This window comes from Flavobacterium sp. CAN_S2 (genome assembly GCF_015752255.1).
Lineage (GTDB): Bacteria > Bacteroidota > Bacteroidia > Flavobacteriales > Flavobacteriaceae > Flavobacterium.
The window spans coordinates 115,343-463,694 of sequence record NZ_JADOVA010000003.1 but is presented as its reverse complement, the minus strand read 5'-3'; the positions used below and the strand labels follow the sequence as shown (position 1 = coordinate 463,694).

The window sequence follows — 348,352 nt, the reverse complement described above, 5'->3', positions numbered from 1 at the left end:
GGCTCACCTCTTCCCATCCCGAACAGAGTAGTTAAGCCCGCCTGCGCAGATGGTACTGCAGTTATGTGGGAGAGTATGTCGTCGCCTTTCTTTAAAAATCCTCATCATTAATTTGATGAGGATTTTTTGTTTTACAACTCTCCGAAGTGTTCGGAAAACGCTTCAGCTGGTCGTCTTTCTTTCTTCCTTTAGATCAATCTTAAAACATTTGCTGTAATAATAATTAGGCATAAATATTAGTTAGCCTAAAAAGGAAGAATTCTATATTTCCTCATAACTCTAAATTACAATCTATAAGTTTTTGCTTTAGCATTGAAAGATTCAGACGAGGCATTTGTATTTTCCTTCTCAAAATAATTTAATATTGATGTTCTAAACCCCAGATTCCCTATATTTCAAAATTAGTGGATTATTTTTAGCATAGCATGTTGGAGGTATTTTTTTAAAGATGGTAAGTAAGTCTTTTTTAGATTTATGTTTTTGAAGATCAGTATTCAATTAGAACAATTAATTGGCTCGTTTTATTGAATTTGCCGCCATTTTATTTTTTTTATATGATGAGTAGTGACTTCAGGCTACTAATTGCTTTATATTGTTGTCAGTTATCAATTTTATGAAACTTCTTAATTCTGTTTTTAGTTTCTATTTAATATTCTCAACATAAATTTTTAGATAACATTCTTTTTTATATACCGCTTGATTTATTTTTCTTTTATCTTTTGTTAAATTTTTATTAATATTTTATTAGGGAAATCGATTTAAATATTTAATTTTAAATCCAAAATTAACAGACCTACATTTTAATAACAATTTTCAGTTTATGAAGAAAAAATTACTTTTATTTTTACTGTTTCATTTATTATTTAGTTTTTCTCTAAGTTCAAAAAATATTAAGAACAGCGAAGAATTAAATTATCTGAATTTTAAGTTGATTCCAGAATCCATTTCTTTAGATACTATTAAAAAACAGAATAAGAAATCAAAACTTTTAAGAAATTCAAAAATCACAGCTGTTTTACCTGCTCCAGTAACTGCTGCAGGAAGTTTATGTGGTGATGGTATTAACCCAGTACAAGTTAATATATCTGCTTTTGGAGCGAATGGAAATGAAACAATTGAGTGGTTTACTTCTCAGTCTTCTGCAATTCCTATTTATACGGGTAATATTTATAGTCCGAATATTAGTGCTACAAGAACTTATTATGTACAAAGCAGGCTAGGAAGCGATATTAGTATTCGTGTTCCTGTAGTGGCTTCTGTTTATGTTGTACCTCCTGCTGTTACATTGACTGTATCACCTGCTAATAATATATCTTCTCCTTTATGTTTAGGAACACAAGTTACATTTACTGCTTCTGGCGGGGGAGATCTTTTTGAATTTTCAGTTGATGGCGTTGTTAAGCAAGGGATGTCGACTAATAAGATATTCGTTACAAATACATTAACAGATGGTCAGGTTGTTAGAGTGCGAACACGTTATGCTGTAAATTTTGATGGAACTGTTACCGAAAAAGCTTGGGGAACCGGTGCGCTAGAAGATAATTTTCTTTCAGCACCGCTTTCTGCTAATGCTGCTACGGGATATGTTACTTCTTTGAAAATTAGTCCGGCTGAAGATAAGTTGACATTTGGTATCGTTGGAAAAACATTAAGTAATAGAAGAATTTTGTTGTTTCTTGATACAAAATCAGGAGGATTTAATATTTCAAATTATGGAGATGAATTGGGTTCAAGTCCTTTAGTTAATGCATTTAACTATTTTAACAATAATCCAAGTACATTTGACTCATATTTTCAAGCAGATTATTGCTTAGCTATTGGAACTGATTTAGGTGAAAGTAATTATAGTGCTGATATAATTGAATTAAAAACAGGAATATCAATTAAAACCAATATAGGAATTGTTGCTACCGGAAGCCCGTCCTCTGTTATGGGAGTAAATAAAAATAACACTGGAATTAATGATTATAGTTTAGGTTTTGAAGTCGAAATTTTAAAATCACTTATCGGTTATACCACTGGCGATATCAAATTTTTTGCGATGACTATCGCTGACCAAGATGAAACGAATTATTCAATTACTAATTCTTTTTTGAGTCCAGAGAGAACTAGTAATTTGGACTACGGAAATGGCGCTGTTGATTTTAATGTTAAGGATTCAAATCCAGTTGTAGTTGCTTCATCTGCATTAACACCTTGTTATGCAGAGGCGAATATTACTATGAGTTATGTCGAGAATCCAACTTTAGCGACAGTTGGAGGAAATCAGTCTAAATGTGTTTTGACCAGTGATCCTCTAGGAGGTAATACACCTTCAGTTGGTACGGGTTTTTGGTCTAAAAAATCTGGGCCCGGCGAAGTTGTTTTTAGTGATGCTACAAGTGGATCTTCTACAGCAACGGTTACTGTGGAAGGGATTTATGTGTTTACTTGGACAATTTCAAATGGACAATGTACACCATCGTCAAATGATATTAACGTAGAATATAATATAACTCTTCCTCCTAGTATTGATTCTATTACGCAGCCAACTTGTGCAGATAATTCAGGTAGTGTTGTATTAAATGACTTGCCTCCGGTTGGAAATTGGACAATCACTCCATCCATAGGTAGTCCTGTTACAGGATCGGGAAGTAGTTATGAATTCAGTAATTTAACTGCATCGACAACCTATACGTTTACTGTAACGGGTTTAAATAATTGCCCTTCGGTTCCATCAGCTGCTGTTACGATTAATGCGGTTCCACTTCCTCCAATTGTTCCGACAACGGCTAATGTAGTGCAACCAACTTGCGCGACTCCATCAGGAATTATTTCCATCACAACACAATCGGGAGTTGAATACAGTTTGGATGGTACAACGTATCAATCTTCGAATACTTTTTCAGGATTAACTCCAAATAATTATACTTTGTATGTAAGAAACACAGCGGATAATACGTGTGTTACGCCTTCATCATCAGTAATTACGATTAATGCGGTTCCACTTCCTCCAATTGTTCCGACAACGGCTAGCGTAGTGCAACCAACTTGTGCAATCCCATCAGGAAGTATTTCCATCACGACACAATCGGGAGTAGAATACAGTTTGGATGGCACAACATATCAATCTTCGAATACTTTTTCAGGATTGGCTCCAAATAATTATACTTTGTATGTAAGAAACACAGCGGATAATACTTGTGTTTCTCCTTCATCATCAGTAATTACGATTAATGCGGTTCCACTTCCTCCAATTGTTCCGACAACGGCGAACGTGGTGCAACCAACTTGTGCAATTCCATCAGGAAGTATTTCCATAGCGACGCAATCGGGAGTAGAATACAGTTTGGATGGCACAACGTATCAATCTTCGAATACTTTTTCAGGATTGGCTCCAAATAATTATACTTTGTATGTAAGAAACACAGCAGATAATACGTGTGCTACACCTTCATCATCAGTAATTACGATTAATGCGGTTCCACTTCCTCCAATTGTTCCCACAACGGCTAGCGTAGTGCAACCAACTTGCGCGACTCCATCAGGAAGTATTTCCATCACGACACAATCGGGAGTAGAATACAGTTTGGATGGTACAACGTATCAATCTTCGAATACTTTTTCAGGATTGACACCAAATAATTATACTTTGTATGTAAGAAACACATCGGATAATACGTGTCTTACACCTTCATCAGCAGTCATCACAATCAATGCGGTTCCACTTCCTCCAATTGTTCCGACAACGGCGAGTGTAGTACAACCAACTTGTGCAATTCCATCAGGAAGTATTTCCATTACAACACAATCGGGAGTTGAATACAGTTTGGATGGTACAACGTATCAATCTTCGAATACTTTTTCAGGATTGGCTCCAAATAATTATACTTTGTATGTAAGAAACACAGCAGATAATACGTGTGTTACGCCTTCATCATCAGTAATTACGATTAATGCGGTTCCGCTTCCTCCAGTAGTTCCGACAACGGCTAGCGTGGTGCAGCCAACTTGTGCAATTACATCAGGAAGTATTTCCATCACGACGCAATCGGGAGTTGAATACAGTTTGGATGGTATAACGTATCAATCTTCGAATACTTTTTCAGGATTGACTCCAAATAATTATACTTTGTATATAAGAAACACAGCGGATAATACGTGTGTTACGCCTTCATCATCAGTAATTACGATTAATGCGGTTCCACTTCCTCCGGTAGTTCCTACAACGGTTAGCGTAGTGCAACCAACTTGTGCAATCCCATCAGGAAGTATTTCCATTTCGATACAATCGGGAGTAGAATATAGTTTAGATGGCACAACGTATCAATCTTCGAATACTTTTTCAGGATTGGCTTCAAATAATTATACTTTGTATGTAAGAAACACAGCGGATAATACTTGTGTTACGCCTTCATCTTCAGTAATTACGATTAATGCGGTTCCACTTCCTCCGGTAGTTCCGACAACAGCTAGCGTGGTGCAACCAACTTGTGCGACTCCATCAGGAAGTATTTCCATCGCGACACAATCGGGAGTAGAATACAGTTTGGATGGCACAACATATCAATCTTCGAATACTTTTTCAGGATTGGCTCCAAATAATTATACGTTGTATGTAAGAAACACAGCGGATAATACGTGTGTTACGCCTTCATCATCAGTAATTACGATTAATGCGGTTCCGCTTCCTCCAGTTATTCCAACAACGGCAAGCGTAGTGCAACCAACTTGTGCAATACCATCGGGAAGCATTTCCATCACGACACAAACAGGAGTAGAATACAGTTTGGATGGTACAACGTATCAATCTTCAAATACTTTTTCAGGATTGGCTCCAAATAATTATACTTTGTATGTAAGAAACACAGCGGATAATACGTGTGTTACGCCTTCATCTTCAGTAATTACGATTAATGCGGTTCCACTTCCTCCGGTAGTTCCGACAACGGCTAGCGTGGTGCAACCAACTTGTTCGACTCCATCGGGAAGTATTTCCATCATAACCCAATCGGGAGTAGAATACAGTTTGGATGGCACAACGTATCAATCTTCAAATACTTTTTCAGGATTGGCTCCAAATAATTATACTTTGTATGTAAGAAACACAGCAGATAATACTTGTGTTATGCCTTCGTCATCAGTAATTACGATTAATGCGGTTCCACTTCCTCCAATCGTTCCTACAACGGCTAGTGTAGTGCAACCAACTTGCGCGACTCCATCAGGAAGTATTTCCATCACAACACAATCGGGAGTAGAATACAGTTTGAATGGCACAACGTATCAATCTTCGAATACTTTTTCAGGATTGACTCCAAATAATTATACTTTGTATGTAAGAAACACAGCGGATAATACGTGTGTTACGCCTTCATCATCAGTAATTACGATTAATGCGGTTCCACTTCCTCCAATTGTTCCGACAACGGCGAGCGTGGTGCAACCAACTTGCGCGACTCCATCAGGAAGTATTTCCATCACGACACAATCGGGAGTAGAATACAGTTTGGATGGTACAACGTATCAATCTTCGAATACTTTTTCAGGATTGGCTCCAAATAATTATACTTTGTATGTAAGAAACACAGCAGATAATACGTGTGTTACACCTTCATCAGCAGTCATCACAATTAATGCGGTTCCACTTCCTCCGATTGTTCCGACAACGGCTAGCGTGGTGCAACCAACTTGTGCGACTCCATCGGGAAGTATTTCCATCACAACCCAATCGGGAGTAGAATACAGTTTGAATGGCACAACGTATCAATCTTCGAATACTTTTTCAGGATTAGCTCCAAATAATTATACTTTGTATGTGAGAAACACAGCGGATAATACTTGTGTTACATCTTCATCATCTGTAATCACAATTAATGCAATACAAGTAGTTGTTTTACCAACTTCTGCTAGTGTAATTCAACCCACTTGTGCGATTCCATCAGGAAGTATTGCAATAACAACACAACTTGGCGTAGAGTACAGTTTGAACGGCGTAACGTACCAATCTTCGAATACTTTTTCAGGATTGGTTCCAAATAATTACACATTGTATGTAAGAAATACAGTGGATAATACTTGTGCAGCTCAATCGGTATCAGTAATTACTATTAATGCTATTCCACTTCCTCCTGTCGTACCAACCTCGACAACTGTGATTCAGCCAACTTGTGCGATTCCTTCAGGTACTATTACCATAGTTGCTCAATCTGGAGTTGAGTATAGTTTGAATGGTTCAACCTATCAAACCTCAAATACATTTTCAGGATTAGCACCAAATAATTACCTATTGTATGTTAGAAATATTGCTGACAATACATGTTCCGTTGTAAGTCTGGCGCGTGTAACTGTTAATCCACTTCCGTTATTGCCGTCAACTCCAACTTTGGTACAAGTTACACAACCAACTTGCTTGGCACCTTCCGGAAGTATTACAATTAGTACACAAGCAGATGTTCAATACAGTATAGGCAGTGGTTATCAAAACAGTTCTGTTTTTAATAATTTGGCTCCTGGTAAATACACCATGAGTGTACGATTTACTGCTAGTACTGCGTGTATCACTCTAGGTTCTGAAATAACTATAAATGCTGTTCCTCCACAAATACAATTTGAAACTACAGGTGAGTGTGAAAATAAAGAATATATTTTAAAAGCAAATCCTCTTTCAGGTTCATACGATTCAAATGAGGTTTCTTATCAATGGAAAGATAAAGATGGAAATCTTGTTGGAACAAATTCAAATGTTTTAAATGTTACTGATGTCATCGCTTCAGCTCCTACTGGACAAATAGTTTTTCCTGCAGTCTATTCGCTTACAGTGACTTCCACAGCTACAGGTTGTGAAACATCTGCGAATGTGACAGTTGAATCTGCTTATTGTAATATTCAAAAAGGAATTTCTCCAGATGGAAACGGTTCAAATGATTATTTCGATTTGAGATTGATGGACGTCAAAAAACTGGAAATATTTAACAGATACGGTATTAAGGTTTATAGTCAAGAAGATTATTCAGACCAATGGAAAGGTCAGTCAAACAAGGGAGATGATCTTCCAAGTGCAACTTATTATTATGTGATTGAATTCAATAGTGGTGAGCCAAAAACAGGTTGGATTTATTTGATTAGAGAAAAACAGTAATTAATGTATTTATTAGTCCACAGCAATTTTAAGTCGACTCATAAACTGAAAAATATATAGATATGAACAAAATACTATTGATGTCGCTTTTAACACTCTTCACTTGTATAGATGTAAAAGCACAACAAGATCCACATTATACTCAATATATGTATAATATGAATGTTATTAATCCAGCCTATGCAGGTTCAAAAGAGAACCTCTCTCTAGGACTTTTATATAGAAAACAATGGGTTAATATTGAAGATTCTCCAGCTTCATTTACTTTTTCGGGCCATGCTCCAGCGGGTAAAAATGTTGGAATTGGTATCTCTTTTATTTCAGATAAAATAGGACCGGTAACTGAGCAAAATGTTTTTGGAGATTTTTCATATACATTGAAATTAGGGGATACGCAGCGATTGGCATTTGGTCTAAAAGCGGGAGTTTCTTTTCATAAAGTGGGACTTAGGGATATTCAATCGAGCTTGCCTGACCCAACAGAAGGTATCTTTGGAGAAGATATTAATGACACTTCACTGAATTTAGGGACAGGTTTGTTCTATTATACTGATAAATATTATGTAGCGCTATCACTTCCTAATATGTTAAAAGCAGTGCATTTAGATTATAACGGACGTGAGTATGGCTCAGATGTATCGCATTATTTTTTAACGGCAGGTTATGTTTTCGATGTAAATTATGAGCTTAAATTCAAACCTTCTTTAATGTTGAAGTCGGCGTTTAATGTTACTCCTTCCTTAGATTTATCAGCTAATTTTTTATATCAGGAAAAGTTCGAGATTGGGGCAACGTACAGATTGCAAGACAGTTTTGGCGGAATGATTAATTTTGCAGTGACTCCAGAATTAAGAATCGGATACGCTTATGATCATATCGTTTCGGATTTAAAAGTTACTGCACCTTCGTCACATGAATTCATATTGTTATATGATTTATTTGAATCGAAAAAAGTGTCCCGTTCCCCTAGATTTTTCTAAAATTTAATTACTCAACGTAATGAAAAAAAATACAATATTATTGTTTTTTGTGTTAGCGAGTTTTTCACTTTGCGCACAAAATAAAGAGACTAAGAATGCTGATAAATTATTTGAAAGCTACGATTATGTTGAAGCGGCCAAAGAATATATCGAATTAGTCGAAAAAGGGAATTCCGATGCCTATTTGAGCAAACAGCTCGGAGATATTTATTTTTATATGCAAAACACTATAGAATCTGAAAAGTGGTATGCTAAAGCAATACAATCGCCGCAAGATGCGGAAACCTATTATAGATATGCTCAAATGCTTAAATCTAACGGTAAATATGCGGAATCAAATGCCCAAATGAAAGCATTTTCTAAGGTTGCGCCTGATGATCAGCGGGCAATTACGTTTAATAAAAATCCAAATTACCTTTCAGATTTAAATGCTATAGAAAATCGATTTGAAGTAAATAACCTTTCCGTGAATTCTGATAGATCAGATTTTGGGGCTGTTCTTTATGATGATGTTCTTTATTTTGCAAGTGCCAGAAATGAAAGTAGCAAAATTTATGGATGGAATGGCGAACCTTTTTTAAATATTTATCAGTCTACTTATAAAGCTGATGGCAGTTATTCAGAGCCAATTCCTGTGGATGAATTAAATACAAGATTTCATGAAGGTCCAGTTGCTATAACTAAAGATGGAACTGTCATTTACTTTTCAAGTGAAAGTTTCAAGGATAAATTATTTGAAAAAGATAAAACACATAAGCTGAAGTTTGGTCAAGTTAATCTTTATAAAGCAGTTAAAGAAAACGGAAAATGGAGTAAAATAATGTCTTTGCCTTTCAACAGTAAAAGTTATTCTACGGGTAATCCATCGATAGATAAAGACGGAAAGATTCTTTATTTTGCTTCTAATATGCCCGGTTCTGTAGGAGGAACTGATATTTGGAAAGTAACGGTGAACAATGATGGAACATTTGGAATACCAGAAAATTTAGGAAATAAAATTAACACAATTGGTGATGAGAATTTTCCTTTTGTAACGGATGATTCCATTTTGTATTTTTCTTCAAATGGGCTGATAGGTTTTGGAGGGTTAGACGTTTTTTCTGTTGATTTAAATAAAAATTTGGAACCCAATAATCTTGGAAAACCAGTAAATACGGAGAAAGATGATTTCGCTTTTACTTTCAATACAGAAAAAAATATAGGATTTGTATCCAGTAATCGTTCCGGTAAAGATCATATTTATAGTGCGGCTCCAATTTGTAAGGCGCAAATTTCAGTTGTTGTCAAAAATGCTAAAACTGCAGCTTTTTTAGCGAATTCTAAAGTAGTAGTTTTAGATGCAAACAATACTATTATTGACTCGCAAATGACTAATAGCAGTGGTGAAGTTATTTATAATGTAGAATGTAAAAAGCCGTATAAATTAGAAGTCTTTCAAGATGGTTTTGTAACTAAATCATTTTCTGCAATAAGTGCACAAGGCAAAATATATATTGAAGCTGCATTAGAGCCTATTGATGTTATTGTTACAGAAACAGAAATTATACTGAATCCTATTTATTTTTATTCTAATAAAAGCGATATTACAGATCGTGGTGCAGTAGAACTTGATAAATTGGTTTATGTTATGTCGCAAAACGATGCAATCAAAATTCATGTAAAAGCGCATACTGATTCCAGAGGAACGGATGAATATAATTTAGATTTATCCGACAGAAGAGCGCAATCTACTGTTGCATATATTATTTCTAAAGGTATCAATTCGGATAGGATTTTAGGAACCGGATACGGTGAATCACTACCGAAAATTGATTGTCAAGATAAGTGTACCGAATTAGAATATGCCTTAAACAGACGATCTGAGTTTATGATTGTAAAATAATGTACTGTGGATTTTGAGTAAACAAAAACAGGATGCTGAAAAGCATCCTGTTTTTGTTTACTATCATATTTTTATCTAACCATGGATAGTTTCTTGTTTTCCATAGTTTGTGATAATTGAAGTTTCAAATTCTATCCATTCCTTCCAACGTTTGTCTACATCTATATTGTCAGCATATTTGCGGGCGAAACCCAAGAAAGTTGTGTAATGTCCCGCTTCGGAAATCATGAGGTCTCTATAGAAAGTGGCTAATTCAACATCTTTTATGTTTTCTGATAAAACTTTAAACCGTTCACAGCTTCTGGCTTCAATCATTGCCGAAAACAACAATCGGTCGCAAAGTGCATCTTTTCGGCTGCCATCTTTTTTCATGAACTTAAAAAGTTCATTCACATAATGGTCTTTCCTTTCTCTGCCTAAAGTCAATCCTTTACTTTTGATTAAATTATGAACCAATTGCAAATGGTCTAGTTCTTCTTTTGCAATAATCAGCATCTCGGTTACTAATTCTTCTAATTCCGAATTATAAGTAACTAAACTTATCGCATTAGAAGCAGCTTTTTGCTCGCACCAAGCATGATCCGTCAATATTTCTTCTATATTTGATTCAACTATATTTACCCAACGCGGGTCTGTGGCTAATTTTAATCCTAACATGATGATGAAATTTATTTGCTACAAAATTAGTGTTTTATAATCTATTTTTGGTTCTAATGACCGTATTGAACTCAAAATAGCATTATTTTGCAAATGAAATTTTATAATAATATGAATCAAGTTCAAAAGCTTTTAATTATCGGTTTTGTTTGGCCAGAACCCAATTCGTCAGCAGCAGGAGGAAGGATGATGCAACTGATTTCACTTTTTAAAGCGCAAGGTTTTAGTATTACGTTTGCTAGTCCAGCGCAAGACAGTGATTTTATGGTTGATTTGCCAGAATACCAAGTGGATAAAAAATCAATCGAACTGAATAATTCTAGTTTTGATTTTTTTATAAAAGAATTAAATCCATCATTGGTTTTGTTTGATCGTTTTATGATGGAAGAACAATTTGGTTGGCGCGTTACCGAAAATTGTCCTGATGCGTTACGATTATTGGATACCGAAGATTTGCATTGTTTGCGTTTGGCTCGTCAGAAAGCATTCAAAGAAAACCGTTCTTTTATAACAACTGATTTATTTGTTGAAGAGGTAGCTAAAAGGGAAATTGCCAGTATTTTGCGTTGTGATTTATCTTTGATGATTTCCGAATTTGAGATGGAATTACTAGAATCTACATTTAAAATAGATAATTCTTTATTATATTATTTGCCTTTTTTATTAAAGCCAATTGACGCTACCGAAATTCAGGAATTACCGACTTTTGAAGAAAGAAAAGATTTTATTTTTATCGGAAATTTTCTTCATGAGCCTAATTGGAATGCTGTTCAATATTTAAAAGATACAATTTGGCCTTTAATTAAAAAAAGTCTACCTGAAGCTGTTTTGAATGTTTATGGCGCCTATCCTTCACAAAAAGTAATGCAATTACATAACAAGAAAGAAGGGTTTTTAATCATGGGAAGAGCTATAGATGCTAAAGTAGTAGTTAAGGAAGCGCGAGTAGTTTTGGCTCCTTTGCGTTTTGGTGCAGGGATTAAAGGGAAGTTATTAGAAGCGATGCAATGCGGTACGCCAAGTGTCACGACTTCCATTGGTTCTGAATCCATGCATGGTGATTTGTCTTGGAATGGCTTTATTATGGATGGTATAGCTGATTTTGTTGATAGAGCAGTACAATTGTATCAAGACAGAACTATTTGGCTTAATGCCCAACAAAATGGATTTGGAATTATCAATCAACGCTATTCTAAAGGTTTGTTCGAAGAAAACTTTAGAGTTAAAATAGAATTTTTACGGTCTAATTTACCGCAGCATCGATTGAATAATTTTATGGGTTCCATTTTGCAACACCATACATTAAAAAGCACGAAATATATGTCGCGGTGGATTGAAGAGAAGAATAAATAAAAAATCCCGTCAAGTTTTAGAAACAAGACGGGATTTGTGTTTTAAAATCCGAGTTATTACGCAAGCATAGTAACAGGGTTTTCTATATATTGTTTCAATGTTTGTAAAAATTGAGCTCCAGTTGCACCGTCAATTGTTCTGTGGTCGCAAGCTAAAGATAACATCATTGTGTTTCCTACTACAATTTGACCATTTTTCACTACCGGTTTTTCTACAATAGCTCCTACGGATAGGATAGCAGAATTAGGTTGGTTAATAATAGAATTGAATTCTGTAATACCAAACATTCCTAGATTAGAAACTGTAAAAGTACTTCCTTCCATTTCTGTAGGTAATAATTTTTTGTTCTTAGCTCTTCCTGCAAGATCTCTTACGCTTCCGCCAATTTGAGATAAACTCATAGCGTCTGTAAAACGTAATACTGGAACTACTAATCCGTCTTCAACAGCTACAGCAACTCCTATGTTTACATGGTGATTGATAAGAATTGAATCTTCTCTCCATTGTGAATTCACTTTTGGATGTTTTTTCAAAGCCATTGCGCACGCTTTGATTACCATATCGTTAAACGATACTTTTGTGTCAGGAACGCTGTTGATGATAGTTCTAGATTTCATAGCTTCATCCATTGCTACCTCAATTACTAAATTGTAATGTGGAGCTGTGAATAAAGATTCTGCTAAACGCTTCGCTATGATTTTTCGCATTTGCGAATTCTTGATTTCTTCTGTGAAAACTTCTCCTGCTGGAACAAATGGTTTTGCAGCAGCAACAGTTTCTGTTTTTGTTGGTGCAGCTGCAGTTGTCGGTGCCTGAGCAGCTACAGTTTGTGGGGTGAAGTTTTCGATATCGCTTTTTACAATACGTCCATTTTCGCCAGAACCTTTCACTTGTGTCAATTGAATTCCTTTATCACTTGCAATTTTCTTTGCTAATGGTGATGCTAAAATACGTTGACCGTCAGTTGATGGTTCTTGAACTATTGGTTCCGAAGCTTTTTCTGTTGAAGTAACTTCTTTTTCTTCTGCTACTGCTGGAGCCGTTTGTGGTGCTCCGCCAGTTTTATAGTTTTCAGCGATTCCACTGATATCAGTTCCTGCAGGTCCAATGATTGCTAAAAGGCTATCAACTGGCGCAGTATTTCCTTCTTCGATTCCTACGTATAATAGAGTTCCTTCGTTGAAAGATTCAAATTCCATCGTAGCTTTATCAGTTTCGATTTCAGCAAGAATGTCACCTTCAGCAACCGCATCGCCTACTTTTTTCAACCAAGTCGCTACTGTTCCTTCGGTCATGGTATCGCTTAAACGAGGCATGGTGATAACTACAACTCCTTTTGGAAGTGAAGTTGCTGCAGGTGCAGCGGATTTTGTAGCTTCAGGAGTAGAAGCTGTTTCTTCAGTAACTTTTGTTTCTTCTTTAACTGGAGCTGCATCAGCTGGTTTTCCTGCTAATAATGCCGAAATGTCCTCGCCTTCTTTTCCTATAATTGCTAATAAAGAGTCTACCGGTGCAGTTTCACCTGCAGGGATTCCTATGTGTAAAAGTGTTCCTTCGTTGAAAGACTCAAATTCCATTGTTGCTTTGTCAGTTTCAATTTCTGCAAGGATATCACCTTCACTTACTTTATCACCTACATTTTTTAGCCAAGTCGCTACCGTTCCTTCCGTCATCGTATCGCTCAAACGAGGCATTGTAATTATTGTTGCCATAATTGATTTATAGTTTATGAGGTAAAAATGGATAGTTCTCTTGTTCGTATACTACATCGTATAGCTGTTGAATGGGAGGGTATTCAGATTCTTCGGCAAATGTTACACATTCTTCCACTAAATCTTTTACTCTTTGATCAATTGCTTCGATTTCTTCTTCTGTAGCATATTTTTGATCTTTAATTACATCTAAAACTTGAGTAATTGGATCAATTTTTTTGTATTCTTCTACTTCTTCTTTCGAACGGTATAATTGTGCATCCGACATAGAGTGACCTCTATAACGGTATGTTTTCATTTCTAAGAAAGTTGGTCCGTCTCCACGACGTGCTCTGTCAATTGCTTCAGTCATTGCTTCAGCAACTTTTACAGGATTCATTCCGTCAACTGGTCCGCAAGGCATTTCGTATCCTAAACCTAATTTCCAAATATCAGTATGATTGGCTGTTCTTTCTACAGAAGTTCCCATTGCATATCCATTGTTTTCAACAATAAATACAACTGGTAGTTTCCATAACATAGCCATATTAAACGCTTCGTGTAAAGATCCTTGACGTGCTGCTCCATCACCAAAGTAGGTCATAGTAACACCACCTGTTTCAAAATATTTGTCTGCAAAAGCTAATCCTGCACCTACAGGAATTTGTCCTCCTACAATTCCGTGACCACCATAAAAACGGTGCTCTTTTGAAAAGATGTGCATAGAACCACCCATACCTTTTGAAGTTCCGGTAACTTTTCCTAAAAGTTCTGCCATCACGCGTCTAGGGTCAACTCCCATACCGATTGGCTGAACGTGATTTCTGTAAGCAGTAATCATTTTGTCTTTTGTCAAGTCCATTGCGTGCAATGCACCAGCTAATACTGCCTCTTGACCATTGTATAAATGTAGAAATCCTCTAACTTTTTGTTGGATGTATAATGCTGCAAGTTTGTCCTCAAACTTTCTCCAAAGCAGCATATCTTCATACCACTTTAAATATACTTCTTTTGTAACTTCTTTCATCTGAATTTTTCTTTTGCTAAAGTGTTATTGTATTATCAATTTGTACTATAACGCAAAATAGTTTCCTCCCACAAATTTGCGAAATGCAAAAATAAGACATTCCAAGTAAGAACTAAAATTTAATAGGCAATTTTTGGAATTTTTACAAGAATTTTTTATCGAACATAAATGGGAGCAAGTTTTTCAGGGATTCTGATTTGTAAATTGCACCAATTTCTCCCATAAAATAGATTTCTATTGGGGTCTCTTGTTTTATTTCATATTCTGCAATTGATTGTCTGCAAGATCCACAAGGCGGAATTGGAGCCGTAGTTTGGTTCGTATCCGATGCAGCAGTAATTGCCATTTTTAAAATTTTAGCTTCTGGATAAACTGCTCCGGCATAAAAAATTGCTACACGTTCTGCACAAAGCCCTGACGGATAAGCTGCGTTTTCTTGGTTGGAACCAAGTACAATTTTCCCATTGTCTAAAAAAATTGCAACTCCAACTCTGAATTTGGAATAAGGAGCATAAGCATTTTTTCGTACTTCAACGGCTTGTGTCATTAAATCCTGAATGTCATTTGGTAATTCCTGAATGGATTCGAACACTTTGAATTGTGTGGTAATTGTTATTTCTTTCATGCTTTTTTTGGGAAAAAAAATCCAAATTTCATCTCCGAAGTATCGGGATTGAAATTTGGATTGTTATTTATGAATTAATTTAAATTTAATATTCGTCATATTTTTCACCGAAATTGAATGTCAGTGAAAAACGAAGGGTGTTTTCTAATGGGTTTTTTACTTTAGATGCTGAAAATAAATAAGAAACATCTACTTTGACTACATTATATTTGAAGCCTGCTCCAAGGGAGAAAAATTGACGTGCTCCTTTTAAAGGACTTTCGTGAAAATATCCCAATCGCATCGCAAAGGAATCTTGATACAAATATTCGGCACCTACAGCATACGTAACTTCTTTTACTTCTTCACCAAAACCATCAGGTGCATCTCCAAATGATTTAAAAACACCAGACGTCCATCCGATTGAACGGTAATTATCGTTATTTTGATTGCGCTCTTCGGAGGTTACATTTCCGTCGCCGTTTAAATCTGGGTCTTGTGGAGTTGGAACCAATAATTTATTGAATTCAACATTTACAGCAACCTTATTGTAGTCGTCTAAAATAAAATCAAAACCCGTTCCTATTTTTAAATTGGCAGGGATGAAATTATTGTTAAAATCATCATTATCATAACTGATTTTTGGACCTAAGTTTTGAATATTGAATCCTGCTCTCCATCTTCCGTTGAATTCATTATATGCTAATTCTTCAGATTGATAAAAACCAGCCACATCAACCGCAAATGTACTTGCAGATGAAGCATCATTATTGTCTGAAGCTACTTTTAGATTAGAATTAATGAAACGTCCCGCAACAGCCATCGAAAATTTTTCACTCAATTTTAACGAATACGATCCGTCAATGGCAAATTCATTTGGAGAAACTAATCTGGGTGTTTCGTTAGGATCGCCAGTTTCGCGCAATTCAATTTCACCTAAACCAAAGTAGCGCAGGCTTCCCGCAAAGGCGCTTTTCTCATTCAGTTTTTGATAATAAGTTACTTGTCCTAATGATATGTCATTTACTAAATCAGTAAGGTATGGCGTGTAGCTGATGGAAAATCCTTGTGCATCAGTTGCAAAAGCATATTTTGCCGGATTCCATTGTTGAGAAAAAGCATCGGCAGAAGTTGCTACCCCAATATCCGCCATACCTGCTGCTCTTGCATCAGCTGCGACCAGTAAAAAAGGAACTCCTGGATTTATTACTCTGTCTTGTGCTTTGGCAGCAGTAACAATAAATAAAAGTATAAAAAGTGGTATTATTTTTCTCATTTTGATGCGAATATTTATTAAACAAATATAGTATAATATTAAAGGATTACAAGTTTTTCAAACTTTTCAGATTTCTTATTGGTTAAGCTTGATTTTACAGTGAGTTTATACACATACACTCCTTTTCCTATTCGGTCACCAAAATCGTCTTTACCGTCCCAAGTTATTTCTTTAGATAAAAATCCTTCGGTGGTTATAATTTGATTTTTTGTCCAAACAATTTTTCCCGTTATAGTCATTACTTGAACCTGAACTTCGAGCGGCTCGAACGGTCTGTTGTGTGTAAACCAAAACTCAGTATAATTCACGAACGGATTAGGATAGTTCAACACATGTGTCAATGTTATTGTTTCATCTCCGACTACTATAAATTGTATTTCCGCTGTAATTGGGTTGTTGTACACATCCCATGCTTTGAAAGTTATAGTGTGTAATCCGGGAGCTAAATTACGCAATGGAAACCGCAATGTTCCACTAGTAAAATCATCCAGATTGGTTTGATAATAATCATTTAAAACAAACGGATTGTTTACATCTCCATCTAAAACAGCAACGATATCATGACCTATTCCGCTCGCTGTATTAATTCCATTTTCATCTTCAAGATGCGCGACCAGAAAGGGAGATTCATTAGTTGTTCCTCCAGAAACAAAAGTCTCGTCATTCATATATAACTTAACTCTTGGACTAATATTGTCTGCTGTAGCGTTTTCGTTTATTCCGCCTATTTTTATATTGGAATCGTATCCGGTTTCGTTTTGTAATAGTTCATTTTTTTTGGAATAAAAACTTATTCTTCCGTTTGCCAATGGAACTCTGATGTCTCTTGGCACAACAAAACTAAATTCAAATTGACCATTAGTGACGGATGCATTTCCCCTGAATATTGTTTCTCCTAAAACATTGAAATTAATAGGAGGACTATTTCCGTCATTATTATAAGTAACTCTTGAGACTGTTTTGTCAAAAATAGTGGTAGAAACTTCTCCGTTGTAATTTGTCAATAGATTATTGTTTTCATCTGTCACTTCTCCCGTAAGTTTCATTTTTGCCAATGATTTGAAGTCGTCCATGGTTTGGGTAACGGGAACATCATTTACGTTAGTCAATCTGATTTTTGGCTTGGCTACTGCCAGCATTATGGCTGGGTCGCCAATGTAAAAAACAACATTGGTGGCTGAATTTGGATTGCTATTTTTTGAAATTCTCAGCGCTTCCGCGATTGATGTGTATTGGTTTGAACCGTATGAAAGTAAATTTTTTGTCAAAGCATCGTTGAAATTTTCTGCGCTAAACTGACCAATAGAACGTATTGTGGTGATCATGGCAATTGCTCCGCCTTTTGGATTCCAATAAGTATATTCCCCTGCGGTTGGCCTAAACGGATTGTCGAATCTAGAGAATTCGCATGTAATAGTTATAAATAAAGGATATTTGAATTGATTACTCAAGTTTTGTCCATCTGATTTTTCCCAAATTCGTTCAGCTGATAAACCGTCTTCACCACCATGTCCCAAATAATTAAATACTAAAGCCCCTTTTTCGAAAGCATTAAAAAAATCCGTTCTCGCTTTTGGATATCTCGAACCTCCCGCAGAGGCTTCTTGAGCATAAGAGTCTAATAAAATTTTATTCACATTCAAGAAAGGTTTCTGTAAAGAAATGGTATTTGCAAGACTATTTTGTCTGTTTTGCAAACTGGCATCCGCAGGTATATCAGAATCATCAGATACAAGCACAAAGTTATTTCTCCAGCTGCCGTAGGATTTTAGATCATGGTATTCAATAACTTTATTGACCATTTCTTCAGCCTGTTTAGTGTCATTGACAAGCATTCTTCCTACTGCAATATCGATTCCGCCAAAAAAAGAAGTAACATTTCCTTCCGATGGGTCCATTAATCCAAAAAAATCATCGGATGCAAAAGAGGATTCTCCAGTTGTGTTGCTGTTTAAAGAATGGTAAATAGGAACAACATTCGTATTATTTATGATTCGGTTTTTGAAATCGTAAGAAGCATCTCCAAAAAGATTGATAAATTTCAGTCTTTTATCCGGAGACGAAGCATTTTCATAAATGTATTTAATGCAGTTTCTTATGGCGGCAACATCCTGTTTTCCAGAAGAAAATTCTTGATAAATCAATTCTAATGGAATAACTTTTACATTTAAATTAGAATATGTACGATGAAAACGGGCTAGTTTTTCCGCTTGTGAAACTAGAAACGAGGGTGAAATAATTACATAATCAATATCTTGAAACTGACCTTGGCTGTTTTTAAAAAGTGAGCCTTTTAAGTTTTGATTCGCAATTTTTGACTTGTTGTCTTTTAATGGTGTATAATAATCAGCTGCATCAATTGCGATATATTTTCTCAGTTCACCCAAATTTGCTTTGAAACTTAGGGAACTCTGATTCGAATTTTCGATTTTGCTGATAGTATGAGTGTCGGTAACGTCCCAAATTTGAGAAATCCCAGTCGCGTTTGAAATTTCGTAATTTACAACTCCAAGATTTGAAACGGATTGATCGTATTGAAAGTGAAATTGCTTTCCGTAGCCTAGAAGTTTTCTTTTGGCGGTAAGCCTAATATTATCTAGAAAACCTTTGGAACCCGGAACGCCATTATTGTTGTATTTTAATTTTATTTTGATGTTTTCTGTTCCGTTGAAAGCAGTGTTGTTTGGCAAAAAACCAACGATAAACTCGGTTCCTGAATTGCTACTTAATGCAGGGAATGAAATGGTTCCTGCCGCACCTCCGTTTGCTGTTACATTGAAAGAGGTTGAAGTAAAAGCGGCTGAGGCTGCTGTCAGCATGATTTTCACAGGAACTGAACTGTCGAGATTTGGAAAAACAAAATCAAATTCCTGCTCATCCTTAACATCAAATGATTCGCCAAACCACTGGCGGCCTAGACGGGCAATATTGACAAGATCCTGTTCATGAAATTGATAATCGTCAAATGATGTTAAAGTCAAAGTGCTGTTTCCTGCAGGCTGTGCTAAAGGAGCAATTCTTTTTCCATCAGCGCCTTGTACAGTAATATAGTAATAGGATTTTTTGTCATACAAATTTAAGTGCGTTCTGCTTTCTTGATTCCAAGTGTCAACTCCTTCGCCATAAAAAAGGATATAATCTTCATTGTTAAAAACTCCGTCACTTTCACCGCTAATTTGAATAGCATTTTCGATTAAGTCATTCGGATAATAAATGTTATTTGATAATGGTAGCATTCGGCCGCCATTTCCGTAAATCTTTATTTTTCTTGGGTCTAAAGCATTAACGTCAAGTCCCAGTTGTTGCAGAAAACTTTTAGATATTTTATAAACCCCCGATTTTTCTATATAAAATTGAAACCAATTACCAGTTGCCAAGACAGAATTTGAAATGGAATTTACAGTTTTGCCAGTTTGCAGGATTCTGGAGGTATTGTTGTTGTTTTCCACTTCATACGAAAAGGACTTGATTCGTTTGAATCCAAAATCATCCTTAATTATAGGTGAAAGTGTAATAAATGGCTCTTTGATGCCTCTTGAATTAGAAATTGTAATCGTTGCATTGGTTGCATTTGGTATGTTTTCTGTAGATAAATCGCCAAGCTGAGAAAGTGTAATTGGCTCGTAAATAACATTTGTAATTTGAATCTTTCCTTCGTCAAAATTTACGGTCTCTTTTGTTTTTAAAGTAAAAAGGAGTGTTTTGCTGGAAGCGTCGTAATGAAAGCTATTTCCTGTAAACTGAGGAATAATAACTTTAAAATCACCATAAGACATTTCTTTTTTTTCTAACCATTCGATGGCGACATCACCTTTAATTTGAGCAAAAGAAACAAACGGAATTAGGGCTAAAAAAGCCAAAAATATTTTTCTCATTGTTTTTTTAACGTGATTAATAGTGAGTTATTATTAATCAGTAAAAATAAATCATTTCGTGTAATACTAAATAATAAATATTATAAATTTGCGTTATATTAGATAATTTAATGTTAAAGTTAGATTTGTGAATTTATTAAAAAAGTTAGATGCTGATTAATTGTTAATTATTATATTGCGGCACTAAAATTATTACCCAATAAAGAGTATGAAAGCAAACAGAATTATGGGCTTACAGTTGTTACTATCAATCATGCTGATTGTTGGTTTCTCCAGTTGCAGTAAAAAATCCAGTTCAAAGAACACTTCGAGAGCAACGGGTTGGAATATGGATAGTAAAAAAGGCTCAAGTAAGAAAAAGCAAGAAGCAGGACCCGGTTTGGTTTTTGTTGAAGGTGGTACATTTACTATGGGTAAAGTGCAAGACGATGTTATGCATGATTGGAACAATACGCCAACGCAACAGCACGTTCAGTCTTTTTACATGGATGAGACTGAGGTGACTAATTCTATGTATTTAGATTATTTAGATTGGTTGAAAAGCGTTTATCCACCTACAGAGGAAAATTATAAAAATATTTACGAAGGTGCTTCGCCAGATACATTAGTTTGGAGAAACAGATTGGGGTATAATGAGACAATGACTAATAATTACTTGAGACACCCGTCATATGCTGAATATCCGGTTGTTGGAGTAAATTGGATTCAAGCAGTTGAATTCAGTAATTGGAGAACTCAACGTGTGAATGAGGCGTTACTAGAAAAAAACGGATATCTTAAAAAGAATGCAAAAACACTTGATGTAACTGCAGAAAGTAATTTTGATACAGAAACCTATTTGAATTCACCTACTTCAGCGTATGGAGGAAATGAAGAAATTGTATTAAAAGGAGGAAAGGGAGCAAGAAAAACTCCAAAAGCGGGTAAAGATGGAACGGTTGCTGAACCAAAAAATGTCTATGCTCAACGTTCATCAGGAATTCTTCTTCCGGAATATAGACTTCCAACTGAGGCTGAATGGGAATATGCAGCTGCAGCAGATGTGGGACAAAGAGAATATAACATTTATAAAGGTCAGAAAAAATACCCTTGGTCAGGTGGCTACACACGTTCAGGGAAAAGACAAAGTCAAGGAGATCAATTGGCCAATTTCAAACAAGGAAACGGTGATTATGGTGGAATTGCGGGTTGGTCTGATGATGGAGCTGATATTACCAATGAGGTTAAAAAATATCCAGCAAATGATTTTGGATTGTATGATATGGCAGGAAACGTTGCAGAATGGGTACAGGATGTTTACAGACCTATCGTTGATAATGAAGCAAATGATTTTAACTATTTTAGAGGAAATCAATACACTAAAAACAAAATTGGTGCTGATGGAAAAGTAGAGATTGTTACTAAAGACAATATGAAGTATGATACTTTAAGTAATGGTAGAATTATTGCAAGAAACTTTCCAGGTCAGATTGCTCAAGTTCCAGTTGACGAGCAAGAAACTTATTTGAGACAGAATTTTGATAAAAGTAACAATATCAATTATAGAGATGGTGACAAACAATCTACTCGATATTATAATTTTGGAGAATCTGAATCAGATGATGAAAAAACGAAATCTGAGAAAACCATGTACAACTCTCCTAAACACAATGTCACTACTGACAGTTTAGGTAAAATGGTTAGGAAATACGATAGATCTAGCAAAAGAACTACATTGATTAATGATGAATCAAGAGTTTACAAAGGAGGTTCTTGGAGAGACAGAGCTTATTGGTTAGACCCTGCACAAAGAAGGTATTTTCCACAAGATATGGCTACGGATTATATCGGTTTTAGATGTGCTATGTCTAGAGTAGGTCCAAAAGCAGATAAGAAAAGATCAGCAAGAAATTAAATTTTTAATATATAATAAAAATAAAAGCCCTTTGATTAGGGCTTTTATTTTTTAAAATCGTTTCAAATGGATATTAATTACATTCATAGTTTGTTTTTGCAATGCAACTCAATTTCAATTGATACTCGTAAAATTGAGCCAAACTCTTTATTTGTTGCTATAAAAGGAGAACGTTTTGATGCTAACACTTTTGCAAAAGAAGCATTAGAAAAAGGTGCTGCGTACGTTATAATTGATAACGAAACATACTTTATTGATCAAAGAACTATTTTAGTTGAAGATAGTTTGATTGCACTACAGGAATTGGCAAAATTCCATCGGGATTATCTAAAATTACCTATAATTGCACTTACAGGAAGTAACGGAAAAACGACTACCAAAGAGCTTATTCAAGCTGTGCTTTCAAGAAAATTTAAAACAAAAGCAACCGTAGGAAACCTTAACAATCATATCGGGGTACCGTTGACATTGCTTTCTTTTACAGCAGAAACTGAAATAGGGATAGTTGAAATGGGAGCGAATCACAAAAAAGAAATTGAATTTCTGTGTGAGTTAGCTAAACCGGATTATGGTTACATCACTAATTTTGGCAAAGCTCATTTAGAGGGTTTTGGCGGAGTTGAAGGAGTGATTGAAGGTAAAAGCGAAATGTATAATTTCCTTTCGGCAAATGATAAACTTGCCTTTATTAATTTGGAAGACCCAATTCAAGTTGAAAAGTCAAAGTTGCTAAAGTCATATTCTTTTGGTATTGACAAAACAAATGCTGATGTCAATATCACTTCAATTAAAGCGAATCCGTTTGTGACAATCGGCTATTCAGATTTAGTTGTTCAATCTCATTTAATAGGGTTGTATAATGCGAATAACATCAACGCAGCTCTGACTATAGGAAAATATTTTGGAGTCACGGACAGTGAAATAAAATATGCTTTAGAAAGTTATATTCCTGAAAACAACAGATCACAATTAGTGAAAAAAGGTTCAAATCAGATTATTCTGGATGCTTATAATGCAAATCCCAGTAGTATGTTTGTAGCAATCGAGAATTTCCTCCAATTAGACAACGCTAATAAAGTAATGATTTTAGGAGATATGTTTGAGCTTGGAGACGAAAGTTTGCAAGAACATAAGGCAATTGTTGCCATGTTGTCAAAGGATGAAAATGTAAAGTGTTATTTTGTTGGATCCGCATTTTATGAAAGTAAAATTGAGAAGGATAATTTTTGGTTTTACAATACTTTTGAAAGTTTTTCAAATGATTTATCTGAAATGAAATTTGATAATAGTACTATTTTAATTAAAGGATCTCGTGGAATGGCGTTGGAGCGAACCTTGGAATTTATAGAGTAGTTAAGAAACAATTCAACCAGAAAAAATGCCATCACGATTTATTTTGATGGCATTTTTAGTTCTATTAAATACTCATTAGAAATCCTATAAGATTTTCTTTTTTGTTTAGCTCTAGTTTTTTTCTTAATCTATAACGTGCTAATTCTACTCCGCCACTGGAAATATTCATGATTTCGGCAATTTCTTTGGTAGACATATTCATCAATAAATAAGTTGATAAATCCAGCTCTCGTGGAGATATTGTTGGATACTTTTCTTTTAGTCTTTTTAGGAAGTCAAAATGGACATTTTTTATGTGTTTTTCCAAATCCTTCCAGCTTTTGTCTGCATTTACCTCCTTTGTAATGCTTTTATTCAATTTTGTAAATTGGAATTTAGTGGAATCATCAAAGGATTCTACATTGATGTCTTTTAATTTATAGATTATACCGTTCAGAATTTTGTTCTTTTTTACTACTTGCAAGGAGTTGTTGACTAATTCTTTGTCTTTTGCTAAAATCTTAATTTGCAACTTGTCATTTTTCAATTTTTCAATTTCCTTCTCTAATTCGTATTGTTCCTGTCTTATTTTGGATTCTTTTTCTAGATATAATCTTCGTTGTTCGATAGTTTCATAATATTTATTTTTCCGTATTTTCATTTTTATCCTGTTTCTAATAAAAAATATTGAAGCGACAATGATCAAAACGTAAAGTAAATAGGCTAAAAAATGCCGGTAAAATGGGGGTGAAACGGTAAAAGTGGCAAGAGTTTCTTCAGATTGGATTCCGTAACTGTTTCTAACCTTCAATTTCATTGTGTAATCACCTTCTTTAAGATTAGTATATTCTTTTATGGCGGCTGTGGACCAATTGCTCCATCGGTTATCGAATCCTTCCAGCTGATAGGAAAATTCTACGTTTTCTAGATTTTCATAAGTCGGGGAGGAGAAGGTAAATTTTACTTGATTTGAAGCGTACGGAATTTTAAGTTTTTCAATTTTGTTTTGCCCATTTCCTAAAAGCAAAGTGTCTCCGGGATAGGAAAAACTTCGAATAAATGCCTTAGGTTTAGTAACTAAATGATTAGATAGTTTAGTGTTATAATGGGCTAAACCATCATTTAAACCTATGAATATGTTCTCCGGATTTATATTGTTTATGGATAGATAATTGTTTACTAAATTCCCCGTTAAATTTGAAAATGGAGTTACTGTGTTTTTATATTTTCCATTCGGGCTTTTCATTAATACGCCCAATGATTCATTAAACAGGTACCAAATGTTACCGTATTTATCCTCTGACAAGGAATAAATTTTTGGAATTTCCTTAAATAATGCGCTCATTTTTTTATCTTCAAAAAACAAATCTTGTTCTTGGGAGTATTTATAAAAACGATTTTTTGTCTGAAAGTAAATAGTGTTTTTTATGCGCTGGATACTTCCAATTCCAGAAACTGAATTTGATAAATTCTGGTGTGTTTTAATTGATTTGAATTTTTTTAAATCTTCTGAAATTTTCATTTGATAGATTAATTCATCCTTTTTCAGCCATAAATTATTTTCATCTATTTCAAATGTATTGGCAGATTTATCAAAACCGTCAATTTGGTTTTTATATTCCAAGCTATTTGCTGTTTTTTCAAACACTGTGAAGCCGCTATAGGTAGAGCCAATAATATAATTTGGACGATTTGGAATTGTCTTAAACCCAAAATGACCTTTATTGTTTAGTGTTTTAACCACTTTTCCACCAGATATCAGTAAAGCACCTCTATTGTGCGCGCATATTAATTGGTTGTCAATCACCTGGATATTCCATGCTTGTCCAGTTGTTCCTTCTACAAGAGTAAATTTATTTTCTTTAATAGTGTTGTTCCAAGAATGATAGAAAAGACCTTGATTCGTCGCCACATAAAGATTTTCTTTATAAATAACAGAGGCGTAAACGGTACTTAAGCCAAAACTAAAACCAAAATAGGTAAATGGAGAATTTTCATTTATAAAGGCAATTCCGTTGTCCAATCCCAGCCATAGATTGTTCTTATTGTCAATGAATGAGGTAAGAACCGTGTTGTTTTGAAGTCCTTTTTGATGATTGATGTGTTGAATTATTTTGCCGTTTAAATCGCAAATAATGACACCGTCTAAAACAGAATTCAGCACGATGAACTTATCCTTTATTGTTACACCGCCTAAAGAACTATTCTTTTTAATGAAAATATTAGCTTCCGTATTCCATGAAGTCAGTTTTTCTCCGTCATACAAATACAATCCTTTGTCTAAAGTCGTAATGAGTATTTTATTTTCAGGCATAGGAAACATTCCCCAAATCTCGGTATTGTTTAATGCTGTTGAACCTTTCAAAGATTGCAATTGTACGTTTTCATATTTCATTATGCCTTTAGAAACATCCTGAAAATAAAGTTGGTTTTTCACTTGAAATGAAAATTGGAATCTATCAGGTGCTTCAAGTAATTTGAGATTATTTTTTTTGAAAATATAGGCTCTTGCAAAAGACTGGAAAATAACTTCATTGCCTTCAATGTGTATTTTCCAGATGAAGTCAATTGTTTTAATGTTTTCACGGTTTACCAATTTTGAAATGGAAAAATAAATTAGTTTTCCTTTTGAATCGGATTCGAAGTAGCCAAATTCATCATAACCACCAACAAATATTTTCCCGGAGTCACCAATTTTTAAACATCTAATAGCGGAAAAATTAGGCAAAGTGTATTTTCTCCAAGTTGAACCGTCAAATTGAAACAGGCCATTATTATTAGCAAAGTACATATTGCCATTTTTGTCTTGGTCAATATTCCAGTTTTGGGTGCCTCCTTTGTAATCTGTCCTTTTATAATTTCTAATTTCCGGTAAACCAATGTTTTTTACTTGTCCATAAGTTGCTAAAGAAGATAGAATCAGAAAAAATAGGATGTGAAGTTTAGAAAATTTCATGATTGAAGTCTATATATTTTGCTTTGATAATTGTTTATAAAACGATGATGAATAGTGTTTATAAATTCACAGCTACTGGGTTGTATTTTAATTAATTCTATAAATAAAGTGCAATATTTATTTATTTTATAAATGTAGTGGTTTTAATTTAAATTAACATTTAAATAACAATGATTATAAATATTTAAATTGTTTGTATACAGTAAGTTATGATTTATTTGATGTGTTTTTGTTAAGTAATAAAAAAGAGTTTGATGTGTTTTTGTAGTAAATAATTAAAATGAATATAGAAAAAATAGTGCTACTATTGCTTCAAATTACTAATTAATTAACCAAAATTTTTAGAAATATGAAATTTACAAAACTGTTTGTTTTTTGTCTTTTATCTATTCTATTCTCAGTTTACGCACAAGCACAAGATGTTACCGTAAACGGAAAAGTATATGATGAAAACGGACTTCCAATCCCAGGAGTCTCTATTTTAATTAAAGGAACATCGAAAGCTGTAGCAACTGATTTTGATGGAAATTATCAAATTGGTGTTGATGCTAAAGGTGCTTTAGAATTTAGCTATGTAGGATATACAACAATCAAAGAGCTAATTAATGGAAGGACTAAAATTGATGTTACACTAAAGCCTTCTACTGAAAGTCTACAAGAAGTAGTTGTTGTTGGTTATGGAACTCAAAAGAAAAGTGTTGTAACAGGAGCAATATCCAGCGTGAAAGCAAAAGATCTTGAGAAAGTTCCAAACGGACGAATTGAACAAGCATTGCAAGGAAGAGTTTCCGGTGTTACTATTGCTGCAAGCTCAGGTCAACCAGGTTCTGCATCTACAATACGTGTTAGAGGTGTAACTACTTTTGGCGAGGGCGGTAATAATCCTCTTTGGGTCGTTGATGGTGTTGTTGTTGATGGTGGCGGAATAGGATTCCTTAACCAATCTGATATCGAATCAATCGAAGTGTTGAAAGATGCTGCTTCTGCTGCAATTTACGGTACGCGTGCTGCGACTGGAGTAATTTTGGTAACAACCAAAAAAGGAAAATCAGGAAAAATTTCTGTTAACTACAATGGGTTTTCAGGTTTTTCTGCACCAGAAAAAACTTTAAATTTATTAAATGCAACTCAGTATGGTACTATCATGAACGAAAAGTCTGTTGCTGCAGGTGGAGCACCGGTATTTCCTAATGTAGCTTCTTTAGGAGTTGGTACGGACTGGCAAAACGCAATTTTTAATAGCAGTGCTTTTCGTTATTCTCATGAGTTAAGTATTAGTGGAGGAAATGATGTTTCTAATTTTTATGCTTCTTTTGGACTTCAAGACCAAGAAGGGATTGTTTCTACAGAAATATCAAACTTTACTAAAAAGAATTTCCGTTTGAACTCTACACATAAACTTTCTAAAGTTTTCACTTTTGGGCAAACGCTTGGTTTTTCAAGACAAAAATCAATTGGAATAGGGAATACTAATAGTGAATTTGGTGGACCATTAAGTTCTGCTATCAACTTAGATCCAACTACTCCTTTAGTAGAAACTGATCCTGCAAAAGCTAATGGCGCTCCTTATAATTCGAATCCTGTAATTCGTGACGGAAACGGAAATCCTTATGGAATTTCAAGTTTAGTAGGTCAAGAAATGACAAATCCTTTGGCGTATGCCAAAACTAGATTAGGAAGTTATAGCACTGCAGATGATATTGTAGGAAATACTTATTTAGAAGCGGCTATTACAAAACACATTAAAGTAAGATCAACTCTTGGAGCAAAATTGTCTACTTGGGGTGGACAGGGATTTACGCCAGTGTTCTATTTAAGTGCAACATCAAATGTGCTTAAAAATAACTACAGTAAAAATGAAAATAAGAGTTTTGCATGGAATATTGAAAATATATTGACTTACAATAACCAGTTTGGGAATCATAATGTTACCGTTTTATTAGGCCAAGGTTCTTATGTTGATAACATTGGTGGAGGCCTTGGTGCTACATTATTTGGTTTACCAGTGACTAATTACCGTGAAGCGTCTTTCAATTTTGATATTCCGCAATCAGACAGAAGTAGTTATACGTATGATGCTACAGAACATAAACTGACTTCTTTATTTTCACGTGTGAATTACGATTTCAAAGAGAAATATTTGTTTACGGGTATTATTCGTCGTGATGGTTCGAGTCGTTTTGGAGGAAACAATAAATTCGGAGTATTTCCATCGTTTAATTTAGGTTGGGTTTTGACCAAAGAAGATTTTTGGAAAGAAAGCAAAGTGCTGAATACATTTAAGATTAGAGGAGGTTATGGAATTGTAGGGAATGATGCTATTCCGGACTTTAGATATCTTTCGTTAGTTGAGGGTGGTTACAATTATTCTTTTGGTAATACTGGAGCCATAACTACAGGATATGCAAATCTTACTCTTGATAATCCAGATTTAAGATGGGAAGAAACTTCTCAGGCGAATGTAGGATTTGAATCGAAATTTTTTAATGATATCAGTTTAACTGTCGATTTATATAAAAAATCAACCAAAGGAATTTTACGTCCAATAAATATTCCGGGTTATGTGGGAGTTACTGCAAGTCCAATTGGGAATGTGGCCGACATGGATAATAAAGGGATTGAGGTTGAATTAGGGTACAAGAAGAATTTTGGAGATCTTAATTTTTCTGTAAATGGAAATGTTGCTTACTTAGAAAATAAAGTTACTTATGTAGCTGCTGATGCTGATTTTATTGCTGGTGACGCTTCTTTTCAATCAATGGGACAAGTGACAAGAACACAAGTAGGGCAGTCCTATAACTCATTTTACGGTTTTAAAACAGCCGGAATTTTTCAAAATCAAGCTGAAATTGCAGCCTACACAAATTCTTCAGGTGGTTTAATTCAACCGAATGCACGTCCGGGAGATTTCCGTTGGGTAGATACAAATGGGAATGGTTCGATTGGTGATGATGATAAACAATTCTTGGGGACAAATATTCCAAAATACACGTTTGGTTTAACCTTAAATTTTGATTATAAAAATTTCGATTTCATGGTCTTTTCACAAGGTGCAGCAGGAAATAAAATTTTCCAAGGCTTACGCCGATTGGATGTAGGAAATGCAAATTATCAAACAAGTGCATTGAACAGATGGACAGGCGAAGGGACTTCAAATGATTACCCAAGACTTACTAACAATGACACCAATAGCAATTTTGGAAGAATGTCTGATTTCTATCTTGAAAAAGGAGATTATTTGAGATTAAAATTAGTTCAATTCGGATATACATTACCGGTAAGTTCTGTGAGTAAAATAGGAGCAAGCAAAGTACGTTTTTATGTAACGGCTGAAAATCTATTGACTATTACGAAATATTCAGGATATGATCCAGAGATTGGTGGAGGAGTTTTTGGAATAGATAAAGGAATTTATCCACAAGCAAGAACATTTATGCTTGGAGCTAACGTACAATTTTAATACAATCAACAATTATGAAAACGATACAATTCAAATATTTATTTATTGCAGCTGCAATGATTTCCTTAAGTTCTTGTTCTGAGGAATTTGTGGAAGTAAAACCAGAAGGTTCTTTTCTTTCAGAAAATTATTATGCGAATCAAGATCAGGCTACAGCCGCTCTTGTGGGTGTTTATGATCCAATCAGGAAAAATTCTAGTGGTTTTGAAAACATGATTGCGATGATGAATTCTGGTTCAGATGATCATTTTGCTGGTGGCGGTGGTCCAACAGATGGAGCTGGAATCCAAGGTTTTTCAACACATACATTGACACCAACCATTATCCCAGGAAGTTTTTGGAATGATTATTATCAAGGTATTTTTAGAGCGAACACTTTATTGCTGAAATTACCGAATGTTGCCATGCCTGATGATATTAAAGCACGATTTACCGCTGAGTCTAAAGCATTACGTGCAATATATTATTTTGATTTAGTAAGATTGTTCAAAAATGTACCTTTACTATTAGATCCTTTGACGGCAACCAATATGTATAACGTTGAGCAAGCTGCTCCGGAAGCTGTTTATGCGCAAATTGAGAAAGATTTACTAGATGCAATCAATGTTTTGCCTACAACAGTTTCTGCGGAAACTGAATCTGGCCGACTTACTAAAGGCGCTGCGCAAGCTATGTTAGGTAAAGCGTATTTGTTTCAAGGAAAAAAGTCAGAAGCAGCGGCTATTTTGGCTCAGGTAAATGGAACTCCGGGAGCTACAAATCAATATGGGAATAAGCTTTTAAGTAATTTTAATGATTTATGGGTAGTATCCAATAAATTCAATACGGAATCTCTTATCGAAGTTTCTCACACGAGTGCTGGAAATTCGGATTGGGGTTTTTGGGGTTCTGGAAGAGACGAAGGGAATTCCTTGAACGTTATGGTAGGACCAAGAAGTTATTCAAGACCTGCAGGTTCTACAGCGCCTGATTTGCCATCAGGATGGTGTTTTAGTGTTATTACTCAAGATTTGTATGATGCTATAAAAGGGGATCCGCGATTTGGTGCTACTGTTTTTGACCTTAAAGCATTAAAAGCAGCTGGTAAAGCAAATTATATTGGTGGATATCAGGATACCGGATATTTCTTAAACAAATTTCTTCCACGTAAAGAAGATGTTCGTACAGGTGGAGGAGCAGCAGAATTAAATTATAAGCAAAACACTTATATTCTTAGATTGGCCGATTCTTATTTGATGGAGGCCGAAGCTTTAGGTTCAGGAGCCAGAGCGCAAGCTTTACTTGATGCAGTGAGAGCCAGAGTTGGTTTGCCTTCTATACCCGTTACACTTGCAGCCATTAAAAATGAAAGAAGAATGGAACTTGCCGGCGAAGGTCACCGATTTTTTGATTTGGTTCGTTGGGGTGATGCAGCTTCTAAATTAGCAAACAGAGGTTTTGATGCAGGTGTTGATGAAATTTTTCCAATTCCTGAAAGAGAATTACAAGGAACAAAATTGAAACAAAATCCAGGTTACAATTAATTAAAAAAGAATGCACGTTTCCATTCAGCAGAAATGCTGAATGCAGCAAAAAATAATATTTGTAAGCTCAGAACGCATTCCTGTTCTGAGCTTTATTTAGTATGCCGATTCCTTTAATTGAAGTTCAAAAAAAGAAATTTGTAGTTCTCAAAACGTAATGCTAAAGAATTTTTATTTTTTAGTCACTTAAATAATAAGGAGTTGGAATAGATTTATTGTTCTCTTTCACTAATTTTATTAGTATGTAAAAGGTGTGGAACAATCGCTTAGCAAATATTCTAATGGATAGTTGGGATTTTTAACACCAAATAATATGTTTTTTGTTTAGTTAGGTCTTCATTAAGAGCTTCTATTTGTAAGTTGGATAGAAGCTCAGATGGAGAATATTAATTTAAAATAGCATTATGAATCAGATAAATAAAATAATTGTTTCGGTATTAGTTCTGCTAATGGGCTTTTTTTCTAATGCGCAAACATTAAAAGTGATAACGTATAACATTCGCTTAGATGTTGAAAGTGATGGGGTCAATGCTTGGCGTTTTCGTAAAGATTATTTTTCTTCTCAAATTCAATTTTACAATCCTGATATTTTTGGAGTCCAAGAGGCAAAACCCAATCAGGTTATTGATATTTCAAAAGCACTTTTAGATTACAATAATGTTGGTATAGGAAGAGACGGAATTGGACAAGGAGAATCGTCTAATATTTTTTATAAAAAAGACAGATTTACGGTCAAAGAAAGCAATACGTTCTGGCTTTCTGAAACGCCAAATATAATTTCAAAAGGTTGGGACGCGGCCTACAATAGAGTTTGTACGTATGCGCTATTCAAGGATTTGAAAACAAAACAACTGTTTTGGGTTTTCAATACCCATTTGGATCACATTGGTGAACAAGCCAGAACCAAAGGAATTGAATTAATTCTTTCGAAAATAAAGGAACTAAATACAAAGAATTATCCAGTAATTCTGATGGGTGATTTAAACTCAGAGCCTCAAGAAGACAGAATAATACTGCTTAAAAAAGCAATGGATGATACCAGAGAAGTTTCGAAAGAGAAACCATTCGGTCCTTATGGAACCTTTAATAATTTTAAACACAACGAACCTGTAACTAAATTGATAGACTATATTTTTATTTCGAAGAATAGTATTTTGAAAGTAAAAAAATATGCCGTTTTGAGCGATTCAAAAGACTTGAAATATCCATCTGATCATTTACCGGTTTATGTTGAAATAAACTTTAAATAAAATATGAACACTATAAAAAATACTATGAAATTTTTAGCTGTATTAACCCTTACGCTGCTTATGTCAAAATGTTCTCCATCTGGAGATACTGTTGATCCTGCTCCAACGCCAACGCCAAATCCGCCGGCAGCAGTGACAAATGAAATGGATTTTTGGTTGACAAAAGGCAATCAAAGCGTCACACTTCAAAAGCAAACATCAGTTTTAGCATTTGGTACAACCTATAATACTTATGCTAATATTGAGGTTGATGATGCTAAAACGTTTCAAACAATCGATGGTTTTGGATATACTTTAACGGGAGGAAGTGCTCAGGTTATCAATCAATTAAATACTCAAAAGCGACAAGAATTATTAAAAGAATTGTTTGGTTCTGATGCTAATTCTATTGCAATAAGCTATTTGAGAATTAGCATTGGTGCATCCGATTTGAATGCTGCGCCATTTACGTATGACGATTTACCAAGCGGACAAACGGATATGAATCTGGACAATTTCAGTTTGGCACCAGATAAAACGGATTTGATTCCAATGTTAAAAGAAATTGTGGCAATCAATCCAAATATTAAAATTATGGCAACTCCATGGTCGCCACCAGTTTGGATGAAAGACAATAATGGTTTTGTCGGTGGAAGCTTGAAGCCGGAATATTACGCTGTTTATGCAAAATATTTTGTCAAATACATTCAAACAATGAAAGCCGAAGGAATAACCATTGATGCTGTTACACCTCAAAACGAACCGTTGCATCCGGGCAATAATCCAAGTATGTTGATGATTGCATTGCATCAGGCTGATTTTATAAAAAATCATTTAGGTCCTGCTTTCAAAGCTGCAAATTTGGCAACTAAAATTGTGGCCTATGACCATAATTGCAACAAACCGGAATATCCTATTGCTGTGCTGAATGATCCAGGAGCAAATCCTTATGTTGATGGTTCTGCATTTCATTTGTACGAAGGAGATATCAGTGCATTGTCTACAGTTCACAATGCTTTCCCCAATAAAAACATCTATTTCACGGAGCAATACACGTCTTCTACAGGAAGCTTCGATGGAGATTTGAAATGGCATGTGAAAAATGTAATTATCGGCTCGATGCGTAATTGGAGTAAAACAGCATTAGAATGGAACTTAGCCAATAATGCTTCTTTTGGGCCAAATACTCCAGGCGGTTGTACCACTTGTAAAGGCGCATTGACCATTAACAGTAGTGATAGTTTTACAAGAAATGTAGGATATTATATCATTGCACACGCCTCTAAATTTGTTCCTGCAGGTTCAGTGAGAATTTCGAGTAACTTTAGTGGAAATTTGAATAATGTGGCTTTTAAAACGCCTAGTGGAAAAAAAGTTTTAATTGTTGAAAATGACGGAAATACTTCTGAAATTTTTAATATCAAGTACAATGGAAACTGGGTTAAAACTTCACTTGAAGCAGGTTCGGTAGGAACGTATATCTGGTAAATAAAATAGATAATAATATCATGAAAAGAATAACGACAGTAGCTCTTTTAGCAGTGACTTTTTTGGCTTTTTCGCAGCAAAAAAATAAAACAAAACAAGTGTCTTTTTCTACTAAAGATAAAACGATTACCGTTTATACGACAGCAGAAAACACAAAGTTACGATTGACACAAACCGATAAATTGAGTTTTAGTAGTTCAAAACAACCTTTGGAAACAGAAATTTCGGTTTTTGTGGAACCAACTAAAACATTCCAAAACTTTATGGGAATTGGCGGAGCAATCACAGATGCCAGTGCTGAGGTTTTTGCAAGATTAAGCAAAGAGAAACAGCAAGAACTTTTGAATGCCTATTACGATAAAGAAAAAGGAATTGGGTATTCGTTATTGAGAACCACCATTCACAGTTCTGATTTTTCGAGCGGAAGCTATACGTATATCAAAGATGGAGACAAAGATTTAAAGACGTTCAACATTGATCATGACAGACAATATCGCATTCCAATGCTTAAAGAAGCCATAAAAACGGCTGGCGGGAAATTATTGCTTTATGTTTCGCCATGGAGTCCTCCTGCTTTTATGAAAAGCAATGGCAACATGCTAAAAGGTGGAACTTTACTTCCGGAATATTACCAGTCTTGGGCAAATTATTACACAAAATTTATCAAAGCGTATGAGAAAGAAGGAATGCCAATTTGGGGATTAACTGTTCAAAACGAACCTATGGCAACGCAAACTTGGGAATCATGCGTATATTCTGCGGAAGCCGAAAGAGATTTCTTGAAGAATTTCCTTGGTCCAACAATGAAAAAAGAAGGTTTAGGAGATAAAAAAATTGTGGTTTGGGATCACAACCGTGATTTGATGAACCAGCGAGCCAATGTTATTTTTTCTGATCCGAAAGCTTCTAAATATGCTTGGGGAATGGGATTTCATTGGTACGAAACTTGGGCAGGAGGAGAGCCAATGTTTGATAATGTTCGAAAAGTACACGAAGCCTACCCGTCTAAAAATTTATTGTTTACTGAAGGTTGTGTCGAAAAATTTGATGCTAAGAAATACCAATTCTGGGCAAACGGAGAACGATATGGAACTTCTATGATTAATGATTTTAATAATGGAACTGTGGGTTGGACAGATTGGAACATTCTTTTGGATCAAAATGGTGGGCCAAATCACGTAGGGAATTTTTGTTTTGCACCCATCCATGCAGATACTAATTCGGGTGAATTAATCTATACGCCGTCGTATTATTATATTGGACATTTCTCAAAATTCATTCGACCAGATGCTAAAAGAGTGAGTACAGCAGTAAGCCGAAGCAGCTTGATAAGTACTTCATTCCTGAATATAGACGGGAAAATGGTTACTGTAGTAATGAATCATAGCGATAAAAGTGTTACGTATAATTTAATTATTGCTACTGAGAAAACGGTTGTTGTAATTCCTGCTCACGGAATTCAAACATTAGTGTATTAAATTTTAAACGGTCTTATTCTAAAACCTACTTTATGAAGAAAATAGTTTTAATGGTCTTTATTTCTTTTTCTATTGCCTCGTTTGGACAAGGTTTTTTGCATAGAAATGGGCAAGAAATTGTCGATGGAAATGGAAAAAATATTGTGTTGCGTGGTTTGGGATTGGGCGGATGGATGGTTCAGGAAGGATATATGCTTCAAACCGGTTCGTTTGCAGGTCCTCAACATGTGATTAAACAAAAAATAACGGATTTAATTGGTGCTAAAAACACCGAAGAATTTTATGATGCCTACAAAGCAAACGGAATAACTAAGAGAGATATTGATTCATTGGCGGCTTGGGGATTTAATTCCGTTCGCTTGCCGATGCATTACAATTTATATACGTTGCCTCTCGAACAAGAAGCGGTTTCTGGTCAGAATACGTGGCTGGAAGAAGGTTTCAAAATGACCGATGAGCTATTGAAATGGTGTGCTGCGAATAAAATATATTTGATTTTGGATTTGCATGCAGCTCCGGGTGGACAAGGGAAAGATGCTAATATCTCCGATTACGATCCTGCAAAACCATCACTTTGGGAAAGTACTGCCAATCAGGATAAAATGGTTGCGCTTTGGGAAAAATTAGCAGAGCGTTACAAAGACAATCCTTGGATTGGTGCGTATGATATTATCAACGAACCCAATTGGAATTTTACGGGAACGAATCAAAATGGTTGTGACGAAACATCAAATGCGCCTTTAAGAGCTTTACAAGTTAGAGTTACAAATGCCATTCGAGCCATTGATAAAAATCATTTAATTTTCATTGAAGGAAATTGCTGGGGGAATAATTATAACGGTATGTTTCCGCTTTGGGATGAAAATATGGCATTGAGTTTTCACAAATATTGGAATCAAAATGATGCAGCTTCAATACAAAAAATGTTGGATTACAGAACCCAATACAATGTGCCAATTTGGTTGGGAGAAAGTGGAGAAAACTCTAATGTTTGGTTTAAAGAAGCGATCTCTTTAGTGGAGACAAATAATATTGGTTGGGCTTTTTGGCCAATGAAAAAAATAGAAAATTTAGCGGGAGTTACTTCGGTTACAAAAACTCCGGAATACGATCAATTGTTGAAATATTGGAATAATGAAAGCGCTAAACCTACGGTTAATTTTGCCAAAAAAGCATTAATGCAAACTGCCAAAAATTTCAAAATGAAAAACCTGACCATCAGATACGATGTGATTGATGCGATGTTCAGACAAGTTCAAACAACCGATACCAAAAAATACAAAAACCATTCTTTGCCCGGGAAAGTATTCGCAACAGAATATGATTTGGGACAAAACGGATACGCTTATTTGGATAAAGATATCGCAAATTATGACGGCACAAAGTTCACTAAATGGAACAAAGGCGGAATGATGCGAAATGATGGAGTTGATATTGAGTCTTGCAATGATACAATGACAAATGGATTTCAGGTTGCCTTTATTGAAGATGGTGAATGGTTGCAATATACGGTTGAGGTAAAAACCAAAACTAATTTTGATGTTGCTGTTCGTTATTCAAGTAAGGCTTCAGGCGGAAAACTCTATTTAGAAGATGAAAATGGGAGGATTTCTGAAACCATAATAATTCCATCTTCGGGAGGATATGATAAATGGAAAACTCTGATTTTAAAAAATGTAGTTTTAAAACACGGAACAAATAAAGTCAAAGTGCGTTTCGAAAAAGGGAATTTTAATTTGAACTTTTTAGAATTTAAAAAATCCAATAAATAAATCGAACTCAAAGATCTTTATAAGCAATTTCTTTTTTTTGGTTTGACACCAAAGATGAGTAAGCAAAAAAAAAACGCAATTGACAGTATCTAAAATATACTGTTGACTGCGTTTTTTTTAATAAAAAAAAGTATTGACTCAATATTTAGTTTCTAATAAACCTTAAGTTATGCTGTTTATTTGGAGAATAAATTGGATTGAGGGAAATTAGCTGAAGACGCTCGCAAATGCTTCAAAACATTCTTTTTCAATGCTTTTTTAACAACAATTAATCACAATCTTTAATTCTGGTTGACGGCTTTCAATATTCCATTCATAGTTTCTTCTGTTTCAGGTTTTTTGTAGAACCAGTGAAGCCTTGCACTAATTGTTCGTAAATGGCTTGACTTTTTGGTTATTTTTTGAATTCCTTAAATAATGATTCACGTGTCAGCACTATTTTTGCAGAATTTGTTGATTCAATAGTTAAGGTTTGAATTAAAGGTAAATCGCGAGATGAACTCCCTACGAGAATATCAAATTTTCCTGATTTTACCGTCCAATCATGAGGTTTTGAATTAAAATAAGCAAAGTCACGAGAAGTCATTTGAAAACTAACTATCTTTTATTCAATGGCTTGTAATGCTACTTTTTCAAAATGTCTCCGTTCATTTTATGGTCATGCCACTTCGCTTTCTTGTACATGGACATACAGTTGAACTAATTCTTGTGTAAACAATTGTGAAGGCAATGTAAGTCCAATAAGTAGTAAGATAATTTTTTTTCACAGTCTCTAATTTGGCTGGTTTTGGATAATTATTGGTAACAATATAATGTGTTGTTTTGATGCAATGTGTATATTTTATTGATTCACAATGTGTTTTTTTTAAAATTATGCATTTTAATTATTGAAATAATTATGCAAATTTATTTTTAAATGTGTTTTTTGTAACAAACTGATTTGTTTCTTTGTCGATATATTTCATTATGGATGTGTTTAAAAACAGCTTCAATATTTTCAAAATCAAGAGTTCACTAGTTTTTTTGAAAAAATGAGCTAAATTGCACGCCTAGTAAATAAAATAGTAATGATCAGAAAAAGTATATGTTAAAGGATATTTTAGCTAACAAGGATTCCTATCAACCGGGTTTATCAATTGATTGTGTCATTTTTGGGTTTCATGATAATCAACTCAAGGTATTGTTGATAAAAACAAAGTACAGTGAAAAATGGGCTTTGCCAGGTGGTTTTGTGCCTGTAAATGAAGGAATTGATCAGGCTGCGGTTACTGTTTTACATGGTCGAACCGGATTAAAAGGGATTTTTTTGAGGCAGTTTGCTACTTTTGGCGATGCCAGAAGGTGTAACGAGGATTTAAGTAATAGTATTTTAGAATTCTATGGAATTCCATTAAAAGATGGTAAGTGGTTTGCAAGCCGCTTTGTTACGGTAGGATATTATGCTCTAGTTGATTTTTTGAAAACGATTCCGCAAAAGGAGGGGAAAAATGATATCGTGGAATGGATTGATCATAATGCTGTACCGGAATTAATTTTGGATCACAAGGAAATATTGAATTCAGCATTAGAAACACTCAGGATGGAATTAAATTTGATGCCGGTAGGTTATAATTTACTACCTCAAAAATTTACTATTCCGGAATTACAAAAGCTATATGAAACTATACTAGGTAGAAAACTCGACCGTAGAAATTTTTTACGTAAAATAACGGCAATTGGGATTTTAACAAAGTTGGATGAGAAGAAAAGTAATGTAGCTCATAAAGCGCCTAATTTGTATAGTTTTGATAAAGAAAAATATGAAGAAGTTGTTAAGAATGGATTGACCCAAGGTTGGTAATATGAAAAACAGGACACAAAAAACTCCTTAAGAAATTAAGGAGTTTTTTGTGTCCTGTTTTTTTCTAGTTCAAGTTATTTAATCCTTTTCTTAAAGCTTCAACTTTTGAACTTAATTATATTTAAAGACGGGTGAATTAGAGATAAAAAAACTCCATTATTTCTAATGGAGTTTTTTGTGGGCGATGAGGGGTTCGAACTCCCGACCACTTCCGATAGAATCGGAATGCTCTGAACCAGCTGAACTAATTTTTTTTTGAAATTAATTCCTGAATTTTAATTCTGCTTTTCCAAGATTTGATTTGTAATTCTCTTTGTTGAGCTAATTCTTTTGTTTTGTATTTTTCCATGTAAACAACTTTCCAATCATTTACATTGCCGGTAAAACCTTTGCTTTTTTGATTGTGCCGAATAATACGTTCTTCTAAATTAGAGGTGAAACCTATATAATATCTATTTTTAATTGCGCTAAAAAGGATGTAAGTAATGTATTCCATAAGCTATTAGACATAAAAAAAACTCCATTATTTCTAATGGAGTTTCTTGTGGGCGATGAGGGGTTCGAACCCCCGACCCCCTCGGTGTAAACGAGGTGCTCTGAACCAGCTGAGCTAATCGCCCTAAACAATTTGGTTACTTTCGTTTCCGTTATTGCGTGTGCAAATATACGACTAGAATTCGTATTTGCAAGTAAAAAAATAAAAAAATCATAAAATTTCTGCAACTACAAAGGTGCTTCCGCCAATGTATATAAAGTCAGTGGTCTCTGCATTTTTTAGTGCTTTTTGATAAGCTTCTGAAACAGAATTGTATACTTCTCCTTTTAGTTCGAAAGTTGATGCCTTTTGTTTTAAAATTACAACATCTAACCCGCGGGGAATATTTGGTTTACAGAAATAATAAATTGCTTTTTTAGGGAATAAAGGCAGGATCTCATCTAAATCTTTGTCATTTACAACTCCCAAAACAACATGTAAAGTATCAAAATCTTCTTTTTGGATTTGCTTCAACACAATTTCCAGTCCGTTTTTGTTGTGTGCAGTATCGCAAATAACTTTTGGAAACTCATTCAATTGTTGCCATCTTCCCTGAAGTCCAGTATTTTTTACCACATTTAATAAACCTGATTTTATATTCTGGAGAGTGATTTTAAATTCATTCTGACTATTTAAAACGGAAATGGTTTGTAATACCGTCTTTTTATTGTGTATTTGATAATCACCAATTAAGTCAGAAGAATAGGTTTCTGAAACTAAATCAGCAGCAAAATAAATTTCCGAATTACATTCTTTGGCTTTGGCCAAAAAAACCAGTTTGGTTTTAGGAGTATATTCTCCAATAATTACGGGAATGTTGGGCTTTATGATCCCCGCTTTTTCAAAAGCAATGGCTTCAAGCGTGTTGCCCAAAAATTGTGTGTGATCCAATCCTATATTGGTAATCACCGAAACTAATGGAGTTATGATATTGGTAGCATCTAACCGTCCGCCCATTCCCACTTCAATAACCGCAATGTCTACTTTTTCTTTGGCAAAATAATCGAAGGCTAAACCAACGGTCATTTCGAAAAAACTCATGTCATTAGACTCAAAAAAACTTTTGTGTTCATTGATAAAATCAGTAACAAATTCTTCAGATATATCCTTTCCGTTAATTTTTATACGTTCCCGGAAATCCTTTAAATGAGGAGAAGTGTACAATCCAACTTTATAACCAGCTTCTTGAAGTATGGACGCCAACATGTGTGATGTCGAGCCTTTTCCGTTGGTTCCTCCAACATGAATGCACTTAAGTTTTTCTTGTGGATTATCAAGATGAGCTATCAGTAAATGCGTGTTGGTCAAATCTTTTTTATAGGCCGAAGCGCCCTGAAGTTGGTACATCGGGAGTTGGTTAAACATCCAATTTATGGTTTCCTGGTAGTTCATTTTTGTAATAAAATAGTAGTTGTTTAAAATATTTTTCGATTTTTTTAGTTTAATAGTACATCGAAAAGTATCTTTAGTGCAAAATTGAAATAATTTTTAGAATTAATGATTAAAATCCAATAATATTATATGTTTAGTTTTATACAATTACAGGCCGACACCATTACCAACGCTGCTTCAAACGTAGTTATCGAAAAAATTGCTCCAAATACCGAAATATCCACTTTAGGATTCCTTTTAAAAGGTGGTGTGTGGCTTATCCCAATCGGGATTCTATTATTTTACACTTTTTATTTGATTATTGAACGCTATTTGTATATCAATAAAGCATCAAAAATTGATAGTCTTTTGATGCGTGATGTTCGAGATAATCTCAATTCAGGAAATCTGGATTTGGCTCGATCCATTGCTGAAAGAAATAATACGGCTTCAGGAAATATTATCAAAGAAGGGATTTTGGTTATTGGGAGACCTATTATTGAGATTGAATCCAATATGGATCGTGCTGCAGATATCGAAATAGGGGGAATGGAAAAGCATTTAGGTCATTTGGGACTTATTGCCGGAATTGCACCTACATTAGGATTCATTGGAACTATTTCCGGAGTAATTAAAATATTTTACAGCATTTCGGTAACAGAGAATATTAGTATTGGTAATATTTCCGGAGGATTGTATGAGAAAATGATTAGTAGTGGTGCTGGATTAATCGTTGGTATTATTGCGTATAGCGGATACCATTTATTAAACGGTAAGATTGATAATTTTGCTTTAAAAATTCAGAAACAAGTACTTGAATTTGTAAATATTATTCAAAGATCATAATATGTCTATAAAAAGAAAAAGAAGATTTCATGCCGAGGTCGCGACTTCTTCATTAAGTGATATTATGTTTTTCTTGTTGTTGTTTTTCTTGATTATATCAACATTGGCGAACCCTAATGTTATCAAGATGACGTTGCCAAAAGCACAATCAAACGAGAAAACAAACAAGCAATACATTAGTTTATCTGTCACAGAAGATAAAAAATTCTACATCGACAAGCAACCTGTTTCATTTGAAGAACTGGAAACAACCTTGATGTCTAAAATGGATTCTGCGAAGGATCAAACAGTTATTGTTCGAATTCCGTTCAATTTGCAAGTGCAAGACTTAGTTGACGTACTGCAAATAGGAGTGAAGAACAATCTGAAGTTTGTGATTGCTACGAGTCCAAAGTAAAACTCATTACTAGTTCTTATGTAGCATTTGCATTATTTGGGCGTGACCACAATAGAAAAAGGAGCTAATCAACTTTATGCTGATTAGCTCCTTTTTCTATTCCGGTCGGGCTATCCGCAGTACTTCGGTACTTGCTCCTATCCCTCACGCAAATTAGTAAAACATCAAATTCTCGAGTAGTCATTGCAAATTATTCTTGAAAACAAAAAAGTGACGTTTCTAATTGTTCTAATTCAAATTGAAATTGTAAACAATCTTACCGACTTGCTTTTCCGGAGCATCGCTGCTGGCGTCCCATCTGGTATTCATTGCTGCAATTCGGGCTTGATCTAACAAACATTTTGCAGTATTCGTTGTTCCTTTTACTCCGGCAACTGCATTTACAGTTCTTCCGGTTCTGTCTACAGAAACTTCTACGACAATTTTTCCTTGTTCATTACACGTATATTTTGGTGCGGGTTTAGATAATGCTTTTCGGTTTCCTAAAGAATATCCAACTCCACCGCCAGAACCACTTCCGGTTCCGCCACCGCTTCCGGAGCCATAACCGCTACCAGTTCCTATTCCGGTTCCAGTACCATTTCCGCCGCCTGTTCCTCCACCAGAACCACCAGTTCCATAATAACCATTAGAACTCAAGCTTCCGTTAGATTTCCCCTTGTTTCCGGCAGCTTTGTCATCGCCATCGCCTCCTTTATTAGAACCTTTTAATATGCTGGATAAAGCATCATTTGTATTGTTAGAAACTTTAGGTTTTACAACCACTGGTTTCGTTTCTTCTTTTACAACGACTGCTGGTTTTTTAGTTTTTTCTTTCGTCGGAATTACAACGCTTTCTTCAGTGCTGTTTTCCTGAGATAAAATAGCTTCCTCTGGAGTTGATTTTGCAGGAGTTTGTCTGGTTTGGTTTTTTACTTCCAAAACCTCACTTTTATAATTCGCACCAGAACCGAAATCGCTGTCGCCAAAATTTACTGTAACGCCACCGCCACCGCCACCGCCGCCACCGGCAAGTTCATCCATATTTGCAGGAGGCCAAAAGCGAATGAAAAATAAAATTAACAACATTGTCGCATACAAAAGAATGGATATTGCTAGAGATTTCTTTTGATCTGATGAAATGGTGGAACTCATTTGTATTTTAAATTTTAAAAAGTGTATTACTAAAAACGTTGAAAAGTACTAAAAATTGTCAAGAGTAAAAAGCGACTGCCGGAATATAAATAATATTGCTTTTTGGCTTAAAACTAAAAATGAGAAAAGGGATTAAATAGATTTTAAAATCTGCTTAATCCCAGTTCCGGTAAATAGTTATAAATACTATTTTATTTTAAGTAAGCTGCTTTAATGCAATTTCGAAAGCAGTTGCACTAATATTTGTTTTACTTGGGTTTAAAGCATGTGCTTTTTCAATAGCTTTTTTGATGATTTCGGAAGTGTCTTGAAAGATAGCTTCATCCGTCATTTGTACTTTCTTTTCCATAAAGTAAGCAAAAACTCTTGCCATACCGCAGTTAGAAATAAAGTCAGGAATCAAACTTACTTTGTGGTCGACATCTTCCATAATTGGACCGAAAAATATTTCTTTATCAGCAAAAGGAACATTCGCACCACAAGAAATTACCTCAAGACCATTCGCAATCAAGCTGTCAATTTGAGATTGAGTTACTAATCGGGAAGCGGCACACGGAGTGAATATTTCAGCACCGATGGTCCATATTTTTTGATTGATTTCTTCAAAAGGAATCATGTTCTCGGCAACTAGTTTATTTCCGTCTTTGGCAAGAAATAAAGCTCTTATTTCTTCGAAAGTGAATCCTTCTTCATTGATTAATCCGCCATCTCTATCAATAATACCAATTACTTTAGCGCCCATTTCGGCTAAGTAAAAAGCAGCAGCAGATCCTACATTTCCAAAACCTTGTACGATTGCTTTTTTTCCTTTTACATCTCCGCCATAAATGGTGTAATAATTACGAACAGCTTCGGCAACTCCGTAACCGGTAATCATATCGGCAACGGTGTATTTTCTGGAAACATCTGGTGAGAATTTTGGGTTTTCAATCACTTTCACCACACCTTGACGCAATTGTCCAATTCTGTTAATCTTGTCTGCTTCAGTAGGTTTGAAGTGACCATTGAAAACGCCTTCTTGCGGATGCCAAACACCACATTCTTCCGTCATTGGAATCACTTCGTGAATTTCATCTACATTTAAATCTCCACCCGTTCCGTAGTAACTTTTCAATAAGGGAGAAACGGCTTTATACCAACGTTGTAAAACGCCTTTTTTTCTTGGATCATTCGGGTCAAAATTAATTCCAGATTTAGCTCCGCCAATAGCAGGTCCAGAAACCGAAAATTTCACTTCCATGGTTTTTGCCAAGGACAAAACTTCATTCATATCCAACCCTTTTCTCATACGAGTTCCACCACCGGCAGCACCACCACGTAGCGAATTGATGACTGTCCATCCTTCAGCTTCCGTTTCAGCATCTTTCCAATGGAAAACTATCTCAGGTTCTTTATTTTCGAATTTCTTTAATAAATCTTTCATTTGTTGCGATATGTTTAATTTTGGCAAATATAAAAAATAGAATAATGTGAAATATGTATTTTTAATTTTATTTTGGAGAATAAATCATTCCAGAGCTGTGATCTTTTTTTGCACCTGTAACGCTGCTTAAAATATTGATTTCTCCACGTAATTTTAAAACTCCAAGTAATGCAAAAATCAATGCTTCTTTGAATTCCAGAATCTTTGCAGGCGGAATTATAATTTTCATTTCCGGTAAACGGTACTGAATTCTCTCGATAAGAAAATCATTGTAAGCGCCACCGCCAGTTATAAAAAGGCTTCCGTTTTTATTGGGCAAAGCCAAAGCAATTTGTAACGCTACGTGTTCCGTAAAAGTGTTCAATTTATCTTCAATGGGAATTGTGTAGCTTTCGATTAGGGGCAAAATAGTTTCTTTGACAAATTCAAAACCCAATGATTTAGGATATTTTTTTTGGTAAAAATCCAAAGCATTTAATTCATTTAACAAATCGAAATTACAAATTCCAGTTTTTGAAATGTTGCCTCTATCATCATAATCGAATCCCAGTTGATTGGCGTAAAAATTCAAAACGGTATTTACAGCCGAAATATCAAACGCTTTTCGCTCTTTATTTTGTTCAAAAGATACATTCGAAAAACCACCTAAATTCATGCAATAATCATATTCAGAAAATAAAATTCGGTCGCCAATAGGAACTAAAGGTGCGCCTTGACCGCCAAATTTTACATCCTGAACCCTAAAATCACAAACTACTGTTTGGTTAATTAAAGTCGAAATTTTTGACAAATTACCAATTTGAAGCGTGAATCCGTTTTGGGGTTGGTGTAAAATAGTATGGCCATGGGAACAAACGGCATCGAGGTTTTTTATGTCGAATTTTTTAATAAAACTTGAAATAATTGTAGCCAGAAGTTGTGTGTAATCTTGATTGAGTTTTTCAAGTTGCGCTTCGGAATAATCAATGGCTATTTTTAATTTGTTTAACCAATCATTTGGGTAAGAAATAGTTTCAGACTCCAGGATTTCAAATTCCCATTTATTATTTTTTACAGTAAAAACAATGTATGCCAAATCTACGCCGTCCAGCGAAGTTCCTGACATGACTCCTATTGTAGTGTACTTTTCTTTAAACATAGGCTAAATTTACGAAATCGTTTGAAATCTGATATTTAATAATTACTTTTGAGCACAAATTTAAGAACATTTAATTTACAATAAAAATATGGATTTTAATCTAACTGAAGAACATTTAATGATTCAGCAAGCCGCTAAAGATTTTGCTGTAGCAGAATTATTACCGGGTGTTATTGAACGTGATGAACATTCAAAATTTCCAACGGAGCAAGTGAAAATGATGGCCGATTTAGGTTTTATGGGAATGATGGTCGATCCTAAATATGGTGGATCTGGTTTGGATAGTATTTCCTATGTTTTAGCAATGACTGAAATTGCAAAAGTTGATGCTTCTGCTGCTGTAATAATGTCTGTAAACAACTCTTTGGTTTGTGCAGGTCTTGAAAAATATTGCAGTGAAGAGCAAAAAATGAAATATTTAGTGCCACTTGCAAAAGGAGAAGTGATTGGTGCTTTTTGCTTGTCAGAGCCGGAAGCGGGAAGTGATGCGACTTCGCAAAAAACTACAGCGATAGATAAAGGCGATCATTATTTATTAAATGGTACAAAAAACTGGATTACTAACGGATCAACTGCATCCACTTATTTAGTTATTGCTCAAACAGATATTGAAAAAGGACACAAAGGAATCAATGCTTTTATTGTTGAGAAAGGTTGGGCTGGATTTGATATTGGACCAAAAGAAAGAAAAATGGGAATTCGTGGAAGCGATACGCATTCTTTAATGTTCACCGATGTGAAAGTTCCTAAAGAAAATAGAATTGGTGAAGATGGATTTGGATTTGCTTTTGCAATGAATGTTTTAAACGGCGGAAGAATTGGAATAGCATCACAAGCGTTAGGAATTGCGACAGGTGCATATGAAATCGCTTTGAAATATTCGCATGAGAGAAAAGCATTTGGGAAAGAAATTTTCAATCATCAGGCAATTGCTTTCAAACTGGCTGATATGTATGTAAAAGTTACTGCTGCAAAATTATTGGTAATGAAGGCCGCTTGCGAAAAAGATGAAGGTAAGGATATCGCGCATTCTGGTGCCATGGCAAAATTATACGCCTCAGAAATCGCTTTAGAAGTGGCCAATGAAGCCGTACAAATTCACGGTGGAAACGGTTATGTTGCTGAATATCATGTGGAACGTATGATGCGTGATTCTAAAATTACTCAAATTTATGAAGGTACTTCTGAAATACAACGAATTGTAATTTCTAGAGGATTGGTTTCGTAAATAAAACAAAAATAGTTGTTTATGCCCTTTCTAATTTCGGTTGGAAAGGGTTTCGTTTTTTTAATACATTTACTGAAATGAGGGAATCAAGAGGTATCCGCAGTTACAGTAATTTTGGTTTTAATTCCAAGAGTTTCGTTATTTGTTGCTATAATGGGTTGCGGCAGTATGGTTGGTGCGATTTTTGCTGACCTGTTCGTGCTTTGCAATGATGTGAAAAATGATGATGTGACACTTTTTATTTTGGCACTAATTACCTTTCTTTGTTGTCTTATTTTAGTTGTAAAGCAGAGAACTAGATTAATGAATTTGTTGAATTAAAACGTAAATATGCTACTACCTTCTATTAATAATAGTTTAAATGAACTGATTGATCTGTTAAATCAATTGTCGCAAAAAGAATATTCAAATTCTTGTGCGGAATTAAGTAATGCAACTATTGGGGAGCATACAAGGCATATTATTGAAATGTTTCAGTGCTTAGAAAATCAATATGATTTAGGTATTGTGAATTATGATAAAAGAGAACGTAATACTCTCATTCAAACGGATACTGCTTTTGCTATTGAAAACATCGTCTTGATTCAACAAAATTTAGATAAAGAAAATAAAAATATCGAGTTGTTACAAATCATTGACGGAGAGGAAATCCGAATTGAAAGCAACTATTTCAGAGAACTACTGTATAATCTAGAACATTGCATTCACCATCAAGCACTTATAAAAGTGGCTATTTTACAATGTGAAACAGTGACTATTGATCCTAATTTTGGCGTTGCCCGATCTACCATAGAATATAGAAATCAATGTGCACAGTAAGTTTTGTTAAAACGAATGATAAAATTATCATTACTTCAAATCGGGATGAAAAAACAGTAAGACCGAGTGCAATACCACCAAGAAGTTACACCGTAAATGGAAAGAATCTTATTTTTCCAAAGGATCCAAAAGCAGGAGGAACGTGGTTTGTGGCCAATGCGGACGGAGTAATTTTGGTGCTTTTAAATGGTGCCGATGAAAAGCATGAAGTACAGCTTCCGTATCGAAAAAGCCGTGGCCTGATTGTTTTAGACATAATCAGCAGCTTATCGCCAAAGGATTTCTGGAACGAAATTGATTTGGACAACATAGAGCCTTTTACGTTAGTTTTATTTCAAAATAATGCTCTTTTTCAATTGCGCTGGAACGGAAAAGAGAAAGAAACGACATCTTTGGACATTCATCAAAATCATATTTGGTCTTCATCAACATTGTATACATCATCGATTCGTGAAAAACGAGCCAATTGGTTTCATGATTTTATGAATCAAAATCCTGAAATTTCTGAATCAAAAATGCACGATTTTCATCGCTACACCGAGGAAGAAAATGATGAAAACGGTCTGGTTATCAATAGAAATGACGAAATGAAAACCTTAAGTATCACACAAGCGGTTATTGAAAAAAATAAAGTAGCTATATTGCATTACGATTTGATTGCCCAACAGGATTTTTCGACCTCATTTATCACCGTTTAAAGGACTTAATTTGAAACTATTTTTTCATAAAATTACGCACTGGGAGTACTGGCCTTTCCAGATTGTTTACATTCCAATTTATTTTCTTTGGTCCTATTATTCCATCAAGGCAAAATCTATTTTTTTCTTTAATGCTTCTAATCCAACCATAAAAAATGGCGGTTTTATGATGGAATCCAAAAAAGAAATTTACGATTTGATTCCACAACACTATTACCCAAAAACGGAATTAATAAAAGAAGGAACCGCTCTTGAAGAAATTTTGAATACTATTCAACTATCAAAAATAAAATATCCTTTGATTGCAAAACCAGATATTGGACTGCGAGGATCTGGGGTCAAAAAAATTAATACCGTTCATGACTTAAAAGAATATGCCCAAAAAGCAAATTTCGATTATGTAGTGCAGGATTTAATTCCGTACGAGAATGAAGTTGGGATATTTTATGTGCGTTATCCTCATGAAAAAGCAGGTAGAATTACAGGAATAGTTTCTAAAGAATTTCTGATTATTACCGGAAACGGATTCTCTACCGTAGAAGAATTAATTAAAGAAAATCCTCGATACGAATTGCAATTAAAGGTTTTGAAACAGGAATACGGAAAAAAACTACTTGATATTCTTCCAAAAGGAGAAAAATTGAATTTGGTGCCTTATGGGAATCATGCAAGAGGCGCAAAATTCATTGATGGAAGTCATTGGATAACACCAAAATTGACGGAAACAATAAACGAAATGTGTCTGCAAATTCCAGGTTTCTATTTTGGCAGATTGGATGTGATGTACCGTACAATTGAAGAATTGGAACAAGGAATACACTTTTCAGTTGTGGAATTGAATGGTGCTGCAAGCGAGCCCACACACATTTATGACCCAAAACATTCTTTGCTTTTTGCATGGAAAGAACTCGCGCGTCACATTACCTATATGTATGAAATAAGTGTGGCAAACCATAAAAATGGTGCTCCGTATTTACTGCATAAAGAGGGTATGAAAGAATACAGAATGCATCTGGAACAAAGCAATAGAATTGTAAATTTCTAAAATTATGAAGGCATTAAAAAACATTTTTGTTGGTTTTTTAGTGAGCTTTATCGGTTCGATACCGTTGGGATATTTGAATGTTGTAGGTTTTGAAATCTATTCAAAGCTAGGAATGAACAGCTTGATTTTCTTTTTATTAGGAGTGATTTTCGTGGAGATGTTTGTAATTTATTTCACTTTGATTTTCGCAAAGCAATTAGTCAATAATAAAAAATTAATGAAGATTATTGATTTTTTTGCCGTTTTATTTCTGTTGATTTTAGGGTATTCTTTTTATGCTAATTCCAATCAAACAATGGAAGAACAAGGAATTTTAGAGAAATATGCAATGTATTCTCCTTTCCTTATCGGAGTGTTTTTGAATTGTATCAATTTTCTTCAATTGCCGTTTTGGACCGGTTGGAATCTTTATTTGATGAATGGGAATTATATTTCCATTGTAAAAAAGCTAAAACTGTATTATGTTTCAGGGACTTTGATAGGTACATTTTTTGGGATGTTAACTTTGGTTTTGGTGTTAAACACCTTATCTCAAAACACAACCAGTTTTTCTAAATATGTAATGCCCGTAATAATTCCGTCATTTTTTGTGGTTTTAGCTTTTGTTCAAATGGTTAAAGTCTACAAGAAATATTATCGAAATAAAGCCATATTATAAAATAGAAATCTCAATATCATGAAAAAAGTATTCCTGTCTCTTTCTTTAGTTTTCTTCGGTTGTCTGTCAACTCAAGTTATCATTGCCCAAACAGCTAGTGAGGCGCAATTAAAAACAGTTGATATTGAATATAAAGTGGAAGAAAATAATGTTGCCGAATTATTGAAATATTTAGCTTCGGATGAACTCGAAGGACGTGAAACCGGAAAAGCAGGAATGGTAAAAGCTGCTGATTATTTAGAACAAATTTTCAAGGATAATAATGTGAAACCGTATTTCAAATCGTATCGCGATACGTTATCAACTTTTAAGGGAACAGCTTTTAATATTGTAGGCGTTGTTGAAGGAAATGACCCAGTTCTTAAAAATGAATTTATAATGCTAAGCGCGCATTACGATCATATTGGCTTGGAGAAAAAAGGGGTAAACGGTGATTTCATAAACAATGGAGCCAATGATGATGCGTCGGGAACAACTGCGGTTGCTGAAATGGCTAAATATTTTAGCATCGCTAAAAACAATAAACGCAGCATTCTTTTTGTATTTTTTGCTGGAGAAGAAAAAGGTTTGTTAGGTTCTAAACACTTAGCTAAAAAGCTGAAAGCACAAGATTTTAAATTGTACACTCAGTTTAATATTGAAATGATTGGTGTGCCAATGAAAAGAGATTATTTAGCTTATATTACTGGTTTTGATAAATCCAATATGGCGGGTAAAATCAATGAATATACAGGGAAAAATACAATCGGTTTTCTTCCAAAAGAAGCCGAATTTCAATTGTTTTATAGATCAGATAATTACTCCTTTTATAATGTTTTCAAAGTGCCTTGTCAATCCGTGAGTACGTTTGATTTTGAAAATTTTGAATTCTACCATCATGTTTCTGATGATTTCAAAGCGATGGATATTCCGCACATGACTTCTTTTATTCAGGAATTATTACCTGCTGTAACCCAAATGGCAAATACGCCAACACGAGAAATAATAATGCTTAAATAGTTTTAGAAAAAGCCTGATTCATGTCATACGCCAAAATGAAGTATTCATTATTGTTGAATTGAAAATCCCCAATAATGGTCCATTTTAGTTTTTGGGTATGCGCTTTCGCAGATGGAATATTAGTTTTGTTAATAAAGGTCAAAGCCAATGGGTATTTTTTAACAACGTGTTTTCTCATGAACTCAAAAAGTGGGGTTATCAATCCCTTTCCTCTATAATCTTTGTGAATGCATATGGGGCCGTATTGAAAACTATTGGTCGTGGTGATGTCAAAATCTAAAAAAGTAAGTTTCGGAAACAATGAACCCATGTAATTGAAAATAGGCCACTGTTTGAAGAAATCCCAACTTCCCGCGAAAATATAAGCAATGATTTTGTCATTGTCTTTCGCAATAAATAGTTCTTCTTTCTGAATTACTTCGGTTAGTTGTTGAGTCGTAAATGGCGTGGTAACAAACCCGGAAGCTTTTTCTTCTTCGGATAAATTAGCTACAAGATACAATTCCTGTAATGCCAATACGCCATCAATGTCATTCATTTTTGCAGTTTCGAATTGTATACTGTCTATCATTTTTTTTAAAATCTGATGTTAGTTTGGTTTACCAAAAATAAGTAAAATTATAGGAATTTTTAATTTTTATTACATCAACAATCCTTTGTATAAAGTATTATTTTTTTACTGTTTTTGTTTATTTTTGCTACATGAAAAATATTATCATCACAGGAACGAGTAGGGGAATAGGATTTGAGTTGGCATTGCAATTTGCCAATGCGGGACATCAAGTGTTAGCTATTTCGAGAAAAATTCCTCATGCTTTGTTGGGGAACGAAAATATCACGTGTCTTTCAGTTGATTTATCCACTGAATCCGAATTAGTGAAAGTATCTGATTTCCTTTCTAAGTCTTGGAAACAAATAGATGCAGTCATTCATAATGCAGGAAGTTTATTGCTGAAGCCCTTTTCAGAAACGACTCAGGAAGATTTTGAAAATATCTATAAAGTAAATGTTTTTGGAGTAGCTAATTTGACTCGAATTTGTCTGCCTTATTTACAAAAAGGAAGCCATGTGGTAACGATTAGTTCTATGGGCGGCATTCAGGGTAGTTTAAAGTTTGCTGGATTGGCTGCCTATAGTTCGAGTAAAGGAGCTGTTATTACATTATCAGAATTATTAGCAGAAGAATACAAAGAGCGTGGAATTTCGTTCAATGTTTTAGCTTTGGGTTCTGTTCAAACTGAAATGTTGGCTGAAGCTTTTCCAGGCTATAAAGCGCCAATATCAGCGGGTGAAATGGCTAAATATATTTATGATTTCACTTTGACCGGAAATAAATTTTTCAATGGTAAAGTGTTGCAAGTTTCTTCTACGAATCCATAATTCATAACTGTTTTGAGCGAAACCTTAGCCAGATACATTCCAGAGCATGCGGTAAAACCCGTTTTCGAACTTATTGTTGCCAATCAAGTGCATCTTAAGATTGTTAACGAAAGGCAAACGCGTCATGGTGATTATCGAAAAGGGTTGAATGGGAAGCATGAAATCACGGTGAATTCAAATCTGAATAAATACAAGTTCTTGATTACCTTGATTCATGAAATTTCTCATTTGGTTGCGTTTGAAAAATTCGGTAGAAACATTAAACCGCATGGAAATGAGTGGAAATATTCTTTTCAACGGTTGATGATTCCTTATATTCGACCAGAAATTTTCCCGAATCATTTATTGCCGTTGTTGGCGAGACATTTCAAAAATCCAACGGCTAGCAGCGATACAGATGCTACTTTGGCTTTAGCACTGAAACAATTTGACCAGCAAAATGATAAAAACTATGTATTCGAAATTCCGTACGGGAGTGTTTTCCGAATCCAAAACGGAAAGATTTTCAAGAAAATAGCTATCAGAACAAAGCGTTTTGAATGTCTCGAAATGAGTTCTGGAAAGACTTATCTTTTTAATCCAAATGCTGAGGTGGAGTTGTTGAAATCCAGTTAGTTTTTACTCTTTTAAATACGCTTCTCGTACTTTTTTAAATAAATTTGAAGAATAAACAAAGGCGACAACAGCTTCATTATCGGTTCTGAAAATCTCATCTTTGTTTCCTTCCCAGGCTTTCAAACCATCTTTTAGGAATAGAATTTTCTCTCCAATTTCCATTACCGAGTTCATATCATGGGTATTTATAACCGTTGTAATATTGTATTCTTCGGTAATTTCTTTGATAAGATTATCAATCAAAATAGCTGTATTTGGATCTAAACCAGAGTTTGGTTCATCGCAAAACAGGTATTTTGGATTGTTTACAATTGCGCGAGCAATCGCTACGCGTTTTTGCATTCCTCCTGAAATTTCAGAGGGTAATTTTTTGTGCGCATCCGTTAGAGCGACTCTTTTTAATACAAAGTCTACACGCTCTTGAATTTTTTTATTATTGTCTTTGGTGAACATTCGCAACGGAAAACCAACATTTTCAGCAACAGTCATCGAGTCAAACAAAGCACTTCCTTGAAAAACCATTCCAATTTCAGTTCGTAATTCTCGTTTTTCATCCGGATTTAATTCGGAGTAAATTCGGCCATCAAATGAAATAGTCCCGGATTCTGGAGTATGAATGCCCAAAAGACTTTTAAGTAAAACCGTTTTTCCAGATCCACTTTGTCCAATAATTAAATTTGTCTTTCCGGTTTCAAAAACCGTCGAAATGCCTTTAAGAATTTTATTTCCGTTAAATGATTTTTCTATGTTTTTTACTTCTATCATGATCCGAGTAACAACTGCGTTAATATATAATTGAAAAGTATTATGGAAACCGATGTCCAAACAAAGGAAACGGTACTTGCCTTACCAACTTCTAGAGCGCCGCCTTTCATATAATACCCGTGAAAAGAAGGAATAGTTGCTAATAACATCGCGAAAATTAATGTTTTGATAAAAGCGTAAGCAATATGAAATGGGATAAAATCCATCTGGGTTCCATTTATAAATTCAGCGCTAGAGATAAATCCACCATAAACACCTGCCATCCACCCGCCTAGAACGCCCAGAAACATGGCAATTCCTATTAGAAAAGGATACAATAGCAAAGCAATTATTTTAGGGAAAACAAGGTAATTCAATGAGTTTACTCCCATCACTTCCAGTGCGTCAATTTGTTCTGTAACGCGCATTGTTCCGATGCTTGACGTAATAAATGAACCCATTTTTCCAGCCATAATCACTGAAATAAAAGTAGGTGCAAATTCTAATATTACGGATTGTCGTGTTGCGAAACCGATAAGGTATTTTGGAATTAAAGGATTAGTAAGATTTAAGGCTGTTTGAATAGCAACTACTCCTCCAACGAAGAAGGAAATGAAGGCAACAATGCCTAGTGAACCGATAACTAAATCATCAATTTCTTTAAAAATTAGATTTTTCATCACAGACCATTTTGTCTGTTTATTGAAAATTTCTTTCAGCATTAAGAAGTATCTTCCTATTTGCGTTATATAGCGAATGAGCATCATAAGTTTTGCGAATATGGGCTAAATTACAAAAAATGTTAGGAGTTATCCCTTTTGCTTCAGCAGTTTTTTGATTTTGTTGGCTAAAAAAGCTTTTCTTTCATTTTTTTCAAACGATATTTCCGAATGAATTTTGCTTGTTCTGTTGTTACTAACAAAGGAGTTTTGGCCGCTTTAGCTTTCCAATACCCTTTAATATAATCTATAAAAAGCAGCGGTTTTTTCTTCATTATCGCCAGTTTTGCAGAAGCGATGGAAGTAATAAGGAATCCGTAACCTAAAGTATAAAATGCTTCGCCTTGTTTGTATCGGGCTGTTTTGTTGTAGTTTGCGCCGGTTGGTTTCAAATGTTTTACAATTAATGAAGCGTCAGTAACCACTTTCCATCCGTTAAATTTTGATAACAATTCATCCACGGTATCCCAGCCCATAGCCGGTTTTAAATTTCCTATTTGTTGGAAACATTCTTTTCTATACGCTTTGAATGCACCACGAATGTGGTCTTTATCGGTTAGATTTTCCAGAATCCATTCGCCGTTTTTTTCGATGTAAGCGAATCCGCCAGCCATTCCTATCGTAGCATCGTTGTTGAAAATGTTTAAGATGGTTTCAAAATAATTGTTGGGTAGAATTAAATCGGCATCCAGTTTTACAATCACATCATAATTCCCGTCTAGTGTTTCAAAACCTTTTTGAAAAGCCTGAATAACTTTGCTTCCCGGCAAATGTATCGCTTCAGACGTTTTATTTACTAAAGTGATGAATGGATTTTCGTTGGCGTAAGACGTAACGATTTCGGCAGTTTTATCCGTAGAATTGTCATTTACAACGACAACTTTTTTTGGTAAAACGGTTTGCGAAATCAAAGAATCTAAAGTTAAAGCTATAAAAGCTTCTTCGTTATGCGCCGGAATAACAATGTAGTAATTCATTATTTTATTTTTTCGGCGTAAACGATATAATATCTTGGCGTGAACTTTCTCAGCAATGGTCGAATTCCAAATTTCTTAACGGGATTGGTCCATTTTTCTCTATCTATTATTTTCCAACCTGTTTTTTCCAAAAGCCAGTCTAGTTGCCAATCTTCAAATTCATGGTAATGTCTGTCCCACATATCGGTTTTGCTGCGATAAGCTGGTGAAAACCACAAACGTAATGGAATGGAAATAAAAAGTTTATCAGATTTTATTTCGCTTAATATGGTGAAGGGATTGAGTAAATGTTCAAAGATTTCGAAAGCGGTTACTACATCTTCTTTCTCGTTTGAAAACACGGATTGATCCAAGTCTAAATCTTCTCCGCTAGTGTTTTTAACTGAAAATCCTTCGGATTTCATGATTTTTGAAAAAGGGTTTTCAACACCTAAATCTAATATGGTTTCTGAAGTCGAGACGTGTTTTTTTAGAAATTCTAAAGTATGTTTGAATCTTTTATTGGGAAACGTTTTTTCGTACATGTTTTTTTGATTTTGCCGCTAGGGCACGAAGGCACAAATATAGTAATAAATGTGTTTTTGGGCATTGTTTTTTAGCCCGGATGGAAATGAAAATCCCGGAGCTTCAAAATGTAGTTTTTCAAGGTGCAAAAAGCGACTGAAAGAAGCTTTCTTGCACCTTAGAAAAACAAGTTTTGTAGTGAGGAATTGTAGTGTACAGCCGGAATAGCTCCTGAATGACATATTCCTGAATGGATTAATATCGGTAAACAAAGGCATTGATGTTCATTCCTGCTCCAACGGAAGCAAAAATCATAACATCGCCTTTATGGATTTCTTGGTTTTCGATTTCACCACGAATTAGCAAGTCAAAAAGGGTTGGAACTGTAGCCACACTGCTGTTTCCCAGTTCATGGATGCTCATAGGCATGATGTCTTTAGGAACAGGTCTGTCGTATAATTTGTAAAAACGTTGAATTATTGCTTCGTCCATTTTCTCGTTGGCCTGATGGATAAGAATCTTTTTTACATCGTCAATCCCAAGTCCGCTTTTGTCTAAACAACTTTTCATTGCTGCAGGAACATTGTTTAGTGCAAATTCATAGATTTTGCGTCCGTACATTTTGATGTAACGAGTGTCTGGGTCTAAATCAGGATTGTATGATTTACCGAAGAATAAATAATTCGCTTCATCATTAGCATACGTTGCACTTTCATAAGACAGCATGCCGCTTTCATCATCTGAAGCTTCAATTATAGAAGCACCTGCGCCATCAGAATAAATCATAGAATCTCTGTCATGCGCATCTACCACTCTAGATAAAGTCTCAGAACCTATAACCAAACAGCGTTTTGCCATTCCTGATTTGATGAATGCATTGGCTTGAAGTACGCCTTCAATCCAGCCTGGACATCCAAAAAGAATATCGTAAGCGACGCATTTTGGATTTTTTATTTGTAATTTATGTTTGACGCGAGTGGCCAAACTTGGAATCATATCCGATTGGCTTGTGCCGTATTTTACATCTCCAAAATTGTGTGCAAAGATGATATAATCAATTGTTTCCGGATCAATTCCAGCATTTTCTATTGCTTTTTGAGAGGCAAAAAAAGCTAAATCAGAGGAGGTTAAATGGTCTTCAGCATATCGCCTGTGTTCGATTCCGGTGATGCCCTTAAATTTTTTGATTACTACTTCATTAGGATAACCAAAGGCGGTTCCATCTTCATTCAAAAAAACATGTTCGCCAAAGTCAGTATTACTTACTTTTTTCTCAGGAATACAGCTTCCTATTCCAGCTATTTTTATTTTCATTGCGTTAATTTTCCAAAATTTGATGCTAATTTAATCATTAAAAAATTACTACACTCACAAAATTTACTATGCGTGCATATAATTGTGAAATAATAATTTATTGGCAAAAATATTGATTATTTCATTACGAATTGTAAGTTTTGATGTGATTTTTATTTCTTTAATCTCGTAAGTGAAAATACGGTAGTTTTTAATGCTATTTAATGATAATTTGCTTTGAGTGATTTTTTAATGTAAAAAAAATGTCCCGATTTCTCGAGACATTTTAAGTTGTATTTTAGCTTTCCATGTACGCTTCAATTGGAGCGCAGGAACAATTTAAGTTTCTGTCACCATACGCTTCATCTACTCTGCGAACGGTTGGCCAGAATTTATTTTCGGCAATATATTCCAATGGAAATGCAGCTGCTTCACGAGTGTATGGAAAAACCCAATTATCAGTAGTAACCATCATCAAAGTATGTGGCGCATTTTTCAAAACATTATTAGGATTGTCTAATGTGGCAGTTTCAATTTCTTTTCTGATAGCAATCATAGCATCGCAAAAACGATCTAACTCTTCTAAGTTTTCACTTTCGGTAGGCTCGATCATTAAAGTTCCAGCAACAGGGAACGAAACGGTTGGAGCATGAAATCCATAATCCATCAAACGTTTTGCAATATCAGTTACTTCAATTCCTTTTTGTTTGAAAGGGCGACATTCTAAAATCATTTCGTGTGCCGCACGACCCATTTCTCCAGAATATAACGTATCATAATGACCGTTTAGTTTCTCCTTAATATAGTTCGCGTTTAAAATAGCATATTCGGTAGACTGTTTCAATCCTTCAGCACCAAGCATACAAATGTATCCGTAAGAGATTAAGCAAACTAATGCAGAACCCCAAGGAGCAGCTGAAATTGCAGTTATCGCGTTTTCTCCACCAGTTGGAATTACAGGGTTGGTTGGTAAAAATGGTGCTAATTGTGGAGCAACACATATTGGTCCTACACCAGGTCCACCACCTCCATGAGGAATTGCGAATGTTTTGTGTAAATTTAAGTGACATACGTCAGCACCAATAGTTGCAGGATTTGTTAATCCAACTTGTGCATTCATATTCGCACCATCCATATATACTTGTCCGCCGTTATCGTGGATTAGTTGTGTGATTTCTTTAATGGCGCTTTCAAAAACACCGTGAGTTGATGGATAGGTAACCATTAAACAAGAAAGATTGTCTTTGTGCAAAAGTGCTTTTTCACGTAAATCTTCTACGTCGATGTTTCCGTTTTCTAATGTTTTAGTAACTACAACTTTCATTCCTGCCATCGCTGCCGAAGCCGGATTTGTTCCGTGTGCTGATGATGGAATTAAAGCAATATTTCTGTGATGATCTCCTCTTGATTGGTGGTATGCACGAATCACCATTAATCCTGCATATTCACCTTGAGCACCTGAATTAGGTTGTAAAGTCGTTCCTGCAAAACCAGTAATTACATTTAACTGTTGTTCTAACTTAGTCAACATTTCTTGGTATCCTTGTGCTTGATCCAGCGGCGCAAATGGGTGAATGTTATTCCATTGCGGCATGCTTAATGGCAACATTTCTGAAGCTGCATTAAGTTTCATCGTACAAGATCCTAGAGAAATCATTGAGTGATTCAACGCTAAATCTTTTCTTTCCAGCATTTTGATGTAACGCATCAAGGCTGTTTCTGAATGGTATTTGTTGAAAACATCGTGTTGTAAGAAAGTTGATGTTCTATTGATGTTTTCAGGGAAATGATTGGTTTCTGATAGTGTCTCAATCAGTGTGAGCGGAGTCCCATTTGCAGAAGCAAAAACAGCAATAATTTTATTCAAATCAGCAATGCTAGTGGTCTCGTTCAAGGAAATTGAAATCGTATTTTCATCAACGTAATAGAAGTTAATTTCGTTTTCTTCTGCAATCGCTTTTACTTTTTTGGCATCAGCCTTAACAACGATAGTGTCAAAGAAAGCAGTATTGATTTGTTGATAACCTGATTTTTCTAATGCGTTTGCCAATGTCGCTGCGGAAGCATGTACTTTGTCAGCAATATATTGCAGTCCTTTTGGGCCATGATAAACGGCATACATTCCTGCCATAACCGAAAGTAAAACTTGGGCTGTACAAATATTTGAAGTCGCTTTATCCCGTTTAATGTGTTGCTCACGTGTTTGCAAAGCCATGCGCAAAGCACGGTTTCCGTCAGTATCAATGGTTACCCCGATGATTCTTCCCGGCATGCTTCTCTTATACTCATCTTTGGTTGCAAAATAAGCAGCGTGTGGTCCACCATATCCTAATGGAATTCCGAAACGTTGTGTAGTTCCTAAAACTACGGCAGCGCCCATTTCTCCGGGAGGAGTTAATTTTGCCAGACTCAAAATATCAGCGGCAACAGCAACTTTTATTTCATTTTCAGCTGCTTTTGCGATAAAAGCGGTATAATCATGCACTTGTCCAAATTTTCCCGGATATTGAAGGATTGCTCCAAAATATTCTGACGAAAAATCGAATTCTTCGTGGTTTCCTACTACTAATTCAACACCAATTGGCGTAGAACGTGTTTGTAAAACGGATAAAGTTTGTGGTAATATTTCTTCAGAAACAAAAAATTTACAAACGTTAGCTTTCTTTTGATCGCGAGAACGAACGTCAAAAAGTAACGCCATTGCTTCTGCAGCTGCAGTTCCTTCGTCTAATAAAGAAGCATTAGCAATTTCCATTCCAGTCAATTCGATAACCATGGTTTGGAAATTCAAAATAGCTTCTAAGCGGCCTTGTGCAATTTCAGCTTGATAAGGTGTGTAAGCAGTGTACCATCCTGGGTTTTCAAAAACATTTCTTTGTATTACCGCAGGGATAATTGCTGCATTGTATCCTAAACCAATGTAGGATTGAAAAACTTTATTTTTATTTCCTAATTTCTGGATGTGATTTGCAAACTCATATTCGGTCATTGCAGGTTCCAAGTCCAGATCAAATTTTAAACGAATGTCACTCGGAATCGTTTCCTGAATCAATTGTTCCAGCGTTGCTGCTCCAATTGTTTTCAACATGTGTTCTAGATCATTTTCTCTTGGGCCAATGTGTCTTAATGCAAAAGCGTCTGTTTTCATTGTATATAAAATGGGTTGTGTGTTTCTTGTTTTAAAAGGCTGTAAAATTAAATATTAATATGCTATTAATTGTCTTTTTTAACTTGATTTTCTGTGAATTTTTCAACTAAAAGCCGTTCTTATTAACACTTTGATTAATTTTGTCTAATGAGGTTTTTTAAACTAATTTTTGATTTATATATAAACAGTAGTATTCACGTGGCTTTATCGTGTTATGCGCTTGTTAGAATGACGCACTACATGTTCCACATTCTTGATGATGACTCAGTTGCTAACTTTGCTTTTTTCGGAACTATTGTAGGCTATAATTTTGTGAAATATGATGCTTTGGCTAGAGCCAAAAAAATACAAATGCGCAAAGAGCTAAAAGCCATTGTTCTATTTAGTTTGTGTTCCGTTATTTTAGTAGGCTATTATTTTTTCAAACTGGAGCGCGTAACACAAATAACTGCATTGATTTTTTTGAGCATTACCTTATTATATACACTTCCCTTTTTTCCAAACAGAAAAAATGCAAGGAATTGGGCCGGTGTCAAAATTTACATCGTGTCGTTGTGTTGGGTTGGAGTGACGTTAGTATTGCCAATTTTAGATGCGGGCATATCTATAACCATGGATTTCTATCTAAAATGTATGCAACGCTTTGTGTTGATTTTTGTATTGGTGCTCATTTTTGAAATCATTGATTTGGCTAAAGATGATGTGCATCTAAAAACCGTACCCCAACAAATAGGAGTGAAACGAACCAAAATATTAGGATTGTTATTGTTGAATCCGTTTTATTTTCTGGAGTTTTTTAAAAGTGTTTTGGATAAAAATCAGTTAATAATAAACTTGATTTTAGTGCTGATGATTGGGTTATTTCTGCTTTTTGCCAATGAAAAACGTTCAAAATATTACACTTCTTTTTGGGTAGAAAGCATTCCGATAGTTTGGTGGTTATTGCTTCTCATTTTCTGATAAAGCTTTCAATACTTTGTTTCTTTCGAGAATAAAATTAATCATATGATTTTTCAAAAACAACAAATCAAACAATTCTCCAAAGATACCATAAGGGACCTCGTAATACACTTTGTCTTTCATAACGGTTAATCCGTTTTTTTCGTAGAAAATATGTTCATGGCGAAAAGATTTAAATTTTCCTTCTTCCATTTCATCCACAAAATAATCGTAGAGATTCATCGCTGTTATTCTACTTTTGTGAGTCAGGTAAAAACCAAAATGTTTCCCTCGCCAAGTTACCGTTTCGTTGTAATTGATCAATCCTGAAGTTACTCCGTCAATAGCAATTTCTTTTGTAGGACTGGCAGATTTTTGATGCACGTCAATATCTCTGGAAATGTCAAAAACAGTTTGTATTGGTGCATTTATTTTAGTCCGAATTTTTATTCTGGTCATTAAATTTTTATTTTTCGTTTGTCTTCAATAGTGATTTTTGAGCCAATGGACAGAAATACAGAAGTAGGTTTTAAATCCTTGATAAAAGCAAATTCTTCTCCGTAAACTCCTTCGAAATCAATAACGGATTCGTTTTTGGTTACTTCATATTGTTGCCATCTGGGGTGTGTAACTTGGTATTCAAAAGATTCGTTTTCATTGATTTTGGTATAACCGAAATAATGCTCCGTGATAAACTCAGCTTCAGAATCGGGTTCAATTGCAATAGGGTTTATACCGGTTTCTACATTAATAGTATTCCAATTATTATTCACTTTCCATTGGTATATAAATTCTCTGGAGTTTTCATTTACTTTTAGCGTATGTTTCATGGGCAAAGTTCGGTAATGCTCATTGTAAAAGGTATTGGCCACAAATGAAATTGCATATTTTGGAACAATTTCACTGATAAAAACCGCACCTCTTTTCCACACACCGTTTTCAAAACGTCTCACATAAAACCGAAGATTTACCTCTTCAAAATCAGAATGAAACGGTATTTTCATTCCTAAAACACAAACATTCTCGAATAAGAATCCAATAAAACTAACATAACATTTGCCGTTCCAGAAATCTATTTCCGTTCCTGCAGGAACATATTTTTGTAGAATTTGAGGGTTGACTTCATAATTAATCATTGCTAAATTATTCCATTCGGCTTTTAAGAAACTCATTTTTTTGTTGGGTTTAAATTTTTGTTGATGTATCGAAAGACTATTAAAAAACCCGAAGTCAGTACTTCGGGTTTTCAATAATTATGTTTCTAAAGTAATCCTGCTCTTCGTAACAAAGCTTCTGGCTTTGGTTCCTGTCCTCTGAAGCGTTTGTACAAAATCATCGGATGCTCTGTTCCGCCTTTGGAAAGTACATTTTCCTTGAATTTGGTAGCCACTTCTTTATTAAATATGCCGCATTCCTGGAAATATTCAAAAGCATCTGCATCCAGCACTTCGGCCCATTTATAACTGTAATATCCCGAAGAATAACCTCCTTGAAAAATATGTGAAAACGAGGTACTCATTGCATTTTCCTTTACATCAGGATACAATTGCGTAGCTGCAAATTGTTCGGTTTCAAAAGCTTTGATGTCTTTGATATTGGAAGGATCTTGCGCATGCCATCCCATATCTAATAATCCAAAACTCAATTGGCGCATGGTTGCCATTCCTTCTTGGAAACTCGCGCTTTCTTTGATTTTATGCACTAATTCCATCGGAATCATTTCTCCGGTTTCATAATGATACGCGAACAAAGCCAACGCTTCCGGTTCGTAGCACCAATTTTCTAAAATCTGGCTTGGTAATTCCACAAAATCCCAATACACTGAAGTTCCTGATAAACTTGGATACATTGTGTTGGCTAACATTCCATGTAACGCGTGACCAAATTCATGAAACAAAGTCGTTACTTCGTTGAAAGTTAATAACGATGGTTTCGTCTCAGTAGGTTTTGTGAAATTGCACACAATTGAAATATGTGGTCTTTCATTACTTCCTTTTTTGATGTATTGCGATTTAAAAGACGTCATCCAAGCACCGTTGCGTTTGCCTTTTCTTGGAAAGAAATCAGCATAAAAAACAGCAACTAGTTGGTCGTCTTCATCTTTTACTGCGTATGTTTTTACTTCTTCATGGTATTTATCTACTTCGAAAATTTCTTCGAAAGTGATTCCGAATAATTTTTGCGCTACTGCAAAAGCACCGTCGAGAACTTTTTCTAATTGAAAATACGGTTTTAATATTTCATCATCCAAGTTGAATAATTGCTGTTTCAATTTCTCAGAATAATAGGCACCATCCCATTTCTGAAGTTCCTCGATTCCATGAAGTTCTTTTGCGAAAGCTGCCAATTGGGCAAATTCTTTCAAAGCTGCCGGTTTCGCTTTTTCTAATAAATCAGTCGAGAATGTTTTTACTTTTTCCGGACTTTCTGCCATGCGTTCTTCAAGCACAAAATGAGCGTGAGTGGCATAACCTAAAACCTGTGCTCTGTCAAAACGCAATTTTGCAATTTTCAGAACAATTTCTTGATTGTCAAATTCGTTATTTTGAAAACCTTTGGCACCAAAAGCAATTGCCATTTTCTTGCGCAATTCCCGATTGTCAGCGTAGGTCACAAACGGTACATAGCTCGGATAATCCAATGTGAAAATCCAACCTTCTTTTTCTTGGCTTTTAGCCAAAGAGCGAGCGGCTTCTATTGTTCCTTCGGGTAAACCGGCTAAATCGGATTCATTGGTAATATGCAATTGATACGCTTGGGTTTCCGCCAAAACATTTTCGCCAAACTGCAAACTCAATTTCGATAATTCTTTGTCAATTTCTCGCAATTGAATCTTTTTGTCCTCCGGCAAATTGGCTCCGTTTCTGGAAAAGCTTTTGTATTTTTTATCCAAAAGCGTGGTTTGCTCCGGATTAAGATTCAGTTTTTCTCGTTGCTCATAAACCGTCTTTACTCTAGCAAATAAATCCGGATTAAGGCGTACATCGTTTCCGAATTCAGACAATAAAGGCGAAACTTCCTGAGCGATTTTCTGAATTTCGTCATCGGTTTCTGCTGAATTCAAATTGAAGAAAATGCTTGAAATTCTATCCAAAACATCTCCACTGAATGCTAATGCTTCAATCGTGTTTTCGAAGGTAGGTTTTATTGGATTTCTTACAATTGCATCGATTTCGGCTTTTGCCAATTCGATTCCTCTCTGGAAAGCTGGAAGAAAATCTTCGTTTTTAATTTTCGAAAAAGGTGCAGTATTATATTTTGTATTGAAATGGTGTGTTAGGATGCTCATTTGTATTTTTGATAAAATAATTCAATGTTTAAAGATATCAAAGGTACGGATTTAATAAAAAAAATGTTGTTGTCGAGCGGATTGATTTGGACCAAAATAGCGGATTCCAAAGTGTTATTTAAATGTTATTTATTTCGTTTAGCGGTAATAAAGCCTTAAATTGTAAAAAAAATGATTGGTTTTATAAAAGACGAATCAGGAAAAATATAATAAATTAAAAGAAAAGATGAATTATCAAATTACAATAAATAGAGCGAATACTGTTGATGAGGTTGAAGAATATTGGACAAATGAAGATTATATAAAGCTATTGGAAAAATTTGATTATCCGGATGCTGCGGATGCTGATCCTTCCACTTTAAGAGAATTGTTGTTTATGGCAATAAGTGATTTTGAGCCCAGAGATGCGGCTGTTGTCGTATTAGAATATAAGTTGTCAGAAGATTTGAATGAAGGTCAGATTCAGCAAATTTCAAATGATATGTTCTTGGATAAAGTATGTGAGGAATATCCGGAAATAGGATTGCATTCGACTTTGTTTCATATTAATCAATTGCTTTTTAAAGCCTATAACGGTACTTTTCCTAATGCAAAAGCGACGATTATTGAATGTAGTTTTGCGCCAGCAGAGGGTGAAAATGAAAATGAATTGGCAAAAGAAAGTATTTTAAAATTATTAAACAACGGATTGTCAGGTAGTAATTTGATTAAACGATTATTTGATAGTCAGATGACTGAGAATGCTCCTTTTCCAGAAGCCGAAGATATTTTATGGGATGTTAAGACTACGGATAAAGTGAATTATACGATTATGACTTCTGAATATTGGATGAGCAAGGACGATATCATTGCATCAGAATTTGAAGGAGTTCTTGAAATCGTGGTTGATGCTGAATAACTGTTTCAAGATTTAAATTGAAAAAAGCTCCATCAAGGAGCTTTTTCTATTTCTGTAAACTTTCAGAAGCGATGTTAACGGCTTCTTTCAATCCGGTTTTGTATTTAATTATTTTTTCCATCACACTTTTGTTGTGACTTCCTATGATTTGAGCGGCAAGAATACCTGCGTTTTTTGCGCCATTTAAGGCAACGGTTGCAACTGGAACTCCACCTGGCATTTGAAGAATAGATAAAACACTATCCCAGCCATCGATGGAGTTGCTGGATTTTATTGGTACTCCAATTACTGGAAGTGGCGACATGGATGCGACCATTCCCGGTAAATGTGCAGCACCGCCTGCACCAGCAATTACTACCGAAATGCCACGAGTGTGTGCGTTCTGACTAAAATCAAATAATTTTTCCGGCGTTCTATGCGCTGAAACGATATCGACTTCAATTTCTATTTCGAATGCTTTTAGGATATCTATGGCTTCTTGCATGATGGGCATATCGGATATGCTTCCCATTATTACTGCTACTTTCATTGTTTCTTATTTAAAGATTTAAAGATTTAAGTATTTCAAGATTTTTGAGAAATTCAATTTAGTTGGTGTTCTGAATTTTTCAATCTTTATTTTTTCAATCTTTCAATTAACTTATTACTCTAATCGTATTCTTTACATCCTCGGCAATTCTTCGCGCTTCAATGATGTCTTCGTTTATTATGGTTACATGTCCCATTTTTCTGAAAGGGCGTGTTTGTTTCTTTCCGTAAATGTGAGGTGTAACACCATTCCAGCCTAATATTTTTTCGATGTTTTCGTAGACTACATTTCCAGAAAATCCTTCGGCACCTACTAGATTTACCATAATTCCAGCTACTTTACTGTCAGTATTTCCTAAAGGCAAATCAAGAATAGCACGCAAATGGTTTTCAAATTGCGATGTATAACTGGCTTCAATGGAATAATGACCGGAATTGTGCGGGCGTGGAGCCACTTCGTTTACAAGGATTTCATCATCTTCGGTTTGAAACATTTCAACGGCTAATAAACCCACATGATTGAATTTCTCGGAAACAGTCAATGCGATCGCTCTTGCTTTTTCGGCTACTTTGTCATCAATTCTAGCCGGACAAATCACGTATTCCACTTGGTTGGCTTCGGGATGAAATTCCATTTCCACCACAGGATAGGTTTTTATTTCGCCGGAAGGATTGCGACAAACGATAACGGCCAATTCATTTTTGAACGGAACCATTTCTTCAGCAATGCATTCTACATTGGCTAAATTATCCAAATCCGAAATTTGTCGAATCACTTTTACGCCATTTCCATCATATCCAAATTCCGTGCATTTCCACACAAACGGAAGTTTCGTTTTAGAATCCAATATAGAAACAACTAGACTTTTTAGATCGTCAAATCGTTTGTAATTTGCTGTTGGGATTGCATTCTGCGTGTAAAAATCTTTCTGAATTCCTTTGTTTTGAATCAGTTTCAACGTTTTCGGTGAAGGAAATACTTTTAATCCTTCTTCTTCGAGTTTGACCAAAGCTTCCAGATTAACCAACTCAATTTCGAAAGTTAAAACGTCCACTTTTTTACCAAAATTGTAAACCGTTTCGAAGTCCATTAAATCCCCTTTGAAGAATTGGTCGCAGGCAATTTTACAAGGCGCTTCATTACTTGGATCCAAAACATAAGTTTGTATGTCGAATTTTCGGGTGTCAAACAATAGCATTTTGCCCAGTTGTCCGCCACCGAGAATTCCTAATTTGAAATCAGAAGAAAAATAATTCATGGTGTAGTTGTATGTTTAAGCAAAGATACTTTATAATGATTGAATCCAAAAATTCAATTTTAGTTTCTTCGGAATTTCTGCTCCATCATTTATTGTTTTTAATACATTTTAAGTTGGTTTTTTATGAAATTTACTTAAAATTACAAATTAATGCCCATTTATCAATTCACAAATCCGAATTCTGTATCTTTGCGCATTATTTTAAATACGAAAATAATGATACAACTTCACGATAAACAATTTGTTCCGTTTATTTCTGCCAAAGAAATAGAATTTGCCTTGACAAAAATGGTAGCTCAGATCGAAGACGATTTTGCGGATGAAACTCCAGTATTTGTAGGTGTTTTGAACGGTGCTTTTATGGTAGTTTCTGATTTTATGAAGCTTTATAAAAAACCGTGCGAAGTGTCTTTCATCAAAATGGCTTCTTACGAAGGGATTTCTTCAACAAACCAAGTGAAACAATTAATAGGATTGAACCAGGATTTAACTGGACGTACTGTCGTTATAATTGAAGATATTGTTGATACCGGAAATACTTTGGTAGAATTGAAAGAGTTGTTCAAGCAACAAAATGTAAAACATTTTAAAATTGCAACGCTTTTTTTCAAACCGGAAGCGTATACAAAAGATATCAAAATAGATTACATTGGAATCCGAATTCCAAATAAATTTATCGTTGGTTATGGATTAGACTACAATGGATTAGGGAGAAATTTACCTGAAGTATATAAACTAAAAGAATAACTACACAACAACATGACTAACATTGTTTTATTTGGAAAACCAGGAGCTGGTAAAGGAACTCAAGCAGAGTTTTTGAAAGAAAAATATAAATTAACGCATATTTCCACCGGTGATGTATTTCGTTTTAATTTAAAAAACGATACAGAACTTGGCAAACAAGCAAGAGTATATATGGATGCCGGCGATTTAGTACCGGATGAATTGACGACAAAAATGCTGATTGATGAGGTAAATAAACATCCGGATACAAACGGAATTTTGTTTGACGGATATCCAAGAACAATCTCTCAAGCCGAAGCTTTAGATGCATTTCTTACTTCAATAGGTTCAAATGTTGCTGCAACAATTGCGCTAGAAGCTGATGATGAGATTTTAGTACAACGGTTGTTAGAAAGAGGAAAAACAAGTGGTAGAATTGACGATCAAGATGAAGAAAAAATCAGAAATCGCTACCAAGAATACAATGAGAAAACTGCGCCCTTGATGAATTATTATCAGGAGCAAGGAAAATTTTTCGCCGTAAATGGAATTGGTTCAATTGCAGAAATTACCGAAAGAGTAAGTAACGTTATTGATAATTTATAGGAGCTATTCCAGCTGTACGTTACAAGTCCTCGATAAAAAAAACATTTTTCTAAGTCATAAAAGGAGCTTCCTTTGGTCGCTCTTTTATAACAAGAAAAATAGTTTTTTTTTACCTCCGGGCTTTTCACTTCCATCTGGGCTACAATATTACGCGTACAAAAAACCGATTTCAAAAAATTAGAAATCACATTTTAAGATATAAACGAATCAATTAAGAAATTGGAAATAGTAATAATATTTTTTCTTATACTGCTAAATGGGGTTTTCTCGATGTCGGAAATCGCATTGATTTCAGCACGAAAAAATAGACTAGAAACTGCAGCGAAAAAAGGAAATAAAAGCGCCAAAATTGCCCTGGACTTAGCGAATTCGCCCAATAAATTTTTATCAACCGTACAAATAGGAATTACCCTGATAGGAATTCTTACCGGTATTTATAGTGGAGACAAAATAACTAAAGATGTTGAAACTTTTATAAAAGGGTTTGAAGCTTTGGTACCTTACGCGCATCCTGTTGCTGTAGGTGTAGTCGTTGTTACTTTGACTTTTTTCTCTCTTGTTTTAGGGGAATTATTACCAAAAAGAATTGGACTAAACCATCCGGAAGCAATTGCAAAAGCAGTGGCTCTTCCCATGAAAATAGTTTCAATTGTGACTGCACCATTTATTTGGTTGTTAACACATTCTACTGATTTTTTATTGGATATTTTACAGATAAAACCCACCGCTGACGGAAAAGTTACCGAAGAGGAAATAAAGGCAATTATCAAAGAAGGAACTGAAGGTGGTGAAGTTCAGGAAATAGAACAAGATATTGTGGAGCGCGTTTTCCATATTGGAGACAGAAAAATAAATTCATTGATGACACACAGGAAGTCAGTGGTTTTTTTACCTTTGCATTCTGATAAAGAACAAGTTAGAGAGTTTATGCTCAAGGAATTGCATTCTATTTATCCGGTTTATGGAGAGAATTACGATGATATTGTTGGGGTTGTAAACCTGAAAAATATTTTCGCCCATTTTGAAAATGAAAACTTCAATTTGTCGGCTATCATGACCGAAGCTCCTTTCATGATGGAGCAAACTACGGCTTATATCGCTTTAGAGAATTTTAAAAAATCAGGGATACATTATGCTTTTGTATCGGATGAATATGGTGTTTTTCAAGGTGTAATTACGCTGAATGATATTCTGGAAGCACTTGTTGGTGATGCTTCTGATTTTTATAAAGATGATTTTCAGTTAATAGAAAGAGAAGATGGAACTTGGCTGGTTGACGGACATTATTCATTACACGATTTCTTGACGTACTTTGAATTAGATGAACTAATTAATGATTATGAAGTAACTACCGTAAGCGGATTAATAATGACTGAACTCTCTCATATTCCAAAACAAGGGGAGAAATTAGTTTGGCAAAAATTTGAGCTAGAAGTTATCGATATGGATGGCGTGAAGATTGATAAAGTGATGGTGAAGGCGATTAAATTATAAAAATAGATTAAGTTGAAAGTTTGAATCTATTCAATCTGAAAGCTGAAATCTGAAATTAAAAAAAATGACAGAAGGGAATTTTGTAGATTATGTTAAAATATATGTTTCATCCGGTAAAGGTGGAAAAGGATCTACGCACTTACACAGAGAAAAATTTATTGAAAAAGGTGGGCCTGACGGTGGTGATGGTGGTCGTGGAGGACATGTATATTTAGTGGGGAATAAAGGTCTTTGGACATTATTTCACTTGAAATTCGCCAGACATATCAAAGCCGGAAATGGCGGTGATGGTAGTGGTGACAGAAGTACAGGAGCTGATGGTGATGATAAATTCATCGAAGTGCCATTAGGAACCGTTGTAAAAGATAAAGAAACCGGAGAAATATTATTTGAAATTACCGATGATGGTGAGAAACAAATTCTTTCTCGCGGTGGAAAAGGTGGTTTAGGAAACTGGCATTTTAGAAGTTCTACGAATCAAACGCCAAGATATTCTCAACCAGGATTGCCAGGAGTCGAAATGGATGTAATTCTAGAATTGAAAGTACTGGCTGATGTAGGTTTGGTAGGTTTTCCTAATGCAGGAAAATCAACGCTATTATCAGTATTAACGTCTGCAAAACCAAAAATTGCGGATTATCCGTTTACAACTTTAAAACCAAATCTTGGAATTGTAGCCTACAGAGATTTTCAATCTTTTGTAATTGCTGATATTCCAGGAATTATTGAAGGTGCGGCCGAAGGAAAGGGTCTTGGACATTATTTCTTGCGTCACATTGAACGTAATTCTACTTTGCTATTTTTAGTTCCAGTGGATACTCCAGATATCAAAGCAGAATATGATATTTTGGTAAACGAATTGACAAAATACAATCCTGAAATGTTGGATAAAGAACGTTTGTTGGTGATTTCTAAATGCGATATGCTGGATGATGAGTTAAAAGCAGAATTGAAAACCGAACTAGATGTAGCTTTCAAGGATGTTCCTTATATGTTTATTTCTTCTGTTGCTCAACAAGGTTTAACAGAGTTGAAAGATAAATTATGGAAAATGTTGAATGACTAATTATTGATTTTAAATACATATTGAAAACCGTCTCGTATACAATGCGAGACGGTTTTTTTATTGCTATTTCTCACTAGTCTTTATTCTGATTCCTTTGGTGTGACTGCTAAATTCAGGCGCATACATACTTTGAATAGTTGTAATTCCATTTGAGAAATCACCACTGTTATTTACCCGAGTATCATATTCCAAAACATAAGTTCCTTTGTTTATTTGGTCAAAAAAGAAATGAGTTGCGGCATCTTTTGTGCTTTTATAAAAACCCAATCCACCTTTGTATTGGTAAGCTGAAAGTACATCTACGGGTTCAAAACAAGAAGCACGCATATCTTTTAAATGCACAAATTCCATATCTTCTTTGGCAGAAATTACTAATCTAACGGTAACTAAATCTCCAATTTTTAAGGGATTATTTGAATTGATTTGTTCCAATATTTCTCCTTTGTCGGTATTTTTCTTTACATACAATTCTTTAGAAACTGATAATGCAGTGCCAGAAGTGGTTTTTATTTTATCTAATTCTTCAAAGTATTGCCAATAAACACCTCCAAAACCTGGAACTTTCGATTTGTTTTCGACAGAAATAGTTGTCATATCTTTTTTGATTTCTTCTGCATTCCAGTTGAGTTTTACATAACCTGTTTCTGCTTCTTTTTCGTTTTCAGCTAATTTTTTGCTTAGAATCTTTTCCGTTCCGATTTTGAAAATTGTGTTGTCTTTGACGCTCAACAGATCGGTTCCTTGCATCAATAAAGCATAAATTGCTTCGGTGGTGGATTTTGTGGTGGGCCAGTTTTTGGTTTGCTTGTTTTTTAATAACCAAACTTTCATGGCGTCCACTGATTTGGTGTCATTACTAATTTCGGCAAAGGCCTCAATTAAGAGTGCTTGGGTTTCTATCGGGGCTTGATACCAATTCCATCCTGATTTGTTTGCAATCCAATACATTCCCCAATCGTCGTTGTTAGAAGCGGTTTCTTTTAAACTTTCTAGAATTTTTTTGGCAGTTTCTTTTTCGCCAAAGCGATTTAAAGTCAAAGCAGCCAATCCTTTTTCGTATAATGAATAGTTCAACCATTCTTTTTTGGCAGTTTCGAGATATAATTTGGTCGCTTTTTTCAAAGTATCCGAAAGTGGATAATTTTCAATGTAGAAACTTCGGGTGTATAAATAATGTAAATCGGAATGCGGATTGAACCAAATCAATTTTTCATTTGTTTTTAATTTTTCCGTTCTGGTTTTATGGTATTGCAAAAACTTTTGGTCCAAAAATGGAATTCCGGTTACGGCAATTTGCTTGATTTTAGTAGTGAGATTTTCATTATTACTTAGTTTCGAAAGATGCCCTAAACCTGCCAAAATATGTCTGGTTATGTATTCGTTTTCGGTACTTCCTTCAAACCATGTGAAACCTCCAGACAAATTTTGTTTTTGTTTCAGCTTATTAAAAGTTGTTTCTTGTGCATTTTTCATTTTTTCTAAATCGAAAAGTAAAGCAAGATTTTTCTTTTTCTCATCTTCGCTTTGGGAATCATTCAACCATGGCGTTTCAGCAAGAATCATTGCTTTCAATTCTTCATTTTCTTCCAGTTTCGAATTCAATTTTCCGTTCTTTCTCCAAGTTTCGAACAGATTATCGATTTTTGGATTACTTGAAGTAATTTCAGAAGCCAGAGCATTCGCATAAAATCGGGCGAAGGTTTGCTCCGCGCTTTCGTGTTCGTATTCCATCAAATACGGTAATGACTGAATGGCAATCCAAGCTGGATTTGATGTGTATTCTAAGGTAAATTGATGGTTTCGTAAAGTGGTCGAACTATTGTTTTTTAGGTTTTCGAAGGTATATTCTTTCTTGGAATTCTCTCGAACCCAAATTGGAATACTTTCGGTAACCAGCATGTTATTGGTCAAAACGGGAAGTATGTTTTCTTCGCCATCTGAAAAGTTTCCTGCTTTCGCCAAAACTTTATACTGAACCCCTTGAAGACCTTCTGGAATATAGATTTTCCAATTCACGGTTGTATTTCCAAAAGGAGCAATTTTGAAGTTTTTTACTGTATTTGCATTTTCCATTTTAGCATCAATTGACTGCATCGTGGTCGCATCAAAGAGCTGCAAAACAGCAATTCCAGTTTTGGCTTCATTGGTAATGTTTGCAACCTTTGCCGTGATGACTATCGAATCTTTTTCTCGGAAAAAACGAGGAAAATTTGGCGTAAGCATTAACTCTTTTTGAGTAATGACACTTTTTTCTAAATAACCAGAAACAGCTTCTTTGTTGTGTGCCAACAATCTTAGTTTCCAAGCGGTCAAAGCTTCAGGCGAAGTGAAATTGAAACTTACTTTTCCTTTCGCATCTGTTTTTAGATTCGGATAAAAGAAAGCAGTTTCCGAGAGGTTTTTTCTGGCTTTCACTTGAGTTAAGGCTTCTAAAGCTTTTTTGGTAGTGATGATAATGACTCCGTTAGCTCCTTTGGGACCGTATAATGCAGTGGCTTTTTCGCTTTTTAGAACATCAACAGTAATGATGTCGGAGGGTGAAATTAATCTGAATTGTTCTTCAGTTATTGGTTCGCCATCAACGACATACAAGGCATTTTTGTAGTTGCCTGAAATACTTGAGTTTCCTCTAATTGTTATTCCATTAGCTTTTCCTTCTAATTTTATTTCATTTCCTGCGAAGTTGTAAATTTGATTGTCTGCTTCTTCTACAACTTCTGCTGCAGCCGCAGTTAAAGATTTCTTTCTTACACTACCATAGCCCATAACAACTATTTCTTGTAAACTATTACTGGATTCCTCTAAGTTAACATCAATTATGTTTGAGTCAATTGTGATTTTTTGAGATTCGAACCCAATATAGGAGAACGTCAGTTCTTCGCCAGTTGCAGCTTCTATTTGGTAAAATCCATCAAAATCAGTTGATGTGCCTCGTTGAATTCCATTGACCACTATACTCACACCCGCTAGTGGTCCTTGACCGTCGGAAACAATTCCTGAAATCATTTTTGCATTTAGTGGTTTTTTACTTTTATTGTTTAGCTGTTTTTGATATTCTTTTAGTTGCTGTGTTGTGAAAGAATCGTTGATGTTGAATCCAAACCACATTAATTTGGTAGTTTCGTAATTCAGGTCTAAGCGATTTAAAATAGGATTCAGATTCCGAATGTAACTCGATGTTTTATCAAATCCTAAACTCGTTTTAAAGTTAGCAGAGTTGTAGTTATAGTCATTGAATTTCAAACCATTCCAATCTCTTTTAGTAAACTGATCTAAAGAGCTGTCATACATTGAGGCCAAAACTTCAGCTTCTTTTGTAGTATTAAATGTTTTTAATTGAAACGACCAATTTTCATTGCTTCCGGGTTGTATTTTGTTTCTAAAACTTTCAACTGTGAATTCTAATTTGGATGCTTCTTCCTTGAGGATTACTTCTATTTGGTCTGTAAAAGTTTGATTTTCAAATATACTTTCAAAACCGATTTTGATACTTTTTTCAAATTCCTTTTTTAGTGGAATTTTGATTATAGTTTCATTGTTTTGCAAGTGGAAAGTATTTTCAAAATAAAGGGAACTTTGGTAATTTCCGGTGATATTGATGTGCAGTTCTGGAATAACCGACGTTAATTTTACTAAAACAAAACCATCTTTTTTAGCATCAGTGTTAATTTGTTCAGCGACAAATAATTTACTTGAATCAATTTTGTCTTTGCTTTGTACCAATTGGAAATTAGAAATGGTTTCTATTGGATTTTCAAAAGCATCTTTAGCAGAAAAAACTACTTTGTAATTTCCAGATTTATAATTCGAAATAAAATCTAGTGCTAATTTCTTGTCTTTTTCAGTGTCAATTTTTTTAGAAAAAACAAGAATTTCTGTGGGTTTTACAGCGTTTGGTTGATTATTGTATTCGTACGGAAAGTAGCGCTCAAAATCTTCTTTTGAGATAGTTTCAATTTCTGGTTGCGGAAAAACTCTGGATTTGAATTTATTTGAAAAAGGACTCACATAATAGAGTTTGATTTCGCCTTTAACTGCTAAAAATTCTCCGTTGAGATTGGTGCTATTAAATTGTATTTCGTTTTTATTTTTGGTTTCAATTCGGTTTGGGATAGTTGCAGTAAGCATCAACGAATGGTAGCCAATCCTAACATTTGTTTGGGTTTGGTGGGTTTCGCCATTACTATCCGTAACGGATGCAGAGATATAGTACTCAAAAATGGGTAACTTTTCTTTGGAGGTATTTTCAAATGGTTTGGCAATGAAATTTATTTCGAATTTCCCCGTTCCATCTGTTTTAGTTTCGCCAACTAGAATACTTTCTGATTTGCCGTTTTGGTTGTGATAGTAACCGTTGTTTAAGGTGTACGGAATAAGTGTGACATTGTAAGTTACTTTTGCATCGCTAATGTTGCTTCCTGCAAAAGCTTTGGCAAGTCCATTTACGCTTACTTTTTGATTAACTTGATACGCATTTTTAAAAGACTCGAAAGTCACTTCAAATTTAGGACGTTTGTATTCTTCAACTCTGAAATATATTTCAGAATTATCGTAATTTACATTATCCCAAAAAGGGTGTTCGTCTTTTATTATATCGTAAATAGGATCTGTTTCATAATCATCGGGTTCGTCGGCTGTCATTCTGAAACTTCCCGTCAGTCCACTTTTTGGCAGCATGAATTCTCCGGAGAAAGAGCCGTATTCATTGGTAATCGTATTAAATTCTTTGAAAACAGAACCGTTTGTATCTTTAATTGTAATTTTGAAAGTAGTTTTTGCAACAATAGTCGTTTTGTCTAGTTCTTTTCGAACAGCAATTCCTTTATAATAAACCGTTTGTCCCGGACGGTAAATGGCGCGATCCAAATAAAATTCGACTTTGCTATTTGCTTTCTCGTTTTCTTGAGTTGCATAATCATTATAATAATTCGAGTAGCGATTATTCAGTAACAGAGAATCGTTTTCAGTTGTAAATTCAATAAGGCTATAATTACGGTTGTTGTTTTCTTTGAGATAGGTTGCTACGCCATTTTTGTCGGTTATAATAGTTTGATTTAATAGTTTAATAGAAACATCTCCTATGGGTTTTCCACTTTTTCTGTCCAGCACCTGATAATTTTCTTTCTTATCGTTTTCCGAAGTTAGAACTGCAATATTTGAAACTGTAATGGTTTCGTAAGCAAATGCTTTTGTATTCTTGATGTCTGAATCACTTTCAAAATAAACCAAATAACTTCCTATTTTTAAAGGCGGTAAAAGTACTTCAGTGCTGTATTCGAAATAATTATTCTTTTTTTCAAGTTCATAGTTTTTAGATGCAATTGGTTTTTTGTCTTTAATTATTGCAGCTACTAAACTGTCTTTGTTGTAAGGGGAGTTTCGGAAGTCTTTAGTCGTGTTTTGGTCGATTTTAAAGAAAGAAACCGACAGACGATTTAGATTTTTATACAGAACAAATGCTCTGGTGTTTTCATCTGCATAACTGAATTTTTGAAGTTGAATATTTAGTGATTTAGAACTAATATTTTGTTTCTTTTGTATGGCTAGTTTGTGCGCATTAGAACGATTATTGCTGCTGATAATGCTGTCTAAAGTTGCAACGGCTTTAATGTTATAATCCGGATGTGTTTCTTTTGAAGCGAGATTGTTGAGAATAACGGCTTTTTCTAACTGAATTTTCTGAGTCAGAATTAGGTCTTTAGATTCTTTTTGCAATGTATTCAAGGACTTCATAAATACTTCGTCAGAATCTAATAAAACGCGAGTACAAAATTGAATTCTGTCGAATTGGTTTTCTAAATCAGGAACGTTTCTCTCTTGTTTTTGATACAATTCAAGCACTTTTTTTAGTTTTTCATTTTTGACAAAATCAAAATTTAGTTGTAAAAAAGATGCTGAATTTCCTAAAAGTTCTTTTTCAAACGATACGAATTCCTTTTTTTGAACCTCCCAATGCGGAATCTGCGGAGTAAGTAAAGCAATGTTTTCTTTTAACAAATAGTTAAACAGATTCTCTTTTTTCGTTTTATCTTCATCATTGTAATCAAAAATAAGAAGGTAATTACTCAAGGAAGTCTGTTTTAATATCGCCTCTTCATGAAGTGTTTTTTCTAAAGCACTATCGATCTGTTCCGAAATGTCTTTTGAAGTCCAAGTTAAAAATTGATCATCAAAACTTAAAGTACTAGTTCTGCTGAACAGTAAATAGTAGTTTTTCTTTTGATAATCGATCAAACACTTCGCATAAACTAAATTCAAAATCGCTTTCGATGGAACTGAAGCTTTGTTGATTTCAGTTTTTAAATTGTTTATGATTTTGGTTTGTGCATCTTCATCCAACACTTGCAAATATTTGGATTCATAGAAAAAACATTTGATGATTTGCACTTCGTTTTTATCTCGAGAAGCTTTCTGATGAATTTTTAAAACTATTTCATTGGCTGATTTTATTTTTCCTTCGTTTTCATATTCAATTACTTTAAGCCAGTTTTTGTCATAATTTTGTCCAAAAATTGAAGTAGATAATAAAATGAGGATTAAGAAAATATTTTTCATTAGTTGATTTTAAAATAAGGTGTAATTATTCTTGAATTAAGCGAAATTAATATTAGAAAATATTTCTTACTAAATTACTAATATTTACTTAAAATCAAATCTAATTTATCATATTTCCCTATTTTTGAAGAATGAAACATATTATTTATTTATTTGTATTTCTACCGGTTATGATGTGGGGTCAGTCTGATTTTGAAAAAGCAGAAAAACTGTTTAAGGCGGATAAAATGGATCAAGCCGAATTGATCTTTGAATCTGTTTTAAGGTCCAATCCATCGGATTTAAAAACGATTGAGTATCTTGGAGATATTGCCGGTCATGATAAATCTTGGGATAAAGCAATTGGGTATTATAAAAAACTAAAACTGCTAAAACCTTCCGTGGCTAATTATCACTATAAATATGGTGGTGCGTTAGGAATGAAAGCCAAAGAATCGAATAAATTCAAGGCGCTTGGAATGATTGATGAAGTGAAAGCTTCCTTTGAAAAAGCCATCAGTCTTAATCCAAAACATATTGAGTCGCGTTGGGCATTGATAGAATTATACATTCAGTTGCCTGGAATTGTTGGTGGAAGCGAATCTAAAGCTATAAAGTATTCCAACGAATTATTGCGACTATCTCCCGTTGATGGTTATTTGTCAAGAGGACATATTGACGAATATTTTAAAAGATATGCAGCAGCAGAACAACAATATAAAAAAGCCATTCTTGTAGGAGGTTCCAAAACAAGTTATCAAAAGTTAGCCAGCTTGTACAAGAACAAAATGCGGGATCCTGAAAAGGCAAAAACAATATTAGAAACTTATAATAAAAAAAATCAGGATTGATTATAATCTCACCTGAATCCAAAATCAATAAACCAAAATTAGAATGCGTACACATTTTATAGCTATCGGCGGAAGCGCTATGCACAATCTGGCTTTAGCACTACACAATAAAGGGTATCAAGTTACGGGAAGTGACGATGCGATTTTTGAACCATCAAAATCAAGGTTAGATAAAAAGGGGATTTTGCCTCCAGAATTAGGTTGGTTTCCTGAAAAAATAACTCATGACATCGAAGCTGTAATTCTTGGTATGCATGCCAAAGCAGATAATCCGGAATTACTAAAAGCGCAGGAATTAGGACTGAAAATATATTCGTATCCAGAATTTCTGTACGAACAATCTAAGAATAAAACACGTGTTGTTATAGGCGGTTCTCATGGAAAAACAACGATAACTTCAATGATTTTACATGCTATGCATTACCATGACATTGCTGTAGATTACATGGTTGGCGCACAACTGGAAGGTTTTGATACGATGGTGCATCTTACGGAGGAGAATGATTTTATTGTTTTGGAAGGAGATGAATATTTGTCTTCGCCAATTGACCGCAGACCTAAATTTCATTTATACCAACCAAATATTGCCTTAATTTCAGGAATTGCTTGGGATCATATTAATGTTTTTCCAACGTATGAGAATTACGTAGAACAGTTCGAAATTTTTATTAGCAAAATTACAAATGGTGGAATTCTCGTTTACAATGAAGATGATGCTGAAGTAAAACGTGTTTCAGAAGCCGCAACAAACCCAATTCGAAAATTAGCGTATCATACCCCAAAATATTCTGTAAGTGATGGCGTGACACTGCTCGAAACTCCAGAGGGCGACATGCCAATTGAAGTTTTTGGAGCGCATAATCTTAATAATTTGGCTGGAGCCAAATGGATTTGCCAAAACATGGGAGTTGATGAAGCTGATTTTTATGAAGCCATTGCCAGTTTTAAAGGTGCCTCCAAACGATTGGAAAAAATAGCTGAAAGCAAAACAAAAGTTGCCTATAAAGATTTTGCACATTCACCAAGCAAAGTGGCTGCAACTACTAAAGCAGTTAAAGAACAATATCCAAATCGAACTTTAGTTGCTTGTTTAGAATTGCATACCTACAGTAGCTTGAATGCTGAGTTTTTAAAAGAATACGAAGGCGCACTGGAATATGCTGATAAAGCGGTTGTTTTTTATTCGCCTGATGCGGTAAAAATCAAACAGCTGGAGGAAGTGACTTACGACCAAATAGCAAATGCTTTTAATAGAAAAGATTTAATTATTTATACGAATCCAAAAGATTTTAAGGACTATTTGTTCAACTTGAATCTTGAAAACTCTGCTTTGCTGCTGATGAGTTCCGGTAATTATGGCGGATTAAACTTTGATGAAGTAAAGGAATTGGTAAAGTAAAATTGGTATGAAAGACAAAGTAAGGATTGTTAAAACTACCAGTGAAAACCCAGATTTTGTAAATTTAATCAAAGCATTAGATGAAAGTTTATGGGAGCGTTATCCGGAATTAAAATCTGATTATTGGGGGAATAATATTTTGGAATTAAATCCAAATGTCGTTATTCTTTATTTAGAAGAAAAAGCTGTTGCTTGTGGTTGTTTCAAAAAATACAACAAAAATACAATTGAAATAAAACGTATGTTTGTTTCACCTGAAGTTCGAGGAATGGGTTTAGCGCAAACAATTTTACTTGAATTAGAAGGTTGGGCAGGTAAATTAGGATATTCGTTTTCTGTTTTGGAAACTTTGTACAAACAAAAAGAATCGATTGCTTTATATCAGAAAACAGGATATGACATAGTTGATAATTACGAGCCTTATGTAGGTTTAGAAAATAGTATTTGCATGCGAAAACCAATTTAAACAACAAAATGAATGGCTGAAAATTCCTTTTTCCCTATAACGAATTGGTCGGAAGACGATAAGCCACGCGAAAAACTAATGCTCAAAGGCAAAAGTGTTTTGAGTGATGCGGAATTAATTGCCATTTTGATTGGTTCAGGAAGTAGGAGTGAATCAGCTGTGGATTTAAGCAAACGGATTTTGGCTAGTGTTGATAATAATTTGAATGCATTGGGGAAATTATCGTTGTCTCAACTAATGCAATTCAAAGGAATAGGAGAGGCGAAAGCAATTTCGATTATTGCCGCTTTAGAATTGGGAAGACGCCGAAGAGGAGAAGATGCAGTGGAGTTGAAGAAAATAACTTCGAGTAAAATCATTTTCGAAATCATGCAGCCAATTATTGGGGAATTACCACACGAGGAATTTTGGATTATTTACATGAATAATTCGAATAAAGTGATTGCTAAATCGCAGTTGAGTAAGGGCGGAATCACCGGAACATTGGTGGATGTGCGAATTGTTTTTAAAACGGCACTTGAAATGGGAGCTACGGCTTTGATATTGTGTCACAATCATCCTTCGGGAACTTTGATTCCTAGCGATGCGGATAAACAAATTACAAGGAAATTAAAATTAGCAGGCGACAGTTTAGAAATAAAAGTATTGGATCATCTCATTGTGACTGAAAGCAGTTATTTCAGCTTTGCGGATGAAGGAATATTTTAAAAATATAAAATGAAACAAACACATATAAAGGACGTTTTTTTTGATTTAGATCATACACTTTGGGATTTTGACAAAAATTCAGAGCTTACTTTTGAAACTATTTTCAATAAAAATCATCCTACAGTTGAAACAAAAAAATTTATTGAAAAATATGTGCCAATAAATCAAGAATGTTGGAAATTATATCAATATGATAAAATTACTCATGAAGAATTGCGTTACAATAGACTCAGGTATTCTTTTGATGCAATAAATTACTCAGTTTCTGATGAGGAAATTGATTCAATTGCGAATGATTATATCAAGTTTTTGCCAGAGAACAATCATCTTTTTGATGGAACATTGGAACTTTTGGATTATCTCAAACCTAAATATAATTTGCATATTATAACCAATGGTTTTGCAGATGTACAATTTAAAAAATTAAATAATTCAAAAATTGGTTCTTATTTTCAAACTATTACTAATTCAGAAATGGCTGGAGTAAAAAAACCAAACCCTATTATTTTTGATTACGCTTTAGATTTGGCCAAAGCCAAAAAGGGAAATAGTATCATGATTGGCGACAGTTTAGATGCTGATGTACAAGGAGCTCTTGATGCTGGATTAGACTCAATTTATTTCAATGAAAGTAAAATCCTTGTCGAAGATCATATTAAACAAATTAATCACTTATTAGAACTTAAAAAATATTTATAAAAATGAAAAAATCATTCCTGTTTTTGCTAATCTTATTCGTTAGCTATTCTTACGCTCAATCCGTAAACGATTATAAGGCCGTTATAGTTCCATTAAAATATGATTTCCTTAATGGTGAGAATCAATATCGTTTGAGCACATTGACTAAATTTAATTTAAATAAAGCTGGTTTTGTTGCTTTTTATAATAAAGAAACTTTTCCCATTGAGTACAGTAATCGCTGTGATTTGTTGTACATAGATGTGGTTAAAGAAAGCGGTTTCTTGACCACAAAACTCTCTATTACGATGAAAGATTGTAATGAAAAAATTATATTTCAATCCATTGTTGGGAAAAGTAAAGAAAAAGACTATCAAGTTGCCTATAATGAGGCGCTTAATGAAGCGTTTCAGTCCGTTTATGATTTGCAATACAAATATAGCGGAGCCGTTGTAAAAACGGAACCTATTGTTGTGCAAACGCAATCAGCTCCTGTAGTGTCGGAAAAAGCTATTGTTGCCGAATCGAAGGTAAATGTTGAAAGTAAAGATGCTAATTTGCTTTATGCGCAAGCTACTCCTACTGGATTTCAGTTGATAGATAGTACGCCAAAAGTAGTTATGAAGTTATTCAAGACTTCTCAGGCGAATTCTTTTATAGCTATAAAAGATACTGTTCAGGGTTCATTAATTTTAAAAGACAATCAATGGTATTTTGAATACTATCAAAACGATAAATTAATTTCTGAAAAAGTAGCTGTTAAGTTTTAAGTTTTACAAATGATTTTTTATTACAAAGTAAAAGAAAAAAGTCTTGAGTAATCAAGGCTTTTTTTTTATGAAATTAATAGCCGTATTTGTCTTTCCATCGGTTTTTAAGAAATTCTCGGATACTGTTTTCTCTAGAATTATTTCCGGGAACATATATTGGAGTTTTGCTTAAGGCTTCAGGTAAAAATTCCTGTTCAGCAAAATTATTGGTGTAATCATGCGCATATTTGTATTCTTCACCATAACCCAATTCTTTCATCAATTTTGTAGGAGCATTGCGCAGGTGAATAGGTACTGGTAAATCTCCCGTTTGTTTTACGAGTTGTTGTGCAGTTCCAATTGCTAGGTACGAAGCGTTACTTTTAGGAGAGGTTGCGAGGTACACGGCACATTGACTCAAAATAATTCTACTCTCAGGATAACCAATTGTTGCTACAGCTTGAAAAGTATTATTAGCCATAATGAAAGCAGTTGGATTCGCATTTCCTATATCCTCACTGCTTAGAATGAGCATTCTTCGAGCAATAAATTTTACGTCTTCACCGCCTTCAATCATTCGGGCAAGCCAATATACAGCACCATTAGGATCACTTCCACGAATTGATTTTATAAAAGCAGAAACAATGTCATAATGTTGTTCGCCGGTTTTGTCATACAAAACAGTATTTTGTTGTACTAAGGAGAAAACCAGATCATTTGTGATAAAAATTTCATCTTCATTAGAAGCATTTACCACAAGTTCAAAAATATTTAATAGTTTGCGTCCATCTCCACCGGAAAGTCTTAACAAGGCCTCGGTTTCACTTAAAACAATATTTTTTGTAGACAAATAAGTGTCTGTTTTCATCGCGCGTTCTAGTAGAGACTCTAAATCTTTTTTTGTAAAAGCATTTAAAACATATACTTGACAACGGGATAGTAGAGCAGGAATTACTTCAAAACTAGGGTTTTCTGTGGTGGCTCCTATCAGTGTAATCCATCCTTTTTCGACTGCAGCTAACAGGGAATCTTGTTGTGATTTACTGAAACGATGAATCTCGTCAATGAACAAAATAGGATTTCTGGCGGTAAACAAACCGCTACTTTGTTTCGCTTTTTCAATAACGTCTCGGATATCTTTAACACCAGAGTTAATAGCGCTCAAAATATAAAATGGTCGTTTCGATTCTTGTGCGATAATTTGCGCCAATGTGGTTTTTCCTGTTCCTGGTGGTCCCCAAAAAATTAAGGAAGGAATAATTCCTTTTGCAATTTGTTGTGTCAAAGATCCATTAGGTCCAACCAAATGGGCCTGACTAATATAATCTTCTAGTTTTTGAGGCCGTATACGTTCTGCAAGTGGTGCTTCCATTATGTAAAATTACTATTTTTTTTAATCTGAGCTCATTTGCGATTGTCAAATTTATTTTTTTGGAGCTATTTCCAGCTGTACACTGTATCCACGCTAAAAATAGCGTGGGATGCCGTTTCCATCTGGGCTAAGGAATTGTACTAAAAATGTATTTGAAGTTTAAATATGACAAAATAGCATTAAATTGCTTTTGGATAAGTTTTTGAATTATAGCTAGATAATAAAACTTTAAATAATTAATGGAAAAGCATTTTAAATTTACCAATTCTGTTATTGGATTACCTCTTTTTTTTGTGGTATTCCTTTGGTTTGTTTTTTGGCTCGAAATTCGATTTGATTTTGACTTTGTTCAAAACGGTATTTATCCAAGGTCATTTTCAGGATTACAAGGCGTTATTTTTAGTCCGTTCATTCATGCAGATATGAAACATTTGTACAATAATTCATTTCCTTTGATAATGCTTTTGGCTGCTTTGCAATTTTTTTATGCCAAACAATCGTTTCAAATTATAGGTTATGGAATCATCGTGTCTGGTTGTATCACCTGGATTATTGGAAGGGAAAATTACCATATTGGAGCAAGTGGATTAATATATGTACTTTTTAGTTTTATTTTTTTTAAAGGTATTCAAACTAAGTATAGTCGGTTAGTAGCATTGTCACTGGCAGTAATTGTCGTTTACGGAGGTTTAGTTTGGTATGTATTTCCAACACCTGATGTTGTAGGGGAGAACTCGATTTCATGGGAAGGACATTTGGGAGGGATGCTTACTGGATTCTTTTTTTCTTTATATTATAAAACTCCAGAGTATAAAAAAGTGATAAAATATGATTGGGAGCGTCCAGATTTTGATCCTTCAGAAGATAAATTTATGCAACGTTTTGATGCTAATGGTAATTTTGTCAACCTTCCAGAAATTGAAGAACTAGAAGAGCAGCAGGAATTATTATCATATTATACTTCTTGTTATCCTGTTATTTATGAGCTTTGTGCAAATAAAAAAAATGAATCAAAACCTGAGTCTTGATTCATTTTTCATTAAAGAGTTTAGATTTTTTAATATTCTAAAAATCTAAGAGCGCTGTCTCACAGCTTCATATAAAAATGCACCACAAGCTACAGAAACGTTTAATGAACCAATGGTTCCAAACATCGGAAGTTTTGCCTTCTCGTCAACAATTTTTAGAACTGATGGGTTAACACCGCGATCTTCTGAACCCATAATGATTGCTACAGGTTCGTTCAATGAAATGTCATAAATATTTTGATCCGTTTTCTCAGTAGCCGCAACGGTCTTTATACCACTTGCCTGTAACAAAAAGATAGCGTCCTTTATGTGTTCTACTTTACAAATTGGAATATTGAAAACTGCTCCAGCCGAAGTTTTTACAGTGTCTCCATTAACAGGAGCTGATCCAGCTTTTTGAACAATGATACCATTTACACCTGTACACTCCGCAGTTCTGATGATAGCACCAAAATTACGCGCATCAGATATTTGATCTAATATTAAAAACAATGGTTTTTTGCCATTTTCAATTACCGATTCTATCAAAGATTCTAAGTCAAAAAAGGAAATAGGAGAGATAGTAGCTACTGCACCTTGATGATTATTTGGTGTGAGTCTGTTTAGTTTTTCAACAGGAACATAGGAAAAGTTGATATTTCCGCGCTTCATTACTTTCATCAAGTCTTTCATCAGTTCACTGCTAGCTTCCTTCTGAATATAGACTTTGTCTACAGTTGCGCCCGCTTGTATAGCTTCAATGATCGCTCTAATCCCAAATATTTGATGTTCTTTTTCCATGGTGCAAAGCTAAGTAAAATGTATGTAAAAAAAAAACCATCAGCTTAAGCTGATGGTTTTAATATAGATTTAGAGATAATTAAAATTTATCCCAGAAAAGTTTTGTAGTTTGTTTGTCTCCACCAATTGAAGTAGAGCCCGCATTGTAGTTAACAGTGTTTAAGTTTTGTTCAGCTAACGGATATGTCAACCTCGTTGGCACATCTGCACCAGAAACAGCTGGTTTAATAAAACCTGGAAAGTCATATTGTCTCCATGCTGTCCAAGCTTCATAACCTCTATTGTACATAGCTAACCATAATTGTTTACCAATTTTAACCTTCCATGTACCTGGTGCAGTTGCGTAGTTCACATTAGGATTTGCCAAATAACTAGTTACACCAGTAGCACCCCAATAGTCAAATGAAGCTGTAATACCTTGGTTGTAAAAAGTTACAGCTTGAGCAGGAGTACCAGAAATAGAACGCTCAGCAGCATCAGCTAAATAAAAAGATACTTCAGAATAATCAATTAAGCTAGCTGGATTTGTTGGGTCAATAATTCTATCACTCACGTGTGTGTATCTTGTGAATGAATTGTTATCGCCGTAAGGTCCACCTAAAAATACACCAGTTCCTAAGTTTTCATCGAAGTAACTTGTTCTTCTTGGATCGTTAAGTGAATTCATTGCATCAACGATGGTGTTAGCAATAACAAAATCAGATCTACCAGACTGAACTAAATCAACCCAAACTGGGTTTGTATTTGGTGAAGTTGCAGCGTAATTTATAGCTGCATTATCAGCATTTGAATTTATTACACCTCCAGCAATAGCACTTCTGATTGCAGTTTGGGAAATAGTATTCATGCTTGCTACATCAGCAACACGGATACCCATTCTTAATAATAATGAATTTCCAAATTTTTTCCATTTCGTTGAGTTTCCAGAATATATTGGATCAACAGTTCCGAAACCATCATCAGTTAAGGCAGGGATTGCTAAAGTTAAACGTTGTATTAGATCAGTGTAGATTGTTTCAGCTTTATCATATGTTGGTAAAGCAAACTGTCCTGGATCTAATGCTTGTGTGTAAGGAATATCTCCAAAATTTTCTACTAGATTTGCCCAAGCATATACAGTTAATATTTCAATTTGAGCATTTCTTGTTTTTTTCTGAGCAGATGATAATTTATCATCAGCATTTACAATATCTTTTGCTGCTTTTAGATCTAATAATACATCTCGGTATAACTCATTCCAATGGGAAGCTGTTATGCTACGAGTATTAAAATCGTAATTTGCTTCATCGACATAAGTTGTTTCTGTCCAGTGTTGTCCTAATAATCTAAAGATATTAGAGTTAACATTTGTACTTGTCATTTGGTCGAACAAACTTTTTGTAGCGGAGTTAAATAGGAAATCTGCTTTAACTTGCGTCGGGTTTTTCGTATCTCTATTGTAGTTTTCGTATTGCTCATCAGATTGACACGATACAAAAGCAAAAACAGTTAGAGCTGTTAATATTAATTTTTTCATATTGTTTTTTTTTAAAACTGTAATTTAAGACTTCCACCAATTTCTCTTATTGAAGGATAAGCACCTGATTGGTATCCCTGTACGTTACCAGAGCTCAAACCAGCTTCTGGATCTGCATAAGGAGTGTTTTTATGGATAATCCATAAGTTTCTTCCAATTACTGATAATGATATGTTAGTGAACGGAAGGTTTCTTAAATATTTATTATCTAAATTATATGTTAAGCTCGCTTCACGTAATTTGATATAACTAGCATCGTAAACATGAAGTTTGTTAGGTGCACGAACATATCCTAATGCATTAGCATAGTTACTCATGTCAGTTCTTACTGTATTTTTAGTCCCGTCAGGAGCAACACCATCTAAAATGATACCACCACTTGTTGCACCGTAATTTCCAGCTGTTCCAACAATAGCATTACGAACAGGATTTCCTAAATCGTTGTTTCCTGCTGAGAAATCATACATACCTGTTGCATAACCATACCATGTATCAAGTGAGAAAACATCCCCTCCTTTTTGCATGTCTAGTAAAAAGCTTAGATTGAAACTTTTGTAGGTAAAAGTATTGTTTAGACCTGCTTTCCAATCTGGATTAATATCTCCAATTACAATGTTGTTAGCAGTTGTTCTGTTGTATCTTCCGTTTGCTTGATTAACAATCGGTTGGCCATTGTCTGCATAAATAAAATCACTACCTCTAATAGTTCCGTAAGGCTGCCCTGGAGTAGCATTTATTGAAATTCCGCCTTGCAAAGACGCTAATTGTAAATTGTCAATACCGTTCAATAAATCAACGACTAAACTTTCATTTTTAGTCCAGTTTAAATTCATATCCCATTTAAAAGCATCTAGTTTTACAGGAGTTGCATTTAATTGCACTTCAAAACCTTTGTTTTGAACAGTACCTGCGTTTAAGAATGCTGCAGAATAACCAGTAGAGTTAGATAAAGGGATACTTGTAATTTGATCTACAGTTAAAGTTTTGTAGTAAGAAACATCAAATCCTAAACGTTTTTTGAAAAATTGCATTTCAACACCAAATTCGGTACTTTTAGATCTTTCAGGTTTTAAGTTTTCGTTTGGCTTAATGCTTGGGTTAGTTGCTGATCCGTTTCCGTTAAAAGGAGTTCCAACACCATAAGTGTTAAAAACGTTGTATGGATCAGTATCACTTCCTACCTCTGCATAGTTAGCTCTAACTTTACCAAATGATAGCCAATCAGCTTTAATTAGTTCAGAGAATACTAAACTTCCTGTTACTGAGTAGTATCCGTAACGGTTGTCTTTTTTTGGTAATGTTGAAGAACGGTCAGTTCTGAAAGAACCTTCTAAGTATGCAAAATTATCATATCCTAAACTTGCTCTGATGTATTCACCGTCAACCATTTTAACTGCATCATATTCAACTGGAGCTTCGATTGGATTTACACTGTTTGATAGTGCATACAATCTTGGTAAGTTTAATCCTCCATTAGTTTGAGCAAAAATACTATTCGCTGTGTTTCTTCTTAAATTCCATCCAAGATTTCCCTCTAAATTTAATTTTTCAGTAAGATTTTTGTTGAAGTTTAACATTAAATCGTAGTTATACTCTGATCTGTTGTTGTTAGTTCTGCCGTATCGCGATACATCAGAGCTTCCAACTGCAACTCTTTCTTCTTGTATTGCTGAATAAGTATCAAATGAAAATCTTCCCATTATACTTAACCAGCTGTTCAGTTTATTGTCTAGAGTAACATTACCAAAATATCTAGATCTTGTATCGTTTTGATAGTTTTCATAGAAAGTCCAATATGGGTTGTCAGAATAAATTGGTCTTAAGTTATTTATGCTGTTTGGATTCCATGAGATATTTTCTCTGGTTAAGAAATAAGCCGCTTCTTGTTCTTTATAATCAACGTTCATTTGATTCCATTGTCTGAACTGTTGCATTACGTTTTGAGCGCTATATCCTGTACCGTTTCTACCTTTACCATCTGTTTTTACATAGTTGAAAGTTGTAGAAACTTTTAAATTATCTGATAATTCTTGTGATCCAGAAAAATTGATACTATTTCTTTTGATGTTACCGTTTGGTAAATTACCTTCTTGCAATAAATTAGTGAATCCTAAACGGAATGCACTTTTGTCAGTCCCTCCATCTAATGAAATAGAGTTCACACTAGTTACTGAAGTCTGCCATACATAATTAGGATTGTTTTTTCCAGCGACCCAAGGAGTTGCTTTACCATATGTGTCCGGTAATTGAGGGTAAATAGAATTCCATTGATAAACTAATTTTGTTGGGTCAAATGCAGCACCATAAGACGCATCTTCAGTAAATGGAGTTGTCAAATCGTCAATACCATCACCATTTACATCTGCAACAAAGAAATAACCTGTTTCGTCATCATAGTAAGGACCATAACCTGCTCCGTATTTGTTTTGGTATCTTGGAAGTGTTGTTTTATCAGCAGTTCCTAGAGTTAAACTAGAATTTATTGTAACACCAATACCCTTTTGTGCTTTCCCCTTTTTCGTTGTTATCATTATTACACCATTCGATGCACGAGAACCGTAAAGTGCTGTAGCTGCTGCTCCTTTTAGAACGTTGATGGATTCGATATCATCAGGATTGATATCTGATGCTGCATTTCCGTAATCATATCCACCTCTTCCGGCTCTTTGGTCTCCTGAGTTTGAGTTGTTGTTATCTATGGGTACACCATCAACAACAAATAATGCTTGATTGCTTTGTCCAATAGATTTGTTACCACGTATAACTACGTTAGTAGATCCACCCAAGTTTCCTGATGTTTTGATATCCAAACCAGCAACTTTCCCTGAAAGTGAATTAACAAAGTTCGAACTCTTTACATCCGAAACTGCGCTCCCTTTTACTTCTTGAGTTGCGTAGCCTAAAGCTTTTTTCTCTCTTTTGATACCTAAGGCAGTAACTACTACTCCTTCAAGTTCCATTGCATCATCTGCTAATTTAATATTTACAGTTGAAGATCCGGCTGACATTTCTTGAGTTTTCATCCCAATGTAGCTAAATACCAAGACCTGGCTTGGTGTTGCTCTGATAGAAAATTTTCCATCAAAATCAGTTTGCGTTCCAGTTTGCGTTCCTTTCACTAATACACTCACACCTGGTAAAGGCATTCCTGCATTATCAGAAACAACACCTGAAACAGCTCTTTCTTGCGCAAAGGTAATTTGCGCGACAAGTACTAGTAGTAGTACTAAGAATCCATTAAACTTTAGTTTCATTTTTAAATATTTTGAATTAGTCTCGCAAACTTCTTAATAATTTGTTAACTTTCCTAATATATAAAAGCCTATTTCTTTTTTAAATTAAAATTTAACATTAAAGCTAATGTGAATAATTGAGTTAGAAATTTTGAATTGTTGGGTTTTAGTACTGCCATTTGCGACTGCTAATTTTAGTAATCCATTTTTTGTTCGAAGACCTATTCCAAGGCCTGCGCCAATCAAGTTTTGGATTTTATTACTTATTTCTAAACCAGTTTTATCTTTATAAAGGCAATAATCAAGAATGCTATGAATGTAAAGATTTGAGGAAAGAATATACCGATATTCTGTAAGAATAGATGTTGTAAAATATGCCTGTAAGCTATTTTCAGTAAATCCTCTCACGCTTTTGAATCCTCCAAAACGAAACAATTCGTTAATAATATAATTGTTGCTTCTCAGGTAGTAATTTTGGCTATTTAAATTTATTGAATTTTTTTTATTTAAATATATATTATGCATAGCTTGAATGTTTGCGAAAAATTGTTTATTTTCTGAATTTTCAAATATTACGTTGCTATCTCTTTTTCCAATTCCTAGGGATGTGAAAAATTTTGATTTTATTGGGAAAGTAATGTTGTCGCTATCTAATTTTGTATATTCAAAACTGGATGTTATGTAAGAATTGTTGAAATCACTAATTGAGGAGTTGTTTGAGTTTTGTATGTCGCTTGATTCTGTAGATTGATATCCTAAATAGAACCTTGTGTTATAAGTTGCAAAGTAGCTCAAGTCAATGGCGGTTTTAGTGTTTTGAAAAGTTGTGTCTTGTCTGAATAATTGAATTTGTGCCTTCAATCCTATTGGGGTTTTTAATAAATAGGGAATTTCAATCTGAGCATTAAAAGTTTTCTGGTCGTTGCCGTCGCTTTTCCAAAATACTGAAAGTTGTTCGCCTGCAGCTAGAATATTTTCTAGCTGCACGTCTAAATATCCATTTAGAGATAGTTTACTGTTGTTATCGTTTGAAAAACCTAAGAAACCATCAAATGTGTTTGAATTCTTTTTTTTGAGATATACGAACACTTTTGTTGTGTCGTTTGTGAATAGAATTTCAGGGTATTTTATTTGGTTTACAAAGCCATATTTATTAAAGTCGCTATAAATTTCTTCTACTGTTTTTTGGTTAAAAATGCTATTTTGGTATTTCTTATTAATTTGTGTCAAATGTCCCTTGGGGAATTTATTGGATTGCGTATTATCTGAATATTGGATTGTAATTGAATTGAGTTTTCTTTTTTTGTTAGATTCTAATTTTAAGTCAGCATACAGAATGTTTTTGTCCCTTTTGATGTTTATTAGTTTAAGCGTTGCTAAAGCGTACCCTTTTTGTTCTAATTTTTGTATGGTTTCTTTTAGGAATGAATCTGTATCCGAATAGGGTAATTCAATACTGTTGTTCTTTTTAATTAAGGTAATTGTATTTTTTAATATTTCGTCGCTACCTATATATATATGTATAATTTTTATTTTTTTGCCTAATTTTAATTTTGAGACATAACTCGAGTCATTTACTTTGCGAAAGTCAGAAAGGTTATTGTCAATGTATCCTATTTTTGAAAGTTTACTGGATATATCACTTATTTCGTCCTGAACCGATTTTGTGTTTTTGTGTTTTCTAAGGTAAGATATAGAGTCGATTGTTCTTGTTTCGGATTTTGAGTCTCCAATTATTTGTAAGTGTAAATTTTGAGCAGAAGAATTCCATCCAAAAATCAAAAATAAAAGAAAAAGAAAAGCTGTTTTCAAAGGAATATTTATTTAAATAAATGTAATGCAAATATCTATGGTTTGTAATAAAAATCAAACCATTAAATAATCTTATTGAAAATTAATAGTTTAACGTTTGTAGAGTGAAAAATATTTTCTACATTTGCAACCCCGTAAAAAGCGGGAATTTAATATAATAAGAAATTTTTAGTATTAATTATGCCAACAATTCAACAATTAGTAAGAACAGGAAGAACTCAGATAACTAAGAAGAGTAAATCGGTTGCTTTAGATTCTTGTCCTCAAAGAAGAGGGGTTTGTACGCGTGTTTACACTACAACACCAAAAAAACCAAACTCTGCAATGCGTAAAGTAGCGCGTGTACGTTTGACAAATGGTAATGAAGTGAATGCTTACATCCCTGGTGAAGGACACAATTTACAAGAGCACTCGATAGTATTAGTTAGGGGTGGAAGGGTAAAAGATTTACCAGGAGTTAGATATCACATCGTTCGTGGTGCCCTTGATACGTCAGGAGTAGCAGGAAGAACGCAAAGAAGATCTAAGTACGGAGCAAAACGCCCAAAAGAAGCAAAAAAGTAATTTAAAAAGTTATTTCTTGTAGGGGTGTGATTAGTCACAACTGTATGGGTATGACGTTTTATTAAAAAAAAGACATGAGAAAAAGAGCGGCAAAGAAAAGACCACTTTTACCAGATCCAAGGTTTAATGACCAACTGGTAACACGTTTTGTGAACAACTTAATGTGGGATGGAAAAAAATCTACAGCGTTTAAAGTATTTTATGATGCTATTGACATCATTGAGTCTAAGAAACAAGATGCAGAGAAACCATCATTAGAAATTTGGAAAGATGCGTTAACTAACGTTATGCCTCACGTAGAAGTACGTAGTCGTAGAGTTGGTGGAGCTACATTCCAAATTCCAATGCAAATTCGTCCAGATAGAAAAATTTCTATGGCGATGAAATGGTTGATTCTTTATTCTAGAAGAAGAAACGAAAAATCTATGGCTCAAAGGTTAGCTTCAGAATGTTTAGCTGCGGCTAAAGAAGAAGGTGCTGCCGTTAAGAAAAGAATGGATACTCACAAAATGGCAGAGGCTAATAAAGCTTTCTCTCACTTTAGATTTTAATTCATAAGAAATGGCTAGAGATTTAAAATATACAAGAAACATAGGAATTGCTGCTCACATTGATGCTGGTAAAACAACAACAACGGAGCGTATATTGTTCTATACAGGAAAATCACATAAAATTGGTGAAGTACATGATGGTGCTGCAACAATGGACTGGATGGCACAAGAGCAAGAAAGAGGTATTACAATTACTTCTGCAGCTACAACTTGTGAATGGAATTTTCCAACTACACAAGGTAAAGTTTTACCTGAAACATTGCCTTATCACTTCAATATTATTGATACTCCGGGGCACGTTGACTTTACTGTTGAAGTAAACCGTTCTTTACGTGTTCTTGATGGTTTGGTTTTCTTATTTAGTGCTGTTGATGGTGTTGAGCCTCAGTCAGAAACTAACTGGAGATTAGCAGATCAATACAGAGTTCCACGTATTGGATTCGTTAATAAAATGGATAGACAAGGATCTAACTTTTTGATGGTTTGTCAGCAAGTAAGAGATATGTTAAAATCAAACGCAGTTGCAATCACTTTACCAATTGGTGAGGAAAATGATTTTAAAGGTGTTGTTGATTTAGTTAAAAATCAAGCTATTGTTTGGGATGATGCTGGAATGGGGGCAACTTATGAAGTTGTTGATATTCCTGCTGATATGGTTGATGAAGTAAAAGAGTATAGAGATATTCTTATTGAAGCAGTTGCTGATTATGATGAAAACTTGCTTGATAAGTATATGGAAGATCCGGATTCTATTACAGAAGAGGAAATCAACATTGCGTTAAGAGCAGCTGTAATGGATATGGCTATTATTCCTATGATTGCTGGTTCTTCTTTCAAAAATAAAGGAGTTCAATTCATGTTAGATGCAGTATGTAAATACTTGCCTTCTCCAATGGATAAAGATGGTATCGAAGGAATTCATCCTGATGATGCTGATTTATTAGAAGAAGATCAAACTAAAATTTTGCGTAAGCCAGATGTTAAAGAGCCATTCGCTGCTTTAGCTTTTAAAATTGCTACTGACCCATTCGTAGGTCGTTTAGCTTTCTTCCGTGCTTATTCAGGACGTTTAGATGCAGGTTCTTATGTTTTGAACACGCGTTCAGGAAACAAAGAAAGAATTTCTCGTATCTACCAAATGCACGCTAACAAGCAAAACCCAATCGAGTATATCGAAGCAGGTGATATTGGAGCGGCAGTTGGATTTAAAGATATCAAAACTGGAGATACGTTGTGTGATGAAAAGAACCCAATTATCTTAGAAAGTATGAAATTCCCTGCGCCAGTAATTGGTATTGCAATTGAGCCTAAAACTAAAGCTGACGTAGATAAAATGGGTATGGCTTTGGCTAAATTAGCTGAAGAAGATCCTACTTTTACAGTTAGAACAGATGAGGCTTCGGGTCAAACTATTATCTCAGGTATGGGTGAGCTTCACTTAGATATCTTAGTTGATAGAATGAGACGTGAGTTCAAAGTTGAAGTAAACCAAGGTGAGCCTCAAGTTGAATACAAAGAAGCTTTTACTAAGAAAGCACAACATAGAGAAACGTACAAGAAACAATCTGGAGGTCGTGGTAAATTCGGTGATATCGTATTTATTCTTGAGCCAGCAGATGAAGTTGACGGTAAAGCTCCAGTTGGATTGCAGTTTGTAAATGCAGTAAAAGGTGGTAACGTTCCTAAAGAATATATTCCATCAGTTGAAAAAGGTTTCAGAGAAGCTATGAAAACGGGTCCTTTAGCAGGATACCAAGTAGATAGTTTGAAAGTAACTTTATTAGATGGATCTTTCCACCCGGTGGATTCTGATGCACTTTCTTTTGAGCTTGCAGCAAGAATGGGTTATAGAGAGGTAGCTAAAGCAGCTGGTGCTGTTATATTAGAGCCAATCATGAAAATGGAAGTGATTACGCCAGAAGAAAACATGGGAGATATCGTAGGTGATATCAACCGTCGTAGAGGTCAGGTGAATGATATGGGTGACAGAGCTGGTGCTAAAACTATTAAGGCAGATGTGCCATTATCTGAAATGTTTGGATACGTTACTACGTTAAGAACGCTTTCTTCAGGTAGAGCAACGTCTACTATGGAATTTTCACACTACTCTGAAACACCTTCTAATATTTCAGAAGCAGTTATCAAAAAAGCAAAAGGAAACGCATAATCTTTAAGAAAATGAGTCAAAAAATCAGAATAAAATTAAAATCTTACGATCACATGTTGGTAGACAAGTCTGCTGAGAAGATTGTAAAAACGGTAAAAAGTACCGGTGCAGTTGTTACAGGACCAATTCCATTACCAACACACAAAAAACTTTTTACAGTACTACGTTCTCCACACGTTAACAAAAAAGCGAGAGAGCAATTTGAAGTAATGTCATACAAGAGATTGATTGACATTTATTCATCTTCATCAAAAACTATTGATGCTTTGATGAAACTTGAATTGCCTAGCGGTGTTGAAGTAGAGATCAAAGTTTAAATAGCTTACTAGTAAGAAAAGAACGCTGTTTTTAAGCGAAAAATATTTTTTTTGGTTTGTGTGTAAATAAGTTATACATTTGCACCCACTTAAAAAAAATAGGATTCGGTTAAAAGCTGCGTTCTATATTTATATTTAATAATTAATAATTAATATTTATGTCTGGGTTAATTGGTAGAAAAATCGGCATGACTAGCATTTTCGACGAGAACGGGAAGAATATTCCTTGTACAGTAATCGAAGCTGGACCATGTGTTGTTACCCAAGTCAGAACCAAAGGTGTTGACGGGTATGAAGCGTTGCAACTTGGTTTCGATGACAAAAACGAGAAACATTCCACAAAAGCGGCTTTAGGTCACTTTAAAAAAGCGGGAACTGTAGCTAAGAAAAAAGTCGTTGAATTCCAAGATTTCGCAACAGAGCAAAAATTAGGAGATCTTATTGATGTTTCTATTTTTTCTGAAGGAGAATTTGTAGATGTACAAGGTGTATCTAAAGGTAAAGGTTTTCAAGGGGTTGTAAAACGTCACGGTTTTGGTGGTGTTGGTCAAGCAACTCACGGTCAACACAACCGTTTAAGAGCGCCAGGTTCTGTAGGAGCTTCTTCTTATCCATCTAGAGTATTCAAAGGAATGCGTATGGCTGGACGTATGGGAGGAGACAATGTAAAAGTTCAAAACCTTAGAGTTTTAAAAGTAGTGGCTGATAAGAACCTACTTGTTATTAAAGGATGTGTTCCTGGTCATAACAACTCTTATGTAATCATTCAGAAGTAATGGAAGCAAAAGTATTAGATTTCAACGGAAAAGATACTGGAAGAAAAGTTCAACTTTCTGATTCAGTATTTGGTATAGAACCAAACAATCATGCAGTATATCTTGATGTTAAGCAATATCTTGCTAATCAAAGACAAGGAACGCACAAAGCTAAAGAAAGAGCTGAAGTTGCGGGAAGTACTCGTAAGATTAAAAAACAAAAAGGAACTGGTACTGCTCGTGCGGGTAGTGCAAAGAATCCATTGTTTAAAGGTGGTGGAACAGTTTTTGGACCAAGACCAAGAAGTTATTCATTCAAATTGAATAAAAGCTTGAAACGTTTGGCTAGAAAATCTGCTTTCTCAATTAAAGCAAAAGAGTCGAATATTATCGTTCTTGCAGACTTTGAATTTGAAACACCAAACACTAAAAATTTCATTAACGTTTTGAAAGCTTTAGAGTTAGAAAATAAAAAATCCCTGTTTGTATTGGGTGATACGAATAAAAATGTATATTTGTCGTCACGCAATTTAAAGGGCTCTAGCGTAGTAAGTAGTTTAGAATTAAGTACTTACGCTATATTAAACGCTAATAATTTAGTGCTTTTAGAGAGTTCTTTGGAGATAATTGAAGAAAATTTAAGTAAATAATAGGATATGAGCATCATAATTAAGCCTATAGTAACGGAAAAAGTAACCAAAGAAAGTGAAGTTTTAAACCGCTTCGGATTCGTTGTTGACAAAAAAGCAAACAAAGTGCAAATTAAGAAAGCTGTTGAAGCTGCTTATGGAGTAACTATTTTGAGTGTTAATACGATGAACGTAAGACCGGATAGAACTACAAAATACACTAAAAGTGGTTTAATTAGTGGAAAGACGAATGCAATCAAAAAAGCAATTGTTCAAGTACAAGAAGGAGAAACAATTGATTTTTACAACAATATCTAAGATAAAATGTCAGTAAGAAAATTAAAACCTATTACCCCAGGTCAGCGATTTAGAGTTGTGAATGGTTATGACGCCATTACAACTGATAAGCCGGAACGCTCTTTGATAGCGCCGATAAAAAACTCTGGTGGTAGAAATAGTCAAGGAAAGATGACCATGCGTTATACGGGTGGTGGTCACAAGCAGAGATATCGTATCATTGATTTTAAACGTACAAAAGAAGGAATTCCTGCTACGGTTAAATCAATTGAATATGATCCAAATCGTACTGCATTTATCGCTTTGTTAGCTTATGCTGATGGAGAGAAAACGTATGTTATTGCTCAAAACGGATTGAAAGTTGGTCAGAAATTAGTTTCTGGTCCTGAATCTCAACCTGAAATTGGTAATACTTTACCTTTAAGTAGAGTTCCACTTGGAACTGTAATTTCTTGTATCGAATTGAGACCAGGACAGGGAGCTGTAATCGCTCGTTCTGCTGGAACATTTGCTCAATTAATGGCAAGAGATGGAAAATATGCTACAATTAAAATGCCTTCTGGGGAAACAAGATTAATCTTGTTGACTTGTTCGGCTACAATTGGAGCGGTTTCTAATTCAGACCACCAATTAGTTGTATCTGGTAAAGCAGGTAGAACAAGATGGTTAGGAAGAAGACCTAGAACAAGACCTGTTGCAATGAACCCTGTCGATCACCCAATGGGTGGTGGTGAAGGACGTTCTTCTGGTGGACATCCACGTTCAAGAAATGGAATACCAGCTAAAGGTTATAGAACTCGTTCTAAGAAAAACCCGAGTAACAAGTATATCGTAGAACGTAGAAAGAAATAATAAGATATGGCACGTTCATTAAAAAAAGGACCTTTTGTTCATTATAAGTTAGACAAGAAAGTTCAAGAAAACATCGCTGGTGGAAATAAAGGAGTAGTAAAGACTTGGTCTAGAGCTTCTATGATTACTCCAGACTTCGTTGGACAAACTATCGCAGTTCATAACGGTCGTCAATTTGTACCAGTTTACGTAACAGAAAACATGGTAGGTCACAAATTAGGAGAATTTTCACCAACTAGATCTTTTAGAGGTCATGCTGGAGCAAAAAATAAAGGTAAAAAATAAGAAGCAATGGGAGTTCGTAAAAGAGAAACAGCAGATGCAAGAAAAGAGGCTAATAAGTCTTTGGCCTTCGCAAAGTTAAATAACTGCCCTACTTCACCTAGAAAAATGCGCTTAGTAGCAGATCTAGTAAGAGGTCAGAAGGTAGAAAGAGCACTTAACATTTTAAGATTCAGTTCTAAAGAAGCTTCAAGAAAATTAGAGAAATTGGTTTTATCAGTAATTGCTAACTGGCAAGCTAAAAACCCTGACGCTAATATGGAAGAAGCTGGTTTATTTGTTAAGGAAATCCGTGTTGACGGTGGAATGATGTTGAAAAGACTTCGTCCAGCGCCACAAGGAAGAGCACACAGAATTAGAAAACGTTCTAACCACGTAACTATCGTGCTTGGAGCTATCAATAACACACAAAGCAATTCTTAAGCAGCATGGGACAAAAGACAAATCCAATTGGAAATAGACTTGGTATCATCAGAGGATGGGACTCAAACTGGTATGGTGGAAATGATTACGGTGATAAACTTGCCGAAGATTATAAAATCAGAAAGTATATCCATGCTCGTTTATCAAAAGCTAGTGTATCAAAAGTAATCATCGAGAGAACTTTGAAGCTTGTAACCGTTACTATCACTACTGCTAGACCTGGTATTATTATCGGAAAAGGTGGCCAAGAGGTAGACAAGTTGAAAGAGGAACTTAAGAAAATTACTGACAAAGAGGTTCAAATCAACATCTTTGAAATCAAAAGACCTGAGCTTGACGCGTATCTAGTTGCTACCAGCATCTGTCGTCAAATCGAAAGTAGAATTTCTTACAGACGTGCAATCAAAATGGCTATTGCTGCTTCTATGCGTATGAACGCTGAAGGTATCAAAGTTTTGATTTCTGGTCGTTTGAATGGTGCTGAGATGGCTCGTTCGGAAGGTTTTAAAGAAGGTAGAATTCCTCTATCGACTTTCAGAGCTGATATTGATTATGCTTTGGCAGAAGCTCATACTACTTACGGTAGAATGGGAATCAAAGTATGGATCATGAAAGGTGAAGTTTACGGAAAGAGAGATCTTTCTCCACTTGCCGGAATGGACAAAAAACAATCTGGTGCTGGTGGTAAAGGTGGTGATTCTCCAAGAGGAGACAGAAAACCTTTTAACAAAGGTGGAAAACCAGACGCTCGTAAACGAAAGTAAATTTTTAAACTAAAGAAAAATGTTACAGCCTAAAAGAACAAAATACCGTAAGGTACAAAAAGGTAAAATGAAAGGAAATTCTCAAAGAGGACATGAACTTTCTAATGGAATGTTTGGTATTAAATCTGTACATGAAGATGGAATGTTCTTAACCTCTCGTCAAATCGAAGCTGCGCGTATTGCTGCAACTCGTTTTATGAAAAGAGAAGGACAATTATGGATCAAAATATTTCCAGACAAACCAATTACTAAGAAGCCTCTTGAGGTACGTATGGGTAAAGGTAAAGGTGCAGTTGAGTATTGGGCTGCCGTTGTTAAACCCGGAAGAATTATGTTTGAAGTTGGAGGAGTACCTTTGTCAGTTGCAAAAGAGGCGTTACGTCTTGCGGCTCAAAAGCTTCCAGTAAAAACTAAGTTCGTCGTTGCTAGAGATTTCGAAGCATAATTTATATTATATTATGAAACAATCAGAAATAAAAGATCTTTCTGCAGCGGAGTTGCAAGAAAAGCTTAGCCAGACTAAGAAAACATATGCTGATCTAAAAATGGCTCACGCTATTTCACCAATTGAGAATCCACTTCAAATTAGAAGTGTGAGAAGAACAGTTGCAAGATTGGCTACCGAACTTACTAAAAGACAATAACTGTAGTCTGCTGAAAGATGGAAGAAAAAAGAAATTTAAGAAAAGAAAGAGTTGGTGTTGTTACTTCTGACAAAATGGATAAATCTATTGTTGTTGCTGAAGTGCGTAAAGTAAAACACCCATTATACGGTAAGTTCGTGTTGAAAACTAAAAAGTATCACGCACACGACGAAATGAACGACTGTAACGTTGGAGATACTGTAAGGATTAGCGAAACGCGTCCTTTAAGTAAAACAAAATGTTGGAGGTTAGTTGAAATCTTAGAAAGAGCTAAATAATTATGGTACAACAAGAATCAAGACTAAAAGTAGCAGATAACACTGGAGCAAAGGAAGTTTTAACTATCCGTGTTTTAGGAGGTACCAAAAGAAGGTATGCCTCTGTTGGTGACAAGATTGTAGTTTCTATCAAAGATACTGCTCCTAACGGAAGTGTTAAAAAAGGAGCTGTTTCAACTGCAGTTGTTGTACGTACCAAAAAAGAAGTAAGAAGAGCCGATGGTTCATACATTAGATTTGATGACAACGCATGTGTGTTATTGAATGCTGCTGGTGAAATGAGAGGAACTCGTGTTTTTGGTCCGGTAGCAAGAGAACTTCGTGAAAAACAATTCATGAAAATTGTATCATTAGCACCAGAAGTGCTTTAATTCGTTTTAAGATGATAAAGCTGAAAATAAAATCAGGAGACATTGTAAGAGTAATTGCTGGAGACCATAAAGGTGCTGAAGGTAAAGTTTTACGTGTATACCGTGAGAAGAACAAAGCGATTGTTGAAGGTGTAAACATGGTTTCAAAACACACGAAACCTAGTGCAAAAAGCCCTCAAGGTGGTATCGTAAAGAAAGAAGCTTCTATACAAATATCTAATATTTCTTTAATAGATCCTAAAACTAAGGAAACAACTAGAGTTGGTATTAGAGTAGAAGGAGATAAGAAAGTAAGATTTTCAAAAAAATCTAATCAAGTACTATAGTAATGGCGTATATACCTAGACTAAAAGAAGAATATAAGAGCAGAGTAATAACTGCTCTTAAAGAGGAATTCGGATACGTAAACGTAATGCAAGTTCCAAAATTGGAAAAAATCGTTTTAAGTAAAGGAGTTGGTGCAGCTGTATCTGATAAAAAACTAATTGACTATGCAGTTGATGAGTTAACAAAGATCACTGGACAGAAAGCAGTATCTACTATTTCAAAGAAGGACGTTGCGTCATTCAAATTGAGAAAAGGGATGCCTATTGGAGCAAAAGTTACTTTGCGTGGAGAAAGAATGTATGAGTTTTTAGATAGACTTATTACTTCAGCTTTGCCGCGTGTAAGAGATTTTAGTGGTATTAAAGCTACTGGTTTTGACGGAAGAGGAAATTATAACCTTGGAGTTTTGGAACAAATCATTTTCCCTGAAATTGATATTGATAAAGTAAACAAAATTTCAGGTATGGATATCACTTTTGTAACTACTGCAAAAACTGATAAAGAAGCAAAGTCTCTATTGACAGAATTAGGATTACCTTTTAAAAAGAATTAAGACATGGCTAAAGAATCAATGAAAGCCCGCGAGGTTAAGAGAGAAAAAACAGTAGCTAAGTATGCTGAGAAAAGAAAAGCTTTGTTAGAAGCTGGAGATTTCGTAGGTTTGCAAAAGTTACCAAAAAATGCTTCACCAGTTCGTTTACACAATCGTTGTAAATTAACAGGTAGACCAAGAGGGTATATGCGTCAATTCGGTCTTTCACGTGTTACATTTCGTGAAATGGCAAATAATGGATTGATACCTGGTGTTAAAAAAGCATCTTGGTAAGACGTAATTTATTACGTTCTGATACAGACTTAACTTACGTTTTGTCTGTATCATAAATATTTATAAATTGGTTTAAGGTTCGGCAAATCGTTTGTTGAAAACCAAGACCGCAAATTAATACATATGTATACAGATCCTATTGCAGATTATTTGACAAGAGTTCGTAACGCTGTGGCTGCAAACCACAAAGTTGTCGAAATTCCTGCGTCTAATCTAAAAAAAGAAATAACTAAGATCTTATTTGATCAAGGTTATATCTTGAGTTACAAATTTGAAGACAACGCTGTTCAGGGTTCAATCAAAATCGCTTTAAAGTATGATAAAGATACTAAAGAGTCAGTAATTAAAGATATCCAAAGAATTAGTAAACCAGGTTTACGTAAATATTCAAGTTCTGCAACTATTCCTAGAATCCTTAACGGATTAGGCATCGCTATCGTTTCTACCTCAAAAGGGTTGATGACTGGTAAAAAAGCGAAGCAATTGAACGTAGGTGGTGAAGTTATTTGTTACGTATACTAATTTAAAGACTATATAAGATGTCAAGAATAGGTAAAAATCCGGTTGTAATCCCTGCTGGTGTAACTGTTGAAGTTGCAAATGGTATTATTACAGTAAAAGGAAAAAATGGTCAACTAACTCAGGAGTTTTCGGACGTTACTGTTACAGTTGAAGATGGTCAAGTTCAAGTAGACAGATCGTCTGATCACAAAGACCAAAGAGCAAAACATGGTTTGTACAGATCTTTAATCAACAACATGATTATCGGTGTAACTGAAGGTTTTACTAAGTCATTAGAATTGGTTGGAGTTGGTTATAGAGCTTCAAATCAAGGACAAAAATTAGATTTAGCTCTAGGTTTCTCTCACAATATAGTTTTAGATATTGCTCCTGAAGTAACTTTAGAAACTATATCTGAAAAAGGTAAGAACCCTATCGTAAAATTAACATCATTTGACAAACAACTTTTAGGTCAGGTAGCTGCGAAAATCAGAGGTTTCCGTAAGCCTGAGCCGTACAAAGGAAAAGGTGTTAAATTTGTAGGTGAAGTATTAAGAAGAAAAGCAGGTAAATCAGCTTAAAAAATAAGATTATGTCATTAACAAAACCTGAAAGAAGACAACGAATTAGATTCAGAATTAGAAAAACAATTAGTGGTACTGCTACTAATCCAAGACTATCTGTATTTAGAAGTAACAAAGAAATTTACGCTCAACTTATTGATGACGTAAACGGAGTTACTATATTGGCGGCTTCTTCAAGAGAAAAAGAAATAGGTAACGGTACGAACATTGAAGTTGCTACAGCAGTTGGAAAACTGGTTGCTGAAAAAGCTTTAAAAGCTGGGATAGAGGTAGTAACTTTCGATAGAGGAGGTTATTTATATCACGGGCGTATTAAATCATTAGCAGAAGGCGCAAGAGCGGCTGGACTTAAATTCTAATATAGTATGTCTAATAGTAAATACAAGAATGTAGAGTTAGTAAAACCAAGTGGTCTTGAATTAAAAGATCGTTTGGTAAGTGTAAATCGTGTTACTAAGGTTACAAAGGGTGGTAGAGCTTTTGGTTTTTCTGCTATTGTAGTTGTAGGTGATGAAAACGGAGTGGTTGGACACGGATTAGGAAAATCTAAAGATGTTTCTGAAGCAATTGCGAAAGCAGTAGAAGATGCTAAGAAAAATTTAGTAAAAATTCCTTTGAATGGTCAATCAGTTCCTCACGAACAAAAAGGTAAATTTGGTGGTGCACGTGTATTCTTAATTCCTGCCTCTCACGGTACAGGAGTTATTGCTGGTGGAGCTGTTCGTTCAGTTCTTGAGTCAGTAGGAATTCATGATGTATTATCTAAATCTCAAGGATCTTCAAATCCTCACAACGTAGTGAAAGCAACTTTTGATGCTTTATTACAAATGAGAAGTGCTTATACTGTTGCAAAACAAAGAGGTGTTTCTTTAGAAAAAGTTTTTAAAGGTTAATTCAAGGAAATTATGGCTAAATTATTAGTAAAACAAGTTAGAAGCAAAATCAACTGTCCTCTTACTCAAAAAAGAGGATTAGAAGCTTTAGGTCTACGTAAAATGGGACAAGTTGTAGAGCATGATTCAAACCCTACAATCCTTGGGATGATAAATAAAGTTAAACACTTAGTTTCTGTTGAAGAAACTAAATAACAAATACTGTTATGAATTTAAGTAACTTACAACCTGCTGAAGGTTCTACACACAATCAAAATAAAAGATTAGGTAGAGGAGAAGGTTCTGGAAAAGGTGGTACTTCTGCAAGAGGTCACAAAGGAGCAAAATCTCGTTCTGGTTATTCTAAAAAGATTGGTTTTGAAGGTGGGCAAATGCCACTTCAAAGACGTGTGCCTAAGTTTGGTTTTACAAACATCAATCGTAAAGATTACGAAGGTGTAAATCTTGATACACTTCAACTATTAGTTGATAATGGTGTTATTAAAGATACTGTTGATATGACAGTTTATGTTGCTAATCGTTTAGCTACTAAAAATGAAATCGTTAAGATTTTAGGTAGAGGTGAATTGACAGCAAAATTAAAAGTAACCGCTCACAAATTTACTGCTACTGCAAAAGCCGCTATTGAAGCTGCTGGAGGAGAAGCTGTAACAATGTAATTTTTCAATTAAGATGAAGAAATTTATTGAATCAATAAGTAATGTTTGGAAAATCGAAGAACTTAAGAATAGAATCCTAATAACATTAGGTTTGCTTTTAGTTTATCGTTTTGGGGCACAAGTGACCCTGCCAGGTATTGATGCTACTCAATTAGGTAATTTAGCTGGGCAGACAAAAGAAGGAATTGGTTCAATTCTTGATATGTTTACTGGAGGTGCTTTTTCACAAGCTTCCGTTTTTGCTTTAGGTATTATGCCTTATATTTCTGCTTCTATTGTAGTTCAGTTAATGGGAATTGCGATTCCTTATTTGCAAAAACTTCAAAGCGATGGAGAGAGTGGTAGAAAAAAGATTAATCAAATTACTCGTTGGTTGACAATTGGAATTACTTTAGTTCAAGGTCCAACTTACATCTACAATTTGTACAGAACGTTACCTAGTAATGCATTTTTATTGGGATTCAATTCTTTTGAATTCTTATTTTCCTCAGTAGTTATCTTAGTTACAGGTACAATTTTCGCTATGTGGTTAGGAGAAAAAATTACTGATAAAGGAATTGGAAATGGTATATCACTGTTGATTATGGTGGGTATATTGGCTAGATTACCTCAAGCTTTTATTCAAGAGTTTACAACAAGGGTTACCAATAATAATGGTGGTCCAATGTTGTTGGTTATCGAAATCATCATCTGGTTATTGGTTATTATTTGTTGTGTGCTTTTAGTTATGGCGGTTAGAAGAATTCCTGTCCAATATGCTCGTCGTACAACATCAGGTGATTTCGAACAAGACATGTTGAATGGCAATAGACAATGGATTCCTTTAAAGCTTAATGCTTCAGGGGTTATGCCAATTATTTTTGCTCAAGCAATTATGTTTATACCAGCTGCTTTAGCCGGGTTGTCTAAATCGGATGCATCACAATCTATCGTTGGCGCTTTTAGTAATATGTTTGGTTTTTGGTATAATTTAGTATTTGCAACTTTAATTATTGTATTTACTTTCTTTTATACCGCTATTACCGTGCCTACTAATAAAATGTCTGATGATTTAAAGAGAAGCGGTGGTTTTATTCCAGGTATTAGGCCAGGAGTTGAAACTTCTGATTATCTTGACAAAGTGATGTCTTTAATAACTTTTCCAGGATCTTTATTTCTTGCTCTAATCGCTGTGTTCCCAGCAATAATTGTGAGTGTTATGGATGTTCAACAATCTTGGGCAATGTTTTTTGGAGGTACTTCATTAATAATTATGGTTGGAGTTGCCATAGACACGATGCAACAAATCAATTCATACTTGTTGAATAAGCATTATGATGGTTTAATGAAAAGTGGTAAAAATAGAAAAGCAGTAGCTTAACTTTATGGCAAAACAATCAGCAATAGAACAAGACGGATCAATCATTGAAGCATTATCAAATGCGATGTTCCGTGTAGAGTTAGAGAATGGACATATTGTAATCGCCCATATATCTGGAAAAATGCGTATGCATTACATCAAATTATTACCTGGTGATAAAGTGAAACTAGAAATGAGCCCTTACGATTTGTCAAAAGCAAGAATTACTTATAGATATTAAAGGATATTCAAAATGAAAGTTAGAGCTTCAGTAAAAAAGAGAAGTCCCGAGTGCAAAATTGTGCGAAGAAAAGGGAGATTGTACGTAATAAACAAAAAGAATCCTAGATTTAAACAAAGACAAGGATAATTATGGCAAGAATAGCAGGGGTAGATATCCCAAAAAACAAGAGAGGTGTTATAGCACTTACCTACATCTTTGGATTAGGAAAAAGTAGAGCTGTTGAGATTTTAGAGAAAGCTCAAGTTAGCCAAGATAAAAAAGTTCAAGATTGGAATGATGACGAGATCGGAGCAATTCGTGAGGCGGTATCAACTTTTAAAATTGAAGGAGAATTACGTTCTGAAGTTTCTTTAAACATCAAACGTTTAATGGATATTGGATGTTATAGAGGTATCCGTCATAGAACTGGTCTTCCATTAAGAGGACAAAGAACTAAAAACAACTCTAGAACAAGAAAAGGTAAAAGAAAAACTGTTGCCAACAAGAAAAAAGCAACTAAATAATAAGTAATATGGCTAAAGCAACTGCAAAAAAACGTAAAGTTATCGTTGAATCAACGGGAGAAGCTCATATTTCTGCTACTTTTAACAATATCATCATTTCTTTGACAAACAAAAAAGGTGAAGTTATTTCTTGGTCATCAGCTGGTAAAATGGGTTTTAGAGGTTCTAAAAAGAATACTCCATACGCAGCCCAAATGGCGGCAGAAGATTGTAGTAAAGTAGCTCTTGAAGCTGGACTTAAAAAAGTAAAAGTGTATGTAAAAGGACCAGGAAACGGACGTGAGTCTGCTATCCGTTCTTTGCATAACGGTGGAATTGAAGTTACAGAGATTATCGATGTTACTCCAATGCCTCACAACGGATGTCGTCCTCCAAAAAGACGTAGAGTTTAATACTCAAAAGTAATCATAGTATAACCTAGATTGAATATCGGTTATTGAAGGATAAGACCTGAATTCATAACCTCAATCTTAAACAATTTAAAATGGCAAGATATACTGGTCCAAGTACAAGAATCGCCCGTAAATTTGGCGAAGCAATTTTCGGAGACGACAAAGCTTTCGAAAGAAGAAATTATCCACCCGGACAACACGGGATGGCTAAAAAAAGAGGTAAGAAATCTGAGTTTGCTATCCAATTAATGGAGAAGCAAAAAGCTAAATATTCTTACGGGATTTTAGAAAAACAATTCAGAGGTTTATTCAAAAAAGCATCAGCTACTAAAGGTGTTACTGGTGAAGTTCTTTTACAATTGTGTGAAGCAAGATTAGATAACGTTGTTTTTAGAATGGGTATTGCCCCTTCAAGAAGAGGAGCGAGACAACTTGTTTCTCACAGACATATCACTGTTAACGGTGATGTTGTAAATATTGCTTCTTACCACCTTAAGCCTGGTGATAAAGTTGCAGTTCGTGAAAAATCTAAATCTTTAGAAGCTATCGAACGTTCTTTATCTAATTCAAGTCATGTTTATGAATGGATTACTTGGAATAATGATATCAAAGAAGGTACTTTCGTTTCTGTACCTGCGAGACTTCAAATCCCAGAAAACATTAAAGAACAATTAATCGTAGAGTTGTACAACAAATAATAATTGACTTAGTCGAAATTTATGGCAATATTTAATTTTCAGAAGCCCGATAAAGTTATCATGATCGATTCAACCGATTTTGAAGGTAAATTTGAATTCAGACCTTTAGAACCTGGTTACGGATTGACCGTTGGTAATGCACTTAGAAGAGTTTTGCTTTCAGCATTAGAAGGTTATGCAATTACATCTGTTCGCATTGAAGGTGTAGATCATGAGTTTTCTACTATTTCAGGAGTTGTTGAAGACGTTACCGAAATTATCCTTAATCTTAAACAAGTACGTTTCAAACGTCAAATTGAAGATATCGATAATGAATCAGTTACTATTTCTGTTTCCGGTAAAGACCAATTAACAGCTGGTGATTTTCAAAAATTTATTTCAGGTTTCCAAGTTTTGAATCCAGAACTAGTTATCTGTAATTTGGACAGTAAAATCAAACTTAATTTCGATTTAACCATCGAAAAAGGTAGAGGCTATGTTCCTGCTGAAGAGAACAAAAAGCAGAATGCTGCAATTGGAACTATTTTTACAGATTCAATTTTTACTCCGGTAAAAAATGTAAAATATGCTATTGAAAACTTCCGTGTAGAGCAAAAAACAGATTACGAAAAATTAGTTTTTGAAATAAAAACTGATGGTTCTATCAATCCTAAAGATGCTCTTACTGAAGCTGCAAAAGTTTTAATTCACCACTTCATGTTGTTTTCTGACGAAAGAATTACACTCGAGGCTGACGAAATTGCACAAACAGAATCATATGATGAAGAGTCATTGCACATGAGACAATTGCTTAAAACTAAGCTTGTTGATATGGATCTTTCTGTAAGAGCATTAAATTGTTTGAAAGCGGCTGAAGTTGATACACTTGGTGATTTAGTATCGTTCAATAAAAATGACCTAATGAAATTCCGTAATTTTGGTAAAAAATCTTTAACTGAACTTGATGAACTTGTTGCAGTTAAAAATTTGAACTTCGGTATGGATTTAGCAAAATACAAACTAGATAAAGAATAATCTAAGCCGCAAGGTTTAAATTTACATAGCAATGAGACACGGAAAAAAATTCAATCACTTAAGCAGACAGACTGCGCATAGAAAATCTATGTTAGCTAATATGGCTTGTTCTCTTATCGAGCACAAACGTATTAACACTACTGTTGCTAAAGCAAAAGCGCTTAAACAATTCGTTGAGCCTTTAATAACAAAATCAAAACAAGATACGACTCACAATCGTCGTATCGTTTTTGCTTACTTACGTAGCAAATATGCCGTAACTGACTTGTTCAGAGACGTAGCTGCTAAAGTAGGAGACCGTCCAGGTGGATACACTCGTATCATTAAAGTTGGAAATCGTTTAGGAGATAATGCTGATATGGCAATGATCGAATTAGTAGATTTCAATGAACTTTACAATGGTGGTAAAAAAGAAGTTAAAAAAGCAAAAAGCCGTCGTGGTGGTAAAGCAAAGAAAGCAGATGATGCTACTGAAGCTACAGCTGCAGAAACTGAAACTACAACTGAGACTGCTGAGTAATTATGAAAATAATCATTCAATAAAAATCAAGGATAATCTATTTATAGTTTATCCTTTTTTTTTGATTTTTTCGGAGTATAGCATTTCGAGTTTTAAGAACTAATTGTCCCGCTTTCATTTGCAAACGAAGTTGACTGAACTCCGCTTAAATTGAATATTAAGTGAAGTAATCTTTTTAAAGAAAAAGGAAAAGGATTTCCACTTTAAACGAAATTCACTGAACTCGTATGAAAATAAAAGCTAAGTGAAGAAATCAGGGCTAGTTTTGAACTTTTTCCTAATATAAGAAAACTTAAAAAACATAAAATTTTAAAAAACATTGTATTCACTGTTTTAAAGAATTAAATTTGCAAAATATTTAACTACACATGAAATATACAACACGACAAAAAGCAATTCTTCTATTAAGTGACGGAACTATATTCCACGGAAAATCTATTGGAATAAGTGGAACTACTTTTGGAGAAGTTTGCTTTAATACAGGAATGACAGGTTACCAAGAAATATTTACTGACCCTTCTTATTTTGGTCAATTGATGGTAGCTACCAATGCCCATATTGGAAATTATGGGGTAAACGATTCAGAAGTTGAATCACAAAGTATTAAAATATCTGGATTAGTTTGTAAAAATTTCAGCTTCAATTATTCTCGTGAAGATGCTTCGGGGAGTTTAGAAGATTATTTTACTAAACAAAACTTAATATGTATTTCTGATGTAGATACACGTGCACTTGTAAGTTACATTCGTGACAACGGAGCCATGAATGCCGTAATCTGTACTGATGAAACTCCTATCGAAGAACTTAAAATTGCATTATCAAAGGTTCCAGATATGAAAGGTTTAGAATTGGCTTCTAAAGTTTCAACAACAGAACCTTATTGTTTTGGTGATGAAAATGCAACTTATAAAATCGCAGCACTTGATTTAGGGATTAAAACAAATATACTTCGTAACCTTGCAAAAAGAGGTTGTTATATAAAAGTATTTCCTTTTGATTCTTCTTATGAAGATTTAGCGGCATTTAATCCTCATGGTTATTTTCTATCTAATGGTCCTGGTGATCCAGAACCTCTTTCTGGAGCGATTCAAGTAGCCAAAGAAATCCTTAAAAATGATAAGCCTTTATTTGGAATTTGTTTGGGACATCAAGTGATTGGTTTAGCCAGCGGAATTTCGACTTATAAAATGTTCAACGGACACAGAGGAATCAATCATCCTGTGAAAAACATCATTACCGGAAAAGGTGAAATTACTTCACAAAATCATGGTTTTGCAGTTAATAAAGAAGAATTAGATAATCATCCTGATTTAGAGATTACTCATCTTCATCTAAATGATGGTACGGTTGCAGGAATGCGTATGAAAAATAAAAACTGTTTCTCAGTTCAATATCATCCGGAAGCAAGTCCTGGTCCTCATGATTCTTCGTACTTATTTGATCAATTCATTGACAACATAAAAGGCTAATATTTGGATGTCATTCAATGTTAGGTATAAAAAAAGGGTTTGACTTTTAAGTAAGTCAAACCCTTTTTTTATTAGTTTACATCCCGAAAGGATAAGTTTCAGGGATTTGATTTCCATTGACTTCAATATTTATAGGATGTAAAGCGTTTGTTTCATCAATAAATATAAAAGCATCATATCTTTTTGGTAGTATTGTAGGAACATAATTTCCAAATCTTTCGTGTTCAGGATTATAAACTACTCCTATTGCACGATGTCCTATGTGTGATGAAAGACATTTTTCATCCTTTATCTTATTCATTAATAATAATCTATTTTGTCCATTGTTAGCGATGTGAAAAGCATGTTCCCAGCTTCCTTCAACTGCTTCTGGAACTTTTATTTTTCTCATGGAATCTCCCCATTCTCTTCCTGCAATCACACTGCCTTTATATGATCCAAATCCTACTGCAACAACACCGTCTGTAGCATGTTGCTCTCTTAGTAATTGTCCCACATTTACCATTCCTTCAGATGCCATATCTGTAGCGCGGGCATCACCAATGTGAGTATTATGCTCCCAAATGATAATTTTAGCATCCTTTCCATGGAATTTCATTAGCCTGTCTATAGTGGAAACCATATGCTCGTCACGAATATTCCAAGAAGCTGAACCTCTTTTTATCATGGCTCGATAGTATTTTTCTGCATTTCTGGTTACGAAAGCATTTTGTTCTATGCTTAAAACATTCTCTAAATCATGATTGTAATTAGGAACGTTTCTGAGAATTTCGGTAAGCATGTGTATTATTTCTTTCTCGCATAATTCTGGGATAAAAGAAGAAGCTCTTGCATAAGATTGTCCCTCATCTTTGCCGTAAGGTTCAAAACATTTCATTGCAGTTTTTGCTATTGCCAATGCTTTTGGATCGTTTTTTTCTAAATATTGAATTATAGAATTCATGGATTCTCTAAAACTATATACATCAAGACCATAAAAACCTATTCTTTCATCAGCAGGTAAGCTTTCGTTATAAACCTTGAGCCAGTCGATGAATGCTGCAATTTCCCAATTTGCCCACATCCAAGTTGGCCATCTTTTAAATTCATTGAGTACACTAAAGATGTCTTTCCCGGAATCTAAATATCCTTTTGCAAAACGATTTAAACGGTAGCAATCCGGCCAATCACCTTCAACTCCTACAAAAGAGAAACCTTTTTCCTGAATAAGTCGCTGTGTAATTTTTGCTCTCCAAGTATAATATTCATGTGTTCCATGTGAGGCTTCTCCTAAAAGTACATATTTTGCGTCTCCGATATAATTCATTAGCGGATCTAAATCGGTAGCGTTTTCCAGAGGTAAAGAAGTTCTTTGTAATAATGATATAATCTCATTATAATTAATGTTTTTTTTGTCTGTTTTGAATGTTTCCATCAGATTTTAATTTAAAAATTGATACTTTAAATATTCTTTAGAAAGCGGGGTATAAAAGAGTTATATATCTACTTAGATAGCAATATAAAATTAGTTTATATATCTGAAAATCAGTATTTTAATAATGTTAAATTTATCTTTTAATTATTTTTATCAATCATAAATGACATTAATAAATTTTAGTATATGTGCGGTAAATTATTTTAAATAAAAAACACAAAAATAACGGATATTGTAAAAATAAATTCCTTAAAAAGCTGAAATGTTCTGTTTGTAAAAAAATTATAACGTTTTCGTTAATAACATTCATTATTTTCATAAAATCATTCCAAAAGATAGAATATATTTGTAATTCAAAATTTAAATTTTAGTATTATGAGTATAATTATCAAGATTCACGCAAGACAAATTTTTGATTCAAGAGGAAATCCTACAATAGAAGTAGATGTAATTACAGACAATGGTGTTTTAGGAAGAGCGGCAGTACCATCTGGGGCTTCAACTGGAGAGCACGAAGCGGTTGAATTACGTGATGGAGGAAAAGCGTTTCTTGGAAAAGGAGTTTTGAATGCTGTGAAAAATGTGAATACCATCATTTCTGAAGAACTGGTAGGAGTTTCTGTTTTCGAACAAAATCTAATCGACCAAACAATGATTGATTTAGATGGTACTCCAAATAAATCAAACTTAGGAGCAAATGCAATCTTAGGAGTTTCTTTGGCTGTTGCCAAAGCTGCGGCTAACGAATTGGGATTGCCATTATACAGATACGTAGGTGGTGTTTCGGCAAATACGTTGCCTGTACCTATGATGAATATTATTAATGGAGGTTCTCATTCTGATGCGCCTATTGCATTTCAAGAATTCATGATTTTTCCGGTAAAAGCAACTTCTTTTTCACATGCGATGCAAATGGGAACTGAAATTTTTCACAGCTTGAAAAAAGTATTACATGACAGAGGACTTTCTACTGCTGTAGGTGACGAAGGAGGTTTTGCACCAAATCTTGCTGGAGGAACTGAAGATGCTTTGGATACAATCAAAAAAGCTGTTGAAAATGCAGGATATACTTTTGGGGATGAAATCATGATTGCTTTAGATTGCGCTGCTGCAGAATTTTATGTAAACGGAAAATACGATTATACTAAATTTGAAGGAGAAACAGGTAAAATTAGATCTTCTGAAGAACAAGTGGAGTATCTGGCTGAATTAGCAGCTAAATATCCTATTATTTCTATTGAAGACGGAATGGATGAAAATGACTGGGATGGATGGAAATTGCTTACAGAAAGAATAGGTGATAAAGTTCAATTAGTTGGTGATGATTTATTTGTAACTAATGTAGAGCGTTTGTCTACGGGTATCGAAAAAGGAATTGCGAATTCTATTCTTATCAAAGTGAACCAAATTGGAACTTTGACTGAAACGATTGCAGCTGTTAATATGGCTAAAAACGCAGGTTATACTTCAGTAATGTCACACCGTTCAGGAGAAACAGAAGATAACACGATTGCTGATTTAGCAGTAGCATTAAACTGTGGTCAAATTAAAACTGGTTCAGCTTCTCGTTCAGATCGTATGGCTAAATACAATCAATTATTGAGAATTGAGGAAGAATTAGGGAATTCAGCGTATTTCCCTGGTAAGGCCGCTTTTAAAATAAAATAAATTCTTACGATATTTTTTTATAAGCCATTCGCCTTGTGTGAGTGGCTTTTTTGTATAATATTTAACAATTTCATTGTGTTATTCTCTTTTTAATTAGTGTTTAATTCCTTAGATTTGAGAAATTATTATTTTAAAAGTTTATTTTCAAATATATTATGTCAAAAACAGCAACATTAGAAATTGATGGGAAGAAAATTGAACTGCCTATAATTGTAGGAAGTGAAAATGAAGTTGCCATCGATATTAACAAATTACGTGATTTATCCGGTATAATAACACTAGATCCGGGCTATAAAAATTCAGGATCTTGTAAAAGTGACATCACTTTTTTAGATGGAGAGTTAGGAATTCTTCGTTACAGAGGCTATTCTATTGAAGATTTAGCAGACAAAGCGGATTTTCTTGAAGTATCGTATCTTTTAATTTTTGGAGAATTGCCAACTGTTAAGCAGTTAGCGCAATTTGAAACAGATATTAGAAAATACACTTTGGTCAATGAAGAAATGAAAAACATCATTGATGGTTTTCCTAAAACAGCACATCCAATGGGTGTTTTAGCAGCTTTGACAAGTGCATTGACAGCATTCAACCCAAAATCAGTGAATGTTGATAATGAAAAAGAAATGTATGAGGCAGTTTGTAAAACTATGGGTAAATTCCTGGTTATAGCAACTTGGACGTATAGAAAAAGCATGGGTTATCCTTTGAATTATTACGATAATACAAAAGGATATGTAGAAAACTTCATGCGTTTGATGTTTGAATTACCTACAGAACCTTACACGGCAAATCCTGTAGTTATAGATGCATTAGATAAATTGTTTATTCTTCACGGAGACCACGAGCAAAATTGTTCTACCTCTACAGTGAGAATGGTAGGATCGTCTCACGCAGGATTATTTGCTTCTATTTCGGCTGGAGTTTCGGCACTTTGGGGACCATTACACGGAGGAGCCAATCAAGCCGTTCTTGAAATGTTAGAAGAAATCCACAGAAATGGTGGTGATGCCGATAAATATATGGCCAAAGCCAAAGATAAAAATGATCCTTTCCGATTAATGGGATTTGGTCATAGAGTTTACAAGAATTTTGATCCAAGAGCAAAAATCATCAAAAAAGCAGCTAATGAAGTTTTAGCAACTTTAGGTGTTGAAGATCCAATTCTTGCCATTGCAAAGAAACTTGAAGAAGCAGCTTTGGAAGATGAATATTTCAAATCAAGAAATTTATATCCTAATGTAGATTTCTATTCTGGAATTATTTATAGAGCTTTAGGAATTCCTACTGATATGTTTACAGTAATGTTTGCAATAGGTCGTTTACCGGGTTGGATCGCACAATGGAAAGAAATGCGTGAAAACAAGGAGCCTATCGGAAGGCCAAGACAAATTTATACTGGGCATCCTTTGAGGGATTTTGTACCAACAGATAAAAGATAAAATCAGTTTAAAAAGCTTCACTAATTTGTGAAGCTTTTTTTATATTTGCCAAAAGCTAAAAATACATGTTAGAGTTAAATATAAAGAATGAAACTTCCAAACTCCGAGCTGTAGTTTTGGGTTCAGCAATTAATAATGGGCCTACGCCAAAGGTTGAAGAAGCCTATGATCCAAAATCATTAGAACATATTTTAGCAGGTACCTATCCAATCGAGAAAGACATGGTTGATGAAATGGAAGCATTTGCCAGCGTGTTGAAAAAGTATAATGTGACTGTTTATCGTCCGGAAATGATTGAAAATTACAATCAGATATTCACCAGAGATATTGGTTTCGTGATTGATGATGTTTTTGTAAAATCAAATATTTTGCCAGACAGAGAACGCGAACTAGATGCAATCCAATATATAATTGACCAAATTGATCATAAAAAAGTCGTTCGTCCTCCAGAGGAAGTTCATATAGAAGGTGGTGACGTTATGTTGTGGGACAATTATATTTTCATTGGAACCTATAAAGGAAGTGATTACAAAGATTACATTACGGCAAGAACGAATATGTTAGGCGTTCAATACATAAAAGATTTGTTTCCAAATAAGATTGTCAAAGAATTTGATTTGGTAAAATCTAAAATTGAAGCCCGTGATAATGCATTGCATTTAGATTGTTGCTTTCAGCCTGTCGGGAATGACAAAGGAATTATCTATAAAAATGGTTTCCGTGAAGAAGCAGATTATTTGTTTCTAGTGAATCTTTTTGGAAAAGAAAATCTATTTCATATTACTAGAGACGAAATGTACAATATGAATTCGAATGTTTTTTCTATCGATACGAATGTTGTCGTTTCAGAAAGAAATTTTACCCGACTTAACAATTGGTTGCGCGAAAACGGCTTTATCGTAGAAGAGATTCCGTACGCAGAAATTGCAAAACAAGAAGGATTATTACGGTGTTCTACCTTACCTTTAATTAGAGATTAAATATTTGTTTAAGTTTTAAAGTTAACGTTGACCAACAATGAACTTTAAACTATTAAACTTTAAACTAAAAATATATGAAACAAACGACAAATTCCATATTGATGATTCGCCCGGTTGCGTTTAGAATGAACGAACAAACGGCAGTAAATAATTATTATCAAAAAGTATTAGACGGACTTTTACCGGCAACTGTAAATGCTAAAGCGCAACAAGAATTTGATGCCTTTGTCGAAAAATTGACAGCAGTTGGTGTTGATGTTACAGTTGTTGATGACACATTAAATCCAGACACTCCGGATAGTATTTTTCCAAACAATTGGATTTCTTTTCACGAGAATGGTGACGTAGCTTTGTATCCAATGTTTGCTGAAAATCGTCGTCACGAACGTCGCGAAGAGATTTTAGATTTACTGGAAGAAAAAGGTTTTGTGATTCACAATATTATAGATTATACTTCCGCTGAAGAGGATGGATTTTTCTTGGAAGGAACAGGAAGTTTACTTTTAGACCGAGCAAATGCTAAAGCGTATTGCGCATTATCTCCCAGAGCGGATGAAGAATTATTCATCGAATTCTGTGAGGATTTTGATTATGCACCAGTGATTTTTGAAGCTTTTCAAACGGTTGATTCGGAGCGAAAACTAATCTATCATACTAATGTGATGATGTGTTTAGGAGAAACTTTTGCGGTAATTTGTTCGGATTGTATCGATGATAAAAAAGAACGCAAAATGGTTTTGGAGAATCTGAAAGAAAACGGAAAAGAAATCATTTTGATTACCGAAGCTCAGATGAACAATTTTGCCGGGAATATGCTTGAAGTTCGCGGAGCAAATGACAAACGATATTTGGTTATGAGTGCGGCTGCTCAGCAAAGCTTGACTCCAAAACAAATTGAGCAATTGGAAAAACATGCTGAAATTTTGAGTTCAAGTCTGGATACTATTGAAGCTTGCGGCGGAGGAAGCGCTAGATGTATGATGGCAGAGATTTTCTTACCAAGAAATTAAAAAAAGAAAGCCGGATAAGATTCAAAATCATATCCGGCTTTTTTCTAGTTGTAATTTAAGTTTAGGAAAGATTCCCTTTTATAATATTGATAATAGCACTTACAATATATTGAATTCCTATCGCAATTACGATAAAACCTACAATTCTTGATATTGCTACAATTCCTGATGCTCCAAGTATTTTTGCTAAATAATGAGCGCTTTTTAGAATAAGAAAAATGGTTACTGCAATGGCAAGAATAGCAATTGAAGAAATAATGATCTCCATAGTGGTATTGTGTTCCTGATAAAAAGCAATAAGTAGAGAAATAGAACCAGGTCCTGCAAGCATTGGGATTGCAAGTGGTGTTAAGGCAATATCGTTTCTTTGTTGCGCGTCAGTTTCTGCTTTTTTGTTAATACCTCGTTTCTTAGTAAATTTTCCGGAAAGTAATGAAAAACCAGAACTCACAATGATAATTCCACCTGCAATTCGGAGCGCATCAATGCTGATTCCAAAAAAAAGTAATACATATTGCCCGATAAAAAACGAGACGATAAGAATGATGAATACATTTATCGCAGTCCATAAAGAAATTCTGGAACGCTCTTTTTTAGAGTCGTGTTGCGTAAGTCCCACAAAAATAGGAACGGTTCCAATAGGGTTTAAAACTGAAAAAAGGGCAACAAAAAGATAAATAAACAGATCCATATTTTATTTTTAAGATTGTAAAAATACTCTTTTTTTGTTTTTTAATGTTAGGCGAATGTTTTTTATTGCAGGTGTAAGTAAACCTTAAAATTGCTAAACGGATAAACCTTTTTGATTACTTTTGCCAAATACAATTATAGAAAATGATAAAGAATAAAAAAACATTGGTTCTTGGAGCGACAACTAAACCAGAGCGCTACGCTTTCAAAGCCGTAAATATGTTAGTAGAAAAAGGGCATTCCGTTCTTGCATTAGGCCAAAATGCGGGCGAAGTTGCAGGAGTGAAAATCCAGACTAAAGCCATTCCATTAAAAAATATCGATACTGTTACCTTATATTTAAATCCAACACGTCAACGCGATTATTACAATTATATCGTCGAAGCAAAACCAAAACGTGTTATTTTCAATCCGGGTACTGAAAATCCAGAATTCTATCAATTGTTGAAATTGAACGATATTAAAGTAGAAGTAGCTTGTACGTTAGTTTTGTTAGCTACCAATCAATATTAAATTTTCTAGGAGCTATTCCAGCTATACACTATATCTTTTCTTGTCCCGTTAAAAAAAAACGGAACAAGAAAAGGATGTCGCTGCTATCTGGGCTAAAAACTAGAATCGTGTTTCAGAAGTAGCACTCTTGCTAATCAACAACAAACCTAGAAAAGTGATTAGCCCGTTTACGATAATCAATTCGTTGTCGAAAATATATCCCCAGAATAAAGTCTTCGAATTTTCGCTGATAAAGTAAGTTAGAGCAGGAGACAATAAGCAAATTATAGGAACAAATTTGTCTTTTACCGTTTTTGATTTTACAAACAATCCAAAACAATACAGTCCCAAAAGCGGACCATACGTATAGGACGCAACTCTAAAAATCATTCCCACTACAGAGCTGTCATTAATTGAGTTAAAGAAAATTATAACCAAAAACATTAAAAACGAAAAGACAATATGCACAAGATGCCTATTTCTGACTACGTTTGGCTTGTTTAGATTTTCGGTTTTATCCATTCCTAAAAAATCCACACAAAACGAAGTTGTTAGAGCAGTTAATGCGGAATCCGTCGTAGCAAATGTAGCTGCCGTTAATCCCAACAGGAAAATTACGGATGGAATAAGTGTCAAATGGTTAAACGCAATTTCGGGAAACAGTAAATCAGTTCTGGGTTTTCCGGTAACTAAATCGGTAGGAACTTCTATTCCGTTTTTAGTAGCAAAGATGTAAAGTAAAGCGCCTACACTGAGAAAAAATATATTGATAGCTACAAATATTCCGGTGAACGTAAACATGTTTTTTTGTGCTTCGCCAATGTTCTTACAACTCAGATTTTTTTGCATTAAATCCTGATCCAAACCGACCATGGCAATAGTTACAAAGATTCCTCCCAGAATTTGTTTTACAAAATGAAACTTACTCGACACAAAATCCTCAAAGAAGAATACCTTAGAATAATTGCTGTTTTTTACTGCTTCAAAAGCTTCGAAAGCATTTAAGTTTAAGCTTCTGCAAATAAAGAAAATTGTCAAAAAGACAGATGAAACTAAGAAAAAGGTTTGTAAAGTATCTGTAATGATAATGGTTTTCAATCCGCCTCGATACGTGTAAGCAAATATCAAAGCCAGCGAAATCAGAACCGTAACTGCAAATGGGATTCCGTAAAAGTCAAAAACAAAACGTTGCAAAACAATTACAACAAGATACAGCCGGAATGCCGATCCAATGGTTCTGCTAATCAGGAAAATAGTTGCAGCAGTTTTATAAGAATAAATTCCTAATCGGTGCTCGATGTAGCCGTAAATCGAAGTCAAATTCATTCGGTAATACAGCGGAAGCAATACTTTTGCAATTATGATAAAACCAATCGCATTACCCAGAACAAACTGAAAGTATTTGAATTGTTCCCCATTTGGAGAACCAACTTCTCCCGGAACAGAAATAAATGTCACACCGGAGAGTGCGGTTCCAATCATTCCAAAAGCGACTAAATACCATTTAGAATTTTTATTAGCTTTGAAAAAAGCATCGTTGCCGATGTCTTTTCTGCTTACAAAATGCGAAATCAAAAAAAGAATTCCGAAGTAGATTACAATTAGTGATAGAATGGCAAATGGAGTCATATTGTGTGAATATTGTATTTGGCCAAATTACATAAATAATCTTCAAATTTTCAAATTATCTATCCCGAACGATTGGGACAAATTAACTACTTTTGCAGTTATGGAATTTTCTTCGAAATTAATAGAAAAGGCAGTTAACGAAATGTCTCAGCTGCCTGGAATTGGCAAACGAACTGCACTGCGATTGGTGTTGCATTTATTGAAGCAGCCTAAAGAGCAAACAGGATTTCTATCGCAAGCCTTGGTCGCTATGCGTGAAGATATTAAGTATTGTACAAGTTGTCATAATATTTCGGATAGCATGATGTGCGAAATTTGTGCTAATCAAAGCAGGAATCACCAGATTATTTGTATCGTCGAGGATATTCGCGATGTTATGGCAATTGAAAATACAGGACAATTCAGAGGGATTTATCATGTTCTTGGAGGTAAAATTTCTCCTATTGACGGTGTTGGTCCCAGTCAATTAAACATATCGACTTTAGTCGAAAAAGTAAAATCAGGAAGGGTAAACGAGATTATTTTTGCTTTAAGCTCCACGATGGAGGGTGATACTACAAATTTTTATATCTACAAACAAATTGCCGATTGTGAAATAGTAATATCAACAATTGCCAGAGGGATTTCGGTGGGCGATGAACTGGAATATGCGGATGAAGTTACTTTGGGGCGCAGTATTTTACATCGAGTTCCATTCGAAAAATCTTTTAAAAATAATTAATCTATTTAAAAAATAGCGATGCTTTTTAAATCGTAAATGAAAAGCTATATTTGTCGCTTAAAAAATATTTAAAATGCGCAAATCCGTACTCTATTTGTTGTTGGTTGTTAGTGTGTTGCTATCCTCTTGTATCCCAACCAAAGATTTAATCTATCTTCAGAAAAAAGATAGTTCACAACAGGAAGCTACCATTGCAGCAGTAGAAACAAAACCTTATCGATTGCAAATAAATGATGTTTTGAGTATTACCATAAAAGCGATTGATCCTAAATTAGTTGCGATGTTTAGTCCTTCCAGTGAAGGTGCTGCGGTAGGTAAGTCGGAGTCAGGATTGTATTTTGATGGTTTTACTGTGGATGACCACGGGAATATCAGAGTTCCAGTTTTAGGTGATTTAAATGTAATTGGGTACTCGCTGGATGAAGTTCGAATGCGTTTAGAGAAGCAATTATTGGCAGAATATTTCAATAAAGAAGCAAATATTTTTGTGACTGTAAAATTGGCGGGTTTCCGATATACAATCAATGGAGAAATAGGCGGTCCTGGTACAAAAACCTTATTTCAAGAGCACGTAAATATCATGGAAGCTATTGCAAATGCTGGAGATATTACGATAACAGGTGATAGAAAAGCGGTTACGATCATGCGAAAAACACCAACAGGAGTTGAAATGCATGATTTAGATCTAACGGATATAAATGTGATGAAATCGCCCTATTTTTATTTACAGCCGAACGATTATGTGTATGTAAAGCCACTCAAACAAAAGACTTGGGGAACCGGAAAAACGGGAATCGAATCCTTAGGAACAATCATTACGTTGTTGTCATTAGCCACAACGACTTTTTTGCTATTAAAAAATTAAAAACCGCGATTATAAAATGTTAGATATAAAAGATTTTTCGATTTTTGAAAATCAAGTCAGTTTTGACTTCAAAGGATTTTTAATAAAAATCGGAAGTTATTGGAAGTGGTTTTTAATAAGTCTGTTAATTACTTTCACGGTTGCCTACCAGGTTAATATTCGTAAAGAAAAAATCTACGGTATGGAAACCCTTATTGCCGTAAAAGAAGAAAGCAATCCTCTTTTTACGTCAAATACGAGTTTGGTTTTTAATTGGGGTGGTACTTCGGATCAGGTTCAGACTATTTCAACCACTTTACAATCCCGTTCTCATAATGAGTTGGTAGTAGATAAACTACAATATTACATAAGTTATCTTTCCCAGGGCAAATACAATTTAGTCGATGCATATGGAGCTGTTCCTTTCACTGTAAACATTGATAAATCTAAAGGGCAACTTGCGGGAACACTTATTGGAATCAAGTTTTTAAATGAAAATGAATATGAAATTAGAATTCCATTTGAAAATCCAAGCGTTTCAATAGTTACATATTCCAATAATTCATACAGCAACACAGCTGTTGAAACGGGTGAATTTGTAAAAAGATATAAAGTAGGGCAACAAGTTTCCTTGCCGTTTTTAAATTGGAAATTGCAGATAAATGACAATCCTGGTTTTTATAAAGGAAACGAATATTTTGTTCAGTTCAATGATTTTGATGGAACAGTATCCGGATACAAAGGGATAAGTGTGCAATCAGATGATAAAGGCGGTTCAATTATCACTTTAGGAATGCAAGGAACCAATAAAGCAAGAATGGTCGAATATTTGAATTCGACTGTTAAAATGCTTATCAAAAGGCAATTAGATAGTAAGAATCAGTTTGCAACCAATACAATAGCTTTTATCGACAGTACATTAGTTACGATGGAATCCCAACTTAAGGAAACTGGTAACGAGCTGAAGACCTTTAGAAAAGGGAAGAATATTTACGATATCGAAGAGGGCGGAGCAAAATTTTCAGAAAAGATTTTGGCATTTGATGTGACAAAAGACGAAGTTAATCGTAAAATGGCATACTACAATTCGTTAAAGTCCTACTTGAAAAACAGCGTGAATTATGCGAAACTACCGGCACCTTCTGTAGCTGGAATTGAAGATCCAAATATTGTTGTTAATGTTTCAAAATTAATAGCGTTATCTACCCAAAGATCTGAAATGGCTTATGCGGTAAAAAGTGAAAAGATATTTCAGGATTTTGACAACCAAATGGAAGCTGTCAAAAATGTATTGTTAGAGAATATAGCAACCGCTAAATCAGCTTTACAATATGATTTAGCAATGGTAAGCAGTAAAATAAATGAAACAGAAAGTACCATAAAACAACTTCCTGAAGATCAACAAGAACTTATTAAGATTAAAAGGAAGTATGATTTAAGCGATAATATTTACAGTACATTTCTTCAAAAAAGAAGCGAAGCTGATATTGTTAAAGCAGCAAATTTATCCGACGTTCATTTCATAGATCCTGCAAAAGATGTCGGAGGAGGATTAATTGGTCCAAAAACTTCCGTTAATTATGTTTTGGCATTATTTCTGGGGATTCTGTTTCCGTTGATTTTTGTTTTTGCCGTTTTCTTTATCAATAATTCGATTCAAAACACGGAAGATATCAGCAAAATGACAAAGATCCCTTTGATTGGAGTCGTTGGAGTCAATAGAGAGAATACTAATTTAGCAGTTTATGATAAACCTAAATCTGCTTTGTCGGAATCTTTTAGAGCGATTCGTTCGTCGCTTCAGTTTTTGTACAAACAGCAAAATGTAGATGGAGCGAAGACGTTGATGATTACCTCTTCGGTGAGTGGTGAAGGGAAAACCTTTTGTTCGATAAACATCGCTACTGTATTTGCTTTGAGCGAAAAGAAAACAGTGGTAATTGGTTTGGATTTAAGAAAGCCTAAGCTAGCTTCGGAGTTTAATTTGTCTAATGAAGTTGGGGTTGTTAATTATTTAATTAAACAAAAGACAGTTGACGAGATTATAAATCATACCCATATTCCTTATTTGGATGTTATTTTATCAGGTCCTATTCCGCCCAATCCGGCGGAGATGATTATGAGTGAAGGGATGAAAGAATTAATTGAAGAGTTAAAGAAAAAGTACGATTATATTATATTGGATACTCCACCTGTTGGGTTGGTTTCTGATGCTTTAGAATTGGCACAATATTGCGATGTAACGCTGTATATTGTCAGACAGAATTTCACTAAAAAAGACATGATCACTTTGTTAAACAATCGAGTGAAACGTGGAGAGTTAAACAATACCAGCATTATCTTAAATGGTTTAGAAAACAAAGCGAAATACGGTACGGGTTATGGGTATGGATACGGTTACGGCTATGGGTATGGAACCTATGCAAATGGCTATTATGAAGAAGACAAACCGAAAAGTATTTACCAAAAGGTAGCCCAAAAGATACTAAAAAAACCAACGAAGTAGTAGTTAGCTTTTAAAACAAAACGAAATGAAAGAGGAAAAACAAAAAGCGATTTTAATTACTGGAGGAGCCGGATTCATAGGGTCTAACCTATGTGAATATTTTTTATCGAAAGGGTATAAGGTGGTTTGTTTAGACAATTTTGCAACAGGTCACCGACATAATTTAAAAGATTTTATAAATAATCCGAATTTTTCTTTGATAGAAGGGGATATCCGTAAGGCAACAGATTGTGCCATTGCGGTAAAAGGAGTGGATTATGTTTTGCATCAGGCGGCTTTAGGTTCGGTGCCGAGGTCTATAAATGATCCGGTTACCACTAATGATGTGAATGTTTCCGGATTTTTGAATATGTTGGTAGCGGCCAGAGACGAAAAAGTAAAACGCTTTGTATATGCTGCAAGCTCTTCCACTTACGGGGATTCAGAAGCTTTGCCAAAGGTGGAAGATGTGATTGGAAAGCCGCTTTCTCCGTATGCAATTACGAAATATGTGAACGAGTTGTATGCTGAAATTTTCAACAAGACGTATGGTTTGGAGACGATTGGGTTGCGTTATTTCAATGTTTTTGGAAGAAAGCAAGATCCTAATGGCGCATATGCGGCCGTGATTCCTAAGTTTGTAATGCAGTTCATGCAACATGAAAGTCCAAGAATAAATGGTGATGGAAATTATTCCCGAGATTTTACTTATATCGATAATGTTATTCAAATGAATGAGTTGGCGATGCTGACCCAAAATCCGGAGGCAATTAATACCGTTTATAATACGGCGTATGGAGATAGAAATACGTTGAATAATTTAGTGGATTATCTGAAAGAATTTTTAGCCGAATATGATCCGAAAATTGGGAATGTTGCTGTTGAATATGGTCCAAACAGAGCGGGTGATATTCCGCATTCGTTGGCCAGTATTGATAAAGCAAAAACGTTACTAGGTTATAATCCTAAATATTCTATGCAGGAAGGATTGAAAGCAGCGGTAGAATGGTATTGGGAGAATTTGCGTGAATGAGCAATCATGAATTATAAGTTTTGAGTTTTGAATGATGGATGGCGCAAATAGTGTTTGATACAAATTGCTAAACGTGAGAAGTTAAATTACCGAATAGAAAAAATAAAAGAATGGAAATTACAAAAATTTGTTGCATCGGAGCTGGTTATGTTGGTGGTCCAACTATGGCAGTTATCGCTCAGAAATGTCCGCATATACAGGTTACTGTTGTTGATTTAAATGAAGAGCGCATCGCAGCTTGGAATGATAATGACACTGCCAATATTCCTATTTACGAGCCGGGATTAGATAAAATTGTTGCGGAAGCACGCGGAAGAAACTTGTTTTTTTCGACCGATGTAGAAAAAGCTATCGATGAAGCTCAGATTATTTTTATATCGGTAAATACACCAACCAAAACCTATGGAAAAGGAAAAGGTATGGCAGCTGACTTAAAATACATTGAGTTGTGCGCCCGACAAATTGCCCGTGTAGCGAAAGACAATAAAATAGTCGTGGAAAAATCGACTCTTCCGGTAAGAACTGCAGAAGCGATTAAGAGTATTCTTGATAACACCGGTAACGGAGTGCAGTTTCAAATATTGTCCAATCCAGAATTTTTAGCGGAAGGAACGGCTGTTTCTGATTTGTTGCACCCAGACCGAATTCTTATTGGAGGCGACACTACAGCGGAAGGTAAAAAAGCGATTCAGGCTCTTGTTGCTGTATATTCGAATTGGGTACCTGCCGAAAAAATATTGACCACTAACGTCTGGTCTTCTGAATTGTCTAAGCTTACCGCTAATGCGTTTTTGGCACAGCGGATTTCTTCGATTAATGCGATGTCGGAACTTTGTGAAAAAACCGGAGCAGATGTCAATGAAGTAGCCAAAGCAATCGGAATGGACAGCAGGATTGGTTCCAAGTTTTTAAAAGCTTCCGTTGGTTTTGGAGGTTCTTGTTTTCAAAAAGACATTTTAAATTTGGTTTACATCGCAAAATCATACGGCCTTCATGAAGTTGCCGATTATTGGGAACAAGTCATCATCATGAATGACCATCAAAAAAGACGATTTTCCAGCAGAATTGTGCAAACATTATACAATACGGTTTCGGGTAAGAAAATAACTTTCTTGGGTTGGGCGTTTAAAAAAGACACGAATGATACCCGCGAATCAGCGGCGATTTATGTTGCAGATGATTTGATCAATGAGCATGCGAATATTGCTGTTTATGATCCAAAAGTTTCCAACAAAAAGATCATGGAAGATTTAAATTATTTGGAAACCAGAAATGCGGAACAAAATGCCAGCTGTGTAACTTCTTTTTCGGATCCTTATGAAGCCTGTCAAAACGCACATGCTATTGCTATACTTACAGAGTGGGATGAGTTTACTCAGTACGACTGGCAGAAAATATATGATTCGATGCAAAAACCCGCTTTTATTTTCGACGGGAGAAATGTGCTGAATGCTGCTGAGCTTAGAAGTATTGGGTTTGTGTATCAGGCGATAGGTTCTTGATTTGAGGGTGTAGAGTAAAGAATATAGAACAAAGAATAAAGAACAAAGAGAAAAATTGTTTTATAGAAACAAATAGTAAAAAAAAAGACTCGTACTAGCGAATAAAGCACAGCGTATTTTCCTGTTTAGAAGTTAATTTGACTTATACGTTCGTGATACTAACAAGAAGAAGATGATGAATTGGTATGTTGTTTATACAAAGCCCAAATGGGAGAAGAAAGTTGCGGAACAATTACAAAAAAGGGGGATTGAATGTTATTGTCCTTTGATCACTCAGATAAGGCAATGGTCTGATAGAAAGAAAAAAGTTGAAGTGCCTCTTTTTAATTCTTATGTTTTTGTTCAATTGGCTGAAAGTGACAGGAATTCTGTTTTTGATACTGTGGGTGTAGTGCGTTACTTATTTTGGTTAGGGAAACCGGCGATTGTAAGGGATGAAGAAATTAACGTTATAAAAAAATGGCTCAATAGCGCTGATACTATTGATGTTGCAGTGGCCTCCTACCAAATTGGGGATTCCATACAATTGGAATCAGGTCCTTTTTCTGCACAAACCGCCACGATTCAGGACATGACCAATACCCATTATGTGTTGGTTTTGGAATCCATGGGATGTGTTTTGAAAATGAAAATTAAGTCATAGCCGATTTCGTTTTTCGATGTAGCTACTCACTTGATAGTGAAGAAAAAATTAAAAAATTATTATTTGCTTTTAGGTTGTTAGATTACTTAAACAGTAGTTAATATTTTTTGTTTAAAAACACTAAAAATAATCTAATGTTTGTGTTGTAAATAATTGTATATCAATATTTTGTGATTTTAAAATTAAATAATAGCAATTTTTTAATATGTAATTGCTACGAATTAGTCTTTTTAATAGTGTAATGTAGCTATATTTGCCTTCTTAATTTTTTCATTTTTGCTCCTATTTATGGGAGTAAGAAATGCGAAGCGGTGGATTAAAATGAGGTAATATTTATTATTATTAGTAGTATTGAAAGTATTTGCATTATTAAAAAAATGAATTCCATAAAAAAAATAGCAGTCATTGGTTTAGGTTATGTTGGTTTACCATTGGCCAGGTTGTTTGCAACTAAACATTCGGTTACCGGATTTGATATCAATCGGTCCCGAGTAGCTTCTTTGCAATCCGGAACCGATACCACATTTGAAGTATCTGACGAAGTTTTACAAAAAGTATTGTTACAAGAACCCAATGATTCAATTGGTCTGTATTGCACTACTGATATAACTGCTATAGTTGACTGTACCTATTATATTGTTACGGTTCCCACTCCTGTCGATAAAAACAATCGGCCAGATTTGACTCCTTTGTATAAATCCAGTGAAACGGTTGGAAAGGTTTTGAAAAAAGGGGATATCGTTATTTATGAATCTACCGTTTATCCAGGTGCCACCGAAGAGGAATGTGTTCCTGTTTTAGAAAAAATTTCTGGATTGCGATTTAATGTTGATTTCTTTGTTGGCTATTCGCCGGAACGTATCAATCCCGGAGATAAAGAACACACGGTAGAAAAAATTTTAAAAATTACTTCGGGTTCCACGCCAAAAATTGGACAGGAAGTCGATGAGTTATATAAATCAGTGATTATTGCCGGAACGCATTTGGCACCGACCATAAAAGTAGCTGAAGCGGCGAAAGTGATTGAAAACTCCCAACGGGATATCAATATTGCTTTTGTCAATGAATTGGCTAAAATATTTAACCTTATGCAAATTGATACGCATGCCGTATTAGAGGCTGCGGGAACCAAATGGAATTTTCTTCCTTTCAAACCGGGTTTAGTAGGTGGTCATTGCATTGGCGTAGACCCGTATTATTTGGCACAACGCGCACAGGAATTTGGCTATCATCCTGAGATTATCTTGGCAGGACGCCGTTTGAATGACAGCATGGGTGACTACGTGGCGTCACAAGTGGTAAAGCTGATGATCAAAAAAGGGATTTCCGTAAATGGTGCTACTTTATTGATGCTTGGGATTACTTTCAAAGAGAACTGTCCAGATGTTCGCAATACAAAAATTGTGGATGTAATCACGGCTTTAGCTGATTATGGGATTAAAATTACTATTTATGATCCATTGGCCAATCCATCAGAAGTACAGCATGAATATGGTTTACTAACAACTGCTGTTTTACCAGAGGAAAAATTTGATGCCGTAGTTTTAGGTGTGGCGCACCAGCAATTCCTCAACGTTGATTTCTCTACATTGCAAAATGAAAATAGTTTGTTGTATGATGTAAAAGGGATTTTAGGGGATGTGGCGGATGGGAAGCTGTAAATGTCGTTTTTCGTCCAATGTTTACCGTTTTTCGATTTCTGGACATCGAAATACTAATCTCGAACAACGATTTTCGAATACCGAATTTCGAACAACGAATAAAATATGGAATCTAATTTAGAAGTTTGGAAATTAGCTCATCAGCTCACTTTAGAGGTCTATAAAATTACGCACTCCTTCCCAAAGTCTGAACAATTTGGGCTTATGAGTCAAATGAGAAGAAGCGTAAGTAGTGTTCCCACAAATATAATTGAAGGTCAGGCAAGACAATATAAAAAAGAGTTCGTACAGTTCTTGTACATAGCAAAAGGCTCCTTAGAAGAAACAAATTATCATTTGTACTTGTCTAAAGATTTAGGTTACATAACAGAGCCTGATTATGTATTTCTATTTGAATTGTGTACCAGAATAAAAATGATGTTATATAAATTAATAAAATCGTTATCCGTTTAACGAAAATGGAATTTCGTCTATCGATTTTCGTCCAACGATCAGCGATTATCGAACAAGGAACATCGAAACAAGAATTTCGAACAACGAACATCGAGCAAAGATAAAATATGGAACATAAGCATTCAATAACCCATGTCATTCTTACGGGAGGCGTTGGCAGCCGATTGTGGCCACTTTCCCGTAAAAGCCAACCTAAACAATATTTAGATTTATTTGAAGGTAAATCTTTATTTGAAATGACAGTGGAGCGTAATCGCACTTTAGTGGATCAGGTTATGGTAGTAGGAAATATAGACAACCATCATTTGAGCAGACAGGTCTTGGAGAAATCCAATACTCCGTATATTGATATTATAGAATCAACACCAAGGAATACAGCTGCAGCTATTGCTTTTGCAGCACTTGCATCTGATCCTGAAACTATTTTAATTGTAACGCCATCCGATCATATCATAGGTGATATGGAACAGTATAATAAGGCGATTCAAGAAGCAGTTGAAAAGGCTTCTAATGGATTTATTGTCACTTTTGGTATTATTCCCACAAAACCGGAAACGGGTTACGGATATATTGAACGAAGAGGGGATGATGTGCTTTCTTTTCGGGAAAAACCAAATCAGGTTACCGCGAGGGATTTTATTTCAAAAGGAAACTTTCTCTGGAATAGTGGGATGTTTTGTTTTAAAGCAGGTGTTTTATTAGAGGAATTAAAGGCCTTTCATCCGGAAGTGTATGAAAAATCAAAAATAGTATGGGACGCCAATACAGATGGGAATTTAGATTTGGCTTTGTCCATGGATATTCCGTCAATCAGTATTGATTATGCGGTAATGGAGCGCAGTAAAAAGATTAAAGTAGTACCGTCTACTTTTATTTGGTCGGATTTGGGTTCTTTTGAATCGGTTTATGATTATTTGGTTGCAACTGGGCATGCTGTTGATGAAAATGGGAATATGGTTATTGGTACCAATACTTACACTGCTTTTGTAGGAATGAAAAATACTATTTTTGTATACACGGAGACTGCGAATTTAATTCTTCAAAAAGAGAGTTCCCAGGATGTTAAAAATGTGTATACCGAATTGGAAAAAATAAATTCAGTTTTGTTAAACTAAAGAGTAGTTATGAATAAAGATTCTAAAATATATATAGCGGGTCATAAAGGAATGGTAGGAAGTGCCATTTGGAGAACTTTGACCGCTAAAGGCTATACTAATTTATTGGGAGTTTCAAGTGCTGCCTTAGATTTAAGAAATCAACAAGCTGTTACCGATTTCATTGCTACAGAAAAACCGGAAGTCATTATAGACGCTGCTGCAAAAGTGGGAGGTATATTAGCGAACAATAATTATCCGTATCAATTTATTATGGAGAACATGCAAATCCAGAATAATTTAATCGATTCTGCTTTGCAATGTGGTGTGAAGAAGTTTATTTTCCTAGGGAGTTCTTGTATCTATCCAAAATTAGCGCCGCAGCCTTTGAAAGAAGAGTATTTGCTTACGGGCACTTTGGAACCTACAAATGAATGGTATGCCATTGCCAAAATTACGGGTGTAAAAGCGTGTGAGGCAATTCGGAAACAATTTGGAAAGGATTATGTGAGCTTAATGCCAACAAATTTATACGGTACCCATGATAATTTTGACTTAAATACATCGCATGTTTTACCTGCCATGATGCGCAAATTTCATGAAGCCAAGGAAAATAATAATGCTCCAGTAACTCTTTGGGGTAGCGGAACACCCATGAGAGAGTTTCTTTTTGTGGATGATATGGCTGAAGCAGTAGTTTTTGCTTTAGAAAATAAATTACCGGACTATTTGTATAATGTAGGTACCGGTGAAGATTTGACCATCAAACATTTGGCTGAAACTATACAAGAAATTACAGGACATCAAGGAGCAATTATTTGGGATGCAAGCAAACCGGATGGTACTCCACGAAAATTAATGGATATCTCTAAAATGCACGCTTTAGGATGGAAGCATCAGGTGCAGTTGGAAGAAGGAATACAAAAAACATACCAGTGGTTTTTGGAGAATATAGATCGCTTTAAGGAAGTGAAGATGTAAATTGGTGAACGATTACAGGTTATCGACTATCGTTAATAGAATTAGAGTTAAGAATAGAGAGTAAAGAAAAGAGAGCAAAGAGCATCGAATAAAGAATAAATAGTATGAGTATAAAACAAAAAGTTGCTCTTGTAACAGGTATTACAGGTCAAGATGGATCTTATTTGGCTGAATTATTATTGGAAAAAGGATATCAAGTACATGGCGTAAAAAGACGTGCGTCTTCTTTTAATACGCAACGAATTGATCATATCTATCAAGACCAACACGAGAATCATGTTGATTTTAAATTACATTATGGTGATTTGACTGATTCTACTAATATTATCAGAATTATTCAGGAAGTGCAACCTGACGAAATATATAACCTTGGGGCTATGTCTCACGTAAAAGTTTCATTTGATTCACCAGAATATGTTGCTAATGTAGATGGAATTGGGACTTTACGAATATTAGAGGCGGTAAGAATCCTTGGTCTCGAAAAGAAAACCAGAATTTATCAAGCCTCTACTTCTGAATTGTATGGAGGTTTAGCTGAAAATAAAAATGCACAAGGATTTTACGATGAAAATTCTGCGTTCTATCCGCGTTCTCCGTATGGAGTTGCTAAGATATATGCTTTTTGGATTACTAAAAACTATCGTGAAGCCTATAATATATATGCTTGTAACGGAATTCTTTTTAATCATGAGTCTCCTAGACGTGGAGAAACTTTTGTAACGCGTAAAATTACGATGGCTACTGCAGCTATCGCCTATGGCAAGCAAGAATGTCTGTATCTCGGGAATTTAAATTCACAAAGAGATTGGGGTCATGCTAAAGACTACGTAGAGGCTATGTGGAGAATTTTACAACAAGATGTAGCAGAAGACTACGTAATAGCAACCGGTGTAACTACCTATATTAGAGATTTTGTAACAATGGCTTTTGCTGAGATAGGAGTTGAATTGACTTTTGAAGGTGAAAATGAGAGTGAAGTGGCTAAAGTGGCAGCTTGTAATGATCCATTATATCAGTTGGAACTCGGTAAAGTAGTAGTTCGCGTAGATCCAGAATACTACCGTCCTACAGAAGTTGATTTATTACTTGGGGATCCTACTAAATCTAAAACACAATTGGGTTGGACACCTAAATATGACCTTGCCGGATTGGTCAAAGAGATGGTAGCTAGTGATTTGGAGATTTTGAAGAGGATAGGATAGTGTAAGGGTTTCTTTCTAGTTTCTAATTACTTCATAGTATCTGAAGTGATTTTTGAAAACGGAAAAATTTGTCAAGCGTTAGATTTCGTGCGGTGCTGTTAACAATTCAATAATTAGCTACAATATACCGATTGATCGATTAATCTACGTTTATATGATGTTACTACATTCATACCATTATTTTAGAACTTTTGCTAACTAATCTGGTTAGTTCCGAATTATAATGAGCTCGAAAGTGAAAGACTAAGTCCTTCTGGGATCCTACCAAAGCTGAGACAAAACTCAGCTGGGAGTGTAATTATCTTTTAACTACATTAGTCAAAGAGATGATGCAATCTGACTTAAAATTTATGCAGAGAGACCATTATTTGAAAGATGGTAGTTATAACACTTTGAATTATTTTGTTTATTCAGAATAACACTTATCACAAAACTTAGTACCAATCTTTATTACAAGATAATATGTTAAGTAGTGCTTGTTTTGTATTGGGACACTTTATTTTTTATCAGTCCAGGTTTTACAAATTGTTTTAAACTTATAAAGAATCTTCTGCTATGTAAAGTAGAGAGTTCTTGACTTTGTTAATTTTTTCAAAAATACCTATGTCATTAAAAAAACAAGCGCTATCAGGTGTTTTTTGGAGCTCGCTACAATTGTTCGGTACGCAAGGTATTGGGCTCGTTGTTTCTATCATTTTAGCGCGGCTGTTGCTGCCTGCTGAATTTGGATTAATTGCCATGCTGGGGGTTTTTATGGGCTTAGCTGTCACCCTTATCAATAGTGGCATGACCAGTTCATTAATCCGGACGGAACATGTAGATGAAGAAGATTACTCCACAGTGTTCTTTTTTAATTTGGTTGTCAGTTGTATCCTGTATGGACTTATTATATTTCTTGCGCCTTTTATCGCCAGCTTTTATAACCAACCTGTTTTAACTTCTGTGGTTCGGGTATACAGTATTATTTTTGTGATTAATGCTTTTTCAGCCATTCAGATAACACGACTGAACAAGTCTATGAATTTCAAAACGCAACTTAAAGTGTCAATTCCGTCCCTTTTGATCGGTTGTATTGTTGGTGTAACCATGGCGTATATGGGCTATGGCGTTTGGAGTTTGGTCTGGAGTGCTATTATACAATCGTTGGCATCCACAATGCAATTGTGGTATTATTCTAATTGGAAACCTTTGTGGGTTTTTAATAGGGAAAAATTCAAATTTCATTTCCACTATGGGATGAAGTTGATGTTTTCCGGAATATTAGACATTCTTTTTACCAATGCGTACACCATAATCATAGGGAAATTTTACTTGCCTGCACAAGTGGGCTTTTACAACCGTGCCGAAAATTTACAAATGTTTCCGGTTGGAGCTATAAATTCCATTATTGGTAAAGTAACTTTTCCGCTCTTTGCCACCATCCAGAATGACGAGGAACGACTTAAAATGGTGTATAAAAAAATCATGCAGATGGTTTTATTTTTAGTTACGCCTACCCTAATTTTAATGGCAGTAGTAGCCGAACCGTTATTTAGGTTGTTATTCACTGAAAAATGGATGCCTGCTGTACCTTATTTTCAAATTTTGTGTTTTAATGGTATTTTGTATCCCATTCACTCCTACAATTTACAGATTTTGATAGTCAAGGGCAGAAGTGATTTATTCTTGAAACTGGAAATAGTCAAAAAAATATTGACGGTTGTCATTATTCTGATTTCATTTCAGTTTGGAATTTACGGACTTTTATACGGAAGTGTAATTGGCTCGGTGCTGTGTTTTTTTATCAACACGCATTATAGCGGTAAATTTTTAAATTACACCGCTTGGCAACAAACCAAAGATATTTTGCCCATTATTTTCGTTAGTATTGGAGTAGGTGGTTTGATACTAGTATCAGATTTAGTATTAGAAAGTTACTATTTTGTAGACTTTTTTAGACTTATTTCCGGCAGCGCTTTAGGAGTTTTACTCTATATTTTAGCAGCTTACATTTTTAAATTAAGCTCTTTATTTGAATTAATTACAATTGCAAAAAGACAATGATCAACGTAACAAAGACCTTTTTTCCTCCAATAGAAGAATATACCCTGCAACTGGAACGCATCTGGCGCAACCAATGGTTGACCAACCGTGGGGAATTACTGCAGGAATTAGAAGATAAACTGAAAGATAAATTGGAAGTTTCCAATATTACAGTGATGAATAACGGAACAATTCCCATACAGATTGCGTTGCAGGTGCTGGGACAGCAAGGAGAAATCATCACCACACCCTTTAGTTATGTTGCCACGACAGCGGCAATACTTTGGGAGCATTGTACTCCGGTATTTGTAGATATTCACCCTGACTATTTAACGATAGATGAAACAAAGATTGAGCAGGCGATTACTTCTAAAACTACCGCTATTTTAGCTACTCATGTTTTTGGAAACCCTTGCGCTATTGAAGCTATTGAAGCTATTGCTGTCAAGCATCAGCTTAAAGTGATTTATGATGCTGCGCATGCTTTTGGTGTTACCTACAACGACAAATCTATTTTTGAATATGGAGACGTGAGCACTTGTAGTTTTCATGCGACTAAATTGTTTCACACTGGTGAAGGCGGTGCGCTGTTTTGCAACGACGAAACCTTAAGGCATCAATTGTTTTACAGTCATAACTTTGGACACAATGGGCCGTTAGAATTTCATGGATTGGGGATTAATGGAAAAATATCAGAGTTGCAGGCTGCTATGGGACTAAGTGTTCTTCCGCATATGGATGAGATTGTGGCCAGCCGAAAAAAGGTAGTCGATTTGTATTCGTCTCAACTGGATTTTACTAAATTGACTGCTTTACAAATTAGAGCGAATACCACTTGGAACTACAGTTACTATCCCGTGGTTTTTGAGACAGAAACACAATTACTAGGGGTTCAAAAGGTGTTGAATGACAACGATATTTTCCCCAGAAGGTATTTTTACCCTTCGCTGAATACTATTCCTTATGTAAATGGAGAGAACATGCCGGTATCCGAGAGTATCGCTTCTCGCGTTATGTGTTTGCCTTTGTATGAAGGTTTGGGAGAGGAAGATGTATTGCGAATAATTCAAATTATAAATAAAAATTCATGCTTATAATTGGGGCCAAAGGCTTTGCTAAAGAAGTTTTAGAAATTCTTCATCAAAATGGGGATACCGAAAATCTTTGTTTTTATGATGATTTCAATGCCGATAGTCCTGAAAATCTATTTGGACGGTTTCCAATACTCAACACAAAAGAACAGGCTAAAGATTATTTTAATACTATTTCAAATCAGTTTACATTAGGTATAGGGCATCCCCAATTGCGTTTTAAATTGGCGGAAAAATTTATTGATTTGAAAGGAATATTTACCTCAACGATTAGTAAAAATGCAGAAATTGGTAGTTTTAATATAAAAATAGCTGAGGGTTGCAATATTCTTGGTGGTGTGAAAATCAGTAATGACGTAACCATTGGCAAGGGAACGATGATTTATTATAATTCTATTATTACTCATGATGTAGTTATTGGGGAATTTTGTGAACTATCTCCTGATGTTAAACTTCTAGGAAGATGTAATATTGGTGATTTTGTAAGAATCGGATCGGGATCTATAATTTTCCCCGATATTATTATTGGTAATTATGCAGTGATTGCAGCAGGTTCAGTAGTGCGAACCCACGTCCCCGATCACGTGATGGTTGCAGGAGTTCCTGCACATATTAAAAAACATATTTAATATAAAATTCTTTAATGAAAACATATTTCCCCAATCTTAATGCAGTAAGGTGCATTGCAGCGCTTTTAGTTATTATTTTTCATATTGAAATGTATAAATAATTCTTTCATTTGCCTAATATCTCACATGTTCCTTTTTTTAAAATTATAGGAAAGTTGGGAGTTATTCTTTTTTTTGTGTTAAGTGGTTTTTTAATAACATCATTACTTTTACAAGAAAAGGATAAACATGGGAAAATTTCGTACCGAGACTTTTATATGAGACGGATATTACGGATTTGGCCAGTTTATTTTTTAATTCTCCTCTTGGGCTTTTTTGTCTTTCCTCATTTCTCATTTTGGATTATTCCTTCACCTATGTTTCCTCCTGTAGAAGATAATCTATATATAAAATTGATCTTGTACATCATTATTCTTCCCAATTTATCTGTAGCGCTATTTAAAGAAGTACCAATGGTATCGCAAAGCTGGTCATTGGGTACCGAAGAACAGTTTTACCTACTTTGGCCCCATTTTATAGACAAGTTCCGTAAATTTTTAATACCTGGGATGATTTGCATTGTGGTATTTTATCTAGCGGTTAAATTGTTATTAGGGAAATTAGCAATTTATGATCTTTTTTGGCAGCATTTATCAAATTTCTGGTCTCTTTTCAATATTGATTGTATGGCTATTGGCGGTGTCTTCGGAGTAATATATTTTGATAATCATCATAAAATAAAAAGTATATTGTTTAACAGGTTATTATTTTTAGCTATTGTAGTTTTTACATTAATATTTCTCGTTTTTGGAGTTAATTTTGGCTTCCTGCACTACGAAATATATTCGATATTTTTTGGTGTAATTATTTTTAATTTGGCTTGTAATGAACGATACAAAAATTTGTTAGAATATAAGCCACTGAATTATTTAGGGAATATATCATATGGGATGTACATGTATCATCTCATCGCTTTACAAATAGGAATTCAGTGTGGTATTTATTTAAAAAGTAATTTGGTTATTTATATTATTACTATTCCGTTAACCATTTTATTTTCTTCAATTTCCTATGAATATTTTGAAAAGTATTTTTTAAAATTTAAGAGAAGTCATGTCTAAAAATAAATTAGAAATAAATAGCGAATTGGAAATAACAGGAACACAGGTCAGCGTTGTTATGATCACCTACGGACATGAAAAATATATTGCTGAGGCAATCAACGGTGTTTTCATGCAGGAAAATGATTTCCAGGTAGAATTGATTATCGCCAATGACTGTTCACCAGACGGCACTGATGAAGTAGTTAAAAAATTACTTTACAAAGCGCCTGCAAATGTAACTGTGAAATATACGCGTCATGGAAAAAACTTAGGTATGATGCCTAACTTTATTTGGGCATTACAACAAGCAAAAGGTAAATACATTGCTCTTTGCGAAGGAGATGACTATTGGACTGACCCTTTAAAATTGCAAAAGCAAGTTGATTTTTTGGAGCAAAATAAGACTTTTATACTTACAAGTCATCATAGATCAATTGTTGATGAAAATAATAAAAAGCTTTCAAATAGTGAATATCAAGAAATAGGATACTTTACCCAATGTATTTTATTTAAAAATGTTTTATTAAATGATTTTTTAAGTTTTGATTCTAGTAAAATTAATAATGGGGATACATTTTTAATGGTATACTTGATGAATTTTGGTGACTTTAATATATTAAATTTTGTTGGGAGTGCTTATAGAGTTAGCGAAGTTGGTGTTTGGTCATTAAATGATATTAATAAAAAATACTCAAAATCTTTTATTTCATATACATTTATGATTTCATTTTTTGCACAATATAACTATAAAAAATCATTACAGATTATAAAAAATTATAAAATCGATAATTATATTAGGTATTCAATAAGATTGAAACAAAATAATGAATTACCAAAGTCAATATATTTCCTTTTACTCTATGTTGTGAATTTTTGTTATTATGGAAAAATATCAAAATCAAATATTAAAACTGCAATAAAATATTTTATTTAATGAAAATTAAAACAATTACATGCCATGAAGTCTATAATCATGGGGCAAGTTTGCAGGAATATGCTTTATTGCAATTTTTAAATTCAAATGGGCATGAGGCAGAAGCGGTTCATTACAAGCCCTCTTATTTATCAGGTCATTTTGATCTAAATGTAGTGTCGAATCCAATATTTGACAAGCCTTTTCTAAAACAACTGTACTTATTAATAAAGTTACCGGGTCGATTAAAAGACTTAAAACGTAAAAAAGCTTTTGACTTATTTGCAGAAAAGTATATCCCAACCGGAAAACTACGTTATGAAACGAATGAAGATTTAAAAACTAATTTGCCGGAAGCAGACGCTTTTATTTGTGGTAGTGATCAAATATGGAATTCTTTTTTTCAAAACGGAAAAGATCCGGCCTTTTATTTAAATTTTGTACCACAAGAAAAATTAAAAATATCCTACGCTGCTTCTTTTGCCACGGATGAGATTACTGACGATGTTAAACCGTTGGTCAAGGAAAATATCTCAAAATTGGATGCTGTTGGTGTTCGAGAAACTTCTGGTGTGCGAATTTTAAATGAATTAGGCATAAATAGTGCAGTTCAAGTATTAGATCCTGTTTTTTTATTAGAAGCAGAACATTGGAAAGAAAGCTTTGTTAGTAAAATTGAAAGTAACTATCTTTTTCTATATGATTTCGATTCAAATCCTTTAATAAAAAAAATTGCACTGCATCTAAAAAAAGAAAAAGGATATAAAATATTTACGGTTAATAAAAACATTGACTATGCTGATAGAAATTTTTATTTAGATGGGCCGGAGCAGTTTTTGTCACTAGTTCATTACTCGAGTTTCAATATCACTAATTCATTCCATGCTGTGGCTTTCTCTCTGATTTTCAACAAACAATTTGTGGTAATCAATAGGACAGATAAAATAAATACACGTATGCGCGATTTATTAGGTTTATTAGGTTTAGAAAAGCATTTAGTTTCTAATTATGAAAAATTTTTAGAAAGGAAAGAGATTAATTATAATGACGTAAATGAAAAAGTGGAAACTAAAAGAGAATTTTCAAAAAGCTTTTTATTGAATAGCTTAAAACTGTAACAGTATGAAAAACTTGGTTTTTGTTATTGAATCCCTTCACCTTGGTGGTGCTGAAAAGAGTTTGGTCACTTTGCTGCAAAATATTGATTATGATAAGTATGCAGTTGATCTGATATTATTTCATAAAGAGGGAGTTTTTGAAAAATTTGTGCCGGAAGAGGTAACGATTATCTATAATAACATCCCAAAATTAAATATAGCAGAAAGAATTTTTTATAAATTTAAAAGAAAATTCTACAGTAATAATTCGCATCATGCACAACTGTTTTGGTCTATAATTCATTCTAAATTTACGGGTATTACCAAAAAGTACGACGTTGCAATAGCATACAATCAGGGTTTTGCAACCTATTTTGTCAATCAATATATTGTTGCCTGTAAGAAAGTAGCATGGTTAAATATTGATTATCAAAAAGCAGGATATAATATTGAGTTTGATTATCCGATTTATAAGAATTTTGATTTTGTAGTAGCGGTTTCACCAGAAGCAAAAAAAGGACTAAACGATGAATTGAAAAAGATAAATGAAAATTTAAATATTGAAATAATAAAAGATATTTCTGATAAAACAATAATCCGCCAACAAAGCAAAAACTCAGCAAAATTAGTTTTTAAAGAAGACGAAATTAATATCGTTACAGTTTGCCGATTAGCAAAACAAAAAGGGTTGCATTTAGCGATAGAAAGCTGTCAAAAGTTAGTCAGTAAAGGATATTCAATACATTGGTATATAGTTGGAGAGGGAAGTGAACGCAATAGTTTAGAAAAAATAATAAGACAGAAAGAATTAACGAATCACATTACATTGATAGGAATGACTGATAATCCTTATCCTTACATGCTTAATTGTGATATTTATGTACAAACTTCTTTATTTGAAGGGCTGGGCTTAACGGTTATTGAGGCTTCTTACCTAAATAAGCCAATTGTATGCACCAATTTCCCAACTGTTTATGGGATTCTAAAAGATAATGAAACAGGTCTTATTGCTGAAATGAATGCTAACAGTATAACTGATAAAATAGAGTTATTGATGAATGACAGTGATTTAAAATCTAAATTGGTTTATAATCTATCTCAGTTAGATAATTCGGATAAAGAACAAACCGTATTGCAATTTGAAAACTTAATGAATTAAATGGAGATTACGGTTAAGAAATCCAACCAACTAAAAGCGGTAGCTGCATTAATGATGCTTTTTCTTCATTTGTTCAATAGAGGACATCAAGGACTTTTTGAACCATTGTTGTTTATAGGAACTCAATCGGTATCCTATTATATTTCATTGTTTTGTGATGCTTGTGTTCCTATTTTTTGCTTTGTAAGCGGTTATGGACTGTATTTTAAATTTCAAAAAAATCCCTTTTCTTATGACAAAGAAAACAGTGTAAGGATCAAAAAATTATACATCAATTATTGGATCATTCTGATATTGTTCGCGGTTATTTTAGGTCTGCTTTTAAATAAAAAAGATTATCCAGGCAGTCTAACTAAGTTTTTCTTGAATTTTAGTGCTCTTGATAGTTCGTATAATGGAGCGTGGTGGTTTTTCTTCACCTATTTACTTTTAGTTGCTACATCGGCTTTTTTATTTCGATTAATAGACAGGTCATCAATAACGCTTTTCTCTAGTATTTGTTTGGTAATATATATTGTTGCTTTTTATTTCAGAGTATACCAACCCAATTTATTTGATCATGACATTCTCAACTGGTTGCAGCGGCAGCTCAGTTTGTTTGGAACTTCTTTGCTGCCTTTTTATATTGGAGGACTAGCCTTAAAAGCAAAGTGGAATACCAGAATAAGCCAGTTTTTTGCATTTATACCTTATAAAAATGCTACTGCACTTTTATGTATTTTTTTATTAGTGGTTGTCCATGGTTTCATTCCGAATTTTGTGATCTCACCCTTTCTTGCATTACCTTTTTTGTTTTTATTTATTCAGATTAATTTGCCGGATTACATCAATAGAGTCCTAAATTATATAGCGCCGCATGCTACAAATATGTGGTTGGTACATATGTTTTTTTATATGGTTTATTTCGAGAAATTTATTTACAGTGCCACATACGTTCTGCCTATATTTTTATTATTAGTCTGTTGCAGCATACTTAGCTCTATACTCGTTAATAGAATAAACAATGTCATACTAAAAACAGTGCGATTATAATGAAATTACTTTATATAACTAACGGTATAAACGGAGCAGGAGGATTAGAACGGGTGCTTTCGATCAAAGCCTCGTATTTGGTGGAACACTATTCGTATGATGTTACCATACTTTGCTTAAACAATAATGATAAAGATCCATTTTATTCTTTTTCAGATAGAATTAAAATGCTTTCTATTACTGTTGGTGGTAATCCTATTAAATACATAAAACAGTATAAAAACGGAATTGAAAGAATAGTTAGAGAGCTTAATCCAGATGTGATTTCTGTATGTGATGATGGGCTAAAAGGTTTTTTTATTCCTAAAATTATTGGAAAAAATATACCTGTTATTTATGAACGGCATGTTTCTAAAGAAATAGAAATGAACGAGTCCTTTTCCTCTTTAAAGAAAAAGTTAGTACAAACGAAATGGAAAGTAATGGAGCAATTGGCTTCCAGTTTTTCTAAATTTGTGGTATTAACGAAGGGGAATACATTAGAATGGCAATCTTTAACGAATATGCTTGTGATTGCAAATCCTCTATCTTTTTATCCAGAAAAATCTAGCACGCTACAAAATAAAAAAGTAATTGCAGTAGGCAAACAAGGGTTTCAAAAAGGATATGATCGATTGTTGGCCGCATGGCAAATAGTGAATCGGAGCCATCCGGACTGGCGATTAGAAATTTATGGTACAATTGCTCCTGAATATAAGTTAGAAGAACTGTCAAAATCATTAAGGATTAGTGACAGCGTTTGTTTTTATCCGCCCGAAAAAGATATTCAAAGCAAGTATTTAGAGGGTTCCATTTATGTGATGTCTTCTCGTTTTGAAGGCTTTGGCATGGTATTGATTGAGGCAATGGCTTGTGGAGTTCCATGTGTTTCATTTGATTGTAACTACGGGCCTGCGGATATTATTCAAAATGAGGTAGATGGATATGTCGTAGCGAATGGAAATATTGACTCGTTCGCCCTTAGAATAAATGATTTAATAGCAAATAAAGACCAGCGTATAAAGATGGGGCAAAAAGCAAGGCTTAACGTGCAGCGATTCAGTCCTGAAATTATCGTAAAACAATGGGATATGCTGTTTAAACAATTGGTAAAATGAAAATAGTATTTAGTACAGATCAAATCTATTTACATGGCGGGATTGAAAAAGTGATGGCTACAAAGGCAAATTATTTTGCAGAGGAATTAGGCTATGAGGTAGTGATTGTTACGTGTGAACAAAGAGGTAAAAAGCCATGCTACGCGTTTAGTGAAAAAATACAATTTTTAGATTTGGAGATTAATTATCAACGAAATAAGAGTTATTTTTCTATCCATAATTTATTGAAAATTCCACTCCATCTTTGTAAGCTGAACAGTACTTTACAACAGTTGGAACCCGATTTCGTTATTGTATGCAATTTTGGTTTTGATTACTATGGGATGCCTTTTTTGCATTCAAAATCCAAAAAAATAAAGGAATTCCATTCGTCTCGTTATTTGGATGCACAAAACCGATTGGAAAATAAGTCTGTATTACAACAAATCAAATATAGATTTAATGATTGGATAGAGAAACAGTATGATTCAATTGTGGTCTTGAATACCGATGAAGCGGCGTATTATAATACTGAAAATATAGTAGTGATTCCTAATTCCATAGTTGTTCCTGAAGAACAAGCTCTTTTGGATCGTAAAGCGGTTGTTGCAGCAGGTAGGATTGCGCCAGTAAAAGGATTTGATAAACTTATAGAAGCTTGGGGAATTGTGCATGATACTGAACCCGAATGGGAACTGCATATTTATGGGGAAGATTACTTAGAGACCCAACAGTTTTTAGAAAAATTGATTCAAGAAAAAAAATTAGGAAATACGGTTTTTTTTAAGGGGATTTCCTCTAATATGACCAAAACTTTTTGTCAATATAGTCTTTACGCAATGAGTTCTGTCACCGAATGTTTTCCTATGGTTTTATTGGAAGCTTTGTCAGTTGGCCTGCCTGTAGTGTCTTTTGACTGTCCAAATGGTCCTCGCAATATTATTTCTAATGAAGAGGATGGTTTTTTGGCAGACAATCAGAATTCTTTTGCTTTAGGGCAAAAAATATTGTTTTTAATTCAAGATGAAGCCAAAAGAAAAAAGTATGGACTGCAAGCCAAACTAAACAGTAAAAATTTTTCAGATAAAATGGTAATGAAAAATTGGATAACTTTATTTAATAGTATGCATGTTTGATTTTATACCTTTAGAAATTTACACCCCTATTTATTACTATTTTTTATTAATAGTAGTTTTTTTTACATTTCTGAAAACTAGAACTGAAACAATTAGTTCGGAAAAGCATCTGCAGTTTATCAAAATTGTAGGAGTCTTATTGATTGTCGTTATAGTTCCTTATATGGGGTTACGTCCTATTAGCGGTCGCTATTTTGGGGATACATCAACGTATAACGAGTTTTTTGTAAATTATCAAAATGGTGCTGAAATTTTGCCTGGTTCAGATTATTTGTTCCATCTTTTTACGCAGTTAAGTTCAAAAATAATGAGTGTTCATGTTTATTTTTTGATCTGTACCTTACTTTATATTAGTCCGCTTTATTTGGTATGTAAGACATGGTTTAAAAATTATTGGGGCTACGCTTTTTTGTTTTTGGTAGTCTCTTTTTCTTTTTGGGCTGGTGGTGTAAATGGGGTTCGAAGTTCAATTGCCACATCATTTATATTGTTGGCATTTTCCAGAAAAAGCCTTCCTTCTAAAGTATTTTGGTTTCTAATAGCTGTAGGGTTTCATAAATCAATGTTGCTGTTAGTTGGTGCTTACTGTTTGACATTATTTATTAAAAAACCTAAGTTGTATTTTTTATTATGGTTTAGTAGTATTCCTCTATCTTTACTTGCAGCGGGTTTTTGGGAAAGTTTTTTTGCAGGATTGATAGAAGATGATCGTGTAAGCTATTTAACAGCCGGAAACGTTAATGATGATGAATTTTCCAGTACTGGCTTCCGTTGGGATTTTTTATTGTACAGTGCGGCTGCAGTTTATGCAGCTTTCTACTTTATTTACAAGAAAAAATTTGTTGATGAAAATTATTTCAGATTAGTAAGTATTTATTTAACCGTAAATGCGTTTTGGATTTTGGTTATACGAGCTAATTTTTCCAATCGCTTTGCCGCTTTATCATGGTTCATGATGGGGATTATTATTATATATCCATTGCTAAAGAAAAATATGTTATCTAATCAGCTTAAAGTAATAGGTTCTATCCTTGTCGCTTATTTCGCATTTACTTTTTTTATGAATGTTGTTAAATAAATTGAAAATGAAGAAAATTACGGTTTTCACTCCCACTTATAATCGAGGTTATTGTTTAGACCTAGTTTATAAAAGCTTATGCAATCAAACATCTCAAGATTTTTTATGGTTAGTTATTGATGATGGGTCAACGGATGATACTAAAGAACTAGTTGAATCATGGATTAAACAGAATAAAATTTTAATTCAGTACCATTATAAAGAGAACGGAGGCATGCATACGGGGCATAATACAGCACATAAACTGATTGAAACGGAACTCAATGTGTGTATTGATTCTGACGATTACATGCCCGATAATGCGATTGAAAGAATCCTTTCATTGTGGGAAGAGTTTGGTGGAGATAGTTATGCGGGTATTGTCGGTCTAGATGCGGATGTAGAGGGTAGCATAATAGGAATACCTTTCCCGGAAACACTAAAAGAATGCACTTATTCTGAACTCAAACCTCGTTTTAATGTATCAGGTGATAAAAAATCCATTTACAGAACACAAGTGTTAAAAAGATATAACGAATATCCAACATTTGCAAATGAAAAATTCGTTCCCCTATATTTGCCTATAGTTATAGATAGGGATTATAAGGTTTTATGTTTCAATGAGGTTTTTTGTATTGTTGATTATATGGAAGATGGATCAACATTAAATATTTTTAAGCAATATTTAAAAAACCCCAAAGGATTTGCTCATCAGAGGAAGATAATTATGGAATATTCACCTTTTTTAGTTGATCAATTCAGGAATGCAGTTCATTATGTTTCAAGTAGTATCGTACTAAAAAATGGTAAATTCATCTCTGAAAGTCCAAAAATTTTCTTAACAATTATTGCTATTCCAGCGGGTGTGTTACTTTATTTTTATACTAAGTACAGAAATCGAAATAACCATATTAAAGATAAACTTGAGAACTAAATCATGATCAGAATTACCATAATATATTTAGGGCGACTAGGAGCAGGTACTGTTTATTCTTTGGAAATGGCTAAAGCATTATCTTATGAAAATACTATTCAACTTATTCTATCTGAAAATCTAGAGAATAAGGAAGTATGGCTAGATACATTTAAAAATAATAGTAATGTTGAACTATTATTTTTTCCCACTTATACCAATGTAAGCAGTTTTATTCTTAACTCTTTTAATTTTTTGAATTATTACAAAATAATTAGGAGTATAAAACAGTTTAGACCTGAATCAATATATGCTCCTTTTATGCATTTGTGGAGTACTATTTTATATGTTTTTTTGCAAAAATTCAAGATATATTCTACAGTTCATGATGTGAAGGTACACTTAGGTGAGAATATGCTTTTGTATCCACCTTATATTGCAGGAATTAAATTATCACACAAATTAATAATACTAAACAATAAAGATATTGATTTAGCCATTAAAATGGGTTTTGATGAAACGGATATATGTGTTATTCCTCATGCTAGTTTTTCTTACTACAGAAAAGAGGAATTAATAGGAAAGCATGGATTAAAACATAATATACTTTTTATAGGAAGAATAGAAAAGTATAAGGGTATACAGCTTTTATTAGATGCTTTTAATTTATTAGAAAAAACTAACCCTAAATTAAATTTAACAATTGCAGGTAGTGGTGATTTAAAATTTTATGAAAAACAAATCGAATCTAGAAAAGACTCAATAACCGTGATTAATAAGTGGTTATCAGATGATGAGATAGGTTACTTGATAAGCACTTGTGATTTTTTAGTACTACCCTATATCGATGCAAGCCAATCAGGAATCATCCCATTAGCTTTTGGTTGTGGTAAAACAGTTGTAGTTACAAATGTAGGAGCTTTGGCAGAACAAGTTCCTGAGATGACCGGTATTATTGTAAATCCAAATGTAGAGGAAATTGCGAATGCAATTAATATTTTTTATGGGAATCCGGGTTTGATAACTGAATTTGCCAGTAATGCTTTGAATTACGCTTTAAAGGATTTAACATGGGAAAAGTCTGCAAATACCCTTGTAGAATTTATAAGAAAGTAGTTTGTACTAAAGTTTGGATAAATTTAATCATCAAAAAAAAATATTTTGCAAAAGCAAGTTATATTGCTGATTCTTACAAAATAAAATCTGATATTGGTGGCTGTGTTAAATTTTTATTTAATTATTCTAATTTACTGGAAACTTTAAAAATATATAGTTTAAACATTTTTCAATAATATGAAAATATCCTTTCAAAAAAATATTCCTATAAATAATTTTGTTGATTTTAACGATAGCTCTTTTTCAGGTCGTTCTATGTCAAGTCAAAAATTAGTTCGTTTTAGGTATTTTAATCCACTGCATCCCGGCAATTTCATTGAAAAAAATGTAATAGCGCATGATGACGATAACCAAATTAGCGGTCAAGCTCTTTATCATCCTGCAAATTATTATTTTGAAAAAAAACTCCATACTATGGAATGGGGTTTTGATTTATTTGTTGATCCCAATAAAAGAACTGATTCTGTAGGGCTTCATTTGCTGGAGTTCATAAAGGCAAATAAAGATGAGCCTATTTTCGCATCTGGTGTGGGAGAAAAAGCGCTTAGAATAGAAAAGTTTTTTGGCTATCACATTATTGGACATTTAAAAAAATATTATAAGTTGGTGAATCCATTCTTTTTGTTTTCAGGATTTTTGCGAGCTGAAAACATTAAATCTTCAAAATTTCCATTTCAAATTGTTAGTGGTAATACCATTTTTGAAAAGGTGAATATCCATTCTCTATGGGATGCAAAAGATCCTTATAATACTCAATTATTGGAGTTTGAAAGAAATGTTGAATTTATGAAGTGGCGCTTTTATTCTGAAGGATTCCATTATGCTGTTTACCAAAATATTGAGAAGAATCAATCAGGAAAGCCTTCCTATTTTGTTGTCAGGACTGTTAAAATTAAACGAATTACAAGTTTGGTTTTAGTAGATTATCGGTATGATACTTCTAAAGAAGAAGATTTTATGTCGCTGTTAACAGCAACCCAAAAGGTAGCATTAAAGTTGATGTTGCCAGTAATTGTAACAGGAAGTTCACTTCAAGTTACGGATAGTATTTTAGATTTTTTAAAATTTAAAATTACAGGAAAAGATAGGCCTATCATCTGCAATATCAAGGATTACAAACAGTATAAAGATAAAATTCAAAATAGAAATTTTATTTTTTCAACTCTTGCTGATTCAGACGGAGAATACTTAATGTAGATTAGCATTGTTTTTTTGAATATATAAATCTAATATACGTTTATTTTTTTCTTTACTTTTACACAAAATATTAATATATATGGGCTCGAAAATCATTGGAATTGACTATTATTTTCCTAAGACAACACTGAGGAATTCAGATTTAGCAGTTGAATTTCCTGATTATGATTTTACAAAAATAGAAAAAAAAGTAGGTATACATACTCGGTATATTTCCGCAGTAGATGAAACTGCATTGGATTTAGCTGTTAAAGCGGCAGAGAAGTTAATGTTACGGTTTGATAAAAATGCCATAGATTTTATTTTATATTGTACACAAAGCCCGGAATATTTTTTACCTACCACAGCTTGTATTCTTCAAAATAGATTAGGTCTGTCAAAAAACATTGGTGCATTAGATTTTAATTTGGGATGCTCGGGTTATGTTTATGGAGTGAGTATGGCTAAGGGATTAATTAATTCCGGTCAAGCCAAAAATGTATTATTGGTTACTGCTGAAACATATTCTAAATTCTTGCATAAAAAAGATCGTTCTAATAGAGCTATTTTTGGAGATGCAGCGACTGCAACGATAATAAGTTATGATGAAGACGAAGGTATAGGTGATTTTTTATTTGGAACTGATGGTGCGGGTTTTGATAAATTAATTGTTAAAAATGGTTGTAGTAGATTTCCTTTTGACAAAGAAGCGGATGAGATTACATACGGAACAGACAACACTTATACCGACAATCATTTGTATATGAATGGGCCGGAAGTATTTAATTTTACAAATGCTGTTATTCCTGATTTTACTAATGAGGTTCTTTTAAAGAATAAGGAAAGTGTCACTAGTGTCGATCACTTTGTATTCCATCAAGCCAATCAATTTATGTTGGATTTTATGCGAAAAAGATTAAAAATAGAGAAAGAAAAATTTTATAATGATTTGGCTGATGGTGGTAATACAGTTTCCAATACTATACCAATCGCTTTAAAAAAATTATCTCAAAACTTAGATTACACTAACCCTAAAAAATTATTAATCGTAGGTTTTGGAGTGGGATTGTCTTGGGCAGGTGGATTGATTACAATAAATAATAAATTATAAATTTAAATAATTATGAATATTTCAGATTTTTTACTAGGATTACAAGAAGAATTAGAAATTGAAACTGCATTAAGTTTAGATACTGATTTAAAGCAATTAGAGGATTGGGATTCTATGGCAGCTATGTTGTTAATAGGTTATGTTTCAAATGAGTTTAATGTTACATTGACTGCGGATGATTTAAAAGGTATTACTACCATTGATTCTTTAGTAGAAAGAATAGGTAAAGACAAATTTAATCAAGCATGACTCAAAAATTCCAAGGTATTGAGATAAAAGCTATTGCTTCCTGTGTGCCCAAGGAGATTATTTCAAATGATTCCTTTGAAGATTTGCTTTCTCCTAAAGAACGCAGAGTTTTTGAGAAAACAGTTGGCATACTTGAAAGAAGATGGGTCGCAGATGAAATTACAGCCTCAGACTTAGGATTTGAAGCTGCGAAACAGTTGATGTCGGCTTATGAAATTAAAAATGATGATGTTGATTGTCTTGTTTTTTTGAGCCAGACTTCAGATTATAAAATTCCTTTTACATCAAATATTTTGCAGCATCGCCTTGGTTTAAAAAAGGAAATTCTGTGTCTAGATATTAATGCAGGATGTGCGGGTTTTATACAGGGTTTGAGTACTTCATTTGCTATAGCTCAGTCGCTTTCTAAAGGGAAAGTTCTTTTTATTATTGCGGAAACGTTATCTAAAATACTTTCTAAAAATGACAGGGGTACTTCGATGCTTTTTGGAGATGGTGCCTCGGCTGTTCTTATCGAAAATACAGGGAATAAAGAAAGTGTTGCTTTTTTTAATTTCTTCTCAGATGGAAATAATGCTGATGCTATAATGATACCTGATGGTGGATATAGAAACAAGGTAACTCCTCAAAGTTTTGAAATACTTAAAGGGAAGAATAATGATGTAAGAAATAGCTTAAATCTAAGCATGGATGGGCCAAGAGTATTTGATTTTACTTTAAGAGAAATTGCTCCCGGGATAAAGGATTTACTTGAAACTTACGGCCTAGATATAAATGCAATTGATTATTTTTTACTGCATCAATCAAATCGATTTATTATCAATCAAATAGCATCTCAACTGGATGTACCTGCCGAAAAAATGCTTGTTAATATCGAAAAATACGGTAATACCAGTGGAGTGTCAATACCGTTATTGATGTGTTCAAATAATCAGTCCCTAAAAAGAGACTTGAATTTATTATTAAGTGGATATGGTTCAGGTTTAAATTGGGGTAATTGTTTGTTATATATACCTGAAATATATATTCTTCCTGTTAATGATGTCTGATAGGAAAGGCTATTAAATCTTGAAGGTGTAATTAAGTAAATACTAATTACTATTAAAACGATTTTAATTCGGTTTAAAATGATATACAAAATAATGGCAGTGAATAAAAAAATATTAGTAACGGGTGCTTCTTCAGGTATAGGATTGGCTTTATGTGAATTTTTAATTAATAATTCTTTCAGCGTTATTGCTATTGGTCGTGATGAATCAAAAGTAGCACATTTGAAAGAACATTATAACTCTGACTCATTTTCATTCGAATCATTGGATTTAAATAACTTCGAAAATTATAATTCTTTTTTTGATAAACATTTAAATAATTTAAAATTTGATGGTTTTGTTCATTGTGCCGGTATGGAAGAGACTTTACCCCTTAGTTTATATACTCCAGAAAGGATGCACTCCATTTTTAATATTAATGTGTTTTCAGGAGTAGAATTATTACGTTATTTTTCTAAGAAGAAATATTCTAACGACAGGGCAAGTGTGGTTTTTATCTCTTCTGTCATGGGCGAGTTAGGACAGCCTGGCAAAATAGGGTATTGTGCAACAAAATCTGCTATTTTAGGAGTGGTAAAATCTGCTGCACTCGAACTTTCAAAAAGAAAATTTAGAATCAATGCAGTATCCCCGGGAGTTGTAAATACTCCAATGACTCAAAAGCTTTTCGAATCATTAGATGATATTAATGTAAATAGAATTAAAGAAATGCATCCTCTAGGGATTGGAGAAGTAGACGATGTAATTCCAATTATTACTTTTTTACTTTCTGATACTAGTAAATGGATTACAGGTCAAAATTTAATTGTTGATGGTGGATATTCTATTCAGTAACTTATTTTTTGATTTGTCTAAATAGTGAGTCCCGTTAGTTGAAAAAATCTTTTATTAGTTGTTTAAAACATTTTTTTTTAAATTAAAATTATGAATAAAGAAATCGATAATGATTTGTATCGCTATGTTGGTAGTGAAAGTAGTTTTTTTTATTTATTCAGATTAGTTTTATTTACACCAAGCTTCAGATACTTTTTTTTATATAGAAAAACCAGACAGGCCTCTACTTTAGTAACCAAATTATTTTGGAAATTCTTTTTACGACAATGTATGCTTAGAACAGGGATTCAAATACCTGCCAGCACAGTAATAGGTCGTGGTTTAAGAATTGTACATTTTGGACATATCATTATAAACCCTGCAGTTTCAATTGGTAAAAATTTCAATATTTATCCAGGGGTGACTATTGGCCATTCTGAAGGAAAAAGAAAAGGTTCTCCTATTATAGGGGATAATGTAAGTATTCAAACAAATGCCGTTGTAGTGGGCGGAATTAAAATAGGTGATAATGTTTTGATAGCTCCAAATGCATTTGTTAATTTTGATGTTCCAGATGGTTCAATAGTTTTGGGAAATCCAGGAAAAATTATTCCACATGAAAAAGGAAGTGCAAATTATATTGTTTATTATGTTGATTAACTGTTTAATAATTTAATCATATGGAAAATGGAAAATTCATTATATCTTTAGATTTTGAACTTCACTGGGGAGGTGTTGAACTTTGGGACTTAGAGTTGAAAAAAGAATATTTTAACACCACACGAATAGGAATTCCAAAAATGTTAGACTTATTCACTCAATATCAAATTCATTGTACTTGGGCTACAGTAGGTTTTCTTTTTGCCAAAAACCGAGATCAATTAAAAGAATTTATACCTAAGGATCTTCCATCCTATTTAAATACAGACTTGAATTATTACTCTTTAATTGAACAAAATTTAATTGGTTATAGTGAAGAGGACGACCCTCTTCATTATGCAACATCTTTGATCAATGAAATAGTTAATACACCAAATCAGGAATTAGCATCTCATACATTTTGCCATTATTATTGTAATGAAGAAGGACAAAATGTAAATCAATTTGAAGCTGATATTCAAGCTGCACAAAAAATTGCTAAAGAAAATTTCGGGATTAAATTAAAGTCCTTAGTATTCCCAAGGAATCAATTTAATAAAGAGTATTTAGAAGTAGCCAAGAAAAGTGGTATTAAAGTTTTTAGATCCAACCCAAATGTTTGGTTTTGGCAAAATAATTACGGCAATTTAACGCCTTTATTGAGAGCAATGGATACCTTATTACCTATTAGTAAATCATTGTCTTTCAGACAAAAAGAAATTGTCTTTTCAGATGGTATTGTTGAAATTCCTGCTTCTCGTTTTTTTAGACCTTATATATTGAAAGAGAGCAGTATACGTAAAATAAAACTTAATAGAATTTTAAGGGAATTGACTTTTGCAGCTCGGAATAACAGGATTTATCATTTATGGTGGCATCCTCATAATTTTGGAGATGCTTTGCAAGAAAATTTAGAAGATTTAGAAATTATTTTATCTCATTATGCTGATTTAAATCTGAAATATGGTTTTGAATCAAAGTCAATGGGAGCATTTTTTGATTAAATATTAATGAAGAAAAAAATCATCCGTACCTCCACAGTAGCAATGTCATTGGATTATTTACTCAAAGGACAGCTCGCTTTCTTGAATAATCATTATGAAGTAGTAGCGGTTTCTGGAGTTGATGAACATCTCGAAACGGTGGCGTCTCGCGAAGGAGTTCGAACGGAATCGATAGTGATGCAGCGGGCTATATTTCCTTTCAAAGATTTTATTTCGCTCTGGCAATTGTACTGGTTTTTTAAAAAAGAAAAACCATTAATTGTTCATTCTATTACACCGAAAGCAGGACTGTTAAGCATGATGGCCGGTTATTTAGCCGGTGTTCCTATTCGCATCCATACTTTTACGGGCCTTGTTTTCCCTACTAAAACTGGTTTGTTGCAACGTTTACTAATTTTTTTGGATCGTGTGCTTTGCCGTTGCGCCACCCATATTTATCCAGAGGGACAGGGGGTTCGGGAAGATCTGATTCATTATGCCATAACAACAAAGCCTTTGCGGGTGCTTGCTAATGGCAATGTTAATGGGATTGACAGCTGTTTTTTTTCCAAAGAGCAGGTATCTTTGCCTGAGCAAGAAACACTGAAAAATACTTTGGGGATCAGCGAAACAGATTTTGTGTTCATTTTTGTAGGTCGACTGGTTGGGGATAAAGGAATTAATGAATTGGTATCGGCCTTTAAAAAAATCAAAAGCGATAATTTCAAGTTGGGGTTTCACAAGTTGACAGATGAAAGCCAAAATTCAAAATCGGAGGATGAAGAAGGTGATAAGTTGAGTGTATCTGTTAGCCTAAAATTGCTTCTTGTAGGGCCGTTGGAATCCGAATTAGATCCACTTTTACCAGATACACTAGAAGAAATAAGAGCTAATACAGATATTATTTCTGTAGGTTTTCAAAAAGATGTACGACCGTACTTGGCTATTAGTGATTGTTTGGCGTTTCCGAGTTATCGCGAAGGTTTTCCTAATGTGGTGCTTCAAGCCGGGGCTATGGGTTTGCCAAGTATAGTCACGGCAATTAATGGCAGTGATGAAATTATCAGCGATGGAGAAAATGGGGTTATTGTCCCTGTCAAAAATACTAACGCACTGCAAGAAGCGATGCTGAAGATGATGTGCGATTTGGATTTTTATAGCGAACTGCAAAGTAATGCGAGAAGATTGATTGTTTCCCGTTATGAACAGAAAGTTGTTTGGGAGGCTTTGTTGGAAGAGTATAAAAATATATCAGAATAACAAAACAAAATATTGTTGTCATTTTATGTACATAATAGGAGCAGGAGGGCATGGTAAAGTTATTGCTGAAATAGCAGAACTTCGAGGTGAACGTATCGATTCGTTTGTTGATGCAAATGAGTCTATAAAAAGACTTTGGCAGTACCCTGTTGTTGCCTGTTTTCCAGAAAAAAGCGACAGAGTTGTTATCGCGATTGGCGATAATCGTGTCAGAAAATCAATAAGTAGTGCCTTTCATGCGCATTATATTTGTCTTTTTCATCCTTTTTCTCAAATTAGCAGTCGGGCCAAAATTGGGGAAGGAACCGTTGTTATTGGTGGGGCGTTAATTAATGCTGATGCTCGAATAGGAAGACATGTTATTATCAATACCAATAGTTCTGTAGGTCATGATGTTTGTTTAGAAGATTTTGTACATATTGCGCCTAATGTTGCTTTAGCTGGGCATGTTTATGTTGGAGAAGGAACTTTTGTAGGAATGGGAGCTTCAGTACTTCCCGGAATAAAAATAGGTAAGTGGTGTGTTATTGGAGCAGGTTCGGTCGTCTTACAAGATGTTCCTGATGGTGCGACGGTTGCCGGAAATCCGGCCAAAGTAATTTTTAACGAAGTTTATGAATACTGTGAATCCTAGTCGCTTTTCTTTGGGGGCCTGGTTGAGAAACAGGACCTTTTTTTTTCTTGATCAATTCAAAAAACCAAGTATTCAAAGTATGATTACTGACAGGGAGAATTGGGAACAAAATCAGCATAAAGAATCCCATTTGAAACAAAAATTATCTGAATTTTTAACAAAGGCTTCCTGCGATACTCGATTTTATAAGGACTATCTTAATACAAGTTCACTGGCTTTATTTCCAGTAATGACCAAAGCAACTCTGGTTCAAAATATTGCTGCTTTACGCTCAAACTCTTATACAGATGCTGCAACAGTAGCTGTTCGTACGAGTGGTTCTTATGGTACGCCAGCTACTTTTTATCTTTCAAAGAAGAAGAAAAGAAGACAATGGGCTGAGGTGTTGTATTATGGAGCACAATGTGGCTATCAAGTAGGTACAGCACATGGTTATTTCCGTTCTAATCCTCCAAAAAGCAGGCTTAGGTTTTTTATTCAAAACGAATATTTTTTTGCTTCTAAAATTTTAAATGAACGTTTTGCATCTCAAGCTATGCAACAGCTATCAGATAAAAAAGTAAAAATTATTATCGGATTTCCTTCTGCAATAACATACCTCGCAACTTATAGTTTGAAACATCAACAAAGTTCTTCTGATTTTTCTATAGAAGGAATTATTAGTTGTTCTGAGAATTTGACAAACAGAAATAGAGAAGTGATTGAGAAAGCTTTTGGTGTACCCGTTCACAATCGCTATTCTACTGAGGAGTTAGGGATTTTGGGTTATCAGTATGAAAAAGAGGGGATTTTTCATTTGAATACAGCACATTATATCTTTGAAATATTACAAATGGAGAGTGATGAACCTGTTGCAAAAGGAGCCGTTGGAAGAGTTGTAGTGACCGATTTACATTCAGATGCAATGCCTTTAATTCGCTATGAAACCGGGGATTTGGCTATCTTGGAAGCTGTTTTTGATTCGGAACCTACTTGGGCAACCCAATTGAAAGCTTTTTCGGGCAGGAGTGTTCAAATATTACAATCATTAGACGGCAATCAATTATATCCTCTTTATTTTGATACCATAATGGATGGATTTCCTTATTTTGCACAATATCAGCTGATACAGGAATCAGAAACTTGTTTTACAATAGTTTTAGTACCTAATTTTGCATTTGCAAAAGAAAAGTTTAACACAACGTCTTTTTTAAAAGCTTTTCAAAATTGGCTGGGTTCCGAAGCTATAATCTCATTGCGATTTCAGTCGGATATTGAAAAACTGCCTTCAGGGAAGCGACCTTATGTTATTAACCGATTAAAATCAACTTATTTATAATGTATAAATCTTTTTTTAAAAGAGTATTAGATTGTCTGGCTGCATTTTTTGGTTTAGTAGTATTAAGTCCAATTTTTTTATTTGTTACAATTGGTTTATTTTTTGCGAATGGAGGAAAACCTTTTTTCTTCCAATTGCGTCCGGGAAAAGACGGCGTAATTTTCAAGATTATTAAGTTTAAAACTATGAATGACAAGAAAGATGCAAATGGTAATTTATTATCAGACGGTGATCGATTGACTCCTATAGGTAGTTTTGTGCGAAAAACTTCCTTGGATGAAATCCCGCAGTTAATTAATGTATTGAAAGGGGAAATGAGTTTAATAGGACCCAGACCGTTATTAGTTTATTATCTGGATTTGTATTCTGATTTTCAAAATAGAAGGCATGATGTTCGACCGGGAATAACCGGTTGGGCACAAGTGAATGGGCGAAATGCAATATCATGGGATAAAAAATTTGAATATGATGTTTGGTATGTCGATCATCTTTCCTTTATTTTGGATGTGAAAATTCTATTTAAAACCGCTCTGAAAGTCATCAAAAGTGAAGGGATTAATGCGGCTGATACCGCCACAATAGAGCCATTTAATGGAAAGTAAAATTTATTTATTTGGAGCAAGCGGACATTGCAAAGTAATAATCGATATTTTGCAATCTAATAAACAGTCTATTACCGCTATTATCGACGATGATCCTAAAATGAAACAAATTTTTACGATTCCGGTAATTTATTCCGGTGTGTTTGTCAAGGAACTTGGGCAAAAGTTTATCGTATCTATTGGAGATAATGCGATTCGGAAAAAAATAGTCCATAGAATTGGTAGTGATTACCACATTGCTTTGCATCCCACAGCAGTCATTTCAGAATTTTCAACAATTGGAGCAGGTTCCGTGATTATGGCCGGAGCAATAATTAATGCAGATGCAGTAGTTGGACAGCATTGTATTATCAATACTGCAGCTGTAATCGAACATGATTGTAAAATTGATAACTTTGTACATGTTTCGCCCAATGCAGCTTTAGCTGGAGGAGTGACGGTTGGGGAAGGTACGCATATCGGAATAGGAGCAATAGTAATTCAAGGAATCAAAATTGGCAAATGGGCAACCATTGGAGCCGGAACAATACTCATTAAAGATGTCCCTGATTATGCCGTAGTGGTGGGGAATCCAGGTAAAATTATAAAATACAGCAGAAACTATGAATAATTCAAAAATTTGGCTTTCGTCCCCACACATGGGTGGCAGTGAACAGAAATATGTTCAGGAAGCTTTTGATACCAATTGGGTCGCACCATTAGGACCTAATGTAAGCGGGTTGGAAAAGGATTTGGAAAAATATTTATCCAATGGTGAAGTTGCAGTTGGCGTATTGAGTTCCGGTACGGCCGCGATTCATTTGGGTTTGGTATTACTGGGAGTTACTTCAGGTGACGAAGTAATTTGCCAAAGCATGACTTTCTCGGCTTCAGTTAATCCCATTTTTTACCAAGGGGCAACCCCAATTTTTGTTGACAGTGAATGGGATACCTGGAATTTATGTCCAATAGCTTTAGAGGCAGCCATCACTGACCGAATTGCAAAAGGTAAGAAACCCAAAGCAATCATAGCCGTACATTTGTATGGCGTTCCTTATCAAATTGAGGCGATTCGTGCTATTGCGGATGCTTATGACATTCCCATTTTAGAGGATGCTGCTGAAGCTTTAGGAAGCAGCTTTAAAGGACAAAAGTGTGGTACTTTTGGTGATATTGGCGTTTTGTCTTTTAATGGCAACAAAATAATCACTACTTCTGGAGGAGGCGCCATTGTAATGCCTACTGTAGCATTAAAAGAAAGAGCTATATTTTTTGCTACCCAATCCAGAGATGCTGCCCCTCATTACCAGCATAGTGAAATCGGTTATAATTATCGGATGAGTAACGTTTGTGCCGGGATTGGCCGTGGACAAATGGAAGTTTTAGATGATCATGTGGAAAAGCGCAGAGCGATGCACGATTTTTATGTGGATCTTTTTAAAAATGTAGCTGGGATTAGTGTTTTTAGTGTTCCAAATTCAGATTATTTTGCTAATTATTGGTTAAGTGCGATCTTGATTGATCCTGAAAAAACAAATGGAATAACCCGAGAATCTATGCGTTTGGCCTTGGAAGCAGATAATATCGAGTCAAGACCGCTTTGGAAGCCGATGCATTTGCAACCTATTTTTCAGCAGTATCCGTATTATGGTGAAAAAGTAGCTGAAACGTTGTTTGAAAATGGGCTTTGTCTGCCTTCAGGTTCTAATTTAACGGATGAAGACCGGAAGAGGATTCAGGATGTTTTATTGAAATTTATGGGGATATAAGGGTTCTCTCGGTGCTTTTATTATTATTATTATTATTATTATTATTATTATTTCTGAAGAACGATTTTTACTTTTTTTCTTGATAAAAAAAGTAACAAAAAATTATTCATGGTTTATTATTGTTTTTTGGTATTCATGAATCTTTGATTTTACTGCCTGAAAATTCAAAACTTAAAAACTACCTCAAAACTATGTTCCGCAGCCCGAGCCGTTCGCTTTTCAAGCTCAACTCGCGGACTGCTGCCACTTCGTTTTTTCGTTTTTTTTTACGTTTTTAATTTAAGGGCGGGGGAAGAGTGGGGAAAATAAATTTTGCTATTGCCAGTACTATTAGGTATCTTCAAGGTGATCTTTTCTTTTAAATCAAGGTAAAATAAACAAAAAATCAAGCCTGAAAATATAAAGTTTAAAAACTACCTCAAAGTGCCGTTCTACAGCCCGAGCCGTTCGCCTTTCAGGCTCAATTGGCGGACTGTTGCCACTTTACTTTTTCGTTGTTTTTTCTTTAAGGGCGGGAGAGGAGTGGTGAAAGAAACTTTTGTTCTTGCCTATACTATTAGGTATCTTGAAGGTGATCTTTTCTTTTGCCTTGATGCAAAAGAAACAAAAGATCAAGCCTGAATATTTTTATCCAAAAATCATCGGACAAATTTTTCTATCGCGACCCCAGCCGCTCGTGTTTCACACTCGACTCGGGGGTCACTCCCTTCTGCCAGCGCTTAAATTCTTACCGTGATTTTTTTGGTTAAAAATATATGGGCGGTCCCAAGAGGAATTAAAGAAACATTTGTTCTTGCCGGTACTGCTTGGTGTCTTGAAAATGATCTTTTCTTTTGCCTTGATGCAAAAGAAACAAAAGATCAAGCCTGAAAATAAAAGCTTAAAAACTACCTTGAATTGCCGTTACGTGCCCCGAGCCGTTCGTCCTTCCTCCACAAATCGCGGACTGCTGTTACTTTACTTTTTCGTTGTTTTTTATGTTTTTTCTTTAAGGGCGGGAGAGGAGTGGTGAAAGAAACTTTTGCTATTGCCAGTACTATTAGGTATCTTGAAGGTGATCTTTTCTTTTGCCTTGATGCAAAAGAAACAAAAGATCAAGCCTGAATATTTTTATCCAAAAATCATCGGACAAATTTTTCTATCGCGACCCCAGCCGCTCGTGTTTCACACTCGACTCGGGGGTCACTCCCTTCTGCCAGCGCTTAAATTCTTACCGTGATTTTTTTGGCTAAAAATATATGGGCGGTCCCAAGAGGAATTAAAGGAACATTTGTTCTTGCCTATACTATTAGGTATCTTGAAGATGATCTTTTCTTTTGCCTTGATGCAAAAGAAACAAAAGATCAAGCCTGAAAATTCAAAACTTAAAAACTACCTCAAAACTATGTTCCGCAGCCCGAGCCGTTCGCTTTTCAAGCTCAACTCGCGGACTGCTGCCACTCCGTTTTTTCGTTGTTTTTTGACGTTTTTAATTTAAGGGCAGGGGAAGAGAGGTGTGAAAAGCGTTTATGGAGTTATTATTATTATTATTATTATTATTATTATTATTATTATTATTATGTGTAGTTCTATCACATTTTTATTAAACGTATTGATATCTTTCTTTAAAGATCAGGGCTAAGTAATTAGTTATGGCGCTTATAATTAAGTGTTGCAATACTTTGAAATTTCAGTGAGCTCCCCAATCATTAGGGACTTAAAGTTGATAATAATTTAGTTCTACAATTCAGTACCTGGTTGAAGCAGGATTAAAAGTAATTATTTCTTATATTTGAACTCTTTTTCCATCGTTGAAAATAATATTTAAATTCCTTACCATTGAGTAGTAGTACCAATAAAAATGTGAATCAGTATCTTTCTGAAATCTTTTTAAGAGGAAATCTTAGGACGAATGTACATAATATGGGATATTTGCCCCGTTGGATAATCATATCTATTGATTTTGTCGTACTGCTGTTGGCTTTCTTTTTTACTTTTCTCCTTTTCAAGGGAACGGGATTAGAGTACATCATAACTTCACATACGGTTGTTTTTTTGTTTTCTTTTTTTGGAATCAATCTGTTTTTTTTCTGGTTGTTCCGAACCTATTCGGGAATTATCAGGCATTCATCTAACATTGACGCGGTTAAATTGTTGTTTTCACAATCGGCAGTTTTAATCATTTTTTTAGGTTTTAATTTTTTGCACCAGATTATCGTTGGTGAAAAAGCCTTTTTGAACACGGCTATTTTTATTAATATCGTCTTGTCTTTTTGTGGTTTGTTTTTGTATCGTGTGGTGGTGAAACAGACTTTTGAGCTTTATTTTTCAGAGAAAAAAAATGATCAGCTGATTCGTACCGTTATATACGGAACCGATGCCAACGCAATATCAGTTGCCAATGCCTTGAAATTTGAAACTCCGTCCCGTTTCAAAATCGTTGGATTTGTAGATAAAAAAAATAAGAATGCTTCTAAACGCATGTTGGATCTTCCAATCTTGGTTCAAAAGAAAAAATTACCTGCCTTGATGCGTTCCGTAGCAGCGGAGGGAGTTATTATCGCCGATAAAGGGTTGTCTAAAGAAGAGCAGCTTATCATAGTAGACCAGTGTTTGGAATACAATTATAAGGTGTATTCGGTACCCTTAATATCTGACTGGGAAAATCAAAAAGAGATTTCGCAAAAGGTAAAAACCATACAGATTGAAGATTTATTAGAAAGAAAACCCATTGTACTGGATAACCTTTCGATTTCAAAACAGTTGAAAGGTAAGGTAATCCTGATTTCGGGAGCGGCGGGTTCTATAGGGAGCGAAATTGTACGTCAAGTGTTGCTTTTTGATCCTAAAAAAATTATTATTTTAGACCAGGCGGAAACTCCTTTGCACCACCTGAAGCTAGAAACCGACGGCATTACTACCCATTCTAAAATACGCACAGTTATAGGGGACATTCGTAATAGAGCAGCGATGGATACGGTTTTTGCATCTTATAAGCCCGATGTTGTTTTTCATGCGGCAGCTTATAAACACGTTCCGTTAATGGAAAATAATCCCTGTCAAGCTATTTTTACCAATATTATGGGGACTAAAAATGTGGCAGATTTATCTTGTATGTATGGCGTAAAAAAATTCGTCATGGTTTCGACTGACAAAGCGGTGAATCCAAGTAATGTGATGGGTGCCAGCAAAAGAATTGCAGAAAAGTATGTCCAATCTTTGCAGTTGAAAGCGCTACAGGAAAACGGATTGAATGCTACAAAATTCATTACTACCCGTTTTGGTAATGTATTGGGTTCCAACGGTTCAGTTGTTCCTTTGTTTACTAAACAAATTGCCACAGGCGGACCTCTAACGATTACACATAAAGATATTATTCGGTATTTCATGACTATTCCGGAGGCTTGTCAACTAGTTTTAGAGGCAGGAGCTATGGGAAATGGTGGTGAAATTTATATTTTTGACATGGGAAAACCAGTTAAGATTATTGATTTGGCTCGCAAGATGATTAAGTTAGCGGGATTTATTCCAGATAAAGATATTAAAATCGAGATTGTTGGTTTGAGACCTGGAGAAAAACTCTATGAGGAATTGCTAAACGATACTTCCACTTCGATTCCGACGCACCATGCTAAAATCATGATTGCCCAAGAAATACAAGAAGAGTTTGAGTCTTTACACAACGATATTAATGAATTGATTCGCTTGGCTGATTTGTTCTCCAATGATGCTATAGTGGCGCAAATGAAAAAGATTGTTCCTGAGTTTAAAAGTATGAATTCGGTTTTTGAAACGTTAGATCAGAAGAATTAATTTTTATTAAGATTGGTTTATAAAAATGTTATTCAGCTGTTTTACTGTTTTTTGAAGATTAGGAACATAACAAGGTTCGCTCTGCGAACTTTGCTGAAATATTAAGAATTTTTTGGCCACAGATTAAACGGATTTAGCGGATTTTCACGGATTAAAGAAATAGAATTTGCCCGCTCTGCGTACTTTTTTGAAATATTCAGAGTTTTTTAGCCACAGATTATACGGATGTAGTGGATTTTCACGGATTAAAGAAATAGAGTTGGCTCGCTCTGAGAACTTTGTTGGAGATTGTTGTTGCTGATTTTGAACACAGATTTCACAGATTGAAAGAGATTAATTTGTACTGCTTTGTATAATTTCGAGAATTTTATAAGATTGCTGTTCTAAGGTTTTTTTGCTAGTTTTGAAGGTGAAAAAAATGGTTATTGCAAATTAATTGTTCAGAGTTTCTTGAATCTTTGCAAGAAAAAATGATTATCAGATTGTGCTAAAAAATATTAATTATCCATTATTCAATCTATTTGATTATTTTGGGCACAGATTTGTCACTGCTTTATCGTTTTAAATAGGAAAGCTTTTTGTTGTAGGTGTGTTTTTTCAACAAAGTAGTTTACGTTGATTCTTAGACTCTTTTAAAAATATTAAATAAAACTAATTATATCCAAAGGGTTAATGTTTATATTTGCCCCCTAAAAAAAATAAAAATTACATGAAATACTTTTTTTTACTAAAAAAAACAATTCCATTTTTCTTTTTAGTGTTATTGTTCTCTTGTGCTTCGAAAAAAGACATGATTTATTATCAAGATATTGATACTTTAACCGCACAAGAAAAATCACCTTCTTACGAAATTAAAATTCAACCCGATGATTTATTGATGATTTCAGTATCTGCAGAAGATCCTGAAATTGCTAAAGCTTTTAGTTTAAATACATCAAGTGAAACAACTGCTGGAGCCAGTGCCGGATCTGTTTATTTGGTAGATGCTAATGGCTTTATCGATTTTCCCACTTTAGGGAAGATGAAGGTGAGTGGATTAAGCCGCACTGAAGTTCTTCAATTGTTGGATGGTAAATTGTCTCAATACATTAAAAAACCTATTGTCAGTCTTCGAATCACTAATTTTAAAGTTTCGGTACAAGGAGAAGTAGTTGCCCCTGGTACTTTTCCAGTGTCTTCTGAGCGTATCACATTGATTGAGGCCTTGACTATGGCAAAAGATCTGAGTGTTTACGGTAAACGTAATAATATATTGATTATCCGCGAAGTTGATGGTGTTAAAACATTTAATAGAGTTGATATCACTAGCGCTAGTTTCATGAATTCTCCATTTTATTATTTGGCACAAAATGACGTAGTATATGTAGAGCCCAACCAAAATAAAATTAATGTTTCAGCTGTGAATCCTAGTACAGGTTTAATATTTTCGGTTATTTCTATCTTGATCACTTTGACCACATTAATAATTACTACTTCAAAATAAATCGCTTTCATGGAAAATAATATGTCAAATGACAATCAAGAACAGGACTTTCAAATTAGAGCTATATTCGATCAATATGCTTCTCATTGGAAATGGTTTGTTTTAGGAGTATGTATCACTTTGTCTGGAGCCTATCTTTACCTGCGCTACACCATACCACAATACCGTGCTTCAACAACTATATTGATGAAAGACGAAAAGAAAGGCGGTATGTCTTCTGAGTTAGCTGCTTTTGCCGACATGGGTATTGGAGGCGGGAAAAACAATATTGATAATGAAATTGAAATACTCAAATCCAGAACCTTAATTGAAAATACGGTTCGCAAAATGAATTTGAATATTGCCTTTGTTGTCGAAGGAAAAATACTGAGTACAAATTTATATAAAGGAGCACCTATTTTAGTCAATTTTATAGATCAAAAATCAGATTTTTATTCTAAATCGAGGGCTTATCAATTTTTACCTATTTCCGCAAATACCTTTGCTCTGGAGGATTTAAGCGGTGAGGGTATTATTTTGCAACCTAAGAAAGAATATAGTTATGGTCAACCCATCGCAACTAAATATAGTACTTTGGTTATTAATAAATCACTCAAAAATGCTCCTGCCAATTTAGAAAATAGTAAGCCAATTCAGATTACCATCAGTCCGCTTGAAAATGTAGCCGGAAGTTTTAGATCGAGATTGGTTGTTACTCCATTAAGTAAAACGAGCAGTATTGTTGAACTTTCTCTAGTGGACCCCGTACTTGAAAAAGCGGAAGATTTTTTAGACAATTTGGTTCAAAATTATAATGCCGAAGCTGCCGCTGATAAAAATTTTATTTCTGAAAATACGTCTCAATTTATTGCTAATCGACTGGCTTTGATTACCGATGAGTTAGATGGTGTTGAGAAAAGTGTAGAAAATTTTAAAAATAGCAATCAATTAACTGATATTGAAACGGAAGCCAAGCTTTTTATAGAAAGTTCCAGTGAATATGATAAGTTAGGAGTTGAAGCTGATATTCAATTGAATATTATTTCTTCAATGCTTGACTTTATTAAAAAAAGTAAAAAATCAGACTTGTTACCTACCAACATCGTCAGCGGAGAGGCAACTGAGTTGATTGGTTCCTACAATCAATTGGTTTTAGATCGTAATCGTATTTTGAAATCGGCTACCGAGGCGAATCCTACCGTGATTAAAATAGATGATCAACTTTCCTCCTTAAAATCAAATGTAGCCTCTAGCCTGAGTCGCATGCAATCTAACTTGAATATTCAAAAAAGAAATTTGAACAGTCAGGAAGGACAGTTTAATAGTAAAATTAGTAAAATACCGGTTCAGGAACGTAAATTCAGAGTCATAGCCCGACAACAAAAAGTAAAAGAAGAATTGTATTTGTATTTGTTGCAAAAAAGAGAAGAAACTGCTATTTTACTAGCCGCTACAGAGCCTAATGCCAGGGTAGTAGATGCAGCCAAAGGGTCTACAGCTCCAGTTTCACCTAAAAAAAATATCATTTATTTAGGTGCGCTATTATTAGGGATTTTGGTTCCTTTTGGAATCATCTATTTGATGGATTTATTGGATACTAAAATAAAAAGTCGTTTGGATTTAGAGGGGAAAACATTAATTCCTTTCATAGGAGATGTTCCTACTTCTGATACTCCTTCGGAAATTATAAAATCAGAAAGCCGCACCAGTTCGGCGGAGGCGTTGCGCATCATTCGAACGAATTTAGAGTTTATGCTCAGTAAAGTATCCGAGGGTCAGGCTAAAACCATTTTTCTGACATCAACTTTTCCTAAAGAAGGTAAGACTTTTGTTTCGGCTAATCTAGCTGCCACATTTGCACTTTCCGGTAAAAAAGTATTGCTGATTGGAATGGATATCAGAAACCCAAGATTAGATGAATATCTGACATTGCCAGACCGTGGAGTGACTAATTATTTGTCGTCCAAAAATTTAGTTTTAGAGGATTTGATCGTTAAATATGACGGATTTGAAGATTTCCATGTGCTTCCTGCTGGAGTTATACCTCCCAATCCTGCTGAGTTGCTAATGAACAAAAAAGTGGATACACTTTTTGAAATCCTTAAAAGTCAATATGATTATATTATCGTCGATACTGCTCCGGTAAGTTTAGTGACTGATACGCTATTGATTGCGAAGCATGCGGATTGTTTCATTTACGTAGCACGAGCCAATGTTTTAGAGAAGCGAATGCTGAATATTGCCAATACCCTATACAAAGAACAAAAATTACCCAACATGTGCCTGTTGCTTAACGATACCGATTCAACTAAAGGTTATGGTTATGGTTATGGTTATGGTGTCAAAGTGGAAAAAGAACCTTGGTATAAAAAATTATTCTGATTTCAGTTTTTTGTTGAGTCAGTTCGATTGCGCTAAAAAGTTTACAAGATGTTTTTATTTTGTAAACTTTTTTTTATTTAATATATTGAATTGTTGTAGAATTCACAGTTTTTGTTCTTTTTGATGCAATTAGGTTTATTTTTGCCGCAATTAAATGTTTGAGTTTGTTATTGTTACTAAAGTGTGCATTAAAAAATACATTTTTGTTTTATATTTCCTACTGAAACGATAGATTTTACTATATTTTTACTCTAGCTTTGTAAAAATTTTGAAAGTTTGGTAATCTGCTATGTGGATTGCGGCGGCGGAGCCGTATCCTATCGTTAAAATAAAGGATTATAATTACCACTTACAGCTGATTACGCAAAATTATTACCCATAAAATTTTAAAATAATTATGAAAAAAATACTTATTGCAATTGTATTTGTTTTGTCACTTCTTTCTTCTTTTGTTGTTTCGGCTCAGGATTTGTTCACTGGGACTGATTTAAGCACCATTCAGGTTGATAATTTATCCAATGCAGATATTGTTAAGTTGAAAAACCAATTGCAAGCCAATTCTATTTCTTTTGCGCAAGCAGAACAGTTGGCTCTTTCCAAAGGAATGTCGGCTACCGAATTCGGGAAATTACGAATCCGATTGGAGAATGTTACGGGAACTTCTAATTCAGACAGTAGCAATCCTAATACCAACGGAACCGTTGATGCTAAAGAACTGACCCGTAAACAAGAGAAAATTATTAATACTAAAGTTAAAGATACCTTGAACGCGCTAATTTTTGGATCGGAACTGTTTGATACACCTACATTGAATTTTGAACCCAATTTAAAATTAGCCACACCTGTAAATTATGTTTTGGGACCTGGCGACGAGCTGCAAATCAGCGTTTATGGTGTACAAGAATTTAATGCTTCGGTGCCTGTCACAATGGAAGGTAAAGTAAATATTCAATATGTGGGCCAGATTCCAGTTTCAGGAATGACAATAGAAGCAGCTACTCAAAAGATTAAAGGTGCTATTGCACGGGTTTACAGTACAGTTGCCTCAGGGCAATCGCAAGTGGGTGTCAGTTTGAGTAGGATTAGAACAATCCGAGTAACTATTATAGGGAGCAAACAGCCAGGAAATTATTCTATATCTTCTTTGGCTACGGTTTACAATGCATTGTTTTTGGGGGGTGGTCCCGGTAAAAATGGAAGCTATAGAAATATCGAGTTATTGCGTAATAATGTTGTGTATCGCAATGTCGATCTTTACCGTTTTTTAGTAAATGGTGATCAGTCCGATAACGTAGGGCTGAAGGACAATGATGTAATCCGTATTCCAGCCTATAACCAAAGAGTTACAGTTGAAGGACAGGTGAAACGTCCCGGGATTTTTGAAATGAAGAGAGGGGAAGTTTTTTCGGAGTTACTTACTTTTGCTTCCGGTTTCAATGAATTGGCTTACACTGCCTCTGTAAATGTGTTGCAAAAAACAAATAAAGAATTTAAAGTTCGCGATATCAAGGAATCTGAGTTTGGTGTGTACCAACCGCTTTCTGGAGATGTATTCCGAGTTTCTAAAATTTTAAACCGTTTTGAAAACCGAATTAAAATAGAGGGTGCGGTATTTAGACCTAACACTTACGCTTTTTACGAAGGAATGCGTATTTCGGATTTGGTAGCTAAAGCAGATGGTTTAAAAGAAGATGCGTATAGTAATCGGGCACGAATCATAAGACTTCAACCGGACCTGACTACAGAAATTGTCAATGTGAATTTAGCAAAAGCGCTTAGCGGTGATTTAGAGGCTGATATTCCTTTAAAAAGAGAGGATGTGGTAACTGTTTATTCTATTTTAGATTTTGAGGAAGAGTTCGAGATTACTATTGACGGTGAAATTAAAAAACCTGGGGTATATCAATATTATGATAATTTGACGCTGAATGACTTATTAGTTCAGGCTGGTGGCTTAACGGGTTCTGCTTCTAAAAGAGTTGAAGTGGCGCGAATGATTGTTTCTGAAAATATTGATGATACTAATCCTAATAAAGCAGAATTGTTTAATATCGAAATTATTGCGGGAAATAACGAGCAGGCTAAAAACTTTGTATTACGTCCTTTTGATGTAGTAAATATTCGTAAAATGGCGGTATATGATAAACCAGAAATGGTTACGGTTTCCGGTTCAGTACATTATGCCGGAAAATATGTTTTGGCTAATAAAAAAGATCGTGTTTATGATGTGATTCAAAGAGCAGGAGGATTAACCTCTTTGGCCAATATTGAAGGAGTACGCATAAAAAGACCTATTCAGGCCAAGCAAATTGAAGATTTGGAAAATGTGAATCTTAATTTAGGTAAAAGAGACAGTGTTCAAAACAAACTAGAGAAGAAATTAAAAGAAGATTTGAAATATGCCACTATTCCTGTAAACTGGAAAGCTATTGTTAAAAATACTAAAAGCAGTACTAATGTCACCTTATTTCCAGGAGATGAAATTGAAGTAGTGGCCTTTAATGAAGGGGTAAAAGTGACTGGAAACGTGTTGTTAACTTCTGAAATTCCTTATGATAGCGGAAAGGGATTTAATTATTATTTAAATGCCGCGGGAGGTATTGACGCTAAAGGATGGAAGAAAAAGGCTTATATTATTTATCCAAATGGTAAAGCGGCAGTAGCACATTCTTTCTTGTTTATTAGATCTTATCCCAAAGTATCCCCAGGATCTCAAATTATTATACCAGAAAAACCGGAGACAAAGAAAATGAGTACTGGTGAGTTTGTCAGTATTGCGGGAGTATTAGCGAGTCTGGCAGGTATTGTAATTGCATTGATCAGGTAGTATTGGTTCGTTTATAGAGTTCTGTACTATTTTTTATTTGTTGAATTTATTAGGCATTTTTCAGCAAGCAAGAGTTGGTTATAGGAATTCGTAAACTCGAGTAGTCTGCTAATATCTATAAATATGCAAAGGGGTGCAGAATTCTACAGAACTTTTGTTTTACATTTTTTTAATACTAAAATACAAACAAGCGTAAAATCTTGACACAATGAGCAAAAATTCAGCAAACGAGGAAATAACCTTGAAAGAATTACTGGAAAACGGAGCAGCCTTGTTCCATTATTTGCTGTCACAATGGAAGGTTATTTTATTGGCAGTAATTTTAGGTTCAGTATTGGGTGTAGGTTATTCTTATATAAAGAAGCCTGTTTATACTGCAACTTTATCATTTGCATTAGAAGATGAAAAATCAGGAGGCGGCGGTTTAGGAAGTGCGCTTGGTTTAGCCAGTTCCCTTGGATTAGATCTTGGCGGTGGCGGCGGCAGTGTTTTTTCGGGTTCCAATTTGACCGAATTGTTTAAATCACGAGCCATGGTAGAGCAAACTCTGCTCAGTGCTGTTGTGGTAGATGATAAAAGTATTTCTCTTGCAGAAATGTATTTGCAAAATGAAGGATGGAGAGCGAAATGGGATGAAAGCCCTAAATTTAAAAACCTTCAGTTTTTAGTGGAAACCCCACGAAAGGAATTCACCAGAGTGCATGACAGTATTCTTGGGGTGATGTATTATAATTTATCACAAAAGGGACTATCTGTTGCTCAAAAGGATAAGAAAATAGCAATAATAACAATTGATGTAAATTCAACTAGTGAGTTATTCGCTAAGTATTTTACAGAGGCCTTGGTTAAAGAAGTTTCGGATTTTTATGTCACTACAAAAAGTAAAAAGGCACGTCTTAATATGGATATCCTTAAACGCCAGACAGATTCAATTCGCGGCGAACTAAATGGAGCCATAACCGGTGTAGCTGTGGCTAATGATAATACTTTCGGCTTAAATCCTGCTATGAATGTACGCCGAGCGCCTTCAGCACGAAGACAAGTAGATGTTCAGGCAAATACAGCGATATTGACAGAGTTAGTGAAACAAACGGAATTGGCCAAAGTAACTTTGCGTAAAGAAACCCCACTGATTCAAGTAATTGACACACCTATTTTGCCATTAGCCAAAGAGCGCTTTGGGAAGGCCAAAGGGATTGTTTTAGGTGGTTTTTTAGGTGGTTTTTTGATAGTGTTTTTTTTAATTTTAAAAAGATTAATTAAGAATATCTAAGTCTTTTTCGATAATTTTTGCTTTTGCTTAGCGTTTTAAGTTGTGATTTTTTAGATGCGTTGCAGCTCTCAGGTAAAGCCTAATATTAGTTCGAGAAATATTTAAAAAAGTATACTTCAGCTCGTTTTGCATAAAAAAGTAGGTACAGGGTATTGCTGATCAATTTGTGAGATCTGCGAAAGTTATACAGTAGACTGACTAAAAAAGAATCAGAACTGCGTATTTAACGTAATTTTTATTTCTTATTTTTTTTTGTGAGTTAACTATTTTATCAAAATATTACACTTCTCTTTACTTTGAATTTATGGGATTAATTGCTTTAGTAAAAATATTGTTGCTTTTTTAACGCAGCATAGATTTAAAACTAAATTATAAAACTAGATCTTCAGTAGAAGAAAATAAAGTAAATGTCCAGAGCCTTTAATGCTATTACTGGATTGTCAAAAGTGGTTAAAATACATTATTTACAACGTGCTGTATGTTGTTTTACACTATTTTCAGCAATAAAAAAGGTATGTGAAACAACTTAAAAAAATGAAATAACCAAATATTTTTTTGTAGATTAATTTTCTAAAATTAGTAGCGTGTTTCTATACGTTTAAAAAATATAAATTGAATTTAGCCAAAGCGTTAAATAAATACCCATTATTCATGTTTAAAGATAAAATTTTATTAATTACTGGTGGTACAGGTTCGTTTGGCAGTGCCGTTTTAAATCGTTTTTTGCATAGTGATCATTTTAAAGAAATACGTATTTTTTCACGTGATGAAAAAAAACAGGATGATATGCGTAATTTTTATAAAAATGATAAAATTAAGTATTTTATTGGAGATGTAAGAGACTACAACAGTATTGAATATGCAATGAGCAATGTGGATTATGTGTTCCATGCCGCAGCATTAAAACAAGTTCCATCATGCGAATTTTTTCCAATGCAAGCAGTTAAAACGAATGTAGAGGGAACCCAAAATGTTATTCGAGCAGCGGCATCCAATAAGGTCAATAAAGTAATCTGCTTATCGACAGACAAAGCTGCTTATCCTATCAATGCGATGGGTATTTCTAAGGCTATGATGGAGAAAGTTGCTGTAGCTGAGGCCCGTAATCTGACTGATACAACAGTTTGTTTGACACGTTACGGAAACGTAATGGCGTCAAGAGGTTCTGTAATTCCGTTATTTTTATCTCAAATAGAAAAAGGTGAAGTATTGACGATAACTGATCCTAATATGACTCGTTTTTTAATGTCTTTAGAAGAAGCTGTTGAATTGGTACTGTTTGCCTTTGAACACGGTAATCCAGGTGATTTATTTGTCAACAAAGCTCCTGCGGCTACAATAGGTGATTTAGCAGAGGCGGTTTGTCAGCTAAAAAACGCAAAAAATGAGATTAAAGTTATCGGTACCCGACATGGAGAAAAGCTTTATGAGACTTTATGTACACGAGAAGAAATGATGAAGGCAGAAGATATGGGAGACTTTTATCGCATTCCTGCTGATAATCGTGATTTGAATTATGCGAAATATTTCTCAGAGGGTAAAGAGATTCAACCTGAAATCGAGGACTATAATTCACATAACACCATACGTGAAAATGTTGAGGGAGTAAAAGTTTTATTACGGAAACTAGCCCTTTTTCAAGAGTAAGTATATGATTGAAAAAATAATTGGAAATTCTTTTGTCGATGAAAGAGGAACTTTACTCTATAGTAATGAACTTGATCTATCGGAGATAAAACGGATGTATGTTATAGAAAATAAAGATTTATTAATACAAAGAGCGTGGCAGGGTCATCGTATTGAAAAAAGATGGTTTGTTGCGGTTAAAGGTAAATTTTTAATCAAGTTAGTGAAAATTGATGATTTTGAGAATCCTTCGGATGACTTAGAAGTCCATTCAATACTAATAAATTCGGAAGTATTAGAAACTGTTGCTGTTGCAGCGGGCTATGCTTCCTCTATTCAAGCTTTAGAAGTCGGTTCTAAATTGATTGTTTTTTCCAATTATAAAATTGGAGAAGTTGATGATAATTACAGGTATAATCCAACACGCTGGAAATAAGTATGAAAAAATTAAAAGTAGTTACCATTTTAGGCACGCGTCCTGAAATTATACGTTTAGCAGAATGTATCAAAAAATGTGATCTTTATTTTGATCATGTTTTAATTCACACTGGACAAAATTACGATTACGAGCTCAACGAAATCTTTTTTGAAGACTTAGGGCTAAGAAAACCAGATTATTTTTTGAATGTTGCTGGAAATCATTTGGGAGAGACCATAGGAAACGTAATTTCAAAGTCTTATGAGGTTTTAGCGAAAGAGCTCCCTGATGCTCTTTTAGTTTTGGGTGATACGAATAGTGTGTTGAGTACTATTGCTGCAAAACGATTGAAAATACCAATTTTTCACATGGAAGCCGGTAATCGTTGTTTTGATCAAAATGTACCAGAAGAAATTAACCGTAAGATTTCGGATCATATCAGTGATATTAACTTAACATATACGGAGAACAGCCGTCGCTATTTGTTAAGCGAAGGTTTTCGAAAAGACCATGTGTTTGTAACGGGTTCCCCTTTGAAGGAAGTATTAGTAAAATACACAAACGAAATTTCGAACAGTGACGTTGTTGCTCGTTTGAATTTAAAAGAGCAACACTACATTGTGGTCAGTGCTCATAGAGAAGAAAATATTGATTTAGACAATCACTTTGAAATTTTGGCAGATTCTTTGAATCAGGTGGCTGAAAAATATCAAATGCCTGTTATCTTTTCTACACATCCTCGTACCAGAAATCGAATTGAAAAAAATAAGATTAAATTTCATCCTTTGATTTCGAATGTACCGCCTTTAGGTTTCTTCGACTATGTAAAGTTACAAAAAAGTGCTTTTGTTGTACTTTCTGACAGCGGTACAATCAGCGAAGAATCGGCTATGATGGGATTCCCAGCGGTCAGTATTCGAACAAGTACAGAAAGACCTGAAGCAATAGATGCCGGGACGATCGTTTTAGGTGGCATAAGCAGTGATCAAGTTTTGAATGCTATAGCCATTGCAAAGGGTTTGTTTGACGCGGAGATTGAATTACCACCTTCGTATGAGGTTACAAATACTTCTGCTCGTGTAGTTAAAGCTATTCAGAGTTATACATCCATTGTTAATAAGGTGATTTGGAATAAATAATTTATTAAATGAAAAAATTATTAGTAATAGGAATCAAGGGCATGGCAGGACATATACTGCATCGGTATTTTAGTGAGCAAAACGTGTATGATGTATACGGTTTAGCCAGAAATATTGAGTCGAGTGCTACTTTATTCAATGTAGATGTTTCAAATACCGATCAATTGCGTTCGCTTTTTGAAAAGAATCAATTTGATTATGTTGTGAATTGTATTGGAATTTTAAATAAAGATGCAGAAGACAATCCGTCAAAAGCTATTTGGTTTAACAGTTATTTTCCTCATTATTTAGAAGAAATAACAAAAACAACACTGACAAAAGTAATTCATATTAGTACTGATTGCGTTTTTTCAGGAAAGGAAGGGTCTTACACTGAAAATGATTTTAAAAATGGAGTGGGTTTCTATGCGCAGTCGAAGGCGCTAGGTGAATTAACTAATACGAAAGATGTAACGATTAGGACTTCAATAATAGGCCCGGAATTGAATCAAAACGGTATCGGTTTATTTCATTGGTTTATGTCGCAAACAAATCACGACTATTTGAAAGGATTTACCAAAGCTTATTGGTCTGGTTTGACTACTTTGGAACTAGCGAAAGTTGTTGAAGCTATCATTGATCAGAATATTGTTGGTTTGATACAAGTAGCGCCATCAACCAAGATTGATAAATTTGCTTTACTCACTTTAATTAATGCTATTTACAAAAATAGTGCTCTGGAGATTGAACCCTCCGACAGTTATCATGTTGACAAAAGTTTAGTGAGTATTCGAACTGATTTTGATTATCCTGTTCCAGATTACGGCCAAATGCTGGAAAGTCAAAAGGAATGGATTTTAGCACATCCAAGTTTATATGCTCATTATTTATAAAAAACAGTATGATTTCTGTAGTAACAGCGTATTATAATCGAAGGAAATTACTGATGCGTACTTTAAATAGTATGCAGTCAAATTATGGTATAATTGATTTTGAATTTATTGTTGTCGATGACGGGAGCGATGAGTCAGAACGTTTGGAAGATTTGCCGAAAATTTTTGCTTTTTTAAAAGTTATTCGGATCGAAAAATCAGATAAATGGTATAGTAACCCATGCATTCCTTTTAACAGAGGATTTGAAGCCGCTACTGGAGATAAGATTATACTTCAAAATCCGGAGTGTTACCATTTTGACAATATTTTAGAATACGTAGACCAGCATCTTAAAAAAAACGATTACTTAAGTTTCGCCTGTTATTCTTTAGATAAGCAATATACGGACGATGATCAATTGTTTTATGACAGAGATTTAATTACTTCACTCATTGATAATAATGCACATATTGTCCAGACAGACGGTGGTTTAGGATGGTATAACCATTCCAAATATCGTCCAGGTGCTTATCATTTTTGTACCGCTCTTATGACCAGTGATCTAGTTGATTTGGGCGGGTTTGATCCTAGGTATGCTTTAGGACATGGATATGATGATGATGAATTAGTATTCCGAATTCAACAAAAAAAAATGAATATCAAATTTTTGGACACTCTTAAAGTAATTCATCAAAACCATTATGTCAAGCAAGTAACCGTTGACGAACAAAAAGAAAAGTATCTAAATGAAAAAGCTTCCAGAAATAAAAGCATTCTTGAGAACATAACCAAAAATTCAGGTCATTACAGAGCTAATTTTATCACCATAGGAAGTTATCAGCAAGCCAATCAATCGTATTTTGTCCAGACTCTAAAAAACCATTTACTTCAAATCGGCTATGTCATTAAAAGAAAATTTTAAAAATGATAACGGACTCTTCAATTTTATATTTGTAAATGGTGCCCTCTAAAAATAGAATCCTTATAAAGAATGTTGCTTCCCTAGGAGTCGTTCAAGTAGTTAACTATATTTTTCCGTTACTAACAATACCATACGTTTCCAGAATAATAGGTCCTGAGGGCTTTGGATTGATCAACTACATTACCGCTTTTGTAAGTTACTTTGTGCTGATTGTTTACTATGGTTTTGATTTGACCGCAACGCGAAAGATAGCCGTGGATCCCGATAATTTAGCTATTCGTTCCGCTGTTTTTTCAGAAGTGACCTGTGCTCGGATATTGTTATTTCTTGTAACGATAGCAGGTTTTTTGATTTGTATCAGCAGTGTCCCACTTTTGAGTGAGAATGTTAAGCTTTCATTGGTGCTGTTTTTAACGGTAGTTTCGGCTCTTTTGACGCCACAGTATGTTTTTCAAGGATTACAGAAACTACCTGTGTTGAGTATGTTGACTGTTGTAAAAGGAGTTGTCAATACCAGTTTGATTTTTATTTTTGTCGCTACAAAAGAGGATTTGTTGCTATATGCAAGTATTACTGTTTTTAGCAACTTTTTGATCAGTTTGATTGCGATTTTATATGTTATTTTTGTAATAAAAATTAAATTTACTTTTTACTCCATATCGCATACCATTTCTATTTTAAAAGAGGGTCGGTTGATATTTTTTTCCTCGATAATTTTTTCGTTGTATACCACAACAAATATTATTATTCTGGGTTTTTTTGCGGAAGCAACAACGATAGGATACTATACTACTGCCGTGAGTTTTATAATTATAGTTCAGAGTGTCGTTAATATTCCACTTTCTTCTTCATTGTATCCATACATTGGTAAATCTTTTTCAGAAAGTGAAGAAAATGGGATTGTCAAATTGAGGAAAATTGTGCCTTTAGTGTTTTATTTTACTGCAGCAATTTGTTTAGGTATTTTAGTATTAGCCCCATTTGTAGTGCTTTTTATTTACGGGAAAAGTTTTACGGGATCCATAATCAGTGTGCAGATTTTAAGTTTTTTGCCTTTAATTTCTGCTATGAGCAGTTTGATGGGGATTCAAACCATGCTTAATTTAAGAATGGACAATTTGTTTTTAAAAATCACCAGTTTTGCCGCTTGTTTTAGTTTGGTTTTGAATGTATTAATGGGTTATTATTTTAGTTACATCGGTACTAGTATAAGTTATCTTCTTACCGAACTATTAATTTGTGCATCGTTTTATCTGATTTTAAAAAACAAGGGATTAATTTTATTTAAAAAAGAAAATTTTAAATTTAAAAATGTAATAACACAAGTCCAAAACATGAGAAATATGTAAGACGCTTTTCCATTACTTTCGAATAGTTAATTACTTGATTGTTATACTGTATACAGTAATCATAATACTTTTTTAAATTTAATTTGGTACTCTAGTGTTTTACAAGAATTAAACTAAATGTCATGGCAGTTGACTTTCGATTGAAATGCGTTTTTTTTTTGCTTTTTTTGTAATTGTGTGTGAACCTAAAATTTTTATTAAGCTAATTAATTTATATTAATGAATACCATATATTACATCGGACATTCATCAGAAGGTTTTAATGATGGCGGTCAGTCCAGAAATAAAGCCTTTGCAACTTATTTCATTCAGAAAGGAGCCGTGATTGTCCCTGTTTACAGTACGAATCATTTTGTCCGATTTGGCTTTTTGTTAGCTGTTTTGAAAATCATGTTATTCTCAAAAAATAATACTTTTTTTATTCATCAAGGAACGTTATTAGTTTTATTTCCGCTTCCGCTGCTTGGCTTTAATTTGATTAGGAAAGTAGTCTTTGGGATTCTTCAACATACGTCCAAACGCAATGATGTAACTATAGAAGTTAATGATTTACCTTATGAACAAGCTAAAGATTTAGAACTGCCAGTTTCTGAAATATCTAAAGTTTTTCAAGACAAATTATATGCTTTACAGAACGTAAAATATGTTTTTGCTTCCCATGAAATGGGAAAATATATAAATGAGACTTTTCCATTGCAATATGAGGTGATCATTAATGGTTCTAATGCGGTTCATACTAATTTTGATTCAGAGGAGTTGCCTGCTTGTTTCAGCTCTGCCGAGACTAAGTTTATTTATGCAGGTGGCTTGAACAAGGGCAGACAAATTGAGGCTTTACTTTCCCATTTTAACAATAGAAAAGAAATTCTTATTCTTATAGGGGAATGGGGTGAATGGCTTTCAGATTATAAGCTCCCGGATAATGTATTTTATTTGGGTAAATTTAAAGAAGACTATGCTCATTATTTAACTGCAAAATGTGATGTTGGAATTATACCGTACGAAGCGTCACGATTTTATTACAATGTTTGCTACCCAACAAAAGCTTCCTTTTATATTGCGGCCGGTATTCCATTTTTATCGACTCCTTTATTGGAATTAAAAAATATTTTTGAAAAAACCGGTATGGTTTATTTTGTTCCTTTTGCAGATTGGGGCCGCTTTATTGATGATTTTGATTCGACGGGTTTACAAGATATTAAGGAGAAAATAGCTGTAGAAAAACACAATTTCTATTGGGACGCATTATTGAGTCAATACTAATACCGCTTTTCATATAATTTTGATTTTTTGTTTTGACGCACATGAATTTCATTCTAGCTGTATTCATTAAGTCGCTTCACTTTATCTAGATGTTTATAGTTTTGTTTATCTAACAATTAGACTTTTTCTATTTTTGTCGTTGTTCGGTCAGTACGAATGCAGGTCGAAAGTCTGATAGAGTTTGTATTTTCTCGGAATTCTTACTTTTAAATAATTACACCCAACGGGTTAATTCATTAGATTTAATAATGTTATTTATTTTAATTTCTACATTTTTTTTATTAGTACTGTGCTCTTTTATCATTCCGAAAGAGCTACTTTACAATTATTTATTATATTTTTTTTTAGGATTCCTTCTTATTTTAATTGCTGGTTTCCGTAATGAAGAAGTAGTCCGTGATTATGTTAATTACGTTACTTATTTTTATGAACAAGATTTTTTACAGGTAGAGCCAGCATTCGTTTTAATTTCGAAGATTATCCATTTATTGATTGGACCTTATCCAATTTATTTATTCGTGTTATTTGCCAGCCTTGGAGTGGGTTTGAAATTAGTGGCTATAAAACAACTTTCATCCTTGTGGTTTTTGTCTTTAGTGATTTATATCTCTAATTTTTTTATTTTGCATGAAATGACTCAAATCCGTGCAGGAGTAGCATCGGCATTGTTGTTGTTATGTGTTAAGCCAATATATGACAGAGATTTAAAAAAGTTTCTGTTATTTTCTTTTTTGGGTTTTTTATTTCATTATTCTGCTATAGTTATTTTACCGCTGTGGTTTTTGGGTATAAAAGCAAGAAAAAATTTCTTGTTCTTTTCGATACCAGTTGCGTATTTAATTTACTTTTCAGGTATCAATTTAATTACTACAATACCCATAGCGGTAATACAAAGTAAAATTTCAATTTACCAAACCTTAATGGAGATGGGAAATGAGGAATCTATTTTAATAAATGTTTTTAACCTTGTTTTTTTAGGAAAAATTATACTTTTTTACTTTTTATTGTATAAATATGAGCTGATTGTTTCCCATAATAAATATGCTCCTATTTTAATGAAAATCTATTGTATTTCATTAATGTCCTATCTTGTTTTAGCGGTAATGCCACCGATCGCTACAAGGATAAATGAATTGTTCGCAATTGTTGAAATTGTGTTACTGCCCCTTATTTACTATGCTTTTAAACCGGTTTGGTTTTCTAAATCAATTGTAGTTTTTATTGGAATATGTTTTTTATTGATCAATTTATTTTATGTAAAATTGATTGTTTTTTAAATATGGGTTTCTTTGTTAGGTGAACACATAATATAATTTTACAAAATATAAATAAAAAAAATGGTTGCTGCAGTTGTTGTTCTTTTTAATCCGGATGTAGATGTTGTTAAAAACATTAGCAGTTATGTTGGCTGTGTTGAAAAAGTCTATATCATTGATAATTCTACTTTTTCTAATGAAGATTTATTCAAAGCAGTGCCTTTTAAAGGTGCGTTAGAGTATGTTTTTAATAATGGTAATCTAGGTATCGCCGAAGCACTGAACATAGGTTGTAAACTTGCTATTAAAGCAGGTATGCAATGGGTTCTGACTATGGATCAAGATAGCAAATTTCTAAATTTAGACACTAAGATTATCTCTCAGGTTTTAAATACTGAAGACAGTCGTGTAGTTCTTTATTATCCGAATTATTTGATTGACGGAATTATTTACGACAAATATATTAAGGAAAACAATGAACCTATTGTTGTTATGACTTCGGGAAATTTCATTAATCTACAAGCTTATCAATCTTTGGCTGGATTTGAAGATAAACTTTTTATCGATTATGTGGATATTGATTATTGTCTGAAAATTAAAGCTGCAGGATATAGAATAGCCTTATTACCAGATGCCACCTTAAAACATGAATTAGGTCAATCAGAGCATGTTACATTTTTGTCTTTTAATGCTATGGTAACAAATCACTCTAGTTTGCGCAGGTATTATATTACCCGAAATAGATTGTATGTGAGTAAAAAATATAAAACGGTTTCAGCTGTTTTTACCAAAACGGAAAAAAGAATATTTATTAATGATTTATTGAAAATAATTCTTTTTGAAGATAATAAAATTTCAAAAATGAAGAGTGTATTTAATGGTTATATCGATTACCGAAATAATAAGTTTGGTATTTATAATCAATAAAAATCGCACCATAATCCCTATTTTAAATGATATCAGTTTGTTTAGCAACCTACAATGGTGAAAAATATATAAAGGAGCAACTACTTTCCATATTAAAACAACTTGCCAAAGATGATGAAATTATAATTTCAGATGATCACTCGACAGATGGGACTTTAGGAATTATTGAAGCGCTATGTGATTCCCGGATCTCTGTTTTTTTTAATTCGGAAAAGGGATATACCAGTAATTTCGAAAATGCACTCAGACACATTAACGGAGACATCGTGTTTATTAGTGATCAAGATGATATTTGGGATTCTAACAAGGTTGAAATATGTTTAGAAGCACTCCAATCTACGGATCTCGTAGTTTCAGATTGTCAATTGATAAATAATCAAAAAGAAATAATTGCTCCTTCATATTTTGAACTGAGAAAAGTAAAAAAAACCAGTTGGGGGAATTTAGTAAAATTTGGTTATTTAGGATGTTGCTTGGCTTTCCGGTCAGAACTGCTAAAAAAAGCGCTTCCTTTTCCGACCAACAGGCAATTGTGTACCCATGACAATTGGTTGTTTTTAGTGGGTGCTTTTTTATATCGGCATAAGGTGTTAGATGAGCGTCTTATTTATTATCGAAGACATGATGCGAATGTTTCGACTGGGGGGCAGCTTTCAGGAAAGTCGCAATGGTTCAAAATTAAATACAGAGTGTATTTATGTTTTTTTTTACTGAAAAGATCCTTAATTTATTAAAATAGTATATGAAAATATCCATAATCACAGTTGTGTATAACAACGAAAAAACGATTACTCAAGCGATGCAATCGGTCCTTTCACAAACCTATAATGATATTGAATATGTTATTATAGATGGTAGTTCGAAAGATAATACCGTTAATTTGATTAATAATTACAAAGAAAATCTTGGTTATTTTATTTCTGAAAAAGATAGTGGTTTGTATGATGCTATGAATAAAGGAATTCGGGCTTGTACAGGTGACGTTATAGGAATCTTAAATTCAGATGATTTGTATCAGGATTCTACTGTAATAGCGTCTGTTATGGAACAATTTATTGCAGATCCAGAGTTGGATATACTATATGCTGACTTAGTGTATGTAAAGCGAGATGATACAAATAAAGTAGTTCGTAGATGGCGTACAAAAAGTTATTACGACAGCTTTTTTGAAAATGCAAATGTTCCACCACATCCTGCTTTGTTTGTTAAAAATAAGGTGTATGAAAAGGTAGGAATGTTTGATTTACAGTATAAACTAGCGGCAGATTATGAATTGATGTTAAGAATGTTTAAAAAGCACCAGTTTAAATCTAAATATTTCAATAAGCTAGTTATTAAAATGAGGCTGGGTGGCGCAACAAATCAAAGTTTTGCCAATATCGTAAGCCAGAATAAAGAAGTACTTAAGGCATGGAAAAATAATGGTTTGCAAGCCCCATTTTATTTAATGCCATTGCGATTATTTAAACGTTTAGCACAATTTATTTAGTTGCTATAACTAATTATAAAATGGAAATACTAGTAACAGGAGCAAATGGTTTTTTAGGAAAATCAATCGTAAATGAATTGTCAAAAGATAACACTCTTTTCAGTTTGTCTAGAACTTCCAGAGATTATTCAATCTCTTTAGATGTTGACATCCCTCGTTTCAACCAAAAATTTGATTTGGTCATTCATGCGGCAGGAAAAGCGCATAGTATTCCAAAGCACTCACTTGATAAAAAGCAATTTTTTGACGTGAATGTTACCGGGACACTTAACTTATTGAAAGGACTAGAAACGGTTGGTGTGCCAAAACAATTTGTTTTTATCAGTTCTGTTTCAGTTTATGGTCAAGAAATCGGTACTAATATCAAGGAAGAACACGTATTGGACGCGCAAGATCCTTATGGACTAAGTAAGCTAAAAGCGGAAGAAATAATTATAAAATGGTGTGAATATCACAATGTGGTTTGTACCATTTTGCGTCTACCTTTGTTGGTTGGAGTAAATCCGCCGGGAAATTTAGGTGCTATGTTACGCATGATTGAAAAAGGATATTATTTTAATATTGGTGGGGGAAAAGCAAAAAAAAGTATGGTCTTGGTTGATGATGTCGCTTCATTTATTCCAACTGTAGCTGCCGTAGGAGGTGTTTTTAATCTTACAGATGGATTTCATCCGAGTTTTAAGGAGTTGAGTTTATCGATTATTCTTAGGAAGAAGAAAATAAAGCCTTTAAATATGCCTTTATTTTTGGTTAAATTAGTGGGGTATGTTGGTGATTTATTAGGAGACAGATTTCCTATCGATTCCTTAAAAATAAAAAAAATCACTTCTGATTTAACATTTGACGACACAAAGGCAAGAAAATTATTGGGTTGGAATCCCCGAAGTGTTTTGGAATATTTAAAAAATAATAATCTGTAATTTGAATTATAAAAAAATATAACAATCTGCAACACAAAAAAATAAATGCATTTTGGCTTCTCATCGTGAACGTTAAAAATAATAATAAAGACCTATGTATTCTAAATAAACAAAGCTATGTTTTCCATATTATAGAGGAACGTATTAGTACATGAGATCAAAATCATGTTCTTATCTGTCAGCATGAAGCTATTTGTCAAAAAAATGAATAATACCAAACGAGTTTTAAATATATAATTTACATAATGACTTTTGAAAAAACACCCATACAAGATTTAATACTTATTACTCCAGCCGTTTTTGAAGATTCGCGCGGGTATTTTTTTGAGGCGTATAACCGAGCTAAATTTTTAGAAAACGAAATCGCTTATGAATTTATACAAGACAATCAGTCATTTTCCAGCAGAGGGGTGATTCGAGGTTTGCATTTGCAGATTAATCCTTTCGCACAGGCCAAATTAGTTCGTGTTTTACAAGGAGAAATTCTTGATGTGGCGGTCGATTTGCGTAAAAACTCCGCTACATACGGACAACATTATAGTGTTGTTTTGAGTGCTGACAACAAAAAACAATTGATGGTACCGCATGGTTTTGCCCATGGCTTTTCGGTTCTAAGTGAAACTGCTTCCGTGCTGTATAAGGTTGATGGTGCATATGATAAAGCGAGTGAAAGAGGGATTCGATATGATGATGCTACTTTGGCAATTGATTGGCAGTTGCGTCCCGAGGAAATACTGGTATCCGATAAGGATATGATATTGCCGGGTTTTGATGCTATTGATTGGGAGTTTTAGTATGAGTTTAAAGTTTAAAGTGGTGAGAAGTGAATAGTTTTAGTATTTGGAATCTTCGTTTTATTAATGCGCGTCGCAGAGGGAGTGGTTATTTAGGATTTAACTATTATGGTAGTAATAAGGAGACTTTAAAATTGTAGTATTAAAGATTTTAATTTAAAGTAAAAAGTAAGAACGATCTTTTCTTTTGCCTTGATGCAAAAGAAACAAAAGATCAAGCCTGAAAATAAAAAGCTTAAAAACTACCTCAAAGTGCCGTTCCGCAGCCCGAGCCGTTCGCCTTTCAGGCTCAACTCGCGGACTGCTGCCACTTTACTTTTTCGTTGTTTTTTTATGCTTTTTATTTAAGGGCGGGGGAGGAGTGGTGTGAAGAGCGTTTAGGGAGTTATTATTATTATTATTGAAGAACGATTTTTTCTTTTAGCTCACTAAAATTTTATTTTAATTGGTGTTTGCTTCGCCTGTTCGCTTCACTCGGGTGTCTGAATCTTCGATTTGCCTTGATGCAAAAGAAACAAAAGATCAAGCCTGAAAATAAAAAGCTTAAAAACTAACTCAAAGTGCCGTTCCGCAGCCCGAGCCGTTCGCCTTTCAGGCTCAACTCGCGGACTGCTGCCACTTTACTTTTTCGTTGTTTTTTTATGCTTTTTATTTAAGGGCGGGGGTAGGAGTGGTGTGAAGAGCGTTTATGGAATTATTATTATTAGTATTATTTCTGAAGAACGATTTTTTCTTTTAGCTCATTAAAATTTTAGTTTAATTAATGTTTGCTTCGCCTGTTCGCTTCGCTCGGGTGTCTGAATCTTCGATTTGCCTTGATGCAAAAGAAACAAAAGATCAAGCCTGAAAATAAAAAGCTTAAAAACTACCTCAAAGTGCCGTTCCGTAGCCCGAGCCGTTCGCTTTTCAGGCTCAACTCGCGGACTGCTGCCACTTTACTTTTTTGTTATTTTCTTATGCTTTTTATTTAAGGGCGTAGGAGGAGTGGTGTGAAGAGTGTTTAGGGAGTTATTATTATTATTATTATTATTATTATTATTATTATTATTTCTGAAGAACGATTTTTTCTTTTAGCTCACTAAAATTTTATTTTAATTGGTGTTCACTGAATCTTCGATTTGCCTTGATGCAAAAGAAACAAAAGATCAAGCCTGAAAATAAAAAGCTTAAAAACTACCTCAAAGTGCCGTTCCGCAGCCCGAGCCGTTCGCCTTTCAGGCTCAACTCGCGGACTGCTGCCACTTTACTTTTTCGTTGTTTTTTTATGCTTTTTATTTAAGGGCGGGGGTAGGAGTGGTGTAAAGAGCGTTTAGGGAGTTATTATTATTATTATTATTATTATTTCTGAAGAACGATTTTTTCTTTTAGCTCATTAAAATTTTAGTTTAATTAATGTTTGCTTCGCCTGTTCGCTTCGCTCGGGTGTCTGAATCTTCAATTTGCCTTGATGCAAAAGAAACAAAAAATCAAGCCTGAAAATAAAAAGCTTAAAAACTACCTCAAAGTGCCGTTCCGCAGCCCGAGCCGTTCGCCTTTCAGGCTCAACTCGCGGACTGCTGCCACTTTACTTTTTCGTTGTTTTTTATGCTTTTTATTTAAAGGCTTAGGAAGAGTGGTGTGAAGAGTGTTTAAGGAGTTATTATTATTATTATTATTATTATTATTGAAAAACCCTTTGCGACTTGGAGACAGCATTTAAGAACGTTCTTTAAATTGGAGAAAAATGAGTTGGATTTAATAGTGAAATCGTGGAAATTTTTTAAATCTTTGTCAAGAAAATAAAGTTAGTCTTTAATAAGACAATCATATTAATAAAAATAGAATGAATAGAATACTAGTAACGGGAGCTAAAGGACAATTGGGTTCGGAATTACAGGTTTTGTCAAAAGACTATAGCCAGTTTGAATGGATTTTTACCGATAGGGAGGAATTGGATCTATGTGATTTAGATCATTTAACATCTGAAATAGCAAGAATTAATCCACAGATTATTATTAATTGTGCCGCACATACTGCCGTTGATCGTGCTGAAACTGAAATTGAATTGTCGGATATTCTCAACCACAAAGCTATAGCCGTTATGGCAAAATGGAGTCATGCTAATGGCTGTAAATTGATTCATGTTTCAACTGACTATGTTTTTGACGGAACAGCAGAAACTGCTTTGACGGAGAATGCCGCAACAAATCCTATTAATATTTATGGTGTGACCAAGTTGGCAGGTGAAAACGCTTGTTTACAAGAAAATCCAAATTCAATTATTATCAGGACTTCTTGGGTGTATTCCAGTTTTGGGGCTAATTTTGTCAAAACTATGTCGAAGTTGATGCAAGAAAGAGATACTTTGAACGTTGTTAATGATCAGATTGGGAGTCCAACTTACGCCGCTGATTTGGCGCAGGCCATCATGGATATACTCACACATGAGCAGTGGCAGGCCGGTATTTATCATTTTTCGAATGAAGGTGAAATCAGTTGGTATGAATTTGCGTTGGCAATTAAAGAATTGGGTAATTTTGATTGTGAGATCAGTGGAATTCCCGCTTCAAATTATCCGACACCAGCAAAGCGTCCACAGTTTTCTTTGTTGGATAAAAGCAAAATAAAAAATACTTTTGGAGTTGTAGTTCCGGATTATAAAGAGAGTTTACGGAAATGTATGAAGTTGTTGAGGAGTGAGTAGTGAGTAGTGTTCAGTGTTCAGTGTTCAGTTTTTGAGTGAATAGTAAGGAGTGAATAGTGTTCAGTTTTTAATTTTTAAGGATTAGAGTACAGTGAGTGTTTAGAAAGACGGTTGATTTTCGTTTTGCCCCAGCCCTAAAGGGAGCCAAAAATTTAAAACTATTGTTTGAAATCTTCTTTTAGCTTCAACAGTAAAGAGTGTAAAGAATAGTAGTTTTCTATTAATGTGATCAAAGAGTAAACAAAAATAGTTAGGGAGTTTTATAACTAACCGAAATATATAAAAATAAAATGAAAAAAATAGTAATCACCGGTGGTGCCGGTTTTATTGGGTCCCACGTCGTACGACTTTTTGTAAAAAAATATCCTCAGTATCATATTTTTAATTTGGATGCCCTTACTTATGCTGGGAATCTCGAGAATATTATTGATATTGAAAATGAGCCGAATTATACTTTCGTAAAAGGCGATATTGTTGATGCCGGATTTGTGGATCAGTTGTTTGCAGAACATCAGTTTGATGGCGTTTTGCATTTAGCCGCTGAATCACATGTGGATCGTTCGATAACAGACCCGCTATCTTTTGTTAAAACAAATGTAATTGGAACCATGAATTTGCTGAATGCTGCCAAAACAATATGGCACGGAAATTTTGAAGGGAAGCGTTTTTACCACATCAGTACCGATGAGGTTTATGGAAGTTTGGGTGCCGAAGGACTTTTTACAGAAACTACCGCTTATGATCCAAACTCACCTTACTCAGCGTCTAAAGCGAGTTCAGACCACTTTGTACGAGCGTATGGTGAAACGTATGGTTTGCCATATGTATTGACCAATTGTTCCAATAATTACGGTCCTTTTCACTTTCCAGAGAAATTAATTCCGTTATTCATCAATAACATCATTCAGAATAAACCTTTGCCCGTGTATGGTGACGGAAAATATACCCGTGACTGGCTTTTTGTAGAAGATCATGCCGTAGCGATTGATTTGGTTTTCCATGAAGGTAAAAACCATGATACCTATAATATTGGCGGTTTTAATGAATGGCAGAACATTGATTTGGTTAAATTGCTTTGTAAAATAATGGATGACAAGTTAGGCAGGGCAGCAGGAACATCAGAACAACTGATTGCTTATGTCAAAGACCGTCCAGGACATGATTTGCGCTATGCTATTGATGCCAGTAAAATTAATACAGAATTGGGATGGAAACCGTCGGTTACGTTTGAGCAAGGTTTAGAAAAAACCGTGAATTGGTATTTAGAAAATCAAACCTGGCTGAATAATATTACCTCTGGGGAGTATGCGACTTATTATGAGAAACAATATTCTAATTAACTCGAATTAATCCGAATTTCACTAATGGATGCTACCAATAAAATACTTTATAAAGAAGAAAGTTTTGCTATAATTGGTGCTTGTATGAAAGTGCATCGTACATTAGGAGCAGGATTCTTGGAGGCTGTTTATGAGGAAGCACTGGAAAAAGAATTTCACATTCAGAAAATACCGTTTAAAAGACAAGTAAAGCTGTTGTTGTATTACGATAAACAACTTATGAAAAAACAGTATAGAGCAGACTTTTTATGTTACGATACTATTATTATCGAAATAAAAGCTGTTTCACAATTACCCGTCACGTTTTATACGCAGTTGAATAATTATTTAAAATGTACAAATTTGGAATTGGGTATGTTGATTAATTTCGGCACACCTTCATTAACTTATAAAAGAATGATTAATTTGAAAAATTCGAATTAATTGGTAAAATTCGTAAAATTATGAAAGGAATTATATTAGCTGGTGGTTCAGGAACCCGTTTACATCCATTGACTTTAGCGATGAGCAAACAAATGATGCCCGTGTATGACAAACCAATGATTTATTATCCGTTATCTACTTTGATGATGGCAGGGATTAATGAAATATTGATTATTTCTACTCCGCATGATTTGCCTCATTTTAAAAAGTTACTAGGAGACGGTTCTTCAATTGGATGCCAGTTTAGTTATGCGGAACAGGCTATTCCAAATGGTCTTGCGCAAGCTTTTGTAATTGGGGAAGAATTTATTGGAGGGGACAGCGTTGCTTTGGTTCTTGGGGATAATATTTTCTTTGGGTCAAACATGGATGAATTATTACAATCCAATACCAATCCGGAAGGAGGAGTAGTATTTGCCTACCACGTTTCGGATCCGGAACGTTATGGTGTGGTTGAATTTGATTCCAATTTTAAGGCGCTTTCCATCGAAGAAAAGCCATTGGAACCCAAATCCAATTATGCGGTACCGGGACTTTATTTTTATGATAACTCGGTGGTCGAAATTGCCAAAAATATTGAGCCAAGTCCTCGTGGTGAATATGAAATTACCGATGTCAACAAAGTTTATTTAGAAAAGGGAACGCTGAAAGTAGGAATTTTAAGCAGAGGTACCGCTTGGTTAGATACGGGGACTTTTAACAGTCTGATGCAAGCTGGACAGTTTGTTCAGGTTATCGAAGAACGTCAGGGTCTGAAAGTAGGCTGTATCGAAGAAATTGCCTGGAGACAGGGTTTCATCACGGAACAACAACTTAAAGATTTGGCAGAACCCTTGAAGAAGTCGGGTTATGGAGCCTATCTTTTGGGATTGCTGAAAAACAAATAATAACGCCGGAGGTTTGAAATTGACGTATCGCTAGAATCCTTTTGAATGGATTTATCGTTTACAGTTACTCATTCCTTCTTTTTCTCATTATATTACTTCTTATTGAAATATGGAATACATCCTACTGATTCTTTTATTTATAAGCATAGAACTTCTTTATTTCAAAATTGCAGAGGCATGCAATATCATTGATAAACCCAATACCCGGTCTTCGCATACTGCGATTACGTTGAGAGGTGGCGGCATTATTTTCCCCATCGCAACCTTAGTCGCTTTTTTGATGGGCTATATTTCCTGGCCTTTGACTGCGGCAGTTGTACTAGTTGGCGTTGTCAGTTTTATAGATGACATAAAACCGCTACCACAGTTACCACGATTTTTAGCGCACCTTATTGCTGTTGGTTTGGTTTTTTTTGAACTTAACTTGTTTTATCAGCCATTATGGATACTTCCTATTCTTCTCGTTTTGATGATTGGATGGGTTAACGCTTTTAATTTTATGGATGGCATCAATGGTATAACGGTTTTGTATGCATTAACGGCACTACTTAGTTTTTCATTTTTACCGATTCATCACACACATTTGCCTTTACTGATAACGATGGGATTATCATGTATTGCTTTCGGAATTTTTAATGTTCGGCAAAAAGCCAAAACCTTTGCTGGAGATGTAGGCAGCATCTCCATGGCCTTGTTTTTGGGCTATTTTATGATTAAAACTATATTTACTACCGGACAATTAGGATACATTCTTTTTTTCTCTGTTTATGGTATTGATGCTGTGATGACGATTATAAGCCGATTGTTGAAGAAAGAAAATATATTTCAACCGCACCGTTCCCATTTGTACCAATATTTAGCAAATGAAATGGGACATTCTCAAATTATAATCGCTTTTATTTATGCCGCATTGCAACTGATTATCAATGTTCTGGTTATTTATATGGATGCCAAAGGATACTTGTCGGGCTTGTTTGTCCTTGCTCTATTAGTACTATTAGCTTTGATTTACCTCGCAATTCGGAGGATTGTTAATAGAAAAATGATTCTAAAAAAATGATAGGTTGTTGTATAGTTCGATGGGTGCAACACGATTTTTTTAAACACATAGAATCATAGGTTTTCTATAATTCAGAAGTCGTTTCACTTTACTACAGTGAACAGAGGTTAGTCGAAGAACAATTTAATTTTTTTTAAACACATAGAATCATAGATGTTGAAAATTTGGAAGGCGTTTCACTTTATTATAGTAAACAGAGGTCAGTCGAAGAACAATTCAATTTTTTTTAACACATCGAATCATAAGTTTGGAAAAATTTGGAAGGCGTTTCACTTTATTACCGTAAACAGAGGTGAGTTAGACGGTATTTTAGTTATTTGATTCAAACTCATTTTAATTTTTAATACTTGTGAGTTCAGGTTCCAGAGTTAAATCTTTTTTCATTTTATAGTTGCATCGTTTGTGTGAAATTGAATCCAATTTCCGAACTGCCTTATCCCAATTACGAACAGGAATTTCAAGTAGAGACCGCCTCTTAATCATTAGTTTAAAAACTATTTTTATTTTATCATCAAAATCTTTTAAAAAATACTATTTTAGATCCTTTTAAAACCAATAACTCTTCCGCTATGAAATCTAATTTTTTATCCAGAGAAAATTTGAAATTCAGCTTGTCTAATTTAAGTTATCTGCCTAGATGGATCATTGTGATGATCGATATTGTAGTATTGGTTTTGTCTTGTTTTTTAACGATTTTACTTTTTAGAGGAACCGGATTGAATTTTGTTATTACGCCCAATCCACTTAAAATGCTACTTGTGTTTTTTGGTGTGAATATTTTCTTTTTTTGGATATTCAGAACTTATTCCGGAATTATCCGACACTCTTCCTATATTGACGCGGTAAAGATTTTGTTTTCCCAAATGGGTGTACTTGTGGTTTTTTTGCTGTTTAACTTTATGTATGAATTCTTCTTTGGAGTAAAAGCATTTTTAAACACCGCCTTGTTCATCAGTATTGTTTTTTCATTTTGTGGTTTGTTCTTATATCGAATTTTAATCAAACAATTTTTCGAGTTTTTCTTTGCTGAACAAGGAACCAATAAACAAATCAGAGCTATCGTTTACGGTACCGATGCTAATGCAATTTCGGTTGCGAATGCGTTAAAATTTGAAACTCCTTCCCGATTTAAAATTATTGGCTTTGTTGATAAGAATAATCAAAACGCAGCCAAGCGGATTATGGATTTACCCATTTTATTCAAGAAGAAAAAATTACCACCTTTGATGCGCTCTATCCATGCCCAAGCAGTGATTATTGCCGATAAAAGTTTGTCAAAAGAGGAGCAATTGGTTATTGTGGACCAATGTCTGGAATTCAATTACAGCGTTTACACCGTGCCATTAATTTCTGATTGGGAAAATCAAAAAGAGATTTCTCAAAAAGTAAAAACAATTCAAATTGAAGATTTACTGGAACGAAAGCCAATACTTTTGGACAGTAAATTAATTTCGAAACAGCTGAAAGATAAAACCATTTTGATCAGTGGTGCCGCAGGATCTATCGGTAGTGAAATAGTACGGCAGGTCATCGGTTTTAATCCCAAAACTATTCTTATTTTGGATCATGCCGAAACCCCACTGCACCATTTATCTTTGGAAATCCAGAGTCTGGTTTCTGATACCAAAATTGTTTCCATTATTGCTGATGTGCGAAATAAAATAGAGCTGAACAGTATTTTTGAAATCTACAATCCGCAGGTTGTTTTTCATGCTGCGGCCTATAAACACGTGCCTTTGATGGAAGAGAATCCAGCGCAGGCAATCCTTACCAATATTGAAGGAACTAAAAACTTAGCAGATTTATCTTGCTTTTATAAAGTCAAAAAATTTGTGATGATTTCCACTGATAAAGCGGTGAATCCAAGTAATGTGATGGGTGCCAGTAAACGAATTGCCGAAAAGTATGTGCATTCCCTTCAATTCCGGAATGTGATTGACGGCGAAAAAAAGGGTACTAAATTCATCACGACCCGTTTTGGAAATGTATTGGGATCCAATGGTTCAGTTGTTCCTTTGTTTACCAAGCAAATTGCCAGCGGCGGCCCGATTACGATTACGCATCCTGATATTATTCGGTATTTTATGACTATCCCTGAAGCCTGTCAACTGGTTTTGGAAGCCGGTGCTATGGGGAATGGGGGCGAAATTTATATTTTTGACATGGGTAAGCCCGTTAAAATCATTGATTTGGCCAGAAAGATGATCAAACTAGCTGGTTTTACACCTGAAAAAGATATTAAAATTGCAATTGTCGGATTGAGACCGGGGGAAAAATTATACGAAGAACTGTTAAATAATACTTCAAAAACATTGCCTACTTATCATGAGAAAATTATGATTGCGGAGGAAATTTTAGATGATTTTGAAACACTTAATGTGGCGATCAATGGACTTATTGCATCGGCAAATTGTTTTAACAACGATGAAATGGTCACAAAAATGAAGCAAATTGTACCAGAGTTTAAGAGTATGAATTCTACTTTTGAATTGTTGGATAAGTAGCAGTATTACATTTGTGTTGTATTTAAAAGGTTGTAAAGACAGGTGCTTTACAACCTTTTTTTTGTTTAATAGTAAGTCGGATGTTGTATTAGAGGTGTAGGAAATGGAAGATTTTTTGCAACTGATTTTGCAATTTTCCGCTAATTTTTTGGGGAATGCTGTTGGCATTTATTGGTTTTTGTAATTATTATTCCTATCGCAGTTTACAACAGTAGTTACATCTCGACTGCGCTCGCTGTGACAAAATAACAATTAGTAGAATACGATATTATAATCGGTTGATAATTTGGAAAGGTTTTTTACCTCAAATTTCACGAATTTTTGCCAATTTTTTTAGGTGATTGTTGAGGGGTTTGTTTAGTATTCCTATTGTCAGTTCGAGCGCAGTCGAGAACAGTTTTGCATCTCGACTGCGCTCGATGTGACAAAATAACAACTAGTTGAATACTATATAATAATCGGTTGACAATTTGGAAAGGTTTTTTTACCGCAAATTTCACGAATTTTCGCTAAATTTTTTAAGTATGTTCTTAGCTTTTATTAGTTATTCTAATTATCAGTTCGAGCGCAGTTGAGAACAGTTGTTTCATCTCGACTGCGCTCGATGTGACAAAAATATTGGATTTAAATACACTAATTAATGTTCTAAAATGTTGCTTTCGATGTGTAGTAACGGGAGCATTTTTTACCGCAAATTTTGCGAATTTACGCTAAGTTTTTTAAGTATGTTGTTAGCTTTTATTATTTATTCTAATTATCAGTTCGAGCGCAGTCGAGAACAGTTTTGCATCTCGAATGCGCTCGATGTGACAAAATAACAACTAGTTGAATACTATATAATAATCGGTTGACAATTTGGAAAGGTTTTTTTACCGCAAATTTCACAAATTTTCGCATTTTTTTTTTTAAGTATGTTCTTAGTTTCTATTGGTTATTCTAATTGTCAGTTCGAGCGCAGTCGAGAACAGTTGTTGCATCTCGACTGCGCTCGATGTGACATAAAATATTAAACTTAAATACACTAATTAATGTTTTAAAATGTTGCTTTCGATGTGTAGTAATGGGAGCATTTTTTACCGCAAATTTCCGCAAATTTTTTAGGGATATTTTTAGTGTTTATTTGTTATTCTAATTGTCAGTTCGAGCGCAGTCGAGAACAGTTTTTGTATCTCGACTGCGCTTGATTTGACAGAAAATATTAAATTTAAATATACTAATTAATGTTTTAGAATTTACTTACGATATATAGTAACGGGAAGATTTTTTACCGCTAATTTTGCGAATTCCCGCTAATTTTTATTTAGTTAGTAGGGTATAATGAATAGTAATCCGTTTTGTTGAAATTTTGTGTTTAATTTTTAAATTGGAACTTGAAGTGATACTTGTGAAGACGAATTGTTCCAGAATAAATTTCTATCCAAATTTAAAAAACTGATTGTTGGCAATCGCCTCTTTCAGCGGAGTAACGTCTTTAATAGTTACTTTTTGATCGAATGCAGCAATGTGTTTGTCATGATGTACATCAGAACCCACATAAGTGTACATACCTTTTTGCAGTAATTGTTCCGCTATTTTGGTAATTCCGTCGCCATAATAACCCACAATAGACAGTAGATTGAGTTGGAATATACAGCCCGCTCTTTTTAGTTTTACGTATTCATTAAAGTTTTTGTGATAGAAAAGGTAGCGTTCCGGGTGCGCTAATACAGGAATGTATCCTGCAACCTGCAAGTCAAATAGTATGGAGTACAACTGAATTGGTGCATTGATGTATGACATTTCGACCAATACGTAATTGTCTTTGAGTGTCAATAATTGGCCAGATTGAAAAAGACGCACAAATTGATCGTCCATCAGATACTCGGCGGCTGCTTTGAAAGGAACTGCTATCGCGTTTTTTTTCAGGTCTGCTACCGTTGTTTCTTTATTGGCCAGAATCTGTTCGTGAGTATTGTCCCAAACATGTTGGATGATATGCGGTGTAGTGATAAGTTCGGAAATCCCGAAGCCTTGAAGTGCTTTTGTGAGTCGGATTGTATCTTCAAATGTTCTGGCGCCATCATCGATGCCTGGCAACAAATGGGAATGAATGTCTATATGCTGCTGCGGAATTAGTTCCTTCAGCGTTGGTTTTGATTTGAATAGTGAAAACATGATGCAAATGTATCGATTTTTTTTTACAGAGCAAGCCGCTGACTTTAGCTGTTAAGAGTTAGTTTCAAAAGAAATGTCTGGTGTAATTGACTTTTAGTCTACTTTAGAGACCAGCGGATTCTTTTCGAAGGATTACCTTGTTTTCTAACATTCGATTTTTCTCTACTCACCAAATTTGAAAGTTACAATTAGCGTAAAGAATTACGTGTATAAAAAAAGCCCTTTAGAATTTCTAAAGGGCTTATAATTGATTGTAGATTTATTTTTTTGATTCTTCTACAGAAACTTTTCTAAATTCTTTTAAAAGTTTTTCCAAGTCTAATGTTGACTTTCTTGCTCTTGTTCCAGCAGCTTTGTTTCCTTTCTCGATGTGTAATTCAGCTTCTGTTTTGAATGTTTCGATTTCGGCGTTGATTTTTGCGAATAGATCTTTCATGATAGTATTGTATTAAATTAGGTCACAAAAATAAATAGTTTGCTGATTAAAGTGGGGTAATTTGTTGTTAAAATTAATGTGTTAGGTTAGAAAATGGGGTTTTGTGTATAATTTATTTAAAAAGAGGGATTGTTTGGGGTTTTTTTAATCGCATTTTAAAGTGAGTTGATGAAAGGGTTTGATAATATTTTTACTGTTGCCGGTACTTTTACGCATTTTGAAGGTATTTTTTTCTTTTATCTCACTAAAATTTTATTTTAAGTGGTGTTCACTGAATCTTTGATTTGCCTTGATGCAAAAGAAACAAAAGATCAAGCCTGAAAATTCTTATCCAAAAATCATCGGACAAATTTTCCTATCGCGACCCCAGCCGCTCGTGTTTCACACTCGACTCGGGGGTCACTCCCTTCGGCCAGCGCATAAATTCTTACCGTGATTTTTTTGGCTAAAAATATAAGGGCGGTCCGAAGAGGGATTAAAGCAACGTTTGTTGTTTATTGTACTCCTTGGTGTGTTGAAAATGATCTTTTCTTTTAGTTCACTAAAATTTTATTTTAACTTGTGTTTGCTTCGCCTGTTCGCTTCGCTCGGGTGTCTGAATCTTCGATTTGCCTTGATACAAAAGAAACAAAAGATCAAGCCTGAATATTTTTATCCAAAAATCATCGGACTAATTTTCCCATCGCAACCCCAGCCGCTCGTGTTTCACACTCGACTCGGGGGTCACTCCCTTCGGCCAGCGCCTAAACCCAGGTTCCGTATTAGAAATCTACTGCATCTGAATTCTTCTTCAAAAAAAAGCACGTACTCCCATTTTTACAATCAAAATACAAAAGTATTCTTTATTTAAAAAATAGTCCGTGAGCACTTGTTTTTATTGAATAATTCAGCTTCGTAACGAAGTCTAATACAGAATCTGGGTTGAATTCTTACCGTGATTTTTTTGACTAAAAATATAAGGGCGGTCCGAAGAGGGATCAAAGGAACGTTTGTTCTTGCCGGTACTGCTTGGTGTCTTAAGGATTATCTTTTCTTTTGTCTTGATGCAAAAGAAATAAAAATTATTCATGGGTTTCTATTGTTTTTTTGTATTCATGAATCTTCGATTTCAAGCCTGAAAATACAAAGCTTAAAAACTACCTCAATGTTCAGTTCCTCTGTCCTAGCCGTTCGCCCTTCGTTCTCAACTAGTGGAGCACTGTCACTTCAATTCTTCGTTGTTTTTTGACGTTTTTAATTTAAGGGCGTGGGGAGGAGTGGAGAGAACAAGATTTGATTTGATTTTCGTTTTACCCCAGCCCTAAAGGGAGCCGAAAATCTGGAGTTCTGTTTGAAATTTTCGTTTTGCCTCGACCCTAAAGGGAGCCGAAAATCATACTATAAGTGATTTGGGTAAAATGAGTAAAGACTATTCCAAAAAGAATTATGATAGTAGAAGTGAGTGTTCACTAATCCTATATAGGAGTGTGGTGGGCAATTAATGTTGTAGTGTTGTATTTTCTATGCAAGAATTTTAATTTTTTTCGTTCTTGTTTGAGAAATCCTATGAATAAGAATGTCAGGTGCAGTTGGTCGCCCAATGGCTTAGCTGTGAGTAGTGTTATGTTTTGTTTTTCACCCATTTTTTCCAGTGTTACTTCTGTGCTGTAGCAAGTGTTCAATATATCCTTTTCATAATCCCAGTTGGCTGTAGCTATTGCTATTTGTACATGAGAGGCTTCCTCTGGCCAATCTAAATGTTGACTGGGCATGAAATCACTCAGTATGAATGTCCTATTTTCGGGTTTGTAATTCCACCCTATTTTAAGCACTTTTTTCAAAGGTCTTATTTTATTACTTTCGAAAAACAGCAATGCTTCTTTGCCATCATTAGTTTTTAATCCTTCTGTAAGGGTTCTTTTTCCTTGTGGTTGGGTTGCGTCTTCCTGAAGAATTTCGAATAGCAGCTTGTTAGCTCTGCCTGCTACGCTCCCATCTTTTGCCCGTTGATTGAAATTGAATGCCCGTTGCCGAAATATAGCTGATTTTTTAGCGCATTGTCCGAATTCCTGGCCTTGTTCGCGTATCCTGTCATAAATGGGGTTGTTTTTGAACTGCTCTGCAGTAACCCCTGTGTTTCCTCTCATACGAGCATAATTTTCTCCTTCGGCTGTTACCACAAAATTGATGTCTTCTATTGTTCCTTTGATTAGAAAGGGTGCTATTATTTTTGCCATATATTTTCCTATTTTGTTTTTTTCTTACATCCTATGTATTATTTGAACAGCTTATTGAACAGGTTTCTGGACTCTATAAAAATGTGTTCGCTATTTAAGTTGCCTTTGATCCTATCCGATGATACAACGTAAAACATGTTCCAGCTGAAGCCCTGAATAGTCGCAAAACTCCTCTATGGAGAGTAGTTGATGTGGCTCTTTATTCAAGTTTAGTTTGATCTTGTGCAGATACAATCTTGCTTGGCGGTATGTTTTACCAGTAATACGTTGTACATCTTTTGGATAAATACATACCCTGATGTTACTTGCAATCACATTTTTATATTTAATATATTATCTACTTCTATAGACTCTCGCCTATTATATCCCATTCTTGGGTTTTGTTATGTAAAGTTATCAAAATTAATGACTTAAGGGTTGACTAAAAAAGGTAATAATAGGCTTTTTAGTACCTTTTTTGACAATGGCTTTTTGAATAGTGGTTTAATTGATCGAATCTTTGCTCTAATCATTCCAAATTTAGTTGCAACAAATGTTCAGGATGAAAGTGTAGTTCAAATATTTAAAAACTTAAATTTTATCGATTATGGCAAGACAGAAAGGCATTATCAAATTGAAAGGTACTATCGGAGATATTACTTTTTACAAAACTAAAGACGGCCACTTGGCTCGTGAGAAAGGCGGTATAGACGCAAACAGAATTGCGAACGATCCTGCTTTTCAGAGAACACGTGAAAATGGTTCTGAATTTGGCAGAGCAGGTAAGGCAGGAAAAGTACTAAGGACAGCATTGCGAGGATTACTTTTAAATTCAGCCGATAGCAGAATGGTGAGCCGACTTACCCAAGCAATGGTAAAAGTCATTCAAGCAGATGTTACAAGTGTAAGAGGTTTGCGCAATATCATTGATGGTGAGGCAGAACTGTTAACCGGTTTTGAGTTCAATATCAGGGGTAAGCTGGGAACTAGTTTATTTGCTCCTTATACTGCCACAATTGATCGCATAACCGGAGCTATTAAAGTTGATTTGGCTTCGTTTATTCCCGTAAATATGATTGCTGCTGCCTCCGGAACCACTCATTTTAAAATTATTTCCGCAGGAGCAGAAATTGATTTTGAAGCAGAGAGTTTTGTATCCTCCACTTCTGAAACTGATATTCTTCCGTGGGATGCAGTCGCATCTGACGTTATTAGTCAAACTAATATGGTTACTCCTAACAGTGTTAAGCCTTTATTTCTTGCTTTAGGAGTAGAGTTCTATCAGGAGGTAAATGGTCAAATGTATCCAATGAAAAATGGTTCTTATAACCCATTATCCTTGGTACAGGTTAGTGGATTATAAATTGGTTTTGGTACTTACGAGAAGTTATTTCTCTCAAGGAACTAATGGGAATCTTGTATGTGGCGGTCAATTCATTTGTAAAACCATTGAATTGCCTTGGAAGGAAAATCAAAAGGGAATTTCCTGTATACCGGAAGGCTATTATTTATTGCGAAAGCGATACAGTCGGAAATTTCAATGGCATATTGAAGTGGTTGCTGTAAAAAACAGAAGCTTTATTTTGTTGCATCCTGCAAATAATGCCATGAATGAATTAAATGGCTGTATTGCTCCAGTTACAAAACATTCCGGTGCCGGATTAGGTTTTCAATCCCGACAGGCATTTAGCCTGATAAAAAAATTGGTTTACACTGCTTTGGAGCAATCTGCGGTAGTTTCTTTAATTGTTCAATCTTAAACATTTAATCTTATGAATATAATAAAAAGAGTGAAAGCTCCAACTCCTAAATTTTTTAAAGTGCTACGAAATATCGGACTTACAGTGGGTGCTATAGGTGCCGCTATTTTGACTTCTCCGATTGTGCTACCTATTGCTGTCAGTACCGTTGGAGGGTATCTTGCTGTGGCCGGTGGTGTTTTGTCAGCTATTAGTCAGCTTACCACTACTAGTCAGGAGGTCTCGAAACATGTTCCAGATGCTAAGCAGTAATCCTACGTTGATGGGGACTGCCGGTGGTACGTTTTTGAGTGTTGTGCCGAATTTGGATTCGGAGGATGTTTTAAAAACTGTTTTATTGGCTGCCATAGGGGCTATAGTGAGTTTTGGAATATCTTTGGTGCTTAAATTTATAATTAAGAAGCACAAGAAGTAGTTTGATTTTAGTTATTTAACCAAGATTGATGTTAAGTTAAAGCCCAAACGGAAAAGTTTGGGCTTTTCTTTTTCATAATGTTTTTTTATTGATTAGGAATGGTTCATCATTGGTTCAGATTGGTTAATTTTTTGGTGTAGGCTCGTAATTATTGCTATTATTATTATTATTATTATTGAACGATTTTTACTTTTTTTCTTGATAAAAAAAGTAACAAAAAATTATTCATGGTTTATTATTGTTTTTTTGTATTCATGAATCTTCGATTTCAATGCCTGAAAATACAAAGCTTAAAAACTACCTCAAAGTGCCGCTCCACAGCCCGAGCCGTTCGCCTTTCAGGCTCAACTCGCGGACTGCTACCACTTTACTTTTTCGTTGTTTTTTATACTTTTTATTTAAGGGCGGTCCGAAGAGGTATCAAAGAAACGTTTGTTGTTCCCTGTACTGCTTGGTGTCTTGAATATGATCTTTTCTTTTGTCTTGATACAAAAGAAACAAAAGATCAAGCCTGAATATTTTTATCCAAAAATCATCGGACAAATTTTCCTATCGTGACCCCAGCCGCTCGTGTTTCACACTCGACTCGGGGGTCCCTCCCTGCGGCCAGCGCATAAATTCTTACCGTGATTTTTTTTGCTAAAAATATAAGGGCGTTCCGAAGAGGGATCAAAGGAACGTTTGTTGTTGCCCGTACTGCTTGGTGTCTTGAAGATTATCTTTTCTTTTAGTTCACTAAAATTTTATTTTAACTGGTGTTCACTGAATCTTCGATTTGCCTTGATGTAAAAGAAACAAAAGATCAAGCCTGAAAATACAAAGCTTAAAAACTACCTCAAAGTGCTGCTTCACAGTCCGAGCCGTTCGCTTTTCAAGCTCAACTCGCGGATTACTGCCACTTTACTTTTTCGTTGTTTTTTTATGCATTTTATTTAAGGGCGAGGGAGGAGTGGTGTGAGGAGCGTTTATTGAGTTGTTGTTATTATTATTATTATTATTATTATTATTATTATTATTATTATTATTTCTGAAAACGATTTTTTTTTTTAGTTTACTTAATTTTTAATATCAGTTGTGTTCCGTATTTTTCCTCAGGAGATTTGTCATCTAGACAAAGGAGACATTATATTAGTAGTTAAATAGTTCTTTTTAAGATGTTTTTTTATTTGAAGGAAATCCTTTTTTTAGTCGTTTTACAGTTGTTTTTGTTCTTCTGAAAAATTAAAAAGGATTACCATACTGCCTTTAAAGGGATTAAATGATGGTTCGTATTTGATATATCCCTTTTCATTTAGTTCTCTCATGCATTTGTGATACGTTGCCGTGGAGCAAATTTTACTAATTCGCATAATCTCGTCCCTAGTTATGCTTATCGGGTTTTGAAAATGATTGACATTCCAAAACTGGAATAATGCAATGTACAAGCTGATATGCGTAGGGTTTAGGTTTTGGTCAAGCACTATGCGGTCGAAGAAACCAGTGAGGTGTTTTATGTAGTTCATGAGAAAGTTTTTAGTGTTCCGTTGATGCGGAGGTTTTGAAGTGTTCTTGGAGAAATGTTGAGTAATTTCCTGACTTTGGTTGATTTTATCCATTTTTTGGATTGCTCGTTTGTGTCTTTTAGTATTTCTCTGATATCTTCTATAAGAGATTTATGGAATTCATGGAGGTCTGCTTTAGTGAGGATTTCGATTGCCATAAGTTTTGTCTTTATATTGTTATGGTGCAAAATTGTTGGTATTGGTTGTTTTTATATCACAAGTGGTTCACAAGTTGTGATAGAAAAAATGAGTTTTTATTTTGAGGTGGTTGTGGTTATTGACTTTTTTTAATAAAATAACTATTTGGGTTTTATTAAATTTTTTCTTTTACCTTGATGCAAAAGAAACAAAAGATCAAGCCTGAAAATAAAAAGCTTGAAAACTACCTTGAATTGCCGTTCCGTGCCCCGAGCCGTTCGTCCTATGGACTCAACTTGCGGAGCACTGCCACTCCAATTCTTCGTTGTTTTTCGATGCTTTTTCTTTAAGGGCGGGGGAAGAGTGGTGTGAGGAGCGTTTATAGAGTTGATATTATTATTATTATTATTTCTCAAGAACAATCTTTTCTTTTAGTTCACTAAAATTTTATTTTAACTGGTGTTCACTGAATCTTCGATTTGTCTTGATACAAAAGAAACAAAAGATCAAGCCTGACTATTTTTACCCCAAAAATCATCGGACGTATTTTCCTATCGCGACCCCAGCCGTTCGTGCTGCGCACTGAACTCGGGGGTCACTCCCTGCGGCCAGCGCATAAACCCAGGTTCCGAATTAGAAATCTACTGCATCTGAATTCTTCTGCAAAACCAAGCACTTACTCCCATTTTAAAATCAAAATACAAAAGTATTCTTCATTTAAAAATAGTCCGTGAGCACTTGTTTTTATTGAATAATCCAGCTTCGTAACGAAGTCTAATACAGAATCTGGGTTGAATTCTTACCGTGATTTTGTGGTATAAAAATATAAGGGCGTTCCGAAGAGGGATTAAAGCAACGTTTTTTGTTCCCTGTACTGCTTGGTGTCTTGAAGATGATCTTTTCTTTTACCTTGATGCCTTTAAAGCAAGAAGTATAGTGTGCAATTCGGGAATTGAATAGTGCGTTTTGAGGCATAATGGGGGTAGTTTGATTTTCGTTTTGTCTCGATCTAAAAGCAATATGTTTATTGTGAACGTTATTTTTACATAGAGAAAGTTTTTTCTTTTGCCTTGATGCAAAAGAAACAAAAGATCAAGCCTGAAAATAAAAAGCTTGAAAACTACCTTGAATTGCCGTTCCGTGCCCCGAGCCGTTCGTCCTATGGACTCAACTCGCGGAGCACTGCCACTCCAATTCTTCGTTGTTTTTCTATGCTTTTTCTTTAAGGGCGGGGGAAGAGTGGTGTGAGGAGCGTTTATAGAGTTGATATTATTATTATTATTATTATTTCTCAAGAACAATCTTTTCTTTTAGTTCACTAAAATTTTAATTTAACTGGTGTTCACTGAATCTTCGATTTGTCTTGATACAAAAGAAACAAAAGATCAAGCCTGACTATTTTTACCCCAAAAATCATCGGACGTATTTTCCTATCGCGACCCCAGCCGTTCGTGCTGCGCACTGAACTCGGGGGTCACTCCCTGCGGCCAGCGCTGAAATCCTTACCGTGATTTTTTAGTGTAAAAATAGAAGGGCGATGAGAAGAGGGTGAATTTTCGTTTTACCCAGCCCTACATTGGACCGAAAATCACACTTCTGTTCATTTGGATAAAATGAGTAAAAGATTATTCCAAAAAGAATTAGTATACTCATTGTGTTTTAATGTAATACTTAGTCCAAATTATTTATATTTGCCTCGAAATGATACTTTTCAGTAGAAGGAGAAACGGTACTTCGTTTCTCGTTTCTCGACTGCGCTCGAAATGACGCGCTCGAAATGACGCCATCGAATTGGCAGACGCGGAAAGTTATAATGAACTAAAGGATATTAGCATAACCCAATGAACCAACCTGAACAAACCAATACCACGTGGCTGTTTGAAATAACGCCTAAAAATAAATTCTTCTCGCTTAATCTAAAGGAAGTTTGGCAATACCGTGATTTGCTGCTGCTTTTTGTGAAAAGGGACGTGGTAACGGTGTATAAGCAAACTGTTTTAGGGCCGCTTTGGTATTTGATTCAGCCGCTTTTCACTTCGATTACCTTTACTATTATTTTTAATAATGTTGCCGGAATAGATACTGGTACCGTACCTCCATTTTTATTTAATTTGGCCGGAATAACGGTATGGAATTATTTTACGGCATGTCTAACCGGAACTTCGAATACGTTTGGAGCTAATGCAGGGATATTTGGAAAAGTGTATTTTCCTCGTATAATTGTGCCGCTTTCAATTGTTGTTTCCAACTTAGTGAAGTTTGGAATCCAGTTTTTTATATTTATTTGTTTTTACGGATATTACTATTTTCAAGGTGCGGCAATAGGCATGAATATAACAACTTTATTCTTTCCGTTGCTGATTGTTATGATGGGTATTTTAGGATTGGGATTGGGGATGTTTATTTCTTCCTTAGTAACTAAATACAGAGATTTTAGTAACTTGATTGGTTTTGGTGTACAATTGTTGATGTATTTATCGGCAGTGATGTACCCGATGGCTTTGATCAAAGAAAAATTACCCACTTACGGTTGGTTAGTCGAATACAATCCTCTAGCCTATGTGATTGAAACGACGCGATACATGTTGCTGGATGTTGGGCAAATCTCTATGTACGGATTGGGATATACTTTCTTAGTAACTGTAATTGTGTTTTTAGTGGGTGCTTTGATATTTAACAGGACGGAGAAGAGTTTTATAGATACAGTATAGTGGTCAGTGTTCAGTTCTAAAAAAGTGTTCAGTGATCAGTATTCAGTGATCAGTTCTAAAAAAAGTGATTAGTGTTCAATTTTTAGTTATCAGATTCAGGTTTCAGATTAAGATTTATTATTGATTACACGATTAACCAAACAAACAATTACACGATTAAACTATTTCAACTTTGAAAAAAGATATTATATTAAAAGCCGAAAATATATCTAAGCAATACCGACTGGGTCAAGTGGGTACTGGAACTATGGCGCACGATTTGAACCGATGGTGGCATCAGGTGCGCGGGAAAGAAGATCCTTATTTAAAAATTGGTGATACCAATGACCGCAGTACCAAAGGCACGAGTGATTATGTCTGGGCACTGCAGGATATTAATTTTGAGGTGGAACGCGGTGAGATTTTGGGGATTATAGGAAAAAACGGTGCGGGAAAATCTACCTTGCTCAAGATATTATCCCGAGTGACTGCTCCCACGACGGGAAGTATAAAATTTGGAGGACGTGTGGCTTCTTTACTCGAGGTAGGTACTGGTTTTAATGGAGAAATGACCGGTAGAGAAAATATTTACCTGAATGGTGCTATACTTGGAATGACCAAAAAAGAAATTGCCTCAAAAATAGACGAGATAATTGAATTTTCCGGATGCGAACGCTATATTGATACCCCCGTAAAACGCTACAGTAGCGGGATGTATGTGCGTTTGGCTTTTGCCGTAGCCGCATTTCTGGAGCCTGAAATTTTGATCGTTGATGAGGTTTTGGCAGTGGGCGATGCGGAATTTCAGAAGAAAGCGATTGGGAAGATGCAGGATATTTCACGTGAGGGTGGTAGAACGGTTTTGTTTGTAAGTCATAATATGGCGGCGGTTAAGAGTTTGTGTACGAGAGGGATTGTGATGGAGTATGGGAAAGTTGTTTTTGAAGGGGGGATTGATGAGGTTGTAGATTTGTATTTAAATTCGAACCAAGAATTTGATGAGCTACAATTACTTTCTCCGGGTTTTTTCGATTTTAGTACTAATGCCAATAAGAAATATAAAGAGGGAGGTATTTTAAATGTTGAAATTTTTTGTGATGGAAAGAGAACTAACTCTCTGTTGACTGGAAAAAAGGTTGAATTTCATTTTGCATATTCTAGTAAAGTAAAGTATCAAGAGCCTGTTTTAGGTATTGTTATAAATGATGATAACGGTTTACCAATTTTAGGTATAAATAACAGGAATACAGGAGATAGTTTAAAGCAAAAGGATATAGAAGGGGTAATTATATTAACTTTTCCTGTTTTTAGATTAATAAAATCAAAAAAATATAAAGTGGATATTTATTTTGGGGATCAAGAGAATAATATTGATACTATTAAAGAAGCATTTTATTTTAATGTGCTGCCAAGTTTAGATACACGTAAACCAATTCAAGAAAAATTGAATTATTTTTATGATTCAGAAATTAAATTTCAATAATATGAATAATAAAGAAATTAAGTATTTCCATGACGAGAGTGTTCATAATTTTATTGCTGCTCTTGAAATTGTTCCTTTTTTAATCAATTTACTGAATCCAAAATCTGTTGTAGATGTAGGGTGTGGAATTGGAACGTGGTTAAAAGTATTTGAGGAAAATGATATTTTTGATTTGATAGGAATAGATGGAGATTATTTAGATAAAAAGCGATTAAGAATTAGTAACGATTTATTTGTTGAACATGATTTAGAATCATTTTATAATTCTAAGAGAAATTTTGATTTAGCTATTTCTTTAGAAGTGGCTGAACATTTAAAAGAGGAGAGTGCCGACACTTTTATTAAAACTTTGACTAGCTTAAGTGATACAGTTGTTTTTTCGGCTGCAATTCCTAATCAAGGGGGACAAAACCATTTAAATGAAAAAGAGCCAATTTATTGGATTTCAAAATTTGAAAAGGAAGGGTTTCATTGCTATGATGTTTTAAGACCCGTTTTTTGGAATAATGAAAAAGTCGACTGTTGGTATAGGCAAAATATTTTATTATTTACTAAAAATCCTAATTTAGGTAATAAGTTAAAATATTTGGATAGTTTTTTTAATGCTCATTTAGTACATCCAGAACTTTTAAGTATAAAAGAGTATGGGTTAAATATCAATAGAGATAATTATGATAGGATTTTAAATTCAAAACAAGCAATCAAGTTTTATTTTGGATTGCTTATTAACGCAATTCGATTTAAATTGAATAAAAGGTTAAATAGATGGACTAATGCTTAAATTGCCTACAATTTCTGTATTAATGCCTGTTTATAATTGTGAATTATACATTAAGGAAGCAGTTGACAGCATATTAAATCAAACCTTTACAGATTTCGAATTTTTAATTATTGATGATGCTTCTACAGATAAAACTGTTTCTATTATAAAAACATATAATGATCCTAGAATTCAATTAATAGAAAAACCAGTAAATTCAGGTCTTACAATAAGTTTAAATATGGGTTTAGTGCTTGCAAAAGGAATCTATATTGCTCGGATGGATGGAGATGATATAAGTTTACCAAAACGATTTGAAAAGCAAGTTGCTTTCTTAGACGGAAATCCTGAAATAATAATGTGTGCTACATCCTATTCTATAATTGGAGATAATGAGATTTTTTTACTGCCAGAGACTCATCAAGAAATAAAAATCAACTTCTTAACAGGGAATTGTATTGTACATCCTAGTGTTATGTTGAGAAATAATGTAATAGTTGCCAATAATATAATTTATGATCAACAGATGGAACCAGCTGAAGATTATGATTTATGGGTTAGATTGTTATTAATAGGAAAACTGCATAATCTGCAAGAATGCTTATTACGTTATAGAGTTCATGATTCACAGGTTTCTTCGATTAGAAATAAACAACAAGTTCGAGTTGCTAAAAATGTTCGCTTAAAACTATTATGTTCATTAGAAAAAAGTATTTCGCAAACACAAAAAAACATTTATTTAAAATATATTGACGATGAAGAAGAATTAACATTTGATGAGTTTGCCATTTTGATAGATTTAAAAATCAAATTACTCAATGCCAATAAAAATGAGTTTTTCAATATTGAAGGATTTAAAAATTATTGGATTCAAATGGAATCAAATTTTAACCGTCATTATTTTAAGAATAGAAATTCTCATTCTGTTTTAATTTTAAAGCAATATTTTTCAATTTATAGTAAATTAGATAGTAGGCTAAAAGCTAGAGAAATTATAAAATTATTTGTAAAGTCAATTATAAATCATAAAGTGAAATGAATGGACTTGTCTCTATAATTGTTCCCTGTTATAACCAATCTCAATATTTAGATGGGGCTTTGCAATCGGTTTTAGATCAGACCTACACGAATTGGGAATGTATTATTGTGAATGATGGTAGTCCAGACCATACAGAGGAAATAGCAAAAAAATGGGTAAATAGTGATTTACGTTTTGTTTATTTAAAAAAAGATAATGGAGGTTTGAGTAGTGCGAGAAACTCAGGATTAGACATTGCAAAAGGAGATTATTTACAGTTTCTGGATTCTGATGATATTTTAGATAGAAGAAAATTAGAATTGTCAATTAACGAATTATACCTTGATGTGAGTGCAAATGTTGTCATTTCTAATTTTAGAATGTTTACTGTTAATCCTAATTTATCATCAGCACCATATTGTGAACTAAAAAAAGAACTGTTTACTTTTAAAAATGTTTTATTCAAGTGGGATTCCCTTTTTACGATACCAATTCATTGTGGTTTATTTAAATCGAGTCTATTCAATGATTTTAGATTTCCAGAGGAATTAAAAGCAAAGGAAGATTGGATTATGTGGTTACAGTTGTTTTTGAAGGAGCCTAAAGTTTCATTTCATAATAAGTCATTAGCTTATTACAGAACACACAAAGATAGTATGCGAAAGGATGATAAGTTCATGGAGGAAAATTATATCAAAGCAATAGTTTATTTAAGAAATTTTGTTCATAAAAAAGATTATATAGACTATTTGATTAATGTACTGCAACATAAATTTTCTGAAACAATTCAACTTAAAATATCAATTTCGAATTATAAAAAATCGAGGAGTTATAAAGTTTTAGACAAAATTAAATGTGTTTATTCATTGAAAAGGTTCTTTATAAAACAATAATACCTCGAAATTAATTATGTGTTAACACAATGAAAAATTATTTGATAAAATGAAATTAGTCTTTACGATTTGTTCTAATAATTATCTAGCTCAGGCAAAGATATTAGGGGATTCTTTTTTGGAACATCATCCTGGTTGGAAATTTATAATTGGTTTGTGTGATGAGTTCTCAGATGAAATTGACTATTCTTTTTTTGGAAGCATTCAAATTATTCCTGTATCAGCTATTGGTATTTATTGTTTTGACGAAATAATAAAAAAATATGATATTATAGAATTGAATACCTCTATTAAACCTTCCTTTTTTAAGTATTTAATAAGTAAATATAATGACTTAAAAACTATAATGTATTTTGATCCAGATATTCAAGTTTTTAGTAAATTAAGTCTGTTAGAAGAATATTTGAAGCGTGATGATATTTTAATAACACCACATATCTTGAATCCAATAGGTGTTGATGATTTGTCTCCGTCTGAAAATTTATTTTTAAATTTTGGGATTTACAATTTAGGTTTCTTAGCGGTAAATCCTACTAGTCAGAATGTATTAAGTTTCTTGGATTGGTGGGAGGAAAAAACATTGAAAATTGGTTATAATAGAGTATCTGAGGGTTTGTTTGTAGATCAGTTATGGATTAATTTAGTGCCAATATTTTTTAAGAAGGTTAAAATATTATCTGAATATGGTTTTAATGCTGCGCCATGGAATTTGCATGAAAGAAATTTAGTGAATAAGCGAGATGGAGAATACCTTATGAGTGATACTTCTAAATTGGTATTTTACCACTTTAGTTCTTATAATTATAAAATACCAGAGTTGTTTTCAAAATCATATAACAGATATAATTCTGTGGTTTTGTCGAACGAAATTAAGGAAATATATAGGGATTATCATTCAAAATTATTAGTAAATAAAGTTGAATTTTTTTCAAAAATCAAATGTTGTTATATTGAGAATAAAGAAGTGAAAATTAAGAAAAAATCTAATTTACTTAGGAGTATATTATATAATGCTTTACCTCCGTTATTGAGTAGAGGGATAAGTGAATTTTGGAGTATAATTAGAAATGTTAAATAAATCTCACGCTTTTAATTATTAATACTATGTCTAAGGTCTCTATTATCACCATTAACTATAACAATCTCGAGGGGTTGAAACGTACTATGGATAGTGTGGTTCATCAAACGTGGCAAGAGTTTGAGTATCTCGTTATTGATGGCGGTTCTACCGATGGCAGTGCAACTTTTATAGAGAGTCAAAGTGAAACTATTGATTATTGGGTTAGTGAACCCGACAAAGGAATTTACAATGCCATGAATAAGGGTATTGCCAAGGCGAGTGGGGAGTATTTGTTGTTTTTGAACAGTGGGGATCATTTGTATGATAAGGAGGTATTAGCACAAAGTATTTTTCATTTAACTTCTTATGATTTAGTTTGCTTTGATATGGAGGTACTGGGAAGAGAAAAATCTTCTATTTTTTCAGCGCCGGATGCAGTGCGTTTTTCTGATTTGTATTTTGATTTTTTACCCCATCCAACCACTTTTATAAAAAAAGAATTGTTTGTCACAGTTGGACTTTATGATGAATCGTTTGCGATTATTTCTGATTGGAAATTTTTTATTTTGGCATTGTTCAAATACAATTGTAGTTATAAGAAAATAAATGAAACATTATCTACTTTTTATGCAGACGGGATAAGTTCAGTAGGAAATCATTTGCAAGAAAGAAGGCATGTGATGAAAGACTACTTTAGCGGTTATCTTTTAGATTTTGATGAATTGGCTTTGCATCGAAAATTGGCTCAAACGAATCGATTTAAAATATTGTCAGAACTTGAAAAGTCTATATTAGGGAAGAAGGCAGCATCCTTTTTTCTTAGAACGGGGCTTTTTTTGTTTTCAAGAAAAAAATTAAACGATTTGTAACACTATTTTGTTATGGAGTTAAGAACTATTTACACTATTACGTAGGATGGATTTATATAATAAGAAAATTTTATTGGTAATACATCAAGGCAATTTAGGTGGAGCAGAACGTCAAGGATTAGGGATTTCGAAAATTTTGACAACTAAATACAATTGTACCGTTAATGTTTTATTGACCTATTCGCCAGAAACAACATCTGAATTTGAGCAATTTGCCAAAGAATGTCAGGTTCAAAATATTTTGCATTTTGAAGATGGGTATTTATTATTAAAAAGAGAGTTTAGTTATAAAAATCTTCAACGATTGGTTTGGTCTGTAAAATACCTTCTCCGATTGCGAAAAGGCATTAAACCCTATCAGCCCGACATCATCATCCCTTTTTTGAATTTTCCTTCTAAGGTTTCTTATTATTTATATAAAATGTTGCCTTCGGTTCAATTTACTTTTTGGCATCAATTGGGTTTGGATAGTAACAGTCTTGATATTTTTGAAAGTATTGCGGTAAATAACATTCCTTGTGTTATTGGTAATGCCAGTAATTGTTTGGATATGTTTAAGAATATATATACAGTAAATCCTGAAAAATTATTTGTTTTGCCACAATATATTAGTTTAGAGTATATAGAAGCTGATAAAGATTTGCTTAGAATGAAATATAGTATTCCTAAAGAATCTCTTGTGATTGGTATGATCGCTCACTATAGAGAAGAGAAATACCATGATTTAGTACTTGATGTATTCAATAAGTTAGCTATAAAATATGATACTATATATTTAGTTTTTTTAGGTAATATAGAAAATCAAATTTACGCGCAGGAAAAGTACAGCCAGTTATCAAAACATATTTTAGAAAATAAGACATCAAACAGAATATCCTTGCTTTCCGGTTTTAAGGTTCAAGATATTTTGGGACTTTTAGATATAGGTGTTTTAATGTCTCGAATAGAAGGCATGCCTAATGCTGTTATGGAATATATGTTATATGGTTTGCCGGTCGTAACTACAAATCATCCGGGTTGTATTGAGTTACTTAAAGATTCTTCATTTTTAATAGAAAATAATGAGACGTTATTGTATGACGCTTTAGAGAAATTAATTATATCAGAAGAGTTAAGGGTATCGGAAGGAATACTTAATTTGAATAAGATTAAATCCTATGATATGGATTCTTATTTAATAAAAATGAATCATATAATCAATGAAGCGCTAAAGATTTGATTAGGTCACTTCTATATTCTTCTATCTTTGTTAAAAAAGTTATTTTTAAATGAATACAATACTTAAAAATAGTCCCTTGATATCTATTGTAATACCTTGTTATAATGATTTGAAATTCATAGAACAATCGGTACAATCTGCTTTAAATCAAACCTATGAAAATATTGAAGTTATTTTGGTTGATGATGGATCTGATAGTGCTACAAAAACTGTTTTGAAAAGAATAGAGCCCACTATTTCAACATTAATAACTCAAGATAATCAAGGACAAAGTGTTGCTAGAAATGTAGGAATAAGAGCTGCGAAAGGAGAATATATTTTAGTATTAGACAGTGATGATTTTTTCGAACCTACCTTTTGTGAAAAGGCACTTCCTTTTTTTTTAAAAAAAACAGATATAAAAATAGTGACTTGTCAGGCAAACTTACTTTTTGATAATGGATTTTCTACTTTATCTATACCTAGAGGAGGTACGATTTCTGATTTCATGTATTTTAACGAAGCTTTTGGTAGTACTATTTTTAAAAAATCAGATTGGGAAAAGGTTAATGGATACGATGAAATAATGCGAAAAGGATTTGAAGATTGGGAGTTTTATATCAGGGTAGTTAAGGATGGAGGTTGTGTTTTTGTTTTACAAGAGGTATTGTTTAATTATAGAAAAAGAAATGATTCTACAACCAAAAGAGCCAATACCATTAAGTATGAGCTTTTATACTATATTTACACTAAACACCAAGAATTATATAAAAATCATTTTGATACATTCGTTAAAAATTTATTATTAAAAACGGAAAGAGAAGAAATTGAAAAGATAAAAAACACACAACGATTGGAGTTTTTAATTGGTAAACGAATTTTGCAACCTTTCAGATGGTTTAAATTATTTTTGAAATAATTAAAAGAATAAAAATGAAACAAGCAATATTAATTACGGCTTATAAAGATTTTGATCATTTGGAAGAAATTATTAAATTTTTTGATGAAAATTTTGAATTGTATATACATATTGATAAAAAAAGCAACGTTCCTGCTATTCAACTTTCAAGGTTTCAATCATATATGCAGGTTAAGTTAATCTCTCAAAAATACAAAGTTAATTGGGGAGGTATAAACCATTTGAAGAGTATTCTTTATTTATCAGAGCAGGCTCTTAAAAATTCACAAAACAACTATTTTCATTTGATAAGTGGTCAAGATTATCCTATAAAAAAGGTATCTTATTTTAATTCGTTTTTTGAAAATAAAAAGGAAGAGCACATGGAATTTTTCAGTATTCCTAATTCTGGACTAAATGGTAATGGAGGTCTTGAAAGAATAGAATATTTTAATTTTTATGATATTTTAAATGCTAAGATATCATATCAAAATAGATTAATTAAGTCAATTATAAATTTGCAGAAAAAATTAAATTTTAAAAGATCAATTTCTTTGAAAATGCTACAAATATATGGAGGATCAACATGGTGGAGTTTGAGTAGAGATTGTTTAAGTTATGTTGTAGAGTTCACAAAACTAAATGCATTTGTTCTCAGAAGATTTAACCATACCTTATGTTCTGAAGAATTTTATTTTCAAACGGTAATTATGAATTCTGTTTTTAGTAAAAAAGTAGTGGGCAATAATTTGAGATATATTGATTGGCATGCAAGAAATGGAAGTGAACCTGCATTTTTAGATGATAGCGATTATGAAAAATTAATAAAATCAGACGCTTTTTTTGCTCGCAAAATTGGAGATACGCATTCCATTAGTTTAATGAATAAGATTAAATCTTTTTTAGAGATATGAAGCCCAAAGTTACCATTATCATGGCCACCTACAATAGATCAAAATATATTGTTGAAACTTTAAATTCCATACAATCTCAAGTTTTTACGAATTGGGAATGTTTGATTATTGATGATGGTGGATCTGATAATACTATAGATATTATTTCTCCCCTACTTGAGAAAGACAGAAGGTTTCAATTTTTTAAACGTCCGGATACTTATATAAAAGGATTGCCCGGCAGTCGTAATTATGGATTGGATCTAGCTAAGGGTGACTTAATAATTTTCTTTGATGATGATGATATTGTACATCCTCAAAATTTAGAACTTTGTGTGGAAGAATTAAGCAAACAAAATGTTTCTTTTTGCAGGTATCTTCGAAATGTTTTCTTTGATGATTTTGACTATAATTTTGAATTTTCAAAAGACTATACTTCTTTTTTTATAACTAAATCTGATGTTGAAAAACTATTAATAAACGAACTTCCTTTTAATTCTTGTGCAGTAATGTGGCATAGAGCGTGTTTTGAGCAGAATCGATTTGAGGAGCATCTAATGTATGCAGAAGAATGGGAATTGTATTCCAGAATATTGTCTTCTGATATCAAAGGAATTTCTATTGAAAAATGTTTGTTTTTTGGGCGTAAACATGCAAATTCCAACACTGGAGAATTTTATAATAATAATCCTATACGAAGGGCTTCCAAAAAAGATGCTATTTTGTTGGTTATTAAAAATTTAAAGGAGAAACAGTTGCTGTCTCCTTCGCTTCTTCGTTATTTTGTAACCCAAGCAACCGACTTTAAGGAGTACAATTTGTTTGCACAAATCATCACTTTACTTGAATTGTCTATCTTTGAAAAAATAAAATGGCAGTTTTTTTATAGTACATTCCCTTTGCGTTTGTCTGTTTATAAATTAAAAAAAACATTCCGAAAAATATAATCATGAAAATTCTACTTTGTTTTGGAACCCGTCCTGAAGCCATAAAAATGGCTCCGCTTTTTCATGAGCTACAAAAAAATAATGTCGATGTACAAGTGTGTGTCACAGCGCAGCATCGAGAAATGCTGGATCAGGTTTTGGATTTTTTTGAGATAATTCCCGATTATGATCTAGATTTGATGCAACCCAATCAAAGCTTGAACGGATTAAGTGCCACTATTTTATCAAAGATGGACGGGGTATTTGCTGTTGCAAAACCTGATTTGGTATTGGTACATGGAGATACTACCACCTCATCTATGGTGGCGTTGGCCGCCTTTCATAACGGCATAACTGTAGGACATATAGAAGCCGGCTTGCGTACCTATAATAAAAAGGCACCGTTTCCGGAGGAAGTGAACCGGCAGGTGACCAGCAGAATAGCTGATATTCATTTTACCCCCACTGCTGCAGCAACCCAAAATCTATTGAATGAAGGTATTGTTCCAGCTACTATTGTAGAAACCGGAAATACCGTTATTGATGCACTATTGTTGACCGTTAGAAAAATTGAAACGGAGCATTATCAGCATCCCGAAATTGAGCGATTGAAACGTCTTATTCCAGTCCATAAAAAGATGGTTCTAGTTACAGGGCATCGCAGAGAAAATTTTGGAGCCGGTTTTAAGCAGCTTTGTGAGGCACTTTTATCAGTTTCGAAACGAGACGATGTAGTGTTAGTTTATCCTGTCCATTTAAATCCAAATGTAAAAGATGTTGTATATGAGAAATTGTCCCATTCCGAAAATATTTATTTGATTCCACCGGTTTCTTATCCTGTTTTTGTGTGGTTGATGCAACAATCCTTTTTGATTGTGACCGATTCTGGAGGCATTCAGGAAGAAGCTCCATCCTTAGGGAAACCTGTTTTGGTTACCCGAACGGTATCAGAGCGACCTGAGGGTGTTACCGCCGGATTTTCTATTTTGGTAGGTACCGATCAGCAAAAAATCAGTACCACCATTTATTCTTTTTTAGACGGATTCTCGGGATTTGGACCTTCCATCAATCCTTACGGAACGGGTAATGCTTCTCAAAAAATTGCAGCTTATTTATTAAAACACTATTAAAATGAAAATCCTTGTTGTAGTAGATTCCATTAATATTGAAGACAGCAGTGGTTCAAAAGCTAATGTGGCGCTCATTACTAATTTGGCATCGGCGGGATTTGATGTTTTAGTATATCATTATACCCAAAAGTTCATTTCGTTGGAGGGTGTTTCCTGTTATGCGATTCCTGAAATAAAATACAGTCCCCTGTATTTTTTAAGTCGGATGCAACGGATTATAAGTCGGAATTTCAAAGTCAATCCGGCTCCTTTCCTGGAGCAATTGTTTGGTTTTTCTTTTACTTTTTATAATGATACCCGCAGTATCACTGCCGCGTTGAAGCAACAAAAGTTTCAGCCTGATTTAGTACTAACCTTGAGTAAAGGCGCTAGTTTCAGGCCTCATTATTCCGTTCTTCAACTTTCTCAATGGCATGATAAATGGATGGCTTATGTACATGATCCGTATCCAGCCCATTATTATCCGCGACCTTACAATTGGGTAGAATCCAGTCATAAAGCACGAGAAGCCTTTTTTAGGGCAGTTTCTACAAAAGCCAGATATAGTGCATTTCCCAGTTTGTTTTTGCACGAATGGATGTCGAGTTATTTCCCTGATTTTGCCCAAACAGGTGTTGTTATTCCACATCAAAATACAAAGTATGTCGTTCAGAATACTTCTTTTCCATCCTATTTTGATGTTTCAAAATTCAACATACTGCATGCTGGTAATTTGATGAAGCAACGCTCACCGGAAGGTTTGATAGCAGGTTTTCAACTGTTTTTGCAGCATTATCCTGAAGCCGGAAAAGAATCGCGATTGCTGTTGCTTGGGCCTGCTTCCGATCATACCCAACTATTGCAAAGCCACCAAAAGCGTACACCCGAACTTTACATTCACAACGGTATGATTCCTTTTGACACCGTTTATTTGCTTCAGCAAAACGTATCGGTTAATGTTATTTTGGAGTCAAAATCGGAAATTAGCCCTTTTTTGCCTGCTAAGTTTCCACATTGTGTTGCCGCTAATACTGTTATTCTCTCGCTAGCTCCTTATTACAGTGAAACGAAACGGTTGTTAGGTCCTGACTATGAGTATTGGTCCGAAGTGGATGATGTTCCAAGAATTGCAGCATTACTCGGGGAATTGTATCTTTTGTGGAAACAAAATCCAAAGTATCTGCTTTTAAATAGAAGTGATTTAGCGGAATACCTTTCAGTTGGATACTTAAGGAAAAAAATTAGTGAGTTAAATCAATAATAATTTGTCCTGATGATTCTTTTAATTTGTATTTCTCATAAAACTCCTCTTAAATAAACATTATATGCGAGCCTCTATAGTAATTGTATCTAAAAACAGAAAAGACGATTTAGCGCTAACCTTAATTACTCTAAAGTCAATGATTGAACTTGAGGAGGATGAAGTTTTAGTTTTTCTAGATGGCTGTGAAGATCAATCCGTTTTGTTGATAGATCAATTTAATTGGGTCAAGTGGTTTACTTCCGATAAAAGTATTGGCGCTTCTGCTGCCAGACATCAACTTTATCCAAAAGCCAAAGGTCAATTTTTAATAGGTTTGGATGATGATGCCCATCCTTTGCATTCAGATTTTATTGCAAGAACTCTTTCTGTTTTTGAAAGATATCCAACTGTTGGTATAGTTGCTTTTCAAGAAATAAAAGGAGTCTTTATCTCAGATCAAGAGGCTTTAAATCAGGTTGACTCATTAACGGAAGAGTATATCACCAATGAATTTATAGGTTGTGGATTTGCTATCCGTACAGAGGCTTATAATGCTATTAATGGTTTTCCGGTCTGGATTGATATTTATGGAGAAGAATCCTGTGTAGCAATAGAAGTAATTGCTAAAGGACATGATATTTTATATACCAATACAATAAAAGTGAACCATCGTGTGAATGTGATAGAAAGAAAGAAAGTTGGGCAAAATTATTTCAGATTTGGAAAGCAATTAAAAAATTCTACTTATTATTTTTTAGTGTACTATCCGCATCCTTTAGGTAATATTTTGAAATTATATTGGCATAATTTTAATAAGTATGCATTAAGAGATATTAAATGTTTTAAGATATTTTGTAGTGTAAGTATTGAAGTTCTTCGGGGTATTCCTAAAGTACTACCTTATAGAAAACCGGTGTCCACATTAATACTTGATAAAATGAGAAGAGTAAAAGGGTTGAGGTTTTGAAACCCAAAAGGATTGTTTCATTTAATAGTTAGAGTTCTTTTCTCATTATGTTCTCATCATTTCTCACTTTATACTTGGAATTATGGTAGAAAATCCCAAATTTTTTATTTAAAAAGTAATTTTTAGTATAATTTAATTACTTGATAAGGTAGAAGCAAACAAAAAGCGATAATAATTCAATATTTTGAACAGAAATATTTATCAACAATACCACTGCATATTACAACATTTCACTACTTTAGACTTGAATACGACGAATAACTGGAATTATTCGAGGTCTTATGGTAATCAATTTGCTCAAAAAAACGGGGTTCTAGCCGGTATTTTGAGCTTTTTTTATGTCAAAAAGGGATGGAAAAGTACTTCTTTAGACTAAAAAATAACTTTGTCAGGCATAAATAATCCTAATTTTAATTTATTGGAGGTCGACATAGAAACCTAAAAACAGGTTTTTAAGCGGATTTGGGGTGTTTGTAGCGATAAAGAATGAATTAATATTTCGTGCTGACGCTTTGTTTACCGAGTCTTGACGAAACAAAAGTCCAGTCTTGACGAAACGGATCTAATTTACGTTGATTATATGCCAAAAAAAACTTCGAGTACTGGAATGCTCGAGGTCTTACAATAATCAGATGCTTCTGATTACGGGATTCTAGCCGGCTTTTCTAAATGATAAATCATTCAGCAAAGTGCGTAATTTTTTTCCGGGACGGAAAAGAATACGACTTTTTTTAATGGCGCTTGAGGAAACATCAGCGGCAGCTTCCTTTCCTTCAGAGCTTATTCCTACTTGGAAATTACCTAGTCGTCCTAGTTTAACAATTCGGTCTTGCCCAGTTCCCCAATGATGTTGTGTTTTGAGGACAACAAGACCGCATAACAGTCTGAGGCCGTAACCGTACATTGGTAGGAAATCAACTCAGCGAGTCGGTCTAAATCTACATTGCCGTCTGCAATTGCAGCAGCATAGAATTTTTCAGGAGCCATTAGGTCCCGTGGGTTCTTTCTTGGAAGAACTTTGTATTTAATAGCTATTGTTTAGTTGTATTAAATGAATAAAAATATTTGGTCTTAGTATACTTGTTAATTCTAACTAACTGACCATTCAAAGATACAATGGTTTTGTATGTAGACAATCCCAAAGCTATCCAAAATCGGTAATCGTTTTTAACAAATTAAAAAAAAAAAATAAATAAGCTTGTTTTTTTATATATGATAGATTATCAGTTGTTTATTTTTATTATAAAGTGATGAGCCCTTCTAAAATATACGATTATAAAGTTAAAGTATATCAAATATTTTGAATGATGGTTTTGTGAGTCAGTAGTGTATTAGGTTGGTAGACTATTGATGTGGAAGTGGGTTTCTATTCAGACAATTATCTGTTAGTGGTTTACACACCTAGCCTTTATAGCTCCCTCCCTATATTTATTTTGGAGTCGTTGTATCTTCGATTTCAAGAAGGGAATTTTGGAGTGGAATTTTGTGCTTCTAGTTTCATTTGTAGGATGAAATGTCCCAAATGTCTCAATTGGTAAAAAATTGTTTTGAGTACCTTATTGGAAATAGTAGCAGAATTGTATTTCCCTCACAGAGATATTATTTCGTTTTTTGAGTAGGAGACAAGCGGTATTTTTTTTTTTAATATAAAAAAAAATTATATTTAAGCCATTTGTTCTTCTTGACTGGGGATTGAGGAGTGGAAATTTTTAGGGATGATGGTTTTTAGAAAGAAAAGACTTTTTGTGCGTATTGATTTTTAACAGCACCTAATTATTAAACTAGGCTCTAATTTTTAAAATAAACGAGTTGAATTATGCTTCGTCTAATCATAAAAAAACTATTTTTGTTTCAAGAAACTTGAATCCACCTCTTCTTTAAAAATATGGTTTTACAAAAATCTTTACCCTACCTAATAGCTGAAATAGGCCAGGCACATGAAGGTAGTCTGGGTATCTTATATTCGTATATTGATGCGATTGCCCAAACGGGTGTTGATGCCGTAAAGTTTCAAATGCATATCGCAGAGGCGGAAAGCAGTGAATACGAGCCTTTTCGCGTAAAATTCTCTGTTGAGGATGAAACTCGCTTTGACTATTGGAAACGCATGGGTTTTTCTTTGGCGCAATGGAAAGACATTAAAAACCATTGTGATGAAGTGGGATTGGATTTCATTTGTTCTCCGTTCAGTAATTTAGCGGTTGATTGGCTCGAAGAAATTGGAGTTGATTGTTACAAAATTGGGTCAGGAGAGGTTACTAATTTCTTGATTTTAGAGAAAATTGCACAAACAGGGAAGCCTGTGATTTTGTCTTCTGGTATGAGTTCGTATGCTGAATTAGATCAAACCGTTGATTTCCTAAAAGAGAGACAGGTTGATTTTTCTATTTTACAATGCACAACGGCTTATCCTACTATGCCAGAGCAATATGGATTGAATGTGATTCAGGAATTAAAAGAAAGATATAAAGTGGCTGTTGGGTTTTCGGACCATTCTGCCCGATTAGAAACCTGTATTGCGGCAACGGCTTTAGGTGCCAGTATTCTGGAATTTCATGTTGTTTTTGACCGTCAACTTTTTGGCCCTGATGCCAAAGCTTCTTTCACCATACAAGAAACTAAAGATTTAGTCTTGGCCGTTAAAAATATTGCAACTGCTTTGTCAAATCCTATTGATAAAAATTACAATGCTAATTTTTCGGACGTCAAACAGATTTTCGAAAAATCATTGGCGGTCAATAAAAAATTGCCTAAAAATCATGTTATAACTTTTGATGATTTAGAAACTAAAAAACCAAAAGGGTATGGGGTAGATGCGATGCGATTTCAAGAAGTAATTGGTAAAGTTTTGAATAAGGATTTGAATCAATGGGATTTTTTGAATGAAGAGGATTTGTTTACATAAAGGTTTTTAAGCAAGCTACTTAGTTTCGAAATTATATTTTTTTAGTTTTAAAAATCACAACCATCGACGTTTTTTTCAATGTAAAAAATTATAATTTACTAATTTTCTTTTTTGCTTGATCAAAAAAGAAACAAAAAAATATTCATGGATTGTTATTGTTTTTTGGTATTCATGAATCTTCGATTTCAAGTCTTTACTCCCTCGTCGGTCAAATTAGTTTTCGAATACTAAAAGAAAAGAACTCGCTGCGCTCAAACAGCTTTTCTTTTTACGTATTCTTCAAACATTTGACTCGCGACTGCGGAAGTTAAGGACAGTAGAACATCGTAAACAACAGCAATTTGATTTACAGTTGAATAAAAACATAAAATGTTATTTTATATTGTTTTTTTTGTAAAAAGTTATACTCAAAACTTACGTGGGCTCAAAATAATGTTTTTACCTGTCCGCTTTTTTGTCTACTTTTAAACCCAAGAATAATAAATTTAAAATGCCGAAAAGAAAAATAGTTGTAGTAATAACGGCGCGTCCATCTTATAGTCGGGTAAAAACGGTTTTGTCTGCTATACAAAGGCATCCTGATTTGGAATTACAATTGGTCGTTGCCGCATCTGCCTTGTTAGATCGTTATGGTTCTGCTGTGAATTATATTGAGAAAGATGGTTTTACGATTGCTGCCAAAGTATTTAATGTATTGGAAGGAGAGAATCTGACTGCAGCGGCGAAAACAACCGGAATTGGAATATTGGAATTGTCGACTGTCTTTGATAATTTAAAACCGGATATCGTTGTGACCGTTGCGGATCGCTTCGAAACAATGGCCACTGCTATTGCGGCTTCTTATATGAATATTCCTTTAGCACACATACAAGGGGGAGAAGTAACCGGAAATATTGACGAAAAAGTACGTCACGCCATCACAAAATTGGCAGATTATCATTTTGTAGCCTCCGAAAATGCTAAAGAAAGAGTCATCAAATTGGGAGAGGACCCTGAAATGGTTTTTAACACCGGATGCCCATCTATTGATTTGGCAGAAGAAGTAGTACTGAGTAAAATGCTTACTTTTGATCCGTATGAAAAATATGGTGGTGTAGGTGCTCAACCGGACTTGGCAGAAGGCTACTTAGTTGTTATGCAACATCCGGTAACGACAGAATATCAAGATTCCAGAAAACATATTGAAGCTACTCTGGAGGCGATTCATAAATTAAATAAGCCCACACTTTGGTTTTGGCCCAATGTGGATGCCGGCGCTGATGGAACCTCTACAGGGATTCGTGCTTTTAGAGAGCAACACCAGTTACCCAATGTTCATTTTTTTAAGAATATGGAAGGTAAAGATTTTTTACAACTACTTTACCACAGCGATTGTTTAATTGGAAATTCAAGCGTAGGTATTAGAGAATGTGCTTTTTTAGGGGTTCCTGTTGTTAATATAGGTTCTCGACAAAATAGAAGAGATCGAGGAGGCAATAGTGCTGACGTTGATTATTGTCAAAATAGTATTGAAGAAGCCATTTTAGACTCTGTACAAAAAGGTAAATCAATCTCTTCCTCTATTTATGGAGACGGAAAAGCAGGTACGCAAATAGCTAAATTGTTACTGAAGTTGCCTCTAAAGTTTCATAAAACAATCATGTATTAAGATGCGAATTTTAGGCATCATACCAGCGCGTGGAGGATCGAAAGGTGTTCCCGGGAAAAACATTAAATTGTTGAACGGAAAACCGTTGTTGCAATATACAGCTGAAATTGCTGTGGAATCAAAGTATTTAACATCTGTGATTTTGTCAAGTGATGATAAACAAATAATTACGGTGGCTAAAAGCTTGGGGATTCAAGTGCCATTTTTACGACCAGAGGAATTAGCTCTAGACACAACACCCACTATAGATGCCATTATTCATGCTTTACAATGGTATGAAAATCATGCTGTTTTCTTTGATGCAGTTTGCTTGTTGCAAGTAACCAGTCCTTTTAGAACCGTTAAATTTTTAGATAAAGCCATTGAAAAATTTATCAAAAGTGGTTGTGATTCTTTGGTTTCCGTACAAAAAGTACCACATGAATATAATCCGCATTGGACGTTTGAAGTTAATCTCGAGGGCACCTTAAAAATTGCCACCGGCGAAGATCAAATCATCAATAGAAGACAGGAATTACCTGATGCCTATCACAGAGATGGAAGTATTTATATCACTAAAACTGAAGTTCTGTTGCAAAAGCATTCTTTATATGGAAAAAGTATTTCATTCATCGAAACTCCACCTGAATTTTATGTTAATATAGATACGTTAGGCGATTGGGAAAAGGCGGAACAAATGATAAAAAATAATCTAAAATAATGTGTGGTATTGCGGGAATAATTGGAGGTTTCGAAATGCAGCAGTTGGATGCCATGTTGTTGAGTCAACACCATCGGGGTCCGGATGCGACAGGAAAATATAATGATGGGGATTTTGCTGCTATAGGACATAATCGATTGGCTATTATTGATTTGACTGTAGAAGCTAATCAGCCTTTTTTGGATCCTTCCGGTCGGTATATTTTGGTTTTTAATGGTGAAATCTATAATTATATTGAGTTAAAAACTGAAATGCAAGGGCTGTATTCTTTTGAAACAGATTCAGATACCGAAGTTTTATTGGCAGCGTTCATGATTTATGGAAACCAATGTCTGCAAAAATTTAACGGCATGTTTTCCTTTGCTATATGGGATAATCAAGACAAAAAGTTATTTGCTGCCAGAGACCGATTTGGGGTCAAACCTTTTTTTTACAGTCAAAAAAATAACTCTTTTTATTTTTCATCAGAAATAAAAGCGATTCACGCAGCGGGTATTTCAAGAATTCCATGCGAGAAAGTCTGGGCTTCTTATTTTGCGTATGGTTCTTATGGAAATCCTGACGAAACTTTTTGGGAGGAGATCTTGCAAATACCTGGTGGCCATTTTTTAGAATTTCAAAACCAGCAATTAGTCCTAAAAAAATGGTATTTTTTTGAAGAGGAAGTAGCCAAACAACCCAAGAATTTAACTTTTGAGCAAGCCAAAGAACATTATGTTGCTCTTTTAAAAGACAGCATAAATTTGCGTTTCAGAGCTGATGTTCCCCTTGGATTTAATATTAGTGGTGGATTGGATAGTTCTGTATTATTGGCTTTGGTTAATCTTCAAGAGGATAATTCTAAAATCAATGGTTATACTTTTTATACGAATAATCCTGACTACGATGAATTACCTTGGGTAGAATTGATGATTGCCAAAACCAAAAATCCTTTGACGAAAGTGTTGCTTCAAGTAGAAGACGTTCCTGATTTAGCACAAAAAATGGAAGGACAGCAAGATGAACCTTATGGAGGAATTCCCACTTTGGCGTATGCCAAAATTTTTGAACAAGCCAAAAAAGATAATGTATTAGTATTGCTCGATGGACAGGGTATGGATGAACAATGGGCAGGCTATGATTATTACACCCAAGAAAATGATGCTATCATTCAAGGAATTAAGGATTCACCATTCAAAAGGAATATCCTTTCGGATTGTTTTTTGGCAAAAGCCGAAAAACCAAACTATCCCAAACCTTTTGTCGATGCAATTTTAAATAAACAATACCGAGATTTGTTTTATACTAAAATCCCAAGAGCGCTACGATTTAATGATCGAATTTCTATGCTATTTTCCACGGAATTACGGGAACCTTTTTTGGATTATAGATTGGTAGAATTTGCTTTTTCGTTACCGTTTGATTTTAAAATAAAAAATGGCCAAACTAAATTTATGTTGAGAGAAATCGCCTCAGAATATTTGGCCAATGATTTAGTCTTTGCACCTAAGAGACCCATACAAACGCCACAACGGGAGTGGCTAGCTGATAATTTAACGGACTGGGTAACCGAATGTTTTGTCTCAATCGAAAATTCAGAATATTCAAAATGGTTTGAAATTGAGAAATTGCAAAAAGAGCTAAAGAAATATTTAGAAGGTAATATCCAATCTAGTTTTCATATCTGGCAGTGTATTAGTTTGTTTGAAATGGTTCACACAATTAATGCGTAATTTCAATTTCTTTTTTCAATAATAATAAAAAACAATATTTGGGAATTAAATCAACAAAAATAATTTAATGAAAAAACTAGGTATAGTAATCATAGATGGAATTAATTTTAATTTTCTTTTGAAACTAAAAAACAGAGTTATTCATGTTGCTATTAGCAATGTGGGTTATGAAACAAAGAATATTCCAGCTGTAATAGCATTAATAGATACACAGAAGAGCATCATAACTGTTGCTGATTTTGGATAAGGGAACAGTGAAGCCCTTTTTCAGGAATCGATAGAAACGAATGCGATTTGGGTCATCAATAATCAAAAACAGTTTATGGATAGTTAATTTACCAATACAATGATTTCAAATATACTAGTGCTTTATTTTTTAGGTTTAACAATTTTACTCTTTTCTGATTTTTTAGGGTTAAGTTTTTTCGGTTTTCGTACTGTTTCAATTTACCTGGGTGTTTTATTTGGCTATTTATCTATTGTGGTGACTTATGCAATTTTTAAGTCTAACATGAATAGTATAGGGATGTTTGTCTTACTTTGGCTATTAGGTTATTTTTTTTTAATTCAAAAACGTAAAGAATCACCAAAAATTAAAAAACAGGACTATTTAAAGAGATTGTTTATAATTAGTTTCTTATGGTCTGTAATTTTTTTGATTAAGGTTAGTTTCTTTTGGAATACTGCATACAATTGTCCCAATTTATTGTTTGTTGATTATGAGTTTTATATGAAAATAGCCGAAGGCTATAATCTAAATGGTAACGAAAATGCATTAGGATTGAAAAATGCTTTGTTCCCGTTTTTGAATTTTGCGCAGCCCTATAGGAGTAATGATATTTGGTTGGTGTCATTAGGACTGGATATAACAAATATGGATACAATTTACATTTGGGAATTGTTTTATAGTACAGTTATAATTTGTATTTGTTCATTAAGTCTATTTGTTTTATTCAAAAGAAAATTTAATTTATTAGGGTCTTTAGTTTTGTCGGTATTAGCTCTATTTGCATTTTCAGGAAACTGGTATAGAGGTATAATTAATTTAATATATACAACTAATTCTGGAGGGTACGATCCCATAGGGATTATTGCTTATTCCAAATTAGCAATAGTGTTTTCAATTTTTTTTCAATTTTTTTATAAATATGAAAGTGGAAAAAAAATAGAGGCTATTTATTTTTTAATTTTAATTCCTCTTCTAGTTCAATCTGCAATTGCTGTCTTTTTAATCATATTTTTAATAATCTTAATTAGTATTTACCAAGAAAGAAAATTTTCTGAAAATAGTATTAAAAAGTATTTGACAATCATAGTGATTTTTATAATTTTATTTGTTGGTTTTCTGCTTTTTTATAAACTAAATCAACATAAAGAACAATTTTACATTGGGTACTCTAATTTGAATATCATAAACAATGATAGTACTATTGATTTTATCATTCAATTTTTTAAAAAATCAATACTTATGTTTATTTCCTATTATTGGTTAAGTTTTTTGTTGGCAGTCTTATTATTAATTAGTAATAAATCACTAAGCAAAGTGTTTCGTTTAGAGTTATTTGTGTTTTTGTTACTTTGTTATTTTTGTTCTACTCTAATTTATGCTAAATTTAATAAAATTGGGGATGCATATCAATTTTTGACAAATGTTTTTGGCCCCTTCGTCTTAGCTTTAATTATTTACTTATTAATTCAAACACCAACCAAATCGCTTTCAGGAAAGCTAAAATTGACCGCGCTAATAATTGTCTCGATTCTTGGTGCGAAAGAAATAATAGGGGGTAATAATGTATTTCATTCTACTTCAAGAATTAATTATTACGACAAGGTATTTATTAGCGAAATTAAAATTGTTCTTCCTCAATTGAAATACCCTTTTGGTGTTATCTATTACGGGGAGGATTTGCAAAATAATTCAAGGGAAGACTTCCCTCAACACAACACTACTTTTCTTAAATTATTCGGTAGATATTACGATGCTTTCAACATTGAATCCGATTCCTTAAAAATGGATTACTTGGACAAATCGAATCAAAAAGTAAATCTATATATTAAAAAAAATGCACTAAATATTTGGCATTATAATTTGAAAACAAATTTGAAGTCTAATCGCCAATTAAGTAGAAAAGATTTTTATAACTCATATCCATTTAGTTTTTGTGTCTCTAAAAAGAGTAAGAAGAATTTACCGGATTATATTCAGTCAGATATTGTTCGTACTATAAAAGATAATAAGTCACAAATTTATTTTTATATATTAAAAAAAAAATAGTGATGATTCAAATTTGAATTTAAAGTATAAATAATCTGATTTTGAAATTAGCTTCTAAAAAATAAGTTTTAAAAATTTAAATTTTTCAAGTTTTAAGACAAAAAACAACTTTCTTTGTGAATGACAATTTTTGTTTTCTCTAATAGAATTAGTTATAAATCATTATTTTTTTTAACTATTTATTATAATGAATCCTGAGATCAATATAATTATACCTTTTAAATAATGAAGAAAGAGTGTTTACATTATTAATAGTAAATCACTCAATTAGTACACCTTAAAAATTAGTAATTTCAGTCATTTTGATTAACTAATATATAATGCTAAACGAAATAGATATTTATTGTGTATGAGTATGTTTTAAGTGTTGCTTTATCTGGAAATTTTGGTCACCAGTTAGCATTTAGATTAGCCTTGACAATTGTTGATTTTTTTGATGCAGTGCTGTTTTTTGATTAGAACTTACAAAATTCACCGTAATTAATATAAGATTTATTGCTTTTATATAAAGAGGGTTATGCAGTAAGAGAATCTAGAAAAGAGGGAAGTTATTTTTTAATTATTCTTTTTTAGGAGTTCAGTTAATTTAAATTGCTGTAATTGAGGAATGGTTAAAAAACGTACTTTATTTAAAATTATGTAGTAATAAAAAAAGTAAAATTAATATTAATGAAACATTAACTCTGAAAAATAAATCTTTTAATATTTTGGAAATAGCAATAATTATTTCAAATAATCAAAAACAATGAAAAAACTAGGCATAGTCATCACAGATGGTGTTGGATTCCGGAATTTTGTAATGAGTGATTTCTTAATAGAAGCCAACCTGCAATTTGATGCTATTATTATTTATTCGGGGCTGCCTATTAGTGCTTATCCTGCTGTTTTGCCTTCGAGGGTTATTATAAAGGAATTGGATGTTTTTATAGAGGGCAAATGGACATGGTTTTTTAGAAAATGGAAGGAGCTGGCTCATTTACAAAAATTTAAGTCTTTTTATGGAATGAAAGACAACTTGCATTCCGGGTATCCTAAAACTAACTCTGCCCGATCTCTTTTAGTTAAAATTATTTACTTTTTTACCCAAACTGTTCACTCTTCTGCCAGTATTTTGTTTGCTGAAAAGCTACAGTTTTTGTCTTTTGCTCAACATAAAATTACGAGAGGCTATATTCAAATGTTGCGAGATGATCAACCGACCCATATATTTTTTACGCATCAAAGGCCTCCTTATTTAGCTCCCTTTTTATATGCGGCAAGTGAATCTAAAATACCGGTCAGCAGTTTTATTTTCAGTTGGGATAATTTGGCCTCCAAAGGCAGGATGTTGGGGACTTTTAATTATTTTTTGGTGTGGAGTGATTTAATGAAAAAAGAGTTGTTGTATTTTTATCCGAATGTAAAAGAGGAAAAAGTAAGAGTTGTGGGGACGCCTCAATTTGAGCCTTATGTGATGAATAAATACAAAACAGAAAAACAGGATTTTTATTCTAAGTTTACTTTACAACATAGTAAAAAAATAATTTGTTTCAGTTGTGCTGATGCCAGTATTGGAGCGAATGATCCTGTTGTGATTCGGACTATTGCCAATGCCATGCGAGAAGATATAATTGGAATTCCTTGTCAACTTGTTGTAAGGACTTCTCCAGCAGAAGGCCCAGAACGATTTGCTGCGATACAAAAAGATTTTCCTGAAATTATCTGGAATAACCCAAAATGGATTTTGACTCGGGAGAATCACGCTGAAAGCTGGTCGCAACGCATTCCCAGTGAGGAAGATATCAAGGATTTACGGTCCTTATTGGAATATGTTGATTTGAATATTAACATGTGCTCTACGATGAGTTTGGATTTTATGTTATTTGACAAACCAGTAATTAATACTGTTTTTGGAAATCCTGAAAATGGTTTGTATGATGACCAACGGTTCTTAGGATACGATCATTTCAAAAAAGTGGTTGATAGCCAATCTGTGAGTATTGCCAAGAATCCAATGGAGTTAATCGATCAAATCAAGGAAGCTTTAGCAAATCCTTCGGCGCGAACTAAAGAAAGAAAGGCTATGATTGACTTACAAATAAGTGAGGATTTAGTAGGAACCAGTAAGCGAATTGCCGCTACTTTATCACAATGGAATGACAGAGCCTAAAACAATAGCGGTACTTTGTAATTATGAACTGTTACCCGAAAGAGTAGGCGGAATGGATTACTTTTTTTGGCAGTTTAACAGCAAATGTGCCGCCAATGGTATTCAGGTCCATTGGTTTTTTCCGAATCAATCGGATCATGGAGAATACGCTGCTTTAACTATTTTTGACAGTGGGTACGAATCGGTAGAAAATTATTTTCTTAGTTTCTGCAAAACAAAAAAAAGTGAATATACACATATCATTACCCACTTTATCGAATTATGCACCCCTTTTTTTTATAAAATAAAGCAGTTTTCGGAAGCAAAAATTATTGCCATAGATCATAATCCAAGACCAATTTACGGCTATCCTTTAAAAAAGAGAATAGAGAAAAGAATCAAAGGGATTTTGTTTTCCAGATATATTTCGGTTTTTGTAGGCGTTTCTGATTATACTAAATCAGAAATTATACGTGACTTTGGTTCTGTTGTAAAAAAGAAGACGCTCACGATTTATAATGGGGTTGTATTTGAGGATATTTTACAACGAATGGATAGAAATACAGTACAACCCACCTTTTTGGCAGCATCACATTTAAGGGAATCCAAAGGGATTCAAGACTTAATAGCTGCTGTCGCACTGCTTCCCTACGAAATACAAAAGGCAATTAAAATTGATTTATATGGGGACGGTCCCTATAAAAGTATTTTGTTTGAAAAAATGAAACAGCATGATGTGGTGTCTTGTTTTACTTTTATGGGCAGCAGTCCCAACCTGAAAGCCTTGTTTTCAAATTATGATTACATGTTGCAACCCACCCACATGGAGTGTTTCAGTTTATCGATATTGGAGAGTTTAGCGGCTAATGTTCCTGTGATTACAACCAATGTTGGCGGTAATGAAGAAGTATTAGTCGATGGAGAAAACGGCTATATTTTTAAAGCTAAAGATGTTGTTGCTTTAAAGGATATTCTTGAAGACGTGTATTTGGGGCATAAAAAAATTGAAGCAAATACCAGAACGCTTGTTGAAGAATGTTTTTCAATGGCTAAAATGGTTGATCACCATTTGGTATTGGTATTACAGAATAAATCTTAATTTTACACCGTTAAATCGTTCCCATTCGTATGTTTTTTAATTCGTTTTCCTTTGCCATTTTCCTGCCTATCGTATTTGTGTTGTATTGGTTTGTTTTTAATAAAACCAAAAGCACTCAAAATGCAGTGCTTATTATCGCGAGTTATTATTTTTATTCCTGTTGGGATTGGCGTTTTTTGTTCTTGCTTGTTTTCTCTACTTTTTTAGATTATTATACCGGTATTCGGATTGAAAAGGCTAAGACGGAACTGGGACGGAAATTTTGGTTCTGGTTGAGTATCAGTGTGAATCTGGGTTTCTTGGGGGTCTTTAAATACTATAATTTTTTTGCAGATTCTTTTTCTCAATTATTAAATGGATTCGGGCTTCAAACAAGTCCCCTGTTGCTGAACGTGATTCTGCCGGTGGGTATTTCCTTCTATACGTTTCACGGGTTATCATACGTCATTGATATTTATTTAAAGCGTATTAAAGCTGAATATAACTTTGTCGATTACTCTTTGTTTGTCAGTTATTTTCCATTGCTTGTCGCGGGACCCATTGAAAGAGCGACTCATTTATTGCCACAGGTAAAAGTGAAACGCAGTTTTGACTATCAAAAAGCCAAAGAAGGAATCTTTCAATTTGTCTGGGGATTGGTCAAGAAAGTGGTAATCGCGGATACTTGTGCGACTTATGCCAATGCGATTTTTGATAATTATGAATCGATGAATTCTTTGTCACTGCTTCTTGGTGCGGTTTATTTCGCTTTTCAAATTTATGGTGATTTCTCCGGTTATTCAGATATGGCATTGGGAATGTCAAAACTGTTTGGAATCGATTTACTGCGTAACTTTAATTACCCGTATTTCTCCCGTGACATTGCCGAGTTTTGGCGTCGTTGGCATATTTCATTATCGTCTTGGTTTCGGGATTATTTATACATTCCGTTGGGAGGGAGCAATGGTGGTACAGCGATGAAAGTCCGCAATACTTTTATCATATTTTTAGTGAGTGGTTTTTGGCATGGCGCCAATTGGACTTTTATTGCCTGGGGTTTTATTAACGCTTTGTATTTTTTACCGCTATTGTTGTTGAAACGGAATCGGTCTAATATGGAAACAGTATCGTTGTATTGGGATTTGGACTCTGTCAAGGTTTTCTTCAGTATTATCAGCACGTTTGCATTGACCTGCTTGGCCTGGATTTTCTTCCGAGTAAAATCGATAGCAGAGGCTTTTGAATATATTGGGCGTATTTTTACCAATAGAATTTTTGAATCACAGTATTTGGAAAACGAGCGTTACAATTATGAAATCATTATTTTGATACTTGCTTTTATTATTGTGGAATGGAACAGCCGCACGCAAGTAGAACCCATTTCCGGGAGATATAGTTATTTGAAATTAACGTTATGCCTTGCAGCGATTGTAGCACTGGGAACGTATTCCGATTATAAAGAATTTATTTATTTTCAGTTTTGATATCAGTAGGGGAATCGATTAAGGCTTAATGGAGTCCTTCGTCTACGCTCAGGAAAGACTGTAGTGGAGTTGTCAAATCGAGTCCTTCGTCTACGCTCAGGACAGGCTATAGTCGAGTTATCAAATCGAGTACTTCGTCTACGCTCAGGACAGGCTATAGTCGAGATTAGTTTTGGAATATAAGGCGTCTCGACTGTACTTCGACTAAGCTCAGTATAAACTTTCGACGTGACAAAAGATCTCGAGTTATCAAATCTAGTCCTTCGTCTACGCTCAGGACAGTCTATAGTCGAGATTCGTTTAATTTTAAAAAAGCGATATGAAATTCTATTATGTATATATTCTTCGTTGTATTGACGATTCACTATACGTAGGTGTGACTTCTGATATTGACAGGAGAGTTATCGAGCACAATGCCGGTAAATATCCAGAAGCCTATACACATAGTAGAAGACCTGTGACGTTAGTTTTTTATCAGGATTTTACAGATCCGAATCAGGTTATTGAGTTTGAAAAAAAATTAAAAAAATGGAGCAGGGTTAAAAAACAGGCATTAATTGATGGGAATTTTGATAAATTACAAGATTTATCAGAATGTAGAAATGCAACGCATCATAAATACAGATCGGATTTTGAAGATATAGAAGAATAGTTTGACTAAGCGTCTCGACTGTACTTCGATTCCGCTCAGTATAAACTTCTGACGTGACAAAGAGTAGTTTAATTCTCAAATCGAGTCCTTCGTCTACGCTCAGGACAGGCTTTAGTCGAGATTAAATTGATTATTAAAGGCGTCTCGACTGCGCTCGACGTGACAAAAGATCTCGAGTAATCAAAACGAGTTCTTGGTCTACGCTCAGCACAGGCTGCAGCCGAATTGTCAAATCGAGCGCAGTCGAGATTCATTGAGACATAAAAGCGTCTCGACTGTACTTCGACTCCGCTCAGTGTAAACTTTCGACGTGACAAAGAGAGTAGTTTAATTGACAAATCGAGTCCTTCGTCTACGCTCAGGACAGGCTTTAGTCGAGATTCATTAAGACATAAAAGCGTCTCGACTGTACTTCGACTTCGCTCAGTATAAACTTTCGACGTGACAAAGAGTAGTTTAATTGTCAAATCGAGCTGTTAAATACAATACATTAAAATACTAGAATAATAATACAGAATAAAACAACAATGAAGCAGTTTTTAATTTTTACCGTCAAAACCCTTGTGCTACTATTTTTACTGTTAGTGGTATTGGATTTTTTGTATACGACTGTTTATTTACAGTCTTCGAATAGAGGGAAAATTGATTATGTTTACAACTCAGCAGCGCGGGATTACGATGTGGTTGTTTTAGGATCTTCCAGAGCCAATAATCATTTTGTAGGTCCTATGTTTGCCGAAAAAGGATTGAAAACGTTTAATTATGGGATGAGCGGAGGCCATTTATTTGAAGCGTCGTTGCTCTTAAAACTTATGGTGGAACGAAAGTATACGATAAAAAATGTGATACTGGAGACCGATTTGAATTTGTCGAATGAACAACGAGCAGAAGGAATTGCGGCAAAATTTTTACCATATATTCATAATTCGGAAATAACAAAAAATCATTTCTCTGCAGAAAAAGACTTTAATGAATTGTATTATATTCCTTTTTACAGATATGTCGCATTTGAGACTCGAATTGGTTTTAGGGAGATCTTTTTTAATGCCATTCATAAAAAGACAAATCATTTACTGAATATGGGGTACTCGCCATTGGGAAATGGTAAGGGGAACATGAAAAATAATATTAGCAATTTAAAACCGTTGCGTAACAAGTATTATGAAGAAATTAAACAACTTTGTGAGGACAATAACATCAATTTGATTGCTGTAATGACACCGATGTGCAGTAATACCAAAGGATTGAATTATTTTGAAAAAGTGCAACAGCTTTATCCTGAAATTCATAATTATGAAAAAGCGGTAGAGGGAGATCAGTATTTTTCTTCCTGCGGACATCTGAATGATACTGGAGCACGATTGTTTACCAGTGTAATTATTAAGGATTTTTTTAATAAATAACCATGAAAATAGCTTTTTTAACGCCGGAATATCCACATCCCAAAACAGGAAGTTCGGGAGGAATAGGCACCAGTATCAAAAATCTGGCGATGGGACTTTTGGCGGAAGGGTGTTCTGTCCGTGTTTTAGTGTATGCACAAAAAGAAGAAGGTATTTTTTATGATAACGGTATTTGTATTCAACAAATCAGAAATGTAAAATTTAAGGGATTGTCATGGTATCTCACCCGAAAAAAACTGGAGAATATTATTAATATTTTATACGGGGATAATGAAATTGATTTGGTAGAAGCGCCGGATTGGACTGGAATTACGTCATTTATTTCCCCTAAAAAATGCCCTGTTGTGATACGATTAAATGGCTCAGATACTTATTTTTGTCATTTGGATCAGCGCCCCGTAAAATGGGTAAATCGATTTCATGAAAAAAGAGCTTTGAAAAATGCTGATGGGTTGCTTTCTGTGAGTCAGTTTACCGCTGATACCACAAATGAGGTATTTGGTTTAAAGAATAAATTTACAATCATTCCGAATTGTATTGACATGGATGTGTTTAATAATAACAATATCAATTGCAATAGCAATAACAATGTCAATGAAAATTGCAATAATAATGTCACTGTCAATAGTAATAATATCAATAATAAAAACACCATACTGTATTTTGGGAGTTTAATCCGTAAGAAAGGATTGTTAGAACTGCCATTTATTTTTAATGCGGTGGTCGCTAAAAAACCAGAGGCGAAATTAATTCTGGTGGGAAAAGATGTTCCAGATATTATTTCGGGGCATTCTTCCACTTGGCAGATGATGCAAGGCCTATTTTCTCCAGCTGCGCTGCTGAATGTGACTTATTTAGGCGCTGTGCCGTATGAGGAAATAAAAAATCAAATTAGCAGAGCGACGGTTTGTGTATTTCCTACTTTTGCGGAAGCCTTACCCGTTTCCTGGATTGAAGCCATGGCATTGGAGAAACCTATTGTAGCCTCGAATATTGGATGGGCAGCAGAAGTTATTGATGATGGTGCCAATGGGTTTTTAGTACATCCAAAAGATCATTTGCAGTATGCTGCTAAAATTATTCATTTGATGGAGGAAGATAATTTACAAAAAGAATTTGGATCAGCGGCAAAAAAGAAAGTTAGCGAAAAATTCAGTATCCAAAAAGTGGCACGACAGAGTTTAGTTTTTTATAAAAAATTTTACAATAAATAGATTTAGTTATGCTCTTAAAAAAGTAGTAAACTGTGATTCTTCAAACAGAAACTTCTACAGCAGTAGAAGTTGTAATCAGCAGATTGAATAATACAAGTCATATAAAAATAAAGAGTTAAGGTATAAATACAAATGGACAATTTACAATTAAAAGAATTTACTACTGCATCAGGTGAAATCCTATTGTACGCCGGTACTCCAGATTTTATCCAATTAGAGGTTTTGTCCAAAGGAGCGGGCGATATTTGGCATAGTTCTTTTGAACAAGGCTATAAAAATGCATTCCCTGAATTAGTCTATCAAACTGCCGTCTTCTTTTGGTATTTAAATGATTTTGATGGCTTGGATCAATGTGTCAGCTGGAGGGTTAATCCTAATGCTTTTGCGGTTCGTAAATCAGTATGGGACCTTACGAAAGGTTTTGATAGCGATTATGAAAATCCTCAAATGCAGGCTTTGGATTTTGGTTTCAGATGCATCCGTTTTTTAGGAGGAGTTCCATTGTATGTTAAAAATTTATTTACTGTTGCGCAAAAAGAAATTGTTGGTATTTCACAAAAGGACCGTCATCTTTTTTTTAGGAAAAATTATAAAATAAGCCATGCTCTTTTTATGATTTACAGACTGGGGTTTTGGAAAATTTCGGAATGGATTACCTTTTTTAGTATTAAGCGCGCCTATCAAAAAAGGAATGATACTTCCAAAATTCCATCGAGAGCTCTTCTCTCTATTCAAGATCACCCTAGTGTCAGTTATATTATACCTACAATGTTCCGCCAAGAATATACGTTACAATTGTTAGACGATTTGTCTAATCAAAACTATAAACCTACACAAGTCATTGTGGTAGATGCCACTCCGTCCAGCGAGAGAGATGAAGCAGCCTACGAACAAAAGAAGTATCCCTTTGAATTAAAAGTAATCTGGCAACAGTCTAAGGGGAGCTGCAGAGCCAGGAATGAAGCGATTGCTTTGTGCGTGGGTGATTATATTGTTTTTGGCGATGATGATATTCGCATTCCTGCGGATTTTATCCAAAATCATATTCGGTTCTTACAAACGTATTCGGTTGGTGCCTGTAACGGGCTGGATATCCGTGCGGATCACCACAAACAGAATTTAGAGGATTTGGCCCATAAGTTAGAACTATTACGTCGCCCTCCATTTGTTGCTGGTTGCACCCAAATGTTTAGCAATGCCAATTCATGTGTCAAGCGGGAATTTGTAAATCAGTTGGTCGGGAATGACGTTAATTTTGATGGCGGTTACGGCGAGGACAGTGATTTTGGAATGTCGTTAAGCAAAATCGGAGTAATCGTTTTAGCTAATCCATTTGCTGCTAATCTGCATTTAAAACCTCCCAGCGGAGGCTATCGTTTTTGGGGAACCCAGGCTAAATTGCTTGGTAAAAAAAGGAAAGCACAACCTTGGGAACTAGATACCCCCGTGAAAAATATAAAACCAGTTCCTAGTCCAACAATTATGTATGGGATAATGAAACATTACAGTCCTAAACAATTGATAGAGTATAAGTATAAGCATTTTACCTATTATTTATTTACGGGTTCTAAAGTTGCTTTTTTGTATCGTTTGTTTCGACTTCCCTATAAAAATATTCAATTTAAGAAATCGGTTTTTTATGCGGATAAATTGCGAACTTTAGGAATAAGACATAAATAAAACATGAAAATATCTCTCATAATATGCACCTATATGCGTCCCCAATCGCTGCACCAATTGTTACAATCTGTTCAGAATCAAACAAAGTATCCAGATGAAATTTTGATTATCGATGGCTCCACTAATCAGGATACGGCGTTAATTTTAGGGAATAATCCATTTGATCATTTAAACTATTACTCCGTTCCACCAGAATATTGTGGTTTAACAAAACAACGTAACTATGGAATTGAAAGAGTTGCAGCTGATTCAGAAGTTATATGCTTTTTAGACGATGATATCGTATTAACAGCTACTTATTTTGAAGAACTATTAAAAACGTATCAAATCTTTCCAGAGGCGTTAGGTGTTGGAGGGTATATTATTGATGAAACTAAAATTGAATTTGTTGGAGAAAAATATCAGCCAAAAATGGATGAATTTTATTTTGACGGATGGAAAAGAAAAGATGGCAGTCGATTTGTGTTAAGAAAAAAATTAGGATTGGATAGTGATTGTCCACCCGGATATTCTTCCCTATACTCGCATGGTCGCAGCGTGGGGTTTTTGCCTCCAAGTGGGAAAACGTATGAAGTGGAGATGTTGATGGGCGGAGTCTCTTCGTTTAGAAAAAAAGTATTTGATACGTTGCATTTTTCAACTTATTTTGAAGGTTATGGGCTGTACGAAGATGCTGATTTTACTTTAAGAGTTGCTAAAACGGGTATATTATATTTGAATACTGCTGCAACACTGTATCATTATCATGATACCGCAGGAAGACCTAATCAATATCAATACGGGAAGATGGTGGTGCGAAACGGATGGTATGTGTGGAGAACGAAAAATCCTAAGCCAACATTTATACATCAACTAAAATGGCATGCTATTACTTTGATTTTGACCGGTATTCGGTTTAGTAATACTTTAACGGGCAGTAGTAAAAAAGAAGCTTTTACGGAGGCAGTAGGCAGGACATTAGGTTGGTGGAGTTTGTGGTTCAATAGCCCGAAAATTAAATAATGACATTTTATTTTATAAATAATAATAGAGAAAAATGAATAAATATAGTTTATGTAAGGTTTGTGGTGGAAAAGTAAATTTATTGAATCAAAAATATGATTTACTTCAATGTAACAATTGTCAATTAATTTTTTGCTCAAAAATTTATACTCAAAGCGAATTTATTACACTTTATGACGAATTGTATAATAAAGACAATCCAAAATACAATAGTTATTCAGTTGAAGAGTATGATATGATTGTTGAAAACAAAAAAATAAAAATTGGATTTTATCGATCCAGATTTTTAAAAAGATATGTTTTAAATGGGAAATGCAGTTCTGTTCTTGAAATAGGTAGTGGTATTGGATTACTTGGTACTTATATTCGAAAAAAAAATAAAAAGATCAACTACATGGGAGTTGAAATTGATAAAAAGGCCTTTGAAAAATCTCAAGACTTAAAATTAAACACTATTAATGCTGATTTTACGGAAATAGACAAAATCGAAGAGTCTTTTGACGTTATTATGCTTTGGGAAGTTCTTGAACACCTTCAAGACTTAGGTTTATTTATGGAATTAGCTCATAAAAAATTGAATAGTAACGGAAAGATTATTCTTTCTACTCCCAATTATGAAAAAATACTAAATTATCCTGAAGGAGAAAAAGAGACTATTTATCAAGATGGACCTCCTATTCATTTAAATTTTTTTACTAAAGAAAGTATTAAGACCATTTTTGAACTTAATTATTTTGAGAATTGTAAAGTGAAAGTAAAAAAATTTCCGGGCTTTGAGGTGAAAAACTATAATTTCTATAAAAATATTGTAAAGGCTATATTTAATAAATTTTATGGATCTACGATTTTTCTTGTAGCTACAAAAAAGGATTATTAAATGCAATATTTTTAGATTATGGACTCATATTACAATTTTAAAAAATAGTATAAATGCAATTATTACTTTCAACGTGGACACATCATTTAAATCAGCTTATTTACTCTTTTTATTATTTCTGCGAAAAAGAAAAAATAGAGATGAATATTAAACAGGATAAAAGTATTGTTTACAATGGAGCGGTATTATTAATACAAGGAAAGAGTGTTTTTTTTGATTTTTCTGATGATTCTTTATTCTTAGATATTCCAAAAAAGTTTAGTTTATATTTTAAGCGTTCACTTCGTGAAAAGGATGAAAATGCTAACGTTATACCCCTAAATTTTAATGTTCCATTAGCATACAAAAGTTTATCGCTTTTAATGAATTTAAAAAGTGATTTATTATTAGATAAAGGGAGTAGAGTAGAAGTTCTTAAAGCGTTAGATGTTTATGGTTTTGCCTCTAAGTCTTCCCACTGTATTTTAGATATTAGAAGGTATCCTGAAAAGATAATTGATAATGGAGGTAAAGTGCTTTTTCATACCCGCTTATGGAACCCAGACAATCATCCTGATGAAGATGAGAAGGAAAGAAGAGTTTTGCAAAATGATTTTAGGATCAATGCCTGTCGTATTATCAAAAAAAACTTCAATGATGCTTCCGTTGGATTATTTGCCGATAGCTTATCTAAAAAATTAGCACCGGATCTTTTATTAGACCCCAAAGAATCAAAGAAAGATAATTATTTAAAACGTTTGCAATATTATGATATTGGAATAGCCGATGACGGCTTAAAAAACACTCCCGGCTGGAAAATAGGCGAATATTTATTGTTTGGAAAAGCAGTTATCACGACTCCTTTACATATAGCATTGAATGATTTTGAGGAAGGGGTGAATTATGAAATGGTTTCAAACCGCAACGCTTATCTTGAACTACCGGATAAGATTCAAGGGTTACTTACCAATAAGAAATATATGGATATAGCTTCAGCTAATAAAGACTGGAGTGATAAATTTCTACATCCAGATTGCTACATTCAAAGAATATTATCAATAGTTGAAGATAGAAATAGTTATTAAATTTATGAAATTCGCCCTATTCACCCATGTTCCCCATTCAAAAGCAGATAATTTGTATTATGCTTACGCACCTTATGTTCGAGAAATGAATGTCTGGGGAAAGAATGTAGATGAATTAGTGGTTGTAGCTCCTTTTTTTTCTGGTAAAGTAACAGTTATTGACAGTCCTTATGAACATCAGAACCTACAATTTATCCCCGTTCCAAGTTTTGATTTATTATCGGTAAAAGCTGTTTTGCTCACTTTATTTAAACTTCCCGGTTTACTTTGGATTATTTTTATTGCTATGAAAAACGCCGATCATATTCATTTACGGTGTCCCGGAAACATTGGGTTGCTTGGGTGTTTTGTTCAGATTTTATTTCCAAATACTCCCAAAACAGCCAAATATGCCGGAAATTGGGACCCTAAATCGAAGCAACCTTGGACGTATCGACTCCAAAAATGGATATTAAGCAACACCTTTTTGACCCGAAATATGCAGGTTTTAGTGTATGGAGCATGGGAGGGGAGTTCTCGGAATATCAAACCTTTTTTTACCGCTACGTATTCGGAACACGAAAAAATGGTGCTAACACCAAAAACGTTGGCAGGCAGAATTGATTTTGTCTTCGTAGGTACTTTAGTCAAAGGAAAACAGCCGTTGTATGCCATTCAGTTGATTGAAAAATTGCATCAAAAAGGGTATGCCGTGCGTCTGCGTCTGTATGGCGAAGGAGTAGAACGGGAAGTTTTAGAGGAATATGTCCTAAAGCATCAGCTTGAATCCATTATTACTTTAGAAGGAAATCAATCCAAAGCTATCGTACAGAAAGCCTATCAAGACAGTCATTTTGTGGTATTACCCTCTGATAGTGAAGGGTGGCCAAAAGTGATTGCCGAGGGGATGTTTTGGGGTTGTGTTCCTATTGCTACTTCAGTTTCGTGTGTCCCTTTTATGCTGGATTATGGGAGTAGAGGGGTTTTGCTGGAAATGAATTTAGAGCATGATAGTCTGCTAATAGAGGCGGTTTTAAAGGATCAAACCGATTTTGATGCTAAAAGAAATAAAGCTGCGGAATGGTCCAGAATGTTTACACTGGATGTTTTTGAGGAAGCGATTTTTAAAAGTTTAAAGTTTAAAGTGTAAGAGTTTATATAGTTTGAAGTTTAACGTTTAAATAGTATAGGTTTAGAATTTAAATAGGTAACGGTTAAGAATTTAATGGTTTGAGGAGAGTCTTCGAATGTTTAAAGATGTAAGATGAAACAAAGTGCTGATACAATACGGATCATTCAAATTATCGATTCACTGGAGGCAGGAGGTGCAGAGCGGATGGCGGTCAGTTATGCCAATGCATTAGCATCCAGCATTGCTTTTTCCGGATTGGTGGTGACGCGTGGGGAAGGGCCTCTGAAGGAGCATGTTGAGGATGGAGTTTCCTATTTGTTTTTAAATAGAAAAAAAATGATGGACTTAGGGGCGCTTTACAGGCTTAGAAAGTTTGTGAAACAGCATCGGGTAAATGTTGTTCATGCGCATAGTACCTCTTTTTTTATTGCTTTTTTATTGAAATTAACTTGTCCAAGCTTACGCTTAGTATGGCACGATCATTATGGTGATAGTGAGTTTTTATCCAATAGGCCAATAGGTGCTTTACAAATGGTGGCTTCCTTTTTTAGCGGGATTATAGCTGTGAATCAAAAATTGAAAGTTTGGGCGGAGCAAAAATTGAATTGCAGTAACATTATATATTTGCCTAATTTTCCATCGAAAGAAAATAACAGTACAGCAGCGACTATTTTGAAGGGAATTCCCGGAAAGCGAATTGTATGTTTGGCTAATTTGAGGCTGCAAAAAGATCATTTTTTATTGTTGGACGTCGCTTGTAAATTAAAATTATCGTATCCGGAATGGACCTTTCATTTAGTTGGAAAAGATTTTGAGGATGATTATTCCCAAAAAATTAAGGATTTAATTGTAGCATTTGATTTGGAAAAAAATGTGTTTCTTTACGGCACCAAAAATGATATACCCTTTATATTAAAGCAATCGACTATTGGGATTCTAACGTCACAATCGGAAGGATTACCCGTTGCACTTTTAGAATATGGTTGGTATAAAAAGCCGGTAGTGGTTACTGCAGTAGGAGAAATATCCACTTTGGTCGCAAATGGTACAAACGGTTTTGTTGTTCCCGCACAGCAGGATGTGCTGTTTTATGAAGCATTGGTTTTATTAATCAAATGTGATGCCTTGCAACTGGAGTTTGGCGAAGCTCTATACCAAACAGTTAGTCATCATAATTCAGGAACATCCGTTATCATACAATATTTAAATTGGTTGCAAAATAGTTACAAATGAAAAAAGAGGATCAATCCTATCTTTATTTAATTCTTTTCCATGTAGTTGTGGGTGTATTGGGCTTTTTACTGCCTTTTACAGCAAAAATTTACGGGTATTCGATTTTTATTTTTGGAATTTATTACATCATCAAAAAACAAAATAGAAATAATGAAGCGTTGATTGCTGCAGCATACGTGGTGGGGAGCGAAGTTTTTTTGAGAATGACCGGCGGTAATCCACTGTATGAAATTTCTAAGTACGGCGTCATGGTCTTTATTTTTATTGGCATGTATTACAGCGGATTTTCTAAAGGAGCAGTGCCCTATTGGATATTTCTACTGTTATTAGTCCCCAGTGTTATTATTTCGACCTTTACATTAAACTTTGATACCGATATTCGGAAGGCAATCGCCTTTAATATTTCGGGTCCTGTGTGTTTAGGACTCGCTGCCCTCTATACGTTCCGGCGCAAGATTGCTTTAGCAGAAATTAACAGCATCTTGTTGAGCATGGGATTGCCAATTATAACCTGTATGGTGTACCTGACTTTGTATACACCCAATGTTCAGGAGGTTATTACAGGAACCGAATCTAATTTTCAAACTTCTGGGGGCTATGGTCCTAATCAGGTAGCCACGATTTTAGGATTGGGAATGTTTATCTTTTTCTCCCGAGTGATATTGGATTCTAAGACAAAATTTCAAATTATCCTTAATCTGATTGTTGCCTTAAATATAACGTATCGCGGGATGCTGACCTTTTCCAGAGGTGGTATGATTACCGGATTTTTGATGATCGTTTTGCTGCTGGTGTTCCTGTATTTTAAATCCAATTATGGTGGCAGGGTCAAATTGAATTATATCATCGTGCTATTAGTGTTTGCGATGTTCGCTACTTGGACGTATACTTCCTTTCAGACTGGTGGTTTGATTAATAAACGGTATTCCAATCAAGATGCCGCAGGAAGGGCAAAAGAGAGTCAATTTACCGGTAGGGAGGATGTGGCCCAAAACGAGATCGATACGTTTTTGAAAAATCCCATTTTTGGCGTAGGTGTTGGTAAAGGGGCTGAAGTTCGTGAGGATGAAACAGGAATCAAAGTTTTATCGCATGATGAAATTACGCGGATGTTAGCGGAACACGGTTCGCTAGGGATAGTAGCTTTACTGATTTTGTTTTTTACACCGCTCGTTTTGTATTTAGAAAATAAGTTCAATATGTTTTTGTTGTGTTTTGTTGCTTTTTGGTTTTTAACCATTAATCATGCTGCCATGCGTACTGCCGCACCTGCCTTTGTGTATTCGTTGTCGTTACTTAATGTTCAGTTAGGATTTCCCAAGAGAAAGAGTGTGGGAGAGGGAGAATAGAGAGAAGGGAATATAGATTATAGAAAAGAGAATATAGAAAATAGAGACAAGAATCAAGAGAAAATTACTGTAATTGCTGAATGTTTTCGTTTTAGCCAAATGACCAGATTCCCGAGGTCTTTGTATACAAAAAATGTTTAAATTTTGTTTGTGAAGCATTTCATTGATACTAATTGATAGCAAATAAAAATTACTTTACTAAAAAGGAAAATTTGTTAAAAAAATTAACATATCTTAATTTTATTTTGGTACAAAAGCACTAAATTGCGCCTATAATACTAAATACCACCCATGTTTTCAGTTGACAAAATGCATTTTGAAATATCAGAACGAAAGTCGATTCTTCGGCTTTTTGATGTTCTGTTTGTTTTGACGGCATTGTATCTTACTGGTAACGTGTTTGATTTTGATTATTTCGCATTATCAGCCACTAATTATTACTGGACAATTGTTCTGGCCGTTTATCTGAATGTATTTGGCACTATTTTCGAAATGTACAATCTTCAGGTCGCCAGCAACCAATTTCAAGTGTTGAAAAGCACTTTGATTACCGTTTCGACCACCGTTTTAGTATATTTACTTACTCCGTTTTTTTCCCCGCAACTGCCTTCCAACCGATTTCAAATTTTGCTGTTTTTTGTGGTTATATTTGTTTCATTGTTTACTTGGCGCATGCTGTATGTTGCCTTTTTGGCTTCTACTAGATTTTTTCAGAAAGCCATCTTAATTTGTGATCAGGAACAGGTACAGGAACTTATTCTCGGGTTGGAAAATATAGATCCTCATTACAAAATAGTTGGTTTTGTTAACACAGATGGAGTCGAAGAAGAAATGGAAGAATTCCATTATGTGCAACACATCAAAAGAGATGATCTGTTCTCCTTTGTAAAAGAAAATGGGATTTCTGAAATTGTGATTGCTTCTCAAAAAACAGAAGGAATCACCGCTGATTTATACCAACAATTGTTGCACTTATTAGAATCGGGGAATATAATACGAGAGTACACACAGGTGTATGAAAGTAAAACACAGCGTATTCCCGTGCAGTATATGTCCCGTGATTTTTATCGTTTTTTCCCCTTTAGCCGAAGCAATCAGAATAAATTATACCTGCTAACCGTGCGTATTTTTGAGATTGTAGTTTCCTTATTTGGTCTTATTGTAGGATTGGTTCTTTTTCCGATTATATTGGTTGGAAATGCGATAGGAAACAGGGGGCGTTTGTTTTATTCCCAAGAGCGGGTTGGTAAAGATGGTGTTGTTTTTGAAATTTTGAAATTCCGCACGATGGTAAAAAATGCTGAATCGAATGGTGCTGTTTTTACTGCAACAAATGATTCTCGTGTGACTGTTTTTGGCAAATTTTTGCGTAAAACCAGAATGGATGAGTTTCCGCAGTTTATCAATATTTTGAAAGGGGAAATGGCTGTTATCGGTCCACGTCCGGAGCGTCCGGTGTTTGTTCATGAAATTGCCGAAATAATGCCTTTTTATGAGACTAGACACATCATTAAGCCGGGACTTACCGGTTGGGCACAAGTTAATTATTCGTACGGGGAAACAATCGATGATAGTTTAATCAAGCTGCAGTATGACTTGTATTATATCAAGCACCGCAGTATTTATCTGGATTTGAACATTGCTTTCAAAACTATAACTACTGTATTGTTTTATAGAGGGCAGTAATTATTATTATTATTATTATTATTATTATTAATTGTTATGGCAATGCTTTTTTTGCCACAGATTTGCACAGATTTAAACGGATTAAATTCAAAATGATATTATATAACTATCTGTACCCACCAACAAATAATTATTTCAGTCCTGATTTAAACGAAATACCCTAATTCATGTCTTTAAAAAATTAGAGAATTAGCGGTTAAAAGACTAGATGTCGAGAGTAATTCAAGTAAAAGTAGTAGAAGGGTTCCTTATATTATGATTGGAATTCGTTTTTTGTTTTGAATGGCCAGTCTCACTAAAACAATTCCGCTGCAAACTACCAATGGCAGTACCAGTACCAGATGCGCTTTGTTGATTATAAAAAAGAAATAAACCACCAACAACACGATATTTAATAGCGCCAGATTGTAAATTAATTTTTTGTTTTTCGTCCAATAAAAATAAAGTAATCCTATTAAGGTTGGATTGAATAATAAAATATTGTAGTTGTATCCTAATTCCAGATGTAACGAATAAAACCCTGCAAACGAAAAGAAAATCCCAATTATGGCCATGATGCTGAGGTAGAACAAATCGATGCTTTTTTTGTTTATAAACACGATGAAACTAAGCACTATGAAGTATGTATAGGGATTATTCCACCAAGACATAGGAACTTCATTTTTGAATTCGATTATGGTTTTGTTTTCCAGTGCCAGCGGACGGTTTTGAAAGGACACTTTCTCGAGGCTTTTTTGTAATTCAAATGGTAGAAAAATTTGCGTGCCTAATTGATCTACTTTTTTACCGAAGATAATGCTGGTGCCTAATTTTTCATAAAAATGGCCGTCAAAATACGGGTACAATATGGTTCTGTAGGTGATGTCTGTATCGGTATTTTTTACAATTGCAATTGTGTCTAGTGTTTTATTGATGATGTCAACTACCATCGATGTACAATTTTTGTCGATGAATTTATAGGTATAGTGACTTTCTCCCGAAGTCAAAGAGGTATTCAGGTTGTCAAATAATTTTTGTTTTAAATCAACCGGAATGTTTAATTCCTGCTCATAAACAGATCTTTTTTCATGTTGATATTGACTGATAAAATCAGCATATGAATGCGCAACAGCAAAGTATTGCAAATCTCCTTTTATGAATTTCATTACAAAAATTGGCGTGTTGAAGTCAAATGCGCCATAATTATAAACTACATCAATGGCGTTGGTTGTATCCTGCACTCGTATTGCCGTGTGTCCAAAAAGCGTATATGATTCATTACCTACTCCACAGGTGATTACGCTAACATGCGTGTTTTTTGATAATTGTATGTTTTGCCCGAAACTAAAATGTACCGTTGAAAATACGAAGAGTAGTAACGCTATTTTTTTGAAAAATGATGTATGCATTCGTTTGCTGTTAAAAGGGTATAAAAGGTGATTTTGTTTTAAAAAAAAACTCCTTTACGATTTCATTGATTGAATTTGTCTGACAAAGATACTCAAAGAAAGAAAAATGGCGTGCAAAGTTTTTCTGTTAAAGAAAGTGTTGTTATTGAAACGGGTTCGTGCAACTTGGAATGAACTTCGGAAAATTGGACAGTAATTCCATTATGCTATTAGATTCTAAATGTTATTCGAAATTAATTTCTAAACATTCCTAAATCCACTTTTACCGAAAAAATATTGGAATATAAAGCAGCGCTTTGATTCCCTAAATCGGTTAATGCATAATCAATTTGAATGCCTTTGTATTTGAATCCCAAGCCAATATTGGGTTGGAAACCTACTTTTTCCGTACTATCCAATTGCTGTACATTCTGAAAATTTCCCACTCCGGCGCGAACGAAAACCAAATCAGTATATCCAAATTCCAATCCAAAAGCCGGGTCGATACTGACAAAATCGGTAGCAATTACATCATTGGTACTGGCAAAACGCATGTTTACATTGGCTGCAGCCTGAATGCTGTAATCGTAACGAATGATAAACTTTTTAGCGATTCCCAGCTGTGCTTTTGGAGCCGTAATCTCGGTACTTTCCGGTAAGTCCTGATTTTCACCGGGTATGGCGTTTGCAATTTTCTCATATTCATCTTCGTCAATATTCCACACATTATAGGTAGTGGTGATGTCGCGGAGCATTAATCCAAATTGCCAGTTGTTTTTTTCGAATTGGATTCCGGCATCAAAACCAAATCCCCAAGAGTTGGCAAATTTACCAATAATACGTCGGATGATTTTTGCATTCACACCATATTGAAACCCGGGAACCGGTAATTTTCTCGCATAGGAAAAAGTAAATCCGTAATCAGCAGTTGAGAACAAACTGATTCGGTTGTAGTCAATATTGCCTTGACTGTCGATTAGTTCGGTTGTGTTTAGGATATCATCTACCCCAAAACGGATTAGTGAAATTCCCCAAGCACTGCGATCATCTATTGGACTGGCATACGCCAAGTAATCGTATTGTGCAATATTCGCAAAATAATTGGCATGCATGAAAGATACCTGGTGGTCTTCCATACGGATAAGTCCAGCAGGATTCCAATATCCGGAATTGACATCATTGGTGGAAGCCACGACAGTATTTGACATACCCAATGCAGCCGCATCCACGCCGATATTCATAAACTCATTTGAATATTTCCTAACGGCCTGGCTGTACATCAGGGTACATACGAAAAGTGTTGCTACTAAAAAGCTTTTTTTCAAGGGTGTCATTTTTACAAACGTAATGCCTGTTTAATTTTTATCAAAAATATAATTTTTAATTGAGGTTATTTCATTTTGCTGTTGAATTTAGTGTGTTGGTCACGTGGTTTAGATTTAACAGAGTACTACTACAGTAAAAGATGGAATGCTGATGTGACGGATGAAGTAAATTTTTACTGATTTTTCGTAGAGTTATTTTATTCCTTAAATAAATAGTGAGTCTAATGTTCGAAATAGATAAGGAATGAGGTTTGAATTCGTGATGTTGTTTATAGAACAGCCCTGTCAAGGATAAAACACCACACGACTTATTCGAATAAATCTGTTTATAATAGTGAAATAAGATTTACCTCATTGAGTAAAAAAAAATATAGTAAGTTTGTAAATGAATTACATCGAATTTTTTATAGAAAATAACAATAATGAGTTTAAAAGATTTATTAGACAGTAGTAAAGATAAAAGCCTTTCTGGACAAAAGTGGCATATGCTAAGACAAGCAATCGTAAAACGATTATTGTCAGCTGGCAATGCTACAATAGCAGAATTAAGTTCTGAACTACAATCTAGTGTTCCAACGGTCACTAAAGCAGTTAACGAATTATTGTCAGAAGCTTATGTAATAGATCTTGGAAAAATTACTAATAGCGGAGGAAGAAGACCTTCTTTATATAGTATCAATCCAACTTGCGCTTACTTTTTAGGGGTTGAAGTTAGTCTTGCCAGTATGTCTATTGGTTTACAAAATATTAAAAATGAATTTGTCAGTATTGAATTAGGAACTTCCTTTGCTTTACAAAATACTCAAGAGTCACTATTGGAATTTTGTAATTTGATAAATTCATTTATAGAAGATAGTGTGGTCGAAAAAAAGATGATTGTAGGTGCCTGCATCAACTTTTCAGGACGCATTAATTCGATGGAAGGATTTAGTTATAATTACTTCTTTAGCGAAAACAGACCTTTAACAGAAATCATTTCAGAGCAATTGGATTTGCCGGTTCATTTAGAAAATGATACCAGAGCGATGACTTTTGGTGAATATTCAGAAGGTGTGGTTGATGATGAACAGAATATAATATTTGTAAATTACAGTTGGGGTGTCGCTATAGGAATGATAACTGATGGTAAACTTTATTATGGAAAATCCGGTTACTCCGGAGAATTTGGTCACAGTACAATCTTTGATAACGGAATTATGTGCCAATGCGGTAAACTTGGATGTCTGGAGACTGAAATTTCAGGATGGTCCTTAGTAAACCAGTTCAAAGAGGCTCTAAAAGAGGGACAACAATCAAAAGTAGTACTTGATGAAAATTCTTCTGCTTTACAACACCATGCTATTATTTCCGGAGCTTTTAATTTAGAAGATACTTTATGTATTGATTTAGTCACTAAGCAGAGTGACAAAATGGGACGCTATTTGTCTATTCTACTTAATATCTTTAATCCTGATTTATTGGTAATTGGTGGCGATTTTGCTCAATTAGGTGATTACACACTTCTACCTATCCAGTCCGCATTAAAAAAATATTCATTGGGTTTAGTTAACCGAGATATGAAACTTAAAAAATCAACTTTAGGCCGTCGCGCTGGTGTCATTGGCGCCTGTTGTGTCATAAAAGAAAAAATGCTATCCCCATTAATTAATAACTAAAATTACTTCTAAATTTTAGTTATTAAAATAATTTAATAAGTGTATTGCATTTATTAAATTAATTTATATATTTACAACGTGATAATAAATCAACACGGAAAACATTCTATTTAAAATTTTATTTTACACTTCTTGCTTTTCTCCAAAAGGTAGGTAGAACAGTTTATTTCAAAAGAAAAAAAACCGTACCAAATTACTATTACAAAAAAGAGATTGGTCTTTTAAGAGTACTAATCTGATATGTATTTCAACGGTGTTATCTTGTATTAATATGATTTTTAACTTGTTAAAAATGGTTCGGGGAAATTGAAGCAAGAACTTATACTTATAAATTGCAAACAAGGTTTTCACTATTGTTACTATAAAAATAACAAAATTAGGGAATGCCCTTTTTATAAAAATATTAATTTGTTATCCATAAAAAAAGCCAGCACATGCTGTAAACATTGCTGGCTGGTTCTTAATAAAAAGAACTGTGGTTGGGTAACAAATAAATAAACCAAGAAGGAAGAATTATTATTAACCTAACCATTACAAAAGTATGTATTTATTACCAAAAAGCAAGCCGAAAAATTATTGGCTTACCCCAGGCTTCGGGAAAGCTATGAAATTAACATCCTTATTTCTAGTCGCTTTTACCGCACAAGCATCAGCCTCAGCGTTCTCAGGAACAGATGCTTTTTTAGAAAAAAAGATTACTATTACAAAAGCTACAAACAGCTTAATCCTAATTCAAAAGCAAATTACCGGAAAGGTGACTGATGAAAAAGGAGAATCTTTACCTGGCGTTAATATTATTGCTAAAGGCACTAATATTAGTACACAAACTGACATAGACGGGAAATTCACTATTGAAGTTCCTGACAATGTTACTACATTAATAGTTTCTTATATAGGTCTGCAGGAACAAGAAGTAACTATTGGAAACACTCCTCTTACTATTGTTCTGAAAGAAGTAGGACAACAAATGAATGAGGTTATCGTTGTTGGTTATGGTTCACAAAACAGGAGAACGTTAAGTACGTCAGTTTCTAAATTAGATAAAAAAGTTTTAGAAAACGTTCCTTACTCAAATGTGACGCAATCCTTACAGGGAAATGTAACTGGTTTGGTAGTACGTACGGCATCGGGACAACCAGGTAAAGCATCTAACATTTTGGTCCGTGGTGGTACTTCTATTGACAATCCAGCGGGTGCAACTCCATTATATATTGTTGACGGAGTTATAAGAACCCAAATTGATGATATCAACTCTTTAGATATAGCCTCTTTACAAGTATTGAAAGACGCTGCTGCGACTTCAATCTATGGAGCCCGCGCATCTAATGGTGTAATTATTATTACAACTTCGACCGGTAAAGCTGGTAAAACCAAAATCACGTACAATGTTTCGACTCAAAACAGTCAAATTGGAAAAAAATATGATTTTCTAGACGGTGGTGACTACATCAGACTACAGCGTCTAGGGTTGTATAATGCTGCCGAAATCGCTGGACTTTCAACAACAACAGGTATTGCAAGACTTGGGCAATTAACAGGCGCTACTCCTGCCGGTACCGGAAACAACTTATTGAATAACACGCCATTCGCTACTTTATTAAAATCGAATTTATCCGCAATAACTATTGGAGAATTACAAGCTAAAGGCTGGCAGGAAATGGCAGATCCCCTTAATGCTAACAATACTATTATGTACAAAAGCACTGATTGGAATGATGTTTTATTTCAAAATGCAATTACCCAAAACCACACTTTAGGTATTAGTGGGGGTGGAGATACCGGAGTTTTTGATTTAAGTTTAGGCTATCTAAAAGGGGATGGAATCACTATATTTACGGGATATCAACGTTTTACCAGTAAACTGAATGCCTCTTTGAAAGTAGCTGATAACTTTACAGTAAACGGTAGAGTTTTGTTTTCCAAAGCTAGTAATAACCAAGTAGTTGCCAATAGTGTGGTCTTCAATAGATATTTAGGAAACGCTCCTACAACAAAACTATATTTAGAAGATGGTACTTTGGCTCCAGGGCAAAATAATATTAATGGAAATCCATTATATCAAATGGGTAAAGTAAAAGGGATTAATGAAAACAATAAATTGCAAATGGGTGTAGATGGTGATTTAAAAATCACTAAAGATTTAACTTTTACACCTTCATTATCTCTTTACAATGAAAATGAAAATGGAAATACTTTTCAACAGGCTTTTTTAAGTGGAAGTAATGGTTTAGTAGACAATACCCGAACTGCAACCCGATTAAGTAATCAAATTGCGCAAATTCAATACGAAGGGGTACTTAGTTATGCTAAATCTTTAGAAAACACAGGTGATTTTCAGGCAAAATTAGGAGTTTCTAAATTTGACAGAACTATAAAAACATTTAATGCTTCTGGAAAAGGAAGTCCTTCGGATCTTGCGCAAACATTAGATTCATCTCCAATACCAGTTTCTGTATTCAGCAATAATACAAGATTAGTATTAAACAGTGTTTTTGGACGTGTAAATTATGATTACAAAAGCAGGTATTTTGCAACAGCCTCTTTTCGTTATGATGGTTCTTCCAGTTTAGGCCCGGATAATAAATATGGCTTTTTTCCTGGATTATCTGCAGGATGGAATGCACACGAAGAGACGTTTTGGAAAGTAATGCCAGAAGTTGTTTCCTCATTTAAACTTCGTGGAAGTTATGGTGTAAACGGTAATTTAGGAACCTTGGGTGATTTTCAAGCCGGAGGATTATATTCTGGAACAACAAATGGATTTGCCAATAGTTACAATGGGCAATCCGCAATCGTAAATTCTCAAATTGCAAATCCAGGTTTGAAATGGGAACAATCACAAACTATAAATGGAGGTTTTGATTTGGGCTTTAATAATGATAGAATTAGGATAATTGGAGATTTCTACAATAAATTAACCTCTGATTTACTAACGAATTTAACGCTTCCTTCTAATAGTGGTTTCTCTACAGTCCTAACAAACTTAGGCGGATTAAGAAGTAAAGGTTTTGAATTAGAATTAAATGCAAATGTGTACAACAATAATGATTTAAAAATTAATGTAGGTGCCAATGTATCGCACAATACTAATGTGATTGAAAAATTACCTTCAAATGGGAATTTAAACAATCGAATTGGAGGAACTGAAATCTGGGATGCTAGCAGTGGTGCTTATAAATTTGTAGGAGGTTTACAGGAGGGCCAAAAGATTGGAGATTTTTATGCTCACAAACAATTGTATATCCTTTCTACACAAGCTGAAGCAGATGCTTACAATCTAACCACACATGATAATTATGTAAGTAAAACAGGTGCAACAGGTGGTAATCCAACTGGTAAGAAATTTGCTGGAGATGCCGTTTTCTTAGATGCTGATAACAATGGAATTATTGACAGCAGAGATAGAACTTTCATGGGTAATATGTTCCCTAAATTTGTAGGCGGATTTAATTTTGATGCTAATTATAAAGGATTCTCTTTAACTGTAAGAACAGATTACTCTTTAGGAGCTACCATTTACAATGAATCAAGAGCACGTTTTGTTGGTCAATTCCAAGGAAATTATGGACTATTGGCAGAGAGCTTACAATCTTGGCAAAAAGAAGGTGACATAACTGATGTACCAAGATACCGCTGGGCAGACCAGACCAACCAAAATAACTTATTCCGTTCTGAAGCTAGTGGTGCGGCTTATAATACCAATATGTTTCAAGGAAATAGCCGATATTATGAAAGCGGAGATTATTTATGTCTGAGAGAAGTTACGATCAGTTATACAATTCCTGAATCATTAGTTAGCAGAATAAAATTATCTTCTGTACGAGTTTATTTGACAGGAAGCAATTTACATTATTTTACTAAATACAGCGGCTTAAGCCCAGAAGTACAAGGTATTGATGGAGGTTCAAGTCTTGGATTAAATGATGCAGGGGCAAAAGGTACCTATCCTGTTCCAAAAAACTTTACCCTTGGTTTAAACATTGGTTTATAATTTTTAATAATAAATATCATGAAAAAGAAAATTCTTTTATTCACTATACTTTTTACAGGACTTTCACTATTCAGCTCTTGTGAAGATGATTTAAACTTACAATCTGAAAGCGTAATTACTTCTGCCAGTTTTTGGAAAACAGAAGATGATGCGAAAGCAGGTGTAAACGGTATGTATTTCAATTTTAGAACCCAGACCCAACAAAATTATTATTTATTGGGTGGTGCTAGAAGTGCTGAAATAACAAGCGGTGTTCAATCACCTCTGAATTTGGCAAATTATTACAATAACAACTTAACAGCACAAAACATTGATGTGGATTGGGCTGGTTTGTACACCGTAATTCATCAAGCGAATTTGGTTTTGAAATATGTACCTACTATCCCATTTAGTCCAACAACAGTGAATGAGCAAAAGAGATATATCGCACAAGCGTATTCTATGCGTGCTTTAGCTTATTTCATTATGGCCCGTTCTTGGGGTGGGGTACCAATTGTAACTGCACCAACGGAAAATACAAATCAATCCGAATATATTGTTCCGCGTAATACGATTGAAGAAACTTTTGCCTTTATTAAGTCTGATATCGAATCTGCTATTGCTAATTATCCTGATGCAACAAACAATAAAACGCAATTATCCTTGTCATCGACTTATGCTTTAAAAGCGGATGTGAATTTATGGACAGCGAAACAATTAGGTGGTGGAAATACCGATTTAAATACAGCTTTGGCAGCAATTGATGCCATTCCTACTGCACCAGTACTATTAGCCAATTTCAAAGACGTTTTTGGTTACACGAATAAAGGTAATGCAGAGGTTCTTTTTGCAGTTCGTTATTCATTAGCAGATGTTCCTTCATCGTTATCAGACAATTGGAATTCTTTCATGTTTGTGGGACCAAGTGACTTTGCACCATTAACAGCGGCAACAGCTACAGCAACTTTTGGAACTCTGGGAGTTGGTACTGGTAACGCAGGTATTTCAAGAGTACAACCAGATATTACCCGTTTCAACTTTAGCAATACTGATACAAGAAAAACAGCTACTTATTTAACTTTATACAATGGAACTACTCCAGTTGTAACAGGGTTGGTGAAATATAACGGAACAGTAGACGGTGCTACCAGAAGATTTGTTAGCGATATTATTATCTACCGTTGGGCAGATATATTATTAATGAAAGCAGAAATTAAAAATGCTTTAGGTCAAGATCCAACTAATGAAATGAATCAGGTGATGCAAAGAGCTGATGCTTCTTCTTCATTTACAAATGGTTCTCAGGCGGCTAATAATGATGCTATTTTAAATGAACGTTTAAAAGAATTAGCTTTTGAAGGTAAAGCGTGGTGGGATTTAGTTCGTTTCAATAAAACAAATATTGTTCCATCGATGGCAGGTAAAAAGATACTGTTTCCAATATCTCAAAATACTATTAACTTTAATCCTAAAATCACTCAGAATCCATAGTAAAAAACTGGATTTAAGAAGTATCGTTTAAATAATAAGCCGGGAATATTTAAGTTCCCGGCCTATTTAAACAACATAAACAAAAGACAATTTAAAAAAATACCTCATGAAAATCGAACATTTACAAGGGCTTATATCAGCTCCTTTTACACCCTTTGACTCCAACGGAAAATTAGATGTTAGTCTGATTCCAGCTTACTATACTTTTCTAAAACGAAACGGAATAACTGGTGCTTTTATTAACGGATCTACCGGAGAAGGTGTTTCAATAACATTAGAAGAGAAAAAAGCAGTTGCTCAAGCTTGGGCAGATTGTTCCAATCACGATGCTGATTTTAAAGTAATGGTATTCTTAGGCGGAACTTGTCTTACGGATTGCATTGACTTGGCTAAACATGCGTATGAAATAGGTTTGTATGCTGTTTCACTAACGGCTCCATTTTATTTCAAACCTGCTAATGTAGACATGTTGGCGCAAGCCTGCATCGAAGTGGGTAAAAGTGTTCCTAACATGCCTTTTTATTATTACCACATTCCAGTATTGACAGGCGTAAACTTACCAATGTTTGATTTAGTACAGGCCTTAGACGGGAAACTTCCGAATTTTGCCGGCATAAAATATACGCACGAAGATTTCATGGATTTCCAAAGTTGTATGAGTTATGAGAATGGCAAATTCGACATGCTTTGGGGACGTGACGAGAATATGTTGTCCGCATTAGTATTAGGTGCCAAAGGTGCTGTAGGAAGTACTTTCAATTATGCAGCTCCGTTATACTATGATTTAATTGCTGCATTTAATGCAAATGATTTGGTTACAGCGCGTGCTTTACAGCAAAAATCAATCAACATGATTCGTTTATTGGGTAATTATGGTGGAATTTCAGTAGGTAAAGCCTACATGAAAGTGGTAGGATTGGATTTAGGTGCATTTAGATTGCCTGTTAAAAACATGAGCGCTGACCAATTTGAATTATTCAAAAAAGATGTCGAAAACCTCAACTTTGAAGATTTCAAATCAAAATAACTTCGTTCGTTTTATTTTAAAATAAATACTATGAATAACTATTTTTCTTCTCTAATCCTTTGCTTACTTATTATGTCGACAACAGATACCCTTTCTCAAAAAAAAGCTGTAAACCATATTGAATGGAAAAAAGCAGCACAACTACAAAATGCTGACGGGAGTATATCAATGGGCTTTGCAGGTGCAATTAATGGCATTGCTAACGATGTTTTAATTGTTTCAGGAGGTGCTAATTTCCAAGATAAAATGCCTTGGGAAGGTGGGAAAAAACACTATTCAAAAGAAATTCATGTATTGCAAAAATGCAACAATACATACAGTTGGAACAAAGAGGTACAAAGTACATTACCAGAACCAATAGCCTATTGTGGTTCTACTTCAACTGATTTAGGAGTGGTATATGTAGGTGGTGAAAATGAAAATGGACTTTCCAATAAAGCGTTTATCTTGAAGTGGAATGCATCTAAAAATGAGGTTGAAATAATATCGCTACCTAATTTTCCGGTAGCTATTACAAATATTGGCTTAACACATATTGGCAATGTAGTTTATGCCATTGGTGGTGATGAAGCGACTAAATCTTCCAATGATTTTTTAAGCCTTGATCTAAATAGCAAAAATCCGGAATGGAAAACATTACCGAAATTACCTATCGCTCTGGCAAATTCAGTTACGGTAGTTCAAAAAGACAAAAACGGAACTAATATTTATGTGATTGGTGGAAGAACCAAAACACCTTCGGGCATCAGTGATTTACACAATACTACTTTTGTTTTTAACATTAAAAAACAAATCTGGGAAAGTCGTGCAAACATATCTGATGGAAAAAACACAACCAACTTTTCTGCAGGTGCAGGTGTTGCTATAGGCAATCATTCTTTAGTAATTGTTGGTGGTGATAATGGTGAAACTTTCCATAAAATCGAAACCTATTTGTCCCAAATTGCAAAAACTGATTCTCCGGAAGAAAAAGCTAAACTAGCTGCAGAGAAGAATAAGTTGAATACAAATCATGAGGGTTTTTATAAAGGAATTTTGGTATACGACACCCGAACAGATTCATGGTCTACCATTGGTGAACTGCCCTTTTTTGCTCATGTAACTACAACAGCCACACTCTGGAATGACGACATTGTTTTATCAAATGGGGAAGTAAAACCAGGCATTCGTACTCCTGATGTTATGTTAGGAACAATAAAATAACGACACAAACAATTGGTTTTAAATTCTTTTGACGTTGAAAAAGAAGATTAAAACTAAAAAAAATAAAATATGAAAAACACAAAGCATTATCCTTGGATTGTAGTTGGTTTACTCTGGCTGGTAGCATTGTTAAACTATATGGACAGACAAATGTTGGCCACGATGCGTCCGTCAATGGAAGCCGACATCCCTGAATTAGTATCCGGTGAAAATTTTGGACGTCTAATGGCTATATTTCTTTGGATTTACGCTTTAATGAGCCCTATCTCCGGAATTATAGCGGACAAATTAAACAGAAAATGGCTTATTGTAGGCAGTTTATTTGTGTGGTCAGCAGTTACGTACGCTATGGGATATGCAACAACTTACAATCAGGTGTATTGGTTAAGAGCGCTTATGGGAGTTAGTGAAGCCCTTTATATTCCAGCTGGTTTATCGCTAATAGCCGATTATCATCAGCAAAAAACAAGGTCTCTTGCTATTGGTATTCACATGACTGGACTTTATGTGGGTTCCGCATTGGGAGGTTTTGGAGCTACCATCGCAGCTACTTATTCTTGGCATACCACTTTTCATTATTTCGGAATCATCGGTGTTGTCTATGCTTTCGTTTTGGTATTCTTATTAAAAGAGAAAAAAGCTACTGAAGTAAAACCTATTGATTTAGATTTGATAACAACAAATGAAAAAAGTTCACTTTTTAAAGGTTTAGCACTGCTCTTTACGAACATTTCTTTCTGGGTTATCTTATTCTATTTTGCCATAATAAGTTTACCGGGTTGGGCTACAAAAAACTGGTTGCCTACCCTATTTTCAGAAAACTTAGCAATCCCTATGGAGCAGGCGGGTCCTTTAGCAACTATTGCCATCTCCTTTTCATCCTTATTAGGAGTGATTTTTGGAGGGATTTTATCAGACAAATGGGTACAAAAAAATATAAAAGGCAGGGTTTATACCAGTGCGATTGGTTTGAGTTTAACGATTCCTGCATTATTGTTAATTGGTTTTGGAGATTCATTATTCAATGTCGTCGCTGCCGTACTTTGTTTCGGTATCGGTTACGGAATGTTTGATGCCAATAATATGCCAATAATATGTCAATTTGTTTCTTCAAAATACCGGGGAACGGCCTACGGTGTTCTTAATATGACTGGAGTTGGTTGTGGTGCATTAGTAACTTCATTATTAGGTAAATCTTCTGATAGCGGGACTTTAGGCTACGGCTTTGCTTTGATGGCGGGAGTTGTTTTAATTGCATTAGTAGTTCAAGTCAGTTTTCTGCGTCCAAAAGTGAATGATTTTGTCGATGCCTAAAATACACTAGTATCGTTTACTAAGTTCAAAAATTTGTTTTAAGTTGGTTTTTGGTTTTTATCTGTTAAGGCGGAGCCTTGTGTTCCGCCTTGCGGATAATTTATGCCCATTTTTAATAATTTCTGAAAAATAAAAACATAAATACAATGAAAAGGAATCTATTCTTAGTGGTCTTTTTGATTTCAATACTGTTTCATTTTGAGTCAGTTGCACAAAAAGCAATACTTAAAGTGGCCTGCATTGGGGATTCCGTTACAGCAGGTTATCTCTTATCTGATGCTATAAATGAATCCTACCCTTCGCAGCTTCAAATTCTGATGGGCGGACAATATGAGGTGAAAAATTTCGGGCAAAGCGGAGCAACACTTTTGAAGAAAGGACATAAACCGTATTACAAAACAACCGAATGTGCCGATGCCATTGCATACAGCCCTGATATTGCCATTATTCATTTGGGCTTAAACGATACTGATCCTAGAAATTGGCCTAATTACAAAGAAGAATTTGATGCTGATTACGCTTGGTTAATAGATACTCTAAAAAAACAAAATCCAACAGTAAAAATTTACATCTGTAGATTGACTCCCATATTTAATGAACATCCTCGTTTTAAATCAGGAACCAGAGATTGGTTCTGGCAAATTCAATCTCATATACCAGATATTGCAAAAGCAAATCAAGTGGGTTTAATTAACTTCCATGAAAAATTATACCATCGTCCCGATCTTTTTCCTGATGCTTTACATCCAACGAAAGAAGGTGCAACTATTCTGGCCAAAACCGTTTATGAAAACATCACTCAAGATTTTGGTGGATTAAAATTAACTGCTGTTTTCACTGACAATATGGTTTTGCAACGCAATAAACCCGTTCCGGTTTATGGAACCGCTAATGGAGGTGACACAATAGAAGTGACTTTTAAACAACAAAAAAAGAACGTCATTGCCGACGAATATGGAAAATGGAAAATTACTTTTCCCGCTATGACGCAAGGTGGACCTTACGAAATGACTATTCAATCTAAGGAAACAAAAATTGTTTTAAAGAACATTCTGGTTGGTGATGTTTGGTTTTGTTCCGGACAGTCAAATATGGCATTTCAACTTCAAAACTCAGAAAATGGTTCGGCAGAAGTAAAAAAAGCAATCGCAAATACTACTATTCGGTTATTCAATGCCAAAGCAATCCGTGATACTGATGAAACGGCTTGGGATTCTCTCACTTTGGTAAAAACCAATCAGCTCCAATTCTTTTCCGGAAGTTGGTCAGTATGTGATTCGATAAGTGCCAAAGATTTTTCGGCCATTGCTTATTACTTTGGTAAAAACATCGCCCATGAAGAAAATGTACCTGTGGGTTTAATTCAAGTTGCCGTTGGCGGATCACCAATAGAATCTTGGATAGACAGAAATACCTTGGAACATGACGGCAAAGTAGTTGATGTATTAACCAACTGGCGCAAATCGGATTTCATCATGCCTTGGGTTAGAGAACGTGCCAATGTGAATTTGAAAAATACGACAAATGCAAAACAACGTCATCCGTATGATCCATCTTATAATTTTGAAGCTGGAGTTGAAGCCTTTACAAAATTCCCGATAAAAGGTGTGATTTGGTACCAAGGTGAAAGCAATGCCCATAATGTTGAATTATATGAACATCTAATGCCAAAATTAGTAGAAAGCTGGCGCAAAGCCTGGGACACTAACCTACCCTTTTATTATGTGCAATTATCAAGTATTGAGCGACCAACGTGGCCGGCATTTAGAGATATGCAAAATAGATTGCAAAATAAGATTCCAAACAGCGGTATGGCAATTAGTATGGATTATGGAGATGTTCTAAATGTACATCCCATTAAGAAAAAAGAAGTGGCTGATCGTTTGGGACTTTTGGCCTTGCGCTACACCTACGGAAAAGATGTTATTGCAAATGGTCCTTCCGCTTTGAAAGTCATTCAAAAAGACGGCAACATTCTAGTTTCGTTTGCATTTGCAAAACAATTAACTACGGCAGACAAAAAGGAGTTAATTGGTTTTGAATTGGTAAACGATAAGGGAATTCACTTTCAAAGTAAAGCCTCAATTGTAAAAAATCAAGTACAAATTACTATCCCGAAAGGAGAAAAAATAAAAACTGTTTTATATGCTTGGAAGCCTTTTAGCACAGCTAATTTAGTGAATGAAGCTGGCTTGTCTTGTTCGACTTTTAAATTGGAAATAAATGCAATTACTAAAAATTAAAAGAGATTCCATAAAGGGTAAAGAGTTACACTTAAATGTTTTTCCTAAATGAAATCCAAATAGTCACCTACTACATAATAAAATATATTAGTTAGTATAAAATATAGTAAAGAAAATGAGTTACAAAAAAATAGATCTTCAAAACCTCCGAAACTTTTATCAGAATCAATTATTAAATGATACCGTTCCCTTTTGGTTTCCACGCTCCATTGATACCGAGTTTGGAGGTTATTTGTTAATGCGTGATGAAGACGGAAGTTTGATTGATGATGATAAAGCCGTTTGGATACAAGGGCGTGCCGCTTGGTTATTGGCTACGCTTTACAATACAGTCGAGCCAAAACAAGAGTGGCTGGAAGGTTCTAAAACTGGTATCGATTTTTTAAACAATCATTGCTTTGATTCAGATGGGCGAATGTTTTTTCACGTAACACGCGACGGACAACCGATACGCAAACGCCGTTATTATTTTTCAGAAACTTTTGCGGTCATAGCAATGTCAGCTTACTCCAAAGCAAGTGGAGATGAAGCAGCTGGCGAAAAAGCGCGTTTTTTATTTGGAAAATGTATTGAATATTCTACTAATCCTGATTTATTAGAACCAAAATTCACCACTACCCGAGCGTCAAAAGGAATTGGTACTCCTATGATTTTGATAAACACGGCGCAACAGTTACGTGACAATATTGGAGATCCGCGTTGTGATGAATGGATTAGCAAATGGATTGCAGAAATTGAAACCTATTTTGTAAAAGACGATATTAAATGCGTGATGGAGCAAGTAGCTCCAGATGGTTCTATTATTGATCATATTGACGGTCGCACCTTGAATCCTGGTCACGCTATTGAAGGTGCTTGGTTTATTTTACATGAAGCAAAATACCGTAACAATGATCCTCATTTAATTGAATTGGGCTGTAAAATGCTTGATTATATGTGGGAACGAGGATGGGATAAAGAGCATGGTGGTATTTTATATTTTCGTGACGTATATGACAAACCAGTACAGGAATACTGGCAGGATATGAAATTCTGGTGGCCTCAGAACGAAGTGATTATTGCAACACTTTTAGCCTACACCATGACTGGTAATGAAAAATATGCAACTTGGCACAAAATGGTGCATGATTATGGGTACAGTAAATTCCATGATGCAGCAAACGGAGAATGGTTTGGTTATTTACATAAAGACGGAACCATTGCCCAAACGGCAAAAGGAAATATGTTCAAAGGACCGTTTCATTTGCCAAGACAGGAATGGTATTGTTTGCAATTACTTAATGAGTATCTAAAAGATAACAAGAACGTTGTCGGTAGCGAACTAGATTAAATAAACTTAAACTATAAAAAATGAAAAAAGCTATTATTAACGGGATCGTACATACTGGCGAAGAAATAAGTAATGATGTCATTATTATAGAAAATGGAATAATTATTTCTGTCCAAAAAGAAATTCCTACTGATATTCCGTTGATTGATTTGAAGGGAAGTCATATTTCAGCAGGTTTTATTGACATACAAATAAACGGTGGAGAGCGACTTTATTTTAGTCAAAATCCAACAGAAGAAACTATTCAGGATATTTATGAAACCAGTTTAAAATATGGTACAACACATACACTTCCCTGTCTTATATCATCTTCTAGGGAAACCATTCTTCAAGGAATTGAAGCCATTCGCAATTATAAAGCTAAATACAATAACGGAGTACTAGGAATGCATCTGGAAGGGCCTTTTTTAAATCCTTTAAAACGCGGTGCGCATAGCATTAATCAGGTTCGTAAACCTACTAATTCCGAACTGGAAGAAATTATCCGTCACGGTAAAGATGTGATAAAAGTAATCACAATTGCTCCGGAATGTTTTACCGATGAACAGTTGGATATGCTGTTAGAAAGTGGCATTGTTATTTCTGCGGGACATTCGACGATGACCTACAAAGAAGCCCAATATTATTTTTCTAAAGGGATTAAACTTGTCACCCATTTATTTAATGCGATGACGCAATTTGGGCATCGGGAACCGGGTTTAGTCGGAGCTACATTTGCAAATGAAAGCGTTTATGCTCCTGTTATTTTAGATGGTGCGCATTGCGATTATGCCGCAGCAAAATTGGCATACAAATTAAAGCAGGATAAATTCTTTTTAATTAGCGATGCTGCCTTTTTAGGACGAAAAGTTTCCAGTTTTAAATGGGAAAATTTTGATGCTCATCTGGAGAATCGTTTTTACAGAAATGATGAAGGTAATCTTGCCGGTGCCAGTATTTCAATGAAAGAAGCGGTTCAAAATGCGTTCACTCATTTGAATGTTTCGGCTGATGAAGCCATTAAAATGGCCACTTGCCGAGTAGTAGCGGCTATAAAGATGGAAAATCAATTAGGCAAAATAAAACCCGGATTTCCGGCAAGTTTTGTCACTTTCAATGATGATCTGACAAGAGTAGAAACTTTACTTTATTAAAGGATTAAAGACTTTACTCTAGTTCAGTAATTAGATTAAGTATTTACGGGGTTTATTCCTTGTTATTATAATATCTGTTTTTCGTTATACGAGTAGACCATTATTAAAGTGGTTAAGAATAAAAAAATAAAGAAAAATATAAACTAAAAAAATAAAGTCATGTTAAAGAGTGATATAGATAAAGCCACAGGCTTTGAAAAACGATTTGAGAATATAGGTACGGTGGTTTATCAAAATTCAAAAACTGCATCAAAAGAAGTTGCCAAAGAAATTGCAGACCTTATAAGAGTAAAACAAACTCAAAAACAACCATGCATATTAGGATTGGCAACAGGCTCTTCTCCAAAAGGATTGTATGCAGAATTAGTGCGTTTACACAAAGAAGAAGGGTTGAGTTTTAAAAATGTAGTTACTTTCAATTTAGATGAGTACTATCCTATGGAGAAAGATTCCATAAATAGCTATGTGCGATTTATGAAAGAATTATTATTTAATCAAGTTGATATTTTACCCGAAAATATTCATATTCCTGATGGAACATTGTCAAAAGAAGAAATAGCAGATTTTTGCGCCACTTATGAAGCTAAAATTGAAGCTTTGGGAGGAATAGATCTGCAAATACTAGGAATCGGAGGGAACGGGCATATAGGATTCAATGAATCAGGATCGTTACAGAATTCTAGGACACGATTGGTGGCTTTAGATCATATTACAAGAGTAGCTGCAAGTAATGATTTTTCAGGTCTAGATAATACCCCTAGAACAGCCATTACTTTGGGGATTAAAAAAATTATGGAAGCCAAAAGGGTAATCCTTATGGCATGGGGTGAAGGCAAAGCGAATATTATAAAAGCATCTACAGAAGGACCAGTCACTAATTTAGTTCCTGCATCGTTTTTGCAAGAACATAAAAATGCCACTTTTGTTTTAGATAAAGAAGCAGCATCAAAACTAATACGGATTAATACACCTTGGTTAGTAGAAAAAATTGTTTGGACGGATAAACTTATAAGAAAAGCTGCTTTAGGTTTAGCGCTCAATTTAAAGAAACCTATTTTAATGCTTACCGATGCTGATTACATAGAAAATGGAATGAGCGATTTACTTGCAGATTCAGGACCAGCTTATGATATAAACATCAAAATATTTAACAAACTACAAAATACCATTACAGGATGGCCAGGTGGAAAGCCTCATGCAGATGATAGTAAACGACCAGAGCGCGCGGAACCTGCCAAAAAACGTGTTCTAATTTTTAGCCCACATCCAGACGATGATATTATTAGTATGGGGGGAACATTTAAGAGATTACATGAGCAAGGTCATGAGGTACATGTTGGTTATCAAACTTCGGGAAATATAGCTGTGGCCGATGATGAAGCCTTAAGATTTGCCAGCTTTGTTTGCGATTATAATGATAAGTTTAGCATTAAAAGTCCTGAGGCAGAGAACATTTATAAAAAAGCTATAACATTTCTTAAAAACAAAAAAGCGAGTGAAGTTGATATAGAAGAGGTTAGATACATCAAAGGATTGATACGAAAAGGAGAAGCAAGATCAACAAGCCATTATATCGGCATTCCAGATGATCAAATCCACTTTATGGAACTACCGTTTTATGAAACAGGCACTATTGAAAAAAATCCTATTGGAGAAGAAGATATTCAAATTACGATGGATCTTATCGAAAAAATAAAACCACATCAAATTTATGCAGCAGGAGATTTGGCTGACCCACATGGGACTCATAAGGTATGTTTAGATGCGATTTTTGAAGCTGTGAAACGTTTAAAACCCAAAAAATTCATGAATGATTGTTGGGTTTGGCTCTACAGAGGTGCTTGGCAAGAATGGGGAATTGATGAGATAGAAATGGCAGTACCTATGGGCCCCGATCAAGTATTAGAAAAACGAAAAGGGATATTTAAGCATCAATCACAAAAAGACGGAGTAGTGTTTCAAGGAGCAGATAGTAGAGAGTTTTGGCAACGTGCTGAAGATCGAAATAAAGAAACGGCTGATTTGTATGATGAATTAGGATTATCTCATTATGCTGCGATGGAAGCTTTTGTTCGGTGGGAATATTAGATGTTGTTTTAATTGGACTAGTTTGTAATTATTGCAGACTATAGGAAAGTCTTAATTTAAATTTATTATGGAAGACAAAATAGATATTATATATGAAGATCCGTACTATAAGCTGATTCAAAAAAAATCTGTTGGAACTGTTGAAATGTATCTTAAACTTATAAATTGGGTTTCAGGAGAGTTTGATGTTTATCTGCAGGATGAATCCTCAAGGTTGATTATATATTATCCAAACGGATGGCTTAGCATTAATTGCAATCTTCAGCTTAAAAATAAAATAATTGTAGAGTTTACGGTCATTAGCAAATCAAAAAAAAGTTGCCAAAGTGTGTTTATTCAACTAGCAACTATTTATAACCATATAAACAACATATATGGATTTAGTAAACAAATCATAAACGAATTACAACAGTAACATCATGACATTAACGGCAGATAGCGGATCGACAAAATGCGATTGGATTTTGGTAGATGAAGAAAAAGGAATCATTTTTAAATCAAGAACGAAAGGAATAAATCCTAAACTTTTAAATCCTAAGCAGATAATACAGATTATAGAGCAATCCACTGAAATAATTCAAATGAAAGAAACCATTACGAAGGTTAATTTTTATGGAGCGGGATGCGGTGATCAAAAATCTAAAGATGGAATCAAAGACATTCTTACAGGCGTCTTCCCAAATGCGATAATAAAAGTTGAAGAGGACTTAGTCGCAGCTGTGCACGGAACCACAGATAAACCTGGAGTTATATGTATTGTAGGTACTGGATCTAATAGCTGCTATTATGATGGAGATGTAATAGAAAGAAGGATTACTTCTTTAGGTTTCTTGATTATGGATGATGGTAGTGGTAATTATTTTGGAAAAGAATTGTTAAGGGCTTTCTTTTTTGCAAAGATGCCTTTAATATTACAAAACAAATTTGCAAAGGCATTTAATCTTAATGAGAATGTTGTTTTGGAACATTTATATGAGAAAGAAAATGTTAGCGGCTATTTAGCTCAATTTGCTGTCTTTATAATAGAAAACAGATCCCATCCATTCATAAAAGAAATAATTGATAAGGGAGTTTTCGAGATTTTTGAAAATTTAATAATTCCTTATGCTAAAGAGCTTAAAAAAGTACCATTGCATTTTGTTGGAACTATTGCCTATTTTTTACAAGAAGATATTTTACAAGAAGCGAATAAAAGAGGTTACAAGGTAAGTTCTTTTATAAGATCACCAATCGACAATCTAATCACACGGTTATATAATAGTTAAAAGAAATAAAATTATTAATATTTAATTACGAGTAAAGGTTATACTGATTTTTAATAAGATTATTTTATTTAAAGTACTTCAACAATATAAGTTTTAAGATATAATAGACTGAGAGTAAAGATGAGTTTTTGCAAATAATATTAAAATTTGTATTTTTCTTTAATGGTATCGGAAAGAATTAAACTATTGATCCACTTATTTCATGCTATAATACAATTTGTTCATTGCGAATCTGGATTAGTAGAAGCTACTTTTGACTATAATTACGTTTATGCTTCGGTTATTATAGATGGTACTGATTGTGGTTATGCTGCAGCAAAACTGGCTATCAATTCAAGAAAGACAAATTTTTCCTAATTAGTGACGCTGTATTTTTAGGTCGGAAAGTCGCAAATTTCAAATGGGCGGATTTTGACGCTCACCTTGAAAATGGCTTCTACAGAAACGAAGAAGGTAATCTTGCAGGAGCATGGATATGCAAATAAAAACTGCAAATTATGGTAAACTACATTTTTGTAATTAATTTGATTGTTAAATTCTTTAATGTTTTTGTAATTTAAAGCAGAATGTCTTCTTTTTCGGTTGTACCAAATTTCAATATATTCAAAGATTTCTAATTTCATTTGTTCTTTAGAAATCAGTTTGCTTCCATAGATCAATTCAGTTTTCAAAGATTTAAAGAAGTTTATCGGCTACAGCATTATCCCAGCAGTTTTCTTTACGACTCATACTGCGGAGTTAGTTTTAAAATTTCCTTTTCCAGGAAAACTTCCAACACCAAACTCTTCGAATTTTTTTCGCCATTTGTACAACTGTGGGGCTGTTACTCCTATCTCTGGCAAGTTCTGATACGTTTGTTCTATCATAACTCAATTGAACTGCTTTCTCTTTAAAAGCTTTCTCATAAATTTTGCGTACTTGTTTCATAGGTTAAAATTAAGATTTGATTCTTAACTTTCTGTGAAGGTTAAGTTAGCATGTCCACATCGGATTTTTATTAATTTTTCGGATAGTTATTTTATTCCTTAAATAAATTGAGAGTGTAATGTGTGCAACAGATAAGGAATGTAGTTTGAATTCGTGATGTTGTTTATGGGACAGCCCTGTCAGGGTTCAAAACCCTGACAGGGCTACGCTAAAACTATCTCTAAAAATCTCTATTGAAAAATATCCATGGCAACCATTTATTATGCTAAATTTGCCAACTTTGATTCCTTAAACTGTATTATGATGACTATTAAAAAACATATCCCGAATTTGATTACGCTCCTTAATCTTTTTTGTGGTTGTATCGCGTTGGTATTTGCTTTCAATCAAGATTTTGAAATGGCCTTTTATTTTGTTTGTCTGGGTATATTTTTGGATTTTTTTGATGGTTTTTTTGCCCGATTGTTCAACGTTTCCAGTCCGCTGGGATTGCAGTTGGATTCTTTGGCAGACATGGTTACCAGCGGTGTTGTTCCGGGTTTAGTAATGTTTCAAATGATGATTAGCCATGCTTCAACCGCAGCGGCTGGTCACTTGCAGTTTTTTCCTTATTTAGGTTTTATAATTGCTTTGGGATCTTGTTATCGCCTGGCAAATTTTAATATTGATACTCGTCAAACGGATTCTTTCATTGGTTTGCCAACACCTGCTAATGCACTCTTCATCCTAAGTCTGCCATTGGTGTTGAAATATACTGACTCATTAATTATTATCGAACTCCTGACTAATCCGTGGTTTCTTTTGGTTCTGACGGTTTTGAGTGCGTATATGCTGAATGCTGAAATTCCACTGTTTTCTCTAAAAATCAAGAAGTTTAGTTTTAAAGAAAATACACTTCAAGTTATCTTTTTGACTTGCTCACTTTTGTTACTGATTTTCTTTCGCTATTTAGGAATTCCGTTGTTGATTCTATTTTACGTTCTACTGTCGGTTCTGAATAATAAAGTACTTAAAAAGTAATCTTTTGAATGAGAAAACAGCCCGTTCGAAGAAAGCCAAGCTCAGTTCGTAGACCCAAAAAGAAAGCTACTTTTTTCTCGGGGAAGCTATTTCGCTATTCAATAGTCACTTTTTTGATTGTTGTGCTACTTGGGGTCGGTTTTCATTATCGAAATGGTTTGTCTTATTATTTGGGTTTTAAATCGGATAAAATCATTAGAGCGGACCGAGAGGCTAAACGCATTTCGGATGTTCGGAATTTTCAAGTTCTGGAAAAACATCAGGGTAAAAGTATTGGTATAGATGTTTCAGAATATCAGGGAAAAATCAGTTGGTCGTATGTGGATACTTTAGAACAAAAGTACCCATTGCACTATGTTTTTATCCGCGCTACGGTTGGAAAAGACAGAAAAGATCGAAAATTTGAACGGAACTGGCTTGGCGCCAAAGAAAATAAAATGATTCGGGGAGCCTATCACTATTACCGCCCAAACGAGAATTCATTGGAGCAAGCTGAACTTTTTATTAAAACCGTCACGCTTGAAAAAGGGGATTTACCACCTGTTTTAGATATAGAAAAATTACCTAAAAATCAGTCTGTTGCCAATCTTAAATTGGGATTAAAGAGATGGCTGCAGGCAGTTGAGTCTCATTACGGAGTCAAACCGATTATCTACACTGGCGAGCGTTATTATGATGATTTTTTAAAAGAAGAATTCAGCGATTACCTTTTTTGGATTGCGAATTATAATTTTTATCGGGAAGAAATTGGTGAAGATTGGCTGTTTTGGCAATTCACAGAAAAAGCATCTGTTCCTGGTATAAAAGGGAAGGTAGATGTGAATATTTACAATGGTGATTTACAGCAATTGCAATTTATTACGGTGGAGTAGTTTTAGTATTCAGTGATCAGTATTCAGTGATCAGATATCAGTATTCAGTTGATATTTCTAAACGCTAACTCCGAACTTTTGAGGATTTAAAATCATGTAATTTATTAGTTTACCAACTTCATTACTTTCATTTAATAACTCACTATGGGTATTTTCATTGATATAATTACATTTCATCGCAAATTCCAGCCAAACTTGAGTTTCTGAGTTTTCAGCATCGGAATCAGTTAATTTACTATGAAAATGTTTAGGATAAACTCTTTTTCTATAGGCTTCTGCAATATTAGCTGGTACACTTCTAGAAGAACGTCTGATTTGGTCTGTCAAAGAATACATTTCTTCTTTTGGGAATGATTTTGTTATTTCAAAGATTTTCATCGCTAAAGAAAATGATTTCTGATACGCTAATAAGTCTTGGAATTTCATAATTATTGTTTTTAAAAATAAACGTTGAGTACTGACCACTGTATTTAAGACTGACCACTGACCACTTTTTTTAAAACTCCAATTTCTTCTTTCTCAACTCAAAATTTTGCCCAAGATATACGCGACGTACCATTTCATCTTCTACAAGTTCTTCCGGAATACCTGCTTTCAGGATTCCTCCTTCAAACATAAGGTAGGTTTTGTCCGTAATCGCCAAGGTTTCCTGTACGTTGTGATCGGTGATAAGAATACCGATATTTTTATTTTTTAGCTGGGCTACAATTCTCTGAATATCCTCTACGGCAACTGGGTCGACACCAGCAAAAGGTTCATCTAACAAGATGAATTTTGGATCGGTGGCCAGACAACGTGCAATTTCAGTACGACGACGTTCTCCACCGGAAAGTAAGTCACCTCTGTTAGTGCGAATGTGTTCTAAGCTAAATTCGGCAATTAAGCTTTCCATTTTTGCTTCTTGCTCGGCTTTGGATAGTTTTGTTAATTGTAGGACACTAAGGATATTATCTTCAATACTTAGTTTTCTGAAAACAGAAGCTTCTTGAGCTAAATATCCAATTCCCTGCTGTGCTCTTTTGTACATCGGGTAATCCGTAATGTTCAAATCATCCAAGAATATATTGCCTGAATTTGGCTTAACCAATCCTACAATCATATAAAAGGAAGTCGTTTTTCCGGCACCATTTGGCCCTAAAAGTCCAACGATTTCGCCTTGATTCACTTCCACCGAAATGCCTTTGACAACACTGCGTCCTTTATAGGTTTTAATCAGATTTTCGGCTCTTAATTTCATTTTTTTTGGTTTAATCGTTTAACTGCAGAACTGCTTATTCGTTTAATTGCTTACTCGTGTCAAATAAACGAATAAACAATTAAACGATTGAACTTCTTAACAAATTATTTGGTTGCAGTTTCTTCCAATGCTTCCCAGAATTCATAGGCTCTACGTAAATGTGGTACTACGATTGTTCCGCCCACAAGGGTTGCAATTCCCATAGCTTCCATCATTTCTTCTTTGGTAACGCCTTCTTTATGGCTGGTTTCCAAATGGTATTTTACGCAGTCATCGCATCTTAAAACTGCCGAAGCCACTAATCCCAGTAATTCTTTAGTTTTTACGTCCAAAGCTCCTGCGGCGTATGCATTGGTGTCTAAATTAAAGATACGTTTTACAATTTTATTATTGTCTGCCAATAATTTTTCGTTCATTCTAGAACGATATTCGTTGAATTCTTCTATTATATCAGCCATTTACTTTTTTTTGATTTTTTACTACTATTTTTGAAATTAAGATACTCGCTTCATAAATTAACAACATCGGAATGGTTACAATGATTTGGCTAACCACATCTGGAGGCGTTACAATTGCGGCCACAATCAGAATGATAATTACGGCATATTTCCAGTATTTCCTTAAGAAATCTGGCGTTACTAACCCTAGTTTGGTCAGGAAATAGATGATTATTGGTAATTCGAAGAACAACCCACAAGCTATAACACTTGTTTTTACCAGTCCTATATACGAATCAATACTAAACTGGTTCTTGACAACATCACTGATGGTGAATGTCGCGAAAAAGTTGACGGACATGGGTACAATTACATAATATCCGAAAAGTACGCCCAGAAAGAAGAGTAACGAAGACGAAAAAATAAAAAGTTTCGCATGTTTTTTCTCTGAATCGTATAATGCAGGGCTTATGAATTTCCAAACTTCCCACAGTATAAAGGGAAAGCCCAGAATGAAACCTGCGGTGATACAGGTCCAAATCAAAACGTTGATTTGGCCTTCCATATTTGTATTTTGGATAATAAAAGGCATATCTGTCACACAGATGCTTTCAGCAAAACCCAATTGATTGGAAAGGTCGCAAAAGAAGCGATAGGTTATGAAATTAGCATTTGTAGGACCAAAAATAACAACATCAAAAATGTAGTCACTCACAAAAAATGTTACGGTGGCCAAGATTAATATTGCAACTGTGCTTCTAACTAATAGCCATCTTAATTCTTCAAGATGATCTAAAAACGACATCTCGTTTAAGTTCTTTTTTGTCATTATACTATTCCTTCTTTTAAAATATCGTGTAAGTGCAATACGCCTTTATATTCACTGTCGTCAACAACTACTAATTGTGTGATGGAAAAATCTTCCATTATATTCAATGCATCCACTACCATAGCGCTGGAAGTTGTCATCTTTGGATTTTTAGTCATGATATCTTTGGCGGTTAAATCGGCAAAAGTGTCTCTGTCGCTTAACATTCTGCGAATATCTCCATCGGTGATGATTCCGATTACTTTGTTATTTTCAACCACTGCGGTCACGCCAAGACGTTTTTCGGAAATTTCGAAAATCACTTTCTTGATGGAAGCATCCGGTGAAACCATAGGTTTTAGGCTGTGTTCCAACATGTCTTTCACGCGCAACAGTAATTTTTTACCCAATGCGCCCCCAGGATGGTAGACGGCAAAATCTTCGGGTTTGAAATCGCGCATTTCCATCAGGCAAACGGCAAGGGCATCACCCATTACAAGTTGTGCAGTGGTAGAGTTTGTTGGTGCCAAATTATTCGGACAAGACTCTGCATCTACCGTGGTATTCAGAACAAAATCAGAACCTTTAGCTAAAAAAGACGTCATGTTTCCGGTGATTGCAATTAAGGTGTTTCCAAAACGTTTCAATAGCGGAACCAGTACTTTTATTTCAGGGCTGTTGCCACTTTTTGAAATACAAATGATCACATCTTCGTTTTGAATCATGCCTAAATCACCGTGAATGGCTTCAGCGGCATGCAGAAAAAGTGACGGTGTTCCGGTAGAATTAAAAGAAGCTACCATTTTTTGGGCAATAATAGCACTTTTTCCAATTCCTGTCACTACTAATCGTCCTTTCGAATTATAGATTTTTTGTGTCGCTTCGATAAAGTTTTCATCCAGAAAATCAGTTAGTTTAGCTATAGATTGGCTTTCCGATAAGATAGTTTTTTTGGCACTAGCCAATATATTTTCTTTAGTGATCAAAACAGAATGATTAAAATTTGTATGTGTAAAAGAAATTTGTACCTTTAGGTGTTGCAAATTTATACAAAATACCACATAATAAAGAATGAATCCAAACGAAATTGACATACACAAAGAATTAAAGAAGTATTTTGGCTTTAGCCAATTTAAAGGATTGCAGGAGCAAGTCATAAAAAGCATCCTGAATCAACAGAATACATTTGTGATCATGCCCACTGGTGGAGGAAAATCACTTTGTTATCAATTGCCTGCTTTAATTCAGGAAGGAACTGCTATTGTGGTTTCTCCTTTGATTGCTTTAATGAAAAATCAGGTGGATGCCATCAGAAGTTTGTCTTCTGAAAATGGTGTGGCGCATGTTTTAAACTCTTCCCTTACCAAAACTGAAATTGCCCAAGTTAAAAAGGATATTACTTCCGGATTGACCAAGTTGCTATATGTAGCCCCTGAGTCATTGACTAAAGAGGAATATGTGAATTTCCTGAAAAACGTCACGATATCTTTCGTAGCCATTGATGAAGCACACTGTATTTCAGAATGGGGACATGATTTTAGACCGGAATACCGCAATTTAAAACATATTATCAAGCAATTGGGTGATGTTCCTATTATTGGTTTAACTGCCACAGCAACACCAAAAGTGCAGGAAGATATTCTGAAAAACTTAGATATGACTGATGCAACTACTTTTAAAGCATCATTCAACAGACCTAATTTATACTACGAAGTACGTACTAAAACGAAAAATATCGAATCGGATATTATTCGGTTTATCAAGCAACATAAAGGAAAATCTGGTATTATTTATTGCCTGAGCCGCAAAAAAGTGGAGGCAATTGCCGAAGTTTTGCAGGTAAATGGAATCAGTGCCGTGCCTTATCATGCGGGATTGGATGCTAAAACCCGAGCCAAACATCAGGACATGTTTCTTATGGAAGATGTTGATGTGGTGGTCGCGACCATCGCTTTTGGGATGGGAATTGATAAACCGGATGTGCGTTTTGTAATTCATCATGATATTCCTAAATCACTTGAAAGTTACTATCAGGAAACGGGTCGTGCCGGTCGTGATGGTGGCGAAGGACATTGTCTGGCCTATTACTCCTATAAAGATGTCGAGAAATTAGAAAAATTCATGTCGGGGAAACCAGTTGCCGAACAGGAAATAGGATTTGCTTTGTTACAGGAAGTAGTTGCTTATGCCGAGACTTCGATGTCCAGAAGAAAGTTTCTGTTGCATTATTTCGGTGAGGAATTTGATGATGTTACAGGCGAAGGCGCTGATATGGATGACAATGTGAGAAATCCGAAAACTAAAATTGAGGCTAAAGATGAAGTAGTGAAATTGTTGCAAGTAGTACGAGACACCAAACATTTATACAAATCAAAAGAAGTTGTTTTTACATTGATTGGTCGTGTCAATGCGGTTATCAAAGCACATAGAACGGACACGCAGTCTTTTTTTGGATGTGGTTCCGATCATGACGAAAAATATTGGATGGCCTTGTTACGACAAGTGCTAGTTGCCGGATTTTTATCGAAAGATATTGAGACGTATGGCATTGTGAAAATTACGGATAAAGGACTGGATTTTATAAAAAATCCACAATCGTTTATGATGTCCGAAGATCATGAGTACAATGAATCAGTGGATGAAGCGATAGTTACGGCTTCAAAATCTACTGGAGTTGCTGATGAAGTTTTGATGAGCATGTTGCGTGATTTGCGTAAAAAAGTGGCTAAAAAAGCCGGTGTTCCCCCTTTTGTAGTATTTCAAGATCCATCGCTGGAAGATATGGCCTTGAAGTATCCTGTTTCTCAGGAAGAATTAATCAATATTCACGGTGTTGGTGAAGGAAAAGCCAAAAAATACGGAAAGGAATTTTTAGAATTAATCAGCCAATACGTAGAAGATAATGATATCATTCGTCCAGAAGATTTAGTGGTGAAATCAACCGGAGTCAATTCAGTCAACAAGCTGTATATCATTCAAAACATAGACAGGAAATTATCTCTAGATGATATTGCTTCCGCCAAAGGAATCAATATGGATGCACTAATTAAAGAAATGGAACAGATTGTTTATTCTGGAACTAAACTAAATATCAAATACTGGATTGATGATATGCTTGATGATGATCAGCAGGAAGAAATTCATGATTATTTTATGGAATCGGAATCCGATAATATTGAATCTGCCTTAAAAGAATTTGATGGAGATTATGATTTGGACGAGTTGCGTCTGATGCGAATCAAATTTATCAGCGAGGTTGCTAATTAAGATAGTTTTATGAAATTTTTAAAAGTGTTTTTTGCTTTTATTTTTTTAGTATCATTTAAATCATTTGCAACCAGTCAGGTTCCGGATTATTTAATTATAAAAGAAGATACTTTAGCCATACAATCAAATCCGTTAGAAGGTTATTTTAAAGACCATCCAATTCCAGGAAAATTAAGAACTAGTATTTCTAGTGCCAATTGGAGAGGTTATATCGCTTATTTTAAATTTTTAGATGGAAAACTCGTTGTTGAAAATATTTACAAAAAAATTTATAAAGAAAACAGCAACGGCAAGGCTGATTATTTATTAACCTCTATTTATGAAGATGTTTTTGGAACTAAATCTAATTTTGAATGCAATTATTATTCGGGTTTATTAATATGTCCTTCAGGTAAAATATTGCAATATGTTCATATGGGTTACAGTTCTATTTATGAAAGCTACAATCTTATAGAAATAAAAAATGGAGTCAATCTTAAATCCAAAAAATTCAATGCAGAAGAGTTTCACAAATTTAGAAGAGATTATTTTAAATATTTTAAGCGTACCGAAGAGTATAAAATAAAGGCTAAAGATTTTAAAGAGACGATTCAGTCAGATCTTTCTAACGGCTTATATCTTTCGGAAAATCCAGGTATAGGAAGAAAAAACGAATCGCTGAAGGCAAAAGAAGCAGAGTTTAAAGCGGATAAGCAAGTCGATTCTTTTATGTTTGCTTTTTTAAATGATTATATGAAAACAATAGAAATCCCAACGAATTAATTTATGAAAAAATTACCTCCATTTTTTAGAACTGTTGCTTTGGCAGTATTTTCACTTTTAGTTTTTAGTTTTACAATCGATAAAAAAGAGCAAGACGATAAGTTGATCGGTATTTGGAAAGGTTTTGAAAAAGATCGACAGATAGAAGGAGTTGAGAAGCATTGGATACAGCAAAGATTTGGAGATGGCACTTATATGATAATGTTTACCACAAAAGAAGATTGTGAAGTCGAGACCTTTACTGAAAAAGGGAAGTGGTGGACTGAAGATGGTAAATTTTACGAATCGTCAGAAAGCACTAAAGATATTGATATTTATAATTATGAAGTTAAAAATGACGAGGTCGTTGAGTTTAAGAGCATAAGGTTGTCTGGGGAAAACAACGTGACCTATATATTTAATGATTATAAACTTGATTTAAAGTGATTCAAGTTTGAAATGTGCTACTTAATTCCACTAAGTCCCAATATTGTGGAGATTTTATTTTAGTTTTTTAAGATACTGGGATTTCAAAGTTTTACTCAGTATATATTTCTCCTCGATGCGGTTTCAAAGCATCTCGAACCTGAATCATGTTTTCATCGGTGACAACCATAAAGGCAATGGCTTGCATTTCGCCTTGAATTTCAAAACCGGTAATGTTCAACGGTAATTTTTCAATTGCGATATATTCTTTTAAGTGAATCTCATGATGTTCCGCTGTTTTTGCGGAAGCAGGTCCACGAAAATCCCAAATCAATTTTATTTTTCTAGACATTTTTTCTAAGATTAATCGGTTAACGGTTTAAATGGTTACCTGTTTTAAAGGACAAAGTTACAAAGTCTAATTTGAAAACAAGCTAATTTGAACAGTTGAACAACGGAATCTACTTTCAATAACAAGAATTCACTACAAAATACTACTTTTGTACCTAGATTGTTGGACGGTTTATCAAAGTCTAATAATTTAAAAATCGAATAATCTAGAAAATGCCTCAAGAACTCTTATTACAAGTATCCCCAGAAATTGCAGCAAATGATTTGTTGTTAAAAAACCATTTATCCAAACAAATTAGCGTTTCTGTAAATGAAATTCAGCATGTTTCTATCCTAAAAAGATCGATTGATGCCCGCCAAAAAGCCATTAAAATCAATCTTAAGGTATTGATTTTCATGAAGGGAGAACCTTTTCAAGAGCAAAAAATACAACTTCCAGAGTATAAAAACGTTTCTTCGGCTCAAGAAGTAATTGTTGTTGGCGCAGGACCCGCGGGACTTTTTGCCGCATTACAATTGATAGAGTTAGGGTTGAAACCAATAGTTATTGAACGTGGGAAAGATGTTCGTGGCAGACGACGCGATTTGAAAGCCATCAATGTTGATCATCTAGTGAACGAAGATTCTAATTATTGTTTTGGCGAAGGCGGAGCAGGAACTTACTCGGACGGAAAGCTGTACACCCGTTCTAAAAAAAGAGGTGATGTAACCAGAATTTTGGAATTATTTGTTGCTTTTGGCGCTTCAGCCGATATTCTGATTGAAGCACATCCACACATTGGAACTAATAAATTACCTCAGATTATTCAGGATATTCGGGAGAAAATCATCGAATTTGGCGGACAGGTTCTGTTCGAAACCCGCTTGACAGATATTTTACTAAAAAATAATGAAGTACAGGGTGTTGTTACCCAAAAAGGCGATACGATTCTTGCTAATAAAATTATTTTAGCCACGGGACATTCAGCTCGGGATATTTTCGAATTATTGGACCGAAAAAAGATTTTTATCGAAGCCAAACCTTTTGCCTTGGGCGTAAGGGCAGAGCATCCTCAGTCTTTGATTGACAGTATTCAATACAGTTGTGATTATCGTGGGGAATTTTTGCCTCCGGCTCCATATTCTATTGTGAAACAAGTAGGAGGAAGGGGAATGTATTCATTTTGTATGTGTCCCGGCGGTGTAATTGCGCCTTGTGCAACGAGTCCCGGTGAAGTGGTTACTAATGGTTGGTCACCATCTAAAAGGGATCAGGCTACCGCCAATTCCGGAATTGTGATTGAATTACAACTGGAAGATTTTAAACCGTTTGCTAAATTTGGTGCTTTGGCAGGAATGGAATTCCAAAAAAGTATCGAGCAACGCGCCTGGCACTTGGCAGGAGAAAGCCAAAAAGTTCCTGCACAACGCATGATCGACTTTACGCAAAACCGAGTTTCATCAGATATTCCTAAAACATCTTATGTTCCCGGGACAACTTCTGTAGAAATGGGACAGGTTTTTCCTGGATTTTTAACGCAAATTTTGCGAGAAGGATTTACTGAATTTGGAAAATCGATGCGCGGTTATCTGACCAATGAAGCGATACTTCATGCTCCGGAATCTAGAACATCGTCGCCGGTACGTATTCCCAGAGATCCTTTAACATACGAACATGTTCAAATAAAAGGTTTGTATCCTTGCGGAGAAGGTGCAGGTTATGCTGGCGGAATTATTTCTGCCGCTATTGATGGTGAGAAATGTGCGTTGATGATTGGTGCGATTTTGAACAAATAAAATATATTTTTCGATTCTTCAAAAAAAATAGAACTCGCTTTTACTACTTTTTTAATCAATGGTCATAACTGATTACTCTCGCTATTTTCCATTGATTGTCTTTTTTCTTCCAAATCATTAGAAATTTGAAGGTTCCAATTTCTTCTTTGCCGTTTTCCATGTGGCGGAATTCGTGAACGCCAATTTCAATCGCTCCATAGTCTTTTATAGGATGAACTTCCAGCGTTCCTTTGACTAGTTTTCGGGTCAGTTTATTTTCGTTTTTAAACATATTTGAAAAATTGTTAAACACGGTTTCATATGACAGTAATCCACCATTATCCTGAAACCATTCTAAATCTTCAGTAAATAAAGATTTGAATTTTTCGAAATTTTTTTTGTTAAACGCTTCAAACATAATCTCGTCCATTTGTTCGATTTCCTTGTATAGTTCGGCTGATGTCGGCGCTACTTTCTTTTCTTGCGCAGTCGTAGTGTTCATTACAACTAACGCAAGAATTAGATTTAAAAAGAACATAAATTTGAATCGATTTTGTTTCATCGTAAATTATATTTTTTGAGTTTATTTGTACGTGAGATTAATATTTATTTTTTAACAGCAACGGCAATTTTTGAATCAGCAGTTCCATAATACAGAAACCATTGTTTTTTAAAATAAACCAATCCTTCAACAAAACAAACCTCATTTACTTCGCCTGTTTTTTCATAAGGCCTGTCAGGATGAATGAAATAATCCTCCATTCGGTCTATTAATTTATAGGGCTTTTCTTTGTCAAAAAGCGCCTGACTTGCCGCATACGTGAATTTAGGTAAATTTGGATCGTTGAAATTGGCGGCATTACTTCCGTTATAAATTAGTACAATACCTTCTTTTTGGACTAGAGCAAAAGGACCAGGTTCAACCAAACGACTATCAAAATAACCCGTTCGAGGATGTAAAACGGCAATCATTTTTTTGTTTTCTTCGTTTTCGGCTACTTCCCAATGGATAAGATCTTCGGAGGTTGCCAAGTATAAATCAGTATCTCCAAAATACATCCAGTATTTGCCTTTAATTTTTGTAGCTGTGATTTTGTCGCCGTTTTGTTTACAAACGATGGCTCCGGATTTTGACCACAAATCTTTGTATTTTTCCTCCTTTAAAACTAAACCGTGTTTTGTCCATGTTTTTAAATCTTTTGAGCTGGCTAAACAAAGCCGGGCCGTTTTGCCATCATACGAAGTATAGGTCATGATATACGTTCCGTTTTCACTTTCAATTATTCTTGGATCTTCAACGCCACCTTTCCATTCGTACTGTTTCATCGTGTCGTTATCTGGATAAAAAATGGGTGCCGGTTGTTTTTTAAAATGCAGCCCGTCTTCGCTGATGGCTAGACCTAATCTTGATGTCATTTCCTTGTCCTGTGCTCTGTAGATAAGATATACTTTTCCGTCTTTGACAATTGCAGAGGGATTAAGTACATTCCGTTCTTCCCAATGTACTTGTTTGTTGCTTATTGGGGATTGAAAAACTTGATTTAATTGAGGTTCTAAGATTGGGTTAAGGCTATCTACTTTTACAAAGTTGAGCATTGCCCAATCTTTGCTTTTCGTTTCGGATTTATAAGCAGAATTACTGCCACAACCAATTAACGTAAATAATAATAGCGTAAAGATTTGTTTCATACTGTTCAAAATATTTAAGAAGGAATATAATTCCTTTAGTTAATTAAGATTCAATTGTTTAAAATATTTATAAAAAAGTCTTAGAAGGTAAAGTTGCATTAATTTTATGAAATAACAATTCTCTTTTTAAAGTTACCACTACTTTAATAGTTTTAAGATGTTTTCTTTCTTTAGAATTTTTCTTGTAGGATGGGATTGTATTTTTCAAATGGAGGATAGCAACTTCGTAATCGTGCCATTCTCCAAGCATATCTGATAATAGCGTTTGAGTTGAAATCAGTTTGCTTGATTGGTCAACAGGGAATATTTTCTCATTGTATTGGTACACTTTTAATCGTTTCCGAAAATTATGCATTTCATTCTTTTTAAAAATATCTTTACGGATTAGTTTTTTTATCTCTTTTCTCGTTTTGTTGCGATACCGATTTACTTTTTTTTTGCCTGTCTTTGCAAGAAAATCAATTATTACTAGGTGCTTTTCTTTTAACTTTTTGATTAAGCGTTTATTTGCAAGTAAGAAAAATTTTTGTATTTCTTTGGCCTCAAGCTTTTTTAGTTGATTCGGATATTTTTTTAGTAAACTAAAACTGGGCTGTTCCTCAATAATGGTTTGTTGCAGTTGAAATTCTCTTACTTTACCGGCTTGTTTGAAAATAACGCTGAAAGGTTTAAAGGTTTTTCTGGGTTTAAAGTTCTTTTTGCAAAAGGCAGTTAACTCAAATAATGCTTTCAATTTTTTGATTTCAACGCGGAGTTCATGAAAAGTTTCTACAGAATATGATTCGGGTGCTTTTTCCAAAATGAGGTTCAAAGCACTTTCTCTGGTTTTAAAATATGTAACAAGTTCTTTCATTTCGCAGCCAAATAATTGATTTGATTTTCTATAAATTCCTTATGCGGTTTTTAAAATCCTTTGTATAAAAACAGTTCAAGCTATTGAAGTAAATTTACAAAAATATGGTGAAAAAATTATTTAAGTTTTTGTAAATCAATTGCATATTATTTTTATTTTACTAAAAGGCGTAAAAAAACCGAAAATCTCTTTTCGGTTGTTATTTTTTAAATTTTAAAAAATTTTCTGTTATCAGGTTTTATTTTTTTGCATTCATTTCCATGTAGTCTATTGTTAAGTCGGACATTGCTTTCATTCCTAATACAAAACCACCTTCGTCGATATAAAAATCAGGTGTGTGATGTGAGGCTGTTTCTAAAGGATTTTTGCCTTTTGGCATTCCCCCAAGGAAAAAGAAAAGTCCGGGTATTTTATCTTGATAATATGAAAAATCTTCTGCTCCAGTTGCTGCCGGAGTTAGTATCACATTACTTTTTCCAGCCACAGCTTCCAGTGTTGGTACCATTTTTTCGGTCAATGTTGGGTCATTGTAGGTTATCAATGTTTGTTTTGTGATGTTTATTTCGGCAGTGGCTCCTGCGCTTTCTGCGATATTAGTAGTGATTTGTTTCACTCGGTTGTGAATCATTTCCTGTACTTTTTTGTCTAAGGTCCGAATTGTTCCTGCCATTTCAAGTTCTTCCGGAATAATATTGCTTCTTACACCGGATGTGATTTTCCCGACACTGACCACAGCTGCTGATTCTGTGAGATCTACATTGCGACTCACGATAGTTTGCAATCCCATTATTATTTGTGAAGCTGTAACAATAGGATCTACGGATTGCCATGGGCTGGCTCCGTGGGACTGTTTTCCTTTTATTTTTATTTTGAACCAGTCTGATGACGCCATTGCACCTTTTGGTCGGTAATTGATTTTGCCGACTTCGGTGTCTGCGCTGATGTGTAAGCCAAAAATCACATCAACTTTAGGGTTCTCCAGAACACCCTCTTTTACCATTAGTGCAGCTCCACCTTCTTCACCTTCGGGCGGCCCTTCTTCAGCAGGTTGGAAAATGAATTTTACTGTTCCTTTTAATTCACTTTTGATAGAAGCGAGGATTTCAGCTGTTCCCATCAGCATGGCAATATGGGAATCGTGTCCGCATGCATGCATGACACCTACTTGCTGACCGTTATATTCTCCCATTGCTTTGGAAGCAAAAGGAATATTTACTCTTTCGGTTACGGGTAATGCATCCATATCGGCTCGAAGAGCGACTACAGGACCGGGTTTTCCTCCTTTTAAAATACCTACAACACCTGTTTTGGCCACACCAGTTTGTACTTCTATACCCAATGATCGCAAATGCACTGCTATTTTTTCGGCTGTTTTGAATTCTCGATTACCTAATTCGGGATTTTGGTGAAAATCTCTTCGCCAAGAACTGACTTTGGATTCTAAAGATGCTGCCTTTTGAGCCACTTTAGTTTTTAGATCGGAATTTTGTGCTGCAGCAAAAATAGAATACGTAAATAAGCCAGCAAAAAGAATAGTTTTTTTCATTAATTGTGGTTTAATTTTGGTTAGATAACAGCTTTATTTTAATTGAAATTCAGTCAGTTTCAGTACTGAATAAAGTTGGTTAAAAACAAATATACCAAAATTATTTTGCCTGGAGGAAATTTTAAATAGTGGCCTAAAGTATCTTTCTGTGAGTAGAATATAAAAAAACCGCCTTGTTTGTTACAACAAGGCGGCAGCTTACGAATTTATTTTTGCTTCTTTAATTTATTCTTAAATAGTTTTTCAAACTTTTCCATTTTGGGTTGAATTACCATCTGACAATAAGGTTGTGTTTTGTTATTCTCATAGTAATTCTGATGATAGGATTCTGCTTTGTAAAATTTAGTCAGAGGTTCTATTGTAGTCACTATTGGACTATCATAAATCTTAGCTTTTTTAAGGTCATTGATAACTGTTTGTGCAGCTTTCTTTTGAACTTCATTTTTATAAAAAATGGCAGAACGATATTGTGTACCTACATCGGCACCTTGGCGGTTTAGCGTAGTTGGATCATGAACCGTAAAAAAGACTTTAAAAATTTCATCCAGATTCGTTACGTTTTTGTCGTAAGTAATCTGAACTACTTCGGCGTAACCAGACCTTCCCGTAGACACATCTTCGTAGGTAGGATTTGCATTTTTACCGCCTGCATAACCTGATATTGCTGATTGTACTCCGTTTAAATTTTCATAAACGGCTTCCACGCACCAGTAACAACCGCCGGCTAAAGTAATGGATTCAAGATTGGATTGCTTTGGTGCTTTACTTTGGGCAAACAAACTAGTTGTCGCCAAAAGGCACACTAAAATTAGTTTCTTCATGTTATTTGGTGTCAGGAATAAAGTCAAGGGCGATAGAATTCATACAGTATCTTTTTCCGGTTGGTTCCGGCCCGTCATCAAAAAGATGCCCTAAGTGACCATCACATCTTCCGCAAAGCGCTTCGATTCTTTCCATACCCAGAGAATTATCGGTTTTATAAACCACACTGTTTTTATTGTCTTGTTCAAAGAAACTTGGCCAGCCACAATTGCTTGAAAATTTAGCACCGGAACGAAATAGTTTGTTCCCACAGGCGGCACAATAATAGGTTCCTTTGTCATCAGTATTCCAATATTTTCCTGTAAAAGGTCTTTCAGTATCTGCATTACGCGTCACTTCATACACATCTTCAGGCAATACTTTTTTCCATTCGGCATCACTTACGTTAAGTTTTGTTGTATCCGTATTGGAATAATACGGATTTCCGGGTTTTTTAATAGTATTTTCCATTGCGACTGTTTTTTTTGTGTTTCCTTGTTTTTTTGTGGTTTGCGCACAAGCTGTGAACATGAACAGCGGGATTAAAAATAACATGCTTAGTACCTGATTTCTTGTTTTCATTTTTTTAGTATTTAAATTACAAATGTAAAACGGTTTTAAATTTTAAAATGTCGCTTACTTTGCAATTGAATTTTATTTTTATTCCGATTTAACTTCTCTGTATTTACGAAAAAATATTGTTTTTAGTTTTAAAATTATAAAGTATAATAATCTGTAAATAAGCAGCGTATTTTTGACAATATAAAATTAGAATTTTAGGATATTCAACACTCGTTAAACTTTTCACAATTTCAAAAACCCTTCAGTTACCATTTCTTTTTTTGTATTTTTGACCTGAAATACATCGATATGTTAGAAGAAAACGTAATATTAGTTAATGAGAAGGATGAGCAAATAGGATTGATGCCTAAGCTTGAAGCACATGAAAAAGCGGTCTTGCATCGTGCTTTTTCAGTTTTTGTTTTAAACAGCAAAAACGAAATCATGTTGCAACAACGTGCACATCAAAAATACCATTCCCCTTTACTGTGGACCAATACGTGTTGCAGTCATCAGCGCGAAGGAGAAACAAATGTTCAGGCAGGAAGCCGAAGATTATTTGAAGAAATGGGTTTTAAAACCGAACTGAAAGAACTTTTTCATTTTATTTATAAAGCACCTTTTGATAATGGTTTGACAGAGCATGAACTTGATCATGTGATGATTGGCTATTATGATGAGGAGCCAGTTATCAATCCGGAGGAAGTCGAGGATTGGAAATGGATGAAAATTGAAGACGTGAAAATTGATATGGTCCTTCAGCCGGCATTATATACGGTTTGGTTCAAAATTATTTTTGATGAATTTTATTATTTTCTGGAAGAACACAAAAGCCCTTTGGCCCCAAATAACCTATAATTCATAATTTTATGAAAGTTACCATTTCGCGGAAAGCCCATTTTAATGCGGCTCACAGATTATACAGAAAAGATTGGTCGTTTGAACAAAACGATGCTATTTTTGGTAAGTGTAATAATCCTAATTTTCATGGGCATAATTACGAACTGATTGTTAGTGTTACTGGAGCAATAGATCCTGAAACAGGTTATGTTATGGATGTCAAATTTTTGAGTGATATTATTAAAGAAGATGTTGAAAATCAGTTTGATCATAAAAATCTGAATTTGGATGTTCCTGAATTTCAGGATTTGAATCCTACCGCCGAAAATATTGTGGTGGTTATTTGGAATAAAATCAGAAAAAGAATCAAGCCTGAATTTGAATTAGAAGTGGTTTTGTATGAAACGCCTCGGAATTTTGTAACCTATAGAGGAGAATAATGGAACTAAAAGTAGGGGATGTAATTCCCAATTTCAGAGCTAAAGATACTAATGGAATTGATTTTGACAGTGCAACTGTAGTGGGACATAAACCGCTTGTTATTTATTTTTATCCAAAAGACAATACGCCGGGTTGTACCGCGCAAGCGTGCAGTTTTAGAGATCAGTACGAGGATTTTAAGGATCTTGGTGCGGAAGTAATCGGAATTAGCAGTGATAGTGTTGGCTCACATCAAAAGTTTGCTAAGCAATTTAAGCTTCCTTTTATTCTTTTGTCTGATTCAGATAAAAAAATCAGAAAGCTTTTTGGTGTTCCCACCGGAATGTTCGGATTACTACCGGGAAGAGTGACCTATGTAACTGATAAAAATGGCGTGGTCCAAATGATTTTTGACAGTATGCTGGCGACAAAACATATACCCAAAGCGCTAGAGGCCATTAAGAAATTAGTATAATTTATTGCTGAAAGCTACTGGAATCAATTACTGACGGATGCCTACTTATACTTTGTTTTTTGGTTATTTACTGGTTCTGTTAATGGAAATCTATTTTCGTCGGAAACAATATGGATTTTTTATACATTTGGACTTCGAAAAAAAACATTTGAATGAAACTTTATCCTTTACAATTTGAGCCCATTTTAAAAGAAAGAATATGGGGCGGCGAAAAACTAAAAACGCTACTTCATAAACCAATTACTTCAAATATCACAGGAGAAAGTTGGGAGCTGTCTACCGTGGAAGGCGACGTAAGTATTGTTGCAAACGGAGAATTGAAGGGAAAATCATTGACTGAATTAATCAATTCGTTCCCTGATGAAATTTTGGGAACTGCTGTTCATACTCGTTTTGGAAAACAATTTCCGTTACTTTTTAAATATTTAGATGCACGCGAGGATTTGTCCATACAAGTTCATCCTAATGATGAATTGGCAAAAAAACGCCATAATTCTTTTGGGAAAACTGAAATGTGGTACATCATGCAAGCAGATGATAATGCTCGTATCATTGTAGGTTTCAAAGAAAATTCAAATGCTGAGGAATATTTAGAAAACCTGGAAAATAAATCCTTACTTTCTATACTGGATGATGTAAAAGTAAAATCAGGAGATGTTTTCTTTTTAGAAACTGGTACGGTTCACGCCATTGGTGCTGGGCTTGTGGTAGCTGAGATTCAACAAACTTCAGATATTACTTATCGATTGTATGATTTTGACCGAGTAGATGCGAATGGGAATACCAGAGAATTGCATGTTGATTTGGCTTTGGAGGCAATTAATTACAATAAGGTAGAAACTAAAAAATCGTATACCACTAATAGCAATCAGTCCAATACAGTGGTTGATTGTCCTTATTTTACCACTAATTTTATTCCTTTAGACGGAGCAATTTCAGTTTCTAAATCTGGAGAAAGTTTTACGGTTTATATGTGTGTTGAGGGATCCTTTGAAATAGAATACAACCACTCAAAAATACAATATACAAAAGGAGATACTGTTTTGATTCCTGCGGCAATGAATGCATTCATTCTCAATGGAAAAGCATCGATTTTAGAAATTTACATTTCATAGTCGGTAATAGAAAGATTATGTGTACTTTTGCAGACGCAAATTAAAATTCAAATTTTAAAAAAATAAAAATGGCAAACGTTAAGAATTTAAAAAAAGACATCAACTACGTTTTAGGAGATATTATTGAAGCAGTTTACTTGTTCGAAATTTCTACTACAGGAAAACCAACAACAGAAACTAATGCTTTAATCGACGAAGCTATCGCTGCTTTTGACGCTTTGATCACAAAAGTGAACGCAAAAAAGGTAGAAGATAAAAAAGCGCACTTCAAACAAATCAACGTTGAATTGGAACAAACTGCTAATCAATTGATTGCTAAAATCAACGAATTGTAGTCAAAAAAAACGCAAAAAAAGTTTGAATTTGTTTTGGAAAAAAGAAATTCAGTCTTATATTTGCACCCGTAATGAGTCGCCAGCGTAGCTCAGTTGGCTAGAGCAGCTGATTTGTAATCAGCAGGTCGTGGGTTCGAGTCCCTCCGCCGGCTCTTAATAAAACCATCTAACTTTTGTTAGGTGGTTTTTTGTTTTAGACAAAATAACAATTTAATTGTGTTTTTATGTAATGTGCTAATTTTTTTGTTAAATTTGAAATCTAACCTAAAACCAATACATTATGGAAGAGCATTCAGTTATTGAAAGTTTCGAGATGAAACTTAATGAGTCAGCAAAAGACTTTTTAAAAGAAACGGCAAAGTGGGCGTATTTTTTATCTATCCTTGGCTACATAGGAATTGGCTTTATTATTTTTGCCGCTTTATTCGCTGGGACATTATTCTCTGCTATGGGCAAGATGAATCCTACCATGGGCGCTATGGGCTCTTCTTTTGGGATTATGATGGCTGTGGTATACTTTTTAATTGCGGTGCTTTATTTCTTTCCGGTATACTACTTGAATAAATTTGCATCAAATGCTAAAGCGGCCTTCAAAAACAATGATTCCGAAACCTTGACAACTTCCTTAGAATATCTAAAATCACATTATAAATATATTGGAATCATGACTTTGGTTGTTTTCTCTCTTTATCTTTTAATGTTTGTAGGAATGATTGTTGCAGGAATTGCTTCCAGTACTGTTTAATCTGTTAGTAGATTCTAAAAATACGTTTATTTGAATTTTGTATAATTTGAATCTACTCCTATTTATAAATGCAAAAAACCATCCTGCCGAGCAAGATGGTTTTTTAATTTTAGTTTTAAATTGGTGTAAGATTTAGAGAAAAACTTGGAGTTTTTAAAACTTTCGCTTTCTCATAAAATAATTATTGCTGTTTTTTGATAGTTGCAATATATTCCGTTAATTTTTTTCCATAAAGTGATTTTGCTACTTTTGGAGACATTGATTTTTGAATGGTATCTAAATATTTTACGTTGATATCGTAAATCTCAGATAGTGCGATAAAAGGCGATACTTCGTAATCTCTGTTATTTAATGCAAAATTGGTAGCGAATAAATATTTCCTTTTGATATTAGAATCTTGTTTTGCAGTCAGACTATCTACAGCTTTTATGTTTTGGCTTTTGATAGCATTAAATTTTTTCTCAATCAACGAAAGATTTTCATCAGTGAAACGAGTATTTATTTTTTTATATTCTTCGAATATCTCCTGATTTTTTGATCCTGTGATTTTGGCATCAGACAAATAACGGTCTAAACTAGTTTCAATTGTGATGTTGCCCGGTTCAGCAAAGAATGGGATATTATTGTCTAAAGAATTACTCACGCCTCGGTCTAAGAACAAATAAAGCATTTCTGGAGATTGTAGGTCAAGATTGCTTTCGAAAGCAGCGCTTCCATCAATATTTATGGTGTCAATGGCTACCAAACTTGTGTCAACAACTCTTTGAATATAAAGAGTTCCTTTTTTTAATCCTTTAATATTTCCGGTAATGTGAACATTGCCTTTAGATTCATTCTTGTTACAAGATGCTATCAGGATAAGTGTAACGAATGCAATAATTGATTTTTTCATGTGAAATTAAAGTTTGTTTTGAATAGGGAATCGCCATTCTTATTCTAATTTTATTGGAACGATTGCGATTTAATTGGTGTTTGTATTTTGGCGCAAAATAAAGAAAATTGTTGGAAAGATTTTGGTAACGCATCCAAATTTTACAAAAAAAATCCCAATCTATTTCTAAATTGGGATTTCTCAAAATTATTTCAGGATTTATGCTTTAAACCAAGCTTCTTTCAACGCTTTTTTTGTCGCATCAGTTGCTCTTAGTCCTTCTTTTTCTTCGTAAGGAAGTTTAACTTTTCCTTTGATTACTTGTTCTTTACCATCGCGTTTTATTTTTACGACAATAGCATCGTTCTCTTTCCAGCTCTGACTTTCAGTAATCATTTCATAGATATTGTCTAATGAATACGGTTTGTCATTGATAGCAACTAGAATATCTCCGCCTTTTAATCCCAAATTGGTATAAAAAACATTCAACTCTATATTAGGAATAACTAAAATTTCTTTGGTAGCTTGATTCACAGTGATGTATGGAGATTGTCCTTTTAGGAATACATTTCCAGGTACTTTTTCCATAGATTTTGTCACTCCAACTTTAGCCAAATAAGTTTCGTAAGGAATTGGAGTTGCACCAGATACATACGTAGTCAAAAAAGCGCCTACTTCAGGATAGGTGAATGAAGTAATTTTAGCGAAAAGCTCATTATCATTAAATGGTTTTGAAGCGCCATATTCATTAGATAATTTTTGCATCAAATCAAGAATTCCTCTTTCTCCATTGCTTTTTTCTCTGATGATGATATCGAGACACATTCCAATAAGTGCTCCTTTTTCATATACATTCAAGTATTGTGCTTTGTAAGGTTCTGTCAATACATTTGCGCTCATTGTTGTGAAAGGCATCGTGTCATTCATAGCATTTGCATGCTCAATTTTTTCTGCCATACGCGTATAAAACTCTTCTTCAGTAATTAATCCTTGGTTTATTTGGAAAAGGTTCGCAAAATATTCTGTTACTCCTTCATACATCCATAAATGTTCTGACATTTTAGGCGTGTTGTAATCAAAGTAATGAATCTCTTTAGAATGAATCGTTAAAGGTGTTACAATATGAAAAAATTCATGTGAAACGACATCTTTCATTGATTTTACCAATTCTGATTTAGGCATCATTTCAGGTAAAACAACTGTTGTAGCTGTAGGATGTTCCAAAGCTCCAAATCCTTTTGCGTCAGTAGGCGTCATGCTGGATAAATACAGTAAAACAGTATATTTTTTAGTAGCATTAATTTTTCCTAAAAACGTTTTCTGAGCAATCATCATCGTTTTCATTTCAGGAGTAATGCTTTCTGCAGTTACTTTTCCAGTTGGAGAATAAACACCAATAAGGATTTCCATTCCGTCTACTGTAAAAGTAGTGTAGTCCGGTTTTGCATACATAACAGGATTTTCTACTAATTCAGCGTAACGTTGCGTTTTAAAAACATCGTTGGTCGGACTTGCATCCAAATCAGTCATTGATGTTGCACCCCAAAGAGTCTCAGGATGTGAGATGCTCACAGTGTATGCGAAATCTTTTTTGTCTTGGAAATAACCCACAAAACCATGCATGTTCAGCATGAAGTTTTTACCCGCATCAATATTTGTTCCCGCAGGAGAAAAAATATCGTTTTGACCAAAACCGCCACCTTTTTCAGTATCGAAAGTATCGTTTACTAAATAAGTGATTTTTACCAATGATTTTGCGTTCTTAATATTCCACGTGTTGTCATCGGTTTTTGTGGTTGAAAGTACGTTTCCTTTGCTGTCAAATGCTTTGAAATCATCGATGTATTTCCCGTAATCATCAATAGAATACGTTCCAGGTACAATTTTAGGCACGCTGTACGTTACTTCTTCGGTGGTGATCTTTGGCGAGGTAATGGTAACCATCACTTTATCGTCTTTAATGTCATTTAAATTAATGGCAACTTCTACTTGTTCTTTTGCTACAGCAGTGACAGATGAGGTTCCAGTTTTACAGCTCCAAAGAACTGAAGCAAATGCTAATGCAAAAATTATTCTTTTCATTTGTTGTTATTTTTTTATCTGTTAGTCTTCCCAATTGTAAAAATGTTACAGTTTACAATGATTTTACAAAGGCTGTTATTGTGTTTTTTAATGTTGGAACTATTGGTAAATCAGGATTAGTATAGGATTTCATGTTTTCAGTGTCATCACCTTTGATTTCTTTAAAAACATGATTCATATTTTCAATCAAAACAAGTTCAGCTTCGGGCTTTGCTTTTTTTAGTAGTTCTGCTTCTTGAACTGAAACTTGTATATCCTTGGTTCCGTTGATTATTACGATTGGCATTTGTAATTTTGCAATTTCAATTTGCGGATTGTATTTTATCCACGAAATCATGTAGGGTTGAATACTTTCTCTAAAAATGGAAGCTAACATCGGATTTTTTAATTCGAAAGTTTTTCCGCTTCTCAGGATATCAAGATTTTTTTGTGTTTCTTCTTTTAGAAAAGGCGCCTGTTTTGCGATTTGTTCAACTAAAACGGCATCAATAGTTCTTCCGGCTCCAGCCAATGAAATAAAACCATCTGCTTTGTCTTTGGCGGCAATCATTCCTATTAATGAACCTTCACTGTGTCCGGCGATTATAATTTTGTTGTATTTTTTTTGATTTTTAAAAAACATCAAGACAGCTGTCGCATCAGTAATAAAATCATCAAAAGTAAGCGTTGCCTCGTTTACGTTTCCTATTTTCACTTGCGAAATGATTCTCTTATCATAACTGAAAACGGCAATGTCATTTTTTACTAATTCTTCGGATAAATATTTTAAGGAATTATTGATTAATCCTTTTTGATTTCCATCTCTATCCGTTGGTCCTGAACCTGCAATAAGTAGCACAAGATTCGTCTTTTTATTTTGTTTTAATGGGGAATACAACGAACCATTTATCAATGGATTTATAGCGATTTCTTCTTTATTAAAAGATTTGGTTGCTGATTCTGTTTGAGAAAAACCGAATATAGAAAACAACAATAGTACTAGGAGGAGAGATTTTTTCATTTTATTTTGCATTTATTTCGTTCATTGTCAATTCCGGATTTTCAACTTCAATAATTAGTTTATGGTAGTAGGAATCTTTGAGTTCGACAATAATCGCATTTTTTTTATTGCAAACATCCCAAAAATTACGTTTGCCCTTTTTTATATACGTTCCGGCAGTAATAACCCAAGGTAATTGGGTACCCGGCATTTTCCATCCAATCCAAAACGTGAATTCATCTTTGCTTTGATATGCGCGAATTATTTTGTCTTTTGGTACCCTAATCTTATTTTCGAAAGCCCAAAATTTGTGACTTCCAAGAATATCAAAAATAAATTCATTCTCGTTTGATGTTACTGAAACCATAATTTGAGGTATAAAGCGAGTATTCTAAAAAGAAAAAACTCCCGGATATCAGGAGTTTCATAGTTTAGTCTAGTTTGTTTTTTATGTAATATTTGCCATCCAAATCTTCATCAAAATCATCAATTTTAACGGGTTTTGGTTTTGGTTTATTTGCAGTAGCTTTCTTTTTCCACATTTCAAATTTTTCTGCCGGCATCTTCTTTTTCATTATCTCAAGAATCTCTTTTTCTGCCAGACCAAATTCTTTTTTTATGATTTCAAAAGGATTTTTCTCTTCTAAAGCCATTGTAACAAGTTTTTCTGTTTGCTCCCAGTTCAATTCTTTTCGGTTACTCTTTTTCATCACGTGAAAATTAATTCAAATAAGTTGTTAATGATTAATAAATTACATTTCTAATTTGATACCAATATTAAGAAAAAAAATAATTAGATTTTCTCAAAAGGTCATTTTTTTTATGCTTTTCACTTAATTTCTTTCAACGGTGGTTTTTGAAAGGGTATTTTTAATAAACTTTTTAATTCATTGTGGTCTTCAGGATCCGGGTAAGTGTCAATACCGTATATGATTTCTTCTTTTGGCAGTGTCATAAAGGTTCCAAAAAGCCGATCCCAAATTGAAAATATATTTCCATAATTACTATCCGTGTATGGCAAAACATGATGATGGTGTACTTTATGCATATCCGGAGAAACGATGAAATAACTCAGAATAGTGTCCACTTTTTTTGGAAGCGAAATATTAGCGTGATTGAATTGTGTGGCCACAACTGATAATGTTTGATACAGAAAAACCAGCCACATTGGACTTCCAATAATTAAAACACCCAATGCCGTAAAGGTAAACCGAATCACACTTTCGCCAGGATGATGCCGGTTTGCAGTTGTGGTGTCAATCCAAGTATCCGTATGATGGATCAAATGAAAACGCCATAAAAATTTGGTTTTATGTTCCACTAAATGTACCAAATAGGCACCAATTAAATCCAATAAAAGCAATCCGATGAAAGCGTAAATCCATAAAGACATTTCAGGCAGCCATTGTAGAATCCCAAAATTGTTGGCAATAGTCCAATCAGCAGTTTTCAATAAAATAAATGCGAGACAAAAATTGACTACAATGGTCGTAAAGGTCATGAAGATATTAATTCCAGCATGCTGCCATTTCTTATACGTGAAGTTAAAAAGCGGAAAAGCATTTTCAAGTAACCAAAAAATTGTGATTCCGCCCACAAGAATTAAGCTTCGGTGTGATGATGGAATGGTGGAAAAATAAGCAATAATATCATTCATAATTGGAGTATTTATTTCAAATTTAATACATATTTCGGAAAATATCTATTTGATAACCCGAAAAGTAAGATTTATTCTTGGGCTTATAGGTTTTGCTGTTTTCGGGATTTGGTGTTTCCAGAAATGCTGCGTAGTTCCTTTCATCAGCAGCAAACTTCCATGTTGTAAAATGATATTTTTTTTAAGGTCTTTGTCCAAATTATGTTTCAATTGAAACGTGCGTTCGGCGCCAAAACTCAACGAAGCAATCACAGGATTTGTTCCCAATTCTTTTTCGTTATCGGCGTGCCAGCCGTTGCTGTCTTTTCCATCGCGATACTGATTAAGTAAAACGGTTGTGAAAATGGTATCCGAAACCTTTTCGATTTCCGTTTTTAGCTTTTGCAAAAGCGAATTCCAAGGATGCGGTTGCATAGTTATATTCGAATAGGAATAGGGTTTTCCTTCGTTTCCAAACAAAGCCGTCAAACGGGGTTGTGGATGAATTTTACCATAAACCCTTATTTCATCGTGTTGCCAAGGAATATCTTTTGCTAATTCGGCAAAAATAATATCCGCTTGCTCTTTGTCATAAAACTGAGGGTAATAGATAATTTCAGCGTCCGGCAAGTCAAGGTATATGGGTTCTGATGTGGATTCGAAAAGTGATTTCACTGGATTATGTATATTGGTAAGCCCAGAAAATGAGAACTAATTGTAAAGGCATTCGCAAAAGCAAAACCCATTTTGGCAAACCCATTCTTGCTTTTTCATCGAAATACATGTGTAAATGTGTTGGGAAAATAGCAATTAATAAAGCAATAACTCCCCATGCAGCGTAACTTGAAAGCACCGGAATACATAATGAGATTCCCAAAATTATTTCGGCTAAACCACTGATTTGGTTTAATAATTTCGGATTCGGGAAATAAGGCGGAATGATTTTCAGGTACAATCTCGGGTTTCTGAAATGGTTTAATCCTGCAATAAAGTAAACAAAAGCCATTACATATAAATGCCAAGGTAAATTCATAATAAAGTTATTTATCACGAATTTATAAAAATTTAAATGAAATTAGCACAAATGTTTTAAATAGAAATTAAGCTTTTTTCTTAAAATTCACGTTCATAATCACAATTGCCAAGATGATTAAAACAATTCCAACCCATTGAAGCAGAATTACTTTTTCGCTTAAAAGAAAATAGGCCATCAGTACTGATACGGGAAGTTCCAGTGCCGAAACAATACTTCCAAGTCCAATTCCGGTAAGTGGGAAACCAGCGTTGAATAATAAAGGTGGAATTATAGTTCCAAAAAGAGCCAGTATGATTCCCCATTTCATGAAAATCTCAAAATTGAAAGGAGTTGTTTGTGTAGCAATTGCAAAACCGGTTACGATTACAGCTCCGCCAAGAAGCATAAATAAACTGCGTTGCGCCGACGAAACGTGTGTTGCTACTCGATTAGCGGTAAACATGGTTGTGGTAAAGGAAGTTGCAGCCAAAAGTCCTAAAACGATGCCGCGCCAGTCTAATTCTACTTTGCTTTGAATCAAATTTGTGGCAAGCGCCGTTCCAAATAACACGATGATTACCGATATTATTTTTTGAGTGGAAGGTAATTTCTTTTCTAAAATCATTTCGAATAAAACACCCATCCAAACGGTTTGCATCAATAAAACGATAGCAATAGAAACGGGAATGTATTTTACGGCTAAATAATAAAAGATACTTGTCATTCCCAAAGAAGTTCCAGCCAGCATTAATTGCGTAATGTTTTTCTTTGATGCTTTTATAACGTCATTTCCTTTTTTAGCTTTTTGAAACATATTAATGAGCAGCATTCCCGTGATTCCGTATACGAATTGCGCAATGGTAACTTCGGGTGTGGTGAAACCTTCGCCGTAGGCTATTTTTACAAAAGTAGCCAGCATTCCATAACTCGTTGCGCCAAGACCTACCAGGAAAACTCCTTTTAATACATTATTCTTTATCATTTTTTCAATTTTAAAAAGCGGGCAAAGATAGGGTTTAGTTCCTATTTATTAGGTATAAATCAGCACTTAATATTTGAGGCTGTTATTCTCTTTTGCTTTCGCTTCGCAATGAGGCGTTTAAAGTATGATCAAGGCGTTTTTTAAGAATACAGATTTTATTTCACTTCTTTTTCGACTAAATCGCTCAAATGCAATCGCAATGCATTTACCGAAATACTGATTTACAGCCCACCATTTTTGATAATTATGAGGTAAGATTGAGAATTTTTGATTATGCTTTTGTCAGTAATAACATCAGTGATGCTAAGAATCAGGTGATAAATAGAGTCACACTTGATGCTGATGTGGTATTAAAAACCAATGAAAATATTCCCGAGGTTAAGATTCATAATTTTATCGTTGGAATTCCTATTCCGTACATGCTGTTTACCAAAGTGCTGGACGAAACTTTGAAAATTAATGTGAATCCAGATACAATGAATTTTTTATATATGTATGCAGGCTATCAATACCACGAAATTCCGAATGTTGATATTAATGGCTTTTAGATGCTTAACTTCATATCGCAGCTAGTATTGCCAGAAAAAAAAAAATTTGTAGCCAACTATAATTATATTATTCCAAAAGGGAATTACTTTTATTTCATTGCCGTTGAACCCATCAGAAAGTCTTTGAACTTGACATTCTCTAAAAAGTTCTTGAAAGACCAATTGACACTTTCTATTTATGCTGATGATGTTTTGAATAACAATACAAATGTTTTCAATTTATTTGAAACACCTTTGCTAATTAGCAGTAAACAAGACACGAGGAAATTTGGCTTTGGCCTGAATAATAAGATTTCAACCAAAAACAAGTTGGCTAAAGAGAATCCGAATTTATTGAATAAAGAAAAAGAAGGAAGACGACGGGATTTTGAATCAGTAAGGGGTTATTATAATAAATGTCTATCGTTTTTATTTAGATTTTGTTAAAAGAAAATCATCTATTATGGTTACTAAATTTTTAAAATAAAATTTTAGTAGTAACTACTTTGTCACTTTGTAGTATTGTTTTCACAAATAGTGGTTGGAGGCTTGAATCAAGCTCTAATATTGAAAGTTTAGTACTGTTGATATTTTTTTTCTGATAAATTTGTCTTCCTAATACATCATAAATATACACTCTGTCTATGAGTTCGACAGCTGAATTGATATTTATTTGCTTGCTTTTATGAGATACTAAAACAGAAGATTGTGTAGTAGTTAAATCGTTAGTTCCTAAACTTTCATTTGAATATAATAAGATAAAACGGTCGTTAAATACTCCTGCAATGGTTTTAAAGACATAGTCCCCATTTTTTAAATCAAAAATAGTTTGCGTTAACTTGTCTTTTATAAACACTTCTTGACTTTCTACAAAGCCATCAACATGATCAATACTTATTTTAAAAGTGCCGTCAACAGTTGTCCTGAAACCTAAAATCACTTCGTCATTTTTATCGAATGGTAAAGCTCTGCCTTGAATTGCTAAATTTTTATTTGAATTTACACTGTAAAAATCAGCAAATTCATGTCCGTCAAAACTTTCTCCATCAAAATTACTATCAAAAGAATTTGTAGCGCCGGTTGCATAACCCACTAATGTTTGTTTGAATGTTCCTTGCGTATTTGTTAGGTTTAACCAAACTCTTAATTTTTCTAAGGTTTTGATTTTATTGGTTTTATCTTGTCTGGTTTTGAAAAACTGAGAATTGTCTAATACATTATTATTGTTGTCTATTCGCATGTTATTATTAAAAACAGCATTTCCGGGAGCATCACTAATAGCAAAGAAAGACTGTCCTGCTGCTATTTTTCCAGTTGGTATTCCTCCTGCAAATACAGCGACTCCCCCCAATAAATTATATGATGCATAATCATCAGAGGTATATGCAAAAGTGCCTGAACCAGGATTTGAAATTTGACTTGACAATTGAATGGCTGTACTGTGGGTCCAAAAATAGATAGTCCCATCTAATAAGTGTTTATTTAGAGCTAAAAATTTATCAGCATCAATAGCTGAAGGATATGGGTTTCCGATAAGATTTGAGGAATCCCTTGGTCCAATAGGTATTTCTAATTTTCCAGTATTAGGTATCCCGAAAAAATTAGTTTGATAAGTAGAGGCAGGAAAGTTACTATTGGTTTGAGGACCTTGCACGATGTAACCTTTTCCAATTCCCATACTGGATGAGGGTGCTGGCTGAATCCAATCTTCGGGAGTTGAGAATGCATTGAAAGAGTAAATTTTATTTAAGGGCGAATTTGGGAAGGCTGCGGATAAAATTTGTCCTGCAACAGGGGAAGACCAGTAGGTGTAATCGGAGTCTCTAACTGGAGTAGATTGTCGCTTGTACGTTATATTTCCTGAATTTACAATCCCATCATTAATTTGAATTAAGCTGGCGTTATTTTCGAAAGTAAGTGATCCTCCTGATATATTTAATTCATTAGTTGCAGTCATTGTAGCTCCAGTATTAATAGTGATTATGGCACCATTATTAATTGTAATGGAACACGCATCAATGTTTTCGCTAGCCGTGTAATTTCCACTAAAAATAGCTGACCTAGTACTATTCGGAGGGCCGTTATTCCATGAAGTGCCATTCCACGTTGTAGGAGTTGCAATTGAAATTTCTGCTGGCGTAGCATATCCAATGGGACAGCAGGTACAATTTTGAACCACTGCTCTGTAAAAAGTTGTTACAGTCACAGTTCCAATGGCTATTCCTGATAGGGTATTTGTTGTATTTTCAATATCAATGGGAGTTGTAAAATCAGAATCTAAAGCGCTTTGCCATTTGACGACTGAGCCGCAATTGCCTTCTAAAATTAAATCGGCCGGTTGACTTGCGGAACAAAATTCTTGGTTTGATGAGATTATTCCAGGAATCGTAGCTTGGTTAATAGCTATCGTAACAATAGTAGAATTTAAAGTTTTGTCTCCAATAGTTACAACTGCTCTAAAATAGGTTGTAACACTTAAGTTTCCCATTTCTGCTCCGCTAAGGGAAGCAGCCGTATTCGGAATATCGGTTGGATTGGAGAAAACAAGGTCAGTAGATTTTTGCCATTTTACAACTGTAGTAACATTTCCGGTAAGCGTTAAAGCATTAGGCTGTACGCCGGAACAGATCACTTGATTTGAAGAGGCAATAGGAATAATAGGGATAGATAGTGTAGCATTTTCTAATGTGATAGCGCCTGCGATTGTAAGAAATCGTCCCTCTGCTATAGTGTTTTTTCCTAAAGCGATCGCACCTGCCAAGCAAATGAAATTCCCCTTAACATCACTGGATGCACCTACGTCTAAAGCGCCATCAATTACCCAAAAGACATTAGATGTAATAGCACCATTCGTTAGTACTATTTGGCTATGTGCTGCCATTGCTAGTGCCCCTGTAATTTTAAAAATAAATACTGAATTTGACAATCCTTTTCCGTTCAAGGTAAGAATTCCTCCTAAAGTTGCGGCACTAGCAATTTGATAAACGCCTGGCTCTAATGTTTCTCCTGCACCTAGTGCAGCAGGATGGTTACTTGTAGTAGGAATGTTTTTTAAGGAATTAAATAAGGGTAATATAAAATTAGCACAAGCCGTGGTTGAGGCATCTTGTCTATGTAATAAAGACATATTTGTAAATTCGCCATTAATAGCACCAGCGTTTGTGCCAATATTTGCAGTATTGGTTGAAATGCCAGTATTAGTAATTGCACCTTTAGTTGTAAATAGAACAAAAGAGCTTGCAGGTCCTTCCATCGTTGGCGGAACGACAATATCGATTTTTACTGTATTGGAATAAACGGTTGATCCATCAATTACGACAGCAACTCTGTAATAAGTGGTAGATGTAAGTGGTCCAATACAGAAACCACCAAGGGTCCCCAAATAATGGTTTATGTCTGTGGGGTTTGTAAAATTAGTATCGGTTGCGCTTTGCCATTTTAGAATTGGATTGGTATTGCGAATCAAAACTAAATCAGCGGGTGTCGCTCCACTATTTATTGATTGATTTTCTTTTAGCAACATAGAAGGTGTGGCTAATGACATCCCATCTAATGTTGTGATAGCTCCTGCCGTAGTCAAAACGCCCCCTTCTAAGGTACAATTAGCCCCCAGACTTATTGCTGCCGAACTTATAAATATACCTTTTGCTTCACTGTTTGCGGCTAAAGAAACAGCTCCAGTTGTTATCCAAAATACGTTTTGAGCTTGGGTACCATTTGTTAAAATAATTTTCGATCCAGCACCCATAGTAAACGCACCACCTGATCTAATTATAAAACGTGCGTTCGGATTGTTTTGACCGTCTAGGGTAAGTGTTCCATTTACTGAAATAGCTCCTCCAGTGTTATAAACACCTTGAGTAAGTGTAGTGATGGTTGATCCATATCCACCAGTAGTTTCAATATCAGCTAATCTACTGTTTAAATCAGTGTATAGGGCTCCCAAATCCGTAGCGCATTGAGCCGTTTCTGGGGTGGCATTAAATAAGGCAAAAGGTTGAGTTTGTAGGGATTCAAATCCGGTAAAAGCACCTGAATTAGTTCCTACATTTCCAGCATATATTGAGGCAGATCCGGCATTGGTTACGGCTCCTAACGAAGTAAATAATAAAAATTTGCTGGTAGTGCCCACCGAAGGGGCGATAGGGTTATTGTATTGAGAGAAAACAACACTGGACTGAATTATTAATAAGAGACTTGTTAATAATTGGAGTAGATTTGCTTTCATAATGTGAAAATTTTGGATTCACAAAATTCTGCTAATAAAAAGTATGAAAGTTCAGTATATTTACTCTTTTTGAATAGATAAATTTTTTAAAAAATCAGTAAAAATACGGAAGGACACCTGCCATATTTTTACTAAATGACACTGCTATCAAATGATGAGAATAAGTCATTAATACTCCGAAAGTATAATTTTATTTGTCTATCGATTAATTTTTCTTAAAATAATTTTTCAGAAAAATTAATCGATGGTTATCAATTTATTACGAATTGCATACATTATAAGTTCAGCAATGTTTTTACAATCTGTTTTTTCTAATAGATTAGCCCTATAAGTTTCAATAGTTCGTTGTCCTAGGAAAAGAACTTCAGATGTTTCCAAAGTAGATTTTCCTTTACAAATCAATTTCAGTACCTCTAGTTCACGATTGGTAAATGCAGTTGGAATTTCTTCAGGGAGCATGCCGATTTTTGGGACAACCTTTTTATTAACTAAGGGATTTATATTACCTACAAGACTCGCAATCCCTTTGTATATGATTACTGTTCCATATAACTCCACATAAACTGAATTTAAAGTTTTATGAACTGCTTCAAACTGAAGGGAGATTGATCCTTTTGAATCTTTTAAACAGCGATCAAAATCATTTAATATTTTTGTTTTGTCACAATACTTATCCTCGAGAAGATCAACAAAATTTGTTACATAAAAATCATCGTAACTATGCCCAAAAATGTTTGCTAAAGCTTCATTGTAAAATATAAATTTACCATTTTGGTAAATATAAAAACCTAGTTTTGGATGATCAGCTAGGGCATGAAATTTTTCGTCGTTCAATTTTTCAATTATATCGTATTTAGCGAGGCGTGTTTTAATTACTTTTAATAGTTCATAGAAATCAAAAGGTTTGATAATATAGTCATCAGCACCCAGCTGCATTCCTGCTCTGATATCTTCATTTTCTGTTCTCGCTGAAAAAAAGACCAAAGGAATAGCTGAGGTAGACTTAATTTGCTTGATTGTTTTATAAAAATCAAATCCATTCATATTCGGCATAGATATGTCACAGAGGATAAGGTCTGGAAAATGTTTCAACGTTTGTTGGATCCCTAAAAGACCATCTTCAGCAACAAATACTTCAAAATTTTCCCCTGCAATAAATTCAGCTGTATTTTCTCTTAAGACTGCATCGTCTTCTATGATAAGAATTTTTTTCATGTCAAAAAAATTTAGAATTGTGCGTGTTTTTTACTGCTGATTTAAAATAATAGAATTGATTTCTGTTTTATTTAGCGGTTCATCCTCACTGTTTTCTCACTGAAAATAAGGTAATATAATGGTTACTTTTGTTCCTTCATTCACCACTGATTCAATTAATATTTGGCCCTTATGAAGATCTATAAATCTTTTTACAATAGACAAACCAAATCCAGTTCCTTTTATAGCTCCGTGATTTGAAGCGCGATAAAAAGGTTCTAATAAATATTTTATTTCCTCAGAAGGTATTCCAATTCCTCGATCGGTAATGACGAATTTTATCTCTTTGTTGTTTATTTCATCTAAATCAATTGTAATTTTTTTATTTTCACAACTGTATTTTATAGCATTAGAGATAATATTAGTAAAAATGTGCCGAATCATAAGGACATCCATGTAATAAGTATTACTAGCTAATTTTGAACTTACTATTACCTTGTGATTAGTGCCTGCCACACTTATGTTCTCTTCAATAATCTCATTTATAAGGGGCAGAAGTTTAATGTTTGTAGGTCTAAAAAAAGATTTACTATTTTGCTCTTCATCAATAAGAGAAACATCGTCCAGCAGTGCTTTAGTGTGCTGTACCGCATCAAAGATCTGTTTAAACATTTTCTCTTTTTTTTCCTTATTCCAAGTGTCATTGTATATTTTTAGTAATTGGACACTAGATAGTATTCCAGCTAACGGAGTTCTAAATTCATGAGAAACGGTAGATATAAATTGGGACTTCAAGAGATTGACTTCTTTTAATTGATGATTTAGTAGTACTAATCGCTCTTCCTCGAGTTTTCGTTTTGTGATGTTATTGATAGTGGATATTAGTAAGGTTCGTCCCCCAATCAGCAAGGGACTAGTGTATATTTCAATATCACACGTTTCGCCTGAAGCTAATTTGTGAATAAATTGAAAATACGATTGTCCAGTTAAAGCAAATTTCCCCATCTCTTCTCCTATTTTTTCTGCTGGAAAAGTACTGATATCCGATAGATTCATTGACTTAAATTCGACGAAGGAATAGCCGTAAAATCTTGTAGCGGATGAATTTACGTCCTTTATGTCGCCATTGATAGGGTCAATCAGAAGTTGAGGAGCTTGGTTTTTTTCGAACATGGCATAATACAACTGACTACTTTCTTTTAATGCTTCGTCTGCTTTTTTTCGATCAGATATATCCCTAATATGGCATAGAATTACTTTTTTTTGTTCTACCATATATACATTACTAACAAACTCAACATCGATTAATTTCCCTGCTTTTGTTTCTAATGGCATATCTTCAAATCGAATGTATTCCTTGTTTTGTAATTCAATGAAAGCCTCTTTAGAAGCTGCAATATTTTTAAAAACACCAATTTCCCAAAGTTCTTTTCCTACTAATTCTTGGTAATTGAAACCAAGTAATTCCATCAAGAATGGATTTGCATCGGTAATTTGTCCGCTGATAGCATCAAGGATTAAAATTCCTTCTTTTGAGGATTCAAAAATGCGGTGGGAGCGAGTTTCGGAGTTTTGTATTTTTTTTAAAGACAGCTTGCGTTCCGTAATGTCCTGAATAACTCCAATCAAAGAAAACTCATTCGTTTTATCATCAAAAACAATTTCCCCCCAGCCATCTACCCATCGAATTTCACCATCACTCTTGCGCATAATTCTATACTCTTTGCGAAATGATTTATGATTTACTATACATTCTTTTGCATAGCGCTCTATCCTTTTTCTGTCATCAGGATGTACTACATTTAGCCAAGATTCAAATCTTAGAGGTACATTTTCTTTAAGACCAAAAATAAGCCGTAATTCCTCGGATAGTTCCAACTGACTTGTAGATATGTTAAATGTGTAAGAACCAACATGACCAATCCTTTGAACTTCTTTAAAAACAATTTCGTTTTCTAGAAATTTCTTTTTTAATTGCTCATTTTTAGTATTGTCAAGAATAGTTACCAAGTAGTGTTGTTCCTTTTCTATAAATGTTACCGTTAAATGAACAAATAATTGCTTTTTTTCATAGGTTGTTAGCTCAATGTCATAAGAATTTTGAATACTACTTCCTTTAATTATCTGTAAAAACGCATTGAATTCTAGAAGATTTTTTACTGGGATAAATTCGCCAAAGTTTAGGCCAATTAGTGCATTATTTGTGGTTCCTAAAAGCGATGCTCCATTGCTACTACACTCGACGATGTGACTATCGCAATTGATAATATAGTAAGCAATAGGGAATGTCTCATGAAAGATATTTATTTTTTGAGCTGCTAATTCTGATTTTTCTAATAGGAGCTGTCGATTTTGTATTGTAAGCTCAATATTACGCGATTTTAATTCCTGAATTATACGTTTGGAGTTAGCTTCAATCATGGCTCTATTTTATTTCCTGTTATTGTTATCTTTTCCATAGCTCCTCAATTGAGATAACTTAAAGTTTGATGTTTTTATTTCAAATTTATTATTTGATCACATTATGGGAATAAATAGCAGCTTGATCTAAACTATATTGCACATTTTAATTGTAAGTAAAGAATATTTCAATTTTAATTGTGTGCTAAAAAAGTAAAAAGGAATGTTTGAATAGTGCAATTAGAAACATATGTATTGTCGTAAAGGTAACTAAATTTGATAGTTATCGTAGATTTAGTTTTTTTATCTTTAAATGCTTGGTTATCCATTACGATATGAAAAGTGATGGTTGTAATTTTTAAAATAAAAGTGTTAATGTTAAGATTTCGACTACTGTAAATTTGATATTTTTTTTTCTTTAAGATCTATCAAATCACTCAAATGCAGTCGCAACGCATTTACTGAAATACTGATTTCCCAAAACGACAATCCCAATGAAATCAATAATCCTAATAAACTCATTCCAAAAAGATAAATTCCGGCTGTTTGCTGTTCTAAGAATAATAACAGCATGGCAAAAACAGATAAAAAGAGACTTAAAACTCCAGCCATTTGCATATTTCGAATCAGAGTCAATCGTAAGTTAAGGTTTTTGATTTCCAATAAAATGGTATCATTTTGCTTTTCTTTATACGTTTTTTTTAAACCTCTGACGATTGTGGCAATAGTCAAAAAGCGATTCGTATACGCCAATAAAATCAACGAGGTTGCGCCAAAAAGTAAGGCAGGAGTTTCTATTTGTAAAATCATTTTGGATTTAGTTTTGGAATTTTATTTTAATAAAGAGTTGCAAAGTTCGTTATTCTGTGCTGAAATAGGTCTTTTAGTCTTGTGAAATATAACGATTTTCTAAAATCAGTTCGTTTTTTGGTAACGTTTAGAATTATAGTGCTACTAAAGGAGTAACACAAATAGAAACGATGAAAAAGAATTATTTTTTGAGTATGTTTTTTTTAGGAGCAATATTCACACTTTCGGCTCAAGAAGAACCCAAAAAGGCTGTAGAATTGAATGAAGTTGCGATTGTAAAAACTAAAAAAGCTATTGAGCAAAAAGCGGACAGAACCATATTTGATTTTTCCAGTCAGCCCAGTTTGAATTCTGGATCCGTATTAGAAGGAATAAAAAAACTGCCGGGACTTATCGCTTCAGATGTGGCCGGGATGATGTATCAGGGTAAACAGTTGGATGTTTTTATGGACGGAAGACCACTTAATATTACCTCAAATGAATTGAATTCTTTTTTGGAAGGAATGCCTGCAAATGCCATTGAAAAAATTGAAATCATCACGCAACCTGGGGCTGAGTTTCCAGCTACTTCCGGTGGTGCCATCATGAATATCATCACGAATAAAAACGCTAAAAATTATTTAAGCGCTACGTATACCAACAGTACTAATTTTACGAGTTACGACCATTTACGATGGAGAATCAATAATAGTCTGTTGTTGAGCGCTAAGAATAAATATTTTGGATGGCAATTGAATGTTGGACAAAATTACAGAGAATCTGCTGTGTGGACTTCACTTACTAAAAATGAAAATAATACGACTTCGTTACTTTCCACCACTGAGGCGGATCGCTTTGGACGCACAAATTTTGCTAAATCCGCGCTGACGTTTGATATTGGCAACGACCGATTGTTATTTAATTACGATGTAAACTACAGCAACAATAACAGCAATACATTAGGAAATGGTCCCGGTTTTAGTACTAATGATGATTCCTTTACGGATGCTTTACGTCAAGATTTTGTGGTTACTTTCCAAAAAAAGTTTGAGGATAAATCTAAAAAATTAGATTTTAGATTCAATTACAACAGCAATCAAAATGATTTCACAATGAATTCCAGAGCAAATAATGCTACACTATTAGATAATGCTTCGACACAGCAATTGTATAATGCTAAATTTGATTACTCACAACCCATCGCATTTTCAGATGAAGGGAAAATAAGCTTTGGTGGATTATATGAAGCACTTCTTTTTGAAACCCAAAACATGGAAATTGTCAATTTGGATTATCAGCGAAAAACCGCAGCAGCTTACGGTGAGTTACAAACTAAATTTGATAAGTTCAATTTTATTGTGGGCGGTAGAGCCGAGGATTACAATATCACAGGAAAAACCAACACCGCTGACTTAATTCCGTTCAAGCAGTTCCGTTTTTTCCCAAATGCAAGTGCTCAATATAATTTCAGTAATTCGGTTTATTTTAATGTGAATTATAACAAGAAAATAAGTTTGCCAAGCACTTCTGCCCTAAATCCAAACAACACCAATTATCAGAATCCAAATATTGATTACTCTGGTAACCCGAATTTGCAACCTACTATTTTTGACAATTACGAGGCGAAATTGAGTGCTTTTGATTATGCTTTTATCGGATATAATGTAAGTTCTGCTCAAAATCAGGTAATCAACAGAGTATTACTTACCGATGATGTTGTTGTAAATACCAATATAAATGTCCCTCAAATAAAAATTCACAACTTTAATGTGGGATTGCCAATTCCGTATATGTTGTTTACAGAAGGACTTAAAGAAACTATGAAAATGAATATTAATCCGGATAAAATGAACTTTTTATATGTGTATACGGCGTATCAGTTCCATCAAATTCCCGAAATTAAGACCAATGGTTTCTGGATGTTTAATTTGATGTCTCAAATTCTGTTGCCAAAAGACATTAAGTTTGTAGCTAACTTTAATTACATCATGTCTAAGGGGAATTATTTTTATTTCATTGCAGAGAAACCTTTCAATAATACGCTTGATTTAACATTTTCTAAAAAGTTTTTTAAGGACCAATTATCGGTTTCCATAAGTGCAGATGATGTCCTTAATTCGAACCGATTTGTGTTCAGCTCTGTTGGTACGCCCTTATTATTAGCTAATAAAAACGATACGCGCCGTTTTGGATTCAGTGTGAATTACAAAATCCCAACCAAAAACAAATTGGCAAAAGAGGATCCTAATTTATTGAATAAAGAGAAAAAAGAAGAAGGAAATATCTTGAATCAATAACTATATTATTTTTATTTTTGGACAATTCTAAACAAAAGAACCTGCAAGTTTACGCTTGCAGGTTTTTTATGGTTTAAAATTTTATCAAATGATTTGGAAACTTCTCTTTACGAAAGCCGCCAACACTTCTCCTTTTTATCAGTTCCGATATGTTATTGCTAAGTGTATTATATCGACTACTTTCTATTTGACGTATAAACCAAGTCAAATCATTCGGATAAAGACATATTTAAGCTAAATTTACTCATTGAAATTTAAATTATGATACAAAAATTAAGACAGCGTTTCAAGAGTATGTTAGAACATCAAATTAAACATATGGGTACCTTTACCAGTGGTATTTATGCGTTTATTATTGGTTCTGTTTTACTGACAATTGATTATTATGTTGATTTTGGCATGAAATTCAAAATCAATGAAATAGAAATTTACAATCGGCTGATTCCGGTTTCTACTATTCTAATCTCCATTCTTATTGGAATTTCATTAACTACTTTCTCTGTTATTTTTGTTGTGATGCAGTTGGCATCCTCTCAGTTTTCACCCCGAATTTTGAGACATTTTTTGTCCAATAATATCAAGATGCAACAATTTATCGGATTGTTTGTGGGCACCATTTCGTTGTGTGTATTACCTCAATTGGCTTCTGTTTTTTACCAAACTTCTTTTCTATTGACACTTACTACAGGCTCTCTGCTTGCTTTTTATTGTCTGGTATGGTCTTACCCTAATATGATCAGCTATTTAAGTATCAACATGAATGTTTCCAGTATTACAAATGGAATCAAAACTGAAATGGTTGAAGAAATCAATGATTTGTATCAGGAAAATTGGAGTGTGGGAAAGAATCTCCTCTACAAACGTTCCAAAATTAACCCGGATAAATTTCAAGTAAAAATTGTAAGTCCCTTTGAAACCGGTTATTTGGATAGCGTTAATTATAAAAAACTAGAAAAAATAACGGAATATATCAGTAGTTCTGATGTGGGCGTTTTTTTTGAAAATGCCTATCAAAAACCAATTGTAGGGGAATTTATTATGAAAGATACCACTACGCTTATGGTATTAGTTTTTAGCGAGGAACTCCAAATGAATCAGATACTTCGTTTGAAGAAAGAAATAGGAGCAATTGTCAGTACAACTTTTAAAGTTAAGCTGTTCAGAAGCCATACGCAAGATGTGAATTTTGGTGTCAGAAAACTGGTTGATATTGCCATAAAAGCAATCTCTCCTGCGGTGAACGATCCAACTACTTGTTTGAATTGTATAGACCAAATAGGGGAAATAGCAAAAGAATTAGCCATACGTGAATTTCCTTCTTCGGATTCAAGGACTTTGGGATCCAAAAAAATACAAGTAAATGAATTTAATTTTGAGGAATTCATTGACTTTTGCTATGATCAGATTTTTCAATGGGGTAAAGAAGATCCTACCGTTGTGAAGAGAATTATTAGATCGATAAGGATTATTTTACCATTAGTTGAAAACCCTTTCAATTTGAAAATATTAATTCAGCAAGTTGAGGAAATGGATTTACTTGAAATTTATAATTTGTCACAATACAAAAAAGGGAAGCTAAAAATATCAAAAGAAAAATTAGTAATTGTAGAGAGAGAATTGTCTCGATTTAGACAAAAAGCAAAATTGCAAATTAAAGCGCTGGAGCTAAAAGGAGTTTTAAATCATTACGAAACAAATCATTATTCTGATAATTTAGAAATTACAACTGCTGAAATTGAAGCGATTGAATATCTAAAAGCCTATAAAACAGTAGATGGAACTGTCTATAGCAATGGAAATGAAATAACATAGAAAAACCTGCAAGTTGACTCTTGCAGGTTTTTGTTTTATTTATAATCCTTTAATGCGGATTTAGAATCCTTGCCCATTCGAATGATGAATAGAATATTTTTTTACTATTCTTTTTCTCGGGATTTTTAAATTATGGATTTACTTTGTCGATATGGTATGTAAGTTAGTTCCTCTCAAGCCAAAGCTCTAGTGTGGTGTTATTAAACGTTTTTTTATTTTATTCCAAAAGGTTTCGTCGGTAATTCTTTCAGCCAATCCTCTCCATACTTTTTATTTAAATAATCTGCAATCATTATATTGTTTTCAGTAGCTTTTTTAAAAGACATTGGGTCAATTACACAATTTTCTTTTATAAGTCCAATTCCATACTTTTCTTTGAAATCCGAAAATTCTTTAGGTATTGAGCTGTCAATTCCGTGAGTAATGAAATTTAAGTTTCCTGTAGAAATTCTTTTCTCAATTTGTTCATCTGTTAGATTTGTGTCCAAATTCATAGGAATTGAGAAAATTCCACTGTTCAAAGTCAATTCCTTCTTCTTAACTAAGCGTATTGTTATTGTATTTTTTTTGTTTGTAATTCTCGATGGATAATAGGTGTATGCTGTAAAATCCTCTGTTGAGAATCCGAATTGATATTTGCCTTTATTAGGCAAAGTTATTTGGAAACTTTTAGTGTTATTAATTTTAATTCTCTCATTAGTTTCGGTTATGAAAAATTCACCAAAGTTTAATTCTTTACCAGTTAAATTTTCAAAAACTACTTCTGCTATTATTTCTTTTTCATTCGCTTTAGAAATTGTGAACGTGAATGCTAAAATCAGAGTTAATATTATTTTTTTCATCGTTATTGGTTTTATATTTTTCATATGTTTAATTTTTATTTTTTATAAAATTCATAAATGGTTAATCACCATTTTTTATATGGTAGAACAGTTTATTAGTTGATTCCGAATATTGTATAACTTACTCTTGTTGTCGCATTTGCCGGATTTCATTATTAAAACAAATATACAGCGAGATCGCAGTTCTAAGAATGAATAGCCACTAACACAAGATTTTTTAAAAAGATTCAACAATAAAAAAATAAAACAATACCCATATTATTATAAAAAATAGTCCAAGGTACAAGTTATTTAAATTTTTGTGTAAATCTTTTTTAATTAATAGTCGGTATAAAATCCAACCTACAAAAGCGATTACTAAACCTATTGCCATTACTATTCTTGACATAATTTATTTGTTTTAGTATTATATGATTAATTCCAGCTAGTCCGTATTAGAATTGATATTTATTTACTTTTGATAATGTCCACGAGCGGGACGCTTGCGCTAGCTGGTGTATATCGGCTCGCTCGGGGTTAAAAAAATTTAAGGACGTGAACCAACAATAATTTCAATTTGATTTGGTTTGAGGTCTGGTTTTAATACAATCCTACTTTTTATTTGATTTTTATTCAGTATTTCATTTATAATTTTCCCTCTAGAATTTGGTTCAGAAGAACTTTCACGTAGAGTTATGCCAAAACCAATACCTCCAATTATTATATCTTCCCACACTCCATCAACTTCCCAATTCGCCTCAATGAAAATATCTTTGATTGAATTTGCAAATCTAATCGACTCTCTATCTCCTTGTATTCCCGTCAAAACTATTTTAATTTTTTCTAGATTATTTAATGTGTTTACTAAGTTTTCTCTTTGTTTTGGTTTAAGAACTCGCCCTTTTTGTTCGTCTTCTAACTGCTTTAGATTTCTCGATTGCTTTAAATGGTCAATGGCAGTAATAACTAGTCCAATGATAAGTATAATTAAAGCAATAAAATCAAGATGCAAATCATTAATCAATGGATAATTTAACTTTATCCATTCGCGAAAAAGACCTATTCCAACTAGACCTCCAAAAAGTGATAAAAGTAATCCAATCCAAAATCTCATTCTTAAAGGTATTAAATTTGATGTTGCGTATAATGCATAGTAAGTAGTAGATAAGTGTAATAAACACAATACTTTATTTAATTCAAATATATAAATAATTCTTTACAAAATAGTGCTTATTTACTCCTACTGCTAAACGAAGTTATGACCTTAAAATGCTCTAAATAGCCCCGATAGGAGTGGAAATCCTTTGCTTTGGCGGGAGCCAAAAGCAAAGATTGCAGCGCATAACGGGACGAAAGTATTTCTGGAAAACAATCGTTCTGCTCCAAAAAAAAAGCTGCCCAAGGTTGGACAGCTTTTAGTATGTTGGAAATTCCGAAGCAAGTTCGGAATAAGCGATTCACACCATTTTAATTCATAAAATGGGTTCTCTGCTTATTTTATCATTTCAAAACTTCTTTTTACAAAAGCCGTTAAAGCTTCTCCTTTTAATAGGTTTTGGGATAACTTCGCTAAGTCAAGTGCTTGTTTTACCAAACTTTCCTGAGCGTCTTTGTCTTTGTTGTTCAGGATGCTTGTTGCTAATTCAGAGTTAGTATTGACTACCAAATTATACATTTCCGGCATATTTCCCATTCCGAACATTCCGCCGCCGCCTGATTGACTCATTTCTTTCATTCTACGCATAAATTCCGGTTGCGTGATGATAAATGGCGAAGCATTACTATCTAAAGCTTCCAGTTGAACGGAATACGTTTGTTTAGGAACGATAGCTTCTAAAACGGTTTTCAAGTTGGTTTGCTCTTCCTCAGATAATTTAGAAATAGTAGTTTCCTCTTTCCTGATTAAATTATCAATATGATCTGAATCGACACGTACGAAAGTCATGTTGCTGTTATCGCCTTCAATTTTTTGAATTAAATGCGAGATGATCGGAGAATCCAGTAACAATACTTCATATCCTTTGTCTTTCGCAATTTCGATATACGAGTGTTGCGCTTCTTTATTTCCAGCGTATAAAACAACTAATTTTCCGTCTTTGTCCGTTTGATTAGCCGCAAGATTTTCTTTTAATTCTTCTAACGTATAATATTTACCGTCAACTGTTGGATACAAAACAAACGCACCTGCTTTTTCGTAGAATTTATCTTCAGAAAGCATTCCGTACTCTAAAACGATTTTGATGTCGTTCCATTTTTGTTCAAAATCTGCACGGTTTTCAGTGAACAATGATTTTAATTTATCGGCTACTTTACGCGTGATATAATTAGAGATTTTCTTAACCGCAGCATCCGCTTGTAATCCAGAACGAGACACGTTCAATGGAATGTCCGGTGAATCCACAACACCTTTCAGCATCATTAAAAACTCAGGAACAATTCCTTCTACATTATCCGTTACGTACACTTGATTTTGGTACAATTGGATTTTGTCTTTCTGAATTTGTAAGTCAGAACCTAATTTTGGAAAATATAAAATACCGGTTAAGTTGAACGGATAATCTACATTTAAATGAATGTGGAATAACGGTTCTTCAAATTGCATTGGGTACAATTCATGGTAGAAATTCTTGTAATCCTCCGCTGATAATTCAGTTGGTTGTTTGGTCCAAGCCGGATTTGGGTTGTTGATGATGTTGTCTACTTCAACTTCAGTGAAAGTTTTGTCTTTATCTTCTTCAGCAACTTCTTCACCCTTTTTTTGCTCTATTTTCTCTGTTTTTGTTCCAAATTTGATTGGAATAGGCATGAACTTATTGTACTTGTTCAACAGTTCCTTGATTTTATATTCTTCCAAGAATTCCAAAGAATCTTCGGCGATATGCAAAATGATTTCTGTCCCACGAGAAGTTTTGTCAGCTGGTTCTAATGTGAATTCCGGGCTTCCATCGCAAGTCCAGTGTGCAGCAGGTTCATCTTTGAACGATTTAGTGATGATTTCCACTTTTTCGGCAACCATGAAAGCTGAATAAAAACCAAGACCAAAATGTCCAATAATTCCAGAATCTTTAGCAGAATCTTTGTATTTGTCCAAAAATTCCTCAGCACCAGAAAACGCTACTTGGTTGATGTATTTCTCTACTTCATCAGCCGTCATTCCCAGACCTTGATCAATGATGTGTAGTTTTTTACCTTCCTTATCGATTTTCACCTCGATAATCGGATTTCCGTATTCTACTTTGGCTTCGCCAATGCTGGTTAAATGCTTTAATTTAAGTGTTGCATCTGTTCCGTTCGAAATCAATTCACGTAAGAAAATTTCGTGATCGCTGTATAAGAATTTCTTGATTAAGGGAAAGATGTTTTCTACCGAAACATTAATTTTACCTGTTGTCATATTATGAATTTTTTAGTTTATTTTGATGGTTATAATTCTTTCAAATGTAATACCAATTATAATGGAAGTGACAAATTGTCGCAAGCGTTAATTATGATATAAAATAATTTAATTCTGAAACAAACGTGTTTAATTGCTTCGTATATTTGTGTAAGTATTAATTCATTAAATTTAAGAAAATGAAAAAAGTTATTTTATTATGCACATTAGCGGTTCTGATGTTTGCATGTAAGTCAACATCAGCGACAAGTACAAACACCGATAGAAAATCTCAGGTTGCCATGAAAGGAAATTGGGTAATTAGTTCTGTAACGTATCCAGGTTCACAATATGTAAAAGTGAATTCTTTTCAAATAGCGGATTCAGAATGTTTCGTAGGAAGTAATTGGAAATTTGTTTCGAATAATAATAAAGGAACGATGGCTTTGACAAAAGCAAATTGTATGGCATTCAGCTCACCAATTACATGGTTTATCAATAATGATGGGCAGTTTGTGTTAAAAGTACTTAATGCTGGAGAAAAAGCCAGAAAAGTTAGAGAAGGATATGTTTTAAATGTAGCCAATCAAACAGAATCTTCTTTTCAATTGATTGATAAAATTGATGTTGCAGGAAAAATGACTGATGTTGTGTATCAGTTTCAAAAAGTTAATTAATAAGTAAAAAATACAGATATGAAAAAGATTTCGATAGTTGCAATAGCAACAATAATGGTTATAGGTTCAATGTTTACTAGCTGTGAAGCGGTAAAAAATACTAACAAAACTCAAAGAGGTGCCGGTATTGGTGCTGTTGCAGGAGCTGTACTTGGAGGTGTTCTTGGGAACAATCTTGGTAAAGGTGGTAAAGGTGCAATGGGAGCAGTATTAGGTGGTGTAATTGGTGGAGTTGCCGGTGGAGTTATTGGTAACAAAATGGATAAACAAGCAAGAGAAATTGATGCTGTTCTTCCAGGAGCTGAAGTAGTTCGTATAGGAGAAGGAATTAAATTAGTTTTGAATGAAAATGCAGTGCGTTTTGATACTAACAAATCTTCTTTGACTGCTGGTGCAAAAGCTAATTTAGATAAATTAGTTCCTGTTTTCGCAGAATATCCTGATACTGATATCACGATTTATGGTTATACAGACAGTACTGGTCCAGCTGATTATAACTTAAAACTTTCAGGAGAAAGAGCTGCAGCGGTTAAAAATTATTTAGCTAGCAAAGGGGTTTCTTCACGTAGATTTCAAGTTACTGGTTTAGGAATTGCTGATCCAATTGCTTCTAATGAAACAGTTGATGGTAGAAGTCAAAACCGTCGTGTTGAATTTGCTATTACTGCAAATGAAAAAATGATTAAAGATGCAGAAGCTGAAGTAAAAAACTAAGCAAAAAACACTATAAAAACAAGGGCTGTTTCGTCAAGAAGCAGCCCTTTTTTGTGCCTAAATTTGAATTAAACATCGTAAATTTGCAGTTTTAAATAAAGATGATGCTAGAGATAAAAGACATATCGTTTACTTACATTGACAAACCCGTTATTGAAAATGTAACTTTCACAATTGCTAAAGGGGAAAATACAGCAATTATTGGCGAAAGCGGTTGCGGAAAAAGTACGTTACTTAAACTAATATATGGATTGTATGATTTAGATAACGGAACAATTACCTATAATGAAAAACCTATTTTGGGACCTAAATACAATCTGGTTCCGGGAGAAGATTATATTAAATATTTAGCGCAGGATTTCGATTTGATGCCTTACATAACCGTCGAAGAAAATGTAGGCAAGTTCTTGTCCAATATGTATCCTGAGGAGAAGAAAGCCCGCGTTCAGGAATTGTTGGAAATGGTTGAAATGACCGCTTTCGCAAAAGTAAAAGCCAAGTTTCTAAGTGGCGGACAGCAGCAAAGAGTGGCTTTGGCAAGAGTTTTGGCTCTGGAACCCGAAATTATTTTGCTGGACGAACCGTTCAGTCAAATTGATTCTTTCCGAAAGAATTCGTTGCGACGCAATTTATTCCGATACTTAAAAGACAAAGGGGTTACCTGCATCATTGCCACGCATGACAGTACTGATGCATTGTCTTTTTCTGATGAAACAATTGTAGTTCAAAACGGAAAAATAGTCGCAAAAGGCGATTCCAAGTCCTTATATGAAAACCCGGCTAATAAATACATTGCATCTCTTTTTGGGGAAGTAAATGAATTGAAATTATCGCAGTTAATACCTCTTGAGGATGATGAAGACGCATCACTTTTGTTGTATCCGCATCAATTAAAAGTGGTGGACAACGCCTTGATGAAAGCAGTTGTGAAACAATGTTACTTCAAAGGAAGTCATTATTTAGTTAAAGCAGCTTTTGAACGAAGAGCAATTTTCTTCGACCATGATTCGGAATTAGAACTCAATCAGGAAGTGTTTTTAATGTTATCTTAAAAATAGTAAACCCCGAAATCAATATGATTTCGGGGTTTTGCTTTTATGTCAAGTTGGAATTAATTCTTCAAATACTTTTCTAAGAACTGATCTTGTTCCCAAAGCAAATGCAAAATATTCTCTTTGGTTACATAACCGTGAGCTTCTTTTGGAAGAATCACCATTCTTGCCGGCGCACCTAAACCTTTCAAAGCTTGAAAATAGCGTTCGGTTTGCAAAGTAAATGTTCCCGGATTGTTATCGGCTTCACCGTGTACTAAAAGCATTGGCGTTTTCATTTTGTCCGCATTCATGAATGGTGACATTGTGTTATACACTTCAGGAGTTTCCCAGTAATTGCGTTGCTCACTTTGAAATCCAAAAGGAGTCAACGTTCTGTTGTACGCACCACTTCGGGCGATTCCGCAAGCAAAAAGGTTAGAATGTGTCAACAAATTAGCGGTCATAAATGCACCATACGAGTGACCACCAACAGCTACTTTTTTTCTATTGATGTATCCTAGAGCATCCACAGCATTAATCGCTGCTTCTGCATTGTCAACTAATTGCGTTATGAAATTATCATTTGGTTCCGTTGTTCCTTCGCCAATGATAGGAAAAGCAGCGTCATCAAGAACGACATAGCCTTTGGTTACCCAATATACGAACGAACCATAACTAGGAAATGTGAATTCATTTGGGTTTTGTGTGCTTTGTCCCGCTGAATTTTTGTCTTTGTATTCTGCTGGATAGGCCCAAATCAACAATGGCATTTTCTCTTTCTTAGCCTTGTCATAACCAACCGGTAAATACAACGTTCCGGATAGTTCAACACCATCTTTACGCTTGTATTTAATCACTTCTTTACTCACGTTTTTGATACTTTCAAAAGGATTTTTGAATGCCGTGATTGGCGTTAGTTTGTTTTTTTGTTTGATGTTTCTAAGGTAATAATTCGGATATTCATTTTTAGACTGGATTTGAACTAAAACAGTTCCTTTCTTGAAATCTTCAATCTCTAATATATCCTCTTTTTTATCTGTATAAGCTGAAGTATACAAACGTTTTGCCTGTGTTGTTTTCAAATTAAATTCACTGATAAAAGGGAACTGACCGTTTTTAGTAAAACCATCGCCAAGTAAATACGCATTGTCATTTTCAATAGCTAAAACATATCTGTTAAATTCATTTTTTCTGGTTTCAAAATTTCCTGGATCTGCATACACATCTTGAGAATTTCTGTCGAAAATTACTTTTGGAGCCTGACTTGGATTTGATGGATTGATTAAATACGTTTTGGTATTACGGGTGTCGTACCATTCATCTGAAACAATGGCAACATTGTCATCCCCCCAAATCATTCGGTCGTAACGTTGAGGTGTTTTTACCAATGAAGTAGCTGCTGCCTCAAATGGTGCGTTCCAAAGAAAAACTTCATCTCTGAATTCTACTTTGTTTGCAGGATCTCCACCGTCTAAAGCTTCAGCATACGCTAATGTTGCAGGTTTATCTGCTCTCCAGCTCATGTTTCTTTTTCCTTTTCGAACAGCCATAAATCCTTTAGGGATAATTTCAGTAAGCGGTACTTCATTAACCACTTTTACTTCGTTTCCAGCTTTGTCATAAACTACAGATTTGGATGGAAAACGACTCAACGGAACGATATATGAAAATGGTTTTTGAATCGTAGTCAGCATCAAATAATTTCCATCAGGAGAGAAGCTTTCTCCTGCATACATATCAGCTTTTTTGAACAAAGTAGCTGTTCCGTTCAAGTTTACTTTGTACAATTCAGAAGTCATGATGTTTTCAAAATTGATTTCATCATTCATGTTTTTCAACATGTCCGGATAGGTTCTGTTTTGAGATTTTACACCATCGGCATTCGAAATTATCGGGCCGGTTGGCAAATCTTTTTTGGCATCCAAAAGCGCTGCTCTATTTTTTGGTAACATTTTTACCAAAATGGTTTCGTTGTCGTTCATCCAGCTGAACGGACTTCCAATATTTGCATTCACAGTAGCCTCTGTTAATTTTGTGGCTTTCGCCGAAGCAACATCGATAACCCAAAGTTCAACACCAGAAGCGGTGGTGTGCGAAAATGAGATTTTTTTATCATTTGGTGACCAAGCGATAGTACTGATGCGGGGATTTGTTGGTAAGCCTGCAACCTGTACTTCATTTTTGTCTTTTATTTTGCGTAATTTCAGGTTGTTCACATACGTAACTGCACTCGAAATATTTGTAATTGGATTAATCCGCAATCCGCCCAAACGCAATTCATCTTGGTTTAAATCGTCCAATGATTTATAGGTGTTTCTATAGGTCAACAGCATGTATTCTTTTTTGGTATCCATCGATACCGAAGGCGCTCTTTCATAATCAGCCAATTCCAAAATGGATTGAGATGGTTTTTGATAGGTTAAGTTCTCTTGCGCATAAGTGGTTAAGCTTAGTCCAAGAAATAAAAAAAATGGAATTTTTAACTTCATAATTTGAATGATTTTAAATTAGTGTTGGCAGTGTCAATAATTGGTCTAAAATAATTCAATGTTGTTACATTTGGAAACAAATATCTCTTTTTAACTTTTACATTGGTTTGAGTTTGCTTTCTTGCAGTTTTATTTTCATTTGTGTTCTGTCATAATTTTATGACTGATGATAGCTGTAAAGGATGACAAAAGCCATAAAACTTGTAAATTGCTAAAAAAGTGGTAATTTGTGAGCTCATATTTTCAAGTATGTTTTAAATTTGCACTCTTATTTTAATAAAATAACAATAGTATATGTATCATTCAAAAATAGCAGGATTGGGTTATTATGTTCCCGAAAACGTAGTGACTAATGACGATTTGTCCAAAATTATAGATACCAATGACGAGTGGATTCAGGAAAGAACAGGGATTCAGGAACGAAGACACATTATAAAAGGAGAAGATACAACGACTTCTATGGGCGTGAAAGCGGCTAAGATTGCGATTGAGCGTTCTGGTGTTGCTAAGGAAGATATCGACTTTGTGGTTTTTGCCACTTTGAGTCCTGATTTTTATTTCCCTGGACCAGGAGTTTTAGTGCAACGTGATTTGGGTTTACGAACTGTTGGAGCATTAGATGTAAGAAATCAATGTTCTGGATTTATTTACGCTTTGTCAGTAGCTGATCAGTACATAAAAACTGGAATGTATAAAAACATATTGGTTATTGGATCTGAGGTTCATTCTACCGGATTGGATATGACGACACGTGGACGTGGCGTTTCGGTAATTTTTGGAGATGGGGCAGGAGCTGCTGTTTTGAGCAGAGAAGAAGATTTGACAAAGGGAATTTTATCCACGCACTTACATTCTGAAGGGCAGCACGCCGAAGAACTAATTGTAAAAGCTCCAGGAATGGGAGGCCGTTGGGTTACAGATATTTTAGCAGATAATAATCCGGATGATGAAAGTTATTTCCCTTATATGAACGGACAATTCGTATTTAAAAATGCTGTAGTTCGTTTCAGCGAAGTAATTAATGAAGGATTACAAGCGAATAATCTGCAGGTTTCGGATATTGATATGTTGATTCCACATCAGGCTAATTTGAGAATTTCACAGTTTATCCAAAAGAAATTCAACTTGACAGATGATCAGGTCTATAATAACATTCAGAAATACGGAAATACTACCGCAGCTTCTATTCCAATCGCTTTAACTGAAGCATGGGAGCAAGGCAAAATAAAATCAGGAGATACTGTTGTTTTGGCAGCATTTGGAAGTGGTTTTACTTGGGGAAGTGCCATTATTAAATGGTAAAAAGTAGTTCAAGGAATCGGATGTTGATTCTAATTGATACTCCATAAAAAGTCTAAGCCTGCGCAAATTATTGTGCAGGTTTTTTTATTTAAAGGCGAACCATTATATTTATAGTTCAAAATTGATGCATCCAATACTAATCCAATCAAAATGACAAACCGTAGAAATTTTTTGAAAACAGCAGCTTTTGCTTCCGCAGCTGTGGCGTTACATTCATTCAAAGGGAGACCAGAGGAAGAAAATGATTTTTCATCTAAAAAAGGAACGAAACCGATTGTGCTTTCTACATGGAATTTTGGAATTCAAGCCAATGCAGCCGCTTGGGAGGTTTTAAAAAATAACGGTCGAGCATTAGATGCTGTTGAGGCGGGAGTGAAAATTCCCGAAGGCGATCCAACGGAAAGAAGCGTGGGTTATGGCGGAAGGCCGGATAGAGATGGTCGCGTTACACTTGATGCATGTATTATGGATGAAAACGCCAATATTGGTTCAGTAGGGTGTTTGGAATTTATAAAACATCCCATTGCTGTGGCTCGCGCTGTGATGGAAAAATCGCCGCATGTTATGTTGGTTGGTGATGGCGCTTTGCAGTTTGCTTTGTCGCAAGGTTTTGTAAAAGAAAATTTGTTATTGGAAGAATCCGAAAAAGAATGGAAAGAATGGTTGAAAACCAGTCAATACAAACCGATTGCTAATATTGAAAATCACGATACCATCGGGATGATTGCTTTGGATGCTGATGGAAATCTTTCCGGTGCGTGTACAACAAGCGGAATGGCTTTCAAAATGCATGGACGTTTGGGCGATTCACCTATTATTGGGGCTGGTTTGTATGTAGATAATGAAATTGGTGCCGCAACAGCCACAGGACATGGAGAAGAAGTGATTCGGATTTCCGGTTGTCACTTGGTTGTCGAGCTGATGCGACAAGGGAAATCACCACAAAAAGCCTGTGAGGAAGCGGTGGCACGAATCGTAAATTTGACCCGAAAAAGGAATAAAAATTTAAAAGATATCCAAGTTGGTTTCATTGCATTGAATAAAAAAGGAGAATATGGTTCGTATTGTATTCAGGGCGGTTTCAACTACGCGGTCAATGATGCAACTGGAAACCGATTAATCGATGCCGATTATTTTTTAAAATAAATGAAAAAAGCACAACTGGAAATTGCCTGTTTTAATTTAGACTCGGCTGTTTTTGCGCAAGATAATGGTGCTGATAGAGTAGAATTATGCACCAATAGAACATCGGGCGGAACGACGCCAGATTTAGAACTTACCAAAACTGTTCGGGATAAAGTCACAATTAATTTGAATGTTATGATTCGGCCTCGTGGTGGAGATTTTGTTTATTCTGATTTTGAATTCGAACAAATGAAATCAGAAATATTAGCATTGAAAAAACTTCAGGTTGATGGTTTTGTTTTTGGAATTTTAAACAATGACGGAACTATCAATGAACAACAAAATGTAGAATTAGTGGCTTTGGCAAATCCACTTCCTTGTACTTTTCATCGTGCTTTTGATGGTGTAAAAAATAAATTAGAAGCACTTGAATCACTAATCGAATGTGGTTTTAAGACCGTTTTGACTTCAGGAGAAGAAACAAATGTGGTTGATGGTATTGATGTTTTAGCAGCATTAGTAGAAAAAGCAAATAATCGAATTGTAATCATGCCGGGCGGCGGGTTGCGTTCTACCAATATTGGATTATTAAAAGAAAAAACAAATGCTGTTTTCTATCATTCTTCCGCAATTATTGATATGGGGGAAATAGCAAATCCAGAGGAAATTAAAGCCCTAAAAGCGCATTTATAATTCACACGAAAGTATTTTATAATCAAAAAACCCGGAGTTGGCATACTCCGGGTTTTTCTTTTGGTAACTAACTATTAAAACTAATTCTTATTCAGGCATTTTATTTTTTGTTTAAAACAATCCTCCACCATCTTGTTTGGTATTGTTATCTCTTTGTTTGCGCTGCAAGTTTTTGTTTTTTCCTGCGCCAAAGATATAGTTGAAACCAAGATAAAGGGATTGGCTTTCCCAAGTAAACTGACCTACTTGCGGGTATGGATTTTGTCCATCAAAACCGGCTTTCATCGTATTGAAAATATCATTGAAACGAACGCTTAAAGTAGCTTTGTCTTTTAGGAAAGAATAACGTCCACCGGTATCAATTTTATACATTTCTTTACCGTTGAATTGTACACCATCAACTCCAGAACGATAAAATCCGAATAAAAGGAAACGAAGGCTTTTAGTGGCTTTGAAATTACTGTTGAAACGGGCATTGAAAGCTGATGCAGTTACTTCTTTGGAAACCAAATCAAATGTATTGGTGGTTGAATTAAGTACTGAAACTAATCCATTTTGGTTAATACTAGAAAAATCTATCGCCGGTTGTATGTCCCACCAACTATTGATTTTGCAATTTAAAGAGGCCTCAAAACCATAGGCTGTATTGTTGTCGAAGTTATCAAAACTCATGATTTGTTGGTCCTGATTTTGTGGATCTGGATAGAGAATTCTGTTGATTTCATTGTAAATACTTCTTACAAAAAGACCAGTACTGAATGATCCTTTAGCAATTGTTTTAGTATAATTTAATTCAATAGATGTGGTAAATTGCGGGTCTAATTCAGGATTTCCAATGGAGGTTATTCTAGGTGTGCTGAATTCTCTGATAGGTTTGGTTTGGTCTAAACTAGGTCTGTCTACACGGCGGCTTAAACTGATTTGGAACTGATTTTTATCCGTATGAGAATAAGTCATCGAAGCTGAAGGATAGACCGTGAAATAATCATCTTTGTAAGCGGTAGCACCGTTTAACATTGCGTTTACCTTGTAACTTTCAAAACGGGCGCCTAATTGATATCCTATTTTTTTGAATTTTTGTCCAAAAGTAGCGTAAGCAGAATAGATGTCTAAATCATAGCTGTAATCAGAATTTGATAACAAACTGTTGTTAGTCATGTAATTGTTTTCTGTTCGTATAATTCTGCTTTCAGCACCCAACTCTAGATTAGTTTTGTCATTCAGCGGATTCACATAGTCCAAATTGACGGTTGAATTTTGTCTTTTATCACCCAGATTATCGCTGTAAGAACTGCTTGGAATATTTGGATTGTTGAAAGTAGTTAGAAAACTAGCATCTTGATTTTCAGAATAGATACTGTGATTTATTTCTAAATCTAGTGTTTCACCTTCTTTTTTCGTTAAATGTTTGAACGCTACATTATAAGTGCCATCTGTATTATCTGAAAAGTATTTTGAATTTAATAGTAAATTTTGAGAGGCATTTGGATTTACAATGTTTACATCCACGATACCATTGCCCACAAATATGTTTTGATTCGTGTAAGCAGAAATAGTGTTTTTGTCATTGATGTAGTAATCCATTCCAATTTTGAATAAATGAGATTTGTTGTCATTTACAATATCAAACATTTGGTTGGAGTTGTCGTCAAGTCTGGAAATATTCCCTTCATTGAAGTTTTTACCAAAATTATTTCCATAAGTGGAGAAAAAGTTCACCTTACCGGTTCTATAGTTCATGTTTAGGGAATTGCTAATCTTTGGTGTTTGTGCAAAAGTCAGACCTGTATTGATGCTGGCATTAAATCCGTCATTGGCATTTTTATGTAAAACAATGTTGATGATCCCAGACATTCCTTCCGGATTGTATTTGGCACTTGGATTCGTGATTAATTCAATTTTCTTAATAGAAGAAGATGGAATTTGTTTCAACAGCTGTGAAGCTTCAATATTACTGGGACGTCCATCTACCAAAACGCGTACGTTTTCGTTTCCTCGCAAAGATAATTTTCCGTCCTGATCTACATTTACTGAAGGAATATTATTCATAATTTCGGATGCCGTTGCGCCTGCGGTGGTTAGATCTTTCCCTACATTGATTACTTTTCTGTCAATTTTTTGTTCAATTGTAGAGCGTTCAGCAATTATATTTACGCCCTTTAATTCAATGGCATCTTCTTCGATAGCAATCGTGTTCAGATTTGCATTTTTTGCGTCGTTTGTCAGTGAAATTGCTTTAGTTATGGTCTTGTATCCCATGAACTGGATTTCAACAATGTAATCTTTTAAGGCTAAATTTTTTATTTGAAAAGTTCCTTTATCAGATGTGATTTCACCAGTAATGACTTTATTGTTTTCTTTAACAACGATATTCACATACGGTAAAGGTTCATTGGTTTTTTTGTCAGTGATTTTTCCAGAAATAATTCCTGTGTTTTCCAGAATCGTCGGTTTGACCGAAGTTTGTGCCTGCATCGAAAACAACGTTCCGATTAAACAGATTAAAATTAATTTAAGTTTCATGATTGATTTGATTTAAATGATTGATGAAGCAAAGGTAACTATTTATTTTAATTATTATGTATTACAAAGTACTATTTTATGCATAATTGTTATTTTGCATTTTGAAAGTACATAATAGACTGATGAGGCACTGTTTTGTTACAAGTATTTTTGGTTTTTATTATTTAAATAACAAAAAAAAAGGGCTTTCGATTAGGAAAGCCCTTTTAGAGAATACGTTAGTGTTTATCGTTTTAATGAGAAATGGGATTTATATTCTTTTAAAACATTGTCCTCGGTGTAGGAAATCGAAAACCAATAATCGTCAGCCGGGAGTGGATAGCCATTAAAGGTTCCGTCCCAACCCGAACCATTTGGAAATAATTCTTTGAGCAGTTTTCCGTAGCGGTCAAAAATATATAATTTTAAATTTTCTTCATTTGGTATTCCTGAGATGTTCCATGTGTCGTTAAAGCCATCTCCGTTTGGAGTAAAGAATTTAGGACTGTTTATAAGTCTGACTGATAATGGAATAGTAAAAGTTCCGCAATTGGCATCGCTCACTATTATTTCATGAATTCCGGAGCTCACATTGGTAAAAACATTACTCTCTTGCGGAGAACCTCCATCTAATGAATATAGGAAATTACTTCCGTCGCCAACAAATGGGATAGCAGTAACCGTTATGGTTTGGTTATCCGTGAACCATCCGCTGGTTGTAAAGGTTACAGAGGCGGGTTTTGAAGATTCAATAACTGTAAAAGGGACAATGTCAGAAGTACAGCCAAAAATAGACAAGTTGGTAACTGTGAGTGTATAGTTTCCGGGCTCATTTGTTGAGAAATTCTCAGCTGTACTGACTAAAGTTCCGTCTTCACTTTTCCATTCAAAGGAATACTGAGGTGCGGTAAATCCACTTTCAATAAAAGCATCAGTAGTGATTCCGGTATCAATATCGATACAAATGGCTGGAATGTTTAGAGCCGGTTTTGGTTTTTCGGTAATAGTAATTACCATCGGTTTTTCAGTAGGACAAACCACAGTTGCTGATGTTCCTGATTCGGCATAGGCATAAATAGTAGTTGAAGCTGTGATAAAATCGCCTGGAAATCTTTCAGTGTTGCTACTTCCAGGACCGCCTGGATTCGTAAAATATCTTGTTACAGGAGCAGTATACGCTGGAAGTTCATAAGATTCACATCTGGTTACAGGAGCAATAGGTGTTATGGTTGGAGTATTGTAAATGGTAACAATAAAAGGATCTTCATCAATACAGGTAACTCTATTGTTATTTTCTACATAAACATATAGTGTTGTCGTAGCAGTTATGGGAGAATAAGGAGGCAGTAATTGTACTCCAGTTCCTGCGGGACCGTTGGGAGCGGTATAATAACTCCCCATTCCTACGATAGCTGGTAAGTTGTAGCTATTACACGCATATTGATCATCAATGTCATTTACAAATGTAACTATCACATCTATGCTGTATTCAGAAACACAGGTGTTAGGAGCTGCGGCTGCGGCATAAACATAGATTGTTTTTGAGGTTGTCAAAACGGTTCCGGGTGGTAAAACAGGATTCGTAGGAGAGGGTCCGCCGGCAAATTCGTAATATTCCCCGTTTCTCAAATCATCTAAAATATAACTTTGACCACATCGAATAACTTCAACTGGTTTTGCATCAATTGCAGGGGATTTATTAATGGTAATCACGAATTCTTTTTCCACATAACATGTTCCGGTTAGGGCTTTATCATAGAAGTACATTAGTTGTGTTGTCGTTACTGGATATCCCACGGGACGAAGTTGTCCAGTTCCTAAGGGGCCAGTAAAATAATTTCCTGAATGCGCAACTGGAGGTAAATAATATACGTCGCATTGTGGCTCGGTATCTAGTATTTCTGGTAAAGGAGCAATATTTACCGTGACAGTAAAATCAAGATTATCGGTACACGCTTGTCCTGGTACATAAAACCAAAGTGTTGTAGTTGCATTGATGAATGTTCCAGCAGAAATAGAATTTCCTCCGCCCGCTGCCGCAGTTCGATATTCTCCTACGACCAATGTCGGAAGTTTATATGCAGAACAAGAATTAACATCTGTTGGAGGGGTAATACTCGCTAAACCAATAAAAACTTTAAAGGTCTTTTCGTCAGAACAATTTACTGGAGAAGTATTACTCTCTTTATATACATAAATTGTGGTTGTGGTGTTTATTACTGTTCCTGCGGACAAAGGTGTTCCAGTTTTATTAGTACCTGTATAATAAGCACCACCATTCGGGTCAACAGGTAGCGTATATGAAGTACATCCAAATTGATTTGGATAACTAGGAAATGCAGTAAATGGTATTATAGTTATGTCAAATGGTTTTTCTCGTGTACAAGATGGTGTAACAGTTGTGTCTTCAAACCATACATATATTCTGTTTACTCCCGGGATATTCACTGTAAATCCAGCTGCTAACTGTGTATTTCCTGGAGTTGTAGGGCCACCGCTTTGAGTGAAATATTTCGCATAGGGTAAAGCTGGAAGTTTGTATTGAGTACAATAGGTTTCTGATACTGGTGTGATTGAGTTTAAATCAGCAATAGTCACATTAAAGGAATCTTGGTTGGTACACACTCCAGATTGATTAAAAACATAAAGGTTTAATGTGGTAGTAGTTATCACGTTTCCGGCAAAAAGTTGTGTTCCGGTTCCGTTACTTCCGGTCCAGTATTGTGATCCGGCTTTTGTTAATGGTGGAAGCGTATAAGAGTCACATACAAAAACATCTGGTAATAAGTCTACTTCAGGCAAAGGATTGACAATCAATTTGAAACTGGTAACAACATAACAAGTAGGATTTGAAATATTTTGTAATCGAACCCATAAAGTTATGCTTGGAGATAACAATTGGTTACTTGCATTTGGAGTTATAATATTAGTATTGTTATTTGCTCCCGTTTCTGAGGAGTGAAATGTAAGACGGTTGTACGATGTGTTTTGAGAACCAATAATGGACGCAATTTGTGTTGTTAAGTTGAAATTAGCTCTCAAAGGAGTTTCAGATAAATTTCTGGAACACAATGTTCCATCTGCCGGGATATTTGCAATTTGAGGTGGCGGAACAATCAGCAATTGAAAAGACCTAATTTCAAAGCACAACGTGTCCGGGTTTTGAATTCTGGCAAAAATTTGTTTCCCACTTTCAGTACTAGAAACAGTCTGAAGAATTGATATTGCGCCAATATTTCCCCTTGCATCTGCATCAGTTAAGTGATAAGTAATAATAGTATTTGCGGGTAAATCATCTAAAGCTCCAGCTGTACTAGTCGATTGGTTAATCCCAGCCCTAATGATTATAGTGTTTTTATTTAGATCAAAATCATAGGAGGAAGCCCCGGAATCACATGCGTAAATGTTAGGAACTGTAGCGATTACGCCAATTTTAGGGTAAATTTCTATCGTGATATCATCCGTAACTTCATCGCATGTAGGTTCTTTATAAGTTACACTATAAGTATGAATTCCTGAACTAACCAGTGGAGTGATTGTATTGAGATCTAATGTTACTCCTGTTTGTGCCGGAGAAAATACTATTCCATTTTTTTTCCAAACAAAAGTAGTTGCCGGATCTAAACCTGCGGCAGATAATATTGGCAACGTGTTACCCGGGCATATAGCAGCATTGTTTGCCGTTGTGTAATCAAGTCCTAAAACATCTTGTCCAATGTTAAAACTATTTGCTTCTAGAAAGATGGCAGAATCATAACCCGAATTATTTCCTCCGTCAGCAATGACTAATTTAATTCGATAGACGTGAGTAATATCTAAGCCGGTTGCCGAAGCTAGCATTGAAACTGTTTGTCCGTTGAAATTTATTGCAGGACCAAATCCACCTCCATTAAAAGCTCCAAAATAGTTTGGATTGGCGGAAGGGCAACTAGGATTATAAGCCATATCCCTTATGGTTTCAACAGAAACCGGGATAGCAGTACCAGGAATTACAGCTAAATTTACATTTGTGCCACCAGCTGTTACATCTTTTAAAAGAAAAGCAAAAGCATCGGAAAAATTACATTGGGAAGTTCCATATTCTTCGGAAGCAAAAAGAAAAGAAAAATCGAAATTGGGTGTTTTAGGTTGGAAATCGAATTCAATGTAACTCGCATTTATCGAATTAATAGTAATTCCAGACTGAGATAGTAAATTAGCCTCCAAATCAGCATCTCCTGACCATGCGGCTGTACCATCACTGAGAATAGTAGTATTTGGTCCAGGAATTTTAGTCACATCTCCCGTGCTTAATACAACTCCCGTGGAAAATGGAAATGCAGTATTGGTGTTTTCAAAATAACCAATTCCATTGGAAGATCCAAATGCTGTTCCTGTTCTCGAAGTAACATTTGTTCCTTGAACACAAGGGGAATTCACTAATACCTCATTTACCAATTCGTTAACCGTGTATTTCGTCGTACTTATAGTAACTGACTGGGAGTGACCAGTATATAAAACCATCAACAATATAAAAATAAGTGTCTTTTTCATGTTTTAGGTTATTAATTTGCATATCAAAAATAGTGAAAATTGAATTACCATTTTTAAAAAATGCTAAATTTATGTTAACTCAATCTTAAATATAGTTGTAAAACGGCTTTTTTCATTTATTAGTGTTTTTAAGACGTAATTGAAAAACTTTTATAAGCATATTAAGGAATTAGAATTATCTTTGCATTTTTAAATTTACACCATGACATTACAACAGATTCTTACGCCCTCTATTGAAAAAGCTGTAAAAGCTTTATTTGACGTTACCATTGATAAAGTTGAATTTCAAACAACACGCAAGGAATTTGAAGGCGATATTACAATGGTTATTTTCCCCTTGTTGAAAGTGGTGAAAAGTAATCCAGTAGAATTAGGAAATAAAATAGGAAACTATTTAGTTGAAAATGTAGCTGAGGTAAGTCGGTTTAATGTAGTTTCAGGATTTTTGAATATTGTTATTTCAGATGAATATTATTTGGATTTCTTCGGAGATATAAAAGATGATGTTAAATTTGGTTTCGTTACTCCAAATCCAGAAGATAAAGCGGTAATGGTGGAATATTCTTCGCCAAATACAAATAAACCCTTGCATTTAGGTCACGTACGTAACAATCTTTTGGGATATGCAGTGGCGGAAATCATTAAAGCTTCCGGAAAAAAAGTGTATAAAACTCAAATCATTAATGATAGAGGAATCCATATTTGTAAATCAATGTTGGCTTGGCAAAAATTCGGAAACGGACAAACGCCGGAATCAACAGGTTTAAAAGGAGATAAATTAGTTGGAAATTACTACGTTGCTTTTGATAAGGCCTACAAAGAAGAAATAGCGCAATTAATGAGCGCAGGCAAAACAGAAGAGGAAGCAAAAAAACAAGCGCCAATCATTCTGGAAGCGCAGGAAATGTTACTAAAATGGGAAGCTGGAGACGATGCAGTAATCACGCTTTGGAAAACCATGAATCAATGGGTTTATGATGGTTTTGCTACAACTTATAAAAATTTAGGAGTTGATTTCGATTGTTTTTATTACGAAAGTAACACCTATTTATTAGGGAAAGATGTCGTTCAGATTGGTTTGGATAGAGGTGTTTTCGAAAAAGATCCTGACGGTTCGGTTTGGATTGATTTAACAGATGAAGGTTTGGACCGTAAAATTGTATTGCGTTCAGATGGTACTGCGGTTTACATGACACAAGATATTGGAACTGCAATTCAGCGTGTAAAAGATTATCCAGATGTAGGCGGAATGGTGTATACCGTAGGAAATGAACAGGATTATCACTTTAAAGTGTTGTTTCTTATCTTGAAAAAATTAGGTTTTGAATGGTCTAAAAATTTATTCCATTTGTCATACGGAATGGTAGATTTGCCTTCCGGTAAAATGAAAAGCAGAGAGGGAACGGTTGTAGACGCTGATGATTTGATGCAGGAAATGGCGGATACAGCACAGAAAATCGCAGAAGATTTAGGGAAATTAGACACTTATTCTGCTGAAGAAAAAAGTACTTTGTATAAAACCATAGGTTTAGGCGCTTTGAAATATTATATTTTGAAAGTAGATCCTAAAAAACGAATCCTTTTCAATCCGGAAGAATCGGTAGATTTTGCAGGAAATACTGGGCCTTTTATTCAATATACATACGCCAGAATTCAATCTATTATTCGTAAAGCAAATTTTGACTTTTCGAATAAGTCAAAAATGACAACGCTGCACGAAAAAGAAAAAGAACTGGTAAAACAATTAGAGTTGTTTCCTGAAGTGATTCAAAATGCAGCGCAACATCACAGTCCTGCTTTGCTGGCAAATTTCACCTATGATTTAGTTCGTGAATACAATTCATTCTATCAAGCGGTTCCTATTCTAGGAGAAGAGGATTTAGAAAAGAAAATTTTCAGAGTTCAATTATCTAAAAAAGTAGCGGATACAATTGCAGCTTCATTTAAATTGTTAGGAATTAGTGTCCCGGAAAGAATGTAAAATAAAGTTATTTTTAGTGCGAAAAAGATAATATTTTTAGTAATTTTAAGCGAAATTACTAATGTATTATGAAAAAAATAGTGCTTTTCCCGTTTGTACTTTGTGTGTTTTTGCTAAACATTGCAGGTACATGTTGCGATGATGACGCAATAATATCAAATACTGTTGCTAAAAGTCCGGAAAGCATACTGGCAACTTTAAACCAAGGAACTTGGAAAGTCACTTATTTTTTGGATACTAAAACAAATAAATCGAGTTCTTTTTTAGGCTATAATTTTACTTTTGGCCCAAATAATATTTTAATGGCAGATAATTCCAATGTAGATTACAGCGGAAAATGGACAATCACAAAATCAGATATTGCGGATGATAATCCAAATAATGATATCGATTTTGCTATTTCGTTTTCAAATCCTTTAACTTTTGTCGCATTATCTGAGGAATGGGATGTTGTTGAAATCACTGCGACACAAGTACGATTAAGAGCTTTAAAGAATGGTAATGCTGAAATGAATTATTTGACTTTTGAAAAGAATTAGTTTATTTTAAGTTAAATCACCAAATACAACTTCAAAACAGTCTAAAAAGGCTGTTTTTTTTATAATATTATGAATACAACTTCAAAATCAAATGCTTAAATTTGCATTTCAAAATAAATAAATACTATGTTCGATAATTTAAGCGATAAACTAGACAAAGCCTTTCATATATTAAAAGGACACGGAAAAATTACTGAAGTAAACGTAGCCGAAACTTTGAAAGAAGTGCGTCGTGCTTTACTTGACGCCGATGTCAATTTTAAAATTGCCAAAGATTTTACGACTAAAGTAAAAGAAAAAGCAATTGGACAGGATGTATTGACAACGCTTCAGCCGGGACAATTATTGGTGAAGTTAGTCAAAGATGAACTGACTGAATTAATGGGTGGCGATGTTGCTGGAATCAATCTTTCGGGAAATCCAACAGTTATTTTGATGGCTGGTTTGCAAGGATCAGGGAAAACAACTTTCTCAGGGAAACTAGCGAATTATCTTCTTACAAAAAAGAACAAGAAACCACTTTTGGTAGCCTGTGATATTTACCGTCCTGCGGCGATTCAACAATTATATGTAGTTGGAGATTCGATTGGAGTTGAGGTATATTCAGAACCTGAAAATAAAAATCCGGTAGAAATTGCTCAAAACGCAATCAAACATGCGAAGGCAAATGGATTCAATGTAGTGATTGTCGATACAGCAGGTCGTTTAGCTGTTGATGAGGAAATGATGAACGAAATAGAACGCGTTCATAAAGCCATTCAGCCGCAAGAAACCTTATTTGTTGTGGATGCAATGACAGGTCAAGATGCTGTAAACACAGCAAAAGCTTTCAACGAAAGATTAAATTTTGATGGGGTTATCTTAACCAAATTAGATGGTGATACACGTGGTGGAGCAGCAATTTCGATAAAATCGGTTGTTAATAAACCAATTAAATTCGTAGGTACCGGAGAAAAGATGGACGCCATTGATGTGTTCTATCCAATTCGTATGGCCGAAAGGATATTGGGGATGGGAGATGTTGTGTCTTTGGTAGAAAGAGCGCAAGAGCAATTTGACGAAGAAGAAGCACGAAAAATCCAGAAAAAAATTGCCAAAAATGAATTCGGTTTTGATGATTTCCTTTCTCAAATTCAGCAAGTAAAGAAAATGGGTAATATGAAAGATTTGGTTGGAATGATACCAGGTGCTTCAAAAGCCATGAAAGATGTAGAGATTGAAGACGATGCTTTCAAACATATTGAAGCCATTATTCATTCGATGACGCCAATTGAAAGAAGCAAGCCGGCTTTGATTGATGTAAAAAGAAAAGCAAGAATTGCAAAAGGTTCCGGAACCAAAATCGAACAGGTGAATCAATTGATGAAGCAGTTCGATCAAATGAGCAAGATGATGAAAATGATGCAGGGTCCAGGAGGGAAGAACCTAATGAAAATGATGGGCGGTATGAAAGGTGGAATGCCAGGAATGAAATAAAATGAGTAAAAAGCCGAAAGTCTTAAAGTTGTAATGATTTTAAGACTTTCGGCTTTAATATATTAAACCCAATAACAATGCAACTACTAGACGGAAAAAAAACAGCGGAGGATATTAAAAGTGAAATCGCTGTAGAAGTACAAAAAATGAAAGACAATGGGGAGAAAGTTCCTCATTTAGCAGCCCTGATTGTTGGAAATGATGGTGCTAGTTTGACTTATGTAGGAAGTAAAGTAAAAGCCTGTGAAAGAGTAGGTTTTGAATCAACTTTAGTAAAAATGCCAAGTACAACTACTGAGGTTGAATTGCTAAAGAAGATTAAAGAATTGAATGAGAATGATGCCATTGATGGATTTATCGTTCAATTGCCGCTACCGGAACAAATTGATGAGCAAAAAGTATTAATGGCAGTTGATCCAAGTAAAGATGTCGATGGATTTCATCCTGAGAATTTTGGAAAAATGGCTTTAGACATGACTACTTTTATTCCTGCAACACCTTTTGGAATTCTGGAATTGTTAGAAAGATATGGAGTAGAAACCAAAGGTAAACATACCGTAGTTATTGGTCGTAGTCATATTGTAGGAAGACCAATGAGTATTTTGATGGGTAGAAAGGGTTTTCCTGGAAATTCAACAGTTACTTTGACACACAGCTACACTAAAAACATTGAGGAAATTACCATTCAGGCGGATATCATTATTACGGCTCTAGGTGTTCCAAATTACCTGAAAGCAAATATGGTAAAAGAGGGAGTTGTTGTTATTGACGTAGGTATTACTCGTGTTCCTGATGAAACAAACGAAAAAGGATATGTGATCACCGGTGATGTTGATTTTGAGAATGTAAGTAAAAAATCATCGTTTATTACTCCGGTTCCAGGTGGAGTAGGACCTATGACCATTGCAATGTTGTTGAAAAACACGCTTTTGGCAAGGGAAATGAAAAGAAATAAATAGAGAATAATAGTTCTGATTGAAAGCCTTAAACAAACGTTTAAGGCTTTTTTTATTTTAAAAAATGTATAAATTCTAATAATTGATGCTAAAACGGAATTTAAAGAATACTTTTGCACCACTTAAAAAAGACCTTTAAAATGGACGATTATTATTCGGAAATGTTGAACTAATATAGCACTTGAACTGTTTTCAAGAGGCTATAAATAAACCTATAGAATTTTGAAATGAGAGCTTTTTACAAAAACAATAACGGATTAATTGCCACTGCTGATTGGACTCCAAACTGCTGGATAAATATTGAATGCCCTACCGAAGCAGAAAAAAAATATTTACTCGAAGACTTACAAATTCCCCAAGCATTTTATAACGATATTGAAGATATTGATGAAAGACCAAGGATAGAAATTGAAAATGGTTGGACTTTGATCATTATGCGAATTCCTGTAAAGAGTAACGATGTGAAGTTGCCTTTTCATACAATTCCTGTTGGAGTTGTTTTTAAAGGAGAAGTTTGTATTACAATTAGTTTTCATAAAACGGAAATGCTTACGGATTTCGTTACTTATACCAAACGCAAGAATATCAATATTAAAGACAACTTCGATTTAGTGTTGAAGTTATTGCTGTCGTCCAGTGTTTGGTTTTTGAAATACTTAAAACAAGTTAATCAAAAAATAAAATTAGCCGAGGACAATTTAGAAAAGTCAATAAAAAATGAAGAGTTGCAGGCGTTATTACAAATAGAAAAATGTTTAGTATTCTTTATGACTTCCTTGAAAGGGAACGATATTTTGTTGCACCGAATTAAGAATATTAAATCCCAAAAAGAGCATTTTGACTCAGATTTATTGGAAGATGTTGAAATTGAATTGCGTCAGGCACAAGAAACCACTAATATTTACAGCGACATCTTAACTGGAACCATGGATGCGTATGCTTCTGTGATTTCTAATAATATGAATACAATCATGAAGCAGATGACTTCGATTTCGATTATTCTGATGATTCCAACATTGATTGCCAGTTTGTATGGAATGAACGTTCCTAATGATTTAGAAGATAATCGCTTTGGAATATGGATTGTTATTTCTGTATCAGTTTTGTTATCTGCTTTTGGTGTGTTTTTATTTAAAAGAAAAAAATGGTTTTGATTTTTAAATAATAATAATCTTACTTTTTTCGGTTTTTGATTCAATTAATTTTATATATTTAAGCAAATAATTAAATACTATAAAAATGAAAATTTCAAACAGAGACATAAAAATATTTTTCTTAGGATTTGCTACACTTTTTATCATACAAACAATTTACGACTGGGATTCTACTATTGGTGAGATTCAAAGAGGTTGGGAAGATGGCAAAAAATAGATTCTGAGCAAACGAATCTTTTTCTTTTAAAAGAAGATATTTCCATTTGATAATAATTTTTTATTAAAAATAATTCCCTTTCTGTTTTGAAATCTAAAAATAATAAATAACTTTGTAACTCAAAGTACTTTATTTATGAGTCAAAAAGTTCAAGAAGATTTATCGCACATTCGTTCCATGATGGAACGGTCTTCAAGATTTATTTCGTTAAGCGGCCTTTCAGGAGTATTTGCTGGCTTATTTGCGTTAGCCGGGTCAATTTATGCGTATCAATTATTTAAAAATAGTGGTATTGAATATTTTGATGGAAAGCAAAAGATGTATAGCTATGATTTAATAATCGAATTAGTTTTAGTTGCTCTCGGAATTTTGGTCTTAGCATTAGGATCGGGTATATTTTTTACTTTGAGAAAAAGTAAAAAGTTTGATTTACCGGTTTGGACCAATACTACAAAAAAAATGTTACTGAATCTAGCAATTCCTTTATTTGTTGGAGGAGTATTTTGTATGGCACTTTTATACCATCAGTTATTCGCTCTGATTGCTCCTGTTACTTTATTGTTTTATGGCTTAGCACTTATTAATGCTGGGAAATATACTTTTTCTGATATTAGATATTTAGGTGCATGTGAGATTGTTCTAGGATGTATTTCCCTTTTTTATCTTGGTTTTGGTCTTGTTTTTTGGGCAGTAGGATTTGGAATTTTGCATATTCTGTACGGAATAATTGTGTTCAAAAAATACAAATAGAAATGGGAATCATTGACAAATTAAATAAAGATTTCGAAAGTCGGGTCAGATTAGGCATTATGTCTGTTCTGATGGTAAACGACTGGGTTGATTTTACCGAAATGAAATCTTTATTGAATATCACTGATGGAAATTTAGCAAGTCATTCTTCGGCGTTAGAAAAATCAGGATACATAGAAGTGAAAAAAGAGTTTGTTGGTAAAAAACCAAAAACGTCGTATCGAGTTACCAATATGGGCAGAACTGCTTTTGTTTCACACTTGAATAGTCTGGAAAAATTAATCAAATCGAAATAACCCTTTTTTTTAACTTTATACTTTGAAATACAAAGTACTTTTAAAATTTTAATTATGAAAAAACTACATTTTATTTTAGCCAGCAGTTTGGTTTTTACACTGCTTTTTTACAATGAGGATTTGGGTCTCAATTGGGCTATTTTCGGGATGATGCAAACCGCCTTAATATGTTATTTCTTCCAAGAGAAATTCACCAGTAGGTTGCATTTGATTTTAGTGGTTACATCGGTTCTGTCATGCTTTGCATTTGCATGGTACGGAGATTTTCCATCATTTTTAGCTATGGCTTTGTCGATTATCTTTTTACAATTCAAAACTCAGGAACCAAAGCTTAAATTGTTACAAGCTTTTCCTTTGGTCTTTATCAACGGAATTGCTTCGTTAGGTCGCATATTGATGTTCAGTCAATACCTTCCTAAGCGAAAAGTTAATAGCGGTTTTGCTAAAAAACTGATTGCTTATTTTGTTATTCCAGTCCTATTTTTTGGATTATTTTTAATAGTATATTCTTTTGGAAGCGATCATTTTTCGTCTTTGTTTACTGGTTATTATTTAAATATTGATGCGTGGCAAGCGTTTGTACTGACCGCTTTAGGATTTTTTATTTCGTTCACTTTCTGGAATTATTGGATTCCTGAGGTTTGTTATGAAAAGAATGATTTACTGGACAGTAATTTTAAGGAAGAAGCCAAAATGCAAAATCAAAACTCATTTTCGTTTTTGGACATTGATTTTGAAAGAAGAAGTGGCGAGATTACGTTGTTTCTTTTGAATGTGCTTCTTTTGGTTTTCATTGCAACTTATAATTACGAGCAGTTTTTTGAGGTTGTCAAAAAATCTAACTTAAGTTCTGATACACACGAAAGAGTAAATGCCGTTATTTTTTCAATTATAATGGCGGTTGGCGTTATTTTATTCTACTTTAAAGGAGGATTTAATTTTGATGAAAAAGCTAAAAACCTCAAAAAGTTAGCTAAAATTTGGATTCTGCTGAATGGAGTTTTAATCCTTAGTACAATTATTAAAAACTCAGAATATGTTTCTTTTTTCGGATTGACTTATAAAAGATTGGGTGTTTATGCATTCTTGATTCTAGCCATAATTGGATTGGTTATTTCATTTATAAAAATCAGTAAGCAAAAAACAAATACTTTTCTTTTCAATCAAATGATTTGGTATTTCTACGGAACAATCTTACTATGCAGTTTTGTCAACTGGGGAAATCTAATTACCAATTATAATATTTCGGTAAACAAAGGAGTAGAGCCTACCTTTTTATCCGGATTAAACTTCAATGATGAAGTGCGTAGAGACTATTTTTTACAAAATAAACTAGATGGACAATACCTTGAAATTTCAAGAGAGAAGGAGATTAGTCGAATGCAATCAAGGTCCTTTTTATCAAAAGCTTTGTATTATGAATTTTTAACTAGTAAATAAAAGCAAAATCCCATTCATTTCTGAATGGGATTTGTATTTTTTTAATAATCGCCTCTTTTTTTAAATCTGGGATCATCTCTTTTGATGAATTCGATTCTTCTTTTAGCAGGCTCTGTTTTCGGTAAACTGGCTTCTTCGGTTTTGCTGGAAGGTTCAATGAGTTCGTTTAATTCTTTAATTTCGGCATCAGTCAAATCACGGTAACGACCTACAGGGACATCAAGTGAAATATTGATAATTCGGATGCGTTTTAGCGCCGTTACATCATAGCCTAAATATTCGGTCATTCTACGGATCTGACGGTTTAAACCTTGTGTCAAGATAATTTTGAAAGTGAATTTACTAATTTGTTCAACCTTACATTTTCGGGTAACGGTATCTAAAATAGGAACTCCATTGCCCATTCGCTCGATAAAACGATCGGTGATGGGTTTGTTTACGGTTACCGTATATTCTTTTTCGTGATTGTTTCGGGCTCTTAATATTTTATTCACGATATCGCCGTCATTGGTCATGAAAATCAATCCTTCGCTGGCTTTGTCCAATCGACCAATTGGGAAAATACGTTTTGGATAATTGATATAATCCACAATATTATTGCGAACATCAAGGTTTGTGGTACATTCGATTCCTACAGGTTTGTAGAAAGCAAGATAAACCGGTTTCTCATTTTGCTCACGGATTAATTTACCGTCAATACGCACTTCGTCATTCGGGGAAACTTTTGTGCCCAATTCCGGAACGACTCCATTGATGGTCACACGACCTTCTTCAATGATTTTATCTGCTTCGCGGCGGGAACAATAACCAGTTTCTCCTATGAATTTATTGAGGCGTTTTAAATTTTCTTCCATACTGCAAAAGTAATGAATTTGTTTGTTAGATTTTATACTTCTTAAATTTTTGGATTGTTAGAAAGGTAAGTTTCGATGGATTGTATTTAGTCTTCTTAGATTTAATACAGAAGTTCATATCATCTAAGAAGTCTATTTTTCTTCAAATAAAAAACGAGATACTTTTTTATACAACTCATCGTCGTGCATGCTATGACCTAAGCCTTTAGTCTCAATGAAAATTACATTTTTCCAAGCTCCTGCAATTTTTTTTCCTTCTTCGAATAAAACTACGGTGTCGTCAATGTCGTGGGCGATTAATCCTTTTATATTTAATTTTGAAGCAAATATTTTACTGGAAAACTGTTCCAAGCTTAATTTGAAATTATTAAGATAATGCGCCTCCAAAGACTTTGAAATTTTACTATTCAAGCTTAATAATGTAATGTAATTGTTCAATATAATTTTGAAATCACTTGGTGCTCCCAATATCACCATTTTTTTTAAAGCATCATTTTGATAAACGGATTGATAATACAAACACGTTTTTCCACCTATAGAATGACCGATAAGATATTGTGGTTTGAATTTTTGTACAGCAACATGAATAAATTCAGCGTATTGGGGAATATTGAATTCTTTTCCGCTAGACAATCCATGTGCAGGACCGTCAATAGCAATGATGGTGCTTCCTGATTTTTTTAGATACGGTAGTAAATTTTCCCAGCGAGAAGCATTGCTTTCCCAGCCGTGAACCAAAAGTATTATGGTATCATTTCCTTTCCAAGTGTACGTATGAAAGGAATCTTCTTGAAGTTGGAACATTTCGGACTGTGCTTCTTGCAGAATTTCCGGAAGTTTGTCTTTAGATAATTTCCCTTCTCGGGGTTCACTAAAAAAACCATAAGCCAGTTGCGATGCTTTTTTTGGAAATACAAAACTCAAAAGGTTAATGTATAATCCAATCGATTTAGTGAAGATAAAAAATACTATTTTTTTCATAAAAAAAAAGTCCCGATGTGTATCGGGACTTAAATGTAATTAGAATTTAGAAAACAATTGTTCCATTTTCTCTTTTTCTTCGTCAGCCAATGAACTGTCGACTAATATTCTTCCGGAGTGTTCATCAGTAATGATTTTCTTTCTAGAAGCAATTTCTACTTGTGTCTGTGGTGGAATAGTGAAGAATGATCCTGCAGAAGCTCCTCTTTCGATAGAAACTACAGCTAAACCATTACGAACGCTACTTCTGATTCTTGTGTAAGCTTTCAATAATCTTTCTTCAATTAAAGCTTGGAATTCTGCTGATTTTTCAGACAAGAATGCTTCTTCTTTAGCAGTTTCAGCCATGATAGCGTCTAACTCTGATTTTTTGTGCTTTAAGTGATTTGATTTTGCTTCTAATCTTTCTTTAGAACTTGAAATTACTTCTTTCTTGTGTTCGATAGAAGCTTTCATTTCTTTAATTTGTTTTTCTGACAATTGAATTTCTAATTCTTGAAATTCAATTTCTTTAGTCAACGAATTAAACTCTCTGTTGTTACGAACAGTTTCTTGTTGCTTAGTATATTTTTTGATAGCTTCTTTGTGCTCATCAATTGCATTCTTTTTTGATTTGATTAGATCCTCGATAACTTCAAGTTCTCCTTTCAATTTTTCTGAACGTGTGCTTAAACCAGCCACTTCATCTTCTAAATCTTCAACTTCTAAAGGAAGTTCTCCTCTTACGTTTCTGATTTCGTCAATTCTAGAGTCAATAAGTTGTAAATCATAAATTGCTCTTAACTTGTCCTCAACACTTAATTCTTTCGTATTCGCCATATTCTATAAGTACTTAACTGGATTTGAATTTTCTTCTGATAAAATAACTGCAAAATTAAGGATTTTTTTCCGAAGATACTCAACAATATAATTTTTTGTATAGCGTTCGCTCTCAAAATGTCCAATATCGGCCAAAAGCAACTTGTTTTCGGCTTCATAAAACTGATGGTATTTCAAATCGGCAGTCAAATAAGCATCAGCTCCTGCTTGAATAGCATTTTTTATCGCAAAACTTCCGGCTCCACCAAGAACAGCTACTTTTTTAATTTCCTTTCCTATAAAGTTCGAATGTCGAATTCCGCCACATTGCATTTTTTCTTTGGCAAAAAGCAGAAACTCTTTTTCACTCATGGGATTTTTTAATTCTCCAATCATTCCCAACCCAATATTTTGATGTTTGTTTTGCAACTCATAAATTTCATAGGCGATTTCTTCATAAGCATGGCTTTTGAATAATGCTTTCAGGATTTTGTTTTCCAAATGTTTTTCGAAAGTGACTTCGATTTTAATTTCGTCTCCTTGCACAAATTCAAATCGTTCTCCAACTTGCGGATTGCTGTGCTCATTTCCCATATAAGTTCCAATTCCTTTCGAATTGAAACTGCAATTTTCATAGTTGCCAATGTTTCCCGCGCCAGCATCAAATAGCGCATTTCGCACCTCTTCAGCATTTTCAGGAATCGTGTACGTCACCAATTTCCGAATGAAATTTAGTTTGGGAATCAGGATTTTAGTATTTACCAATCCTAATGCATCACTGAATATTTTATTCACGCCTTCTTGATGATTGTCAAGAGCGGTGTGAACGGCATAAATGGCAATGTCATTTTTTATGGCTTTAATAACGGCTCGTTCCAAATAATTTTTCCCCGTTATTTTTTTCAAACCAGCAAATAATATCGGATGAAAACAAACCACAAGATTGCAATTTTTTGCAATCGCTTCGTCAATTATATTTTCTAATGCATCATGGCAAACCAATATTCCAGTTGATTCCACATCTTGATCACCAACCAATAACCCGACATTATCAAAATCTTCAGCATAGGCGAGTGGCGCCATTTCTTCAAGCACGGAAATTATTTCTTTGATTTTCATGTTTTATTTTAGTTTAAAGTCTAAGATTTAAAGTTTAACGTTTGATCAACTTTAAACAATAAACAAAAGAAACAAAATTTTAAATCAAAGATAATTTATTCTACTTTCGTAAAATGAATTTACTTCGAAAATTACTGTTTCCGTTTGCCATTTTGTATGGTATGATAACGAGTATTCGGAATTTTTTTTTCGACAAAGGTATTTTGAAATCCTATTCATTTGATTTGCCAATTATTGCTGTTGGGAATCTTAGCGTTGGCGGCACAGGGAAAACTCCACAAATTGAGTATTTAATTCGGTTACTTTCGGATAAATATAAAATTGCAACATTAAGTAGAGGTTATAAAAGAAAAACGAAAGGCTTTATTTTGGCGGAAGCCAGCTCAAATGCCGCAACTATTGGTGATGAACCGTTCCAGTTTTTTCAAAAATTTCCTTTTATAAAAGTTGCAGTTGATGCAGACAGAAAAAACGGGATTGAACAATTGCTTGCGCAAATGGAAAAACCAGAAATTATCTTGCTTGATGACGCTTTTCAACACCGAAAAGTAAAAGCGGGTTTTTATATTTTATTGACATCATACGGCGATTTGTATTCGGATGATTGGTTGTTGCCAACCGGAAATTTACGCGAAAGCCGAAACGGAGCAGACAGAGCGAACGTGATTATTGTAACCAAATGCCCTTTTAATCTTTCATTTAAGGAACAGGATGACATTAAAAAGCGATTAAAACTTTCGAAAAATCAAGAATTATACTTTACATTTATAGCATACGATGATTGTATTTATGGAGAAAACCGAAAGATAAAGGTTGAAGAAATTCAACTTGCTGCTAAAGTATTGGTAGCAGGAATTGCAAAGCCGGAACCATTTTTCGCCTATTTACAAAACCCAAATGATGTCTGTTTGTCTTTTCCAGACCATCATAATTTTACCGATAAAGACATTTTAGAAATTAAAAATTTAGCTCAAAACAACATTATTATCACTACCGAAAAAGATTATGTGCGTTTAAAGGGAAGTTTGCCAAACGAACAACTTTTCTATTTGCCAATACAAAGCTCTTTCATTTCGGGTCCCGAAACTTCGGGAGATAATTTTAATAAAACAATTTTAGATTATGTGGGAACAAGTACAAGAAACCGTTAGTTATATTAAAGAAAGAATTGATTTTATTCCAGAATACGGTGTGATTTTAGGCTCAGGATTAGGGAGTTTTACGGACGAAATGAAAGTAGAATTTACATTACCGTACAATGAAATTCCAAATTTCCCGGTGTCAACTGTGCAAGGACACAAAGGCGCGTTAGTTTTTGGAACAATAGGAGACAAGAAAGTTGTTGCAATGCAAGGACGTTTTCATTTTTATGAAGGCTATTCGATGACCGAAGTTACTTTTCCGGTACGAGTGATGAAGTTTTTGGGTGTTGAAAAACTTGTAGTTTCAAATGCATCAGGTGGTGTAAATTCAAGTTACAAAGTAGGTTCTATTGTTATGATTACGGATCATATTAATATGACACCAGAACATCCTTTGCGAGGTAAAAATGACGAACGTTTTGGACCACGTTTTGTAAATATGAGCGAACCATATTCGAGAAAGATGATTGCCGAAGTAACTGAATTAGCTAAAGAATTGAATATCGAGGTTCATGAAGGAATTTATCTTGGTTTACAAGGTCCAACTTTTGAAACTTTGGCTGAATACAAAATGGTAAAAATCCTGGGCGCTGATTGTGTGGGAATGTCAACCGTTCCCGAAGTAATTGTTGCGCGTCACATGGATATGGAAACTTTTGGAATTTCGGTAATTACTGATATGGGTAACGAAGAAAGTATTGGAACAATCTCTCATGACGAAGTTCTGGAAGCTGCGAAAGAAGCGGAACCAAAAGTGAGAAGCCTAATCAAAGAATTGATTTTGAAGTATTAATTTTAAATATATTCTGCAATCACAGTATAAAATTCTTCTGGTATGAACGGTTTAGTAATTACATCGTTCATGCCAAATGATAACAGCATTTCCCGATTTTCATGCAGTGAGATTGCGGTAAGCGCAATTATTGGGGTGCTTGTGTCAAATGTTCGAATCAGTTCTGTGGCGATAGTTCCGTTGATGCCGGGTAAATGCACGTCCATAAGAACCAAATCGAATTTGTTTTTGCGAACTAAATCTATCGCATCTTCACCATTATCAATTACTTCGCAGATTATGCGTTTGTTGTGAAGCATTTTTTTGGTAACCATTTGGTTGATTTTGTTATCCTCAACCAATAGTATTTTTTTATTTAATAACTTAGAATCGTAGTCTATTTTTGGAGTTGGTTCTACCGCTAGTGGTTGTTCGCTAATTTTAAACGCCAATGCAAATGAAAAGGTAGAGCCTTGCCCAACGACACTTGAAAGTTCGATTTGTCCACCAAGAATTTGAGTTAATTTTTTTACAATCGTTAATCCCAGACCCGTACCGCCGTATTTTCTATTGACTTCTATGGAACCTTGTGAAAAACTGTCAAAAACACTGACCAACTTATCTTCGGGAATTCCGATTCCGGTATCTGTTATTTCAAAATATAAGGTCGCCGTTGGATGCTCTAAAGTTTCCAGTTTTGCAATGATACTAACGTCACCATTTTTAGTAAACTTCAACGCGTTGTTAATCAAATTTAGTATAATCTGTGATAATTTGGTTGGATCACCAATCAAGTAATCAGGAATATCAGGATCAATTTCCAGTGTAAAGTTATTATTGTTGACAAAAGCCAGTTCTTTTAACGAATTTTGAATGTCAGTCAAAAGCTGTTTTACGTTAAAAATGGTATATTCTATTTCGATGTTATGGGACTCAATTTTATTTATTTCTAAAATTTCATTGATAAATTTCGTCAAATAATCTCCGGAAAATTTTAAAGAAGACAAATAATCCATCTGGGTTTTCTTAGGCTTTTCTTCTAATAGTAAATGGGTAATTCCGTTGATGGCATTCAATGGAGTTCGAAGTTCATGACTTACTGTCGAAAGAAATTCGGATCTTGCTCTGGATGCTTTTTCGGCTTTATCTTTTGCAATTTCTAATTCTTTATTTTTTTCTCTCAGTAATAAATTAGACTGATTTCGGATAATATTATTTTTGTACAAAGACAGGCTTAGTAACGATAAAATAGAAATTAAAGCAATGGCGAGAATGCTGATTAATTTAGAAAACTTGCTTGCTTTTTGTTGCTCTTTGTTTTGATTATCGGTTTGTATAATTTCCTTTAAGCGTTCGGATTCTTTAAATTTTGTGTAATCATCAATGCCCAGTCTTTCATTGTTTAAAATTGCAATTCGCTCTTTTAAATTGAGATGTTGTTTTAAATAGGAATAGGCATTATTTTTATCCAACATTTTTTCATAAACATTACTTAAAGCAAGTAAAATATTAGATTTTTGTTCCAGATTATCGGCTTTACTGTTTAGGTCTAATGCTTTATTAAGATAGTTCAACGCTAAATTATTTCTGCTTTTTAGGGCTTCAATACTTCCTGTTTGATATAAAGCTTCCGCTTTAGTATTTAATAAATTAGGGTTGTCAGGTTTTGCAATTATTGTTTTAAAAACCGTTAATGCTAAATCTAATTTATTTTTAGATTTATAAATTATTCCTCTTTGCACTGTCAGTAATTCAGCGGTATCTGGAAATTTTAATAAAGTTTGAATGGTTTTGGCCTCTTGAAAGTACATTGCAGCTCTGTCAAAATTTTGCTTTGCCATGTAACTTAAACCCAAGTAATAGTATGTATCCGCTTGATTTTGGCTTGGGTTTAAGTCTGTATATAAATCGGAACTTTTTTGTAATGACTTAATGGCATCATCATATTTTTTTAAGTCGTAATACAGTTTTCCAAGATTGAAGTGCTGAGCTGCCTGATCTTGAATGTTTTTATTTTTTTCTGCGAAAAGTATCGCTTTTTGGGTATATAATAATGCGTCTTTATAATTGTTATTCTGGATATTTGAGTTGCTCAAACTGCTGTAATAAGCAGTGCTGTCTGTTTTCTCATTTGGTTGAGAATACAAGATTAAAGTAAAAAAAAGTACATAAACGAAAAAATATTTCATTTGTAACTGATTTTTTATTTGTTGTTTTTCATATTGGTCAAAAGAATTAAATCAATTATTCTTGAGGAATATCCTATTTCATTATCATACCAGCCCACCACTTTAACCATTTTATCGATAACTGAAGTGAGTTGTGCATCAAATATACATGAATTTTTATTGCCAATTACATCAACGGAAACAATAGGGTCCTCTGTATAGTCTAAAATACCTTTTAAAGTAGTTTCTGCTGCAATTTTAAAAGCCGTGTTTATTTCATTTATAGTGACTGCATGTTTCACATTGAAAGTGATGTCAGTCAAAGAACCATCAGGAACTGGGACACGGATGCCACAACCGCCAATTTTACCTTCAAACTCAGGAAATATTTTTGTCAATGCTTTGGCTGCACCGGTTGTAGTAGGAACAATAGATTGACTTGCCCCGCGAGCTCTGCGCAAATCTTTATGCGGTTGATCATGCAAACTTTGGTCAGTGGTGTAGGAGTGAATAGTCGTAATATAGGCTTGTTCTATACCACAAAGTTCATTGATCACTTTAATCATTGGAGCTGCGTTATTCGTGGTGCAGCTTGCATTCGAAATAATAGTTTCCGAGCCATCCAATATAAAATCATTTACACCAAGCACTACCGTTTTTATAGTGTCGACTTCTGATGGTGCAGAAAGAATCACTTTTTTGGCACCAGCAATAATATGGGAATTCAATTCTTCAAAAGTCTTGTATTTCCCGGTGGATTCTACCACATAATCAATGTCGAGACTTTTCCAATCTAGATTTGAAATGCTTTTTTCATGAAAAAACAAAAAATGTTTTCCATCTACTAAAATTCCTTTTTCATCATCGCTGACTGCAAATGGCAAAACACCATGAATACTATCGTATTTCACTAAATGTGCCATTGTTTTTTTATCAGCAATATCATTTATGGCAACCACTTGTATGGAGGGATGGTTTAAAAGTAATCGGAATAAATTCCTGCCGATTCTTCCAAAACCATTTATGGCAATTCTTGTTTTCAATATTTTTTTGTTTAAAGTTTCAGGTTTAAAGTTGCTTAACTTGAAACTTTAAACCTGAAACAATTTTTTAAAGAATATGTTTTTGTGCTTTGTAAGAAGAACGAACTAATGGTCCGCTTTCTACGTGGCGGAAACCTAATTCCAAACCAAATTGCTCGTATTTCGCAAATTGTTCCGGCGTTATGAATTCCTTTACTGGCAAATGTTTTTTACTTGGTTGCAAGTATTGACCTATCGTAACAATATCAACATTGGCTTCACGCAAATCACGCATCGTTTGATACACTTCCTCTTCTTGTTCTCCAAGACCAAGCATAATTCCCGACTTAGTTCTATTGATTCCTTTTTCTTTTAAGTAGCGCAATACTTCCAGACTTCGGTCGTATTTTGCCTGAATTCGTACTTCGCGGGTCAGCCTGCGAACAGTTTCAACATTATGTGAAACCACTTCCGGATTGGCTTCTACGATACGGTCGATGTTTCTTTCAATTCCTTGAAAATCTGGAATCAACGTTTCAAGAGTCGTATTAGGGTTCATCCTACGAATGGCTTTCACGGTTTCAATCCAAATAATAGAACCACCATCTTTCAAATCATCTCTGTCAACGCTTGTAATTACGGCATGTTTGATGTTCATGATTTTTATAGAACGCGCCACTTTTTCAGGCTCATCCCAATCTACCGTTTCTGGTCTACCGGTTTTTACACCACAAAAACCGCAAGAACGTGTACACACATTTCCTAAAATCATGAATGTAGCCGTTCCTTCGCCCCAGCATTCACCCATATTTGGGCAACTTCCAGACGTACAAATCGTGTTCAAACTATATTTATCAACCAAGCCTCGCAGCTCGGTGTATTTTTGGCCTATTGGGAGTTTTACCTTCAGCCATTTCGGTTTTCCTACAGGTAAAGTATTTTCTAAAACAGTTTCCATATATCAATTTTTCGAAGTGCAAAGATAATGAAAGTTGCTTGAAGTTTTGCCTGTATTAGTTTTGTTTGATTATTTTATGATTTGGTTAAACCAAAAAAATAATTCGAACAAAAAATCACCTCCTTTCAAAAAGTCTATGTTGAGAAATAAAGTCGGATTGCTGTTTTTTAGAAGACAAATATTTTCTTTTTGCAAATATTTATTTAAACTAATCAATTGAAAATGAGTAGTTTAATGTAAAATGTGTTAAATTTGATAGGAATCTTAAATTATAAAATCATGGAAACAAATTTAGTAGATATTCTGAAAGGATATGTTACCCCAGATGTTATTTCGAAAGCCAGTACAATGTTAAACGAATCAGAAAGTGGTGTTTATAAAGGTGTTTCAGCTATTATACCAACATTGTTGAGTGGATTAGTCCATAAATCAAATGATTCCAGTATAATGCAAAGCGTTATGAATTTGATAAATGATACGAGTGTACATTCTGGCGATGTTTTGTCAAATCTTCCTTCTTTATTGACAGGTTATGGAAATACGGATGCGTTAAATTCAGGTTCTAAATTAATGGCTTTGTTGTTCAAGAATAAGCAGTCAGACATCACGGAGGTTATTGCGCGGACTTCATCTATAAAAGAATCTTCTGCAGCTTCTTTACTAGGGATGGCAGCTCCTTTACTATTGAGTTATTTTGCAAAATCAGGAATGACATTATCCAGTTTGAAGAGTTTATTGTCTTCGCAAAAAGAGAACATTCTTTCTGCAGCTCCGTCAGGTTTAAATTTAGGCATCGGAAGTATCATTGACAATGATATCAGAGCAAAAATCCATGATGTTAGAAAAGCAGAAACTTCCTCTGCAAAATGGTTAATTCCACTACTACTGGTTGGAGCAGGGCTTTTTGCATTATTTTTTTTCAGTAAAGGTTGTAATAGGAAAGAAGCAACACCTGTTGTCCCTAAAGAAACGGTAGACACAGTTACCACGAAAATGGATGCAGTAGTAGATAAAACTCAAAATGCGCTCGGGAATTTTTTTAGGTTTAAATTGCCAAACGGGATTGAATTAAATGCACCTGAATTTGGAATCGAAAACAAATTAAATACTTGGTTATTGGACAAAACGAAAGTCGTGGATAAAACAACTTGGTTCAATTTTGACCGTTTGTTGTTTGATACCGGAAAAGCAACTTTGCGACCTGAATCACAAGAACAACTGAAAAATATGGTCGAAATTCTAAAAGCCTATCCAGCGGTTGAACTCAAAATAGGCGGTTATACCGATAATGTAGGAGATTCTAATTTCAACTTAAAGCTTTCTGGCGATCGAGCAAAATCAGTTATGGATGAAATGTTAAAAATGGGTATTGCCAAAAATCGTTTGGAATCCGAAGGATATGGAGAGCAATTTCCGGTCGCTTCAAATGACACCGAAGAAGGTAAAGCTCAAAATAGAAGAATTGCGATACGGGTTACCAAAAAATAAAGTACGTGTTGTTACCTACAATTTTGGGACGAATTATCTATAATCTAATGGAATAAAAAAAGCAGAATCAAACGATTCTGCTTTTGTATTGAGCTTAATTCATCTGTACCGTTATGGGAAGGTTATACGCAGTTCTTACCGGTTTTCCTGCAATCATTCCTGGCGACCATTTTGTTTTCAAGGATTTCAATACGCGAACAGCTTCTTTTCCCAAACCATAACCAGGATCTCTTTTTACCTGAATGTCAGTCATGCTGCCATCTCTTTCAATTACAAAAGAAACATACACTCGAATCGAACCGCTGCCGTCAATTTCTTGTTTTTCAAAATTGTTACCTACATAACTGTAGA

General features: G+C 34.4%; 301 protein-coding genes, 2 tRNA genes, 1 rRNA gene and 1 pseudogene (1 of these 305 only partly in view). 221 read left to right on the top strand and 84 right to left on the bottom strand.

Annotated features, from left to right (window positions below; all coding sequences use genetic code 11):
• The 4 genes from rrf to IWX80_RS11835 form a co-directional block, all read left to right on the top strand.
• Positions 1-90: ribosomal RNA gene (gene rrf / locus IWX80_RS11850) — 5S ribosomal RNA — on the top strand; the annotation flags it as partial.
• Between the two features lie 730 nt (positions 91-820).
• Entirely contained in the window at positions 821-7,120 is a 6,300-nt protein-coding gene (locus tag IWX80_RS11845; RefSeq protein ID WP_196853603.1) for a gliding motility-associated C-terminal domain-containing protein, read from the top strand.
• 62 nt (positions 7,121-7,182) lie between these two features.
• Positions 7,183-8,100 carry a PorP/SprF family type IX secretion system membrane protein gene (locus IWX80_RS11840; protein ID WP_196853602.1) on the top strand — a complete coding sequence of 306 codons (918 nt, stop codon included), beginning with the start codon at positions 7,183-7,185 and terminating at the stop codon, positions 8,098-8,100.
• Positions 8,101-8,119: 19 nt separating this feature from the next.
• The gene (locus IWX80_RS11835) at positions 8,120-9,982 is read left to right on the top strand and encodes an OmpA family protein (RefSeq protein WP_196853601.1); all 1,863 of its coding nucleotides are present in this window, start codon (positions 8,120-8,122) and stop codon (positions 9,980-9,982) included.
• Positions 9,983-10,057: 75 nt separating this feature from the next.
• Here IWX80_RS11835 and IWX80_RS11830 read toward each other — a convergent pair whose 3' ends face one another.
• The gene (locus IWX80_RS11830) at positions 10,058-10,639 is read right to left on the bottom strand and encodes a tRNA-(ms[2]io[6]A)-hydroxylase (protein WP_099713544.1); all 582 of its coding nucleotides are present in this window, start codon (positions 10,637-10,639) and stop codon (positions 10,058-10,060) included.
• A gap of 111 nt (positions 10,640-10,750) precedes the next feature.
• On the opposite strand from IWX80_RS11830, the gene IWX80_RS11825 reads away from it, so the two are divergent.
• Positions 10,751-11,992 carry a glycosyltransferase gene (locus IWX80_RS11825; RefSeq protein ID WP_196853600.1) on the top strand — a complete coding sequence of 414 codons (1,242 nt, stop codon included), beginning with the start codon at positions 10,751-10,753 and terminating at the stop codon, positions 11,990-11,992.
• A gap of 56 nt (positions 11,993-12,048) precedes the next feature.
• Here IWX80_RS11825 and IWX80_RS11820 read toward each other — a convergent pair whose 3' ends face one another.
• The 5 genes from IWX80_RS11820 to porU all read right to left on the bottom strand — a co-directional run bounded on the left by IWX80_RS11820 (position 12,049) and on the right by porU (position 20,465).
• Complete coding sequence (locus tag IWX80_RS11820) at positions 12,049-13,704, bottom strand: pyruvate dehydrogenase complex dihydrolipoamide acetyltransferase (RefSeq protein ID WP_196853599.1); 1,656 nt, start codon at positions 13,702-13,704, stop codon at positions 12,049-12,051.
• Positions 13,705-13,711: 7 nt separating this feature from the next.
• Positions 13,712-14,710 carry a pyruvate dehydrogenase (acetyl-transferring) E1 component subunit alpha gene (gene pdhA, locus IWX80_RS11815; protein ID WP_113637949.1) on the bottom strand — a complete coding sequence of 333 codons (999 nt, stop codon included), beginning with the start codon at positions 14,708-14,710 and terminating at the stop codon, positions 13,712-13,714.
• Positions 14,711-14,852: 142 nt separating this feature from the next.
• Positions 14,853-15,335: a cytidine deaminase gene (cdd, locus tag IWX80_RS11810; RefSeq protein WP_196853598.1), complete on the bottom strand. Its 483-nt coding sequence runs from the start codon at positions 15,333-15,335 to the stop codon at positions 14,853-14,855.
• 85 nt (positions 15,336-15,420) lie between these two features.
• Positions 15,421-16,590 carry a type IX secretion system outer membrane channel protein PorV gene (gene porV, locus IWX80_RS11805; protein WP_196853597.1) on the bottom strand — a complete coding sequence of 390 codons (1,170 nt, stop codon included), beginning with the start codon at positions 16,588-16,590 and terminating at the stop codon, positions 15,421-15,423.
• A 38-nt stretch (positions 16,591-16,628) separates the two neighbouring features.
• A complete protein-coding gene (gene porU / locus IWX80_RS11800) occupies positions 16,629-20,465 on the bottom strand; it encodes a type IX secretion system sortase PorU (protein WP_196853596.1) in 3,837 nt (1,278 codons plus the stop codon).
• Positions 20,466-20,673: 208 nt separating this feature from the next.
• On the opposite strand from porU, the gene gldJ reads away from it, so the two are divergent.
• Both gldJ and IWX80_RS11790 read left to right on the top strand, forming a co-directional pair.
• Complete coding sequence (gldJ, locus tag IWX80_RS11795) at positions 20,674-22,359, top strand: gliding motility lipoprotein GldJ (protein WP_113637956.1); 1,686 nt, start codon at positions 20,674-20,676, stop codon at positions 22,357-22,359.
• Positions 22,360-22,425: 66 nt separating this feature from the next.
• On the top strand, positions 22,426-23,712 hold the full coding sequence (locus tag IWX80_RS11790; protein WP_196853595.1) for a UDP-N-acetylmuramoyl-tripeptide--D-alanyl-D-alanine ligase: 1,287 nt from the start codon (positions 22,426-22,428) through the stop codon (positions 23,710-23,712).
• A gap of 64 nt (positions 23,713-23,776) precedes the next feature.
• Here the strand turns inward: IWX80_RS11790 and IWX80_RS11785 are convergent, their stop codons facing one another.
• Positions 23,777-26,647: a helix-turn-helix and ligand-binding sensor domain-containing protein gene (locus tag IWX80_RS11785; RefSeq protein WP_196853594.1), complete on the bottom strand. Its 2,871-nt coding sequence runs from the start codon at positions 26,645-26,647 to the stop codon at positions 23,777-23,779.
• A gap of 349 nt (positions 26,648-26,996) precedes the next feature.
• Between IWX80_RS11785 and IWX80_RS11780 the strand changes: the two genes are divergently transcribed.
• From IWX80_RS11780 to IWX80_RS11755, 6 genes are all read left to right on the top strand, one after another.
• Entirely contained in the window at positions 26,997-30,107 is a 3,111-nt protein-coding gene (locus tag IWX80_RS11780) for a SusC/RagA family TonB-linked outer membrane protein (RefSeq protein WP_196853593.1), read from the top strand.
• 14 nt (positions 30,108-30,121) lie between these two features.
• Positions 30,122-31,630, top strand: a complete 1,509-nt coding sequence (locus IWX80_RS11775) for a RagB/SusD family nutrient uptake outer membrane protein (protein ID WP_196853592.1) — start codon at positions 30,122-30,124, stop codon at positions 31,628-31,630.
• A 404-nt stretch (positions 31,631-32,034) separates the two neighbouring features.
• On the top strand, positions 32,035-32,880 hold the full coding sequence (locus tag IWX80_RS11770) for an endonuclease/exonuclease/phosphatase family protein (protein WP_196853591.1): 846 nt from the start codon (positions 32,035-32,037) through the stop codon (positions 32,878-32,880).
• A 3-nt stretch (positions 32,881-32,883) separates the two neighbouring features.
• The gene (locus IWX80_RS11765; RefSeq protein WP_334682345.1) at positions 32,884-34,347 is read left to right on the top strand and encodes a glycoside hydrolase family 30 protein; all 1,464 of its coding nucleotides are present in this window, start codon (positions 32,884-32,886) and stop codon (positions 34,345-34,347) included.
• A gap of 20 nt (positions 34,348-34,367) precedes the next feature.
• Positions 34,368-35,825, top strand: a complete 1,458-nt coding sequence (locus IWX80_RS11760; RefSeq protein ID WP_196853590.1) for a glycoside hydrolase family 30 protein — start codon at positions 34,368-34,370, stop codon at positions 35,823-35,825.
• Positions 35,826-35,857: 32 nt separating this feature from the next.
• Entirely contained in the window at positions 35,858-37,597 is a 1,740-nt protein-coding gene (locus IWX80_RS11755; protein WP_196853589.1) for a cellulase family glycosylhydrolase, read from the top strand.
• Between the two features lie 394 nt (positions 37,598-37,991).
• On the opposite strand, the gene IWX80_RS17085 is transcribed toward IWX80_RS11755, so the two are convergent.
• Positions 37,992-38,198 (bottom strand): fibronectin type III-like domain-contianing protein, encoded by a 207-nt coding sequence (locus tag IWX80_RS17085; RefSeq protein WP_442899840.1) that lies wholly within the window; start codon positions 38,196-38,198, stop codon positions 37,992-37,994.
• 483 nt (positions 38,199-38,681) lie between these two features.
• Between IWX80_RS17085 and IWX80_RS11745 the strand changes: the two genes are divergently transcribed.
• Positions 38,682-39,437: an NUDIX hydrolase gene (locus IWX80_RS11745; RefSeq protein WP_196853587.1), complete on the top strand. Its 756-nt coding sequence runs from the start codon at positions 38,682-38,684 to the stop codon at positions 39,435-39,437.
• Between the two features lie 244 nt (positions 39,438-39,681).
• On the opposite strand, the gene IWX80_RS11740 is transcribed toward IWX80_RS11745, so the two are convergent.
• The 3 genes from IWX80_RS11740 to IWX80_RS11730 all read right to left on the bottom strand — a co-directional run bounded on the left by IWX80_RS11740 (position 39,682) and on the right by IWX80_RS11730 (position 41,364).
• Positions 39,682-39,933 (bottom strand): GIY-YIG nuclease family protein, encoded by a 252-nt coding sequence (locus IWX80_RS11740; RefSeq protein WP_196853586.1) that lies wholly within the window; start codon positions 39,931-39,933, stop codon positions 39,682-39,684.
• 49 nt (positions 39,934-39,982) lie between these two features.
• A tRNA-Val gene (locus IWX80_RS11735) sits at positions 39,983-40,057 on the bottom strand.
• A gap of 86 nt (positions 40,058-40,143) precedes the next feature.
• Positions 40,144-41,364 (bottom strand): bifunctional folylpolyglutamate synthase/dihydrofolate synthase, encoded by a 1,221-nt coding sequence (locus IWX80_RS11730; RefSeq protein WP_196853585.1) that lies wholly within the window; start codon positions 41,362-41,364, stop codon positions 40,144-40,146.
• Positions 41,365-41,493: 129 nt separating this feature from the next.
• Between IWX80_RS11730 and IWX80_RS11725 the strand changes: the two genes are divergently transcribed.
• On the top strand, positions 41,494-42,189 hold the full coding sequence (locus tag IWX80_RS11725) for a MotA/TolQ/ExbB proton channel family protein (protein ID WP_196853584.1): 696 nt from the start codon (positions 41,494-41,496) through the stop codon (positions 42,187-42,189).
• 1 nt (position 42,190) lies between these two features.
• On the top strand, positions 42,191-42,586 hold the full coding sequence (locus IWX80_RS11720; RefSeq protein ID WP_196853583.1) for an ExbD/TolR family protein: 396 nt from the start codon (positions 42,191-42,193) through the stop codon (positions 42,584-42,586).
• A 228-nt stretch (positions 42,587-42,814) separates the two neighbouring features.
• On the opposite strand, the gene IWX80_RS11715 is transcribed toward IWX80_RS11720, so the two are convergent.
• From IWX80_RS11715 to IWX80_RS11705, 3 genes are all read right to left on the bottom strand, one after another.
• A complete protein-coding gene (locus tag IWX80_RS11715; RefSeq protein ID WP_196853582.1) occupies positions 42,815-43,720 on the bottom strand; it encodes an energy transducer TonB in 906 nt (301 codons plus the stop codon).
• A gap of 196 nt (positions 43,721-43,916) precedes the next feature.
• Positions 43,917-45,143 carry a Glu/Leu/Phe/Val dehydrogenase dimerization domain-containing protein gene (locus IWX80_RS11710; protein ID WP_196853581.1) on the bottom strand — a complete coding sequence of 409 codons (1,227 nt, stop codon included), beginning with the start codon at positions 45,141-45,143 and terminating at the stop codon, positions 43,917-43,919.
• Between the two features lie 67 nt (positions 45,144-45,210).
• Positions 45,211-46,281 (bottom strand): anhydro-N-acetylmuramic acid kinase, encoded by a 1,071-nt coding sequence (locus IWX80_RS11705; protein WP_196853580.1) that lies wholly within the window; start codon positions 46,279-46,281, stop codon positions 45,211-45,213.
• Between the two features lie 88 nt (positions 46,282-46,369).
• On the opposite strand from IWX80_RS11705, the gene IWX80_RS11700 reads away from it, so the two are divergent.
• The 6 genes from IWX80_RS11700 to IWX80_RS11675 all read left to right on the top strand — a co-directional run bounded on the left by IWX80_RS11700 (position 46,370) and on the right by IWX80_RS11675 (position 51,728).
• Positions 46,370-47,509, top strand: coding sequence for an acyl-CoA dehydrogenase family protein (locus IWX80_RS11700; protein ID WP_196853579.1), 1,140 nt, complete (start codon positions 46,370-46,372; stop codon positions 47,507-47,509).
• A gap of 330 nt (positions 47,510-47,839) precedes the next feature.
• A complete protein-coding gene (locus IWX80_RS11695; RefSeq protein WP_196853578.1) occupies positions 47,840-48,328 on the top strand; it encodes a DinB family protein in 489 nt (162 codons plus the stop codon).
• The gene (locus tag IWX80_RS11690) at positions 48,316-49,026 is read left to right on the top strand and encodes an NRDE family protein (protein WP_196853577.1); all 711 of its coding nucleotides are present in this window, start codon (positions 48,316-48,318) and stop codon (positions 49,024-49,026) included. The genes IWX80_RS11695 and IWX80_RS11690 overlap by 13 nt, the downstream gene beginning before the upstream one ends.
• A 10-nt stretch (positions 49,027-49,036) precedes the next feature.
• Positions 49,037-50,071: a D-alanine--D-alanine ligase gene (locus IWX80_RS11685; RefSeq protein WP_196853576.1), complete on the top strand. Its 1,035-nt coding sequence runs from the start codon at positions 49,037-49,039 to the stop codon at positions 50,069-50,071.
• 4 nt (positions 50,072-50,075) lie between these two features.
• Positions 50,076-50,729 (top strand): hypothetical protein, encoded by a 654-nt coding sequence (locus IWX80_RS11680; protein WP_196853575.1) that lies wholly within the window; start codon positions 50,076-50,078, stop codon positions 50,727-50,729.
• 18 nt (positions 50,730-50,747) lie between these two features.
• Complete coding sequence (locus tag IWX80_RS11675) at positions 50,748-51,728, top strand: M28 family peptidase (RefSeq protein WP_196853574.1); 981 nt, start codon at positions 50,748-50,750, stop codon at positions 51,726-51,728.
• On the opposite strand, the gene IWX80_RS11670 is transcribed toward IWX80_RS11675, so the two are convergent.
• On the bottom strand, positions 51,721-52,299 hold the full coding sequence (locus tag IWX80_RS11670; protein WP_196853573.1) for a GNAT family acetyltransferase: 579 nt from the start codon (positions 52,297-52,299) through the stop codon (positions 51,721-51,723). The genes IWX80_RS11675 and IWX80_RS11670 overlap by 8 nt on opposite strands.
• Before the next feature lie 131 nt (positions 52,300-52,430).
• Between IWX80_RS11670 and IWX80_RS11665 the strand changes: the two genes are divergently transcribed.
• Both IWX80_RS11665 and IWX80_RS11660 read left to right on the top strand, forming a co-directional pair.
• Positions 52,431-53,108 carry an SDR family NAD(P)-dependent oxidoreductase gene (locus tag IWX80_RS11665; protein WP_196853572.1) on the top strand — a complete coding sequence of 226 codons (678 nt, stop codon included), beginning with the start codon at positions 52,431-52,433 and terminating at the stop codon, positions 53,106-53,108.
• A gap of 12 nt (positions 53,109-53,120) precedes the next feature.
• Positions 53,121-53,723, top strand: a complete 603-nt coding sequence (locus IWX80_RS11660; protein WP_113636767.1) for a SprT-like domain-containing protein — start codon at positions 53,121-53,123, stop codon at positions 53,721-53,723.
• A 3-nt stretch (positions 53,724-53,726) separates the two neighbouring features.
• Here IWX80_RS11660 and IWX80_RS11655 read toward each other — a convergent pair whose 3' ends face one another.
• The 6 genes from IWX80_RS11655 to gcvP all read right to left on the bottom strand — a co-directional run bounded on the left by IWX80_RS11655 (position 53,727) and on the right by gcvP (position 61,108).
• Complete coding sequence (locus IWX80_RS11655) at positions 53,727-54,488, bottom strand: ABC transporter ATP-binding protein (protein ID WP_113636765.1); 762 nt, start codon at positions 54,486-54,488, stop codon at positions 53,727-53,729.
• Positions 54,485-55,234, bottom strand: coding sequence for an MlaE family ABC transporter permease (locus IWX80_RS11650; RefSeq protein ID WP_113636763.1), 750 nt, complete (start codon positions 55,232-55,234; stop codon positions 54,485-54,487). The genes IWX80_RS11655 and IWX80_RS11650 overlap by 4 nt, the downstream gene beginning before the upstream one ends.
• A gap of 80 nt (positions 55,235-55,314) precedes the next feature.
• Positions 55,315-56,163, bottom strand: coding sequence for a glycosyltransferase family 2 protein (locus IWX80_RS11645; RefSeq protein ID WP_196853571.1), 849 nt, complete (start codon positions 56,161-56,163; stop codon positions 55,315-55,317).
• A complete protein-coding gene (locus tag IWX80_RS11640; RefSeq protein WP_196853570.1) occupies positions 56,163-56,687 on the bottom strand; it encodes a methyltransferase in 525 nt (174 codons plus the stop codon). The genes IWX80_RS11645 and IWX80_RS11640 overlap by 1 nt, the downstream gene beginning before the upstream one ends.
• 235 nt (positions 56,688-56,922) lie before the next feature.
• Positions 56,923-57,981 (bottom strand): 3-oxoacyl-ACP synthase III family protein, encoded by a 1,059-nt coding sequence (locus tag IWX80_RS11635; RefSeq protein WP_113636755.1) that lies wholly within the window; start codon positions 57,979-57,981, stop codon positions 56,923-56,925.
• 277 nt (positions 57,982-58,258) lie between these two features.
• Complete coding sequence (gene gcvP / locus IWX80_RS11630; protein WP_196853569.1) at positions 58,259-61,108, bottom strand: aminomethyl-transferring glycine dehydrogenase; 2,850 nt, start codon at positions 61,106-61,108, stop codon at positions 58,259-58,261.
• A gap of 147 nt (positions 61,109-61,255) precedes the next feature.
• On the opposite strand from gcvP, the gene IWX80_RS11625 reads away from it, so the two are divergent.
• Complete coding sequence (locus tag IWX80_RS11625) at positions 61,256-62,068, top strand: hypothetical protein (RefSeq protein ID WP_196853568.1); 813 nt, start codon at positions 61,256-61,258, stop codon at positions 62,066-62,068.
• Here IWX80_RS11625 and IWX80_RS11620 read toward each other — a convergent pair.
• The 3 genes from IWX80_RS11620 to IWX80_RS11610 form a co-directional block, all read right to left on the bottom strand.
• A complete protein-coding gene (locus IWX80_RS11620; RefSeq protein WP_196853567.1) occupies positions 62,048-62,506 on the bottom strand; it encodes an SRPBCC family protein in 459 nt (152 codons plus the stop codon). The genes IWX80_RS11625 and IWX80_RS11620 overlap by 21 nt on opposite strands.
• On the bottom strand, positions 62,506-63,219 hold the full coding sequence (locus tag IWX80_RS11615) for a YqjF family protein (RefSeq protein WP_196853566.1): 714 nt from the start codon (positions 63,217-63,219) through the stop codon (positions 62,506-62,508). Before IWX80_RS11615 ends, IWX80_RS11620 begins: the two co-directional genes overlap by 1 nt.
• A gap of 89 nt (positions 63,220-63,308) precedes the next feature.
• A complete protein-coding gene (locus IWX80_RS11610) occupies positions 63,309-65,336 on the bottom strand; it encodes a M3 family metallopeptidase (RefSeq protein WP_196853565.1) in 2,028 nt (675 codons plus the stop codon).
• Between the two features lie 226 nt (positions 65,337-65,562).
• On the opposite strand from IWX80_RS11610, the gene IWX80_RS11605 reads away from it, so the two are divergent.
• Positions 65,563-66,234 carry a hypothetical protein gene (locus IWX80_RS11605; RefSeq protein WP_196853564.1) on the top strand — a complete coding sequence of 224 codons (672 nt, stop codon included), beginning with the start codon at positions 65,563-65,565 and terminating at the stop codon, positions 66,232-66,234.
• Positions 66,235-66,280: 46 nt separating this feature from the next.
• Here the strand turns inward: IWX80_RS11605 and purE are convergent, their stop codons facing one another.
• Both purE and IWX80_RS11595 read right to left on the bottom strand, forming a co-directional pair.
• Positions 66,281-66,763, bottom strand: coding sequence for a 5-(carboxyamino)imidazole ribonucleotide mutase (purE, locus tag IWX80_RS11600; RefSeq protein ID WP_196853563.1), 483 nt, complete (start codon positions 66,761-66,763; stop codon positions 66,281-66,283).
• Between the two features lie 106 nt (positions 66,764-66,869).
• Positions 66,870-68,021 (bottom strand): 5-(carboxyamino)imidazole ribonucleotide synthase, encoded by a 1,152-nt coding sequence (locus IWX80_RS11595; RefSeq protein ID WP_196853562.1) that lies wholly within the window; start codon positions 68,019-68,021, stop codon positions 66,870-66,872.
• Positions 68,022-68,237: 216 nt separating this feature from the next.
• Between IWX80_RS11595 and hpt the strand changes: the two genes are divergently transcribed.
• From hpt to obgE, 4 genes are all read left to right on the top strand, one after another.
• Positions 68,238-68,768: a hypoxanthine phosphoribosyltransferase gene (gene hpt / locus IWX80_RS17030; protein ID WP_334682344.1), complete on the top strand. Its 531-nt coding sequence runs from the start codon at positions 68,238-68,240 to the stop codon at positions 68,766-68,768.
• 12 nt (positions 68,769-68,780) lie between these two features.
• Positions 68,781-69,353, top strand: coding sequence for an adenylate kinase (locus IWX80_RS17025; RefSeq protein WP_334682343.1), 573 nt, complete (start codon positions 68,781-68,783; stop codon positions 69,351-69,353).
• A gap of 219 nt (positions 69,354-69,572) precedes the next feature.
• Positions 69,573-70,847, top strand: a complete 1,275-nt coding sequence (locus IWX80_RS11585) for a hemolysin family protein (RefSeq protein ID WP_121366241.1) — start codon at positions 69,573-69,575, stop codon at positions 70,845-70,847.
• A gap of 64 nt (positions 70,848-70,911) precedes the next feature.
• Positions 70,912-71,913, top strand: coding sequence for a GTPase ObgE (gene obgE, locus IWX80_RS11580; protein ID WP_091173634.1), 1,002 nt, complete (start codon positions 70,912-70,914; stop codon positions 71,911-71,913).
• A 63-nt stretch (positions 71,914-71,976) separates the two neighbouring features.
• Here the strand turns inward: obgE and IWX80_RS11575 are convergent, their stop codons facing one another.
• Positions 71,977-78,468, bottom strand: coding sequence for an MG2 domain-containing protein (locus IWX80_RS11575; protein WP_196853561.1), 6,492 nt, complete (start codon positions 78,466-78,468; stop codon positions 71,977-71,979).
• Positions 78,469-78,599: 131 nt separating this feature from the next.
• On the opposite strand from IWX80_RS11575, the gene IWX80_RS11570 reads away from it, so the two are divergent.
• Genes IWX80_RS11570 through IWX80_RS11545 form a run of 6 tightly spaced genes read left to right on the top strand, consistent with a single transcriptional unit; the run spans position 78,600 to position 83,319 of the window.
• Positions 78,600-79,298: a tetratricopeptide repeat protein gene (locus IWX80_RS11570; RefSeq protein ID WP_196853560.1), complete on the top strand. Its 699-nt coding sequence runs from the start codon at positions 78,600-78,602 to the stop codon at positions 79,296-79,298.
• Positions 79,299-79,341: 43 nt separating this feature from the next.
• The gene (locus IWX80_RS11565; protein WP_196853559.1) at positions 79,342-80,697 is read left to right on the top strand and encodes a UDP-N-acetylmuramate--L-alanine ligase; all 1,356 of its coding nucleotides are present in this window, start codon (positions 79,342-79,344) and stop codon (positions 80,695-80,697) included.
• Positions 80,698-80,704: 7 nt separating this feature from the next.
• A complete protein-coding gene (locus IWX80_RS11560) occupies positions 80,705-81,163 on the top strand; it encodes a GNAT family N-acetyltransferase (RefSeq protein ID WP_196853558.1) in 459 nt (152 codons plus the stop codon).
• Between the two features lie 12 nt (positions 81,164-81,175).
• Entirely contained in the window at positions 81,176-81,871 is a 696-nt protein-coding gene (gene radC, locus IWX80_RS11555) for a RadC family protein (protein ID WP_196853557.1), read from the top strand.
• A 9-nt stretch (positions 81,872-81,880) separates the two neighbouring features.
• Positions 81,881-82,570, top strand: a complete 690-nt coding sequence (locus IWX80_RS11550) for a YjjG family noncanonical pyrimidine nucleotidase (RefSeq protein WP_196853556.1) — start codon at positions 81,881-81,883, stop codon at positions 82,568-82,570.
• A 2-nt stretch (positions 82,571-82,572) separates the two neighbouring features.
• Positions 82,573-83,319, top strand: coding sequence for a hypothetical protein (locus IWX80_RS11545; RefSeq protein WP_196853555.1), 747 nt, complete (start codon positions 82,573-82,575; stop codon positions 83,317-83,319).
• 73 nt (positions 83,320-83,392) lie between these two features.
• Here IWX80_RS11545 and IWX80_RS11540 read toward each other — a convergent pair whose 3' ends face one another.
• The gene (locus tag IWX80_RS11540; RefSeq protein WP_196853554.1) at positions 83,393-84,670 is read right to left on the bottom strand and encodes a replication-associated recombination protein A; all 1,278 of its coding nucleotides are present in this window, start codon (positions 84,668-84,670) and stop codon (positions 83,393-83,395) included.
• A 239-nt stretch (positions 84,671-84,909) separates the two neighbouring features.
• On the opposite strand from IWX80_RS11540, the gene IWX80_RS11535 reads away from it, so the two are divergent.
• A complete protein-coding gene (locus IWX80_RS11535; protein ID WP_196853553.1) occupies positions 84,910-85,698 on the top strand; it encodes a rhomboid family intramembrane serine protease in 789 nt (262 codons plus the stop codon).
• Between the two features lie 45 nt (positions 85,699-85,743).
• On the opposite strand, the gene rlmB is transcribed toward IWX80_RS11535, so the two are convergent.
• The 4 genes from rlmB to IWX80_RS11515 all read right to left on the bottom strand — a co-directional run bounded on the left by rlmB (position 85,744) and on the right by IWX80_RS11515 (position 93,039).
• The gene (gene rlmB / locus IWX80_RS11530; protein ID WP_035668140.1) at positions 85,744-86,478 is read right to left on the bottom strand and encodes a 23S rRNA (guanosine(2251)-2'-O)-methyltransferase RlmB; all 735 of its coding nucleotides are present in this window, start codon (positions 86,476-86,478) and stop codon (positions 85,744-85,746) included.
• A gap of 79 nt (positions 86,479-86,557) precedes the next feature.
• Positions 86,558-87,994 carry a SusD/RagB family nutrient-binding outer membrane lipoprotein gene (locus IWX80_RS11525; RefSeq protein WP_196853552.1) on the bottom strand — a complete coding sequence of 479 codons (1,437 nt, stop codon included), beginning with the start codon at positions 87,992-87,994 and terminating at the stop codon, positions 86,558-86,560.
• Positions 87,995-88,005: 11 nt separating this feature from the next.
• On the bottom strand, positions 88,006-91,248 hold the full coding sequence (locus tag IWX80_RS11520) for a SusC/RagA family TonB-linked outer membrane protein (protein ID WP_196853551.1): 3,243 nt from the start codon (positions 91,246-91,248) through the stop codon (positions 88,006-88,008).
• An 84-nt stretch (positions 91,249-91,332) separates the two neighbouring features.
• Entirely contained in the window at positions 91,333-93,039 is a 1,707-nt protein-coding gene (locus tag IWX80_RS11515; RefSeq protein WP_334682342.1) for a hypothetical protein, read from the bottom strand.
• Between the two features lie 180 nt (positions 93,040-93,219).
• On the opposite strand from IWX80_RS11515, the gene rpsL reads away from it, so the two are divergent.
• The 33 genes from rpsL to carA all read left to right on the top strand — a co-directional run bounded on the left by rpsL (position 93,220) and on the right by carA (position 111,902).
• Complete coding sequence (gene rpsL, locus IWX80_RS11510; protein WP_007136570.1) at positions 93,220-93,603, top strand: 30S ribosomal protein S12; 384 nt, start codon at positions 93,220-93,222, stop codon at positions 93,601-93,603.
• A 74-nt stretch (positions 93,604-93,677) separates the two neighbouring features.
• The gene (rpsG, locus tag IWX80_RS11505) at positions 93,678-94,154 is read left to right on the top strand and encodes a 30S ribosomal protein S7 (RefSeq protein ID WP_035668130.1); all 477 of its coding nucleotides are present in this window, start codon (positions 93,678-93,680) and stop codon (positions 94,152-94,154) included.
• A gap of 10 nt (positions 94,155-94,164) precedes the next feature.
• A complete protein-coding gene (gene fusA / locus IWX80_RS11500) occupies positions 94,165-96,321 on the top strand; it encodes an elongation factor G (RefSeq protein ID WP_113636705.1) in 2,157 nt (718 codons plus the stop codon).
• 11 nt (positions 96,322-96,332) lie between these two features.
• Entirely contained in the window at positions 96,333-96,638 is a 306-nt protein-coding gene (gene rpsJ / locus IWX80_RS11495; RefSeq protein ID WP_011963470.1) for a 30S ribosomal protein S10, read from the top strand.
• 158 nt (positions 96,639-96,796) lie between these two features.
• Positions 96,797-97,414 carry a 50S ribosomal protein L3 gene (rplC, locus tag IWX80_RS11490; protein WP_099713444.1) on the top strand — a complete coding sequence of 206 codons (618 nt, stop codon included), beginning with the start codon at positions 96,797-96,799 and terminating at the stop codon, positions 97,412-97,414.
• Positions 97,414-98,043, top strand: coding sequence for a 50S ribosomal protein L4 (gene rplD / locus IWX80_RS11485; RefSeq protein ID WP_113666973.1), 630 nt, complete (start codon positions 97,414-97,416; stop codon positions 98,041-98,043). Before rplC ends, rplD begins: the two co-directional genes overlap by 1 nt.
• Positions 98,044-98,049: 6 nt before the next feature.
• Positions 98,050-98,340, top strand: coding sequence for a 50S ribosomal protein L23 (gene rplW / locus IWX80_RS11480; RefSeq protein WP_035668124.1), 291 nt, complete (start codon positions 98,050-98,052; stop codon positions 98,338-98,340).
• Positions 98,341-98,346: 6 nt separating this feature from the next.
• Complete coding sequence (rplB, locus tag IWX80_RS11475; protein ID WP_035668122.1) at positions 98,347-99,171, top strand: 50S ribosomal protein L2; 825 nt, start codon at positions 98,347-98,349, stop codon at positions 99,169-99,171.
• Positions 99,172-99,177: 6 nt separating this feature from the next.
• Positions 99,178-99,456 carry a 30S ribosomal protein S19 gene (rpsS, locus tag IWX80_RS11470; RefSeq protein WP_007136562.1) on the top strand — a complete coding sequence of 93 codons (279 nt, stop codon included), beginning with the start codon at positions 99,178-99,180 and terminating at the stop codon, positions 99,454-99,456.
• A gap of 6 nt (positions 99,457-99,462) precedes the next feature.
• On the top strand, positions 99,463-99,876 hold the full coding sequence (gene rplV / locus IWX80_RS11465) for a 50S ribosomal protein L22 (RefSeq protein WP_113636701.1): 414 nt from the start codon (positions 99,463-99,465) through the stop codon (positions 99,874-99,876).
• Between the two features lie 5 nt (positions 99,877-99,881).
• The gene (rpsC, locus tag IWX80_RS11460) at positions 99,882-100,640 is read left to right on the top strand and encodes a 30S ribosomal protein S3 (RefSeq protein WP_066081035.1); all 759 of its coding nucleotides are present in this window, start codon (positions 99,882-99,884) and stop codon (positions 100,638-100,640) included.
• Between the two features lie 19 nt (positions 100,641-100,659).
• Positions 100,660-101,085, top strand: a complete 426-nt coding sequence (gene rplP, locus IWX80_RS11455; protein ID WP_007803637.1) for a 50S ribosomal protein L16 — start codon at positions 100,660-100,662, stop codon at positions 101,083-101,085.
• 13 nt (positions 101,086-101,098) lie between these two features.
• Complete coding sequence (gene rpmC, locus IWX80_RS11450) at positions 101,099-101,284, top strand: 50S ribosomal protein L29 (RefSeq protein WP_091203666.1); 186 nt, start codon at positions 101,099-101,101, stop codon at positions 101,282-101,284.
• A gap of 17 nt (positions 101,285-101,301) precedes the next feature.
• A complete protein-coding gene (rpsQ, locus tag IWX80_RS11445) occupies positions 101,302-101,562 on the top strand; it encodes a 30S ribosomal protein S17 (RefSeq protein WP_091173701.1) in 261 nt (86 codons plus the stop codon).
• A 2-nt stretch (positions 101,563-101,564) separates the two neighbouring features.
• Positions 101,565-101,933 (top strand): 50S ribosomal protein L14, encoded by a 369-nt coding sequence (rplN, locus tag IWX80_RS11440; protein ID WP_026717863.1) that lies wholly within the window; start codon positions 101,565-101,567, stop codon positions 101,931-101,933.
• A gap of 11 nt (positions 101,934-101,944) precedes the next feature.
• Positions 101,945-102,259 (top strand): 50S ribosomal protein L24, encoded by a 315-nt coding sequence (rplX, locus tag IWX80_RS11435; RefSeq protein WP_035668111.1) that lies wholly within the window; start codon positions 101,945-101,947, stop codon positions 102,257-102,259.
• 2 nt (positions 102,260-102,261) lie between these two features.
• The gene (gene rplE / locus IWX80_RS11430) at positions 102,262-102,813 is read left to right on the top strand and encodes a 50S ribosomal protein L5 (protein ID WP_196853550.1); all 552 of its coding nucleotides are present in this window, start codon (positions 102,262-102,264) and stop codon (positions 102,811-102,813) included.
• A gap of 3 nt (positions 102,814-102,816) precedes the next feature.
• Positions 102,817-103,086: a 30S ribosomal protein S14 gene (gene rpsN, locus IWX80_RS11425; protein WP_007136553.1), complete on the top strand. Its 270-nt coding sequence runs from the start codon at positions 102,817-102,819 to the stop codon at positions 103,084-103,086.
• A gap of 123 nt (positions 103,087-103,209) precedes the next feature.
• Positions 103,210-103,608, top strand: coding sequence for a 30S ribosomal protein S8 (gene rpsH, locus IWX80_RS11420; RefSeq protein WP_113636698.1), 399 nt, complete (start codon positions 103,210-103,212; stop codon positions 103,606-103,608).
• A 17-nt stretch (positions 103,609-103,625) separates the two neighbouring features.
• The gene (gene rplF, locus IWX80_RS11415) at positions 103,626-104,168 is read left to right on the top strand and encodes a 50S ribosomal protein L6 (protein WP_196853549.1); all 543 of its coding nucleotides are present in this window, start codon (positions 103,626-103,628) and stop codon (positions 104,166-104,168) included.
• A gap of 11 nt (positions 104,169-104,179) precedes the next feature.
• Positions 104,180-104,530 (top strand): 50S ribosomal protein L18, encoded by a 351-nt coding sequence (rplR, locus tag IWX80_RS11410; protein WP_196853548.1) that lies wholly within the window; start codon positions 104,180-104,182, stop codon positions 104,528-104,530.
• Positions 104,531-104,536: 6 nt separating this feature from the next.
• Entirely contained in the window at positions 104,537-105,064 is a 528-nt protein-coding gene (gene rpsE / locus IWX80_RS11405; RefSeq protein ID WP_035668102.1) for a 30S ribosomal protein S5, read from the top strand.
• Between the two features lie 12 nt (positions 105,065-105,076).
• Positions 105,077-105,259, top strand: coding sequence for a 50S ribosomal protein L30 (gene rpmD / locus IWX80_RS11400; protein WP_035668100.1), 183 nt, complete (start codon positions 105,077-105,079; stop codon positions 105,257-105,259).
• Between the two features lie 11 nt (positions 105,260-105,270).
• Positions 105,271-105,723: a 50S ribosomal protein L15 gene (gene rplO / locus IWX80_RS11395; RefSeq protein WP_066081007.1), complete on the top strand. Its 453-nt coding sequence runs from the start codon at positions 105,271-105,273 to the stop codon at positions 105,721-105,723.
• Positions 105,724-105,736: 13 nt separating this feature from the next.
• The gene (gene secY, locus IWX80_RS11390; RefSeq protein WP_066081004.1) at positions 105,737-107,083 is read left to right on the top strand and encodes a preprotein translocase subunit SecY; all 1,347 of its coding nucleotides are present in this window, start codon (positions 105,737-105,739) and stop codon (positions 107,081-107,083) included.
• A 4-nt stretch (positions 107,084-107,087) separates the two neighbouring features.
• Positions 107,088-107,303: a translation initiation factor IF-1 gene (infA, locus tag IWX80_RS11385; RefSeq protein WP_007136545.1), complete on the top strand. Its 216-nt coding sequence runs from the start codon at positions 107,088-107,090 to the stop codon at positions 107,301-107,303.
• Between the two features lie 12 nt (positions 107,304-107,315).
• Entirely contained in the window at positions 107,316-107,432 is a 117-nt protein-coding gene (gene ykgO / locus IWX80_RS11380) for a type B 50S ribosomal protein L36 (protein WP_008992256.1), read from the top strand.
• 2 nt (positions 107,433-107,434) lie between these two features.
• Positions 107,435-107,809, top strand: coding sequence for a 30S ribosomal protein S13 (gene rpsM, locus IWX80_RS11375; protein WP_091203660.1), 375 nt, complete (start codon positions 107,435-107,437; stop codon positions 107,807-107,809).
• An 8-nt stretch (positions 107,810-107,817) separates the two neighbouring features.
• A complete protein-coding gene (gene rpsK, locus IWX80_RS11370; RefSeq protein ID WP_024981527.1) occupies positions 107,818-108,201 on the top strand; it encodes a 30S ribosomal protein S11 in 384 nt (127 codons plus the stop codon).
• Positions 108,202-108,293: 92 nt separating this feature from the next.
• On the top strand, positions 108,294-108,899 hold the full coding sequence (gene rpsD, locus IWX80_RS11365) for a 30S ribosomal protein S4 (RefSeq protein WP_113636693.1): 606 nt from the start codon (positions 108,294-108,296) through the stop codon (positions 108,897-108,899).
• Positions 108,900-108,920: 21 nt separating this feature from the next.
• Entirely contained in the window at positions 108,921-109,913 is a 993-nt protein-coding gene (locus tag IWX80_RS11360) for a DNA-directed RNA polymerase subunit alpha (RefSeq protein WP_039110214.1), read from the top strand.
• Between the two features lie 31 nt (positions 109,914-109,944).
• Complete coding sequence (rplQ, locus tag IWX80_RS11355) at positions 109,945-110,433, top strand: 50S ribosomal protein L17 (RefSeq protein ID WP_196853547.1); 489 nt, start codon at positions 109,945-109,947, stop codon at positions 110,431-110,433.
• A gap of 368 nt (positions 110,434-110,801) precedes the next feature.
• Positions 110,802-111,902 (top strand): glutamine-hydrolyzing carbamoyl-phosphate synthase small subunit, encoded by a 1,101-nt coding sequence (gene carA, locus IWX80_RS11350; protein ID WP_196853546.1) that lies wholly within the window; start codon positions 110,802-110,804, stop codon positions 111,900-111,902.
• A 76-nt stretch (positions 111,903-111,978) separates the two neighbouring features.
• Here carA and IWX80_RS11345 read toward each other — a convergent pair whose 3' ends face one another.
• Positions 111,979-113,316 (bottom strand): erythromycin esterase family protein, encoded by a 1,338-nt coding sequence (locus tag IWX80_RS11345; protein ID WP_196853545.1) that lies wholly within the window; start codon positions 113,314-113,316, stop codon positions 111,979-111,981.
• A 375-nt stretch (positions 113,317-113,691) separates the two neighbouring features.
• On the opposite strand from IWX80_RS11345, the gene eno reads away from it, so the two are divergent.
• The 4 genes from eno to ctlX all read left to right on the top strand — a co-directional run bounded on the left by eno (position 113,692) and on the right by ctlX (position 118,413).
• Positions 113,692-114,984: a phosphopyruvate hydratase gene (gene eno / locus IWX80_RS11340; protein ID WP_113636684.1), complete on the top strand. Its 1,293-nt coding sequence runs from the start codon at positions 113,692-113,694 to the stop codon at positions 114,982-114,984.
• Positions 114,985-115,139: 155 nt separating this feature from the next.
• Positions 115,140-116,423, top strand: coding sequence for a citrate synthase (locus IWX80_RS11335; RefSeq protein ID WP_196853544.1), 1,284 nt, complete (start codon positions 115,140-115,142; stop codon positions 116,421-116,423).
• A 65-nt stretch (positions 116,424-116,488) separates the two neighbouring features.
• Positions 116,489-117,403 carry a dimethylarginine dimethylaminohydrolase family protein gene (locus IWX80_RS11330; RefSeq protein WP_196853543.1) on the top strand — a complete coding sequence of 305 codons (915 nt, stop codon included), beginning with the start codon at positions 116,489-116,491 and terminating at the stop codon, positions 117,401-117,403.
• A gap of 74 nt (positions 117,404-117,477) precedes the next feature.
• Positions 117,478-118,413, top strand: a complete 936-nt coding sequence (gene ctlX, locus IWX80_RS11325) for a citrulline utilization hydrolase CtlX (RefSeq protein ID WP_196853542.1) — start codon at positions 117,478-117,480, stop codon at positions 118,411-118,413.
• 61 nt (positions 118,414-118,474) lie between these two features.
• On the opposite strand, the gene IWX80_RS11320 is transcribed toward ctlX, so the two are convergent.
• Positions 118,475-119,104 carry a MarC family NAAT transporter gene (locus IWX80_RS11320; RefSeq protein ID WP_091173749.1) on the bottom strand — a complete coding sequence of 210 codons (630 nt, stop codon included), beginning with the start codon at positions 119,102-119,104 and terminating at the stop codon, positions 118,475-118,477.
• A 146-nt stretch (positions 119,105-119,250) separates the two neighbouring features.
• On the opposite strand from IWX80_RS11320, the gene IWX80_RS11315 reads away from it, so the two are divergent.
• Complete coding sequence (locus IWX80_RS11315; RefSeq protein ID WP_091173917.1) at positions 119,251-119,616, top strand: CoA-binding protein; 366 nt, start codon at positions 119,251-119,253, stop codon at positions 119,614-119,616.
• 99 nt (positions 119,617-119,715) lie between these two features.
• Here the strand turns inward: IWX80_RS11315 and IWX80_RS11310 are convergent, their stop codons facing one another.
• Positions 119,716-121,224 carry a sodium:solute symporter gene (locus IWX80_RS11310; protein WP_196853541.1) on the bottom strand — a complete coding sequence of 503 codons (1,509 nt, stop codon included), beginning with the start codon at positions 121,222-121,224 and terminating at the stop codon, positions 119,716-119,718.
• 100 nt (positions 121,225-121,324) lie between these two features.
• Between IWX80_RS11310 and recR the strand changes: the two genes are divergently transcribed.
• From recR to IWX80_RS11005, 61 genes are all read left to right on the top strand, one after another.
• Complete coding sequence (recR, locus tag IWX80_RS11305) at positions 121,325-121,945, top strand: recombination mediator RecR (RefSeq protein ID WP_196853615.1); 621 nt, start codon at positions 121,325-121,327, stop codon at positions 121,943-121,945.
• 73 nt (positions 121,946-122,018) lie between these two features.
• Positions 122,019-122,810, top strand: coding sequence for a polysaccharide biosynthesis/export family protein (locus tag IWX80_RS11300; RefSeq protein ID WP_196853540.1), 792 nt, complete (start codon positions 122,019-122,021; stop codon positions 122,808-122,810).
• Between the two features lie 16 nt (positions 122,811-122,826).
• Entirely contained in the window at positions 122,827-125,295 is a 2,469-nt protein-coding gene (locus IWX80_RS11295; protein WP_196853539.1) for a polysaccharide biosynthesis tyrosine autokinase, read from the top strand.
• 25 nt (positions 125,296-125,320) lie between these two features.
• On the top strand, positions 125,321-126,307 hold the full coding sequence (locus tag IWX80_RS11290) for an SDR family oxidoreductase (protein ID WP_196853538.1): 987 nt from the start codon (positions 125,321-125,323) through the stop codon (positions 126,305-126,307).
• Positions 126,308-126,417: 110 nt separating this feature from the next.
• On the top strand, positions 126,418-127,809 hold the full coding sequence (locus tag IWX80_RS11285; RefSeq protein ID WP_196853537.1) for a UDP-glucose 6-dehydrogenase: 1,392 nt from the start codon (positions 126,418-126,420) through the stop codon (positions 127,807-127,809).
• 175 nt (positions 127,810-127,984) lie between these two features.
• Positions 127,985-128,452 (top strand): UpxY family transcription antiterminator, encoded by a 468-nt coding sequence (locus tag IWX80_RS11280; protein ID WP_196853614.1) that lies wholly within the window; start codon positions 127,985-127,987, stop codon positions 128,450-128,452.
• Positions 128,453-128,829: 377 nt separating this feature from the next.
• Positions 128,830-130,113, top strand: a complete 1,284-nt coding sequence (locus IWX80_RS11275) for a nucleotide sugar dehydrogenase (RefSeq protein ID WP_196853536.1) — start codon at positions 128,830-128,832, stop codon at positions 130,111-130,113.
• 105 nt (positions 130,114-130,218) lie between these two features.
• Complete coding sequence (locus IWX80_RS11270; RefSeq protein WP_196853535.1) at positions 130,219-130,566, top strand: four helix bundle protein; 348 nt, start codon at positions 130,219-130,221, stop codon at positions 130,564-130,566.
• A gap of 107 nt (positions 130,567-130,673) precedes the next feature.
• Positions 130,674-131,681: a mannose-1-phosphate guanylyltransferase gene (locus IWX80_RS11265; protein WP_196853534.1), complete on the top strand. Its 1,008-nt coding sequence runs from the start codon at positions 130,674-130,676 to the stop codon at positions 131,679-131,681.
• 9 nt (positions 131,682-131,690) lie between these two features.
• A complete protein-coding gene (locus IWX80_RS11260; RefSeq protein ID WP_196853533.1) occupies positions 131,691-132,641 on the top strand; it encodes a GDP-L-fucose synthase family protein in 951 nt (316 codons plus the stop codon).
• Between the two features lie 104 nt (positions 132,642-132,745).
• Complete coding sequence (gene gmd, locus IWX80_RS11255; RefSeq protein ID WP_196853532.1) at positions 132,746-133,843, top strand: GDP-mannose 4,6-dehydratase; 1,098 nt, start codon at positions 132,746-132,748, stop codon at positions 133,841-133,843.
• A gap of 603 nt (positions 133,844-134,446) precedes the next feature.
• Positions 134,447-135,886 (top strand): lipopolysaccharide biosynthesis protein, encoded by a 1,440-nt coding sequence (locus IWX80_RS11250; RefSeq protein WP_196853531.1) that lies wholly within the window; start codon positions 134,447-134,449, stop codon positions 135,884-135,886.
• Positions 135,883-136,962: a DegT/DnrJ/EryC1/StrS family aminotransferase gene (locus IWX80_RS11245; protein WP_196853530.1), complete on the top strand. Its 1,080-nt coding sequence runs from the start codon at positions 135,883-135,885 to the stop codon at positions 136,960-136,962. The genes IWX80_RS11250 and IWX80_RS11245 overlap by 4 nt, the downstream gene beginning before the upstream one ends.
• A complete protein-coding gene (locus IWX80_RS11240; protein ID WP_196853529.1) occupies positions 136,953-137,585 on the top strand; it encodes an acetyltransferase in 633 nt (210 codons plus the stop codon). Before IWX80_RS11245 ends, IWX80_RS11240 begins: the two co-directional genes overlap by 10 nt.
• Positions 137,586-137,695: 110 nt before the next feature.
• Positions 137,696-138,685, top strand: a complete 990-nt coding sequence (locus IWX80_RS11235) for an acyltransferase family protein (RefSeq protein WP_334682318.1) — start codon at positions 137,696-137,698, stop codon at positions 138,683-138,685.
• The gene (locus IWX80_RS11230; protein WP_196853527.1) at positions 138,678-139,601 is read left to right on the top strand and encodes a glycosyltransferase; all 924 of its coding nucleotides are present in this window, start codon (positions 138,678-138,680) and stop codon (positions 139,599-139,601) included. Before IWX80_RS11235 ends, IWX80_RS11230 begins: the two co-directional genes overlap by 8 nt.
• On the top strand, positions 139,601-140,698 hold the full coding sequence (locus IWX80_RS11225; protein WP_196853526.1) for a polysaccharide pyruvyl transferase family protein: 1,098 nt from the start codon (positions 139,601-139,603) through the stop codon (positions 140,696-140,698). Before IWX80_RS11230 ends, IWX80_RS11225 begins: the two co-directional genes overlap by 1 nt.
• 4 nt (positions 140,699-140,702) lie before the next feature.
• Entirely contained in the window at positions 140,703-141,836 is a 1,134-nt protein-coding gene (locus IWX80_RS11220; RefSeq protein ID WP_196853525.1) for a glycosyltransferase, read from the top strand.
• A complete protein-coding gene (locus IWX80_RS11215) occupies positions 141,837-142,868 on the top strand; it encodes an acyltransferase family protein (protein WP_196853524.1) in 1,032 nt (343 codons plus the stop codon).
• Positions 142,868-143,965 (top strand): glycosyltransferase family 4 protein, encoded by a 1,098-nt coding sequence (locus tag IWX80_RS11210; RefSeq protein ID WP_196853523.1) that lies wholly within the window; start codon positions 142,868-142,870, stop codon positions 143,963-143,965. Before IWX80_RS11215 ends, IWX80_RS11210 begins: the two co-directional genes overlap by 1 nt.
• Entirely contained in the window at positions 143,962-145,080 is a 1,119-nt protein-coding gene (locus IWX80_RS11205; protein ID WP_196853522.1) for a glycosyltransferase family 4 protein, read from the top strand. Before IWX80_RS11210 ends, IWX80_RS11205 begins: the two co-directional genes overlap by 4 nt.
• 139 nt (positions 145,081-145,219) lie before the next feature.
• The gene (locus IWX80_RS11200; protein WP_196853521.1) at positions 145,220-146,158 is read left to right on the top strand and encodes an EpsG family protein; all 939 of its coding nucleotides are present in this window, start codon (positions 145,220-145,222) and stop codon (positions 146,156-146,158) included.
• Positions 146,159-146,165: 7 nt separating this feature from the next.
• The gene (locus tag IWX80_RS11195; RefSeq protein ID WP_196853519.1) at positions 146,166-147,071 is read left to right on the top strand and encodes a glycosyltransferase family 2 protein; all 906 of its coding nucleotides are present in this window, start codon (positions 146,166-146,168) and stop codon (positions 147,069-147,071) included.
• A 3-nt stretch (positions 147,072-147,074) separates the two neighbouring features.
• On the top strand, positions 147,075-148,166 hold the full coding sequence (locus tag IWX80_RS11190; RefSeq protein ID WP_196853518.1) for a glycosyltransferase family 4 protein: 1,092 nt from the start codon (positions 147,075-147,077) through the stop codon (positions 148,164-148,166).
• Positions 148,167-148,343: 177 nt separating this feature from the next.
• A complete protein-coding gene (locus IWX80_RS11185) occupies positions 148,344-149,363 on the top strand; it encodes a hypothetical protein (protein WP_196853517.1) in 1,020 nt (339 codons plus the stop codon).
• Positions 149,364-149,442: 79 nt separating this feature from the next.
• A complete protein-coding gene (locus tag IWX80_RS11180) occupies positions 149,443-150,453 on the top strand; it encodes a 3-oxoacyl-ACP synthase III family protein (RefSeq protein WP_196853515.1) in 1,011 nt (336 codons plus the stop codon).
• Positions 150,454-150,465: 12 nt separating this feature from the next.
• Positions 150,466-150,702: an acyl carrier protein gene (locus IWX80_RS11175; RefSeq protein WP_196853514.1), complete on the top strand. Its 237-nt coding sequence runs from the start codon at positions 150,466-150,468 to the stop codon at positions 150,700-150,702.
• On the top strand, positions 150,699-151,751 hold the full coding sequence (locus IWX80_RS11170; RefSeq protein WP_196853513.1) for a ketoacyl-ACP synthase III: 1,053 nt from the start codon (positions 150,699-150,701) through the stop codon (positions 151,749-151,751). Before IWX80_RS11175 ends, IWX80_RS11170 begins: the two co-directional genes overlap by 4 nt.
• A 93-nt stretch (positions 151,752-151,844) precedes the next feature.
• Positions 151,845-152,585, top strand: coding sequence for an SDR family NAD(P)-dependent oxidoreductase (locus IWX80_RS11165; RefSeq protein ID WP_196853512.1), 741 nt, complete (start codon positions 151,845-151,847; stop codon positions 152,583-152,585).
• A gap of 90 nt (positions 152,586-152,675) precedes the next feature.
• Positions 152,676-153,224 carry a serine O-acetyltransferase gene (locus tag IWX80_RS11160; RefSeq protein WP_196853511.1) on the top strand — a complete coding sequence of 183 codons (549 nt, stop codon included), beginning with the start codon at positions 152,676-152,678 and terminating at the stop codon, positions 153,222-153,224.
• Positions 153,225-153,244: 20 nt separating this feature from the next.
• A complete protein-coding gene (locus IWX80_RS11155; RefSeq protein ID WP_196853510.1) occupies positions 153,245-154,207 on the top strand; it encodes a polysaccharide deacetylase family protein in 963 nt (320 codons plus the stop codon).
• Positions 154,208-154,213: 6 nt separating this feature from the next.
• Positions 154,214-155,446 (top strand): glycosyltransferase family 4 protein, encoded by a 1,233-nt coding sequence (locus IWX80_RS11150; protein WP_196853509.1) that lies wholly within the window; start codon positions 154,214-154,216, stop codon positions 155,444-155,446.
• A gap of 25 nt (positions 155,447-155,471) precedes the next feature.
• Positions 155,472-156,080, top strand: coding sequence for an acetyltransferase (locus IWX80_RS11145; protein ID WP_196853508.1), 609 nt, complete (start codon positions 155,472-155,474; stop codon positions 156,078-156,080).
• 79 nt (positions 156,081-156,159) lie between these two features.
• A complete protein-coding gene (locus IWX80_RS11140) occupies positions 156,160-157,398 on the top strand; it encodes a phenylacetate--CoA ligase family protein (protein WP_196853507.1) in 1,239 nt (412 codons plus the stop codon).
• On the top strand, positions 157,398-158,000 hold the full coding sequence (locus tag IWX80_RS11135; RefSeq protein WP_196853505.1) for a sugar transferase: 603 nt from the start codon (positions 157,398-157,400) through the stop codon (positions 157,998-158,000). Before IWX80_RS11140 ends, IWX80_RS11135 begins: the two co-directional genes overlap by 1 nt.
• Positions 157,990-158,610 (top strand): acetyltransferase, encoded by a 621-nt coding sequence (locus IWX80_RS11130; RefSeq protein WP_334682317.1) that lies wholly within the window; start codon positions 157,990-157,992, stop codon positions 158,608-158,610. The genes IWX80_RS11135 and IWX80_RS11130 overlap by 11 nt, the downstream gene beginning before the upstream one ends.
• Positions 158,603-159,748 (top strand): DegT/DnrJ/EryC1/StrS family aminotransferase, encoded by a 1,146-nt coding sequence (locus IWX80_RS11125; protein ID WP_196853504.1) that lies wholly within the window; start codon positions 158,603-158,605, stop codon positions 159,746-159,748. Before IWX80_RS11130 ends, IWX80_RS11125 begins: the two co-directional genes overlap by 8 nt.
• 1,902 nt (positions 159,749-161,650) lie before the next feature.
• Positions 161,651-163,540 carry a polysaccharide biosynthesis protein gene (locus IWX80_RS11120; RefSeq protein ID WP_196853612.1) on the top strand — a complete coding sequence of 630 codons (1,890 nt, stop codon included), beginning with the start codon at positions 161,651-161,653 and terminating at the stop codon, positions 163,538-163,540.
• 709 nt (positions 163,541-164,249) lie between these two features.
• Positions 164,250-165,023 carry a polysaccharide biosynthesis/export family protein gene (locus IWX80_RS11115; protein WP_196853503.1) on the top strand — a complete coding sequence of 258 codons (774 nt, stop codon included), beginning with the start codon at positions 164,250-164,252 and terminating at the stop codon, positions 165,021-165,023.
• A gap of 9 nt (positions 165,024-165,032) precedes the next feature.
• Positions 165,033-167,384, top strand: a complete 2,352-nt coding sequence (locus IWX80_RS11110) for a GumC family protein (RefSeq protein ID WP_196853502.1) — start codon at positions 165,033-165,035, stop codon at positions 167,382-167,384.
• Between the two features lie 397 nt (positions 167,385-167,781).
• Complete coding sequence (locus tag IWX80_RS11105; RefSeq protein WP_196853501.1) at positions 167,782-170,211, top strand: SLBB domain-containing protein; 2,430 nt, start codon at positions 167,782-167,784, stop codon at positions 170,209-170,211.
• Between the two features lie 208 nt (positions 170,212-170,419).
• Entirely contained in the window at positions 170,420-171,484 is a 1,065-nt protein-coding gene (locus tag IWX80_RS11100) for a Wzz/FepE/Etk N-terminal domain-containing protein (RefSeq protein ID WP_196853500.1), read from the top strand.
• 651 nt (positions 171,485-172,135) lie between these two features.
• Complete coding sequence (locus IWX80_RS11095) at positions 172,136-173,131, top strand: polysaccharide biosynthesis protein (protein ID WP_196853611.1); 996 nt, start codon at positions 172,136-172,138, stop codon at positions 173,129-173,131.
• A 4-nt stretch (positions 173,132-173,135) separates the two neighbouring features.
• The gene (locus tag IWX80_RS11090; RefSeq protein WP_196853499.1) at positions 173,136-173,546 is read left to right on the top strand and encodes a sugar epimerase; all 411 of its coding nucleotides are present in this window, start codon (positions 173,136-173,138) and stop codon (positions 173,544-173,546) included.
• Positions 173,547-173,548: 2 nt separating this feature from the next.
• Entirely contained in the window at positions 173,549-174,667 is a 1,119-nt protein-coding gene (gene wecB / locus IWX80_RS11085; RefSeq protein ID WP_196853498.1) for a non-hydrolyzing UDP-N-acetylglucosamine 2-epimerase, read from the top strand.
• A gap of 8 nt (positions 174,668-174,675) precedes the next feature.
• Positions 174,676-175,539 (top strand): dTDP-4-dehydrorhamnose reductase family protein, encoded by an 864-nt coding sequence (locus tag IWX80_RS11080; RefSeq protein ID WP_196853497.1) that lies wholly within the window; start codon positions 174,676-174,678, stop codon positions 175,537-175,539.
• 8 nt (positions 175,540-175,547) lie between these two features.
• Complete coding sequence (locus IWX80_RS11075) at positions 175,548-176,441, top strand: glycosyltransferase family 2 protein (RefSeq protein ID WP_196853496.1); 894 nt, start codon at positions 175,548-175,550, stop codon at positions 176,439-176,441.
• A gap of 35 nt (positions 176,442-176,476) precedes the next feature.
• Positions 176,477-177,790 (top strand): oligosaccharide flippase family protein, encoded by a 1,314-nt coding sequence (locus IWX80_RS11070; protein WP_196853495.1) that lies wholly within the window; start codon positions 176,477-176,479, stop codon positions 177,788-177,790.
• A gap of 219 nt (positions 177,791-178,009) precedes the next feature.
• Entirely contained in the window at positions 178,010-179,053 is a 1,044-nt protein-coding gene (locus IWX80_RS11065; RefSeq protein ID WP_196853494.1) for a hypothetical protein, read from the top strand.
• Between the two features lie 248 nt (positions 179,054-179,301).
• Positions 179,302-180,330 (top strand): EpsG family protein, encoded by a 1,029-nt coding sequence (locus IWX80_RS11060; RefSeq protein ID WP_196853493.1) that lies wholly within the window; start codon positions 179,302-179,304, stop codon positions 180,328-180,330.
• A 60-nt stretch (positions 180,331-180,390) separates the two neighbouring features.
• Positions 180,391-181,236, top strand: a complete 846-nt coding sequence (locus IWX80_RS11055; RefSeq protein ID WP_196853492.1) for a glycosyltransferase family 2 protein — start codon at positions 180,391-180,393, stop codon at positions 181,234-181,236.
• A 26-nt stretch (positions 181,237-181,262) separates the two neighbouring features.
• A complete protein-coding gene (locus IWX80_RS11050; protein ID WP_196853491.1) occupies positions 181,263-181,970 on the top strand; it encodes a glycosyltransferase family 2 protein in 708 nt (235 codons plus the stop codon).
• Between the two features lie 8 nt (positions 181,971-181,978).
• A complete protein-coding gene (locus tag IWX80_RS11045; RefSeq protein ID WP_196853490.1) occupies positions 181,979-182,725 on the top strand; it encodes a glycosyltransferase family 2 protein in 747 nt (248 codons plus the stop codon).
• Between the two features lie 20 nt (positions 182,726-182,745).
• The gene (locus IWX80_RS11040) at positions 182,746-183,645 is read left to right on the top strand and encodes an NAD-dependent epimerase/dehydratase family protein (protein WP_196853489.1); all 900 of its coding nucleotides are present in this window, start codon (positions 182,746-182,748) and stop codon (positions 183,643-183,645) included.
• Positions 183,646-183,890: 245 nt separating this feature from the next.
• Entirely contained in the window at positions 183,891-184,439 is a 549-nt protein-coding gene (rfbC, locus tag IWX80_RS11035; RefSeq protein WP_196853488.1) for a dTDP-4-dehydrorhamnose 3,5-epimerase, read from the top strand.
• A gap of 1,822 nt (positions 184,440-186,261) precedes the next feature.
• On the top strand, positions 186,262-187,122 hold the full coding sequence (gene rfbD / locus IWX80_RS11030; RefSeq protein WP_196853487.1) for a dTDP-4-dehydrorhamnose reductase: 861 nt from the start codon (positions 186,262-186,264) through the stop codon (positions 187,120-187,122).
• Between the two features lie 290 nt (positions 187,123-187,412).
• Positions 187,413-188,462: a dTDP-glucose 4,6-dehydratase gene (rfbB, locus tag IWX80_RS11025; protein WP_196853486.1), complete on the top strand. Its 1,050-nt coding sequence runs from the start codon at positions 187,413-187,415 to the stop codon at positions 188,460-188,462.
• A 24-nt stretch (positions 188,463-188,486) separates the two neighbouring features.
• Complete coding sequence (locus tag IWX80_RS11020; protein ID WP_196853485.1) at positions 188,487-188,885, top strand: GxxExxY protein; 399 nt, start codon at positions 188,487-188,489, stop codon at positions 188,883-188,885.
• Between the two features lie 20 nt (positions 188,886-188,905).
• Positions 188,906-189,772 carry a glucose-1-phosphate thymidylyltransferase RfbA gene (gene rfbA / locus IWX80_RS11015; RefSeq protein ID WP_196853484.1) on the top strand — a complete coding sequence of 289 codons (867 nt, stop codon included), beginning with the start codon at positions 188,906-188,908 and terminating at the stop codon, positions 189,770-189,772.
• Positions 189,773-189,881: 109 nt separating this feature from the next.
• A complete protein-coding gene (locus IWX80_RS11010) occupies positions 189,882-190,832 on the top strand; it encodes an MraY family glycosyltransferase (RefSeq protein WP_196853483.1) in 951 nt (316 codons plus the stop codon).
• Positions 190,833-191,401: 569 nt separating this feature from the next.
• Positions 191,402-193,336, top strand: coding sequence for a polysaccharide biosynthesis protein (locus tag IWX80_RS11005; protein WP_196853482.1), 1,935 nt, complete (start codon positions 191,402-191,404; stop codon positions 193,334-193,336).
• Between the two features lie 1,413 nt (positions 193,337-194,749).
• On the opposite strand, the gene IWX80_RS11000 is transcribed toward IWX80_RS11005, so the two are convergent.
• The 3 genes from IWX80_RS11000 to IWX80_RS10990 all read right to left on the bottom strand — a co-directional run bounded on the left by IWX80_RS11000 (position 194,750) and on the right by IWX80_RS10990 (position 198,142).
• On the bottom strand, positions 194,750-195,490 hold the full coding sequence (locus IWX80_RS11000; RefSeq protein WP_196853481.1) for a tyrosine-protein phosphatase: 741 nt from the start codon (positions 195,488-195,490) through the stop codon (positions 194,750-194,752).
• 259 nt (positions 195,491-195,749) lie between these two features.
• Positions 195,750-195,926, bottom strand: a complete 177-nt coding sequence (locus IWX80_RS10995) for a histone H1 (RefSeq protein ID WP_196853480.1) — start codon at positions 195,924-195,926, stop codon at positions 195,750-195,752.
• A gap of 1,454 nt (positions 195,927-197,380) precedes the next feature.
• Entirely contained in the window at positions 197,381-198,142 is a 762-nt protein-coding gene (locus IWX80_RS10990) for a hypothetical protein (protein WP_196853479.1), read from the bottom strand.
• Positions 198,143-198,728: 586 nt separating this feature from the next.
• On the opposite strand from IWX80_RS10990, the gene IWX80_RS10985 reads away from it, so the two are divergent.
• Genes IWX80_RS10985 through IWX80_RS10975 form a run of 3 tightly spaced genes read left to right on the top strand, consistent with a single transcriptional unit; the run spans position 198,729 to position 200,133 of the window.
• Complete coding sequence (locus tag IWX80_RS10985) at positions 198,729-199,484, top strand: hypothetical protein (protein WP_196853478.1); 756 nt, start codon at positions 198,729-198,731, stop codon at positions 199,482-199,484.
• Positions 199,438-199,881, top strand: coding sequence for a DUF5675 family protein (locus IWX80_RS10980; protein WP_334682316.1), 444 nt, complete (start codon positions 199,438-199,440; stop codon positions 199,879-199,881). Before IWX80_RS10985 ends, IWX80_RS10980 begins: the two co-directional genes overlap by 47 nt.
• Before the next feature lie 60 nt (positions 199,882-199,941).
• Positions 199,942-200,133, top strand: a complete 192-nt coding sequence (locus IWX80_RS10975) for a hypothetical protein (protein WP_244199289.1) — start codon at positions 199,942-199,944, stop codon at positions 200,131-200,133.
• 1,356 nt (positions 200,134-201,489) lie between these two features.
• Here IWX80_RS10975 and IWX80_RS10970 read toward each other — a convergent pair.
• Both IWX80_RS10970 and IWX80_RS10965 read right to left on the bottom strand, forming a co-directional pair.
• Positions 201,490-201,798, bottom strand: coding sequence for a hypothetical protein (locus tag IWX80_RS10970; protein WP_334682315.1), 309 nt, complete (start codon positions 201,796-201,798; stop codon positions 201,490-201,492).
• Positions 201,795-201,995, bottom strand: a complete 201-nt coding sequence (locus IWX80_RS10965) for a DNA-binding protein (RefSeq protein ID WP_196853477.1) — start codon at positions 201,993-201,995, stop codon at positions 201,795-201,797. Before IWX80_RS10965 ends, IWX80_RS10970 begins: the two co-directional genes overlap by 4 nt.
• Positions 201,996-203,816: 1,821 nt before the next feature.
• Between IWX80_RS10965 and IWX80_RS10960 the strand changes: the two genes are divergently transcribed.
• The 14 genes from IWX80_RS10960 to IWX80_RS10895 all read left to right on the top strand — a co-directional run bounded on the left by IWX80_RS10960 (position 203,817) and on the right by IWX80_RS10895 (position 217,982).
• A complete protein-coding gene (locus IWX80_RS10960) occupies positions 203,817-204,686 on the top strand; it encodes an ABC transporter permease (protein WP_196853476.1) in 870 nt (289 codons plus the stop codon).
• Positions 204,687-204,858: 172 nt separating this feature from the next.
• Positions 204,859-206,148, top strand: a complete 1,290-nt coding sequence (locus IWX80_RS10955) for an ABC transporter ATP-binding protein (protein ID WP_196853475.1) — start codon at positions 204,859-204,861, stop codon at positions 206,146-206,148.
• A gap of 1 nt (position 206,149) precedes the next feature.
• Positions 206,150-206,929, top strand: a complete 780-nt coding sequence (locus IWX80_RS10950; RefSeq protein ID WP_196853474.1) for a class I SAM-dependent methyltransferase — start codon at positions 206,150-206,152, stop codon at positions 206,927-206,929.
• On the top strand, positions 206,922-207,947 hold the full coding sequence (locus IWX80_RS10945; RefSeq protein WP_196853473.1) for a glycosyltransferase family 2 protein: 1,026 nt from the start codon (positions 206,922-206,924) through the stop codon (positions 207,945-207,947). The genes IWX80_RS10950 and IWX80_RS10945 overlap by 8 nt, the downstream gene beginning before the upstream one ends.
• A complete protein-coding gene (locus IWX80_RS10940) occupies positions 207,944-208,819 on the top strand; it encodes a glycosyltransferase family 2 protein (protein ID WP_196853472.1) in 876 nt (291 codons plus the stop codon). Before IWX80_RS10945 ends, IWX80_RS10940 begins: the two co-directional genes overlap by 4 nt.
• Positions 208,820-208,868: 49 nt before the next feature.
• Positions 208,869-209,897 carry a hypothetical protein gene (locus IWX80_RS10935; protein ID WP_196853471.1) on the top strand — a complete coding sequence of 343 codons (1,029 nt, stop codon included), beginning with the start codon at positions 208,869-208,871 and terminating at the stop codon, positions 209,895-209,897.
• 26 nt (positions 209,898-209,923) lie between these two features.
• Positions 209,924-210,748, top strand: a complete 825-nt coding sequence (locus tag IWX80_RS10930; RefSeq protein ID WP_196853470.1) for a glycosyltransferase family 2 protein — start codon at positions 209,924-209,926, stop codon at positions 210,746-210,748.
• 46 nt (positions 210,749-210,794) lie between these two features.
• The gene (locus IWX80_RS10925) at positions 210,795-211,967 is read left to right on the top strand and encodes a glycosyltransferase family 4 protein (protein WP_196853469.1); all 1,173 of its coding nucleotides are present in this window, start codon (positions 210,795-210,797) and stop codon (positions 211,965-211,967) included.
• 49 nt (positions 211,968-212,016) lie between these two features.
• On the top strand, positions 212,017-212,865 hold the full coding sequence (locus tag IWX80_RS10920) for a glycosyltransferase family A protein (protein ID WP_196853468.1): 849 nt from the start codon (positions 212,017-212,019) through the stop codon (positions 212,863-212,865).
• 14 nt (positions 212,866-212,879) lie between these two features.
• Positions 212,880-213,758: a beta-1,6-N-acetylglucosaminyltransferase gene (locus IWX80_RS10915; protein ID WP_196853467.1), complete on the top strand. Its 879-nt coding sequence runs from the start codon at positions 212,880-212,882 to the stop codon at positions 213,756-213,758.
• Complete coding sequence (locus tag IWX80_RS10910) at positions 213,755-214,684, top strand: glycosyltransferase family 2 protein (RefSeq protein ID WP_196853466.1); 930 nt, start codon at positions 213,755-213,757, stop codon at positions 214,682-214,684. Before IWX80_RS10915 ends, IWX80_RS10910 begins: the two co-directional genes overlap by 4 nt.
• Positions 214,685-214,686: 2 nt before the next feature.
• A complete protein-coding gene (gene wecB / locus IWX80_RS10905) occupies positions 214,687-215,793 on the top strand; it encodes a non-hydrolyzing UDP-N-acetylglucosamine 2-epimerase (RefSeq protein WP_442899838.1) in 1,107 nt (368 codons plus the stop codon).
• Between the two features lies 1 nt (position 215,794).
• Positions 215,795-217,033, top strand: coding sequence for a UDP-glycosyltransferase (locus tag IWX80_RS10900; protein ID WP_196853465.1), 1,239 nt, complete (start codon positions 215,795-215,797; stop codon positions 217,031-217,033).
• 64 nt (positions 217,034-217,097) lie between these two features.
• On the top strand, positions 217,098-217,982 hold the full coding sequence (locus IWX80_RS10895; protein WP_196853464.1) for a glycosyltransferase family 2 protein: 885 nt from the start codon (positions 217,098-217,100) through the stop codon (positions 217,980-217,982).
• Positions 217,983-218,634: 652 nt separating this feature from the next.
• On the opposite strand, the gene IWX80_RS17020 is transcribed toward IWX80_RS10895, so the two are convergent.
• Together IWX80_RS17020 and IWX80_RS17015 are read right to left on the bottom strand one after the other, a co-directional pair.
• Positions 218,635-218,766 carry a hypothetical protein gene (locus IWX80_RS17020; RefSeq protein WP_334682347.1) on the bottom strand — a complete coding sequence of 44 codons (132 nt, stop codon included), beginning with the start codon at positions 218,764-218,766 and terminating at the stop codon, positions 218,635-218,637.
• A gap of 26 nt (positions 218,767-218,792) precedes the next feature.
• Positions 218,793-218,969, bottom strand: coding sequence for a hypothetical protein (locus IWX80_RS17015; RefSeq protein ID WP_334682314.1), 177 nt, complete (start codon positions 218,967-218,969; stop codon positions 218,793-218,795).
• An 898-nt stretch (positions 218,970-219,867) separates the two neighbouring features.
• Here IWX80_RS17015 and IWX80_RS10885 point away from each other — a divergent pair.
• From IWX80_RS10885 to IWX80_RS10790, 20 genes are all read left to right on the top strand, one after another.
• On the top strand, positions 219,868-220,887 hold the full coding sequence (locus IWX80_RS10885; protein ID WP_196853462.1) for an N-acetylneuraminate synthase family protein: 1,020 nt from the start codon (positions 219,868-219,870) through the stop codon (positions 220,885-220,887).
• A 490-nt stretch (positions 220,888-221,377) separates the two neighbouring features.
• Positions 221,378-222,535 (top strand): UDP-N-acetylglucosamine 2-epimerase, encoded by a 1,158-nt coding sequence (neuC, locus tag IWX80_RS10880; RefSeq protein WP_196853461.1) that lies wholly within the window; start codon positions 221,378-221,380, stop codon positions 222,533-222,535.
• A 1-nt stretch (position 222,536) separates the two neighbouring features.
• Positions 222,537-223,235 carry an acylneuraminate cytidylyltransferase family protein gene (locus IWX80_RS10875; protein ID WP_196853460.1) on the top strand — a complete coding sequence of 233 codons (699 nt, stop codon included), beginning with the start codon at positions 222,537-222,539 and terminating at the stop codon, positions 223,233-223,235.
• Positions 223,235-224,947, top strand: a complete 1,713-nt coding sequence (asnB, locus tag IWX80_RS10870) for an asparagine synthase (glutamine-hydrolyzing) (RefSeq protein ID WP_196853459.1) — start codon at positions 223,235-223,237, stop codon at positions 224,945-224,947. Before IWX80_RS10875 ends, asnB begins: the two co-directional genes overlap by 1 nt.
• A gap of 67 nt (positions 224,948-225,014) precedes the next feature.
• Entirely contained in the window at positions 225,015-225,194 is a 180-nt protein-coding gene (locus tag IWX80_RS10865) for a hypothetical protein (protein ID WP_196853458.1), read from the top strand.
• 99 nt (positions 225,195-225,293) lie between these two features.
• Complete coding sequence (locus IWX80_RS10860; RefSeq protein ID WP_196853457.1) at positions 225,294-227,222, top strand: hypothetical protein; 1,929 nt, start codon at positions 225,294-225,296, stop codon at positions 227,220-227,222.
• 745 nt (positions 227,223-227,967) lie between these two features.
• Entirely contained in the window at positions 227,968-229,371 is a 1,404-nt protein-coding gene (locus IWX80_RS10855; protein ID WP_196853456.1) for a hypothetical protein, read from the top strand.
• Positions 229,358-230,449 (top strand): glycosyltransferase family 4 protein, encoded by a 1,092-nt coding sequence (locus tag IWX80_RS10850; RefSeq protein WP_196853455.1) that lies wholly within the window; start codon positions 229,358-229,360, stop codon positions 230,447-230,449. Before IWX80_RS10855 ends, IWX80_RS10850 begins: the two co-directional genes overlap by 14 nt.
• Before the next feature lie 29 nt (positions 230,450-230,478).
• Entirely contained in the window at positions 230,479-231,912 is a 1,434-nt protein-coding gene (locus tag IWX80_RS10845; protein ID WP_196853454.1) for an MBOAT family O-acyltransferase, read from the top strand.
• A 319-nt stretch (positions 231,913-232,231) separates the two neighbouring features.
• Positions 232,232-232,564: a GIY-YIG nuclease family protein gene (locus IWX80_RS10840; RefSeq protein WP_196853453.1), complete on the top strand. Its 333-nt coding sequence runs from the start codon at positions 232,232-232,234 to the stop codon at positions 232,562-232,564.
• A 527-nt stretch (positions 232,565-233,091) separates the two neighbouring features.
• Positions 233,092-233,967: a hypothetical protein gene (locus IWX80_RS10835; RefSeq protein WP_196853452.1), complete on the top strand. Its 876-nt coding sequence runs from the start codon at positions 233,092-233,094 to the stop codon at positions 233,965-233,967.
• 2 nt (positions 233,968-233,969) lie between these two features.
• Positions 233,970-235,181: a glycosyltransferase family 4 protein gene (locus IWX80_RS10830; RefSeq protein WP_196853451.1), complete on the top strand. Its 1,212-nt coding sequence runs from the start codon at positions 233,970-233,972 to the stop codon at positions 235,179-235,181.
• 132 nt (positions 235,182-235,313) lie between these two features.
• Positions 235,314-236,861 carry a glycosyltransferase family 2 protein gene (locus IWX80_RS10825; RefSeq protein ID WP_196853450.1) on the top strand — a complete coding sequence of 516 codons (1,548 nt, stop codon included), beginning with the start codon at positions 235,314-235,316 and terminating at the stop codon, positions 236,859-236,861.
• A 3-nt stretch (positions 236,862-236,864) separates the two neighbouring features.
• Positions 236,865-237,863: a glycosyltransferase family 2 protein gene (locus IWX80_RS10820; protein WP_196853449.1), complete on the top strand. Its 999-nt coding sequence runs from the start codon at positions 236,865-236,867 to the stop codon at positions 237,861-237,863.
• A gap of 34 nt (positions 237,864-237,897) precedes the next feature.
• Positions 237,898-238,740: a class I SAM-dependent methyltransferase gene (locus tag IWX80_RS10815; RefSeq protein ID WP_196853448.1), complete on the top strand. Its 843-nt coding sequence runs from the start codon at positions 237,898-237,900 to the stop codon at positions 238,738-238,740.
• A gap of 53 nt (positions 238,741-238,793) precedes the next feature.
• The gene (locus IWX80_RS10810; RefSeq protein ID WP_196853447.1) at positions 238,794-239,804 is read left to right on the top strand and encodes a hypothetical protein; all 1,011 of its coding nucleotides are present in this window, start codon (positions 238,794-238,796) and stop codon (positions 239,802-239,804) included.
• A gap of 4 nt (positions 239,805-239,808) precedes the next feature.
• Positions 239,809-240,933 (top strand): glycosyltransferase family 4 protein, encoded by a 1,125-nt coding sequence (locus IWX80_RS10805; protein WP_196853446.1) that lies wholly within the window; start codon positions 239,809-239,811, stop codon positions 240,931-240,933.
• Between the two features lie 114 nt (positions 240,934-241,047).
• On the top strand, positions 241,048-242,148 hold the full coding sequence (locus IWX80_RS10800) for a glycosyltransferase (RefSeq protein WP_334682313.1): 1,101 nt from the start codon (positions 241,048-241,050) through the stop codon (positions 242,146-242,148).
• A complete protein-coding gene (locus IWX80_RS10795) occupies positions 242,145-243,497 on the top strand; it encodes an O-antigen ligase family protein (protein ID WP_196853445.1) in 1,353 nt (450 codons plus the stop codon). The genes IWX80_RS10800 and IWX80_RS10795 overlap by 4 nt, the downstream gene beginning before the upstream one ends.
• A gap of 291 nt (positions 243,498-243,788) precedes the next feature.
• Positions 243,789-245,183 (top strand): exopolysaccharide biosynthesis polyprenyl glycosylphosphotransferase, encoded by a 1,395-nt coding sequence (locus tag IWX80_RS10790; protein ID WP_196853444.1) that lies wholly within the window; start codon positions 243,789-243,791, stop codon positions 245,181-245,183.
• Positions 245,184-245,431: 248 nt separating this feature from the next.
• Here the strand turns inward: IWX80_RS10790 and IWX80_RS10785 are convergent, their stop codons facing one another.
• Both IWX80_RS10785 and IWX80_RS10780 read right to left on the bottom strand, forming a co-directional pair.
• Positions 245,432-246,571, bottom strand: a complete 1,140-nt coding sequence (locus tag IWX80_RS10785; protein ID WP_196853443.1) for a lipoprotein N-acyltransferase Lnb domain-containing protein — start codon at positions 246,569-246,571, stop codon at positions 245,432-245,434.
• Between the two features lie 233 nt (positions 246,572-246,804).
• Positions 246,805-247,791, bottom strand: a complete 987-nt coding sequence (locus IWX80_RS10780; protein ID WP_196853607.1) for a PorV/PorQ family protein — start codon at positions 247,789-247,791, stop codon at positions 246,805-246,807.
• A 506-nt stretch (positions 247,792-248,297) separates the two neighbouring features.
• Between IWX80_RS10780 and IWX80_RS10775 the strand changes: the two genes are divergently transcribed.
• The 13 genes from IWX80_RS10775 to IWX80_RS10715 all read left to right on the top strand — a co-directional run bounded on the left by IWX80_RS10775 (position 248,298) and on the right by IWX80_RS10715 (position 266,951).
• Positions 248,298-249,530, top strand: a complete 1,233-nt coding sequence (locus tag IWX80_RS10775) for an ROK family protein (protein WP_196853442.1) — start codon at positions 248,298-248,300, stop codon at positions 249,528-249,530.
• A 604-nt stretch (positions 249,531-250,134) separates the two neighbouring features.
• Positions 250,135-253,521: a SusC/RagA family TonB-linked outer membrane protein gene (locus tag IWX80_RS10770; protein ID WP_196853441.1), complete on the top strand. Its 3,387-nt coding sequence runs from the start codon at positions 250,135-250,137 to the stop codon at positions 253,519-253,521.
• 18 nt (positions 253,522-253,539) lie between these two features.
• Positions 253,540-254,991, top strand: coding sequence for a RagB/SusD family nutrient uptake outer membrane protein (locus tag IWX80_RS10765; RefSeq protein ID WP_196853440.1), 1,452 nt, complete (start codon positions 253,540-253,542; stop codon positions 254,989-254,991).
• 106 nt (positions 254,992-255,097) lie between these two features.
• Entirely contained in the window at positions 255,098-256,018 is a 921-nt protein-coding gene (locus IWX80_RS10760) for a dihydrodipicolinate synthase family protein (protein ID WP_196853439.1), read from the top strand.
• Positions 256,019-256,048: 30 nt separating this feature from the next.
• Complete coding sequence (locus IWX80_RS10755) at positions 256,049-257,221, top strand: kelch repeat-containing protein (protein WP_196853438.1); 1,173 nt, start codon at positions 256,049-256,051, stop codon at positions 257,219-257,221.
• Between the two features lie 69 nt (positions 257,222-257,290).
• On the top strand, positions 257,291-258,535 hold the full coding sequence (locus IWX80_RS10750) for an MFS transporter (protein ID WP_196853437.1): 1,245 nt from the start codon (positions 257,291-257,293) through the stop codon (positions 258,533-258,535).
• A gap of 146 nt (positions 258,536-258,681) precedes the next feature.
• Entirely contained in the window at positions 258,682-260,778 is a 2,097-nt protein-coding gene (locus tag IWX80_RS10745) for a GDSL-type esterase/lipase family protein (protein WP_196853436.1), read from the top strand.
• Between the two features lie 115 nt (positions 260,779-260,893).
• Positions 260,894-262,108: an AGE family epimerase/isomerase gene (locus IWX80_RS10740; protein ID WP_196853435.1), complete on the top strand. Its 1,215-nt coding sequence runs from the start codon at positions 260,894-260,896 to the stop codon at positions 262,106-262,108.
• A 20-nt stretch (positions 262,109-262,128) separates the two neighbouring features.
• Positions 262,129-263,241 carry an N-acetylglucosamine-6-phosphate deacetylase gene (gene nagA / locus IWX80_RS10735; protein WP_196853434.1) on the top strand — a complete coding sequence of 371 codons (1,113 nt, stop codon included), beginning with the start codon at positions 262,129-262,131 and terminating at the stop codon, positions 263,239-263,241.
• 159 nt (positions 263,242-263,400) lie between these two features.
• Positions 263,401-265,329, top strand: coding sequence for a glucosamine-6-phosphate deaminase (gene nagB / locus IWX80_RS10730; protein WP_196853433.1), 1,929 nt, complete (start codon positions 263,401-263,403; stop codon positions 265,327-265,329).
• 67 nt (positions 265,330-265,396) lie between these two features.
• Positions 265,397-265,744, top strand: coding sequence for a hypothetical protein (locus tag IWX80_RS10725; RefSeq protein WP_196853432.1), 348 nt, complete (start codon positions 265,397-265,399; stop codon positions 265,742-265,744).
• Between the two features lie 4 nt (positions 265,745-265,748).
• On the top strand, positions 265,749-266,594 hold the full coding sequence (locus IWX80_RS10720) for a BadF/BadG/BcrA/BcrD ATPase family protein (protein WP_196853431.1): 846 nt from the start codon (positions 265,749-265,751) through the stop codon (positions 266,592-266,594).
• A gap of 186 nt (positions 266,595-266,780) precedes the next feature.
• Positions 266,781-266,951: a hypothetical protein gene (locus IWX80_RS10715; protein ID WP_196853430.1), complete on the top strand. Its 171-nt coding sequence runs from the start codon at positions 266,781-266,783 to the stop codon at positions 266,949-266,951.
• A 176-nt stretch (positions 266,952-267,127) separates the two neighbouring features.
• Here the strand turns inward: IWX80_RS10715 and IWX80_RS17010 are convergent.
• Positions 267,128-267,329 (bottom strand): annotated as a pseudogene (locus IWX80_RS17010) (IS3 family transposase); the annotation flags it as partial.
• 495 nt (positions 267,330-267,824) lie between these two features.
• On the opposite strand from IWX80_RS17010, the gene IWX80_RS10705 reads away from it, so the two are divergent.
• Both IWX80_RS10705 and IWX80_RS10700 read left to right on the top strand, forming a co-directional pair.
• A complete protein-coding gene (locus IWX80_RS10705) occupies positions 267,825-268,541 on the top strand; it encodes a CDP-alcohol phosphatidyltransferase family protein (protein WP_196853606.1) in 717 nt (238 codons plus the stop codon).
• Positions 268,542-268,549: 8 nt separating this feature from the next.
• Positions 268,550-269,413, top strand: coding sequence for a glycoside hydrolase family 25 protein (locus tag IWX80_RS10700; protein ID WP_196853428.1), 864 nt, complete (start codon positions 268,550-268,552; stop codon positions 269,411-269,413).
• Between the two features lie 57 nt (positions 269,414-269,470).
• Here the strand turns inward: IWX80_RS10700 and IWX80_RS10695 are convergent, their stop codons facing one another.
• The 5 genes from IWX80_RS10695 to IWX80_RS10675 form a co-directional block, all read right to left on the bottom strand.
• Positions 269,471-269,839, bottom strand: coding sequence for a four helix bundle protein (locus IWX80_RS10695; RefSeq protein WP_196853427.1), 369 nt, complete (start codon positions 269,837-269,839; stop codon positions 269,471-269,473).
• Positions 269,840-269,909: 70 nt separating this feature from the next.
• The gene (lptB, locus tag IWX80_RS10690; protein ID WP_113635311.1) at positions 269,910-270,650 is read right to left on the bottom strand and encodes an LPS export ABC transporter ATP-binding protein; all 741 of its coding nucleotides are present in this window, start codon (positions 270,648-270,650) and stop codon (positions 269,910-269,912) included.
• Between the two features lie 104 nt (positions 270,651-270,754).
• Complete coding sequence (locus IWX80_RS10685; RefSeq protein ID WP_113635309.1) at positions 270,755-271,108, bottom strand: carboxymuconolactone decarboxylase family protein; 354 nt, start codon at positions 271,106-271,108, stop codon at positions 270,755-270,757.
• Positions 271,101-271,916 (bottom strand): twin-arginine translocase subunit TatC, encoded by an 816-nt coding sequence (gene tatC, locus IWX80_RS10680; RefSeq protein WP_113635307.1) that lies wholly within the window; start codon positions 271,914-271,916, stop codon positions 271,101-271,103. Before tatC ends, IWX80_RS10685 begins: the two co-directional genes overlap by 8 nt.
• Positions 271,916-272,881 carry a KpsF/GutQ family sugar-phosphate isomerase gene (locus IWX80_RS10675; protein ID WP_196853426.1) on the bottom strand — a complete coding sequence of 322 codons (966 nt, stop codon included), beginning with the start codon at positions 272,879-272,881 and terminating at the stop codon, positions 271,916-271,918. Before IWX80_RS10675 ends, tatC begins: the two co-directional genes overlap by 1 nt.
• 85 nt (positions 272,882-272,966) lie before the next feature.
• Between IWX80_RS10675 and recQ the strand changes: the two genes are divergently transcribed.
• The 3 genes from recQ to IWX80_RS10660 are packed head-to-tail and all read left to right on the top strand — an operon-like array spanning position 272,967 to position 276,350.
• Positions 272,967-275,162 carry a DNA helicase RecQ gene (gene recQ / locus IWX80_RS10670; RefSeq protein WP_196853425.1) on the top strand — a complete coding sequence of 732 codons (2,196 nt, stop codon included), beginning with the start codon at positions 272,967-272,969 and terminating at the stop codon, positions 275,160-275,162.
• 9 nt (positions 275,163-275,171) lie between these two features.
• Entirely contained in the window at positions 275,172-275,924 is a 753-nt protein-coding gene (locus IWX80_RS10665; RefSeq protein WP_196853424.1) for a hypothetical protein, read from the top strand.
• A gap of 3 nt (positions 275,925-275,927) precedes the next feature.
• Positions 275,928-276,350, top strand: a complete 423-nt coding sequence (locus IWX80_RS10660; protein WP_196853423.1) for a hypothetical protein — start codon at positions 275,928-275,930, stop codon at positions 276,348-276,350.
• Between the two features lie 91 nt (positions 276,351-276,441).
• Here IWX80_RS10660 and IWX80_RS10655 read toward each other — a convergent pair whose 3' ends face one another.
• Positions 276,442-276,681, bottom strand: coding sequence for a hypothetical protein (locus tag IWX80_RS10655; protein ID WP_196853422.1), 240 nt, complete (start codon positions 276,679-276,681; stop codon positions 276,442-276,444).
• 212 nt (positions 276,682-276,893) lie between these two features.
• Here IWX80_RS10655 and IWX80_RS10650 point away from each other — a divergent pair, with 212 nt between their 5' ends.
• Positions 276,894-278,456 carry an NAD(P)/FAD-dependent oxidoreductase gene (locus IWX80_RS10650; RefSeq protein WP_196853421.1) on the top strand — a complete coding sequence of 521 codons (1,563 nt, stop codon included), beginning with the start codon at positions 276,894-276,896 and terminating at the stop codon, positions 278,454-278,456.
• 55 nt (positions 278,457-278,511) lie between these two features.
• Here IWX80_RS10650 and IWX80_RS10645 read toward each other — a convergent pair whose 3' ends face one another.
• The 6 genes from IWX80_RS10645 to msrB all read right to left on the bottom strand — a co-directional run bounded on the left by IWX80_RS10645 (position 278,512) and on the right by msrB (position 283,906).
• Positions 278,512-278,997, bottom strand: a complete 486-nt coding sequence (locus IWX80_RS10645) for a nuclear transport factor 2 family protein (RefSeq protein WP_196853420.1) — start codon at positions 278,995-278,997, stop codon at positions 278,512-278,514.
• A 44-nt stretch (positions 278,998-279,041) separates the two neighbouring features.
• Positions 279,042-280,124, bottom strand: a complete 1,083-nt coding sequence (locus tag IWX80_RS10640; protein ID WP_196853419.1) for a glycoside hydrolase family 130 protein — start codon at positions 280,122-280,124, stop codon at positions 279,042-279,044.
• A 67-nt stretch (positions 280,125-280,191) separates the two neighbouring features.
• On the bottom strand, positions 280,192-280,977 hold the full coding sequence (locus IWX80_RS10635) for a CHAD domain-containing protein (RefSeq protein WP_196853418.1): 786 nt from the start codon (positions 280,975-280,977) through the stop codon (positions 280,192-280,194).
• A 238-nt stretch (positions 280,978-281,215) separates the two neighbouring features.
• Positions 281,216-282,523, bottom strand: a complete 1,308-nt coding sequence (locus IWX80_RS10630; RefSeq protein WP_196853417.1) for an amidohydrolase — start codon at positions 282,521-282,523, stop codon at positions 281,216-281,218.
• A gap of 206 nt (positions 282,524-282,729) precedes the next feature.
• Positions 282,730-283,344, bottom strand: coding sequence for a peptide-methionine (S)-S-oxide reductase MsrA (gene msrA, locus IWX80_RS10625; protein ID WP_196853416.1), 615 nt, complete (start codon positions 283,342-283,344; stop codon positions 282,730-282,732).
• Position 283,345: 1 nt separating this feature from the next.
• Positions 283,346-283,906 (bottom strand): peptide-methionine (R)-S-oxide reductase MsrB, encoded by a 561-nt coding sequence (msrB, locus tag IWX80_RS10620; protein ID WP_113635288.1) that lies wholly within the window; start codon positions 283,904-283,906, stop codon positions 283,346-283,348.
• A gap of 288 nt (positions 283,907-284,194) precedes the next feature.
• Between msrB and idi the strand changes: the two genes are divergently transcribed.
• The 7 genes from idi (at position 284,195) to IWX80_RS10585 (ending at position 287,815) form a co-directional block, all read left to right on the top strand.
• Positions 284,195-284,743: an isopentenyl-diphosphate Delta-isomerase gene (gene idi / locus IWX80_RS10615; protein ID WP_196853415.1), complete on the top strand. Its 549-nt coding sequence runs from the start codon at positions 284,195-284,197 to the stop codon at positions 284,741-284,743.
• An 11-nt stretch (positions 284,744-284,754) separates the two neighbouring features.
• Positions 284,755-285,165, top strand: a complete 411-nt coding sequence (locus IWX80_RS10610) for a 6-pyruvoyl trahydropterin synthase family protein (protein WP_113635284.1) — start codon at positions 284,755-284,757, stop codon at positions 285,163-285,165.
• Positions 285,165-285,620 carry a peroxiredoxin gene (locus IWX80_RS10605; RefSeq protein WP_196853414.1) on the top strand — a complete coding sequence of 152 codons (456 nt, stop codon included), beginning with the start codon at positions 285,165-285,167 and terminating at the stop codon, positions 285,618-285,620. The genes IWX80_RS10610 and IWX80_RS10605 overlap by 1 nt, the downstream gene beginning before the upstream one ends.
• Before the next feature lie 152 nt (positions 285,621-285,772).
• Positions 285,773-286,735, top strand: a complete 963-nt coding sequence (locus tag IWX80_RS10600) for a type I phosphomannose isomerase catalytic subunit (RefSeq protein WP_196853413.1) — start codon at positions 285,773-285,775, stop codon at positions 286,733-286,735.
• 68 nt (positions 286,736-286,803) lie between these two features.
• The gene (locus tag IWX80_RS10595; protein ID WP_073209770.1) at positions 286,804-287,070 is read left to right on the top strand and encodes a hypothetical protein; all 267 of its coding nucleotides are present in this window, start codon (positions 286,804-286,806) and stop codon (positions 287,068-287,070) included.
• Positions 287,071-287,148: 78 nt separating this feature from the next.
• Positions 287,149-287,222, top strand: a tRNA-Thr gene (locus IWX80_RS10590).
• Between the two features lie 128 nt (positions 287,223-287,350).
• Positions 287,351-287,815 (top strand): DUF5362 family protein, encoded by a 465-nt coding sequence (locus tag IWX80_RS10585; protein WP_196853412.1) that lies wholly within the window; start codon positions 287,351-287,353, stop codon positions 287,813-287,815.
• 181 nt (positions 287,816-287,996) lie between these two features.
• Here the strand turns inward: IWX80_RS10585 and IWX80_RS10580 are convergent, their stop codons facing one another.
• From IWX80_RS10580 to IWX80_RS10540, 9 genes are all read right to left on the bottom strand, one after another.
• Positions 287,997-288,707, bottom strand: coding sequence for a DUF4369 domain-containing protein (locus tag IWX80_RS10580; protein WP_196853411.1), 711 nt, complete (start codon positions 288,705-288,707; stop codon positions 287,997-287,999).
• 198 nt (positions 288,708-288,905) lie between these two features.
• On the bottom strand, positions 288,906-290,768 hold the full coding sequence (locus IWX80_RS10575) for a M61 family metallopeptidase (protein WP_196853410.1): 1,863 nt from the start codon (positions 290,766-290,768) through the stop codon (positions 288,906-288,908).
• A gap of 52 nt (positions 290,769-290,820) precedes the next feature.
• Positions 290,821-291,768 (bottom strand): alpha/beta hydrolase, encoded by a 948-nt coding sequence (locus IWX80_RS10570; protein WP_196853409.1) that lies wholly within the window; start codon positions 291,766-291,768, stop codon positions 290,821-290,823.
• 1 nt (position 291,769) lies between these two features.
• On the bottom strand, positions 291,770-292,114 hold the full coding sequence (locus IWX80_RS10565) for a hypothetical protein (RefSeq protein WP_196853408.1): 345 nt from the start codon (positions 292,112-292,114) through the stop codon (positions 291,770-291,772).
• A gap of 64 nt (positions 292,115-292,178) precedes the next feature.
• Positions 292,179-292,457 (bottom strand): DUF2805 domain-containing protein, encoded by a 279-nt coding sequence (locus tag IWX80_RS10560; RefSeq protein WP_066081282.1) that lies wholly within the window; start codon positions 292,455-292,457, stop codon positions 292,179-292,181.
• A gap of 119 nt (positions 292,458-292,576) precedes the next feature.
• Entirely contained in the window at positions 292,577-293,404 is an 828-nt protein-coding gene (locus tag IWX80_RS10555) for a sterol desaturase family protein (protein WP_196853407.1), read from the bottom strand.
• Positions 293,405-293,449: 45 nt separating this feature from the next.
• Positions 293,450-294,058, bottom strand: a complete 609-nt coding sequence (locus tag IWX80_RS10550) for an alpha-ketoglutarate-dependent dioxygenase AlkB family protein (protein WP_196853406.1) — start codon at positions 294,056-294,058, stop codon at positions 293,450-293,452.
• A 4-nt stretch (positions 294,059-294,062) separates the two neighbouring features.
• Complete coding sequence (locus IWX80_RS10545; RefSeq protein ID WP_196853405.1) at positions 294,063-294,416, bottom strand: DoxX family protein; 354 nt, start codon at positions 294,414-294,416, stop codon at positions 294,063-294,065.
• A 67-nt stretch (positions 294,417-294,483) separates the two neighbouring features.
• Complete coding sequence (locus IWX80_RS10540) at positions 294,484-295,380, bottom strand: EamA family transporter (protein WP_196853404.1); 897 nt, start codon at positions 295,378-295,380, stop codon at positions 294,484-294,486.
• A gap of 188 nt (positions 295,381-295,568) precedes the next feature.
• Here IWX80_RS10540 and IWX80_RS17005 point away from each other — a divergent pair, with 188 nt between their 5' ends.
• Together IWX80_RS17005 and IWX80_RS17000 are read left to right on the top strand one after the other, a co-directional pair.
• Positions 295,569-295,928 carry a hypothetical protein gene (locus IWX80_RS17005; RefSeq protein WP_334682312.1) on the top strand — a complete coding sequence of 120 codons (360 nt, stop codon included), beginning with the start codon at positions 295,569-295,571 and terminating at the stop codon, positions 295,926-295,928.
• Positions 295,929-296,354 (top strand): outer membrane beta-barrel protein, encoded by a 426-nt coding sequence (locus IWX80_RS17000; protein WP_334682311.1) that lies wholly within the window; start codon positions 295,929-295,931, stop codon positions 296,352-296,354.
• A 31-nt stretch (positions 296,355-296,385) separates the two neighbouring features.
• Here the strand turns inward: IWX80_RS17000 and IWX80_RS10530 are convergent, their stop codons facing one another.
• The 4 genes from IWX80_RS10530 to IWX80_RS10515 form a co-directional block, all read right to left on the bottom strand.
• Positions 296,386-300,135, bottom strand: coding sequence for an ice-binding family protein (locus IWX80_RS10530; RefSeq protein WP_196853403.1), 3,750 nt, complete (start codon positions 300,133-300,135; stop codon positions 296,386-296,388).
• 237 nt (positions 300,136-300,372) lie between these two features.
• Complete coding sequence (locus IWX80_RS10525) at positions 300,373-301,350, bottom strand: response regulator (protein ID WP_196853402.1); 978 nt, start codon at positions 301,348-301,350, stop codon at positions 300,373-300,375.
• A 96-nt stretch (positions 301,351-301,446) separates the two neighbouring features.
• On the bottom strand, positions 301,447-303,750 hold the full coding sequence (locus tag IWX80_RS10520; protein WP_196853401.1) for a PAS domain S-box protein: 2,304 nt from the start codon (positions 303,748-303,750) through the stop codon (positions 301,447-301,449).
• Positions 303,751-304,119: 369 nt separating this feature from the next.
• Positions 304,120-304,539: a DUF2721 domain-containing protein gene (locus IWX80_RS10515; protein WP_196853400.1), complete on the bottom strand. Its 420-nt coding sequence runs from the start codon at positions 304,537-304,539 to the stop codon at positions 304,120-304,122.
• 170 nt (positions 304,540-304,709) lie between these two features.
• On the opposite strand from IWX80_RS10515, the gene IWX80_RS10510 reads away from it, so the two are divergent.
• Entirely contained in the window at positions 304,710-306,815 is a 2,106-nt protein-coding gene (locus IWX80_RS10510) for a TonB-dependent receptor domain-containing protein (RefSeq protein ID WP_196853399.1), read from the top strand.
• 261 nt (positions 306,816-307,076) lie between these two features.
• Positions 307,077-308,627 carry a DUF2254 family protein gene (locus tag IWX80_RS10505; RefSeq protein ID WP_196853398.1) on the top strand — a complete coding sequence of 517 codons (1,551 nt, stop codon included), beginning with the start codon at positions 307,077-307,079 and terminating at the stop codon, positions 308,625-308,627.
• Between the two features lie 212 nt (positions 308,628-308,839).
• Here the strand turns inward: IWX80_RS10505 and IWX80_RS10500 are convergent, their stop codons facing one another.
• From IWX80_RS10500 to htpG, 3 genes are all read right to left on the bottom strand, one after another.
• On the bottom strand, positions 308,840-309,493 hold the full coding sequence (locus tag IWX80_RS10500) for an FEKKY domain-containing protein (protein ID WP_334682310.1): 654 nt from the start codon (positions 309,491-309,493) through the stop codon (positions 308,840-308,842).
• A gap of 502 nt (positions 309,494-309,995) precedes the next feature.
• A complete protein-coding gene (locus IWX80_RS10495) occupies positions 309,996-310,562 on the bottom strand; it encodes a hypothetical protein (protein WP_196853397.1) in 567 nt (188 codons plus the stop codon).
• 378 nt (positions 310,563-310,940) lie between these two features.
• A complete protein-coding gene (gene htpG / locus IWX80_RS10490; RefSeq protein ID WP_196853396.1) occupies positions 310,941-312,842 on the bottom strand; it encodes a molecular chaperone HtpG in 1,902 nt (633 codons plus the stop codon).
• Positions 312,843-313,021: 179 nt separating this feature from the next.
• Here htpG and IWX80_RS10485 point away from each other — a divergent pair, with 179 nt between their 5' ends.
• From IWX80_RS10485 to IWX80_RS10475, 3 genes are all read left to right on the top strand, one after another.
• Positions 313,022-313,498, top strand: coding sequence for a lipocalin family protein (locus IWX80_RS10485; RefSeq protein ID WP_121366147.1), 477 nt, complete (start codon positions 313,022-313,024; stop codon positions 313,496-313,498).
• An 18-nt stretch (positions 313,499-313,516) separates the two neighbouring features.
• Positions 313,517-314,212 (top strand): OmpA family protein, encoded by a 696-nt coding sequence (locus IWX80_RS10480; RefSeq protein ID WP_121366146.1) that lies wholly within the window; start codon positions 313,517-313,519, stop codon positions 314,210-314,212.
• A 104-nt stretch (positions 314,213-314,316) separates the two neighbouring features.
• Entirely contained in the window at positions 314,317-315,264 is a 948-nt protein-coding gene (locus IWX80_RS10475) for an ABC transporter ATP-binding protein (RefSeq protein WP_196853604.1), read from the top strand.
• Between the two features lie 59 nt (positions 315,265-315,323).
• Here IWX80_RS10475 and IWX80_RS10470 read toward each other — a convergent pair whose 3' ends face one another.
• The gene (locus IWX80_RS10470; protein ID WP_196853395.1) at positions 315,324-317,735 is read right to left on the bottom strand and encodes a S9 family peptidase; all 2,412 of its coding nucleotides are present in this window, start codon (positions 317,733-317,735) and stop codon (positions 315,324-315,326) included.
• 294 nt (positions 317,736-318,029) lie between these two features.
• Between IWX80_RS10470 and IWX80_RS10465 the strand changes: the two genes are divergently transcribed.
• The 3 genes from IWX80_RS10465 (at position 318,030) to IWX80_RS10455 (ending at position 320,855) form a co-directional block, all read left to right on the top strand.
• Positions 318,030-319,037 carry a 3-oxoacyl-ACP synthase III family protein gene (locus IWX80_RS10465; protein ID WP_196853394.1) on the top strand — a complete coding sequence of 336 codons (1,008 nt, stop codon included), beginning with the start codon at positions 318,030-318,032 and terminating at the stop codon, positions 319,035-319,037.
• A 150-nt stretch (positions 319,038-319,187) separates the two neighbouring features.
• On the top strand, positions 319,188-320,183 hold the full coding sequence (locus tag IWX80_RS10460; protein ID WP_196853393.1) for an isoaspartyl peptidase/L-asparaginase family protein: 996 nt from the start codon (positions 319,188-319,190) through the stop codon (positions 320,181-320,183).
• Positions 320,184-320,855 carry a copper homeostasis protein CutC gene (locus tag IWX80_RS10455; RefSeq protein ID WP_196853392.1) on the top strand — a complete coding sequence of 224 codons (672 nt, stop codon included), beginning with the start codon at positions 320,184-320,186 and terminating at the stop codon, positions 320,853-320,855.
• Positions 320,856-320,966: 111 nt separating this feature from the next.
• Here IWX80_RS10455 and IWX80_RS10450 read toward each other — a convergent pair whose 3' ends face one another.
• Positions 320,967-323,378 (bottom strand): TonB-dependent receptor domain-containing protein, encoded by a 2,412-nt coding sequence (locus IWX80_RS10450; protein ID WP_196853391.1) that lies wholly within the window; start codon positions 323,376-323,378, stop codon positions 320,967-320,969.
• Positions 323,379-323,603: 225 nt separating this feature from the next.
• Positions 323,604-327,890: a T9SS type B sorting domain-containing protein gene (locus tag IWX80_RS10445; protein WP_196853390.1), complete on the bottom strand. Its 4,287-nt coding sequence runs from the start codon at positions 327,888-327,890 to the stop codon at positions 323,604-323,606.
• A 202-nt stretch (positions 327,891-328,092) separates the two neighbouring features.
• Between IWX80_RS10445 and argS the strand changes: the two genes are divergently transcribed.
• The 9 genes from argS to IWX80_RS10405 all read left to right on the top strand — a co-directional run bounded on the left by argS (position 328,093) and on the right by IWX80_RS10405 (position 336,699).
• Complete coding sequence (gene argS, locus IWX80_RS10440) at positions 328,093-329,871, top strand: arginine--tRNA ligase (protein WP_196853389.1); 1,779 nt, start codon at positions 328,093-328,095, stop codon at positions 329,869-329,871.
• Between the two features lie 68 nt (positions 329,872-329,939).
• The gene (locus IWX80_RS10435; RefSeq protein ID WP_196853388.1) at positions 329,940-330,410 is read left to right on the top strand and encodes a hypothetical protein; all 471 of its coding nucleotides are present in this window, start codon (positions 329,940-329,942) and stop codon (positions 330,408-330,410) included.
• 126 nt (positions 330,411-330,536) lie between these two features.
• Positions 330,537-331,886 carry a signal recognition particle protein gene (ffh, locus tag IWX80_RS10430; RefSeq protein WP_113635207.1) on the top strand — a complete coding sequence of 450 codons (1,350 nt, stop codon included), beginning with the start codon at positions 330,537-330,539 and terminating at the stop codon, positions 331,884-331,886.
• A gap of 77 nt (positions 331,887-331,963) precedes the next feature.
• A complete protein-coding gene (locus tag IWX80_RS10425; protein WP_091171725.1) occupies positions 331,964-332,845 on the top strand; it encodes a bifunctional 5,10-methylenetetrahydrofolate dehydrogenase/5,10-methenyltetrahydrofolate cyclohydrolase in 882 nt (293 codons plus the stop codon).
• 224 nt (positions 332,846-333,069) lie between these two features.
• Positions 333,070-333,996, top strand: coding sequence for a magnesium transporter CorA family protein (locus tag IWX80_RS10420; protein WP_196853387.1), 927 nt, complete (start codon positions 333,070-333,072; stop codon positions 333,994-333,996).
• A gap of 85 nt (positions 333,997-334,081) precedes the next feature.
• Positions 334,082-334,213 (top strand): hypothetical protein, encoded by a 132-nt coding sequence (locus IWX80_RS16995; protein WP_334682309.1) that lies wholly within the window; start codon positions 334,082-334,084, stop codon positions 334,211-334,213.
• Between the two features lie 135 nt (positions 334,214-334,348).
• The gene (locus IWX80_RS10415) at positions 334,349-334,963 is read left to right on the top strand and encodes a hypothetical protein (protein WP_196853386.1); all 615 of its coding nucleotides are present in this window, start codon (positions 334,349-334,351) and stop codon (positions 334,961-334,963) included.
• 2 nt (positions 334,964-334,965) lie between these two features.
• Positions 334,966-335,259, top strand: a complete 294-nt coding sequence (locus IWX80_RS10410) for a winged helix-turn-helix domain-containing protein (RefSeq protein WP_196853385.1) — start codon at positions 334,966-334,968, stop codon at positions 335,257-335,259.
• Between the two features lie 54 nt (positions 335,260-335,313).
• On the top strand, positions 335,314-336,699 hold the full coding sequence (locus tag IWX80_RS10405; protein ID WP_196853384.1) for a DUF4153 domain-containing protein: 1,386 nt from the start codon (positions 335,314-335,316) through the stop codon (positions 336,697-336,699).
• A gap of 41 nt (positions 336,700-336,740) precedes the next feature.
• On the opposite strand, the gene rluF is transcribed toward IWX80_RS10405, so the two are convergent.
• The 4 genes from rluF to IWX80_RS10385 form a co-directional block, all read right to left on the bottom strand.
• Positions 336,741-337,553 (bottom strand): 23S rRNA pseudouridine(2604) synthase RluF, encoded by an 813-nt coding sequence (rluF, locus tag IWX80_RS10400; protein ID WP_196853383.1) that lies wholly within the window; start codon positions 337,551-337,553, stop codon positions 336,741-336,743.
• A gap of 132 nt (positions 337,554-337,685) precedes the next feature.
• On the bottom strand, positions 337,686-338,534 hold the full coding sequence (locus IWX80_RS10395; protein WP_196853382.1) for an alpha/beta fold hydrolase: 849 nt from the start codon (positions 338,532-338,534) through the stop codon (positions 337,686-337,688).
• A 39-nt stretch (positions 338,535-338,573) separates the two neighbouring features.
• Positions 338,574-339,353 carry a zinc ribbon domain-containing protein gene (locus IWX80_RS10390; protein ID WP_091171710.1) on the bottom strand — a complete coding sequence of 260 codons (780 nt, stop codon included), beginning with the start codon at positions 339,351-339,353 and terminating at the stop codon, positions 338,574-338,576.
• A gap of 3 nt (positions 339,354-339,356) precedes the next feature.
• Entirely contained in the window at positions 339,357-340,451 is a 1,095-nt protein-coding gene (locus tag IWX80_RS10385) for a Nif3-like dinuclear metal center hexameric protein (RefSeq protein WP_196853381.1), read from the bottom strand.
• Between the two features lie 113 nt (positions 340,452-340,564).
• On the opposite strand from IWX80_RS10385, the gene lpxK reads away from it, so the two are divergent.
• Together lpxK and IWX80_RS10375 are read left to right on the top strand one after the other, a co-directional pair.
• On the top strand, positions 340,565-341,602 hold the full coding sequence (gene lpxK, locus IWX80_RS10380; protein ID WP_196853380.1) for a tetraacyldisaccharide 4'-kinase: 1,038 nt from the start codon (positions 340,565-340,567) through the stop codon (positions 341,600-341,602).
• Positions 341,574-342,386 (top strand): purine-nucleoside phosphorylase, encoded by an 813-nt coding sequence (locus IWX80_RS10375; protein WP_196853379.1) that lies wholly within the window; start codon positions 341,574-341,576, stop codon positions 342,384-342,386. The genes lpxK and IWX80_RS10375 overlap by 29 nt, the downstream gene beginning before the upstream one ends.
• Before the next feature lie 2 nt (positions 342,387-342,388).
• Here the strand turns inward: IWX80_RS10375 and IWX80_RS10370 are convergent, their stop codons facing one another.
• The 3 genes from IWX80_RS10370 to lipA form a co-directional block, all read right to left on the bottom strand.
• Complete coding sequence (locus tag IWX80_RS10370) at positions 342,389-344,554, bottom strand: tetratricopeptide repeat-containing hybrid sensor histidine kinase/response regulator (protein ID WP_196853378.1); 2,166 nt, start codon at positions 344,552-344,554, stop codon at positions 342,389-342,391.
• A gap of 14 nt (positions 344,555-344,568) precedes the next feature.
• The gene (gene gap, locus IWX80_RS10365; RefSeq protein ID WP_196853377.1) at positions 344,569-345,576 is read right to left on the bottom strand and encodes a type I glyceraldehyde-3-phosphate dehydrogenase; all 1,008 of its coding nucleotides are present in this window, start codon (positions 345,574-345,576) and stop codon (positions 344,569-344,571) included.
• A 67-nt stretch (positions 345,577-345,643) separates the two neighbouring features.
• A complete protein-coding gene (gene lipA, locus IWX80_RS10360) occupies positions 345,644-346,513 on the bottom strand; it encodes a lipoyl synthase (protein ID WP_091171698.1) in 870 nt (289 codons plus the stop codon).
• Between the two features lie 279 nt (positions 346,514-346,792).
• Here lipA and IWX80_RS10355 point away from each other — a divergent pair, with 279 nt between their 5' ends.
• Entirely contained in the window at positions 346,793-348,001 is a 1,209-nt protein-coding gene (locus tag IWX80_RS10355) for a DUF937 domain-containing protein (protein ID WP_196853376.1), read from the top strand.
• 94 nt (positions 348,002-348,095) lie between these two features.
• Here IWX80_RS10355 and IWX80_RS10350 read toward each other — a convergent pair whose 3' ends face one another.
• Positions 348,096-348,352, bottom strand: partial view of an energy transducer TonB gene (locus tag IWX80_RS10350; RefSeq protein ID WP_196853375.1) — the 3' end only. It continues 574 nt past the right edge of the window; 257 of the gene's 831 nt are visible here — the last part of the coding sequence; its start codon lies off the right edge, out of view; the stop codon is at positions 348,096-348,098.

Bases quoted from the DNA above. Each gene is read 5' to 3' on its own strand.
- IWX80_RS11845 (WP_196853603.1), top strand. From the start codon at position 821: ATGAAGAAAAAATTACTTTTATTTTTACTGTTTCATTTATTATTTAGT.
- IWX80_RS11840 (WP_196853602.1), top strand. From the start codon at position 7,183: ATGAACAAAATACTATTGATGTCGCTTTTAACACTCTTCACTTGTATA.
- IWX80_RS11835 (WP_196853601.1), top strand. From the start codon at position 8,120: ATGAAAAAAAATACAATATTATTGTTTTTTGTGTTAGCGAGTTTTTCA.
- IWX80_RS11830 (WP_099713544.1), bottom strand. From the start codon at position 10,639: ATGTTAGGATTAAAATTAGCCACAGACCCGCGTTGGGTAAATATAGTT.
- IWX80_RS11825 (WP_196853600.1), top strand. From the start codon at position 10,751: ATGAATCAAGTTCAAAAGCTTTTAATTATCGGTTTTGTTTGGCCAGAA.
- IWX80_RS11820 (WP_196853599.1), bottom strand. From the start codon at position 13,704: ATGGCAACAATAATTACAATGCCTCGTTTGAGCGATACGATGACGGAA.
- pdhA (WP_113637949.1), bottom strand. From the start codon at position 14,710: ATGAAAGAAGTTACAAAAGAAGTATATTTAAAGTGGTATGAAGATATG.
- cdd (WP_196853598.1), bottom strand. From the start codon at position 15,335: ATGAAAGAAATAACAATTACCACACAATTCAAAGTGTTCGAATCCATT.
- porV (WP_196853597.1), bottom strand. From the start codon at position 16,590: ATGAGAAAAATAATACCACTTTTTATACTTTTATTTATTGTTACTGCT.
- porU (WP_196853596.1), bottom strand. From the start codon at position 20,465: ATGAGAAAAATATTTTTGGCTTTTTTAGCCCTAATTCCGTTTGTTTCT.
- gldJ (WP_113637956.1), top strand. From the start codon at position 20,674: ATGAAAGCAAACAGAATTATGGGCTTACAGTTGTTACTATCAATCATG.
- IWX80_RS11790 (WP_196853595.1), top strand. From the start codon at position 22,426: ATGGATATTAATTACATTCATAGTTTGTTTTTGCAATGCAACTCAATT.
- IWX80_RS11785 (WP_196853594.1), bottom strand. From the start codon at position 26,647: ATGAAATTTTCTAAACTTCACATCCTATTTTTTCTGATTCTATCTTCT.
- IWX80_RS11780 (WP_196853593.1), top strand. From the start codon at position 26,997: ATGAAATTTACAAAACTGTTTGTTTTTTGTCTTTTATCTATTCTATTC.
- IWX80_RS11775 (WP_196853592.1), top strand. From the start codon at position 30,122: ATGAAAACGATACAATTCAAATATTTATTTATTGCAGCTGCAATGATT.
- IWX80_RS11770 (WP_196853591.1), top strand. From the start codon at position 32,035: ATGAATCAGATAAATAAAATAATTGTTTCGGTATTAGTTCTGCTAATG.
- IWX80_RS11765 (WP_334682345.1), top strand. From the start codon at position 32,884: ATGAACACTATAAAAAATACTATGAAATTTTTAGCTGTATTAACCCTT.
- IWX80_RS11760 (WP_196853590.1), top strand. From the start codon at position 34,368: ATGAAAAGAATAACGACAGTAGCTCTTTTAGCAGTGACTTTTTTGGCT.
- IWX80_RS11755 (WP_196853589.1), top strand. From the start codon at position 35,858: ATGAAGAAAATAGTTTTAATGGTCTTTATTTCTTTTTCTATTGCCTCG.
- IWX80_RS11745 (WP_196853587.1), top strand. From the start codon at position 38,682: ATGTTAAAGGATATTTTAGCTAACAAGGATTCCTATCAACCGGGTTTA.
- IWX80_RS11740 (WP_196853586.1), bottom strand. From the start codon at position 39,933: ATGGAATACATTACTTACATCCTTTTTAGCGCAATTAAAAATAGATAT.
- IWX80_RS11730 (WP_196853585.1), bottom strand. From the start codon at position 41,364: ATGAACTACCAGGAAACCATAAATTGGATGTTTAACCAACTCCCGATG.
- IWX80_RS11725 (WP_196853584.1), top strand. From the start codon at position 41,494: ATGTTTAGTTTTATACAATTACAGGCCGACACCATTACCAACGCTGCT.
- IWX80_RS11720 (WP_196853583.1), top strand. From the start codon at position 42,191: ATGTCTATAAAAAGAAAAAGAAGATTTCATGCCGAGGTCGCGACTTCT.
- IWX80_RS11715 (WP_196853582.1), bottom strand. From the start codon at position 43,720: ATGAGTTCCACCATTTCATCAGATCAAAAGAAATCTCTAGCAATATCC.
- IWX80_RS11710 (WP_196853581.1), bottom strand. From the start codon at position 45,143: ATGAAAGATTTATTAAAGAAATTCGAAAATAAAGAACCTGAGATAGTT.
- IWX80_RS11705 (WP_196853580.1), bottom strand. From the start codon at position 46,281: ATGTTTAAAGAAAAGTACACTACAATAGGAGTCATGTCAGGAACTTCG.
- IWX80_RS11700 (WP_196853579.1), top strand. From the start codon at position 46,370: ATGGATTTTAATCTAACTGAAGAACATTTAATGATTCAGCAAGCCGCT.
- IWX80_RS11695 (WP_196853578.1), top strand. From the start codon at position 47,840: ATGCTACTACCTTCTATTAATAATAGTTTAAATGAACTGATTGATCTG.
- IWX80_RS11690 (WP_196853577.1), top strand. From the start codon at position 48,316: ATGTGCACAGTAAGTTTTGTTAAAACGAATGATAAAATTATCATTACT.
- IWX80_RS11680 (WP_196853575.1), top strand. From the start codon at position 50,076: ATGAAGGCATTAAAAAACATTTTTGTTGGTTTTTTAGTGAGCTTTATC.
- IWX80_RS11675 (WP_196853574.1), top strand. From the start codon at position 50,748: ATGAAAAAAGTATTCCTGTCTCTTTCTTTAGTTTTCTTCGGTTGTCTG.
- IWX80_RS11670 (WP_196853573.1), bottom strand. From the start codon at position 52,299: ATGATAGACAGTATACAATTCGAAACTGCAAAAATGAATGACATTGAT.
- IWX80_RS11665 (WP_196853572.1), top strand. From the start codon at position 52,431: ATGAAAAATATTATCATCACAGGAACGAGTAGGGGAATAGGATTTGAG.
- IWX80_RS11655 (WP_113636765.1), bottom strand. From the start codon at position 54,488: ATGATAGAAGTAAAAAACATAGAAAAATCATTTAACGGAAATAAAATT.
- IWX80_RS11650 (WP_113636763.1), bottom strand. From the start codon at position 55,234: ATGATGCTCATTCGCTATATAACGCAAATAGGAAGATACTTCTTAATG.
- IWX80_RS11645 (WP_196853571.1), bottom strand. From the start codon at position 56,163: ATGAATTACTACATTGTTATTCCGGCGCATAACGAAGAAGCTTTTATA.
- IWX80_RS11640 (WP_196853570.1), bottom strand. From the start codon at position 56,687: ATGTACGAAAAAACGTTTCCCAATAAAAGATTCAAACATACTTTAGAA.
- IWX80_RS11635 (WP_113636755.1), bottom strand. From the start codon at position 57,981: ATGAAAATAAAAATAGCTGGAATAGGAAGCTGTATTCCTGAGAAAAAA.
- gcvP (WP_196853569.1), bottom strand. From the start codon at position 61,108: ATGAAAACAGACGCTTTTGCATTAAGACACATTGGCCCAAGAGAAAAT.
- IWX80_RS11625 (WP_196853568.1), top strand. From the start codon at position 61,256: ATGAGGTTTTTTAAACTAATTTTTGATTTATATATAAACAGTAGTATT.
- IWX80_RS11620 (WP_196853567.1), bottom strand. From the start codon at position 62,506: ATGACCAGAATAAAAATTCGGACTAAAATAAATGCACCAATACAAACT.
- IWX80_RS11615 (WP_196853566.1), bottom strand. From the start codon at position 63,219: ATGAGTTTCTTAAAAGCCGAATGGAATAATTTAGCAATGATTAATTAT.
- IWX80_RS11610 (WP_196853565.1), bottom strand. From the start codon at position 65,336: ATGAGCATCCTAACACACCATTTCAATACAAAATATAATACTGCACCT.
- IWX80_RS11605 (WP_196853564.1), top strand. From the start codon at position 65,563: ATGAATTATCAAATTACAATAAATAGAGCGAATACTGTTGATGAGGTT.
- purE (WP_196853563.1), bottom strand. From the start codon at position 66,763: ATGAAAGTAGCAGTAATAATGGGAAGCATATCCGATATGCCCATCATG.
- IWX80_RS11595 (WP_196853562.1), bottom strand. From the start codon at position 68,021: ATGAATTATTTTTCTTCTGATTTCAAATTAGGAATTCTCGGTGGCGGA.
- hpt (WP_334682344.1), top strand. From the start codon at position 68,238: ATGATACAACTTCACGATAAACAATTTGTTCCGTTTATTTCTGCCAAA.
- IWX80_RS17025 (WP_334682343.1), top strand. From the start codon at position 68,781: ATGACTAACATTGTTTTATTTGGAAAACCAGGAGCTGGTAAAGGAACT.
- obgE (WP_091173634.1), top strand. From the start codon at position 70,912: ATGACAGAAGGGAATTTTGTAGATTATGTTAAAATATATGTTTCATCC.
- IWX80_RS11575 (WP_196853561.1), bottom strand. From the start codon at position 78,468: ATGAAAAATATTTTCTTAATCCTCATTTTATTATCTACTTCAATTTTT.
- IWX80_RS11570 (WP_196853560.1), top strand. From the start codon at position 78,600: ATGAAACATATTATTTATTTATTTGTATTTCTACCGGTTATGATGTGG.
- IWX80_RS11565 (WP_196853559.1), top strand. From the start codon at position 79,342: ATGCGTACACATTTTATAGCTATCGGCGGAAGCGCTATGCACAATCTG.
- IWX80_RS11560 (WP_196853558.1), top strand. From the start codon at position 80,705: ATGAAAGACAAAGTAAGGATTGTTAAAACTACCAGTGAAAACCCAGAT.
- radC (WP_196853557.1), top strand. From the start codon at position 81,176: ATGGCTGAAAATTCCTTTTTCCCTATAACGAATTGGTCGGAAGACGAT.
- IWX80_RS11550 (WP_196853556.1), top strand. From the start codon at position 81,881: ATGAAACAAACACATATAAAGGACGTTTTTTTTGATTTAGATCATACA.
- IWX80_RS11545 (WP_196853555.1), top strand. From the start codon at position 82,573: ATGAAAAAATCATTCCTGTTTTTGCTAATCTTATTCGTTAGCTATTCT.
- IWX80_RS11540 (WP_196853554.1), bottom strand. From the start codon at position 84,670: ATGGAAGCACCACTTGCAGAACGTATACGGCCTCAAAAACTAGAAGAT.
- IWX80_RS11535 (WP_196853553.1), top strand. From the start codon at position 84,910: ATGGAAAAGCATTTTAAATTTACCAATTCTGTTATTGGATTACCTCTT.
- rlmB (WP_035668140.1), bottom strand. From the start codon at position 86,478: ATGGAAAAAGAACATCAAATATTTGGGATTAGAGCGATCATTGAAGCT.
- IWX80_RS11525 (WP_196853552.1), bottom strand. From the start codon at position 87,994: ATGAAAAAATTAATATTAACAGCTCTAACTGTTTTTGCTTTTGTATCG.
- IWX80_RS11520 (WP_196853551.1), bottom strand. From the start codon at position 91,248: ATGAAACTAAAGTTTAATGGATTCTTAGTACTACTACTAGTACTTGTC.
- rpsL (WP_007136570.1), top strand. From the start codon at position 93,220: ATGCCAACAATTCAACAATTAGTAAGAACAGGAAGAACTCAGATAACT.
- rpsG (WP_035668130.1), top strand. From the start codon at position 93,678: ATGAGAAAAAGAGCGGCAAAGAAAAGACCACTTTTACCAGATCCAAGG.
- fusA (WP_113636705.1), top strand. From the start codon at position 94,165: ATGGCTAGAGATTTAAAATATACAAGAAACATAGGAATTGCTGCTCAC.
- rpsJ (WP_011963470.1), top strand. From the start codon at position 96,333: ATGAGTCAAAAAATCAGAATAAAATTAAAATCTTACGATCACATGTTG.
- rplC (WP_099713444.1), top strand. From the start codon at position 96,797: ATGTCTGGGTTAATTGGTAGAAAAATCGGCATGACTAGCATTTTCGAC.
- rplD (WP_113666973.1), top strand. From the start codon at position 97,414: ATGGAAGCAAAAGTATTAGATTTCAACGGAAAAGATACTGGAAGAAAA.
- rplW (WP_035668124.1), top strand. From the start codon at position 98,050: ATGAGCATCATAATTAAGCCTATAGTAACGGAAAAAGTAACCAAAGAA.
- rplB (WP_035668122.1), top strand. From the start codon at position 98,347: ATGTCAGTAAGAAAATTAAAACCTATTACCCCAGGTCAGCGATTTAGA.
- rpsS (WP_007136562.1), top strand. From the start codon at position 99,178: ATGGCACGTTCATTAAAAAAAGGACCTTTTGTTCATTATAAGTTAGAC.
- rplV (WP_113636701.1), top strand. From the start codon at position 99,463: ATGGGAGTTCGTAAAAGAGAAACAGCAGATGCAAGAAAAGAGGCTAAT.
- rpsC (WP_066081035.1), top strand. From the start codon at position 99,882: ATGGGACAAAAGACAAATCCAATTGGAAATAGACTTGGTATCATCAGA.
- rplP (WP_007803637.1), top strand. From the start codon at position 100,660: ATGTTACAGCCTAAAAGAACAAAATACCGTAAGGTACAAAAAGGTAAA.
- rpmC (WP_091203666.1), top strand. From the start codon at position 101,099: ATGAAACAATCAGAAATAAAAGATCTTTCTGCAGCGGAGTTGCAAGAA.
- rpsQ (WP_091173701.1), top strand. From the start codon at position 101,302: ATGGAAGAAAAAAGAAATTTAAGAAAAGAAAGAGTTGGTGTTGTTACT.
- rplN (WP_026717863.1), top strand. From the start codon at position 101,565: ATGGTACAACAAGAATCAAGACTAAAAGTAGCAGATAACACTGGAGCA.
- rplX (WP_035668111.1), top strand. From the start codon at position 101,945: ATGATAAAGCTGAAAATAAAATCAGGAGACATTGTAAGAGTAATTGCT.
- rplE (WP_196853550.1), top strand. From the start codon at position 102,262: ATGGCGTATATACCTAGACTAAAAGAAGAATATAAGAGCAGAGTAATA.
- rpsN (WP_007136553.1), top strand. From the start codon at position 102,817: ATGGCTAAAGAATCAATGAAAGCCCGCGAGGTTAAGAGAGAAAAAACA.
- rpsH (WP_113636698.1), top strand. From the start codon at position 103,210: ATGTATACAGATCCTATTGCAGATTATTTGACAAGAGTTCGTAACGCT.
- rplF (WP_196853549.1), top strand. From the start codon at position 103,626: ATGTCAAGAATAGGTAAAAATCCGGTTGTAATCCCTGCTGGTGTAACT.
- rplR (WP_196853548.1), top strand. From the start codon at position 104,180: ATGTCATTAACAAAACCTGAAAGAAGACAACGAATTAGATTCAGAATT.
- rpsE (WP_035668102.1), top strand. From the start codon at position 104,537: ATGTCTAATAGTAAATACAAGAATGTAGAGTTAGTAAAACCAAGTGGT.
- rpmD (WP_035668100.1), top strand. From the start codon at position 105,077: ATGGCTAAATTATTAGTAAAACAAGTTAGAAGCAAAATCAACTGTCCT.
- rplO (WP_066081007.1), top strand. From the start codon at position 105,271: ATGAATTTAAGTAACTTACAACCTGCTGAAGGTTCTACACACAATCAA.
- secY (WP_066081004.1), top strand. From the start codon at position 105,737: ATGAAGAAATTTATTGAATCAATAAGTAATGTTTGGAAAATCGAAGAA.
- infA (WP_007136545.1), top strand. From the start codon at position 107,088: ATGGCAAAACAATCAGCAATAGAACAAGACGGATCAATCATTGAAGCA.
- ykgO (WP_008992256.1), top strand. From the start codon at position 107,316: ATGAAAGTTAGAGCTTCAGTAAAAAAGAGAAGTCCCGAGTGCAAAATT.
- rpsM (WP_091203660.1), top strand. From the start codon at position 107,435: ATGGCAAGAATAGCAGGGGTAGATATCCCAAAAAACAAGAGAGGTGTT.
- rpsK (WP_024981527.1), top strand. From the start codon at position 107,818: ATGGCTAAAGCAACTGCAAAAAAACGTAAAGTTATCGTTGAATCAACG.
- rpsD (WP_113636693.1), top strand. From the start codon at position 108,294: ATGGCAAGATATACTGGTCCAAGTACAAGAATCGCCCGTAAATTTGGC.
- IWX80_RS11360 (WP_039110214.1), top strand. From the start codon at position 108,921: ATGGCAATATTTAATTTTCAGAAGCCCGATAAAGTTATCATGATCGAT.
- rplQ (WP_196853547.1), top strand. From the start codon at position 109,945: ATGAGACACGGAAAAAAATTCAATCACTTAAGCAGACAGACTGCGCAT.
- carA (WP_196853546.1), top strand. From the start codon at position 110,802: ATGAAATATACAACACGACAAAAAGCAATTCTTCTATTAAGTGACGGA.
- IWX80_RS11345 (WP_196853545.1), bottom strand. From the start codon at position 113,316: ATGGAAACATTCAAAACAGACAAAAAAAACATTAATTATAATGAGATT.
- eno (WP_113636684.1), top strand. From the start codon at position 113,692: ATGAGTATAATTATCAAGATTCACGCAAGACAAATTTTTGATTCAAGA.
- IWX80_RS11335 (WP_196853544.1), top strand. From the start codon at position 115,140: ATGTCAAAAACAGCAACATTAGAAATTGATGGGAAGAAAATTGAACTG.
- IWX80_RS11330 (WP_196853543.1), top strand. From the start codon at position 116,489: ATGTTAGAGTTAAATATAAAGAATGAAACTTCCAAACTCCGAGCTGTA.
- ctlX (WP_196853542.1), top strand. From the start codon at position 117,478: ATGAAACAAACGACAAATTCCATATTGATGATTCGCCCGGTTGCGTTT.
- IWX80_RS11320 (WP_091173749.1), bottom strand. From the start codon at position 119,104: ATGGATCTGTTTATTTATCTTTTTGTTGCCCTTTTTTCAGTTTTAAAC.
- IWX80_RS11310 (WP_196853541.1), bottom strand. From the start codon at position 121,224: ATGACTCCATTTGCCATTCTATCACTAATTGTAATCTACTTCGGAATT.
- recR (WP_196853615.1), top strand. From the start codon at position 121,325: ATGGAATTTTCTTCGAAATTAATAGAAAAGGCAGTTAACGAAATGTCT.
- IWX80_RS11300 (WP_196853540.1), top strand. From the start codon at position 122,019: ATGCGCAAATCCGTACTCTATTTGTTGTTGGTTGTTAGTGTGTTGCTA.
- IWX80_RS11295 (WP_196853539.1), top strand. From the start codon at position 122,827: ATGTTAGATATAAAAGATTTTTCGATTTTTGAAAATCAAGTCAGTTTT.
- IWX80_RS11290 (WP_196853538.1), top strand. From the start codon at position 125,321: ATGAAAGAGGAAAAACAAAAAGCGATTTTAATTACTGGAGGAGCCGGA.
- IWX80_RS11285 (WP_196853537.1), top strand. From the start codon at position 126,418: ATGGAAATTACAAAAATTTGTTGCATCGGAGCTGGTTATGTTGGTGGT.
- IWX80_RS11280 (WP_196853614.1), top strand. From the start codon at position 127,985: ATGAATTGGTATGTTGTTTATACAAAGCCCAAATGGGAGAAGAAAGTT.
- IWX80_RS11275 (WP_196853536.1), top strand. From the start codon at position 128,830: ATGAATTCCATAAAAAAAATAGCAGTCATTGGTTTAGGTTATGTTGGT.
- IWX80_RS11270 (WP_196853535.1), top strand. From the start codon at position 130,219: ATGGAATCTAATTTAGAAGTTTGGAAATTAGCTCATCAGCTCACTTTA.
- IWX80_RS11265 (WP_196853534.1), top strand. From the start codon at position 130,674: ATGGAACATAAGCATTCAATAACCCATGTCATTCTTACGGGAGGCGTT.
- IWX80_RS11260 (WP_196853533.1), top strand. From the start codon at position 131,691: ATGAATAAAGATTCTAAAATATATATAGCGGGTCATAAAGGAATGGTA.
- gmd (WP_196853532.1), top strand. From the start codon at position 132,746: ATGAGTATAAAACAAAAAGTTGCTCTTGTAACAGGTATTACAGGTCAA.
- IWX80_RS11250 (WP_196853531.1), top strand. From the start codon at position 134,447: ATGTCATTAAAAAAACAAGCGCTATCAGGTGTTTTTTGGAGCTCGCTA.
- IWX80_RS11245 (WP_196853530.1), top strand. From the start codon at position 135,883: ATGATCAACGTAACAAAGACCTTTTTTCCTCCAATAGAAGAATATACC.
- IWX80_RS11240 (WP_196853529.1), top strand. From the start codon at position 136,953: ATGCTTATAATTGGGGCCAAAGGCTTTGCTAAAGAAGTTTTAGAAATT.
- IWX80_RS11230 (WP_196853527.1), top strand. From the start codon at position 138,678: ATGTCTAAAAATAAATTAGAAATAAATAGCGAATTGGAAATAACAGGA.
- IWX80_RS11225 (WP_196853526.1), top strand. From the start codon at position 139,601: ATGAAAATTAAAACAATTACATGCCATGAAGTCTATAATCATGGGGCA.
- IWX80_RS11220 (WP_196853525.1), top strand. From the start codon at position 140,703: ATGAAAAACTTGGTTTTTGTTATTGAATCCCTTCACCTTGGTGGTGCT.
- IWX80_RS11215 (WP_196853524.1), top strand. From the start codon at position 141,837: ATGGAGATTACGGTTAAGAAATCCAACCAACTAAAAGCGGTAGCTGCA.
- IWX80_RS11210 (WP_196853523.1), top strand. From the start codon at position 142,868: ATGAAATTACTTTATATAACTAACGGTATAAACGGAGCAGGAGGATTA.
- IWX80_RS11205 (WP_196853522.1), top strand. From the start codon at position 143,962: ATGAAAATAGTATTTAGTACAGATCAAATCTATTTACATGGCGGGATT.
- IWX80_RS11195 (WP_196853519.1), top strand. From the start codon at position 146,166: ATGAAGAAAATTACGGTTTTCACTCCCACTTATAATCGAGGTTATTGT.
- IWX80_RS11190 (WP_196853518.1), top strand. From the start codon at position 147,075: ATGATCAGAATTACCATAATATATTTAGGGCGACTAGGAGCAGGTACT.
- IWX80_RS11185 (WP_196853517.1), top strand. From the start codon at position 148,344: ATGAAAATATCCTTTCAAAAAAATATTCCTATAAATAATTTTGTTGAT.
- IWX80_RS11180 (WP_196853515.1), top strand. From the start codon at position 149,443: ATGGGCTCGAAAATCATTGGAATTGACTATTATTTTCCTAAGACAACA.
- IWX80_RS11175 (WP_196853514.1), top strand. From the start codon at position 150,466: ATGAATATTTCAGATTTTTTACTAGGATTACAAGAAGAATTAGAAATT.
- IWX80_RS11170 (WP_196853513.1), top strand. From the start codon at position 150,699: ATGACTCAAAAATTCCAAGGTATTGAGATAAAAGCTATTGCTTCCTGT.
- IWX80_RS11165 (WP_196853512.1), top strand. From the start codon at position 151,845: ATGGCAGTGAATAAAAAAATATTAGTAACGGGTGCTTCTTCAGGTATA.
- IWX80_RS11160 (WP_196853511.1), top strand. From the start codon at position 152,676: ATGAATAAAGAAATCGATAATGATTTGTATCGCTATGTTGGTAGTGAA.
- IWX80_RS11155 (WP_196853510.1), top strand. From the start codon at position 153,245: ATGGAAAATGGAAAATTCATTATATCTTTAGATTTTGAACTTCACTGG.
- IWX80_RS11150 (WP_196853509.1), top strand. From the start codon at position 154,214: ATGAAGAAAAAAATCATCCGTACCTCCACAGTAGCAATGTCATTGGAT.
- IWX80_RS11145 (WP_196853508.1), top strand. From the start codon at position 155,472: ATGTACATAATAGGAGCAGGAGGGCATGGTAAAGTTATTGCTGAAATA.
- IWX80_RS11140 (WP_196853507.1), top strand. From the start codon at position 156,160: ATGATTACTGACAGGGAGAATTGGGAACAAAATCAGCATAAAGAATCC.
- IWX80_RS11135 (WP_196853505.1), top strand. From the start codon at position 157,398: ATGTATAAATCTTTTTTTAAAAGAGTATTAGATTGTCTGGCTGCATTT.
- IWX80_RS11130 (WP_334682317.1), top strand. From the start codon at position 157,990: ATGGAAAGTAAAATTTATTTATTTGGAGCAAGCGGACATTGCAAAGTA.
- IWX80_RS11125 (WP_196853504.1), top strand. From the start codon at position 158,603: ATGAATAATTCAAAAATTTGGCTTTCGTCCCCACACATGGGTGGCAGT.
- IWX80_RS11120 (WP_196853612.1), top strand. From the start codon at position 161,651: ATGGGATATTTGCCCCGTTGGATAATCATATCTATTGATTTTGTCGTA.
- IWX80_RS11115 (WP_196853503.1), top strand. From the start codon at position 164,250: ATGAAATACTTTTTTTTACTAAAAAAAACAATTCCATTTTTCTTTTTA.
- IWX80_RS11110 (WP_196853502.1), top strand. From the start codon at position 165,033: ATGGAAAATAATATGTCAAATGACAATCAAGAACAGGACTTTCAAATT.
- IWX80_RS11105 (WP_196853501.1), top strand. From the start codon at position 167,782: ATGAAAAAAATACTTATTGCAATTGTATTTGTTTTGTCACTTCTTTCT.
- IWX80_RS11100 (WP_196853500.1), top strand. From the start codon at position 170,420: ATGAGCAAAAATTCAGCAAACGAGGAAATAACCTTGAAAGAATTACTG.
- IWX80_RS11095 (WP_196853611.1), top strand. From the start codon at position 172,136: ATGTTTAAAGATAAAATTTTATTAATTACTGGTGGTACAGGTTCGTTT.
- IWX80_RS11090 (WP_196853499.1), top strand. From the start codon at position 173,136: ATGATTGAAAAAATAATTGGAAATTCTTTTGTCGATGAAAGAGGAACT.
- wecB (WP_196853498.1), top strand. From the start codon at position 173,549: ATGAAAAAATTAAAAGTAGTTACCATTTTAGGCACGCGTCCTGAAATT.
- IWX80_RS11080 (WP_196853497.1), top strand. From the start codon at position 174,676: ATGAAAAAATTATTAGTAATAGGAATCAAGGGCATGGCAGGACATATA.
- IWX80_RS11075 (WP_196853496.1), top strand. From the start codon at position 175,548: ATGATTTCTGTAGTAACAGCGTATTATAATCGAAGGAAATTACTGATG.
- IWX80_RS11070 (WP_196853495.1), top strand. From the start codon at position 176,477: ATGGTGCCCTCTAAAAATAGAATCCTTATAAAGAATGTTGCTTCCCTA.
- IWX80_RS11065 (WP_196853494.1), top strand. From the start codon at position 178,010: ATGAATACCATATATTACATCGGACATTCATCAGAAGGTTTTAATGAT.
- IWX80_RS11060 (WP_196853493.1), top strand. From the start codon at position 179,302: ATGTTATTTATTTTAATTTCTACATTTTTTTTATTAGTACTGTGCTCT.
- IWX80_RS11055 (WP_196853492.1), top strand. From the start codon at position 180,391: ATGGTTGCTGCAGTTGTTGTTCTTTTTAATCCGGATGTAGATGTTGTT.
- IWX80_RS11050 (WP_196853491.1), top strand. From the start codon at position 181,263: ATGATATCAGTTTGTTTAGCAACCTACAATGGTGAAAAATATATAAAG.
- IWX80_RS11045 (WP_196853490.1), top strand. From the start codon at position 181,979: ATGAAAATATCCATAATCACAGTTGTGTATAACAACGAAAAAACGATT.
- IWX80_RS11040 (WP_196853489.1), top strand. From the start codon at position 182,746: ATGGAAATACTAGTAACAGGAGCAAATGGTTTTTTAGGAAAATCAATC.
- rfbC (WP_196853488.1), top strand. From the start codon at position 183,891: ATGACTTTTGAAAAAACACCCATACAAGATTTAATACTTATTACTCCA.
- rfbD (WP_196853487.1), top strand. From the start codon at position 186,262: ATGAATAGAATACTAGTAACGGGAGCTAAAGGACAATTGGGTTCGGAA.
- rfbB (WP_196853486.1), top strand. From the start codon at position 187,413: ATGAAAAAAATAGTAATCACCGGTGGTGCCGGTTTTATTGGGTCCCAC.
- IWX80_RS11020 (WP_196853485.1), top strand. From the start codon at position 188,487: ATGGATGCTACCAATAAAATACTTTATAAAGAAGAAAGTTTTGCTATA.
- rfbA (WP_196853484.1), top strand. From the start codon at position 188,906: ATGAAAGGAATTATATTAGCTGGTGGTTCAGGAACCCGTTTACATCCA.
- IWX80_RS11010 (WP_196853483.1), top strand. From the start codon at position 189,882: ATGGAATACATCCTACTGATTCTTTTATTTATAAGCATAGAACTTCTT.
- IWX80_RS11005 (WP_196853482.1), top strand. From the start codon at position 191,402: ATGAAATCTAATTTTTTATCCAGAGAAAATTTGAAATTCAGCTTGTCT.
- IWX80_RS11000 (WP_196853481.1), bottom strand. From the start codon at position 195,490: ATGTTTTCACTATTCAAATCAAAACCAACGCTGAAGGAACTAATTCCG.
- IWX80_RS10995 (WP_196853480.1), bottom strand. From the start codon at position 195,926: ATGAAAGATCTATTCGCAAAAATCAACGCCGAAATCGAAACATTCAAA.
- IWX80_RS10990 (WP_196853479.1), bottom strand. From the start codon at position 198,142: ATGGCAAAAATAATAGCACCCTTTCTAATCAAAGGAACAATAGAAGAC.
- IWX80_RS10985 (WP_196853478.1), top strand. From the start codon at position 198,729: ATGGCAAGACAGAAAGGCATTATCAAATTGAAAGGTACTATCGGAGAT.
- IWX80_RS10980 (WP_334682316.1), top strand. From the start codon at position 199,438: ATGGTTCTTATAACCCATTATCCTTGGTACAGGTTAGTGGATTATAAA.
- IWX80_RS10970 (WP_334682315.1), bottom strand. From the start codon at position 201,798: ATGAACTACATAAAACACCTCACTGGTTTCTTCGACCGCATAGTGCTT.
- IWX80_RS10965 (WP_196853477.1), bottom strand. From the start codon at position 201,995: ATGGCAATCGAAATCCTCACTAAAGCAGACCTCCATGAATTCCATAAA.
- IWX80_RS10960 (WP_196853476.1), top strand. From the start codon at position 203,817: ATGAACCAACCTGAACAAACCAATACCACGTGGCTGTTTGAAATAACG.
- IWX80_RS10950 (WP_196853474.1), top strand. From the start codon at position 206,150: ATGAATAATAAAGAAATTAAGTATTTCCATGACGAGAGTGTTCATAAT.
- IWX80_RS10945 (WP_196853473.1), top strand. From the start codon at position 206,922: ATGCTTAAATTGCCTACAATTTCTGTATTAATGCCTGTTTATAATTGT.
- IWX80_RS10940 (WP_196853472.1), top strand. From the start codon at position 207,944: ATGAATGGACTTGTCTCTATAATTGTTCCCTGTTATAACCAATCTCAA.
- IWX80_RS10935 (WP_196853471.1), top strand. From the start codon at position 208,869: ATGAAATTAGTCTTTACGATTTGTTCTAATAATTATCTAGCTCAGGCA.
- IWX80_RS10930 (WP_196853470.1), top strand. From the start codon at position 209,924: ATGTCTAAGGTCTCTATTATCACCATTAACTATAACAATCTCGAGGGG.
- IWX80_RS10925 (WP_196853469.1), top strand. From the start codon at position 210,795: ATGGATTTATATAATAAGAAAATTTTATTGGTAATACATCAAGGCAAT.
- IWX80_RS10920 (WP_196853468.1), top strand. From the start codon at position 212,017: ATGAATACAATACTTAAAAATAGTCCCTTGATATCTATTGTAATACCT.
- IWX80_RS10915 (WP_196853467.1), top strand. From the start codon at position 212,880: ATGAAACAAGCAATATTAATTACGGCTTATAAAGATTTTGATCATTTG.
- IWX80_RS10910 (WP_196853466.1), top strand. From the start codon at position 213,755: ATGAAGCCCAAAGTTACCATTATCATGGCCACCTACAATAGATCAAAA.
- wecB (WP_442899838.1), top strand. From the start codon at position 214,687: ATGAAAATTCTACTTTGTTTTGGAACCCGTCCTGAAGCCATAAAAATG.
- IWX80_RS10900 (WP_196853465.1), top strand. From the start codon at position 215,795: ATGAAAATCCTTGTTGTAGTAGATTCCATTAATATTGAAGACAGCAGT.
- IWX80_RS10895 (WP_196853464.1), top strand. From the start codon at position 217,098: ATGCGAGCCTCTATAGTAATTGTATCTAAAAACAGAAAAGACGATTTA.
- IWX80_RS17015 (WP_334682314.1), bottom strand. From the start codon at position 218,969: ATGGCTCCTGAAAAATTCTATGCTGCTGCAATTGCAGACGGCAATGTA.
- IWX80_RS10885 (WP_196853462.1), top strand. From the start codon at position 219,868: ATGGTTTTACAAAAATCTTTACCCTACCTAATAGCTGAAATAGGCCAG.
- neuC (WP_196853461.1), top strand. From the start codon at position 221,378: ATGCCGAAAAGAAAAATAGTTGTAGTAATAACGGCGCGTCCATCTTAT.
- IWX80_RS10875 (WP_196853460.1), top strand. From the start codon at position 222,537: ATGCGAATTTTAGGCATCATACCAGCGCGTGGAGGATCGAAAGGTGTT.
- asnB (WP_196853459.1), top strand. From the start codon at position 223,235: ATGTGTGGTATTGCGGGAATAATTGGAGGTTTCGAAATGCAGCAGTTG.
- IWX80_RS10865 (WP_196853458.1), top strand. From the start codon at position 225,015: ATGAAAAAACTAGGTATAGTAATCATAGATGGAATTAATTTTAATTTT.
- IWX80_RS10860 (WP_196853457.1), top strand. From the start codon at position 225,294: ATGATTTCAAATATACTAGTGCTTTATTTTTTAGGTTTAACAATTTTA.
- IWX80_RS10855 (WP_196853456.1), top strand. From the start codon at position 227,968: ATGAAAAAACTAGGCATAGTCATCACAGATGGTGTTGGATTCCGGAAT.
- IWX80_RS10850 (WP_196853455.1), top strand. From the start codon at position 229,358: ATGACAGAGCCTAAAACAATAGCGGTACTTTGTAATTATGAACTGTTA.
- IWX80_RS10845 (WP_196853454.1), top strand. From the start codon at position 230,479: ATGTTTTTTAATTCGTTTTCCTTTGCCATTTTCCTGCCTATCGTATTT.
- IWX80_RS10840 (WP_196853453.1), top strand. From the start codon at position 232,232: ATGAAATTCTATTATGTATATATTCTTCGTTGTATTGACGATTCACTA.
- IWX80_RS10835 (WP_196853452.1), top strand. From the start codon at position 233,092: ATGAAGCAGTTTTTAATTTTTACCGTCAAAACCCTTGTGCTACTATTT.
- IWX80_RS10830 (WP_196853451.1), top strand. From the start codon at position 233,970: ATGAAAATAGCTTTTTTAACGCCGGAATATCCACATCCCAAAACAGGA.
- IWX80_RS10825 (WP_196853450.1), top strand. From the start codon at position 235,314: ATGGACAATTTACAATTAAAAGAATTTACTACTGCATCAGGTGAAATC.
- IWX80_RS10820 (WP_196853449.1), top strand. From the start codon at position 236,865: ATGAAAATATCTCTCATAATATGCACCTATATGCGTCCCCAATCGCTG.
- IWX80_RS10815 (WP_196853448.1), top strand. From the start codon at position 237,898: ATGAATAAATATAGTTTATGTAAGGTTTGTGGTGGAAAAGTAAATTTA.
- IWX80_RS10810 (WP_196853447.1), top strand. From the start codon at position 238,794: ATGCAATTATTACTTTCAACGTGGACACATCATTTAAATCAGCTTATT.
- IWX80_RS10805 (WP_196853446.1), top strand. From the start codon at position 239,809: ATGAAATTCGCCCTATTCACCCATGTTCCCCATTCAAAAGCAGATAAT.
- IWX80_RS10800 (WP_334682313.1), top strand. From the start codon at position 241,048: ATGAAACAAAGTGCTGATACAATACGGATCATTCAAATTATCGATTCA.
- IWX80_RS10795 (WP_196853445.1), top strand. From the start codon at position 242,145: ATGAAAAAAGAGGATCAATCCTATCTTTATTTAATTCTTTTCCATGTA.
- IWX80_RS10790 (WP_196853444.1), top strand. From the start codon at position 243,789: ATGTTTTCAGTTGACAAAATGCATTTTGAAATATCAGAACGAAAGTCG.
- IWX80_RS10785 (WP_196853443.1), bottom strand. From the start codon at position 246,571: ATGCATACATCATTTTTCAAAAAAATAGCGTTACTACTCTTCGTATTT.
- IWX80_RS10780 (WP_196853607.1), bottom strand. From the start codon at position 247,791: ATGAATATCGGCGTGGATGCGGCTGCATTGGGTATGTCAAATACTGTC.
- IWX80_RS10775 (WP_196853442.1), top strand. From the start codon at position 248,298: ATGAGTTTAAAAGATTTATTAGACAGTAGTAAAGATAAAAGCCTTTCT.
- IWX80_RS10770 (WP_196853441.1), top strand. From the start codon at position 250,135: ATGAAATTAACATCCTTATTTCTAGTCGCTTTTACCGCACAAGCATCA.
- IWX80_RS10765 (WP_196853440.1), top strand. From the start codon at position 253,540: ATGAAAAAGAAAATTCTTTTATTCACTATACTTTTTACAGGACTTTCA.
- IWX80_RS10760 (WP_196853439.1), top strand. From the start codon at position 255,098: ATGAAAATCGAACATTTACAAGGGCTTATATCAGCTCCTTTTACACCC.
- IWX80_RS10755 (WP_196853438.1), top strand. From the start codon at position 256,049: ATGAATAACTATTTTTCTTCTCTAATCCTTTGCTTACTTATTATGTCG.
- IWX80_RS10750 (WP_196853437.1), top strand. From the start codon at position 257,291: ATGAAAAACACAAAGCATTATCCTTGGATTGTAGTTGGTTTACTCTGG.
- IWX80_RS10745 (WP_196853436.1), top strand. From the start codon at position 258,682: ATGAAAAGGAATCTATTCTTAGTGGTCTTTTTGATTTCAATACTGTTT.
- IWX80_RS10740 (WP_196853435.1), top strand. From the start codon at position 260,894: ATGAGTTACAAAAAAATAGATCTTCAAAACCTCCGAAACTTTTATCAG.
- nagA (WP_196853434.1), top strand. From the start codon at position 262,129: ATGAAAAAAGCTATTATTAACGGGATCGTACATACTGGCGAAGAAATA.
- nagB (WP_196853433.1), top strand. From the start codon at position 263,401: ATGTTAAAGAGTGATATAGATAAAGCCACAGGCTTTGAAAAACGATTT.
- IWX80_RS10725 (WP_196853432.1), top strand. From the start codon at position 265,397: ATGGAAGACAAAATAGATATTATATATGAAGATCCGTACTATAAGCTG.
- IWX80_RS10720 (WP_196853431.1), top strand. From the start codon at position 265,749: ATGACATTAACGGCAGATAGCGGATCGACAAAATGCGATTGGATTTTG.
- IWX80_RS10705 (WP_196853606.1), top strand. From the start codon at position 267,825: ATGACTATTAAAAAACATATCCCGAATTTGATTACGCTCCTTAATCTT.
- IWX80_RS10700 (WP_196853428.1), top strand. From the start codon at position 268,550: ATGAGAAAACAGCCCGTTCGAAGAAAGCCAAGCTCAGTTCGTAGACCC.
- IWX80_RS10695 (WP_196853427.1), bottom strand. From the start codon at position 269,839: ATGAAATTCCAAGACTTATTAGCGTATCAGAAATCATTTTCTTTAGCG.
- lptB (WP_113635311.1), bottom strand. From the start codon at position 270,650: ATGAAATTAAGAGCCGAAAATCTGATTAAAACCTATAAAGGACGCAGT.
- IWX80_RS10685 (WP_113635309.1), bottom strand. From the start codon at position 271,108: ATGGCTGATATAATAGAAGAATTCAACGAATATCGTTCTAGAATGAAC.
- tatC (WP_113635307.1), bottom strand. From the start codon at position 271,916: ATGACAAAAAAGAACTTAAACGAGATGTCGTTTTTAGATCATCTTGAA.
- recQ (WP_196853425.1), top strand. From the start codon at position 272,967: ATGAATCCAAACGAAATTGACATACACAAAGAATTAAAGAAGTATTTT.
- IWX80_RS10665 (WP_196853424.1), top strand. From the start codon at position 275,172: ATGAAATTTTTAAAAGTGTTTTTTGCTTTTATTTTTTTAGTATCATTT.
- IWX80_RS10660 (WP_196853423.1), top strand. From the start codon at position 275,928: ATGAAAAAATTACCTCCATTTTTTAGAACTGTTGCTTTGGCAGTATTT.
- IWX80_RS10655 (WP_196853422.1), bottom strand. From the start codon at position 276,681: ATGTCTAGAAAAATAAAATTGATTTGGGATTTTCGTGGACCTGCTTCC.
- IWX80_RS10650 (WP_196853421.1), top strand. From the start codon at position 276,894: ATGCCTCAAGAACTCTTATTACAAGTATCCCCAGAAATTGCAGCAAAT.
- IWX80_RS10645 (WP_196853420.1), bottom strand. From the start codon at position 278,997: ATGAAACAAAATCGATTCAAATTTATGTTCTTTTTAAATCTAATTCTT.
- IWX80_RS10640 (WP_196853419.1), bottom strand. From the start codon at position 280,124: ATGAAACAAATCTTTACGCTATTATTATTTACGTTAATTGGTTGTGGC.
- IWX80_RS10635 (WP_196853418.1), bottom strand. From the start codon at position 280,977: ATGAAAGAACTTGTTACATATTTTAAAACCAGAGAAAGTGCTTTGAAC.
- IWX80_RS10630 (WP_196853417.1), bottom strand. From the start codon at position 282,523: ATGAAAAAAACTATTCTTTTTGCTGGCTTATTTACGTATTCTATTTTT.
- msrA (WP_196853416.1), bottom strand. From the start codon at position 283,344: ATGAAGAAACTAATTTTAGTGTGCCTTTTGGCGACAACTAGTTTGTTT.
- msrB (WP_113635288.1), bottom strand. From the start codon at position 283,906: ATGAAAACAAGAAATCAGGTACTAAGCATGTTATTTTTAATCCCGCTG.
- idi (WP_196853415.1), top strand. From the start codon at position 284,195: ATGTTAGAAGAAAACGTAATATTAGTTAATGAGAAGGATGAGCAAATA.
- IWX80_RS10610 (WP_113635284.1), top strand. From the start codon at position 284,755: ATGAAAGTTACCATTTCGCGGAAAGCCCATTTTAATGCGGCTCACAGA.
- IWX80_RS10605 (WP_196853414.1), top strand. From the start codon at position 285,165: ATGGAACTAAAAGTAGGGGATGTAATTCCCAATTTCAGAGCTAAAGAT.
- IWX80_RS10600 (WP_196853413.1), top strand. From the start codon at position 285,773: ATGAAACTTTATCCTTTACAATTTGAGCCCATTTTAAAAGAAAGAATA.
- IWX80_RS10595 (WP_073209770.1), top strand. From the start codon at position 286,804: ATGGCAAACGTTAAGAATTTAAAAAAAGACATCAACTACGTTTTAGGA.
- IWX80_RS10585 (WP_196853412.1), top strand. From the start codon at position 287,351: ATGGAAGAGCATTCAGTTATTGAAAGTTTCGAGATGAAACTTAATGAG.
- IWX80_RS10580 (WP_196853411.1), bottom strand. From the start codon at position 288,707: ATGAAAAAATCAATTATTGCATTCGTTACACTTATCCTGATAGCATCT.
- IWX80_RS10575 (WP_196853410.1), bottom strand. From the start codon at position 290,768: ATGAAAAGAATAATTTTTGCATTAGCATTTGCTTCAGTTCTTTGGAGC.
- IWX80_RS10570 (WP_196853409.1), bottom strand. From the start codon at position 291,768: ATGAAAAAATCTCTCCTCCTAGTACTATTGTTGTTTTCTATATTCGGT.
- IWX80_RS10565 (WP_196853408.1), bottom strand. From the start codon at position 292,114: ATGGTTTCAGTAACATCAAACGAGAATGAATTTATTTTTGATATTCTT.
- IWX80_RS10560 (WP_066081282.1), bottom strand. From the start codon at position 292,457: ATGAAAAAGAGTAACCGAAAAGAATTGAACTGGGAGCAAACAGAAAAA.
- IWX80_RS10555 (WP_196853407.1), bottom strand. From the start codon at position 293,404: ATGAATGATATTATTGCTTATTTTTCCACCATTCCATCATCACACCGA.
- IWX80_RS10545 (WP_196853405.1), bottom strand. From the start codon at position 294,416: ATGAATTTACCTTGGCATTTATATGTAATGGCTTTTGTTTACTTTATT.
- IWX80_RS10540 (WP_196853404.1), bottom strand. From the start codon at position 295,380: ATGATAAAGAATAATGTATTAAAAGGAGTTTTCCTGGTAGGTCTTGGC.
- IWX80_RS17005 (WP_334682312.1), top strand. From the start codon at position 295,569: ATGCAATCGCAATGCATTTACCGAAATACTGATTTACAGCCCACCATT.
- IWX80_RS17000 (WP_334682311.1), top strand. From the start codon at position 295,929: ATGCTTAACTTCATATCGCAGCTAGTATTGCCAGAAAAAAAAAAATTT.
- IWX80_RS10530 (WP_196853403.1), bottom strand. From the start codon at position 300,135: ATGAAAGCAAATCTACTCCAATTATTAACAAGTCTCTTATTAATAATT.
- IWX80_RS10525 (WP_196853402.1), bottom strand. From the start codon at position 301,350: ATGAAAAAAATTCTTATCATAGAAGACGATGCAGTCTTAAGAGAAAAT.
- IWX80_RS10520 (WP_196853401.1), bottom strand. From the start codon at position 303,750: ATGATTGAAGCTAACTCCAAACGTATAATTCAGGAATTAAAATCGCGT.
- IWX80_RS10515 (WP_196853400.1), bottom strand. From the start codon at position 304,539: ATGATTTTACAAATAGAAACTCCTGCCTTACTTTTTGGCGCAACCTCG.
- IWX80_RS10510 (WP_196853399.1), top strand. From the start codon at position 304,710: ATGAAAAAGAATTATTTTTTGAGTATGTTTTTTTTAGGAGCAATATTC.
- IWX80_RS10505 (WP_196853398.1), top strand. From the start codon at position 307,077: ATGATACAAAAATTAAGACAGCGTTTCAAGAGTATGTTAGAACATCAA.
- IWX80_RS10500 (WP_334682310.1), bottom strand. From the start codon at position 309,493: ATGAAAAATATAAAACCAATAACGATGAAAAAAATAATATTAACTCTG.
- IWX80_RS10495 (WP_196853397.1), bottom strand. From the start codon at position 310,562: ATGAGATTTTGGATTGGATTACTTTTATCACTTTTTGGAGGTCTAGTT.
- htpG (WP_196853396.1), bottom strand. From the start codon at position 312,842: ATGACAACAGGTAAAATTAATGTTTCGGTAGAAAACATCTTTCCCTTA.
- IWX80_RS10485 (WP_121366147.1), top strand. From the start codon at position 313,022: ATGAAAAAAGTTATTTTATTATGCACATTAGCGGTTCTGATGTTTGCA.
- IWX80_RS10480 (WP_121366146.1), top strand. From the start codon at position 313,517: ATGAAAAAGATTTCGATAGTTGCAATAGCAACAATAATGGTTATAGGT.
- IWX80_RS10475 (WP_196853604.1), top strand. From the start codon at position 314,317: ATGCTAGAGATAAAAGACATATCGTTTACTTACATTGACAAACCCGTT.
- IWX80_RS10470 (WP_196853395.1), bottom strand. From the start codon at position 317,735: ATGAAGTTAAAAATTCCATTTTTTTTATTTCTTGGACTAAGCTTAACC.
- IWX80_RS10465 (WP_196853394.1), top strand. From the start codon at position 318,030: ATGTATCATTCAAAAATAGCAGGATTGGGTTATTATGTTCCCGAAAAC.
- IWX80_RS10460 (WP_196853393.1), top strand. From the start codon at position 319,188: ATGACAAACCGTAGAAATTTTTTGAAAACAGCAGCTTTTGCTTCCGCA.
- IWX80_RS10455 (WP_196853392.1), top strand. From the start codon at position 320,184: ATGAAAAAAGCACAACTGGAAATTGCCTGTTTTAATTTAGACTCGGCT.
- IWX80_RS10450 (WP_196853391.1), bottom strand. From the start codon at position 323,378: ATGAAACTTAAATTAATTTTAATCTGTTTAATCGGAACGTTGTTTTCG.
- IWX80_RS10445 (WP_196853390.1), bottom strand. From the start codon at position 327,890: ATGAAAAAGACACTTATTTTTATATTGTTGATGGTTTTATATACTGGT.
- argS (WP_196853389.1), top strand. From the start codon at position 328,093: ATGACATTACAACAGATTCTTACGCCCTCTATTGAAAAAGCTGTAAAA.
- IWX80_RS10435 (WP_196853388.1), top strand. From the start codon at position 329,940: ATGAAAAAAATAGTGCTTTTCCCGTTTGTACTTTGTGTGTTTTTGCTA.
- ffh (WP_113635207.1), top strand. From the start codon at position 330,537: ATGTTCGATAATTTAAGCGATAAACTAGACAAAGCCTTTCATATATTA.
- IWX80_RS10425 (WP_091171725.1), top strand. From the start codon at position 331,964: ATGCAACTACTAGACGGAAAAAAAACAGCGGAGGATATTAAAAGTGAA.
- IWX80_RS10420 (WP_196853387.1), top strand. From the start codon at position 333,070: ATGAGAGCTTTTTACAAAAACAATAACGGATTAATTGCCACTGCTGAT.
- IWX80_RS16995 (WP_334682309.1), top strand. From the start codon at position 334,082: ATGAAAATTTCAAACAGAGACATAAAAATATTTTTCTTAGGATTTGCT.
- IWX80_RS10415 (WP_196853386.1), top strand. From the start codon at position 334,349: ATGAGTCAAAAAGTTCAAGAAGATTTATCGCACATTCGTTCCATGATG.
- IWX80_RS10410 (WP_196853385.1), top strand. From the start codon at position 334,966: ATGGGAATCATTGACAAATTAAATAAAGATTTCGAAAGTCGGGTCAGA.
- IWX80_RS10405 (WP_196853384.1), top strand. From the start codon at position 335,314: ATGAAAAAACTACATTTTATTTTAGCCAGCAGTTTGGTTTTTACACTG.
- rluF (WP_196853383.1), bottom strand. From the start codon at position 337,553: ATGGAAGAAAATTTAAAACGCCTCAATAAATTCATAGGAGAAACTGGT.
- IWX80_RS10395 (WP_196853382.1), bottom strand. From the start codon at position 338,534: ATGAAAAAAATAGTATTTTTTATCTTCACTAAATCGATTGGATTATAC.
- IWX80_RS10390 (WP_091171710.1), bottom strand. From the start codon at position 339,353: ATGGCGAATACGAAAGAATTAAGTGTTGAGGACAAGTTAAGAGCAATT.
- IWX80_RS10385 (WP_196853381.1), bottom strand. From the start codon at position 340,451: ATGAAAATCAAAGAAATAATTTCCGTGCTTGAAGAAATGGCGCCACTC.
- lpxK (WP_196853380.1), top strand. From the start codon at position 340,565: ATGAATTTACTTCGAAAATTACTGTTTCCGTTTGCCATTTTGTATGGT.
- IWX80_RS10375 (WP_196853379.1), top strand. From the start codon at position 341,574: ATGTGGGAACAAGTACAAGAAACCGTTAGTTATATTAAAGAAAGAATT.
- IWX80_RS10370 (WP_196853378.1), bottom strand. From the start codon at position 344,554: ATGAAATATTTTTTCGTTTATGTACTTTTTTTTACTTTAATCTTGTAT.
- lipA (WP_091171698.1), bottom strand. From the start codon at position 346,513: ATGGAAACTGTTTTAGAAAATACTTTACCTGTAGGAAAACCGAAATGG.
- IWX80_RS10355 (WP_196853376.1), top strand. From the start codon at position 346,793: ATGGAAACAAATTTAGTAGATATTCTGAAAGGATATGTTACCCCAGAT.